We start from the raw sequence: 453,812 nt of genomic DNA, 5'->3' as shown, positions 1-453,812 counted from the left end.
TCACCCGGGACCACCACACGCCTTCCCCGCGCGTCAGCCCCGGCAGAGCGAGCTCGGCCTCACGGACCTTGCGGGCCGGAAGCGTGCCCGTGACCACCCAGGACGTGGTGCCGCCCGTCGTGTCACCGAACTCGGCCTCCGCGGCGGAGAGCCGGGCGGTCACAGCGGCGAGCGCGTCCAGCGGGATCTCCGCCTCGAACGCGTGCACCGGTTCGTGCACCGTCGTCCCCGCCCGCTCCAGAGCGCGCCGCAGGACGAGCCGCGTCAGCCCCCGGAAGTCCCCGGCGACACTGATCGGCGACCAGAACCCGGAGCGGACGAGCGTGACCCGGCAGTCCGTCATGGGCCACCCGCGCGGCCCCTCGCCGAGCGTCGCGTGCACCGTGTCCTCGACGGCCTGGTGGAACGCGCGGGGCAGCGCGCCCAGCTCCGTCTCGTACGCGAAGACCCGCCCGGATCCCCGTGGTCCCGGTTCCACGCGCAGTCCGACCGTCGCGCAGAATCCCGTCTCGCGATTGTTCGTGATGTCCTCGTACACCTCGACGGTGTCCGTGGGTCGTTCGACGCAGCGGATGCGGCTCGGCTCGAAGGCGGCCTCGATGCCGTAGTCCTGGACGAGGGTCGCGGCCAGGACCTCCTTCTGCACCTCGCCGTAGAGCAGCAGGGCCGTGCTTCCGTCGGGCGCGGCCTCCGCGTGGATGAGCGGATCCTGCCCCGCGATGTCGAGGAGCGCGCTCCGCAGAGCCGCCGAGCGGCCGGGGCGCACGGCGCGTACCAGGGTCTCCAGCGTGGGCGGTGCGAAACCCGGCGCCGGGCCGGGGCCGTCGCGCGGGCCGAGCCGGTCGCCGACCCGGACGTCCGGCACGCCCCGCAGCTCACCGATGTTCCCGGCCGTGAGGGTGCGGGTCGTTCGCCCCACCACGTCGAGTCCGGTGGCCCGTCCGGGGATCCGGGTGACAGAGCCGTCGGACGCGTCCCGCAGGAATGTCACCCGCTGACGTTCCGTCATCTCTCCCTCGTGCAGGCGGAGATAGGCCACTCGCTCGCCCGACGGGCCGCGTCGTACCGCGAAGACGATGCCGCGCGGTGCGGCTTCGGGGCTTGGTGCGACCGGCGGGAGCGGGATCAACCGGGGGATTTCCCGGACGAGTTGTGCGACCCCCTGGCCGCCGAGGGCCGAGCCGAACAGGACGGGGTGAACGGAGCCGTCCGCGGTGCGGGCCGCCAGGGCGCGGCGCAGATCGGCGGTGGTCGGTTCGGGGCCGTCGACGAGGCCTGCGAGCACCGAGTCGTCGACCTCGGCGAGCGCTTCCGCGACAGCGGTCCGTACGGCCGGGTCGGTGAGGCGTCGCGGTTCCGTCCGGGCGTGCTGGGTGCCCGCGTCGTGGACCTCCGTGAGCGGCACGACGTGCGGGGTCAGACGGCGGCGGACCTCGTCGAGCAGCGTCTCGTCCCGTGCGCCCGCCCGGTCGATCTTGTTGACGAAGACGAGCGTGGGCAGCCGCAACCGGCGCAGCGTCTTCAGGAGGACGCGCGTCTGGGCCTGGACGCCCTCCACGGCGGACAGCAGGAGCACGGCGCCGTCGAGGACTTCGAGGGCGCGCTCGACCTCGGCGATGAAGTCGGAGTGCCCCGGGGTGTCGATCAGGTTGATCTGGACGTCGCCGACGGTGAACGCGGCGACGGCCGAGCGGATCGTGATGCCGCGCTGCCGCTCGATCTCGCCCGTGTCGGTACGGGTGTCGCCCGCGTCGACGCTGCCGAGGCGGGTGATCGCGCCGGTGTCGAAGAGGAGGCGCTCGGTGAGGCTGGTCTTACCGGCGTCGACGTGGGCGAGAATGCCGATGTTCAGGGTGTGCCGCGGGGGCTGGGAAGGCATGGAAGGTCGAGTCCTCGAAAGAGTTCGTCCGGTCAGGGCGCTGAACTGCTTCGAAGGAATGACGCATTCCGTGCTCCAGGGCTGTCGGGGGCGTGGCCCGACCATGATGCGGGGCGACGGCCGGGCCGGCGCAACTCATTTTCCGCCGCCCGCCGCCCAGCACTGTCGGGTTCCGGCAAGTGGCGTCAACCCGAGAACTGCTGCACGTACCGCTTCTGCCAGGGCGTCTCCACCGCGTGCGCGTCGTAGTTCCCGCGCACGAACTCCACGGCGCGGTCGGCCGGTACGCCGTCCAGGACGGCCAGGCAGGCCAGCGCCGTCCCGGTCCGCCCGCGGCCCCCGCCGCACGCGAACTCGACCCGCTCCCCGGCGGCCCGCGCCCACGCATCCGTGAACACCTCCCGGGCCTCCGCACGGTTGCTCGGCAACCAGAAGTCGGGCCACCGCAGCCACCGCGACTCCCACGGGACTTCGGGCGGCCGCCGGCCGAGGAGGTGGACCGCGTACGAGGGTGAGGGGCCCGGCGGGAGCGGGCGGCGCAGGCCGCGCCCGCGAACCGTCCGTCCGGAGGGCAGAAGCAGCACGCCGGCGGAGCCCGCCTCCCAGCGACCCCCGGCGCCCGGTTCCCACGGCCCCCCGGCGCCGGTCCCGGACGCCGATCCGGAATCGAACTCGTTCATCCGCACTCCACCCCATCCGCGACCGCTCGGCCTCCGCCATGCCCAGGACGGGCCATCCTCTCCCGAAATCCAATGATCTTTCCGCGACTTGGCTGCCGACGGTGACAGACTCGACGGACGTGTGACGACGACTCAGGGGAAGCGAGAGCATGCGCGAGGGCGTGACCGAGAAGAGGCGTCTCCCGGCGGCTGGGCGCGCGCTCGTGCCGCTGCTCGCGACGGTACTCGTCGCACTGCTCGCCGGGACCTGGCTCATGTCCGGCGCACTCGTCGAGGCCGCCGGGCCCCTGACGGTCGCCACGGGGCGCACCGCAGTGTGCTGCGTCGTCCTCACCGCCTTCGCGACCGCCCGCTCCTCGGGCCGTGCGCAACTGCGTCAAGTGACCCGACGCCCCTGGCTGGTCTGCCTGTTGGCCCTGCTGGGCTTCGCCGGATACGCGGCGGGCACCCTCCTCGCCATCGGGCGGGTCGGCACCTCCCTCACGAACCTCGTCGTGGCCCTCATGCCGTGCGCGGGCGTGGCGATCGGCGCGCTCTGGTTCGGCGAGCGCGCGAGCGCACGCTCCGTGGTCGGCGCCCTCCTCGCCACGGCGGCGACCGGCGCCTACGCGGCACTCGGCGGCCAGGGCACCCTCGACGCCCCGGGCCTGCTCCTCGCGCTCGCCGGGATGCTCGGGTTCGCGGTGTACGGGTTCCTCTACCGGCGCACCCTCGCCGCACTGCCACCACTGGCCGTACTGCCTGTGCTGCTCGCCGCCGCCACCGTGATGCTGCTGCCCCTCGCCCTGCCGGGGCTCCTCACGCGTCCCCCGTCGCCGGCGCAGTGGGCGGGGATCGCGCTCCTCGGGGGCGCCGTGTACGCCCCCGCCTATCTGGTGCAGCACCGGCTGATCCTGCTCAAGGGGCCCGTGTTCACCGCCGCCGTCCAGCTCGCCGTGCCGTTCACGGTGCGGATCGGCGACTGGGCCCTGGGCGCGGCGGATGCTCCGGGAGCCGCCGAGGCCGCGCTGCTCGCCGCCGCGTGCGCGGGCATCGCCCTTGTCACGCTGGAACGGCGACGGCCCGGGAGCGGTGTGAGCGCTCCCGGGCCGTCAGTGACTCCCGATTCCGTTGGATCTGCCGACTCTTCTGGGGCGGCGTTGCCGACTACGTTGCCCGGTTGCCCTTCATCGACAGGCTCGCGCACAGGATCCCGAGCAGGACGATGAGACCACCGATGATCACGTTGTTGAGGATGACTCCCAGATCGGGGCCGGAGCCCACGACCCACGGCGCGATGATCATCCAGGCGCCCATGGCGCACATGGCCCAGCTGAGGCCGTACATACGGGTCGGGGTGACGGCGAACCCGACGGCCAGGACCCCGATCGCGATACCCATGATCAGGTTATGGGCCGCGAGCTGGGGCTGGTTGGCGCTGTAGTGGAGCACCAAGGGAGAGATGGCGCAGTAGAGACCGATCAGGAAGACCGGTGCGTCCATGAGCGCCACATCGCGGCCACCGAGTACGCGCGCGTACCGGTCCCGCATTTCCGAGACATCAGGGTGACTGGAGAGGTCAGGCCTGTGGTGAAGGTCGGCCATGAGAATCGACTCCTTAGGTTTCGAAGTCTGACCGCGTAGCGCGGCGGGCTGCCACGCACCTCTCATTCTGCGCTTATTCAATCCTTATGTGTACCTGTGGTGAGAATGAGGTGTCGATTGGGGCGAATCGCCCCCTCGGCAAGGTCTGGAATCTCCGCGACGGTCACGCCCGCGCCTTCCAGGACTCCGATGCCGTCGGCGCCCGCCACGAAGGTGTCGGGCTCCCGCCAGGCCGTCACCACGCGCCGCACCCCCGCGTCGAGGATGAGCCGGGCGCAGGGCTTGGGTCGAGACGCGCGGCGGGCGCACGGTTCGAGGCTGCTGTAGACGGTGGCGGTACGCAGCCGAGGGTCCGCCGGATCGATCTTGGCGAGTGCCGCCTCCTCGGCGTGCACGACCGGATCGCCGCCCTCCCGAGAGTGGCCCCGTGCCAGCTCGGTGCCGTCACTCGCGACGATCACCGCACCGACGCTGAACGCCGTTTCGGAGGGTGGGCAGTCCGCGGCGAGGGCGCAGGCGAGGGCGAGCCAGTGCCGGTCGGCCGCGGTGGGGGAGCCGTCGGCGCCGGGCGCGCAGGGCGCGTACCGCATCAGCACCACGTCGCCGACCGGGCGGGTCTCCAGGAGCCGCATCCGGTGCCGGCTGCCGCCGGGGTACGCGCCAGGGCCGAAGAGCCGGGGCGCGTCCGGTTCGCCCACGACGAGCGGCGCCAGTGCCAGCTGCACCTCGTCGGCCAGGCCGCGCTGGAGCAGTTGGGTGTGGATCCGGGCGCCCCCCTCCGCCATCAGGCGCCGCACGCCGTGCGCCGAGGCCAGGTCGTCGAGCATCCTCTCCCAGTCGACGGTGTCCCCGAGGGCGACCACCTCGGCGAGCGCGCCGAGCCGCTCCCGCGCGAGGGCCGCCCCGGCGTCGGTGGTGTACACGACCTTGTCGCCGCCCGTCGTCCAGAACGGGTCCCCCGCGTCCAGGTCGCCCGAAGCGGTCACCGCCACCTTCAGCGGATACGCGGGCAGCCCGGTGGCCACCCGGTCGGCGCGCCGCCGCGCCGACTTGACCAGGAGCCGCGGCCGGTCGGCCCGCAGAGTGCCCGCCCCCACGAGGATCGCGTCGCACGACGCACGCACCGCGTCGACCCGGTCGAAGTCCTCGGCGTTGGACAGGAGCAGGCGCTCGGGCCCCGCGTCGTCCAGGCAGCCGTCGAGGGAGACGGCGGCGGACAACAGGACGTACGGGCGGGACGGGCGGGAGGGCTGGGACATGGCGGCTCCGGGTCCGGGTGGCGAGAGCTGTGCTGCTTCAACCTTCGAACACTATCCGGGAGGTGCCGCAGTCGAGGGGGCCGTCGCCGCAGGTGTAGTGGGCGCCGGGCACTTACATGCCTTGACCAGCATATAACTGGTGAGGCATATTTTGGTCATGCCCGCACCCGCCGTCTGGACCGCACTCGCCGACCCGCACCGCCGCGCCATCGTCGCGCTGCTGCTCGAGCGTCCGCGGCCGGTCGGTGAGATCGTCGAGGCGTGCGGCCTGAGCCAGCCCAGCACCTCGAAGCACCTGCGGGTACTGCGCGAGGCGGGCCTGGTCGACGTCGAACAGGAGGCCCAGCGCCGCGTCTACCGGCTCGAACCCGGACCGGTCGCCGAGCTCGACGCCTGGCTCGAGCCCTATCGGCGCCTGTGGAACGACCGCCTCGACGCACTCGGGCGCCGCCTCGACGCCCACGCCCCCGAGGACGACGAACCAGCGAAGGACTGAAGGCCATGACCACTCCGCACCCCGGCCCCACCGGCAGCTACGCCCCGCTCGACGACGGCCGCCCCGCCGTCCGCTTCACCCGCACGTACGACCACGCGATCGAGCGGGTCTGGCGATACGTCACCGACCCCGCCGAACTCGCGCACTGGTTCCCCTCCCAGGTCGAGATCGAGTTGCGCGCGGGCGGTGTGATCCGTTTCCACGGCGACCCGAACATGCCGGAGTCGACCGGCCGAGTCCTCGCCGTGGAAGCGCCGCGCCACCTCTCCTTCAGCTGGGGCGGCGACGAACTCCGTTTCGACCTGGAGGTGCTCGATGAGGGGCACACCCGCTTCACCCTGACCAATGTCCTGGAGGCCGCCGACACCGCGGCCCGTAACGCCGCGGGGTGGGAGGTCTGCCTCGACGCCCTGGACGCGACCGACCGCGGCGAGAGCTTCGACGGCCCGCACGCGGGGACGCTCGCCCCGTGGAAGGTCCGATACGACGCCTACGTCGAGGCCGGATTACCTTCGGGCGCGCCCGTCCCGGGCATGGACGAGGCGTAACCGCGCCGTTGCTCAGAGCCTCAGTAGCTCTCAGCATTCCGGGTATTGCGGCCCGGAAGGTCCGTCTCATCACTAAAGCGTGGGTGCTTCGGCTTGAGTACGGTCTCTCGTTTCCGTCTGCTGTTGGTGCGGCAGGGTTGCGCCACCTGCCCGCCCGCCCGTGGCCTTGCGGCTGCGGGCGGTTGCGCGGGTCTTACGGTCGGCTCCACGAGGCTTCGACGCCGCCGGGGCGGTGTCCTGGTCTCCGGCCACTCCGGTACCAGTTACTGCGGCTGCCGCGAGGGCTGCGAGGTTGAGTGCGGCGTTTTCGTCCCGGTCGATGACCAGGCCGCAGGCGTCGCATTCGTAGGTCCGCAGGTGCAGCGGTAGCTTGACTTTCACTGCGCCGCACTCGGAACAGGTCTTCGAGGAGGGGTACCAGCGGTTGGCGACCACGAGGCGGGTGGCGTGGCGCTGGCGGGTCTTGTAGTCGAGCTGGTGGCGGATCTCGCCGAATCCGGCGTCGGCGATCCGGCGGGCCAGGCGCCGGTTGCGGAGCATCCCGGCGACGTTGAGGTCCTCGACCACGATGGTGCCGTACTCGGCCGCAATGCTCGTGGTGAGTTTGTGCAGGGCGTCTTCGCGGAGGTTCGCTACGCGGTGGTGGACCTTGTTCCGCTGGGCGTTGGCCTTCTCCCACCGCTTCGAGGGCCCCTGTCCGGTGCGTCGGTCGGGTCCCTGGCGTCGGCAGACGACGCGACAGGCGCGGCGCAGCTGCTTGCGTGCCCGGTCGTAGTGCCCAGGGTTGGCGAGACCGCGGATCTCGCCGGTGCTGTCGGCCATGACAGCGAGGGTCTTCACGCCGAGATCGATCCCGACCGCCGCCTCCGGCCGGGCGACCCGGGCGAGGTCCTGCTTCACCTCTACCTGGAAGGAGACGAACCAGCGCCCCCGCTCGTGCCGCACAGTCGCGGACAAAACCCGGGCCTTTCCTGTCTGGACGCGGGTGAGGAGTTTGACGGTGGGCTCACAGGTGCGGATCGTGCCCAGCCTCGGCAGCGTGACGTGCCGGCCGTCGGCATCGACGCGGATCGTGCCGGTGGTGAACCGGCAGGCGAGGCGCGCTTTGCGCTTCGACTTGAACCGCGGCGCACCCATCTTTTGGCCGTGGCGCTTGCCCTGCTTGGACTTGGAGTAGTTGTCGAACGCGGCCGACGCGTTGGCCAGCCCGGTGGAGTACGCCTCCTTGGAGTTCTCTGCCCACCAGTGCGCGAATCTGGGGTCGGTGTGCTTGGCGGCGTTGAATGCCTTGCGCAGCGACGGCAACGACCACGGCCGCCACTCGGTCAACTGCTCCTGCGGGATGCCGTAGGTGGATTCGGCCTTGCGCTGCCACCACGACGCCTCGATCCAGGCAACCGCCCAGTTGTACGCGGCCCGTGCCGCACCACAGTGCGAGTGCAGCGCCCGCTCCTGGGCAGCGTTCGGGTCCAGAGCGAACCGGTACGCCTTAACCACGAACCCGGGCTGCGGCCGGAACTTCTTCACTCGGCGGCCTCACCGGTCGCCACGGCCACCGCGCGGGCGGCACGCTTCTTCGCCCCCCGCCGCCCGTACAGGCGCGCACACATCGACGTCAGCACTTCGGTGACGTCGCGCACCAGGTCATCGGCGCTCTCAGCGGGGTCAAGGACAACCAGCCGCCGCCCAGACGCGGACAAGACCGCTTCGAGGTGCTCGACACCAAACCCGGACAGCCGGTCTCGATGCTCGACCACGATCACCACCGCCTGCGGGTCTGACAGAACCCGGTGCAGCTTGCGCCGACGACCGTTCAGTGACGAGCCGACCTCGGTCACGACCTCCGCAACCGGCAGGCCAAGACCAGTGGCCCCCTGAACCACACGCGCCACCTGCCGGTCAAGGTCCAACTCCTGGTCCGCCGACGACACTCGGCAGTACGCCACGACACGGCCAGACACCTCCGAAGCAGGCTCGTCGACCAGCCACGTCCCGGACGGCGTCTGACGCACCGGGACCGGCATACGGCCCTCTTTCGCCCACGACCACGCGGTCTGGTAATGCACACCATTGCGCGCCGCCCACTCAGAAAGCTTCACGCAAACAAGATAACACATGAGAAAAGCTGAGATTCACTGATGTCTCACGCAACAGTTGGTAGCCCCTCACGGAGAGCCGTCACCTGTCAGCCGCCCGGTGCCGTGGCGCGCGGCGGCCACACCCCGGGCGCCAGCACGCCCGACGCATAGGCGCGCGCGACCAGTTCCGTACGGTTCGTCGCACCCCACCGCCGGGACAGGCGCCGCAGGTGGTAGTTGACGCCGTCCGTGGTCAGGCCCGTATCGCGGGCCGCCTGAGCCGTGGTGGCACCGGCGGCGAGCAGCTCAAGGATCCGCGACTCGGCCGCCCCTGCCGTCGCCCTCGGCCGGGCGGGCGCGGGCGGGCGCGCGCCGACGACCCGCAGCATGACGAGCAGATCCGGCGTCCGGTCGACGGTGTCGCTGACCGGATCCACCGTCAGTTCGCCCTCCCGGAGTGCCCCGTCGGGCGTCTCCCAGGTGACCGAGACTTGATAGCGGGAGCGCCGCCGCAGACGCAGTGCCTCGGCGATCCGGTGGATCTGTGACGCGTCCCGCGGGCGGAACAGATGCAGGATGTCCCGGCCCTTCAGACGGCCGGGGGTGGTGTCGCACTCGGCGGCCATCGCCGCGTTCGCCAGCATGATCGTCCCGCGTGGTCCGCACACCGCGACGGGGATCGGGATCCGGTCGAAGAGCAGCATCGCGCGATTGCGCCACAGCACCCCGTCCATCGCGTACCCCTTTCGTATGTCACGTCCGGTCCCCTGCCGCGGCCGAACCTGCATCACGTCCGGACCCATGTCACGTCCGGCCGGTGAGCGCAAGCGCGGCGCGCTGCTGGGCACTACACAATCATGTAGTGCGGCGGCCCGGCCCGGCGGGGCCACGGGATCAAGCTGGACACGCACCGAACTCCGTACCGCGAAAGGCAGTTGCCGCCCCCATGCCCGACTCCGCGCTGCTCCCGCCGGCCCCCACCGACGGCCTTCCGCTCATCGACATCTCCGCCACGGGTCCCGGACCCGCGCCCCTCCAGCAGGCCATGGAGCTGTCCCGCCGCCACGGCCCCGCGCTCGTGCGCAGGCTGCACGGCCGCGACGCCCTCTTCGTCAGTGACCTCGACCTCGTCACCGAACTGGCCGACGAGACCCGCTTCGCCAAGCACGTGGGCCCCGCTCTGGAGAACGTCCGCGCCTTCACCGCCGACGGCCTCTTCACCGCTTACAACGACGAACCGAACTGGGCCCGCGCCCACGACATCCTCATGCCTGCCTTCGCCCTGGGCTCCATGCGGACCTACCATCCCGTCATGTACCAGGTGTCCCGCCGCCTCATCGAGTCCTGGGACCGCGCCGCGCACTCGGGCAGCCCCGTGGACGTGCCGGGCGACATGACGCGCATGACCCTCGACACCATCGGACTCGCGGGCTTCGGTTACGACTTCGGGTCCTTCGAGGGCTCCGAGCCGCACCCCTTCGTGGAGGCGATGGTCCGCTGCCTCGAATGGTCGATGAAGCGTCTCGCCCGCACGCCCGGCTCCGACCATTCGGCCGCCGACGCGGCGTTCAAGGCCGACGCGGACTATCTGGCGCAGGTGGTCGACGACGTCATCGCGGCGCGCGCCGACGCGCCCGAAGGCGACGACCTGCTCGGCCTGATGCTCACCGCCCGACACCCCGACGGCTCCGCGCTGGACGCGGCGAACATCCGCAACCAGGTCATCACCTTCCTGATCGCGGGTCACGAGACCACCTCGGGCGCGATGTCCTTCGCCCTGTACTACCTCGCCAAGCACTCGGCCGTGCTCGACCTCGTACGCCGTGAGGCCGACGCCCTGTTCGGGGACGCGGCAGATCCCGAGCCCACCTTCGACGAGGTCGGCCGGCTCACGTACACACGGCAGGTACTGAACGAGGCGCTCCGCCTGTGGCCGACCGCGGCCGCGTTCAGCCGCCACGCGCGCGAGGACACGCTCCTCGGCGGACGCATCCCGCTGCGCGCCGGGCAGCCGGTCACCGTCCTCGCGCCGATGCTGCACCGGCAGCCGGTGTGGGGCGACAACCCGGAGCTGTTCGACCCCTCCCGGTTCACGCCTGAGGCGGAGGCCGCGCGCTCACCGCACGCCTTCAAGCCGTTCGGCACCGGTGAACGCGCCTGCATCGGGCGGCAGTTCGCGCTCCACGAGGCGACGATGCTGCTCGCCCTCCTGGTGCACCGTTACCGGCTCGTCGACCACGCCGACTACGACCTCACGGTCAAGGAGACGCTGACGCTCAAGCCCGAGGGCTTCACTCTCACGCTCGTCCCGCGCACCTCCGCCGACCGCAAGCACCCGGCCCTGCCCGGCCACGCGCCCGTCGAGGAGCGGACGGCCGCACCGGACACGCTGCCCGCACGGGTGCGGCCCGGCACCGGGGTCCTGTTCCTGCACGGCAGCAACTACGGGACCTGCCGCGGCCTCGCCGAGCAGCTCGCCGACGACGTCGCCGCGCTGGGCTGCGACACGGCCGTCGCGCCCCTCGACACCCATGCGGGAGCGCTGCCCACCGACCGTCCCGTCGTCGTGGTCGCGGCCTCCTACAACGGCCGGCCCACCGACGACGCGGCCGGGTTCGCCACGTGGCTCGACGGTGCGCAGGACGGCGCCGCGAACGACGTCACCTACGCGGTCCTCGGCGTGGGCGACCGCAACTGGGCAGCCACCTACCAGCACGTCCCGACCCGCATCGACGAACGGCTCGACGCGCTCGGCGGCACCCGCCTGTGCGAGCGCGCCGCGGCCGACGCCTCCGGCGACCTCAACGCGACCGTCCGCACCTTCACGACGGGACTGCGCGCCGCGCTCCTCACGCAGTACGGGGACCCCGACGCCGCCCCGGCCGACAGCGCGGAGCCCGAGGACGCTTACGAGATCCGGGAGATCGGCGGTGGGCCGCTCGACGCCGCGGCCGCCCGGCACGGGCTCGTCCCGTTCACCGTCATCGAGGCGAGCTCCCTCACCGCGCCCGACCACCCGCGCACGAAGCGCTTCGTGCGTCTCGCGCTGCCGGAGGGTGTCACGTACCGCACGGGGGACCATCTCACCGTGCTGCCCGCGCAGGATCCCGCGCTCGTGGAACGGGCGGCCGCCGCTTTCGGAGTCGGCCTGGACACGGTCCTCGACATCAGGGCCCGCCGCCCGCGTCGCGACGGGCTCGCGCTCGACCGGCCGCTGACGGTCCGTGAACTCCTCACATACCACGTTGAGTTGGCGCAGGTCCCGACCCCGGCCCAGGTGGCGCTGCTCGCCGAGGCCAACCCCTGCCCTCCCGAGAGGGCAGCGCTGGGGGCCCTCGCCGACGACCCGCGCACGCTCGTCGAACTCGTGGAGGACCACCCCGCGCTGCGCGGCGCGCTGACCTGGCCGCATCTTCTCGACCTGCTGCCGCCGCTGAAGCCCCGGCACTACTCGATCTCGTCGAGCGCCGAGCGCAGCCCCGCACACGCCGATCTCATGGTGTCCGTCCTCGACGCCCCGGCCCGCTCGGGCCGCGGCCGCTTCCGCGGCACGGGATCGACGTACCTGGCCGGGCTCCGGCCCGGCGACACGGTGCTCGCCCGCGTCCAGCCGTGCCGCGAGGTCTTCCGCGTCCCGAACGATTCGGAGACCCCGGTCGTCATGATCGCCGCGGGGACGGGTCTCGCGCCGTTCCGAGGCGCCATTGCCGACCGCGGCGCTCTGCTCGCCGCCGGCACCCCGCTCGCACCCGCCCTGTGCTACTTCGGCTGCGACCACCCCCGCGGTGACTTCCTGCACGCCGACGAACTGCGCGCCGCCGAGGCCGCGGGCGCAGTCTCCCTGCGCCCCGTCTTCAGCGAGGCACCCGAGACGGGCCACGCCTTCGTCCAGCACCGGGTGGCCGCCGAGGCCGACGAACTGTGGGCGCTGCTCGGGTCCGGGGCGCGCGTCTACGTCTGCGGTGACGGTGCCCGGATGGCGCCCGGCGTCCGTGACGCGTTCCGCGCCCTGTTCCGCGACCGCACGCCGGGAGCCGGCGACGCCGAAGCCGAGCGCTGGCTGGCCGGTCTGATCGCGGACGGACTGTACGTGGAGGACGTCTACGCGGGCTGAGGACTCCGCGCACATGGATCCGCACCCGGCGGCGGCGTACGGCCGCCGCCGCACGCCGCCGCCGGGGCGGACCGGGCTCAGGAAAGGACCAGCTCCGGGCTGTACAGGTCGAGCCAGAGCGCGAGGTCCAGCGTGCGTTCGAGACCGCGCCGCGACGCCTGCGTGATCTGCGGCGCCTCACGGTGCGCGGCCCGCGACACCCGCTCCCGGTCGACCAGGTCGAACACCCGGTGCGAGGGCCGGGCGAGCAGATCCTTCGCGTGGTTCTGGAGCGCGACGGCGTACTTCGGGTCCTGTGTCGACGGATACGGGCTCTTCACCCGGTCGTACACCGACTTCGGCAGCACGTCCGCGGTCGCCTCGCGCAGCAGGCTCTTCTCCCGGCCGTCGAACGACTTCAGTGACCAGGGCGTGTTGTACACGTACTCGACGAGGCGGTGGTCGCAGAAGGGGACGCGCACCTCCAGGCCGACGGCCATGCTCGCGCGGTCCTTGCGGTCGAGCAGGACCCGCACGAACCGGGTCAGGTGCAGATGGCACATCTTGCGCATCCGGTACTCGAAGTCGCTCTCGCCGTCCAGGCGTTGGATGCCGCGCACGGCACCGGCGTAGCTGTGGCGGACGTATCCGTCCAGGTCGAGGGCGCCGGCCAGGTCGCCGCGCAGGACATCGGAGTCGTCGCCGAAGTGCTGGGACATGCGCACCAGCCACGGGAACGTGTCGGCACTGCGCGCCTCCTCGTCGAAGAACTGGAGGTAGCCGCCGAACACCTCGTCGGCGGACTCGCCCGACAGGGCGACCGTCGAGTGCTCCCTGATCGCCCGGAACAGCAGATAGAGCGACGCGTCCATGTCGCCGAAGCCCGCGGGGATGTCACGGGCCCGGATCACCCGGGCCCGGACCTCCGGGTCGGCCAGCTCGTTCGAGTCGAGGACGATGTCGCGGTGGTCGGTGCCGGCCGCCTTCGCCACGTCGTGCACGAACGGGGTGTCGGGCGTGCCGCGCATCTCGTCGGCGACGAAGTTCTCCGTCTGGCCGACGAAGTCCACGGCGAAGCTGCGTACCGTCTCGCCCTGTTCACCGAGCTGCCGCGCGGCGATCGCCGTCATGGCGGACGAGTCGAGGCCACCGGAGAGGAGCGTGCAGCGCGGCACGTCCGAGACGAGCTGGCGCCGCACGATGTCGTCGAGGAGCGAGCGCACGGTCGCGATCGACGTGTCGCGGTCGTCGGTGTGCGGACGGGTCTCCAGCGTCCAGTACGCCCGCTGCCGCAGTCCGCCGCGGTCGACGGTCACGACGGTGCCCGGCTCCACCTCGTGCATCCCGTCCCAGACGGCGTGACCCGGCGTCTTCACGATGGTGAAGAGCTCCCGCAGACCGTCGAGCGTCACCCGTGACTTCGCGAGCGGATTGGCGAGGATCGCCTTGGGCTCGGACCCGAACAGGACACCGTCAGGAGTCTCGTAGAAATAGAAGGGCTTGATGCCCATGCGGTCCCTGATCATCACGAGCTTGTTCTCGCGGCCGTCCCAGACGGCGAACGCGTACATGCCGTTCAGGCGCTCGGCCAGCGCCTCGCCCCACTCCAGGTAGCCGCGCAGCACGACCTCGGTGTCGGAGTCGGTGGTGAACCTGTGCCCACGTGCGGTCAGTTCGCTGCGGAGTTCCGTGTAGTTGTACGTCTCGCCGGAGTACACGAGCACGACGGTGCCGCGCGGCGTCTCGGCGGTCATCGGCTGACGCCCGCCCGGCAGGTCGATGATCGCGAGCCTGCGGTGGCCGAGCGCCGCGGGCCCGTCGATCCACGTGCCGCGGTCGTCCGGGCCTCGGCATTCCATCGTCTGCGTCATCGCATCCAATGTGTCGGCCGAAGCCCGCAGGTCGCGATCGAAGGAGACCCAGCCGGTGATGCCACACATACGTTCCTCCTGCATGCCGTTCCGGCGCCGAACCAGTTGTATCCAGCACCTATATGTCGAGCGTGTGACATGGCGCTGTGTACGGTCAACGCGCCGGTAACCCGGTGTATGCCGGTGACCCGACGGTTTCGGCCGCTCTTTGCTTGACAGGGTGGAACGGTCCCCATCGCAAATCGCGACGGCGCGCCGGTCATTGCCGGAATGCGGGCGGGCCGGACGGGCGGGATCCGGCCAAGGGCAAAAACTTGATCAACCCCGGGCCGGGCCCCACGGTCCTCAGGCCGTCACGGCCGTCCGGTTCCAGTGCGGCAGCATGACCACTCCCGCGAGTGCCGCGGCGGCGGCGAAGCCGTAGAAGAGCACGGTGGTCGAGAGGAAGCCCGGGAGCAGGCCGCCGAGGATCGCGCCGACGGAGCCGCAGCCGTTGACGAAACCGGTGGCGGTGCCCGCCCCGGCCTGGCCTCCCGAGTCGACGGCCGCGACGCCCGCGATCAGGGCGTCGGCGGCGTAGAGACCGAAGCCGATCACGGCCAGGACGCCGACCATCGTCCAGGTGCTGCCCGTCGCGGTGAGGGGCACGAACGCCGCGAGCGTCACCGTCAGCAGACCGAGCGAGAGGACGCACGGCGGGACGCGCCGGGAGGAGAACAGGCGGTCGGAGATCCAGCCGACCGTCATCGGCGCGAGCACGCCGGCCACGCCGAACGCCACCGGGATCAGCGTGGCCTCCAACTTGCCCACCTCGGGCAGCCGTTCACTGACGATCACCGGGCCCCACAGCAGGAGCGCGTACCGGGCGGGCTTGAGCAGGAAGTACGCGGCGCTGAGCGTCAGGACCATCCGGTCGCGCAGGATCTCGCGGTAGATCTCGCGCGAGGTGGGCGGCGCCTCGGCCGGCGCGGGCGCGGCGCCGGACTCGGCCGTCGTCTCCTGGGCGTCCGGCCGAGGGAGACCGACGTCCGCAGGCTCGTTGCGCTGGAAGACGACGAACAGCGCGAGTACGACGGCCAGCGTCGCCGACCCGGCCAGGAACGCCGCGTGCCAGCTGTCGAAGACCGAGTACGCCCACCAGCCGAGGAACGGCGGCGCCGCGAGGCCGCCGAACGCGTAGTTCGTGCACCACAGGCCGAGGATCCGGCCCCGCTCCTTCACCGGCACGAAACTGGTCACGTTCTTGCACAGCGGGGCCCAGCCCGTCGACTGCGCGAGCCCCTGCACGGCCATCGCGACGCCGAACACGACGAGTGAGGTGCTCAGGCCGATGACCGCCGACGCGACCACCGCGCCCGCCATCCCGCCGATCACGACGATCCGCGGCCCGAACCGGTCCGCCCACGAGCCCCACGCGAACTGCCCCACCGCGTAGGCCGCGAGATACACGGCGTCGATCAGTCCGAGCGTGTGGGACGTGAGGGTGTGATTGACCGCGGGGTCGTCCAGAATGCCGAGCTTGGCGACCGAGAACGCCTGCCGGACGAAGTAGAAGCCCGCGTACGCGATCCAGGTGACGGCGAAGATCTGCCAGCGCCAGCGCTGCGAGAGCCGGGCGGAAGCGGGGTCTGCCGCGGGGGACCGGAGCGGGTCGGGCGCGACCCCTGGCCGGGTGCCGTCGGGCATGGTGGTCTCCTTGTCCTCGGTGCCTGGTGAGCGATGGATGCGGGGGGTGACGTGCCGCAGTGCTACGCAGTGCCGGGCCCCGCGCCGCGAGACGTGTTCGCGGCGCGGGCTGCCCTCTGTGCCGGGGTGGAGTGGCGGTGGCCGGGACCTTGTCCGCGGCGGGCGGTCAGGCCGTCGCGGCCAGGGACTCGTCGAACGTGGCGGCGGCGAGACCGAACGAGAGCGTCATGCCGATCCCCGAGGTGACCGAGATGGCCCGCACGCCGGGTGCCATGTCCCGGACCAGGAGCGGGCCGCGGCAGCTGCTCGCGTAGACGCCCTGCCAGCGTTCCGTCACCCGCAGGTCACCGGTTCCGAGGACCTCGGCCGCCGAGTCGAGCAGCAGCCGCGCCGTCGGCTCGTCCTCGAACGGGGCCGTGGTCCGCCCGTAGGCGTGGGAGTCCCCGACCAGGACCGTGCCGTCGGGCAGGCGGGTGAACATGACGTTCGCGACGACGTCGAGCAGCTCGGGGCTGTGGCCGATGACCTCCTCGCGCAGCCTCGGCCCCGACGGCATGGCCGTGAAGGCGTCGTAGCGCAGCATGGAGGTCGCGGTCAGGATCGCCGCGTCCGTACGGAAGGCATCGGGCGCCGTGACCCGCGCCATGGTGAGCCGGCAGCGCTCGATGCCGTGCTCCTCCGCCGCCGTGGGGTACAGGCGGTCCAGGTCGTGGCCCACGCAGACGAGGATCCGGTCGCCGTGGACCGGGCCGCGGCCGGTGTGGACGGTGCCCTCCTCGACGCCGTTCACGTTCGTGCCCCACACCACGGTGACGTTGGGCTGTATCGACAGCCACGCGGCCAGGTCCGGGGCGGCCTCGCGGGGGTTGACGCGCAGGTCGTCAGGGAGGAAGGCACCGCCCACGATGTCACCGGCGTCGGCGCCCCGGCCGAGCTCGCCCGCGACCTCCTCGCGGGTCCGCAGCCGGACTGTGTCCGCGCCGCGCTCCTCGCGCAGCTCCTCCAGGACCGCGAGTTCCGCCTCCGACCTCGCCACCACGAGGGCGCCGGCCTCCTTGGCCCACAGGCCCGAGCTCTTCGCGGCCTCCAGCCACCCCGCCCGCGAGCGGTAGGCGAGTTCCAGCAGGTCGCCGCGCTGTGCCGTGATGCAGCAGTGTCCGAAGTTGCGTACCGAAGCGCCTACGGGCTGCCAGTCCCGCTCGACGACCGTGACGGTCAGTCCGCGCCGGGCGGCCTCGAAGGCGTGGGCGAGGCCGACGACCCCGGCACCGACGATGACCAGGTCGCTGCGGCCGTTGGGCAGGTCGGCGGCGGGCGAAGGGGCGGACGAGGGCGCTGTTGTGATGCTCATGAATGGCAGCGTGCGAGCCCTCGGGCGTATGGGGCAAGACTTGTGTGTACAAGTTTTCCGTCTGTTTACCTTCCGTGCCTCGAAGCGGGGGTGTGGGACCCCGAAACGTCATCGGGCGGCCCTGTACTGGTCACACACGGGCCTTGAGGGGAGGTGGGTCGAGCTGCGATAGTCATCTTGTGAAGACAAGTAAGGGTGTGCCGCTCCACGAGCAGCTCGGCGCCGAGTTCCTGCGGCGTATCGAGTCCGGTGAGTGGCCGGAGGGCGAGCCGGTGCCGAGCGAATCCCAGCTCTGCGAGGAGTTCGGGACCTCCCGCGGGCCGGTCAGGCAGGCCTTGTCGATACTGCGGTCGGACGGGCATCTCGTGGGCGGCCGGGGCAAGCCGCCCGTCGCCAGAAGGGCGGCCCCGTCGCAGCCCTTCGCGTCGCTCATGTCGTTCACCCAGTGGGCCAGATCCATCGGCCGCGAACCCGGTCAGCTGACCGTCGAGGTCGCCCGCCGCCGGGCCTCCCCGGAGGCCGCCGCACGGCTCGGCCTCGACGAGGGCGAACCCGTGGTCGACCTGGTCCGGCTGCGCCACCTGGACGGCGTGCCGGTCATGGTCGAGCGCTCCACGTTCGTCCTCCACGTCGGCCGGCACCTGTTCGACATCGACCCCGACGCGGGCTCGATCTACGAGGCCCTGTGCGGGCGTGATGTCGACCTGCACCACGCCCGCCACACCATCGACGCCATCGCCGCCGACACACAGGACGCGTCGCTCCTCGGCATCGAGCCCGGCGAACCCCTGCTGCGCGTCAGGCGGTTGGCCTTCTCGCGGGACGGCGTGCCCCTGGAGTACGCCGACGACCGCTATCTGCCCGCACTCGCCAACTTCACCATCGAGAACACCGCCGAGGGACGCACCGTCGTCGGCCGGTACCGAACTGACGAGGAGAACCCCAGTGATTGAACTCGCCGTCTTCGACATGGCAGGCACCACGATCGAGGAGCACGGCGCGGTGTACGAGGCGCTGCGCCACGCTGTCGAGTCGACCGGCGTGACGGTCGACGCGCAGGACCTTCAGACGTGGATGGGCACGGACAAGCGCGAGGCCATCGACGCGCTGGTCCGCCTCGGCGGCGGCACCCCTGACGCGGAGCTGGTCGAGCGGCAGTACGGCGTCTTCCGCGCGTTCCTGAAGGAGCGCTACGAAGAGGTCCCGCCGCAGCCCATAGCCCAGGCCGACAAGGCCCTCGCCGAACTGCGCGCCCGGGGCATCAAGGTCGCCCTGACCACCGGATTCAGCGCTGACGTCGCCCTGCCGCTGCTCGCGTCGCTCGGCTGGGCCACGGGTGATGGCGGCAACCTCGACGCGGTCGTCACCGCCGACGAGGTCGTCCGCGGCCGCCCCGCCCCGTACATGATCCACCGGGCGATGGAGAAGACCGGCGTCGTGGACGTCCGCAAGGTGCTCGTCGCGGGCGACACCGCGGTCGACCTCCAGGCGGGGCACCACGCGGGCGCGGGCGTCGTCGTCGGTGTCCTCACCGGCCAGCTCCCGCGCACGGAGCTCGAACTGCACTCGCACACCTACGTGCTGGACAGCGTCGCCGAGGTGCCGGGCCTCGCGGAGGCGACGGCCGCGGAGTAGTCGTGCACCGGAAGACGTGGGCGGCAGCGCTCGGGCGAGAGTCCCGCGCGCTGCCGCCCACGTCCGTCAGTCCTCCGCGAGCGCCGCGTCCACGATCGACTGCGCCTCCGTCTGCACCTGGGCCAGGTGGTCCGGGCCGCGGAACGACTCGGCGTAGATCTTGTACACGTCCTCCGTGCCGCTCGGCCGCGCGGCGAACCAGGCGTTCTCCGTGGTGACCTTCACGCCGCCGATCGCGGCGCCGTTGCCCGGCGCGTGGCTGAGCCGTCCCGTGATGGGCTCGCCCGCGAGGGTGTCGGCGGTGATCGCGTCGCCGCTGAGCTCGGCGAGGCGGGCCTTCTGCTGCTTGGTCGCTTTCGCGTCCACGCGCGCGTACGACGACGAGCCGTGCTCCGCGGCGAGTTCGGCGTAGTACTGGGACGGGGTCTTCCCGGTCACCGCGGTGATCTCGGCCGCGAGCAGCGCGAGCAGGATGCCGTCCTTGTCGGTCGTCCAGACTCCGCCGTCCTTGCGCACGAAGCTCGCGCCCGCGCTCTCCTCGCCGCCGAAGGCGACCGACCCGTCGACGAGTCCCGGCACGAACCACTTGAATCCGACCGGGACTTCGAGCAGTTCGCGGCCGAGGGACGCGACGATCCGGTCGATGACGGCGCTCGACACCAGCGTCTTGCCGATCGCGGCGTCGGACCCCCAGCCGGTGCGGTGCGTCGCCAGGTAGTGGATCGCGACGGCAAGGTAGTGGTTCGGGTTCATGAGCCCGGCGTCGGGCGTGACGATGCCGTGGCGGTCGGCGTCCGCGTCGTTCCCCGTCAGCAGGTCGTAGTCGTGCCGCTTCGCGAGGACGGACGCCATCGCGGGGGCCGACGAGGGATCCATCCGGATCTTGCCGTCCCAGTCGAGCGTCATGAACCGCCAGGTCGGGTCCACCTCGGGGTTGACCACCGTCAGGTCGAGTCCGTACATCTCGGCGATCCGCGCCCAGTAGTGCACGCTCGCCCCGCCGAGCGGGTCCGCGCCGATGCGCAGCCCCGACGCCCGGATGGCGTCGGTGTCGATGACGGTGCTCAGCTCCTCGACGTACCGCTCACGGAAGTCGTACGTCTCCGGAGCCACGTCCTTCGTGGTGCGCACATCCCGATTGCCGTCGGCGAGCAGCTCGTTGGCGCGGCGCGCGATCCAGGACGTGGCGGTGGAGTCGGCGGGGCCGCCGTGAGGCGGGTTGTACTTGAAGCCGCCGTCGCGCGGCGGGTTGTGACTCGGCGTGATGACGATGCCGTCCGCCTGACCGAGCTCGTCGGACGCGGTGCTGTTCCAGCGCAGGATGGCGTGGCTGAGCGCGGGGGTCGGCACGTAGCCGTCGTGGACATCGGCGAAGACGCGTACGCCGTTCGCCGCGAGGACGCCGAGTGCCGTGTCGAGCGCGGGGCGCGAGAGGGCGTGGGTGTCGGGCCCGATGAACAGCGGGCCCGTGATGCCCTCGGCCGTGCGGTACTCGACGATGGCCTGCGTGATCGCCGCGATGTGCCGTTCGTTGAACGCGCCGTCCAGGCTGGAGCCTCGGTGCCCGCTCGTGCCGAAGACGACGCGCTGCTCGGGGCGGTCCACGTCGGGGACCTTGGTGAAATACGCGTCGACGAGTTCATCGATGTCGACGAGGTCCTCCGGCCGGGCCTGGGTTCCTGCGCGCTCAGTCATGGGGGCATTCTCCCATCAGGACCGCGCGCGACGCAGGACGGCAAAGGTGTCCCGAAGCGCCGCGGGCACTCCGGGACACCCGATCGGCGGACGGCCCGTCAGGACTCCCGTTTCGCCCGCTCCTTGACGATCGCGGCCAGCATCTGCGCGATGTGAGCCTCCGACGCGGCCTTGTCGATACCCGACTCGGCGAGGGTGCCCGAGCCGTTCTCCTGTTCCAGAAGGGCCAGCAGGATGTGCTCCGTACCGATGTAGTTGTGGCCCAGGCGCAGCGCCTCGCGGAAGGTCAGCTCCAGGGCCTTCTTCGCGTTCGCGTCGAACTTGACGAGGCCGGGCACGTCGGAGACGGCCGGGGGCAGCGTGGCGGTCGCGTTCTGCCGGACGGTGTCGAGGAGCACGCCCTGCGCCCGGATGGCCTGCGCGGCGAGCCCCTCGGGCTCGGCGAGGAGGCCGAGGACGAGGTGTTCGGGCCGGATCTCGTCGTTGCCGGCGGCCTGGGCCTCGTTCTGCGCGGACATCACGACGTTGCGCGCCCGCGGGGTGTAGCGGCCGAAGCCCGAGCTGGGATCGAGATCGCCGACCTCGCCGGAGGCCTTGGGCACGAACCGCTTCTGGGCGGCCTGCCGGGTGACCCCCATGCTCCTGCCGATGTCGGTCCAGGAGGCCCCGGAGCGGCGCGCCTGGTCCACGAAGTGGCCGATCAGATGGTCCGCGACGTCGCCGAGGTGGTCGGCGGCGATCACGGCGTCGGAGAGCTGGTCGAGTGCGTCGGTGTGGACCTTCTTGATGGCGTCGATCAGGTCGTCGAGGCGTACAGGTGTGGTCATGCCTACTGGTTCCGCAGATTCCGTCATGTGACAACCTTAGGTTGACAGTAGAGAGGTGTCAACCTTCAGTTGACAGTCGTTGGGGGTGTCCATGCGCACGCCGTAGGCTGCGGAGTCCACGACGTACCAACCGATGAAAGAGGAGAGCCATGCCGTCGGGCCGAGTGTCACTTGCGGACGTGCTGCGCGCCGCGGACGAGTCCCGGACGGGCGCCCTGTGGAAGCTCGACGGCGCGGCACGGCAGCTCGACGCGAACCTCGTCCGGCTGCGGCCGGGCACCGTGGTCCCCGAGCATGTCGAGCCGGACCTCGACGTCCTGCTCGTCGTCGTCGAAGGTGACGGGTCGCTCCGGCATGCCGACACGGAGGAGCAACTCACGCCCGGCGCCCTGGTGTTCGTCGCGCGCGGCGAACGGCGCTCCGTGACGGCCGGCGCAGACGGTCTCGCCTATCTCACCGCCCACCGCAGACGCCCCGGCCTGTCCATCGCGAGCCCCCCGGCCCGTGAGGGCGGTGAACCGGCCTGCCTGCTCAGCCGGATCTGCCCCGCCTGCGGCCGGGTCTCCGAGGATGCCGCGGCGGCCTACTGCGCCCGCTGCGGCGGGCGCCTGCCCACTCCCTGACGCGACCGAGCGGGCGTTCATGCCCGCCCGACGGTCCGGCCTGCGCCGCCCCGCGTCCCCTCGCCCGTACGGTGCCGGGAACGAGCAGGACCGGACGACCGCAGCGAGGGAGAACCACCCGACATGGCCGACTACCGCATCGAGACCGTCCGCAACGGCTTCCGCGACTGGACCGCACGCAACGACCGTGGCGCCGAGGTCCGCATCGGCGCCGCCGAAGACCCCGACGTGCAGCCGTCGTTCACCCCGGTCGAGCTGCTCCTCGCCGCGCTCGGCGGCTGCGGTGGCCTCGTCACCGACCGCACGGCCCGCACCGTCGAACACGAGGGACTGCGCATCGTCGTGGAGTCCGTGTCACGCCCCGAGGACGACGGCCGCGTCGGCGCGATCCGTGTCAGCTACGAACTGGAGCTGCCCGAGGGCGACATGCGGGCGGACGACGCCTTCGCCCGCGGCGTGCGCCTGACCCACGAGAAGTACTGCACCGTCAGCCGGACCGTGGAACACGGCGCCCGGATCGAGGCACGGCTCCCGGACGGCACGCTCGTCTTCATGGCGGGCTGACTCACCTGCGGAGCGGGGTGTGGCGTCTTCGCGGCGGGGCGTCGCGTCTTCATGGCGGGGTGAAAGGCGCGGTGGCCGGATGTCGCCGCCACAGCCGAAGATCGCCGTAGTGCTCCTGGAACACGACTGCCTCGAGCCCGCGTGAGCGAGATCGGGACAGGAGGACGGTCTCGTGGACCGGCACGCGCTGGAGCACGCTCTGCGGCAGGCCGCCGTGCCCCCGACCCACTACTGGATCGAGGGCGTCCACGAACCGTCCCCCACCCCCACCGACTTCCTCTATGTGCGCGAGGAGCCCGGCGGGGGCTGGGAGACCGGGGCGTACGAGCGCGGTACCCACAAGACGATCGCTCGGCATCCCACGGAGGGCGCCGCCTGCGCCCATCTGTGGCAACTGCTGAACTGGGTGTCGCCGTAAAGGCCGCAGGGCTTACGGGAGTGAATGCACCTTGGGGCCAACGCTGTTCGACCAGGCGTTGCCCGCCGTCGCGTCCCAGTTCGTGGACCAGGTCATCGCGCCCCGCAGGCCCGGATAGGTCCTCGCGGGCTTGAAGGAGCCGCAGCCGGTGCCGCGCGTCAGGCAGTCGAGCGCGTTGTTGACGACCGACGGGTCCACGTAGCCACTGCCGGCTCCGCGCGTCGACGCCGGGACGCCGAGGCCGACCTGCGACGGGTCGAGACCGCCCTCCAGCTGGATGCAGGCCAGCGCGGTCAGGAAGTCGACCGATCCCTGGCTGTACACCTTGCCGTCGCAGCCCAGCATCGAACCGCTGTTGTAGTACTGCATGTTGACGACCGTGAGGATGTCCTTCACGTTCAGCGCCGTCTTGAAGTACTCACCTGATGTGGACTGCATGTCGATGGTCTGCGGCGCCATCGTGAGGACCAGCTTCGCGCCGGCCTTCGCGGAGAGCTGGTGCAGGGCCTTCGACATATAGGTGGAGTTGAGGCCGTTCTCCAGATCGATGTCGATGCCGTCGAACCCGTACTGCTGCATCAGGGAGTAGGCGCTGTCGGCGAACGCGGTGGCCGACGCGTCACTGTTGACGGACACGCTGCCCTTCTCGCCGCCGACCGAGAGGATCACGGACTTGCCCGCGGCCTGCTTCGCGGCGATGTCGGCCTTGAAGTCGGCGGCCGACGCGTATCCGACGGCGGGGTCGAGCGTGAAGGAGATCTGCCCCGGCGTGCTGGTCGCGTCGGCGAAGGACACCGCGATGATGTCGTACTGGGAGGGGACGTCCCGCAGCTTCTGCACGGTCGCGCCGTTGTTGAAGTTCTGCCAGTAGCCGGTCACCGCGTGCTTGGGCACGGTGCCGCCACCGCCTCCGGAAGCCGCGGTCCTGGCGGTGACGGCCGCCGACTTCGCGGACTCACCGGCCGAGTTGGTCGCGCTGACCTGGAAGCTGTACGAGGTGGCGGCGGCGAGTCCGGTGACGGTGGCGGACGCGCCGCTGACGGAGGCGACCTTCGAGCCGTCGCGGTACACGTTGTAGCCGGTGGCGCCGGAGACCGGGTTCCAGGAGAGGTCGACCGAGGAGGACGTTGCGGTGCCCGCCGCGAGTCCCGCGGGGACCGCCGGGATGACGACGGGATCGCCGCCGCCACCGCCGTCGGGACCGAGCACGCTCACGTCGTCGGCGTAGTACGCGCTCTGCCCGTACCAGCCGTGCGTGTAGACGGTCACGGACGTCGTGTTCGCGCCGGTCGTGAACGTGGTGCTCAACTGCTGCCAGCCGGAGGAGCCCGGTGTCCACGTCGACACGTCGGTGGTGCCGGTGCCGCTCGCGCCGAGGTACACGTAGCTGCCCTGGACCCAGGAACTCAGCGTGTACGTCGAGTTGGGCTTGACCGCCACGGCCTGGGAACACTGGGCGGTGTCCTGCGCGGTCGGTGTGCCCTTGAGGGCCTTGGCGCCGCCGTGCACGGGGGAGCCGACCACGGAACCGGTGCCGGCGGAGCACGTCCAGTTGCTCAGGTCCGATTCGAACCCGGCGTTCTTGGCGACGTTGATGTCGGCGGCCTGCGCCGTGGTCGCCAGAGCGGTGACGCCGAGCGCCGCGGCCGCGGTGACGGCCAGTGCGCCCTTGATCCATCTGCGTGCACGGTCCACTTACTGCCTCCGGTGGGGAGAGAAGGGGGCGGGAGTGAACGGTGGCCACCGCTGTAGGGCCCAAAGCTGGTCCAGACCAATCGAGTTGTCAAGACCTCAACCGTGCCGGGAAGGGCGGTCGGAGCGCTCCGGGTGCGATGAGTTCCGCGCGCCCGGAAGGTCTTCAGTGATGACGGAGGACCCCGAGGAGGCAGATATGAGCACGTCCGGCACCCTGAACGAGGAGTTCAGCGCCATCCTGGAGAAGAGTCCGAACGAAGGCGGCTGGACCTATGTCGTATGGCCCGAATCGGCCGCCTTTTTCGGGACGCGCGGTCTGGTCAAGGTAAGGGGCACGGTCGACGGCCATCCGTTCCGGAGCTCGTTCATGGCTCTGGGGGACGGGCGGCACAAGCTGCCCGTCAAGGCCGACGTGCGCAAGGCGATCGGCAAGGAGGCGGGGGACCGGGTCACGATCCGGCTCGAGGAGCGGCTCGGGAGCTGACGCCGGTGAGTGGGTGAACGGGGCCGCCGGCCTGGGCGTGGGTAGGGAGTGGCCGGCGGCCCCTCCGCGCAGGAGCCGTCAGTCCTGTGCGGGTTCCCCTCGTAGTGGACTGCGTCGTTCCGATGGCTGGAAGCGTGCGAACACAGTGACTGGGTGCGCCCGATTCACACGGGGCGCGCGCCGGGTCTCAGAGGCGCTCGAGAATCCCGCGCACATAGGCGGCCTGCCCCGAGTGCTGGAGATCGTCCGAGATGACGCTCACCAGCCGCACGCCCAGCGTGACCGGCGGCGACCAGGTGTCGTCGATCACCTGGTCCAGGTCCGCGTCGGTCAGTCCTGCCACGTGGGCGAGGGTGCGCTCGTGCACGGCGTCGAAGTAGCCGAGCAGCAGTTCGGCCGAGGGGACCTGCACCTTGGCCACTTGCTTGTCGCTGTGGCCGTATCCCGTGTCGGAGGGCGGCAGGGCGAGGTCGAAGCGGTCGGCCCAGCCTTCGGCGAGCCAGACCTGATCGGTGTGGAAGCCGTCGGAGATGTGATCGTCCTGCACGCGTGAGAGGTGCCAGATCAGCCACGCGATCGAGTTCGAGTCGTCATTGAGACGGGTGTTGAGTTCCTCGGCGGAAAGATCTTCCACCGCCGAGTGAACCGTTTCGTGGATCCGTCCGAATGCGTCGGTGAGAACGTCCTTGGAGTGCATGACGTGCTGCTTCCTCGACGCCGGGGATTTCACACCCGCGCACCCGTTCCATTCCGGCCATTCGGTGCTCTGAATATGCCAGGAGACTGGCCAGAAAGGCATGGTGACAGTGCGTCCGAAGTGTCGATACTCGTCTTCTGAGGAAGTTGAATGACGCCCGACCAATAGATCACTTTGCCGGTCGGGCCCGGCGCACCCACACGGATCACGCACATCGCACGGAATGAAAGTGAGGACCGCAGGCCGGCGAACGACGCGACGGGGGAGAACGTGCACGAGGAATTCCTGTGCCATGTCACCGCGTACGGAATCTGCGGCGGCCGGCGCGTCGGCGTACCGCTCGGAACGTATCGCGCGCCCACTCTGCCGCTCGCGATGTGGTGGCTGCGCGACCGCGCTTCCTGGATAGCCGAACGGCTCGATCCGCGCCCCGGCAATCCGCATTTCCCCGAACGCGCCATTGCCCCGGTCGCCGACACCGTCCCCGATGTGCCGGGCGCGCTGCGTGACTGGTGCGGCGATACCGAGCGGCAGGAACAAGTGGCCGAGGAACTCGCCGACGGGAAACTCGTCCGGTTGATCACTCGCGACGACACCACGGAATACGAGTTTCTCGCCGAGTCGGTCGACGCCCTGCGGATGCAGCGCACCCGCGGGTCCAGGGCCGCGCTCGTTCCCCACCCGTGATCGACACGGCGCCGATATGACAAGTAACCGGTACGGGTGGCGCCGCGCTTACCTGCACAAACGCCGGGGGATTGTGGCCATGCACAGAGCCGCCACCACACTTTCGGAGCCGCCCGAATGCACCGCAGCACCGCCTCGCTCACCACCCTCGGCGTCGCCGCCGCGCTGACCCTCGCCGCCCCGACCGCCGTCGCCACCGTCCCGACCGCCGTCGCCACCGCGCCGGCCGGTTCCGCGCGTGCCGCGGGCCCCGGACAGGTCTGCTTCTGGACCGAGGCGGGCCAGCACGGCCAGGCGTGGTGTTACGCGCCACCCGGCTACGCCGAGGCGGAGAACGGCACCCAGCGCCACGCGTACTCCTTCGACTCCCGCGTCGACGGCACCGTCTATGCGATCAGCTACGGGCCGGGAAACAGCTGCCTCTACCGCGAGATCCGCAAGGACGACTACGACGAGAACTGGGAGGCGTGGGCCACGAAGTTCGACGGCGTCAGCGACAACAAGATGGGATGCGAAGCGGGCTGATCCGTCGATGACCCACCGACCGCGCCCCTGGGCACGGCCGTTCCTGGCGCTCACCGTGCTCGGCCCGCTGTCCCTGGCCGGGCTGCTCGTCACCGGCTGCGCGGCCCGGGACCCCGGGCCCGCACTCTCCCCGGACGACACCGTCAAGGCCGCCACCCAGCTCCTGACCGACCGCTGCCTCACCGCGCGGGGACTCACGCCGCCGCGCCCCGGCAGACGGCCCGGCACGCAGGCCCAGGAGGAACACCTGGCCGACGCCCTCTTCGGCGCCGGACGCACGGAACTCTCCCTGAGGCTGCCGACCGGATACTCCGTGCGCGCCCACACCGACGGCTGCCTGGCCTCGGCGCAGCGCGCCCTCTACGGCGACCAGCGCCGCTGGTTCCAGGTCTCGACCGTGGTCAACAACCTGAAGCCCGAAGCGGCCTACCGCAAGACCAGCCTCGCCTCGGTACGGGCCGGGCACCGTACCGAAGTCGCGGACTGGCAGCGCCTTCGGGAGCACGCCCTGAACCGCGCGAGGGACCTCCTCACCCACCGGAAACAGCAGAAGCAGCAACAGCCGATTCAGCAGCAAGAGAAAGAGACGCAGTGATCATCAAGAACTCTGCCGCGCTCCTCGCGGCCGTCGCCCTCGCCTTCGGCGGCGCCGTCGCCACCTCGTCCTCCGCCTTCGGCGCCTCGTGCCCCAGCGGCCAGTTCTGTGCCTGGACGGACGCGAACTTCGGCGGTCAGCGCACCAACTGGTCGGGCGACGACCACGACTGGGAGGACCCCATCCAGGACCAGGATTCCTCCTGGGCGAACCATGGCATTTCGGGCCCCGGCATCAAGGACCACGTACAGGTCTACGAGAACCCGGGCCTCGTCGGTCTCGGCACTGTCTGCCTCGCCCCGGGCCAGGAGATCGCCTCCGACAGCTGGGGCAACGACAGCGGCGACTCCCATACGTGGAAAATGAGCTGCTGACCTCGCGCACCACGTGACCGGTCCGGAACGGGCGGTATGCTCTGCCGCCCGTTCCGGCCGGTTATGACTGCCGCACGCGCCACTGGGTATCAGGAGGTCTGCAGGGGAGTTACTGTGCCGATCGATTCCATTGAGAGAACCGCATGACCGAGTACCTGGACGGAGCCTTGATGCCGACCGGTGCTGCCGCCGAGCCGCTGCGCCGGGCGACGCAGTACACCGGAGAGCCGGGCTGCATCGCAGACGCGCGCGCCTTCGCCGAGGTGTTCCTCGAACAGCTGCGGTCCGAGTGGTGTGTCCTGATCGACGCCAGGTCCCGCGGTGATCTGCTGCTCCTGGTCAGCGAGCTCGTCACCAACGCGGACCGTCACAGCCACGGTCCGTACGTCCTCGATCTCGAGGGATCGAAGGACGAAGTAGCCGTCACCGTCTACGACAGCAGTGCCGCCGTACCCCGCCTCTTCGTCAAGGATCCCGCGCGCATCGGCGGGCACGGTCTCGAGATCGTCCACGCCCTCGCCACCGAGGTCATCGTGGAGCGGGTACCGGTCGGGAAGTGGATCAAGGCCGTCTTTAGACTGCGACCGTAATCGAACGGTTCTCGCGCGAGGAGACGACGACATCGACACGGCACCGGACCGCGAGCTCCTGAACGACCTGGCCAAGGCGCTGCCGGGCCTCACCCTGATCGAGGACGGCGACGTGCTGTCCGGGCTCAGCCACGACGAAGCGGAATGGGCGCCCGTGGGCCGGGCGCTCGCGGCGGTCCGGGTGACGGACGCCGGCGAAGTGCAGCAGGTGGTGCGCGCCTGTGCCGCGCTGTCCGTACCCGTCGTGACCCGCGGTGCCGGAACCGGGCTCTCGGGCGGCGCGAACGCCACCGACGGCTGCCTGATCCTCGACCTCTCGCGGATGAACCGCGTCCTGGAGATCGACACCGAGAACCTGCTCGCCGTCGTCCAGCCCGGCGTCATCAACAACGACCTGAAGGCGGCCGTCGCCGAGCACGGCCTCTGGTACCCGCCGGACCCGGCCAGCGCCCCCTGGTCGACCATCGGCGGCAACGTGTCGACGAACGCCGGCGGCCTGTGCTGCCTCAAGTACGGCGTCACCCGCGACTACGTGCTCGGCCTCGAAGCCGTGATGGGCGGGCCCGCGGGCGAGTACGGCAGCCGCGTCCGGTTCGGCCGGCGCACCACGAAGGGTGTCAGCGGCTACGACCTGACCGGCCTGTTCGTCGGCTCGGAAGGCACGTTCGGAGTGATCACCGAGATCACGCTGCGCCTTCGTCCCGCGCCCGCCGCCGAACCCCGCACCGTCGTCGGCGCCTTCGACGGCCTCGTCGCGGCGGGTGCCGCCGTCGCGCTGTGCACCCGGCGCGGCCTCCAGCCCGCCGCCCTGGAACTCCTCGACCGGCACTGCATGCAGGCCGTCGAGGACTGGAAGCATCTCGGGATCGAACCCGGCGCCGCGGCGCTGCTCCTGGCGCGGATCGACGCGCCGGGTGACGCCGGCGCGGCGGAGGCGGCGGCGGTCGCCGAGGCGTTCACGGACGCGGGAGCGCTCTGGGCCGAACAGTCCACCGACGCCGTCGAGGCCGAGGCCCTGTTCGACGTCCGCAGGCTCGCCTACCCGGCCCTCGAACGTCTGGGCCCTGTGCTGACCGAGGACATCTGCGTACCCCGCTCGGCCGTGCCCGCCATGCTTGCCACCGTCGAGGAGATCGGGCAGCGGCACGGGGTGCGGATCGCGACCATCGCGCACGCGGGGGACGGCAACCTCCACCCGCTCCTGATCACCCCGCCCGGCGACGCCGAGGCGCGCCGTGCGGCGCAGGCCGCGTTCGAGGAGCTGCTGGGCGCGGCGATCGCCGTGGGCGGCACGGTCACCGGGGAGCACGGAGTCGGTCTGCTCAAGCGGGGCGGCATGCGGCAGGAACTCGGCCCCGAGGTCTGCGCGGTGCAGCGCGCGGTCAAGAACACCCTTGACCCGCTTGACCTGTTCAACCCGGGGAAGGTCGTCGGCGCCCCCGACGCGAGCTGACCTGGCATAGGCACCCCTCCCGGCCTGCGGGCTCCGGCGCGGCAGGCGCATTGGGCAGCGCTTTGCCCGCCGCGCCGACCCAAATGCACCATTTGTGTGCTTATCTGACTTACGGTGCGTGTGTTGTCAGGGGGCTGCGCAACGCGTCCCCCGCGGACGCGGGTTGGGATGCCGATGAGTGAGATCACTCGCAGAGGAGCCGTGGGTCTGGGACTCGGGATCGGTCTGGGCGCCGCTGCAGCCGGCCTTGCCGGATGCGGAACGGGCAACGACGAGGCCCGCCCGCCCGCGGGCCCCGGCCGCAACCCCGACGGGGGCGCCCACTCGGGGAGAATGGCCGCGCCCCAGCTGATCGGTGACGGCTCGACGGCGTACACCGGCAGGCAGCCGAAGCAGCCCACGGCGCCCGTCCCCCTCGAACCCGGCCAGACGCCACCGCAGTTCGTGATCTTCTCCTGGGACGGCGCCGGCGAGGTCGGCAAAGGCCTCTTCCCGCGCTTCCTCGAACTGGCCGCGAACCACGGCGCCCACATGACGTTCTTCCTGTCGGGCCTCTATCTGCTGCCCGAGTCGAAGAAGCGTCTCTACGACCCGCCGAACAATCCCGTCGGCGCCTCCGACGTCGGGTACCTCACCGACGCGCACCTCAAGGAGACGCTGAAGTACACCCGGCAGGCCTGGCTCGACGGCCACGAGATCGGCACGCACTTCAACGGCCACTTCTGCGCCGGCTCGGGTTCCGTCGCCAACTGGACGCCCGCGCAGTGGCGCAGCGAGATCGAGCAGGCGCGCTCCTTCGTCAAGACCTGGCGTACGAACACGGGTTGGCACGAGGACGACCCCCTGCCGTTCGACTACGACAAGGAACTCATCGGCAGTCGCACACCCTGTCTGCTCGGCCAGGACAACCTGCTGCCCACAGCCCGCGAACTGGGCTGGCGCTACGACGCCTCGTCGCCCGGCGGTGTCCAGCGCTGGCCCGAGAAGCGACAGGGACTGTGGGACCTGCCGCTCCAGGGCATCCCGTTCCCCGGCCACAAATTCGAGGTCCTCTCGATGGACTACAACATCCTGGCCAATCAGTCGAAGAACTCCACGCGAGGGCCGTCCGACAACTACGCGGCCTGGCGCCAACAGGCCACCGAGTCCTACCTCGCAGGCTTCAACAGGACGTACGAGACGAACCGGGCGCCGTTCTTCATCGGCAACCACTTCGAGGACTGGAACGGCGGGATCTACATGGACGCCGTCGAGGCCGCGCTCAAGGAGATCGCCGGCAAGAAGGACGTACGTCTCGTCTCCTTCCGGCAGTTCGTCGACTGGCTGGACGCCCAGGACCCGAACGTGCTCGACCGGCTCCGCTCGCTGGAGGTCGGAGAGGCACCCAAGGGTGGCTGGTCGCAGTTCCTCGGCGACGTGGTCGGGGCACCCGCCGGCGCCACAGGCAGCACAGCCTGATCCGAACGAGAGGCCCAAGGGCGTTCTGGCGTGTTGTCCGCCTCGCTGACGCACACTGGTCGGGACCTGATCAGTGACGGAGAGGCAGGCGCATGGACCGCTGGATCACCGCGGGAGTGGACGGATCACCGGAGAGCTCGGCCGCCGCGGCGTGGGCGGCGCGGGAAGCGGTCCGCCGTGGGTACGGGCTGCGCCTGCTGCACGCCTGGTCCCCGCTGCCGGACGTGGCGGCGTTCGCGCCCGATGCCGCGGCGCAGGCCGATTGGGCCAGAAGTGTGGCCGACGAGGCCAGGCGCGCCGTGGCGAGCGCTCACCCCCGGCTGCCGGTGTCCGTCGAGTCCCCGTCCGACGCAGCCGTTCCCGCGCTCCTCGGCGCCGCCGCGGACGCGGAGTTCCTCGTCCTCGGCTCGCGGGGACACGGCGCGCTCGTCGGCTTCCTCGTCGGTTCGGTCGGGCAGCAGGTCATCGCCGCGTCGGCGCGGCCCGTCGTCCTGGTCAGGGCCGACGACCGCGCCGAACCGGAGGCGGCGGGCCGCGAGATCGTCGTCGGCCAGGAGGGCGTGCCCGAGGACAGCCGCGCGGTCCTCGAGTTCGCCTTCGCCACCGCGTCCGCACGCGGCGCGACCCTCAAGGTCGTCCGCGCGTGGACACTGCCGCCCCTGTACGCGTACAGCCCCGCCTCACTGACGCTGCTCGACGAGGCCGGCGGCATGGAGCCGTACGAGAGGAAGGCGCTCGGCGAGGCGCTCGCACCGCTGCGCGCGCGGTATCCCGACGTGCCGGTGGTGGAGCACGTCGAGATCGGCAGCGCCGGCCAGGTCCTTCTCGCGTCGGGTGCGGGGGCCCAGCTGGTGGTCGTGGGCCGCCGCGCCCGCCGCTCGGCCGTCGGCTCCCGCATCGGGTCCGTCGCGCACGCCGTGATGCACCACGCGCCCTGCCCGGTGGCCGTCGTACCGCCCGCCTGAGCAGGGGACCTCAGTCGTCGGCGACGGTGATGGCCCGCACGGGACAGGCGCGGGCCGCCTCCCGCGCCAGCGGGTCACCGGCGCCGTCTTCGCGGCCCTCCAGCACCTCGCTGAAGCCGTCGTCGTCCTGCGTGAACACGTTCGGCGCCGTCAGTGCGCACATGCCCGCACCCACACAGCTGTCCTTGTCGATCCGGATCCGCACGGTCTGCGCCTCTCTCACGGCTTGGGTTCGGTTGTCAGGGGTTGGTTCCCAGGGGTTGGTTGTCAACGCCCGGGTTCGGTTCTGGCGGCTCGGGCGGTCACCAGGTGACCGGGAGTTCGAGCATGCCCTGGATCGTGTCGCCCGGCTTGAACGGGATCTCCTCGGCGGGCGCCGCGAGGCGCAGTCCCGGCAGTCGCACGAACAGCGACCGCAGCGCGATCTCCATCTCGGCCCGTGCCAGGTTCTGCCCCAGGCACTGGTGGACTCCGTAGCCGAACGCGAGGTGGTGACGCGTGGGACGGTGCCAGTCGAGGGAGTCGGGGGCCGTGAAGCTGTCGGCGTCGCGGTTGATGAGTGAGGTGGAGAAGACGACCCCGTCGTCCGTGCGGATGGTCTCGCCCGCGACCTTGATGTCCTCGGTGGCGACGCGCAGGATGCCGTCCGCGATGGACAGGAAGCGCAGCAGTTCCTCGACCGCGGCGGGCAGCAGCGAGTCGGCGGAGCGCAGTTCCTCCAGCCGGTCCGGATGGCGGAGCAGGGTGAACGTACCGAGCGAGATCATGTTCGCCGTGGTCTCGTGCCCCGCGACCAGCAGGATCGTGGCGAGACTGATGAGCTCCTCGCGGTCGATCTCCTTCTCGTCCGGCCCGCGGTGGATGAGCTCGTCGAGCAGTCCGTCGCCCGGTTCACGCCGCTTGCGGTCGATCAACGTGCCCAGGTACTCGTCGAGCTGCTCGCGCGCGGCCTCCGTGTCCGTCACGTCCGGCCCGCGCAGCAGCCGCCGTGACTGCTCCTCGAAGAAGTCGTGATCGGCGTAGGGCACCCCGAGCAGTGAGCAGATCACCATCGACGGCACGGGCAGCGCGAACGCGCTCACCAGGTCGGCCGGCGGACCCTGCTCGACCATCGCGTCGAGGAGCCGGTCGACGGTCTCCTGGATACGGGGCCGCAGTGCCGTGATCCGCTTGAGGGTGAAGCTCGGGATCAGCATGCGGCGCTGGGCGTTGTGCTCGGGGTCGTCGACTCCGAGGAGGGCGACGCGCCGTTTGCGGGAGAGGGCGAAGCGCTCCGTGGGCATCGGGAAGGCGCGGTTCCCCCGGTCGGTGGACAGGCGCGGGTCGATGAGCAGGTCGCGCGCGAGCGACTGGCCGGTGACCACCCACACGGTCCGCCCGTCGAAGAGCGAGACATGGGAGAGGGGCCGCGCCGAGCGCAGCGGATCGTAGGAGGCCGGCGGGTGGTAGGGACACGTGCGGTCCTGGGGGAAGGCGACGGTGTCCGGCGTGGGGGGTGTCACGGTCATGGTGACCTCGCAGACGGTGAGTCTTCCTTGGTGATCTTCATTAGATGCCTCGGGCATCCAGTCGTCCACGCGAAGATCGGCCAGTCCGCCCATCAGGGACATCTGGCCGAACCCTGTTGTTCCGGTCCGGTCACGGGTGTGTTCTGTCTGGTCGGGGCGTGTGGTCGGACCGGGGAGGCGGACGGGGCATGTGCCATACGGCCGGAGCCGATGGGGCGTCCTCGGGCGTGGCGCGGCTTGTTCGCGCCCCGTCGACCGAACGGGTGGCGACTGCGGTTTCGGGGAAATGCGGATGCTTGTGCGAGCGACGCTGGGTATCGTCGCCGCACGTGGAACCACTGAACGAGAAACAGATCCGGGCGTCCTTCGTGAACTGCACGAAGGGTGAGGCCGTCCGGATGAAGCTGCCCCTCGACTTCGCCGAGCTCCCCTGGGAGGACCTGGACTTCCTCGGCTGGATCGACCCGGGAGCGCCCCTGCGGGCCCACCTCGTGCGCCCCGGCCCCGACGGACCCCTCGGCATCACCCTGCGGGTCCCCTCGGTGGGCCGGACCAGCGCCGTGAAGTCCAGCATCTGCCAGGTGTGCCTGACCGGGCACGCCTCCTCCGGTGTCGCCCTCCTCGCGGCGCCCCTGGCCGGAGCACGCGGACGGGAGGGCAACACCGTCGGCATCTACTTCTGCGCCGACCTCGCCTGCTCGCTCTATCTGCGGGGCAAGCGGCAGCCCAAGTTGAGGGCGGGCCGTTACGAGGAGTCACTCTCGCTCGACGAGCGGATCGCCCGTGCCATGAGCAACCTGGACGCCTTCACGGCGAGGGTCACCGAGGTCGCCTGACCGGTCTTCGGGCAAGGGCCTTGCCGTGACCGGGTTCGCGACAGGACGCGTTGTCGTGACCGGGTTCGCCAGGAGGCGTTGCCGTGACCGGGTTCGCGGCAGGACGCCTTGTCGTGGCGGGATTCGGTCAGGACGCCTTACATCGCTGCCGCGTCCAGGAGCGGGATGAGCTGCTCCTCCTCGTGGAGCAGGTGCCTCTCCAGTTCGTCCGTGAGCCGCTCCACCTCGGGGAGCACCAGGCCGGGGTCAGAGCCGTCGGTGGAGACCGCCTCCTGCAGTCGTGCGAGGAGTGCGGCGATCCGCTCGTGCTCCTCGCGCATCAGCTCCAGGACCGCGCCGAGCTCGGGGTGGCGCGAACCGATGAACGGGAACAGGGCGGCGTCCTCTCCGGCGTGATGGTTGTGCAGTCCCTTGCAGAGCGTGAGGCAGTTGATGCGGAGCTGGGCGCCGAGCCCGGGGCCCGACTCCGCGATCTCCTTGCGGATCAGGCCCAGTTCACGACGGATCCCGTCGTGAACGGCCTTGAGGCCGTCGCCCCAGGACGTCGCGCCCGTCACGTTCGGCGGCCCGCTCTCGATCGCACGCAGGGCGACCACGGGGATGACGCGGGACGTCTTCGCCTGGTACTCGGCCCAGCCCGGATCGCGCTCGACGGCCCGGGCGAACGCGGCGTCGCGCTCCGCGCCCGCCAGGACCTCGGCCTCCGCCGCGTAGGTGAACACACCGTCCTCGACGGTGACGCGGGGGGTGGCCAAGAGATTGTGGAACCAGTCCGGGTTGCTGGGCGCTCCGCCGGCCGAGGCGATCACCAGGACGCGCTCGCCGCCGTCGGGGAGGAAGCTGACGGGTGTGGTGTGTGCGGCGCCCGAGCGGGCTCCCGTGGTGGTGAGGAGGAGGATCCGGCCACCTTCGAAGGGGCCTGAGAGCCGGCCACGATCGGCTCGGAACTCGTCGATGACGTGCTGATTGAAATCGTTGGGCATTCTCTTCTTTCGTCTCCGGGAGATACGAGAAATCTGGATCGCGGAAGCAAAAGAAGATCGGCGGGCCTCGCGCCCGCCCCGGCCTCACTCGGAGGCCGGGTGCCCTACTCGTTGATGGCCCATGGCCGACCCGGCAGTCACGGGGCGTGACCCTAGTTCATGCGGACGGGGGGCGGCAATGCGTTTTCCGGTGCGGGCCCGGGGCGGTGGTTCTGCTGATGTACGTGCCGAGGTGCCGGCTCGGGGCGCTGCTCAGGTCTGATTTTGGGTGCGGGGTCGCGGGGGCATGTACGTGCTCGCTGTTCCATGGGTGCGCGCCGGCCGGTCAATTGCCTGTACGTGGTGCTGGTGGCTGCGCGCGCACATGCCCCCCATCCCCTTCCGTTTCGTACGCGGCCGATCGCCGGTGGGGCTTCTACTGGACCTTCGCCTGGATCGCCGAGATGCAGGAGGCGATGGCCTGCTGGAGGTCTTCGAGGCGCTTGAGCATGTCGTCCTCGTAGACGTCGTCCTCGGCGTCGTCGAGGGTGAGCTCCTCGAAGACCTTCGTCGCCTTCTGCAGGCTGTTGTAGAACTTCGCCCTGCGCTCCTTCACCCGGAGGTCGGGGTCGCTCTCGACGGTCTTGGTGACGAGCTCGCGGACGCTGTCGTACGCCTCACGCGCCCACTCGCCGGCCTCCTCGCCGTCGTCCAGCTCGTCGATCAGGGAGAGATGGCGCTCGGCCTCCTCGCGCAGTTCGCGCGGCGCTTCGATCTTCTGGCCGGCCGGTGTCTTGATCTGGCCGTTCTCCGCGATCTGACGCACGTACTCGACCCGGTCACCGGCCTTCGCCTCGGCGGCGACGGCCTTCTTCAGGTCGTCTGCCCGGACGATGTCCCTGACCAGCTCGGTGCGCAGGGCGGGGTCCTCCTCCAGGCGGTCCATCAGGGCCTTCCTGGCCGCCTCGGCGGTGCCGGGGTCGGCGAGGATCGCGGCGCGCAGCGCGGTCGGGTTCTCGGCGACCTCCAGGGCCTTGGTCGGGCGGATGCCCTCGGCCTCGGCGGCCGCCGAGATCGCGTGGCCGCGCGGTGACACGGCGATGGAGCGCGACGCGTAGTACGACAACCAGACGTCGGAGTCCGGGAGTTCGACGTCCTGGCCCGGGGTGAGCGCCTCGAAGTGCGGCACGAGTCCGTCGTCGGCGGCCTTGTCCCAGGCCTTGTAGTAGCGCATCACGCGCTCGGCCGAGCAGCCCGCCAGCTCGCTGAACCGGCGGGCCGAGATCTTGGGCGTCTCACCCACGGCCTGCCCGCCGGGACGGACACTGCGCGCCACCATGAGGGCGAACGCCCAGCCGCCGGTCCGGGCGTAGACGCCGAAGGCGCGCGCGTCCTCGGCGATCGGCTCGGAGACCTCCGACGTGTCCTCCGACGTGCCCTCCGGCGTCTCGTCCGTCATCTCGTCCGGGGTCCCGCCCGGCACCCAGATGTTCGCCTCGGCCTCGGCGGGCCCGGCCTGCGCCGGGACGGCCTCTTCGGGGGTGACGTCCGTTGCGGCGGATTCGGTCGCTTCGGTCGGGGCGATCGCTGAGGTCACGTAGGTTCTCCTGAGGCGTCTCGGGCGGACGAAGGTTGACGCGCTACTTTATCCCTCCTAATCGACCCTTTTGCGTGCGGGCTCTCAGGCGCGGTGCTCGATCTTGCCGGCCACGACGACGGTTTCGGCCACGGTGCCCGGTATGTCCTCGGGTGTGGCGCTCAGGATGTCGCGGGACAGGACCACGAAGTCCGCAGCCTTGCCCACGCTCAGTGAACCCCGCTCGTGCTCAAGGAAGTTGGCGTACGCGGAGCCCATCGTGTACCCGTACACCGCGGTCTCCACGTCCACGGTCTCGCCGGGCATCCAGGGCTCGCCGCCGGCCAGCGGGCGGCGCGTGACAGCCGTGTAGATGCCGACCATGGGGTCCATCTCGGCCACGTTCCAGTCGCTGGAGAAGGCGAGGACCGCGCCCGACTCGTGGAGGCTGCGCATGGGCCAGGCCTTGTGCCAGCGGTCGGTGCCGACGTTCTCGGCCCAGTCCTTGCCGGGGCCCGCGACCTCGGGGGCGCAGTGTCTCGGCTGCATACAGGCGATCACGCCGAGCGCGGCGAAGCGCGCGGTGTCGGCCGGGTCGAGGCATTCGACGTGGACGACCTGGTGGCGGGCGTCCCGCTCACCGTTGACCGTACGGGCGTGCTCGACGGCATCGAGGACCGTGCGGATGCCGCGGTCGCCGGTCGCGTGGACGAAGCACTGGAAGCCGCGCGCGTCGAGCTTGGCGAGGAGGTCCGCGAACTCCTCCGGCGGATAGAACGTCTCGCCGCGGTGGTGGCCGCACCCCGTGTACGGCTCCAGGAGCGCGGCGGTGCGCGGCTCGACGACGTCGTCGATGTAGAGCTTCAGCGGTCCGACGCGCAGCCGGTCGTCGGCGTGGCGGTCCGCGGCGGCGGCGAAGTCGTCGAGGTCGGCGTCGGTGGTGCCGCGCGGGTGGAAGAGCGCGGCGACGATCCGCGAGCGGAGCCGGCCCTCGGCGCGGGCGCGCTCGAACAGGGCGAGGTCGTCGATGGAGTTCTGCGGTTCGACGACGGTCGTGATGCCGAAGCGGATCGCGTCGTCGAGCGACTTGGCGAGGCGCCCGTACTGACGGTCGGCCGAGGCCCACGGCACGCCGAGCTGCTGGAGCGCGCGGTGCCCGTCGCGTGACAGGCCCTTGACGGCGAAGTCCTTGATGAATCCGGTGGGTTCACCGGTCTCGGGGTCGGTCGCGGCCTCGCCGAACGGCAGGCTCGTACGGTCCTTGTCGATGCCGAGGCGGCGCAGCGCGGCCGTGTTCAGCCACGCGGTGTGCACGTCGTAGCTGAGGACGAACGCGGGGGTGTCTCCGGTCACCGGGTCGAGGTCGTCGGCGGTGGGCATCCGGCCGCCGGGGATCGCCGAGTAGTCGAACGCCTCCGCCTCGATCCAGGCGGCCCCGGGGTGCGCCGCCCGCCACGCGCGGATCCGGTCGTGGATCTCGTCGAGCGTGTCCGCGCCGGACAGCTGGACGCAGGCGTCGTCGGACCCGAGCCGTACGTGGTTGTGCGCGTCGATGAATCCGGGCAGGACCAGCTTTCCGCCGGCGTCGACGACCTCGGTGCCGGGCCCCGTCCAGGCCTCGGCGTCCGTGTCGGCCCCGAGCCAGACGATCTTGCCGTCGCGCACGGCGAGCGCCTGCGCCTCGGGCAGCGCCGGGTCGACGGTGTGGACGCGCGCACCGCGCAGGACGAGGTCGGCGGGGGCGGGGGAGTGGGACATGAGGGGTAACTCCTCTGGGGATCCGGGTGTTCGGGAGAAGGTCTACGCGGCGGGGGCGACGGTCCGCCGGGCGAGCGCCCAGTACACGAGGGCGGAGACGACCGAGCCGAGCAGGGTCAGGTCGGCGCCGCCGAGTGGGGCGACCAGCGGGCCGGTCCAGAGCTCGGAGTCGCAGGTCAGCGAGGTGAAGACGATGCCGGAGAGCAGAGCGACGACACCGGCCGGGTGGTAGCCGCCCCGGTACCAGTACGCGCCGTCTCGGCCGGTGTGCAGGGAGGGAGCGTCGTACCGGCAGCGGCGCATCACCATGTCGGCGAGGAAGACGCCGCCCCACGGCGCGAACACGATGATCAGCAGGGACAGGAACGACAGCAGCGAGTCGGTGAAGTCCGTGAGGAACAGCGCGTAGAGCGAGCCGGCCACGGTGACGCCCGCGCTGATGAGGATCGCCTTGGAGCGGCTCCACGGGATGCCGAGGACCTGGAGGTTCAGGCTGGACGAGTACAGCGTGATGATCGAGTTCGTGACCGAGCCGCCGAGCACCAGGGCCAGGAAGAGCGGCTGGAACCAGCCCGGCAGCAGCCCCTCGGCGCCGGCCACCGCGTCCGACATGTCGGCCTGTGTGGCGGCGGCGACACCAGCGACACCGAGCGCGACCGAGGAGACTAGCCCGCCGAGCGCTCCGCTCCAGGTGATCGAGCGCAGCGAGGTGGTGCGTGGCAGGTAGCGGGTGTAGTCGGCGGGCATCGGGACGTACGAGAACGGGCCTGCCAGCATCACGACGAACGCGAGGCTCCAGCCCGAGGCGCCAGGGACGCCGCCGGTCGACGCGCCGGTGTCGGCGCCCGGGATCAGGAACACGAGGAGCGCGGCGAAGCCGACGGCGAGAATGTACGCCATCCAGCGCTCGGCGAACTGCACGGTGGCGTGGCCCCACAAGGCGACGGCGAAGGTGAGGACCATCGTGACGGCCAGGGCGAAGGCGCGGGCGGTGGAGCCGTGCCAGCCGAGGTCCGCGCAGAACGCTTCGAGGGCGAGAGCGCCGACCACCGTGTTGACGATCGTGTAGCCGATCGAGACGATCCAGTTGAGCAGGCCGGCGGGCCAGTTCCCTCGGACGCCGAAGGGCGCCCGGGAGATCACCAGGGTCGCGGTGCCGGTGCGGATCCCGCTCAGTCCGGCGGCGCTGATCGCGAAGAACGCCAGGCCACCGATGACGACGGCCGCGGTCGCCTGCCAGAACGAGAGCCCGAAGGACACGGCGAGCGCGCCGTTGATCACGTACGTGAAGGTGAGGTTCGAGCCGAACCAGAGCCAGAAGAGGTCCTTGGCGCCGCCGTGCCGCTCCGAGTCGGGGATGGGGTCGATGCCGTGGGTCTCGACCTGGAAGACCTCGTCACCGGTGGCGGCGACCGTCGGTCCGGCCTCCACGGGTCCGGGGTCCGCGGTGTGCTGCTGTGTCATCCCGCCGTCCTTGAATGTCGTTCTAACTTCTTGAACGGCATTCAAGATGCGCCTCCTCGTCGCATACGTCAAGACCCCCCTCGGAAATCGCCGGATAGGGTCAGGGCGTCGGGACCACGGATCAGGGAGGCGCGGCTGTGGCGGCTACGGCGCGACGGCGCGACGGGCAGGTCGCCCAGGAGCGGATGCTCGAAGAGGCGATGACGGCGATCGCCGAGGACGGCCTGGCATCGCTCACGATGTCGGCGCTCGGCAAGCGTCTGGGCACCAGCGGCGGCCACATCCTGTACTACTTCGGCAGCAAGGACCGCCTCCTCCTCGAAGCCCTGCGCTGGAGCGAGAGCGGCCTGGCCGAGCAGCGCAGGGCGCTCCTGTCCCGGCGCGTCACGGCCGAGCGCAAGCTCGACCAGTTCGTCGAGCTGTACCTGCCGCGCGGCCCGCGTGACCCGCGCTGGACGCTGTGGATCGAGCTGTGGGCCCGCACCTCCACCGACGAGGCGCTGCGCGAGGCCCAGGACGAGTTGGACCGGGGCTGGCAGGAGGACCTGGAGACCCTTCTGGACAGGGGGGTCAGACAAGGGCGGTTCGCACCCCTCGACACCGTCGAACGAGCCTCCCAACTCCTCGCCCTGCTCGACGGGTTGAGCACCCGCATCGTGATCGGCCAGCGCGGCGCGGAGCGGTCCGCGGTACTCGCCACCGCGCGCTCCGCGGCCGAACGGCTGGTGGAGCGGGCCTGACGGCCGGTGCGGTCCCGTCCGCGTACGTGTCGGGGGCGGGCGACGGGGTGTGGCGTTCGGCGCTCACCGGCACTGGCATGATCGGTGTCATGGCAGATCGCGTAATCGCCGCGTGTGACGGGGCGTCGAAAGGAAATCCAGGGCCCGCCGGCTGGGCCTGGGTCATCGCCGACGGCGGGGAGACCCCCGTCCGCTGGGAGGCGGGCGTGCTGGGCACGGCGACGAACAACGTCGCGGAGCTCACCGCCCTGGAGCGCCTCCTCGCCGCCACGGACCCGGGCGAGCGGCTCGAGGTCCGGATGGACTCCCAGTACGCGATGAAGGCGGTCACGACGTGGCTGCCCGGCTGGAAGCGCAACGGCTGGAAGACCTCGGCGGGCAAGCCGGTCGCCAACCAGGAACTCGTCACCCGCATCGACGCGCTGCTCGAAGGGCGCGCCGTCGAGTTCCGGTACGTCCCCGCGCACCAGGTCGACGGCGACCGGCTGAACGACTTCGCCGACCGGGCCGCGAGCCAGGCCGCCGTCGTCCAGGAACCGGCGGGCACCGACTACGGGTCCCCGGAACCCCCGGCGTCACCTGACACGGTCGCCGGCCCGTCGAAGAGGAAGCCCAAGTCGGCCTCGGCCCGATCGAAGACGGCCTCGACCCGCACGCTCAACGCCAAGTTCCCCGGCCGCTGTGTCTGTGGCCGGTCCTACGCGGCCGGCGACCCCATCGCCAAGAACCCGAAGGGCTGGGGCCACCCGGAATGCCGTACGGGTGCGGGCGCCGCGGAGTGACTCGGGCGGGCTGCCGGGGCCGGTGGGTGGCGTGACGACGGCGGGATCCGCGTGACCCCGGCACCGGACGTCGCGCCAGTGCCGGACCTCGGCCCCGATCCCGCGGCTCCGGCGACTCCGGGCCCCTGGGACGACCGCCCGTCACTGTGGCTGCTCGGGACCCCGGGGCGCGGAGAACCGCAGCCCCCACTGGACGACTCCGCTCTCGACGCGGACGAGCGGGCCCGGGCAGCCGCCTTCGTGCGGAGCTCGGACCGCCGCCTGTACCTGGCCGCACACATCTCCCTGCGTCGGCTCCTCGGCGCCTGCCTGGGGACCTGGCCGGAGAGTGTCCGGTTCACCCGCGAGCCGTGTCCGCGGTGCGGCGGCCCGCACGGACGCCCGGCCCTGCCCGGCCCCCACCCGCCGCTGCACTTCTCCCTCTCGCACTGCGAGGGGCTCGTCCTGATCGGCGTGGCGGGAAGCCCGGTGGGTGTGGACGCCGAGCGGGTGCCGGACCCCGGGGCCGTGGGTGACCTGGTGAAGGTGCTGCACCCGGCGGAACGCGCCGATCTCGCCGCGCTCCCGGCGGAGGCACACGCCACGGCCTTCTGCCGGGTGTGGTCCCGCAAGGAGGCCTACCTCAAGGGCGTCGGCGTCGGCCTGGGCCGCGCCCTGGACGCCGACTACGTGGGTGACCGTCCGCGCCACGACGCCGTCCACCCTTCCGGCTGGTCCCTGCGCTCCCTCGACCTCGGACCGCTGCGCGGCACACACGCCGCCGCGGTCGCCCTGCGGGACACCGCGCCACCGGTCCTGCGCATCCTGCCCGACGCGTACCCGCACACCCCTCAACAGGTGCGACGCGCATAACCGTTGCTGCCGGGAGTCGTCACGTCGTGGTCCCTGCGGACGATGTCCAATCGCCTTCCGAATGCGCGGCAGGCCTTGCGCAGGCCGGCGTCGGTGTACTCGATCACCACGACCCGGTCGTCGAAGGCCTTCGCGTACACACCGCACTCGTCGTAGGCGCCGCATTCCTCGGCGACGGCGAAGTCGGCTCCCAAGTGATGACTTTCGGGGGCCAGTTCGACGGTGTTCTTCTGGCCGACAGCGAGCCCGGCCCGGTGCCCGCGCTTCACCAGCAACGACATGAACGCCTTCGCGTCCCGCGTGCTCAGCAGGCCCTTCGAGCGCGTGTAGCTGTCGTAGTTGTCCGGCTCGACCGCGTCGAAGCCATGGTCGGCGCAGCCGTCGATCCAGGGCCCGACGCGGGCCGCCACCCGCTCGCGCTTCTTCGCCGTGCCGATGTCCAGCAGTGGCTCGTCCCAGTCCCGGTCGACGACGACCCGACCGTTCCGGTCGCGCAGCAGCAAGTCGTCGGGCCAGTCGTCCCGTTCGTCGGGCTGCGTCTGGAAGGCGTTGACATAGCAGATGTTGTAGAGGCCGGGGGCGGGCCGCGCCGCCCGGTCGCGGCTCACGACGCGGACGTCCTTCGCGGGCGGATAGGCGCCACCGATCTGGTAGTCGAAGCCCGCGTGCCGGGGTGGCGGACTCCAGTCGCCCGCGCCGCCTTCGCCCTTCCCGCCGCCGGACGAGCACCCGGCGACGAGTGAGGACAGCAGGGCGGTGATCAGGGCAGGGATGAGTATGTTCGTGTCGCGTGACGCCATGCCCTATTTGATCACCGGCCGAGGTCGTCGCGCGGCCACCTCGGGGAGCCATTAGTGTTTCCGGTACCGGATCTTTCAGGGGAGTTGCGTTGACCAGACTGCGCTGCGCCGTGCTCGACGACTACCAAGGCGTGGCCTTGTCCATGGCAGACTGGACCAGAGTCGGGACGGACGTCGAAGTCCGTTCCCTGCAACGCCACTTGCCGACCGAGGACGCGGTCGTCGCGGCGGCCGGCGACTGCGAGATCGTGGTCGCGATGAGGGAGCGCACCCCCTTCACGGACACCCTCTTCGCCCGCCTCCCGCAGTTGCGTCTCCTCATCACCTCGGGGATGCGCAACGCCTCCATCGACCTGGCCGCAGCGGCCCGGCACGGCGTCACGGTGTGCGGCACCGCCAGCAACTCCGAGCCGCCCGTGGAACTGACGTGGGCGATCATCCTCGGCCTGGCCCGGAACGTGGTGCGCGAGAGCAACGCCCTGCGCGACGCGGGCTCCTGGCAGAGCACCCTCGGCGCCGACCTGTACGGACGCCACCTCGGCCTCCTCGGGCTCGGGAAGATCGGCACCAAGGTCGCCCGCGTCGGGCAGGCCTTCGGCATGGACGTGGCCGCGTGGAGCGAGAACCTCACCGAAGCGCGCGCGGCGGCGGCCGGTGTCACCCTCGCGCCCTCCAAGGAGGAGCTCCTGGAGAGCAGCGACTTCGTCTCCGTCCACCTCGTACTCGGCGACCGGACCCGCGGCCTGATCGGCGCGGACGACATCAGGCGCATGCGCTCCACCGCCTACCTGGTCAACACCTCGCGTGCCGCGATCGTCGACCAGGACGCCCTGGTACGTGCCCTGCACGACGGCTGGATCGCGGGCGCGGGCGCCGACGTCTTCGAGACGGAACCGCTCCCGGCCGACCACCCGCTGCGCACCGCCCCGAACTTCCTTGGCCTGCCGCACCTCGGCTATGTCAGCCGCCGCAACTACGAGGGCTACTTCGAGGGAGCCGTCGAGGACATCGAGGCGTTCCTCGCGGGGAGCCCTGTGCGCACGCTGACGACCTGAGCCGGGAGAGGGGCAGCCCGGGCCGGGCGCGGGGTGAACGGCCGGGCCGGGTAGGGTCCGGCGGTACGTGTGAGGCCACGGGGCCGCACGGTTTTCGGTGGTGACGGGGGCGGGGACGATGCGGCGCTGGATCAAGGTGGCGGTGGCGGCCGCGGCCGTCCTCGGCCTGGGCGGATACATCGCCGAACCGTACGCGCAGGACTGGTGGCTCGTCGGACGCGCCTGCGACGGGGCCCTGCCCCGTGACTCCGTCGGACAACTCACGCCTGATGACGCGCAGTTCACGAAGGAGGAGACGCGCCGGGTTCCGGAACTCGGCTTCTACGGGTGCAGCCTGGCCTTCGACGGGGACCACACCGAGGGCGTGACGCTGGTCGCCATGTCGGCGTACACCGGCCGCGACGACCAGGACCGGGAGTTCAAGAGGGCCTTCAACGAGGGTGGCTTCGCGCAGCAGATCGTGCTCTCGGGCGGGCTGCCCGGGATCGTCGACGGCTTCGGAGGCATCCGGATCGTGACGCCGTGCCCTGCGCTGGGCAAGGACACCGAGGGCAGGCCGCGGAAGATGCTGGTCCGCGTCGGGGTGTCCAGGGACGAGGAGAAGAGTGCCTCCGGGGCCGTTTACCGGACGGCAGTTGCCCTCGCCAACTCGGCCTCGGAGAAGCTCGGTTGCGGCGCGCGTCCCCTCAAGGTGCCGCGCAAGTCGGCCGGGTTCGACACCGAAGAACGATGGCAGCGAGCCGTGTCCCCGGCGAAGGCGGAAGGCACCGGGTGCGACTGGGTGGCCCGAGCGGGTCTCGCGAAGGACGCGGGGTGGCGTCTCGTGGCGGAGACGAACGACACGGCTCCCACGGCCACCTGCGATCTGCGCACGGATGAGGGCGGCGACGCTTACCAGGCCGGCATGACGTTCGGCGCCTGGTACGGGGACTGGAGCAACCGCCTCACGGCATCGGACGACAACGGCGAACGCCGTCCCCTGACCGCCACGGCCCGCTGCGACGGCGAGGCGGCCAACTTCGCGCTCGACGCGACGAAGGACACCCCCGGCGTCGACAAGGCGGACCGGCGGCGCCTGCTCAAGGAGTTCGCCGAGGACCAGGTGAAGCGGCGCGGCTGCTCCGGACTGCGGTTCTTCTGAGCGAAGCGGCGCTGCCGGTCAGCGGCTGCGCTCCACGCTGACCATCCACAACGCCCGCACGTAATAGTCGTCCATCAACTGCCGCATGGCGGTTGCGCGTTCCAACGGGACGCCACGCTCCTTCGCCCACCTGTCGAGCACGGTGAACATCTGGCGCCGGCCGTCCATCACGTCGCCGCGCGGAGGTCCCGACGTGGGCCGGTCGGCGATGTCGCCCATCGGCGGTCGGGTCGTGAGTCGGCGCGACGCCGGCCGGAAGGTGCCGCGGCTGTGCTTGCGTACCACCGCGTCGAACGCCGCGACGTCCTGGATCGTGCCGTCCTTCGCGTAGCCGGACCGCAGGGCCATGAGGGTGCCGATGTGGTCGGCCAGGTCCTGGAGATCGTTGTCGGTCCAGGTCGTGGGGGTCGCGTACTTGTCGCCGGGGCGGTACGAGGGATCCCCGCCCTGACGGGTCAGCCGCTCCAGACAGTGCGCGAGCTGGGCGCGGTGAGCGTCGTAGAGGATGGCGAACGCCTGGGGGTTCTTGGCGAGTTCGGCGACCAGATCAGGGATGTCCGCGGTCACATCCGCGGACCGGTCCCCGTACTCGAAGGTGGCGTGCGCCTCGCCGGGGGAGAGGAAGCGGCCGAGCCAGACCCAGCCGTGGTCGTCGAGGGTGGCTTCGGCCGGCGGGACGGCGGGTCCCGTCACGTCGTCTCTGCCGAGTCCCCCGAAGTCGTCGTCGCGCAGGGCGTCCACCTCGTACTCGGCGAGCATCCGCGCCACCGAGGGTGCGAGGGCCGCCGGGATCTCGCGGTCGCTGAGGGCCGCGGCCACGGCGTAGGCGCTGCGGGCCTGCGCCATGGTGTGCGGCTTTCCGGGACCGGACGCGCGGGTGCCCGCGTCGATGACCCGGCCGAGGACGCGGGCACCGTCAGCGCAGAACCCGTCGTGCGCGAGAAGCTTCTTCGCACTGCCGATACGGTCCATGCGGTCACCGGGGTCCAGTGCCTTGGTGGCGGCGGCGGGATCGCCCGCGAGGGCACGCGTCGTGCCGGAGACCGGGGTGCACGGTTCGGCGTCGGCGCCCGATCCGGCGAGGACCAGCGGCACGGCGACCGCCGCGACGACGGCGACCGCCACCGCCGACGACAACAGTCGGTGAGCACGCAGCCGGCCGGTCAGGCGCCGCACCGCGCCGGCGCCGCTCGCCGGTGTCGCGTCGCCGCGCTCGTCATCGCTCTTGTCGCCGTTCTCGCTCACGGTGCTGCCGCCGCTTCCCCCATCGCGCATCCGGGCAAAGTAGCGGCCGGTGGGGCTGCGGGCGTGGGCGGGGGAGCGCGCCGAGGACACACGGACCGTACGCCTGGCGAAGAACCGACTGCCGTCGTGCCACTCGCCGATGAACTACCGTTGAGTACATAGCAGTTGCCACCAGGGGCTTGCGTCCCACCGATCGCAGCGACACCAGACAGCGAGGCCCCCCACCATGATCCTGGTCACCGCCGCCACCGGAAACATCGGCAAGTGGGCCGCGGAGCGTGCGGGCGCGTTCCGACGCTGAGGGACACGTGCGCTGCCCGGCGAAACCCGGAAATCCGACCGGGAAACCGCAGCTCAACGGTTTTCGCAGGTCACGATGGGTGGCGTAACTTCGGCGTAACGCGGCAGGTGTGTGCGGTGGGGTAACTTCGGGCCCTGAAAGCAGGTGACGAACCGTGGCGAACCACCCCATGCGTGACGGACAATCCCCGCCGCCGGGCCGGCCCCCGCACCCCGGCGGCACCACGCCCCGGGCCGAGCGGGCGCGGCGGGTCGCCGACACGCTTCGCCAGCAGATCACCTCCGGGGTCTACCCGCACGGGATGCTGCCCGACGAACGCGAGCTCGGCCATGCGCTCGGCGCCACCCGCAACGTCGTCAGGGAAGCCCTCGCGCTGCTGAGCGACGAAGGGCTGATCATCCGCAGGCGCGGCATCGGCACCCGGATCGTGACGGCGAAGTACGGGCACGGGCTCGAACGCCTCACCGGCCTCGCGGAGACGCTCGTCGACTACGGCACCGTGACCAACGAGGTGCGTGCGGCCCGGATCGCGCCGCACGCGCCGAAGGCGGTCACCGAACGGCTCCGGCTCCCCGACGGATCCGGGGCCGTGTACCTGGAGCGCCTGCGGAGCCTGGACGGCCGTCCCCTCTCCGTCGACTCGACCCGGCTCGCCCCCGACATCGGCCGGCCCCTGCTCGACCGCGATCTGGCCCACCGGGACGTCTTCGACCTCATCGAGGAGACGACGGGACACCGCCTCGGCAGCGCGGAGGTCACCGTGCACGCCGTCACCGCCGAGCCGGACACCGCGCGGCTCCTCGAAATTCCGGCGGGCGCGGCCCTGTTCGCGATCGACCGCCTTACGTGTCTTGCCGACGGCCGCCCCGTGGACGCGGAGTCCCTGCGGGTGCGCGCCGACCGGTTCGCCCTGCAGGCCCTGGTCCACCGGGGACCCATAGCGCCCCCCACCTGACCGACCTCCCGCACGCACCGCCCAATTCCGGAGACACCCCCATGCCCATGCACCTCGATGTCCTCACCCTGTCGCTCCTCGCCCTGTTCGGGCTCGCGGGAGGCATCGGGATCACCGCGGTGGGGCCCGGCGGTGTGCTGCCCACGATCGGGATGTTCCTGCTGACGGGGCTCCCCCCGGCCGGCGTCGCGGGCACCGCCATCGCCACCCATGTGGCGACCGGCGCGCTCGGCACGGCCGCGTACACCCGCTCGGGACAGCTGCGGGAGGCGGTCACGCGGCGCACCGCGACGATCCTCGCCGTGGCCGCACTCGTCGGCACACCTCTCGGTGTCCTGCTCAACACCCTCGTCTCGGGGCGGGGGTTCGGAATGCTGCTCGCGTGCGCCGTCACGGTGACGGGTGTCCTGGTGTGGGTGCGCGAGCGCCGTACGCCGGTCGCGGGGAGCGAGCCGGTGAGTGTGCCGCGCACCCTGATCGCCTTGGTGGGCTTCGGAGTTGCCGTCGCGGCCGGGCTCTTCGGACTCGGTGGTCCGATGCTGAGCGTGCCCCTCCTGGTCGTCTGCGGGCTCCCGGTGCTGTCCGCGCTGGCCGCGGCGCAGGCGCAGTCCGTGGTGATCGCTGCGATCGGCACGGTCGGGTACGTGCTGCACGGTTCCGTCGACTGGGGGCTCGCCGCGCTGGTCGGCGTCCCGGAACTGGTCGGCGTGATCGTGGGCTGGAGGATCGCCCACGCCGTGCCCGCACGCCGGCTCAAGTACGCCCTCGTGGGAACACTCCTGGCGCTGGCTCCGTACCTCGCCTTCCACTCCTGAGGTCCGGGCCCGCTCCTCCGGTGGCTGGAGGGCGGGCCCGGGACGAGGAGCTCAGCCGCGCTCGGGGCGCGGCTGGAACGTGCCGCCGTACATCGGCAGTCGGACGCCGGAGCCGTACCTCTCCAGCTGGGCCCAGGGCCGGTTGAGGCCCGAGGAGCCGAACTCGCGGACGCGGGTGACGGCGTCCAGGTCGAGGACGTCCGCCAGGAGTTCCTGGCCGGGGCCCGCCTGCTGGCGGACGGTGCCCTCGGGGTCGACGATGACGCTGGTGCCGACGGCGGCGGGGTCCGAAGCGTTGACGTTCACCACGTACACCTGGTTCGTCCAGGCGTTGGCGCGGGCGCAGACGATCTCCATCTCGCGGTCCCTGGTGGTGGTGAGGGTGGGCTGGACGATCACTTCGGCGCCCAGCCAGGCGAGTTGGCGCGCGGTCTCGGGGAATGAGCCGTCGTAACAGATCGCGAGGCCGATCCTGCCGATGCCGGGTATGTCGAAGACGACGAACTCGCCGCCGGGCGCCGTCGTTTCGTAGGGCTGCCAGGGGAAGACCTTGCGGTAGCGCGCGACGATCTCGCCCTGCGGGGAGACCGCGAGGGCGGTGTTGTAGACGGTGCCGTCGGCGGCGCGCTCGTAGACGCTGCCGGGTATGAGCCACAGGCCCGTCTCGCGGGCGAGGTCGCAGATCCGGTCGGTGAGCGGCCCGGGGACGGTGACGGCAGCCTTGTCCATCCAGTCCTCGCGGGCGTCGAACAATGGCGCCTCCGCGGACAGCATCAGCTCGGGAACCACGACGAGCTGGACGTGCGGAAGCATGGCGTGGGTCGCGCGGACCCGGTCTGCGAACAGCGCCCAGGTGGCCTCGGGATCGAAGGGGACGGGCGCGGTCTGTACGGCGGCGATGCTGAGCGTGCGCATGGATCAGTCCTCGGTGACAGTCAGTCGGGTGACGGCGGTGCGGCCGTCGCGGAAGAAGGGGCGGAAGCGGTGGCGCAGCGCCAGCATCACGACCAGGCCGAGCAGGACGGAGCCGATGCCCAGCAGGAGTACGCCGCCGACGCCGAACAGTGAGGTGGAGCCGTACGAGGGGTCGGTCATGTCGACCGCGCTGCGGACGAACGCGGCGAGCATCATCAGTCCGCCGGCGAGCGGCAGCACTCCCTTGAGGAACGCGTCGCGCCAGGACCGGCGCAGCTGCCCGCGGAACAGCCAGGCGCAGGCCAGGCCGGTGACGCCGTAGTAGAGCGCGATGAGCAGACCGATGGACAGGATCGCGTCGCCGAGGAAAGCGGGCGAGAGCCAGGTCAGGGCCGCGAGGAGAACCGCGGCCGCCGCGCCCATGAAGACGGTGCCGAATGACGGCGTGCGGTGGCGCGGGTGGATGCGGGCGAACGCCCGGGGCAGCGCGCCGTGGACGCTCATCGACAGGGTGGCCCTCGAACTGCCGACGACGCAGGTGAGCAGCGCGGAGATCGCGGACACGCACACGGCGAGCTGGACGCCCTTCGCGAGTGCCGTGCCGAGCACGGGCGGTCCGAGTGCGGACAGGACGTCGGCCGCGTTGCGGGCGTTGCCGAGCCCCAGGCCCGTGGTGCCCGTCCCCGCGAAGCTGATCGCGGCGACCGCCGTGAACAGATACGTGACCAGGAGGACGAGCGTCGAGATGAGCGCGGCCCTGCCGGGGGTGCGTTCGCTGTCGCGCGTCTCTTCGTTGACGGTGAGCAGCGCGTCCCAGCCCCAGTAGATGTAGAGGCAGAGCAGGACGGCCTTGGCGAACGCGCCGAAGCTGTCGAAGCCGAACGGGTCGAACCAGGCGAGCGAGGGCGTGAGCGCCCCGTGCCGGGCGAGCGCGGCGGCGCCGAAGCCGAAGAGGGCGACGAGTTGGAGAGCCAGCAGGACGTACTGGACGACCGCGGCGAGCTGGAGGCCGCGGTACGCGATGACGGTGATGGCCCCGATGAGCAGCGCCGCGGTGACGGCGACCGCGGTCTCGTCGGAGGCCAGGGAATCCAGGCCGAGGAGCCCGAGGAGGTATCCGGCGCCCACCTGGGAGAGCGCGGCCATGGCCGTGACCGTGGCGAACTGGGTGACCCAGCCGCCCAGGAGCCAGCCGGACGAGGGGCCGAAGGCGCGCGTCGTCCACACGAAGGTGGTCCCGCAGTCCGGCATGTCCTTGTTGAGCTCGCGGAAGGCGAACGCCGTCAGCAGGATCGGCACGAATCCGAGGAGCAGCGCGGCGGGCGCGAGGTGGCCGACGGCCATCGTCACGAAGCCGAGGGTCACGGCGATGCTGTAGGCGGGGGCGACCGAGGAGAGGCCGAGCGCCACGGAGGCGAGCAGTCCGACGGACCCGCTCCGCAGGCCCTTGGAGGGCGGCGGGGACGTGGTGGTGGGGGCGAGTGTCTGAGGAGGATCAGGGTTCACGGCGGCCTTCTGGTCAGCGGCGACGTTTCGTTAAACGCAGATTTAACGAATGTGCCATGAGGCCTGTCAAGGGCGGGTTCGGTATCTTTACCCCGGCATCAGTGAATCGGGTGGGACTCGGATCGGACGGAGGCGGTCGTGGGACGGCGCAAGGACCAGGAGGCGCGGCGCGCGCAACTGCACCAGGCCACGCTGCGCGCCCTGCACAGCCGGGGCCTCGAGGGCCTGCGGCTGCGCGATGTCGCCGAGGAGGCCGGGGTCACGTCGGCCGCGGTGCTCTACTACTACGACGACCTCGACGAGCTGATGTACGAGACGTTCCAGCGGGCGATCGAGCGCTTCAGCCGCGCGCGTGAGGAGAGCGCCGAGAAGTTCCCGGACGCCCGGGACCGGCTGCGGGCCTGTGTCGAGCACGGCGTCGCCGACGGACCGGACGACCTGCTGCCCCGGCTGCTCTTCGAGTACTGGCCGCGCAGCCTGCGTGATCCCCGGGCGGCGGCCCTCGATGCCACGCTGACCGAGCGTCAAATCGCCGTGTACTACGCCACGTTGATTCTCGGCGAGGCCCAGGGGCACTTCGTGCTCGCCGAGCCCGCGGGGCAGCTGGCCGCCGGGTTCCTGGCGATGGAGGACGGCTTCCAGATGGAGGTGCTCGCGGGGCGCCGTACACGCACCGAGGTGATCGCCATGCTGCACGCGTACGCCCGGATGGCTACGGGGTTCGACCCGTCGGCATGAGGTGGCGCGCCCGGGCGCGCGGGGTCATGCTCCTCCCAGTCCTGCCAGTCCTGCCAGTCCTGCCAGTCCTGCCAGTCCTCCCGGCCCTCGGGGTTCTCGCAGCCCTCTCAGCCTTCCCGGCCCTCGCAGTTCTCGCGGCCCTCAGAGTCCGAACCGGCGCGCCGAGTGCTCCTCCTGGGCGAGCCTGCGCAGCATGAGCAGGACCGGCTCGTACAGGACCGCCGCCGCGACCGCGGCCTCGACCTTCTCCACCTCCTCGGGGAAGGTGTCGAGCCGGTCGATGTCGTGCTCGGCGACGCGCTCCATGTGCCGTGCGTACGGGGTGAGTTCAGGTGTTCCGCAGGTGTAGCCGAGACGGTTGAGTGTGGCGACCGTCGTGACGAGGGTGCGGTACGAGGGCGAGAGGCTGCCGATCTCGCGCGCGGTGTCCCAGCCGAGCTCCACCAGGAGCCGGTCGACGGCCGAGGTCGCCTCGACCGTGGCCGGGTCGTCCTCGGCTGCCTCGGGTGGCTGCGGCAGCGCCCACAGTGCCGCCCCCATGCGGATCGTGCGGCCCAGCGAGTCGTCGTCCACTGCCGCGAGCACCTCGCGAGCGGTCGCCACCGGCACCCGGCCGACCTGGATCAGCGCCCGCACGAGACGCAGCCGGCGCAGGTGGGAGTCGTCGTACTCGGCCTGAGTAGCCGTCATGCGCCGTCCGGGGGGCAGGAGTTGCTCCCGCAGGTAGTACTTGATGGTGGGGATGGAGACCCCGCTCAGTTCGCTGAGTTCCGCGAGCCGCATCTCTTGCACCCCTCCTTGGACAGTGCCACTATCCAAGCATGGGTGCATGGGTAGCGGCACTCTCCAACTCTCTCCAATCGAGCCGAATCGGGGGCGACATGGGCGCGAAGACACATGCCGGACGGATGACCGCGGGCGCGCAGGGGGAAGTGGTGGTCTTCCTCATCGGCATGCGCATCAACCACTTCTGGGCGGTCCACCGGTGGCTGCCGGTGTTCGTCGCGATGCCCATGATGATCAGGGAGCTGAACCGCGACCGCTCCCTCGGCCTCCTGCATCACATCCTGCTCACGGGCTCGCCGCGCACCTACATGGTCGTCCAGTACTGGGAGTCGAAGGAGAAGCTGCTCGCCTACGCCGCGGCCCCGGACAAGCGTCATCACCCCTGGTGGGCGCGGATCAACCGGTACTCCCGTAAGAGCGCGCGGCACGTGGGGATCTGGCACGAGACGTACGTCGTACCCGAGGGCTCCTACGAGACGATCTACGGGGACATGCCGGCCCAAGGCCTCGGCAAGGCGTTCGGAGTCGCGGGCCTCGGGGACGGGGTGCAGGCGCGGGACCGGCTGCGGGTGTGAGCGGGAGCCCCCTGATCCCGGGCGCCGTCGTCGCCGCCGGTCGATTGTCAGTGCCACCAGGCACGATGGCAGCATGACAACGACTTCTGGTGAGTTCCTCCTGGCCGATGCCGCTGCCTACGCCCAGGCCGTCACGGACGCGTCCCTGGCGGCGGGCGCCTACTACACGGGCGGGACGTCCGCCCTCGACGACGACGCGTACGACCGGCTGGTCCGGGCCGTCGCCGCGTACGAGGCGGACCACCCCGACGAGGTGCTGCCGCACTCGCCGACCGGCAAGGTCGGGGGCGGCGCCGTCGAGGGGGACGTGCCGCACACGGTCCCGATGCTGAGCCTGGACAACGTCTTCGACGGTGAGCAGTTCACCACCTGGACCGCGTCGGTGGCCCGCCGGATCGGCCACGAGGTGACCCGGTGGAACGTCCAGCCCAAGCTGGACGGGCTTGCCATCGCCGCGCGCTACCACGAGGGGCGCCTCACGCAGCTGATCACCAGAGGTGACGGGACGGCCGGGGAGGACGTCTCGCACGCGATCGGCACCATCGAGGGCCTGCCCGACCGCCTCACCGAGCCGCACACGGTCGAGGTGCGGGGCGAAGTCCTGATGGCGATCGGCCAGTTCGAGCACGCAAACGAGGTGCGTACGGAGCACGGCGGCGCCCCCTTCGCCAACCCGAGGAACGCCGCTGCGGGCACACTCAGGGCCAAGGAGCGCGCCTACACGGTGCCGATGACCTTCTTCGCGTACGGCCTGCTGCCCCTGCCCGGCACGTCGGCCGAGGACGCCGAGGCGCTGCGCTCACTGGCCCACGGCGAACTGATGGACCGCGCGGCCACGCTCGGCGTCAACACACCGGCCACGACGGACGTTTCGGGACTCACCGTCGACACCGTCGAGGAGGTGCTCGCGCGGGTCGAGCACATCGCGGGCCTGCGCGCCGAGCTGCCGTTCGGCATCGACGGGATCGTCGTCAAGGCGGACCTCGCGACCGATCAGGAGGCCGCCGGATCGGGCACGCGCGCCCCGCGCTGGGCCATCGCCTTCAAGCTGCCGGCCGTCGAGAAGATCACCCGCCTCCTCGACGTCGAGTGGAACGTCGGCCGTACGGGCATCATCGCGCCGCGTGCCGTCCTCGAACCCGTCGACATCGACGGCAGCACGGTCACGTACGCCACGCTGCACAACCCGGCCGACATCACCCGCCGCGACCTGCGGCTCGGCGACCACGTGATGGTCTACAAGGCGGGCGACATCATCCCCCGCATCGAGGCGCCCGTCGCCCACCTGCGCACCGGCGACGAACAGCCGATCGCGTTCCCCGACATGTGCCCGCAGTGCGGTTCCGGCATCGACACGAGTGAGCAGCGCTGGCGCTGCGAACGCGGCCGGAACTGCCACCTGGTGGCCTCGCTCTCCTACGCGGCGGGCCGCGACCAGCTCGATATCGAGGGTCTCGGCGCCACCCGCGTCGTCCAACTCGTCGAGGCGGGCCTGGTCGCCGACCTCGCCGACCTGTTCGCCCTCACCCGTGACGGGCTCCTGGCGCTCGACCGCATGGGGGAGACCAGCACGGACAACCTCCTCGCCGCGATCGAGGCAGCCAAGGCCCAGCCGCTGTCCCGGGTCCTGTGCGCCCTCGGCGTGCGGGGCACCGGGCGGTCCATGTCCCGCCGTATCGCCCGCCACTTCGCCACGATGGACCACATCCGCGCCGCGGACGCCGAGGCGATGCAGCGGGTCGAGGGCATCGGCGCCGAGAAGGCCCCGGTGATCGTCTCCGAGCTGGCCGAACTCGCCCCGCTCATCGACAGGCTGGCCGCGGCGGGGGTGAACATGACGGAACCCGGCGCCACCCCGCCCGCCCCGGAGGCCGAGACGGACGGAGCGGGCGAACCGGCGGCCGCCGCGGGCCCGCTGGACGGCATGACCGTCGTCGTCACGGGAGCCATGACCGGCCCCTTGGAGAAGCTCAGCCGCAACCAGATGAACGAACTCATCGAGCGGGCCGGCGGCAAGTCCTCCTCCAGCGTCTCCAAGCGCACCTCGCTCGTCGTCGCCGGTGAGGGCGCGGGTTCCAAGCGGGCCAAGGCCGAGGACCTGGGCATCCGCCTCGCCACACCGGACGAGTTCGCCGAACTCGTCGCGGACCTCCTGGAGTGACGTGACGCCGTCCGTGGAGGGGCTGCGCAGATGACCGGCCTGGCCGAAAGGGCGCTCCAGACGGCTCGCCCACGTGCATCCGATGCTGGCCGGCGTGCTCACCGCCGTACTGGTCCGGGCGGTGGCGATCTTCAACCTGATCGCGGAGGGCACACCGGAAGGCCCGGTCGCGGCGCAACTCTGCTCCCTGCCGGGCGGCCCGCTGTCGGTCACAGCCGTCTCCCCGCGGGAGCTGCGGAGGATGCGAACCCGCCACGGAGTCGTCCTGCGTGGCTGATCTTGGCCGCATCGCCCTGGCCCGGCGGGGAGTTGACTCCGTGTGATCCAGACGCACGGACAGCAGATCCCCGCCGATCCCGCCGGCCCGGGCCCCGGTGAGCATCAGGCCGAGAGGGAGCGCCGGCCTCGGGCCTGGCGCGAGTACGGGACGCTGCTGATGGCGATCGTGGGGCTCACCCTGTCGCTCTCCACCTTCTTGGCGACCGCGCTGCGATGATCCCGGCGGCCGTGCGGCCCCTACGTCCGCGCCGACCCCCGAGCCGTGGCCCGCACGACTCCAGGAGCGCCGAAGGCGTCGGCGCTCCTGGAGTCTCCTGGCCCTGCGCACCCCGATCTGGATGCCACGAGGAGGCGCGCGGCGTGATCATCGTGGCGGGCCCGGGCGCGCACAGACGGCCGGATCACCGGGATGCAGAGAAAGCTCTCACCTTCTTCACAATTTGTTGCAACGTCCACACCTGGAGTGGCGGACGTGACAAGTCTCCGACAGTCGCCCGCCGGGGCGCCGTAGACTCGAGTCATGGATCACACGCGGCTCGCGCGGCTCGGCGCCGGAAAGTACCTGCTGGTCACCAGCTTCCGGAAGAACGGCAGCCCGGTGGCCACCCCCGTCTGGGTGGTCAGGGACGGGTCCGCGCTCGGTGCCTGGACAGTCGCCGACTCGTGGAAGGTGAAGCGGATCCGTAATCGCGCGGACGTCCTGGTGGGGCCGTGCGACGCCCGCGGAAACCCGACCGGCGATCAGTCGCCCGCCACGGCGGAGATCTGCTCCCCGGAGGTCACCGCCCGCTATCGCGACCTGATCCGGAGCAAGTACGGCCTGCTCGGCAGGATGACGCTGTTCGGCAGCCGTCTGCGCCGCGGCCTCGACGGCACGGTGGGCATTCGCATCACGCTCGGGGAGTGAGCGCGGCGGTCAGGCCGCCTCACGGTGCTCGGACCGCATGGCACCCCGAGTTGTCTCCGCACGGAACGCGACCACCATCTCCCGCGCGTGCCGCAGTCCGATCTGTGTGAAGTCGGCCTCTAGGACGCCGAGTTCGGCAAGGGTGGCGCGCCGGCCGCGGCCGAGCCGGAAGCGCGACTTGACCAGACCGAGCCGGCACAGCGCCACACCACGCGGCTCGTGCAGAGTGCGGAACTCCGCGAGCGTCGAGGCGTAGGTGTCCCGGGCCGCCTCGTAACGCCCCTCCCGGTAAAGGACGTTGGCGCGCATCTTGTGGTTGTACGCGAGCGCGCTCGCCAGATCCATCGCCCGGCAGATGCCCTCGGCCTCGGAGAGCAGGACCAGCGCCCGGTCGGGTTCGCCCCGCACGGACAGTACATCGGCCACGCCGCGCAGCGACCAGGCGCGGCCCCGCGCGTCGTCCGCCTCGGTGGCCACCCTGACCGACTCCTCGAAGAGTTCCAGGGCCTTGGCGAGGTCGCCGGTGTTGCGGTGCATCTGGGCGATGCCGGACATCGCCCAGACCATGTGCCGGGGTTCGCCGTGGGCCCGGCCCTGTTCGAGCAGCTCCTCGTGGAGGGCGGCGACCGCCGCGTAGTCGCCCTGGATGCGGCCCGTCTCAGCCAGGCCCGCGAGCGCGTAGCCGTGGGCGAGCCGGTCGTTGCTCTCGGCGGCCAGGGTGACGGCGTGCCCGAGGAGCCGCCGGGCCAGACGCAGCGAGCCGCACTGCCGGGCCAGCGTGCCGCCGCTCCACAGTGCCCAGGCCATCGCCCCCGTGTGTCCGGCGGTGCGCGCGCTGCGATAGCTGCCGCGCCACGCGTCGCCCGCCTCGCGGACGCGGCCGAGCCGTCGGTTCGCCTCGGCGAGCGCGAGGGCGGCGCGAGCCCGTTCCAGGGGGCCCGCCGCCGTTTCGAGGGACCGGTCCGCTGCCGCGCGCACGTCCTCGTAGGAGGAGTTCACCCCGAGGGCCGTGCGCAACTCGCCCTGATACTCCGGGGCGAATGCCTTGCCGTACATGTAGCCGTGTCCCTTCGCCGGTCCCGTCGTGCCGCTACGTTCCGATCAAGAACGTATGAGCGGCGAGGGTCCCGGCGGATCCGTCCACGTATGTGTTGTGCCGTACGACTTGAGTGCTACCTGGCGTCGGCCGGTCATCAAATGGACCTACAGGAAGGACGGAAGGCCGCCCGTCTCCGAGGGGGTGGGGAGTCGGGCGGCCTGGTTCGGATGTTCCTTGACGGTCCTACGCGTCGACGGCCCTACTCGTCGATGGCCGCGCCGAACAGCGCGTCCGCGTACGGTGCGCCGAGCGAGCCCGCGCCGTACGTCCACGAGCCGGAGGCGGTGACGCCGCCGGAGCCCGCCGACAACACCCAGACCACGCCGTCGTTCGTGTTCTCGCCCGGTGCCGCCGCGAGCAGGCCGAAGCGGCCGTCGCGGTTGGGGTCGGTGAGTTGGACCTGGCCGCCCCACTTGTCGCCCTTCTCGGGCACGCCCGGCACGTTCGCCGAGTTCTGGTCCCAGGACTGCGCTCCGGTCGCGGTAAGGCCCGAGGCCGCACCGCGCAGCACCCACACGGCGCCCGCGTCGGCGACCGTGCCGATGTCCTCGCCGGCCGCGCCGATCGCCACGTCGGCGTATCCGTCCCCGTTCGTGTCCGCGACGGACAGGTCCGTGCCCCAGCCGTCGCCGCGCTCGGCGGTGCCGGGCACACCCGGGGAGTCCTGCGTCCACCACTGCACGTCGGACGACGGCCCGTCGGGGCCACCGAGGCGCACGCCCACCAGGCCGCCGGTCATCGAAGCGCCGCCGTCGTCGGGGGAGTTGGGCTCGCCGGTCACGAGGTCGTCGTAGCCGTCGCGGTTGATGTCGCCCGACGCCGCCACGGGGCCGCCGCGCAGATCGCGCTCGTACTTGAGCCCGTCGGCGTGCCCGGACAGGTACGACGACCAGCCGTGTCCCGGCTCGGAGCCCGCCGTCACGCCCGAGACGACGAGGTCCGCGAAGCCGTTGTTGTCGTAGTCCCCCGTGGTCAGCGACATGGGCACGATGTCGCGCTCGTCGGCGAGCTTGGACAGGCGGCTCGTGGAGCGGCGCTCCAGCGGTGCCTTCGACGCGGGCTGCGGTGCGGAGTCGTAGGCGAAGAGCTCCAGGTCGTCCCGGTCGAGGACGGCGAGGACGTCGCCCGGCGTGTCGTTCGTGAAGTGCGCCGCTGTGACGCCCGTGCCGAACTTCTCGCCGGCGGTGGGGTCCTGTGTCTCCAGCCAGTCGCTGGCGGCGCCGGTGAGACCGGCCTTGGAGCCCCAGAGGATGGCCACGCCGCCCGCGTCCGTGGTCGTGCCGATGTCCTCACCGGGGATGCCGACGATCGCGTCGTCGTAGCCGTCCCCGTCCAGGTCGCCCGTGGCCACGGCCTTCCCGAACGCGTCGCCGGTCTCGGCGGCGCCGGCCACGCCGGAGGTGGACTGGCTGAAGCGGGCGGCATTGGTGGTCCCGATGCCTCTCGACGACCCGTACTGCACGGTGACGAGGCCGGCGCCCTTCTTCCCGCTGACGGTGGCGCCGGGCGCGCCGACCAGGACGTCCTCGTAACCGTCGCCGTTGAAATCGCTGTTGCGGTCGTCGGCGTGCGTGCCTCCGGGCGTTCCGGCGTAGGCGGAGGGGGCGGTCGCGATGGCCGCACCGGACAGAAGGAGGAATGACGCCGCGGCCAGGGCGGCGGAACGGTTCTTGCGCACGAGCGGCTCCTGATGAGAAGGACGACCGGGCAGCGCGGGGGATGTCCGGAAAGGGCCCGTTCCTTGTCCGGCGCCCTGTTTGACAGCGCATGAGGAGGAAGGGTTGTACGGGAATTCGCCCCGGGTTCACCGACGTCCCGGAGATCAACTGGTAAGCAGTCGGGGTGAATTGGTACACAAGGCGCTGAACTACCCCACCGGTTGATTGTTTGTGCAAGAAATCGCCAGACATCTTGCAGCAACGAGCTTCCCTCGGCACGGTATCCCCGTCGCGTCATCCCCGGCGCGCTCGTAGACGCTCGTAGACGGGAGATCCCTTGTCCGGGAGAGCTCACAGAGAGCACAGATCCGCACGGCGCCGCACCACCCCGCACCCCTCGCGTCATGGCCGGGCCCGCACCGTTCGCGCCCTGTCCGTGGCCGCCACCGCCGCGGCACTCGCGCTCGGTGGCCTCGCGGGACCGTCCGCCGCACCCGCCGCCGCGGCCACCACCCCGTACCCCAACCTCACGCCCACCCCGCCGATGGGCTGGAACAACTGGTCCTACTACGGCTGTGACATCAGCGAGGAAACCGTCCTCGCCAACGCCCGCGCACTCGTCTCCTCCGGCCTGGCCGCCAAGGGCTACGACACCGTCACCACCGACGACTGCTGGATGACGCACACCCGCGACGCCGACGGCAACCTCGTCCCCGACCCCACCCGCTTCCCGCACGGCATGGCCTACGTCGGCGAGCAACTGCACGCCATGGGCCTCAAGTTCGGCATCTACGAGGACGCCGGCACGGCCACGTGCGGCGGCTACCCCGGCTCGTACGGCCACATCAAGCAGGACGCCGACCTCTTCGCCAAGTGGAAGGTCGACTATCTGAAGCTGGACGGCTGCAACGTGCCCGTCCCCACGGGCCAGAGCGCGGACGACGTTTACCACAAGATCTACGGCGACATGAGCCAGGCGCTCCTCGACACCGGCCGGCCCATCGTCTACTCCGTCTCCGCGCCCGCCTACTTCGAGGGCGAGAAGGACTGGCACCACGTCATCTCCTGGTCCGCCGAGGTCGGCAACCTGTGGCGCGAGGGCGCCGACGTCGCCATGGAGTCGTCGTCCGCGCGCGGCAAGTGGGCCTCCATCAAGTACAACTACGGCTACAACGTGCCGCTCGCCGACCTGCAGAGCCCCGGCCGGTGGAACGACCCCGACTTCCTGCTCGCCGGGCAGTCCCGGCTCACCGGCGACGAGATCCGCAGCCAGATGTCGCTGTGGTCCGTGATGGCCGCCCCTCTCATCTCCAGCACCGACCTGACGAAGGCCTCGCCCGAGGCGCTCGACGTCCTCGGCAACAAGGACGTCATCGCCGTCGACCAGGACGCCAAGGGCCTCCAGGGACGCATCGTCCAGCAGGGCGACGGCTACGACGTCCTGTCCAAGCCCCTCGCGAACGGCGACCGGGCCGTGGCCCTGTTCAACTCGTCCGACGAGGCACAGACCATCACGACGACGGCCGCCAAGGCCGGGCTGCCCGCCGGATCCTCGTACCTCCTCAAGGACCTCTGGTCGAAGCGGACCACGCAGACCACGGGGACGATTGCCGCGAACGTGCCCGCCCACGCGACCGTGCTGTACCGCGTCCACGCCGGCACCGCCCACCGCGTGCAGCCCGCCACCGCGATCACCTGGACACGGACCGGCGGTGAAGGCGCGAGCTCCACCTGGAAGGTCGCGCTCGCGGACCACGGCCCGACCGGACTCACCGGCGCGCAACTGCGCATCAGCGCCCCCGAAGGGTGGCGCCTCAGCACGTCGAAGGTGTCCCTCGGCAAGGTCAGGCCCGGCGGCTCGGCCACCGCGACCATCACGGCGAAGGGCCCCGACGCCGAGCCCGGCACCACCGTCACGACCCTGACCGCGACCGCCCGCTACCGCGCCGGGGGCGCCGGTGACGGCTCCGTGTCGGGACGCGCCTCGATCGTCACCGAGGTGCCGTACCCGAGCCTCGACGCCGCCTTCAACAACGTCGGCGTGACCAACGAGGCGGCGCCGCCCGCCGAGGGCAACTACACGACCGGCAACTTCGACGGCGGCGGCGACAGCTACTCGGCCCAGGCCCTCGCCGCGGCCGGGGTCACCCCCGGGGCGAAGGTCAGCAAGGACGGCGTGACCTGGACGTTCCCGGCCGCCAAGCCGGGCACCCCGAACAACGTCGAACTCGCCGGTCAGTCGATCACCCTCACCGGCAGCGGCTCCAAGCTCTGGTTCCTCGGGGCGGAGGCCGGCTTCACCTCGGGCCAGGTCAAGGTCACGTACACCGACGGCACCACGAGCACGGGCAGCCTCGGCTTCCCCAACTGGTGCTGCACGGCGGGCACGGATTACGGCGCGACGACGGTCGCCACGTCCGACCACCGCAACACCCCGACCGGCCCCGCCAACTTCGGCGTCGGCTACAAGCTGTTCGGCAACTCCGTCCCGCTCACCGCGGGCAAGACGATCCGCACGGTCACCCTGCCTGACGCGGACGCGATCCACGTGTTCGCGATCACCGTTCAGTAGAGCCCGGGTGCGTCGGTGCGCCGGATGCCGTGGTCGCGGAGTCCGGCGCACCGCCGTGGACGTACGGTGACGCGATGGGCAGACTTCGCGAACCCCTGACCGCGACGGACATCGGGACCAAAAGGCTCGAAATCCTACCGCTCCAGGTGGAGTTCGCCGACGAGATGGCCGCGGTGCTCGGCGACCCGGCTCTGCATGCGTTCATCGGCGGCGCGCCGCTGTCGGCGCGGGAGCTGCGCGAACGCTACGGGCGACTGGTCGCGGGCTCCCCGGACCCGGCGGTCTCGTGGTGCAACTGGGTGCTGCGGATCAGCGGTGAGGAGTGTCTGGCCGGGACGGTCCAGGCCACGGTCGGCCCCGGCGACGACGGGCTCGAAGCCGAGATCGCGTGGGTCGTCGGAGTGCCGTGGCAGGGACGCGGCCTCGCCACGGAGGCGGCGCTCGCACTCGTCGACTGGCTCGGGCGGCAGCCCGTACGCACCGTCGTCGCGCACATCCACCCGGACCACGCCGCGTCGGCAGCCGTCGCCAAGGCGTGCGGACTGGCGCCCACGGACCGGATGCACGACGGCGAGGTCAGGTGGCAGCGCACTTTGAGATGACGCCTTGAACCGACGCACTTTGAGATGACGCACCCTGAGCCGACGCACCTCGAGGCGACGGCTCACCGGCTCCCGGGGCCGCCACCTCGCAGTGCGCGAGGACAATGGGGCGTCAGTGCTGCTGGACCTTCTGCGGGGTCGCCTCGCTCGGACGCACGACGACGTACCCCTCACCCTCCAGCTTCAGCTGGACGGCCTCGCCCGAACCGCCGCGGATCATCGACCCGATGGACTGCGACCGGTGCAACGAGGTGTTGAGATGGGCGGTCCAGCCCACGACCGCGTCCGTGTCCACGAACACCGACTGCTGCGGCGATACGGGGATGACCAGCGGGTTGCCCTCGCAGATGAGCCCCAGTCTGCCCTGACCGGTGAAGACGCTGTTGAACAGGCCTCCGCCGGATATTCCCGCGCCCTTCACGGTCTTGATCTCGTACGAGAGCGTGGAGTCGAAGCACAGGACGTTGCGCCCGTTGACCGTCAGGGCCTCGCCCGGTTCGACGTCGACGATGAAACAGTTCTGCGCCTCGTGCGCGAACCAGGCCTCGCCCTGCCCGCGCACCGTCATCAGCGGCAGGCCCTCGCCCGTGACCGCGCGCTTGAGCATGCCGCCCATGCCCTGACCCTTGCGCTCGAACTGCAGGTTCCCGCGGTAGGCGATCATCGCTCCCTGACGGGCCATCATGTCGCCGTTGACGGCGTAGCGGATCGACTTGGCGTTCTGTGCGGTCATTCCCGGCGCGGAGGCGGGCTGTACGACGTGCTCGCTGGAAAAGAGATCACCCTTCATGCGGGCATCCTGTCCCGGACGGGTCCGTTCCGCCAAGGTCGGGCAGCGTACCGGCCGGAATCCGACCAGTGGCGGGGCGGGCGTCGGGGCTCGACTCGCTTATCAGGCGCGGGTCTTCGCCAGGAGTTCGGTGATCTCCTCCGTCGTGCCGGTCTCGCCGAGGCGCGGGAAGATCCGCTCGACGCTGTTGCGGTGCGCCTCCACGTCCAGGTCCGTCATCGCGTCGGTGGCCAGGGTGACGTGGTAGCCGTGCTCGTGGGCGGCGCGGGCGCTGGACTCGACACCGATGCTGGTGGCGACGCCGGTCATCACGACCTGCGTGATGCCGCGGCGGCGGAGCTGGAGGTCCAGGTCCGTACCGTAGAAGGCGCCCCAGTTGCGCTTGGTGACCGTGATGTCCTCCGGGTGGCCGGACAGTTCGTCCACGATGACGTCCCAGCCCTCGGGCCGGGCGCCGGTGCGTCCCTGGGTCTCGTTGCGCCCCGGCACGGCGTCCGCCCCGTCGGCGGCGGCGCTGACGCGCACGAGGACGACCGGCAGGCCGTGCGAGCGGAAGGAGTCCGCCAACTCGACCGAGCGGGCGACGACTTCGGCGCCGGTGTACGGGGTGGTGGGTGCGCCGACAATGCCCTTCTGGAGGTCGATGACGACGAGGGCGGTGCGCGCGTCGAGGGTGGTGAGAGCCATGAGTGGGGCCTTTCGGGGTGGTTCGATTTCAGAGTGGGGCGGCCGGGGTCGACCGTGACGGGTGAGCGTTCCGGTCAGGCTTCCGTGAGCCGCTCCAGCAGGGTCAGCGCGGTGACGACGGTCCGGCGCTCCTCTTCTGAGTAGTTGTCCTGGAAGGCGCGGGCCAGCCATTCGCCGCGGGCCTGCCGGGTGCCCTCCGCGCTCTCGCGGCCGGCGTCGGTGAGGGTGACCAGCTGGCGGCGGCCGTCCTCGGGGTCGGGCCGGCGCTCGATCAGCCCGTGCTGGTCGAGCGCGGCGAGCGTGGCGGCCATCGACTGCGGCCGCACGCCCTCGGAGGCGGCGAGACCGCTGGCCGTGGCGGCCCCCGCCTTGCTGAGCCGGTTGAGCGCGGAGACCTGGGACGGGGTGAGGTCCTGACTGTCGGAGACCTCGCGCAGGCGGCGCCGGAGGCGGCTGAACATCACGCGCAGTTCGCGCGCGGCACGGTCCGCGGATTCCGAGATGCCCTCGGCGTGGTCGATGCCCTCGGCGTTGTTCATACGCCCACGCTAAAACCTTCAGCCCAGGCTGTCCAGTCTGGGCTGAAGATCTGGAGGGGGGAGGGTCTGCGCCAACGCGGTGTGCGACCAGGAGGGGGCACACCCGGTCTCCTGCCGATCACCAGGCCCCGCGCCCCCGCCGTGACGAACGCATGGAGCGCGCCGCCACCAGGGCGATCAGACTCCCGCCGATGACCAGCAGGCCCGGGCCGACGCTGCGGGTGTTCACGACCCTGGAGATCGCGGCGACCGGGCCGGTGTCGGCGCCGGTTCCCGTGCCGGAGGCGGTGCCGTTCCCGGTATCGGTGGCCCCGCCCATGTTCGTCCCCGTCCCCACTCCCGTACCCGTCCCGACTCCCGTCCCCGTCCCGCCCTCACCCGGAGCACCCGCCTCGGATCCTGCGGGCGGCGCGGACGGCGCCACGTCGCCGCCGGGCCGCGCCTGCCCGGAACCCGCCCCCGCCTCCGCATCGTCGTCCCCAGACGTGCCGGTCAGGCGTACGCCGAGGGCCGTCATCGCCGCTCCGACGGGCTGGAAGAACGTCGTGCCCCCGGCATCGCAGTTCCCGTTGCCGCCCGACGTCAGGCCCAGGGCGAGCCCGTCGGCGAACAGCGGGCCGCCGCTGTCGCCCGGTTCGGCGCACACCGTGGTCTGGACGAGGCCCGTGACCGTGCCCTCCGGGTAGTTCACCGTCGCGTTCAAGCCGGTCACCCGGCCGGAGTGCAGCCCTGTGGTGCTTCCGCTGCGGAAGACCCGCTGGCCCACCACGGGGTCGGCCGCCCCGGTGATGCGCACGCCACGGCCTCCGCCGATGGCGACGACGTCACTCTGGGCGCGCGGTGCCCCGTCGTCGTAACGCACGAGGGAGAAGTCGTTCCCGGGGAACGTGCCGCTCACCGTGGTGCCCAGTGCGGTGGCGTCGCCGGGCCGTGCGAACCACGTCGTGCCGACCGGGCCGCAATGCCCGGCCGTCAGCAGGAACGCGGCCTTGCCGTCGGTCACGTCGAAGCCCGCCGAGCAGCGCCCGCCGCTCGCGAAGATCGGCGAGGCGCCGTCGACGCGGGTGGTGAACGTGCCCCGGGTGCGCTCCATGCGGACGGACGCGCCGATGGTCCTGGCGACGCCGGCCAGCCGGGACCAGTCGCCTGCGGAGACGGTCGAATCGGCCCGCACCACGACCTCGTTCGAGCCGTAGTCCATCGACCACGCCGTACCCGACACCCGGGGAGCAGCTCGCAGCGTCGCGGCGGCCGAGCGAAGATCGCGCATGCTGTGGCGCACGACCTCGGCCCGCGCCCCGGCCCGCCGCACGTCCGCCGCCGCGCCCGCGTCGGTCACCGCGACCACCGTCCGCCCGTCCGCGCCGAGCCAGCTGCCTGCCGTGCGGGCGGCACCGAGCTGCGCCACCAGCCGTTCGCCCGCCGGAACGGGTGGACCGGAGGCGCCGGGTTCGTTCGCTATCGCGCGCGTGACCAACAGGCTTCCGCAGAGCAGGCCACCGACGGCGGCGAGGCGTGTGATCCGCCGGGCGGTGCGTCGTGCGTGCCTCATCCAGACTCCCCAACGTGCGGAACGGCGTACGGGCAAAAGGTCAACGACCTTGAGGGGAAAGGGCGTTGAGAATGCCGACCGGCCCGTCCCCTCGCCTCACGTACGTACGGACGGGGCGCCTCGTTCAGCGGGGCGCTGCCCGGTCGCCGCGCCGTCGCCGATCCGGGGGCGGGCCGATCGAGTGGACGCGCGACCCGTGCGACCTGCGAAAGCCCGGCCCGAGGAGCGCTCGGGCCATGGGGAGTGCAAGGATGTCGCCATGGCAATCAAGGCATATTTCGACATCACCATCGACGACAAGCCCGCCGGGCGCATCAGCTTCAACCTCTTCGACGACGTCGTCCCGAAGACGGTGGAGAACTTCCGTGCCCTGGCCACGGGCGAGAAGGGCTACGGCTACGCGGGGTCGTCGTTCCACCGCATCATCCCGCAGTTCATGCTCCAGGGCGGCGACTTCACCGCCGGCAACGGCACGGGCGGCAAGAGCATCTACGGCGAGAAGTTCGCCGACGAGAACTTCCAGCTCAAGCACACCAAGCCGGGCCTGCTCTCCATGGCCAACGCGGGCCCGAACACCAACGGCTCGCAGTTCTTCATCACCACGATCGTGACCGACTGGCTCGACGGCAAGCACGTCGTGTTCGGTGAGGTCGCCGACGAGTCCAGCATGGAGCTCGTCAAGAAGATCGAGGGCCTCGGCTCCCGCAGCGGTGCGCCCTCGGCGAAGGTCACCATCTCCGAGTCCGGCGTTCTCTAGCCTTCGGAACGACGCCTGACCGCCGGCCACTCGACGGCCGGGGGACGGACACAGTCGACGGGCCGGGGCAGCCGATCAGGCCGCCCCGGCCCGCTCCGTGCCCGACTTCTCACAAGGCCACAAGGCCACAAGGCCACAAGGCCACAAGGCCACAAGGCCACAAGGCCACAAGGCCACAAGGCCACAAGGCCACAAGGCCACAAGGCCACAAGGCCACAAGGCCACAGCGCTCAGCGCCGGCGCCCCGCGACCGGCACATCGAGCGGCCGGGCGAGACCCACGACCCCCTCGTCGAGTCGCTGGAGATGCCGCAGCACGCGGAAGGTGACCGTGCCCGAGCGCAGCGCCCCGGTTCCGTCCGCCTCCAGCATCGAGGCGATGCTCGCGCCCGACTGGACCTCTCCGCCGGTCTTCTCGTCCCGCACATGCGCGTCGATCACGCCGATGTTGTGGGCGATACGCACCCCGGCCCGCTCGAGCCGCGGATCCGCCGCGATGGTCTTGCTGTACGGCACCAGCTCGGCCGTCGCCGCGAGGGACCGGGCGTGATAGGCGCAGGTCTCCAGCAGTGCCACCAGATAGCGGGCCGTCTGCCGCCGCACGCGCAGCGGCGTGATCGGGTGGGTCAGCGGCTTCGTGGAGGCGCGCAGATCGTCCAGGGCCGTGTCCAGGTCCCGGGCCTTGTCGAGCAGGTCGACCGCGGGTCCGCCGCTGAGCTGCTCCACGGCGGCCGACACGACGTCCCCGAGCCTGACCAGGACCGTGCTGAGGAGTTCGTCGGTACGGCGGTCCGTGTGCACCGGCAGCACGAGCACCGCGGCGATGATGCCGCACGCGGCGCCGAGCGCCGTCTCCTCGATCCGCAGGACCAGCACGTCCAGGCTGTAGGTGTTCAGCAGCGTGTAGAGCAGGCCCAGCATCGCCGTGACGAAGAACGACATCAGGGCGTACGACAGCGGCGCGGTGAAGAACATCGCGAAGATGAAGACCAGGACGAGGGCGAACGCCGTCCAGGTGTGGTTGCCGACCACGCCCGCGAGCGCGACACCGGCGACCACGCCGAACACCGTTCCGAGGAGCCGGCGGTAGCCCTTGACCAGGATCTCGCCCGTGGACGCGGTGTTGAGGAAGACCACCCAGCACGTCAGGACCGCCCAGTACCAGCGCTGGCTGGACAGGAACTCGCCGCCGACGATGGCCAGGGACGAGCCCACAGCGACCTGGAACGCGGCCCGCGTCGTGGGCCGCTGGAGCCCGGTGCGGTCGTCCGCGTCGTCCTCGTCCTGCTCGGAGCCGGTGATCGCGAGGTCCTCGGCGTCGAGTTCCTCGCGGGAGCGCGTCGTCGCCGGGGTGTCGTCGGACTCGTCCTGCGGTCCGTCGAGGGCGACCCGCAGACCCATGACGGCGCGCGCCGCCTCACCGATCCCGCGGAAGACGTCCTGCACGGCGGCGGAGCCGCGCGGCAGATTGTCCTCGTCGCGGTAGGCGAGCAGCCGGTTGCGTACGTGCGCGAGCGCCGTCCCGCGGTCGCCGGACACGGGGCGGGCGACGAGCAGGTGCAGAGCGTTGAGGTCGCGGCGCAGGGTCGCGGTCGTGTCGCCGTCGGCGTACAGGCGCTTCGACGGCTCCGGAACGGGTGCGTGCGGCAGGTGCAGGGTGAGGGTGTCGGCACGTTCGGCGCTGCGGGCGTTGAGCAGCAGGACGCCGAGCCGTTCGGCCGCGATCTCGGCGTCGGCGACCCTGCGTTGCACGAGGGCGGCCGTGGCCGAGTCCCGGGTGCCTTCCTCCAGGCGGCCCTGGATCATCAGTGCCGTCTCGTGCAGGCGCGCGGTGCCCCGCCGCAGGTCGTCGAGGACCTTTTCCAGCTGGCCGGGTTCGGCGTCGAGCAGTTCGGCCTGCGTGTCCACGAGCTGCGCGAGCCGTGCCCTGAACGCGTCACGCAGTCGGCCGAGGACCTGCTCCGGTGTCTCGGGCACGACGGCGAAGCGCACGACCGCGCTGCACGCGAAGGCGATGGCCAGCGTCGCGTACAGCCGTGGCAGCGACGACACCGTCGCGCTCACGAACAGGGAGACGAAGTAGATCTGAAAGCCGATCAGACCCAGCGCGGTGCCGCGGTCACCGAACCTGCGGCTGTAGACGGCCCCGAAGATCAGGGCGATGAAGAAGAGGTCACCCGCGATGACCTTGTTGTGCAGCAGCGCGGCGAGCGACACCGCCGTGAGCGCCACGGGCAGGCCGAGGGCGAGGGTGACCGCCTGGCCGCGTACGTCCTTCTCCCTGATCGCGAAGGTGGCCACCATCGCGGCCATGGCGCCGGCGACCATGTGTGTCACATCGGTGTGGAGCGCCGCGAGGACGGCCAGGGTGAGCGCGATCGCGCCGACCGTCCGCAGTCCCGCCATCAGCCGCAGCAGCCCCGGATCGGACGCCACGAACCGGTCCCACGTGCCACCGATCCTCGTCAGCCGTGTCACTGCCCTCACTCTGCCGCACTCTCCTGATCCAGCCATGATCCGCGGACGCCTCAGCATCCCATGCGCGTCAACTGAGCTTTGAGGCCGGTCGTAGGAGGTGGGAGGCGGTACGGGACCGTCGGCGGCAACGGTGTCCAGGGCTGCCGGTTGTCTTCAGATGTCGGCAGTTGTCGCCATGTGTCGTCAGATCGGGAGTCCGATCAGGCCACGCCCGCTCCGGGACGCCTCGGTCACCACCTCGCCCCAGTCGCGGACCAGGATGGCGAACTCCTCGAAGTTCGCTGTCCAGCGCCCGGGTCTCTCCGCGTGCACCGCGTACGGCGCGCGGAGGTCTTCGAGAAGGGGCGCGGCAACGGCCCACGCGCGCGCCAGGTCCGGGACCTGCTCCGGCGTGCGGACGACGAGCAGTCGAGGGTGCCACGGGTCCCGTTCGGCGGGGAAGAGCCCGACAATCGGCTCATCCTCCGCGCCCGTGTCGGCGTCGTCGGGGCCCAGCCAGAACAGCCCTGCCAGGAACACGTCGAGCGCCGCCCGCAGGTCGGGTTCGGCGAAGTCGCGGACGTCCTCCCACGCCTGGCCGGCCCAGAAGTGCGGCTTGAACGAACCGAGAGTCCGGAAGAACTCGTACAGGGCGCACCACGGCGTATCGGGCCGCCGCACCCAGCCGTGCTCGACCCCGGCGTCCGCGCCACCGACACCGTCGTCGCAGTCGTCGTCCGGGCATGCGGCGTCCTCCAGCATGCCGAGGCGCTCCGCGGCAGGCGTCCGCCCGAGGTGGTCCCAGTCGACGACGAGAACGGTGATGTCCAGACCCATGGGGAGAGGTTATAGATCGTCCGTGGGGGAGCGGCCGGAGCTCACCTCACGGGCCTGCGCACCCATACCTGCCTCTCGCTCGCTCCGGGTGCGTCGCCGAGGCCCGATGTGCCGAGGTCCAGCCAGCCCCAGGAGCGCAGCAGCGCGGAGCCCGGCGCCTCGGGTACGGCGGGGTCGGACCGGGGCACCGCCGCGACGATCAGGTCGGTGTCGTGGCGCGCGAGGAGCCGTGTCTGCAGGTCCGTCGCGACGCCGTGGCGCCGATGCGCGGGCAGCACCATCAGCTCGGCGAGGACGAAGGCCCGGCCGGACGCGGTGAGTTCCTCGAACTCGGTCGGCAGGTCACCCCGGAAGCCCGCCCACCAGTCACCGGTGCGGTCGGCCCGGTACCCGTAGAGGCAGCCGACGAGCCCGCCCGAGTCGGCCACCACCATGTCGAAGTCGGGCCGCTGACCGTGTTTCTCGAACCGGGTCAGGAATCCCTGCCGGTCGCGGTACTCGGTGCCCGCGGCCCCGTGGTACGCCGAGACGTACACGTCAGCGACGGCTTCCCGCTGCTGTTCCGCCTGCCACCGCGACAGCCGCCGCAAGTACACCTGAGCCATACGAGCCTCCCGTCAGGCCGCGGGACATGCCCGGGCTCAGCATGGTGACACTCACGGGCGACGAGGGGAACGGGGCGTCACGCCCTGCCGCGCGAACTCCCGCTGACCTCAGGGTACTTGCGGAAAAGTGTGCTTGGAAGGTGCGGCCCCGCGTCGTCAGGAAAGGGACTGCACAGTCTGCCGCACCTGGGTCGCGACGGTGTCCGGCAGCGGTGCGTAGTGGATCCGGGTCAGTGCCTGCTGGCCCTCGTCGCTCGCGGTGTAGGTGAGGAAGGACTTGAGCGCCGGGAGTGTGGCGGCTCGGTTGCCCTTGTCGCACACGATCTCGTACGTGACCAGGACGATCGGGTACGCCCCCGCGGCCGAGTGGCCGTAGCGGAACTTCAGTGACATGTCCTTGCCCTGCCCGGTCACGCGGGCCGCGGCGATTCCCGCGGACGCGGACTGCGGCGACGCGGCGACGGGCTCCGCCGCGCCCGTGTCGATGCGGACGGTCGGTACGTGGCTGCTCGCCGCGAAGGACAGCTCGAAGTATCCGATCGACCCGTACGAGGAGTTGACCTCGGAGACGACTCCGCTGGAGCCGTTCGCCGAGCCGCCGCCCCTGGCCTGCCAGGACTTCTCCGCCGGGTAGGGCCAGGCGGCCGGGGCGGCGCCGGCGAGGTAGGCCTGAAGGTTCTGCGTCGTGCCCGAGTCGTCCGAGCGGTGCACCGGGCGGATGCGGGTCGAGGGGAGTTTCGCGTCGGGGTTGAGCGCGCGGATCTGCGGGGCGTCCCAGGTGGTGATCCGGGTGTCGAAGATCCCGGCGAGGGTCGGGGCGTCGAGGACCAGGTCGTCGACGCCGGGCAGGTTGTAGCCGACCGCGATGGGGCCGCCCGCCATGGGCAGGTTGATGGCCCGGCCGCCGGTGCACGTCTGCTTCGACAGCTCGACCTCTTCGGGCTTCAGCGCACTGTCCGAGCCGCCGAACGCGGTCGCGCCGCGCAGGAACTGGGCGGCGCCGGCACCCGATCCGAGCGGGTTGTAGGCGATCTGGACGCCGGGGCAGGCGCGTTGGTACTGGTCGATCCAGTACTTCATCACGTTCTGCTGGGCCGTCGAACCCGAGCCCGGCACCTGGCTCTTGCCCGCGCAGTCGATGTCGGCGACGGGGGAGGCGCCGGCCGAGGACGCGCGATGGTCGGCGGCACCTGGGCCACCCGTCCCGCACCCCGCGAGCAGGAGCGTGACCGCGACGGCAGCCGCACCGGCCGGAACGCTCTGCTTGATCACACGTCTGGCACGGGCGCTCTGCACTGTCGTTCCCCCTGGTGAAACCGCGATCGGAAGGACAAATGCTTACTGATCATGGCGGTCGTGGGGTGACGTGAGGGTGAACTCCAGGCGAAGCACCACCGTACGAAGGGCGAGCGGGGCCCGACAGGGGCCCCGCTGTCCACTTCCGCTGCCGTTCGGTTCAGCGTCTGGCTCCCGCTCAGTCCTTGTAGTCGGGCGCGATCCGGTCGAGGAGGCGCAGCATCGCCGCCCACGCCAGGTCGTACGCGTCCTCGTCCTGGAAGTCCGAGTCGGCCTCCGCCTCGCCCGCGAGCTGCCGGGCGGTGTACTCGCACACCTCCGGCGACGGAACAGTCAGAGGCACGCCGCCGGCCTGGGCGGTGACCTGGATCTCGCAGGCCTTCTCCAGGTAGTACATGCGCAGGAACGCCTGGGCCGCGCTCCCGCCGACGGTGAGCAGGCCGTGGTTGCGCAGGATCAGCGCGGGGTGGCCGCCGATGTCGTCGACCAGGCGCTTCTGCTCGTCCAGGTTGAGCGCCACACCTTCGTAGTCGTGGTAGCCGACCCGGTTGTGGAACTCCATCGACATCTGGTTCAGCGGCAGCAGCCCGCCCTGCTGCGCGGCGACGGCGCAGCCCGCCTTGGTGTGCGTGTGCAGGACGCAGTGGGCATCCTCGCGGGCGGCGTGGATCGCGCTGTGGATGACGAACCCGGCCGGGTTGACCGGGTGCGGGGTCGGCTCGACCGGGTTCCCGGACAGGTCGATCTTGACCAGGTTGGAGGCGGTGATCTCCTCGAACAGCAGCCCGTACGGGTTGATCAGGAAGTGGTGGTCCGGGCCCGGCAGGCGCAGCGAGATGTGCGTGAAGATCAGGTCGGTCATGCGGAAATGGGCCACGAGCCGGTAGACGGCGGCGAGTTCACGGCGCAGCCGCAGCTCCGTCTGCGCGGCGTCCTGATCGGCGGCGGGGGTGAGCAGGTCGGTCACGAGACGGCTCCTTCGAGAGTCGGGTCGACCACGGGGGTGAGCGGGCGGCCGGTGCGGTGCCAGGCGATGACGTTCTCGGCGGGCGCACACACGTATGCGCGCTGCGAGGCGTCGGACAGGAACGCGCTGTGCGGGGAGAGCTGGATGCGCGGGTGGGTGCGCAGCGGGTCGTCGGCGGGCGGGGGTTCGACCGGGAACACATCGAGTGCGGCCCCGGCGAGATGCCCGCTGTCCAGTGCCCGCAGGAGGGCGTCGGCGTCGACGAGTTCACCGCGCGAGACGTTCACGAGGAACGAGCCCGGCCGCATCCGGGCGAGCAGGGCCTCGTCCACGAGGCCGTGGGTCTGCGGGGTGAGCGGGGTGTGCAAGGACAGCACGTCGGCGCGGCCGACCAGCTCGTCGAGGCCGAGCCGGTCGACCTCGGGCGGCCAGCCGGCCGGGTCGGCGTGCGGGTCGAAGGCGGCCACGCGGCCGAAGACGGGCGCCGCCATCCGCGCCACGGCGCGCGCGATACGGCCGAACCCGACGAGGCCGAGCGTCAACTCGCTTGCCCGGCGCGGCAGTCCGCCGAACTCCGTGTTCCAGCCGCCGCCGCGCACCGTGGCGTCGGCGTGCGGCAGGTGGCGTACGAGGGAGAGGGTGGCGGCGAGCGCGTGCACGGCGACGTCCTCGGTGGCCGCGTGCGGCAGGTTGCTCACCCACAGGCCGCGCCGGCGGGCCTCGGCGGTGTCCACCATGTCGTAGCCTGCGGACATCGTGGCCAGCATGCGCACGGTGGGCAGCCGGTCCAGGAGGGCCGCGTCCACGGGGGCGTAGCCGACGATCAGCGCCTCGGCGTCGTGCGCCGCCGCTGCGATCCTGGCGGGGTCGCGGCTCCCGACGACGCGGACCTCGAAGCCCGCGTCGCGCAGCAGGCGCTCGCCCGGCTCGACATCCAGCTCCTCGGGGTCGGTGAAGACCACCACGGGCTGACCCATCTCAATTCTCCCCACGCCTGGAGCGACAAACTTAGGGCGACGAATGATTCGTCGGTCGCTTCGGTGTTGAAATTACGTTTCGTCTTCCATAATTGTCCAGTCCGCATGAGACGGGCGTCCGTGACGGATGTCACGGGTGTCCGGCGCCCATGTCGCCGTGGCAGACAATGGGCGCCGACCCCAGGTGCGGCCGTACCCGGGCAGCCGAGCTGAGGGGAAGCCCCGGTGGACCTGGACCACATCGACCTCGCCGTCGTCCGCGAGCTGCAGGCGGACGGCCGTCTGACGTACGAGACGCTGGCCCAGCGGGTCGGCCTCTCCCGGCCCGCCACCCGGGCCCGCGTCCAGCGGCTGCTCGAGGGCGGCGGTGTGCTCGTGGCGGCCGTCGTGCACCCCGCCGTCCGGGGCCTCACCGCGTCGGCGCATCTGTCGATCGGTGTCCGCGGTCCGGCCGGGCCCGTGGCGCGCGCCGTCGCCGCCATGCCCGAGGCGCCGTTCGTCACGCTGACCGCAGGCGGCTACGCGGTCATGGCCGAGCTGCGCACGAAGGGGATCGCCGATCTGGACCGGGCGATCGAACGCGTCCGCTGCCTGCCCGGCGTCGACGTCGTGGACCCGCTCATCTCCACCCGCCACCTCAAGGACCCGTATCTGCTCGCGGGGGAGCCGGCCGTCACGGAACTCGACGAGACCGACCAGCTCGTCCTGCGCGAGCTGGAGGCCGACGGCCGCCTCCCGTTCGCCGAGCTCGCCGAGCGGGTCGGCCTGTCGGCCGGCGCGGCTCGCGCGCGCACGCTGCGGCTCCTCGACGGCGGCGTCGCGAAGGTCCTCGCGCTGGTGCGCCCCGAACTCCTCGGCCTCGGCATCCTGTGCGGCTTCGCGGTGCGCGTCGAAGGGGAGCGGGACGAGGTCGCCGCGCGTCTCGCGGAGCGCGAACAGGTCTCCTTCCTGTCCTCCTGCATGGGGCGCGCGGACCTGGTCGGCACGATCACGGTGGAATCCCTCGCGGCGATCCGGACGGCCGTCGAGGACATGCGGGCCGTGAAGGGCGTGCGCGCGGTGGAGAGCTGGGTGCACCTGGAGCTCGTCAAGGAGCGCTACGAGGATCCGGCCGCCGAGTGAGGCACAGGTCGGATGATACGTAAGCGATGGCTCGCCTGAACTTACGAAAAGTTTCTCAGCGGTACATCTAGTCAATTCATCGTCGGCTGCTTATCGTCCATGCGAACGAATCAGTCGCCGCGCCTTGTCTGTGCGCGGCGGCCCTCATCGTCTTCCCACGGTCGAAAGCAGGCCCCTCATGCACCACCCCCTCGATGACGCCGACCGCACGCTCCTGGTGACCGGCGCGGCGGTGGCCGCCGCCGGAACCCCCGTACGCGCCGAGGCGCTCGCCGTCCGGGGCGGCCGCGTCGTCCACGTCGGCACCGCGGACTCGGCACGCGCCGCTCTCGGCGGCCGGATCGACGAGAACCTCGAACTCGACGGCGGCCTCGTCCACCCCGGCTTCGTCGACGCCCACTGCCACCCCGTGATGTACGGGCAGGCCCTGGCCTGGGTCGACTGCCGGCCCGAGCGCGTCCCCGACATCGAGACACTCGTCGCCGTCCTGGCCGTCGCCGCCCGCGAACTCCCCGCCGGAGTCCCCGTGCGCGGATTCGGCTACGAGCACCGCAGGCTCGCCGAGTGCCGCCACCCCACCTGCCACGACCTCGACCGCGTCGCCACCGACCGCGAGGTGTACGTCATGAACGCCTCCGGTCACGGCGGCGTCGTCAACTCCCACACCCTGCGCACCTGCGGCGTCACTGCGGGCACCCCCGACCCCGAGGGCGGCAGCATCGGCCGTCTGCCCTCCGGCGAGCCCGACGGACAGCTCTGGGACGCGGCCTGCGACCTGCTCACCGGGCCCGGCGGCGTGAAGATCGGCAACCACGGCCCGAACTTCCACCTCTCCGAACCCGACGCGATCATGGCCGACCACCTGCTGTGCGCCCAGGAGGTCTTCCTCGCCGCCGGTGTCACCACCGTCGGTGACGCGCAGGCATCCCGCCGCGAGATGGAGACCTATCTGAGGGCACGTCAGGACGGCTCGCTGCGCCTGCGCGTCTCCGCCTACCTCACCTCCGCGCTCCTCGACACCGCGCTCGACCTGGGAGTCGTGAACGGCTTCGGCGACGACCACTTCCGTGTCCAGGGCGTGAAGTTCTACGCCGACGGCACGCTCGGCGGCTGGACCGCGTACTTCCCCGACGGATACGCGGCGGACTGCTGCCACCACGGGCAGCTCTACCACTCGGCCGAGGAGTACGCCGAGCTCGTCGGCCGCGCCCACCGCGCCGGCCTGCAGACCGCCACCCACGCCCAGTCCCCGTACGCCATCGGCATGGTGCTCGACGCCGTCGAGAAGGCGCAGGCCGACCGCGAGCGCCCCGGCATGCGGCACCGCATCGAGCACTCCGGTCTGCCCACCGACGAACAGATCGTCCGCATGGGCGAGTTGGGCGTCGTACCCGTCATGCAGCCCCAGCACCACCTGCGGACCGGCGACGGCACACTCACCGCCGTCGGCGACCTCGGCCACCGCTACAACCCGGCGGGCGCCTGCCTCGCCGCGGGCGTGCCCGTCGTCTTCAGCTCCGACGCGCCCGTCGCGCCGCCGGCCCCGCTGGAGGCGATCTCCGCGGCGGCCACCCGGCGCACCGTGCTCGGCACCGTCCTCGGCGACGCCGCGCTGCGCATGCCCGTCGCGGACGGCCTGCACGCGCACACCGCGGCGGCGGCCAGTGCCCTGCACCGCGAACACGCGGTCGGCGCCCTGGCCCCCGGCATGCTCGCCGACTTCGTGGTCCTCGACAGCGACCCGCTCACCGCGGACCCGGCCGAACTCGCCTCCATCGGCGTACGCGAGACCTGGATCGGCGGCGCCCGCGCCTGGGCCGCCCCCGGCCGCTGACCGCTCCACCGCACAGCTCCCTACTGCAACAGCCCCCTCCCCTTCCCCGCCTCTCCTGTCCCCGGAGGCTTCATGCCGACACAGCCCGCCACCAGACAGAGCCCGTACAGAGCCGCCTTCGCGGCCCTCGCCGGCACCTCCATCGAGTGGTACGACTTCTACGCCTTCGCCACCGCGGCGGCGATCGTCTTCGACGACGTGTTCTTCCCGCCGGACATGTCGCCCTACCTCAAGACCCTCTCGGCGTTCGCGACCTTCGCCGTCGGCTTCCTACTGCGCCCGCTCGGCGGCATCGTCTTCGGTCACATAGGCGACCGCGTGGGCCGGAAGAAGACCCTCGTCATCACGCTCGTGATGATGGGCGTCGCGTCGTTCGCGATCGGCCTGCTCCCCACCTACTCCCAAGTCGGCGCGCTGGCCCCGGTCCTCCTCATCGCGCTGCGCCTCATCCAGGGCATAGCGATCGGCGGCGAGTGGGGAGGCGCCGTACTGATCGCCGTGGAGAACGCCCCGCCCGGCAAGGCCGCGTTCTTCGGTTCGTTCGCCCAACTCGGCTCATCCGTAGGCGCGTTGCTGTCGACCGGCGCCTTCAGCCTGATGAACCTGTTCGGCAACGACGCGTTCATGAGCTGGGGCTGGCGCGTGCCGTTCCTGGCGTCCTCGGTCCTTGTGATCGTCGGCCTCGTCGTACGGGTGAAGCTCGAGGAGTCGCCCGTCATGTCCGAGGTGCGCGACGAGCACGCCGCCGCCGAACAGAAGCTGCCCGTCGTGGAGGTCTTCCAGAAGGCGTGGCGCACGGTCCTCATCGGCGTCTTCGCCCTGGCCACCGCGACCGGCGGTTACTACGTGGTGACCAGTTTCCTGCTCTCGTACGGCACCGGTGACCTCCGTCTGTCCGAGTCCATGCTCCTCAACGGCCTCACCCTCGCGGCGTTCCTGGAACTCCTGGTCACGCCGTGGCTGTCCTGGCTGGCGGACCGGGTGGGCCCGCACAAGGTCGTCATCGCGGGCCTGGCCGGCGTCATCGTCCTGGCGATCCCGCAGTTCATGGTCCTCGGCACGGGCAGCGTCATCCTGATCTGGCTGATGATGCTGGCGATGCGCCTGGTGATGTCCGCGCTGTACGGGCCCATCGCCTCGATCCTCGCGGAGGGCTTCGCCCCGCACGTCCGCTACACCGGCATCTCGCTGTCCTACCAGATCTGCAACATGGTCTTCGGCGGCCTCGCGCCGCTCCTGGCGGTCTCCCTCGCCGCGGCCGCGGGCGGCCACTACTGGCCCACGGCGCTCATGCTCATGGCCATCTCGGCCGTCGGCATCTGGTGCACGGCCCGGCTCCGGCGCCTGCGGGTGCCGCAGCCGGGGGACGGCGCGGCCACGGTGACGGAACGGGAGGTGGCGAGCAGCGTCTGAGCATCGCCGACAGCTCACCGCGGCCGGGCCGGACCCGTGCACGCCGAGGCGCACCGCGCGCCGGGCGGCACGGACCCGGCCCGGCCGCGGTGCTGTCGTCACCCCGACGTCACCCCGCGCCCAGAGCCTGGCTCCTGCGCCGGTCGAGTTCCCCCTGTACCCGTGCCACATCCTGCGCGTAGGGGCGGTAGAGCAGGGTGAGGACCGCTCCGTTGACGAGCATCAGGATGACGAGGACCCACAGGAACACCGGCCGGAGCCCGACCACGTCGCCCAGGAAGCCCGCGCCGAGGCTGAACGCCGCCCAGGCGATCGCCTCGAAGACGGACACGTAGATCGCGAAGGCGGCGGCACGCTGCTCGGGTGGGGTGACCGCCATGACCATGGGCCGGTTGACCGGCGGGTTGATCCCCTGGGCCATGCCCATGAGGCCGAAGAAGACCGCGAAGAGGGCGATGCCGTCGTACTCGATCTGAGTGCCGAAGAAGGCCGTCACGGCGAAGGCGAACTGCGCGCCCTGCAACACCGCGACCAGCCCGTACCGGGGGCTGCGGCGCGCGGCCCAGTCGGCCGCGAAGCCTCCGAGGAGGGTGCCCAGGAAGTAGCCGATGCCCATCGGGAGCAGCACCACCGAGGCGACCTGGGTGCTGAAGCCGAACACGTCCACCAGATAGACCACACCGAACGTGGAGATCAGGAGGTGGCCTGACAACAGCCGGGACACCAGCAGGATGGACAGGCTGCGGACCCTGAACAGCGCCACCGCCTGCGACCAGGTGACCTTGGTGGCGTGTGCCGCGCGGGCCTCCTGGCCCAGGTCGGCGAGCTGCCGCTCCGCAGCGCCCCGGCCGGGGTCGCGGAACCACAGCCAGATTCCGCAGCCGAGCGCGATGTTGAACGCGCCGATCCCCCACAGACCCCATCGCCAGCCGTCGTCGACGCCGGCCAACTGCCCCTTGAGCGGTCCGATCACCGCACTGACCAGCGCCACGGCGCCGTACACGAGTCCGACCGCGCGGCCCCGTGACGAGCTGTCGAAGAGGTCGCCGATGATCTCGGTGATGACGGGGTGGGCGGCCGCGTAGCCCGCCGCGAGGATCGTGTAGAGCACGAGCAGCTGGGCGAAGTTCTGGGAGAAGCCCGCGGCCACACCCCAGACACCCCACAGGCCCGTCGCGAGGACGAGGACGCCCTTGCGGGACCAGCGCTGTGCGGCCCACACCCAGAACGGGCCCGTGAACACCCCCACGATCTTGCTCGCGGCGGTGAGGACACCGAGCGCCCCGAGCGAGATGCCGAGCGACTGCCGGATGAGCGGGAAGAGACCGCCGACGAGGCTCGCCTCGGTGCTGTCGACCAGCAGCGCACCGCCGAGCAGCGACAACTGGCGCCCGCGCCGGGGTACTCCGGGTGGTCCGATGTCCTTGGTCGTTGTCGCTGGCCCATCGATAAGCTCGGGCATGGCGCCACCCTTTCTTGGCATGGTTCTTCGCTGGAGCGGTGCGGGAGGGAGAGGTGCCTGCCGGTGACGGGGTGGCCGCCCCGTCACCGGCGTTCTTTCGGTGGTGCGGCGGCACGGACCTTCCGGCCCGGGCTGCGGTTCGGTCAGAGCTCGGCGAGTTCCTCGGCGACCATCCGCAGCCGCGGCGCCGGGAAGAGCCCGCCCGCCATGGCGGCGACGTCGATCAGGGGCGTCGGCCCCAGGATCTGCAGGAGTTCCGAGTCCACGACACCCGGCAGGTGGCGGCGCAGGACCTCCACCGCCACCGGGTCGGAGATCAGAGCCCGGATCGGTGTGCGCAGCGAGAAGCGGCCCTCCGGGTAGTCGTCGGCGCGCGGCAGGGGCTGCGCGGCGGCCTCGGCCTGTTCGCGCTGGGCGCGCACCAGCAGGTGCTTCTCGGTGACGGGCCCCACCGCGGGGAGCCCGAGCCGCTCGTACTGGCCGGGCGGCGCCTCGTTCGCCCGCATGAGGTCCACCATCAGACGCGCCATGCGCAGCTCCACCGCGTCGTCGGCGAGCGGAGTGCGCTGCTCGGGGTCGGACGCCAGGTCGTAGAGCAGCGTGCCGTGCTGGTACGGGTTGAAGAGCGTGCGCCCGGACATGCGCAGCGTGCGGACGCCCTTGGTGAAGTCGAAGGGTTCGGCCAGCTCCAGGTCCGCGAGCTCCTGCGGCGTGAAGCGGCCCCGCATGTGCGTCGGCATCAACGTGTGCTCGTGCAGTGGAGCGTTGTCGGGGGAGACGGGCGCCCTCATGTAGACGTGGCGGCCGTCGGTCACATTGACGTGTCCGCCGTGCATGCCGAACAGGCCCGCCTCGCGTACGGACGTGTCCGAGAGCGGCGCGCCCTGCATGTCGCCGGGCCGCGGGACGCCGAAGAACTCCAGGAGGGTGGGCGCCAGGTCGATGGTCTGCACGAGGTCCTGGCGCCGCTCGCCCGTCGCGCCGGTCCGGGGATCCCAGGCGAACAGGGGCAGATGGACGAGTTCGTTGTACCAGGGCTGCACGCTCTTGCCCCACCACCCCTTCTCGCCGAGCAGCAGACCGTGGTCCGTGCAGACCAGGAGCAACGTGTCCTCCCACAGGCCGAGTTCGTCCATCGTGTCGAGGACTCGCCCGAGGGAGTGGTCGCACATGGACAGCAGCGCCGCGTACTCGTACCGGGCGTGCCCGACCTGGTCGTCCGTCTCGACCACGCGCTTGTAGTCGGGCCAGTCGAAGTGCGGGCCGTCGTAGTCGTGCGGATAGAGGTCCTTGAAGCGCCGGTGGCTGAAGAACGGCTCGTGCGGGTCGAAGGTCTCTATCTGTACGAACCAGTTGTCCGCGTCGCGATTGGTGTGGACGAACTCCAGGCCGGCGTCGAACGTCAGCGTCTGCGGATGACGGTCCTCGGTCGCCATGTGCGGCCGGTTCACCCAGTCCTGCCGGTAGGCGGCCCCGAACCGGACCTTCTTGAGATCCTCGGGCATCTCGGGATCCGCGACCTGCCCCTTCCACGGGTCGCCCTCCTGCCCGCGGAAGAACTCCCAGGTGATGTACCGGCCGTGATAGGTCGCGCCGCCGTCCTCCCAGTAATGGGGGTGGTCGCTCACGAGGTGGGTGTAGACGCCGCTCTGCTTGAGCAGTTCGGGCATGGAGTCGTCGAACGGCTCCAGCGGACCCCAGCTGCGGTGCAGGAAGTTGTGCCGCCCCGTGTGGATCTCGCGGCGGGCCGGCATACAGGGCATCGAGCCCGCGTAGCAGTTGTCGTACGTGACGGACCGCTCGGCGAGCCGGGCGAAGTTCGGCGCGTGCGTCCAGTCGCCTCCGTACGGCGGCAGCATCCGCCGGTTGAGGCTGTCGAACATCACCATGATCGCCTTCATGCGGCGCCCCCTGTCTGCGTGGGTGTACTGCCATCGGACTCCGGCCGTCCGGTCTCCAGGCGCCGCAGCAGCCCTTCGAGCCAGGCCACCCAGCGGTCGACGGACGAGGCACCGTAGGCGTGCAGCTCGTCGCTGATCTCGCGCGCGAGGTCCTGGTCCAGCTCGGGCAGCGGGTTCTCGAATCCGATGCGCCTGTCGCGGTCGCGGTTGCCGGCGATCTGGGCGCGCCGATAAGTGAGTTCGGTCCTGATCAGCCGGATCGCCGCGTCCCTGTCGAGCGGGGCGGCGAAGCTGAACCTGGCCAGGAAGTCGGCGTCCTGGAAGCGGCTGGGCGGGTCGTACGGGGAGCGCACCCACTCCATCAGGACGTCGCGCCCCCGTGGCGTCAGCCGGTAGACCTTCGCGTCCGGCCGGCCCTCGCGTGGATCGACCTCGTACGCCACCCAACCGTCGTCGACCATGCGCCCGAGCAGCCGGTAGATCTGGCTGTGATGGGCGCGCGAACGGAGGAACTGTCCTTCTGTGTCCACCCACTTGCGCAGGTCGTACCCGCTGAACGGGCGGTACGACAGCAGCGCGAGCAGGACGTACTCGAACTTCACGACCCTCACCCCTATGTGCACAATCACCTATGTGCAGGGATTCATATCGCTGGGGGTGGGGGCAGTCAACAGATCCGACAGGCTCTTATCGAGGCGTTCACAGTCGGCCCGCGGTACGCATGGGCGCGGGGCGCCGTCAGATCGGCTGCGTCCGGTGGATGGAGTACTGCTCCATGAGCTTGGCGCGCGTCGCCCCGAGCCGGTAGGCGAGGATCTCGGCGACGGTGCGGATCAGGGACATGCCCAGCGCGGGATCGGCCTCGCAGAGACTGCGGACCGCCTGCGCGTCGAACTCGTAGGCGCGCACGGGGCTGAACGCCTCGGCCCCGAAGTCCCACTGATGCGGCGGGAACAGCCATGACCAGCCGAGCAGATCACCCGCGCCGAGCGAGGCGACGGTCACCCGCTTGTGCTCGGTGACCTGATGGTCCAGTGAGACAGCGCCTGAGCGCACGACCCAGAACCGGTCGGCGATGTGGCCCTCCTCGAAGATCCGCTCGTCCTCTTCGAACGTCACCTCCTGGGCGAGCGTCATCAGCCGCTCGCGGTGCTCGTGAGGAAGAGCGGGCAGCAGTCGCGTCGCGTTCGTCATGGACAGGCCTCCTCGCCGAGGTTCCCCACCTTCTATTGGAGCCGCCACGGGCCGATTGAGCACCCCGGGGGCGGCACCGAATTCCGGGAACTACGCAGAGTCACCCACCGGCTTCGCGGCGACAGCGGAAAGCCACTCGACGACGTCCGTGGCGTCCTGCTCGCGCGCGATGTCCACGGGCGTCCTGTCGCCGTATCCGATCCGGTCGGGATCCGCCCCCAGTCCGTACAGGTACTGGGCCGTGGCCAGGCGGCCGCCGTGGCAGGCGCACCAGAAAGCCCTGGACAGCTCCTCCGGCGTCGGCGGTTCCCCGGCCGTCGCGCAGGCCTCGACCTGGCCGAGCAGACCGAGCGACGCGGCCTCCTCAAAGGTGACGCGGGCGCCGTGCGCGACGAGCCGGAACGCCGCGCGCCACTGCCCGAAGGCGCAGGCGTCGGCGAGAGGAGTGCCGTCGCCGATCACCGCGCCCGGAGCCTCGATGTCCGCGCCTGCCGCGACAAGGGCGTCGACGGCGGCGACGTCGTCATTGCTCGCCGCCCAGTGCAGCGGCGTCTCGGTGTGCGCGCCGGAGAAACGCGCGTCGGGGTCGGCTCCTGCCTCCACCAGGGCGGCCAGAACCTGCGGACCGTTGGGGAAGTGGCCGGGCCAGTCGGTCGCGATGTGCAGCAGCGTGCGGATCCCGGAGCAGTCCGGGCGGGCGGTCTCCGCGATCCCGGCGGAGGCCAGCCATGGGTTCTCGGCCAGCAGGTGACGCAGGCCCGGTACGTCACCCTGGCGGATCGCCTGCGTGACCGCGACGGCGAGGGGGTCCTGCGAGTCGATGGTCGTCGTCATGGGGGTGCCTTCTGCCGGGACGGGATGGGGCAGGACGAGATCGGGCGGGGCACCGCCATTCTGGCAGTGCCCCGGTGGGCCGTCCCGTGGTCGGCGGGACGGCCCCACCCGCGTCAGCGAGGAGACGAATCGCGCGCCCGCAGCAGGTCGGCCATGAGCCTCGTCTCCGACCTCTGCGCGTCGACCATGCCCTGCGCGAGCCGCCGTTCCACCGGGACCTCGCACTGCTGGGCGCAGGCGCCCGCCATGTCGACGCCGCCCATGTGATGTGCCGTCATCAACTGGAGATACAGCATCTCGGCGTCCTTGCCCTTGGCCTTGTGCAGCCGGTCGAGCTCGGCGTCGGTGGCCATTCCCGGCATGAGCGCGCCGTTCTTCGCGGCGATTCCGTCGTCTCCGTGGTCATGCGCGTGACTGTCGCCCATCCACGCCATGTAACCGCCGTCCGGCGAGACCTTCGGCAGCCCCCACAGGTCGAGCAGGCCCAGCAGCATGCCGCGCTGGTTGGCCTGGGTGTTGGCGATGTCGTAGGCGAGCCGGCGCACCTCCTCGTCGTCCGTACGGTCGCGGACGACGAACGACATCTCCACCGCCTGCTGATGATGGACGGCCATGTCCCGGGCGAACCCGGCGTCCGCGGAGCCGACGGCCGGGGGCTCGGCCGGCGCCGGCTTCCCCGCGCCGCTGCCCGGGGTGGCCAGGACCAACAGGGCCAGGGCGAGGGCGACGAGGACGGTCGCGCCGGCGAAGAGCAGCCGAACGGGAGCGGGTCGCCCGGCCGTCTCGCCGGACCCGGCGCGGTCCGTCGACGCCGTCATCAGCTCCCCTCAAGACCGTTGGTGCAGGCGGCGCCGGGCTCGGGGGTCTGCACCCCCTGCACGTATTTGGTGAAGAACTGTCCGACCCGTGGGTCCGAGGCCTTGTCGACGGTGAGCTGGTGGCCCCACGCGGACAGCATGATCGGACCCGCCTGGTCGTCGACCGGACTCATCAGCGAGTAGGGGGTCTTGGCGACCTTCTCGCCGAGCCTCGCGACGTCGGCGTCACCGGCCTTGCCGTTGTATGTCACCCAGACCGCGCCGTGTTCGAGCGAGTGCACGGCGTTCTCGTTCGGTACTGCCTTGGTGTAGACGGTGCCGTCGCACGTCATCCAGGCCTGGTTGTGGTCCCCGCCGACGGGCGGGTTCATCTTGTAGGTGACGGCCTTGGTGACGTGGTTGCGGCCGAGCTTCTTCGCGTCCCAGCTCTTCTCGCCCCGGACGGGCTTCTTCGCCGCGGCTGTCTGCTGCTCGTCCTTGTCGTTCGCCCTGTCGATGGCGTACGCGCCGAAGCCGACGAGCCCGGCGACGATGACCGTGCCGAGCGTGACGGTGATGACGCGGTTGCGCCGGTCGCGGACCTGCTGGGCGCGGCGCATCTCGTCGATACGGGCCTTGCGTGCGGTGGCCGCTGCCTTCTTGCCGGTTCTGCTCATGGGGATGACTCCTCGCCGCCGCGCGGTGTCGTGGCGCGGCGGTTCTGCGGGACGGGTGATGTCGTGGAGTGCGCGAGCGCGCGTGCGGCACGGCAGGGCGATGAGCGCCCGCGCCGGCCCGACATCGGCCTAGGTTCGCTGAATCTGGAGGACGTGGAGATCAGGGGCGGTGCCGGAGGGCGGGAGGCCCGAGGGGCTCGGGGGCGGGGCGTCCGGCATCGTGGCGGCGGGCATCCGGGGCAGCACCGCCGGATGCGGCTGCGCGGGAGCGGAGAGCACGGCGCGTACGCCCCGGGAGGCCGGGTCGCAGCACCTGTCCCCGGCCGGGCAGTCGCCCCGGCGCGCGACGGTCTCCACCGCGGCTGGGTACGCGGATCGCGCATGATGCTGCGTCGCGCTGCCGGCCGCAACAGAGGTCACCGTGGGAAGGGATCCGTCCGCCGTGCCATCGGTGCCGTGGGCCGCGGGGCCCAGGCACATCACCAGCGCCGCGAGCAGCACGCTCAGGGCAGGGCAGAGCGCCGCGATCCGCGTGGCCCACCACGCTCCGCGCCCCGCACGCTGCGTCCTGCTTCCGGTCATCACCGGTGATGTTAAGCGGTGCCTGCGAGCGCGCTGTTGGGCAGGGGGCGAAGCTCCAGGGGTCTTTACGCGGAGTGGTGGGCGAGTACCGCGTGCGGGTCGGGTGCGCCGGGGTCGGGCGCAGGGTCGGCGTGCACGAGCGCGCCGGTGAGCTTGGGGACGGCGTGCAGCAGGGCGTGCTCCGCGGCGACCGCGACCTCGTGGGCGGCTCGCACGCTGAGCGCGCCGTCGACGACGATGGCGACCTCGGCGCGCAGCCGGTGCCCTATCCAGCGCATCCGCAGTTCGCCGACGGCCAGCACGCCGGGTACGTGTTTCAGGGCGTGCTCGGCGCTGTCGACGACGGCCGGGTCGACGGCGTCCATCACGCGCCGGAAGACCTCCCGGCAGGCGTCGCGCAGCACCAGAAGGATGGCGGCGGTGATGGTCAGTCCCACGAGCGGGTCGGCGAGCCGCCAGCCGACGGCGGCGCCGCCCGCCCCGATGAGAACGGCGAGCGAGGTGAATCCGTCCGTACGCGCGTGCAGTCCGTCGGCGACCAGCGCCGCGGAGCCGATGTCACGGCCGACGCGGATGCGGTAGCGGGCGACCCATTCGTTTCCGAGGAACCCGATCACGGCAGCCGCGGCCACGGCCGGCAGGTACGTGATGTCGCGCGGGTCGATGAGCCGGTCGACCGCCGTCCACGCGGCGAAGGCGGCGGAGGCGGCGATGGTCAGGACGATGACGAGCCCGGCGATGTCCTCGGCGCGTCCGTATCCGTAGGTGAAGCGGCGGTTGGCGGCCCGCCGGCCCAGGACGAAGGCGACGCCGAGCGGCAGCGCGGTGAGGGCGTCCGCCGCGTTGTGGACCGTGTCGCCGAGCAGCGCGACCGAGCCGGAGAGGACGACGACGACCGCCTGGGCCGCCGCGGTCACGCCCAGCACGGCCAGCGAGATCCACAGGGCACGCAGGCCCCGGGCTGAGGCTTCGAGCGCCCGGTCGGTCTTGTCGGCGGTCTCGTGGGAGTGCGGCGTGAGGACGTGCGTGAGCCGGTGCCGCCACCGGTCCGCCGCCGATGCCGGGCCGTGGCCGTGGTGGTGACCGTGGCCTTGGTGGTGGTGGTGGCCGCCGTGGTGATGCGGGCCGTCGTGCGGTGCGTGTCCGTGCTGAGGGCTCAAGAGTCGGGCCTTCCTGGACGGGGCGGAGTTCGGAGGTCGCAGGTGCGTGCTGGACACCGGAAGGCGTCCCGTCCATTATGTGCGTATGAGCGCACGCATGCACCTATCACCTGCGCACGGTGCGCACCCGCGAGATCCGAGCGACGAGCAGCTTGCCTACGCCGCCGACCTCCTCGGCCTCCTCGCCGACCGCACCCGTCTCGTGCTGCTCCACACGCTCGGCAGGGGCGAGGCGGATGTCACGACGCTCACCGAGACGTGCGGCGCGGCCCGCCCCGCCGTCAGTCAGCACCTGGCGAAACTCCGTCTGGCGGGCCTGGTGACCGCCCGCAAGGAGGGACGCCGCGTGGTCTACGCGCTGCCCGACGGGCATCTGCGACGCCTGGTGAGCGAGGCACTGAACCTCGCGGACCATCACCTCGGATCCCAGCCCGCGTCGCCCGGCGTCATCGCGCCCTAGGCGGGTGGGGGCGCCGTTCGGGATCCTAGGATCCCTGGCATGACGGATCCCGACTGCTACCCGTGCGGCAAGGAAGCGCAGTTCGCCGGCCTGCCGCCACGCGAGCGCATCGCCTTCGACGAGTGCTGGCGGGTGGTCCATGCCATCGGAACGGCGCTGCCCGGATGGCTGGTGCTGCTGCCGCGACGCCACGTGACGGCCGTCCATGACCTGACCGACGCGGAGGCCGGGACGCTGGGCGCCTGGCAGGTCAGGCTCTCCCGCGCACTGCGCAGTGTGATCGGCTGCGAGAAGACCTACGTGGCGCAGTTCGCGGAGGCAGAAGGCTTCTCGCACGTGCACTTTCACGTGGTGCCCCGGCTGCCCGACCTCCCGCCGGAGCGCCGCGGTCCGGGTGTCTTCGCAATGCTCGGCCGGCCGGACGAGGAGTGGGTGACGGACGGCGAGGCGGACCGCATGGCGCGTGCGCTACGGGTTCATCTCCGCCCCGATCCGCCCAGGTGACCGAGGTCGTGACGTGGTGTCAGTTCCCCGTCGGGGAATCCTGGTCGAGTACGTACAGCTCCGGCAGGTTGACGACGATCGCCTCCTGCGTGCTGCGCGCGATCACGACGACCGCCTCCTCGTCCGGGCTCGGGTTCTCCTCGCGGTGCGGGACGTAGGGCGGCACGAAGATGTAGTCGCCGGGTGCCGTGCGGAGCCGGACCTCTTCGGGTGTGCCGGTGGAGTCGTCCAGGAACACGAACTCCGGGTGGCCCTTCACGACATGGATCGCCGTCTCCGAAGCGCCGTGGTGGTGGTTGGAGGAGGCGGTGGCGGGGGCCACGTGTGTCTGGCCCATCCAGATGCGCTCGGAGCCGACCGTGCTGCCGCTGATCGCCGCGAACCGCCGCATGCCGCCGGTCTGCGCGGTGTCGCCGTCCAGTTCGCCCGCACGGATGTGGTGGAGCCGGGCGCGCAGTGGCAGCGGCGCGTCATGGTCCGGGAGGTCGGGGTGGAACGCGTCGCGCTCGGGGGAGTCACCGGCGTGTGAAGGTGTGGCCATGGCAGTCCTGCTCGTCGTGGGCGGGCCGTCGGCGGTGGCCCGGCGTGGAAAGCGGGGGTCGCGCGCCGGTGTTGGTGCCGATGACGACGGAGATCAAGGTGCTCGCGGCTCGCTCGGTGCCGTGCCGTGAACGCTCAAGATCTTCGGCCGACCGTAGAGAGCCGGTCGAATGGATGTCAAGATGTGTCCATTGTCGCCGCCCCGGGTTTCGCGCCCTTCGGCGCGGCCCTCGCGGGCCCGCCGGAACGGGGGTTCGGGCGGGCGGCGCGGCGCACGTGACGGAAGCTTCGGGAAGGCGGTGCACATGCAGATCTCGGCGAAGGCGGACTACGCGGTGCGGGCGCTCGTCGAACTCGCCGCGGACAGTGCGCGACCCCTCACCTGCGAGGGGATCGCCTCGGCGCAGGGGATCCCGTTCCGGTTCCTCAAGTCCGTGTTCCGTGACCTGCGTTCGGCCGGCCTCGTGCGCAGCCAGCGCGGCTGTGAGGGGGGCTACTGGCTCGGCCGTGACGCGGACGCGATATCGGTGGCGGAGGTGATGACCGCGGTGGACGGCGAGTTCTTCACCGTGCGCGGCGAACGCCCGGACCGCCTCGGCCGTTCGGGCACCGGCCGCAGCGTGAGCGATCTGTGGAGCGACGCCGAGTCGGCCGCGTACGCCCTCTTCGGGCGTACCACCGTCGGGGACCTGGCGCGGGGCGGCGCCGAGGCGCGGGGCGAGATCACCGCCGTGCCGGCGTGAACGGGCCGTCGCCGCGCACGCGGCCGGAGTCGAAGGCGTCCGGTGCGCCACCCGTCGTCACGGTCACCGAGTACACCGACCCCGCCTGCCCGTGGGCCTGGGTTTCGGAGCCCGTCTTCCGGCTGCTGCGCCAGGGTCTCGCACCCTGCCTGGAGCGGCGCCACGTCTACGGGATCCTGTTCGACGAGGACGACGACCCCGCACCTGACCCGGACGCCGAAGCCCGCTGGTACGAGGGGTTCGTCAAGGGCGTGGCAGCGCACACGCGGGCGCCGTACGCAGCCCGGCTGCACTGGCTGACGCGGACGAGCCGGCCGGCCTCGGTCGCGGCGAAGGCGGCGCGGGATCGGGCACGCGGAAGCGAGCGCACAGGGCGACACTCGTCGTCCTGCCAGGCCGGGGTGAACACGGCCCGGTATACGAGAGGTTCGGCCGGTGCATCGCCACCGACGGCTATGTGGTCCACGCCCTCGACACGGCCCCGTCCACATCCGCCGACGCTGTGCAGGCGTCGGTCGCGGCGGCACTCGGCCTCGACCCGGCGGCCCGGGTCGTCCTCGTCGGCAGCGACACGGGCGCCCTCCAGGCCCTGAACGCCGCGGCCGAAGCCGATCCGGCAGCTCCGCTCCAGGGCCTGATCGTCGCCGGCGTCGCGTCCACGGACGGCGCGTCCACGGCGGATCCGGGCGACTGGCAGGCGGAACTCGAAGCGCGTACGGCCTGCCCGACACACCGTCAGAAGCTCACGGACGACGCGGGGTTCTCGCGTGGCAGGCTCTCCGAACCCGTACTTGTGCGTGCCCAGGAAGTGGACGGCGAAGCGGTCCGCCTCGGCGGTGGACGCCGTGGACCCGAGGCGGGCGCCGCGTGCGCCTGTCCGAGCCGGACGGCTTCCGACAGTCGTCCGGCATCCGGGCGGCTTCGCTCGGTCACTGCACCCCGTGCGGCCGGAACTGGATGCTGATCCGGCCGCCCGCGGCCCGCGTCGTCTTCGGGATGGCGTGTTCCCACGTCCGCTGACAGGAGCCGCCCATCACGATCAGGTCGCCGTGGCCCAGCGGCCGGCGGACCACGACGCCGCCTTCGCGCGGGCGCAGCAGCAGGTCGCGCGGCGCGCCCACGGAGAGGATGGCGACCATGGTGTCCTCGCGGGCGCCGCGGCCGATGCGGTCGCCGTGCCAGGCGACGCTGTCGCGGCCGTCGCGGTAGTGGCACAGCCCGGCCGTCGTGAAGGGTTCCCCGAGCTCGGCCGCGTAGTGCGCCGACAGCGCCTGTCGGGCCTCGTCGAGGACGGGGTGCGGAAGTGGCTCGCCCGCACCGTAGAAGGCGAGCAGGCGCGGCACGTCCACGACCCGCTCGTACATCTGCCGCCGCTCGGCCTTCCACGGCACCTCCGTGGCCAGCTGTTCGAACAGGGCGTCGGCGCCGCTGAGCCAGCCCGGCAGCAGGTCGATCCAGGCGCCGTCGCCGAGCACGGTCCTGCTGACCCCGTCCAGCGGGCGCAGTCGCACGTCGTCGCTCTGGTCGAACAGGGACCCCTGGAGTTGGTGCGTTGCCATGAGGACAGCGTACTCCTAGATTCGAACATGTGAGCTAATTGGCTGGACGCGGACACCCCGTGCCCTGCGAAACTGGGCGTGTGGACGAGATGAGACGGTTCCGTCGGGCGGCCGGAGCGTGGGCGGCGCACGGAGGTGACGACGGGCCGGCCGCGGAGGCGGCCCGTGAGCTGGCCGTCACGGCCGGTGTGCGCAAGGTCGTCCTGGTCGAAGGGGAGAGCGACCTGGTCGCCGTCGAGGCGCTGGCCCGGCGGCGCGGGCGCAGCCTCGACGAGGAGGGCGTCGCGGTGCTGCCGCTCGGCGGCGCGATGAGCATCGGGCGATTCCTCGCCGTGTGCGGCCCGGACGGCCTCGACGTCACCGTCGCCGGGCTGTGCGACGCGGGGGAGGAGCACTACTTCCGCAGCGTTCTGGAGCGGACCGGCCCGCGCCCCCACCTCACCCACGCGGACATGGAACAGCTCGGCTTCTACGTGTGTGTCGCGGACCTGGAGGACGAACTGATCCGCGGCCTCGGCGCGGACACCGTGCAGGAAGTCCTGGACGTCGAGGGCGACTTGAGGTCCTTCCGCACCTTCCAGAAGCAGCCGGCGCAGCGGGAACGGGGCGTGGAGCGGCAGTTGCGCCGGTTCATGGGGACGCACAGCGGACGCAAGGCGCAGTACGCGCGCTCACTCGTGGAGCGGCTCGACCTCGACCAGGTGCCACGCCCTCTGGACCGGCTCCTCGCGCACGTCTGACTCCGGCACCCCCACATCCGGCTCCGGCGCGCCCCGCCTGCTCCGGCACGCATGTCAGGTCCCCGGCTCGCACAACTGACCCCGTCGCCGCGAAGGGGGATCAAACAGGCAGCAGCCGCGCGATCAGCGCACTCAGCTGCTGGGCGTTGCGGCACTCATGCATCTCGACGATCTCCGCGTACGTGTCGGCCGCCGAGTCGCCGGTGTCCCACAGCGAGCGCCGTTCGGGGTTGAGCCAGTACACCTTGCGGGCGCGCCCGGCGACGTCCCGCAGTGCCCCCGTGTTGGGGTCGCTCATGTTCGTACGGGCGTCGCCCAGGACGAACACGGTGCTGCGCGGGCCGACCGCGTCCGCGTACCGCTCGGCGAACTCGCCCAGCGACGTGCCGTAGTCGCTGCTTCCGTGCCAGCCCGTCACGGCCGCCGCCGAGAGGATGCGCGTGCTGAGTCCCTCGGGCTCGGCCGCGTCGCGGCCGATGAGGTCGGTCACCTCGTCGACTCGGTTGACGAAGGCGAACACCCGCACCTTGCTGAACTGGTCGTGCAGCGCCTGCACCAGCAGCATCGTGAAGTTGGCGAACCCCGCGACCGAGCCGGACACGTCGCACAGGAGGACGAGTTCGGGACGCGCGGGACGGCGGCGGCGCAGCACGGGCCGCATCGGGACGCCGCCCGTCGACAGGGACCCACGGAGCGTGCGGCGCAGGTCGATCCGCCCGCGCGCGGCCCGGCGCCGGCGGGCTGCGAGGCGGGTGGCCAGCTTGCGGGCCAGGGGCTGAACCGCCCGGCGCAGCTCGTCCAGCTGGGCGCGCCCCGCGATGAGGAAGTCGACACGGTCGGCGATGGGTGCGATGGCGCGGCGGGCGATCTCGTCGGTGCCGCGACGCTCGGCGACCCGGCGCCGCGCCTCGGTGCCCACACGCCCGCGGAACGCCTGGATGCGGCGGCGGATCTCGTCCGCCTGGAGCCGGTCGGTGAACTCGTCCTCGACGGCGGCCCCGGCCCGGATCCCGGCGAGGATCCGGGCGAGCAGAGTCTCCGGGCGCAGCCGGGCCAGCGTCTGGTGCGAGGACCAGCCGTCCGAGCGGCTGGACGGACCCGATCCTCCGGATCCGCCCGAGCCGCCCGCCCCGTTCGCCGTGCCGTAGCCGCCGAGGCCGTCCACCGCCTCGGCCGCCAACTGGTCCAGCAGCTCCTGGTCGTTGGCGGCGAGCGCGGCGGCGAGCCGCTCGCGCAGGTCGGCCGTGTCGGAGTCCCGCCACGCCCGCCCGGCGCTCGACTCGTGACGTGTGTCCTGCGGGGCGCCGACACTCCGGGGAAAGTACAGATCGAAGACGGGGTCGAAGACGGACCGCTGCCCCTCGCTGTGCAGCAGCGCCGCCGCCAGGCCCTCCCGCAGGCGCTCGCGGTCGGTCAGGCCGAGCGCCTCGACGGCGAGCCCGGCGTCGACGGTCTCGCCGGTGCCGATCCGGACGCCGTGCGAGCGCAGCGCCTGCACGAGAGCGGTGAGCCGCTCGGGGACGCCGGCCGCCGTCGCGCTCACACGGCGTCCAGGTCCAGCTTGGCCGCCGCCTTCAGCACGTCCTCCTGATGCTTGAGGACGACGCCGAGCGTGTCGCGCACGACCTCCTCGTCGAGGGTTCCGGCGCCGAGGGCGAGGAGCGTGCGGGCCCAGTCGATGGTCTCCGCGACCGACGGCACCTTCCGCAGGTCCATCGCGCGCAGCGCGCTGACCACCCGCACCACGGCCTGCGCCAGTGTTTCGTCGAGCCCCGGCACCTTGAGCCGTACGATCCGGCGCTCCAACTCCTCCTCGGGGAAGCCGATATGGAGGAACAGGCAGCGGCGGCGCAGCGCCTCGGACAGCTCGCGGCTCGCGTTGGAGGTGAGGACGGTGAACGGGCGGCGCGTCGCGGTGATCGTGCCGAGCTCGGGCACCGTCACCTGGAAGTCGCTGAGCACCTCCAGGAGCAGGCCCTCCACCTCGACGTCGGCCTTGTCGGTCTCGTCGATGAGCAGCACCTTCGGGTCGCTGCCGCGGATCGCCGTCAGCAGCGGGCGCGGCAGCAGGAACTCCTCGCTGAAGATGTCCGTACGGGTCTCGTCCCACGACTCGTCGCGGCCCGCCGTGATGCGCAGGAGCTGCTTGGCGTGGTTCCACTCGTACAGGGCGCGTGACTCGTCCACGCCCTCGTAGCACTGGAGCCGGACGAGGGTGGCGCCCGCGACCTCGGCGACCGCCTTGGCCAGTTCGGTCTTGCCGACACCCGCGGGGCCCTCGACGAGGAGCGGCTTGCCGAGGCGGTCGGCGAGGAAGACCGTGGTGGCCACCGCGGGGGACGCCAGGTAGCCCGTCGCGGCGAGCCGCGCGGACACATCGTCGACGGACGTGAAGTACCCGGACGTCATGCGTGAGCCCCCTCCTCGTGCGGCGCCGCGCGCCGACAGTCCCGGCCACTGGATCAGTTCCGTGACGGGCTCCACAACAGGGACGCGGAGTTTGCGTCGTAGGTCACGTGCCACAGCCGTACGGAACGCCCGAACCGGCCTCTGCTCGCGGGCCCGAACTGCTGGGTCTCAATCCGAGACCCTCGTATGCTGACGGCATGAGGCGGACCTCCTTTGCCAACTGGCCCTGCTCCATCGCCCGCACCATGGACCTGCTCGGCGACTGGTGGACGCCGCTCGTCCTGCGTGAGGCGTTCTACGGGATCAAGCGGTTCGACGTGTTCCAGGAGGAGCTCGGCATCGCGCGCAACACCCTGGCCGACCGGCTCCGGCGTCTCGTGGACGAGGGGCTCATGGAGAAACGGGCCTATCAGCAGGAGCCCGTCCGCTACGACTACGTGCTCACTGACATGGGACGCGATTTCTTCGGCGTGCTCGCCGCCATGAACAGGTGGGGCGACCGCTGGCTCGCGGAGGAGGCCGGACCGCCCGTCGTGTTCCACCACGACCGGTGCGGCCAGGAGAGCCATGCCGAGGTCGTGTGCAGCGCGTGCAAGGAGCCGATGACGGCCGAGAACACGCGGCCGCGTCTCGGCCCGGGCTATCCGGCCCGGCTGGCCGAACGCCCGGACATCAAGGCGCGTTTCTCCGACTGACTCCCCGTGGTCCCACCCCTGTCCCGCCCTCTTGACGAGTCAGTCTATCTACGCAACTCTCATGCTCAGGGCCGCTTTCCACGGACCCCGCACAGTGAACTTCCCGCAGACGGAGAGGCAACCGGCAATGGAGTGGACGGGCGCGCGCTACGCCGACAAACCGACGGTCGAGGTCCGCAGAAGGATCCTGGCGTCGCCGGAGCGGGTGTGGGAGTTCGTCTCCGACATCAGCCTGATGCCCACGCTCAGCGCCGAACTCCGTTCGGTCGCCTGGCTGGACGGGGCGGCGGGACCCACGCTCGGCGCGCGGTTCGCCGGACGCAGCAAGCACGAGTCGCTGGGGGAGTGGCAGACCACCTCGTACGTCGTCCGGTGCGAGGCGCCCCGCGTGTTCGCCTGGGCGGTCGAGGACCCCGAACAGCCCAGCGCCCTGTGGAAGTTCACTCTGACACCGCTCGACGACGGCGGCACCGAGCTGGCCCAGTGGATGCAGCTCGGACCCGGCCGGTCCGGGCTCTCCTACGCGATCGACCGGATGCCGGAGAAGGAGCAGAAGATCGTGTTCGTGCGGCTGCGGGAGTTCGAGCGGAACATCACCGCCACGCTCGACGCGATCAAGGACCTGGCCGAGGGCGGCCCGGCTCCGGAAGGGCGGGGCGAGTGATGCGTACGTCCACGACGATCGAGGCCTCGGGCGGCAGTTGGCGCGAGACGGTCGACTTCGTGACCGAGGCCGAACGGCTCGGGATGGACATCTGCTGGGTGGCCGAGGCGTGGGGCTCGGAGGCCCCCTCGCCGCTCGGCTACCTGGCGGCGCGCACGGAGAGGATGCTGCTCGGCTCCGGGATCATCCAGCTGGCCACCCGCACCCCGGCCGCGATCGCCCGCGCTGCGATCACCCTCTCCAACATCTCCGGAGGCCGCTTCCTGCTCGGACTCGGCCCGTCGGGACCGCAGGTGATCGAAGGGCTGCACGGGGTCCCCTTCGCGCGGCCCCTGACCCGTATGCGCGAGACCGTCGAGATCGTCCGGCAGGCGGTGGCGGGAGAGAAACTCGCTTACGAGGGACGGGAGTTCACCCTCCCGCTTCCCGGCGGCGAGGCGAAGCCGATGCGCCTGTCCATGCGGGCCGAGCACGACCTGCCCGTCTATCTGGCCACGCTCTCGCCCAGAATGCTGCGGCTGACCGGCGAGATCGCGGACGGCTGGCTCGGCACGAGTTTCGTGCCCGAGGGCGCGCAGGGGGCCTACTTCGACCATCTGGACGCCGGACTCGCGGCGGCCGGCCGTCAGCGGTCCGACCTGGACATCTGCCAGGGCGCCGAGGTGGCGTTCGCCGACGACGAGGACACGCTGCGCGCGATGGTCGCGGGCCGCAAGAAGGAACTGGCGTTCAGTCTGGGCGGCATGGGTTCCGCGACCACCAACTACTACAACAACGCCTACAGCAGGCAGGGCTGGGCCGACACGGCGGCCGAGGTCCGCGCACGCTGGCAGGCGGGCGACCGCGACGGCGCCGCGGAACTGGTCACCGACGACATGGTCCTGGCCACCACCCTCATCGGCACCGAGCCCATGGTCCGCGAACGCCTGCGGGTCTGGAGCGCCGCGGGCGTCGACACGGTCCGCCTCTACCCGGCCGGCGACACACTGGAGGAGCGCCTGACCACGCTGGGCAGGGCGCTGGATCTCGTACGGGATGTGGGGCGCGACGAGCGCTAGTCAGGCGGTGTGCGGGTCCGTCGTGGCCGCATAGTTGCTGAGCTCGGTTGTCGTCCGGGTCCCGCATGTACACGCTGCGGATGGGGCCGGTGGCGCCCGTGCGTTCCACCGGTCCTTCCTCCAACGGGACGCCGTGGTTTGCCCGTTCGGCGGCTTGTCGGCCATGGCGACACACACCGGTTTCGATCGGGGAGAGCGGAGAGCGGTCCCTCCCACGCTGAGCCCGAGGTCACGGCCCGGTCACCGGTGATGGCGGCCGGGCCGTGTCCTCGGGTCCCAGGGCCGGCCCAGGGGCCCATGGGCTAGCCCAGCACCCTCCCCAGCGCGGCGAGCGCCGACTCCAGCTCCTCGCGGGTGATGGTCAGGGGCGGCGCCAGACGGATCGTCGAGCCGTGGGTGTCCTTGACCAGGACGCCCTCGGCCAGGAGGAGTTCGCTGATCCGGCGCCCCGTTCCGATGGACGCGTCGATGTCGACGCCCGCCCACAGCCCGCGAGCCCGGAAGCCCGTCACGCCCTTGCCGGTCAGGGCCTCGAGCCCGGCGCGCAGCACCTCGCCCAGATCGGCTGCCCGGCGCTGGAACTCGCCCGTGGCGAGCAGGTCGACGACGGCGGAGCCGACCGCCGCGGACAGCGGGTTCCCGCCGAACGTGGAGCCGTGTTCGCCCGGCCGCAGCACCCCGAGGACGTCCCGGCCCGCGACGACCGCCGACACGGGCACGATGCCACCGCCGAGCGCCTTGCCGAGCAGCAGCATGTCGGGGCGTACGGCCTCGTGGTCGACGGCGAGCGTACGGCCCGTGCGACCCAGGCCCGACTGGATCTCGTCGGCGATGAACAGACAGCCGGCCCGCCGCGTCAGATCGCGTACCCCGGTGAGATAGCCGTCGTCCGGGATGATGACTCCGGCCTCGCCCTGGATGGGTTCGAGCAGGACGGCCGCCGTTGTCTCGTCGACCGCCTCTTCGAGCGCGGCCAGGTCGTTGTAGGGGACCACGCGGAAGCCCGGCGTGAACGGCCCGAACCCGGCGCGGGCCGACTCGTCGGTGGAGAAGCTGACGATCGTGGTCGTGCGGCCGTGGAAGTTGCCGTCGGCCACGACGATCGTCGCCCGGTCCGCGGGGACGCCCTTGACCTCGTACGCCCACTTGCGGGCGACCTTGACGGCGCTCTCCACGGCCTCGGCGCCCGTGTTCATCGGCAGGACCATGTCGAGGCCCGTCAGTTCCGCGAGGCCTTCGGCGAAGCCGGCCAGACGGTCGTTGTGGAAGGCACGCGACGTCAGTGTGAGCTGGTCGAGCTGGCGGTGGGCGGCCTCGATCAGGGCCGGGTGGCGGTGGCCGAAGTTGAGGGCCGAGTATCCGGCGAGGAGGTCGAGGTAGCGGCGGCCCTCGACGTCCTCGACCCAGGTGCCCTCGGCGCGGGCGACGACCACGGGCAGGGGGTGGTAGTTGTGCGCGAGCACCGGCGTCTCGGCGCTGATGAGCTCGGCCGAGGAACGCGGGGCCTTGACGGGGGCGACGGTCATGAACGGATCTCCTGGGTGCAGCACTTGATGCCTCCGCCGGCCTTGTGGAACTCGGAGAGGTCGACGGGGACAGGGACGTATCCGCGGTGGTCGAGCTGTGCGATGAGCCCGGTGGCCTGGGGGGCGACGAACACGTGCCGGCCGTCGGAGACGGAGTTGAGGCCGAAGGCCATCGCGTCGTCGCGGGTGGCGAGCACGGCACGCGGGAAGAGCCGCGCGAGCACCTCGCGGCTCCCGGCCGAGAACGCCTGCGGGTAGTACGCGATGGTGCCGCCGTCGGGATCGTCGGGGTCGTCGAGGGCGAACAGCGCGGTGTCCAGGTGGTAGAAGTACGGGTCGACCAGACGCAGTCCGATGACCGGTACGCCGAAGAACTCCTGCGCCTCGTCGTGCGCTGCGCGAGTCGTACGGAATCCGCTGCCCGCCAGTACGTAGCGGCCCGCCGGTACGAGATCGCCCTCGCCCTCGCAGACCGACGCCGGGTGGTGGACGTCGTAGCCCGCCGCCTTGAACCATGTCTCGTACTCCGCCGACTCCGGTCGGCGTTGCTCGGCGTGGAAGTTCGAGCCGAGGACGCGGCCGGCCACGACGAGCGCCGAGTTCGCGGCGAAGACCATGTCGGGCAGGCCCGGGACCGGCGGCACGGTCTCGACCGTGTGCCCGTGCGCGCGGTAGGTGTCGATCAGGTTCTGCCACTGCGCGAGGGCGAGGGCGGTGTCGACCCGCACGTCGTCGCGCATCCACGGGTTGATGGCGTAGTGAACGTCGAAGTATCTGGGCTCACACACCAGATAGCGCCTGGGCACAGACGGGTACCTCCGCTTCCTGCGGGACGACGATCAGAGGGTGTCTCCACGGTAGGAAGCGGCGGTCACGCTCGACAAGACCAGTTGAATGCGTAGGCCCGCAGGAATGCTGCGCAAAATGGGAGGTCAGCGTTGGATTGCTGCGTCGTCGGGGGCGGGCTCGCGGGCGCCGGCCTCGGCACTGTCCGGCAGCAGGTGGGAAAGCACCATGTAACTGATCGTCTTGCGGATGAACGGCTCGGCCCTGATGCGTTCGAGCACCTCTTCGAAGTGGCCGACGTCCGTGGCCCTGACGTGCAGCAACGCGTCGGCGCCGCCCGTCACGGTCATCGCGGAGGTGATCTCCGGATGGTTGCGCACGACTTCGGCGAGCCGACGGGGCGGCGCCGCGCCGTCGCAGTACACCTCGACGAACGCCTCGGTGCTCCAGCCGAGCGCGGCCGGCCGGACCGTGGCGGTGTATCCGGTGATGACGTCGTTCTCGCGCAGCCGGTCGGCGCGCCGCTTGACGGCGGTGGCGGAGAGGCCGATGGCCGCGCCGATCTCCGCGAAACTCGTCCTGGCGTTGGCGATCAGGGCCGCGACGATCTTGCGGTCGAGGTCGTCGAACGCCACATGCTTGCTGTTCATGGCCGGTGGTCCTTCTCGTGCTGGTCACGGGCGCGCAGGGCGAGGGCCACCAGAGCGGCGTCCTCGGGGCGCCGCACATCGCGGCCGGTCAGCTCGGCGAACCGGTTGATCCGCTGCTGGATCGTGTTGCGATGGCAGTACAGGGCGGCCGCGGTGTCCGCGACGGACCCGGTCCCGGCCAGATGCGACCGTACGGTATCGAGGAGGCGCCTCGTCTCTCCGGCGGGCACGGTTTCCGCGTCGAGTCCGCTGAGGACGTCGTCGGCGAGATCCCGCCCGAAGCCCTCGGCTCGCTGTACCAGGACATCGAGCCAGCTGTCCTCAAGCCGACGGGGGCCCACGGCGTGCGACGGCAGCACGCGCGCCGTGGCCGTCGCGAGCACCACCGCACGAGGCACCGAGGCAAGGCCCGCCGCGGCGGAAGCGACCCCGCACGGCGTCTCCTGGAGCAGCGCGAGCACGGAGTCCGCCGTGGTGCGCCGGCCCAGCTGCACGGCGAGCACCAGATCCGAGGCGACCTCCTGCAACTGGACAGGAGTCTCCGCGGTGCGCAGCGCCGTGGCGGTCCTGCGCAGGCCCGCCCCGTACTGCGGCGGCGCCACCGCGCACAGGAACCGGTCGTCGGCCTGGAAGCCGAGGGCGAGTGCCGCGTCCCGCACCACCGTCGGATTGCGGCCCTCGCTGTCCAGGAGCCGGGCGAACCACATGCGCCGCTCGTCCGCCGCGCGGCGCCCCATGTCCAGGATGGTGCGCTGATACGCCGTCATGATGCCGGTGACGTGCTTCTCCACGGCCTCCCACACGTGGTACGCCGACGTCACCAGCTCGGCCTTGTCCTTCTCGTCCGCCTTTTCGACCAGAGCCGCCCAGACGACGCGGAAGTCGAGGCGCGCCGCCTCGAGGAGGGAGTCCAGCGGGACACCCTCACGGGCACGTCGCTCCCCGACCCGTTCGGAGACGGTGGCGATGCGCTCGGACAGGGGCAGCCGGGCGACCGTGCGCAGCAGGAACTCGAACGCCTCCCACGCCGTGGCGCGGAATTCCTCCTCCGAGACACGGTCCGCATAGGAGGCACGGACCGGCCGCACGCACTCCACCCAGAGGCCGACAAGGCTGTCGATGTCCTCCAGGCAGCGCCGGGCCAGCTCGGTGACCCGGGGATCCGGGGGCGGGAAGAGGATCGACTCACTGTTCATGTGCACAATCCTGGCCGCCCCATCGGCGCCAAATCAACGTTGGCTTCGCGCCACACCCCGTGAATTCTTGGAGTGTCCGGCAGGCCGTGGCCGGAATTTCACCGTATGGAGGGCCGGGAAACTGTGCATTTGACCCCTCGCGAGCTGGAGCGGATCCAGCTGTTCACCGTCGCGGAACTCGCGCGCCGCCGCAGGGCGCGCGGGCGGAAGCTGAACGCCCCGGAGGCGATCGCCCTGATCTGCGACGAGGTTCTCGAAGCCGCCTGGGACGGCCTGACCCTCGACGAAGTGATCGCGGCGGGCCGCAAGGTCCTCACCGAGGACGACGTCATGGACGGGGTGCCGCAGATGGTCACCACGATCCAGGTCGAGGCGCTGTTCCCGAGCGGTACGTCGTTGGTGGCGATCGACCACCCGATCCCCACCGTGGCCGGGAGCGGGGAGCCGGGGCCGGGCGCCGTCCGCACCGCACCCGACCCGGTCCTGATCAACACGGGCAGGCTCCGCTCAAGGCTGACCGTCCGCAACAACGGAGACCGCACCGTCTACCTGTCCTCGCACTACCCGCTCGCCGAGGCGAACGCGGCCCTGGAGCTCGACCGCGAGGCCGCCGCGGGAATGCGGCTCGACATCCCGGCGGGCACCGCACTGTCCTTCGAACCAGGCGCCGTACGCGAAGTCGACGTGGTGACGGCACGCCATGAGGAGGCGTCATGACACAGGTCGACCGCCGCACGTACAACGCCCTCTACGGGCCCACGACCGGCGACCGGATCCGGCTCGGCGACACCTGTCTGTGGGTCGAGGTGGAGCAGGACGACGGCACGCCGGGCGACGAACTGCTCGGCGGCTGCGGCAAGACGGTCCGCGACGGACTGCTGGCGTCGCCGCGCTTCGAGCGGGACTCCGCGCTCGACATGGTGGTCGCCGGAGTGGTCCTGATGGACCCGGTGCTCGGCGTCCGCAAGACAGACATCGGCATCAAGGACGGCCGGATCGTCGCCGTCGGCGGAGTCGGCAACCCGGACGTCATGGACGTCGAGTTCGCCATCGACTCGCACACCTCCGTCATCCCGGGCGAGGGCCTGATCGCCACCCCCGGCATGGTGGACAGCCACGTCCACCTCTCCTCGCCCGAGGTGGCGCCCGCCGCGCTGTCCGCCGGAGTCACCACGCTCGTCGGCATGGGCCTCGGCGGAGTGTGGGAGATCGGCTGCAACCCGGCGCACAACCTCCACACCCTGATGGCGTCCTGGCGCGGCACCCCGCTCAACATCGCCTTCCTCGCCCGGGGTTCCTCCACCTCGCGCGCCCTGCTGGACGAGTCCGTACTCGCGGGCGCCGGCGGCTTCAAGATCCACGAGGACTTCGGGGCCACCCCGCGCATCATCGAAACGTGCCTGGGCGCCGCGGAACAGGCGGACCTGCCCGTCGCCATGCACACCGACTCGATGAACGAGTCCGGCTATCTGCGCGACACCATCGGCGCCACCCGCGGCCGCACCGTGCACGCCTACCACGTGGAGGGCGGCGGCGGTCACCCCGACCTCCTGGAGATCCTCTCCGAGCCCAACGTGCTTCCCTCGTCGACCACCCCGACGGTTCCGTACACCGCCAACACCGTCGGCGAGCTGTTCCCGATGACGATGACGGTCCACCGGCAGAACCACCACTCGCCCAGCGACGTCGAGATCTCCAAGGGCCGCATCCGAGGCCACGCCATCGCCGCCGAGAACGCCCTGCACGACCTGGGCGCGATCAGCATCGTCAACTCCGACTCCATGGGCATGGGCCGGATGGCCGAGACCGTGCGCAGGACCTGGCAGCTCGCCCATGTGCAGGCCCTCGCGAGCGGCGCCGCGGGAGTGGAACACGCCGCCAACGCACGGGCGTTGCGCTACCTGGCGAAGATCACCCTGAACCCGGCGATCGCGCACGGCCTGGCCCACGAGGTGGGCTCCCTCCAGCCCGGCCGCATGGCCGACCTCGTGCTGTGGCACCCAGCGTGGTTCGGCACCAAGCCCGAACTCGTCGTCAAGGGCGGCTTCGTGGCCTGGGGCAACACCGGATCGGGCTCCGGCTCCACCCGCCTGACCCAGCCCCGCACCTACCGCCCGTACTTCGGAGCGCTCGGCGACGCCCCCGCACGTCTCTCGCGGATCTTCGTCGCGCAGGCCGCCCTGGAGGACCGGGCCGCCCGCGCCGCACTCCCGCAAGGTCTGCAGTACGCGCCGATCGCCGGCGCACGCGGCCTGACCCGGGCCGACATGCTGCACAACACCGCCACGCCTCGCGTCCACGTGCCGCGCGAGCCCGCGCCGGTCCTGGTCGACGACGTCCCCACCGGAACCGACGCCGTCACCGAACTGCCCCTCGCTCAACTGCACCACTTCGCCTGAGGGACGGACCCACCCCATGCTCCTCGATCTGCTGGTGCGCAACGCGCGCATCCTCACCCTCGACGACGACCGGCCCACCGCCCGCACCCTGGGAGTCCTGCACGGCAGGATCGCGGGACTCGACGACGACGTCGAAGACCTGCCCGCGCGCCGCGTCCTGGACGCGGGTGGCGCCACTCTCGTCCCCGGCTTCAACGACGCCCACTGCCACACCGCGTGGTTCGGCCTCACCCTCGCCCAGCTCGATCTGTCCAAGGCCCGGTCGGTGGACGAGGTGTACGCCGCCGTCGCCGACCACGCGGAGGGAATGCCGCCGGACGCGTGGGTGATCGGCGCCGGACTCGACCACCACAAACTCGGTGGCGTCCAGCCGCACCGCGACGCCCTCGACCGCGCGGCGGGCGGCCGCCTCGTGTGGCTCAAGCACACCTCCGGGCACGCCTGCGTCGTCAACTCACCCGTTCTGGAGAAGGCCGGCGCGCTCGCCGACGGGTTCGCCGACCCCACCGGCGGTGTCGTCGCCCGGGACGCGGACGGGCGGCCCAACGGACTCCTCGAGGAGACCGCGCAGCAGCTCGTGCAACGCCAGGTGCTGCCCTACCGCGTGGCCACCCTCGCCGACGCCATCGGCGCCGCCACCCGGCACTACCTCGCCGAGGGCATCACCAGCTTCACCGAGGCCGGCATCGGCGGCGGCTGGATCGGGCACAGCCCGGTGGAGCTGGCCGCCTACCAACTCGCCCGCGACAGCGGCGCGTTGCACACCCGGGCGCAGGTGATGGCCGCATCCGACGTGCTGCACCCGCTCACCGCTCACGCCGACGACGCCATCACCCTCGGCCTCGACCTCGGCATGCGCACCGGCTTCGGCGACGACCGGCTCTCGCTGGGCCCCGTCAAGATCTTCCTCGACGGCTCGCTGCTCGGCCGCACCGCCGCCGTCACCGAACCGTTCTGCGGCTGCCCCCACGACACCTCCGCCACCGGGTACTTCCAGGGCGATCCCGAGGCCATGGCCGACACCGTGGTGGCCGCCCACCGGGCCGGCTGGACCGTCGCGGCCCACGCCATCGGAGACCGGGCCGTCGACCTCGCACTCGACACCTTCGCCCGCGCCCAACGCGCCCACTCACGCCCCGACGTCCGGCACCGGATCGAACACGCCGGCGTCGTACGCCCCGATCAGCTGGCCCGCTTCGCCGAGCTGCGTGCCGTACCCGTGCCGCAGCACAACTTCCTGTACGCCTTCGGAGACGCCATGGCGGCGGCGCTCGGGCCGGAGCGCACCCCATGGTCGTACCGCCTGCGTTCCCTGCTCGACCTGGGCATTGTCGTGCCCGGCAGCTCCGACCGGCCGGTCGCTCCCGGCGCCCCGCTGCCCGCGATGCAGTCCATGGTGGAACGCCTCACCGAGACCGGCGCCGCCTATGGCGCGGACGAGAGCGTCACGGCACTCGCCGCCCTGCGTGCCTGGACCGTCGGCTCCGCGCACGCCACCGGCTACGGCGACCGCAAGGGCGTCCTCCGCCCCGGGCACCTGGCCGACTTCACCGTTCTGGACGCCGACCCCACCCGCGTCTCGCCGGACCGCATCGGTGCGATCCGGATCCTGGCCACCTCCGTCGGCGGCACCGTCGCCCACGACCCGCTCGGCCTGACCGCCTCCTCCTGAGGCACCCTCCCCGCTCCACCGTCCCCCGACCGCCCAGCGGTCACCGTCCCCCGGGAGATTCCGTGAGCTCCAACAGCACGACGCCGCCGACAGGCCGCACCGTCGCCGGCGCCGCCGACATCAAGCGCCTCCTGTCCGCCGCGTTCATCGGCACCGCCCTGGAGTGGTACGACTACTTCCTCTACGGCACCGCGGCCGCGCTCGTCTTCAACAAGCTGTTCTTCCCCTCGCTCGACGCCACGACGGCGACCATCGCCTCCTTCGTGACCTTCGCCGTCGGCTTCGCGGCCCGGCCCATCGGCGCCGCGATCTTCGGCCACATCGGCGACCGCTACGGACGCAAGGCCGCGCTGATCATCACGGTCGTCATGATGGGCGTCGCCACCGGCTGCATCGGCCTCCTCCCGTCGTACGACACCATCGGCATCTGGGCCCCCGTCCTGCTCGCCGTACTCCGCTTCGTGCAGGGCATCTCGGTCGGAGGGGAGTGGAGCGGCGCGATGCTCCTGACCCTGGAACACACGCCGAAGGAGAAGCACGGAACCTATTCCGCGGTGCCCCAACTCGGCTCGCCCGTCGGCACGTTGCTCTCCAGTGGCGCCTTCGCCCTCGTCGGCCTGCTGCCCGACGACGCCTTCTACGCGTGGGGCTGGCGCATCCCGTTCCTCGCCGCCTTCGGCCTGCTCGTCTTCGCGCTCTACCTGCGCCTGCGCATCGAGGAGTCCCCGGTCTTCCGCGCCATGATCGAGGACGCGGAGAAGAACGGCCCCGCGCCCGCACCCCTCGTGGAGGCCTTCCGCAAGACCTGGGGCCGCATGATCATCAGTGTGCTCGCGGCCTTCCTCGGCATCGGCGGCTTCTTCCTGCTGACCACCTTCATGATCTCGTACGGCACCGAACAGCTCGGCATCGCCAAGTCCGTGATGCTCAACGCCACACTCCTCGCCGCCGTGGCCGAGATGGTCGTGATCTACATCGGCGGCCGGATCGCCGACCGCGTCGGCCCCTGGAAGGTGTGTGCCGTCGGCGGTGTGCTGTCCGTCCTGGTCGCCTTCCCCGTCTTCTGGCTCGTCGACACCGGCCAGACCGCCCTCGTCATCCTCGGCGTGACGCTCGGCGTCGCCGTCATCTCCATCCCGTACGCCACCATCGGCGCCGTCGTCACGGACCTGTTCCCGGAGACCTTCCGCTACAGCGCCGTCGCCATGTCGTACAACCTCTCCGGTGTCCTCGGCGGCTTCGTCCCGCTGCTCGCCGCCTGGCTGACCGGCGTCACCGACGGCGCGTCCTGGGGCGTCGCCCTCCTCCTCGTCCTCATCGCCGCCTGCACCGCGGCCGGCTCCTTCCTGGCCGGCCCGCTGCTCGGCAGCCGGTCCGCCACCCCGTCCGAGAACACCTCCGCACCTCAGAAGGCCACCGCATGACCCAGCACCACCCCGCCCGTCCCGGCGGCCAGGTCCTCATCGACCAGCTGTCCGCACACGGCGTCGAGACCGTCTACGGCGTGCCCGGCGAGAGCTACCTCGCCGCGCTCGACGCCCTGCACGACGCCCCCGTCCACATGGTGGTCTGCCGCCACGAAGGCGGCGCCGCCTACATGGCGGAGGCCCATGGAAAGCTCACCGGGCGCCCCGGAGTCTGCTTCACGACCCGGGGCCCGGGGGCCACCAACGCGCTGGTCGCCCTGCACACCGCGTACCAGGACGCCACGCCGATGGTCCTCTTCATCGGGCTGGTGCCGCGCGGCCACACCGACCGCGCCTCCTTCCAGGAGCTCGATCTGCGCGGCACGTTCGGCGCGAGCGCCAAGCTCGTCGAGACCATCGACGACGCCGCACGCATCCCCGAGTACGTCGCCCGCGCCTTCGCCGTCGCGACCAGTGGCCGGCCGGGACCCGTGGTCCTGGGCCTGCCGGAGGACATGCTCACGGACGTCGTCCGCGTCGCCGACGCCACCCCGCTGCCCGTCCCCGGCGGCGGCGTGACCCCGGCCGAACTCGCTCATATGGAACGGCTGTTGACGACGGCCGAACGCCCGATCCTCTTCCTCGGCGGCGGCCGCTGGACCCCGGACGCCCGCACCGCTGTACGGGACTGGGCCGAGGCGTGGTCCCTTCCCGTGGCCGTGGACTTCCGCTGCCAGGACCTCATCGACAACGAGTCCGATGTGTACGTCGGTCCGCTCGGCTACGGACGCGACGACGCGCTCGCCCGGCGGGTGCGCGAGGCCGACCTGCTGCTGGCCGTCGGGACCGCACCGGGTGACGTCGCGACCGACGGATTCACGCTGCTCCCCACCGACGGCACGGGACCGCGGCTCGTCCAGGTGCTGCCCGAACCACAGCCGCCGGGCGCCCTGTACCCCGCCGAACTCACCCTGCTCGCCGCCCCTGAGGCCTTCGCCGACGCGGTGCGCACCCTGCGCCCTGGCACCCCCCTGCCGTGGGCCGTGCGGACCAAGCAGGACAGGGCCGCCCATCTGGCGTTCCGCACCCCGGCCCCGGAGGGCGATCCGCTCGACCTGGCCACCGTCTTCGCCACGCTCGACGACCGGCTCCCCGCGGACGCCGTCGTCACCTTCGGCGCCGGCAACCACGCCATCTGGGCGCAGCGCTTCCTCACCTACCACGACGGCACACGCCAACTCGCCCCGCGCAACGGGTCCATGGGATACGGCATACCCGCCGCCGTGGCCGCCGCGATCCACGATCCGGACCGCCGGGTCGTCTCCGTCGCGGGTGACGGCTGCTTCCTGATGAACGGTCAGGAGCTCGCCACCGCCGTGGCCGAGAACGCCAAGCCGCTGATCATCGTGTTGAACAACGCCAAGTACGGCACCATCCGCCAGCACCAGGAGCAGGCCTACCCGGGACGGGTCAGCGGCACCGGCCTCGGCAACCCCGACTTCGCCGCGTACGCCCGTGCCTTCGGCGCCCACGGCGAAACCGTCACCGTCACGGACGAGTTCGGGCCCGCGCTCCAGCGGTCCCTCGACAGCGGCAAGGCCGCCCTCATCGAGCTGAAGGTGACCGACGGGCGTCTCGCCCCCGGCGTCACCGTCGACTCCCTGCGCAAGGAGAGCTGCCATGTCTGACCTGACCCTGCACAACATCGTCGACGGCCGCAGCGCCGAGGTCGCCGACCGCATGGAGCTGACGAACCCCGCCACCGGAGAGGTCTACGGCACCGCGCCCCGCTCGTCCGCCACGCACGTGGACGCGGCCGTGGCCGCCGCACGGCGCGCCCTGCCCGCCTGGCGCCGGAGCACCCCGGCCCAGAGGCAGGAGGCACTCCTGCGCCTGGCCGACCTCGTCACCGAGCACGCGGACCGGCTGGTCGACGTGGAGGTGCGCAGCACCGGCAAGCCGCGCGAGACGACCCGGACCCTCGAAGTCGGCCGTGGCGCCGACCAGTTGCGCTTCTTCGCGGGCGCCGCCCGGGTCCTGGAGGGCGTCGCCGCCGGCGAGTACGCGGAGGGCCACACCTCGTACGTCCGCCGCGAGGCCGTGGGCGTCGTCGCCCAGGTCACGCCCTGGAACTATCCGCTGATGATGGCCGTGTGGAAGCTCGGCCCCGCGCTCGCCGCGGGCAACACGGTGGTCCTCAAGCCGTCCGACACCACCCCCTGGTCGACCGTCCTGCTCGGCGAACTCGCCGCGCGCGTCCTCCCGCCGGGCGTCGTCAACATCGTGTGCGGTGACCGGGACACCGGACGCGCGCTCGTCGCCCACCCGGACGTCGACATGGTGGCCATCACCGGCAGCACCCGGGCCGGCTCCGAGGTCATGGCCGAGGCCTCCCGCGAGGTCAAGAACGTCCACCTGGAGCTGGGCGGCAAGGCCCCGGCCGTCGTCTTCGCCGACGTCGACCCCGTTCGCACGGCCCGTGCCCTCGCCGACGCGGCCTTCTTCAACGGCGGCCAGGACTGCACCGCCGTCACCCGGATCCTGGTCCAACGCGAGGCCCACGACGCCCTGTTGACGGCTCTCGTCGATGCCGCACGTGACACGACGACCGGTGCGCCGGACGAGGACGCCTTCTACGGCCCTCTCAACAGCGTCGCCCACGCAGTACGCGTCGAGTCCGTCATCGCCACGCTCCCCGAGCACGCGCACGTCGAGACAGGGGGTACGCGCCTCGACCGTCCCGGGTACTTCTTCCCGCCCACCGTCATCTCCGGCGTCCGGCAGGACGACGACGTGGTGCAGGGTGAGGTCTTCGGCCCCGTCGTCACCGTCCAGCCCTTCGACACCGAGGAAGAGGCGATCGCTCTGGCCAACGGCGTCGACTTCGGCCTGGCGTCCAGCGTCTGGACCGCCGATCTGGGGCGCGCCATGCGACTGAGCGCCGAGCTGGACTTCGGCTGCGTCTGGCTCAACTGCCACCAGGTGGTCCTGGCCGAGATGCCCCACGGCGGATACAAGCAGTCAGGCATCGGCCGCGACCTGAGCCGCTACGGCTTCGACGACTACACGCGGATCAAGCACGTCATGGCCGCGCACGCCGCGCCCTGACGCGCACCGCCGTTGCCGTGCTCGGCCTGTTACTTGATCAGTGCGTTCGCCACGACGACGATCAGGCCGAGCAGCGCGTCGCCCAGGCCGAGGAACAGCGACCGGGCCCACGTCAGGCCGCTGACGCGCGCCGCCGTCAGACCCCAGCCGAAGAGCAGGGCGACGTTGAAGCCGAGGGCGACGTACTCGATCCCCGAGTAGTTCCACCAGCCGAGCCCCGCCCCGAAGAGCATCACGAGCGTCGGCAGGGTGGCGAGGAGCAGCGGCCACTCCTCGGCGAGCGCCCGCACCGCGGCGAGCGCCCCGTGGTGGGTCTCGTCCCCGCGCCGGGCGATGAGGTGCGCGTACCCGTGCGCCAGGGCCGAGGCGAACGCGGTGATCAGGAGCCACTTGGCGTCGTACAGGCGGTCCGCGCGTGACGAGCGCCCGTACTGGGTGAGCGCGGCGACCATGGAACTGGCGAGGACGGCTCCGTAGACGCCGCCGAACAGCACGTTGGGCCGGGCGGCGCCACGGCTCAGGGTGCGGCTGCAGCGACGGAGGGTCTGGCGGGTGTTCATGACGGGATCCTCGGGGGCGTCCGTGGGGCGCTGTGCCTGGGCGATGGGGCGGGCGGAGGGGACCGGCAGCCAGGGGTGAGTGGTCGGCTGTCCGGCCACTCTCGCCCGGGGCCGGTGGGGGCGGCCCGGAGCGACACGCGTGGAATAGGCCGGTTTCTCCCGAGTTCCGAGATGGCCGGGTGGGGGTGCGCGTCATTGAAGTTGAGTCCGGGTTCAGGTACGTTGCGCATGCCTGCCGAATCCGCGACCAGGAGGCTGTCTCTTGAGTACCCGAATCAGTGCCGTCCTCTTCGACTTCGGGGGAGTGCTGACCACCAGCCTGATCGAGGCATTCGAGGACTTCGGCGCCACGCTCGGCGTGGATCCACGGCTCCCGCTCCGGCTGCTCGCGAAGGACGAGCGCTCCAGCGCCCTCCTCGTCGAGCACGAAGAAGGCCGGCTCGGCCAGCGTGAGTTCGAGGACGGCTTCGCCGAGCGGCTGCGCGCGCACGGTGCAGACATCCAGGGGCCCGGCCTCCTGTCCCTGATGCAGACCGGACTGCGCCCCGACCGGGCGATGCTTGACCTCGTCGCCGAAGTGCGGAACGCGGGACACCGCGTCGGTCTGCTCTCCAACTCCCTGGGCGACGACTGCTACGCGGGCTTCGACCTGGAATCCATGTTCGACGCCGTGGTCATCTCCGGCGAGATCGGCGTACGCAAACCGTCCCGGCGCGCGTACGCCATCGCATGCGAGCGCCTGGGCACCGAGCCCGCCGAGACCGTCATGGTCGACGACCTCGAACACAACATCGTCGCGGCACGACGCGCCGGCCTCGCAGGCATCCTCCACCGCGAAGCGGCCACGACCGCCGCGGAGTTGAGGGCCTTGCTGCACCAGGACGTGACGACAGTGGAAACGCAGCCGGCGCAGGCAGCACAGACAGACGCGTAGCACGGCCCCCGATCCCGAAGGCCGGCCGCGCCGCGCTGCCGCGCCGGTCCCTGAAATCCATCCCCGTGAGGAGAACCACGTGTTCGAGCTGACCGACAGGGCCAAGGAGTACCAGGAGAAACTGCTCGCCTTCATGGACGAGCGGATCTACCCGGCGGAGACCGTCTACGAGGCGCAGATGGCGGAGTCGGGCGACCCCCACTTCCACCCGCCCATCCTCGAAGACCTCAAGGCGGACGCGAAGAAGCGCGGACTGTGGAACCTCTTCCACCCCCACCCCGAGTGGGGCCCCGGACTCACCAACCTCGAGTACGCCCCGCTCGCCGAAATCATGGGCCGCAGCGCGCACCTGGCCCCCGAGGCGACCAACTGCAACGCGCCGGACACCGGCAACATGGAAGTGCTGACGCTCTTCGGCACCGACGAGCACAAGGAGAAGTGGCTCAAGCCGCTCCTCGACGGAGAGATAGCCTCCGCCTTCGCGATGACCGAACCCGCCGTGGCGAGCTCCGACGCCACCAACATCCAGCTCCGGATGGAGCGGGACGGCGACGACTACGTCCTCAACGGACGCAAGTGGTGGACCTCCAACGCCCTGCACAAGAACTGCAAGGTGCTCATCGTGATGGGCAAGACGGAGCCGGAAGCCGCGACGCACCGTCAGCAGAGCATGATGGTCGTGCCCATCGACACCCCCGGCGTCACCGTCCTGCGCAACCTCCCCGTCTTCGGCTACAAGGACCGCGAGGGGCACGCCGAGGTCGTCTTCGAGAACGTCCGCGTCCCGGTCACCGCGCTGCTCGCCGGAGAGGGCGACGGCTTCATGATCAGCCAGGCCCGGCTCGGCCCCGGCCGCATCCACCACTGCATGCGCGCCGTCGGCATGGCCGAGCGCGCCCTCGACCTGATGATCGACCGCGCCCAGGCGCGTACGACCTTCGGCGAGCCCGTCGCGAACCGCGCCAACGTGCAGGACTGGATCGCCGAGGCCCGCATCGAGATCGACATGGTCCGGCTGCTCACCCTCAAGGCCGCGTACCTGATGGACACCGTGGGGAACCGGCACGCGCGCACCGAGATCGCCGCGATCAAGGTGGCCGCACCGGAGGTCGCGCTCAAGGTCGTCGACCGGGCCATCCAGGTGCACGGTGGGGGCGGCGTCTCCGACGACTTCCCGCTCGCCAGCATGTACGCGCATCTGCGTACCCTGCGCCTCGCCGACGGCCCCGACGAGGTCCACAAGCGCACCATCGCCATGCGGGAACTGCGCCGCCGGGAGCCGCAGTGGGGCCGCACCCGCTGACCGCCGGGCCCCCGGTACGGGGCCCTGCCGGGCCGAGGGAGGACGGAGGCGATCGGCGCACACGCGTGTGCGAAGATCGCCTCGCTCCCGTACGGCCGGTCACCGGCGTGCGCACTGCCCGGCGGGCAGAACCGGCGAGCAGCAGCAGAAGCCAGTAGAGGAAGGCCCCACGACATGATCACCCGTGGCCACGCACCCGACGGGGAGGGCATCCCCTCGCTCGCGGACACCTCCGCCCTGCGTGAACCGCCCGCCACCGCGCGCGGCGCCCGGACCCGCGCCGCGCTCGTGGCCGCGGCCCGCATCGTGTTCGAACGGGACGGCTATCTGGACTCGCGCCTCACCGACATCACCGCCGAGGCGGCCTGCTCGACCGGCACCTTCTACACGTACTTCGCCGGCAAGGAGGAGATCTTCCAGGCCGTGCTCGAAGTCGCGCAGGACGACATGCTGCACCCCGGCATGCCGCGCCTCGACCCCGAGGACAGCTCGCCCGTCGGCGTGATCGAAGCCAGCAACCGGGCCTACTTCGAGGCGTACAGACGCAACGCGAAGCTGATGCTGATCCTCGACCAGGTCGCGGCCGGCGACTCCGGGTTCCGGGAGGTGCGGCGGCGCCGGAGCCGTGCGTTCGCCGACCGCAACGCCCGCGCCATCAAGGACCTCCAGGACCGCGGGCTCGCGGACCGCGACCTCGACCCCCTCATGGCGGCGCGGGCGCTGTCGGGCATGGTGAGCCGCATGGCCTACTACGCGTACGGGCTCGGTGAGGACCACACGCTCGACGAGCTGGTCGAGACGTCCACCGCGCTCTGGGCCAATGCCCTCAAGCTCGACAGGAACGCCGGGTAGCGCGACAGGAACGCCAGGCAGAGGGAGCTGCGGCGGCCCAAGTGGCAATCGCCGCACGCCCCTTGACCGAACGGCACCCGCTCCCGGAGTGTGTGGTGGCTGAGCCGCCCATATTCCACGGAGGCATGTGTGACTGGTCCGAGAAGTCGTAGAACCCGCAGTGCGGCGGCTGCCGCACTGGCTGCCGGGTTGTTGATGGGGGCGTCGGCGGTGGCCTCCGCCGATTCGACAACGTTGTCAGAAGCTAGGACAACGTTGTCTACCTCATCCAACTCACCCGCCACCGCCGCGAAGCCGTCACTGGTGGACGACCCCGCCGCCTACGTGGACCCGCTCATCGGCACGGGCCGGGGCGGCGCGAGCGTCGGCGAGATCAACAACTTCCCGGGCCCCGCAGCCCCGTTCGGCATGATGCAGTTCTCGCCGGACACGGCAGGCTCGTACGCCGGGTACCAGTACCACAGCGACAAGATCCGCGGCTTCAGCCTCGACCACGCCTCGGTCGGCTGCACGGCCTTCGGCGACGTGCCGATCCTGCCTGTGACCGGAGACATCGGCCCGGCACCGTGGGACCGCACCGAGTCCTTCTCGCACGACGACGAGAAGGCCGAACCCGGTTACTACGCGGTGACCCTGGGGGACTCGAAGGTGCGGGCCGAACTGGCCGCGACCACGCGTACGGGGCTGGCGCAGTTCACGTTCCCCGAAGGGGCGGACGCGGCCCAGGTGCTGGTGAAGGGCGGCGCCAGTCTTTCCGGCAACAAGCGCGCCGACCTGCGCGTCGTCGGCGACCGGCAGGTCACCGGGTCCGCGACGACCGGCAACTTCTGCGGCAAGGGCAATGAGTACACGGTCCACTACGCGATCACTTTCGACCGCCCGTTCGCCGCGCACGGCACCTGGGACGGCAAGACCGTCTCCAAGGACAGCGACACCGTGGACGCCCCCAAGGCGGGCGCCTACCTCACCTTCGGGACGGCCGACTCGCGCACGGTGCGGGCCAAGGTCTCCATGTCGTACGTCTCCGTGGACGGCGCCGAGGCCAACATGGCGGCCGAGGTGCCCGGCTGGAGCCTGGACGCCCTGCGCCGGCAGACCCGCGACCAGTGGGCCGCCACGCTGGGCAGGATCCGCGTCGCCGGGCGCGACACCGGTGAGCTGAAGACGTTCTACACCGCGCTGTACCACTCGCTGATGCACCCGAACACCTTCAACGACGCCGACGGACGCTACATCGGCTTCGACGACAAGGTGCGCACGCTGCCCTCGGGCCACAACCAGTACGCCAACTTCTCCGACTGGGACACCTACCGCTCGCTGGCGCCGCTCCAGGCGATGCTGTGGCCGAAGCAGGCCAGTGACATGGCGCAGTCGCTCGTCAACGACGCCGAACAGGGCGGCTGGTGGCCGCGCTGGCCCCTGGCCAACGACTACACCGGGCAGATGACGGGCGACAACTCCGTCCCTCTCATCGCGAACCTCTATGCCTTCGGCGCCCGCGACTTCGACCTCAAGAAGGCGCTGAAGTACCTGGTCAAGGGCGCCACCTCGGTGGACGACACCCCGGGTGCGTACAAGGAGCGCCCAGGGATCGGCGAGTATGTCGAGCGCGGCTACATGCCCAACAACGACGCCTCGCGCGGCGACCACCAGCGCGTGGGCGGATCCGTCACGCTGGAGTGGGCGATCGACGACTTCGCCATCGCGCAGCTCGCGAAGGCCGCGGGCGACAAGGACACCGCCGCGACGTTCACCCGCCGGGGCCAGAACTGGCAGAACATCCTCAATCCGGCCACCGGCTACCTCCAGCCGCGCGGCGAGGACGGCCGCTTCCCGGACGGCCCGGCCTACCAGCCGCCGCCCCCGGGCAAGTTCGGCCAGGACGGCTTCGACGAGGGCAACGCGGCGCAGTACAACTGGCTCGTCCCCCAGGACACCGAGGGTCTGATCGCGGCCATGGGCGGGCGCGACGCGGCCGCCGACCGCCTCGACACCTTCTTCACGAAGCTGAACGCGGGTCCGAACGAGCCCTACATGTGGGCGGGGAACGAGGTCGACTTCGGTGTGCCGTGGGTGTACAACCACCTGGGCATGCCGTGGAAGACGCAGAAGGCCGTGCGCGACGTGGCCACCACCCTGTTCAGCCCCACGCCCGACGGGGAGCCCGGCAACGACGACCTCGGAGCCCAGTCCTCCTGGTACGTGTGGGCCGCGCTCGGCCTGTACCCGTCGACACCCGGCACACCGGATCTCGCCGTGCACAGCCCGCTCTTCGAGCGCGCGGTCCTCGATCTGCCTGGCAAGGGGCGGGAGTTGGACATCCGCGCCCCGCAGGCGTCGGCCGACGCGCCGTACGTCCACGGGCTCGCGCTCGACGGCCGCACCTGGGAGCGCACCTACCTCCCGCAGTCCGCGGTGAAGGACGGGGCGCGCCTCGACTTCACGCTGTCCGGCACGCCGGACAGGACCTGGGCGACGTCCGCGAAGGCCGCGCCGCCCTCGTACCGCTCGGGTGAACGTTCCTTCCTCGCGAGCGCGACGCCCAACGCGGCGTCGGCCGTTCCCGGCGGCGACGCGGCGAAGGTCACCGTCCACGGTCAGCGGCTGGCCGGCCACGACAAGACGCTGACCGTCACCACGAAGGCTCCCGAAGGGCTGACCGTCTCGCCTGCGGGCGGGCCGCTCGGCCTCGACGCGAAGACCGGCTCGGGCGAACTCACCCTGTCCGTGAAGGCCGCGGTCGGCACGTCCGAGGGCTACTACGAGATCCCGGTGACCGTCCGCGGGAAGGGGGCAGCGGACAAGCCCGTTCAGCTCTCCGTGTTCGTGCTCGTCGCCCCTGAAGGCGGTCTCGCGGCCGCGTACGGCAACACCGGTTCCTCCGACGACGCCGACCGCGGCCAGGGTGACTACGACGGCGACGGCAACACCTACTCCCGGCAGGGGCTCGAAGCCGCCGGTCTCAAGGGCGGCACGCGCGTCGAGGTGGCGGGCACGTCCTTCGTGTGGCCCGCCGCGCCCCAGGGGCGGCCCGACAACGTCGCCGCCGCGGGTCAGCGCATCGACCTGGCGGACCGGGCGAAGGACGCAGGGAAGCTGCTGTTCGTGGGCTCGGCGACGCACAGCGACCAGCGCGGCAGCGCCACCGTGACGTTCACCGACGGCTCCACCGCCACCGCGGATCTGTCGTTCGGCGACTGGACGCTGCCGGGCGGCGGGACGGACCCCGTCCTCGGCAACACCACCGTGGCCCGCACCGACCACCGCAACCAGTCCGGGGGCGCCGGGCCCGCCGCGTACGTCTTCGCCACCAAGCCCTACGACGTGCCGGAAGGGAAGCACATCAAGAGCGTGACGCTGCCGGACAACGGCAACCTGCACGTCTTCGCGGTCGGCCTCGGCTGAGGTCACCCGGTCTGATCGAGTGCCCGTCTCACGGGGCGGGCACTCGAACGCGGACGCCGTGTCGATTCGTCCGTGCCGCCGTGCGTCAACTACCGTCTCACCGCGCTCGGGCGCTCGCCCGAGCAGCCGCCGGCCTGGTCCGCGCGGGCTGTCGAGAGACGGGAATGCCGCCGATGAGCTCGGGGTTCGACGGGCAGACAACGAGCGGCGAGGAGCTGCGCACACCGCTGCGCGACTTCCTGCGCACCGAGACCGGCAGCGCCTCCGTGCTGCTCGTCGCCGCTCTCGCGGCACTGGCCTGGGTGAACATCGGACCCGGCACGTACGAGGAATTCTGGGGGACGCGCTTCTCCGTCCGTATCGGGTCCGCCGGGGTGTCGCTGGACCTGCGGGAGTGGGTCAACAGCGGCCTGATGGCGTTCTTCTTCTTCGTCGTCGGCCTGGAGGCGCGGCGCGAGTTCGACATGGGGGAGCTCCGCGAACGCCGGCGCGTCACGCTGCCCCTCGTCGCGGGACTCAGCGGCATGGTCGTCCCCGTCGCCGTCTACCTGGCCATCAACGCCGGGCACAGCACGGCCCATGGCTGGGGCGCCGCGATGTCGACCGACACGGCCTTCGCCCTCGGCATGCTGGCGCTGCTCGGCAACCGGCTGCCCGGCGGGCTGCGCATCTTCATCCTGACCGTGGCCGTCGTCGACGACTTCGTGGCGCTGATCATCATCGCTGTCGCCTACAGCGGAGACATCGACGTTCCCGCCCTGCTGGTGGCACTCGGCCTGTTCGGCTTGATCCTGCTGGTACGGGCCACCGGCACCCGGCGCGGCTGGGTGTATGTGCTCCTGGCCGGCGCGGTCTGGGTGGCGCTGCTGGAGTCGGGGGTCGACCCCGTCGTGATCGGCCTGGCCATGGGGCTGCTGACCTTTGCGTACCCGGCGAGCCGTACCGCGCTGGAGCGGGCGAGCGGCCTGTTCCGGCTCTTCCGCGAGCAGCCGACCCCCGAACTGGAGCGGTCGGTCCGCCGGGGCCTCGCGTCGGCCCTGTCCCCCAACGAGCGGCTGCAGCGCCTCTACCACCCGTGGACCAGCTATGTGATTGTGCCGCTGTTCGCCCTCGCCAACGCCGGCATCGAGCTCAGCGGCGGCGAACTGGCCCGCGCGTTCGCCTCGCCGATCACCCTCGGCATCCTCTTCGGTTACGTCCTGGGCAAGCCGCTCGGCATCGTCGGCGCGGCCTGGCTGACGACCCGGCTCAGCCGCGGCCGGCTGCGCCCGTCCGTCGGCTGGGGCGCCACTACGGCCGGGGGAACCATCGCAGGCGTCGGATTCACGGTGGCCCTGCTCATCGCCACCCTCGCGTTCGACGGCGGCCAACTGGCCGAGGCGAAGATCGGCATCCTCAGCGCGGTCGTCGGCGCGTTCCTGATGACCTGGCTGGTCTCCTGGGTCATCGGAATCCTGCCCCGCCCCACCCGGATGCGGGCCCTCCTCGGAACGGCCGAAGGCATCGTCGACCTGGCCGTGCCGGTCGACCCGGACCGCGACCACGTGCGCGGACCACGGCACGCGCCCGTGACGGTCGTCGAGTACGGCGACTTCGAGTGCCCCTACTGCGGACAGGCCGAACCCGTCGTGCGGGAGCTGCTCGCCGGCTTCGGCGACATCCGCTACGTGTGGCGGCATCTGCCCCTGAACGACGTGCACCCGCACGCCCAGCTCGCCGCGGAGGCGGCCGAAGCGGCGGGGGAGCAGGGTGCGTACTGGGAGATGCACGACCTGCTGTTCACCCACCAGGACGCCCTGCGGGCCACCGACCTCCTGAGGTACGCGGGTGAACTCGGCCTGGACACCGACCGGTTCCACAAGCACCTGCGGGCCCACAGCGGCGGGGGACGGGTCGCGGAGGACCTCGAGTCGGCCGACCTCAGCAGCGTCTCGGGCACACCCACGTTCTTCGTCAACGGACGGCGCCACCACGGGGCGTACGACATCGAAGGGCTGTCGGCGTCGGTGCGGGCGGCCAAGGAGCGGGCCGTGCTCGCCGGCAGGCGCGGGCTCCGGCGTCAGTAGTTCCAGGGACGCTTCTCGCCGGGCCGGATCTCGGCCGCGATGTCGTCGCCGAGCCGGGCGACGGCGGTCCGTCCCTCGATCCCGGTCAGCCACTGGTACGGCAGGTGTACGTCGCCGTGCAGCGCGCCGAGGATGTTGCCGCACACGGAGCCCGTGGAGTCGCTGTCGCCCGAGTGGTTGACCGAGAGCAGGAACGCGGCCTCGATCGGCGTGCGCGGCGGCTTCGGGTCGCACACCGTGCCCTGCTTGCCGACGTAGAAGGTCTGCGGCCGGGTACGGGCGAGCGCCGCGTACACGCCGATGGCGAGGGCCTCCTCCGCGACCCAGCCGGCGCCGAGCGTCTCCACCTTCTCGGGGGACGCCTCGCCCTCTTCCTCGGCGAGCGCGACGGCCCGGCTCAGCGCGGCCGTGGTCTCCTCGTGGCCCCGGTAACCGGAGAGCAGACGCAAGGTCCGCAGCACCGCGCCCTCCAGGGACTCGCCGTCGACGAGGTGGCTGATGAGGGCGGCGAACGCACCGGAGGCGAGATAGCCGGTGGGGTGTCCGTGCGTGATCTGGGCGCACTGGGCGGCGAGTTCGAACGACCGGCGGGCGCCCAGGTCCGTCAGACCGAAGGGCGCGGAGCGCATCACGGCGCCGCAGCCCTTGGAGTCCGGGTTCACCGGCCCCGGCTCACCGGTGGGCTTCCCGTACGGGTCGGGGGTGATTCCCGCTTCGACGCCGCTCAGGCAGGCGTTGCCGGGCGCGCGGCGCGCGTACAGCCAGGGCTCGTGCCGCAGCCACCCGATGCGGTGGCGCAGGTCCTCCTCGGGCAGCGGCCCGGGGTGGTTCTGCGTCTCCAGCCACCTCAGGTACGCGTCGTGCACGATGGCCGCCTCGGCGCCGCCGATGCCCCGGTCCCGGGTGCGGCAGTACCCCCGCAGATGCCCCTCGGCGGTGAACAGGGTCATCTGGGTGTCGTCGCTGACCCGGCCCGTCACACCGTCCGCGTCGGCCACCAGGCCGGTGACCCCGGCCGCGCCGTGCGTGGCGCGGATGGCGTCGAGGGAGAGGAACTCGACGGGGTACCCGAGCGCGTCACCGATCGCGCCGCCGAGGAGACAACCGCGTACGCGGCTGCGGTGGACGGCGAGATCGGCCCAGGAACGGGTGTGCACGGTGAGCTCCATGGTGGTCGGTCGAAGGCGTAGCACCCATCATCGCCGCAGCGTGTTCCGCCGGGACGGGCGCCCCGTCAGTGCGCGGACGCGGAGGGCGAAGGTGCGCCTGTCGGTGCGTTCGCGGCACTGTCGTCGGGGGCGAACCACGCCATGCCGATCAGGAGGGACGCGACGAACAGAGCGGCCGCGGCGACGGCCCCGATGATTCTCGGTCTGCGTCTCGCCGCCTCCAGGACGCCGCCGCGCCGGGCCGCCCCGCGGCGCGCCGCCCGGCCGGACGACGGCAGCTGGTAGGTCGTGGACGTGGTCCGGATCTCCGGGGAGGTCTGGAAGTGGGGGGCTGGTGTCGGCGCAGGGGCCGCCGGCACAGGCTCAGGGAGGGGTTCGGGGCGGCCCTGCCAGGAACCCGCACGGAACCAGTCCGTGACCTCCTGGGCCGTCGGCCGGTCCTCCGGCCGCTTGGCCAGCAGGCCGAGCAGATAGTTCTCGAACGACGGAGGCAGCTGGACGCCGAGCCGGCCCGGGGCCACGGGTGCGGCGTCCACGTGCTGGTAGAGGAGGCCGGTCGCGGTGTCGGCCCGGAACGGCGGGTTTCCGGTCAGGAGTTGATACAGCACGCAGCCCAGCGAGTACACGTCGGACGCCGGGCCGGCGTTCTTGCCGAGCGCGCGCTCGGGCGCCAGGTACAGGCCGGTGCCGACGATCTGCCCGGTGGTGGTGAGCCCGGCGGCGGGATCGTCGAGGAAGCGGGCGATGCCGAAGTCGCCCAGCTTGACCGTGCCGTCGGGGGTGAGCAGCAGATTGCCCGGCTTGATGTCCCGGTGCACCACGCCCTGGCGGTGGGCGGCAGCGAGCCCGGCGGCCGCGCCGGCCGCGATGTCCGCCACCCGTTGCGGTGTCAGCCGCGCGCCGCCGGCGGTCTCGTGGGCCAGGCTGCCGCCCTCGACGAGTTCCATGACGAGGTAGAAACGGTGCTCCCAGGAGCCGAAGTCGTAGACACCCACCACGTGCGGATGGCTGAGCGACGCCGAAGTCTGCGCCTCCATGCGGAACCTGGCCGCCGCCGAAGGGTCCGCGTCCTGGGCGATGAGCAGCTTCACGGCCACGGGCCGGCCGAGCATCTCGTCGGTCGCCTGCCACACCTCACCCATACCGCCGCGGCCTATGGCCTTGTGCAACCGGTACCGATCCGCCAGCAACAACCTGCGCACCACCCTTGAAAGACAGCCCCGTCAAATTGGTTGCCACGGAACGAAGTTCGCCCCGCGCGAGCGCGAGGACGAGCGGGAGGGGTGTGGCGGGATCAAGGATAAGGCGCGCGGAGAGCCGATGATCACACTTGGGCGGGTGGCTGGTACGGAAGGCAAGAGGTGGTGATCACACCGCTCGCGGGGCCTCCTAGGAGTCGCCTGCGCGGGTACGGGCCAGGGGCCCGTGCCGCAGGAGCTCCGCCAGGCCCTGGCGCGTGGCGGCCAGCACCACGCGGTCCTCCGGACGCAGCACGTACCCGGGGTGAAGGTCCCACACGAGGCCGGTCGGGCGGTCGGGGTCGTCGTCGGCAGGGGACGCGGCCAGGTCGCGGCGGCGCTCGCTCGGCGCCGTGGCGTCGAGCGCGATCACACGCCGGGAACCGGCCCGGAACGAGTCGGCGACGGTCCGGCCGTCGAGCAGCGGATGTCCCGCCACATCGAGGGCGGCGAAGAGCAGGACGCTGCGCTCGACGGGGATGGCGCCGAGGATCTGGCGGCCCATCATGGCGCCGGCGAACGCGGGCGCGGCCAGGGTGGAGACACTCCGGCTGCGGGTCAGGGCGCGGGGATGCGCGGAACGGAGCGTGCGGTAGACGGCGGTCGCGAAACCGTCGTCGAACAGGCGCAGCGCCACCCGCAGGTCGGGCTTGACCGATCGCGCGTGCAGCGCGGCCTCGAGATTGGTGATGTCGCTGCTGGTGAGGGCGAGCAGGGCGTGGGCGCGGTGCACCTTGGCGGCTTCCAGGACGCCTTCCTGCGTGACGTCACCGATGACGGTCGGTACGCGCAGGCGGCGGGCGAGGGCGACGCCGCGTGCCTCGGGATCCTCCTCCACGCACACGACGGGGATGCCGAGTTCACGCAGGCGGGCAAGGACGCGGGTACCGATCTTGCCGAGGCCGAGCAGCACGACGTGGCCGGACAGACCGCGCGGCGGGCGGCGCAGGGCCGACGCCGTGCGGAAGGTGCCGAGGGCTTCGAGCACGGCCGCGAGAAGTACGGGCAGGAGGAGCAGTCCGGCGAGCCCCGTGAGGAGTTGGAGGAGCTGGCGGGCGAGCGGCTCCCCGATCGCCGGGTCGTCGATGGCGAACAGGTCGAGGAGCGTGAGGTATCCGGCGTGCAGCGGGTGGTCGCCGGTGGTGGCCCAGGACGCCACGGCCAGGCCGAGGACGCTCGTGACGAGTCCGGCGAGGGACCAGCGGAGCCGGCGCGAGAACAGCGAGCTGAGGGGCATACGTCGGCTGGTCGTGCGGCCGTTGGGTGCGGCGACCGTGGGGGAGACGGCTTCCAGGACCACCGTGCCGCGCCCGGTGGCCGCGGCGACCGTGCGTTCGTCGGGCAGCAGCAGAGGACCCTCAGCGCCGCCCACGTCCGAACCCTCGGCGCCCGCCGGGTCGTTGGCGGTCGCGGACAGCAGGGCGAGGGTGCACAGGCCGGGGTCGGCCACCTCGCCCCGGCCCGGCGGGGTGCGCTCCACGGCGCGCAGAAGGAGCCCGTCGGCCTGGACGACCTTGCTGGTACCGGCGACGGCGGTGGCCGCGAGCGCCGGTGCCGCGGTGTCGGCGTCGGACAGGACGGTCGTCGTGGTGTCCAGTGCCTCGGGGTCGACGCCGGGGGCGGAGAGCGCGGCTGCCTGATCGAGGAGGTGTTCCAGGTGCTGGCCGAGCTTGCGGTTGTAGAGCCGGATGACCAGGCGCAGCTGGGGGTTGAGACGGCGGGCGGCCAGGGCGGCCCGGATGTTGGTCTCGTCGTCGCCGTGGACGAGGGCCAGCGCGGCTGCGTCGGCCACGCCCGCCTCGGCCAGCGCCTCCTCATCGAGTTCCGGTGCCTCCAAGACACGTGGCGGCGGAACGCTGTCGTCGGCCGCGGCGGACACCGTACGGTTGACGACCGCCTGCATCCGCGAGAGCAGGGTGGCCGCCCGCGCCCGTCCGGCGGGACCGGCGCCCGGTCTGGCGACACGCACGGAGGGCACGACGACCGTGACCCGCTCGCCGTAGACGGCGCGCAGTTCGGCGGCGAGCCGCTCGGCGAGTGCGTCACCACCGCACACGATCATGTGGCCGGTCGGCGGGGCCTGTTGAGGCTGGCGGGGCAGGGTGGTCATGGCAACAGTCAAGTGGACGGGAGCGCCGGAACGCACATCGGGCCCTGATTGTGTGCAGGTGGGCGTGTTGCGCGTGCCTCAGGTGGCCCCGGCGGCTCTCAGTCCGTGCGCCCCGCGGCCTTGGACCGATCACCCGGCAGGCGCCACCCGTGGTCGACCGGGCCGATGCCCGACCCCAGCGCGAACCCGGCGGCGATCGCCCCCGTGACGTACTCCTTCGCCAGACGGACGGACTCCGGCACGGGCAGGCCGTGGGCGAGACCCACGGCGACGGCCGACGCCAGGGTGCATCCGGTGCCGTGCGTGTGCCGGTTGTCGTGGCGGGGAGCGCGCAGCCAGTGCTCCTCAGTGCCGTCGGTGAGCAGGTCCACGGCCGCCCCGGGCAGATGACCGCCCTTGACGACCACCCAGCGCGGCCCGAACGACAGGAGCCGCGCCGCGGCCCGGCGCATGCCGTCGTCGTCCGTGACGGCGAGGCCGGTCAGCTGTGCCACCTCGTCCAGGTTCGGCGTGGCCACCGTCGCGACCGGCAGCAGCTTGGTGCGCACCGCGTCCAGCGCGTCCTCGGCGAGCAGCGGATCGCCGTGCTTGGAGACGCTCACCGGGTCCACGACCACGGGGGCGTCCGTACCGGCGAGCAGTTCGGCCACCGCCTCGACGAGCACCGGCGACGAGAGCATCCCGGTCTTGACCGCCTGGACGCCGATGTCGTCCACGACGCTGCGGTACTGCGTGCGCACCGCGTCGACGGGGAGTTCCCACGCTCCCTGGACCCCCAGGGAGTTCTGCGCGGTGACGGCCGTCAGGACGCTCATGCCGTGGGCACCGAGCGCCAGCATCGTCTTGAGGTCGGCCTGGATCCCGGCGCCGCCGCCCGAGTCCGAACCGGCGACGGTCAGGACGCGGGGCGGCGCGACGCGTCCGGTGCTCGCGGGCACGGTCATGTGCGGGCCTCCTGGTGCGGTGCGGTCTGCGGGGCGGCGGTCGGGCGGCGCAGCCTGAGGGGCGCGTACACGACGAGTGCGGCGACGAAGGCCACGTAGTACGCGAGGTCGGCGCCGTGCAGGGCCTCTGCGACCGGGCCCACGTACAGGCCGCTGTCCATGAACGGGACCGCGGCGGCGAAGGCGGCGACGAAGGCGAGGAGCCCGGGCCACCAGGGCTGCGGCCGGGCGCTCTCGGCGGTCAGGTCGACCGGCGCGCCGCCCCGGGCCCTGGCGCGCGCGAACCAGTCGACGGCCACGACCGCGACGAAGCCGGGGATCCAGTAGCCGACGAAGAGCAGCACGTTCTGGAAGCGGGCCGCGGTGTCGGCGGCGTGCATCCACAGCACCAGCGGGAAGCCGAGCACCGCGGCGAGTGCCGCCGCGAGCGGCCGCGGGACCCGGACGCCGATCGTCTGCAGGGCCAGCGAGCCGCTGTAGTCGTTCATGGCGTTGCTGCACAGGGCCGCGAGCGCCACGGCGAGCAGCCCGAAGGAGCCGAGAACGCCCCCGCCGAGCAGCTCGTCGACCCCGCGCGCGGTCTGGTCGGTGAACACGGATGCGCCCCACAGCCCGAGCGCCTGGACGGCGACGAAGGAGACGGTGACGCCGAGGAGCGTGAACCAGAACATGCGCTTACGGGATGTGGCGGCCGGAAGATAACGGCTGAAGTCGCTGGCGTAAGGGGCCCAGGACAGGGACAGGCTGAGCGCGATCGTGCTGGTGAGGACGAACGCGCCGGCCTGGTCGGCCCCGTGCGCGGCCCCGGTGGTGACCGGATGGACACCGTCGAGGAGCTTGACGGCCAGGACCACGAACGCGGCGGCCAGTACGAAGGTCATCAGCCTCTGGAGCCGGTGGACGGCCTCGTAGCCGAGCACGCCGAGCGCGCCCTGCGCCAGCATCATCACGAGCACGCCGACCCAGAAGGGCCAGCCGCACAGCCGGGCGAGCGCGTCACCGCCGAACAGGCCGATCAGCGCGTCCCAGGCGACCGACGACAACCACTGCAGGACGCCGGGCACCGCGACGGCCCGGCCGAACGCGAGCCGCGCCAGCGGAAGCTGTCCCGCGCCGGTCGCGCTGCCCCACGTACCGAGATACGCGGTGGGCACGGCGCCGACGAGGGTGCCGATGACGACGGCGGCCAGCGCGGTGGCGAAGTCCAGGCCGAGTGCGATGCCGACGGTGCCGGTGAAGACACCGGTCATGGTCAGGTTCGGGGCGAACCACACGGTGAACAGGCGCCCGGCGCCGCCGTAGCGGTGGCTCTCGGGGACCGGCGCGATCCCGCGCGCCTCGACCCGCAGGTCACCCGGCGCGGCCGGCATCCGCCCGTCGAAGACGGAGCGCGGTCCGGTGGTCCCGGTGCTGCTCGGGGCATGGGGCAACGACATTGGCTGACATCCCTCCGCCAGTGCTAACTGGTTCAGGTTCGACGGGTGTGATCTCAGCCCTCGGCGGGGCACCCCGTGTCCGGTACGTCGGCAAGGGTAGCTTCCCCGTCCCGGGAGGCACACCAGGGGGCGGTCTGCCGGCCACGAATCTATGCGGGCGGGTTCTCGCTCAGGAGCAGTGCCGTGCCGAGTTCGGCGAGGCGGTCGGCGAGATCCGTGCGGTCGCCCGTGGAGCCCGTACGGGCCGCGTTGTCGATGACCGTCAGCACCGCGGTGACGACGATCCGGGCCTCGGCGGTGTCGAGTCCGGGGCGCACCTCGTCGAGCAGGCGCACCCACAGCGCCAGGTACTCCCGCTGATTTTGCCGGGCCGCCTTGCGCTCCTTCTCGGGAAGCTGGTCCAGTTCACCGATCAGCAGGCCGATCAAGTGGCTTTGACTCAGGGTGAATTCGATGTACGAGCGCAGTAGCCGGTCGAGGGTCTGACGCGGGGTGCCGGGCTTGGCGAGCGCCTGTGCCGTTCCCGCGCGGCGCTGTTCACCGCCGCGCATCACGGCGGCCACGAGCAGGTCTGTCTTGGTGGGGAAGTGCTTGTAGATGCTGGGGCCCGTCGCTCCGGCGGCCTCGCCGATGTCGTCGGTGCTCACGGACTGGAAGCCCCGCTCGTCGAAGAGGCGGATCGCCTCGACGAGGATCTCCTCGCGGCGGGAGACCGCGAGGCCCGCGTATCCACCCGGCGCAGTTCCCGCCTCGGCGCCGGTACTCGCCCCGAGCGGGCAGTGCGCGGCGGCGTGTGCGAGCCGGTAGAGGAGTTCTTCGAAACGGCGGCGGGGCAGCGACGTGCGGTGCCAGGAGATGGAGCCGAACACTGACAGGACGGACCACGCGAGGAGATGGCGGTCAGGCTCGTCGAGGTCCGGGCGTTCGTCCCCGATCAGGGCGGCGATCCGGTCGGCGACGTCGTTGAGAGCGCGGCGCTGTTCCTGGCGGCGGTCCTCCGGCAGGTGCCTGGCCTCGCGCTGCCACAGGACGGCCGAGCCGCGACGCTCCATGGTCTCGTTGGCCGTCGTGCGGAGGTAGGAATCCAGGTCCGGAGCCGCCATGAGGGACTCCAGGATCGTGTTGACCGTGGTGTCCACGACGTGGAGCAGCAGATCGGGCTTGCCTCGGAAGTGTCGGTAGAGGGCGGGTGCGGTGATGCCGACCTCGGCCGCCACGTCGGCCACCGACACGTTGTGGTAGCCGCGCTCGCGGAACAGCCGGGCTGCTGCGGCGACGATCCGCGCCTTGCGGTCCGGGGGTCTGCGCGCGGTCGTCCGACCCGACGCTTCCGTCTGCATCCCAGTTCGCCCCTCGCCGTCCGGCCATCTTCGGCAAAGGTACAACATCCGAGCACCACCGTGATCAACAAGTAAGCCGCATGGTGTGGCGTTAGACAGAAATCACTCAGCTGCTGCGTGACCGCCCTGTGCTCGGTAATCTGCGTCTGATCCATTGTGCACCTTGGTTAGAGGTGTTTCACTTCCTGCTCACATCAGCCCCTTTGATCAGGGAGGGCCGCCATGGCCGTCGATCGACAAGAAGTGCCCGGCTTGCCGTCTGCGACCGCCTCTGGGGCCCGTGTGTCCGCCGTGCGGCGCCGGGCGTGGTTCGTCCTCGCGCTGCTGGTCTGTCTGATGCTCGTCAACTTCGCCGACAAGGTCGTCGTGGGCCTGTCCGGCGTAGGCATGAAGAAGGAACTGGGCCTGGACAGCTCCCAGTTCGGTGTCATCCAGAGCAGCTTCTTCTGGCTCTTCGCCGTCGGTTCCGTGCTCGGTGGCTGGCTCGGAGGCAAGGTGCGGGCGCGCTGGCTGCTGGCCGGGATCGCCGCGCTGTGGGTGCTCAGCCTCGTGCCCATGGCCGCCCAGGTCGGCTTCACCACCATCGTCGCCTGCCGGGTGCTGCTCGGCTTCGCGGAGGGGCCGACCGTCGCGCTGGCCATGCAGGTGGCGCACTCGTGGTTCCCCGCGCACCGGCGGAGCGTGCCCAGCTCGATCGTCATCGCCGGCGCCGGGGCCGGCCCGCTGATCGCGGCCCCTGTGCTGACCTGGGTCATCGAGACGTACTCCTGGCACGCGGCCTTCGGTGTCCTCGCGGCGTTCGGTGCGGTCTTCGCCGTGCTCTGGCTGCTCGGCGGCGACTCCGGGCCCGAGGGCGCGCGGGCCGGCGATCACCACATAGCGGCGACGGCGCTGCCCGAGCATGTGCCGCTGCGGCGCCTGTTCTCCACGGGAACACTGATCGGTATGGCGCTCCTGTTCTTCGTCGCGTACGCCAACACCTCCGTCGGCGTGAGCTGGCTGCCGCTCTACCTGCGCGACGGTCTGGGCTACGACGCCACCGCCGCGGGCAAGCTCGTCGTCCTCCCCTTCCTCGGTGCCGCCGTCGCCGTCATCCTCGTCGGGGTCCTCTCCAGCGCCCTGACCAGGAGAGGGGTCGGAAACCGCGTCACCCGCGGGATTCTGCCTGCCGCCATGGTGCTCGCCTCCGGGGTATGTACGGTGGCCTTCTCCTCGCTGGACCGCGGCGTTCCGCAGATGACGCTGCTCGTCATCGGCGCCTGTCTGAACTCCGCGGGATACGGCGTCGCCTTCGCCGGGCTCGCTGATGTCGCGCCGACCGGTCAGCGCAGCACCGTGTTCGGGATCGTCACCGGCATCTACAGCCTCGGTGGGGTCGTGGCCCCGCTGGTGATCGGCAGGCTGGTCGACGCCGGCACGTCCGCCGTGGCCGGTTACGGGGACGGCTTCCTGGTCCTCGGCATCACGATGATCATCGGGGCCGTTGCCGCGCTCCTCCTCGTCGACCCCGACCGCGACGCGGCGCGCCTGGCGGCGGCGTCCTGACCGCCGACCGCACACCGTGCTATGCATTGAAAACTATCACTCTCAACAAACGATGGCTTGACACCTGGCCAAACGAGCAAGAAAGTGAATCTGTAATAACTTGCTGGCCGGGCAACGAGAGTCACCGTCGGCGACGAGGTGTTCGTCCAACCGCATCGGCACCCAGGTCCTGACCGCCGACGGCGGATACCGCTGAATCCCAGGAGTGACGAGATATGAAGCGCACTGTCTACAACGAGGACCACGAGGCGTTCCGGTCCGTCGTCCGGGACTTCATCGCCAAGGAGGTGTCCCCGCGCTACGAGGAGTGGGAGAGGGACAACCGCGTCCCGCGTGAACTCTTCCACCAGCTCGGCGAGTTGGGCGTCATGGGCTTCGGCATCCCCGAGGAGTACGGCGGCCCGGGCGAGACCAGCTACAAGTACCAGACGGTGATCACCGAGGAGTGTGCGCGAGCCGCGGTCTCCTTCGGGCACTACACCGTCACCACCGGCATCGTCCTGCCGTACCTGCTCAACATCGCCGACGAGGAGCAGAAGAAGCGCTGGCTGCCGGGCATCGCCAGTGGCGCGATCACCCTGTGCATCGCGATGACCGAGCCCGGCACCGGCTCCGACCTCGCGGGCATCCGGACGCGGGCCGAGCTGTCCGACGACGGCACCCACTACGTCCTCAACGGCGCGAAGACCTTCATCACCGGTGCCCTCAACTCCGAGTTGTGCGTCGTCGTGGCCCGCACCTCCCCGCCCACGGCCGAGGACCGCCGCTTCGGCCTGACACTGCTCGTCGTCCCGACGGACAGCGAGGGCTTCGCGTACGGCCGCAAGCTGGACAAGATCGGCCTGCGTGCCTCCGACACCTCCGAACTGTCCTTCACGGACGTCAAGGTGCCGGTGGAGAACGTCCTCGGCGAGGTCGGCAAGGGCTTCTCCTACCTGGGCAACAACCTCGCTCGCGAGCGCCTCTCCATCGGCGTCGGCGGTGTCGCCACCGCGAGCGCCGCGATTCAGTTCGCCAAGGCGTACGTCCAGGAGCGCCAGGTGTTCGGCAAGCCGGTCGCCGCGTTCCAGAACACCAAGTTCGTGCTCGCCGAGTGCGCCGCCGAGGTTGAGGCCGCCCAGGCCATGGTCGACAAGGGCATCGAACTCGACGACCGGCACGAGCTGTCGCCCGCCGACGCCGCCAAGATCAAGCTGTTCTGCACCGAGGTCGCCGCGCGTGTCATCGACAAGTGCCTGCAGCTGCACGGCGGTTACGGCTACATGCTCGAATACCCCATCGCCCGGCTGTACGCCGACATCCGTGTCTCCCGCATCTACGGCGGCACCAGCGAGGTCATGAAGACGATCATCGCGAAGGACCTGGGTCTGTAGGTCCGCCCCGACGTGCCCGGGCCGCCCGGTCGCCCCCGGCGGGCCGGCCCCGGCGCACTCCGGCCGCCCTGCCCCACCCACGGCAGGGCGGCCGTTCCCCATTCCCGCCATTCCCGATGCCCTCCGCCCGCGTTCCCTTTCCCGCCGCCCGAGAGAGCCGCCTTTCCGTGAGCACTGCACCCACCGCCGCCACTTCCACCCCCTCCACCTCACCCTCTGCAGGACCGCTGGCCGGCATCCGTGTCGTCGAGCTCGGCGGCATCGGCCCGGGGCCCTTCGCCGGCATGCTCCTCGCCGACCAGGGCGCCGAAGTCATCCGCGTCGACCGCCCCGCCGAGGCCGGAACCGCCTCCAAGCACCCGATCCTGCACCGGGGCCGCCGCTCGGTCGCCCTCGACCTCAAGGACCCAGCGGGCGTCGAGGCCGTCCTCGCCGTCGTCGACAGCGCCGACGCGCTCATCGAGGGCTTCCGCCCCGGTGTCGCCGAGCGCCTGGGCCTCGGCCCGGAGGCGTGCCTGGCCCGTAATCCCCAACTGGTCTACGGCCGGATGACCGGCTGGGGTCAGGACGGGCCGCTGGCCCAGGCTCCCGGTCACGACATCAACTACATCGCCGTGGCAGGTGCGTTGGGCGCGCTCGGCGCCGCCGACGAGAACCCGCCCGTCCCGTTGAATCTCTTCGGCGACATGGGTGGCGGCGGAATGCTGCTTGCCCTGGGCATCACCACCGCCCTGGTCAGCGCGGCCCGCACCGGCAAGGGCCAGGTCGTCGACGCCGCCATGACCGACGGCACCGCCGTACAACTCTCCCTCATCCACGGTCTGTTGGCAGTCGACCGGTGGGAGGACGCGCGTGGCGTCAACCTCTTCGACGGGGGCGCCCCCTTCTACCGCACCTACCGCACCTCCGACGGCGGGTTCATGGCCGTCGGCAGCGTCGAGCCGCAGTTCTACGCTGTGCTCCGGGAGGTCCTGGGCCTCGGCGACGACCCGCTGTTCGCCCAGCAGCACGACCGGGAGGCCTGGCCTGCGATGGGGGAGCGGCTCGCCGAGATCTTCGCAGGGCGCACCCGCGAGGAGTGGACCAAGGTCTTCGATGGCACACAGTCCTGCGTCACGCCGGTGTACGGGCTGACCGAGGCCGCCACACATCCGCACAACGTGGCCCGCGGTACGTACTACACCGACAACGGTCTGCTCCAGCCGGCGCCCGCCCCTCGTTTTCAAGGGACTCCGGCCGCGACCCCCAGCCCCGCGCCGGTGGTCGGCGCGCACACCCGCGAGGTCCTGGAAGAGGTCGGCCTGGACGTGTCCGCGATCGACGCTCTCGCTCCGAAGGGCTGACGCAGCAGAAAGGGGGAGGGCCGCCGGCCGGCGGCCCTCCCCCTTTCTGCTTTGGTGTGAACTTCCGGATGTCTCAGAGCAGTTCGAGAATCGTCGCGTTGGCCATGCCGCCCGCCTCGCACATCGCCTGGAGGCCGTAGCGGATGTTGTTGTCACGCATGTGGTGGACCAGCGTCGTCATCAGACGGGCACCGGAGCCGCCGAGCGGGTGGCCGATGGCCATGGCACCGCCGAGCGGGTTCATCAGCGAGTAGTCGGCGCCGGTCTCCTTGAGCCAGGCCAGGGTGACCGGGGCGAACGCCTCGTTGATCTCGAACGCGCCGATGTCGCCGATGGAGAGGCCGGAGCGCTTGAGAGCCTTGGCTGTGGCAGGTGCGGGGCCGAGGGCCATGGTGACAGGGTCGGCGCCGGCGAGCACCGCGGTGTGCACGCGGGCGATCGGGGTCCAGCCGTTCTGCCGCGCGATCTCGCTCGTCGTGATGAGCAGCGCGGCGGCGCCGTCCGAGATCTGGGACGAGTTGCCCGCGCTGACCACACCGTCCGCCTTGAACGGCGTCTTGAGGCTCGCGAGCTTCTCCAGGGTCGAGCCGCGCCGGACGCCCTCGTCGGTGTCGAATACGCGCGTGGTGCCGTCTTCGGCGGTGACTGTGACGGGCGTGATCTGTCCGGTGAAGCGGCCCTCGTCGATGGCGCGGGCGGCGCGCTCGTGCGAGTCCAGGGCGTGCTGGTCGAGCTGGGCGCGGCTGAAGCCGTACTGCTCGGCGATCAGTTCGGCGCCGACGCCCTGGTCGAACTCGCCGTCGCCGTCCGGGAAGTAGCGGTTGAGGACCAGCGGGCCGTACGCCTTGCCGGCCTCCGGGACGCTGCGGGCCGAGCCCATCGGCACCCGGCTCATCGACTCGACGCCACCGGCGACGGCGATGTCGTACTGACCGGCGGTGACCAGGCCCGCGGCGAAGTGCACGGACTGCTGGGAGGAGCCGCAGGCGCGGGAGACGGAGACACCGGGCACGGACTCGGGCCAGCCCGCGGCGAGTGCTGCGAACCTGCCGACGACGCCGGCCTGCTCGCCGACCTGGGAGACGGTGCCCCACACGACGTCGTCGACGGTGGCGGGGTCGAGGCCGGTGCGCTCGGCCAGGGCCGTCAGGGTGTGGGCGGACAGATCGACGGCGTGGATGCCGGCGAGGGAACCGCCGCGCTTGCCGACCGGGGTCCGCACGGCATCGACGATCACTGCGTCACGCATGGGCTGCTCCTGGAAGAGGGGGAAGTGCGCGGTCGCGGACGGGCGCGACTAGCCAATAAGTTATTCCAAGCTAACCTCCATGTCCAGGATGCTTTTCGCGTTCTGAACGCCTTGACAGCTGCGGAAACGAGCGTGAAAGTGAAAAACGGCTAACCCACGTTCAAGAGAGAGGCCGTCATGCCGCGCACGGTTTTCAACGAGGAGCACGAGGCGTTCCGGCAGGTGGTCCGGGACTTCCTCGCCAAGGAAGCGGTTCCGCACCTGCAGGACTGGGTGGCCGCGAAGGCCGTGTCGCGCGACTTCTATCGCAAGCTCGGGGAGCTGGGCATCCTCGGCATCGAGGTGCCGGAGGAGTACGGCGGCGGCGCCGAGACCGGTCACCACTTCGGTGCCGTGTTCGCGGAGGAGGTCGCCCGAGCCGGGGCCACCGTGGGCACCGCCATGACGCACGCCAACATCATCCTGCCGTACCTCCTGCACTTCGGGACCGAAGAGCAGAAGCGGCGCTGGGTCCCCGGCTGTGTCTCCGGCGACATCATGCTGTCCATCGCGATGACCGAGCCCGGCACCGGCTCGGACCTGGCCGGCATCCAGACGAAGGCGGTCCTTTCCGAGGGCGGCACGCACTACGTCCTCAACGGCGCCAAGACCTTCATCACCGGCGGCACCCAGTGCGACCTGGTCCTCGTGGTCTGCCGCACCTCGCCCGCCCCCGCCGACAACCGCCGCAAGGGCCTGTCCGTCCTCGTCGTGGACACCACGAGCGAGGGCTACGCGGTCGGGCGCAGCCTCGACAAGATCGGCCTGCACGCCTCCGACACCGCCGAATTGTCCTTCACCGACGTCAAGGTCCCTGTCGTGAACCTCCTCGGCGAGGAGGGTGAGGGCTTCTTCTACCTGGGCCGCAACCTGGCCCGAGAGCGCCTCGTCATCGCCGTCCAGGCGGCCGCCGCGGCCGAGGCCGCCGTGCGGTTCGCCAAGGAGTACACCCAGGACCGCACGGTCTTCGGCAAGTCCGTCGCGTCCTTCCAGAACACCAAGTTCGTTCTCGCCGAGTGCGCCACCGAGGTCGAGGCCGCCCGGCTCATGGCGTACGAGGCCCTGGAGCGCGACGCGCGAGGCGAGCTGTCCGCGGACTACGCCGCCATGGCCAAGCTCCTGTGCACCGAGACCGCCGGCCGCGTCATCGACAAGTGCCTTCAGTTGCACGGCGGTTACGGCTACATGCTCGAGTACCCGATCGCCCGCCTGTACGCCGACACCCGCGTCATGCGCATCTACGGCGGCACCAGCGAAGTCATGAAGACCATCATCGCCAAATCCATCGGCCTCTGACCCGCCGGTCCGTCGGCCTCTGACCCGCCGAGCACCTCGGCACCCCATCCAGGAACGGAACCCACACCATGCAGATCAACGGAGTCTCCGCCGTCATCACCGGTGGCGCGTCGGGCCTCGGCCTCGCCACCGCCAAGCGCCTGGTCGGCCAGGGCGCCCACGTCGTCCTGCTCGACCTGCCCACCTCCAACGGCGAACACGTCGCGAAGGAGCTCGGCGAACGCGCGCACTTCGTCGCCGGTGACGTCCGCAGCGCCGACGACGCCGCCCGCGCCGTGGCCACCGCGGCGGCGCAGGCCCCGCTGCGCATCACGGTCAACTGCGCCGGCCTCGGCAAGGGCGGACGCACCGTCAAGCGCGACGGAACGCCGTACGCCCTCGAGGACTTCGAGTTCGTCGTCGGCGTCAACCTCATCGGCACCTTCAACGTGCTGCGCCTCGCCGCCGCCGAGATGGCCAGGACCGAGGAGGTCGACGGGGAGCGTGGTGTCATCATCAACACCGCGTCCGCCGCTGCCTTCGAGGGCCAGATCGGGCAGTGCGCCTACTCCGCGTCCAAGGGCGGCATCGTCGGCATGACCCTGCCGATCGCCCGCGACCTGGCCGCCGCCAAGATCCGCGTGATGACGATCGCCCCCGGCCTCTTCTCCACCCCGCTCCTGAACAAGAAGCCGCAGGAGTTCCTCGACGCCCTCGGCGCCCAGGTGCCGCACCCCTCGCGCCTCGGAAACCCGGACGAGTACGCGCATCTGGCCACGTCCATCATCGAGAACCCCATGCTCAACGGCGAGACGATCCGGCTCGACGGCGCCATCCGCATGGCTCCGAAGTAGACCGTCCCCACCCGCTCTTGACCAGGGAGTTTCCCGTGTCCGTAAACAGCTCCGCCCAGAGGGTGGCCGTCGTCACCGGCGCCGCCCGGGGCATCGGTGCGTCGACCGCCGCACGACTGGCGCGCGACGGTTTCGCCGTCGCCGTGTTCGACCTGGACGAGGCCGCCTGCGCCCGTACCGTCGAAGAAATCGAGAAGGAGGGCGGACGCGCCCTGGCCGTCGGCTGCGACGTCTCGGACCCCGAGCAGGTCGAGGCCGGTGTCGCCAGGGTCGCCGCCGAACTCGGCGCCCCCGCCGTGCTGGTGAACAACGCCGGCATCATCCGCGACAACCTCATCTTCAGGATGACCCCGCAGGACTTCGACTCCGTCATCGGCGTCCACCTGCGCGGCGCGTTCCTGATGGCGAAGGCCTGCCAGGCGCACATGGTCGACGCGAAGTGGGGGCGGATCGTCAACATGTCCTCCGCAGCCGCGCTCGGCAACCGCGGCCAGTCCAACTACTCCTCGGCCAAGGCCGGCCTGCAGGCGTTGACCAAAACGCTGGCGATCGAGCTCGGCCCGTTCGGCGTCACGGCCAACTGCGTGGCCCCGGGCTTCATCGCCACCGAGATGACCGAGGCGACCGCGGAGCGCATGGGCATCACCTTCGAGGAGTTCACCGAGCGGTATGCCAAGACCATTCCGGTCCGCAGGGGCGGACGCCCCGAGGACATCGCCCAGGCGGTCTCCTTCTTCGTACGCGAGGAGGCGGGCTTCGTCTCCGGCCAGATCCTGTACGTCGCCGGCGGCCCCAAGGGCTGACGCACCACCCCAAGATGATCGAGGGACTCCTTCATGGGCCTGCATCTGCCCGACGCCATCCGCCTGCACGCACGTGAGCGCGGCACCTCCGCCGCGCTCACGTGCGCGGGCAGCACCGTCTCCTACGCCGAACTGGACACCCGCAGCAACCGGATCGCGAGGGCCCTCCTCGCCGACGCCGACGCCGACGCCGACGCCGGGTCCCGGATCGGCTTCCTTGCCCGCACCCGCAATGAAGCGGGCGAGATCCTGGTCGGTGCCGCCAAGGCCGGACTGGTCAACGTGCCGCTCAACTGGCGCCTCGCCACAGCCGAGTTGACCGACGTCGCCCGCGACGCCGAGCTGCGCGTCCTGCTCGTCGAGCCAGAGTTCCGGGCCGCGGCCGATGCCGTCCGCGCGGCTCTCCCCGGCCTGCGGCTCGTCGTCATCGGACCGTCGGACGACTCGGAGGTACCCGCCTACGAGACCTGGCTCGCCGCCCACCCTGACGACGACCCGGGTCGCGGCACCGCCGCCGAGGCGGACGAGGTGTTCCTGCAGATCTACACCTCCGGCACCACCGGCCTGCCCAAGGGCGTCCTGCTCACCCACGGCAACTTCTACGCCGACGCGACCGAGCTGGAGGAGTACCTCTGGGAGGCCGGGTCGGTGGCGCTCAACGCCCTGCCGATGTTCCACATCGGCGGCCTCGGCTGGCTGCGTGTGGCCCTCACCGCCGGCGCCAACAGCCTGATGCTCCCCGAATTCACGCCGGACGCGGCGGCCGAGAGCATCGAGAGTGAGGGCGTCACCCACGCCTTCCTCGTTCCCTCGGTGCTCCACATGCTCACCGAGCTCCCCGGGATCGAGCGGCGCGACTTCTCCCGCCTCACCCTCATCACCTACGGCTCCGCCCCCATCACGCCCGCGCTCCTGCGCCGCTCGATGACTCTCTTCGCCTGCCACTTCATGGGCAAGTACGGGCTGACCGAGGGCGGCGGCACGGTGACCCAGTTGCCGCCCGAGGACCACGAAGCCGACGGGCCGAAGCGGCACCTGCTCAAGTCGGTGGGGAGGCCGCGGCGCGGTGTCGGCGTCGTCATCGCCGACACCGCGACCGGGAAGCCCGTCCCGGCAGGCACCGCCGGCGAGATCCGCATCCGCTCCCGCCACAACACCCCCGGGTACTGGAAACGCCCCGAGGAGACAGAGGCGCTGTACGACGCCGACGGCCTGCTGTGCACCGGCGACGGCGGCTACCTCGACGACGACGGTTACCTGTTCCTCACCGACCGGATCAAGGACATGATCGTCAGCGGCGGCGAGAACGTGTACCCGGCCGAGGTCGAGTCCGTCCTCGCGGAACATCCCGCCGTCTCCGAGGTCGCGGTCGTCGGTGTCCCGCACGAGAGGTGGGGCGAGGCCGTCACCGCCGTCGTCGTCCTGCGCCGCGGCACCGACGCTCCCGGCGAGCAGGAACTCATCGACTTCACGCGGAAGCGGATCGCCTCGTACAAGAAGCCCCACCGCGTGCACTTCGTCGAGGTGCTGCCCCGCAACCCCAACGGCAAGGTCCTCAAGCGTGAGCTGCGGGCTGGCCTCAAGTAGGGAACATCCACTGAAGAAAGGGACGGCGATGGCCGATCTCGTGTACACGGTCCGCGACGGGATCGCGACCATCCTACTCAACCGCCCCGAGCGCAAGAACGCCTTCACCATCGACATGGTGCACGCCTGGGCCGACGCCCTGACCGAGGCCCAGCGTGACCCCGAGGTGCGCGTCATCGTCCTCACCGGCGCCGGTGGCTCCTTCTGCTCCGGCGTCGACCTCTCGGCTTTCAAGGGCGAGGAGCGGCCGCCGCTGGGGGAGAAGGAACTGCTCACCCAGAACGTGCATCGCGTCGCCCTCGCCCTGGAGGACGTCGACAAGCCCGTGATCGCCGCCGTCGCAGGGCCTGCCGTGGGCGCCGGAATGGACATGGCGCTCCTGTGCGACCTGCGCTTCGCGGGGCGCGGCGCGCGCTTCTCCGAGGGTTACATCAAGGTCGGTCTTGTCCCTGGCGACGGCGGCTGCTGGCTGCTGCCCCGCGCCGTCGGCACCTCCACCGCACTACGGATGCTGTGGACCGGCGACTTCGTCGGCGCCGACGAGGCGCTGCGCATCGGGCTGGTCGACGAGGTGCACGAGGACGAGGACCTGATGGACGCGGTGTACGCGTACGCAGCCAGGCTCGCCGAGCGTCCGCCGGTCGCGATCCGCACCATCAAGCGCGCCGTCCGCCAGGGCGCCAGGCACGACCTGCGCACCGCGCTCGACCTGATCTCGTCGCACATGGCCGTGATCACCTCGACCGAGGACTCGGCGGAGGCGTTCGCCGCCTTCCAGGAGAAGCGCCCCGGCGTCTTCAACGGCCGCTGACCTCCACACCGTTACGCCCGAAAGGCCACCATGGACCACTCCCCAGGAACGGACCCCTGCGCCGAACTACGCGCACAGGTACGCGAGTTGACCGCCGAGTGGCGGGACGCGGGACGCTACGTCCCACGCAGCGACTCCTGGCTGCGCTCCTTCGACCTGGAGTTCAGCAAGGAACTCGCCGCCCGCGGGCTTGTCGCGATGACATACCCCAAGGAGTTCGGCGGCGCCGAGCGCACCAACGTCGAGCGGCTCGCCGTCACCGAGGAGCTGCTGCGCGCGGGCGCTCCCGTCGCCGCGCACTGGATCGGTGACCGACAGATCGGCCCCGCGGTCCTGCGGCACGGAACGCGCGATCTCCGGGAGGAGATCGTGCCGCGGATCGCCTCGGGCGAGGCGGTCTTCTGCCTCGGCATGAGCGAGCCCGAGGCCGGTTCCGACCTCGCCTCGGTGCGCACGAAGGCCGAGCGGGTCGAGGGCGGCTGGCTGGTCAACGGTCACAAGATCTGGACCACCCAGGCCCACCACGCCACCCACGCCTACCTCCTCGCCCGCACCTCGCGCGAGGAGCGCAAACACGATGGACTCAGCGAGTTCATCCTCGACATGGACGCCGAGGGCGTGCAGGTCACCCCGATCGTCGACCTCGCGGGCGAACACCACTTCAACGAGGTGCGCTTCGAGAACGTCTTCGTGCCTGCCCACCGCGTCATCGGCGAGGTCGGCAAGGGCTGGAAGCAGGTCGTCGAGCAGCTCTCCTTCGAGCGCGGCGGCGCCGAGCGCTCCCTGTCCAGCTATCCCGTCTTCGTGGAGCTGATCGCCGAGGCCGCGCGGCAGCGGGACGACCGCGAACTGCACGCACTGCTCGGGTCGTTGGTCGCCCGTCTCGCAGTCCTGCGCCGCCTCTGCTTGGAGGTCGCGAGTGCCATGGACGCAGGCCGGGCCCCCGTCCAGCAGGCCGCCGCCCTCAAATACCTGGGCAACGCCTTCGAGCACGACGTCATAGAGGCGCTGCGCCGCACCGGCCTGTGCCAGGACCCCGCCTTCGACTCCACCTTCGGCCAGGCGCTGCTCGCCTCGCCGGCCTTCAGCCTGCGCGGCGGCGCGGCCGAGGTGCTGCTCTCCCTCATCGCCCGACAGGAGGCCCGTTCATGAGCAGGTTCGCGGACGAACTGCGAAGCCTGGTCGACGACCTGGCCGCGTCCGGCAGGCCCGATCTGTGGGGCAGCCTCTGCGACCTCGGCCTGCCCAGGGTGGGCATCGAGGAGGAGAGGGGCGGCTCGGGCGGCTCCCTCGACGACCTGCTCGTGGTCGTCGAATCCCTCGCGGGACACGGCATCGGCGTACCCGTCGTCGAGGCGTCCACCGCCGACTGGGTGCTCAGCCACGCGAGGGAACTCGACGGGGAGCTGACCACCGTCCTGCTGCTCGACGGGGCGCCCTGGACGGTCTCCGGTGTCATCACCGCCGAACTGACCGCCGTGCCGTGGGCGCGCGACGCGGCCCGTCTCGTGCTGTGCGCGCCGGGCGCCGCGCCGCTCCTGGTGGACCTGCGGCACCCCTCGGTGACCGTGCGGGATGTCGACAACATCGCCGGGGAGCCCCGTGACACCGTGACGCTCGCGGACACCCCGGTCATCGTCCTCGACGGCGCCCCCTCACACGAGGTCGTACGCGAGCGGCTGGCGCTTGTGTGGTCCGCGGCCGTACTGGGCGCAGCCCGGGGCGCGTACCGCCTCACCAAGACGTATGTCTCAGAGCGGGAGCAGTTCGGCGCACCGCTGCTCAAGATTCCGGCCGTCTCCGGCAACCTCGCCCGCATGCGGGTCCAACTCGTGCAGGCCGACGCCGCGTTGGCCCTGGCGAGCGAGGCGGCAACGCTGAGCGGTGCCGTCGAGATCGCACGGATCACCACGGCGGCCGCCGCGACCGAGATCGCCCAGATCGCCCACCAGCTGCACGGAGCCATGGGCATCACCGACGAGTACCCGCTGCACCGCCTGACCCGCCGCCTGTGGTCCTGGCGCGACGCCGTCGCCTCCGAGCGCCGCTGGGCCGAGAGTCTCGGGCGCCGCGCGGCCGAGGCGGGCGAGAGCGGCGTGTGGACCCGCATCACGGCCACCGGCCGATAGAGAGCGCACCCCGCCAACCGTCAGCAACGAGGAGAGCGATGCCATCCACACCCGAACTGGACTGGGAAGACACCACCGACCAGGTCAACGCCACCCGCGGCCTCGTCGACAAGCTGGAGCCCTGCGTCGTACGCAACGAAGCGGGCCGGGTCGTGTGGGACAACGACCGCTGGGACTTCCTGAACAAGGACGACTGCCCCGACACCGTGCACCCGAGCCTGTGGCGGCAGAGCCGGATCAACACGGCCCAGGGCCTCTTCGAGGTCGTGCCGGGCGTGTTCCAGGTCCGCGGCCTCGACGCGTCCAACATGACGATCATCGAGGGCGACACCGGCGTGGTCGTCGTCGACCCGTTGACGTCGAAGGAGGTCGCCGCCGAGGCCCTCGGGCTGTACGCACGCAACCGCGGTGAGCGGCCGGTCAAGGCCGTGATCTACACGCACAGCCACGGCGACCACTTCGGCGGCGTCCTCGGCGTCACCACCAAGCAGGCGGTAGCGGCGGGCGACTGCGCGGTCGTCGCCCCCGACGCGTTCATGCACCATGCCGTCAGCGAGAACGTCTTCGCGGGACCGGCGATGCTGCGGCGCGCCGTCTACATGTACGGCCGCTCGCTGCCGGTCGGCGCCGACGGCTCGGTCGGCTTCGGCCTGGGGCAGGCCCTGTCCACCGGCACCGTGGGACTCATCCCGCCGACGGAGTCGATCACAGGAACCGGCCAGGAACTCGTCCTGGACGGTGTGCGGCTCATCTTCCAGCTGACGCCGGACACCGAGGCACCCTCGGAGATGAACTTCTATCTGCCGGACCACCGTGTCCTGCTCATCGCCGAGAACGTCAACCACTCCCTGCACAACGTCCTCACCCTGCGCGGCGCCCAGGTCCGTGACGCGCACGCCTGGGCGTCCTACATCACCGAGTCGATCCAGCTGTTCGACGAGGCCGAGGTCCTCATCGGCTCCCACAACTGGCCGACGTGGGGCGAGGACGAGGTGATCAGTGTGCTCACCGAGCAGCGCGACGCCTACGCCTATCTCCACGACCAGACGGTCCGGCTGATGAACCAGGGCCTCACGGGGCCCGAGATCGCCGAGGAGATCCAGTCGTTCCCGGGCGAGCTGGGCAAGGCCTGGAGCGTACGCGGCTATTACGGCTCCATCAGCCACAACGTGAAGGCCGTGTACCAGCGTTACATGGGCTGGTACGACGGCAACCCGGCGCACCTGTGGCAGCACCCGCCGGTCGAGCAGGCCAAGCGGTACGTCGCCGCGATCGGCGGCGCGGACGCGACCGTCGCCTCGGCCCGCGAGGCCGTCGCGAGCGGAGACCTGCGCTGGGCCGCCGAACTGCTCAACCACGTGCTGTTCGCCGAGCCGGAGCACACCGCCGCCCGTGAGCTGCAGATCGCCACCTACGAGCGGCTGGGCTTCGCCCAGGAGAACGGCACCTGGCGCAACATCTACCTGACCGGCGCCAAGGAGCTGCGGGGGGCCGGCCAGGAGAGGCGCGGGACCGGCGCGCCGGGCAAGGAGAGCGCCGAGATGCTCGCCGCTCTCACCACCGCCCAGATCTTCGACTCGATGGCGGTCCGCCTCGACGGCCCACGCGCGGCGGCCCACCGACTGCTGCTGCGCTGGGAGTTCACCGACACCGACGAGGTGTGGACGCTTCTGGTCGGCAACGGCGTGCTCACCCCGATGCGGGGCGACGCGCCCGGAGCGGAGAGCCCGCAGCTGACGCTACGTCTGGAACGAGCCACGCTCAATCAGGTACTGGCCCAGCGCACCTCCTTCCCGGAGGCGATCGGGTCCGGCGCCGTGACCGTGGCGGGCGATGTCACCGTGCTCTCCACCTTCTACGGCCTCCTGGAGAAGCCCCGGCGGAACTTCCCGATCGTGCTTCCGTAACGCCTGCTCACAGCACCGGGGCCCGCGCACGCGAGCCCCGGTCTTCTGTGTCTCTGCACGACGTTTCTGTCACGACGGCGGGGCCGGGCGGAGTGTCCACTCCGCCCGGCCCCGCCGCGCTGTACCGACCCGCGTCAGGAACCCGCCGCCCGCCTGCGCAGCTCCGTCTTGAGGATCTTGCCCGTAGCCGAGAGCGGCAGCTCGTCCACGATCACCACGTCCCGGATCCGCTGGTACGGCGCGACGCGCTCGGCCACGTACGCCATCAGCTCCTCGGCAGTGGCTGCCGAATCCACGCCTCCCGCTTCGGACTTGAGGGAGACGAACGCGAGCGGGATCTCGCCGTGCTCCGGGTGCGGCCGCCCCACGACCGACGCCTGGGCCACCGCAGGGTGCTCACGCAGGATGTTCTCCAGCGGGCCGGGATACACGTTGTAGCCCTTGTAGATCAGCATGTCCTTGGCCCGGCCCACCAGCGAGAGCCAGCCCTGCTCGTCGTACGTGCCGAGGTCACCGGTGCGCAGCCAGCCGTCGACGTACTGGCCCGCAGTGAGTTCCGGGTGGCCGAGGTAGCCGGCCGTGATCTGCGGACCCCGGACCCAGACCTCGCCCTTCTCACCCCTGGCCATGGGGGTGACGCCGTCCATGTCGCGGATCTCGATCTCGGTGTCGAACAGGGCGAGGCCGGTGCTGCCCGTGGGACGGGGCATTGCACTGTCCAGCGGGCTGATGGAGACGCCCATGGTGGCCTCCGTCAGCCCGTACCCGTCACTGACGATGGCGCGCGGGAAGACGTTGGCGAGCTCCGCGGTCGCGGCTGGGTTGATGGGGGCCGAGCCGCTGCTGACGAGGCGCACGCACGACAGGTCACGCTCGCGCACACCGGGCACCGCGAGAAGGGCGTGACACAGGGCCGGGGAGCCGGTGATGGCGTGCACGCAGAGGTGCTCGACGGTGTCCAGGTAGCGGACCGGATCGAAGCGGCCGAAGACCACCATGGTCAGTCCGGCGGCGGCGAACACGCTCTGGCTGACCATGCCCATCCCGTGGAAGAGAGGGGCGATGGAGATGCCGGTGGCGGAGCCGATGGGGATGTGGTGCTCGGTCCTCGCCTCCCCCACGTGGCTCAGGGTGATGCGGCCCTCCTCGTCGGCGGCCGGGACGGCGGCGCTGCGCCAGCACGCCACCTGGAGCACGTTCTTGACGAGGTTGCGGTGCAGGACCATGACGGCCTTCGGCACGCCCGTGGTGCCGCCGGTGAAGGCGAGGTGCGCGATCGCGTCCCCCTCCACCGCGGTCGGGGGCGCCGCCTCGGCCTTCATGAGGTCGTCGAACGCGACCGTGGGGACCGGGAAAGTGACGGGAGCCCGGTCTCCGCCCGGCGCCGGCGCGGCGGCTGTCGGCGGGGCGACGGACACGAGCCGGACCGTCTCCGAGCCGGCGATCCCCTCGGCCAGCTGAGCGGCGACGGACGGGTGGGTGAGGACGGCGACCGTGCCCGAGTCGTCGAGCTGACGGCGCAGCGCGATGGGGGGCTGGGCGGGGTTGACCGGCACCACGGACGCCCCGGCGAACAGGATGCCGTAGTAGCCGACCGTGAACCAGATCGAGTTGGGCATGTGGACGGCCACCGCGTCACCCGGCGCGATGCCCTGGTCGCGCAGCCCCTGGGCGACGCGCAGGGCGCGCTCGTACAGTTCGGCGTAGGTGAGGCGTTCGTCGCCGTCGATGAGCGCGGCGCGGTCGGGGTAGGCGTGGGCCGACCCGGCGAGCAGGTCCGCGATCGTGCCGTCGGGGTAGTCGAGGGTGCGGGGCATCCCCGTGGGCCAGGTGGTGGTCATGGCGGAACTCCTTCGTCCAGTCATGCCCGAGCGCGTTGCCTCGGGACTGTAGCTGTGGATCACCCCGGTGCCGTGGAGCTCGACGATGCGTCGCACCGGGCGTGCGGCGGCGGGGAGGCCGTCAGCGGCTGCCCCAGACGGGGGCCCGCTTCTCGGCGAAGGCCCGCGCACCCTCCTTGGCGTCCGCCGACGCGAAGACCGGGGCGCAGGCGGCGGTGTTGCGCTCCCACGCCTCGTCGGCTGTCCAGTCGGCCGACTCGACGACGATCTGCTTGCTGGCCCGCACGGCGAGGGGGCCGTTCGCGGCGATCTCCTGCGCGAGCGCGAGAGCACCGGTCAACGCCTCGCCCTGCGCGGTCAGTTCGTTGACCAGGCCGAGCCGGTGGGCGCGCTCGGCGCCGAGGAACGCGCCGGTGAGCGCGTACTGCATCGCGATGTTGTACGGGATCTTGCGGGGCAGGCGCACCAGGCCGCCGCCGGCCGCGATGAGGCCGCGCTTGGTCTCCGGGAGGCCGAACTTCGCGGTGTGGGCGGCGACGACCATGTCGCAGGCGAGGGCGAGTTCCGTGCCGCCGCCGAGCGCGTAGCCCTCGACGGCGGCGATCAGGGGCTTGGCGGGCGGGGTCTCGGTGACGCCGCAGAAGCCGCGGCCCGGGATGCCGGAGCGCTCCCCGGCGGCGAGAGCCTTGAGGTCGGCGCCGGCGCAGAAGGTACCACCGGCACCCGTGATGACGCCGACAACGAGGTCGTCGCGGGCGTCGAGCTCGTCGATCGCCTCGGCGACGGCGTCCGCGACCGCCCGGTTGACGGCGTTGCGGGCCTCGGGGCGGTTGATCGTCACGACGGCGATTCCGTCCGCGAACGAGGTGAGAACCAGGTCGGACATGAGGGTTCCTTAGCTGGGGTTTCGAGGGGCAGTGGCAGAGGGTTTCAGCGGTGGGACGTGCGGGCGGGGCGCACCACGGTTTCCTGCACCACGTGGGCGATGAGCTCGCCGTCAAGGCTCCACACGTCCGCGAAGGCGAGGCCGCGGCCGTCACCCGCGGTGGGGCTGCGCTGGGCGAACAGCATCCACGCGTCGGCGCGGAACGGCCGGTGGAACCAGACGGCGTGGTCGAGGGAGGTGAGGAACATCGACGGCGGCTCGTCGCGCAGCATCCGGGGCAGTTCGGTCGACAGGACGGTCGCCGGGGCCAGGAACAGGTCGGAGGCGTACGCGAGCGCGCAGGCGTGCAACATCGGGTCGTCGGGCAGGGGTTCGACCGAGCGCATCCAGAGCTTCTGCTCCGTGAGGCCGGGCGTCGCCACGTCGGGCCCGGGGACGTAGCGCATCTCGAGAACGCGGCGGAACTCGGCCTGCGCGTAGTCCTCAGGGTTGTTCCGCGACCAGATCTCGTACAGGTCGGGCAGCGACCCGGGGTCAGGGGTGTCCGGCATGGTGGTCTGGCGGTCCTCGGCCGGCTCCCGCTTCTTGAAGGAGGCGGAGAGGGTGAAGACGATCTCGCCGCCCTGGACGGCGGTGACCCGGCGCGACAGATAGGACGACCCGTCCCGGACCCGCTCCACCGTGTAGACGAGGGGGCGTCCGGTGTCTCCCGCGCGCAGGAAGTACCCGTGCAGCGAGTGCACGGCCCGGTCGTCGGGCACGGTCCGGCCCGCGGCCGTGAGCGCCTGGGCCGCGACCTGTCCGCCGAAGGCGCGCAGCGGGATGCCGGCGTGGCACCAGCCGCGGAACAGGTCGCGGTCCAGCTGCTCCAGGTTCAGGAAGCCACCGAAGTCGCCGGCCGGGCCCCGTCCCGTCGCGTTGCCCGGCGCTGCGGGTGTTGCGGGCATGGCGGGCATGGCGGGCATCGCGGGCCGCCCTCAGAGGAGTTCGAGGATGGTGGCGTTGGCCATGCCGCCCCCCTCGCACATGGACTGGAGTCCGTAGCGGATGCCGTTGTCGCGCATGTGGTGGACGAGGGTGGTCATGATGCGGGCGCCGGAGCCGCCGATGGGGTGGCCGATGGCCATGGCGCCGCCGAGCGGATTCATGCGCTCGTAGTCGGCGCCGGTCTCGCGCAGCCAGGCGAGCGAGACGGAGGCGAACGCCTCGTTGATCTCGAAGGCGCCGATGTCGTCCATCGACAGGCCGGCCTTCTTGAGGGCCTTGGCCGTGGCGGGGATCGGGCCCTTGAGCATGGTGACCGGGTCGGTGCCCGCGACGACGGCGGTGTGGATACGCGCCATGGGTGTCCAGCCCTGCGCCTTCGCGAACTCGCCGGTCGTCACGAGCAGCGCGCCGGTGCCGTCGGAGACCTGCGAGGCGTTGCCCGCGGTGATGGTGCCGTCCTCCTTGAAGGCGGGCTTGAGGCCGGCGAGCTTGTCGAGGGTGGAGCCGCGGCGGATGCCCTCGTCGGTGTCGAAGACGCGGGTGGTGCCGTCCTCGTCGGTGACCGTGATCGGGGCGATCTGGTCCTTGAAGCGGCCCGCGTCGACGGCCTGGGCGGCGCGCGCGTGGGAGTCGAGGCCGTGCTGGTCCATCTCGGTGCGGGTGATGCCGTACTCGTCGGCGATCATCTGGGCGCCCATGCCCTGGTTGAAGCGGATGCCGTCATAGCGGTCGAAGACGTCGGGGCCGAAGGGCTCGCCGAACGAGCCGTCGCCGCGCGTGGTGCCGAGCGGCAGGCGGCTCATGATCTCGACGCCGCCTGCCACAGCCACGTCGTACTGGCCGGAGATCACCCCGGCCGCGGCCTGGTGCACGGCCTGCTGCGAGGAGCCGCACTGCCGGTCGACGGTGACGGCGGGGACGGACTCGGGCCAGCCCGCGGCCAGTACGGCGGCGCGGCCGACACAGCCGGCCTGCATGCCGACCGCGGAGGCGCAGCCCCAGATCACGTCATCGACGAGGGCCGGGTCGAAACCGACGCGCTCGACAAGGGCGTTGAGCACATGGGCGGAGAGTGAGGCGGAGTGCAGCTGTGAGAGCGAGCCGCCGCGCCTGCCGACGGGGGTGCGTACCGCGTCGACGATCACTGCGTCGCGCATGGAGTCCTCCTGAGGGGCCTTGAGGGATGAGGGTGGGGGAGCGGGGCTCAGAGCCCGAGGTCCTTGGCGATGATCGTCTTCATGACCTCGCTGGTCCCGGCGTAGATCCGGTTGACGCGGGTGTCCGCGTACAGGCGGGCGATCGGGTACTCGAGCATGTAGCCGTATCCGCCGTGCAGTTGGAGGCACTTGTCGATGACGCGTCCCGCGACCTCGGTGCAGAAGAGCTTGGCCCTGGCCGCGTCGGCCGGCGTCAGCTCACCCGCTGCGTGCTCCTCCAGGGCGCGGTCCACGAGGGCCTGGGCGGCGGCGACCTCGGTGGCGCACTCGGCGAGGACGAACTTGGTGTTCTGGAAGGCGGCAACCGGCTTCCCGAAGACCTGGCGCCCGCTCACGTATTCCTGGGCGAGGCCGATCGCGCCGGCGGCGTTGGCGTAGGCACCGATGGCGGCGCCGAGGCGCTCCACCGCGAGGTTGTGGGTGAGGTAGGTGAAGGCCGCGCCCTCCTGGCCGAGGAGGTCGCGCACCGGCACCTTGACGTCGGTGAAGGACAGTTCGGCGGTGTCCTGCGCGCGCAGACCGACCTTGTCGAGCTTGCGGCCGACGGCGAATCCCTCGGACGTGGTGTCCACGCACAGGATCGAGAGCCCCCCGCGGCGGTCGGCGGGATTGTAGGGGGAGGTCCGGCAGACGACCAGGATCAGGTCGGCCTGCGCGCCGCCGGTGATGAACGTCTTGGCTCCGTTGAGGACGTAGTGCGTCCCGTCGTCGGAGAGCCGGGCGCGCGTGGCGATGCCGGCGAGGTCGGAGCCCGTGCCGGGCTCCGTCATGGCGATCGCGGTCATGGTCTCGCCGGACAGGAAGCCGGGGAGCCAGCGCTTCTTCTGCTCCTCGCTGCCGAACTCGAGCAGGTACGGCAGGACGAGGCAGGTGTGCACGGACTCCGCGCCGAACCCGACTCCCGCGCGCCCGCACTCCTCGCGGATCACGGTCTGGTAGGTGAAGTCGGTGACGCCCGCGCCGCCGTACTCCTCGGGCACGTTGATGCCGAAGACGCCGAGGTCGCCGAGCTTGCGGTACAGCTCGCGGGGGACATGGCCCTGCCGCTCCCAGTCAGCGTAGTGGGGGGCGACCTGCTCGGCGATGAAGTCGCGGACGGTCGTCCGGAATGCCTCGTGGTCCTTGGTGAACACCCTGCGACGCACGGTCACGGTTCCTTCCTCGCATGCCCGGCACGCTCGCCGAACCGTGCCTAAGTTAATCCGCGATAACCGGCCTGTCCAGGGTTTCGGGGTGTGTGCAACCCCTGGACCAAAGAGTTAGTGTGAATTAACTTGATGGGTGTGTGGCTGGGCATTCATGCCCATCCCGTGCGTCTCTGAATGAGAAGCCGTTCACTTCAGGCCGGTGGTGGGGACGGTTAACGATCCAATCTGGTAACCCCGGCATGCGCAACGAAGCGAGGACCAAGCACATGACCGACAGCCATACCGTCGTGGAACACCGCACGCTCTTCATCGGCGGCCGCTGGGCCGAGCCGGCCGGCCGCGACACCATCGAGGTGATCTCGCCCGTGACCGAGCGCGTGGTCGGCCGCGTGCCCCACGCGACGCCCGAGGACGTGGACCTCGCGGTCGCCGCGGCACGTGAGGCGTTCGACCACGGCCCGTGGCCGCGGCTGCCGCTCAAGGAGCGCATCGAGGTCGTCACCCGCATCAAGGACGCCCTCGCCGCCCGCCACCAGGAGCTCGCCGAGCTGATCACCCTGCAGAACGGCTCGCCCATGCTGTTCTCGGTGCGAGGCCAGGCCCTGTCCGCCGTCGGTACCTTCGGTGTCGCCATCGCTGCCGCCGGCCGGATCCAGGAGGAGGAAGAGCGCGAGGGCACCGGCGGCCCGGTCCTCGTACGCCGCGAACCGGTCGGTGTGGTCGCCGCGATCACCCCGTGGAACGTGCCGCAACTGACCATCGCGGGCAAGCTGGCCCCGGCGCTGCTCGCGGGTTGCGCCGTCGTCCTGAAGCCGTCGCCGGAGACACCGCTCGACGCCCTGTGGCTGGCGCAGGTGTGCGCCGACGCGGGTCTGCCCGAGGGAGTCCTCAGCGTGCTGCCCGCCGACCGTGAGACCAGCTCCTACCTGGTGGCCCACTCGGGCATCGACAAGGTCGCGTTCACCGGCTCGGTCGGCGCCGGCAAAGCGATCGCAGCCGCCGCCGCGCGGAACCTCACCCGGGTCTCCCTCGAACTGGGCGGCAAGTCCGCCGCGATCCTGCTCGACGACGCCGACCTCGCCGTCGCCGTGCCCGCGATCGTGGGCGGCACCTGCGCCGCGAACAGCGGCCAGGCGTGCGTCGCCCTCACCCGCATTCTCGTGCCCGCCGCCCGCTACGACGAAGTGGCCGCCGTCCTCACCGGCGCCTTCGCCGGGCTCAAGGTCGGCGACCCGTCCGACCCCGGCACCGTGGTCGGCCCGATGGTGACGAGGAAGCAGCAGGAGCGCAACCTCGACTACATCCGCATCGGCCAGGAGGAGGGCGCCAAGGTCCTCACCGGCGGTGGCGTCCCCTCGGGCCTGACCACCGGCTGGTACGTCGAGCCGACCCTGTTCGGCGACGTCACCAACGAGATGCGGATCGCCCGCGAGGAGATCTTCGGCCCGGTCGTCTGCCTCATCCGCTACGAGACCGAGGACGAGGCGGTCGCCCTCGCCAACGACTCCGAATTCGGCCTGTCCGGCGCCGTGTTCGGCGCCGACGAGGAGCGGGCCACCGAGGTCGCCCGCAAGGTGCGCACCGGCACCATCACCGTCAACGGCTTCCGCCTCGACCTGGCCGCCCCCTTCGGCGGCTACAAGAACTCCGGCATCGGCCGCGAGTTCGGCCCCGAGGGCCTCGCGGCCTACTTCGAGTACAAGACCGTCAACCTGCCGGCTCCGGCCAACGCCTGACCGACCCCACGACCACCGAGGAGAAGAACACCGTGCACGCAGCAATCCTGCACAACACCGGAGACGGCAGCCTGGACGTGAGGGACGTCGAGACCGTGTCCTTCGGTCCCGGCCGCGTCCGCGTGAAGATGCACAAGGCAGGCCTGTGCCACTCCGACCTGTCGGCCATGAGCGGTGTGCTCCAGCACCCCGCGCCCTTCATTCCCGGCCACGAGGGCGCGGGCGAGGTGGTCGAGGTCGGCGAGGGTGTCACGCACGTCAAGCCCGGCGACCGCGTCATCGTCTGCTGGATGCCCCCGTGCGACAAGTGCCCCTCCTGCAAGGCGGGCGAGGGCCACATGTGCCGCAGCGGCTACCGCAACCTCGGCAACCCCAACTTCAAGGACGGCGAGACGATCGTCCCCGGCATGCTCGGTGCCGGCACGTTCGCCGAGGAGACGGTCATCGCAGAGTACGCGGCGATCCCGATCCCCGACGACGTGCCCTACGAGATAGCCGCCCTGATCGGCTGCGGCGTCACCACCGGCATCGGCGCCGCCCTCAACACGGCCAAGGTGAAGCCGGGTTCGTCGGTCGTCGTGATCGGCCTCGGCGGCGTCGGCATCAGCATCCTCCAGGGCGCCAAGGTGGCCGGTGCCGCGCGGATCATCGCCGTCGACCCGACCGCCGGCCGCCGTGAGATGGCCCTGAAGTTCGGCGCCACCGACGCCGTCGCCCCCGAGGACCTGGCAGAGACCGTCAAGGACCTCACCGGCGGATTCGGCGTCGACTACGCCTTCGAGGCCGTGGGCAAGGCCGCCACGCTGCGCGCCGCGTACGACGTGACCCGCCTCGGCGGCACGGTCTGTCTGGTCGGAGCCGGCTCCCGTACGGAGATCACCGACATCAGCATGGGCGAACTGGTCATGAACGAGAAGGCGATCCTGCCTTCGTTCTACGGAGGCGACGATGTTCGCCGCACCTACGCCACGATCATCGACCTGTGGCGCGCGGGCCGGATCGACCTCGACTCGATGATCACGCACCACGTCCCTCTGACGGACATCAACGAGGCGATCCGTCAGATGCACACGGGTGAGGCGCTGCGCACGATCATCGACATCGCGTAACGCACCACGAGGTGCCGGGGCGCCCAGCGGCCGCGGCCCCCCGGCACTTTGCCGCGCCCTGCGCCGCGCGCGCACGCCCGAAAATCGTTCGAGCCCTGTGGCGCACCCCCCGTAGGGTGATCGTTTCGACGACCGCGGGGTGTGCGGGCCGCTTCTTCCGGATGCCCCGCGTCACGATCACGCGGAGGACGGACACGATGGAGCAGTACCACGGTGGGGCCGACGAACGGTTCGGGGCCGTCGCCGACGTGTTCGCGCGGAACTTCACGGAGTTCCCCGAACTCGGCGCCGCCGTCACGGTGTTCGCCGAGGGACGCAAGGTCGTCGACCTGTGGGGCGGTGTCGCGGACGAGCGGACCGGGCGTGCCTGGGAACAGGACACCACCGTCCCCGTCTTCTCCGTGGCCAAGGGCCTGGTGAGCGTCAGCGCGCATCTCCTCGCCCAGGAGGGGCGGCTCGACCTCGACGCGCCGGTCAGCCGGTACTGGCCCGAGTTCGCACAGCACGGCAAGGAGACCATCACCACGCGCATGGTGCTCGGGCACCGGGCGGGAGTCCCCGCCCTCGACGCGGTGCTGTCCTTCGGGGAGATCGCCGGATGGACGCCGGTGATCCGCGCGATCGAGGAGCAGAAGCCGCTGTGGGAGCCCGGCACCGCGTACGAGTACCACGGCCATGTCCTCGGCTTCCTTGTCGGCGAGGTGATCCGGCGGATCACGGGCCTCACCCCGGGCGCGTACTTCCGCCGTGCGATCGGTGACCCGCTCGGGCTGCGGGCCTGGATCGGCCTGCCCGCCGACGAGTCGGAACGCGTGGCCCGGCTCGCCGAGGCCGAGGGGCGCCCCGGTATGCCCGGGCCCGAGCATCTGCTCACGCGCATCGTGACGATGAACGGCGCGCTGGCCTTCCCGGGCCTCGACGAGCCACACGGCTGGAACGACCCCGAGCTGCACGCCATGGAACTCCCCGGGGCCGGAGCCGTCGCCTCCGCGAGCGGTCTCGCCGGGCTCTACGCGGCGGCCGTCAGCGGGATCGGGGGCCGCGAACGGCCGCTCACGGCGGACACGGTGACCGACGCGCTGCGCGAGCTGTCCTCCGGCGAGGGCTGGCTCGGCTTCGACGCCGGAGCGCGCTGGGGCTCGGGCTTCCTGCTCGACTCGCCTTCCTTCCGCCCGATGCTCGGCGCACGCAGCTTCGGGAACGACGGCGCCGGGGGCCAATTCGCCTTCGGCGACGACGAGTTCGGGATCGGCTTCGCCTATGTGGCCAACCGCATGATCGGCCACGGCGACGCCCGCGCCAACCGCCTGATCGCGGCGGTACGAGAGTGCCTCGGCGCGTGACGCCGTCGCGGTGGGGGGCGTCCCGTCGTCCCCACCGTGTCCCGTCGCCCTCACCGCGTTCAGCGTGCTCTTGCGAGGAACCCCGGGGGTTTTCACCCCCGGGAGGAATCGCATCCGATGACGGCGATGCGGAGCATCGCCGAGGCAACGGGCGCGGAGCGCACGCAAGAAACGGGCCGGAGTGCCCGGTGAGGAATGTGCGCTGTTCGAATGCCGGTACGTCAGGCGGCAGGTAGCGTCACGGTCGTGAAGTTGACCGTGCAGGTGAAACTGCTGCCGACGCCCGTGCAGGCGGCGGCACTTGAGGAAACCCTGCGCGCCTGCAACGAAGCGGCCACTTGGGTCTCCCAGGTGGCGTTCGAGAAGGACATCAAGCGCAACTTCGCCCTGCGTGAGCACACCTATACGGCGGTCAAGGGCCGGTGGGGGCTCGGCGCGCAGGCGGCCCAGCACGTCATCAAGAAGACCTGCGATGCCTACCGCACGTTGAGGGCGAACCTGAAGGCGGGGAACCTTGGCAAGCCCTCCTCCAAGCGCTACAGGCGGGCGGTCGAGAAGCCGATCGCCTTCCGCCCGGAGGGCGCCCAGCCGTATGACGACCGGATGCTGTCCTGGCAGTACACGGAGCGCACGGTGTCGATCTGGACCCTGTCGGGCCGGATGAAGCAAGTGGCGTTCACCGCCGCCCCCGAACACTTGGCCCGCTTGGCCCTGTATCGCAAGGGCGAGTCCGATCTGCTGTTCCGCGACGGCATGTGGTTCCTGATCGCCACCTGCGAGGTTCCCGAGGCCGAACTCAACACCACTGTTACCCAGTTCCTCGGGATCGATCTGGGGATCGTGAACATCGCGACCACCTCGGACGGTCAGATCATGGCCGGACGCCGGCTCAACCGCGGACGCCTGCGCGAGCGCACCCTGCGGCAGAAACTCCAGCGTAAGAACACCCCGTCCGCCAAAGGCCGGTTGAAGAAGCGGCGTCGTAAGGAGGCGCGGCGGGCGCGGGACATCAACCACAAGATCGCGAAACATGTGGTGGCCGAGGCAGAACGCACCGGTCGCGGAATCGCCCTGGAAGACCTCACGGGCATCCGCGCACGGGTACGGCTTCGCAAGCCCCAACGGGCCACCCACTCCTCCTGGGCCTTTGCCCAGCTCGGAGATTTCATCGCGTACAAGGCCCGCAAGGCAGGGGTACCGGTGGTGCACGTCGATCCGGCGTACACCTCCCGCACCTGCGCCGAATGCGGGCACATGGGCGTTTCCCCTTGAGCGTGGACACCCTGATCATTGGATCGTGATGATCCATAGGACAGGAGTTCCCGTTGGGGACGTCGAAGTACTCGCCTGAGTTCCGGGCCGATGCCGTCGCGCTGTACCACTCGAGCCCGGGTGGGACATACGCGTCGGTGGCCAAGGACCTGGGCGTTAACCACGAGACGCTGCGCACGTGGGTGCGGGATGCCGGGCAGGCCGCCCGGCCCGGGGCGGTGGAGGCCACCGCGATGGAGAAGGAGAACCGGCAGCTGCGGGCGCGGGTGAAGGAACTCGAGCTCGAGCGGGAGATCCTGCGGAGGGCCGCGAAGTATTTTGCGGCCGAGACCAGCTGGTGAGCAGCCGCTTCCAGTTCGTCGAGGATCACCGTGGCGCCTTCGGCGTCAAGCGGCTGTGCCGGATACTCGCGGTCTCGCGGTCCGGCTTCTACCGGTGGCTGGCTGGCGCATCGGCGCGGGCCGGCCGGGCGAGGGCGGATGCCGAGCTCGCCGAGCACATCAACCGGATCCATCAGGAATCGGACGGCACCTATGGGGTTCCGCGCGTCACCGCCGAGCTGAAGGATGCCGGGAGGCCGGTCAATCACAAGCGGGTCGAGCGCGTCATGCGCAAGTTCCACATCGTCGGGCTGCACCTGCGCAAGAAGGTCCGCACCACCATTCCCGAGCCGTCGGCGACACCGGTGCCGGACCTGCTCCAGCGGGACTTTGCTGCCCAGGTGCCGAACACCAAGTACGTGGGCGACATAACCTATCTCCCGATCGGCAACGGCCAATTTCTTTATCTGGCAACGGTGTTGGACCTGTGCTCGAAACGCCTGGCGGGCTGGTCGATCGCCGACCACATGCGGACCTCGCTGGTCACCGACGCGCTCAGGGCCGCAGCGAGGGCCCGCGGCGGGGACGGTCTGCGCGGGGCGATATTTCACAGCGACAACGGGGCGCAATATGTGTCGAAGGAGTTCGCCCAGGTCTGCTCGGAGCTGGGCGTGACCAGATCGCGCGGCGCGGTCGGCACGAGTGCGGACAACGCCGCCGCGGAGAGTCTGAACGCGACCATGAAGCGCGAGACGCTGCAGGGGCGGAAGCGGTGGAACGGGGCGCGTGAGGCCCGCCTCGCGGTCTTCCGCTGGGCGACCCGCTACAACACCCGCCGACGGCACTCCCGCCTCGGCCAGATCAGCCCGATCACCTACGAGCAGCGATCAACTACGCTGGCCACCGCCGCATGACAACCGGTGTCCACGATCACGGGGAAGGCCCCCATCGACAAGGCGAACCGGGCCAGTCAGGCCCGTTTCGTATGCCGGTCCTGCGGTGTCGTTGCACACGCGGACTGGAACGGCTCCCGCAACATCCGTCACCGTGCGGAAGAGTTGTGGCGACGCGGGGCGCAGTCAACCGCCCCAGACCCACCCCCGAACAACACCGGGCGTGGGACAGGACGCAAACCCAGCACCACAGCCAGTGGCGCCCGTTGCGCAAGCCCGAGACTTTCAGTCCCGGGTGGTTGACACCTTCGTACGCCCGGTGGCCGTGGCCGACGTGTCGGGCGCGTGGGCGACCACGGGCCCGCCCTCGACGAGCCGCCGGACCCCCGGAGTGGCGACGGCCGCGATGACCATGGCGGCGACCAGGAACCACAGGCCGCCCACGGCCGACCCCGTGCGGTCGACGACCACGCCGATTCCCATCGGTCCGAAGCCGCCGCCCAGATTGCCCACGGCGTTGATCACCGCGATGCCGGAGGCCGCCTGAATTCCCGTCAGGAAGCGTGAGGGGAGCGACCACAGCACCGGCTGCCCCGCGAAGATGCACATCGCGGCCACGCTGATGAAGGCCATCTGCAGCACGTGGTTGCCGGTCAGGGCGCTGGCCGCGAGGCCGAGGGCGGCGGTGCCCGCGATCCACGGGTAGCGCGTACCGCTGCGGTCCGCGAGTTTCGGCACGACGTACAGGCCGATGGCCACGAAGACGTACGGGATGGCGGTGATGAAGCCGGTGGCCGTCGTGGAGAGGCCGCCGAAGCCGTCGACGATCGTCGGCAGCCAGAAGCTCAGCCCGTAGGCGCCGAGCGGGAAGCACAGGTAGAAGAGCGACAGCAGGACCACGCGCTTGTCGCGCAGCGCGCGCAGCGGACTGCCGTGTCCGCGCTCGCCCAACGCATTGGCCTCGGCGTTGAGTTCACCGGCGATCCAGGCCTGCTCCTCGGCCGCAAGCCAGCGCACACCTTCCGGGCCGTCGGGCAGGAGCCGCAGGGTGACGAAGCCGAGCACGATCGCCGGTACGCCCGTCGCGATGAAGATCCACTGCCAGCCCTGGAGTCCGAACGTGCCGTCGAGGTCGTCGAGCGCGCCCATCACGGGGTTGCCGATGATGAAGGCGAGCGGCGCGGACATCATGAACCAGCCGGTCATGCGCGCCCGGTAGCGGTACGGGTAGCACTTGGTGAGGTAGTAGAGGACTCCCGGGTAGAAGCCGGCCTCGGCGACGCCGAGCAGGAAGCGCGCGGCGTAGAACTGCCAGTCGTTGCTGACCAGCGACGTCAGTACGGTCACCACGCCCCAGCTGAGCATGATGCGGGTGAACCAGCGGCGTGCGCCGAATCGGTCGAGGTAGACGTTGCTGGGCACCTCGAAGATCGCGTACGCGATGAAGAACGCCACCTGGCCGAAGGTGAACGCGGCGTTCGACAGGCCGAGTTGGTCCTGGAGGGTCAGCTTGGCGAAGCCGACGTTCGACCGGTCTATGTACGCCACCAGATACAGCAGGACCAGGAACGGCATCAGCCGCCGGGTCACCGCCTTCATGACTGTCGATTCCACGGCTCTCCCACGTCGTTCGTGCCGGATCCGCGTCGATCCTCTGGACACACCGGGACCGTATCGTGATTTGATAGCACCATTAAAGGGCTGCGTCAGACACGGCTTGATCACGGCCGCGGTGACGGCGCCGGCATCACACCGGAAGGACCACACATGGCCGCGCTCGAACCCACGCCCGCCGACAGCGAGGCGCCGCTGCGCTCCCGCGCCTGGTTCGGCGACGGCGGCAAGAACGGCTTCATCTCCCGGCACCATCTGCGCGCGATGGGCCGCGGCGGTCACAACTTCGACGGCCGCCCGGTCATCGGCATCTGCAACACGTTCTCCGAACTGACGCCCTGCAACGGCCACCTCCAGCTCATCGCTGACGCCGTGAAGCGCGGCGTCCTCCAGGCCGGCGGCTTCCCCCTCGAATTCCCCGCCATGTCCCTGGGCGAGCCGTTCCTGCGCCCCACCTCGATGCTCTACCGCAACCTCGCCGCGATGGAGATCGAGGAACAGATACGCGCCAACCCCCTGGATGCCGTCGTCCTGCTCACCGGCTGCGACAAGACCACCCCCGCCGCCCTCATGGGCGCCGCGAGCGCGGGCGTCCCCGCGATCGTCTTCACCGGCGGTCCGATGCTCAACGGGCGTTTCCGGGGCCGCAACGTCGGCTCGGGTACGGACATCTGGCGCATGACCGAGGAACTGCGGGCCGGGACCATCACCCAGGAGGAGTTCACCGAGTTCGAGAGCTCCCTCAACCGCAGTGCCGGTCACTGCATGACGATGGGCACCGCCTCCACCATGGCGTGCCTGACCGAGGCTCTCGGCATGATGCTCCCCGGCGGCTCGGGCCTGCCCGCGGTCGACGCACGCCGCGGCACCCTCGCCGAGGAGACCGGCGCCCGCGCCGTCGCACTCGCCGGCGGCGACCTCACCCCGGGGCGCATCATGACGCGCGCCGCCTTCGAGAACGCCATCCGGATCAACGCGGCCATCGGCGGCTCCACCAACGCCGTCGTCCACCTCCTCGCCATCGCGGGCCGCCTCGGTGTGCCGCTCGCCCTCGACGACTTCGACCGTCTCGGCGCCGAACTCCCGCTGCTCATCGACCTGATGCCGTCGGGGCGCTTTCTCATGGAGGAGTTCGCGTACGCCGGCGGACTGCCCGCGCTCGTCAACGACCTGCGCGACCGGCTCCACCGCGACACGGTCACCGTCACCGGACGCGGCCTCGTCGACAACTGCGAGGGCGCGCAGGTCCACGACCGCGAGGTGATCCGGCCCATGGACCGTCCGGTGCAGCCCGCCGGCACCGGCACCGCCGTCCTGCGCGGCAACCTCGCGCCGAACGGCGCCGTCATCAAGCAGTCGGCCGCCGACCCGAAGCTGCTCAGCCACACCGGGCCCGCGCTCGTCTTCGACTCGCTGGAGGACTACCTCGCCGTCGCCGAGGACCCCGACCTGGACGTCACGGCCGACACCGTCCTCATCGTCCGCAACACCGGCCCCAAGGGCTACCCCGGTATGCCCGAGGTCGGCAACCTCCAGCTCCCGAAGAAGCTCCTGGACGCCGGGGTGCGCGACATGGTCCGCATCTCCGACGCCCGCATGTCCGGCACCGCCTTCGGCACCTGCGTCCTGCACGTCGCGCCCGAGGCCGCGGTCGGCGGCCCGCTCGCCCTCGTACGCACGGGGGACGACGTACGCCTCGACGTGCCCGCGCGACGCCTCGACGTACTGGTCGAGGACGCCGAACTGGAGCGGCGCCGCAGCGAGTGGCAGCCGCCGGCGCCGCCCGCCGACCGTGGCTGGACCTACCTCTACACCCAGCACGTCACCCAGGCCGACACCGGCGTGGACCTCGACTTCCTGGTCGGCGCCAGCGACTCCGCCCCGCCCCGCCAAGCGTTCTGAGGGCCTGTCATGAGTACTGAAGAATCAGAGAAGTTGACGAAAGAATCAGAGAAGTTGACCAAGGACGTCGACTCCCTCGTCCGCGGTGTCTCACCCGTACTCGAAGTCCCCTTCCACGACGACGGCGCCCTCGACCCCGACGGTTTCGTCACGGTCGTCGACCGTGTCCTCGCCACCGGCGTCGGCTCCGTGATGTTCCCGGGCTTCGCGAGCGAGTTCCACAAGCTCACGGCGGGCGAGCGGGACCTGCTCACCGGTCTTCTCCTGGAGCGCACGCGCGGCCGGACGGACGCCGCCGCGATCGTGTCCGTCCCCGACCACGCCACCCGGCACGCCGTCGCCCAGGCCGTCAGCGCCGCCGAGCGCGGGGCCGACGCGGTCAACGTCCTGCCGCCGCACTTCCTCGGCCCCTCACGGGACGCCGTGCTCACCCACGTACGGTCGGTGCTCGCCGCCGTGGACCCGCTGCCCGTCGTCGTCCAGTACGCCCCCGCCCAGACAGGCACCGCCCTGGACGCACCCACCCTGCACACCCTCGCCGCGGAACACCCCAATCTCCGCTGGGTGAAGGTCGAGTCGGCCCCGCCCGGACGCCTCATCGCGGCGCTGGCCCAGGGAGAGCGCCCGCTGCCCGCCCTGGTCGGATACGCCGGACTCCAGCTCCCCGACGCCCTGCGCCGCGGCGCGATCGGCGTCCAACCGGGCTGCTCCTTCACGGAGTTGTACGTGGAACTGTGGCGCCGCTGGGAGCGCGGCGACGAGACCGGCGCCGTCGCCCTGCACACCCGTATGACGCCGTACCTCTCCTACTGGATGCAGGGCGTCGAGCTGATCGTCGCGGCGGAGAAGGAGATATCCGTGCGCCGCGGCTGGTTCGGCTCCCCGCACTGCCGGGCACCCGGGCACACCCTGGACAGCGAGGAGATCGCCACGATCGACCGGTTCTGCGCCGAGTTCGCCGAAATGGTGCCTGAGCTGCTGCGATGATGCCGCGGGCACGTCGCACCCGGTGCTCCGATTCCCGCCGGAGGTGTGACAATCGACAACGCACCGGACGGGATCACCGGCACCCGATGCACACGACGACACAGGGAGTGGCGTGGAACTTCAGGGCCTGCACGGGCAGGTGGTCGACCGGATCGGCCTGTCCCTCGCGGCGGACGAGATCCGCGCCGGGGAGGTCCTGCGCCTGGAGGACGTCCAGGAGCGGTACGGCGTCTCGCGCACGGTCGCGCGCGAGGCCGTGCGAGTGCTCGAGTCCAAGCGGGCGGTGACCAGCCGCCCGCGCATCGGCATCACGGTTCGCCCGATGCCCGAGTGGAACCTCTACGACCCCCAGGTCATCCGCTGGCGCCTCGCCTCGCCCCGTCGCGACGTCCAGCTGCGCGAACTGGCCGAGCTGCGCGCCGCGGTGGAGCCCTCCGCGGCGGCCCTCGCCGCGGCGAGCGGTGACGCGGAGGCCCGGCAGGCGCTGTCGGAGCACGCCCGCGCCATGGCGAACGCGGCCCGGGCCGGCGACAGCGCAGGCTTCGTCGAGGCGGACGCGGCCTTCCACCGAGCGCTGCTCGGCGCATCGGGCAACGGCATGTTCGCGCAGCTCGCGGAGGTGACGGAGGAACTCCTCGTGGCCCGCCGCGAGCTGTCCCTGATGCCGCACGACATCGACATGGCGGCGGTGCACCGCCACCAGGAGGTGGCCGAAGCGGTAGCCGCGGGCCGCTCGGCCGAAGCGGCGCAAGCAGTGACGGCCATCGTCAACGCCGCCCACAGCGAGGTCGAAGACCTCCTGGCGGGCGGATCCTGCGGGTACGGGGTCTGAGGGGAGGCGCAACAGAGGCGCAACCAGTCCCCTTGATCGCTTACTGGGCGGCGCCTAGGCTCTGATGCCCATGGGGACGGGGGAACAGGGCAACGGGCGGCAGGCGTGGCGCGACCGGTTGACCAGGCGTCGTGGAGCCGCAGCGCTACTGGCCGGGGCGGCGGGGCTGGTCGTTCTGGGCGCGGTGTTCGTCGTGCTGCCGGGGCTGGTGGTCGACCACGATCTCGCCGGGGCGAGCGTCTCCGCGCAAGACCGCCTGAAGGCGGTGAACGATGTCCGTACGGCGCTTCTGCAGGCGGTCGGCGGTCTCGTCGTACTCTTCGGCGCCTACGCGACGTGGCGGCAACTGCGGGTGAGCCAGGACGGTTTGCGTGCCACCCAGGAGGGCTACGTGACCGACCGGTTCAGCCGGGCGGTCGACCAGCTCGGCAGCGACAAGCTGGACGTGCGCATCGGCGGGCTGCACGCGCTGTGGCGGATCGCGGAGCAGTCGGCTCGCGATCGCGAGGCCATCATCTCCATCCTGGCCGCATATCTGCGTACGCACCTGCCCTGGCCGCTCACCGGGCCGGAATCGCCGGCGGCGGACGTACCCATCAACGACATCGTCCCCCTGGAGACCCGCGCAGCCGACACTCAGGTGGCGCTGACCGCGCTCGGCGTCCTGTGTCAGCACCGGGAGCAGTCCTGGGTCAATCTCAGCAGCACCGACTTGCGACGGGCCGACTGCGACGGCCTGTGGTTCCCCGAGGTCAACCTGGACCGCGCCTGCCTGGAGGCGGCGGGCCTGTACCGCGCCAATCTGACCCAGGCGTCGCTGGTCTCGGTCAACCTGCGCCACACCGACCTCTCGACTGCGGTTCTCCGCCGGGCTCGCTGCGCCCTGGCCGACCTGCGGGGCGCGAAGCTGGTCGAAACCGACCTGCGTGACACCGACTTCACCGAGACCGACCTGCGTGAGGCGAACCTGCGCAAGGCCGATGCCCGCGGCGCGGTGTTCCGCCACGCAGACCTGCGCATGGCCGACCTGCGCGGCACCGACCTGACGACCGCCGACCTCGCCGAAGCACGCCTGACCGGCGCCGTGGCCAGCGAGCAGACGCGCTGGCCCGCCGGCTTCGACCACTCGGCCGCCGGCGTCGTCGACACCGATGACCCCGGCCCCGAGCCCTCGCCCCTGCTCCAGCCACCAGCGATGACGTGGCAGGCACCGCCGCTGCGGTCCACTCCGTGACTCCACGGGGCCGCGTCGGGGATCGCACCCCACACTGCCACGGCGCGCCCTACGAAGACTCCGAGTGGGCCCTCTACGACATCCGCGCCGCTCCCATCGAGATCCACGACCTCGCCCCCGGCACCCCGAACTGGTGAAGGCCGTGGGGCCGCCGCCCTGCGTGAGACGGCGGCCTTCGAGTGACGTCTCGACGGTCCTCAGGCAGGACGCAGCCACACCGTCGCCAGAGGCGGCACTGTCAGACGGAGTGAGACGGGCCGGCCGTGGCTCGGTTCCGGGTTCGGCTTGAGGACACCGGAGTTGACGATGTCGCTGCCGCCGTACCGCGCCGCGTCCGTGTTGAGGACCTCGGACCAGCCGGGCACCGAGTCGGGCACGCCGAGCTGGTAGTCCTCGCGTACCGCCGGGGAGAAGTTGCACACGGCCAGCAGGGGAGTGCCGTCCGCCGCGAACCGCAGGAACGCGAGGACGTTGTCGTCGGCCGCGTCCGCCGTGATCCACGAGAACCCGGCGGGCGTGGTGTCCCGTTCCCAGAGGGCAGGAGCGGCCGCGTACTCGTGGTTGAGGTCACGCACCAGGTCGAGGACTCCACGGTGGTCCGCCTCGGCGACGTAGGCCGGGTCGAGGAGCCACCATTCCGGGCCGTGCGCCTCCGACCACTCGGCTCCCTGAGCGAACTCCTGTCCCATGAACAGGAGTTGCTTGCCGGGGTGGGCCCACATGAAGCCCAGGTACGCGCGGTGGTCGGCGCGCCGCTGCCACCAGTCGCCGGGCATCTTCGACACGAGGGCGCGCTTGCCGTGCACCACTTCGTCGTGCGAGAGGGGAAGGAGGTAGTTCTCGCTGTAGGCGTACACCATCGAGAACGTCAGCTCGTTGTGGTGGTACTTGCGGTGCACGGGCTCGTGCACGATGTACGCCAGCGAGTCATGGCTCCACCCCATGTTCCACTTCAGGCCGAAGCCGAGGCCTCCGAAACCGCCGGGGCCGGTGTGGTGGGTCTGCCGCGTGACGCCGTCCCAGGCGGTCGACTCCTCGGCGATGGTGACGACACCCGGGCAGCGCCGGTACACCGTCGCGTTCATCTCCTGGAGGAAGGCCACGGCGTCGAGGTTCTCGCGGCCGCCGTGCTCGTTCGGCGACCACTGGCCTTCCTCGCGGGAGTAGTCGAGGTAGAGCATGGAGGCCACGGCGTCGACCCGCAGGCCGTCGATGTGGAACTCCTCGCACCAGTACACGGCGTTGGCCACCAGGAAGTTTCGGACCTCCTTGCGGCCGTAGTCGAACTCGAGGGTGCCCCAGTCGGGGTGCTCGGCGCGGCGCGGGTCCTGCGGCTCGTACAGGGCGGTGCCGTCGAAGCCCGCCAGCGCCCAGTCGTCCTTCGGGAAGTGGGCCGGCACCCAGTCCACGATCACGCCGATCCCCGCCTGGTGCAGGGTGTCGACGAGGTGGCGGAAGTCGTCGGGGGAGCCCATGCGGGACGTCGGGGCGTAGAAGCCGGTGACCTGGTAGCCCCACGACCCGCCGAAGGGATGCTCCGCCACCGGCATGAACTCGACGTGGGTGAAGCCCAGATCGCTCACGTAGGAGGCGAGCTGGTCGGCGAGCTGGCGATAGTTCAGTCCCGGGCGCCACGACGGCAGATGCACCTCGTACACCGAGAAGGGCGCCTCGTGCACCGGACGCTGCCCGCGCCGCTCCATCCACGCAGCGTCCCCCCACGTGTGGGACGACTCCGTCACGACGGACGCGGTCGCGGGCGGCACCTCCGTACGCCGGGCCAGGGGGTCCGCGCGCACGGTGTGCGAACCGTCGGGGCGGGTGATGTCGAACTTGTACAGCGTGCCCTCGCCGATGCCCGGCAGGAACAGCTCCCACACGCCCGACGAACCGAGCGACCGCATCGGGAACGCGGTGCCGTCCCAGGCGCAGAAGTCACCGCAGACGCGCACGCCCCGGGCGTTCGGCGCCCACACCGTGAACCGGGTGCCCGCGACCCCTTCGTGCGTCATCGGCTGGGCACCGAGAGCGGTCCACAGCTCCTCGTGCCGCCCCTCGCCGATCAGATGCAGGTCGAAATCCCCGAGCGAGGGCAGGAAGCGATAGGGATCCTCGACCTCTCTCTCGTCCCCGTCGTACGTCACGAGCAGCGTGTACGCGGGAATCGCGTCGAGCGGCAGCACCGCGGTGAACAGACCGTCACCCTCGTCGCGCAACTCCACGCGCCGGCCCTCGAACGACACGGCGACGGCCTGGGCGTACGGCCGCAGCACCCGGAACGCGACACCGCCGTCCACCGGGTGCGCGCCCAGCACGGAGTGCGGGTCGTGATGCTCACCCCACAGGAGACGTCCGTGGTCCGACCCGTCCAGCGCGGGGGCGGGCGGGACGGTGAGGCGACCGGGGCCGAGCTTGCCGGGCTTGGCAGTCTTGGGGGCGGAGGTCTTGCGAGCTGCCACGGTTTTGTCTCCTCGGGCGGGATGGGTTTCGGCAGGCGGACGGCGGGGTTGCCGCCGCCTGGTTCAACGGGGTTCGGCGAGGCGGCTGATCGCCGCCATCGGCACGGGCAGCCAGTCGGGCCGGTGCCGCGCCTCGTACAGGACTTCGTAAAGGGCCCGGTCCGTCTCGTAGGCGCGGAGCAGGTCGGGTTCCTCGCGCGGGTCCGACTTCGACTCGGCCGCGTAGCCGGCGCAGTACGCGTCCCGGCAGCGCAGCGACCACTCCGGCCGCCAGGGCAAGCGGGTGCGGGCCGCGTAGTCGAAGGAGCGGAGCATGCCCGCGACATCGCGGACGGGGGACTGCGCGTGGCGGCGTTCGGCGAGCGGGCGGGCCGGCTCGCCCTCGAAGTCGATGACGAACCACTGCTGCCCCGACCACAGCACCTGCCCCAGATGGAGGTCCCCGTGGATGCGCTGCGCGGGCCGCGCCGAGTCGACGAGCGCGAACGCGTCGAACGCGGCCCGCAGCCCCGGCGCGTGCGGGAGCAGCGCGGGCACGGAGCGGGCCGTGGAGTCGAGGCGCTCGGTCATCGCGGCGGCTAGGCGCCGGTTGCGGTGGGGCTCAGGTGCGTCGACGGGGAAGGCCGCGGTCAGCGCGAGATGGACCTCGGCGGTCGCCCGCCCCAGTTCGTACGCCTCCTCGGTGAAGTCCCTGCCGGAGGAGAGCGACCGGAGCGCGAGGGTCCAGCCGTCGTCCGCGTCGGGCAGGAACGGCTGGAGGACGCCGAGTGTCGCCTGCTGGGGCTGCGATGTACGGAACCAGGCCACGGGTCCCGGCACGCAGGTGCAGCCCTGCCGGGCGAGCGCCTGCGGCACCTCCAGATCCGGGTTGACGCCGGCCTGGACGCGCCGGAAGACCTTCAGGATGTACGAATCCCCGTACACCAGCGATGTGTTGGACTGCTCGGCGTCGAGGACGCGCGGTGTGAGCCCCGCGGGCACGGTGACCTGCGGGTCGCGTTCGAAGCGCAGAGGGCCCGCCGCGCCCGGGTGGCGCAGCCGCTCGAGGAGCAGCCCGGCCGAGCGGGGCTCCTGGAGGGCGTCGTACACCATGAGGCCGGTCAGCGGGCCCTCGGTCGCGCGGCCGATGAAGGCGGGCGCGAGAGAGGGTGGCAGCATCTCCCGTACACCGAGCAGGAGTTGGTAGAGATTGTCGGCCGGGGGCGTGCCCGAACCGGAGCGGGTCACCTGCTCGGCGTGTTCGGCGCGCACCAGCAGGTGCAGGCAGCCCGGGTGCAGCTCGGTCATCGAGGCCAGGGTCAGCCCGGTGACGGGCCGGCCCTTTCCCGCGAACCAGCGCTGCCGGGGCAGCCATTCGTGGAGCAGACCGGCGAGTGAGTTCAGCAGCAGAGAGGGGCTGACGCCGGTCGGACTCTGCAGTGCGGCCTTGGGCATGGCGACGACTCCTTTCGAGGGCGGACAGACGGTCCCAGGGGTGTGGGGCCGCCGGTCACCACGCGGTGCTGACGGCTTCCTTGCGGAGCCGGAACCAGTAGAAGCCGTGGCCGGCGAGGGTCAGCAGGTACGGGAGCCGGCCGATGGCGGGGAAGCGGACGCCACCGATGAGCTCGACCGGATGGCGGCCGTCGAAAGCCTGGAGGTCGAGTTCGGTGGGCTGGGCGAAGCGCGAGAAGTTGTGCACGCACAGCACGAGGTCGTCCTTGTACTCGCGCAGGAACGCGATCACCGCCGGGTTGGACGAGGGGAGTTCGGTGTACGAGCCGAGGCCGAATGCTTCGTTCTGCTTGCGGATCTCGATCATGCGCCGGGTCCAGTGCAGGAGCGAGGACGGGGACGACATGGACGCCTCGACGTTCGTGACCTGGTAGCCGTAGACCGGGTCCATGATCGTGGGCAGGGAGAGGCGGCCCGGGTCGCAGGACGAGAAGCCCGCGTTGCGGTCCGGGGTCCACTGCATCGGTGTACGGACGGCGTCGCGGTCGCCGAGCCAGATGTTGTCGCCCATGCCGATCTCGTCGCCGTAGTAGAGGATCGGCGAGCCCGGCAGGGAGAGCAGGAGTGCGGTGAAGAGCTCGATCTGGTTGCGGTCGTTGTCGAGGAGGGGCGCGAGGCGGCGGCGGATGCCGATGTTGGCGCGCATCCGCGGGTCCTTGGCGTACTCCGCGTACATGTAGTCGCGCTCTTCGTCGGTGACCATTTCGAGCGTGAGTTCGTCGTGGTTGCGCAGGAAGATGCCCCACTGGCAACTCGACGGAATGGCGGGGGTCTTGGCCAGGATTTCCGAGACCGGGTAGCGCGACTCCCTGCGCACGGCCATGAAGATGCGCGGCATGACCGGGAAGTGGAACGCCATGTGGCATTCGTCGCCGCCGGAGGTGTAGTCGCCGAAGTAGTCGACCACGTCCTCGGGCCACTGGTTGGCCTCGGCGAGCAGCACCGTGTCCGGGTAGTGCGCGTCCACCTCGGCACGTACGCGCTTGAGGAAGGCGTGGGAAGCGGGGAGGTTCTCGCAGTTGGTGCCTTCCTCGGCGTAGAGGTAGGGCACCGCGTCGAGCCGGAAGCCGTCGATGCCCAGGTCCAGCCAGAAGCGCAGCGCGGCGAGGATCTCCTCCTGGACGCGCGGGTTCTCGTAGTTGAGATCCGGCTGGTGGGAGAAGAAGCGGTGCCAGTAGTACTGCTGGCGCACCGGATCGAACGTCCAGTTGGAGGACTCTGTGTCGACGAAGATGATGCGCGCGTCCTCGTACTGCTTGTCGTCGTCGGCCCAGACGTAGTAGTCGCCGTACGGCCCGTCGGGGTCCTTTCGGGACTCCTGGAACCACGGGTGCTGGTCGCTGGTGTGGTTCATGACGAAGTCGATGATCAAGCGCATCCCGCGCTGGTGCGCGGCGTCGACGAACTCCACGAAGTCCGCGAGATTTCCGAACTCGGGCAGGACCGCCGTGTAGTCGGAGACGTCGTAACCGCCGTCCCTTAGCGGGGACTTGAAGAACGGTGGCAGCCAGAGGCAGTCGACGCCCAGCCACTGGAGATAGTCCAGCCTGGACGTGATGCCCTTGAGGTCGCCGACCCCGTCGCCGTTGCTGTCCTGGAAGGAGCGGACGAGGACTTCGTAGAAGACGGCGCGCTTGAACCAGTCGGGGTCCCTGTCCTTGGTGGGGGTGTCCTCGAAGGTGTCCGGGACGGGCTTGTTGACGATCATGTGGTGGGTGACCCTCCGGTGGGCGGTGAGGACGGTCGCAGGACGGTGAGGATGTGCGCGGGCGCGCGGCCCGGTTCCAGGCGCACATAGTTCGTCCTGCCCCATTGGTATGTCTCGCCGGTCAGCTCGTCGCGGACCGGCACGCTCGCGTGCGCGTCGAGTCCGAGCTGAGGCAGGTCCAGAGAAACCGTCGCCTCCTGGGTGTGGTGGGGGTCGAGGTTGACGACCACCACGACCGTGTCGGGGCCCGAGCGCTTGCTGTACGCGATCAGCGCGTCGTTGTCGGTGATGTGGAAGTGGAGGTTCCTGAGGAGGCGCAGGGCGCCGTGGTTCCGCCTGACGCGGTTCAGGGTGGTGATGAGCGGGGCGATGGAACGCCCCGACCGCTCGGCCGACTCCCAGTCACGCGGCCGCAGTTCGTACTTCTCCGAGTGCAGATACTCCTCGCTGCCCTCGCGGACCGGCGTGTTCTCGCACAGCTCGTACCCGGCGTACACCCCCCAGGTCGGGGAGAGCGTGGCCGCGAGCACGGCACGCACCTCGAAGGCGCGGCGGCCGCCCTTCTGGAGGTAGCCGGGCAGGATGTCGGGCGTGTTCACGAACAGGTTCGGACGCATGTAGGCGGCCGTGTCCCGGGAGAGCTCCGTGAGGTACTCGGTGAGCTCCTGCTTCGTGTCGCGCCACGTGAAGTACGTGTACGACTGCTGGAAACCGGCCTTGGCGAGCGCCCGCATGATGGGGGGCCGGGTGAAGGCCTCGGCGAGGAACACCACGTCCGGGTCGCTGCGGTTGATGTCGGAGATCACCCGCTCCCAGAACACGACGGGCTTGGTGTGCGGGTTGTCGACGCGGAAGACGCGGACCCCGTGACGCATCCAGAAACGCAGGATCCGGGTCGTCTCCTCGATCAGCCCCAGCATGTCCTGGTCGAAGGCGATCGGGTAGATGTCCTGGTACTTCTTCGGCGGGTTCTCCGCGTACGCGATCGTGCCGTCCGGCCGGTGATGGAACCACTCCGGATGCTTCTCCACCCACGGGTGGTCCGGCGAGCACTGGAGGGCGAAGTCCAGCGCGATCTCCAGATCGAGTTCCGCGGCCCGGCGCACGAAGGCGTCGAAGTCGTCGAGGGTGCCGAGGTCGGGGTGGATCGCGTCGTGACCGCCCTCGGGTGAGCCGACCGCCCACGGCACTCCGACATCCCACCGGTCGGCCGACAGACTGTTGTTCGGCCCCTTGCGGAAGGTGGTGCCGATGGGGTGGATCGGCGGCAGGTAGACCACGTCGAAGCCCATGGCGGCGACGGCGGGCAGGCGCTCGGCCGCCGTGCGGAAGGTGCCGCTCACCGGCCGCTCCCCGTCGCGGACCACGGCGCCCTCGGAGCGCGGGAACATCTCGTACCAGGCTCCGTACAGCGCCCGTTCGCGCTCCACGAGCAGGGACATGGGCGCCGAGCGCGAGACGTGTTCGCGCAGCGGGTGCTCCGCCAGTGCGGCGGTCACGTCCGGCGCGAGGGCCGCGGCGTGCCGGGCGGCGGGCGGCCTGCTCTCGTCGCGCAGCGCGTCCACGGCCGCGAGCACCGCGTCCCGTCCAGCCCGTTCCGGGACGCCGGCGGCGGCCCGCTCGTGCAGCGCGGCGCCCTCCTCCAGGATCAGCTCCGTGTCGATCCCGGCCGGGACCTTGATGCCGGCGGACCGGCGCCACGAGGACACGGGATCGCCCCACGCCTCCACCGTGTACGTCCAGTTGCCCACGCCCGTCGGGGTGACGTCGGCGCCCCAGCGGTCGCTGCCCGGGGACAGCTCGCGCATCGGGGTCCACGGGCCCGGCCGGTCGTCGGGGCCGCGCAGCACGACATTGGCGGCGACCGCGGCATGGCCCTCGCCGAAGAGCGTGGCGGAGACCTCGAACGTCTCGCCCGGGACCGCCTTCGCCGGACGCCTGCCGCAGTCGACGGCCGGGAGTACGTCCACGATCGGGACGCGGCCCGTCACCGTGCCTGGGTTCATCGGTTGCACCTCCGCCGCGCTCGAGGCAGGCCCGCTCTCGGTCGGGGGCCCACCGGGTTCACATGCGCCACGGGACGCGCCGTCACTCGCGCACCAGTTGGCCCGGCGCGCGGCCGGGCACAGCAGGCTGTCATCGACGGGCTGCGTCCCTCCGGCGACACGCTACGGGAGCCGACCGGGCTCGGCCTGTCAGGAAATGTCCTGGTTCAGGCGTGTCGGCCGGCGTCCCGCTCCTGCCGGACGGTCCGGCCTCACCGCCCGCTGAGGGCGGCGACCGCGACCGCGGGTGCCGCGAGCGGCGGTGCGGCCATCGGTGGATGCTCCACGCCGGGGCGGAGATAGCGTTCGGCCGCGTCGGCGGCCTCCCGCCCGCAGCGTTTCCCCATCAGCACGCACAGCGTGTAGGCCGTGTCCTCGAAGTGGGCCCGCACTTGGCGGTCGGCGGGTGCCGCGAGCCGCAGGCGTTCCCATGCGCGGTACTGCGCCAGACGACTGGCGACTTCGGTTTTGGTAGGCAGCAACATGTCGCTGTTCACTTCCCACTCTTGGAGCGCACGGTGCACCGGGTCGGTGCGCGGGGGCCGTGCACGGAGAGGTACCGAACCGTTACTCCGATCGGTACTCCGTCCCATGGTGCATTTGGCGGCACTTCCCGTCCTGTTGGAGCTTCGATGACGCCGGAAGCGGCTCCTCGTGTTGCACGAATGGAGTAGCGCTCTCATGCTGGGGCTGACTCAGGAGCGATCAGTGCTCACGCTACGTGTTCGGGGTACGGCCCGTAGGGGGCGAACGTCGGGCGGGAGCTTCGCCGGTGAGGAGCCGAAGACGATGAATACCGCAGTGCCCTGCTACTACCACCTCGACGTCGAGGTCAGCTCGGAGCGTGTCTCGCAGGTCAGGCGCATTCTGGCCGCCCACCTGCGGTACTGGAAGCTGGACATTCTCGTCGAGCCCGTCTGCCGCGGCGTCGAGGTGCTGCTTCACACGATCGACGAGCACGCCACGGACAAGAACACCACCGTCGAGATGTGGTGGAACGGCCAGCACCTGATCACCGCGGTGTCCGACCACGAGCGTGACCTGCCGGGCCCGCACTACGCCCCCCAGGGATGCCTCGCGGAGATCGCCGCGCTGAGCGACGGCTGGGGCGGCTGCGCCACGGCCACGGGAAAGATCATCTGGTTCTCCCGCCGTGCCCGTCTCGGCGAGCGCTCCCCGCTGGTCCCCGTCGGCCCCGCGCCGCGCATCGGCGAGGCGCTCGAGATGCCGCGCGAGGTGCCGGTCCCGGCGTTCGCGGGCTCAGCGGTCACGGACCCGCTCGTGGCCGCCGCCCCGGCGGCCCGCGCACGCGGGCCCGAACTGTCCGTCCCACGCAGGGTGGTACGCCCGACGCCGGCGATGTGACATCAGCACCGCGCCCCGTCCGGAGCGCCTCGCACCGGGCCACGGTCTGCTCCGGCAGCCGCGGCCCGGCGGCATGTCAGGACGGCGGCACACGAGGGCCGGGCGCGCGGCAGTCGGGGTGCGGGCGGCGCGGTGACGACACCGACTCCAAGATCATCCGTACGGTGGCCGGATGCTCACCTGGACCGGACGCCCCTATCCCCTCGGCGCGGCATTCGACGGCGACGGAACGAACTTCGCCCTGTTCACGGAGGTCGCCGAGCGCGTCGACCTCGTCCTCCTCCACGACGACGGCACCCACGACACGGTCACCATGACCGAGGTCGACGGCTTCGTATGGCACTGCTATCTGCCCGCCGTCGGCCCCGGCCAACGCTACGGCTACCGGGTGCACGGCCCGTGGGACCCGGCGGCGGGCCACCGCTGCAACCCCGCGAAGCTGCTCCTCGACCCGTACGCCACCGCCGTCGACGGGCAGATGGACAACGACCCCTCACTCTTCGAGCGGACGGCCGGCGGACCGTCCCCGGCCGACAGCGCGCCGCACACCCTCGTCGCCGTGGTGACCGACAGCGCCTTCGACTGGGGCAACGACCGCCCGCCCCTGCGCCCGTACGCCGACACCGTCATCTACGAGGCCCACGTACGCGGCCTGACCCGCACCCATCCCAAGGTCCCCGCGAAACTGCGCGGTACCTACGCGGGCCTCGCGCACCCGGCGGTCATCGAGCACCTGACCTCGCTGGGCGTGACCGCGGTCGAGCTGATGCCGGTGCACCAGTTCGCGCAGGACGGATTCCTGCGCGACCAGGGTCTGTCGAACTACTGGGGCTACAGCACGATCGGCTTCTTCGCCCCGCACAACGCGTACGCCGCCCAGGGCAGCCGCGGCGGGCAGGTCACCGAGTTCAAGTCGATGGTGAAGGCGCTGCACACGGCCGGCCTCGAAGTGATCCTCGACGTCGTCTACAACCACACGGCGGAAGGCAACGAGAACGGCCCGACGCTCTCCTTCCGCGGCATCGACAACGCGTCCTACTACCGGCTCGTCGACGGCGACCCGGCGCACTACTACGACACCACCGGCACCGGGAACAGCCTGCTGATGCGGCACCCCAGCGTGCTCCAGCTCATCATGGACTCACTGCGGTACTGGGTCACCGAGATGCACGTCGACGGCTTCCGGTTCGACCTCGCGGCCACCCTTGCCCGGCAGTTCCACGAGGTGGACCGGCTCTCCGCCTTCTTCGACCTCATCCAGCAGGACCCGGTGATCGGCCGCGTCAAGCTCATCGCAGAGCCATGGGACGTCGGCGAGGGCGGCTACCAGGTCGGCAAGTTCCCGCCCCAGTGGTCGGAGTGGAACGGCAAGTACCGCGACTCCGTACGGGACTTCTGGCGCTCCGGCGAGAACACCCTCGCCGAGTTCGCCTCCCGGCTCACCGGCTCCTCCGACCTCTACCAGCACGACAGCCGCCGCCCGCGCGCCAGCGTCAACTTCGTCACCGCCCACGACGGATTCACCCTGCGCGACCTGGTCTCGTACGACGACAAGCGCAACGAGGCCAACGGCGAGAACAACCGGGACGGCGAGAGCGCCAACCGGTCCTGGAACTGCGGCGCCGAAGGCCCCACCGACGACGAAGGCGTGCTCGAACTGCGCGGCCGGCAGCAGCGCAACCTCCTCGCCACGCTGTTGCTCTCCCAGGGCATCCCCATGCTCGCCCACGGCGACGAACTGGGCCGCACCCAGCAGGGGAACAACAACGCCTACTGCCAGGACAACGAGATCTCCTGGACCGACTGGCGCATGAACGAGGACCAGCGCGAGCTGATGGAGTTCACCCGGCGCACCATCGCCCTGCGAGCCGCCCACCCGGTGCTGCGCCGCCGCCGCTTCTTCCGCGGTGACACGCACACCCACGAGGGCCAGCCCCTGCCCGACCTCGTGTGGCTGCGCCCGGACGCGCGCGAGATGACGGACGACGACTGGCAGCGCGGTGACGCCCACTCGGTGGCCGTGTTCCTCAACGGAGACGCCATCGCCGAGCCCGATCCGTACGGGCGGCCGGTGGTCGACGACTCGTTCCTGCTGCTTCTCAACAGCTACTGGAAGCCGGTCCGCTTCCACCTCCCTGAGGCCACCTACGGCGAGCGGTGGACGACCCGGATCGACACCGCCGATCCGCAGGGCGTCGCGGACGAGACGGAACACAAGCCGGGCACCGACCTACTGGTCGAGGCGCGCAGCCTGGTCCTGCTGTCCCGGGAGGCCAGGACGGCACGCGGCGCGGCGGGCTGAACGCGCCGTCCGGTGGGCCGGTTCCGTGACCGGCCCACCGGACGACACCTGCTCAGGCCCGCTTCAGACGCAGCGTCACCAGCTCGAAGGGGCGCAGCGTCAGCGTGATCCGGTCGCCGTCACGTTCCGGGTCCGCCGCGTCGGCGAGCGGCCGCTCAAGGAGGTCCGTCGCCGCCGCGGCGGCGATCTCGAAGCCCGCCGTGAGCGTGGCGCGCACCCGTCCGCCGCGGGACTCGTGGAAGCGGACCACCACGTCGCCGCTGCCGTCGTCGGCCAGCTTGACCGCCGTCACCACCACCGCGTCATGGTCGACGCCCACCAGCGGAGCGACCTCGCCGGAGCCGGTCACCTGCCGCTCCGGCAGGTTGATCCGGTAGCCCTCACGGACCGCGTCGCCGATGGCCGCGCCCGGCACCAGCGCGTGCCGGAAACGGTGCACGCCCTGGTCGGTCTCGGGGTCGGGGAAGCGCGGCGCGCGCAGCAGCGAGACGCGGACGGTGGTCGTCGTGCCCGAGTCGCTGTCCCGCACGGTACGCGTCACGTCGTGGCCGTACGTCGAGTCGTTCACGAGCGAGACGCCCCAGCCGGGCTCCTCGATGTGCACGAACCGGTGGTTGCACGCCTCGAACTTGGCGGCCTCCCAGCTGGTGTTGGTGTGCGTGGGCCGGTAGAAGTGCCCGAACTGCGTCTCGGACGCGTACCGCTCGGCGTGGATGTCCAGCGGGAACGCCAGCTTCAGGAACTTCTCCGTCTCATGCCAGTCGACCTCCGTGTCGATCCCGAGCCGCCGCTCACCGGCTGCCAGCGAGAGGACCTGGGTGACGCGCGAGTCGCCGAAGGTGCGCACGATCCGCACCGAGGTGCCGTCTCCCGGAGCCACCTCGTCGGCGTCCACCAGATCCGTGACCGTGTTGCGGTAGAACTCGTCGACGTCCCACGCGTCCCACATGTTCGGGAAGTCCGGGTGGATCTGCAGCAGGTTCGCGGCCCGGCCCGGCGCCACGGTCTCGCGGCCCGCGACGAGGTCGTACGCGGACACGACCAGACCCCGGGCATCGACCTCGACCCTCAACAGCCCGTTCTCCAGGATGAATCCGCCCGCCGCGCGCGAAGCGATCGCGACCTCGCCCTCGACGACCGGGGTGCGGGCGCCGCCCGCGGGCACGCCGTCGTGGGTGTGCGGCGCGGAGTTGAAGACGAGCGTCCCCGAGCCCTCACCGGCCAGCGCGCGCTGGGCCGCGCCGATGATGCCGTTCAGCTCCTCCGCGACCCGCTCGTACGTCCTGCGCGCCTCGCGGTGCACCCAGGCGATCGACGAGCCGGGCAGGATGTCGTGGAACTGGTGCAGCAGCACCGTCTTCCAGATCCGGTCCAACTCCTCGTAGGGGTAGGGGAATCCCGCCCGCACCGCAGCGGTCGCCGCCCACAGCTCGGCCTCGCGCAGGAGGTGCTCGCTGCGCCGGTTGCCCTGCTTCGTCCTGGCCTGGCTGGTGAGTGTGGCGCGATGGAGTTCGAGGTAGAGCTCGCCGACCCAGACCGGCGGGTCCGGGTACTCCGCCTCCGCCTTCTTGAAGAACTCCTCCGGCGTCTCCCACACCACCTGCGCGGACCCTTCCAGGTCGCGAAGGCGGGCCGCCTTCGCGACCATCTCGCGGGTCGTGCCGCCGCCCCCGTCACCCCAGCCGGTCGGCGCGAGTGAGTGCCGGGCGACCCCCTTGTCCTTGAAGTTCTTCGCCGCGTGGGCGATCTCGCTGCCCTTCATGGAGCAGTTGTACGTGTCCACAGGCGGGAAGTGCGTGAAGATCCGGGTGCCGTCGATGCCCTCCCACTGGAACGTGTGGTGGGGGAACTTGTTGGTCTGCGACCACGAAATCTTCTGCGTGAGCAGCCACTTGGAGCCCGCGGCCTTGATGATCTGCGGCAGCCCCGCGGCGAACCCGAAGGTGTCGGGCAGCCACGCCTCGTCGTTCTCGATGCCGAACTCGTCGAGGAAGAACCTCTTGCCGTGCACGAACTGACGGGCCATCGCCTCCGAGCCCGGCATGTTGGTGTCCGACTCCACCCACATGCCGCCCGCCGGCACGAACCGGCCGTCGGCGACCGCCTTCTTCACCCGCGCCCACACCTCGGGCCGGTGCTCCTTGACCCAGGCCCACTGCTGGGCCTGCGACATCGCGAAGACGAAGTCGGGCTCGTCCTCGAGGAGCGCCGTCATGTTGGACGTGGTCCGCGCCACCTTGCGTACCGTCTCGCGCAGCGGCCACAGCCACGCCGAGTCGATGTGCGCGTGGCCGACGGCGCTGATGCGGTGCGCCGACGGGACGGCGGGAGCGGACAGGACGTCCGTCAGCCGTTCGCGGGCGGCGGCCGCCGTGCCGTTCACGTCCTGGAGGTCGACCGCGTCGAGGGCGCGCTCGACGGCGCGCAGGATGTCGTAGCGCCGCGCGGACTCCACCGGCAGCTCGGCCATCAGCTCACCGAGCACTTCGAGATCCATGACGAGCTGCCACACGGTCTCGTCCAGGACCGCGAGATCCATCCGCGCCAACGTGTACTGCGGCTCGCTGCCCGCGGTCTCCTTGTCGCCCAACTGCGTGGGCTGGAAGGGGTGGTAGTCGAGAATGACCGGGTTGGACGCGGCCTCGATGTGCAGGCGGACCTCCTCGCCGCCCTCCACCGGGGCGCCGATGCGCACCCACTGGTTGCGCGGGTTGAGCCCCTTCACCGGGGTGCCGTCCGGGCGGTAGACCAGGCCCTCGCACTGGAAGCCGGGCATGTTCTCGTCGAAGCCGAGGTCGAGGATCGCCTCGACGGTCCGGCCCGCCCAGGCATCCGGCACGGTGCCCGTCACGCGGAACCAGCAGGTGGCCCACGGAGCGCCCCAGCGCGCGCCCACCGCGATCGGCTCGGGCGTCGCCGCGAGCCCTTCGGCGACCGGCACCGGCTCACCCGGCGCGTTCCACACCGCGACCTCCAGCGGCACGGACTCGGGATACACGGCGGGTCGGATGCGCTCGTCGAGGACGCGCTTGAGACGGGCTTCGACCAGCGTGCGGTCGTCATGCATGAGGGGTACTCCGTAAGGTCCGAGGTGCGGGTGGTTACCAGGCGGGGGGGCGGACGGGACGCTGTACAACTCCCCGACGCGGCGCACCTCGAATCGTGCGGTCCGCATCGGGGACGATCCATTACGGCGCCGTGTCGACGGTCCGCGTGACATGGTCCGGTGTGACCACTTCGGTGATGCCGCGCGAGGCCAGATGTTCCTTGTCGTCGGCGCGGCTCGCGAGGACCGTGGTGGGCCTGACCCCGTCGGCAGTGAGCCGGGCGAAGGCCTCGAAGACGGCGCCACCGGGGGCACATACCGAGCGGCGCGGGGCGGACTCGTCGTCACCGGCGTCGACGACGAGCGCGGTGGTGCGGGGCGCGGGCGTACGGGGATGGGCGCGCCGGTCCGAGACGATGCGGGCGAGCGCCTTCGCGGCGGGCTTGGGCTGCCGATCGCTCGTCAACAGGCCGAGGCTGTACTCGAGTTCGGGGAAGTCGGCGAGGTCACGGCTGACGTCGTGCGAGCACCACCAGGTCACGCCCCACAGGTCCGGGCAGTCGAGAGCGTTCTCGACGGTCGCCTCGGTGAAGTGCGCCGCGTGCTCGGCCGGGACGAGAGGCGCGGGCGCGCCGACCTCCTGGAGCCAGACGGGCCGGTGCGGATCGCCGGCCCAGGCCTTGGACAGCTCGACGAGGTATGCGGCATGGTGCTCGGTCGCCGTCCCGGTGCGGCCGTGACGCTGCGCCGTACCGTTGAACACCCACGAATGCACCGCGGTGAGAGCGCCGAGCCGTGCCGAGTGCGTGGGCGTGAACGGCTGGTCGTCCTGGTACCAGGCGGCGTCGTACGAGGCGTGCAGATGGGTCCTCCCCGGCGCTCCCTCCTCGCACGCGGCGAGCACCCGACGCAGCCAACTCCCTGCCTGTTCCTGCGTGATGCGGTCCGGGTCGGGGTGCGGGCCCGCCGCGAACTGGTTGACCTCGTTGCCGATCGTCATGCCGATGAAGTTGGGCCGGTCGGCGAGCGCCCCCGCGAGGGTGCGCAGATACGCCTCCTGGCCCTTGACCACATCAGGGTCGGTGAAGAGGTTCCGCCTGTGCCACGTCTGTGTCCATGCGGGCAGGAAGTCGAAGCTCGACAGGTGGCCCTGCAGACCGTCCACGTTCACGTCGAGCCCGCGTTCGGCCGCCGCGTCGGCGAGCTGGACGAGCTGCTCGACGGCGCGCGGGCGGATCAGGGTGCGGTTGGGCTGGAAGTAGGGCCACAGCGGGAACACCCGGATGTGGTCGAGGCCCAGTGCGGCGATCGAGTCGAGATCGGCGCGCACGGCGTCGAGGTCGAAGTCGAGCCAGTGGTGGAACCACCCCTGGCTGGGGGTGTAGTTGACGCCGAAGCGCACGGCAGAAGTCATGCGGAGTCCTGGTTCTGTGGTACGTGGGGGCCTCGGTGACGAGATGTCCGCGGGACGGGCGTCAGCCCTTGACGGCTCCCTCGCCGACCCCGCGGAAGAAGTACCGCTGGAGACAGGCGAAGAGGATGATCAGCGGAGCGACGGCGATGATCGTGCCGGCCGCGACGATCCGCTCGTCGTTGGCGAAGGTGCCGTGCAGGTAGTTCAGGCCGATGGTCAGGGTGAACTTCGCCGGGTCGCTGAGCACGATGAGCGGCCACAGGAAGTCGTCCCAGGCGCCCATGAACGCGAAGATCGCGACGACCGCGAGGGTGCCCTTCACGGACGGCAGCGCGATCCGCAGGAACCGCTGCCAGGCGTTCGCCCCGTCGACGTAGGCCGCCTCCTCGATCTCGTAGGGCAGGTTGAGGAACGCGTTGCGCATCAGCAGGACGTTCATGGCGGCGATGCAGCCCGGCAGGACCACGCCGACGAGCGTGTTGTTGAGGCCGAGTTCGCGCATCGTCGTGAACTGCGCGATGACGATGCTCTCGACGGGCACCAGCATCGCGAGGATGAACACGAGGGTGGCGATCTTGCGGCCGCGGTAGCGCAGCCGGGCGAGCGCGTAGCCCGCGAGCGCGGAGCCGACGCAGTTGGTGACCACGTTGGCGGCGGCGACCTTCAGGGAGTTGAACGCATAGTCCCAGACAGGGATGGTGTCGGCGACGCGTTCGTAGTTGTGGAGCGTGGGGTCGGCCGGCAGGAACGTGGGCGGGGAGCTGAAGATGTCCTCGTGCGTCCCTTTGAGCGAGGTGGACAGCTGCCAGAGGAAGGGCCCGACGGTGATCGCGAGCACGGCGAGCAGCAGCGCGTAGCGCAGCACGAGCTCCCAGACACGGATGCGCCGGCCGTTCTCGTCGGTGATGCGCGGCGCACGGCGCCGCCGAACGGGCTCGCGTGGCGGGTCTGTTGTGGCGCGGACGTCCTCGGTGACGCTCACGCGTCCTCCTTCCGGTCGGCGCGCAGCACGAGCAGCATCAGCGCGACGGTGACGACGAAGACGACGACGGAGATCGCCGAGGCGTAGCCGACACGGCCGGTCAGGCCCGTGCCGGTGCGCTGCACGAGCATCACGAGCGTGGTGTCCTCGCCCGCGGGGCCACCGTTCGGCCCCGCCATCAGATAGACCTCGGAGAACACCTTGAAGGCGGCCACCGAGGAGAGCGCGGCGACCAGGACCATGGTGGAGCGCACGGCGGGCACGGTGACGGTGAAGAAGCGGCGCACCGCGCCCGCACCGTCCACCGAGGCGGCCTCGTGCAGCTCGCGCGGCACGTTGGCCAGCGCCGCCAGGTAGATGATCATGTAGTAGCCGAGGCCCTTCCAGACCGTGACGGCCATGGCGCTCAACAGGAGCAGCCACTGGTCGCTGAGGAAGCCGACCCTGCCGATGCCCACGGCTTCGAGCAGTGAGTTCACCAGCCCGCGCTCGTCCAGCATCCACACCCAGATGAGGCCGACCACGACGATGGACGCGACCACCGGCGTGTAGAAGGCCGACCGGAAGAAGGTGATGCCCGGGATGTTCTTCTGGACGAGGAGGGCGAGCAGCAGCGGGAGGAGTACGAGGGCGGGGACGACCCCGACCATGTACAGGACGCTGTTGCGCAGCCCCGTCCAGAACATGTCGTCGTGCAGCAGCTCCCGGAAGTTGGCCAGGCCCACGAACTCGCCGGGGATCAGGGTCCGCCGGTCGGTGAAGGAGTTGACCACGGTGGAGACGAACGGATACAGGATGAAGACGGCGACGACCAGCAGCCCGGGGGCGGCGAACAGCCATGGGCTGGTGGGCAGATGGCGCCTTACGCGGGAGGCCGGCCGCTCGCCCGAGGTCTTCGAGGGTCGCGTCACCTCGGTGTTCGCCGAGGTCTCGGCGGCGGTCTTCACGGTCGGAAGGGGACTCGTCATGATGTACGGCTCCGGGGCTCAGCCCTGCTGCTGGAGCAGCCGGTCGCAGGCCTTGACAGCGTTGTCAAGAGCGGTCTTGGGACTCTCCTTGCCCTGCAGGGCCTTGGCGACGGAGTTCCGCAGCTCGGTCTTCATCTGCTCGCTGAACAGGACCGGCGTGTAGTTGACCGCGGACTTCAGGGAGTCGGCCGCGGCGATCCGCACCCGTGTCTCGTCCGAGCCGTCCTGCTTCGTGAAGTACGGGTCGTCCAGGGAGCCGGCGGTGCTCGGGAAGATGGCGACCTTCTTGGCGAACTCCATCTGGTGCTGTGCGTCGGTGACGTAGTGCGCGAAGGCCACGGCCGCGGGCTTCTGCTTGGAGCGCGAGTTCACCATCACGCCCATCACGTACATGTTCACCTTGCCGGTGCTGGTGATCTGGTCCGTGATCCCGATGTTCTTGTAGAGGCTCGGGGCCTCCTTCTTGAACTTCGACAGGTCGAGCGCGCTGCCCGGGTTCATCGCCACGGCCCCGGTCAGGAACTTCTTGCCGGTCGACTCGGGCGTCGCGGTCAGGGCCTGCGGGTCGAGCGCCTTCGCGTCGTACAACTCCTTGTACTTCGTCAGGAGTTCGACACCCTTGGCGTCGTTGAACGCGAAGCCGTTGCCCTCCTTGTTCATGAGCGGGGCGCCGTAGCGGCCGAAGTCCTCGATGGTGGGGACGTTGGCGAGCGTGGCCACCTTGCCCTTGCTCTTCCTCGCGAGCTGGAGCGCGTCGTCGAACAGCGCGTCGTACGTCTTCGGGGGCTTGGACGCGTCGAGTCCGGCCTTCTTGAACAGGCCCTTGTTGTAGAACAGCGGTCCGGTGTTGAGGTACCAGGGGAAGGCGTACGTGCCGTCCATGCCCGGTATCTGGTGGCTCGCCCAGGCGCCCGGCAGGTACTCCTTCTTGTACTTTGGCGCCGCCTTGTCGAGATCGAGCGCGAGGTCGGCCTTGGCGAGCGGGGCCACGAGGTCGGGGGAGACGTTGACGACGTCGGGCAGCGTGCCGCCGGCGGCGTCCGCGCTGATCTTGTCGGCGTAGCCCTCGCCGGGCTGGTCGATCCACTTCACATGGGTGCCGGGGTACTTCTTCTCGAAGTCCTTGACCAGGCCGTCGAAGTACGGCTTGAAGTTGGCCCTGAGATTCCACGTCTGGAACGTGATGCTGCCTTGGATCTTGCCCGAGGCGTCCGTCGAGCCGCTGTCGTCACCCCCGGAGCCGCACGCGCTCAGCGGCAGGACGACAGCGATGGCGGCGGCAGCGGCTAGTGCTCTGCGAGAGATGGGCACGGTGACACGGCTCCTTTGCGGCGGCATCGAATGTTGCCGTGCAGACCCTGCATTGTGATCACGGAAAAAGTCAATGCATTCTCGGAAACTGCTGCGAGTCGCCTCGAATAATGCCAGGTCAGAGCGGTGGAGTAGACCTTTTACGGTCCGAGACTAATGCGCTTTAGGGTCTTGAACTCAAGCGCATTAGTGCACGGGTCGCATGCGCTACGCTGGTCGTGGAACCCATCGGGGTTCCACGGGGAAAGGGGCAGCTGTGCCAGCCAAGCGGTCTCCCGCGCGCCGACCGACCATGAAGGACATCGCGCTCAGGGCGGGTGTCTCGGAGAGCGCCGTGTCGTTCGCGCTCAACGACCGGCCAGGGGTCTCCGAGGTCACCCGCGACCGGGTGCGGCGGGTCGCCGAACAGCTCGGCTGGCGGCCCAGTACGGCGGCCCGCGCCCTGTCCGGCGAAGGCGCGGCCACGGTCGGTCTGGTCGTGGCCCGCCCCGCGGACACACTGGGCGTGGACTCGTTCTTCCTCCAGCTCATCTCGGGCATCCAGGAGGTCCTGGCGGAGCGTCACCTCGGCCTGCTGTTCCAGGTGGTGGAGGACGTCGAGGCGGAGTGTGCCGTCTACCGGCGCTGGTGGGCCGAACACCGGGTGGACGGCGTGCTCGTCGTCGACCCCCGTACCGCCGACCCGCGCCCCGCCCTCCTCGACGAACTCGGACTGCCCGCCGTGGTGATCGGCGGAGTGCCCGACGCGGAGTACCCCGGCATGTCGACGGTGTGGGCGGACGACGCCGGCGCGATGGCGTCGGTCGTCGACGAGCTGTACGCGCTCGGGCACCGTCGCATCGTCCACATCGCCGGCCTGCCGGGCCTCGCGCACACCGAGCGGCGCATCCGCACCCTGCGCGCCGAGGCCGAGCGGCGCGGACTGACCGAGGTGCGCTCCGTGACCACGGACTACTCGGACGCCGAGGGCGCCGCGGTCACCCGCCGCGTCATGGAGGGCGACACGCCCCCGACCGCGCTGGTCTACGACAACGACGTGATGGCCGTCGCCGGAGTCGCCGCCGCCGGTGAGCTGGGCTTCTCGGTTCCCGGCGACGTCTCGGTGGTGGCCTGGGAGGACTCCCCGCTGTGCCGCATGGTCAAGCCCTGGCTGTCGGCACTCTCCCGCGACACGGTCCAGTTCGGCCGGGCCGCGGCCCAGGAACTGACGGCACTCCTGGACGGCGGCCCCTCGCGGACGGTGCAGGTGCCGCTGCCGCGCCTGATCGAGCGCGACAGCACGGGGGTGGCGCGGGGCGCCGAGGTGGGGGCGAGCGGGGGCAACTGACGTGCGGCCGACGTCAGTTGCTGAATCCCCGTAACGGACTTCCGCTCACGCACCCCGGCACTCCCATCAGTGGCCGTGCGGCAGCATCCGGCCGACGGCCTTCCACGCGTCGTGGACGCGGCCGTGGTGAGCGCCGCCGGACGCCGCCACCGGGCCGGCCGCGCGCGGCGAAGGGATCGCCTGCGGCTCCCAGTCGCAGGGCGGAGCCGTACGGGCGGTGCGCGGTCCGCCGCACTCCTCCTCGGGCCCCCTGACCGCGTCGTGCTCCTTGAGGGCCACGCTGATGAGCGTCAGCAGCAGTGCCACGTCGTCGTCGCAGTCGAGCAGCACGGTGATCCACGAGGCACCGGGGCGCACCCGGATCGCGGTGCTGTCGCGCAGCTGAGGAAGGAGGCGTTCGACCGCCGTCCGGGTGAGGTACAGATCTGCCGCATCGTTGGCATGGAAATGCACGATGTCGCACCCCGCTGTCCCGAACGAGCGCCCTACGGCGCACCGGGGAGAGCCACTTACCAGGTTCGGCCACGACTCCAGCTGGGTCATGGCGCGATGGGCCGCGGTCATGTGGACATGGTTGCGCACACTTCACCCCGTCAACCAGCCCTATTCACTGCCTGCTTGATTAATCGGCGGTTTCGACAACCTCACAAGGGGTGGAAGGGGACGGCGTGACCCGGCGTCAGGTCACGCGAGCAGGGCCGTCGCGAACGCCTCGCGCCCCGGCGCCATGTCACGACCGGATCCGGTCCCAGCGCTCCCGGCCGCCGTGGTCGCGCCGAGCCTGCGCACGGACGGGGTCCCCGTCGGCCACGCGTCGGGCGACGAACGCCCGGCACACGTCGGACGGCCGCGCGCGCGTTCGCCATGCCCCCGCCGGTTCGTGTCCGGCCGCGGCCCCCGTGTCTCCCCCCGTCATGCCCGTGACGTCGGCGGCGCGGACGGGGGCCTGGTCCTCGAGTCGCTATTGTGCCGAAGTGACCGGATCCGTGCACCTTCCGCTGCTCTTCCTCGACGTCGACGGGCCGCTGATTCCGTTCGGTGGCCCGCCTGACCGCTACCCGACGTATCCTCTGCGCCGGCCGGGATGCCTCGACCCGCTGGGCGCGGACCTGAACCCCCTGCTGGCCAGGATCAACCCCGAGTACGGGCCCCGGCTCGCGGCGCTCCCGTGCGAGCTCGTCTGGGCGACGACCTGGATGGACGACGCCAACGCCTGCGTCGCCCCGTTGCTCGGACTGCCGCCGTTGCCGGTCGTGGACTGGCCGGATCCGACGTTGTGGGACGTGCGCGAGGAGTGGCACGGCGCCTGCGGACTCCACTGGAAGACCCGCGCCCTGGTCGGCCAGGCGAAAGGCCGTCCCTTCGCATGGGTCGACGACGAGATCACCGACTTCGACCGCGCCTGGGTCCTCGCGCATCACGCGGAACGTGCCCTGCTGTATCGCGTAGACCCTCGACAGGGCCTCACCGAAGCGGACTTCGCCGTCCTGGACGAGTGGTTGCGCGCGGCTGCGTGCTGACCCGGGGCGGTGCCGGCAGGACGGATCGTCAGACCGCCGCCGACGCCGTGCCGTCGGTGAGGAGTTCCGCGATCACATGGCGGGCGATGGAGGCCATCACCGGGTTGCTCTCCCGGTAGTACTGGAGCTCCAGGAGTGCGACCGACAGGGCCCAGCCGCGGCCCCGCGCCCAGGCGTCGTCGTCCGCGCCCGAGCCGGTCCGGAAGACCTCGCGCGCACCGGCGGGCAGCAGGTACCAGGCCGCGATGAGGTCGACCGCCGGGTCGCCCAGGCCGAGGCACCCGAAGTCGATGACGGCGCTGAGCCGTCCGTCCGCGACGAGCACGTTCCCGGGCTGCAGATCCGCGTGGATCCACACGGCGGGCCCGGCCCACCCCTGCGCCCGCAGGGCCGACTCCCAGACGGCGGTCGCCGCGTCCCCGTCCAGCTCCGCCCGCAGCTCATGGATCGCCGAACGCGTCACCTCGTCCCGCTCCGCCAGCGGCTCGCTGCGGTAGGAAGCGGGCCCGCCGGCGGCGTCGACCCGCCGGAGTACGGTGACGAACTCCGCCAAGTCCATTGCCAGCAGGGCCGGTTCGGAGATGGGGCCCGGGGCGGGGTTGGCGCCGTCGAGCCAGCGGTAGACGGACCACGGCCATGGGTAGCCCTCGCCGGGAGTGCCCTTGCCCAGCGGCGTGGGGATGGCCACGGGGAGCGCACCGGCGAGCAGGGGCAGCCAGCGGTGCTCCTTCTCCACGTCCTGCGCGGAACCGGCAAGCCGGGGGAGCCGTACCGCCATGTCCTCGCCGAGGCGGTACATGGCGTTGGACGTACCCGCCGAGACGACCTCGGTGAGCGGCAGCCCGGCCCACTCAGGGAACTGCGCGTCGACGAGCCGACGCACCAACGAGGCGTCGATGTCCGCCTCTTCGGGCCGCAACTTACGAGCACACATGGAAGCCTTTCGCTTAGAGCCGCACAGCGCGTCTGCCGTTGCGCCAAGATACGGACACCGAGGCCGCCGGCCCAGCGATTAACCGGCGGTGGCCGCCCGTCGGCCTCACGCGGCCCGACGCCCGACCTGGGCGTCGAGCGCGGCGCAGAGCCAGTCGTGGGCGGCCCCCGGCGTCGGCCGCGAAGGACCGGTCAGCTCGGCGACGAGCTGCCAGTAGTGGTCGATCCGCGGATCCGCGGCCAGCACCCCGCTGAGCGCACGGCGGAACGCGGGGGTGTCCCGTACGCCCCGTGAGGCGGCGTAGGCGGAGACGAAGCAGTCCAGCGCCTCTCCCTCCCGGGGTGACCGCTGGGCGCACAGGTGCGGCGACGCCAGTGCGTAGGCCTCGCTGAGACCCTCGTAGAGCATCCCGGGGCGGAAGCCGTCTTCCGTACGATGTGCCGCCGGCTGGCCGCGGTCGCCGCCCTCGCAGGAGCGCGAGGTGAAGGCGTGCAGCCGGGCGAAGGTCAGGACGTGGGCCGGAGTCGGGTCCGCCGGAGGCTGCGGGACGGCCTGGTCGAGGACGGCGGAGACGACCCGCGCGGGCATGCGGGGCGGCAGCCACCGGCGCCAGAAGCGGGCCGGTGCGGCCGTGCTGGGCGGGGCGGACATCGCGCCGACGAGCAGCAGCCGCTCGGCGCGCTCGGCAGGCGCGCAGTCCTGGAGCAGCTGAAGCGCGGCCTCCCGCCAGCGCAGCGCCGCCAGTTGAGAGCCGATGTCCCGCAACTGCCCCGCGACGACGTCCTCAAGAGCACCGTCCGGCCCGTCCTCCCCGCCCAGGACCCGACGCACGTCCGGCACCGGCAGGCCGAGGGCGCGCAGGGAGCGGATGACATGGAGCCGGTCGAGCGCCTCGGGCCCGTACCGGCGATGGCCGCCCGTACTGCGGGGGCCTTCGGGCAGCAGACCGCGGTCCGAGTAGAAGCGGACCGTCTTGACGGTGACGCCCGCGCGCTCGGCGAGCTCCCCGATGGACCACATGCTGTCGGCGGGCACGGCTTGAACCTCCCTCAGGGGGAGTTCCTACGGTACCGGCGAGCGCGGACGGCCGGTGCGGCCGGTCCGCGGACCACGGCGTGGGAGGAGACGGACATGACGGCATTCATTCTGGTGGCGGGGGCCCACACCGGCGGCTGGGTATGGCGGCAAGTGGCCGCCGGGCTGCGGGACTCGGGGGCGCGGGCGTACGAAGTGACGCTCACCGGCATGGACGGCGGCGGTGCGGCGGGGCCGGGCGTGGACCTGGAGACGCACATCGAGGAGCTGGTCCGGCTGATCGACCGGGTCGAGGGGCAGGTGGTGCTCGTCGGTCACTGCTACGGCATCCACCCTGTGCGCGGTGCCGCGGACCGGCGCCCCGAGCGGATCTCCAGGATCGTCAACGTAGATGTCGGCATCCCGGAGGACGGCGATCCGGCCCTCGAGCTGCTGCCCGCCCAGACGGACCGCGAGCGCGTGCTGAGCCTGGCCCAGGAGCACAGCGCCGGCATGCTGCCCGCGCCGGCGGTGGAGGAGTGGCAGCGCTGGGGCAGCGTCGCCGGCCTCCCGGGCGAGGCGCTGGCACGGCTGACCGAACAGGCCGTTCCTCAGCCCCTGCCCACGCTCACCCAGCCGCTGCGGCTGTCAGGCGCGGTCGCCGAACTGCCGACGACCGGCATCCTGTGCACGGCCAACGGGTCGAGCATCGCCGTGATCGAGACCATGGTGGGCTTGGGTGATCCCGCGTTCCAGGCGCTCGCCGACCCGGGTGTCACCTTCCTCGAACTCGACACCGGGCACTGGCCGATGCTCTCCGCTCCGCGTGAGCTCGTGGACGTCCTGCTCCGGGCCGCGGCGGGGAAGGGGCACCGGGTGGCCGCCGTGCGTGAGCAGCCCACGCATCTCCGCCCGTTCCTCATGGACGTCAAGGAGCGGCCCCGGGAGCGGACCGGTCGCGTCGACCTGCATCTGCCCGACGCCGACGGTCCCCGGCCGGCAGTGGTGTTCGTCCACGGCGGACCGGTGCCGGCCGGTGCCTGTCCGACACCGCGCGACTGGCCCGCCTTCGCGGGCTATGCGCAGTACGTGGCGAACCTGGGAGCCGTCGGCGTGACCGTGGACCACCGGCTCCACGAGCTGACCGCGTACGGGCGGGCCGCCGACGACATCGCCGAGGCGATCGGGGTCGTACGGGCCGATCCACGCGTGGACGGCGACCGCGTCGCGCTGTGGTTCCTCTCCGCAGGCGGGCTCCTTGCGGCCGACTGGCTCGCGGCGCCGCCGTCCTGGCTGCGGTGCGTGGCGGCCTCGTACCCGATTCTCGCGCCGCTGCCGGGCTGGGGGCTCGCCGACAGCCGGTTCCGTCCGACGGCGGCCGTTCGAGGTGCGGGGCGGCTGCCGATCGTGCTGACGCGGGTGGGTCTCGAACGGCCTGAAATCGCGGTGACGGTGGAGGAGTTCGTGTCCGCGGCCGCGGACTGCGGCGCCGCCCTGGAGGTGATCGACCTGCCGCTCGGCCACCACGGCTTCGAGACGACCGACCCCACCGACGCGTCACGCGACGCGGTGCGACGGGCGGTGCGCTCGGTGCTCGGACACCTGGGAGCAGGGACCGACTAGGGCGTGTCCGCATCCGGGGTGAGGGTGTGCACCGCGTCGAGGAAGACCCGGCGGTCGGCCGCGGGGAGCCGGGCCAGGACGCGGTCCTCATGCGCGTGGATGTCGGCCTGTGCGGACCTGCGCACGCGTCGCCCGTCGTCGGTGATGGAGAGGAGCCGGACCCGGCGGTCGTGCGGGTCCGGTGCGCGGGAGATCAGACCGGACTCCTGCAGCGTGTCCAGCGTGGAGATGATCCGGGTCTTGTCGGCGCCGATCGCCGTCGCGAGCGCGGCCTGGGTGCGGACGGGGCCGTCGTCCAAGGCGCTGAGGACGACGTATTCCCACATCGAGATCCCGTGCGACGCGAGCACCGGCAGCTCGGCGGCGATGAGGGAGCGCACCAGGGGTTGCAGCATCGCGGCGAGGTCGCGGCGTCCGCCGTTCTTGGCCATCACGCGCCGATGATAGACGTTGACATGTGATAGGCGTGGGCAGATTATAAGCGCATGCCTACGAATAAGGATCTGGTCGCGCTCGACGCGGAGGCGGTGCGTGCGAGCGTCGACGTGGTGGCGCGGGCGACCGCCGGGGACCTGGCCAGGCCGACACCGTGCGCCGGGTGGACGCTGCGTGAGCTGCTCGGACACATGACCGCGCAGCACCATGGATTCGCCGCGGCCTCGCGCGGAGAGAAGGACATCGCCCTGTGGCGGCCGCGTCCCCTCGGCGACGATCCCGTCAGGACGTACGGCGAGGCCGCCCAGCACGTCCTGGAGGCCTTCGCCGTGGACGGGGTGACGGAGCGGGCGTTCCCCCTCCCGGAGATCCGCGACGGCGGCCCCTTCCCGGGAGCACAGGCCGTCAGCTTCCACTTCATCGACTACGTCGTGCACTCCTGGGACGTGGCGCGGACGCTGGGGCACACAGTGACGTTCGACCCCGAACTCCTCGATGTGGCACTCGCCGTGGCGCGGGCGGTGCCCGGAGGGGAGGCGCGCCGCGGCCCCCGTGCGGCCTTCGCGCCGGCGGTCACGGCCGACGGCGGGTCCCGGCTGGACGAGATCGTCGCGATCCTGGGCCGCTCACCGGCATGGCGGCCGGCCCCTGTCTAGGGTCTTTCGTGCGGAGTACTCGGCCCGACAGAGGTGGGCCGGTCACCCACTCCGTCCCGCGAGGACCCCGCGCGGGGTGAGCCGCTTGCGGAGCGCTCCGAACAGGGCGTCCGCGGCCAGCGCCAGGGCCGCCACCCACAGAGCGGCGGCGATCACTCCCGACAGGCCGTACGACACCTGGTTCAGGATGATGTCGCCGAGTCCGCCGCCGCCGGCGACCGCGGCCAGGGTCGCGCTGGAGATGACGTACACCGCCGCGATCCTGATGCCCGTGAAGAGCACCGGCAGGGCCAGGGGCAGTTCGATGCGGGTGAGGATCTGCCACTCCGTCAGGCCCATGCCGCGTCCGGCGCGCACCAGATCCGGGTCCACCTGCTCCACCGAGAGGTACGCGTGGGTGAGCACCGGTGGGACCGCCATCACCACCAGTGCCGTCAGTACATTGACGAATCCGATGCCGAGCAGCCCGAGGAAGATCGCGATGAGCGCCAGCGACGGCAGCGCACGACCGATGTTGGAGATGCTGACGGTGAGGAAGGAACCCTTGCCGCGGTGGCCGAGCCACACGCCGAGCGGGAGGGCGAGGACGAGGGACACCGCGACGGCGGCGGCCGACAGCTTCAGATGGTCCACCGTGCGGTCGGCCAGGAGCCCGAAATGGTCGGTCATGAACGAGAAACTGGCGAAGAAGGTGTGCATCAGACGGTCCTCCGCGTCCGGGCCCACGGCGTGAGCAGCCGTCCCACCAGCACGATCAGTCCGTCCGCCGCCAGCGCGAGCGCGACGGCCAGCAGCCCGGCCCCGATGAACTGGGTGTTGAACGGCGACTGAAGGCCCTGGATGATCGGCGAGCCGAGCCCTTGGTCGATGATGAACGCGGCGACCTCCACCACGCTGATGGTGGTCACCGTCGCCACGCGCAGCCCGCTGATCACCGCGGGCAGAGCCAGCGGGAGTTCGATGCGCCAGAGGATCTCGCGCCGCGTGAGCCCCATGCCCTCGCCCGCCCGGCGCACCTCCTCCGGCACCTCACCCAGGCCCGTCAGCGACGACTTGAACAGCACCATCAGCGTGTACGACACCAGCGCGATCTCCGCGGTGAGCACGGAGAGGCCGAACACCGGGACGAGCAGCGTGAACAGGGCCATCGGCGGGATCGTGTAGAGGAACGAGGTCAGACCGCCGAGCGGCTTCACCAGACGGCGCCGGAAGTGCGCGAGCAGCGCCAGCGGAAACGCGATGAGGAAGCCGACACCGACAGCGATCACCGTGAGCCGCACGTGCTGGACGAGCGCGGGCCCGAACATGCTGGAGAAGTTGGCGGTGAACCAGTCGACGCAGAACAGGCCGTTGTCGCGCACGCAGGAACTGACCGTTCCGAAGTCGGGGATCACCGGCTGCGGGCCGGTCGCCGCGAGCAGGACGGAACTCACGCCGCCTCCCTGATGAGGTCCACGGTCACGCTGCCGACGGTCCTCCCCGACTCGTCCGCGACCGGCAGCCGCTCGGCGCCTCCCGCGAGCAGCGCCGACAGCGCGGTCCGCAGGGTGTCGCCGGTGCGGAGCGACGCCTCGTCGTCGCCGGTCGCCGGGTCGAGCCTCAGCTCGCCGAGGCTGCGCAACGTCAGCGCCTTGAGACCGCGGTCCGTGCCGACGAAACGCGCCACGTAGTCGTCGGCGGGCTCACGCAGGATGCGTTCGGGGGAGTCGTACTGGAGGAGCCTTCCGCCCTTGGCGAGGATCGCGACGCGGTCCCCCATGCGGACGGCCTCGTCGATGTCGTGACTCACGAACAGGGTGGTCTTGCGGACCTGTTCGTGCAGCCGCAGGAACTCGTCCTGCATGTGCTCACGCGTCACCGGGTCCAGCGCGCCGAACGGCTCGTCCATCAGCATGATCGGCGGGTCTGCGGCCAACGCCCGTGCGATGCCGACGCGCTGGCGCTGCCCGCCGGACAGCTGGGCGGGATAGCGGTCCGCGTACTCCTTGTGGGGAAGGCCGACCAGTTCGAGCAGTTCGCGGACGCGGTCGGCTGTCCGTGACCGCTTCCAGCCGAGGACCTGCGGGACCGTCGCGATGTTCTCCTCGATCGTCATGTGCGGGAAGAGCCCCGCCTGCTGGATGACGTAGCCGATGGAGCGGCGCAGTTCGATGACGTCCTGCTCGCGGATGCTGCGCCCGTCGATGCGGATGTCGCCGGACGTCAGCTCGGTGAGCCGGTTGACGAGGGTGAGCGCGGTCGTCTTGCCGCAGCCGGACGCCCCGAGCAGGACGCAGATCTCCCCGGCCGGGACGGTCAGGGACAGTGCGTCCACGGCGGGTTCGGCGGAGCCCGCGTAGGTCTTGGTGGCCGCGTCGAAGACGATGTCGGCAGCGCTCTGCATGATCGTGGGCTCCTCGGTCATTTCAGGTCGTTCGCGCGCAGGAATCGGTCGGCGACCTTCGCCGGGCTCAGCCGCATCATGGCGGCGGCCTCGTTCAGCGCCTGCATGGCCTTCTCGGTGAGCAGCGCGTTCACCGCGTCGAGCGGCTCGGTGAGCCGGCTGCCGTACCGCTCGACGAGCGAGCGCCGCACCACCGGTGACACGTTCTGGAAGCCGAAGATCGCCTGGTCGTCCTCCAGGACGGTGAAGTCGTAGCGCCGCAGCTGGGGGTCGGTGGTGAAGACGTCGGCGGCGTCCACGTCACCGTTCTTGAGCGCCGGGTACTGCAGGCCGATGTTGAGCGGCCTGACCTTCATGGCGGAGAGCCGGTAGGCCTTGACGATGGCGTCGTAGCCGAGCGGTCCCGTGATGTTGTCGGGGTACTCGGCATACGAGATCCGCCCCATCCGGCGCAGATCGCCGACGGTGCGCAGCCCGTAATTGCGGGCGTCGGAGGTGCGCACGGCGACGGCGTTGCGGTTCTGGAACGGGGTGGGTCTCAGCAGGGTGAGACCGCGCCCCTCCTCGAACCTCTTCGCCGCCACATACGTTCCGTGCGCCGTTACCGGCATCCTCTTCGGCATCGCGAACGTCTGGAGGATGACGCCCGTGTACTCGGGATAGAGGTCGATCTGGTGGCTGCGCAGCGCTCGGTCGATGATGTCGGCGCTGCCGATGTTCGACTTGAGGACGACCTGGAAGCCACGGGCCGTGAGGACCTGCGCGTACAGCTCGCCCATCACCCACGACTCGGTGAACTGCTTCGAGCCGACGGTGATCACGGGGCCGGTGCCCGCGACGGAGCCGGCCGCCGTGCTCACCCCGGCGGCGGCCGCGACGGCGAGGGAGCCGGTGAGCAGGGTGCGGCGGCGCATGCTCACACTCCCCGGCGAGGTATCACGGCATCGGTGGTGCGGTGGTACACGCGGTCGTCCCCCTCGTGGGCGGTGATGGTGTTGGTGACAGTGAACGCCTCGGCGTCGGCACTCATGTGACTGACCGTCACGACCTTCCAGCGCCAGTCGCCGCGCCCGCCCTCCTCGGTGCGTTCGCACTGGACGAGCGCGGAGTGCGGATCGCCTTCGGTGAGCGTGAAGCGGTCGACGCTGTCGGTGCGCCGCCAGGCCCCGTCCGCGAGGTCGGTGAACTCGCCGTCGTCGACGCGGAGGGTGACGGCGGTCGTGCCGCTCACCGGATCGTGCTCGACGCGGCGCCCGGTGCCCCCGGGGGACTGGCGCAGCGGCGCGGGCAGATCCGGCAGGGGCGCGCCGTACGGGCGCAGCTTCGCGTCGTCGGCGCTCGCCGGGCGTACGGGCAGGTGCAGCGCGGCGTACGGCGCCGGGTGGAGGGTGACCGTGACGGGCCGCGGCGAGGGCCAGGCCAGGGGCCAGTACGAGGCCGAGACCGCGACGCGGATGCGGTGACCGGGCGCGAAGGAGTGCGCGGTCGCCACCAGTGGCACGGTCACGTCGTAGGCGCGCCCCGGCTCAAGAGCCTGCGGCTCCTCGTGGCCGTCGCGATGGGTGAGGTTGAGCAGGCCGCGCGTGACGAGACGCGAACTGCCGTCGGGCGCGACGTCGTTGAGGCGTACGGCGAGCTGCGCGTCCGGGCCGTCGGCGCTGACCCGAAGGGTCACGGTCGGCACGCCGAGGATCTCGGCGCTCTCGTCGAGGGGCACGGTCGTGAAGGTGTGCGAGAGACCGTCGTCACCGCCCTGTGGCCCGAACTGGCCTGCTGCGTCACCGAATTGGAGCCAGCTGCCACCCGCGGTGCCGATCATCCGAGTGCTGTCGAGGTGCGCGGCACGCTCGCGCAGCGGATCGCTCCCGGCGGCCGTCCCCGCCGACTCGCCGCCCAGGGCGTACGCGCGCCGCTCGATCCGGGGCGACGGCCAGCTCTCCTCGGCGACCCAGCGCCCCGGCCGCACATCGCGGTCGCTGCCGGGCACCGCCCACTCCGGCATCCACACCCGCAGCGCCGGATCGTCCAGGGCGCCGCTGTCCCGCCCGCGCAAGAACTGGTCGAACCAGCGCACGACCTCGGCGTGGAAGTCGATGGCGGGACCGGGCTCGGCCTGGTGCGGATAGGTGTGGGCCCATGGCCCCACCAGCCCCCGCACCGGCACGTCGAGCCCTTCGAGCAGACGCAGTACGGCCCCGCAGTACGGGTCGTACCAGCCGCCGACGGCAAGCACCGGAGCCTGGATCGCGCCGAAGTCCTCGCACACGGACCCGTGCTTCCAGTACGCGTCGCGCGCCTGGTGCCGCAGCCACTCCTCCACGTACACCGGGGTGTCCGCCATCCGCCGCAGCCACTGCTCGCGCCAGCCGTCGCCGACGACGGCCGGATCGGCGGGGCGGGCGTTGTAGGCCAGCATGGTCGACGCCCACGGCAGCATCTCGGAGGCGATCAGCGAGCCGCCGGTGTAGTGGACGTCGTCCGCATACCGGTCGTCCGTCGAGCAGACCGTGACGACCGCCTTGAGCGCGGCCGGGCGCAGCGCGGCGATCTGGAGGCCGTTGAATCCGCCCCAGGATTTGCCGATCATGCCGACGTTCCCGTCGCACCACGGCTGCCGCGCCAGCCAGCCGATCACCTCGACGCCGTCGGCCAGTTCCTGCTGCGCGTACTCGTCGAGCATCAGCCCGTCCGAATCGCCGCTGCCGCGCAGGTCGACGCGGACGGCGGCGTAGCCGGCCTCGGCGAATCGGGCGTGGAGGCTGTTGTCGCGCGCCGCGGTCGCGTCGTTCTTGCGGTACGGGATGTACTCGAGGACCGCGGGGGCGGGGCGGCTCCCGGCGGCGGGCAGCCACACGCGGGCGGCGAGCCGTGTGCCGTCCGCCAGGGGGATCCAGAGGTGGCGCAGCAGATTCGACGGTGCGTCGGGCAAGGTGAAGAACTCCTCGCGAACGAAGGTCACATGCGTAGGTCCGGGCGGGACGGCAGGGCACCGCCCACCACTACTCAACGGCCGTTCAGTAGTGGATGACTGGGCACCCTACCCGTGGCGCCCGGGCGCCGTAACCCCGTGTTTCACCAGTTGGGATCGGGCGGGGGAGAGTGGGGGCATGGACACCACGGACAGTTCCGTACAGGACACCCGGCCGTCGTACAGGCTGATTCCGGGGAGCGCGGCATCGCCCGTCCTCCTCCATGTGCCGCACGGTTCGCGTGCCGTGCCGCCGCACGTGCGGAAGGGCATCGTTCTCGACGACGCCTCCCTGGAGCGGGAGTTGGACCTGATCACGGACGCTCGCACACAGGACATCGCCGAACTCGCCGCACACGAAGCGGCGGTGACGCCCTGGCGATTCGTCAACGACCTGTCCCGCCTCGTCGTGGACCCCGAACGCTTTCCCGACGAACGAGAGGAAATGAGCGCAGTCGGCATGGGCGCGGTGTACACCCGCACCACACACCGCCGACTCCTCAGGCCCGAACCTCCCACCGACGGGACCGAACTCCTCGACACCTACTTCCACCCCTACGCCGCGGCGATGACGGACGCCGTCGACGACCGGCTCGCCGCCGCCGGGCGCGCGGTGATCGTCGATGTGCACTCGTACCCCAGCCGGGCCCTGCCCTACGAGCTCCACGGCGCGGGTCCGCGCCCGCCCGTGTGCCTGGGCACCGACCCTTTCCACACGCCCGACGCGTTGCTGGCGCAGGCGCGCGCGGCCTTCGAGGGGCTCGGGGACATCGAACTCGACACACCGTTCGCCGGGACGTACGTGCCGTTGCGGCACTACGGCAAGGACCCGCGGGTCAGCGCACTCATGATCGAACTCCGGCGGGACGTCTACCTGGACGAACCGGTGACGCCCGCGCCGGGCCTGTCGAAGGCGGCCGCCGCGCTGGCGGAACTGGTGGACATGATCGGCGGCGCGGGTGACTGAGCCGAACGCGCCCGGACGGACCGCCCCGGCAGAGCGGATTCTTTGCCGAAGCGGCAAGAAGGCTCGGTGCCGCGCGGCGGCCCGTTGCATGATCGGCGTCAGGGCCGCCACCGCCGTTGCACCCGGTGGGGCCGCACGGTGTCCACAGGAGGTCGCATGTCGCAGCACGCCGCGGAACCCGCACACCGACTCGTCGACGGGCCCGCGGGGCGGATCCACCTCGTGGAGCAGGGCACCGGGCCGCTGGTCCTGCTCGTGCACGGGTTCCCCGAGACCTCGTACTCGTGGCGCCGCCAGCTGCCGGCGCTCGCGGCGGCCGGATACAGGGCCGTCGCCCTGGACGTCCGCGGCTACGGCCGCTCCTCGAAGCCCGCGGACCCGGCCGCGTACGGAATGCTCGACCTGGTCGACGACAACGTCGCCCTCGTGCACGCCCTGGGCGAGCGGTCCGCGGTGCTCGTCGGGCACGACTGGGGCGCGACCATCGCCGCCGACTCGGCGCTGCTCAGGCCGGATGTCTTCCGCGCGGTCGCGCTGCTGAGCGTCCCCTACACCCCGCCCGGCGGACCGCGGCCCAGCGACGTCCTCGCGGGCATGGGAGGGGACGAGGAGCTCTACGTCTCGTACTTCCAGGAGCCCGGCAGGGCGGAGGCGGAGATCGAGCCGGACGTGCGCGGCTGGCTCGCGGGCATCTTCGCCGCGCTGTCGGCCGACACGATGCCCGCGCCCGGCGCACCGGACCCGCACTTCGTCCCCCGGGGCGGAAGGATGCGCGACCGCTTCCCCACCGGCCGGCTCCCCGCCTGGCTCGACGAGGCCGAACTCGACGTGTACGCCGGGGAGTTCGAACGTACGGGGCTGACCGGAGCACTCAACCGCTACCGGAACATGGACCGGGACTGGCAGGACCTCGCGGCCCATGGAGGCGCCCCCGTCACCCAGCCGTCCCTGTTCATCGGCGGCGCCCTGGACGCTTCCACCACTTGGTTGTCCGACGCCATTGCCGCCTACCCGACCACTCTGCCGGGCCTGCGCTCGTCGCACCTCCTCGACGGCTGCGGCCACTGGATCCAGCAGGAGCGCGGCGAAGACGTCAACCGCATCCTCATCGAGTGGCTGGCCGGGCTCCCCGACGCCTGAGGGGGCCCGTGCCAGGTGCGCGCTGCGGTGACGGGATTCCTGCAAGAAGATCGGGAGGGGCTGTCGATCCGCCCCCGCTCCGTTCGACGCAAGGGTGAGAGCGGGAACGGCCCCGCTACCGTCACCACGAAGGAGACGTCATGCCGAAGCTCCGCGTACACAACGTCACTGTCTCGCTCGACGGGTTCGCCGCCGGTACCGACCAGCGCATGGACGCGCCCTTCGGTGACGGGATCGACGACAGCCTGCACGACTGGATGTTCGCCGCGATGAAGGACCACGCCGACGGCAAGCAGGGCACCGACGTCGACTTCGTCGCGCGCAGCGAGGACAACATCGGCGCCACGATCATGGGCCGCAACATGTTCGGCCCCTGTCGCGGACCGTGGGAGAACGAGGCGTGGACCGGCTGGTGGGGCGACAACCCGCCGTTCCACCACCCCGTGTTCGTGCACACGCACCACACGCGTCCCTCGGTGTCGCTGAAGGGCGGAACGGACTTCCACTTCACCGACGAGCCCGTCGAGACGGTCCTCGCCAGGGCCTACGAGGCGGCGGACGGCAAGGACGTGCGCATCGGCGGGGGCCCGGCCACGATCCAGCAGTACCTGCGCGCCGGCCTCGTCGACGAACTGCATCTGGCCATCGTGCCGCTCCTCGTCGGCAAGGGCGAGCGCCTGCTCGACAACCTCGGAGCAGGCGTCGACGGCTACGAGGTCGTGGAACTCGTCAGCTCCCCGGCGGTCACGCACGCACGTCTCGTCCGTCGCTCCCCGGCCGGCGAATGACCCGGCAACCGGTGGCGGTCACTTACGGGCCACGTAGTACACGTTGAGGATGTCGCCCTCGACCTGCTCCACGTCGATGTCACCGAACCCGGCGTCGGCGAGCATCTGCAGCGCCCGCTGCCGCCCCCACACCGTGCCGAGCCCCGCGCCGCCCTCGCCCAGCGACACGGTCATGCAGTAGAAGACCGAGAAGGTGTACAGGGTGGGGCCGAGGGGATGGTCGATGTTCTCCTCCAGATTGCTGGAGGCGGAGATGTCGCCCATGAGGAACACGCCGTCGTCGCGCAGCGCGGCGGCCACCGCGTCCAGGGTGCGCGCCGGGCGGGCCAGGTCGTGGATCACGTCGAACGCCGTGATGAGGTCGTACGTACCGCTCAGATCGGCGGTGTCGACCACGTCGAACCGCACGTTGTCGAGGCCGAGCCGCTCCGCCTCGGCGCGTGCGGCCGCGATGCCTGTCGGGGAGATGTCGATGCCGTGGAACCGGCTGCCGGGGAACGCCTGGGCCAGCAGATTCACCGCATGGCCCTGCCCGGTCCCGATGTCCAGCGCGTCGATCCCGGCGCGCAGCCGCTCCGGCAGGCCCGGCGCCAGCGGAACGATCGCGTCGACCAGGGCCACGTCGTAGACGCGCCCCGTCTCCTCGGCCTGGAGCTCCTGGAACCGCGGATACGAGGAGTAGGGGACGCCGCCGCCGTTGCGGAACGCTTCGAGGACCTCGTCCTCGACAATGCCGAGGAGCGCGAGGTCCTGAAGCAGCGAGGCCATGTTCTCCGGCCCCGCTGCCCGGGTGAGAGAGGCGGCGTGCTCGGGCGGCAGCCAGTACGTGCCGTCGGCCGGCCGGTATTCGACGACACCGGCGACGGTCAGGCCGCCGAGCCACTCCCGTACGTACCGCTCGTCGAGATCCGCGGCCTTGGCGATCTGGACGCTGGTCGACGGCGGAAGAGGTGCCATCGCGTCGAAGAGCCCCGTCCGATGGCCGAGGCTGCACAGATAGCCCAGACACGCGTCATTGACCACCCGGACCATGCGCCCGGCGAACTCTTCTTTCCGCTCGGAATCGACTGCCTGCCCGGTCGTCATCGTGGACTCCTTCCGGCGGTACCGCGGGCACCACCCTCCCCGAGACCACCACGCCGACGCGGCACCACCCACAGCGTGCCCGTTCGGCACCTTTTATCCTGATTCTACGCTGGGCGTTCCGAGGCGCCCCCGGCTTCACGGCCTCTCGCCCAGCGGCTTCCGGCCAGGTGTGTGTCGCCCCACTGGGTGATGGCCGCACGAGGCCGTTCGCGCTGCAATGGGCGCAGGCCGTGATTCAGGGATGGTGCACGATGACCGACAGACTGGCCACCGAGGCCGGTGACGAGGACGGCCCGCCGAGCGGCGCCGTGCTCGGGGCCCCTTGCTGGGTGAGCCTCGCGGCGCACGACCTGGCCGCCACCAGAGCGTTCTACGAGGCGGTACTCGGCTGGGAATTCCGCCCGGGCGGCCTCGGCGACGGGTTCGCCGTCGCGATGTCGGACGGCAGACCGGTGGCGGGCATCGGCGCCATGGCGCCCACCCTCGGAGTGGCCACGGCCTGGCTGCCGTACTTCGGCGTCGCCGACCCGGACGACACCGCGAGCCGGGTGCGCGAACGCGGCGGCACCGTCGGCGTGGGCCCGATCCCCTTCCCCCTGGGCCGCGCCGCACTGCTCGCCGACAGCAGTGGCGCCGCCTTCGGCATCTGGTCCGGTGACCTCGTACGGGACTGGAGCGGATGGCACCCGGAGGCGAAGGTCGGGCTCCGGCTCGTGACCAGGAACGCCTTCGACGCCGCCATCTTCTACGGCGAGGTCCTGGGCTGGACCCGGCCCGGTGGCTGTGACGTCCGCTACGAGAACGAGGAGGTCATCCTGGTCTGCGGCGGCCTGGCCATGGCCCGGATCACCTCCGGCGCCGTAGAGGCGGCCCCCGATCCCGACGTCCGGCCGCACTGGCAGGTCCAGTTCACCGTGGACGACGTCGCCGAGTGCACCCGCGCGGCGCTCAAGCGCGACGGCACCGTGACGGGCGAGTGGGAGGACGAGGCCGGACGCTGGGCCACCGTGCGGGACGCCCAGGGCTCGCAGTTCACGGTGTTCGAACCCGGTGGGGGCGCCTTGGCGGGGTGAGCGACCCGGTCACCGGAGCAGCAGCTGGGCGACGGCGAATGTCCCCACCGTCACGACGAGGGCGCGCAGGACGCCAGGGCTGAGGCGCCGGCCTGCCTTCGCGCCGAGCTGACCTCCGACTGCGGAACCGGCCGCGATGAGCAGTACGGCCGTCCAGTCGAAGTCGGCGACGAAGAGGAAGAAGAGGGCGGCGACGGCGTTGACGAGGGCGACCAGGACGTTCTTGACAGCGTTCAGGCGTTGTAGCGGCTCGTCCAGAAGCATGCCCATCAGCGCCACGTAGAGGATTCCCTGCGCGGCGGAGAAGTAGCCGCCGTAGACGCTGGCGAGCGTGAGAGAGGTGAACAGGAGCGGTCCCACGTCGCCGCGCGGGCGGGCGCCGGACCGCTCGCGCCGTCGCCGTACTCGGCCGCTGATCAGCGGCCGGAACGCGACCAGGACGACGGCGAGGCCGACGAGGACCGGCACGATCGTCTCGAACGCCGCCGCCGGAAGGGTGAGCAGAAGGGTGGCGCCCGCGAACCCGCCGAGTACGGCACCGGTCCCCAGCTTCAGGATGCGCCGCCGCTGCCCCCCCGAGTTCGGCGCGGTAGCCGACGGCGCCGCTGATGGATCCCGGGATCAGACCGAGCGCGTTCGACACCGTGGCCGTGACGGGCGGCAGGCCGGTGGCGAGCAGAACGGGGAACGTGATCAGCGTCCCTGAGCCCACGGCGGTGTTGATGGCCCCGGCGCCCACCCCGGCGGCACAGACGGCGACCATCTCCCACACCGTCACCGCGCCTCGCCCCTCACCGTCACCGCGCCTCGCCCCTCACCGATTCGTCTCGCATGCCGCACACGCTAGGCCGCGGACAGTTCGGCGCGTGTCGAAGTGTGCGCGGCGGCCGAAGCCGGGGGCGCCGAACCCTCCCCATGGGCCTTGCGTAACTAGGATCGCCGGACAGGGAAGGGGAGCCGGATGGACCGGAACATACGCAGTGTCGACGACGTACTCGCGCTCCTGGACGGGCTGTTCGCACCGGAGGCCGACCGCTGGACCGGCGGCGCGGCCACTTGGTGGGACGGCTTCTACGCGGATCGCACCAGGCCCGTGCCGTTCTTCGCGGACAAGCCCGACGAGAACCTCGTGTCCTACCTCCGGCGCGGGCTCGTCACCCCGGGCCGCGCACTCGACCTCGGCTGCGGCCCCGGGCGCAACGCGATCCACCTCGCGTCGCAGGGTTTCGAGGTGGACGCGGTCGACCTGTCACCGGAGGCCATCGCCTGGGCCGGGGAACGGGCGGCGGAAGCGGGCGCCGCCGTCACCTTCCACTGCGGCGACGCCTTCGCCCTGGCCGACGCCGAACTGCGCGGCCCGTACGACCTGATCTACGACTCCGGCTGCTTCCATCATCTGCCGCCGCACCGCCGGATCAGCTATCTCGACCTCCTCGACCGCACCCTCGCTCCCGGTGGCCAACTCGCCCTCACCTGCTTCGCGTCCGGCGCGATGGGCTCGGAGGTGGCCGACGCCGACCTCTACCGCGGGTCCGGCCTGCACGGCGGACTCGCGTACACGCCGGAGTCCCTGCGCTGGATCTTCTCCGGACTGACCGAGGTCGAACAGCGCCGCATGCGCGACGAGGCGCCGGAATCGCCGAACTTCGGCGAACCCTTCCTCTGGACGGCCCTCTTCCGTCAAGGCCCCTGATCCGCCAGGGGGTCAAAGAGCCAGGGAGTTCAGGAAGCGGACCAGTGCGGTGTTGAAGGCCTCGGGCTGTTCCATGTTCGGCAGGTGTCCCGCGTGGTCGACGACGGTGAGGGTCGCGTGCGGGACCAGCCGCTGGATGCCCTGGGCTTCCTCGGGCGGGGTGTACACGTCGTCCGCGCCCACCACGACGAGGGTGGGAGCGGTCGTGGCCGCCAACGTCGCGCGGTAGTCGGCGCGTTCGGCACGCCCGCGCAGTGCCGCCGCGGCGCCCGCCGGGTCGGTGGTCCGCATCATCTCCGTGACGTGCGCGGCGACTTGGGGCATGGCGGTGACGTTGTAGGCGGCCAGCATCTTGTCGATGACCTCACCCGCGTAACCGTTCATGCCCTCCGCGAGGAGCCGGTCGGCGAGACGGTTGCGGAAGGTCTTGCCCTCGTCGGTCTCGGCCACCGGTGAGGTGTCGGCGAGCACCAGGGCGCGCACGCGCCGCGGGTGGCTGCGCTGGAACTCCATGGTGATCTGGCCGCCCATGGACACACCGCCGACAACCGCGCGGTCGAGCTCCAGGTGGTCGAGGAGGACGGCGATGTCGTCCGCGAAGGCGGGGAACGGGGTGGTACCCGCGACCGTGTCACTGTGTCCGTAACCGCGCAGGTCAGGGGCGATGAGACGGTATCCGGCGGCGCTGAGCGCGGCGGTCTGGGGGCGCCACATGCTGCGGTTGAAGGGGTGGCCGTGGATCAGGACGACGGGCATGCCGTCCGCCGGGCCCAGGTCGTCGAAGTGGATCGTGGCACCGTTCGAAATGATGCGGCTCATGCGCGCACTCTAGGGGCGCGATCATGACCGGCCGCCGGCGGGCGGGGCATCACTAACAGACGCGGGGCCGTGACCCCGCGTCGCAGCGTGTGACGGTGTGGTCAGCCGGCCCGCGCGTCAGTTGTGGCCGAACTTCCGCGGCTGCTTGTGCGAGTGGTGTTCCGAGATCCGGCGTGCGGGCTCTTCGGACGGGTCGGTCGCCTTCGTCGTCGGCTCCGGCGTCGCCCGCTTCTCGGCGGTGGAGCTGTGGTCATGGCCGTGGCCGCCCGATCGGGCGCCGCGGTTCTGGCGGCTCTGTTTCTTGCTCATGATCGTTCCTCCTGGCCGGAATGCGCCGGAGTGCCCGACGACAGGCCGGCCACTCCCAGACTTGCACGCTGCCGCAGACGGTGCATGTCGGGCGGGATCGGGCTCGTGACCTGGGACTCTTGCCTTCCGATCACTCGGTCGTTAAGGTTTTTGGCGTCTCTGTTGTCTCCGATCGAGGTGGACGTTGCGCATCTGAGGATCGCGATCACCGCGCCGTACGGCCTTCGCCGCCGTACGCCCGTCACGCCGTAGCGGCCGTTCCGTGCTGCCCGTGACCCCGCGTGGATGCGACCTCGGTGCATGAGCCGTCCCCGATGACCTCTCGGACAGCCGCACCCTCCTTTCCGGGTTCTCGGATTTCCGCCTTCCCGGTTCGGTCGTCGCGTGGTGCTCGCATACGTAGCCCTTTCCCACCGCGCCTGCGAATGCGAGATACACCATGGCGACACCCACCGCGCCCAGCGCCTCCCTGACCTGCTCCGCCCTGTCCTTCCAGTGGCAGGACGGCACCCCCGTCCTCGACGGGCTCTCCCTCGCCATCGGCCGGGGCCGCACCGGACTCGTCGGCACGAACGGCACCGGCAAGTCCACCCTGCTGCGCCTGCTCGCCGGTCGACTCGCCCCCTCCCAGGGGTCGGTGACCGTCGGCGGCAGCCTCGCCTACCTTCCGCAGAACATCACCCTCGACACCGCGCTGCGCGTCGACCAGGCCCTCGGTATCGCCGAGCGGCGCGCCGCGCTGCGCGCCATCGAGAACGGCGACGTGAGCGAGGAGCACTTCGACGCGGTCGGCGACGACTGGGACGTCGAGGAGCGGGCCCTCGCGACACTCGGCTCACTGGGCCTCGCGGATGTCGAACTCGACCGCACCGTAGGTCAGTTGTCCGGTGGAGAGACCACTCTCCTGCGTCTGGCCGCCCTGCTCCTGGAGCGCCCCGACGTCCTCCTGCTGGACGAGCCGACCAACAACCTGGACGTCTTCGCGCGCCGCAGGCTGTACGAGGCCGTCGACTCCTGGCGCTCCGGCGTCCTCCTCGTGGTCAGCCACGACCGCGAACTCCTCGAACGGGTCGACCGCATCGCCGAACTGCGCTCCGGCTCCGTGAACTGGTACGGCGGCGGCTGGTCCGCTTACGAGGAGGCGCTCGCCACTCAGCAGGAGGCGGCCGGGCGCATGCTGCGGGCCGCCGAGGCCGACGTGCGCCGGCAGAAACGCGAACTGGAGGAGACCCAGATCAAGGTGGCCCGCCGCGCCCGGCACAGCAAGAAGATGGACGCCCAGCGCAAGGCCCCGAGAATCGTCGCGGGGGAGAAGAAGAGGTCCGCGCAGGAGTCCGGCGACAAACTGCGCGGGCTGCACGAGGACCGGCTCAGCGACGCGCACGATCGGCGCGAGGAGGCCGCGGAGGCCATCCGCAACGACGCCGAGATCCGCGTGAGTCTGCCCCACACCGCCGTACCCACGGGCCGAACCGTCCTCAGCATCGACGAACTGAGCCTCCCGCACGGCAAGCTGCGCGACGGCAGCCTCCACATCCACGGCCCCGAACGCATCGCGCTGGTGGGCCGTAACGAAGCCGGAAAGACCACGCTCCTGCGCACCCTCACCGGTGAGCTCGAACCGGTCTCCGGCCAGGCGAAGACGTTCGTACCGCTACGGTTTCTGCCGCAGCGCCTCGATGTACTGGACGAGGACCTGAGCGTCGCGGCGAACGTGGCCCGCATGGCCCCGGGCGTCACCGACAACCACATCCGCTCCCAGCTCGCGCGGTTCCTGTTCAAGGGCGCCCGCGCGGAGCAGCCGGCCGGCACTCTCTCCGGCGGCGAACGCTTCCGCGCGGCACTCGCGGCGACGATGCTCGCCGCACCGGCCCCGCAGCTCCTGATGCTCGACGAGCCGACCAACAGCCTGGACATGGCCAGCGTGCGGCAGTTGACGAGCGCACTGGAGTCGTACGAGGGCGCCCTCCTGATCGCCAGCCACGACCTGCCCTTCCTCGAGTCGATCGGCATCACCCGCTGGCTGCTGCTCGGCGAGGACCTTCAGGAGACGACCGCGGAGGAGGTGCGCGACCTGCTGGAAGCGCCCGAGGCGGGGTGAAATGAGGAGCGTGGCCGGGGCGGTCCCGGGATCGTTGATCGATTGGCGGGGCCGCACGGCCAGGCTTAACGGCTCCCGGAACTTGTTCCGCGTGGTCATGGACGTCACGAAGCCGTCGTAGCCGTCCCGGTCGAAGTCCCCGAGTCCGCGCTCGCCCGCACCCCGGCCCGTGGGCACCCGCGGAGCGGGGTCGGCGGTGCGGGGTCGGCGGTGCGGTCCTCGCGGGCGTCGCCCTCGGAACAGCCTGCGAGCAGCGTCACCGCGCATCCGCAGGCGATCAGCGCCTGAGACAGCCGACGGCTTTTGCGGGGCGCATGGGACAAGGCGTTCCTCCTGGGTCTCCTGTTGAGCTACGGATAGGACCGCCCGGGAACAGCCATGGTTGCGGTCCGGAAGACCGCGGTTCCGCAACGTCGCACGGGGGCCACCGCGGTGCCATGCTGGAAGCGAGACTTGGAGGACCGCCATGGGGTTCTATGCCGGGCAGGTGCTGCCCCGGATCATCGATGTCGCCTGTGGCGTGAAGATGGCAGCACCGCTGCGGCGGCGGGTCTGCGAAGGGCTGCGGGGCCAGGTCGTGGAGATCGGGTTCGGCACGGGTCACAACGTCCCCTACTACCCGTCGACCGTCGAGGGCGTCGTCGCGATCGAACCCTCCGACGTCGGATGGCGACTCGCCGCCGAGCGGGTCGGCGCGGCGTCCGTCCCGGTGCGCCGCGCGGGCCCGGACGGCCAGTCGCTGCCCTTCGAGGACGGCAGCTTCGACACCGCACTGTCGACGTGGACGCTGTGCACCATCCCCGACGCCGGGGCCGCGCTGCGCGAAGTGCGCCGTGTGCTGCGGCCCGGAGGGACACTGCACTTCCTGGAGCACGGGCTCGCACCGAAAGAGGACGAGAACGTACGCCGCTGGCAGCGACGCATGGAACCGGTGAACAAGCGGCTCTTCGGCGGCTGTCACCTCACGCGCCCGATCACCGACCTGCTGACGGAGGCCGGATTCACGATCACGGCACTCGACGTCTTCTACGAGAAGGGCGCACCGAAGCCCATCGGCGCCAACTCCCTGGGCGTCGCGCTTGCGCCGTAGGCAGGCGAACGTCCCTAGTCGGCACGGCCCGTCGCCGCGACCGTCACACCCAGGCCGATCATCGTGAGCCCACCGACACCGCCGACCATGCCGAGCCGCCGCGGCGAGCGGGCGAACCAGCTCCGCGTCGTCGCCGCGACCAGGCCCCACACGCTGTCGGACACCACCGCGATGACGTTGAAGACCAGGCCGAGAAGCAGCATCTGAAGGGTGACGTGCCCCTGGCCGCGGTCCACGAACTGCGGCAGCACGGCGGCGAAGAATACGATCGTCTTCGGGTTGGCCACACCGACGGCGAACCCCTCCCACAACGTGCGCAGACTGCCGTGCGCGACCCCGTCACCGGTGAACGCGGCGTGCAGCGACCGCCGTTGACGCACCGCCTTGACGCCGAGGTACACCAGATACGCGGCGCCCACGAGCTTCAGCGTGGTGAAGACGAGGACCGAGCGCTCCACGACCGCACCGACACCGAGCGCCACGGCCACGACGAGCACGTAGGCGCCGAGCGTGTTGCCCACGACCGTGGTCAGCGCGGCACGCCGCCCCTGCGACAGCGCCCGCCCGATCACGAACAGCACGCTGGGGCCCGGAATCACGATCAGCAGGAACGACATGGCCGCGAAGGCCAGCAGTCGGTCGGAAGACACCATGGGACTCATACAACACCTCAGCGCGTCCTGCCCGCTCGGGATTTTTCGCACATCAGCCAGGGACTTCCGTTTTGTTTTCGGGGACTACTTTCGGGGGAGAGCCGCCCCCGTTCGGAGATCCATTCACGCCCTCGGCCACTACACTCGGCGAATGGCGAAGTACTTCGACGTACACCCCGAGAACCCCCAGCGGCGCACGATCAGCGGTGTGGCCGACAGCATCCGCGCCGACGAACTCGTCGCGTATCCGACCGACTCCTGCTACGCGCTCGGGTGCCGGCTCGGCAGCCGGGACGGCATCAGCCGGATCCGGGCGATCCGCCACCTCGACGACCGTCACCACTTCACGCTCATGTGCCAGAACTTCGCCCAGCTCGGGCAGTTCGTGCAGATCGACAACGACGTGTTCCGCGCGATCAAGGCGGCGACGCCCGGCAGCTACACCTTCATCCTGCCCGCCACGAAGGAGGTGCCGCGCCAGCTGCTGCACCCGAAGAAGAAGACGGTCGGCGTCCGGATCCCCGACCACGCCGTCGTGCAGGCCCTGCTGGCCGAGCTGGGCGAGCCGATCCTGTCCAGCACGCTGCTCCTGCCCGACGAGGAAGAGCCGCTGACGCAGGGCTGGGAGATCAAGGAGCGGCTCGACCACGAGGTGGACGTCGTGGTCGACTCCGGTGACTGCGGCACCGAGCCGACCACGGTCATCGACTTCTCCGGCGGCGGGACGGAGATCGTACGGCGCGGGGCGGGCGACCCTTCGCGGTTCGAGTAGCGGTCGGAGCCGTCGCTCAGCGCCGTCGTTCAGCGCCGCCCGCGGAACGTGCGGCGCAGGTCCTCGACCCAGGCGTCGGGGACCTCCCACGGGATGAAGTGCCCGCCTTCGTCATGGGCGTTGACGTTGACATGGTGGTACCAGTGGGCACGGTCGCTCGCGAGCCAGTTGTCGACGCGCTGCCGCGCCGTCGTGACGCCGGGCGGGTTCTCGTATCCGACGAAGGTCAGCCCGGTGGGGGCCTCGACCACGGGCGTACGGGTGTGGGCCGGCGTCCACGGGTAGCGGTTGGCGTTCGCGTAGTACCGCGTCGACGTGCCGATCGTGTTGGCGGCCCAGAAGATCGTGGCGTGGGTGAGGAGTTCGTCCTTCGTGAAGACGGTCTCGATGTCGCCGTGGTGGTCGCTCCAGTTGACCCAGCGCTCCAGGATCCAGGCGAGCAGACCCACGGGGGAGTCGCTCAGGCCGTAGGCGAGCGTGCTGGAGTCGAGGACGTGGACGGCGAGGTGGGAGGCGAAGCGGCGGTCGAGGGCCAGGATCCGGGCACGGATGTCGTCCGGCAGTCCGTCGGGGACGGGCCGGCCGCCACTGAAGTCCCAAGCGCGGTCGCCGGTGAAGAAGTCGAGTTTCAGGCCCGATCCGATGTGGATGCCCAGGAGTTCGTCCGCGTACTTGTGGCCCAGTTGACCGGTGACCAGGGCGCCGATGTCGCAGCCTCCGGCGGCGTACCGGGTGTGGCCGAGGGTGTCGGTCATGAGGGTGTGCCAGAGGTCGGCGACCTTCCAGAAGTTCATGTCGGGGTGGTCGCGCAGCGGCGCCGAGAAGCCGAACCCGGGCAGGGACGGGACGATGACGTCGAATGCGTCGGCCGGGTCCCCGCCGAAGGCCGCGGGGTCGGCGAGCGGGTCGACGACCTTGGACCAGTGCCAGAACGTCCAGGGCCAGCCGTGGGTGAGGATCAGCGGGGTGGGGTCCGGGCCGGCCCCGGGCCTGCGCATGAAGTGCACCGGGACACCGTCCACGCGCACCTGGTAGTGCTCGTAGGCGTTGATCGCGGCTTCGGCCTTGCGCCAGTCATAGCTGTGGAGCCAGTACTCGGCCAGCTCCTGGAGGTAGCCGCGGTCTACTCCGTAGAACCAGTCGCCGTTCCCGACGTCGTCGGGCCAGCGCGTCATGTCGAGGCGCCGGCGCAGGTCCTCCAGGACGGCGTCGGGCACGTGGACGGGCGTGGGATCCAGGGGGAAGCGCGGTGCTCCGTCAGCCACGGGAGAATCCTTACCTGTAGGGGACGAGGGGTGCCGGGAGCGGCGGAAGCGGCCTGCGGCGCAGCCACGCCGTCATGAGGTCGCCGAGCGGCGCCGCCGCGTAGCGGGCGACGTGCGCCGTGAACGCCTCGGTGGTCACCACGCCGTGCCGGTGCGTCGAGACCCAGTCGCGCACCATGCGGAAGAACGGCTCGTCGCCCAGCGCGCAGCGGATCGCGTGCACGGTGAGCCCGCCGCGCTCGTAGACCTGGTCGTCGAACAGCGACTTGCGGCCCGGATCGGCAAGGAGCAGGCCCTGCGGCAGCGCGGACAGCTCCCGGTGCGCCGCGGCGGCCAGTTCCTGCGTGGTGCGGCCGCCCGAGCGCTCCGACCACAGCCACTCCGCGTACTTGGCGAAGCCCTCGTTCAGCCAGATGTCCCGCCAGTCGGCGATGGTGAGGCTGTTGCCGAACCACTGGTGGGCGAGCTCGTGCGCGACGAGCCGCTCCCAGCCCCGCGCGCCGTCCACGTGGTTCGCGCCGAACAGGGAGAGCCCCTGCGCCTCGACCGGGACGTCGAAGTCCTCGTCGGCCACCACGACGGCGTACTCACCGAAGGGATAGGGGCCGAAGAGCTCCTCGAAGAGCCGCATCATCTCGGGCTGCCGGGCGAAGTCCCGCGAGAACTCCGGCAGCAGACGCACGGGGACGTACGCGCTCTGCGGCACACCGCCGAGCCCCGGCTCGCCCAGCAGGACCGTCTGGTACATGCCGATCGAGAGGCCCACGAGATAGCTCGGCGTCGGTGCCTGCTGCTCGTACACCCAGGTCGTCGTCGACGACTTCGTCGTACGCGTGAGCAGGCGCCCGCCGACGACCACCGTGTACGGCGAGGGGACCGTGAGGGAGATCTGGTAGGCAGCCTTGTCGTCGGGCCGGTCGTTGCACGGGAACCAGGACGGTGCTCCGACGGGCTGGCTCGCGACGAGCGCGCCGTCGGTCAGTTCCTCCCAGCCGAGCCCGCCCCAGGGGCTGTTGACCGGCTTCGGATTGCCCGACCAGTGCACCTCCACGGTGAACGCGGCGCCGGCCCGCAGCGGTTTCGAGGGCCGGATCCGCAGCTTGCCGCCCCGGTGCGTGTAGCGGGGCTGCCGGCCGTCGACGAGCACCTTGCCGAGCCGGAAGGCCTCGAGGTTGAGCTGGAACTCGGTCAGCGGGGCCCGGCCCGCTATGGCGCTGATACGGGCGTTCCCCGCGAGGCGGTTGGGGCCGGGGCGATAGTCGAGGGACAGCTCGTAGCGGTGCACCCGGTAGCGGGGGTCGCCGTGGCCGGGGAAGTACGGCTCCGAAGCCGCTGTCTGGCCGCTCACTGAAGTGTCCACTCCCTGCGCCGTACCCAACGTGTCTGTGTCGTGCCCCCCACCCCGTGCCGTACGCATCGAAGCCCTGACTGACCTTAAGGTGTGTCCGCCCTTCTAGGGCGTGTTTCAGATGTGCTGGTCACAGCCACTCGTTGATGGCCGCGATGGTCAGGGTCGCTTCGTAGCGAACGGCGAGTTTGTCGTATCTCGTCGCGACCGCGCGGTGGCGTTTCAACCGACCGATCCCGCACTCGACCGCGTGCCGCTCGCGGTAGTCGGCCTTGTCAAACTTCGGCGGCCGACCGCCGTGGATCCCGCGTTTGAGGCGGTTGGCGATCTGGTCACGTTTCTCCGGGATCGTGCAGCCGATCCCGCGTCGTCGCAGGTAGGCCCGGTTCGCCCGCGAGCCATACGCCTTATCGGCGCGGACCTTGTCCGGGCGGTTACGAGGCCGCCCGGGCCCGAGCCGGGGGACCCGGATCTGCTTCAACACCGCCTGGAACTGCGGGGAATCGCCCCGCTGCCCGGCCGTGATGATCAGCGACAGAGGTTTCTGCCCCTGCTCGACTGCGAGGTGGACCTTGGTGGTCAGGCCGCCGCGCGACCGGCCGAGCCCGTGGTCTTCGGGCTCGATTCCGACGCCGCCCGGGGGCTCCTTTTGCAGACCCCCTTTTTCCGCGCGCCCGCAGCGTGCTGGTGGGCACGGGCGATCGTGGAGTCGACCGACACATCCCAGGCGATCAGCCCGTCGGCGTCCGCCCGGGCCTGGAGCTGCTCCAGGATGTGCTTCCAGGTTCCGTCGCGCTGCCAGCGCCGGAACAGCCCGTATACGGTCTGCCAAGACCCGTACCGTTCCGGAACATCGCGCCACGGCGTACCGGCCCGGGTCCGCCACCGTATGCCGTCGATCAACTGCCGTTTGGGATGCACCGGCGGCCGCCCCGGCTTCACGCCCACCGGCAACAACGGCTCCAGCCGAGCCCACTGTGCATCCGTCATGTCTCCACGTGCCACAGAACAAGATCATCTCACCTCAAGATCCACATCTGAAACACGCCCTAGGACCGCCAGGCCTCGATCGGATTGCCCAGCCAGCGTGTGTCGTCGGGTACGGACTCCGCGGCCATGACCAGGGACGCGGGGCCCAGAGTGGCGCGAGCGCCGACCGTACTGCCCGGCAGGACGATTCCGCCAGGGCCCACCGTCGAACCCCCGCCGAGCGTCACCTTGTCCATCCGCAGGATCCGGTCGTGGAAGAGGTGCGTCTGCAGTACGCAGCCACGGTTCACGCTGACCGCGCTGCCGAGGGTCACCAGGTCCGTCTCCGGCAGCCAGTAACTCTCGCACCACACGCCCCGGCCGACGTGCGCGCCCAGGCCGCGCAGCCACAGCGTCAGGAGCGGGGTGCCCGGCACCGCGCCGATCAGCCACGGCACGGCGACCACCTCGACGAACGTGTCGGCGAGCTCGTCGCGCCAGACGAAGCCGCTCCACAGCGGGTGCTCACCGGCCCTGTGCCGGCCCACGAGAAGCCACTTCGCGGCGATCGCGGACAACGCGCCCACGACGCCCGCACCGAGGAGCACCGCCCCGGACAGCGCGGCGGCACCCCACCAGCCCACGCCCGCCGGCCCGGCGAGCGCACACAGCGCCCCGCCCGTCAGCACGGCGAGCGCCGCCGAGCAGAAGACGGGCACGAGCCGGAACAGTTCCACCGCGCCGCGCGCCCACAGCAGCCGCGCCGGCGGGTCGTACGTACGCGAGTGGTCGCCGCCCTCGGGAGCGCGCGGCAGCTTCATCGGCGGCAGCCCCAGATACGAGGTGCCCTTCTTGGCCTTCTTCGGGGTGGCCGACAGGACACCGACCAGACCTCCGTCGGGGACGCTCCGTCCCGGCCCGGTCATACCGGAGTTGCCGAGGAACGCCCGCCGGCCGATCGCCGCCCGCCCGATCCGGACCCAGCCGCCGCCGAGTTCGTACGGAGCCGTCAGGGTGTCGTCGGCGAGGAACGCCCCGTCGCCGACCGTGGTGAGGCTCGGCAGGGCGAGGACCGTGGAGACCTCCGCGCGACGGCCGATCTTCATGCCGAGCAGCCGTAGCCACAGCGGCGTGACGAGCCCCGCGTACAACGGGAACAGCGTCTGCCGGGCCGCGTCCATCAGCTGCGTGATAGTCCAGGACTGCCAGCCGGTGCGGCTGTGCGTCGGATGCAGGCCCGGCCGCAGCCCGAGGCTCAGCAGCCGCACGGCGCCCACCAGCAGCAGCGCGTACGCGCCTCCGAAGGCCAGCGCGGCGGGCACCACGGCGACCAGGCCGCCGCGCAGAGCCTCGCCGAGACCCGCGTCCGCGGGTACGAAACGGAGCGCCACCGCGAGTGCGGGCACGGCCGCGAGAGCCGGCAGCGCGGAGAGGGCGAGGCCCGACGCCCCGTACATCAGCCGCCACCCGTACGAGCGCTTCGGCCGCTGCTTCGGCCAGTCCCGCTTGGCCTTGCCCAGCTTCACGGCGGGGGAGCCGGCCCAGCGCTGACCGGTCGGGATCTGGCCGGTCACCGCGGATCCGGGGGCCACCTCGGCCTTCTTGCCGACGCGCGCACCGGGGAACAGCAGGCTGCGGGTGCCGACGACCGCTCCGCCGCCGACTTTCACGGCACCGATCACCAGGCGGTCGCCGTCGAGCCAGTGTCCGGAGAGGTCCACGTCGGCCTCGACGGCGCAGCCACGGCCCAGCTTGAGCATGCCGGTCACCGGCGGCAGCGAGTGCAGGTCCACGTCGGCGCCGATCCGGGCGCCCAGGGCGCGCGCGTACCGCAGCAGCCACGAGCCGGTCAGCGAGGTCGCGCCGCTGTACTCGGCGAGCCGCTCGGCAGTCCACAGCCGCAGATGGACATGGCCGCCGCGCGGATACGTGCCGGGCCCGACGCCCCGCAGCAGCAGCCGCGCGCCTCCCGCGGCGAGCGCGAGCCGCCCCGCGGGGCTGAGCAGCACAGCCGCCCCCGCGGCCACCCACCACCAGGACACGGCCGGAGCCCAGGCATAGGACCCGTACCAGTGCAGGACGTTGCCGAGCGCGGCCAGAGCCACGCACCAGCGCAGCCCGACGAGCGTGAACAGCGGAAGCAGAAGGAGGAGTTGAAGGACCTGGGCGCGTACCGGAACCGGCCCGACGTCCCGGTGAGCCTCCGTGCCCTGCGCGGACTCCTCCAGATGGCGGGCGAGCTTGCGCAGCGTCGGGTGCTGGTAGATGTCGAGGACGGCGGCGCTGGGGTAGCGGGTGCGCAGCCGGGTGGTCAGCTGGGCGGCGGCCAGGCTGGAGCCGCCGATCGCGAAGAAGTCGTCCTTGGCGCCGGTCACGGACACCCCGAGCGTGTGCGCCCACTGTTCGGCGAGCCACGCCTCCGTGCCGTACAGCTGCTCGGTGGGTTCGGTGGACGTCTCCAGGTCGGGCAGCGGCCAGGGCAGGGCGGCGCGGTCGACCTTGCCGGACGTGCGGGTGGGCAGGCTCTCGACGGGGGCGAGGAGCGGCACCAGGGCGGCGGGCAGCGCGGCCCGCAGGCGCTCGACGGCTTCGGCGCGGTCCCAGCCGTCCTGCGTGACGACGTAGCCGACGAGCAGTTGGTTGCCGCTGCGCGCCGTGCGCACGGCGGCGGCCGCCCCGGCGACGCCGGGCAGTGCCTGCAGAGCCGCATCGACCTCGCCGAGTTCGATGCGGCGCCCGCCGAGCTTGATCTGCTCGTCCCCGCGCCCCAGGAACACGAGGCCTTCCGGGTCCGCCTTGACGAGGTCGCCGCTGCGGTAGGCGCGCTCCCAGCCGAGGGAGGGCAGCGGCGCGTACTTCTCGGCGTCCTTGGCGGGGTCGAGATAGCGGGCCAGGCCGACGCCGCCGATGACGAGCTCGCCGGTGGCGCCGAGCGGGACGGGGTCGCCGGCCTCGTCGACGACGGCCAACTCCCAGCCGTCCAGCGGCAGTCCGATCCTGACGGGCTCCTCGCCGGTCAGGAGGCACGCGCAGGCGACGACCGTGGCCTCCGTGGGGCCGTACGTGTTCCACACCTCGCGTCCCTCGGTGACCAGTCGCTGCGCCAGCTCGGGCGGGCACGCCTCACCGCCGAAGATCAGCAGGCGTACGTCGTCGAGGACTTGGGGTTCCCACAGTGCGGCGAGCGTGGGCACCGTGGACACGACGCTGATGTCCTGCTCGACGAGCCAGGGCCCGAGGTCGGCGCCGCTGCGGACGCGGGAGCGCGGCACCGGCACCAGGCAGGCGCCGTTGCGCCAGGCCAGCCACATCTCCTCGCACGACGCGTCGAAGGCGACGGACAGGCCGGCCATCACGCGGTCGCCGGGGCCGATCGGCTCGTCGGCGAGGAACAGCGCGGCCTCGGCGTCGACGAAGGCGGCGGCGCTGCGGTGCGAGACCGCGACGCCCTTGGGCTTCCCGGTGGAGCCGGAGGTGAAGATGATCCAGGCGTCGTCGTCGGTGCCGGGCAGGCAGTCGGCGGATCCCCGGGGAGTCCTGGCGCCGCCTTCCTCCTTTCCGTCGGGTCCCCACGCGGTCAGGTCGTGGCCGGCGCCGATGACGGCGCGGACCCCGGCTTCGCCGAACACCAACTCGGCCCGCTCGTCCGGGTCTTCGGCGTCCACGGGGACGTAGGCCGCACCGACGGCGAGCACCGACAGGATCGCGATGTAGAGATCATTGGTCCCGGACGGCACGCGGACCCCGACCCGGTCGCCCCTGCGGACCCCGGCCAGCGCGAGCCGCACCCGCAGGTTCTCCACCTCGTCGGCGAGCGCGCGGTACGTGAGCTGCTTCGCCCCGTCATCCAGGGCCACCTCGTCGCGGTGGTCGCGCACGGACGCGCCGAAGATGTTCATGAGGGTACGGGGAGAGGCGGCCGGCCCCGCGGTGAACAGGGCCGTGCCGCCGCGTGCGGCGACGGCGCTGTCCTCGAAGGACTCCGCGTCGGGGGTGGTGGCGGTCAGGTCCGGCGGTTCGATCAGGTCCAGGGGTTCGACCGGCGGCGTCTCACGCTCCACGGCGACGCCCGCCGCGTCGTCGAGTGCCACCGTGCCGGGCAGCGGTCCGTCCGGCGGGGGGACGTCGCTGCCGTTGTCTGAGGTCGTCATGGGTTCCTTGCGTGTCGCCGCCGGAGCTGGATCAACGGTGATCCCGCATGAAAGCCGTGCTGCCGGTCCGGCCGGGCGCCGAACAACCTGACGAAGTGTAGTAACCCGCTCGATTGTTTACATGGAGGGACTTGCCTGGATCTGTGTGACAGTGCTAACTCCTCCGCGGCTGCCGACAGCCGCCCCGGGGCCGTCGGTGCATCCGGGGACGAGTGGACGCGAGTTACCTATTCGGCGCACGTGAATTACCTGTTCGTGTGTAGTGACTTGATACGCGAACGGCAGTAGAACTCGTTTCGATTCCATCGAAAGTGAGGAACGTGCCATGAGTGGTTCCACCACGCGTGCAATCGGTTCCAGGAACGTCTCGCGACGCGCTTTTATCGCTGGAACCGGTTCTATTCTCAGCGCCGCGGCGCTGTCGGCCCACGCCCCCGCGGCCCATGCGGCCACCGCCCCCGTCGCCGCTCCGATCGACTCCGGCGCGCACGTCCCCGCCCTCGTCGTCGGCACGGGATACGGCGGCTCCGTGGCCGCGCTGAGACTCGCCCGGGCGGGTGTCGACGTCCACATGATCGAAATGGGGATGGCCTGGGACACCCCTGGACCGGACGGCAAGATATTCGCCAACACGACCAGTCCGGACGCCCGTTCCTACTGGCTCCGGACCAAGACCAAACAGCCCCTCAGCAACTTCCTCGGCTTCCCGCTCGACAAAGACGTCCCCCGGTACACCGGAATTCTGGACGCCGAGGAAATGGGCGGGATCGTCGTCTACCAGGGCCGCGGCGTCGGCGGCGGTTCCCTGGTCAACGGCGGCATGGCGGTCACGCCCAAGCGCGAGAACTTCGGCGCCATCCTCCCGTCGGTCGACGCCGCCGAGATGTACGCGACGTACTACCCGCGCGCCAATGCCGGGCTCGGCGTCGGCACCGTCGACCCGGCCTGGTTCGAGAGCGCCGAGTGCTACCAGTTCGCGCGCGTCGGACGAAAGCACGCCCAGCGCTCCGGCTTCCCGTTCGTCTTCGTGCCCGACGTGTACGACTGGGACTACATGAAGCAGGAAGCGGCCGGCACCGTCCCCAAGTCGGCGCTCGCCGGCGAGATCCTCTACGGCAACAACTACGGCAAGAAGTCACTCCAGAAGACCTACCTGGCCCAGGCCGCGGCCACCGGCAAGGTCTCCATCTCGCCGCTGCACAAGGTGACTTCGGTCGCGCCCGCACCCGGCGGCGGGTACACGGTCGTCATCGAGCAGATCGACACCACCGGCACGACCACGGCCACCAAGACCGTCACCGCGGACAAGGTGTTCTTCGCGGCCGGCAGCGTCGGCACCAGCAAGCTCCTGGTCAAGCTCAAGGCCACCGGCGCCCTGCCCGCACTGAACGGCGAGGTGGGCAAGGGCTGGGGCGACAACGGCAATGTCATGTGCGGCCGCGCCAACCACCTGTGGGACCCGACCGGCAAGGTCCAGGCGTCGATCCCCTGCGGCGGCATCGACAACTGGGCCGCCGGAGGAGCGTTCGCCGAGGTCGCGCCGCTGCCGACCGGGATCGAGACCTACGCCTCGTTCTATCTGTCGATCACGAACACCCCGCACCGTGCCGAGTTCTCGTGGAACGCCCAGGCGGGCAGGGCCGATCTGAACTGGCAGACGGCCTGGAAGCAGACCTCCATCGACATGGCCAAGACGATCTTCGACAAGATCAACGCGAAGGAGGGCACGATCTACCGCACCGATCTCTTCGGCACGTACAAGATCTGGGGCGACCACCTCACGTACCACCCGCTCGGTGGCGCGGTCCTGGACAAGGCCACCGACAACTACGGCCGCCTGCACGGCTATTCGGGCCTCTACGTCATCGACGGCTCACTGATCCCCGGCAACACGAGCGTCAATCCGTTCGTCACGATCACGGCGCTCGCCGAGCGGAACATCGAGAAGATCATCGCCACTGATCTGTAGCGGATGCACAGCGCGGGGGCCGGTCGCGGCCCCCGCGTCTCAGGCCGTGGGCAGGACGCACGCGGTGTCGAGACCCAGCACGTGGTTGAGCCGGCCGAACGCCAGCCAGGAACCGATGCTCATGCTCAGCTCCACGATCTCGACCTGGCTGTACAGCGAGGTCATCCGGGACCAGAACTCCTCGTCCAGACCGTGGTGATCGAGCGCGTACCGCTCGGCGTACTCGGCCGCGAGCCGGGTCCGGTCGTCGAAGGCGCCGCTGGTGCGCCACTCGGTCACCGAGTCCGCGAAGGACTCCTCGACCTTCTCCCCGTCCCGGTCGGTACGCCAGTCCAGGCAGAACTGACACCCGTTGATCTGCGCGATGCGCAGCCGTGCCGCCTCGAACTCCCGCAGGCCCAGCGTCGTATGGGCGTACACGGACAGTGAGAAGTTGGCGGCCGCCATGCCGATACCGGGGACCATGTCCCCCCAGACGTAGCCGATCGGTTCCTGTCCCTCGGGGATGTCGATGATCATCATTGCTTCCTTCCGCGATGGCCGAGCTTTCCGACTGCGGGGCGCAGCGGGACGTCGAGCGCGTCGTAGAGGCCCGGGGCCTGGTCCACGAGCCAGTCGATGGCGTTCACCAGCCGGCCGACCGCGGTGGCGTTGCCGCCGGCCGACCGGTTCTCGCCCTCGTCCGCGGCCTCGACGGTGACCTCGATGCGCGGACGGCCCTCGATGATCACCCGGTGTGCCCCGGTGCCGTCGGGGGGCGTCGGCCAGTCCGGCGCGCAGGACGGGTGGATGCGGGTGACGTGCTCGATGACGATGAGGGGTTCGCCCCCGACGATGCCCTGCACCTCGAACCGTACGGCGCCCTGCGTGCCCGCCTCGAAGTCGCCCATCGTGCGCGTACTCACCGTGGTGTCGAGCGGGCGGCGGTCCAACGTCTCGCGGATCTCGTCGAGTTCGACCCCGAGCGCCCGCGCCATCAGACATATCTGTCCGCCCCACACCATCGTCGGGACGGTGTCCCACAGCATGGGCGGGTCGTAGTCCATCGGCTGGCCCATGCCGACCAGGAGCCGTACCGAGTCGGGCTGGTCGTACGTCGAGTAGTCGAAGATCTCCTGGCAGCGGATCGCGTCGACGGTGCTGCCGAGCCCGCTGACGAGGAGCGGCAGGACGTCGTTGCCCCAGCCCGGGTCGACGCCGGAGGCGAACAGGGAGCCGCCGCCTTCCGCGATCGCGGCCACCACCGGATCCCGGAACTCCGGCGGCGCGCCGCGGTGGTCGTAGAGCGGATAGAGGGCGGGGGAGACGACGACGGCGCCGGACCGCAGGGCCCGGGCGATGTCGGCGAGGGCGTCGTCGGGGCGGATGTCGCCGGAGGCCGCGTAGACGACGGCCCGGGGCCGGGCGGCCAGCACGGCCTCGATGTCGTCGCTCGCCCTGACCTCCAACTCGTGTTCGAGGCCCGCGAGTTCACCCGCGTCGCGGCCGACCTTGGCGGGGTCGTGGACCAGTACGGCGACGAGCTCCAGTGCCGGGTGGGCCTCGACGGCACGGATGGCCGCGCGCCCGACATTTCCGGTACCCCAGACAACGGTCGAAATCATGCGCGGAGGGTAGCGCCGGGACCCGAACCTTCCTAGACACATGACGAGTCCAGGAGATGCGGACCGACGGCCTACGCACCGAGTGGCCGTCCCGGGCGCCCCACTATGCTCAGCAGTTCGGCCCGGGCGAGGTGAGCCCGGGCCGACATGCTGAGTTGTACGGGGATCACGGAGGAAACGTGCGCAGGACGGTAACCGGTATTGCTCTGGTCGCGGCGACAGCCGCTCTGCTGGCCGGGTGCGGCAGCGGCGGGGGAGACGGCAAGGAGGCCGGGGCGAAGCAGGACACGTCTCAGGCGCCCTCGCCCGCCGCCTCGAAGCCGGCCGGGGGTAAGGAGGCGACCCGCGAAGTGACCTTCGAAGTGCGGGGCCAGGGCAGCACGCAGGTCTTGTGGACGGCCGGGGAAAGCAAGACGGAGCAGGTGAACCTGCCCTGGACGAAGACGACCCAACTGACCGTCAAGGGCGCCGAACTGAAGGTCGGCAGCCTGGTGTCGGTCGTCCCCGGCTCGGTGACCGGCTCGGACGGACAGCTCGAGCCGGCCTCCTGCGTCATCAAGGTCGACGGCAAGCAGGTCGCGGACAACAAGGACGGCAAGTCGATCGCGGGCTGCAAGTACCTCGTCAAGTGACCGCCGGCAGGTGACCGACGGAGGACTACGCCACGGCCTTCGACGTCGCCTTGAGCTCGATCTCGACGAACGCCAGCCACGTGCCGCCCGTGTTGACGACGTCGTGCTCGCCGCCCGCCGGGCGCGCGTAGGACTCGCCGGCGCGAAGCTGTGACTCGGTCACCGTGCCGTCGGGGGCGAACGCGCTGATCCGGCCGTCCACCACGGGCACGACCACGTAGTCGTGCTCGTGGACGTGACGGCCGGTACGCGTGTCGGGCTCGAAGTCCCAGCGGGTCACCCGTACCTGCTCGTCCTCGTGCTGCACGCTCGGCTTCGCGGTCGTCGTCATCGGAACTCTCCCTGCTGTCGATCATGGGGCGTCGGCTCCAACGCCCACGTCAGAGGCCTGATCGGCATCCGACGTCAGTGGAACACAGGACCCGGAGGCGTACGAAACCGTGTGGAGGCGCGCGGCTCCGACGGTCATGATGACCGCATGATCAATCGCGTAGAGGCCCTGATCGTGGTGGACGTCCAGTCGGCTTTCGTCTCCGGCGAGGGGGCCGTTCCCGATGCGGTACGTCTCGTGGAGCGGACGACGGACCTGATCGCACGGGCCCGCAGCGGCGGGGCCCTCGTCGTGCACCTCCAGAACGACGGTCCGCCCGGGGCGGAGGACGAGCCGCACACGCCGGGCTGGGAACTCCACCATCACGTCGAGCAGGGACCGACGGAGGTCGTGATCCGCAAGCCCAAGGACGACGGCTTCGACGGGACCGGGCTGGGCGGCCTGCTCGCCGGCGCGGGGGTCGAGAGGCTCGCCGTCTGCGGCGTGATGTCCGAGATGTGCGTTCAGGCGACGGCGCGCACCGCTCTCGCGCGGGGCTATCGGGTGGTCCTGCCGTACGACGCCCACGCGACCCAGAACGTCCCGGCGGCCCCCGGCATCAGCGAGGAGATCCCGGCCGCCACCGTCTCCAGGGTCGCGGCCTGGGCGCTCGGCAGCGACGCGGACACGACCGCGCACTCGGCGGACGTGTCGTTCACGGCCCCGGAGCCGGCCTGATCCGGCGCCCTTCCGTCCAGGGAACCCGTCAGCCCAGCAACTCGGACCAGTTCGAGGGGACTCGGCCCGCCGGGCCGGGGGTCGACTGTGTCTCGGGATGGCTGCCGGGGGGAGCGAGGTCCGGGCCCGTCTCGATGAGCGAGGACGTGTTGTAGTCCCAGAACCAGCTCTCGCCCGGCTCGAAGCTCTGGATCACCGGGTGACCGCTGGTCCTGGCGTGATCCGTCGCGTGCTTGCCCAGCGAGTCGTCGCAGCAGCCGATGTGGCCGCACTGCGCGCAGCGCCGCAGATGGAACCACCAGCCGTCGGCCGCGTCGCACTCGGCGCATCCGGTGCCGCTCGGCGGGACCGAGGGGTCGATTCCGTTCAGGGTGCTCATGACGGCTCCTGTGAGGGGTCGGGTTCGGAGTCGGGGTTCGTTGACGTGAGGGGGAGAAGCACCTGGAAGCGGGTGTCTCCGGGCTCGGAGTGCACTTCGAGCTGGCCGTGGTGCTTGTTGACGACGATGCGCCAGGAGATGTCCAGGCCGAGCCCGGTTCCCTCGCCCACCGGTTTGGTGGTGAAGAAGGGGTCGAAGATGCGGCCACGGATGTCTGCGGGGATCCCCGGTCCCGTGTCGCGGAACTCCACGAGCAGATGGTCCCGGTCGAGCGCGGTGCGCACCGTCAACGTGCCCACGCCGCCTGTGCTGTTCATCGCCGCGACCGCGTTGTCGACGAGGTTCGTCCACACCTGGTTGAGCTCGCCGGGGTAGGCGGGGACCTCGGGCAGTGTGCGGTCGTAGTCCTTGACGACCTTGATCCCGTTCCCGAACTTGCCGGAGAGCATCATCAGCGTGCTGTCGAGCAGTTCGTGCACGTCGGCGAACCGGGAAGGGGCCCGGTCGATCTGGGAGTACTGCTTGGCCGCGTCGACGAGGTGGGAGATCCGGGCGGTGGAGTCCTCGATCTCGTTCATGAGGAGTTCGGTCTCGACCGTGTAGTTCAGCCACCGCATGGCGCCTTCGAGGGTTTCCTCGCCGACGGCCGAGGCGACCTGGTCGAGCCAGTCGACATCGAGGCCGGCCTGGACGAAGTTCGGCGCCAGCTGCCAGCCGGCGGTGATCCCGTGGTCGTCCAGCCAGTCCGTGAGAACGTCCTCGCGGTCGGAGGTCTCCAGGGGTGTCAGGACAGGAGCCTTGGACACCTGCTCGGCCGTCCGCTCCTGGATCTCGACGAGTGTCTCCAGCGTGGCCCGCCGGTAGGGGCCCGAGGCGATCGCACCCAGCTTGTGCCGCATGCCCGCGACCCGCTCGCGCAGCGAGGACGTGGCCCGCGCCGCCGCTGCGGCCGGGTTGTTGAGCTCGTGGGTGAGCCCGGCGGACAGCGAGCCGAGCGCAAGGAGCCGCTCCCGCTGGCCGATCGTCTGCTGGACGTTCCGCGTACCGAAGAACAGCCCTTCGAGCAGGTGGACGGCCATGGGGAACCATTCCCGCACGACGGCCGCGAAGGTGTCGGCCGGCAGGACGAAGAACCGCGAGGGTTCCGTGACCCGCATCGAGCTGTTGTACGTCTGCGGGGCGCGATCGCCGAGATAGGACTGGAAGGCGCCCGAGTACACGCCGCGACTGGAACTCCGGTTCACCTCCACGTCGTCGGCGCCGACGCGGCGCGACAGGACGAGCTCGCCCTCAAGGAGTACGTAGAAGCAGGTCGACGGATCGCCTTCCGCGTACACGGGCCCGGGATCGAAGGCCTCCACGCGGCCCTCGCGGCACAGCCGGTCGAGCTGGTCCGGGTCGAGCTTCTCGAACAGGAACAGTGAGCCCAGTTCCTCGCGCTTGCACGGAACCGGCCGCCCGTTCACGACTGCTCCAGATACCGGTGTACGAGCATGACGGCCATGGCTCCCTCTCCGACGGCGGACGCGACGCGTTTGGCGGACTCGGAGCGCGCGTCCCCGGCCACGAACACACCGGGCACATTGGTCTCCAGGTGGTACGGCGGCCGGTCGAGATCCCAGTCCGCGGGCGGCCGTCCGTCCGGTGTGAGGTCGGGACCGGCCATGATGAACCCCCGCCCGTCCCGCAGCACCGTCCCCTCCAGCCAGCTGGTCAGCGGCGCGGCCCCGATGAACACGAACAGCCACTGAGCATCCACGAGTTCGGTGTGCCCGCTCGCCACGTCGCGCAGGGTCAGCTGTTCCAGATGCTCGGATCCGTGCGCGGATTCGAGGACGGTGCCGGTGCGTACGGAGACGTTGGGCGCGTCCTCGATCTGCTGGACCAGATAGTGCGACATCGAGGCGGACAGGGACGGGCCCCGTACGAGGAGGGTGACGGACTTGGCACCCCTGGCCAGGTACATGGCGGCCTGACCCGCCGAGTTCGCGCCGCCGACGATGTACACGTCGTGCCCCTGGCAGGCGGTCGCCTCAGTCAGCGCGGAACCGTAGAAGACCCCGCACCCCGTGAGTCCCGCGAGGCCGGGGGCGTCGAGCTGCCGGTACGACACTCCGGTCGCGAGGATCACGCTGTGCGCGGAGACGGCGGAGCCGTCGGAGAACAGCACGGTGCGCGCGGGCCCGTTCACCTCCAGGCCCGTCACCTCACGTGCGGTGAGGATCTCGGCGCCGAACCGCGCGGCCTGGCGCCGGGCGCGCTCGGTGAGCTGGGACCCGGACACGCCGTCCGGGAAGCCGAGGTAGTTCTCGATCCGTGAGCTCTGGCCCGCCTGCCCGCCGGTCGCCGAGCGTTCCACGAGCACGGTCCGCAGGCCCTCGGACGCCCCGTAGACGGCGGCGCCGAGCCCCGCGGGGCCGCCGCCGACGACGACCAGGTCGTAGAAGTCGGCCGTCGGCGTCGTCGCCAGGCCGACCCGCGCGGCCAGCTCGGCGTCCTCGGGTTCGACGAGCGCGGTGCCGTCCGGGGTGATCACGAGCGGGAGCCGCGAGCCGTCCTGCCCGGCGGCGGCGAGCAGACAGCGGGCTTCCGGATCCTCGGACGAGTACCACCGGTACGGCACCTGGTTGCGGGCGAGGAACTCCCGTACGTCCGACGACCGCGCCGACCACCGGTGCCCGACGACCTTCGTGGTCGCCACGGGCTTGCGGTCGGTGGCCCGCCACGTCTCCAGCAGGTCCTCCACGACGGGATAGAGCTTCTCCTCCGGCGGGTCCCACGGCTTGAGGAGGTAGTGGTCGAGGTCGACGACGTTGATCGCGTCGATGGCGGCGCTCGTGTCGGCGTACGCGGTCAGCAGGACCCGCCGCGCGCCCGGATAGATGTCGATGGCCTGCTCGAGGAACTCGATGCCGTTCATCTCGGGCATCCGGTAGTCGGCCAGGATCACCGCCACCAGGTCGCCGCGCAGCTTGAGCTCGCGCAGCGCGTCCAGGGCGGACGCCCCGGACTCCGCGCGGACGATGCGGTACGACTCGCCGAAGTGTCGCCGCAGGTCACGGGCGACGGCGCGGGAGACCCCCGGGTCGTCGTCCACGGTCAGGATGACGGTGCGCGCTGGGCCTGCGGCCTGTGCCATTGCGTCTTCCACCCCGAACTCATCGGCGTCTCGCCCCGGCGCCGGTTCCCGCGGACGTGCGCGCGGGAGCGGCCGGAGAACCCCATCGTAAGTTCGATCGCCCGGGTTCGCGCTGGAACGCCCGCGGGGTGCGTGACCGCGGGGATGTGTCAGCCCGGGAGGCGTGTGCCCCGCGTGAGGTCGCCGGGGTCCGTGTTCGCGCCGCACAGGATCACGGCGACCCGCTCGCCGGGTGCGGGCGTGTAGACGCCTGAGGTCACCGCCGCGAGCGCCGTGGCCGCCGCGTGCTCGACTGCGAGCCGTCGGTCGTCCCACAGGGCCTGACGTGCGGACACGATCGCCTCGTCGGTCACGAGAACGGACCGTACATGGTCCTTGCCCGCCCATTCGAGCGCCATCTCGGAGGTGCGGCGTGCGCCGAGGGAGTCCGCGGCGACGGAGTCGACCGGGACGTCGACCACCGCGCCCGCCTGCAGCGCGGAGTGCAGGGCGCAGCAGTGCTCCGGCTCCACGGCCACGACCCGCACGCCGTGCTCACGCGCCGACGCGGCGATGCCCGTGAACAGTCCGCCGCCGCCCACCGCGACGAGGACGGTGTCGACGCCGGGCAGCGCCTGAACGAGCTCCTCCATGACCGTGCCGGCACCGGCCGCGATCAACGGGTGGTCGTACGCGTGGGACTCCAGGGCGCCGCTCTCGGCCGCGTACTTCTGCGAGGCCGCCAGCGCCTCCGCGTACTCCGAGCCGACCTGCCGGACCGTGGCTCCCAGCCGCCGGAGCCTGTCGACCTTCACCGCGGGCGCCGCCTCGGGGACGAAGACGGTGGCCTGGACCGAGTGCCGGGCCGCGGCCCAGGCGCAGGCGAGCCCGGCGTTGCCCCCGGAAGCGATGACGACGCCCGCGTCCGGCATCAGGCCCGCCTCGATGTGGCTGCGCACGAAGTTGTAGGCGCCACGCGCCTTGAACGAGCCGGTGTGCTGCATGAACTCCAGCGCAAGCCACCCTTCGGCCTCGCCGAACGCACCGTCGAACGCCCGGTCGCCCAAGGGGGCCACCACGAGCGGGCGGGTGTGCCCCGCGATGCGGTCCGCCGCGGCCCGTACGTCGTTGAAGGCAATGGTCACGAGCTTCTCCTCGGATGAGCGGGTGGTGACGACCCTACGAGAAGGGGTCGGCGCCCCGGCCGTCACCCGTTCCCTCGCACCGGCGTGCCCCGGCACGTCCACGAACTGGACCTCTCCGCGTTTGAGTGCCGTGTGCAGCTAACCTGTGCCGGTCCATTCGACAGGAGGCGTCAGTGAGCAACGGACGGATCGTCGCCGCCCTCGACGGGGCCTGCGTGCGCAGGTTCACGACGGGCCAGGCCATCCTCGACGACATCGACTGGACGGTGCGCTCCGGCGAACACTGGGCCCTGCTCGGCGCCAACGGCGCCGGCAAGACCAGCGTGCTCCGCCTCATCGGCGCCCTGATGCACCCCACCACCGGCACCGTCGAGGTCCTCGGCCACCGCCTCGGCACGGTCGACGTACGCGAACTGCGCGCGCACATCGGCCTGGTGTCGAGCGCGCAGCGCGTGCCGCAGGACCTCACCGGGCACACCGTCGTCCTGACCGGGCACACCGGCACCGTGCAGCCGCTGTGGCGCAAGTACGACGCCGACGTGCGCGAGCGCGCGCACAGGCTCCTGGCCGAACTCGACATCAAGGAGCTCGCCGACCGGCCGTACGGCGTCTGCTCAGGCGGCCAGCGGGCGCGCATCCTCATCGCCCGCGCGCTGATGGCGGACCCGTCCCTGCTCCTGCTCGACGAGCCCTTCAACGCGCTCGACCTGCCCTCGCGCGAGGACCTCATCGACACGATGCGTCAACTCGCCGAGGGGCGAAGGGGGTTGGCGACCATTACCGTCACCCACCACCTGGAAGAGCTGTCACCGGCGATCGGCCACGCGCTGCTCCTGCGCGACGGCCGAGTTCTGGCGGGAGGCCGGGCCGACGAGGTGCTCACGTCCGCCCGGATGACGGCCTGCTTCGGCCGCCCCATCGAGGTGTCACGCCACGGGGGCCGCTGGCTGGCCAGCTCGGGCACCGCGAGCCGGATCCCCCCGGTCGCGGGAGGCTGAAGCCAGGGCCATTTCGTCTGGATCAGGGGCTCGCGGGGTCTGGTGCGCACATCTGAGGCGTTTTCGTCCGTTGTCGTCTCGATACGAACGAAAGACCTTAGGTCCACCCGGTGACAGGCGGCCGCTCGGTCCAGCCGGTCGCGGCCACCACCTGGCGGGCGATGTCGCCGACCGTCCGCCCGTCGGTCGCCACTCGCACGGTGTCCGCGGGGGCCCGCTCGTCCAGGAGGCGTGCCTTGCGGGCGCTGCCCCGCAGCTCCGTCTCCAGCTCCGAGCCGAGCTCCCGGGCGGTCAGCCGCTCGCCGGCGGTGGCGTCGGACGCGGTGAGCAGGACCCGTACGATCCGGACGCCCGATCCCATCGCGCGCTCGAACATGCCCGCCGCCTCGGGCAGCACGCTCACTGTGTTCGTGTAGATGAGGCGGCGGTAGCCGCGCCTGGCGAAGTTTCCCCACACGGCCGTCAGATTGTCCTCGGTGACCCCGGCCCGGTGCGGGTCGCCCTCCGGCGCCGGATGCACCTGCCCCATGAAGTCACCCTCGATCACGGCGTGCGACACCTCCACGGCACGTAGGAGGGCCGACACCTCCCAGCCCACGGTCGTCTTGCCGACACCGGCCCGTCCGCCGAGGAGCAGCACTTCGGCATCACTCATGACAGCAGGGTGACAGGGCACACCCGCCATGCGCGATCCGAAATCGGCCGCGATCTTTTCCGCCGCGAGCCCTGGACCTCAAGTGCGGTTGAGTTTCTAGGCTCGGATGCACCGAAGAATCGTGCGCACCGGACGGAGCGAACCAGCCATGGAGTACTCGCACAGCGACGCAGAACTGATCGAGCAGCCCATCGGCTACTGGGCCTGGGCCGCCTACAAGGCCGTCGTCACCCGCATCCGGGGCGCCCTCGCGGAGAAGGGCACCACCCAGCCGCAGTGGTGGGTCCTCGCGCAGGTCGCACGGGCCGACCGCATCAAGACCCGGGCGGAGGTGTCCGAAACCCTCAGCGGCTACCTCGACGCGGGTGAGGCCGTCCTGGCGGAGGAGATCGACGCGACGATCGCCCACGGCTGGATCACCGAGGACGCCGAGGGGCGGCTCTCGCTCACGCCGGCGGGCAAGGACTTCTTCGACGAAGTCGCTTTGCTCCAGCGGGAGTTGTGGGCCGAGCGGCACGCGGGAGTCTCGGACGAGGAGTATCTGACCACCCTCAAGGTGCTTCAGCGCTTCATCCACAACACGGGCGGCCACGCCTGGCACCACTGACGGCGGCCGGGCGGTCCGGCCACAGGACACGCCGCCGATGACGTAATCGGAGCTCCGGCCCCTGGGACTGGGACACCCTGTGGTCGTCCGACCGCGGGGTGTCCGGTCACCCGTCGCCGCACATGCGGCACACGCAAGGAGGCGGGACGCGTCGTGAGGAATTCCGGAATCGACTACGAGCAGGTGTTCCAGGCGCTGCCCGGATCGGTCGCACTGCTCAGACCCGACCTTGTGTACGCGGACGCCAACGAGGCGTTCTGCCAGATGTCGGGGCGCGCCCGTGAACAGCTCGTCGGCCGGTATCTGTTCGACGTCTTCCCGGACAACCCAAACGACGACGGCGCGACCGGCATGCGTGACCTGGAGCTGTCGCTGCGGAGGGTGGTGGCCACCGGGGAACGCGACGCCATGGCGCTCCAGCGGTACGACGTCGAGTACCCCGACCGGCCCGGCCAGTGGCACGAGCGCTACTGGAGCCCGGTCAACGCCCCTGTCTTCGGCCCCGACGGCAGCGTCGTACTGCTGCTGCACCGGGTGGAGGAGGTCACCGAGCTGATCCGCGCCAAGGGCGACCGCGACGGTGACCGGGCCCAGGTGCTGGAGGCGGAGCTGTACACCCGCGCCAGGGAACTTCAGGAGGTCAACGAGCGGCTGCGCCGGGCCCACGCCCGTGAGCGCGAGGTCGCCCTGACCCTCCAGGCCGCGATGTTGCCGGTGCCGGAACGCGTCGGCGGTGGCAGGGCGGCCGTGCGCTACCGGCCGGCCGTGGGCGCCCTGAACGTCTGTGGAGACTGGTACGACCTGGCCGAGCTGCCCGGCAACCGGCTCGCGGTGGCGGTGGGTGACGTGGTCGGCCACGGCCTGCACGCGGCCGGCGTCATGGGTCAACTCCGCAGCGCTCTGAGTGCCGCCGTGCTCGTGGCCGACGGCCCCGCGGCCGCGCTCGACGCACTCGGCCTCTACGCCCGCTCGGTCGAGGGCGCCGAGTCCACCACCGTCGCACTGGCGGTCGTCGACTGCGACCGCCACACCCTCGCCTACAGCAGCGCGGGCCACCTTCCGCCCGCGCTGCTGCACCCCGACGGCACTGTGGAGTTCCTGGACCGGGCGACGGACCCGCCGCTCGGCGCCCGCCCCGAACACGTCGCCAGACCCGAGGGCGAGACCGCCTTCGAGGACGGGGCCACGCTCGTCCTCTACACCGACGGCCTGGTCGAGCGGCGCCGCGAGGACATCGACGTGGGCCTGGGCCGCCTCGCGGACTGCCTGACCCGCCACGTGTCGGCGGACGCGGAACGCCTCGCCGACACCGTGCTCGCCGAACTGATCCCGCGCGGCGGCAACTCCGACGACACGGCAGTCGTGATCATCCGCCTCTGAGCCTCTGAGCCTCTGAGCCTCTGAGCCTCTGAGCCGAAGTGCCTTACCCGCGCGCGGAGTTGCGGTGCTGGAGGGTGCGGGCGAGGCGCGGTCCCAGCCACTGCTTGAGTCTGCGCAGTGACTGCAACTGGTCGGCGGCCTGGTCGATCCGGTAGTAGAGCTGGGGCGGGATGTGGGGGAGCAGCGGGGAGTGCCGCTGGCCGAGCAGGGCGAACATGTGGGCCGGTGGGAGCTGGATGTAGCGGGGGAGGTTCTCGTACCACTGGGCGCTGTGCCGGGCCGCGCTCTGGACGGAAAGCAGCTCGCTCTTGCGGGTGCGCTCGTAGTGGCTGAGCGCCGGCTGGATCGTCTTCGCCTCGGCGAGGGAGTTCGCCAGGACCATCGCGTCCTGCATCGCGAGCGTCGTGCCCGCGCCGATGGAGTAGTGCGTGGTGTGCGCGGCGTCGCCGAGCAGCACCAGGTTGCCGTGCGACCAGGTCCGGTTGGTGAGGGTGCGGAAGGTCTGCCAGGGGGCCGGGCCGCCGAGGTCGCTGCGGCCGATGAGCGAGTGGCCGTCGAGGAGCGACGCGAAGATTCCCTCCAGGCGGCGCAGGGCGTCCGGCTGGGGCAGGCGGTCGAGTTCGAGGCCCTGCCAGGTCGCCTTGGAGCACTCGACGACGCAGGTGCTGTGCTCGCCGCTGTACCCGTACGCGTAACACCAGATCCAGCCGTGCGCGGTCTGTGCGAAGGCGAACGTGAAGGAGCGGAACACCTTGGTCGTGCCGAGCCAGAGGTAGGGGTTGCGGCCCAGGGTGGTGTGCGTGCCGAAGTGGCCGGCATGGCGGTCGCGCAGCGTGCTGTTGGCGCCGTCGCCGGCCACGATCAGGTCGGCCTCGGGCAGCTGCTCGCGGTCGGGGACCTCGCGGCCGTACTCGATGTCGACGCCGAGGGCCTCCGCGCGGCGGGCGAGGATGTCGAGGAGCTTGTGCCGGCCGATGGCGAAGCCCTCGTCGCCCGCGTGGGTCGTGGTGCGCTCCCCGACGTGGGCGACCCCGTCACGCCAGCGCAGCGACTCCTCGCTGATGGCGGACGCGGAGTGCGGGTCGTGGCGCCTGAGCCGCTCCAGCATGTCCGGCCAGTAGGTGACGCCCCAGCCGTAGGTGGAGCCGGCCGGGTTCCGCTCGAAGACGGTGATGTCGTGCGAAGGGGACTGGAGCTTCAACAGGATCGAGAAGTACAGGGTGGCGGGACCTCCACCGACACAGACAACCTTCACACACACTCCCTGGGTCTTGTCGCGGCCCGGCCTCGGCGTCCGGCGGCATCCGTGCAACGACGGTAGGGGGAAGTGGTTCCGCGAACGTGTACAACACCCGCTAAAAGCACCTGAAGTGCTCAGGGAGCGGTGCGGGCGTAGCGGCCCGGGGTGGTGCCGAGGACCCGCTTGAAGTGCCGGGTGAGGTGCGACTGGTCGTAGAACCCGGCGGCGGTCGCCACCTCGCCCGGCGGCTGCCCGCCGAGGAGAAGACGGCGCGCCAGATCGACACGGCGGGACATCACGTACTGGTGCGGCGGAATGCCGAAGGCCCTGCTGAAGGCGCGTACGAGATGGGTCGGGTGGGCGTGGACGAGACGCGCCGCCTCGTCCAGGGCGATGCCGTCCAGGAGTCGTGCGTCCAGGAGGTCCCGCAGGTCGTGGGCGACGCCCCGGCCGGGCGGCTCGGTGTCGGGGACCCCGGGGCGCAGGTGGGTGCGCAGGCGTTCGCCGATCAGGGCGAGGCGGCTCTGCGCCTCGAACTCGTCGCCGGGGTGCGCGAGGGCGCTGTGGAGCCGGTCGACGCGGGTGCGCAGGACGGGGTCGGTGAGGTCGGGTCCGTCCACCGCCGCTCCGATGAAGGTCTCGTCGAGCTGCGTCATGTCGAGGTAGAGGACGCGCTTGCGGAAGCCGTGTGCGGTGGCGGGCGACCCGTTGTGCGGCACGCGCGGCGGAAGCAGGCTGACGGTGTCGTTCGGTGTGCCGCGCTCGTGGCGGTCCAGGTGGTAGCGGACCGCGCCGTCGTCGACGATCAGCAGCGTCCACGCGTCGTGGACGTGCATGGGGTACGCGTGCTCGGTGAAGTGGGCGTGGAACACCTCCACGACGCCCGCGACCCGCGGGCGCCACGCGGAGATCTCCGGCCGGGGCACCATGCAAGGAACGTACAAGACCGGACCGGCCTGGACAGCGCAGTCTCGAAGCATGAGAACGATGGACGAGATCCCCACCGACGTTGCGAGCCCGGCGCCGGCCGCGGCGGATGATCATTCCGGCCCCGCGCCGGTCCGTTTCGACACCAAGATCGCCGTCCTGCTGCGCGACGACCTGGAGCCCTGGCAGCGGCTCAACGTGACCGCGTTCCTGGTCAGCGGGCTCGGTACGGTGGCCCCCGAGGTGGTCGGAGCCCCGTACGAGGACGCCGACGCCACCGCGTACCTGCCCATGTTCCGCCAGCCGGTGCTTGTCTTCGAGGGGCCGAAGCAGACTCTGGCCACGGCGCACGGACGTGCCCTGTCGCGCTCGCTGCCGACGGCCGTGTTCACGGCGGAGCTGTTCGGCACGGGCAACGACCGGGACAACCGCGCGGCGGTCCGGGCCGTGCCCGCCGACCGACTGGACCTGGTGGGCATGGCCGTGTACGGCCCGCGCAACGCCGTCGACAAGGTCCTCAAGGGGGCGCGGATGCATCCCTGAGCGACGAGCCTGCGGGCCGCTTCCGAGACGAGCCCGGGGCCGCATTTAATCGGGTGCCCGGCTCGGGTCCGGTTCCCTACACTCGCCACGTATTCACGCCGCGGCCCTTCGTCGCAGCGCGCGCCGTGACAAGAGAGGGGAGCCGGGCCGTGCGTCACCGCACCGCTGTCGTCGTTCCCCGGTCACGGTTCGAGGTGATCCTGGTGTCTCGGTGCGCCCGGCACCGGCTGCGCGGCCGGTACCGGACCCCCGCGACGAACATCTGACACCTCACGTGTCCGCACGCCCTCGAACCGCCCCTTCGGCGGGGCCCGTTGCGCTGTCCGTCCGGTAATCGCGCTGCCTCTGTGCGGAACCACCTGAAAGGCCACAGGCGTGCGTACCGACCTGCACCGTCATGACACCGACCCCCTGACCGCCGTCCGCAACGTGGGCATCCTCGCCCACGTCGACGCCGGCAAGACCACCGTCACCGAACGGATCCTCTACACCACCGGCGCCACCTACAAACGCGGCGAGGTCCACGACGGCACCACCGTCACCGACTTCGACGTCCAGGAACGCGAACGGGGCATCACCATCTCCGCCGCGGCCGTCAGCTGCGCCTGGGACGGGCACCGGATCAACCTGATCGACACCCCGGGCCATGTCGACTTCGCCGACGAGGTCGAGCGCTCCCTGCGCGTGCTGGACGGCGCCATCGCGGTGTTCGACGCCGTCGCGGGCGTCGAGCCGCAGAGCGAATCGGTCTGGCGGCAGGCCGACCGCCACGGCGTGCCGCGCATCGCCTTCGTGAACAAGCTCGACCGTGCCGGTGCCGACCTCGACACGGCGGTCGAGTCGATGCGCCGACGCCTCGACACGGTCCCGATGGTGGTTCAGTTGCCGGTCGGCCGCGAGGACGCGTTCACCGGTGTCGTCGACCTGATCCGCATGCGCCTTCTCACCTGGCGCGAGGGCGGCGACACCTACGAGGAGGGGTCCGTGCCGGAAGAGCTGCGCGAGGAGGCGCGGCGGCGCAGGCGGCTCCTCGAGGAGACGGTGGCGCAGCTGCATCCCGGCGCCCTGGAGGAGTTCTGCGACGGATCGGCGCTGTCCGCCGGGACGTTGGCAGGAGCGCTGCGGGATCTGACGCGCAGCGGTGAGGGTGTCGTCGTGCTGTGCGGATCGGCGTACCGCAACCGCGGTGTCGAGCCGCTCCTGGACGCGGTCGTCGCCTACCTGCCGTCACCGCTCGACGTGCCCGCGGTCCGCGGGGCCGTCGGCGACGACGAACAGGAGCGGGCCTGCGATCCGGCGGCACCGCTGGCCGCGCTGGTGTTCAAGGTGCAGGCGACCCCTCGCGGGCGTCTGACCTATCTGCGGGTGTACTCGGGAACGGTTCACAGGGGAGAGGCGGTGTGGGATGCGGGCGCACGGCGTACGGAGCGGATCGGCCGGATCCTGCGCGTCCAGGCCGACCGGCACACCGAGGTGGAGCGCGCGGTGGCCGGGGACATCGTCGCGGTGGCCGGAGTGAAGGCCGTCCGCAGCGGCGCGACCCTGTGCGCACCCGACGCGCCTGTCGTCCTCGAACCGCCCACGGTGGCCGAACCGGTCGTCTCCGTGGCGGTCGAGGCACGCAGGAACGCCGACAGTGCCCGGCTGGTGTCCGCGCTGGCACGGCTCGTCGAGGAGGACCCCTCGCTCATCGTCAGAACGGACCGCGAGAGCGGCCAGACGGTGCTCTCGGGCATGGGCGAACTGCATCTGGAGGTGGCGGTGGAGAAGATCCGCCGGGCCCACGGTCTGGAGGTCGGCGTCGGCAGGCCCCAGGTGGCCTACCGGGAGACGGTCTCGCGCGGGGTGTCCGGTCTGGTGTACCGGCATGTCAAACAGGAGGGAGGAGCGGGCCAGTTCGCGCACGTCGTCATCGACGTACGGCCGCTGCCGGCGGCGCAGGACGGCACGGGCGACGGCGCGGCGGACTTCGTGTTCCGGTCGGTCGTCACCGGCGGACGGCTGCCGCGGGACTACGTCCAGGCCGTGGAGGCCGGGTGCAGGGACGCCCTGAGCGAGGGCCCCCTCGGCGGCCATCGGGTCACCGGGGTGCAGGTCACGCTCACCGACGGGGCCACGCACCCCAAGGACTCCTCGCCGATGGCGTTCCGTACGGCGGGCCGTTTCGCGCTCAGGGCGGCCTTCCGGGCGAGCGTCATGGCGCTCCTCGAACCGGTCGTCGAGGTCACGGCCACCGTGCCCGAGGACGCCGTGGGCGGGGTGCTCGGGGACCTGGCGGCGCGACGCGGACAGATCTCCGCCTCCGCGATGCGCGCGGGCACCGCGGTCGTCACGGCGACGGTGCCGCTGGCCGAACTCTTCGGCTACGCGTCCCAGTTGCGTGGCCGGACCCAGGGCCGGGGCACGTTCACCAGCCGGGCGACCGGCTACGCACCGGTGCCGGGTGCGGTGTCCGATCAGGTGGTTTCGCGGTAGCCGCGACAGCGATGGCCCCGTCCGTCCGAGGGCGGGCGGGGTCGTCCGGCCGTGGTGCGGGCAAGAGTTCAATCGGCCACGGACAGCACCGTCTTCGCCGGGGCCGTCCGGCTCTCCAGGGCCTCGTGCACCTTGCCGGCGTTCTCCAGCGGCTCGACCGCGGGCAGTGGCTCGTCCAGGATGCCGCGGGCCACCAGGGAGATGACGGCGGTGAGTGCCTCGGTGCAGGTCGCCGGGCGCAGATGGGCGACGCCGCCGATGCTCAGGCCGGACACCGTGCGCGTCGCCAGCCAGGTCTCGTCACCGGAGAAGAGCCGATCGTCGCGGCTGGCGTTGCCGAGGACGACCTGGCGTCCGAAGGGGGCGAGGCGCTGGAACGCGGCGGCGCGCAGCGGGCCGCCCACCGGGTCGATGACGACGTCCACCGATCCGTCCGGCGTGAGCCGGTCGAGACCCTCGGCCAGCGCGTCCGCGACCACCACGTCCGTGCACTCGGCCGGCGCCCGGTCCGGGTCGCGGCCGACGACCCCGATCACCTGCCGGGCCAGGAAGAGCGCCGCCATCCGCGCCGTGGTGGCGCCCAGGCCGCCGGTCACCCCGAGGACGAGGACCCGGTCCCGGGCGTCGAGCCGGGCGACATCGTGCAGGGCCACCCACGCGGTGACGCCGTTGACGAGGGCGGCGGCCCAACGGCGGTACCACACGCGCGAAGCACGACACCACGCCGCCAGAACCGCCTCCCGGTTCCCGCCTCCCGGGGCGCGGCGCCGACGTCCTCCCCAGCCGCGTACCTTCTCCCTGTGCAGCTCATCGAGATATCCGATCTGGTCGTGGACCACGACCCCGGCACGCGCGAACGCCTGCCGGTGCGGGGCGCCGACGTCGTCGCGCGGCTCGTCGCCGCGGGTGACCGCAGTGGCGCCCGTATCGCCGCCGGGCTCGCGTGCGACGACGACGGGAACCTCGATCCGCTCGCCGTGGACCGCCGGCTCGTCGCCGTCCACACCGAGCTCCAGCGGCTCAGCGAGGAACTGCGCCTCGGCGACCGCATCGCCGAACTCCTGCGTCCGCTGCTCGCCGTGATCCGCGCCGCCGGGCGGACCGACGGCCCGCTGCGGGTGGTCGACGTCGGCTGCGGCCTCGGCTACCTCGTGCGGTGGCTGGCCTCGTCGGGTGCCCTCGGCCCCGATGTCGACCTGGTCGGCGTGGACTTCAACGCGGCCCTGGTCAACGAGGCCGGGCGGCTCGCCCGCGAGGAGGGACTGCCCTGCCGTTTCGTACGGGGTGACGCGTTCGCCCTCGACGAGCCCGCCACCGTGTACGTGTCGACGGGCGTCCTGCACCATTTCCGCGGCGATGACCTCGACGCCTTCTTCGCCGCCCAGGCCACGCCGGGCACCGCCGCGTTCTGCCACTTCGACATCGCCGCCACCGGTCTCGCCCCGATCGGCGCGTGGGTCTTCCACCGGGCACGGATGCGCGATCCACTGGGCCGCCACGACGGCGTGATGTCGGCCCGCCGCGCCCACGACGACGAGACACTCCTGGCGGCCGCCGCCCACGCCGACGGGCTGACCCCGCTCGTGTACGAACCGCGGGGCCGCAGCAACCCGTTCTGCACCACGCTGCGCCCCGTCATCGGCGTACGCCCGGACCTGCTGCCGCCGCTGCGGGCCGAGCTGGGACCCGGACCGTCGGGCCGCCTGGTCGGGCGTGCGGACACCGTGGGCGGGACGCGCCAGGGAGCTTCGGCGGGGGAGGGCGCAGGGTGAGCGCCTTCCTGCTCGCCGCTCTGGCGCTCGTCGACGCGGCGTTCGCCGGGTTCCGTGCCTACACCGGGCGGGACGGCCGCATCCGCAAGTCGAAAAGGGCGCTGCTCGCGGCCCGCCGCGGTCTCGCGGTCGGCGCCCCGGCGCTGCTGCTGAGCGCGGCCCTCGCCGTGACGCTGCTCGTCGCCGCGGCGGACCGGGGCGCGCGCTACGCCGAACTCGACGCCGCCGCCCACCGGATGCTCCTGTGCTACGCGCCGTACGCGGTGATCGTCGCACTGAGCCTGGCCTGCTACCTGTGGGGCCCGTTCCGGGCCGGCACTCTCGCCGTGGTCGTCGGCCTGGGGCCGTTGACCCTGGTGCGCCCGCTGGTGGTGCTCGCCGGGGCGGTCGCGGCCGCGTGGGGTTCGCTTCCGGCGGCCTCGGTGGCGGCGGTCGCGGCGGTGGGGGTGCTCCTGGTGGAGCCGTTCGTCCACCGCCGCTGGTACGCGGAGCCGGTGTGAGCGGCGCCGCGTACCCGCGGACAACTACAGACTCGCGTCGCGGTGCGTGGGGCGGCCGTCGAGGACGGTGAGCAGCACCGGCAGGTCCGGCAGCGCGGTGTCGGCGGTGGTGAGCGGGTTGTCGGCGAGAACGGTGAGGTCGGCGCGACGGCCGACGGCGATCCGCCCGGCCTCGTGCTCCTCGCCCGCCGCGTAGGCCGCGTTGACCGTCAGACCCTGGAGCGCCTCCAGCGGCGTGAGCGCCTGCTCGGGTCCGTGCGGGTCCTGGGTGAGGTCGCGGCTCGGGCGGCGGTGGCGCGCGCCGGCCATGACCCCGAGCGGCGGATACGGGGCGATCGGCCAGTCGGAGCCGAGGACCACGGTGGCGCCCGAGTCCTGCAGATCGCGGCAGCGCCAGGCGCGCGACGCGCGCTCCTCACCGAGGCGGCGCGACCAGTTGTCGGTGTGGTCGGCCCGGGTGAAGTCGCAGCAGTGGGTGGGCTGCATGGACGCGATGACGCCGAGCGCGGCGAACCGGCCCAGGGTGTCGTCGGGCACGGTCTCGATGTGCTCGACGCGGTGGCGCGCCCCGATCCCGCTAGCGGCCTGCGCCTTCTCGACGGCGTCGAGGACATGGCGTACGGCGGCGTCGCCGATCGCATGGGTGGAGGTGGGCACTCCGGCGCGGTGCAGCTCGCCGATGATCCGTGTGTAGACCTCGGGGTCCGGCCAGAAGGCGTGGGTGGACTCGCCGTGGCAGTCCGGGCGTTCCAGCCAGGCCGTGCCGTTGTCGATGGTGCCGTCCATGAAGATCTTGACGCCGTCCGTGCGCCACAGCGTGCCGCCGGCGCCCTGCTGCTCGATGAGCGCCCGTACTCCTTCGGCGTCGGTGCCGGGCTGGCACCACGGCGCCACTCGCAGGCGGAGGGCGAGCTCACCGGCGGCGTCGAGCTCGGAGAACAGGGCGAGGCTATCGCCGTTCGCGTCCATGACGTGACCGCCTGTGAGCCCCGAGGCGGCCATGGCGCGCAGCGTGGTGGCGAGCCGGTCGCGGCGCTCCTCCCGCGTGGGTTGCGGGGCGACCCGTTCCACCAGTTCGCAGGCGGCGTCCTCCTGGAGGAGACCGGTGGGGCGGCCCCGCTCGTCGCAGACCACCTCGGCGGAGGCCTGGTCGAAGGTGCGCGGGCCGTCCACACCGGCCAGTTCCAGCGCGCGCCGGCTGGCCAGCATGGAGTGGGCGTCGAACAGCAGCAGAAGGGCCGGTACGCCGTCGAGGACGGAGTCGAAGGGGGTGATCCCGACGGGCCGGTCGCCGAAGACGTTCGGGTCGAGCCCCCAGCCGTGCAGCCACGCCCCCGGCGCCAGCGTCCGCACCTCGGCGGCGAGCGCCGCGCGCACGTCCTCCACGTCGGTGCAGCCCGACAGGTCGAGCCCGCCCGTCAGCTCGGCGCCCGAGACGGGGTGGAGATGCCCGTCGACCAGGCCCGGGGTCACCACGGCGCCCTTGAGGTCGATCACCGTGGTCGAGGCGTCCACGCGCTCACGTATGCCGTGGTCGTCGCCCAGGGCGGAGATCCGGCCACCGGACACGGCGAGGGCCGTCTGCGGCAGGAACGCGCCGGTGACCGGATCGAGCAGGCGGGCGGAGAGCAGGACGAGAGGGGTGGGCACAGCGGCTCCTTGGAGGGCGGGTGGGGTGGCCGGGACGCGGGACCCTAGCCGGTGAGCGACGCCGTGAGCGGCGCGTCGGATCGGGTGAGGGTCCCGTGCGGGAGGCCGAGTTCGCGTTCCGCTGTAGTCGCGGCCATGCGCGACACCTCGGCGGGACGGTTGCTGGTGTCGGTGTTCGCGTGCGCTCCGAGGCCGTCGAGCACGACCAGGATCTGAATAGTCGTCACATACGGGTCGTCCGTACGGAATTCGTTCCGGTCGACGCCCTGCCGGATCAGGTCGGTGAGCCGCTCGCGCCAGGCCGCCTCCTGCTCGGCGACCCGGTCGCGCAGGACGGACCGGTAGCGGCTGAGGTGGCGCGCGTTGATCCAGAGGCGGCTGATGTTGTCGTAGGACGCGCCCGTCGCGCGTGCGAAGAACCATCCCAGGTGCAGCGTGGGAGTCCCCTGGGCCCGCTCGGCGGGCAGGAGGCTGTCGAGCTCGGCGCTGGAGGCGCTGCCGAAGGCCTCCGCCACGAGGTCGTCCGCCGAGGGGAAGTAGTGGCTGATCAGTCCGGGGCGGACGCCGAGCTCGTCGCCGATCCGCCGCAGTGTGACGCACTCGAGTCCCTCGGCGAGAGCGACCGAGGCCGCCGCGTCGACGATCTCCGCACGTCGGGCGGCCGGCGTCTTCCGAATTCGCTTGTGCTGGACGCTTGACGGCATACCCGGAATGCTATTGAGTGCGCGACCAATAAGCAAGCGCAGGGCTGGCCAGGGGTCACTGGCTCACCGCCGGCGCGGCGGCCGCCGCGCTCTGCGTCAACGCCGCGGGACACGTCGGCCCCCGTCGGCACCGACCGCGCCCGCCCGTCTACGGCACGTCGTACCGCTTGAGCGCGCGGGCGACGGGCTCATCGGACCGCTCGGCATACGCAAGGCGCTCGTGCCGAGGCCATCGTCACCGTCGGCACGAACAGCGCCGCGGAGAAGCCCGCGTTCATCGCGGAGGCGGGCGAACTGCTGACCAAGACCCTTGGCCCGCCGCTCGCCCGTTGCGGAGTGGCGCTGCACGAGCTGCACCCCGAGAGCTACGGCTACGACGGCGTGACGCAGTTCGACTTCTACCGCCGCGAGGCCGCCCGGCGGTGGCCGCCCCCGGAGCCCGCTCTCACGTGTCGAACTCGCCGTACCAGGCCCGGTCGAGGAGGCAGGTGGGCAGATACGGCGACTTGCTGTCGACCGGGAACTCCGAGTCGAAGGCGAGGCACGCCAGCGCGAGCGGGCCGAGGGCCACCCGGCTGTGCGGCCCCGTCGAGTCGCTCCAGTAGCGCTCGTGATGGTCCAGCGCCTCCGCGAGTGCCAGCGCGAAAGCCTCGCGGTCGCCGGTGACCAGACGGTGGAAGAGCGCGACGGGCTGGTAGTCGACCAGGTTCAGGAAGTCCGCAGGCGTACGGGTCGCCACATCGGGGTGGGACGTGTTCATCGTGGCGAGCAGCTTCTGGACCACATCGTCCATGGGGTGCTGCAACCAGTACGTCTGGAGCGTGTCGATCCAGTGGAAGACGTACTCGTCCATGGGTGCGGCCCGACGCAGGTCGTCCAGCGGCACGTGGCACAACTGCGTCATGCGGTCCCGCTCACGGCAGACGACGGCGAGATAGAAGGCGTTGAGCCAGGCACGGCCGTCCGCGTGCGGGGCGGGGCCGGTGACCGGAAGCGTCACGACGTCGTGCCCGATCCGGCAGGCGACGCTGCTCTCCCGGGAGGTCGTGCTGGCGAACAGCGCCGAGCCGACCTGCATGGCACCGACCCACGCCTCCCAGGTCTCCAACGCGCCCGCGTCGGGGTCGGACGCGCACCGCACGTGGCTCAGGGCGAGCGAGGCCGCGAACACGTCACCGAAAACCGCAGGGGACTGAGGCAGTTGCGCTGTCAACTTGGCTGTTGTCACGGCGAGTTCATCGGCGGTCTGCGCGCGAGGGGCCGTATCCGGCGTGTCATCGGCGGATTCCTGGCCGCGCAGGGACCTCATCAGGTCCATCAACTCCTGCGGCGGCACCACGGAGAACGAACGGTTCTCGTGGTCGAAGACCGTGAGCGAGACAAGCCGCCCCTGGCGCCACCAGTAGAGCCGCGGCGAGAGCGCGCCCGGCCCGTCCTCGTAGGCACCGAGAGCATAGGAGCCCAGGTCGTTGACGGCGTCCACCACGCTGCCGTCCACGATCGGGTGGAACGCCAGCAGATGCCTGGTCGGCATCACGACGAGCGCCCCGGCCTCCGGCAGCTCCCGGCCGGTCAACTCCCGCACCAGATCGGGGAGTACGAGCGCCTTGCTGGAGACGAAGAACGAGTCGCCGTACACGGAGTGCATCAACGCGCCCTGCGGGCCGCGGAACTCGTCGTGCTCGACCGGCTCACGGATCAGGTTCGCGCGGCCCGCGGCCCACAGCTGCTCGGCGCCGGCACGCGCCACGTCCCGGTCGTCGAGGATCCGTACGGAAGTGGGTGCGTCCAGCGCGAGGGCCGCGAGCAGCCCCTCGGCCACCGGTCGCGCATAGCGGAAGGCGTCGGCGGTCTCGCCCGGGAAGGCGTCGTCGGGCAGCAGCCGCCAGCACGTCCGCTCCAGGAGCTCCGTGGCGCTCTCGCCTCCCTGGGACGAGTTCTCCAGACCGGTGAAGTGCTGCTCCACGATCCGCGGCCAGTCGTCCTCGGCGGACTGGCGACACCGCTGCGCGAGGTTCGACAGCGGGCTGAGCCTGCCCTCCAGGCGCACCGCGTCCCCCGTCACGGTCATGTGCGTGCCGTGACGGGCGAGGAAGTAAGCGGCCGTCAGGCTCCGCAGGCGCTCGGCCTGAGGGACGTTCAGCATCGGCAGGTGTGGATCGGGTGCGTGGTGAAGGTTCACCGCACAGACTCTACGAAGAGGGGCGGGAGCCGGTGACACGCGGTCTCGTGTAGGCGAACCGGGGCAGGAAGAACTGCGTGACAGGCCCGACAGCAAGGGCGTACAGCACGGTGCCGAGCCCCACGCCGCCGCCGAGCAGCCATCCGATGACGAGCACGGAGACCTCGATGAACGTACGGACGAGGCGGATGGAACGTCCCGTCAGAGCGGACGCACCGGTCATCAGCCCGTCCCGGGGCCCCGGCCCGAACCGTGCGCCTACATAGACGGCGACGGACAGCGCATTGGCGAATATCCCGGCGAGGAGGAGCCCGACGCGCTCGGGAAGTGCCAGGCCCTCGGGGACGAGCGTGAGCCCGAGGTCGGACGAGAAGGCGATGACGACGATGTTCGCGGCGGTCCCGAACGTCGGCCGCTGCCGCAGAGGGATCCACAGCAGCAGCACGGACACACCCACGACCGCGGTGAGTGTGCCGAAGCTCAGCGAAGTGTGCTTCTCCAGACCCTCGTTGAGAACGCTCCAGGGGCTCAGGCCCAGCGCGGCGCGGACCATGACGGCCATGCTGAATCCGTACAGGGCGAGGCCGATGAACAGCTGGGGCATGCGGCGGAGCGGGCGTTCGCCGAAGCGTACGTAGGTGAGTGGGGGAGCGGGGCGGTTGCGGCCGATCCCTTCGTCGCCCGGCGCCGCCTGTCCGGAGCGGGCCGTCGTGTCCGTGTCCTGCCGCATATGTGCCTGCCTCCACCGTGCTTGTCGTGGGCCTTCAAGGCCATTGCGGCAACTCTGTAGAGTGATTGGCCCGGATGACATGGCCAATCTCGGGAGAATGGTTTGACTGACGTGAACGCCTTCCTGCCGGTGGACAGGGTGGGCCGCGCGGACCGGACCCTGGGGAGCCGTCAGCTCGCCGCGATGCTGCCCGACGCCGCCGGCACGAGACCCGCCTACCGCCACCTCGCGCAGGCGATCAGCACGCTCATCCTGGACGGACGCATCGCCCTGCACGTCAGACTCCCCGCCGAGCGCGAACTGGCCGCCGCCCTCGACACCAGCAGAACCACCGTCACCGCCGTGTACGACCTGCTGCGCGAGAGCGGATACGCACACAGCCGCCAGGGATCGGGCACGTGGACCGCCCTGCCCGAAGGCCGCACCCTCAGTGGCATCACCCGCCTCCTCGGCCCCCAGGACACCGCGATCGACCTTGCCAGAGCGTCCCCCGGGCTCCCACAACAGGCACTCGTCGACGCCCTCGTACACATCACCCCGCAACTCGCCGAGCAGGCACACACCCCCGGCTACCACCCCTACGGCCTGCCCGACCTGCGCGCCGCCATCGCCGAGCGCTACACCCGACGGGGCCTCGCCACCCTGCCGGAACAGATCCTGGTGACATCCGGCGCACAGCACGCGCTGACCCTCGTCCTGGGACTGCTGAGCAGCCCCGGCGACCGGGTCATGGTCGAGAACCCGTCCTACCCGAACGCCCTTGAGGCACTGCGTCGAGCCCGGCTGCGTACCGTGTCCGTCCCCGTGACCGACACCGGCTGGGACATCGAGATCACCGAATCGACTCTCCGCCAGGTCGTGCCCCAACTTGTCTACCTGATACCCGACTTCCACAACCCGACCGGCTGCCTCATGCCCGAACACGAGCGGGTACGCGTCCTGCGTGCGGCGGAGCGGTCCGGTACCTGGCTGGTCATCGACGAGACGCTGGCCGACCTCGCGCTCGACGTCCCCCCGCCGCCTCCCTTCGCCTCCCACGCCGCGAAGGGTGGCACCGGCCGGGTCATCAGCATCGGCTCGATGAGCAAGACCCACTGGGGCGGCCTGCGCATCGGCTGGCTGCGCGCGCCCGCACGGCTAGTCACCGAACTCGCGGGCCAGCGCGTGGCCACCGACATGGGCGGATCGGTCGTCGACCAACTCCTGGCACTCGCCCTCCTGGACCGAGCCGACGGGATTCTGCTGCCCCGACTCGAGCAACTACGGTTGCAGCGCGCCGCGTTGGTCGCCGCACTGACGGAACACATGCCGCAATGGTCCTGGCAACTGCCGCCCGGTGGCTTGTCGTTGTGGGTCGACCTGGGTGAACCGGTGGCCTCCGCGCTGTCCGAACGAGCCCTCGACAACGGCGTCCGGATCGAGAGCGGCGCCTGCTTCGCCACCGACCCCGGCATCTTCGAGCAGCGGATGCGCATCCCGTACACGACCCCGGCGGACACCCTGCGCGAAGCCGTCCACCGCATGGCGACCGCGCTCGCCGCCGGCCTTCCTGCGGCGTGCGCCGCGCGACGGCCGCACTGGGTCGCCTGAGCATCGGAGGGCGAGGGAGATCGCGTGATGGTGTACGGAGGCGAGCGTCCTGGGACCGGTCCGCTCTTTCGCCTCGCAGGGCGTGGGTCCCACTACCCGGGCCGCCCCGTCGAGGATCTGTGGATCGCCCTCGACAGAGATGCGGGCGGCGGCTGGTGGTTCGACGGGTACTTCTTCGGGCGCCTGCCACTGGGTCAAGGCGCGCCGCGGGCCGCCGAGTTCGCCCGGTGGCTCCTCGCGGCGCCGCCTACGGGCCCGTACGAGTGGGAGTTCACGCTGATCGACCGTGAACCGCAGGCCGGATCCCCGTGGATCGCCGCCGGCACGCTGCTGACCGTCGAGTTCCTCCTGGGGCGCGAGGAAGCCGACGGTCCCGAGTATCTCCAGATGCTGCCGTCGGGGGAGACGGCCGTGCGGCACCTCGGCTTCGAGGTGTGCGCACCGCTGGAGTGCGAGCCGCTGCCGCGCACCGCCCTCGAGGTGGCGGCCGCCGGACTCCTCGACGCCGCCACCGACCAGGGATCCCGGATGCTCGATCGGCGCGGTCCTGTCAGACGAGTGCGCGATCTAGGTCCGCGCCGAGCTGGTGGTACGCCGCGGTGACGGTCTGGGCCAGGAGGACGGCGATGGTCATGGGGCCCACCCCGCCGGGGACGGGAGTGATCAGGCGGGCCCGCTCGGCCGCGGTGTCGAAGTCGACGTCGCCGACGTTGCCCGCGTTGTAGCCCGCGTCGATGACGACCGCGCCGGGCTTGATGTCCTCGCCGCGGATGAGCCGGGGCCGTCCCACGGCCGCCACCACGATGTCCGCCTCCCTCACGTACGCGCTCAGGTCGGCCGTGCGGGAGTGGCAGTACGTCACCGTGGCGTCCCGGGCGAGCAGAAGCATCCCGGCCGGCTTGCCGAGGATCGCGCTCCGGCCCACGACGACGGCATGCCGCCCCGCGACATCGACGTCGTACTCGTCGAGGAGCCGCATGATTCCGCCCGGTGTGCAGGAGACGAATCCGGGCAGCCCGAAGGCCATCGCGCCGAACGAGGTCATGGTGACGCCGTCGACGTCCTTCTCCGGTGCGATGGCCTCGAACGCCGCGCGTTCGTCGATGTGCGGGCCCACGGGGTGCTGGAGCAGGATGCCGTGCACCGACGCGTCCTGCGACAGCTCGCGGAGGGCGGCGACCAGCTCCGCGGTCGTCGTTCCGGCGGGGAGCTGGACGCGCCGCGACTCGATGCCGGCCTTGGCGCAGCGGGCCTGCTTCATACGGACGTAGGTGACGGAGGCGGGATCCTCGCCCACCAGTACGGTCGCGAGGCAGGGCGCCGAGCCCGTACGCCTCACCAGCTCCGCCGCTCTGCCCGCGGACTCCTCGACGAGGCGCCGGGCCGTACCGGTGCCGTCCATGAGGTGGGCTGTCTGTGTCGGGGACATGGTCGCCTCCCAGGCGTCATTGACCATTCGCCCAGGCGCACGGCATACGTCGACCCTTTGGTCAGGCCGCTCCCCGGTGGTTCTCCACCTCAGCGCCAGTCACGGCCTGTCCGCCACTGTAACGGTTTCGGTCAGCCATGTGAGAGCCGTGGCCTCCGCGCTACCCTCCTCGGTGCTGAAGACGTGCACGACCGGGCCCGTCTCGCCGGGCGCGGCCGGTACGTGCAGTGTCTCGAAGTCCAGGGTGAGCAGCCCGGCCACCGGGCGCCTCAGGCGCGTGCGCCCCGCCGCGCGCATCACGACCTCGCCGCTGTCCCGGATACGCCTGAACTCCGCACTGTGAGCGGTGTCAAGGGATGGATCGACCGGGTCTTCACGAGCGGCTTCGCGTACGGCACCGCGGTCCCGCCGCCGTACGGCGAAAGCTCCCTGACGGGCAGGCTGGCGCTCGTGTCGGTGACCGTCGGCGCGCGCGAGTCGGCGATCTCCGATCGAGGCATCCACGGAAGTCTCGAGGACGTCCTGCACCCCATGCGGCACGGCCTGTTCTGGTTCACGGGCATGAACCCGCTGGAGCCGTTCGCGGTGTACAGCTCGAACGAGCTCCCAGACGACCGCTTCGTCAGGGCGCGGACGGAGTTCGCCCGACGGCTCGGCACTCTTCACGGCCACGCCGGTCCCCTTCCGGTCGCTCGCGGGCGGGGGCTACGACCACGACATGCGGCTCCTGCCTGGGGTGGAGACGCCGGGCACGAGGGGACTCGACTCGACCTGCACGTCAGCGACCGGGTCTGAGGGCCATCTTGCCCAGCTACCCCTCTCCCTATTTGAACGCGTTCAAATATCTGCGGTAAGGTGGTGCCGACACGATGAGGGGGCTCCATGAAGATCGTGACACCCGGCGGCACCGGACAGGTAGGGACGATCCTGAAGCGTGAACTGGCCGAAGCGGGACACGAAGTAGTGGTCCTCACGCGGCGGCCGGTGCGCGACGGGGAGACGCGCTGGGACGGCGAGACCCTGGGCCCTTGGGCCGACGTCGTCGACGGCAGCGACGTCGTGATCAACCTCGCCGGACGCGGCGTCAGTTGCCGTTACACCCCCGCCAACCTCCGGGCCATGATGGACTCGCGCGTGCGGTCCGCCGAGATCGTCGGCGAGGCCATCGCCGCCGCCGCGCGACCTCCGAGGGTATGGCTGCAGATGAGTACGGCGACCATCTACGCCCACGGCTTCGCCGCGCCGAACGACGAGGCGACCGGCCTGCTCGGCGGCTACGAGGCCGGCGTCCCGGGCTACTGGGGCTACAGCGTCGAGATCGCCAAGGCGTGGGAGCGGGCGCAGGAGCAGGCGGACACCCCGCACACCCGCAAGGTCGCCCTGCGCTCCGCGATGGTGATGAGCCCCGATCGCGGCGGCGTCTTCGACATCCTCCTTCGTCTGGCCAGGCTCGGCCTCGGCGGTCCGGTCGCGGGCGGCGGCCAGTACGTGTCCTGGATCTACGACCGTGACTTCGCCCGAGCGGTCCGGTTCCTGATCGAACGCGACGACCTGGACGGGCCCGTGAACCTCGCCGCCCCAGAGCCACTGCCGCAGCGTGACTTCATGCGTGCGCTTCGTACGGCATGGGGCGTTCCGGTGGGCCTGCCCGCGACGAAGTGGATGGCCGAACTCGGCGCGTTCGCACTCCGCTCGGACACCGAACTCCTTCTGAAGAGCCGCCGCGTAGTCCCGGGCCGGCTGCTCGACGCGGGCTTCTCCTTCGACCACGCCGCCTGGCCCGATGCCGCCGCCAACCTCGCGCGACGTGTACGCGGGGGACGTGACGTCACGCGGGACATGGCGGACGGGCTGGTGTGAGGCGGGGGCGCCTCCGTCGGGCGGCCTGCGTCGTCACCAGGGGAGCGGCCCCTCCGCGGCGACGTACGCGCCGGTCGGGCCGTCGGGTCCCAGCTGAGCCATGCGCACGATGATCTCGGCGCCCTCCTCGACGGTCTGGATGCCGGTGTGGGCGTTCAGGTCCGTCGCGGTGTAACCGGGCTCGACCGCGTTGATCCGCATGCCGGGGAACGCCTTCGCGTACTGCACGGTGATCATGTTCACCGCCGTCTTCGACGCCGGGTAGGCGACTCCGGGGTACGCGTGGGTCGGCGTACCCGCGTCGGTGACCCGGGCCAGCGAGGCCAGGCCGCTGCTCAGGTTGACCACGACCGGTGCGTCGGACTTCTGCAGCAGGGGCAGGAACGCGTGGGTGACACGTACGACGCCGAAGACGTTCGTCTCGAAGGTCGACCGCATCTCGTCGGCGGTCACGTCCGCGGCGCCGATCACGCCGCCGTCGGGGGTCCGGCCCTCGATGCCGGCGTTGTTGATCAGCACGTCAAGGCCGCCGTCGGCCTCGATCGCCTTGGCGGCGGCTGCGACGGACGCGTCGTCCGTGACGTCGAGCTGGACCCAGAGTGAGCCGAGCTGCTCGGCGGCGCGGCGACCGCGCTCGGGGTCGCGGCTGCCCACGTAGACGGTGTGGCCTGCGGCGACGAGCCGACGGGCGGTCTCGAATCCGAGACCCTTGTTCGCTCCGGTGATGAGTGTTTTCGTCATGACACCAGCGTGCGGCGGAGCGGCGCGGTCAGCCAGGCGTCCCGTCTTCCTGGGACCGGCAGTACCAGGCAGGTGGCGGGCGCGGCCCCAGGTGTGCTTCCAAGCGTCGTCCCGAGACTCGTCCCGTCGAGTGTCACCTCGACCTCAGCTTTAGGGTGAGGGTTCGGTGATCTTGTGAGGTACGCGGCGTGCGGGGAGCGGCGCGTGTCACCGGCCGCCGAACGTCCTGCGGTAGGCCTCGGGCGGCAGGCCGGTGACGCGGGTGAAGTGTCGCCGTAGCGTGGCGGAGGTCCCCATGCCGGTCCGTGCCGCGATCCGCTCGACGGTGTCGTCGCCCGACTCCAGCAGCTCCTGCGCCTCCCGCACGCGCTGGCTCAGCAGCCATCTCAAGGGTGCCGTCCCGGTGACGGCATGGAAGTGCCGCACCAGGTTGCGGCTGCTCATGCCCGCCTGCCGGGCCATGTCCTCGACGGTGAGCGGCTGGTCGATCCGCGCCAGCACCCAGGGGAGCAGATCGGCGAGCGGATGGTCGCGCCCGTGCGTCACCGGCGCCGGGATGAACTGCGCCTGGCCGCCGTCCCGATGGGGCGGGGTCACGAGGTGTCGCGCGAGGGCGTTGGCCACCGTCGCCCCGTGGTCCGTGCGGACGATGTGCAGGCACAGGTCCATCCCGGCGGCCTTCCCCGCGGACGTGAGGACGCTGCCCTCGTCGGTGAACAGCACCTCGGCGTCGACCCTGACGCGCGGGTACCGTTCCGCGAGCCTCGCCGTGTGCGCCCAGTGAGTGGTGGCGCGGCGTCCGTCGAGGAGTCCCGCCGCGGCCAGGACGAAGGCGCCGGTGCACAGCGAGGCGATCCGGGCGCCGGCGGCGTGGGCGGTGCGGAGGGCGTCGCGCAGCTCCTGCGGAGGCTCCTGCTCGACGTCGCGCCACGCCGGGACGATCACCGTCCGCGCATCGGCGACGGCCTCGAGTCCGTGGGTGGTGTCCGCCCGCAGCCAGTCGCCGACGCGGGACCCGGCGGGTCCGCATGTGGTGAACGAGTACCAGGGCGCGGCCAGGTCGGAGTGGTCGGAGCCGAAGACTTCGAACGCCCCCGCGGCCTCGAAGAGCATCGTGCCCTCGGGGAGTGCCATCGCCACGGAATGCGCAGCGGAATGTGCAACGGGATGCATGTCTGAAACTGTACGCCCCCTGTCATTCCTGCCACTGGCTGGGCGGGCTCGGTGCCGGGATCATTGCAGCCGAACCGCACGCCACCGCCCCTCGGACACTGGAGTCAACGATGAGCAACACCCTCTCGGGACCCACCGCGTACACCACGGCCGGGTCGCTCGCCGGCCGGCCGGTCGTCGTCTTCGGCGCCTACGGACACACCGGCCGCTTCGTCGTGGCGGAGCTCCTGAGACGGGGCGCCACTCCGGTGCTCGTCGGGCGGGACGCGGGCAAACTCGACGCGGTGCGCGATCTCGCTCCCGGCGCGCCCGTCCGTCAGGCGTTCCCCGACGACGCGGCCTCCCTCGACCGGGCCCTCGAAGGCGCGGCGGCGGTCATCAACTGCGCCGGACCGTTCCTCGACACGGCCCGCCCCGTCGTGGACGCGGCGCTCCGCGCGGGCATTGCCTACCTGGACGTCGGTGCCGAACAGGCCGTCACCGCCGCCTTGTTCGAGACGTACGGCGAACGCGCCAAGGAGGCGGGCATCGCCGTCGTTCCGTCCCTGGCGTTCTACGGCGGGCTGGGTGACCTCCTCGCCACCGTGGCCCTCGGCGACTGGCCGGACGCGGACGAGATCACCCTCGCGTACGGCCTCGACAGCTGGCACCCGACGCAGGGCACCCGCCGGACCGGAGAGAGCAACGCCGGACGCCATCTCACCTACACCGCAGGCAAGTTGAGCCCCTTCTCCTATGCGCAGGAAGTCTCCCCGTGGAACTTCCCGGAGCCGCTCGGCAAGCAGGACACGGTCGTGTTCGCGACGGCCGACCAGGTCACGCTCCCGCGCCACGTACGCACCCCCGAGGTGCGCGCGGTGATGAACCTCGCGCCGCTGCGCGACATCCGCGCGGAGGACACCCCCGGACCCGTACCCGCCGACGCCGAAGGCCGTTCCGCGCAGTCCTTCCTCGTGGAGGCTGTTGTGACCCGCGGCCACGAGACGCGCCGCGCGGTGGCGGGAGGCCGTGACATCTACGCCGTCACGGCGCCGCTCGTCGTGGAGGCCCTCGCGCGCCTTCTTCGAGGTGACCGGCCGGTGACGGGCGTGGTGGCGGTCGGAGAGGCGTTCGACGCCGAGAGCTTCCTGCGCGCACTCACCCCCGACCACCTGACGCGTCTCGAGCTGCCTGCCGGGGCGAGCTGAGCATGGTGTCTCGCACGGAGCGGTGGATGGGGAGGGGGAGTGGCGTGAGTCGCCTGCGGGCAGTGGATCCGGTCTGCCGTACGCGCCAACTCGGCTGCATGCAGGCCGCTGCTGACGGGCCGTCGAGCGGTTGACTTTCGGCCAGTGTGCTTGTCGCCGCCCGGGACGAGGAAGGCCATCGGATGACCGAACAGGAGCTGATAGACACGCTCCTGCTCGTCCTCGTCGCGGGCCACGAGACCACGGTCAACCTCATCGGCAACGCCGTTCACGCCCTGCTCACGCACCCGGAGCAGCTCGAACTGGTCCGTGCGGGCGAGCTCTCCTGGAACGACGTGATCGAGGAGACCCTCCGCTGGGCCCCCGGCGTCGCCAACCTTCCGCTCCGCTTCGCCGTTGAAGACATCGAGATCCCGGGCGGCCCCACCATCCGCAAGGGCGAGGCGATCCTGCCGTCGTTCGCGGCCACCGGGCGCGATCCGCAGCAACACGGGGACACCGCCGAGCAGTATGAAGCACGACGCCCGAGCGCCGAACACCTCAGCTTCGGGCACGGAGTCCACCGCTGCCTGGGCGCACCCCTGGCCCGTATGGAAGCCGCGGTCGCCCTCCCGGCGCTCTTCGACCGCTTCCCCGACATGGAACTCGCCCTGCTCGCAGCGTCGTTGGCACCGGCAGGCGGCTTCATCGTCGGAGGCCTGAAGGCGATTCCCATGAGGCTGACGAAGGGCTGACCCAGGATCGGGGCACGCGCGGCGGCCGGAGCTCCACAGGCTCAGCCGGCCACCGCGCGCACCGGGACCGAAGACCAGCCGCGCAGCGTGTTGTGCACGAACGGGGTCTGCGGACCGGCGGGTTCCAGGTGTTCGACGCGGCGGACCAGTGCGGTGAGGAGGACCTCCGTCTCCAGCCGCGAGATCGGCTGGCCCACGCATTGGTGGATCCCCATTCCGAAAGCCAGATGACCACTTGCCGCCCGCGTGACCCGGAACGCGTCGGCATCAGGCCCCCATTGCCGCGGGTCGCGGTTGGCCGCGCCGACGAACAGCAGGACCTTCTCCCCGGCCCGTACCGGGACCCCGCCCGGCCGGGTGTCGCGCGCGGCCGTCCGGTAGAAGGACTGGAAGGGCGATTCGTGGCGGAACGACTCGTCCACGGCGAACCGGATGTTCCCCGGATCTTCGCGCAGCAGGGCCCACTGCCCGGGGTCGTGGGCCAGGGCGCGCAGCAGGTTGCCGATGGCGATCACCGTGGTGTCCAGACCGGCCGACAGCATCGCCCGCACCAGGAGCGTCGCCTGCTCGTCGCTCAGGCGGCCCGTCTCGGCATGCTCCCAGATACGCGCGCCGAGTCCGTCGTCGGACAGGGACTCGCGGGCACAGTTGCGCATCACCCACGCGTGGGTCCCCTCACCGGCGGCGAAGTAGCCGCGGTGGAGTTCGTTGTCCGGGCCGAACGCGCTGAAGTTCATCGCGCCGTGCGCCAGGAGGTTCTCGCTGCGACCGGCCCGGGGGATGCCGACGGCGTCACCGAAGACCCGTAGCGGGAAGACCTCGGCGACGTCGGTGACAGCGTCGAAGCGGCCGCGGGCGACGACCGCGTCGGCCAACTCCTCCGCGAACGCCTCGAATCCGGGACGCAGGGCCCGTACCGAGCGGGGCGAGACGACGTCCGCCATCGCGTCGCGCATCACGGTGTGGTCCGGAGGGTCGGTCTCCAGGATGCCGGGGGTACGCCAGGCCTTCTCGCGCCGCAGGTCGCGGGGGCCGACGCCGGCACCGGACAGGAACAGCGCGTGGTCGGCCAGGATCTCCCGGCAGACCTCGTAGCGCGTGAAGGCGTGGACCCCGTGGCGAGCGAGCCACACCGCGGGACCGGCCTCCCGCATCCGCGCGAACAGGGGATGCGGGTCGACCAAGTGCTCGCGGGCGTAAGGGTCTTCGTCGAAGACGGGGATCTGCGGGGCCTGAGCGTGCGTCGTCATCTCTTGTCCTCTCACTGAGCTGGGCTGGGCTGATCCGGGTCGGGTCGGGTCGGGCAGAGCTGAGCCTGGCCAGGCCGGGTCGTGTCGCCCATCCGGGCCGTGCGTCGGAATCCGCACGGTAGAGACGGCGCCACGCCGCGTGATACCGCTGTTCTCACTCAGTGAGAACAGCGCTGGCCGGGCGGGGTGGCACGGACCGAAGCTCTGCACAGGGGCAGGTCGGCCCGCGGGTCCCGGTGGTCGGCGCGGACAGGAGGAAGCCATGGGGGAGACCTCGTCGTTCGAGCGCGGGCTCGCCGTGCTCCGCGACCTCGCGGTCACCGGCGAGACCACCGTCGCCGCGACCGCGGCACGCGTCGGCCTTCCGGTGAGCACCACCTACCGCTACTTCCGGGTCCTGCGGGAGCAGGGTTACACCGAGGAGGACGACGGCGTGTACCGGGCGGGCCCCGCCCTGGCCGGGCTGTGGGGCGCCAGCTCCGTGCAGGCCCACCTCATCGAGACCGGTACCGCCGTCCTGCGCCGGATCGTCGAGCGCGTGGGGGAGACCGCCGTACTGATCATCCGGGTCGGCACCCAGGCGCTGTGCCTGCGGCGGGTGGAGCCGGACAAAGCCCTCAAGTACACATTCGGCATCAACGAGTTGCTGCCGCTGTACGCCGGTGCCGGGCAGCGCGTGCTGTTGGCCTCGGCGCCCTCGGCCGTCGTGCGCCAGGTGCTCGGCGGCCCCCTCGCCCGGTACACCGACGCGACGCCGGCCCGCGAGCAGCTCGACGCCGTACTGCCGGCCGTGCGCCGCAACGGCTGGGCCGTCTCCCGCGGAGAACTCCATCCCGGCTCGCTCTCCGTGGCCGTGCCGGTCTTCCACCACGGCGAGGCTGTCTGCTCGCTCGACGTGGCGGGTCCGGCCGCGCGCTGCGACACCCGGGAGTGGATCACCTCCGCCCACGAGACGCTGCTGACCTCGGCCGCCGAACTCGGCGACTCCCTGCACACATGGGCACCCAAGGCCCCGACCGCACCAGCACCCCATCCCGACTCACCCGACCGACGACGACCGGACGAGGTAACCACCCATGACAGCTGAACTGCCGCTCCCCGAACCGCTCGTACGCGGGGACGCTCCCGCCGTTGCCGCAGCAGACCCCTTCGTGCTCGACGGCAGCCGCGTCACCCTGAGCGACCTGGTCGACGTGGCCCGGCACGGCCGCCCGGTCCGCGTCACCGCCGAAGCTCTGAAGCACACCCGGCCGTCCGCCGAATGGCTCGGCGGCGTGCTCGACGCGATGGAGCGCGGCGAGCCGGTCGAGCCCGTCTACAGCGTCAACACCGGCTTCGGATCCCTCGCGGGGCGCGAGGCGTTCACCGACCCGCGCGATGCCGCCGAACTGTCACGCCGCCTGGTGATCTCGAACGCCTCCGGAGTCGGCACGACCGTGGACGCCGAAGTCGTCCGGGCCACCATGCTGATCCGGATGGTCAGCCTCCTCCAGGGGCACTCCGCCGTCGGCGCGGCCGTCATCGAGACGCTCGTCGACATGCTCAACCGCGGTGTCCTGCCCGCCGTCCCGGAATACGGCTCGCTGGGCGCGTCCGGCGACCTGATCCCGCTGGCCCACATCGCCCTGGTGCTGTGCCGCCCGTCCGACGCGGAGGACGACGAGCGTGACTCAGGCGAGGCCGTACTCGACGGGCGCGTGGTCAGCGGCAAGGAGGCGATGGCCGCCGCGGGCGTCCCGCGCATCCCGCTCGGGGCCAAGGACGGTCTCGCCCTGCTGAACGGCACCTCGTTCTCCTGCGCCCAGACCGCGCTCGCCGTGCACGACGCCGCCAATCTGCTGGAACACGCGCACATCACCGCCGCCATGTCGACCGAGGCGCTCAACGGGTTCGGGGACGCCTTCATCGCCGACCTCCATCAGGCGCGCGGCCAGGCCGGCCAGATCGCCGTCGCCGCCCGCATGCGTGAGCTGCTCGCGGGCAGTGCCTTCGTGGACGGCGACCGGGACCGCGACCCCGGTCGCCAGCCTCCGCAGGACGCGTACTCGCTGCGCTGCGTGCCCCAGGTCCACGGCGCCGTCCTCGACACCCTCGGCTTCGTCACCGGCATCATCGAGAACGAGATCAACGCCGCCACCGACAACCCGTTGATCTTCCCGGGACTCCCGGCGACGCGCCGCCTCAAGGCGGTCTCCGGCGGCAACTTCCATGCCGAATACGTCGCCTTCGCCGCCGACTTCGTGTCGATCGTGGTGACCGAGGTCGGCAGCATCGCCGAACGCCGCCTCTTCCGCCTCGACGACGGCACCCTCAACCGTGGGCTGCCCGACATGCTCGTACCCAGCCGGACCATCGGCCTGGACTGCGGATACATGCTCCCGCAGTACCTCGCCGCCGCCCTCGTCTCCGACTGCAAGACCCTCGCGCACCCCGACAGCGTGGACTCCATCCCGACCAGCGCGAACCAGGAGGACCACGTGAGCATGGCCAACAACGCGGGACGCCATGCCCGCACCGTCGTGCGCAACATCGAGAACGTCATCGGGATCGAACTGCTCATGGCCGCCCAGGCGCTCGACCTTCGGCTCGAAGCGGCCGGCGCGGAACCCTCCGCCCTCGGCCCCGCCACCCGGACCGCCTGGGAGACCGTACGCGCGGCCAGGTCCGGCGACGGTCGGCCTGTGGACCGCACCGAGCGTGACGTCGTGCTGTACCCGCGGGTGCGCCGGGCCGTCGAGCTGGTCCACGACGGCGACGTGCTCACGGCGGTCAACGCCCGTCTGGCACAGAAGGGTCCGGCGCAGGAAGGTCCGGCACAGAAGGATCCGGCACCGGAGGGAACGGCATGACGCGGGACTTCTTCGACGTACGCGTCACCGATGTCCGCCCTGTGGCCGAGCGGGTCATCTCCGTGCGCCTGGCGCGCGACGACCGGGGAGACCTGCCTGCCTGGGAACCCGGCGCACACATAGAAGTGGCCACGGACGACGGAACGGTCCGGCACTACTCGCTCTGCTCCGACCCCGCCGACACCAGGTCGTGGCGGATCGCCGTCCTGCGCGAGAAGAACGGAAGGGGCGGCTCCGAGCGTCTGCACACCATCGCCCGCCCCGGGCTGCGTCTGGCGGTCCGCGGCCCGCACCACACCTTCCCCTACGGGCCGAGCCGACGGCGGACCCTCTTCGTGGCGGGCGGCATCGGCATCACACCCGTCCTGCCGATGCTGGCCACCGCCGAACGCGCGGGCGCCGACTGGCGGCTCGCCTACCTCGGAGCCGCCGATTCGTCGATGGCGTTCCTGCCCGAACTCCTCCCCTACGGGGACCGGGTGGAGGCCCTGCCCTCCGCCCGCACGGGACCTGTCGACCTCGACGCACTCGTCACCCGGCTCACCGAAGGCGGGCCCGCGGACCTGATCGCCTGCGGCCCACCGCGCCTCCTCGACGCCCTGGAGCGCCTCACCACCGAGCGGCCGAACCTGACACTGACGAGTGAACGCTTCAGCCCGCGGGCGCCGGCCGCGGCCTCAACCTCCTTGGAGGGAGCGGCATTCGAGGTCGAGACACGCGACGGGCGCCTCGTCACGGTCGCTGCGGACGAGTCCATCCTCGACGCCCTCGACCGCGCAGGCGTACGCACCTTGAGCAGCTGCCGCCAGGGAACCTGCGGCACCTGCGAGACACCGGTCCTGGCCGGTACGCCCGAACACCGCGACGACCTGCTCACCGACCAGGAACACGCCGAGAACCGGACGATGCTGCTGTGCGTGTCGCGGAGCTTCGGGCCGAGGCTCACGCTCGACGTGTGACGGAGCCGCTTCACGCTCGACGGCGGCCTACAGGAAGCTGCGTCGGGCGGGCTGTCGCCGCTCGGATGTGTGTCCTGGGAAAGATCCTCCGCCAATGGCGTGGCCAGGAGCGGACGCGGTCGTTGGGCAGCGTATGAACGACCCGCGCAAAAGCGTTCCTGCGCCCCGACCACGTCACGCTGCCCCGTTCGGCACGGGCGGGGCCGCCTCGCCGACGCCCATCTACGACGCGCTCGTGCACCAATGGCGCGCCCTGCAGCGGGAGGTCCCGCGGCCGCCCACCACACGGCAGGGCTGGGTGCGCGTCGACCCGCAGGACCTGTTCCACCGTGGTTGAGCCAGTCCTACACGAACCATTGCGAACTCCTACAAGAACCATTGCACAAGAGCTCTTGTGTAAGTAGCCTCGTCCCTATGGCCCCTCCGATCACTGATTCCCGGGTGCTGGCCGCCATGGCCCATCCGGTGCGCCGCCGCCTGCTCGACCTGCTGAAACTCGACGGCCCTTCCACCGCCAGCGCGCTGTCGCAGGCGACGGGCGAAGCCGTCGGCAATGTGAGTCACCACCTGAAGGCGCTGGCCGCCGCGGGGCTGATCGAGGAGGCCCCCGAACTCGCCCGCGACCGTCGCGAACGGTGGTGGCGGAGGACCACGCCGAAACTCCTGTGGTCCTCCGTCGACTTCGCCGACGACGCGGCGGGGGAGGCCGTCGCCAACGCCGCCGAGTCCCTCAACCTCGAACGGCAGATCGACCAGGTTCGCCGCTGGGCCGATCAGCCCCAGTCCGAACAGCAGCGCTGGCCGCTCGGCCCCTTCGTTGCCGAGGTGTGGCTGCGCATGACCGATGCCGAACTCGCCCAGTTCAAGGACGAGATCGTGGAAGTCATGGACAGATGGGCCGATCGGGAACTCCCCGACGACGGTCAGGAGCGGGAAACCGTCTTCACCTTCGCCCGTGGAGTGCCGGGTCGCCCGTAATCCGTATCCGTCCGTATCCGCACCCGCGAACAGAGCACATGGCACGTACGACCCCTGCGGCACACGCAGTCAGTCAAGCTCACGAAAGCAGGAGACATGTCTGTTTGGTTCATCACCGGCGCCTCGCGCGGTCTGGGCGCGGAGATCGTGCGGGAGGCGCTGGCGCGAGGGCACGAGGTCGTCGCCACCGCACGCGACGCCGAAGCCGTACTCCGCGCGTTCCCGGACGCGTCCGACGCCCTGCTGGCCGTCGACCTGGACGTAACCGTGGAGGCGACGATACGGGGCGCGGTCGATGCCGCACTCGCGCGCTTCGGACGCATCGACGTCCTGGTCAACAACGCGGGGCGCGGCCTCCTCGGGGCGGTGGAAGAGGTTTCGGACGAGGCCGTACGTGCCGCGTTCGACATCAATGTCTTCGGGGTGCTCAGCACGCTGCGGGCCGTACTGCCCACGCTCCGGGCCCAGCGGTCGGGCCACGTGATCAACATCGGCTCGGTCGGTGGTTTCGCCACTGCCCCCGGCGTCGGCCTGTACGGCGCGGCGAAGTTCGCCGTCGAAGGCATCACCGAGGCGCTGCACGGCGAACTCGCCCCGCTGGGCGTCCACGTCACGGTCGTCGAACCCGGCGGCTTCCGCACCGACTTCCTCGACGCGTCGAGCCTCTACACCGAGCTCCACATGATCGACGACTACGCCCCCACGGCGGGCGCCACCCGCAAGGCCCTCGCGGACGCCAACCACCGTCAATCCGGAGACCCCGCCAAGGCGGCGGCCGCCGTCGTCGGCCTCGCCGAGACGCCAGAACCCCCGCTCCGCCTCGTGCTCGGCCCGGACGCCGTGGCCCGGGTCGAGGCCAAACTCGACCTCGTCGCCCGTGAACTCGACCGGCATCGCGCCCTGGCCATGTCCACGGATCTGGCGCCGTCGGACCACCCGGCATGACGTAGGGGCGGACCCGCCGACCACCGGACCGCGAACTCACGGACGCCGATTTCTCCGAACTCCACGGTTTCCGAACTCCGCACGCTATCTGCTTGAAGCTGCTCGAAAGTTCCATTGACCGAGCAATTTCAAGCAGATAGCTTTCCTTCGTCCTCAGATCGTCAGTTCGTCGCGTCAGCTCCCCTCGTCACGTCCCGGAGCTGCGCGGGCGGACAGGGCGGTGGGCCGGCGGAACCACCGGCCGCGCCCGCCCTCGTACAAGGAGAGTCCCGTTGCCGGCGCGCTACCACCTGCGATTCCAGCTTCCTCCCCGCAAGGACCCGGCCGAGGCGGTCGAGCACGCCACCGCCCTGGCCCGGTCCTGCCAGGAGGCCGGGGTCGACGAAGTCGTTCTCCTGCTCGCCGCCGAGGAGGTGTTCGACGGCTATCTCGCAGGTGAGGCCGAAGACCGCTGGTACGAGACCACGGCCACCGTCAGCGACATCCTGCGCGACGCCGGACTCGACGTCAGCCTCAACCCCTGGGTGACGACCGGCCACGCGGACCGCGGCCGCAAGGACGCCCACGGCTTCCTGCCGATGGTCTCGCCCACCGGCAGGACCGCTTCCGCACAGGCCTCGTTCACCTGCCCCGGCTGGCGCGAATGGCTGTACGCCCATTACGGACGCTTCGCCGGACTCGGCTTCCGCGTGCTGTGGCTGGAGGACGACTTCCGTTTCCACAACCACGCCCCGCTGGACTGGGGCGGCGGTTTCGAGACCCCGGTCCTGGACCGGCTGGCCGATCTCGTCGGCCGTCCCGTGACCCGCGACGAGGTCGTGCGGGCGATCACCGAACCCGGCCCGCCGCATCCGTGGCGCGCCCTCCTCCAGCAGGTCTGGCGCACCGTCCAGACGGAGATCGCCGAGCGGCTGAGCGAGGTCGTCGAGGAGCGTTCGTCGGGCCGGTCCCGGCTCGGGCTGATGAGCTCGCTGCCCGACGTCCACTCCGTCGAGGGCCGCGACTGGCCGTCGCTGTTCCAGGCCCTGGCCGTACAGGGCCGGGCCACGCACCGCCCGCACTTCGCCCCGTACAGCGACAGCGCCCCGCGCTCCCTCAGCGGCCAGATGTGGCTTCTGGAGTCCCAGCGCTCACTGCGGCCCGCCTGGGTCGAGTCCGAGCCGGAGATCGAGAACTGGCCGCACACCACCTGGTCGAAATCGGACGTGCAGACCTGGTCCGAGATGACCACGGCCCAACTGTCCGGCGCGGACGCGCTGTTCCTCAACGTGCACCCCATGCAGGCCGGCCGCCCCGACCGCTTCCCCGGCACCGCTCGGCTGCTGCGCCGCTCACGCCCGGCCCTCGACTGGATCGCGGGACGCCACACGAAGGAGGCCCGGACACTCGGGGTCGGGCTGCCGTACCGGCAGGACGCCGCGGCCCACGTCCGCACCCGGACCGGCACTCTGGACGAGCTGCGCACCGGCCCGCGCGGGGCAGCCGACTTCCTGCTGCGCTACGGCGTCCCGGTGACCGCATCAAAGGCTCCGGTGCAGGCTGTCTTCGGCGCGCTGGCCTGGGCGTTCGACGACGACGAGATCCGGGAGATGCTGACGGGCGGACTGCTGCTCGACGGAGTCGCGGCCGATGTGCTGACCCGGCGCGGATTCGGTGATCTGCTCGGTGTCCAGGTCGCCGAGGTCGTCGACCGCGAGGACACGCAGGCGGCGGACCCCTTCAGCTTCGAACAGATCACCCACCACCCGGACCCCGACCTCGTCGGCACCCTGCTGAGCGTCAACACGCAGTCGGCGCTGGCCCGCCTGCGCCCGTACCCGGAAGCCGTCGTGTGGACGCACATCCTCACACCGGGGGAGGACGCGTGGGGCGCCGGAAGCTGCGGATACGTCAATGAACTCGGCGGGCGCGTCGCCGTACTCGCCGCCACCGACCCCGCCGACCTGCCCCGCGACGACTTCGGGCAGCGCGTCGTCCACGCCGTCATCCGGTTCCTGGAGGGACCGACCCCGACACTGCCGCTGGTCAGCGGCGGACCGCACCTGATCCCGCACCTCTCGCAACAGGACGGGGTGACACGACTCGCCATGGCCAACGGCAGCTTCGACCCCGCCCTGCCCCACGTGGACGTCCCCACACCGCCCGACGCGGTGTCGTCGATCCGCCTCGACCCGCTGAAAACCCCGGAACCGGCGAGCGTGCTCCACGGAGAGAACGGGATCACGGCCGAGACGGAACTGCCGCACCGCGCTTGGCTGATGCTGGCCTGGTGAGCCGCCGGGCTGGACGTCGCGTGGCTGGGGGCCGCGTGACGGGGGGCCACGCGGCCCACGGCGCCGAAATTCACTTGATTCGCCCTCCCGAGGCGCAGAGGGTGCAGGCATGACGACGGAGCTTCGCCTGGAGGCGATCACCCCGGCCAACTTCGAGACCGCGACAGCCCTCGAGGTCCGGCCGGACCAGCGACACTTGGTCGCCCCCGTGGTGAAGTCCCTCGCCGAGGCCTACGTGCATCCCGGAGTGGCCTGGCCCCGGCTGATCGTGGACGGCGGCCGGGCCGTCGGCTTCCTCATGGCCTTCTTCGACATCGACTTCGCCGGGGACGGTACCGGCAACGACATGCGTTCCGGACTCTGGCGCCTGAACATCGCTGCTCATGAACAGGGGCGGGGATACGGCCGCTTCGCGGTCGAGTCCGTCGCGGACGAGATCCGGCGCCGCGGCGGAACCCGTCTCACGGTCACGTGGCACCCCGGTGCGCGTGGCCCGGAAGGGTTCTACCTAGGGCTCGGGTTCCGGCCGACCGGCGAGACGAGCGGGGATCAGACGGTCGGGGAGCTGGACCTGGCTCAGCGGCCCGGGGCCGGACGGTCCCGGACGGCGTAACTCAGGGCGCCGGGCGGGTGTCCTGTGCGTACGGTCGGCAATGGGCGCCCTGACCGGACGGCGCACCCGGGCGGCCTCGCGGGCCACTTCGCACGTACCGCGAGGCCGCCCATCACCCCATCGGGCAGGGGAGGGGCACTTGTCAGCAGACCCCGGGCAGCAGGAACTTGGGCGATCCCGGCAGGGCTCGTACGCGCTCCGGCCGGAGGCCGTCCACGGAGGGTCAGGCGCGGTCCAGGAAGTCTGCGATCAGGGGGGCGATCTGCGGCAGGTGGTCCTCCAGGGCGAAGTGGCCCGTCTCGAAGAGGTGCAGCTCCGCGTCCGGGACGTCGCGGAGATAGGCGCGGGCCCCCGGCTCGGGGAAGAAGGGGTCGTTGACGCCCCAGGTGATCAGCGTCGGCGGCCGGTGCTCGCGCAGCCACTCCTGCCAGGCCGGATAGGCGGCGACGTTGCTCTTGTAGTCGTAGGCCAAAGCGAGTTGGGCCTGCTTGCGCCCGGGCAGGTCCAGGAAGTGCTGGTCAAGCAGCCAGCCCTCGGGGGCGACCAGCGAGGGATCTGAGGTGCCGCCCTCGTACTGGGAGCGGGTGGCCTCTTCGGTGAACAGGCCCATGATGCTCTGCTCGGCCCCGGGAGTGGCCGGGGTGAGCGCGGTGAAGTCACGCGCCGCGTCCGACAGGCCTTCGGCGTAGGCGTTGCCGTTCTGCACGATCAGACCGGTGATCCGCTCCGGGTGACGTAGTGCGAGACGGAAGCCGACGGGCGCGCCGAAGTCGAAGAGGTACAGGGTGAACCGGGTCAGGCCCAGGCGTTCGACGAAGCCTTCGGTGACGGCAGCGAGCCGGTCGAAGCTGTACTCGAACCCATCGGGCGTCGACGTGTGACCGAAGCCGGGGTAGTCGGGCGCGATGAGGCGGTAGTGCGCGCACAGGGCGTCGAACAGGCGCCGGAACTGGTGTGAGGCGGACGGAAAGCCGTGCAGCAGGAGCAGCACGGGGGCGTCGGCGCGCTCCGGGAGGGATTCCCGGTAGAAGACCTCGACGCCGTCAACGTCGATGCGCTGGTGGGTAGTTCGGGCGGGAAGGGCGACGCGGGCTGCGGTCCGGGACTCCATGCCACATGCCTCCGAGGCGAGAAGATGCATTAGATGAATGAGTTATAGCGACATCTCTTCTAATGCGTCAATGGCGGGATGTAGCATTAGGTGCATGAGTGACGGTGAACCGCTGACCGGCGAACCCCTGCCCCTGGACCTCGTCAACACCCGATCCGCGGGGCCTGACGGCCGCACCGCCGACCTGATCGACACGCCACGGCGGCTGGTCGCCTGGCTGGACCTCGAAGCGGACCGACTCCCCGGGGACTTCAGCCGTACCGCACCGAGCCCGGAGGACCTCGCCGCCGTCCACGCCGTCCGCGCCCACATCGAGGCCACCCTCCGCGCGGTGACCGAAGGAAAGGCACCGCCCCCCTCGGCCTTGCGTGCGCTGACCGAGGCGCAGCGCCTCGCGCCTGTCGTCCGCGAACTGGCCTGGGACGGCGCTGCCGTGACGGCTGCCCCCCGCCGGACCGGACCGCTGGGTGTCCGCCTCGCCGCCCACCTGGCGGAATCCGCCGCCGACCTCCTCACCGGCCCCGGGATCGGCAAGGTCAGGCAGTGCGAGGCCGAGGACTGTGTGCTGCTGTTCCTGCCGGCGCACCCCCGCCGCCGCTGGTGCTCGGCAGCCCGCTGCGGCAACCGCGCCCGCGTGGCCCGCTACTACCAGCGCCACAAGTCGAGCACCGCGAACAGCTAGGCAGGAGTGGGGAGTTGAGCGCCGTCCCTTCGTAGCCGCACGTGTCCGTCCGTTCGCGAGGCGTGCTTCCGATCAAGTCCGGAGTCTGTGAAACTTGAACAGTCACGCTCGTCGTGGCAGCCCCCGCCGTCCCATCCCCGTGACGGCGGGGTGCTACGCCGTCACGTCGCGGGGAGCGAGTTCAAAGACCGAGATCGGTGAGGCCCGGGTGGTCGTCGGGGCGGCGGCCGAGCGGCCAGCGATACTTGCGCTCGGACTCCGCGATCGGCAGGTTGTTGATGCTCGCGTGGCGCGTGCGCATCAGGCCGTCGTCGTCGAACTCCCAGTTCTCGTTGCCGTACGAACGGAACCAGTGGCCGGAGTCGTCATGCCATTCGTACGCGAAGCGGACCGCGATGCGGTGGCCGTCGTAGGCCCACAGTTCCTTGACGAGGCGGTAGTCCAGCTCCCGGTTCCACTTGCGCGACAGGAACTCCACGATCGCTTCCCGGCCGGTGATGAACTCGGCGCGATTGCGCCAGCGTGAGTCCTCGCTGTAGGCCAGGGCGACCTTCTGCGGGGAGCGGCTGTTCCAGCCGTCCTCGGCGAGGCGCACCTTCTCGATCGCGGTCTCGCGGTTGAAGGGCGGGAGGGGTGGGCGTGTGGACATGACTGCCTGCCTTCGAATGGTCAACTGGGGCCGTTCTACAGGAGAACGTAGGCTTCCGGCGCGCGCGCCACCAGCACAAGGTCGCGTAGGACATGTTCGGGCAGGACAAGATCGAGCAAGGCACGTCGGAAGAAGAGGAGGGGCGCATGGCGAAGTCGTACCGTGTCGGACCCGGGACGCGCGCGGTCAACCGGGTGTTCCTGACCATGACCCGGCTGGGGCTGGGCAAGGGCTACCGCTACATCCTGACCGTGAACGGCAGGAAGTCGGGCCGCCCGTACTCCACCCCGGTCGACGTGATGTCGGCGGGCGGCGATCGCTGGCTCGTCGCCGCGTACGGGGTGAGCAACTGGGTGCGCAACGCACGCGTCGCCGACGAGGTCGGCCTGAGCCGCGGCGGCCGCTCCCGGAAATTGCGCGTGGTCGAACTCGGCCCCGAGGAGAGCGTCCCGGTGCTGCGGCAGTACCTGAGGGAAGTGCCGGTCACGCGGGCCTACTTCGACGTGACGCTCGATTCGACCGACGAGGAGTTCGCCGCCGAGGCGGCACGGCACCCGGTATTCCGTCTGGTGCCGGTTGCCTGAATTCGCGTACGACCGTCCCTCCCCGATCGGAGTGTTACCGGGAGCGGCGTGCGTGACGCGGCAGACGGTGAAAGTACGATCGCCCAATGTCTGATACGACCGAGACCACGCCCGGCTGGCTCACCTCCGACGATCTTGAGCTGGCGCGCGCACGCATGCCGATCCTGTACGTCGAAGCCGTACCGGTGCGAGTCGACAACAATGGTGAAGTCACCCACATCGGACTGCTGTTGCGCATCGGGCGGGACGGGACGGTCAGCCGCTCCTTCGTCTCCGGCCGGGTGCTGCACCACGAACGCGTCCGCGACGCGCTGCTGCGTCATCTGGAGAAGGACCTCGGCCCGGTCGCCCTGCCCCGCGTACCGGCGTCCCTGCAGCCTTTCACTGTCGCCGAGTACTTCCCGACGCTCGGCGTCACGCCGTTCCACGACCCGCGCCAGCATGCCGTGTCCCTCGCGTACATCGTCCCCGTCACCGGTGACTGCCGGCCCCGGCAGGACGCGCTCGACCTGGTCTGGTTCACCCCGGAGGAGGCCTCGTCACAGGTGGTCCAGAACGAGATGCCGGGCGGGCACGGCGTCCTCCTGAAGCAGGCCCTCGCGTACGTGGGGGCCCTTTCCTGAGCATGGAACGGCTGGGTGGCAGGCGAACGCGGTGACGCCCCGCCGGCAACTACCTCAGAGGTAATCGACCCCTCGAATGCCCGCGGGCTACGTTCAGGTCCTCGTCCCCGCACCGCGAGGACCTGAACGAGGGAGCCCGACCGTGCCCGCCTATGGCTTCGCGCACCTTCGCAGCCGCCGGCATCACGCCGACATCATCGAGTACCTGGAGCGCATCCAGGCCACGCTCGACCCCTTCGCGGGCCGCTTCGTCATCCACGGCCCGCCCGCCGAAGTGGTCGAAGGGAGCTGGCCCGGCAGCATGGTGCTGATCGAGTTTCCCGGCCTCGCCGAGGCGCGTGCCTGGTACAACTCGCCCGCGTACCAGGACATTCTGCGGCTGCGGACCGACCACATCGAGGGGGATCTGCTGCTGATCGAGGGCGTCGGACCGGACTACGACCCGAGCGAGCGGGCCGCGAAACTGCGTGCGGAGGCGGGGCGGTCGGGCGATTAGCCGAGGCCGGAACGCGCCCGATTTTTAGGACGCCGGCGAGGTCGGAGAGGCGTCTGCCCGGGACTTCGAGCGCGCGCCGTCGCACACGAGGTTGACGGCGATCGTGACCGGAGTCGTGGGGGACACCGCGGTGGGCGGGAGGGTGGCTGCCGCCGTCCAGTTGCCCTTGCGCAGAGTGAGGGACGCGCTGCCCATGTCCCGGCCGTTCTTCCAGCCGTGGTCGGAACGGGCGCGGGCGAAGCCGGCTTTCAGGGCCGCGCCAGCCTTCGCCGACTCACCCCGGCCCGTCAGCCGCTCGGTGCACTCGATCACGATCTGATCCTGCGGCGCCCGATCGAGCGTGACGCCCTCCGCCGCCAGCGCTGACGTCAGCTCGCGCACCGCGGTGTCCGCCGACAGCCGCGGTTCCGCGGATCGTGAGGGAAGCGGGCCCTTGTCGTCGATGAGGCGGGTACAGCCCGTGGCGGCCGCTGTCGCGGTCACCGCCATGGCCAGTGCCACGATGTGCGTCGTCACCTGACGGCGTCGCATGATCTCGTCCATCCCCTCGAAGCCACCAACGGCAGACCAGTCTCCCATCCGTGCGCTGCAGGCTGCGGGGGCCGGTCCTGCGATGAGGTGAGCGTGTGGCCAAGGGGAATAGAGGCATCGGATCGGGACTTGGTTCTGTATATGACCGACACTTCGTTCAACCCGCGCACGCTCCTCGCCCAGAGCCGACTCGGTGTTCTTGCCACGATCAAGTCGGACGGCCTGCCTCAGCTTTCCCCTGTCATGCCCTTCTACGACGAGGAGGCCGGTCTCCTTCACGTCTCGATGACCGAGGGGCGGGCCAAGACAGCGAATCTGCGCCGCGACCCGCGCGCCGCACTGGAGGTCACCAGCGCCGACGGCTGGTCGTGGGCCACGGCCGAGGGCCCGGTGACGCTCGTCGGGCCGGGAACCGACCCGAACGGCCCAGAGGTCGAGGCCCTCGTCAACTACTACCGTGCCGCGTCCGGCGAACATCCCGACTGGGACGAGTACCGGTCGGTGATGGTGACGGACCGCAGGGTACTCATGACGATGTCAGTCACGCGCGTGTACGGGTCCCAGGCCGGCTGACGCGGTTGCCGGGTCACGCCTCGTGAGCGAACTCGTCACTGTCGCTGCCCTCTGTGAGTCCCCGGTCGGCGCTTCGCCCCTGATTACGCACAGTGCTACAAAGGGGATATGACGCAGTCCCTCGGGCGGCCTGCCGCCCGACAGGAGGGTGCAGTTTCCGGGGAGCCACGGCCCTCCTGGGGACAGAGCCTCCGCTCCCTCGTCAGCGTGCACAGCGTCGCAGGCCAGGTGTTTCTGCTGCAGCTGACACTGACCGTGCTGCTCGTCGTCGCGGCCGGCACGGCACTCGTGCTCCAGGCCAGGGACTCCGCCATGAAGGAGGCCGGTCAGCGCTCGGTCGCGACCGCCGAGGCGTTCGCCCACTCCCCGGGGACGCTGGCCGCCATGAAGTCCGCCGACCCCGGCGCGGTGCTCCAGCCCAGCTCGGAGGCGACCCGCAAGGCAACCGGTGTCGACTACGTCGTGACGTTCAGCCCGAAGGGCATCCGCTGGTCCCACCCCGACCCGCATCTGATCGGCAAGCACGTGATCGGCTCGTTCGCTCCCGCGCTCGCCGGCCGTACGGTGACCAGCACCTTCAACACATCCGTCGGCCCCGCCGTGAACACGACCGTCCCGGTCATCGACACCGACGGCTCCGTCGTCGGCCTCGTGGGCGTCGGGATCACCGTGGAGAACGTGAACGCCGGGGTGTCGGACAGACTTCCCCTGCTCGTGGGGTCCGCCGTGGGCGCGCTACTCGTCGTGACGGCCGGTTCGGTCCTCGTGAGCAAGAGGGTGCGGCGTCAGACCCACGGCCTGGACCCCGCGGAGCTCTCGCGCATGTACGAGCACCATGATGCGGTCCTGCACGCCGTGAGGGAAGGCGTGCTCATCACCAGCGGGGACGGCCGCCTGCTGCTCGCCAACGACGAGGCGAAACGACTCCTCGGACTGCCCCCGGGCGCGGAAGGGCAAGCCGTCGCGGAGCTCGGTCTCCCCCCGCACATGGCCGAACTCCTCGTCACCGAGCGTGTCGTGACCGACGAGGTGCACCGCGCGGGCGACCGCCTGCTCGCGGTGAACGTGCGGTCGACCGCCCTGTACGGCGGGCCCGCCGGCAACGCGGTGACACTGCGGGACTCCACCGAGCTGCGGGCCCTCGCGGGCAAGGCGCAGGCGGCCAGGGAACGCCTGCAACTCCTGTACGACGCGGGCGTGCGCATCGGCACGACCCTGGACGTCGTACGCACCGCGGAGGAACTGGCCCAGGTCGCCGTCCCCCGCTTCGCCGACGTCGCCACCGTCGAACTCCTGGACGGCGTCACGGGGGGCGGCGAGCCCAGCGAAGACACCGCCGAAATGCGCCGCACTGCGGTCACGGGCATCGCGCGCGAGGACGTGTTCTACCCGGTGGGCGAACTGATCCGGTTCGCCCCCTCGACACTGATGGCGAGGTCCATGAGCACCGGCCACGCGGTACTCGCAAACGATCTGGGCGCGGCAGGCGACTGGCGCATGCAGCACCCCGAGCGGGCCCGGCGGATTCTGGAATACGGCATCCGTTCACAGATCAGCGTGCCCCTGAGCGCACGCGGCGTCGTGCTCGGCCTCGCCAACTTCTGGCGCATGGAGAGCACCGCGTCCTTCGAGTCGGAGGACCTGTCGACCGCCGAGGAACTGGCGGCCCGCGCCGCCGTGGCGATCGACAACGCCCGCCGCTTCACCCGCGAACACGCCATGGCCGTCACCCTGCAGCGCAGCCTGCTGCCCGGCGCGCTCCCCGAGCAGTCCGCGCTAGAGGTGGCGCACCAGTACCTGCCCGCCGAGGCGGGGGTCGGTGGTGACTGGTTCGACCTCATCCCGTTGCCCGGCGCCCGCGTCGCCCTCGTCGTCGGCGACGTCGTCGGGCACGGCGTACGCGCGGCGGCCACGATGGGGCAGCTGCGCACCGCCGTCCACAACTTCTCGTCCCTCGACCTGACCCCCGACGAACTCCTGAGCCACCTCGACGATCAGGTCACCCGCATCGGCGCCGACGTGGCACGCGAGGGCGACGGCGACGGCGCGGGCATCGTCGGGGCGACCTGCCTGTACGCGATCTACGACGCGGTCACCGGACACGTGACGATGGCCTCGTCCGGCCACCCGGGGCCGGCCGTGGTCCTCCCCGACGGCACCGTCACCCTCCTCGACGTCCCCGTGTCCCCGCCGCTCGGGCTCGGCGAGAGCATGCCGATGGAGACCCTCGAACTGCTCCTGCCCGAAGGGTCCCAACTCGTGCTCTACACGGACGGTTTGATAGAGGACCGCCACCGCGACTTCGACACGGGCATCGAGATGCTGCGCGCCGCCCTCTCCCACGGCGCGGACCGCACACCGCAGGAGACCTGCGCGGAGGTCCTCGGCGCAGTGATGCCGGAACGGCCCGACGACGACGTCGCCCTGATCGTGGCGCGCACCCGGCTCCTCGACCCCGGCCGAGTCGCCGAATGGGATGTGCCCTGCGACCCGGCGGCCGTCGCGCCCGTACGCTCCGCGTGCCTGCGCCAGCTCGAAACGTGGGGCCTGGACGGGATCGCGTTCACCACCGAGCTCGTCCTCAGCGAGCTCATCACCAACGCCATCCGCTACGGCACCCAGCCCGTCAAGGTCCGCCTGCTGTACGACCGCAACCTCATCTGCGAGATCTCCGACGGCAGCAGCACCGCACCCCATCTGCGCCGGGCCGCCACCACCGACGAGGGCGGACGAGGACTGTTCCTCGTCGCCCACTACGCCGAACGCTGGGGAACGCGCTATTCGCCGCGCGGCAAGGTGATCTGGGCCGAGCTGTCCCCGCACGCCGGAGAGCCGGAACCCGCACCGGACCTCGGTGACGACTTCTTGGATCAGTGGGTCGAACCGGAGATCTGACGGGGCGCCGCGACCGGCGTCATGCCCTGGTGCCCGATCAGTCGGTGTCCGTGGCGGCGAGGACGGCGAGCCGGCGACGGTCGGGCGAGAGCGCGGCGATGCCGTAGTCGGTGCAGGCGTCGTTGTGGAACCACTCCGCGTCGGCCTCGAAGTGGAACCACGTGCTCTGGCTCGCGTGGCGCTCGACGTCCTCGGCGCTCGCGCCCTCGGCGGTCCCGCTGAGGCCCGCCAGCGAACGCCAGGCCCAGAGTCGTCCGTAGGCACCGTGTACGCCCTGGCTGTACATGCCGCCCATCGACGCCGTGGCGAAGAGCAACCGCCAGATCTCGTCCACCGGGCGGGCCGCGATCTCGAAGCGGGCCGTGGGGCCGAGCCCGTCGACGCAGGGCATGGGAAGGGTCGGGAGAAGAGCCGGCACCTGCTCCGGTGCGATGGCCTCGTCGAGGCGGAAGACCCACGCCCCGTGGTTACCCCAGTCTCCGGCCTCCGGGGCGGCGACGATGCTCGTGTGCACGGCCGTGGTGGCGACGTCCTGAAGGGTGGAACGGCTGGACGAGCGTGGGGTGGGCGGATCCATCCGGCCCTCGGCGGGCAGGCTCGACCCGCCACCTCTGGCGGAGCCGCGCAGTGAGCGGCTGGGGAAGTCGACGGCGGTCTCCATGTCGCGGAGCTGATTTGGCAGCCACGCGAGGGCGGACCAGCCCGGCCGGACGATCGTCCAGGTGCGCAGCGGTCGGAAGTCGTCGACGTCCACGCCGCGAAGGATCAACTCGTGGAAGAGACAGCCCCGCAGCTCGTCGAGGCGGTCCGTGTGGGAACGGTCGAACACGGTGGCCGCCAGTTCGGCGGGCTCCTGGTGCTCGGCGAGGAGCGATGCGACGAAGCGCGGGTGGAGGCCGGTCGACGCCTGCTCGTCGAGGAGCCGGAGCAATTGCGTGAGGCTGTCACGTCCGCGGGTGAGAGCAAGTACGCGTACGACATGGGTCAGGTGGCGTCCGTACTCCCGCGCCTGCTCGGCGGCGGCCTCGCGCCGGCCGGCGAGCCGCGCCCCCAACTCCCGCAGATACGAAGTGTCACCGCGCGCCGCGCGCGCCTCGACCTGGTCCCAGTCGAGCGGGAGGCGGTCATCCATTGCGTTTTCCACGGTCGGTCACCCTACGGGGCGGGGTTCGCGTCGGGTCACGACGACCTGGACGTCGTCCTCGTAGATGACGTGGCCCGGGTCTGTGGACCGGACCATGCGGCATGCGACTCCGTGTGAGGCGAGGATTTCCAGGTAGCCGTCGACGCGCTCCATGAGGTGCGTTGCCGTCGGCTTGAACCAGGCGGTGGCGGTGGGGTTGACCGCCGGGTCGTAGACCGTCGGGTCCACGCTCGAGGGGTTCGGGTACGCGAGGTCGTACCAGGCGTTGTTCTCGCGCCGGAAGAGTTCCTGCTCCTCGCTGAGCCTGCCCGCGCGGCCGAGCCGGTTGACCAGACCGAACACGCCCGTGAAGTGTCCCCGCTCGTTCGGTGTGACCGCCTGGAAGCGTACGTACTCGGTGGGGCCGCCGCTGCCTTGAGTCGTCATCGGGCGATCTTCGCATGCCTGAGCCGGCGGCTTCCGTGCGGTGTTCCCGCAGGAGTCGGAAGGCCGCGGGCGGCGCCTGACGGACCGTCCACCGGCTGTGTCGGCCCGGCGGACAGGAACACGGGGGTCACGGACGCGGGGAAGCGGACCAGCGACCCGTCACGCTCCACCGGCACGGCGACCCCGAACGCGTCCACGGCGTGCGCCTCCGCATGTGGCCAGGGACGTTCGATCCGCGTGGGCGGCTCGTCCTCGCCGGTGAACACGTCCCCTGCCGTCCACACGACCTCCAGGGGGCCGCGCCCGGGCCGCGACACCTCGAAGACGTACAGGTCCGGACGTTCCCCGGCCGCGAGGCGGCGCACGCCGTCGGCGCTGTCCAGATGTCCGGCCAGGCGGGCGAACGCGTCGGCCGAAGGGTGGCGTACGGCCAGCTCCGTTCCGTCGTAGTCGAGCAGGGCGAGCTTGCCGAACAGGAATCCCATCATGTTCAGCCGGTCGCGGTAGCCGGGGATCTCGGGCGCGAGGTTCCAGCACACGGTGCGGGTCAGGCCGGCGGCCAGGGCGAGAACGTTGCGGGTCACGACCTGGCGGCAGTTGATCCGGTCCCTGCGCGCGGCGAGTTCCGGCGGGCAGTCCTCGAGGAACATCCGCAGCGAGTCGGGGAGTTCGGCCTCCCGGGCGTACAGCGCCCGCATGGTGCTGCGGTCCGGCGGCTCCGCCTGCGCACCGGTGGCGGGGGCCATGAACGCGGCCATCATCTCCTGCTGGAAGACGGCCTGGGCCTCGGGGAACTCGAACAAGGTCGGCCCGTTGTACTCGCCGGCCACCACAGGCCGTTCGTAGCCGTGCCGGCGCATCATCGCGCGCACGGACTCCACGTGTTCGGGGATGTCGTGCGGGTCGCCGTACAGGTGCACGGAGAAGAGGTCGAACGCGTCGCGGCCGTGCTCCACCACGTGGTCGAAGAAGGCGCGCTCCTCGCTTCCGGGCGGGCTCGACAGCACGTCGTGACCGCAGCCGCCGAGGACGATCCGCGCGCCCGGGTCGGCGTCACGCACCGCGCGCGTGAAGGCCGCCAGCTGCTCGACGTACTCGGGCGCGGTGCCGTCCCAGAGGAGGCCCGTATTGCTCGGCTCGTTGTTGCACTGCCAGTAGTCGATACGGCCCCTGCAGCGGGTCACCAGGTGGCTCACGAAGCGCGCGTACTGCGCGGTGTCACGTGCCGGGGACGACGGCAGGAACGCCGAAGGGTTCCGCGTGGCCCAGGGCGAGCTCGAACAGACCGTGACCCACGCCTCGTCGGCCGGGTCCAACTGGTCGAGGACCGCGTCCACCACGGTCCAGTCGTAGCGACCGGGTTCCGGCTCGACCTGCCCCCAGTAGACGTATACACGCACCAGCGAACCGCCTAGTGCCCGGATCTGCGGGACGAAGGGATCCGGCTTGCCGAACATGCCGTAGCTGATCCCCCGGACGATGCCGAGCCGGATCCCGGCGGGTGCGGTGGTTGGGTCCATGACGCTCTCCTCATGCTTACGTTTATGTCATAAACTCTAGCTGATGGCATAAACTACAGCCATGAAGGACGAGCGGACAGCGGCCGGAGGCTTCGGTACGCCCTTGATCTGGACCCGTGCGGAGCCGCCGAAGCGCCGACAGAGCCCGCTGGAGCGGGACGACATCGTGCGGGCCGCGACGGCCGTCGCCGACGAGGGCGGAGCGGAGGCCCTGACGATGGCCGCGGTCGCCCGACGCCTCGGGCCGTACACGCCGATGGCGCTGTACCGCCATGTGATGAGCAAGGACGGACTCGTCGACCTGATGCTCGACGCCGCCACCGCGGAGGTTCCCGTGCCCGCGGAGCCGGGCCCCGACTGGCGCGCCGACCTGCGGGGGATCGCCACGGAGAGCTGGGCCATGGCGAAGAGACACCTGTGGTTCGCACAGCTCGTCCCGACCCGCCCCCCACTGGGTCCCCATATGCTGCGCCGCACCGAGTTCCAGCTGCGGGTGCTCGTCGGGCGCGGCGCCGCACTGGGCGAGGCCGTCGCGGACGCCGCCCTGCTCGACCGCCATGTCTTCGGCGGCGCACAGCAGGAGGCCGAGGAGCACGCCATGCGTCGCCGGCTGGGAATCGACACCCCGGAGCGGCTGGCCGCGGCGGTCAACGCGGTCAGGGGAGTGGCGGAACAGGGCGGGCACGAACTGCTGGCGCGATGGATGGAGGAACCGTCCGGGCCCGATATGGACGAACAGTTCACCCTCAGCCTGACGTTCCTGCTCGACGGCATCGAGGCGCGTCTGCCGAACCGGGAAGGGCGTTAGGGATCTGGCGCGGGCCCTCCACCGCCACCGCGCGCTGCGGCAAGCTGCGGATGCGGAGTACGAGAGGGAGACGGGCCGGCCCGCGCAGCGGACGTAACCCTCGGACCCCCTGGTCCAACACCACCGGAGCTGCGCTAAAAAGGCGACAACGACTCATCAAGATTCCGGGGGCGAACGTGGCGGACCAGGGCATACCCGACGCATCTCTCGACGGTTACGTCCGCATCCTCGCCGCGGCCGCCGCCACCGGACGGCGTCCGACGCGCGACGAACTCGATTCCCGCCGCGCCGTCGGCGAGCGCGCCGCCGAGACGGGCCACGGTCTGCGCGCCCTGGTCGGCGCACACCTGGACGCGACGCGCTCGCACTGGCCGGCCACTGCGGTGTCGCCCGACAGCGTGCTCGCCGCCGTCGCGCAGGCCGTCGACGCCTTCGCCGAGGGGTACGAAAGGGCGCAGCGCCTCGCCGTACGCCAGGAGGAGGCCGCACGCCGGGAATTCATCGACGACCTGCTGTACGGGCGCAGTGACCTCGGCCTGCTCGCCCAGCGCGCCGAACACTTCGGGTTGCGCCTGTCGTTCGAGCACGCGGTGGCCGTCGCGCAGGGAACCGTCGCGTACGACGAAGGAGACGCGGTTATCCGAGAGGTGGAGCGCGCGCTCATCGGCCGCTTCGGAGACCGCAGTATTCTGCTGACCACCAAGGACGGCCGTCTCGTCTGTGTCGCCCCGGGCGACCAGGACGAGGTCCTCGCGTTCTTCGCCAAGCAGGCCTTCGCCGCCACCGACGGGTGCCAGGTGGCGATCGGGCGTCCGCAGCCGGGCGCCGGTGGCGTCGTCCAGTCGTACGAGGAGGCGCTCAACGCCCTGAACCTCGCCGAACGGCTGGACCTCGACGCGCCCGTCCTGCGCTCCGCCGACCTCCTCGTCTACCCGGTCCTCACCCGCGACCGCCAGGCGATGGCCGATCTCGTGCGCAGCGTGCTGGGCCCGATGCGCGACGCCCGCGGGGGAGCGCAGCCCCTCCTCGACACACTCACCGCCTACTTCGACGCGGGCTGCGTCGGCGCCGAGGCGGCGCGCCGGCTGTCGCTGAGCGTGCGCGCCCTCACGTACCGGCTGGAACGTATCCACCACCTGACCGGCGCCGACCCGTCCGACCCGGTCCACCGCTACACGCTGCAGACCGCGGTGATCGGAGCGCGCCTCCTCGACTGGCCCTCCGTCGCCCTCTGAACCGCCCTTCGCGGGCTACGCGTCGACGGACGCCCGCAGCCGCGCCCTCGCCCGCGACAGGCGTGAGCGGACCGTGCCCGGTGCCACGCCCAGAATCTCTGCGGCGGCCTCGGAGTTGAGCTCCGACCAGCCGCACAGCAGGACGACATCGCGTTCGGCACGGTTCAGCCCGCCCAGCGCCGTGCGGGCGGCGGCGACCTGCTCGGCGTCCGCGATGCGGTCGACCACCTCGTCCGCGAAGTCCGGCTGGTTCTCGCGGGCGGGCAGCCTGGCCAGGGCCGCACGGTGACGGCGGGCCGAGCGGGACTGGTTGCGCAGGACGTTCAGGCCGACACCCAGGACGAAGGGCCGCAGCGGGGCGTCCTCGTGGCGCACCGTCTGCCGGAGCCGCCATATCTCCAGGAAGGTGAGCGAGACGACGTCCTCGGCCTGCGCCCAGTCGCCCGTCGCCCGCAGGGCCATGCGGTGCACCTCGGAAGAGGTGTCGTCGAAGAGCTCCGCGAAGGCGTCGGCGTCGCCCGCCCTGATCCGGGCGCGCAGTGAGTCCTCCATGACCGCATGTCTCCGTTTCGCGGCAGCTGTTGCGTGAGCCAGGCCATGGTGCCGGGCACCGGCGCAACACCGAACCACGCGGAGACGCCCTGATCGTGAACACCTGGTTGAGCGCTCAAAAACGCTCGAAAAGAAGGGTGGGTGGCCGCAACACGAGGGGCCGACCGGACAGTCCCAGACGTGACCAGGACTCCATACGCCGGAAATCGCGCAAGAACGTACACCGCACACACCACAACCGATCCCGCCGCGCAGTCGACGGGGACGGTGGAACAGAAGCCCGCGCCCGGCTCCGGGCGCACCTCGCCCCCGCCCGGCGCGACACACTCCGGCCCTGCGCAGCGCCCGGACATCCAGGGGCTGCGGGCCCTCGCCGTCACGCTGGTCGTCCTGGGCCACGCCGGGGTCACCCGGTTCAGCGGCGGCTACGTCGGGGTCGACGTCTTCTTCGTGATCTCGGGCTTCCTCATCACGTCCTCGCTCCTGCGCGAACTGTCCGCCACGGACCGCATATCGATCCGTGCGTTCTACGCCCGCAGGGCGCTGCGCCTGCTCCCCGCCTCGGCCCTCGTCGTCCTGGTGACCCTCGCCGGATCGTGGCTGTTCCTGTCGAAGGTCCGCTTCGCCGAGTACATGAGCGACGCGTTCGCCAGCGCCGTGTACGCCGTCAACTTCCGCCTCGCGGCCACAGGCACCGACTACCTCGCGGAAGGCAGCCCTCCGTCCCCGTTCCAGCACTTCTGGTCACTGGCCGTCGAGGAGCAGTTCTACCTGCTGTGGCCGCTGCTCCTGCTCCTGGGTTGGCGGCTGTCCCGGCGGCGCCGCGCGCTCCTGGCGGTACCTCTGGTGGCGCTGTGGGTGGTGTCGTTCGGGCTGAGCGTCTATGTGACCGGGCGGTCCGCGCCCTGGGCCTACTTCGGGTCGCACACCCGCGCCTGGGAGCTGGGCGCCGGAGCTCTGGTCGCGCTCGCCCTGCTCCGGCCTCCGCGACTGCCGGCCGGCGTGGCCGTGGCGATGACGTGGGCCGGTCTCGCCTGCGTGATCGCCGCGGCGCTGCGTTTCGACGCCGACACGCCCTTCCCGGGAGCGGCCGCGGCGGTACCGGTCATCGGCGCCGCCCTCGTCATCGTCGGCGGCACCTCGCCCGCGTGGCCGGGAGCGCGCCGGATGCTCACCGCACGGCCGGTGACCTGGCTCGGCGGTGTGTCGTACAGCTGGTACCTGTGGCACTGGCCGTTCCTGGTCATCGGGCCGAAGGCGCTGGACCGGCCCGCCGGCACACACCTGGAGCTCGCCCTCGGTGTGGCCGCGCTGCTCCCGGCCTGGCTGACCCTGCGCCTGGTGGAGAACCCGGTGCGCTTCCACCGGGCCCTGCGCGGCCGCCCAGGCCGAGGGCTGCGGCTCGGCCTCGCCCTGAGCGCCGTCACCGCCTCCACCGCGCTGGTCGCGGCCGCCTTCCCGCCGTCGATCAGTTCCGGCGAGCCCGCCCCCGTACTCAAGGACGCCCTCGCCTCCGCCCCCGACCCGGGCGCGCGCCTCACACAGGCCCTCGGCACGACCGGTGTCCGCCTGCCGGACAACCTCACGCCGCCGCTGACGCGGATCACGGACGTACGGTCGGCCGTGTACCGGGACGGGTGCCACCAGAACTACGCCGGCACGAGCACGCCCATGTGCGTGTACGGAGACCGGTCCTCGAAGCACGTCGCCGTCCTCTTCGGCGACTCCCACGCGGCCCAGTGGTTCCCCGCGCTCAACGTCCTTGCCGTACAGCACCATTGGAAGCTGATATCGATGACCAAGGCCTCCTGCAAGGCGGCGACGGTCACCACGCTCAACGCCCACCGCCCCTACACGACATGTGACCGCTGGCGCGCCGACGCGCTCGCGCGGATCGAGAAGCTCCGTCCCTCCCTCGTGCTCGTGTCCTCCTCCGACGCGGGCACCCCGGCGACGACGATGCGCGACCCGCTCGCGGGATGGACCGACGGCTATGTCCGGACGTTCCGCCGGCTCGCGCCGTCCGGCGCCCGGGTCGTCGCGCTCCTCGACACACCCTGGCCCCGCGAGGACGTGCTCGACTGCGCGGCCATCCACCCACTGCACCTGCGGGACTGCTCGGTCCGCGTGCCCGAGGCGCTGCACGACGTGACCCGCAGGAACGCCACGAAGGCAGCGGCACGTTCGACCGGCGTCGCCGTGATCGACCCGCAGCCCTGGCTGTGCACCGCGCACGGCGACTGTCCCGTCGCGGTGTACGACACCTTCGTCTACCGGGACGAAAGCCATATGGCCGAGGGCTACGCCGAAGCCCTGGCGCCGGTCCTGGGGCGGGCGTTGGGGGTCAGGAGCGGCAACTGAGCACCTGTCCGCCCAGGACCGTGACGTCGAGACGGGCCAGGACCGCCATGTCGGTGAACGGGTCGCCGTCGACGACGACGAGGTCGGCGTCGTAGCCGGTCCGGACGCGCCCTTTGCGGTCACCCAGACCGCAGGCCCTCGCCGCCACCGACGTCGCGGTGGCGAGGGCGTCGGCCGCGGCCATGCCGCCCGACACCAGGTCCATGACGGCCCGGGGCAGGCTGCCGTGCGGTGTGCCCGGGCTGATGCCTCCGTCCGTCCCGGAGACGATCGTGACGCCCGCCAGATGCGCGCGGACGATCCGCCGGCGCAACGCGTCATAGCCCGGGCCCGCTTTGCGCATGCGCTCCATGAGGTGCGGCGGAGGCACGGCACCCGGCCCACGGCCGAGCGTCGGGCAGACCACGATGCCCTGGGCGGCCAGTGCCGCGATGGCCTCCTCGGGCACGTGCACGCTGTCGGCGGTGAGGAACGTGCAGTGCTCGATGCCGTCGACGCCGGCCGCGATCGCGTCCCGGATCGACACCAGGGCGTGCGCGTGAGCGGTGACGGGAAGTCCCGCGGCGTGTGCCTGCCGGACGACGAGCGCGAGTTCCTCGGCCGTGAACGGGCCCTGGTCGACGGAGGATCCAGGGGTAGGCATGCCGCCCCCGGCCATGATCTTCACGACGTCGGCGCCGCGCTCGGCCCGCTCCTGGACGGCGGCGCGCAGTTCGTCCCTCCCGGACGCCTCACCGCCCATGTGCCGGCAGGGACCGCCCCGGCTCGTCACGGGCGGCCCCGACGCCACCACGGTGGGCAGGCCGGTACGGGGACGACGCGCGCGCCAGTCCAGGACCGACCACGCCACGTCCCCGAGATCGCGCACCGTAGTGACACCGGCGGCCAGCTGGGTCCGCAGGGACCGCTCGATCGTGCCGAACAGGTCGTCCTGGGACAGCTCGCCGAGCCGCTCCAACGCGCCCGGTTCGCCGTCGCCGACGAGATGGACGTGCGCGTCGACGAGGCCTGGAAGGAGCGTGCCCGACGGCCGGTCGAGGACCTCGACGTCCGTCGGGATCCCGAACCCGGCCGCCTCGACCCCGGCGATCCGCCCACCGTCCACGAAGACGACCCCGGCGCCCTCGACGACAGCGCGGCCGTCGAAGACCCGTGCGATGCGAAGAGCCAGCATGGCGGTCCTCCGTCGCGGGCGTGTGAGCGGCGCATCGGGAACGCCTGCGCGCCGGCCAATGGGCCAGGACCCCCGCCGCCCTGTCGGCGGCCTGTCCCGGGGCCAGCTCACCACGCCCGACCTCCGGCGGCACGCCGCCCGATGCCATACGAGGCATGCCCCGTCGCCCGTGAGGTGAGCTGACCGGGGACCTAGTGCGGCGACGAGACCGGGAACTCCGTACCGCAGGGGCCGCCCCCCTCCGCCTCGGCCAGGAAGACCTCCTGGCCCTCCAGCGTGAACGTGCGGTAGTGGCGGGCGATGCGGCGGGCCGAACGCGGGGCGTAGTGGCACACGAAGCTGCGGCGGAACCGGTCCGTGGTCGTGTTCGGCTCGGAGCCGTGGACCAGGCTGCCGTTGAAGAAGAGGACATCGCCCGGCTCCATGTCGACGGGCACGCGGGCGAGGCCGGCCGGCGGCGGCACGTACTCCCTCGTGAAATACGTGTCCGGGTCGGCCTCCTCGGGACAGAAGAGGTCCATGAGATGGGTGCCCGGGACGACTTCGAGCCCCCCGTTGTCGCGGTCCACGTTGTCGAGCGCCACCCAGGCCGCGACACAGGTGCCCGGCTCGACCCGCAGATAGAAGTTGTCCTGGTGCAGCGCCTGCCCGCGCGCGCCGGGCGGCTTGAAGTACAACATGCTCTGCGCTGCTATCGGCTCCTCGCCGATCAGCTCGGCCACGGTCGCGGTGATCCTCGGGTCGAGCAGGTACCGCATGGCGGTGTCGTCGATCAGATGCGGGTGCATGATGCGCGGGTACTCGCGCAGCGGATCGTGCGGGCCGTCGGGATCCTGCGCCGACGGCTGGAAGTGCCCTGGTACTGCGCCCCGTTGGGGGTACTCCATGAAACCGGCACTGAGCGCGGCCACCTCTTCGCGTGACAGGAGCCGGCGGGCGATCGCGTAGCCCGAGGCCCGGAAGGCCGAGATGTCGACTGTGTTCATGCGACGACCGTAGAACCGTCCTGGTGTGCCACGCTATGCGCGTGTCCGCCACAGACCTTCGTGAAACTGCTGCGCCGCCGCCGGGCGTCCTGATCGTCGGCCGCCACGACGGGCAGCCCGACTACGCGGTCCGCAGGACGGCCGGCGCCCCGAGCTGGCTCCTGCTGTGGACGGAGTCCGGCGCCGGTCACGTCCGCCAGGGCGGCGCCGAAACGACCGCCGGCCCCGGGAGCCTGGTGCTGCTCGCGCCGGGCGTACATCACACGTACCGGACAGCGCCGGACGCCGAGCACTGGGGGCTGTGGTGGGCCCACTTCCTGCTGCGCCCCGGCTGGGAGCAGCGCCTGCGCCCGTACGACCTCGGCAGCGGCTGCCATGTGATGCCCGACCTCCACCCCGGAGCGCGTACCGGCGTCTCCGCGGCACTGCGGCAGGCACACGCCGACAGCCGCTGGACGGGCACAGGCGCTCCGCCCCGCCCGGTGAGCGCCACCCGGCGCACCGCCCCGGCCTCGGTGGCGACGGGACCGGACGCCGCCGCGCTGGCCCTGGGATCCGTCGAACGCGCCCTGCTGCTCGCCACCTCCCCGTCCGGCGCCACCGGCCCCGGCGACGCGCGCGTGCGCCGCGCCCAGGCCCTGATCGACGCGGACCCGGCAGCCGCGCACACCGTCGACTCCCTCGCCGCGGCGGTGGCCCTTTCACCCTCGCGGTTCGCCCACCTCTTCGCGGAGGAGACCGGCTCCACGCCGATGCGGGCCCTGCGGGAGGCGCGGCTGCGCCATGCGGCGTGCCTGCTGACGAGTACCGAACTCACCGTGGCCCAGGTGGCCGCGGCCTCGGGTTTCGCGGGGCCCTTCCACTTCAGCCATGCCTTTCGCGGCAGGTACGGAACCCCGCCGAAGGCATACCGGTCCGCCGCCGGGTGAGGGCAGGCCCACGGCGGCACGGACTCGGTGTCACGCTCAGGCGGACAACACGACTCGGCGGGCCACACTGCCTGCCCGGCGATGGCAGAGTTTGACCATGCTGACCCTGACGACGCCGCGGCGCGGACGCTGCGCCGCACTGGTACTCCTGCTGAGCGCTGCTGTGGCGCTGACCGGCTGCGGCGAGGAGCGCGCCACGGACCCGGCGGCCGGACTACCGACCTCACTCGCACGTTCGAGCCCGCCTCCCTCGCCTTCTCCCACCATGACGTCTCCCCCCGCTTCCCCTTACGTGGAGCCCGGAGTCGTCGACGGTGCTCCGCACATCGGCGACAACAACGCCTATCGCCGCACGGGCGGCATGTCGCCCGCCGGTGAGAAGGCCGCGCGGCGGGAAGCCGCCCGCATCGAGCCCGTACTCAAGCGGCTCTGGGGACAGAAGGAGTGGGACCCCGAGAGCGTCCGCGCGGCGCTCCTCAAGCTCGGGTACGCGGAGGAGGGCAACGGTGACGAGGGCGAGCGGGCCGGCGGCGGGACGCTCGGCGTGCGGGGCATGGACGCGCGCTACGAGACCGACCACTACGTCACTCCCGAGGGCGCACAGGTCGGCCTTCGCGTCCGTGCCGACGCGTGCGTCACGGCGTTCGTGCAGGAGACGAACTACGGGGTCAAGGTCAATGGCCCGTACATGGAGACCGGCTGCTTCGAGCCGCCCTACGGCCACTGAGCGTGGGACTGCTGTCCGGCGAGTGCCTGGGTGCCGATGACGCCGAGGAGCGCGAGGCGCTCGGCGTCCTGGGTGCCGGGCTCGGCCGTGTAGATGATGATGCGCAGGCCCGTGCCCGCGACGTCGAGGATGTCGCAGTCCAGCGTCAGGGCGCCCACCTCGGGATGATCGATGGTCTTGCGCGACGCCTCCGCCTGTCCCACGGCTCCGGAATCCCACAGCTCGGCGAAGCGGACACTGTTCGCACGCAGCTCCGCGATCAGCCGCCGCAGCCGCTGGTCCTGCGGATAGCGGCTCGCCGCCGCACGCAAGTCCGAGACCTGCGCGGTCTCGAGCGCGCGCAGGGATTCCGGCGAGTGACGCACGCGGCCGGCCGGGCCGAGGAAGTTGCGCCACACCGCGTTGCGCTCGTCGCCGTGCCGCTCACCCATCAACGCCGTGTACAGGGGATTGGCCAGCAGCAGCGTCCAGGCGGCGTCGGAGACCGCGACGGGCGTCCCGGTCAGCCGGTCCAGCATCCGCTGGACGCTCGGCGTGATGAAGGCGGGCACCGTGCCCCGCCCCGGAGGTACGAGCCCGGCCAGATGGAACAGGTGCTCGCGCTCGCTCGCGGACACGCGCAGCGCCCGGCCCAGCGCCTCCACGACCTGCTCCGAGGGGTTGGTCGCGCGGCCCTGTTCGAGGCGGGTGACGTAGTCGACGGAGATCCCGGCCAGCATGGCGAGCTCCTCGCGGCGCAGCCCGGGCGCGCGCCGGCCACCGCCGACGGGCAGCCCGGCCGCCTCCGGCGAGACCCGGTCGCGCCAGCGCCGCACCGTGTGCCCGAACTCCGTGGTCGCCATGACTCCACTGTGCACCGCCCGGCGCTGATCTACCTGGTACTGGGAGTCCCACCCGGTGAGCGCGAACCCGTGTAGATCAGGCGACGACCACAACCTGTTGAGGCCTTCGAAGGTCTACTCCCGTCAAGGCGGCCGAGCCGCGCTCCATGAACTCGCCCGCGCCGAACGCCTGTGAAGGGTGCCTGGATCGTGTTCGTCTTTCTGGCACTGCCCGCTCTGCTCGCGATCCCCGTCTGGGTCGTCGCGGTGGTCGTCAAGTTCATCTCCGTCGCCCTTCCCGGCCGCCGGGCGGACTGGTCACGCGATCTGCTGCGGTGGTGTGCTGCGATGGCTGCGGCAGCGGCAGCCGGCCTGTACGTGCTCGGGCTCGGCGCGGTGCAGCTGTCCGCGCACGAGTCGGAGAGCGGCGCCTCCTCGTCTCCGGCGCCCTCGTGCCGCGACGCCGACGTCGACGACAGCACCCTCCAGCACCTGATCGGGCACCGGACCTCCTACGTGCCGCTGCGCTTCGACTGCGTGCTGGACGACGGAACCACGTACCCCAGCAGCAGCGGCTACGCGTGGCTGAACGGCCTCACCGCCGCGTTCGGTGCAACCGCCGGCGTGCTGGTCGTGACGGTCGGAACGTCTTTTGTGACGCGGCGTGTTGCTCTGCGGGCAGCAGCGCCAGTGGCTCCCCCTACGGCAGAAAGCGGCCTCCATGGCGACTTGGATCAAATCTGCCACCGGCCACCACCCTAGTGTGAACTCCGCTTCTTTCGGCGTGAGTTGCTACGTTCCGTACGCGATGGTCGTGGCCTCGAGGAAGCGGCACGTTCATTCTCGTCGGGTGTCACGTCCGAGTTGCCGGGACGGCACGGGAAATGACTGGCGGCCCCCGACACGTGTCGGGGGCCCCTGTCGTCTGCGCGCGATCTACCAGAGGATTGGCAGGCGCTCGGGGATGCGCTTCATGAAGCCGGTGCGCCACACGAGTTGCTCGATCGGGACAGCGAGATCGAGGTTCGGCATCCGGTCGAGGAGGGTCTCGATCGCGATCTGTGCGTGTCGCTTCCCGAGGGCGGTAGCGGGGCAGTAGTGGCCGCCGCCACCGAAGCTCAGGTGTGCGTTGGGGTTCGGCCGGTCCAGGCGCACGGTGTGGGGGTCGTCGAACTCGGCGGGGTCGTGGTTGGCGGCCTCGACGAGCACCAGGACGAGTTCGCCCTTCTGCACGGTGACGTCTCCGAGCTGCATCGTCTCCGTGGTGATGCGCGGGAGGCCATCGGCAATGGACAGGTTGATGCGCAGCAGCTCATCCACGGCGGCCGGGATCAGCTCGGGCCCGGCGACGAGCCGGGCCTTGAGGCCGGGGTTCTGGATCAGGGAGACGATCGCCATGGTGAGGAAGCCCATGACGCTGATTACGCCGGCGCCGAACATGGTGACGCCGACGGTGGCGAGCATCTCGTCTGTGAGGTGGTCATACGCGGGATCCTCGCGCAGGGCGGCGAGTTCGCCCATGAGGCCGCCGGTGTCGGGGTCGTTGAGGCGCATCACCATGTGGGCCATGTCGCGGTCCCAGTTCATGGCCGCCGCGGGGATCTCGCGGGGACTGTTCATGAACGCGACGTCGAGGGAGCCGTACAGCGCCGCGGAGTCGGCCTGTGGGATACCGAGGATGTAGCAGTGCAGGCCGGTCGAGTACGGGATGGTGAAGTCGTACCGCAGATCGGACGGTGCCCCGGCGGACACGAGCCGGTCGACGAGGTGCGCGGCGTGCTCGCGAAGCCAGTCCTCCAACCCCGGGGCTTTGGGGTTGAGGGCCTTCAACACTGCTTTGCGCAGTCCCGCGCCGGTGATGTTGCCCATGTTGTTGACGACCTCCGGGGGGATCGTCAGCGCGTACTGACGTGGCATCCCGGGCGCGGACGTGTCCTTGAGCGAATACCGGGCGTCGTCGAGGACTTGTCTGCACAGCGGATAGGAGGAGACGAGCCATGCTTCTGCGCCGGCGATTGTGCGGACTCTCTTGACCGGCTCACTGGTGATCAGGTGTGGGATCTCGTTGGGGAGCCGTGTGCCGTTGGCGTCGAACGGGAACCGGGGCAGCGGATCGGCGTCGTGGTTGACGGGGCAGCCGCGACCCATCAACCGATCGGTGGTTGGACACAGGGGCCGGACCGAGAACGAACTCCATGGAGTCCCGCCGCGCGCGACGCGCTGCGCCACTGCTGCGTGAGCACGCTGAATCCGTCGCCCGGTTCCGCCGGCCCCGCACACCAACCTTTCGCCGCCGGCGCGATCTCGCGCGATTCGGGCGCCTGGTTCTCGACGACGGGTGGCGCGAGGGCACACGGTGATCGTGGCGGTGGTCATGCGGCGTGCTCCTGGTCGTCAGCGGTGGCGGGGGTGATCACGGCGTGTCCCTGGTTGCGGGAGGCGCGCAGGCCGGATCCGCGGGCGTACAGCAGGTCCGCCAGCGGGAGGGCCTGGTGGTAGAGGTTCAGGCTGGAGGGGACGCCCAGGATGGCCGGGGTGTCGAGGAAGAGAGGTACTTCGGCGCACACGTAGCGGATGCATGCCTGGCGTTGTTGCTGGGTGGCGCCGAGGCCGCCGACCTTCGTTTCGAGGAACCGGGTGGCGAGTTGGTCACACACGTCGCGGAATTCTTTGTCGTCCTTGAGCATGACGTCCAGCTCATCGCGGATCTTGCGGTAGGCGGGGATCTGTACGAGGCCCGACATGGGGCGTCCGCGCAGTCGCTGCCCCGATGGGTCCAGTGATCCGACGGCGGCTGTCACCTTGGCGCGTACGCCGCGCAGGTTCTTGACGGTCTTGCGCTGCGCTTCGACGGAGCCGTAGCCGAGGGCTTCGAACTGTTCGGCGACGTGCATGTCGGTCCAGATCAGATCGACTTGACGGAAGTTGTCCAGGCCCCATGCGGCCAGATCGAGGACCCTTTGATGGGAGAAGTATCCGTTGCCCGAGGAGATGCCGATGACGGCGTGTTCGCCTTCGTCGTGGATGACGCGGCAGTGGGGTGTGTAGGGCTGTACGGCGAAGGTTTCGGTGCGAAGTGCAGTCGTCAACGTCTTTGACGTCCCTCGGAGTTGCTAGTCGCGCAGGGCCTCGTGCCCCGGGTGTGGCAACTCGATCGCGACGCTAGCCGAGGGATGTGCTGGTTATCCAGGGTTACCGGCCAGTCACAGGATGAACAGAAGGTTTCGGCATCTTCCGTGCGAGTGCACCAACTAGCCGACCAACACAGGGAGTTCATGGGTTGGCGGTTCGCTCTTGTGTTCTACTTCCGTGGCGCGACATAACCAACCGTCCAGTCCTGCCCCGGGGGTACACGTGGGCAGGGCCAGAAGGGGCATGTTTTGTCTGGTACATCCAGAAGAAGACGCTTAGTTTCACGCATAGCCGTCGGCGTGGCCATGCTGATGCTCGCAAGCACCGGCGCCGCAGCAAGCGCCGCCGACACAGCGGGTGCCGGGCAGCCGGACCCGAACGCCGCACCGTCCACCCGTCCGGCCGCCGGTCCCGAAGTGCGGTCGATCGCCGCGGCCGGTTCCCGCCCGGCATCCGGAAAGAACCCCGTCGCTGCGCCGTCAACGAAGAAGGACGCGGCCGGATTTCAGCGGGTCGTCTCACAGAAGAAGGTCCAGCTCAAGAACACCGTCACCGACGCCGACGGCGACAAGTCGACGCTGACGTTCGAGGTGTGGACGGCGGACGCGGCCGGTAAACCGGTCACGAAGGTCAAGCTGAACGACACCACGTACGGCGTCATCGTCTCCCCCTACGTCGCCTCCGGGTCGCTCGTCACGGTGGACGTTCCCCCGGGGAAGCTGTCCCTGCACCAGAACTACGTGTTCCACACCTCGGCGTTCGACGGCTCCCTGTACGAGACGTCGTGGTCACCGTGGGCGCCGTTCCGGGTAGAGCCCCCGGTCGATCTCACGCTCCCCGCGCCCGACTACACGGCACCGGACCCCTCGGCACTCGACAACCCGCCGTCCGGACTCCAGACGAAGCCGCTCGGCGCCGGCGCAACGCTGGCCGCGAAGACGAAACCCGCTGCCGAGCAGTGCAGCGCGAAGGACGACGACGGCCGTCAGGTGTGCTTCGGCAAGCAGCTCACGAAGGACGAGGCGCCCAAGAAGGTCGCCGCGAAGATGGCAGCCGCATCCGACGAGATCGCCGGAATCCCGTGGTGCAACACGGACTTCCCATCCATCCTGTCCACCCGGCAGGCGCAGTGTGACGTGCGATCGGTGCCGGTCGTCATCCGCACCGACGGTGTCCCTGACGCCATCGCGTACTTCATGTTCGTGCGGACCCTGCAACTCGACGGGGCGAACAGTTTCACCGAGAACCTCCTGATCGAGCCCGCGCAGCAGATCCCGCTGGACTTCGCCGAGATCGACCTGAACCTCGGGAAGCACTTCTGTCAGGGGTCGTGCAAGCCGATCCAGCCGGACGCCTCGGCGTGGAAGGGCAAGAACTGGTGGGTTCCCGGAGAGATGCACTCGGCGGAGATCACCACGCCGTACACCTGGGACGCCTCGGGCGTGAACACGCAGGAGCTGTTCAAGCCGGACGTGCAGATCGACGGTGCGATCCTGCCCTCGGACGGGAAGATCCGCCCGTTCATGACCGGCTACCAGTGGTCATTGGACTACCGCGGAGACACGTCCGAGCTGGACCAGATCCGCTGTGACACCAAGGACGTCGACAAGGACGTCACCCCGGGCTGCGTGTTCGTCAACTCCGCACCCACGTACGAGTTCAACGCGAAGAAGTTCCCGCAGGCGGCGGCGCACGGCTGGCTGATCCAGACATACAACCCGACACACCCCGGCTCCGAGGCTGAGCGCAAGCCGCTGTACTACATGGGCAACAACGACCAGAACAATCGCAGCCGTGGCCGCATCTGCCCGACCGGGTGGGCCGCGGAGAACGGTGACGCTTCCGCCCTCACCGATGTCGCGGACGAACTGAACTGCGACGAGTTCGCGTTCGCCTCGTCGTACAACAGCGGCGGCATGTCGTCGACGGAAGGCGGCCTGAACCCCGCGCTGGTGCCGGGCAAGACCACGCCGACCGGTGACGCATGCCTGGGCACCTTCGCCAAGAAGGCCGGCACGACGATGCACCTGTTCAGCCTGGACGGTACGGATCCCACGTTCAAGGAGGTGTGTGGCCGGTCCGCGATCTCCGGCAAGGAGAACCAGGAGTCCATGGGCGGCCACTTCTCCGCCTTCATGAAGGACATGCGACTTCGCGACAAGGATGCCTATTGGCTGGATACCCGGATGACGCCCGGGATCACCTGCCACAACGGCGGCGGCACGCCGGTCATCTGCAAGCTGACCGCGCAGTAACCGCGTAGAGCAAAGGACCGGCCCCACCCCCGCTGGCCCGGGGGTGGGGCCGATCTCGTTGTGCCGGAGATCAGACGGCGGGCAGCGCCACGTAGGGCAGAGTGCCGGTGGTGACGGCGGCCTGGTCGATGAGCACTCCGGTATAGGCGCCGACCGCGGCAAACACGGGGCCCGCGATGTTCACCAACCGGTCTTCGTACGCGGGGATGTCTGCGTCGTCCTCGGGCCGTGGCCCCAGGACAGCCCCAGCCGCCTGGAGCGCGGCGTCGAGGGCGGATCCCTGTCCGGTGTCGGTGGTGAACTCGGCCCGGTAGGCGTTCCCGTCGCCGGGCGCGTGCACGATCATCTGCGGGGGGCTGAATTCGTTGAGGGTGATGCAGATGATTTCCTCGTCCGGGTACGGGCGCATCGACTTCACCCCGCCCGTGTAGCCCGTGTACCAGGTCGCCCGGCCCCAGTTCTCAAGGACATACAGCCAGTCGCCGTGTGTCCCGTACATCGCCGGGTGATGGTCGGCGGGCAGCGGTCCCCGGTCCTGGTAGGGGGTGCGGGCGGCCAGCTCGTCGAGATCCGCACCGAGGCTGATGAGGAACTCGTCGTCGCTGTCGAAACCGCGGGCCAGGGTCAGGGAGATCCCGCTCAGCATCCCCCTGCCCGGCACCGCCTGATCGCTGTTGGTGTGCTGTCCTATCCAGCCAATCGTGTCGGTCATGCACTGCACGCTACTCGAAAGGACCGACATCACCGGCGAGAAAGGCCTACGTCTGGTGCGCAGCACGGTTCATCGGGCACCGGCAGCTCAGACAGCCCTGGAAGCCGTTCAGCGTCCCTGTGCGCGGTCAGGAGCGGTGCGCTTCCCACTGTCGCGCAGCTGTCAGCATGTCCACCATCCACGGCACCGTCTCGCCTTCGGTGATCTGTTCCCACACCTTGACGGCGTGGCAGGCGCAAGGGGCCGTGTTCGACATCGTGTCCCTCGACGTCACCGCCGGTGACGATGTCGCCCACGCCCACGCCCTGCTGCACTGCGGAACCCCGGACGACCTGGCCGGGCAACCGGAGAACCGCCTGCGCCTGACGCTCGGGCTGCGCAAGGACGAGGGACGCCGGACCGTGGCGCACGAGCACCACTCGTTCCCGGACGCCTCGGCCGGCGACGGGTAGGTCATGAGCCGTGGAGCGGGGGTTGGTTCACGCGGACTCCTGCCCCCTGATCAAGGCGGCGGGGAGTTTCCCGTGCAGCACCAGTTCCTTGGGGAGGGTGAGTTGGAACTGCTCCTCGACGACGGCGAGGGACTTGGCGTGCGCCACGTCCTGGCGGTCCTCGTCCGGGACGCCCCCGGCCTGGAGGGCGGCGCTCACCAGATCGGGACGTGAACCCGTGATCTCATGCGACCACATGTGCATATGCATGTCGAAGCCGCACATGTAGTCCCCGTCGTGGAAGTACGTGAACTCGGGCGGCGGCAGCTTCGGGTTCTGGCTCTCGTGGTACAGCCGGAAGACGTGAGCACCACCCTTGGACCGTTGCTCAGAGCCTCAGTAGCTCTCAGCATTCCGGGCATTGCGGCCCGAAAGGTCCGTCTCATCACCAAAGCGTGGGTGCTTCGGCTTGAGTACGGTCTCTCGTTTCCGTCTGCCGCTGGTGCGGCAGGGTTGCGCCACCTGCCCGCCCGCCCGTGGCCTTGCGGCTGCGGGCGGTTGCGCGGGTCTTACGGTCGGCTACACGAGGCTTCGACGCCGCCGGGGCGGTGTCCTGGTCTCCGGCCACTCCGGTACCAGTTACTGCGGCTGCCGCGAGGGCTGCGAGGTTGAGTGCGGCGTTCTCGTCCCGGTCGATGACCAGGCCGCAGGCGTCGCAGTGGTAGGTCCGCAGGTGCAGCGGCAGCTTGACTTTCACTGCGCCGCACCCGGAACAGGTCTTCGAGGAGGGGTACCAGCGGTCGGCGACCACGAGGTGAGTGGCGTGGCGCTGGCGGGTCTTGTACTCGAGCTGGCGGCGGATCTCGCCGAACCCGGCGTCGGCGATCCGGCGGGCCAGGCGCCGGTTGCGGAGCATGCCAGCGACGTTGAGGTCTTCGACGACGACGGTGCCGTACTCGGCCGCAATGCTCGTGGTGAGATTGTGCAGGGCGTCGGCGCGGAGGTTCGCCACCCGGTGGTGGACCTTGTTCCGCTGGGCGTTGGCTTTCTCCCACCGCTTCGAGGGCTTATGCCCGATACGCCGGTCGGGTCCCTGGCGTCGGGAGACGACGCGGGAGGCGTGGCGCAACTGCTTCAGCGCAGTGTCCAGGTGCCTCGGATTGGCTACTTCGCGGATCGCTCCGGCGCTGTCGGCCATCACCGCGAGGGTCTTCACGCCGAGATCGATCCCGACCGCCGCCTCCGGCCGGGTGACCCGGGCGAGGTCCTGCTTCACCTCTACCTGGAAGGAGACGAACCAGCGCCCGCGCTCGTGCCGGACGGTCGCCGACAGGATCCGGGCCGTCCCGGCCTGAACGCGCGCGAGGAGTTTCACCGTGGGCTCGTGGGTGCGCAGTGTGCCGAGCCGGGGCAGCGTGACGTGCCGGCCGTCGGCGTCGACACGGATGGTGCCGGTGGTGAACCGGCAGGACAGGCGCGCCTTCCGCTTCGACTTGAAACGCGGGAGTCCCATCGCGCGGCCACGGCGTTGGCCCTGCCTGGACCTGGCGTAGTTGTCGAACGCAGCGGCGGCGTTGGCCAGGCCGGTGTTGTACGCCTCCTTGGAGTTCTCTGCCCACCAGTGCGCGAATCTGGGGTCGGTGTGCTTGACCGCGTTGAACGCCTTGCGCAGCGCGGGCAGCGACCACGGCCGCCACTGGGTCAACTGCTCCTGCGGGATGCCGTAGGTGGACTCGGCCTTGCGCTGCCACCACGACGCCTCGATCCAGGCAACCGCCCAGTTGTACGCGGCCCGTGCCGCACCACAGTGCGAGTGCAGTGCCCGCTCCTGGGCAGCGTTCGGGTCCAGAGCGAACCGGTACGCCTTAACCACGAACCCGGACTGCGGCCGGAACTTCTTCACCCGGCAGCCTCACCGGTCGCCACGACCACCGCGCGGGCGGCACGCTTCTTCGCCCCCCGCCGCCCGTACAGGCGGGCGCACATCAACGTCAGCACTTCGCTGATGTCCCGCACCAGGTCATCAGCCGTCTCGGTGGGGTCGAGGACAACCAGGCGACGCCCGGACGCGGACAAGACGGCTTCGAGGTGCTCGACGCCAAACCGGGCCAGCCGGTCGCGGTGCTCGACCACGATCACCACCGCCTGCGGGTCTGACAGAACCCGGTGCAGCTTGCGCCGACGACCGTTCAGTCCCGAGCCGACCTCGGTCACGACCTCCGCAACCGGCAGGCCAAGACCAGTGGCCCCCTGGACCACACGGGCCACCTGCCGGTCAAGGTCCAACTTCTGGTCCGCCGACGACACTCGGCAGTACGCCACGACGCGGCCAGACACCTCCGAAGCGGGCTCGTCGACCAGCCACGTGCCGGACGGTGTCTGGCGCACCGGGACCGGCATACGGCCCTCTTTCGCCCACGTCCACGCGGTCTGGTAGTGCACGCCATTGCGCGCCGCCCACTCGGAAAGCTTCACACAATCAAGATAACACATGAGAAAAGCTGAGATTCACTGATAAATAACGCAACAGTTCGTAGCCCCGCGAGGAGGGGACTGGTGTTCAACTCGCCGGGCCAGTAGCCGACAGCCACGGCGAAGGCGAGGTCCCAGACGGCGCCGTATCGCACCGCGATGGAGTCGCTGCGGTGCAACGCCCTCTCACGGTCGACCAGTTGGGTGTTCAGGTCGTAGCCGGTGCATTCGCCCAGAGGGGCAGGGGCCGTGTCCCTCGCGAGACGCTGGACCAGTTCCCCGGGCTCCAGGCCGCGTGCCAGCGTGATGCAGTAGCCGGCCCAGGCGATCTTTTCGCGGGCGATCCAGCCGATTCCGTCGCTCATGTCTCTCCTCCTGTGCAGGTCGCCGGGGGGACAGCCCATGGAGGCCTTCCCTCGCGCCGCCCCGCCACTCGATCGACGGGGCGGGCCTTACCGAGGTGCTGCTGCTACCTGATGTCGCACTTCACGGTCGCCGCGCTCGCGTCCGCGCCCACGCGCTCAACTGGCAGCAGAGCCAAACCACTTGGACATGTGGCCGAGCAGATCCTGCTGATCCTCACCGACCCAGGCGACGTGGCCGTCCGGCCGCAGCAGCACCGCGGGAACGTCCAGTTCCTCGCTGACGTCGACGACGTGGTCGACGCGGTCCGCCCAGCCCTTCACCGAGAGGCTGCCCGTCGGGTCGAGGAGCAGCCCGCGTCCGTCGTGCATCAGCTCGTAGAGGCGCCCCTGCTTCAGCTCGACGTCCCGCATCCGACGGCCGAGCAGCTCGTGGCCCTCGCCGAAGTCGTAGCTGACCCCGACCGCGGTGATGATCCCGGTCATGTACCGGTTCACCTCCTCGAAGTCCATCAGCTTCGAGAACAGCTCCCGGAGCGCCTTTGCGCCTGGAGCGGTCCCCAACAGGGTGATCTGCGCACGGGTGTTGTCCAGCACGCGGGCACCCACCGGGTGCCGTTCGGTGTGGTAGCTGTCCAACAGCCCTTCCGGCGCCCAGCCGTTGACCGCGGCCGCCAGCTTCCAGCCGAGGTTGAAGGCGTCCTGGACGCCGAGGTTGAGCCCCTGCCCACCGGTCGGCGGGTGGATGTGCGCCGCGTCGCCGGCCAGGAACACCCGTCCGACCCGGTAGCGCTCGGCCTGCCGGGTGGCGTCACCGAACCGGGACAGCCAGCGCGGCGAGTGCACGCCGAAGTCGGTGCCGGCCGTCGCGAGCAGCTGCTGCTTGAAATCGTCGACGGTCGGCGGGGTCGCCCGGTCTTCGGACACGTCCGCGGCGGGCACGACGATGCGGTACATCCCGTCCCCCTGCGGGATGACGCCGAACCGCAGGTGGGTCTTGCGGGTCTCCTCGACGACGGTGGCGATCGTCGCCGGATCCTCGGTCGCCCCCATTTCGCCCAACAGCGTCTCGATCGTGGCGGGTTCACCGGGGAAGTCGACGCCGAGCTGTTTGCGCACCACGCTGCGGCCGCCGTCGCACCCCACGAGGTAGCGCGAGCGCAGCTGTGTGCCGTCCGCCAATTCGACGGTCACCCCGTCCGCGTCCTGGCTCACCTTGGTCACCTCGCACCCGCGCCGGATCTCGGTCCCGAGTTCGAGCGCACGCTCGTTGAGCAGCCGCTCGGTGACCGGCTGCGAGGCGGCGACACCGAACGGGTGAGCGGTGTCCAACCGGTCCGGCCACGGCTTCATGATCCCACCGAAGAGACCACCGGCGCTGAACTTCTCGCTCACCGCGAGGAACCGTTCCAACAGGCCGCGCTGGGCCATCATCTCCACGCTGCGCGCGTGCAGGCCCTGTCCGCGGGACTCCTTGGTCGGCTCGGGCAGCTTCTCCAGAACGACCACGTTCACGTCGTGCAGCCGCAGCTCGCCGGCCAGCATCAAGCCGGTCGGTCCGCTGCCGACAACGATGACGTCGATCATGAAATCCCCTACGTGACGAGTTGAATGACGGCCGGCCGCGCCGCGAAGTCCGACGACGCGCACACGATCACGCATGACCGTGCGTCGACAGAGGTGTGAGCACTTCGCGAATCCCCGATTTCCGCAGGTCCTGGCCTAGGCCGGCCATTCTGCGCCAGGACCGGGGCCTTGCCGCAAGGCCCCCTGTGCGCTATATGTTGAAGAGGGCAAGGGAGTGGACACTCTCCTTGCCCTTTGTCGTCTGCTGGGGAGTCGAGGCCGGTCAGCCTCTACGGCGACCATGCCGGCAGTCCTCGCATCCGCAAGGTCATCACAACGCAAGCCGGTTGACTTGGTCGGAGCGCCCCGGGCCGCCCGCGCGTAGCCGAGCAGTACTGAATTGCTTGCATCTGCTGAGGCCCTCAGGGCGTGCTGAATTTCTAGGACACGAATACTGTCGAAGCCGAAGAGTGAAGCGCGGTCCGTGAGATTGCGATCGGCAGCAGTGCTATTGAATTCCCCTGTGAAAGGGAGATGCGCGTGGCCCGTACCGGACGTCTCCGGTACGGGCCATCGCCGGGCGGTGCAGGCTAGTTGACGGCCGCCAGGTCGGTGATCTTGCGGGTCTGGAGGTCCGACTGGACCTTGATCTTGGTGACCTCGGGGTTGGCGCCGTCGCTCCAGGTGAGCGTGACGAGCGAGGTCGCGTGGCCCGCGCCGGAGCCCGTGTAGTCGACCTTCCACTTCACGGGCACGTTTTGCGCGAACAGGATCCCGTCGGCGTGCTCCTTCGCCTCGAACGCGGAGACCTTCTTCTGTGCCGCCGCCGACAGGTAGAAGGAGCGCAGCGCCTTGGCGTTGGCGCCGGCGGCCGGGTCCTCGTTGTCCCAGATCGAGTCGATGTACGCGCCGTAGAAATCGGCGACGCGGTTGGTGGTGCTGCGCGGGTCGCCCTGGGACGGTGCCGGGGCGGCGGCGACGGCCGTGGTGTGGGCGGAGGTGCCGGCCAGGGCCGGGGTGATCGCGGTGAGCGAGAGCGTGGCCGCGACGGCGGCGGAGGCGAAGAGAGCGGTGCGGGTGCGAGCGTGCATGGTCGGTGGAACCTTCCCCGTCATTCGGTGCCGCAGTGAATCCTGCGGGCTTCTGGTCACGGGATAAGACTGCACTCGCGGTCCGCCAGTTCCACCATTCTTCGCATTCTTTTGTGCGTGGTCGCGTAAATGGCATTCATGAAATGGTTGTGCGGTCGGATGCAAAAATGACGGCAAAATCGCGCCGCGTGCAGGGGCTCTGAGTATCCGTACTCAGGCTGGGATCCGGTCGGCGCGGAAGCATGGGGACGTGTCGGGTTGGGTGGTCGATCTTGTCCTCGCGGTGGTGGTCACCGGTCTCGAAGCGGTGGCTCTGGCGTTGTTCTGGTTCCGGGAGAGCGTGAAGGCCTGGGCGGCGCAGGGGCGTTCCGTGCCTTGCTGGACACGTCGGGTCGTCGTGGTGCTGGGTGTCGGCTCGACGCTGCCCGGCCTGGCCGTCGCCGGCTTCTTCGAGGCTTGCCTGGAGGCGGCAGCCGTGTCGCAGGCTTTGGTGGCGTCGGTGCTGGGCTCGCTACTCGCGCTGGGCCTCGCGACGGAGGCTCGCCGGTGGTTCTCCCGGGGCCGGCGGAAACGAGGCACGCAACGATAGTTGGTCCGCGCGAGGGGCATGGCGCAGGCCGGCGGCGAGGTTGTCCGTCCGATGTCTCCGTAGGTTGACCCGATGGGTCTCTTCGGCAAACTGACCGGCACCAGGCGTCCCGACGCCGGTGTCATACCGCTCCCGGCCGGAGAAGTCCGCGCCGCGCTGTTCGCCATCAAGCGGCCCGACGTGCGGTACGTCGTACGCAACGGCACCCCTGCCGAGCGTGCCGACCTCGTCGCCGAGTGGCGGGTCCTGGAGCCGGCCTGGCGCACCTTCTTCTCCCGGAGTCGGCCGAGCCGGACACTGAAGACGAGGATACGCCTGGACGCCGAGAGCCACGAGGTGCGCGCACTCGACTGGACCATCAGGTCGTGTGCGTGGAAAGGCCGTTGATCAGCGCGGCGAGCTCGGCCAGTTCGTCCTGCGTCAGGTCGGTCAGGGGCGGGCGCACCGGCCCCGCGCCGTGGCCGACCGCCGTCATCCCCGCCTTCACGATGCTCACCGCGTAGCCGGGCCGCCGGTTACGGATCTCGGTGTACGGCAGGACGAAGTCGTCGAGGAGCTTGATGACGCTGTCGTGCCTGCGCTCGCGGACGGCGGCGTAGAACTCGAGGGCGAACTCGGGCAGGAAGTTGAAGATGGCCGACGAGTAGGTGGTGACGCCGAGTTCGAGGTAAGGGAGGGCGAACATCTCCGCGGTGGGCAGGCCCCCGATGTAGGTGAGGCGCTCGCCGAGGCGGGTGTAGATCCGCGTCATGGTGTCGATGTCTCCGACGCCGTCCTTGTAGCCGATGAGATTGGGGCAGCGGTCGGCGATCCGGGCGAGCGTGGGCGCGGTGTAGACGGCGTTGGCGCGGCTGTAGACGATGACGCCGAGCGACGTGGCGCGGCACACGGCCTCCACGTGGTCGGCCAGGCCCTCCTGTCCGGCCTCGGTGAGGTACGGCGGGAAGAGCAGGATGCCGTCGGCGCCCGCGCGTTCCGCGGCCTGGGCGTACTCGACGGCCGTGCGTGTGCCGTAACCGGCCGGGGCCAGGACGGGCGTTCCCTCGGGGGCGCTCTGTACGGCGGCGGTGACGACGCGCTCGACCTCGGCGCCGGTCAGGGAGAAGAATTCGCCGGTTCCGCCCGCGACGAACAGGCCGCCCACCTCGTACTCGGCCAGGCGCGTGATGCTGTCGCGGTAGGCGCTCTCGTCGAAGGAGAGTTCGTCGGCCGTGAAGTGGGTGACGGGGAAGGACAGGAGGCCGGATCCGATGCGCCGGCCGAGTTCTGACGGGGTGTAGGACGACGTCATCTGCGTTCTGCTCCTGGAGTCGGGGTGAGGCGTGAGGTGTGCCCCTGGTGACGACGCTACGAGCAATGACTCATGCCGGTCCAACACTGATTTCGCATCCGGTGATACCGGGTCGGTATGACGCGTGGAAGGTGCGGGCATGGCTCGTCCGCGCCACCATGAAGGAGGCGCGGACGGGAGAAGGTGTTGCGTGATGTGGCGTCAGTGGCGCTTGCCGGCCTCGTGGGTCGCCTGGGTCCAGGCGCGGGCCTGGTCGGTGAGGGTGATGCCGAGGCCGGGGCGGGACGGGACGTGCATGCGGCCGTCGCTGATGGTGAGGCGCTCGTTGAACAGCGGCTCCAGCCAGTCGAAGTGCTCCACCCACGGCTCGATCGGGTAGGCGGCCGCGAGGTGGAGGTGGATCTCCATCGCGAAGTGCGGTGCGAGCTGGAGGTTGTGGTGCTCGGCCAGCGCGGCGAGCTTGAGGAACTGCGTGATGCCGCCGATGCGGGGCGCGTCGGGCTGGATGATGTCCGCCGCGTTGTGGCGGATCAGCTCGTAGTGCTCGGCGACGCTGGCGAGCATCTCACCGGTGGCGATGGGGGTGTCGAGCGACGAGGCGAGCGTGGCGTGCCCCTGGGCGTCGTAGGCGTCGAGCGGCTCCTCGATCCAGACGAGGTCGAACTCCTCCATGGCCCGGCCCATCCGCTGGGCGGTCGGCCGGTCCCACTGCTGGTTCGCGTCGACCATCAGCGGGGCGCCGTCGCCGATGTGCTCGCGGACGGCGGTCAGGCGGCGCAGGTCCTGCTTGCGGTCGGGGTTGCCCACCTTGATCTTGATGCCGCCGATACCGCTCGCCAGGGAGGCGGAGGCGTTGTCGAGCACCTGCTCGGTCGGGGTGTGCAGGAAGCCACCGGAGGTGTTGTAGCAGCGTACGGAGTCGCGGTGGGCGCCCAGGAGTTTGGCCAGGGGCAGGCCCGCGCGCCTGGCCTTGAGGTCCCAAAGGGCCACGTCGTACGCGGCGATGGCCTGCGTGGCCAGACCGCTGCGGCCCACCGAGGCGCCGGACCACGCCAGCTTCGTCCAGATCTTGCCGATGTCGCTGGGGTCCTCGCCGAGCAGGTTGTCGGCGATCTCCCTGGCGTGGGCGAACTGGCCGGGGCCGCCGGCCCGCTTGGAGTAGCTGAAGCCGATGCCCTCGTGCCCCTGCTCGGTCTCCAGTTCCACGAAGAGGAATGCCACTTCGGTCATGGGCTTCTGGCGCCCGGTGAGGACCTTGGCGTCGCTGATCGGCGTGGCCAGTGGCAGGGTGACCGAGGAGAGTTTGATCCAGGAGATCCTGTCGAGCGTCGCCTCGCCTGCGACGTGCGCTGCGTTGGTGGTCGTGTGGGTCTTCGTCACCACTTCGTGTCCCTGGGGTGTGAGGCGGATGCGACCGGCCGGCATGCTGCGCGCGCCCGGCCGAGTCGGCGGGTGGGGGCGGCTGCTGTCGGCGCGGGCTGCTGTCGGCCGTGCGGCCGACGGAGGCGTTGACTCCCCTTGAAGCTAGAGTCGGCGATTGATCCACGTCCAAGACCAATTTTGCATGCGCTGATACCCGGAGAGAATCATTGTTCACGCTGGCACAGCTCGTGAGCTTCGTGGCGGTGGCCGAGGAACTGCACTTCACCCGCGCCGCGGAGCGCCTCCGGATGACTCAGCCCCCGCTGAGCCGGCAGATCCAGCTCCTCGAACACGACCTTGGCGTACAGCTCCTCGACCGCACCAACCGCTCCGTGCGGCTCACCCCGGCGGGCCGCACGTTCCTCAACGAGGCGCGCCACATCCTGCGTCAGTCCGAGCACGCGGCCCTCGCCGTACGGCAGGTGTCGGCCGGTGAGGCCGGAGCCATCGCCATCGGGTTCACGGCGGCCAGTGCGAACTCGGCCCTCGGCACGCTGCTCGAAGTGGCCCGCTCGGCCATGCCCCGCGTGGAGGTGGTGCTGCGTGAACTGGTCACCCGCGACCAGCTGGAGGCCATCACCGAAGGCTCCCTCGACCTGGGCATGATCCGCCCCGCGAACACCGGGCCCGACCTGGAGACCCGGCCCGCGGTCAGGGAGGGTCTGCTCGCCGCCCTGCCCACGGGCCATCCGCTCGCCGCGCGCGAGGGCGACCTGCGCGTGGAGGACTTCGACGGGGAGGAGGTCCTGATGTACTCGCCGGTCGAGGCCCGCTACTTCCATGAGTTGCTCGTCAGCATCTTCCGCGCCGCCCAGGTCACACCCGTCTTCACCCAGTACCTCAGCCAGGTGCACAGCATTCTGGCGATGGTGAACGCGGGCTGGGGCATCGCCCTGGTCCCGGAGGCCGCGGCGCAGATGAGGTTCGGCGGGATCACCTACAAGCCGCTGTCCCTGAGGGAACCCAAGCCGGTCGAGCTGAATCTGGTGTGGCGCAGGAACAACGACAATCCGGCGTTGGAGGCCCTGCTCCGCCACCTGTGACGGAAGCCGGGAGCCAACCAATCGAGTACGGCCCCTGCTCGCACTCACCGCCAGTCAGGCGCCCCCGAGCGGGGTGACAGCAGCGCCTCGATCCTCGTCCGTACGTCCCGCATGACGGCGACGACACGTTCCTCGCGCTCCCCGGTGAGGCGGGCGACCGGAACCGAGCAGCTGATGGCGTCGACCGCCGGAGCGTCGTACCGCAGGGCGAAGCCGAAGCCCGCGATGCCGGTCACCGTCTCCTCGCGGTCGATGGAGTAGCCCCTTTCGCGGACGCCCGCCAGGTCGGTGAGCAACGCGTCGCGGTCGGTGAGGGTGTTCTCCGTCAGGGCGGCCAACGGGCCTTCGGCGAGCGGTAGTTCGCTGTCCGAACGCTCGGCGAGCAACGCTTTTCCGAGGGCGCCGGCGTGTGCGGGGACCCGGCGGCCGACGCGGCTGATGGTGCGCAGGTACTCGTGGGACTCGCGGGTCGCGAGATAGACGACGTGCGGACCGTCGAGCCGCGCCAGGTGGATCGTCTCGCCGAGCGCGTCCGACGCCACGTCGAGATACGGGCGCACGGAACGCACACGTGGGTCGCTGTCGAGGTAGCTCGTGCCCGTGAGGAGGGTGCGGATCCCGATTCCGTACAGCGAACCGGTGGTGTCCGTACGCACCCAGCCGCAGTCGACGAGGGTCCGCAGCAGTTGGTACATGCTGCTGCGCGGCACGTCCAGCTCCTCGGCGAGTTCGTCCAGGCGTGCGGGCCGGTCGCCCCTCGCCGCGAGAAGTTCCAGCAGCGCGACCGTGCGCAACGCCGACTTCACCCCACGGACCCCTGATGTCACGCGCGTTCCCCCTGCTTCCCGGTGCCGGTCATCGTAAATCGGCAGGGCCTCACCCATTGACCCGACCAGTTCACCGACTTAGCCTCCATTCTCATACATGGACGCCATCTGCATATGGGGATCAGATCTATGAACGAGGTCGGCATGCAATCCGAGGATGTCGCGCAGAAGCTGCGTGACGGGATGGCGAAGGGGGTGCTGTCCTTCCCGCTCACGAGCCTTCGGGACGACGGCAGCCTCGACCTGGACGGCTACCGGACCTATCTGACCGCCCAGTTGGTCAACGCGCCGGGCATGGTCTTCCCCGCCTGCGGAACGGGGGAGTTCTTCTCGCTGGACGAGGAGGAGTACCGGGCGGTCGTCAGGGTCACGGTCGAGGTCGCCGACGGGCGGCTCCCGGTGGTCGCCGGCATCGGCTACGGCTGGTCGCAGGCGCTGCGGTTCGCCCGGATCGCGCAGGAGGAAGGCGCGGACGCGCTGCTCGTGCTGCCGCACTACCTGGTCGGTGCTCCGCAGGACGGACTGGTGGAACAGCTGCGGCGGATCGCCGCGGGCACCCGGTTGCCGCTGATCGCGTACCAGCGCGACCAGGTCACTTTCAGTGCGGACGCCCTGCGCCGGATCGCCGGGATCCCCACCGTCGTCGGCCTGAAGGACGGGCACTCCGACCTGGACCGGCTCCAGCGCCTGACACTCGCCGCACCCGACGGCTTCCTCTTCTTCAACGGCGCCGCCACCGCCGAGATGCAGGCCCGCGCCTACGCCACCGTCGGTGTGCCCGCCTACTCCTCCGCCGTTCACGCGTTCGCGCCCGAAATCGCGAAGGCCTTCTTCACCGCGCTGCGGGCGGGCGACGACGAGGCGATGAACAAGCTCCTGCGCGACTTCTACGTTCCCTTGGTGGAACTGCGCGACCGCGTGCCGGGCTACGCCGTCTCCCTCGTCAAGGCCGCGGCCCGGCTGCGCGGCCTCCCGGTCGGCCCTGTTCGCGCCCCGCTCACCGACCCGTCGCCCGCCGACCTCGCGGATCTCGAGAAGGTGCTGGACGCCGGGCTGAACCTGGTCGGAGCAGTGCGGCGCGTCAACTGACCGCAGGACACGCGTAGTCGAAGCCCCACAGCTTCGCCGCGCCCAGCTTCATACCCGCCCGACCCGCGATCCGAAGTTCGATCCACAGTTCAAAGGGGAACTGCCTTGCCTCTCGTCGTAGTGGGAATCAGCGTTCTGATTCTGCTCTTCCTCATGACCAGGCTGAGAATGAACGGCTTCGCCGCCCTCCTCCTCGTGGCGATCGGCGTCGCCCTGGTGCAGGGGATTCCGGCGGCGACGATCCCGGACGTCCTCTCGGAGGGCATCGGCGGCCAGATCGGCGACACGATGCTGACCATCGGCCTCGGCGCCATGGTCGGCCGCGTCATGGGTGACTCCGGAGCCGCGCAACGAATAGCCAACCGGCTCCTCGACGCCTTCGGGCCGCGCTGGGTGCAGGTGGCCATGGTGGTCACGTCCATGCTCATCGGCGTCACCATGTTCTACGAGGTCGCCTTCATCATCATCGTGCCCATCGCGTTCACCCTCGTACGGGTCACCGGCGCGAAGCTGCTGTGGGTCGGGCTGCCGATGTCGATCGCCCTGTCCACCATGCACAGCTTCCTCCCGCCGCACCCCGGCCCCACCGCCGTCGCCGCGACCTTCCACGCCTCCGTCGGACACACCCTGTTCTACGGCCTCTTCATCGCCGTACCGGCCGGAGCGCTCATCGCCCTCGCGTGGCCGCGCCTGCCTTTCGTGAAGGCGATGAACCCGTCCATCCCCAAGGGCCTGGTCAGCGACCGCGAGTTCACCGACGAAGAGATGCCCGGCATGGGCTGGTCACTGCTCGTGGCCCTCTTCCCGGTGGTCCTGATCGCGGGCGCCGCGGTGATCGACATGGTCACGTCCGGCGACAGTCCGTTCCTGCACGCGGTCGCCTTCATCGGCTCGGCCCCGATCGCGCTCATGCTGACGCTGCTCCTGGCGATCTGGGCGTTCGGGCCGCGCATCGGCCGCAGCCTTACGGAGGTCAGCGCCTCCTGCGCCTCGGCGGCCCAGGCGATGGCGATGATCCTCCTGGTCATCGGCGCCGGCGGCGCCTTCAAGAACGTCCTCGTCGAAGGCGGGATCTCCGACTACATCAAGGACGTCACGGACAGCTGGGCCATCTCGCCCCTCATCCTGGCCTGGCTCATCGCGGTCATCCTGCGCGTGGCCCTCGGCTCGGCGACGGTCGCCGTCGTCACGGCGTCCGGCGTCGTGCTTCCGCTGCTGGCGGGCAGCGGCATCCACCCCGAGATCATGGTTCTCGCCGTCTCCTGCGGCTCGATCGCGTTCTCCCATGTGAACGACCCCGGATTCTGGCTCTTCAAGGAGTACTTCAACCTCTCGGTCATCGACGCGATCAAGGTCAGGACCACGTACACGACCGTGCTCGCGGTGCTGGGCCTGGGCGGCGTACTTGCCATGGAATGGGCGTTGGACTTCCTGAGCCTGTGACACACACCAACCCGCACACCTTCCGACCCCAGGAACCGCAATGACCTTGAGCAAGCAGCCGACCGTCACCGCGTTCGCCGTCTATCCGGTCGCCGGCCGGGACTGCATGGAACTGAATCTCTCCGGCGCGCACGGCCCCTACTTCACCCGCAATATCGTCGTCCTGCAGGACTCGGAAGGCCGCACCGGCCTGGGCGAGGTGCCGGGCGGCGAGAAGATCACCCAGACCCTGCGCGACGCCGAGTCCCTCGTGGTCGGCGCGAAGGTGGGCGACTACAAGCGCGTCCTGCGCGAGATCGGAGCCAGGTTCGCCGACCGCGACGCGGGCGGCCGAGGCGCCCAGACCTTCGACCTGCGCACCACTGTCCACGCAGTCACCGCAGTCGAGTCGGCGATGCTCGACCTCCTGGGCCAGCACCTCGACGTCCCCGTCGCGGCACTCCTCGGCGACGGCCAACAGCGTGACTCGGTAAGGGTGTTGGGCTACCTCTTCTATGTCGGTGACCCCGACCGCACCGACCTGGAATACGTCCGCGAACCCGACTCGGCCGTCGACTGGCACCGCGTCCGGCACGAAGAGGCCCTGACGCCCGACGCCATCGTCCGCCAGGCCGAGGCCGCGTACGACCGGTACGGATTCCGCGACTTCAAGCTCAAGGGCGGAGTCCTGGAAGGCGCCGAGGAGGTCAGGGCCGTCCAGGCGCTGAAGGACCGCTTTCCCGAGGCAAGGATCACACTCGACCCCAACGGCGCGTGGTCGCTGCGCGAGGCGATCGAGCTGTGCACGCCCCTGTCCGGCACCCTCGCCTACGCCGAGGACCCCTGCGGTGCCGAAGGCGGCTACTCCGGCCGGGAGATCCTCGCCGAGTTCCGCCGCGCCACGGGCCTGCCCACCGCGACCAACATGATCGCCACGGACTGGCGCCAGCTCACCCACGCCCTGGCGCTCCAGTCGGTCTCCATCCCCCTGGCCGACCCGCACTTCTGGACCATGCAGGGCTCGGTCCGCGTGGCCCAGCTCTGCAACGCGATGGGGCTGACATGGGGCTGCCACTCCAACAACCACTTCGACATCTCCCTCGCCATGGTGGCCCACTGCGGAGCCGCCGCCCCCGGCGAGTACAACGCCCTGGACACGCACTGGATCTGGCAGGAAGGCCTGGAGCGCCTCACCACCGCCCCGCCCCGGATCGTCGACGGTGAGATCGCCGTGCCCGACGCCCCGGGCCTGGGCGTCCAGCTCGACATGGACCGGCTCCTCGCAGCCCACGACCTCTACAGGACGAAGGCCCTGGGGGCGCGTGACGACGCCCTTGGGATGCGGTATCTGGTCCCGGACTGGCAGTTCGACAGCAAGCGCCCGTGCCTCGTCCGCTAGCGATCCGCGGGCACGTGGTCATGGGGACCGGCTGCGATGGCGTACGGTGGTGTCTACCGACGCGGGGTGGAGCAGCTCGGTAGCTCGCTGGGCTCATAACCCAGAGGTCGCAGGTTCAAATCCTGTCCCCGCTACTGATGGACAAGGCCCGGATCCTTCTGGATCCGGGCCTTGCTGTGTCTGCAGGGTGCGCCGCTCGGCCGGGCCGGTGCGGGAGCCTGGAACAACGCCTGGCCGTAGTCGTCGGCCGTGTTGGTGGTCGCGGACGGCCGTCGCGGCAGAGAAGGTGACAACTGCACCTCGATCGGGTCTTTCCGGCCAGTGATCTCGGTGCGATCACCCGGCCCGGCGCCGTGAACCAAGGAGCATCATGGACGACGACAGTGCACCACGCCACCCCACAGCCAAGGCGCGCGCCTCCGCGCTCGTGCGTCGCCCGAAGCTGTGGCTGGTGCCCACCATCCTGACCGGGATGCTCGCACTGCTGCTGTCCCTGCTCTACATGGGCGGCATCGTGAACCCGAACCGCGACTTGCGGAACCTTCCCATCGCGCTCGTCAACTCGGACCGCGGCAAACCCCTGCCGGGGCAGAACCAGAACCTGGGGACACAGGTCGCACAGGCAGCCCTCGCCGACACCTCCGGCGGCAAGGTCGACTGGCATCCGCTCACCCGCGGTCAGGCCCAGGACGCGCTGGAATCGGGCAAGGTCTACGGCGCCCTCGCCGTCCCCCCGGACTTCACCGACACCATTGCCGCGCTCACCACCAGCAAGGCCACGCAACGACCGACGCTGACCGTACTGACCAACCCCGGCATGGGCAGCCTCGGCTCCTCCCTGGCGGCCAGGATCAGCACGACGGCGGCCGAACAGACCTCCCAGACCATCGGCAAGAAGTTGACGGCAGCCAACGCCGACCGGCAAGTAACCCCCACCGCAAGGCTGTTGCTCGCCGACCCGATCGCCGTCACCACGCAGGTGGGGCACCCCATCGGAGACCACAGCGGCCTGGGCCTGAGCGCCTTCTACTACACCCTGCTGCTCGTCCTGACCGGGTTCCTGGGCGCCAACCTCACCAGCATGGGCGTCGACACCGCTCTCGGCTACGCAGACAGTGAGATCGGCCCCTGGCACGCCCGCCGCCCCACCGTGCCGATCAGCCGCACCCAGACGCTGCTCCTGAAGATGGCGATGACCGTCGGCATCACACTGCTCACCACCACATTGATCATGCTGGCCACCGTCGGGATCCTCGGCATGGACGCCTCCCACCTGCCGCTGCTGTGGGTCTTCTCCTACTGCGCCACGCTGGCGGTCGGCATGGGCGTCCAGGCCATCAACGCGGCCTTCGGCGGGATCGGGCAGCTCGTGTCCATGTTCGTGTTCATCGTCCTCGGCCTGCCGTCGTCCGGAGCGACCATTCCGCTGGAGGCGGTCCCCGGCTTCTACCGCTTCCTCGGCATTTTCGAACCGATGAGGCAGCTCAGCGGCGGCGTCCGCTCGATCCTGTTCTTCGACGCACGGGCCGACGCCGGTCTGCTGCGCGCCTGGATCATGATCGCGATCGGCGCCGCCCTCTCCCTGGCCTTCGGGTTCGCGATGACCCGGTACTACGACCGGAAGGGGCTGCACCGTATGACTCCGCAGCCGTCCGAGTGACGCCACGGGTGCGCGACCGGCAGGGGGAGGCCCGGGGCTTACGCGGCCTTCACAACCTCGCCACGTATCGCCGCGGACCACTCGATGACGAGAACTTCGTACTCCCGGCGCTGCTCCGCGCTCAACCGGCCACCGCTGCACAGCATCAGGCAGCGAATCTCTTCGTTCAGATCGTCGGCGGACCGCGCGGAACCAGGGATCGGAGTGGTGGACATGTGAAGAAGCCTAGAGGGTCGGTGTGACAATCGGCGTCCCCACGCCACGCGGCGGAGGTGGGGAGTTGTCCTGCGGGCGGCTCTGACCTGGGAATTTGGGCCCGGATGTGTCTACTGTGCGCGAAACTGTGACCTTGGCCTCACGTAGTGTCGCGGCGCTCCGGACCGCTCAGGAGGGCGAGTTGCTGTCCGCTTCTGTGTCGTCATTGCCGGGTTCGGGGCCGGTCGCCGGAGTTGTCCGGCGGGCGAGCAGGACGGCCAGGGTGATGATGGCGGTCAAGGACACGGCGAGGCCGCCCAGGCTTGTGATCGCGTCTGAAAGCCACCGCCACGCCTGTTCGGCCCGACCGAAGCTGTCGCCGGGCGGGGCTGCCACCTGTACGTGGGTGGTGGCGGGAGGTTGCTCAAGAAGCACGGTGTCACCGTCCCGGTAATAGGCGGTCACCGTCACGGACAGGGTGACCGTCCCCGCCTTCTCGGCGCTCACATCCCACAGCCATGTCGCCGCGTCCTTCTTGGAGATGACGTTCTGACGCTCCGACGACAGCGGCGTGCACCGCACTTGGGCACCCGAGCAGTGCAGCTTCACGCCGATCTGAGCGCCCGCACTGGTCCTGGAGTGTGTCTCCCCGGACCCGTCCGAGCGCCAACTACCCAGGATCTGGGCCCGGAAAGGGATCGGATCGCCGCCGGCCACGAGATGCATCGACTCCGTGCTGGTGCGGACGAGTTCGCCTTTGAAGAGCTGCTGTCGTGCCTCGTCGATCTCGTCGACGTAGGCCTGCTGCCTACTGCCTCCGGGTCGGCCGCTCCCGGGTTCGTCGCTGCTGCCGAGGAACAGGAACAGCCCGGACACCAGGGCGATCAGAACCGCGAGCGCCGTCCACGGGAAGCATCCGGAGCCAAGGCTGCGGGATGCGGCTGATCCCGGCGAGTACGGCGGTTCGGGCCCCTCGCGTCCTGCCATGGATTCCCCGCCCCCGTACGTCGATCGCCGCCGAGCCCGCCTCCGCAGACGCCTCCATGGTCACTCAACTCCCATGTCCGACGCTCGCGTTCGGTCAGATCCTTGGTCGTGTCGTCATGGTCGGCCGACATCGCCGAAGACGTGGACCTGGGGCGCGAAGGCCCGCACGGCCCGTTCGAGGCGTCCGGGGTCCACCTTGCACAGCGCCATGGAACGGGTGGACCCCTTGGTGCCTCTGAACGACTCGACGAAGGCCGGATCCACGTGTGTCGACAGATACGCGTCCAACTCGCGCAGTGCGGGGGACGTGGCCGGTTGCGGTGGCGGGACAGGCCCCCTGCGGTGACGCACTTCGAGTTCGGAGTGCCGAAACCGTCCCGGCCCCCGCATGCCGTCCCAGAACGTGACGGACACGATCTCCGGCCAGGGAAGGAACTCCGGCCTGCGGAAGATCAGCAGGCCGCCCAGAGTGATGCCTCGGGGGCCGATGTGTACAGCGGTCCGCCGGAGGGCGGGGGCCGGCAGGACCAGGACCACGTAGGGCGTGAAGATCAGCTCGATGTGGTCGTTCCCCGGAGGTTCGGCGCCGGGGACGAACCCCACACCGATGAGCACGGCGAGCGCCAGAGCCAGCCAGGCCGGGGCGGTCCACGTGTAGCGGATCTCGTAGCGGGCGCCGGGTTCGTCCATGGGTCGAATGCTCCCGCGCGCCCCGAGACCGTTCAACAAGCTTTCGGTCAGGGTCTGTTCAGGATGAGGCAGAGCTGCCGAGGCTCCGAGGCGGTGTGCTGTGCGCGGGGTGACGCCCGGCGCCCGGGTAGACCTGCCAGGTGATCGGCCGCCCCCGCGCCCGCCGCCTCCGGCTCGGCAGGTATAATCGCCCCTGGACTGCGCCCGCCCCACCGGGACAGGCGCAAGGTCAGAACCACTGTTGATCACAGAGGTGTGCTCCGCGCAGCTACGACCGTTCCTTCTTCCGTCGTCCTGCCGGCCGCGAGCCGCCTGCCCCAGAAATCGTCACCGTGAGCACTGATTCCCTGCTGCGCCCGCAGCCGCAGCCCACTCCTGCCCCTGATTCGCCCCGCCCGCGGCGCCGGGCCGGCCGGGCACCGGCCCGTCCCACCGCGGCGGCGGCCTTCCACAGCATCAGCGCGGTCACCGCGGTCCTGCTCGGCCTCGTGGCGATAGGCGCGATGATCCATGAGCCGGTCCTGATACCGCCTCTGGCCGCGAGCGCAGCCCTCGTGCACAGCGCGCCCACCCTGCCCCTGGCCCAGCCCCGGAGCCTCGTCATCGGCCACCTGCTCGGTGCCGGGTCCGGTTACGCGGTCCTCGCGCTGACGCACAGCAGCCCGTGGACGGCGGCACTGGCGGGAGGCATCACCCTCGCCGCGACGATGCTCGCCCGTACCCCGCACTCGGCGGCCTGCGCCACCGCGGTGATCGTCGTGCTCCAGACGCCGGCGCCCGGCCGCTTCGTGCCCCTGCTGTTCGGCTCCACCGTGCTGCTCGCCCTGACCGGCTTCGCCGCTTCTCGCGTACGGCGCGGGGCACCGAAGTACCCGGCGTACTGGTGGTGACCTCCGGGACGGCGTGTCCGGCGCAGGACCAGCCGGGGAATTGATGCGGAAACACGGAAGTCCAGGCCGGCCCGGTGCGGGCCGACCTGGACTTCGTGATCATGCGTGATCAGGAGAGGTCGAACCGGTCCAGGTTCATGACCTTGTCCCACGCGGAGACGAAGTCCTTCACGAACTTCTCCTTCGCGTCATCGCTCGCGTAGACCTCCGCGACCGCGCGCAGCTCGGAGTTCGAGCCGAAGACGAGGTCGGCACGGGTGCCGGTCCAGATCACCTTGCCCGAGGCGTCGCGGCCCTCGAAGGTGCTCGCGTCGCCGGCCGTCGCGCTCCACGTCGTGTCCAGGTCCAGCAGGTTCACGAAGAAGTCGTTGGTCAGCGACCCGGGGGTCGTGGTGAGGACGCCGTGCGTCGACTGCCCGTAGTTCGCGCCCAGGACGCGCAGGCCGCCGACGAGGACCGTCAGCTCGGGCGCGCTCAGGTCGAGCAGGTTCGCCTTGTCGACGAGCAGGTACTCGGCCGGAAGGCGGTTGCCCTTGCCGAGGTAGTTGCGGAACCCGTCGGCGGACGGCTCGAGCGCGGAGAACGACTCCACGTCCGTCTGCTCCTGCGTGGCGTCCGCACGCCCCGGAGTGAAGGGCACCTGGATGTCGAAGCCCGCGTCCTTCGCGGCCTTCTCGACGCCGGCGACACCGGCGAGCACGATCACGTCGGCGAGCGAGATCTGCTTGCCGCCGGACTGGGCGCTGTTGAAGGTCTGCTGCACCCCCTCCAGCTTGCGCAGCACGGCCGCCAGCTCGTCGGGCTGGTTGACCTCCCAGCCGGCCTGCGGCTGGAGGCGGATGCGCGCACCGTTCGCGCCGCCGCGCTTGTCGCTGGCGCGGAAGGACGAGGCCGACGCCCATGCCGTGGACACGAGCTGAGACACCGTCAGGCCCGAGGCCAGGATCTGGTCCTTGAGGGCGGAGACGTCAGCGGCGTCGACGAGCGGGTGCGTCACCGCGGGCAGTGGGTCCTGCCACAGCAGCTCCTCGCTCGGGACCTCCGGGCCGAGGTAGCGCACGATCGGGCCCATGTCGCGGTGGGTCAGCTTGAACCACGCGCGGGCGAAGGCGTCCGCGAACTCGGCCGGGTTCTCGTGGAACCGGCGCGAGATCGGCTCGTAGGTCGGGTCGAACCGGAGCGAGAGGTCGGTCGTGAGCATCGTGGGGGCGTGGCTCTTCGACGCGTCGTGGGCGTCGGGTACGGACCCCGCGCCCGCGCCCTCCTTCGGCCGCCACTGGTTCGCGCCTGCGGGGCTCTGGTAGAGCTCCCACTCGTAGCCGAAGAGGATGTCGAAGAAGGTGTTGTCCCAGGCCGTCGGGGTGTTCGTCCAGATCCCCTCGAGGCCACTGGTGATCGCGTCGCCACCCTTGCCGGTACCGAACGCGTTCTTCCAGCCGAGGCCCATCTCCTCGATCGGGGCAGCCTCGGGGGCCTCGCTGACGTCCTCCGCGGGGCCCGCGCCATGGGTCTTGCCGAAGGTGTGGCCGCCGGCGATCAGGGCGACCGTCTCCTCGTCGTTCATCGCCATCCGGCGGAACGTCTCACGGATGTCGCGGGCCGCGGCGAGCGGGTCCGGGTTGCCGTTGGGGCCCTCCGGGTTGACGTAGATGAGGCCCATCTGGACCGCGGCGAGCGGGTTCTCCAGCTCACGGTCACCCGTGTAGCGCTCGTCGCCGAGCCAGGTCTTCTCGGGACCCCAGTAGACGTCGTCGTCGGGCTCCCAGGCGTCGACACGTCCGCCGCCGAACCCGAAGGTGTCGAAGCCCATCGTCTCCAGGGCGACGTTGCCCGTGAGGATCATGAGGTCGGCCCACGACAGGTTCTTGCCGTACTTCTTCTTGACGGGCCACAGCAGACGGCGTGCCTTGTCGAGGTTCCCGTTGTCCGGCCAGCTGTTGAGCGGGGCGAAGCGCTGCTGCCCGGTGTCGGCGCCACCGCGGCCGTCGCTGATCCGGTAGGTACCGGCGCTGTGCCACGCCATGCGGATCATGAACGGCCCGTAGTGGCCGAAGTCGGCGGGCCACCAGTCCTTCGAGGTGGTCAGCACCTCCGCGATGTCCTCCTTGACCTCGGCGAGATCGAGGGTCTTGAAAGCCGCGGCGTAGTCGAACTGCTCGCCGAGCGGGTTGGCCACGGCGGGGTTCTTGGCAAGGATCTTCAGGTTGAGCCGCTGCGGCCACCACTGGCTGTTCGCGCCGTTGCCCTGCGTCGGGTGCGGGGCGCTGCCGTGCACGACCGGGCAGCCTCCTCCGTCCTGTGTTTTCGCGTCTGTGACGATCGCATCTTGGTTCTCAGACATTGGGAATCCTTCCGGACGGGGCGGATCACACTGCTCAGGAACTACGGCGGTGGAACGGGTGGGGCGCGGGCCCCGTGGACGGCCTCAGCCTCGTCGATCCGGAGGATCGCGGGGGTCTGGGTGATCGGGGTGATCGTCTCGATCGGGTGGACCGTGTCGATCGCGAGGCCGTGGTCTTCCGGGACGGGTCGACACTACGGCTCAGAGTGAGGCGAAGCGGCACGAATCCGGCCGCGTCGGGCGCGGTGAGGGCCTCAGGCGGCATGAGGAGAGCAACGACCGACGCACGATCGCGCGCCCCTCGGAGGTGATCAACTTCTGTCTCCTGCCGCACTGGAGTCTTCCTGTCCCTTGGCTATCGCCATAACCGATCCTACGATGGACAGAATCCAAGTCAAGAAGTGCACCAATCGCATTTCCGATGGGACCGGGAGTGCGCCGGTCAACCTCGGGTATCCCACCGAACCTGAAAAGGTGAACCGATATGAGTGGCCTGCTTGAGCGACTGCGGGGGCGTGGCTGGCGGATGACCTCTCAGCGGCGCGTCGTGGCGGAGGTTCTCGACGGTGATCACGTGCATCTCACGGCCGACGAGGTGCACGCCCGCGCGGTGCAGCGGCTGCCCGAGATCTCCAGAGCGACCGTGTACAACGCGCTGGGCGAGCTGGTCGCGCTGGGAGAGGTCATGGAGGTCTCCACGGACGGCCGTGCGAAGCGCTACGACCCGAACGCGCACCGGCCGCACCAGCACTTGGTGTGCTCTGGCTGCGGAATCATCCGCGACGTCCACCCGACCGGCGACCCGCTCTCGGGCCTCCCGGCGCAGGAGCGGTTCGGCTTCGAGGTGTCCAAGGTCGAGGTGACCTATCGAGGGCTGTGCCCGTCTTGCGCCTGAACCCAGCTGGGTGACGTCCCGGGCGCCCCTCCGGAGCCGGTGCCGGTGCCGACGACCGGGCCGGCGGCTGGAACAGGGCCCACCGCGAAGGGGGCGCTGTAGCCGCGTACACCCGTGTCCCGGGTCGTGACCTCGACGGTGTAGTCGGTGCCGTCCGGCACCGCGGGCACCGCCGTGACCAGCTCACTCGTCGGCTTGCTGCTCGCCTTCGAGGCCAGTTTGAACAGGCGGTGCGACCCGCCCGCACCGTCGTCCTGCGCCAGCCAGACGTCGACCTCCTGCCCGGTGTCGTTGCGCCAGCCGACGAAGAGACTGCTGTCCACGGGATGCACGGAGTCGGCGGCCGGAGACGTGACGGTGACCGTGGCGGCGGGCGGTTCGGAGACCGCTGGGGCCGCCGAACCGAGCCAGACGAGCAAGGACGCGGCGGTGACGGACAGAAACCTGGTGCGGAGCATGTGACGACCTCGTTCCGGTGGCGGGAGGTACGGCCATACCCCTCCCACGTGTCCTCGGCGGCGAACGGGCGGGCCCGCAAGCTTCACCCCATGGAGTGCGGCACCGATACACAATCTGCCGGTGCGCCGATGAGTTTCGGCGGACGATGAGTCCTATGAAGCAGCGGACGCACGCGGCGTCCGGCCGAGGAGAGGACGACGCCCCATGCTCACGCCCACGGACGTGCTGAAGGACAAGGTCGCGGTCATCTACGGCGGAGCCGGCTCCCTGGGAGCGGGCGTGGCCCGGGCGTACACGGACGCGGGTGCGCGGGTCTTCCTGGCGGGGCGCACGGAGGACACCCTGCGGAAGGCCTCGGCCGAGGTGGGCGCGGAGTACGACGTCGTCGACGCCCTGGACGAAGCGGCTGTGGAGGCGCACGCGGGCGCGGTGGTCGAGCGGGCCGGCCGGATCGACATCTCCTTCAACCTCGTGCCGCGAGGCGATCTGCAGGGCATCCCGCTCACGGAGATGTCCGTCGACGACTACACGCGGCCCGTCGTACAGGGCCTCTCCTGCCAGTTCATCACCGCGCGAGCAGCCGCCCGGCGCATGGTCGCCCAGGGCGGGGGAGTGATCCTCTCCCTAGACAGCGGCTCCCGGCACGGCACCCCGATGCTGGGCGGCACCGGCGCCGCAGACGGCGCGATGGACGCGCTGATCCGCCAGCTCGCGCAGGAGCTGGGCCCGTCCGGGGTGCGCGCCCTGGGCATCTGGACCGCCGGCGTCGCGGACACGCTGACGCCGGAGAAGCTGGCCAGGGCCGGGGCACCGGCCATGGACGAGGCGGCGTTGCAGGGGGTACTCGCGCACCTCGACAGCCTGCGCATGACGAAGCGTTCGCCGCGCATCGCGGACATCGCCGCGCTCGCGACGTTCCTCGCGTCCGACGCCGCCTCCTCGATCACGGGTACGTGGATCAACGCGACGGCGGGGATGTTCCCGAGCTGACGGTCTGTCCCTGCCGGTGCGAGGGCGTCGTCGTGTCACGGCCCGGGCAGGCGGGGCCCCGCGACGAGGGCGTGCCGGCGGCCACCACCACGTTCGGGAACGGTCGGTCGACGTCGCCCGCCGCGCTCACCGGCGGCTCCGACTACACGAGTTGGGCCGGTCCCGGCACCGGGGTCACCTGCCCGGGCACCATCACCCTGACCTTCCCGAGCCGTCGTGCGGTCTCCGAGGTCGTCCTGGCCACCCACTTCGGCCAGGGTCAGGGCCAGGGCATCACGAAGGCGGACGTCCAGACCTGGGGCGGCTCGACGTGGGGGACCCGGGCCGCCGACGCGCAGATCACGTGGACGGGCAACACGGCAACCGTCGAGCGTGAGTCGCTATGCCTCCCGAGCGCCGTTGCCACCACAGGCGTCCGCCTCGTGGTGGAGGCCGCCAACCGCACCTGGGGCAACCTCTCCGTCAACGAGATCACCACGCGCTGACGGCATCCCCGGGGTCCGACGCCACGCCCCCGATGGGTGCAATGAATCGCGCGCGGCAGGTGACAGGGGTGTTATTGGTCCGGAAGTACCGTCATCTCACTTGAGGAGAAGAATGCGTATCCGGACCCTTATCGTCACTGCCGCCCTGGGCGCCGCCACCGTCCTCGCGGGCGCCGGCGTGGCCAGCGCCGACAACGAGGCGGACGGCGTCGCCTCCAACTCGCCCGGTGTCATCTCCGGCAACGTCATCCAGCTACCGATCGGCATCCCGATCAACGCCTGCGGCGACTCCGTCAGTGTCATCGGTCTGCTGAACCCCGCTCAAGGCAGCGGCTGCGCCAGCGGCTGATCCGGCGCCGGAGCATCACGGCTGGGCCCGCCCGGGAGACTCTGGGCGGGCCCGGTCCAGTACCAGGCCGTCCGCAGCGCGGTGACCTGGCCGCTGACGCGTAAAATGGACCAGCAGGTCCACAGTGGCGGCGAGGGAATCCATGATCACCAGCGGGACGACGACGGTGCGCCTGACCGCGAAAGGCGCCGCGACCCGGCTGCGCATCGTCGAGGGCGCGGCCGCCGAGATCAGGGAGCGGGGCGCCGCCACGACCACGCTCGACGACATCCGCGCCCGCACCGCGACCAGCAAGAGCCAGATCTTCCACTACTTCCCCGGCGGCAAGGACGAACTGCTCCTCGCCGTCGCCGCCCTGGAGGCGGAACGGATCCTGGAGGACCAGCAGCCCCACCTGGACGACCTCGGCCGCCTCGACACCTGGCAGGCGTGGCGCGACTGGCGCGACGCTGTCGTCCGACGCTACGAACGGCAGGGCGTCAACTGCCCCTTGGGCGTGCTCATGACCGAACTCGGCCGCAGAACGCCCGCCTCGCAGCAACTGACCGGGCAACTGCTCGCCCAGTGGCAGTCCGCGCTGAGGGACGGCGTGCGGTGCATGCAGGGCAGCGGGCGCATGGACCCCGCGCTGGACGCCGACCGTACGGCGGCGGCCCTGATCGCCGCGGTGCAGGGCGGGGTGACCGTCCTCATGGCCACCGGCAGCATCACCCATCTGGAGGCGGCGTTGGACACGACGTTGGAGCTGCTGGGCCGGTTCGACGCGGAGTGACTCACCGGCCCCGTCGCCCCTATGAGTGCGACTTCGGGCGCACGGCGTCGACGACGAGATCGAGCAGCCGACCGGTCTGCTCCGGCGTGTTGCTGTTGGCGGCTGTCGACAGGAACGCACCGAAGACGATCGCGGTGACGTCGTCCGGGTCGACGTCCCCGCGGAGCGAACCCGCTTCGGCTCCCGCCGTCAGGATCGTCCCGATGGCCGCCGTGATGCGTTCACGCGTGGTCGGGGTCGTGATCCGTCCCGAGGCCCAGCCGGCGCGCAGCGTGTCGATCATCCCGCGCTTCGTCGCCGTGAACTTCGCGTAGTTGTCCAGCCATGCGCGGAGCGCGACATCGGGCGGGAACTCCTCGAGCAGCGTGGGGACGCTCGTGGTGACGGCGTCGAGCTCGGCGGCGTAGACGGCTTCGACGAGCGCCTCGCGGGTGGGGAAGTGGCGGTAGAGCGTGCCGATCCCGACGCCTGCCTCGCGGGCGATGCCCTCCAGTGCGACGGTGTCGTCCGCGGCGGCGAAGGCGGCCCGCGCGACAGCGACGAGGTTCTCGCGGTTGCGCTGCGCATCCGCGCGCAGGGGGCGCTCGGCGCGCCCGGCCCTGCCGCCGGGTGCGGGCGTGCCGGCGGGTGTGCCGGTGGGCTTCGGTTCCGACGGAGTCAAAGCGGAGGTCCCTCCGGTAATGGTACGGTCGATAGAGCGGAGGTTCCTCCGCTTACGCCAATCGTCCCACAGGAGCGACTTCCTATGACGACCACCGGCACATCCTCTTCCGACACCACGGCCACGGGCGCGGCACGCCCCGGAGGACCCGGACAGCTCGCGGGCCGCACGGTCTCGCGCGTCGGCTTCGGTGCGATGCAGCTCGAGCGCCTGCGCGAGGACCGCCGCGGAGCTCTTGCTCTCCTGCGCACCGCGGTCGAGCTCGGTGTCGACCACGTCGACACCGCCCATTTCTACGGCAACAGCTTCGTCAACGGGCTTCTGCGCGAGGCGCTCCGCCCCGAGGACGGCGTACTCGTCGTGAGCAAGGTCGGCGCCGACCCCGATCCGGGCGGTCGCATCCCCCTGCGTCCCGCGCAGCGGCCCGAGGAGCTCCGGGCGAGCGTCGAGGACAACCTCAAATCCCTGGGTGTCGACCAGGTCCCCGTGGTGAACCTGCGGCGGCTCGACTCCGGACCCGGGCTGCGGGCCGAGGGCGACCAGGCGGTCGACATCGACGACCAGCTCGCGGCCATGACCGCGATGCGCGACGAGGGCATGATCGGCGCGATCGGCCTGAGCAGCGTGACGGCCGAAGGCCTGCGCCGGGCGATCCCGGCGGGCATCGTGTGCGTGCAGAACGCGTACAGCCTCGTGGCGCGCGACGACGAGACCATGGTGGAGATGTGCGCCGCCGAGGGAATCGCCTGGGTGCCGTACTTCCCGCTCGGCGGCGCGTTCCCCGGCATTCCGAAGGTGACCGAGGAGCCCGCGGTCCTGGCTGCGGCGAAGTCCCTCGGCAGTACGCCGTCACAGGTCGGCCTTGCCTGGCTGCTCCAGCACTCCCCGAACACGCTGCTCATCCCCGGGACCGCAGACCCAGGCCATCTCGAGGCCAACATCGCCGCGGGCGCGATCACGCTCGACGAGGCGACGGTCGCCTCGCTCGACGCCGTTCCGTCGCGCTCGGCGGACGTACGAATCGGCTGATCGCCCGCGCCAGGGCCTGCGTTGTCAGACCCCTCTGCCATGGTGTTCGTACGGGGGCGGTGCGACGAACTGCTCGTGCAGGCACTGAAGGGGCGGAAGATGGCACAGGTCAACAACGGCTGGTCGGATGTGAGGTGGGAGCACTGGCAGGACGCCGACAACATCCGGCGGCGTCTCGATCAGGGGGCTGATCCCGAAGTGTGGGGCGGGGGGCGGCCGTTGCACCGGGCGGCGGCCTTCGGCTCACCGGAGGTCGTGGCGGAACTGGCGCGACGTGTACGGGATGTGGACGCGCTCGACGACGGGACGACCGCGCTGTGGGAGGCGGTCATGGAGAACCGGCCGGACAACGCACGGGCGTTGGCCGCCGCCGGGGCCGACCCCTGGCGACCCCAGTTCGGCGGTTGGTCGCCCGGCCGGCTGAGCCTGGCCGGACCGGCACGGGACCTCTTCTCGGTGCCCGAGGGTGAACGCGGGCTGACCGAGGCGGAGGACGCTGTGGCCCGGGAGGGCAGACGCCTCGTCGCGGCGCTGGGCACCCTCCACGACGACGGCACGGGCCTCGCCTGCGTGGCCGGGATCGACGCCCAGGAGGCGATCCGCCGCCTGGAGGCGAAGCCCGCGGACGGCGAGGACCTGGAAGAACTCCTGGACGACCCCTACGCGTACGACATGGACGAGAGCCTCCAGATCATCGGAGTGACGACCGTGCCCGGCGGGTGCGTCGTCACCCAGCCCTGGGGCTATGCGCCGCAGATGCCAGGTGTGATGACCATGCTGTCCGCCGGCACTTACTGCTACGGCCTGTACGCCAACCCCAAGAGCGGCAACCAGGGCAGCATCGCCCGGGACGGGGTCATCAAAGGCTCTGACCTCCACCCGGGCGGTGGACCGGACCACGGCGACACGTCGGAGGAGGTTCTGTTCTCCTACCTCTTCCAGCACAACGCGGTGGCCTACTCCTGTGCCTATGCAGGCCTGCGCCTGACCGACGCGCGTGCCGTCATCGGGCCACCGGACGGGTGGGTCGAACTGCCTCGGCGTGACTACTGGAAGTACGCGTGACCACGAAGGTGTCCGTCACGCGTCACCGCGAGCAGGCACGGCTCGATGCGCGGCGACGGCCGCGTACCGGCCAGTGCCGAACCGCCGGTGGGCCCAGGGCCGGAGCCGTCAGTCGAAGAGGTCCGGCTGCTCCTCGATGATCTGGTCCCACAGCGGCCGGAGCTGGAACCAGCCCGACAGCGGGCTGCCGATCTGCTCCCGTACCTGGAGCGCCGTGTCCCGGTCGATGAGGTACGGCGTGCCGGCCGCCATGGCCAGGAGCTGCGCCTGGCAGGAGCGCTCCATCGTGATGAACCACCAGGCGGCCTCGGCCACACTCTGACCGACCGTCAGCAAGCCGTGGTTGGCGAGAATGACGGCCTTGTGCGGGCCGAGCGCCTCACCGATCCGTCGGCCCTCCTCGGTGTCGTTGACGACTCCGCGGAAGTCCTCGTAGAGCCCGTGGCCCTCGAAGAAGGCGCAGGCGTCCTGGGTGAGCGGGTCGAGCCGCCGGCGGAGCGTGGAGAACGCCTTGCCGTGCACAGAGTGGGCGTGGGCCGCGGCGACGGCGTCCTCGCGGGCCTTGTGCACTTCGGAGTGGATGCAGAAGGCGGCCCGGTTGACGGGGTGGCTGCCCTCGACGACGTTTCCGTCGTGATCGACGAGGACGAGGTCGGAGACCTTGATCTGGGTGAAACTCATGCCGAAGGGGTTGACCCAGAACCACCGCGGGTTCTCCGGATCCCGCGCCGTGATGTGTCCCGCCACGCCCTCCGAGAACCCGAACTTGCCGAACAGCCGGAAGGCCGCGGCCAGTTCCTGCTTGCGGTGCAGCCTCTCCTGCTCCACCGAATCGAAGGTGGGCGGGAGCATCGCCTTGAACCCCGGCGGTACCGGTCCGATGCCGGTCTGGGGCGGTGTTGTCGCAGTGAACGTGTCCATCGATTGCCTCCTCGTGAGCGCCGAACGGCACAGGCGCGCCGGCAGCGCTATACCGGACAAGGGGTGGGGGCACCCGTATGTGATACAGCACCGTATGGGATGCAGACTTGTATCCGATACCGTGCTGTATCGTGTTGCGGGTCACATCGGGGTGTCAACGGCCAGGGAGGGACGCGTTGCCGAAGGGGCCCACCAAGCGTCGCCCGCAGACGACTGCGCGGCTGCTGGAAGCGGCGCAGGAGGCGTTCGCCGAGCGCGGCTTCTACGGAACCTCGATCGAGATGATCAGCGAGCGGGCCGGGCTCACGCGCGGGGCGTTCTACTCCAACTTCCGCAACAAGGAAGAGCTTTTCTTCGCCCTGTTCGACCTGCACGCCCAGAGCGTCGTGGACCGTCTGACGCAGGCCGTCGCGGAACTCGAGGAATCGGACGACCCGGTGCGGGCGGTACTCGCGAGAACGGGCACCGTCGACGCGGCCGAGCGCCGCTGGTACCTGCTGTCCACCGAGTTCACCCTGCACGCGATCAGGCATCCCGAGACGGCACGCCTCCTCGCGGAGCGGGACCGCGGGCTGCGCGAGGAGATCGCCGGCATACTCGCCCGCCTCTTCACCAGCATCGGCCGCAGCCCCACGGTCGACCTGGACTCCCTGGCCCGCCTCACGACGGCCGTCCACGAAGGCTCCCTGGCCCAAAGCCTCGTGGAACCCGACCGGTTGGCACCCGAGGAACTGGCCGTCACGTTTCTGCCACTGCTGATCGACGCGGTCTCGGAGCCTGCGTCGCCGGGGGCAGGCGCACCACACAAATAGCCGCGCACGAAATAGCCGCGCACGAAAGAGCCGCGCACGAAATAGCCGCGCACGAAAGAGCCGCGCACGAAAGAGCCGCGCACGAAAGAGCCGCGCACGAAAGAGCCGCGCACGAAACAGTCAGGTCGAGGCGGCCAGGACCGAAATGGCCGCATTCCTCACGGAACGCGGCTACGCGGAACTCGCCGGCGTCAGCGGATCTGTTCCGGCGTCACGGTCAGCCACTTCTTGTCCGCAGTCACCTTCTGGCCCAGCTCCTTCTGGCGTTTCGCGCCCGCGGCCTTCATGTCGTCGATCTCCTTCATATAGCTGTCCTTGCGGTTGACCCAGACGCGCACGCCGCCGTGCTCCACGTCCGTCGACCGCAGCAGCATCGGACCATCGCTCTTCGGGGTGTCGCCCGCGGCCAGGATGGGCTTCCGCCAGGCGTCGATGTACGTGCTGATCGCAGCGGGCTTGCCCTCGTACCAGGTGGCCGGTGCCCAGAGAGTGGGCGTCAGTTCGCGGTCGGCGAGCTTCGCCTGATCGTAGTGGCCGGCGGCGATCTCCTTGCGGGAGCTGGTCACTTCACCCGTCTTGCGGTCCTTGAGGAGGGCGGAGACTCCGAGTACGTTCTCGGGCCGGACGCCGTAGCCGTACTTGGGGTCGGCGAGCACCATCCGTACGAGGTCCTCGCTCGCCGCGCTCACCACGTACACCTTGATGCCGTGGGTGCTCAGCGTGCGGTAGAGCTCCTGCATGCCCGTCGAGAATTGCGGCGGCTTCACCCCGCCGGGCAGCGGCTTGTCGTAGGCGAGCAACTCGTCTATGTAGCACTTGAGTTGCTTCAGCGTGAATCCGGAGAAGATCTGCGCGGCCCACGGGTACGAGACCTGGTCGTCGATGTCGCACAGGCGGGCGTAGTACTCGGTCAGCGTCTCCTTGTGCGTGGCCGTGTCCTTGAATGGAATGATCTTCAAGGACGGGTCCATGGTGTCGCGCGTCAGGACGCCCTTCATCTCCAGGAAGGGGAGCAGGGACTCTTCCAGGTCGTTGCGGTACGTGGTGTTGTCCGCGTCGAAGACCGCGTACGCGCCCTGGTGGTCATGCGCGGCGATGACCTTCGCCAGCTTTTTCGCCACGGGCGCCGGCCAGTGTGTGAGCTCCGCCGCCACGGCACGCTGCTGTGCGCCGTCCGCCGCCGCCGTGGCCTCGGTGTCCGGCCAAAGAGCGCCCGCGGCGACCACTGCGCCGGTGAGGGCGCCCGCCACGCCGAGGAGGACGAGCTTCTTGCGCATCGGGTGTCTGTTCACGGCGCGCAATGCTAGGGCGAAGCGCACGGATTACCCATGATCGAAATCATGGAGTGGGCACGCGGGGTGCGGGTAGGCGCGATGTCGGCGTCTGCGACCGGGAGTTGGCGCAACAGCCGCCACCCTTGGTCACGCGGAAGCCGGTGGGGTCCGGGGCGTGACGGTCCAGGCGGTCTGTGCCGCCCACCGCTCGGCCGCAGCCGTCAGGATTTCGGTGGCGGGTGCCTTGATCTGGTCGTAGTCGAACAGTTCGGACATGCTCGCCGCCAGCCTCCGCTTGAACGCTCCCCACGCCCGCCGGGCCGGCTCGTCGGCGCGCAGGTAGTCGCGGAACAGGAGCGTGTAGCGGGCGTTGGGGCCTCCGCCCTCCTGGAGATGGACGTTGCAGGGCCGGGCGCCGACCGGAGGCGCGAAGACGAGCTTGCGGCACGGGATCCCGCCGGAGACTTCTGTACGGTTCCACGGATCGGGCCGGCGCCGGAAGCCGATCGCCGAGAGCGGGGCGTTGTGCCGCGCCTCGTCGATCGACCGCACCCGGACCTGCACGTCGATGCAGTCCTTGGCCGCCAGGCCGGGCACCGAAGTCCGTTGTATCCGGTGACCGACGCGAATCGGCTCAGTCGTCGAATGACGTCCGCGGAGGGTTCGAAGGCTGTGGCGGGATGCCATCAGGGTCTGTCGGGCTCGTCCTGCTGTTCCGGTACTCCTCCCATCGGTGGAGCCAGTTCCATGCTCTTCCTCACCTCCGGATATCGCTGAGGGGGGTGAGGGCCGCTCTCCGTTGATGAAACGCCGCATTCAGGCGGTGGCCAGACCCCGCTTGACCTGCCGTGTGACGTCGTCGGCGAGGATTTCCGGGAGGCCGTCCGCCACGGCGTTGAGGGCCTGGGCCGCCACATCCGCGGGGTCGACCTTCTGATCGGCGGGGACGAGGGCGGCCATGTCGGTGTCCATGTAGGCCACGTGCAGGGCAGTGACCGTGATGCCGCGGGGTGCCAGCTCCTCGCGCACGGCGTTCGTCTGCGCCCACGTGGCGGCCTTCGTCGCCGCGTAGGACCCGAGACCGGCCGGGTGCAGCCAGGACAGCGCGGAGAGCACGTTCAGCACCACGCCTCCGCCGTTGCCCTCGATGACCGGGGCGAACGCCCGCGTAAGGGCGAGCGGCCCGAAGAAGTTCGTCTCCAACTCGCGGCGTACCGCTTCCAGTTCTCCGGTGATGAGAGTCGTGCCGGTGGAGATTCCGGCGTTGTTCACGAGCAGTGTCGCGTCGGATGCGACGCGGGCCGCGGCCCGGACCGACTCTTCGTCGGTCACATCCAGGCGGAGCGGGGTGACGCCCGCCAGGTCCACGGTCTCGGGGCGCCGCGCCGCCGCGTACACCTTCGCTCCGCGCTGTACGAGCTGGTCGGCCAGGTGGCGGCCCAGCCCTCGGTTGGCCCCGGTGACGACTGCGACCGCGCCCTTGAGTTCCATGTCCGCTCCCAATGGTTCGGGGGCCCGGTGATCGGGTCCGCCAAGTAGATTACGTATGTAATCTAAACCGGGTCTAGGATAGATTGCAACCGACATCCAATGAGGGGAACGGGGAGGTGGCCGATGGGCCGCGTATCGCAGGCGCAAGCGCTGGAGAACCGCAGGCGCGTGGTGGAGAACGCCTCCCGGCTGTTCCGGGAGCAGGGAACGCATGTCAGCGTCGCCGAGCTCATGAAGGCGTCCGGCCTGACCCATGGCGGTTTCTACAAGCAGTTCGCCTCGAAGGAGGCGCTCGTCGACGAAGCCACCGCCCACGCGTTCGACGAGCTCACCCGGCGTCGCGCGGCCGGCCTCGAGCAGAGCGACGGGCAGCGCGATGCCGCGCAGCAGGCGCTGATCGACGTCTATCTCTCCGTCGCGCATCGCGACAACTCGGCGGACGGCTGTCCCGCCGCCGCTCTCGCCTCCGACATGGCCCGCGGGTCGGGCGACCGTGAGGCCCGCCGCGTGTACAGCGAGGGGGTCGGTGACTTCGCCGACTGGCTCGCCACCGGCGATCAGGACGGCATGGCCCGGCTGTGCACGATGGTCGGCGCGCTCGTCCTGGCCCGCGCCACCAGGGAATTCCCGCTCTCCGAGGAGATCCTGGCCGCCGCGCGAGAAGCTCTGACGTCAGCCGAGTGATGGCACTGCCGGGGCATCGCGCGGTTACTGTTTCGCTGCCTCGACGGCGCGCCGCATGAGGCTGAGGAACTGGTCCCGCTCGACGGGGTTGAAGTGGGCCAGCATCTCTTCGCTGATGCCGACGACGGAGGGGGCCAGAGTCGTGGCCAGCTCGCGGCCCGCGTCGGTGATGGTGACGAGCTTGCGCCGCCGGTCCTTGTCGTCCTTCGTGATCGCCACCAGGCCTCGGTGCCTGAGGCGTTCCAGCATCGGCGCCGCGGTCGACTTGTCGAGGCTGGCGAGGGTGCCGAGCGTGCCCTGATCCATGGGTCCGTGGGTCCGGAGCAGGCCCAGGACGGTGAACTGGGGGCCGGTCAGGTCCTGGTGGACCTGCTCGTGCCACAGACGGGTGTGGATCTGGCCGAGCTGGCGCGCCAGGGGGCCGAGTCCGTCGAGCGCGGCGTGGATGGTGCCGGAGGTGCCGTCGCCCGGTGTGTCGGTTCCGTTCATCGCTCTGCGCTGTCCTTTCGGAATTGATCAGGACGTACACGTACTACACCGTCGCAGAAGTAGGACGTATACGTCCTTGTTTGTTGTGAGGGCATTGACGTGAGACGGAGGTGGCGACGTGAGGCTTGTCGTCGCGATGACAGGAGCGACCGGCGCGCCCTTCGGTGTACGGCTTCTGGAGGTGCTGGGTGAACTGGGCGTGGAGACACACCTGGTCGTGAGTCGATGGGCCCGGGCGACCCTCACCGAGGAGACCGGGCTCAGCGTGCGAGGTTCAGGCGATGGCATCGGTGTGCCACAGCCTCGACGACCAGGCCGGGTATCCCGATGGTCCCGTACCTCACCGAGGAAGAGGTGCGCACGGGCAGGGGCAGCAAGTCCGTCATGAGCTGTCTGCTGCCCGGGCAGTTCGAGGGCCGGGCCGCCTGCGTCACCGCCTCGTTCGCGAACTCGTTCCCGGATGACGTACGGCAGCGGGTGATCGAGAACCGGGCCGACCACGGCTTCCCGGAGGCGAGTTGAGTGAAGACGGGCCCGACGCCCTCGGGGGCGTTCAGCCCACGTGGACGTGGGGGCGGCGGGCCGGGTCGGGTTCGGCCTCCCGCAGGACCTCGCGGGTGACGGGTGCCACCTCGCCCTGGCCGAAGAGGAAGAAGCGCAGGAAGTTGGCGAGGGGATTGCCCTCCGTCCACTCGAAGTAGATGTGGGGAACCCGGCCGGTGGTGTCACGGATGTGCAGGAGCAGGGCGGCCAGGGCGTTGGGGATGGAGGAGCCGTCCAGGGCCAGGACCCGGTAGCGGCTGTGCAGCACCTCGCCGCGCACGTTCAGGTCCCCTTCGAACTCCGACGGGTCGAGCACCGTGACCTCGACGAAGACGAAGTCCTCCTGGGCCGGGATGTCGTTGTCGTGGCGGATCTGGTCGATTTTCGCGCGGTACTCGCTGACGTCGCGGTTGTCGGGCTCGTTCGCGATGAACCTGACCTTGCGGCTGGCGATGTCGCGTACGAAGCGCTCGGCCATGGCGTCGAACGTGACGTGGGTGACGCGCAGTTCGAAGGCGCGGGCCAGCCGGGAGAGGAACGAGACGAGCATGATGCCGGCGATGAAGCAGGCACCGATTTTCACGCCGTCCGGGCGCTCGATGACGTTGACGACCGTCGTGTAGAGGAACACCGCCGAGATGATGGCGAAGCCGATGGTCCAGTTGCGCTGCCGGGCCTTGCGCGCGGCGATGGTGACGGCGATCGCGGCGGAGCAGATCAGGACGAGGACACCGGTCGCATAGGCACCGCCCTGCGCGTCGACGTCGGCGTCGAAGATCCAGGTCACCAGGAACGCGATCAGGGTGAAGACGATCACCATCGGACGTACGGCGCGGGCCCAGTGCGGCGCCATGCCGTACCGCGGCAGGTAGCGGGGCATCAGGTTGAGGAGCCCGGCCATCGCGGAGGCGCCCGCGAACCACAGGATCGCGATGGTGGAGATGTCGTAGACCGTGCCGAAGGCGCTGCCCAGGTACTCGTGCGCCAGGTACGCGAGCGCCCGGCCGTTGGCCTGGCCGCCGGACTTGAACTCCTTCTCCGGGATGAGCAGTGTGGTGATGAAGCTGGTGCAGACGAGGAACACGCTCATGATCGCGGCGGCCGTGGTCAGCAGTTTCTTGGCGCCCCGGATGCGGCCCGTCGGCCGCTCCTCGGTGTCGGTGGGGTCGCCCTTCACATGGGGCATGACCGCCACGCCGGTCTCGAACCCGGAGAGGCCGAGCGCGAGCTTGGGGAAGACCAGCAGGGCGACCCCGATCATGGCGAACGCGTTGCCGTGTTCGGCGGTGAGCGCCGTGGACCAGTCGGTGACCACATGCTCCTTAGTGATCACGTGCCAGAGGCCGGTCACCACCACCACGACGTTGAGCGAGAGATAGATGCCGACGAGGACGACGGCGACGCCGATCGCCTCCAGGAACCCCTTGAGGAACACCGCGCCGAGCAGGGCCACCAGGACGAGGGTGATGACCATCTGTTTGTTGTGCAGGGTGTCCGTCAGATGGGGGTTCTCCACGAGGTGGGTGGAGGCGTCCGCCGCCGACAGGGTGATGGTGATGAGAAAGTCGGTCGCGGCGAAGCCGAGCAGGGTGAGGACGAACAGCTTGCCCTTCCAGAAGGACAGCAACCGCTCCAGCATCGCGATCGAGCCCTCGCCGTGCGGGCTCTCCTCGGCGACCCGGCGGTACACCGGCAGCGCACCCATGAGAGTGACGATCACCAGCACGATGGTGGCCACCGGCGACAGCAGACCGGCCGCGAGAGCCGCGATGCCGGGCTGGTAGCCGAGGGTGGAGAAGTAGTCGACGCCGGTCAGACACATCACCCGCCACCAGGGCTGCCCCTTGTGGGACGGCTCCGGCTCGGCGGCCGCCCCCTGCTGCGGGGTCTTGGCCATGTCGGAGAGACCCTCGAGCATCCACGCGCGCAGGCGACTCGTACGGGCCCCTTGCGTGGTGGCCATCGGTGTACTCCTGACGTGCTGCCCAGCCCGGGGTCCCGGCCATCACACGGACACCCGGGCCGACGTCCACAGCTCGCGAGACCCAGGCCCATGCCCGGCTCCGCGCTGAGAGGAACGGCGCCGTTCGTCCGTGCCGCCCATTGTCACCACCGGCCGGAGGATCGGCACGGCGACGGAGCGCAACCGGCGGGTGTCCCGACCGGGCGATGGACGGTGTTCACGCCACGCAGCACACTTGAAAGGGAGGCAGGTCACGCGGCTGGCCCCGCGCTTCGCGGGGCGGGCGGAGCACCCCCGTGATACCTAGATCTGGGGGCGGTGCCCGAGAGCTGGAGGCGACGCGTATGACCGGCAATCCGCTGACCGGCTACCCCGTGCGGGACCGGATCGCACTGGCCGCGGGCCTCGTCGGCCCCTTCCTCGTCGCGCTCGTGCTGGTGCCCTTCCGCACGGACCTCACGGCCACCAACGCCGCCCTGATCCTGGTCGTGGTGGTCGTCGCCGTGGCGGCCGTCGGCAGTCGTGTGGCGGGCGCTGTCGCGGCGCTGTCGGCGGCGGCCTGGTTCGACTTCTTCCTCACCCGCCCGTACCAGCGGTTCAGCATCACCAACTCCGATGACGTCGAGACGGCGGTGCTGCTCCTGGTCGTCGGGTTGATCGTGTCGCAGCTCGCGGCCCGCGCGCGCCGGCTGAAGGTGGTCACGGTGACGGACGCGGAGTACCTCGCGCGCATCCACGGGACCGCCGACCTCGCCCAGTCCACCACCTCCGCGGACGCGGTCGTCGGCCATGTGCGCGAGCAGCTGACCGAACTGCTCGGACTGCGCGGCTGCCGATTCGAGTACGGCACCCTCCTGGGACGGCCGCCGCGACTGGAGCAGGACGGGACCGTGGTGGCCGGCCGCAGGCGCTGGGACGTCGACAGCGGGGGCTGGCCCGACGGCGAGATCGAACTGCGCGCGTACGGCAACGGCCAGTACCTCGGCCGTTACATGCTCACCCCCGGACCGGGCCCCGTCCCGTCACTCCAGGCCCGCCTCGTCGCCGTGACGCTCGCCGATCAGACGGGTGCTGCGCTGGACATCACCCGCCCGGCGAAGGGCGCCTGAGGGTCGGTCCAGACGCTCGCCCGGTGCCGTGGAGCCGGCGGCGGCCAGTGCGTCGTGACCGTCGTAGCGGCGCCGGTGAGCATGGCCTCCTGCCGAGACGTATGCAGCGCGTGAAGAGTGCTCCGGCACGCGTATGGATCACGGCAAGAAGGCTGGGCCCCTTGCCGCACGGCATTCACGCTGGTCCTCGAACTGCTCCATCGGAGGACCGGGAACATGGCCATACACACAGGCAGTGCGAACACGGCGGAAGACGGCGACGGAGTTCAGGAGCCGCCTGATACCGGGAACGCCGGAGCCATCCGGGCCGGTGACCGGCACAAGCTCACCGCGCTCCAGGGGGTCGCCGCGCTGTCGCTGGACGCGATGGCCTCGGTGGCGTACGGACCGGAGTCGATCGTTCTGGTGTTGGCCGTGGCCGGTGCCCACGGGATGGGGTTCACGCTTCCCGTCACGCTTGCGATCGCCGGACTGCTCGCGGTGCTGGTGGCCTCGTACCGTCAGGTCATCGCCGCCTTCCCGGACGGCGGCGGCTCGTACGCCGTGGCCAAGCGGCACCTGGGGCGTCGCACCAGCCTGGTCGCTGCCGGCTCTCTGATCCTCGACTACGTGCTGAACGTCGCGGTCTCCGTCACCGCCGGTGTCGCGGCGCTCACCTCGGCCTTCCCGCAGCTCTACGGCGAACGGACCTGGATCTGCCTCGGCGTCCTCGTCCTGGTCACGGCCATCAACCTGCGGGGCGTGGTCGACTCGGCGAAGGCGTTCCTGCTGCCGACCGCCCTGTTCGTCGGCTCGATCCTCGCGATGATCGTGGTCGGGCTCTTCCGTGACGGCCCGGTCAGCACCGCTTCGGCCGACGGCCACACCTCCGCTCTCGGCAACGGCGCCACCACCGTAGGGGCCTTGCTCCTGCTCAGGGCGTTCGCGGCCGGCTGCTCCGCCCTCACCGGCGTGGAGGCCGTGGCCAACGCGGTACCGTCCTTCCGCGCCCCGGCCGCCCGCCGCGCCCAGCGCACCGAGGTGGCGCTCGGCGCTCTCCTCGGTGTGATGCTGATCGGCCTGTCCATCCTCATCGGCCGCTTCCATCTCCAGCCGGTCGAAGGCGTGACGGTCCTCGCACAGCTCGCGGACGCCTCGTTCGGACACAACGTGGCTTTCTACGTGGTGCAGTTCGCGACGATGGTGCTCCTCGCGCTCGCCGCCAACACGTCCTTCGGTGGACTGCCCGTACTGATGAGCCTGCTGGCCCGGGGCAACCACCTCCCCCATGTGTTCGCCCTCAAGGCCGACCGGCAGGTGCACCGGCACGGGGTGCTCGCGCTGGCCCTGGTCTCCGCGCTGCTGCTGATCTTCTCCGGCGGCGACACGAACACCCTCGTACCGCTCTTCGCGATCGGCGTGTTCATCGGCTTCACCATCTGCCAGGTCGGCATGGTCCGGCACTGGTACGGCGAACGGGTCAAGGGCTGGCGGGCGAAGGCCGTACTGAACGGCTTCGGCGCCCTGCTGACCGGCGTCGCGGGAGTGGTCGTCACCGCCACCAAGTTCACCGAGGGCGCCTGGCTCGTCGTCCTCGCCCTGCCGCTGCTGGTCCTCGGCTTCGAGCGGGTGCGTCGCGCGTACAGCCGTATCGGCGAGCGCCTCGAACTCGGCCGCATCCCCGAACCGCCCGAACGCGCCCACTCGCTGGTCGTCGTACCCGTCTCGGGTCTGTCCAAGCTGACGTGCAAGGCGCTCACAGCGGCCCGTTCACTGGGCGACGAAGTGCTGGCGATCACCGTCACGCACCCCGCCCCGGAGGACCGTCGCGAAGCCGAAGCCCTGTATCGCGACTGGGAGTTGTGGAACCCGGGTGTCGATCTCGTCGAGCTCAGCTCCCCCACGCGCGCCCTCGGCCGGCCCGTCTCGGCCTACGTACGCCAGCTGTCCGCCACCCGCCCGGACTCCCAGATCACCGTACTGATCCCCGAAACCGAGTCCGCGCGCCTCTGGCAGCGCCTCCTGCAGAACCAGCGCGGCTCCGTCGTCGCACACGCGGTACGGCGCGACACGGACGCGGTGATCTGCCGACTCCGCTTCCGCGTCGACGCCGACGGGCGCTGAACGGCCCCCTCTGTCTCGTCTCCGTGCCCGTTGTCTTACTGTCGTAGGACATTCAGTCTTGACGCCTGGATCCAGGGTCGGCAAGCTGTCTTACTGTCGTAAGACAATGGGAGAAGCAGTGATCGAGTTCGTACTTGACGGCCGTTCACGGGTGGCCACCTACATGCAACTTGTGCTCCAGGTGCGCCAGGCTCTGCGGGTCGGTCTCGCCGAGCCGGGGGATCAGTTGCCCAAGGTGCGACAGGTGGCTCAGTCGCTGGCGATCAATCCGAACACGGTGCTGAAGGCGTACCGCGAGCTCGAACTCGAAGGACTGGCGGAGGGACGCCCAGGCGTGGGCACCTTCCTCGTCGGCACCCTCGCCGGCCCGGCCCTGGCCCACCAGGCCGGGCTGCGCGAAGACCTGGTCGTCTGGCTGCACAAGGCCCGGGCCGCGGGTCTGGGCCGCGAGGACATCACCGCGCTGATCGACACCACTCTGCGCACCACGCTCGACGCACCGCCGGCCGAGGACGTCTCGTGACCAGTTGGGGGACCAGACATGCGTGACCAGTTGGGGGATCGGACATGACGAACATGGCGTTGGAGACCGACGCGCTCGGAAAGCGGTACGGGCGCACATGGGCACTCCAGGAGTGCTCGCTGCACCTGCCCGCCGGCCGGATCGCCGGGCTCGCCGGACCCAACGGAGCGGGCAAGTCCACCCTCCTGCACCTCGCCGTCGGACTGCTGCGGTCCGACGCCGGACAGGTGCGCGTCTTCGGCCAGGATCCGCGTAACAACACCGCTGTCCTGCGGGAGGTCGGATTCGTGGCCCAGGACACGCCGCTCTACCGCGACTTCACCGCCGCAGACCTCATCACCCTGGGCGGCAAGCTCAACAGCCGCTGGGACGCCGCCTTCGCCCGTGAGCGGATCGGCCAACTCGACATTCCGCTCAAGAAGCCGGTCGGGAAACTCTCCGGCGGGCAGCGCGCCCAGGTGGCTCTGGCGCTGGCCATGGCCAAGCGGCCCCGTCTGCTGCTGCTCGACGAGCCGGTCGCGGCGCTCGACCCGCTGGCGCGAAGGGAGTTCATGCAGGCACTGATGGGCGTGGTCGCCGAGAGCGGCACGACGGTGCTGCTGTCCTCGCACCTGGTGGCGGACCTGGAACGGGTCTGCGACTACCTGATCGTGTTGCAGAAGGCACACGTCCGGCTGGTCGGATCGATCGACGAACTGCTCGACGAGCACCGGACGTTGGTCGGTCCGCGCACCGAGCCGGACGCCGTCCCGATGGAGGGCCCGGCACAGGTCATCAACGCCAGCCACACCGATCGCCAGTCCACGCTGCTCGTCCGCACGAAGGGACGCCCCGTCGACGACCCGGCCTGGACCCGGCACGAGGTGACTCTGGAAGACCTCGTCCTCGCCTACCTCCACACGGGCGACACCCGTGCGGCGCGCACCGTTTCGGAGGTGACCGCATGATCTGGCTGACGTGGAAACAGCATCGCAAGCAAGCGCTCTTCGCCGGGATCGGGCTGGCCGCACTCGCCGCGATCATGATTCCCACCGGTCTGCGGATGCACGATGCCTTCGACAACTCCGGCCTGGGCGCGTGCCTTTCGAAGCTGGGCACGGACGTGCTGGCCGCGAACAAGGCCGTGGACAGCTGTAACGCCCTCAGTACGCAGTTCCAGAACGAGTTCAAGGATCTGTCGTTCGTCGGCATCCTCTTCGTGATCCTGCCGCTGCTGATGGGGTTGTTCCTCGGCGCACCGCTGATCTCCCGCGAGGTCGAACACGGCACGCACCGGTTCGTGTGGACGCAGGGCGTCAGCCGCCTTCGGTGGGCGCTCGTCAAGTTCGGCCTGGTGGGCGCCGTCACGGTCCTCCTCGCCGTGGTGTACGCCCTGGGGGTGTCCTGGTGGTACGAGCCTCTGGCCGCCAACGGCAACGGGCGATTCGGCTACCTCTGGTTCGACGTGCAGGGCATCGCGCCGATCGGCTACACCCTCTTCGCCGTGTCGCTGGGCATCTTCGCCGGCACCTTCGCGCGCCGGGTCCTGCCGGCGATGGCGGTCACCCTCGCCGGATTCGCCGTCGTGCGCATCGCCGTCGAAACCCTCGGCCGGTCCCACTACATGCCCGCCAAAACCCTGAACTACGGCCTGGCGAGTTCTCAGGGACCGAACCCCGCATCGAGCGACTGGATTCTCAGCCAGGGATTGCGCGACGGCGCCGGGAAGCTCGTGAGGGAGAACGCCCAGGTGGGGTGCCCGTCCTCCAACGAGGGTAAGAGCGGCGCGAGTTCGTGCCTGGAGCAGATGGCACATCAGGGCCTGGGGCCCGGCTCCCACAACTGGCAGCTCTACCAGCCCGGCGACAGGTTCTGGGCCTTCCAGAGCATCGAGACGGGCATCTTCCTCGCTCTGGCGGCGCTCCTGGTCTTCCTCGCCGTGCGCCGGATCCGTCACATCGCCTGACGGGGGAGTGGGCGGTTCTTCAGGCGGGAGGGCTCCGGGCCGATGGGCCCGGGGCCCTCCCGCCGACGTCGTCAGGCCAGTGTCTGCGTGAGTTCGCTTCGGGTCGACGTGTGAACGATGCGGCCGAGCGCACCGTTGACGATGGGCATGTAGGGCGGGAGGTGACCGCATTCCAGATCGGCGATGATCGGCACGTTCAGGGAGCCGAGTGCGTCGAGCGCGGCTTCGTGCTGGGTGAGGGTGCGGCGGTCCGGTGCGTTGGTCCGGCCGACGAGGATCGCGTTCGCGTGGTCGAAGAAACCGGCGAGCCTTATGCCGTGCAGGTTCCGGCAGATCGTGAAGGCATTGTCCTCGGCCGCCTCGACATAGATGAGGAGTCCGTCGGGAGCCTGGTCACGGGCGAAGGCCGAGGCGTCGAGGTAGGGGGTTCCCGCGAGATCGCACATCGTCTCGATGCAGCCCCCGATCAACCGCCCCTCGGCCTCCACGTCACCGCTGCCGTCGAGCCGGGTCCAGGTGCCCTGGGCGTTCAGCGTGTACTCGCGGACGTCCGGGAAGACGGCGTAGTCGTCGAAGCCACTGGAACGGTGGCGGCCGGCCGGAGTCTGCGTGAAGCGGTGGCCCGGGGGAGCGGCCACGATGTCGAGCCACGTCAGCAGTCCCTCGGGTACGCGATAGGGCGTGTCCATCAGGTTGTTGCCGTGGACGGTCGCGGTGCCGGTGAGCAGCGTCAGCGGCGCGATGAGGGTCGAGATGTCGGAGAACCCGACGAACCAGGTGGGCTCGGCGTCGCGCAGCCGGTCCCAGTCGAGCAGCGGGATCAGATCGATCGCCGTCTCCCCGCCCCACGGCGGGACGACCGCCCTGATGGTGGGATCGGTCAGCATCGACATCAACTCGCCCGCGCGATCGGCGGCCGAGGCACTGACGTGCCGGGACCCGTCCATGCACCGCCCGACCACCACCTCGTACCCACGGTCCTTCACCTCACGGACAGCTACCTGGAGGCGCGCGCTCATCTCCTTCGAGACACCACTCGACGGAGAGGTGACACCGATACGGTCACCGGGACGCAGGGAGCGCGGGTATCGAACCGACATGCGTGGATTCTGGCACGAAGCGCTGCGCGTCCGACAGGGGTTTGTGAGGGGGCGGGAGTTGCGGCTGCGCGAGCCGATCGATCTCGCGCAGCGTCTCTGCGGCGCCTGACAGTCAGGGAGGACGTGTCAGGCGAGCGTGACCTCCACGGGGAGTTTCTTGATTCCGTTGACGAAGTTGGAGCGGACGCGTGGGACCTCGCCCGTGAGGCGGATGCCGGCCAGGCGCGGGATCAGCTCCTCGAACATGATGCGGATCTCGGTGCGGGCAAGGAGGTTGCCCAGGCACAGATGCGGGCTTCCCTTGCCGAAGGTGACGTGGTCGTTGTCCGCGCGGGCGACGTCGAAGTCGTACGGGTTGCCGAAGACCTTCTCGTCACGGTTGCCGGAGGCGTACCACATGACGACCTTGTCGCCCTCCTTGACCTGCTTTCCGCCGAGTTCGACGTCGCGGGTCGCGGTGCGGCGGAAGTGGTAGACGGGGGACGCCCAGCGCAGGAACTCCTCGACCGCCGTAGGGATCAGGGAGGGGTCCTCCTGGAGGCGGGCCAGCTGCTCGGGGTGCTGGAGCAGTGCCAGCATGGAGTGCGTGATGGTGTGGCGTGTGGTCTCGTTGCCGGCGACCACGAGGAGCAGGAAGTAGTTGTCGAAGTCCTGTCCGGACAGCGGGATTCCGTCGCGGGGGGTCTCGTTGACGAGCTTGGAGACCAGGTCGGTGCCGTCTCCGCCGCGTCGCTGACGGGCCAACTCGCGTCCGTACTCGAAGACTTCGAGGGAGGCGGGGGAGCGGAACGGCAGGTCTCGGTACTTCTCGCTCTCCTCGCTGCCGAGGAGCACGTCCGCGTAGTCGGGGTCGGTGTTGCCGATGATCCGGTTGCCCCAGTCGATGAGCTGCTGGTTGTCCTCCGGCGGCACGTCCAGGAGGCGGGCCAGTACGTTGATGGGGAAGTCGGCGGAGACCTCCTTGACGAAGTCGAAGCTGCCCTTGGCGAGCGCCGTGTCCAAGGTCTTGGCGGTCAGCCCGCGCAGGAAGTCGGTGTAGCTGTTGATGACGCTCGCGCCGAACTGGCGCTGGAGCAGGCTGCGCATCGCGCGGTGACGCACGCCGTCGAGTTCCAGGATCGAGGCGCGCTTCTTGATCTGGTCGTCGTCGACCTCTTCGAGGTTGACGAATTTGGTGGAGGTGAACGTCTCGGCGTCGCGGTCGACGCGTGCGATGTCCTCGTGCCGGGTGACGGCCCAGAAGCCCGAGTTGGGTGCCTCTTCCGGCTGCCAGTGGACCGGGTCCTCGTGGCGCAGGGTGTGGAACATGCGCCAGGGGGTGACGCCGTCGGTGAAGTTGTCGAGGTCGGCGAGGTCGACGTCGGCGAGCGGCATGGGTGCGGTCGGGTCGATGGCGTCGGTCGGGTTCGTCATGAGGGTGCTCCTGAAGGTGGTGCGGCCGGTCAGAGGTGGTAGGAGTACTCGGTGAACTCCCAGTCCGTGACGTGGTGGTTGAAGCGGTCGACCTCGTCGCGCTTGTAGGTGAGGAAGGACTCGGTGAAGTCCTTGCCGAGGACTTCGGTCAGCGCGTCGTCCGCTTCGAGGGCGTCGAGTGCGGCGGGCAGGGTCGTCGGCAGCATCTGGGACTTCTCGGGGTCGTAGCCGTAGCCCTGCAGGGGCGCCGGCGGCTCCTTGCCGTCCTGGATGCCGAGGAGCGCGGCGGCGCACAGCGCGGCGGTCGCGAGATAGGGGTTGGCGCTGGCGTCGCCGAGCCGGAGCTCCAGGCGGGCGCCGGAGCCGCGCTCGGGCGGGATGCGGACCATGGCGCTGCGGTTGTCGAGGCCCCAGTCGATCAGCCACGGCGCGAGGGTGTCGGGTCCGAAGCGCTTGTACGAGTTCACGGTCGGGTTGAGCAGGGCCGCGAGTGCGGGTGCGTGGGCGAGGATGCCGGCGATGGCGTGGCGGGCGGTGTCCGACAGACCGTAGGCGCCCGAGGGGTCGTCGAAGACGTTGCGGCCGTCCTCGGCGACGGAGTCATCGGCGGCTTCGCCGGAGAAGTGGAGGTGGAAGCCGGAGCCTCCCGCGTCGTTGAAGGGCTTGGCCATGAAGGTGGCCAACTTCCCTTCCTTGCGGGCGAGTTCCTTGACGGCCGACTTGAAGAGGAAGGCGCGGTCTGCGGCGTCCATCGCTTCTGAGTGGGTCAGGTTGATCTCGAACTGGCCCGCGTCGAACTCGTGGTTCGCGCTGATGACGCCGATGTCGAGATCGCGCAGTTTGCGCAGGGTGGGCAGCAGGTGGTTGTCGGCGTCGGCGCGCAGTCCGGCCGTATAGACGACTCCGGCGACGCCCTGTCCGTAGCGGCGCCAGCCGGTCGGCGCTGCCGTGTCCTCTTCGAGCAGGAAGTACTCGAGCTCGGGGCCGAGGACAGGTCGCAGCCCCGCTTGTTCGCAGCGGGCGAGCACCGAGCGCAGCAGGTCGCGCGGGGACTCCGGGCTGGGGGAGCCGGTGGCCGGGTCGGTCGTCTCGCCCAGGCACCAGGCGACGCCCGGCTCCCAGGGCAGGCCGCGGGCGGTGGAGAGGTCGGGTCGTACGGTCACGTCGGGCAGGCCCGCGTCGAGGCCGCCCCGGACCGGGACGACGTCGCCCTGCGGGGTGGTGTGGTAGACCGCGCGGCAGAAGGCGAGGCCGTGGTCGCAGGCCGAGGGCAGGTGGTCGAGCAGGACGTCACGGGCGCGGTCGGTGCCGATCAGGTCGGGATACGTCACCCGGACCACGTCGATGCCGTCGGCGGCGAGCCGGTCCATGGCGGTGCGGACTGCTGGGGTCTCTTGAGCGCTCACCGATGTCTCCTCGGCGGATGTGAACGGGGGCGTGGTGGCCGGCAGCCCGGCGGGGTGGCCCGCCTGGCAAGGGTCCGGCGTCGGGGTGCGGACGCCAGACCGGCGTGCACCCGTTGTTTGGTGCCAAACGGTATGGACGGCCGCCCCTCTCCGCAAGGGGTGCAGGGAAAGAATTTATCCATCTGGATAGCTCTTGACCAGGGTCCGTTCGCTTCCTATGTTGTTTGAAGCCAAACGAGTTAGGGAGTGCGGCCATCCGTACCCCTTTGGCAGGGGCCCGGCCACGGAGCCGGGCCCCACTTCCCTCAGTGCGCCCCGACGCCCTCACCTCCAGGAGGACCGGCCATGAAGGTCGTCGTCGACATGAACAAGTGCCAGGACCACGGACAGTGCGTCTTCTCGGCTCCCGACGTCTTCCAGCTCGACGACACCGGGCGCCTCGCCTACGTCAGCGACCCCGACGACGCGCTGCGCGACGAGGTCGAGGAAGCCGCCGACGTCTGTCCGCTGCAGGCCATCCGGATCGAGGCCTGAGATGGCAGAGACGGCTCACGTCCCCCGGAGTCCGGGGCGCGTCGTCGTGGCCGGTGCCTCGATGGGCGGCCTGCGCGCCGCCGAACAGCTGCGCGCAGCCGGCTGGACCGGCGCGATCACGGTCATCGGCGATGAGCCCCACATGCCGTACAACCGACCACCGTTGAGCAAGGACGTGCTCGCCGGAAAGGTGCCGTTCGAGTCCCTCGCGTTCACGCCCCGAGCGAGCGCGGCGGACGTCGAGTGGCGGCTGGGCACGACCGCTGCCTCCGCCCGCCTCGACGAGCGCCTTGTCGGACTCGACGACGGTACGGAACTCGCCTTCGACGGCCTGGTCGTCGCCACCGGCATGCGGCCGCGCAGGCTGTGCTGCGACGGTCCCTCGGGTCCCGTCAGCGGCCGGCACACCGTGCGCACCCTCGCCGACGCCCGGGGCCTGCGTGACGAACTGATCCGGCCGGGCGTTCGCGTCGTCGTCATCGGCGCGGGCTTCATCGGCTGCGAGGTCGCCGCCACAGCCAAAGGCCTCGGTGTCGCCGAGGTGACGGTGGTCGACCCCGAGCCGTTGCCGATGCTCCGCCCGCTCGGCGAACTCCTGGCCCGCGCGCTGCACCGGCGCCACCAGGAACGCGGCGTGCGCTTCGCCCTCGGCGCGGGGGTCGCGGGCTTCGAGGGCGAGGACCGGGTGACCGGTGTCGTCCTGACCGACGGGACGGTGCTTCCGGCCGATGTGGTCGTGGAGTCCGTCGGCTCGGTCGCCAACACCGAATGGCTGGACGGCAACGGCCTGGATCTGTCCGACGGGGTCCTGACCGACGAGCGGCTGTGCGTCGGCGGCCACCCGAACGTCGTCGCCGTCGGCGACGTCGCCCGCTTCCCCAACGCCCGCTACGACGGCGTACCCCGCCGCGTCGAGCACTGGTCGATCCCCACCGACACCGCCAAGCATGCCGCGAAGAGCCTCGTGGCCCACCTCGTCGGCAGCGCGGCGCAACCCGAGCCGTTCGCCCCGTTGCCCACCTTCTGGAGCGACCAGCACGAGTTCCGGCTGCAGTCCTTCGGCGCACCCGCCCTCGGCCTCGCCGACGTGCGCGTCCTGGACGGCGACCCGGAAGGTGACGTCCTCGTCGGCTACCACCGCGACGACCGGCTCGTCGGGGTGGTCGCGCTCGGCGGCCCCGCCACCACCACGGGCGCCGCCCGCTACCGTGCCCAGCTCCTCGCGCAGCCCGCCCTCATCTCGTAAGGAACCCCCAGTCATGGCCAGCGTCCGTGGATACTTCCACCCCAAGACGGCGACCGGCGACGCCTCGCTGATCCCCTCCCCTCCGTGGCACTACTCCGGCGACCTGCTCACCGTCGAGTACCGCACCGACCCCGCCCGGGTACGTGAACTCCTCCCTGAAACACTGGAGTTGGCTGAGGAGGACCCCGGCGCCGTCGCGCTGATCTGGGCCGACTGGCAGTCCTGTGCCGCGGACGGGAGCCAGCTGCTCGATCCCGTGCTGGCCCAGTACAAGGAGGCCTTCGCGGTCGTGCGCTGCCGGTACAAGGGGCGCACCTACTCGCGCTGCGTGTACATCTGGGTCGACAAGGACTTCGCCGTCGCGCGCGGCCTGCACCAGGGGTACCCGAAGAAGCTCGGCTCCATCCACCAGACCCGCCCGCACCCCTACGGTCCCGCCCCGCGGATCGAAGCCGGCGCGCGCTTCGGCGCGACCCTCGCCGCGGCCGACCGCCGCCTGGCGCAGGCCGTGGTCACCCTGCGCGAACCGTCCGAGTCCAACGGCTTCGTCAACAGCCACCCGATGGCCCATCACCGCTGGCTGCCCTCCGTCGAAAAGGGCAAGGGACTGGCTCTCGACGAGCTGATCGAGACCGGTGCCGCGTCCTTCGAGGCCGGTCAGGCGTGGGTCGGTGACGCGGACTTGGAGCTGTTCGAAGCGCCCACCGAGGAGCTGGCCCGACTGGAGATCAGGGAGCCGATCGCGGCCTACTACCGGCAGGTCGGCGTCGTGTGGGACGGCGGCACGCTGCTCGAGTCCGGAACCTCCGGAGCTGAGTAACTCCAGCCCACTACATGTCACTTGGAGACTGGACATGAGCGAACACACCCTCACCGTGGCCGGTGTCGCCGTCGACACCCGGCACTGGATCGGCGGCGAACGCGTCGCCTCCGCCGGCACCTTCGTGGATGTCTCACCGATCGACGGGAGCGTCCTCGGCGAGATCGCCCGCGGTACGGCGGCAGAAGCGTCGGCCGCCGTCGCCGCGGCCCGCGCGGCCTTCCCCGGCTGGGCGGCCACTCCGCGCGCCGAACGAGCCCGGATCCTGCACGCCGTCGCCGACGCCGTCGAGAAGCGCATCGAGGACCTCTCGATCGTCGAGACCCACGACAACGGCGCGCTGCTGCGCTCGCACCGGCGCGGAGTGATGCCACGCGTGGCACACAACTTCCGCTTCTTCGCCGACCGGCTCGTGGGCCTCGGCCACGACGACTTCGACACCCGCGGCCACACCAACCATGTCAGCTGGGACCCGGCGGGCCCCTGCGTGCTGATCACCCCGTGGAACGCACCGCTGATGCTCGCCACCTGGAAGCTCGCCCCGGCGCTCGCCGCGGGCAACACCGTGATCCTCAAGCCCGCCGAGTGGTCGCCCCTCACCGCCTCCCTGTTCGCCGACATCGCCGCCGAGGCCGGACTTCCCGCCGGGGTCCTTAACGTCGTGCAGGGCTACGGCGCCGAGGCCGGCAACGCCCTCGTCTCCCACCCCGACGTGCGCCGCATCAGCTTCACGGGATCGGTGCCCACCGCGAAGACCATCGCCGCCGCGGCAGCCGCCAACCTGGTGCCCGCCAGCTTCGAACTCGGCGGGAAGTCACCGCTGTTGGTCTTCGCGGACGCCGACCTCGACCTCGCCGTCGACCTGGCCGTGGAGCAGTACGACAACGCCGGACAGGTGTGCCTGGCCGCGACCCGCATCCTCGTCGAGGAGACGATCGCGCAGGAGTTCACCCGACGCTTCACCGAGAAGGCCTCGGCCCTGCGGCAGGGGGACCCGCGCGACGAGACCACCGACATCGGCCCAAACATCCACACCCGCCAGCTGGAGAAGATCGACGGCTTCGTGCAGCGTGCCCTCGCCGCGGGGGCCCGCGCCGTCATCGGCGGCCGGCGGGGCGAAGGCCAGTACTACGCGCCGACCCTGCTCACCGATGTCGCCCAGGACTCCGAGATCGTGCAGGAGGAGGTCTTCGGCCCCGTCCTGACCCTGCAGACGTTCACCGACGAGGACGAGGCGGTCCGCCTGGCCAACGACACCCGATTCGGGCTCGCCGCCACCGTCGCCACCGGCGACCGCGGGCGCGCCGCGCGCGTCACCGACCGGCTCGTCGCCGGCACGGTCTGGGTCAACTGCTTCTTCGTACGTGACCTCCAGGCACCCTTCGGCGGCTCCCGGCACTCCGGAGTGGGCCGCGAGGGAGGCACCTGGAGCTTCGACTTCTACTGCGACCTCAAGAACACCGTGACGGCGCCGAAGGGCTGGCGGGACCATGGGTGAGATCGTCGGGGCGGGGCTGCTCGCCCACGTGCCCACCGTCGTGCTCCCTCAGGAGACGCGCCTGGAACTGAACGAGGGCAAGGAGATCACCCTCGTCACCGGCCTGAACGAACTGCGCCGCGAGGTCTTCGAGCGGGATGCCTCCCAGGAGTACGACACCGTCGTCGTCCTGGACTCGCACTGGGCCACCACCGTCGAATTCGTCGTCACCGCCCAGCAGCGCCGAGCCGGTCTCTTCACCTCCGAAGAACTGCCGCGCGGCATGTGCCGGATGCCCTACGACCTCCCGGGCGACCCCGAACTCGCCGAGAACATAGCCGGGTTCGCGGACAAGCACGGCACCTGGATCACCGCGATCGACGACCCGTACCTGCCGATCTACTACGCCACGACCAACCTGTGGAAGTTCCTCGGCGAGGGCCTGCCCGACAAGAAGTGGGTCACCATCGGCGTCTGCCAGACCGGTGACATGGAGGACCACCTGCGCCTCGGACGAGCGCTCGCCGACGGTATCGCCGCCACCCCGGGCCGCCGCGTCCTGCTCATCGCCTCGGGCGCCCTGTCGCACACCTTCTGGCCGCTGCGGCAACTGCGCGACCACGAATCGAGCGACCCCGCGCACATCTTCACCGCCGAGGCGCGCGCGGCCGATCAAGAACGCATCGCCTGGTTCAAGGAAGGCCGCCACGACAAGGTCATCGACACGATGGACGAGTTCTGGAAGTTCAAGCCCGAGGCCAAGTTCTTCCACTACCTGATGATGGCGGGTGCCCTCGGCGAGCGCGACTGCGTCGCCAGGGCGCGCCAGTACGGCGAGTACGAGAACTCGATCGGCACCGGCCAGGTCCATCTGTGGTTCGACCGCCCCGCCGGCGGCTGGACCGGCAGCGGCCTGCCCGCACACCCCGCCCCGCACAACCCCCACAGCCGCGCCTAGGAGCCCCCTCATGCCCGAGTACCGCCGCATCCTCCTGGACGGCGCGGCCGTCCAGGTCCTCCGCGAGGACGACGAACTGGTCGCCGGCGACGGCCGCCGCGTCAAGGTGGAGGACGCCCAGCACCTGCCCCCGGTCGTCCCCTCGAAGGTCGTCGCCGTCCATCTCAACCACCGCAGCCGCGTCGACGAGTTCCGGATCGAGCTCACGCCCACCCCGACGTACTTCCACAAGCCCACCTCGGCCCTCAACTCCCACAAGGGCGCCATCGTGCGCCCCGAGGGCTGCAAGTGGCTCAACTACGAGGGCGAGGTCGCCATCGTGATCGGCAGGACGGCGCGCAACATCTCGCCGGCCGACGCGGGGGAGTACATCGCGGGCTACACGGTCGCCAACGACTACGGCCTGCACGACTTCCGCGACACCGACGCCGGCTCCATGCTGCGGGTGAAGGGCTCCGACACCCTGTGCCCGCTCGGCCCCGGCCTGGTCACCGACTGGGACTTCCACGACAAGTACCTGCGCACCTACGTCAACGGAGAGGTGGTGCAGGACGGCTCGACCGCGGAGATGGAGTGGGACATGCACTACCTCGTGGCCGACATCGCCCGCACCATCACGCTGTACCCCGGCGATGTGCTCCTGTCCGGCACACCGGCCAACTCCCGCCCCGTACAGCCCGGTGACGTCGTCGAGGTGGAGGTGGAGGGTCTGGGACGGCTGACCAACCACATCGTCACCGGCCCCACCGCGATCCGCTCCGACGTGGGTGCCCAGCCCACCGAGTCCGAGGAAGTCCTGTCCACGGCGCTGGGCGGCGACTGGGAGTTCCGCGGCATCCGCCCGCCCCGCCGGGGCTGACGGCTCACGAACCGCGCCGTGCCGGGCCGGCCTCCGAAGCCGCCCGGCGCGGCGCCCCGAGCGCGGTGCTGCGCATTCGACCGGCGGCCACCGCGGGCTAGGTAGGGTCCCTGACGTGACCGAATCCGCCGAAGCGCCAGACGACAAGAAGAGCCGAAGCCCTCGTGGCGGGGCGCGCAAACGACTGGACTACGGAGCGGGCCGTGACGCGCTCCTGAGCGCGGCCGTGCGGGTGGTGGCCCGCGGTGGCCTGCGCAAACTGACCTACCGCGCCGTCGCGGAGGAGGCCGGCGTCACCCACGGTCTGGTCGTGCACCACTTCGGTTCCCGCGACGCCCTCATCGAAGCGGCGCTGGCCCACACGGTGCACACCAGCCTGCACACCAGCGCCATGGAGTCCGGCACCGGCAGGACCGCGGACTTCTCGGCGGGGCTGTCGGAGATGGTCGCCGCCAACCCGGACCTGCAGGCGTTCCAGTACGAGCTGATGCTGGAGTCCCGGCGCAGGCCGGAGCTGCTGCCGCCGCTGCGCACCCTGTACGACGAGTACTTCGACGCGGCCCAGCGTGAGTTGAACCGCATGCTTCCGAAGGATGCGAGCCCAGCGCTCATGCGGCTCGTCTTCGCCGCGCTGGACGGCCTCGTCCTGCACCAACTGGTGCTGGGCGAACCGGAGATGACGGAGGCCGCTCTGGAGGAGCTGAGGTCTCTGCTGCGCGGGCTCGGCGCCGACTCCGAAGAACACGCCTGACCCTTCGCCACCCACGGCTTCGAGGGACAGGCGGAGCCCAACCGGAACCATCCCGCAGGGCCTTGCCAAACGCCGGGTCCCATCCGACTATGGGGCAACTCGTTTGGCCTGAAACGAATCGCCCCTCCCTCATCCCCGGCAGGTGATCCGCGTGGACAGTCAGACGGTCACAAGGCAACAGACCGTGCAGGACCCGCCCACAGCAGGCAAGCTCAAGTCCAACGCCCTCGGCGTCGTGGGCATCCTCTTCTTCGTCCTCTCCGCGCAGGCGCCGCTGACCGGCATCGCAGGCGCCCTCCCCATCTCCGTCGGCCTCGGCAACGGCGCGGGCGCCCCGGCCGGATATGCCGTCGCCGGGGCGGTGATCTTCCTCTTCTCGGTCGGCTTCGTCGCCATGGGCCGCCACGTCGTGGACGCGGGCGCCTTCTATACGTACATAGGCAGGGGCCTGGGCCGGACCACGGGCACCGGCAGCGCCGGTGTCGCACTCTTCGCCTACTGCACGATCCAGGCCGCCATGTACGGGCTCTACGGGTCCATCGTGAGCGGGCTGGTGGCTCGGTACACGGGCCTCGACGCGCCCTGGTGGGTCTGGGCCGTGGGCACGATGGTGATCGTCCAGGTGCTCGGCGCCGCGGGCATCGAAATGGGCGCCAAGGTGCTCGCGGTCTTCGTCCTCGCCGAGTTCAGCATCCTGCTCGTCTTCGCGCTGGTCACCCTGGTCAAGGGCGGCGGCCCGGAAGGACTCGGCTTCGCCGAGAGCTTCTCACCGAAGGCCGCGCTGCAAGGGGCACCCGGGGTGGCGCTGATGTTCGCGGTGGCGTCGATGTTCGGCTTCGAGGCCACCGCGATCTACGGAGAGGAGGCACGTGAGCCCAAGAAGACCGTTCCGCGTGCCACTTACCTGTCCGTCGCCGTCGTCACCGGGTTCTTCGCCTTCACCTCCTGGATGCTCGTCTCCGCCTACGGGGCCTCGCACGCCACCGCGGCCGCGGGCAAGGCGCTGGCGGGCGGCGACGGTGTGGTGTTCGTCCTCTCGCCCGTCGCGGACCTGTTCGGCGGCTGGGCGGGCGACGTCCTGCCGGTCCTGCTCGCCACCTCGCTCTTCGCCGGCATCCTCGCCTTCCACAACTCCGCCAACCGCTATCTGTTCTCGCTCGGCCGCGAAGGCGTGCTCCCGCGCAGGCTCTGTACGCTCAACCGGCGCCACTCGCCCTCGGCAGCCGGCACCGTGCAGACCGCGCTCGCGCTGCTGCTCGTCGTGCCGTTCGCGCTGCTCGGCAAGGACCCCGTGCTGAGCCTCTTCTCCTGGTTCAGCGGCGTGGCCGTCCTCGCGATGATGCTGCTGTACTTCCTGACGTCGGTCTCCGTGATCGTCTTCTTCCGCCGCGAACGCCTCGACACCCGCCCCTGGAACACGCTGATCGCCCCGGCCCTGGGCGCGCTAGGAATCGGGGGCGCGATCTGGGTGATCCTGGCCAACTTCACGACGCTCATCGGCGGTTCGGCCGAGACGGCGATCTGGCTCGTGCTGAGCGTCCCGGCCGTCCTCGTGCTGAGCGCCGTCGCGGCCCGGGCGGTTCGTGCGCGGCCGGGCGCGACGGCCTGACTCCGTCTGTTCCCTCTCGGGGTGCGCCCGGCGCACATGCCGCCCGGCGCACCCCGGCACGCGGACCCGATTTCATCTGACCTCAAACACCTTCAGTGAGCCGGAGGCCACACCATGCTGGAACTCACCCACGACGAGTGGCTGAGCCGCGCCAAGGAACTGGACCTGTCCGGCTTCCACCACATCGACGGCGCCGACGAACCGGGCGGCGGCGCAACCTACGCGGCCGTGTCACCCCGTGACGGACAGGTCCTCGCACAGGTCGCGGACGGTGGCGCGGCCGAGGTCGACGCCGCGGTGGCCGCCGCGCGCCGCGCCTTCGACGCCGGCCCGTGGCCCCGCCTCGCCCCCGCCGACCGCGGCCGCGCACTGCTCCGCCTGGCCGACCTGCTGGAGGAACGGCGCGACCGCATCGCTCTCACCGTGAGCCTGGAGATGGGCAAACCCATCACGGACGCGTACGACATCGAGCTGCGCGCCGCCGTGAACACCTTCCGCTTTTACGGGCAGTTGGCCGACAAGCTCACCGACGAGTCTCCGCACACCGCGCCCGACGCACTCGCCCTCGTCACCCGCGAGCCGACCGGAGTCGTCGGCGCGGTCGTCCCGTGGAATTTCCCCCTGACCATCGCCTCCTGGAAGGTCGCCCCGGCGCTCGCGGCCGGCTGCACCGTCGTCCTCAAACCCTCCGAGAACTCGCCCCTGTCGGCGCTGCAACTGGGTCGGCTGGCCACCGAGGCGGGCCTGCCCCCCGGCGTCCTGAACGTCGTCACCGGCGACGGCCCCACGGCCGGGCGCGCCATCGGACTGCACCCGGACGTCGACGTCCTCGCCTTCACGGGGTCGACGGCTGTCGGACGGCATTTCCTGCGCTACGCCGCGGACTCCAACCTCAAGCGCGTCTGGCTCGAACTGGGCGGCAAGTCACCCAACATCATCCTGCCCGACGCCCCCGACCTGGAGAAGGCGGCCGCGACCGCCGCCTGGGGCATCTTCTTCAACCAGGGCGAGATGTGCACCGCCCCCTCCCGTCTCCTCGTCCACACCTCCGTCGCCGAACGTGTCACCGAGGCGATCGTGCGGCGGGCCGGCGAACTGCGTGTCGGCGACCCCCTCGACCCCGCCACCGAGATGGGCGCCCTGGTCGGCGAGGCCCACCTCGGCCGCGTGCTCGATCACATCGACACGGGTACGAGCGAGGGTGCGCGACTGCGCACCGGCGGCACCCGCACCCTGACCGGCACCGGCGGCAGCTTCCTGCGGCCGACCGTCTTCGACGAGGTGAACCCAGGGATGCGGCTCGCCCGCGAAGAGATCTTCGGCCCCGTCCTGTCGGTCCTCACCTTCGACGACCTCGACGAGGCCGTCGCGCTGGCCAACGCCACCGAGTACGGACTCGCCGCCGGACTGTGGACCTCCGACCTGTCCACCGCTCACCAGGTCTCCCGCGCCCTCAAGGCCGGAACGGTGTGGGTCAACTGCTACGAGGAGGGCGACCTCACCGTGCCCTTCGGCGGCATGAAGCAGTCCGGCAACGGCCGGGACAAGTCCGCCCACGCAATCGGGAAGTACACCGAACTCAAGACCACCTGGATCCAGCTGTGACGACCCGGCCCCTCATCGCCGTACCGGCCCGCTTCGCCGCCTCCACCTCGGCACTTCGATACGCCGCAGAGGTCAACGCACGCGCCCTGATCGAGGCGGTCTGGAACGCCGGCGGGGAACCGGCCACGCTCCACCCGCACGCCCCCGGCGGCACCACCTGCCCCCTCGAGGTGGCCGCCCGGCTGGCCCGCTTCGACGGCCTGCTGCTGCCCGGCGGCGGCGACATCGCACCGTACCGCTACGGCGCGACCGCGGCACACGCCACCGTCTACGACGTCGACGACACCCAGGACGCCTTCGACCTCGAACTCGCCCGCCAGGCCCTGGACGCCGCGATACCGCTACTGGCGATCTGCCGGGGACTCCAGGTGGTCAACACCGCGCTCGGCGGCACGCTGCACCAGGACATGGGCGGCCCCGAACGCGAGCACCGGCACATCGTGCACCCGGTGGCGATCGAACGCCTCTCGCTTCTCGAGCAGGCCACCGGGACCGAGAAAGTGGACGCGTCCTGCTACCACCACCAGCGGGTGGACCGGCTCGGCTCCGGACTACGGGTCACCGCCCGCGCCGCCGACGGGACGGTGGAAGCGCTCGAACTCCCGGAAGCGCGCGGCTGGTTCACCGCCGTGCAGTGGCATCCGGAGGACACGGCACACGAGGACGGCGCACAGCAAGGCATCTTCGACGCCCTGGTCCGGGCGGCGCGCGCTCACGGCTGACACTTCCCGTGGTGCCGGTCAGGCTTTGGGGCGGCGCCCGCTGCGGCGGGGGGCGGGCTCGGCGCCGTCCAGCAGGGCGAGCCGGCGCTCCTCGCCGTGCTCCTCGACCTGGAGCACCACCCTGCGCAGCCCGTCCGCGACGCTGCGGCACTCCTCGTCGCTGAGCTGCCCGGCGACGAAGGCCTCTTCCTCGTTGAACTTCGGGAACACCCGCCGCATCAGCTCCTCGCCCTCGTCCGTGAGGCTGAGCAGCACGAGCCTGCCGTCGCTCGGGTGCCCGGCACGCCGGACCAGGTGTCGCGCCTCCAGCGTGCGGGAGACCCCGGTGAGCGTGCCCTTGGAGATTCCGGCCTCCTCGGCCACATGACGGGTCTCGGACTCACCCCAGACCCAGATCACCCAGAGCACGACGAACGCGGTCCAGGTGAGGTCGGCCTCGCGCAGGACCGAGTTCTCCAGGTGCTGACGGACGGCCGAGGCGGCCCGGTAGATGTTGGCCACCACCGCCATCTGTTCATGGCGGACCGGCATTCCACCGAGCTTCGCCTCTGCCAGCTTCTCGGCTTCGGTGATGGATCGTTGGCCTGGCACGAGCACACTCCTTCGGCGCCACCGCGGCGCGTTCCGGGCAGGGTATCGTTCGGGGCCAAATTGTACGGAGTGATGAGGTTTCCGTCTCGCGGAGAGGTGCTGTCGGTGCGGTCATGAGGTCGAGTCGGCGGCGTCGTACGTGGTCACCCAGCCGCGGTGTACCTCCCATGTGCCGCCGTCGGCAGTGGCTCCGCGCAGGCCGTGCAAGGTGTCCGGGCCGGTGAGTGCCGGGAGGCGTGAGTCGTTGAGGGAGGCGAACGCGTAGGTGCGGGACGGGTCCCAGTCGGTGGAGTGGCTCAGGCGGCGGGCCAGTTGGGCGAAGCCGAGCGGGGCCGCGGCCACCACCCACGCGTCGGGGAGTCCGGCCGTGAGCCGGGTGGCCGGTCGCAGCCAGGAGGCCGCGCTCTCGGGCCAGTTGACGATCGTGAGCACTTTGCCGCCCCGCGCTGTCCACGCGGTGGCGAACGCGTCGGCGGCCGCACGGGACGCCGCGTCACGGCTGTGTCCCACGGCGACGGTCTCGATCCGCGACTTCGGGGGCGTCAACAGACGTATGAGTGCGGCGAGTTCACCATCGGTGTGCGGACAGGGCCGGGGCAGGTCGCCGTGCGCGGCCAGATCCGCGGGACTGATCAGGGGTGAGCGGGACGATTCCCGGTCGGAGAGGTTGTTCATGGCTGGTGGGTGCTCCCTCGGTCGGCTCTCCAGCAGGCGTACTCCTCGGGCAGGCAGACCGCACACGGCCGGAATCCGGCCGCGACGGCGGTGGCCTCGTCCGGGAAGAACACCCGGTGCTTCACGTAGTGGCCCCGGGAGATGGCGCGCAACGCGGACGGGCAGTCCAGACGTCCGTAGAGGCGCCCGCGGCGGTGCCCTCCGAGCGTTCCCGGGGTTGCGCTCAGACAGGGCGTTCCGCTCCGGCCGAGCAGTGCGTATGTGCGTCCAGGCTCAAACGGGGCAGGTGGGCCGCCGGGGTTCATGCCGCGTCGTGGAAGACGAGCCCGAGGGTGTGCCGCTGCCCGGTGCGCACGGTACTCACGCCGTGCCGCATGGGGGCGTTGGACCAGCCGCGCTTCGAGGCGACGGGCCGGTCGCGGGTGGTGAAGACCAGCCCGTGGCCCTGGAGCAGGGTGGTGGACGATCCCCTCGACTGTGCGCGGGCGCGCTGCTCGGTCATCAGGAACTCGCCACCGGTGAAGTCGGTTCCCGGTGCGTCGAGGCCGATGACGACCTGGAGCGGGAAGAGCATGTCGCCGAACACGTCGCGGTGCAGCGCGTTCCAGTCGCCGGGCCCGTACCGCAGCAGAATCTGGGCCGAGCGGTCCTGCCCGGCCGCGTGGCACATCCCGATCCACTCGTCGAGCGAGTCGGGCCAGGGCGCGGGCTTGCCGAGTTTGTCGGCCCAGTCGCGGGCGATGGGGAGGAGCCTCGGGTAGAACACCTCCCGCAACTCGCTTACGAGGTAGGGCAGTTCATGCGTGAAGTAGCGGTACTGTCCGGAGCCGAAGCGGTGGCGGGCCATGTCTACGGTGGTGCGGAAGCGCTCGGTGTCGTCGTAGAGGTCCGCGATCCGTCGGCACTCCTCGGGCGTGAGGAGACGGCCGGTAGCGGCGTTTCCGTGGGTGTTGAGCTCGTCGGCCAGGGCGCCCCACTCCTCGTGGGCGACCCGGTCCGTGACCGGGCCCGTCAGGCGCGTGGTGTCCGGCATGGTGAGGATCCTTGGGTCGATGGTGGTGTCACCCTGGCTCGGACGGTGCGGGTGCCCATCGGAGCCGGGGGAGTCGAGGTGGTCCGCGCGTTCGGGAGGTCTTACGTTCAGGCGGTCCGGCGATGGCTCTCCAGGTCCAGGAGCTGCCGCTTGCGCTCAAGGCCACCCGCGTAACCGGTGAGGGCCCCGTTGGCGCCGATCACGCGGTGGCAGGGGCGTACGACGAGCAGCGGGTTCGCGCCGATCGCCGTACCCACGGCGCGGACGGCGGCCTTCGGGGCGCCGATGTGCGCGGCGATGTCGCCGTAGGTCAGGGTGCTGCCGTAGGGGATGGCTTCCAGCGCCTTCCACACCCGCTGCTGGAACTCCGAGCCGCTGCCGGTGTACTCGATGTCGAAGTGCGTGAGCCTGCCGTCGAAGTACGAGCGCAGTTGGACGGTGATCTCGGCGAACGCGTCCGCGTCCTCGGCCCAGTCGTCCTGGACGACGGCGCCGCTCTTCCGGCCCGGTACGGTCAGCGCGGCAAGTGCGGTGCCGCCCTTCGCGGTGGCCGACTCCTCGCCCACGAGCAGCAGTTCACCCAGCGGGCTGTCGAGCGTCGTGTAGACGGTCATGGCTCTGTTCCTTCCGGTTCTCCTCGTACGGTGGTGTCCTGATGCCAACTCTGCGCCTTATGCGCCGCTATGTCTGGCGGGATTCGGACATCACGCTGACGGAGGTCGCTGCCTTGTTGTCAGAGGTGGCGGCGGGCCGGTCGCGGACGGTCAGCGGGCGTTGTGGAAGATGAGACCGAGGGTGTTGCGGTGTCCGGACTCGACGGCGTTCGTGCCGTGCCGCATGGGGTGACGGCGGAACCCGTTCTTGCCGCGGACCGGACGGTGACGGACCGGGAAGATCATTCCCTGGCCGAGCCGCGGCTTGACCACCATGGCGCGGGACTGGAAGCGGGGGCGCTGCTCGACGAACACGTTCTCGCCGCCCGTGAAGTCCTCGCCGGGCTGGTTGAGCATGACGGCGATCTGCAGCGGGAAGACGATGTCGCCGTAGATGTCCTGGTGAAGGCAGGCGTAGTCGCCCTCGCCGTACTGCAGGATCAGCGGAGTGGGGCGCTTCTGACCGTTGTCCGCGCACTCGTCGATCAGCTCGTCCAGCGTGCCGGGGAAGGTGCGTTCGCCGAGTTGAGGCGCCCACTGGTTGGCCATCCACGCCATCGGCGGGTAGAGCCGCTCGCGAAGGGTCTGGACGAGCGGTACGGCGGCGGGATCGGCGTAGTACTTGTACGTGCCGCGGCCGAACTGGTGGCGCTGCATGACCACGGTGGACCGGAACAGCCCGGGTTCCCCGAACGTGTCGATGATCTCCTGGCACTGTTCGCGGGCGAGCAGTGGCGGGGTGACGGCGACGCCCTCGTCGTTCAACTGCCCGTACAGATCGGCCCAGTTGAGTTCGCCGAGTGCCGGGATTGTTCGGCTGTGCGGAATGCGGGGCGGTGCGCCGGCCGGCGCGTGGTCGCTGAAGAGAGTGTCCGGGGCGGGGGTGTGCTGGTTCGGCTGGGTCAAGGCAGGGGTCTCTCGCGCGGCGGTACGGGACGGGCCCGAGGTGCTGGCCCGCCGGGTGCGGGCGAGGCGTCACAGTGCGACGTGTGACCGCAGGCGGGCACCTTCGGCGTGACCGATACTCGCTGCCGGTGCGAGCGAACGCTGGCGGCATTCGGACGTCGCGTTGGCGCGAGGCCATGTCTGCCTGGAGTGGTGCGTGCTACCGAACCGGTCGTGTCTGCCGCGCAACCTCTCACTCAGCCGATGACGAGCGGGAGCCTCGCGGCGAATTCGCCCAGTGCGGCCTTCTCCGCGTCGGTCGGCGAGCGGCGGCCGGTGCTGATCAGCAGCGCGTCCGTGTCGGAGAACGAGGTGGGGAACGGAGTCCCGGCGATCTTCTCCAGCGTCGAGCGAACCGACGCGAGGGTCTCGGCGGGCGGCTCGGCGGCGGACGGCAGGTGCGCGATCAGGTCGAGGTGGTGCATGGTCCATTCGAGGACGTACGCGGACAGGAAGTCGCCGACGGTCAGGACCTCGTCGCGTGTGCTGACGCGGGCGGCGGGATCGGCGAGCTGAGCGGCGCGGCCCGCCGCGGAACCGACGTCGTCGAAGTGGAACTTGAGCAATCGAGGCTCGCCGTAGGCGGCGGCCAGCCGGGGGATCAGCGCGTCGAGCGGGTCCTCGCCGGTCGGGGGTTCGACGATGCCCCAGTACGTGACCGCGTCCACGGTCGGTTCGGAGTCCGCCGGCGTGACCAGGGTGATCAGGACGTCCTGCGCGCCGATGACCAGGTGGCACACGAGATCCCGCACGAGCCAGCCCGTACAGCCGGAGAGCCGCTCGAAGTCCTCGTCCGGGACGTCGGCGACGGCGGTGCGCAATGCCGTCCAGGAGCGTGAGAAGAGATCCACCGCTGCACCGTAATGCGGGCGCGGAAGGGCGGACAAGCGTATGCGGGGTGGTGCGTGGAGGCCCGGCATCCACGCCGACCGCTGGCCATATGACCCTTCCCCGCACTCCCCGTCCGCCGAGCCGATCGCCGCTTTGGTGACAAATCCGGCAATGAACAACATCACACGCCGCCAAAACGCCCATAGCTGACATATCGGCTCACGCTTCGCTCGGCCGACTGCTTCATCCCTGTAGCGTCGCCGTCATTCGGGATCCGGGTCGCTCATCCGACGGCCGACCACCCGGTGCGCGCGAGGAAGCGCCGCACACCGAGTGCAACGGACGGATCTCCCCACCGACGGGCGCGAAGCCCCGGTGCGGGGCATCGACCGAAGCTCCGACCGTGTCGCAGGACGTCGGCCTCGCCGCCGACGGCGAGCACCACCTGCCGATGCGACCGCAGACACAGAGCAGGACGGAACCTCCATGCCGGGAACGCACATGCCGCTGACGCGACGCGCGAAGCAGGGACTGGCCGCGGCCCTCGCCGCCGGCTCGGCGCTCACCGCCCTCGCGGCCGCCGCCCCTGTCCAGGCGGGCGCGGCGGCTGGTACGAGCAGTGCCGGTACGAGTGTCGAAGGCTCCCCGGTGACGTGCACCTCGGACCAGCCCGGACTGGCGGACCGCCTGGAGCGCGACATAGCCACCGCGCTCCACGGGCACGGCAAGGCCTCGGCGCTCGCGCTCTACGACCGGACCACGGCCACCTCGTGCACGTTCCGGGCGAGCACCGCCTTCGACTCGGCGAGCGTGGTCAAGGTCACGATCCTCGGCGCGCTGCTGCGCCAGGCCGCGGAGGAGCACCGTCTCCTGACCTCGCGCGAGGTCGACCTGACCACAGCCATGATCACCAAGTCGGACAACGCCGCTACGAACGCCCTCTGGCACCAGCTCGGCCACGCCGGCATCCAGCACTTCCTCGACCTGGCCGGGATGCGGGACACGGTGCCCGGCCCGCAGGCCACGTGGGGCCGCACCCAGATCACGGCCGGCGACCAGGTGAAGCTCCTCCGCCTGCTGACCTCGGACAACCACGTGCTCGGCGAGCGCGCCCGGGCCTATGCCCTGCGGCTGATGAACCGTGTCGTCCCGGATCAGCGCTGGGGAACGCCGGCCGGTGCGCCGGGCACGGCGACCGTTCACGTCAAGAACGGCTGGCTGCCGCTGTCGACCAACGGCTGGCGTGTGCACAGTGTCGGCGTGTTCACCGGCGGCGGCCACGACTACGGAATGGCCGTGCTCTCCCACGGCAACCGCACGATGGAGAACGGCGTCACGACCGTCGAGCGCGCGGCTCGCGTCATCAACCGTGACCTGAACCTGGAGAAGGCTTCCTAGCGGCCTCCCGCTCCGCCCCGCCCCGCCTACTACGTCCGCGCCGGCCGGACTCACATCCGGCGCAGTGCCGCCTCGACGCTGTCGCCGCCGTTCGTGTTGAACGCGATCGCGGCCTGGGGCGCATGGAGGCGGATCAGGTTCATGATCTCTTCAAGGAGCGGCAACAACTGCTCCGCCTTGCGGATCCCACCGCCTACGACCACCACGTCCCACGGGCGCTCCGTCAGCGCCGCGACGAGGACGGACTCGGCGGAATCGTCGAACACGACCAGCGCCATGGCCGCATCGATGCCGTGTTCGCCGAACCGGTCCAACTCCTCGTCAAGACCCTTGCGAAGGGCTCCCGCATCGAGGCCGGGAATCGCCTCCGGGTCGTAACCGACAACAAGTGCAGAGGGCATGGGGCCAAGCTACCGGGATCCGGCGGAGTGCGGTCTGCCGGACGGCACTCGGTATCCGCTGACGAACGGCGGCGCCCGGCATCGCTCTCTCTTCCCCTCCCTCCCCGTGATCCGCGCTCCCGTCATGCGATACCCGGGCCGGACGTGCAGACTGCCTAACGGGACGCCGAGGGCGGCGCTCTCACCACCGGCGCCCGGGCCTGGAAGGCCTGTGTGGCGCGCGTCACATCTGGACTCGTCACATCGTGCCGAGGCGCTCCGTCAGAGGGATGAAACCACCGGCACGAACTAGGAGCTCGCCATGGAAGAAGCCCGCCTGAACCTCTTCGCCAACCAGGTCGGGGCCAAGGTCCTGAAGCACATCAACTCGGGCGGCAAGGTGGTGACGGACTCGACGCTTCCTGCTGCCACACAGGAGCTGGTGAAGATCCGTGCCAGCCAGATCAACGGCTGCAGTTTCTGCACCGACATGCACACCAAGGACGCCACGGCGGCCGGGGAGGACCAGACGCGCCTCAACATGGTCGCGGCGTGGCGTGAGGCGAAGGTGTTCAACGATGCCGAGCGCGCCGCCCTGGAGCTGACCGAGCAGGGCACCCGTATCGCCGACGCGAGTGGCGGTGTCTCGGACGAGGCCTGGGCGAACGCGGCCAAGTACTACGACGAGGACCAGCTCACCGCGCTGGTGTCCCTCATCGCCCTGATCAACGCCTACAACCGCGTGAACGTCCTCGTCCAGCAGCCCGCCGGCGACTACCAGCCCGGCCAGTTCGGGTAACCGGCACCTCCGCAGGTCGCAGGCACCGCCTGCGATCTGCGGAGGCCGTGTGTCGAGCGGCGATTGTCAGTGAGGGCTGCCAGGCTGGCCTGCATCGGGATTCGTCAGTACACGAAAGGCGTGATCATGCTTTCGACGACGTACGTACCGGGCGCGCCGAACTGGCTCGACCTCGGTGTGCCGGATGCGGACGAGGCCGCCTCGTTCTACGGCGGTGTCTTCGGCTGGACGTTCCAGTCCGCCGGGCCGGAAGGCGGCGGCTACGGCTTCTTCCAGCTCGACGGCAAGAGCGTGGCCGCAGCCGGTCCACTGACCGAGGAGGGCGCTTCCCCTTCTTGGACGGTCTACTTCAGCACCCCTGACGCCGACGGTGTCGCCAAGGCGGTCGATGCGGCCGGAGGCACGGTCCGCGTTCCGCCCGGTGATGTCTTCACGGCGGGACGAATGGCCGCGTTCACGGATCCGGCCGGTGCGCGGTTCGCGGTCTGGCAGCCCGGTGACGTCCAGGGTCTCGAAACGGTCATGCAGCCCAACGCCCTGTGCTGGACCGAGCTCTACGCGACCGACGCCGGCGCGGCCAAGGATTTCTACCGCCAGGTGTTCTCCTGGCAGTACCAGGACATGCCGACGGGCGACGGCGGCCCCCCGTACACCGTCGTCGCCCCCGCGGGCTCCGCGGACGTGGGTGAGGCGGGCCACGGCGGCATCATGCAGCTCCGGCAGGAGAACCTCGACGCCGGGTCCGGCGCCGAGTGGCACCCGTACTTCGGCGTCGAGGACTGCGACGCGACCTACGCGGCCGCCACCGAGCGCGGTGCCACGACGCTCTTCCCGCCCATGGACGTGCCCGGTGTCGGCCGCATGGCCATGGTCAAGGACCCGTTCGGCGCCACCTTCGCCCTCATCAAGGGCGACCCGACCATGGGCTGACGGACGAGCGGACGTGATCAGCGCACGACGAGGACCAGCTTGCCGGTCGTGCGGCCCGTCTCGCCCAGCTCGTGTGCCTCGGCGGCCTCGGCGAGCGGGAAGGTGCCGGCGATCGTCGCGCGGAGCGTGCCCTTGGCGATGAGGTCGGCGATCGCGTTCATTCCGGCGTGGTCGGCCTCCACGACCATCTCCACGCCCCGCACGCCGAGCCGCTCGGCCTGCTCGGCCAGCTCCGTGGTGCCGGTCGGCAGGATGGAGACCAGCAGACCGCCCGGGCGCAGCGTGGGCAGGGACCGGGTGCGGTAGTCGCCGCCGATGGTGTCCAGGACGACGTCCACGTCGCGGACCGCCTCGGTGAAGTCGGTCGTCCGGTAGTCGATCAGTTCGTCGGCGCCCAGGCCGCGCACGAAGTCGTGCTTGGCCGCGCTGGCCGTGCCGATCACGTACGCCCCGCGCGCCTTGGCGATCTGCACGGCGAGATGGCCGACGCCGCCGGCCGCGGCGTGGATCAGGACGCGCTGCCCCGGCTGCACCTGCGCCGTGTCGACCAGGGCCTGCCAGGCGGTCAGAGCGGCGAGCGGAACGGCGCCCGCCTGCACGTGGTCGACCTCGGACGGCTTGTGCGCGAAGGCGCGGGCGGGCGCGGTGACGTACTCGGCGTGCGCGCCCACACCGTGCGGGTAGGGCAGCATGCCGAATACCTCGTCGCCCGGCTTGAACAGGCTCACACCGAGACCCGTCTCCTCGACGACGCCGGACACGTCCCAGCCCAGGACGAACGGCGGTTCGCCGAGGAAGATGCCGTGCGCCCGGTGCTTCCAGTCGGTCGGGTTGACGCCTGCGGCATGGACCCTGACAAGGATCTCGCTCAGTCCCGGTGCCGGGCGTTCGCGCTCGACCTCCTTCAGTACCTCGGGGCCGCCGAGGGTGTCCTGGCTGATGGCCCGCATGGTGGGTACGGCGGGCGTGACGGGGGTGGTGGGTGCGGTGGTCTCTGAAGTGCTCACGGCTCCAGCGTGCCGTGGCCGATCGCCCGGGAAAATGGCATGACTGCCACCCTTCGATAGAATCGTGCCATGAGTGGTGGCAGGGATGGCAGCGACGTTGCTGGAGTCGGCGGTCTTGGCGGTGTGCACAGGGTCGTGGTGCTCGCGCTCGACGGGGTGCACCCGTTCGAGCTGGGCATTCCGCGGCGGATCTTCGGTGCCGCGGACGGCAGGTACGAGATCCGCACCTGCAGTGTCGACGGGGGCCCGGTGCGCACGGACGCCGATTTCCTCATCACCGTCGAGCACGGCCCCGAAGCGCTGGCCGAGGCCGACACCGTGGTGATCCCGCCGGTCGACGAGTACCCGCCCAACGAGGCCGTGCTGCCGGGCCCGGTGGCCGCCGCGCTCGCGCACATCCCGCCCGGCACTCGCATCATGTCCATCTGCACCGGCGCCTTCGTCCTCGCGGCGGCCGGTCTGCTCGACGGCCGTCGGGCCACCACGCACTGGCTCCTGGCCGACCGGTTCCGGCGTCTTTTCCCGCAGGTGAAGCTCGACCCCGATGTGCTCTTCGTCGAGGACGGTGACATCCTCACCTCGGCCGGCGCGGGCGCCGGCGTGGACGTCTGCCTCCACGTCGTACGACAGGACTTCGGCGCCGAGGTGGCCAACCAGGTGGCGCGGAGATGTGTGGTGCCGCCCTGGCGCGAAGGGGGGCAGGCGCAGTACATCGAGCAGCCCGTTCCCGAGGCGTCCGTCGCCGGTACGGCAGCCACCAGGGAGTGGGCACTCGACCACCTCGACCTGCCGCTGACGCTGGCCGAGCTCGCGGACCATGCGCAGATGAGTCTGCGGACGTTCGCCCGCCGGTTCCGTGACGAGGCCGGGATGAGCCCCGGCCGGTGGCTCACCCAGCAGCGGGTGGCGAGGGCGCGTCATCTGCTGGAGTCCAGCGATCTGCCGGTGGACCGGATCGCCGGTGAAGTGGGCTTCGCCACGGCCGCGTCACTGCGACAGCATCTGCACGCCGCGATCGGCGTCTCGCCACTTGCGTACCGGCGCACGTTCCAGGCAGCGCGTTAGGTGTAGTGCCCCGGTGCGTTGATCTGGCGGCCGGGTGAGGTCTCGCATGGTCATGGTCTTGGAAGACGACCCGGCAGGTGTGCCCGGTGCCGGTGCGTCAGGCGTGGCAGGCGTGTTGGGCAGCGGCGCGTCAGGGTCGGGGGTGCGCAGCCAGGAGGAGGTGAGGACACCGGCCGCGGTCACGGGAACAGCCGTTCCTGTTCGTCACGCACTCCGCCTAGGAGACCGTCCTGTTCGGCTCCCGCGTCCTCATCATGCGGAGGCCCCGGGCCGTGTGATCGACGAGGTGACGGTCCGTTCTCCCGCGAGACGACCAGGGACGTGGCCGCACTGCGCGGAGACCCCCGCTTCCCGGCGCTGCGCGCCGAATTCGCCGAGGTTACGCGCAGGACGGTCGCGGCCTGAAGGTCCCAGTCGCTCGACGCGGAATCAGAGGCTGCGGTCCAACAGGTCGAGCAGCGCGCTCCAGTGCCGTTCCGCGGCCTCGGCGTCGAAGCGGTTGGTGTCCGCCATGGTGAAGCCGTGGTGGGCGCCCGTGTAGACCTCGGAATGGTGACGGACGCCCGCCGCGGTGAGCGCCTTGTCGAGGCGTTCGATCTGCTCGGGCGGCATGGCCGGGTCCTCGTCGGCGTGACCGAAGCAGAGCTCCGCGGTGATCCGGCCGGCGAGGAGGTGGGGGCTCGTGGGGTCGTCGGTGGCCAGGCCCGCGCCGTGGAAGCCGGCCGCCGCCGCGACCCTCTCGGGATGGCTGCCCGCGGTGAGCAGGGCCAGGCGGGCGCCCAGGCAGTAACCGGTGACGCCGACGGGGCCGGCGGCGGCCGCGGGGGAGTCGGCCAGCCAGGACAGGTAGGCGGCGGAGTCGCGTGCCACCGCGTCCGCGGTCAGGTCGCCCATGAGGGGGACGATCTGCTCGAACAGCGCCGGCCGCTCGGCGTCGGTGATGAAGTCGGGCAGCGCCACGACCGGCGCCCGGCCGTGACGGTAGAACACGTTGGGGACGAGCACGGTGTAGCCGGCCGCCGCGAGACGGTCGGCCATCGCCCTGAGCTGGGGGCGCAGCCCGAAGGCATCCATGTAGAGCAGGACGGCCGGGTGGGCGGCATCGTCGTCGGGGTGGGCGAGATAGGCGTCGGCGGTGCCGTCCCCGGTGGGGATCTCGACAGTGGTGCTGCGTGTGGCGGTCATGACGTGCAGTCTCTCAGGGAGTCGCCTGGGGGATGTCCTCCAGGCCGAGTCGGTACCAGTCGTTGCCCGACAGGACGTGCAAGTCCGGGCCGCTGCCGATCACTCCACCAGGGGGTGGCGTGCCGCGCCGGCGATTATCGACGAGGGAGGGGCCAAGTCCCTACCCCCGCGGAAACACCGGAGGGAAGAGTTCGTCCACCGGGCGACGGCGGTGGTCCCGCTCCGGATACGCCGCGCGCATCACGTCGAACAGCTCCTGCCCGGCGCGCCTCAGGGCGGGGAGGTCGACGCCGGGGATCGAGCCGTCGCGCATGACGACCTTGCCCGCGACCATCGTCAGGACCGCGTCGCGCGCGGTGCCGTTGAGCACGAGGGTGCGCAGCGGATCCTCGGTGACGCCCATGCGGAAGTCGTCGAGGGCGAACGCCGCGAGGTCGGCGGTGGCCCCCGCGGCCAGGCGGCCCAGGTCCGGCCGGTGCAGTGCGCTCGCGCCACCGGTCCAGAGCGCTTCGAAGTAGCCGGCGAGGTGGCCCTGGCCCAGGTCGCCGGCCTGGATCTTGGCGACCTGGGTGCCCACGTCGATTCCCCGGATCAGGTCCGGCGGGAAGGAGTCCGTGCCGAGACACAGGTTCACTCCCCGCGCCCGGTAGGCGCCGAACGTGTGCAGGTTGTGGGCGTACCGGGCGTTGGTCAGCGGGCAGTGCACGATCGACACACCTGCGTCGGCGAGCACCGCGACATCTCCGGTGTCGGCTCCGAGCACTTCCGGGTGTACGTCCAGCACCACTCCGTGCGGAACGATCAGCCGGTCCGACAACAGCCCTGATTCGGCGATGAGTTGAAGCGGCGTACGCCCGTAGGTGTGCTGGATGAAGTCGCGCTCGGACATGCCCTGCAGGGCGTGCAGGCGTACCAGCGCGCCGCGTTCGTGTGCGGCCCGGGCGAGGTCGCGCAGGAGGTCCGGGGTGAGTGTCTCGATCCGGCAGGGGAGCAGGACTCCGGTCACCAGCGGATCGGCGAGTTGTGAGGTGTGGTCCAGGAAGCGCAGCGCGTCGGCGAGGCCGCGCCGGCCCGCCTTCTCGTCGAACTGCACCGTGCGCTTGCCGTCCGCGCCGATCACGTTGACGCCGGACCGGAACGACGGCCCGAGGAAGGCGCGCAGACCCAGCTTCGTGGACACCTCGGCCATGGCCACGAAGTCCTCGAACGTCTCGGCCCAGTCGCTGTGCACCTCGGAGGCGATCGGCATGTAGCTGGTGACGCCGTGCAGGACGAGCTGGGCCAGCGCGTACTCGCGCACCGTGCGCCGTTGCGCTGCGTCGAACACGGCCCGGGGCGCGGTGAAGTAGTCCGTCGACCAGGTGAACCCCGAGGACAGGTCCGGGGACGCCCAGGAGTCCAGGATCAGGTGGTCGATGTCGGTGAGTGCGTCGAGGTCGATGAGGCCGGGAGTGATCACCGCGTCACCGAGGTCGATGTGTTCGTCGGCCTGGTGGCGGGCGAGTTCGGTGCGCGCACCCACGTCGACGATCGTGTCGCCGTCGATCAGCACGGCTCCGTCGGCGATCTCCACGTGCGAGCTTCCGTCGTGGGCGATCACCCAGGAAGCGGTCACCAAGGTTCTCATCGACATCCCTCTCAGATTTGGTACACCAAGTAGGCGAATCAGCCACCGAAGTCCCGGGGTGCGGGTGGCTGCGCCGCACCGTCGCACGGGTTGCCGGCGCCGTGCTCGCGCCGTGCTCCGCATGACCATAACCCGGCGATGACAAGGGAAGTAAGACTGATTTGTGGTCTGAGCAACGGTGCTGCACCGGATGTCACATCACCCTGGTGGAAACCGTGATTCTTGGTATACCGTTCCGGCCACCCACACCCCCGAGCACCGAAGGATCGACGTGCCGGATCCGCATGAGTCGACGAGTCGGACGCGCCGCGCCAGCGCGCCGGAGCCCTCCGAAGGGCAGGTGGCCACCCTGCCTTCACCGGAGTCCGAGGCCGCACCAAGCGAGCGCGAGCCGACCGCCGAGATCGCCACCGCGCGATCGCTGCTCGGCACGGCATGGCTTCGCATTCGGCGCAGCCGGATCGCCGTCGCCGCGCTGATCGTCGTGGCCTTGATGGTGCTGTTCGCCGTCCTGGCCCCGGTGTTGGTGGCCATCGAGGGCTCCGACCCGTTCACCTCCCGGACCGGGCCCGAATTCCTCGACAACTTCGACACACCGGGCCTGCCGCTGTCGTACTACCGCTTCCCGGCCGGCGAGCACTGGCTCGGTCTCGAACCAGGGCTCGGGCGCGACATCTTCGCCCGCATGGCATACGGCGCGAGGATCTCCCTCACCATCGCGCTGCTGTCGACGGTGGTGTCGGTGGTCCTCGGCACCGTGCTCGGCGCGGCCGCCGGATACTTCGGCGGCAAGGTCGACATGGTGATCAGCCGCGTGATGGACCTGTTCCTGGCCTTCCCGCACCTGCTGCTCGTCCTGTCGCTGACCCCGATCCTCCAGTCCCGGCTGCGGGGCACCTCCCTCGACTCGGGCAGCCTGGTGCCGATCGCCTCACTGGTGATCATCCTCGGCTTCTTCGGCTGGGCGTACCTGGCGAGAGTCGTGCGTGGCCAGGTGCTCTCGATCCGGCAGCAGGAGTTCGTCGAGGCCGCGCAGGCCTACGGTGCCTCCCACCGGAGCATCACCTTCCGGCAGATCATCCCGAACGTCATGGGGGTCGTGCTGGTCTACGCGACCATGATGATCCCCACCAACATCACCGCGGAGGCGGCCCTCTCGTTCCTCGGCGTCGGGGTCAAGGACCCCACGCCCTCCTGGGGCCAGATGCTCAACGCGGCCCAGTCGGGGAACTGGTACCTCTCCGATCCGTGGTTCCTGGCCGTCCCGGCCGGCGCACTGGTGATCACCGTGCTCGCCTTCAACCTGCTCGGCGACGCGGTCCGGGACGCCCTCGACCCGAAGTCCTCCCGAAGCTGATCCGCCCACCTCTGAGCCTTTGCCCCACCTCTCATCCTTTGCTCCACCTCGGATCGGCCCATGCGTGCGCCATCCCTTTCCCGTCCGCAAGGAGACGCAGTGAACAGAAGCACCAAGACGGCGCTCGCCCTGACGGTGAGTGCCGGGCTGGCCCTCACCGCCTGCGGCGGCCCCAAGCCCACACCCGGTGACAGAGCCGGAGCCAAGGCGGACGCCTACGCGCCGGTGACCGTCGGGAAGGGCTACGCCACCAAGGGCGGGAACATCAACGTCCTGATGTCCTCGGACTTCCAGACCCTGGACCCCGGCAACAGCAACTACGTCCAGACCGCCAACGTCGGGCAGCTGTACTACCGCACCCTGACCATGGCCAAGGAGACCGCCGGCCGGCCCCCGACCATCGTGCCGGATCTGGCCACCGACCTGGGCAGGGCCTCCGCCGACGGCCTCACCTGGACCTACACCCTCAAGAAGGGTCTGAAGTTCGAGGACGGCACACCGATCACCAGCAAGACCATCAAGTACGGCGTCGAGCGCACCTACGCCCGCGACGTCTACACCCAGGCACCGCAGGAGCTGAACTCGGCCCTGGCCGACGACGGCTACAAGGGCCCGTACTCCGGCGGCGACTTCAAGGCGATCGACACCCCGGACGACCACACCGTCGTCTTCCACCTCAAGCAGCCGTTCGCCGAGTTCCCCGCGCTGGTGTCGCGGTCGAACACGGCGCCGGTGCCGAAGGACAAGGACACCAAGCTCGACTACACCAACCATCCGGTCTCCTCGGGCCCGTACAAGATCAAGTCGTACGACCGCGGACGCTCGATGAAACTGGTGCGCAACGACCGGTGGGACCCGGCCACCGACCCCAACAGGCCTGCCCTGCCCGACACGTTCACCTTCACGCTGTCCACCGCCCAGGCCACCATCAGCCAGCAGCTGCTCGCCGACTCGGACCCGACGGCGATCACGCTGGACAGCAACGGCGGACTGCAGGCGTCCGACGCGGCCAAGCTCAACGACCCCAAGGTCAAGAAGCGCACCGCGGCCGGTCTGCTGGGCTGCACGGACGTGCTCAACTTCAACACCGAGACCATCAAGGACCCCGACGTCCGCAAGGCGATGGCGCTCTCCATCGACCGCGGCTCCATCCAGGTCCAGTACGGCGGCGCACGCTTCGGCAAGGTGGCCCAGTCGTACATCAACCCCGCCCAGCGCGGTTACGTCGCACAGCACACCGACCTGGACCCCGCGGGCAAGCCGAAGCTGGACGAGGCCAAGAAGCTCCTGAAGGGCAAGAAGGTCCCGAAGAAGCTGGTCTACGGCTACGCGGACACCAACGCCCGCTACAAGAACGTCGGCACCGTGCTCCAGCAGAACTTCAAGAAGCTCGGCATCGACCTGCAACTGCGCCCGATCCCGGCCGCCAACTACTACACCGTGCTGGCCGGTGACCAGATGCCGGACATCGCCCGCAGCGGCTGGTGCGGCGGCGCGGACAGCGGTTCGGTGCGCACCACCGTCGACCCCAACGTGGGGCCGAGCCTGGACGGCAAGACCTACGGCTTCTCCAACATCCCGCGCTTCCACGACCCGAAGATCGCCCGCGCCATGTACAAGCTCCGCGGCACCAACGGGACCAGTGAGGAGCTGGGCAAGAAGTGGGCCACCCTCTTCGACCGGACCATGCAGGACTACCCGCTCGTCCCGCTGGTGCGCAGCTACACCAGCAGCGTGGTCGGCTCCAAGGTCCGAGGCGCCCAGATGGGTTACTTCTTCGGCGCCATAGACCTGTCGATCGTCGGCGCCGAGCACTGACGCACGCTGCACAAGAGAGGTAATCGAACGGTGAGTTCATCCCGAGCCGGCAGGTCGCACCCATGACCGGTTTCCTGATGCGGCGCTTCGTCGCGATGATCGTGCTCTTGTTTGTCATCAGCTTCGTGACGTTCAGCCTGTTCCAGCTCGGCCCGGCGGACCCGGCCGCGGCGGCCTGCGGTCAGGAGTGCACACCGCAGCGCATCGCCGAGGCCCGGATCGCGCTCGGGATGGACAAGCCGTTCCTCACCCAGTACTTCACGTACATGTCGGGGCTGGTGAGCAGCCACACCGTCGGCGCGCCCGGCGCCGAGACCCTGTGCAACTGGCCGTGCCTGGGCAAGTCGTTCCAGACCAACGAGGACGTCACCACGATCATCGGCCGGGCCCTGCCGTACACACTGTCGGTGGCCAGCGGTGCGATCGTGCTGTGGACCATCGCCGGTGTCGGCCTCGGCCTGCTCGCGGCGCTCCGCAAGGGCCGGTTCGCCGACAAGCTGATCGTCGGCGGCGCCTCGGTCGGCGTATCGCTGCCCATTCCGGTGACGGGCCTGTTGCTGCTGCTCCTGTTCGTCAGCACGCTGCACCTGCTGCCGTTCACCACCAACGAGATAGCGACGCCGTTCGACGCGGCGGGTCCCGGCGGCTGGCTCCTGAACTACCTGCTGCCCTGGGTGGCGCTGGCCGTGCTGTTCAGCGCGCAGTACATCCGGGTCACCCGCAGCAACATGCTGGAGACCTTCGGCGAGGACTTCATGCGCACCGCCCGCGCGAAGGGACTGTCCCGGCGGAACATCGTGTTCAAGCACGGCGCGCGGGCCGGCATCACTCCGGTCGTCACCATGCTCGGCCTCGACATCGGCGGCCTGCTGGGCGGAGCCGTACTCACCGAGCAGATCTTCTCGGTGCCGGGTGTCGGATTCACCGCGGTGCACGCCGCGCAGTCCGGTGACCTGCCGGTCACCATGGCCATCACCATGATGGCCGCGTTCTTCATCATTGTCGCCAACGTCCTGGTCGACATCGCCTACGCGGTGATCGACCCGCGAGTGAGGGTCGCCTGATGACCACGCCCGAAGCCGCGCCCATGCTGGCCATCCGCGATCTACGGGTGAGCTTCCCGACCGACGACGGCGTGGTGCACGCCGTCAACGGGATGGACCTGACCCTGGCGCGCGGGGAGACCGTCGGAATCGTCGGCGAATCCGGCTCCGGCAAGACCGTCACGAGCCAGGCGCTGATGGGCCTGCTCAAGGACACCACAGCCGAGGTCACCGGACAGATCCTCCTCGACGGACAGGATCTCAACACGCTCACCGAGACGCAGATGCGCGCCTACCGCGGCAAGAAGATCGCGATGATCTTCCAGGACCCGCTGTCGGCCATGCACCCCTTCTACCCCGTCGGCGCTCAGATCGCCGAGGCCTACCGGGTGCACAACGACATCTCCAAGAAGGCCGCGGCGCAGGTCGCCGTCGACATGCTCGGCCGTGTCGGCATCCCCGACCCCAAGCGCCGCTACGCCGCCTACCCGCACGAGTTCTCCGGCGGCATGCGCCAGCGCGCGATGATCGCCATGGCACTCGTCTGCGAACCCGAGCTGCTGATCGCCGACGAACCCACCACCGCCCTCGACGTCACCGTGCAGGCCCAGATCCTCGACCTGCTCAACGAGCTGCAGGACGAGACCGGGACCTCCGTGATCCTGGTGACCCACGACCTCGGCGTGGTCGCCGAGGTGTGTCACCAGGTCGTGGTGATGTACGGCGGGGAGTGCGTGGAGCAGGCGACCGTCGCGAACCTCTTCAAGGACCCGCGACACCCCTACACCCAGGGGCTGCTGGCCTCGATGCCGTCACTGGCGCAGCGGTCCGGACGGCTCAACCCCATCCCGGGCTTCCCGCCGTCGCTGCTGGCGCTGCCCGACGGCTGCCTCTTCGCCGACCGCTGTCCGAAGACACACCTGGTGCCCGACGACGCCTGCGGTACGCGCCGCCCGACACTGACCGGCCTCGACGGGCACCCGTCGCGGTGCCACCTCGAGACGCTGCAACCGACCGGAGAGGTGGCCCGATGACGCCGCTGCTGGAGGTCACCGACCTGACCAAACACTTCCCGATCCGCTCCCGTGGCTTCAGGCCCGGCGGCGGTGCGATCAAGGCCGTGGACGGCGTCAGCTTCTCCGTCGACGCCGGACAGACCCTCGGCCTGGTGGGGGAGTCCGGCTGTGGCAAGTCGACCACCGGCCGTCTGCTCATGCGCCTCCTGGAGCCGACTTCGGGGAGCGTCCGGCTCGACGGCCGGGAGATCGCCGAGCTGCGTTCGTCGGAACTGCAGGAGTACCGGCGCCGGGTGCAGATGGTGTTCCAGAACCCGTCGTCGTCGCTGAACCCCCGCCAGTCCGTGGGCAGCGCGATCGCCGCACCGCTCCTGGCCCAGCGGATCACACCGGCCGGCGGCGTCAAGGCCAAGGTGCGGGACCTGATGGACCGGGTGGGGCTGCGCCCCGACCACTACAACCGCTTCCCGCACGAGTTCTCCGGCGGCCAGAAACAGCGCGTGGGCATCGCCCGGGCGCTCGCCCTGGACCCGCAACTCATCATCTGCGACGAACCGGTGTCCGCGCTGGACGTGTCGGTCCAGGCGCAGGTCATCAACCTCCTCGAGGACATCCAGCGGGACACCGGGGTGGCCTACCTCTTCATCGCCCACGACCTGTCCGTTGTCCAGCACTTCGCCGACCGCATCGCGGTGATGTACCTCGGAAAGATCATGGAATACGGCGACACCCCCCGGGTCTTCGGCGCTCCGGAACATCCCTACACGCGGGCGCTCCTGTCCGCCGTACCGCAGCCCGACCCGGCGGCGGACCGTAGCGGGCGGATCAGGCTGAAGGGCGATCTGCCCAGCCCGGCCGACCCGCCGCGCGGCTGCGTGTTCCGGTCCCGGTGCCCCGTGCATGCGCAACTGGACCCGCAGCGGCGTCAGTTGTGCACGGAGAGCGTGCCGAGCGGCGACATCGCCTGCCACCACGCCGACGTCGCGGCCGAGATGCTGGCGACGACGACATCCCGGTAACCCGGTCCCCTGTCCACAGGAACAGCAGTACCGCGCAACAGAGCACCACAACGCACAGCAGAAAGGTGACAGCAGTGTTGATCCGTGACGTCCGTCCGTGGGGTGGCGAGCGCAGCGACGTCGTCCTGTCCGGCGACCGCATCGCGGCGATCCGCCCGCACGACCCGGCCGCGCAGCCGTCCGGCGAAGTGGTGGAGGGCCGAGGCCGGCTGCTGCTGCCGTCGTTCAGCGACGTGCACGTGCACCTGGACTCGACCCGGATCGGCCTGCCGTTCCGGCCGCACACCGGCGGGCCGGGAGTGTGGACGATGACGATGAACGACCGGGAGAACTGGCGCTCCGCGGAGGTGCCCCTCGTGGAGCGGGTGGCCGGCACCCTGGAGCGGATGATCGCGCGCGGCACCACCCGCGTGCGGTCGTACGCCCAGGTCGACGTGGACTGCAAGCTCGAGAAGTTCGAGGCAGTGGTGGCCGCGAAGGAGAAGTTCGCCGGTCAGGCCGAGGTCCAGATCATGACGTTCCCGCAGGCGGGCATCCTCCGCGAGAAGGGCACCGCCGAATACCTGGAGGCCTCGCTGAAGGCGGGCGCCGACGTGATGGGCGGCATCGATCCCTGCACCCTGGACCGGGATCCCAAGGGGCACCTGGACGTCGTGTTCGGGCTCGCCGACAAGTACCAGGTCGAGGTGGACATCCACCTGCACGAGCCCGGCGAGCTGGGCGTGTTCTCCACCGATCTGATTCTTGAGCGCACGCGGGCACTGGGCATGCAGGGCAAGGTCACGATGTCCCACGCCTATGAACTGGGCTCGGTCTCCGAGTCGGTGAGCCGCCGCATCATCGACGAATTCGCCGAGCTCGACATCGCGATGGCCACCGTGGCGCCGTCGGCCCGCGGGCAGCTGTCGCTGGTGGACCTGACGGAGGCGGGCGTCCGCGTGGGCCTGGGCGAGGACGGCCAGCGCGACTACTGGAGCCCGTACGGCAACTGCGACATGCTCGACCGCACCTGGCAGCTGGCCTTCACCAACAACTTCCGCCGTGACGAGCTGATCGAGATGTCCCTGGCGGTCGCCACGATGGGCGGGGCGTCGATCATGAGCCACGACGTCGCCCGCCTTGCCGGGGTCGGCGACCGGCCCGGCCTTGCGGTCGGTGACCGTGCCGACCTGCTCCTTGTCGACGGCGAGACACCGTCGAGCGCTGTGATGGACCGCGGCACGGATCGCACTGTCCTGCACGACGGAGTGGTCGTCGCCGACCAACTGGCGCTGGTACGTAGCTGATCCGAGCCCTGGGCGGGCCTGCGGTCGAACCCGGTGCATCAGCCCTCCCCATGTCCTGACGTCGATCGGGGTCGCCCGGGGAGGGCTGACGCACGTCTCGCGCCTGCTTGATCACCGACGTTGCGGGACTCCGTGATCGTCGACCGGAATGCGGGCATGACGGGTGAACTCAGGCCGGGAGGTGACTTCTCCGGGCACGGCACAAGGCCCGAGCTGCGGTCAGCGGCGCTTGTCGGCGATGGCGCGGCGGCTGTTCTCCAGGTGCTCGACGACGAGTTCCTCGACGAGTGCCACGTCGCGGTCCGCGACAGCGGCGTAGAGGGCCTCGTGCTCCAGCGCCATCGCGAGGAGGTCGTCGTGCCTGCCCAGCAGCCACCGCATCCGGCTGCGCAACGTACCCTCGAGTTCGCTCAGCAACTCGTTGGCCGCCATCGACGTCACCGTCTCGTGGAAGTCGGCTGCCGCGCGCCGGGCGCGAACCGCGTCGCCCGACCCGGCGGCCGCGAGTTCCTCGTCGAGGTTCGAGCGGAGCCGCCCGAGGCCGGCGCGGTCACCCCGCTGAGCGGCGAGACGGAAGGTCATCACCTCAAGGGCCTCGCGGACCTCGTTCAGATCGGCGATGTCCGTAGGTGTGAACTCCCTTACGACCGCCCACGTCCGCGGTCGCGGAGTGACGAGGCCCTCGGCGACGAGCACGCGCAGGGCATCGCGAACGGGTACGCGGCTCACCCCTATCTGTGCCGCCAGCTCGCGCTCGACGAGTTTGCTGCCGGGTTTGCGCACACCATCGAGAATGTCGTCCCGGAGCTGCCGCGTAACGCGCTCCGACTCCGGCTCGAACTCCTCTGAACCTGCCATACCCCCGAGTCTCGCACGTGAACGGAACCGTTCGGTGTGCGGTCGGGGTGGGGCGGCCGGCGCATCAAGGTGTGCGGGCGAGCTCGATGAGGTGCTGTGCCGTGGCTTCGGGGTCGATGATCTGGTGGAGGTGTTCGCCCGGCAGGTGTGCCACGCGCAGGCCGCGCTCGCGCGCTTCGGCGGCGACATCCTCGTACTGCGAGGCGAAGAGCAGGTAGGAACACGGGTGGTCGTCCCACCCGTCCGGGACCGGGATGTGCTGCTCGTAGTAGGACAGCGGCAGAGTGGGCTGTTCCTCGACGACGGTCCGACGCACCCCCGGATCGGAGAACATGGGTGCCACGTCGGCCTCGTCCCACCAGTCCGTCCAGCGCGGCAGTCTGCCGTTCACGGCCATCGGGGTGAGGAACTCCAGCAACTCCGGTGGTGCGACAGGAGTTGGTCCGATCCGGGCCGGCAGCGCGGCATCGACGAAGATCGAGCCGGCCACCGGATGGTCGAGCGCCGCGCGGATCACGGGGAGGAACAAGCCGGCGTTGCTGTGTGCCACCAACGTGACGGGGCTGCCGTCCGGAACGTGCCGGAGGTCGTCACGGACGGCGCTGACGACGCGGGGCCAGAAGGGCGGGACACCGACGCCGACGTGCAGGAGGGACGGCACCCGCACCTGGTGACCCCTCGCCTTGAGGTGGTCGGCCACAGGGTGCCAGGTCGAGGGACCCACGGAGGGACTGTGTACGAGAACGAAGACCGGCTGCTGCATGCGACGATTCTGCCGCCCATGCCACGCGGACGCGAGGTCTTGGCTGAGAGCGGAAGACCTTGCCAGTGGCAGGCCAACGCGGGCGAACGCGGTACGGGTCCGCCTGAGAGTCAAGTGATGTGCCGTCAGGCGTACGTCCAGCGCCAGGCGTTGGAGCTGTACACGCACTTGATACGTGTGCCGCCCTCGTTGGTGGTGACGGCGCCGTGATCGCTGTTGCGGCAGAACTGGCCGGCCGAGTAGCAGTTGCCCGCGTTGGAGACGATCGAGCAGGTGCCGGCGGTGTCCTGGCTGCCGCTTCCGTTGGCTGTGTCGCTGCCTGAGTTGCTGCCCGTATCGCTTCCGGTGTCGGCGGCAGGACGGGCGGTCTTGGTGACGGTGACCGCGGGGCGCGGCTTCGCCTTGGCCTTGATGGTCTCCGTGACGGTCGGCGCGGGCTCCGGCGCGGCGGTCACGGTGGCGGTGACGGTCGGCGCGGGCTTGGCCTCGGCGGCGACGGGCTGCTGATCGCCGTTCCCGGCGCCCACTATGAGCGCACCGGTGAGAAGCAGGCCTGATCCGCCCAGCCACACCCGCTTGCGCTTACGCAGAGGTCTGGTGTCAACCGGGCGCGGCGCGGGCGGCGTTGTGTAAGCGTTTGTCATATTGTCCCCCCGAGGTGTTACAGGTGGGGTGAGGCTATTACGACGGCGGGGTATGTGAAGGAAATATGAACAACTGGTGATTGATTCGTGACTTCGTGGTTGTGTGGCCCCGCGAAGTCCTACTCCCTTACGCGTGATGGTGACCTGCCCGAGCAGCTCGTGGCAGGCGCCGCCCGGCTCACTGCCACCGACGCGCGTGGGCGGCGATGGCGCCCAGCACCTCCGGCATGTCCTGTTCCGGTGCGCCTATGAGTACTTCTGAGCCGCGGCCCGGACCGTCGAGGACCTCGCAGACCGCGACGAGGGGGTGGGTCGGCTCGGTCTGCTGCGCGCGGGGTGTGTACCAGCGCTGCTGCGCTGCTCTATGCGCGCGTGCCTCTTCGTCTTGGTAGGGGTGGATCGAGTACCGGCGTACTGCGCGCGGGTCGCTGCGGTACGGCGGACGTACGGTGATCACCCGCAGCGGGCCCGGCAGCGGCTTCAGCGCCACCCTCGCGGCCGGGTCGGGGGTCGTGCCGATGACGTCCGGTCCTACGTACAGCGGGCCCTTGATGCCGAGTTTCCATGGGCCGGTGCCGGAGACACCGCCGTCCACCGGGTGCACTTCGACCGGCTGAACCGGCTCCACGTCGCACTTGCGCGGCAGCCGGGTCCGCGTCCACCAGCGCAGCCAGAGCAGAGCGGGTCCCAGGAGGGCCACGGCCGTCACCGAGAAGCTCAGCACCACCGCTCGGGGCCGGGGTTCGATCAATGCCGTCAGTGCGCCGACGCCGCCCGCGGTGGCCAGGGCGAGTACGGGTGCCAGCCATTGCCACGCCATCGTCAGCGGGTTGCGCCGACCGCGCAGCAGCAGCCACGTCGCCGCCCACAGCGGCCCGAGTCCGAGCCCCCACAGGACGGAGGTCAGAGCCGCGGGCGCGGTGAAGAGCCGTCCGGGGTAGTGGCTGGTGTTTACGACGGACCTGTGGTCGCCGCTGTCCTTCCCGGCCTGGATCATGCGTACCGAGCCGCGCCACCAGAACAGCGTCACCGGCTCACCGGCCTGCGCCCGCCCGTACACCGAGTCCCGCTCGTCATGGGAACGGGTGTCGCTGTAGGCGAGTTCCATCGTGCGGCGATGGTCGGCCCGCGTCAGCTCCAGCCTGTATTTGGTGCTGGAGCGCTTGATCGTGTAGGTCGAGTCCCGCACGGTGACGCGTTCGCGCTGCATGCAGTACGGCTTGCGGTAGCGGTCTCCGCACACCTTCAGCCGGCCGGTTCGGTGACCGTTCTCGACGATGGCCACCTTCGAGAAGTCGACGTCGTCCTGACGTGCCTGTTGCGCGGTCTGCCACAGCGGCCAGGCCGCCCCGAGAAACATGAGGGAAAGAAGCAAACACACCCCCGCGCGGACGAAGTCCCCGATCCCGGTTCTCATGTGCCCCTCGCTGCCCGAAGCCCTGCCCTGTGCCTCACCCTCCCGGGTGGGGTGCGGGGCATCCTACTCAGCGGGATCGCGGGGCCGGCAGGTGAGTGAGGCCGTAGTGCCCGGGCCCATGCCGACTCCCAGCCAAGGCATCCCCCGGCTGGGGCGAGGGAGTCGGGCAGAAGGGCTTCGGCGAGCCGGCTCCCGCCGTACAGGAGGGCCACTGCCGCGAGTGCGGCCGGACGGCGGTGCCACACGCCCGTGACGATGTCGTCGATGACGTTCAGATCGCGCCCGATACCTTCGGGCGCATGGCAGATGAGGAATTTGAGCATCCACGGCTCGCTGCGGCGTACGACGCGCTCGATCCTGACCGCAGCGATCTCGACGCGTACGTGGGGATGGCGGAGGAGTTCGGAGCGCGTCGGGTGCTGGACATCGGCTGCGGGACGGGAGTGTTCGCGCTGCTCCTGGCCGATCGGGGGATCGAGGTCGTGGGGGTCGACCCCGCGCGGGCCTCCGTCGATGTGGCCCGGGGCAAGCCCGGTAGCGAGCGGGTGCGCTGGATCTGCGGCGACGCGACAGCGCTCCCGCCCCTGCGGACGGATCTGGCGACCATGACGGCGAACGTCGCGCAGGCCGTCGTCGACCCGGCGGTCTGGCGACGGACGCTGCAAGGGGCGTACGAGGCACTGCGGCCCGGCGGGCGCCTGGTGTTCGAGACGCGGAACCCGGCCGGACGTGCCTGGGAGGAGTGGAACCGCGAGGAGTCGTACTCGAAGACGCGGATCCCGGGAGCCGGCGTGGTCGAGAGCTGGGTCGAGGTGACCGACGTGAGTGGGCCGTTGGTGACGTTTCGGTGGACGTACGTATTCGCCGAGGACGGTGAGGTGCTGACCTCCGATTCGACCTTGCGGTTCCGTGAACGGCCTGAGATCGAGGCGCAGTTGGTCTCGCGAGGCTTCGTGGTCGACGAGGTTCGTGACGCGGCTGACCGTCCCGGCCGGGAGTTCGTCTTTGTGGCGCGGCGCCCGCAGGGCCGGGGCGGAGTTCAGCGCCGTACGACCCCACGGTTCGCGCGCGCAGCCCCGGCGCCAGGTTCACACCGAGTCGAGCCACTCCGCGGCGGCGTCGAGCAGATGCGTGACCCCGTTACGCAGCGCCGGATCCGCCACCGGGGCGAAGAACGGGGAGTGGTTGCCGTGCACGGTGGACGGCTGCTCACCCGCCGGATCGGCGCCCTCCCAGCTGCTGGGCTCCGTACCGCCGAAGAACCAGAAGACGGACGGGCACTCGGCCGCGGTGGCGAGCAGGCCGAAGTCCTCGCTGCCCGACAGCGGGGAGCGCATGGTGTGCACCTGGGCGCCGCCCGCTGCGATCGCCCGGACGGTGCGTTCCGTCGCCCCTTCCGAATTGACCGTCAACGGAAAGGAGTTGAGCTCGCTGAACTCCGGAGGGCGAGGCGCGCCGGAGGTCGCCGCCTCCCCTTCGACCGTACGGCGCACCGCAGCGAGCACACGCTCCCGCACGGCGGGGTCGAACGTCCTGATGTTGATCTTGAGTTCGGCCTCTTCGGGGATGATGTTCTCCTTGGTGCCGGCCCGCAGCGAGCCCACCGTGACGACCGCCGACTCCGTCGGCGAGACCTCGCGGGCCACGATCCCCTGCAAGCGCATGACGGTCGCCGCCGCCATGACCACCGGGTCGACCGTGGTGTGCGGAGCCGAACCGTGCCCGCCCCGCCCGAGCAGACGTGCCCTGAGGCTGTCCGCGGCGGCCATCAGCACACCGGCGCGCGTGGCCACCGAACCCAGGGGGAGCGGCCCCACATGCTGGCCGAGCACCACGTCGGGCCGTGGGAACCGCTCCAGCAGACCGTCGGCCAGCATTGCTCTGGCACCGGCGGCTGTTTCCTCCCCGGGCTGGAAGATGGCCAGCAGGGTGCCGCGCCAGAGTTCCTGACGTGCCGCGAGCTGGGCGGTGGCACCGAGCAGAGCCGCCGTGTGCAGGTCATGGCCGCAGGCGTGCATGAGCGGAACCGGCTCGCCGTCCGGCGACAGCGCGGTATCCGTGGACGCGTAGTCGAGACCCGTCGCCTCGCGCACGGGAAGCCCGTCCATGTCGGCGCGCAGCGCCACCACCGGTCCCTCGCCGTTGCGCAGAAGCCCGACCACTCCCGTGCCGCCTACGCCCTCGGTGACGTCCCAGCCCTGCCCGCGCAACTCCGCGGCGACGATCCCGGCCGTGCGGTGCTCCTGCATGGACAGCTCGGGATGGGAGTGCAGATCGCGGTAGAGCAGGCCGAGGCCGGACAGCCGGGCGTCGAGGCCGTCGCGCAGGGCGACACCCTCACGCGGCGCGGCGGCGGTCAGGGATCCGTCGGTCTCCATGTCAGTCCTCCCAGGTCTCCGGCGGGGTCGGGGGTCGACACCGGGGCCGAAGTGAGTCCAGGATGGGGATCGTTGATCACTTGCCCGTGATAACGCAGGAATTCGACGGAGATCCATGAGCCATGCCCGATAGCAGCCCAGAAGCTTCGCCCGGGCACCGGGATGCGGCGGCCGGTTCGCTTCAGGAGTCGGACCTGGCGTTGATCGAGGCTCTTCAGCACAGCCCGCGAGCGCCCTGGTCACAGATCGGGCCCGCGCTCGGCGTGGACGCCACCTCCGTGGCCCGGCGCTGGCACCGACTGGTCGGCCAGGGGCTCGCCTGGCTGACGGCCTACCCGTCCGCGAGTACGACGAGCTTCGCGTACGTCGACGTCCGCTGCCGGCCGAACACCGTCGACGAAGTGACGCGCCACCTGTGTGCGCTGCCCCAAGTCCTCAGCGTCGAGGAGGTCACGGGTGACTTCGATCTGCTCCTGACCGTCGCGGCCCCGACACCGGCCGCCCTCGCCGCGCTCGTCCGCCGGGACCTGCCCACCGCGCCCGGCGTGGAGGCGACGGCCATCCACCTCGGCCTGCGCCTCTACCAAGAGGGGAGCGGCTGGCGCATGCGCGCCCTGGACCGGCAGCAACGCTCACTCCTGGTGCCCCCACAGCGACCTACGCGCCGCTCCCTGACCGGGGCCACCGCCGACGCGGCACTCATCGCCGCGCTCGGCCGGGACGGGCGGCGAAGCCATCAGGAACTGGCCCGGGACCTGGGCGTCAGCGAGGCGACGGTGCGCCGCAGACTCCAGCGGCTGATGGAGACGCGGTCGGTCCACTTCCGCTGCGACTTCGCCCAGGGCGCCGCCGGCTGGCCGCTCACCGCCACCTACCGCATCGACCTCCCTGCCGACCGACTGACCGCGGCAGCGCGCGCGCTCGGCCTCATGCCCGAGGTCCGGCTGTGCAGTGCCGTGAGCGGGACAGCCGGCTTCCTGGTCATCGCCTGGCTGCGCACGACGGAGGACGTCACGGGTTTCGAGGCCCACATGCGTGAGCAGCTACCGGATCTGCGCGTGCTCGACCGCACGGTCACGCTCATCACTGCCAAGCGCATGGGCCGACTCCTCGACCCTCACGGCCGTGCGGTCGGCCACGTCCCCTGGGACGACCTGTCCACCACTCTTTGAGGGAAGGCGGTGCTGTGTTTCCTGCATCAGGTTGTACGGATCGAGGAGGGGCGGCGGTGAGCGCTGCGCGGGTGCTCGTCGTCGAGCACGAGGACGGTACGGGTCCGGCCCAGGTCGGTGAACGCATAGCCGGGCAAGGGCTGTTGACGGACATGTGCCGCCCCTGGGCGGGAGACGTACTGCCGCGAAATCTGGACGACCATGACGCGCTGCTCGTCCTCGGCGGTTCGATGGGCCCGCACGACGATGAACGCGCGCCCTGGCTGCCTGCCGTACGTGAACTGCTGCGCCAGGCCGTGGCTCGCGACCTGCCCACGCTGGCGATCTGCCTGGGCATGGAACTGCTGACTGTGGCGTGCGGCGGCGAAGTCCGGCGCGCCGCGCTCCCCGAGGTCGGCCTCTGCGAACTGACGCCACTTCAGGAGAGCACAGAGGACCTGCTGTTCGGGCCCCTCATGCATAGGGGTGGACGGTTGCGCGCGGTGCAATGGCACTGGGAGGAAACCGGCACTCTCCCCGACGGAGCAGTTCCCCTTGTCACCAGCGAACGCTGCGCCCACCAGTCCTACCGGATCGGCACATCGGTCTGGGGAGTGCAGTTCCACCCCGAGGTCCTGGCGGACGACATCCGCACCTGGGGGACCTCGGACGTCGGCCCACTGCGCGCCCTCGGGCTCGAACCCGCCGGTGTCGTGGCCGAGGTGGCTCGGGCGGAGGCAGAGTTGCGCGCGCTGTGGGGTGCGTTCGCCGAGCAGTGGGCCGCGATCGTGACCGATCCTGCTACGGCCGTGCCGGTCGGTCCGACGCCTGGGCGGCGATGAGGTTCCGCCGTTGACGGTGACGGTGACGGTGATGGTGAGGCCACCATGGCCCCCATTCGGCGCCACATGGCGTTGCCGCGCGTCGCGCCGCGTGCGCCGCCGGAATCCGTATGGTGGAAGGACGTCCCGTTCGTGCGGTGGTCGGTCGCCGCTCGGCGCAGAAAGGCGTCTCATGGAACTGAAGCTCCAGGGCAGAACCGCGGTGGTGACCGGTGCGAGCAAGGGCATCGGCCTGGCCATCACCAAGGCCCTCGTGGGGGAAGGGGTCCGCGTGACGGCCGGGGCGCGCCACACGGGCGGTGAACTGGCCGACCTCGCCCGGACAGGTTCCGTACAGGCCGTCGAGGTGGATCTGGGGACTCCGGAAGGGCCCGCCGCGCTCGTCGAGGCGGCGGCATCCGCCTTCGGGCCGCCCGACATCCTCGTCAACAACGTCGGTGCCGTCCGGCCACGCACCGACGGCTTCTCGTCCGTCACCGACCAGGACTGGACGACCACCCTGGACATCAATTTCCTCGCCTCCGTCCGCGCCACCCGCGAGGTCCTGCCGCTGATGCTCCAGCACGCCGCCGGGTCGATCATCACGGTGGCGTCCGTCAACGCGCGCCTGCCCGACCCGCTCGTGATCGACTACTCCGCGGCGAAGGCGGCCCTGCTGAGCTTCAGCAAGTCGCTGTCCAAGGAGCTGGGACCGCGCGGCATCCGCGTCAACACGGTCAGTCCGGGTCCGGTCGCCACGGATCTGTGGCTGGGGAAGGACGGTGTGGCAGCAACTGTCGGTCAGGCCGGGGGACTTGCGGCGGACGCGGTCACCGAACGCGTAGCGCGGGGCGCCGTGACCGGCCGCTTCACCCGCCCCCAGGAGGTCGCCGACCTCGTACTGCTCCTGGCCTCCGACCGAACCGCCAATGTGACCGGCTCCGATTTCGTGATCGACGGAGGCCTGATCACCACAGTGTGATGCAAACCGTGCATCGGACTTCGGTTCGCCAAGACCGACGCCGCCGGTCTCAGGGGGCGATTCCCACGCCGTCGATCCGGCTCCAGGACTTCTCCTGGGTGGCAGTCATGGCCGGCCAACGCAGGCCACCTGAACGGGCGTTGACCCGCGACGCGTAGGAATCGGGGGAGAAACCCGGGTCGTAGAAGCAGCCTGTGCCGTACCTGTGGTCGAACGTGGAGCACGAGGCCGCGATCGCCCGCGGAGTCGGCTTCTTCCCGATCCGCACCCAGGCGTCCAGCGCGGAGACGGAGTTGGCGTACTCGGAGTTGCTCAGCTCGCTGTGTTCGCTCTCCCGAGTGAACGTTTGCACCAAGTTCCGCTCCCTGTGGGCGCCTTGGAGGCTGGCCCGGTAGGCGACCTCGTGCTCGACGAACGCGGTCGGGTCGTCGATCGCGTGCATGGTGAGAACGGGGACGGTCACCTTGCCGGTGAGGTCGCTGTCGTAGGAGAGGTCGCGTACGGCGCTCGGGTCGGCCGAGAACCGCTCGACGCCGGCGTTGAGCGCCCGGTCGTCGTGGGAACCGGAATACCGTACGCCCTGATTGCTGAACGGATTGCGGCCGCCGAGCCGGCTGTGCACGATGTCGCGGAACGTGAACGTCGCGAACCGCAGGTGTGACTCGAGAGTGCGCTCGGGGATCTTCGTGACCGCGAGGATGTCGTCGAGGTTGCGCTGCTGCGCCGCGGTCCGCTCCTTGGGCTCGGAGGTATACCCGGTGCATTCCTGAAGGCGCGCCCGCAACCCCGCGGCTGTCATGGTCGAGTCGGCGCGCAGCCCTTCCCACAGCGGGTACTGAGGCTCGCCGGGCCGGGGATGATTGCGGCAGTAGTACTGATAGACCACGCGCAGGTCGACCCGGTAGTCGTATCCGCGTGAACCACCGCCGAGAACGCCACTGGTGAGCAGGGCTCCGTCGTACGGGCCGTGCTTCGCCGCACCGTACGTCTCGACGACCTTGGCGGCGACATTGCCGCCCCAGGACTGGCCGTGCACATAGGTCCGCCTCGGCTCGCCGAACTCGGTCACGAACAGGCGACGCAGATTCTCGGTGTCGGCGGCGGCCATCCGCGTCCCGTATCCACCACGCCGATACGACGAACCGGCCCAGGCGTAACCTTCGTCCACCATCACAGCCCAGCGGTTCAGGTCGTCGACGCTGCGGTCGGGGTCGGAGCCCGTGCCGAGGTCGGGGCCGCCGTGGGCGTGCACCACGAGCGAGCCGTTCCACGTCTTCGGGACGGCGATCGCGTAGTAGGCGCCGTGCGAGTCCTGGCCGGCGTAACAGGTGGCCTTCCCGGTCAGATTCGTGGGACAGGCGGTGGACGCCGGCCCACTCCCGGCCGCGGCTGATGAAGCGGAAGCCGTCGAACCTGAAGCCGGTACGGGGAGCGCGCAGGCGACGAGACCCGCGATACCGGCAATCATCGCGGCGCGTCGGTGATGCCGACGGGCCCCGGACCTCCTGCGGAAACCCGATGCGATGCGTCTGGTCGTACCCATGGGCCTGCTCCTCGTCCTCCGGCGCGCACCGTTGCGCGGCGGGGGAGATGCTAGGTACGGAGGAGCCGAAATCCCATGACGTGATCAGTAGCGTTCATATTGGTCGCCGGCGGAGGCTGAACGCCGCAACAACGCTCGTGCGGGCGGCAGACTGGCCCCATGACCGCTTCGGATCCGAAAACCGACCTTCACTTCTATCTGCAGTCCGCCCGCGACGCTCTGTTGTGGAAGCTCGACGGGCTCTCCGAGTACGACGTCCGGCGCCCGTTGACGCCGACCGGAACGAACCTGCTCGGACTGGTGAAGCATGTGGCCAGTGTGGAGTTGGGATATCTCGGCGACACCTTCGGGCGGCCGTCCGGTGAGCCGCTGCCCTGGGTCGAGGAGGGCGCCGAGCCCAACGCGGACATGTGGGTCACCGTCGACGAGTCGCGTGAGTTCATCGTGGAGCTGTACCGGCGGGCGTGGGCGCATGCCGACGCGACGATCGACGCGCTGCCACTGGACACCGTCGGCAAGGTGCCGTGGTGGCCCAGTGGCAGGGACGAGGTGACGTTGCATCATGCCGTCGTACGCGTCATCGCCGATACGCACCGTCACGCCGGGCACGCCGACATCGTCCGCGAACTCGTCGACGGCTCCGTGGGGATGAACAAGGACAACGACAGCATGCCGTCCGACGACCCGGCGTGGTGGGAGGACCATCGCGGCCGACTGGAACGTGCGGCGCGGGAAGCCGACCGTGATGCGTAGCCGCGACCGGCTTGTTCCGTACGGCAATTGAGCCCGCGTGGCGCCTCTAGTGAACCGAGAATCCGCCGTCGACGAAGATTGCCTGACCGGTGACGTAGGCGGACGCGCGGCCGGCCAGGAACACCGCCGCTCCGGCGAAGTCCTCGGCCAGGCCGTTGCGCCCCACCATCGTGCGGGCGGCCAGCGCGGCCACCTTGTCCGGGTCGGACGACAGACGCGCGTTGAGCGGCGTCATGACGAAGCCCGGCACGAGTGTGTTGCAGGTGACGCCGTGGGGCGACCACGCCTCGGCCTGCGAGCGGGCCAGCGCCTCCAGGGCGCCCTTGGAGACCCCGTACGCGCCGCTCTGGACGAACGCCCGGTGCGCCTGCTGGGAGGTGATGTGGATGATCCGTCCGAAGCCCCGCTCGGCCATGCCGGGTCCGAACCGCTGGCCCAGGAGGTGGGGCGCCTCCAGGTTCACCGCCATGGTGGTGTCCCACACCTCGTCGCCGAGCTCGCTCATCGGCGGCCGCAGGTTGATGCCGGCGCTGTTGACCAGGATGTCGGGCTCGCCGAACACCCCGGCCGCCTGCTCCGCCGCCGCGCGCACCCCGCCGCGGGTGCTCAGGTCCGCGCTCACCCACGCTGCCCGGCAGCCGTCCGCCGTCAACTCGTCCACAGTGGCGGCGAGTTCCGCCTCCTTGCGTGCCACGATCACCACGCTCGCCCCCGCGCGGGCGAGGGCTCCGGCGATGGCCTTGCCGATACCGGAGCTGCCGCCGGTCACCACGGCGGTCCGGTCGTCGAGTGAGAACAGTTCGGAGAGGTAGGTCTGCGAGGTCATGATCGCACCCTAGACGGCGCCTTCATGGGGACCGCGCTCAGGCCGTCCCACAGAAGATGACGTGACCTGGGCGGCGATTGTCCGCGCGCACTGCAGGGACTCCGTGTGGGTGGTGTCCACCTCCAGGTCATAGACAACGCCCCGGTGGACCGCCTCCGCCTGCGATGCGGCCATTCCCTGGGCTCGGTCCCCGCGAAGGATCTCGCGGCCTGCGGCGACCTCGCTGTCGCACCTGACCCCCACCCACAGCACGTCCAGCCCGCCCAGAGCCTTCTGCCACCGCTGTTGGGACTCGGCTCCGCCGAGGAAGACGTCATCGACGATGATCCGGGCGCCCGCACCGGCCGTCGCGGCGACCCCCTGCATCCATGCCGCTTCCAGCTCCCGGAAGACCGGTCCGACGCCGACTCCGCCGTCTTCGGCGATGTCGAGTCCGTCGCCCGATTCCCGCATGGACGCGGGCATCGCCTCGATCAGCGAGTCGATCCCGATGGCGAGCCACGGATCCGGCAGCACCGCCTGCAGACACCGGGCGATCCCGGACTTGCCCGAACTGGACCCACCGTTCAACACGATCACCTGAGTCGTCACCGGGTCAGGGTAGGTGCACCCATCACGGCGCCCGAAACGAATTTCGGCAAGCCCCTTACCGAGCAGCATCCTCAAGGCCTGATCGCAGGCTCACACGTAGTCATGGGTGAAAGGCTGTCGCCCAGGTGATGGGTCGTCCCTGCCGACTGAGCGCGCGCGACAGTTGACCTTCACCTTGGGGGAAGCCACAGCATCGGTGGGGCCGGGCGACGTGCTCGGCATGAGGAGGAGAGCGAGCATGGGGCTGCTGACCATCGGCGCGTTCGCGAAGGCGTCCCGGCTGTCGCCGAAGGCGCTTCGTCTGTACGACGAGCTCGGCCTGCTGAACCCCGCTCGTGTCGACCCGGTGACCGGCTACCGCCTCTACGCACCGGACCAGCTCGACCAGGCTCGACTCGTCGCCTGGCTCCGGCGTCTGGGAATGCCCCTGGCCCGCATCCAGCACGTCCGCACGCTGGATGCGGCCGGGGCGGCGCAGGAGATCCGCGCGTTCTGGGCCCAGGTCGAAGCCGACACCGCCGCACGGCGGGACCTGGCCACCTTCCTCATCGACCATCTGTCCTGGAAGGACCCCACCATGCCCACGACCGCCAAGCCCCTGGGAATCCGTTACGCGGCCCTGTCCGACACGGGCCTCGTCCGTGAGAGGAACCAGGACACCGCGTACGCCGGGCCCCGCGTGCTCGCCGTCGCCGATGGCTACGGCAGCGGTGGAGCCACCGCAAGCGCCGCGGCTGTCGACGTACTCAAGCGCCTCGAAACCGACAGCGTCCCCGCAGGCGATCTCCTCAACGTCCTGGAAGACGCCGTCGAAGAAGCCAAGCGGGCCGTGCACGGCCTTCCGTCGAGCGGATCCTCGTCCGACGAGGCCTCACGGGCAGAGGCCGGGACGACACTGACCGCGATGCTCTGGACCGGAGCACAGCTGGCCCTCGTGCACATCGGTGACTCCCGCGTCTATCTCCTGCGCGCCGGAGAGCTGTTCCAGATCACGCACGATCACACGCTCGTCCAGTCGATGGTCGACGAAGGGCGCATCAGCCCTGAAGAGGCTCTCTCCCACCCCCAGCGGTCGCTGCTGACGCGGGCCCTTGGGCAAGGAGCCGACGAGACCCCGGAGATGCGCCTGCACGATGCGCAGCACGGAGACCGGTATCTGCTCTGCTCCGACGGACTGTCGACCGTCGTGCCGGGCGACGACATCCTGCGCGTGCTCACCGAGACCAGGGAGCCCGACGAGGCGGTCCGCGCCCTGGTGGCCCTGGCCAACGGCATCGGAGGTCCCGACAACGTCGGCTGCGTGGTCGCGGATGTCGCGGAGCTCCAGCAGTGAGTCGAACCGACATCAGGGAGGAGCTTCCGCGGTAGAGCGCAGCTGACGCCACGAAGCCTTCGGAGTGTCCCGAGCAGGGCCGCGAGTGCGTGGTGGACCAGGTCGCGAGGCCGGTCGTCCGCGCCGCGGGCCTGCTCGGCCCCTCCGGCCGCATCTCGGTCGTCACGAAGCGGCTGGTCGGATACGACGAAGAGTTGCTCGCCAGGATCGCGTCCTGGTCCTCGGGGTCGTCTCTGCCGGTCATATCCTCACCGGCCTGACGCTCGCGCCGATGGCCCCGTACGCGACCTGTTCACGGACCCGGGCGGGCTGGGTGAGGCCGCTCAGGAGGAGGCCGAGCCCACGGTCCGCCCGCATGCGTCTGTAACAGGCATGTATTAGGGGGTGGTTGAACGGAACGGTTCCCGCGCCGCCAGGGTCTCAATGATCAGCAAGTGATCAACTGGCGATCGGCAACCGATCTTCAACCGATCAGCCAGTGATCAGTACGGCTCGCTCAAGACGAGTGAGCGGACACACCCTGAAAGGGATCCCCCCATGCGCGTCCAGAAGTTCTCCCTCCTCGCCGTCGCCGTCGCCGCGGGCCTCTCGCTCACGGCCTGCCAGAGCGGCGGCGACTCCTCGGCCGGGTCGGACGACTCCTCCTCTTCCGCCCAGAGCTCGGGTTCGCAGAGCTCCGGTTCCCAGGACTCCGGCGGCAGCACCGCATCCACCGGCAAGGGCACCGGCACGGCGGGATCCGACGCGAGCACCGGGGGCTCCTCCGGCGCGGCTTCGGGAACGGGTACGGGTACCTGCCAGACCTCCCAGCTCGCCTTCAGCAGCTCCGGCGGGATGGCCGAGGGCACGCTCATCGTGAACCTCAAGAACACCGGTTCCGCCACCTGCACCCTCAAGGGATTCCCCGGAGCCGACCTCAAGGGCAAGGACGGCACCGTCAGCGCCGAGCGCAGCAAGCTCGCCCCGCCGAGCGTCAGCGTCACGGCGGGCGAGGAGACCCGCTTCACGCTGCACTACCCGTCGAACGACTCTGGCGGCTCCGGCGTCACCTTCACCAGCCTCGTCGTCACCCCGCCCAACGAGACGCACTCCCACACCCTGCCCGTGAGCATCAACGTTCCCGTCTCCGACGGCTCCGGCACTGCCATCACGGTCGACCCCGTCGGCACCGGCAAGTGAGCGGCCGGCGCGAGGGATCCGTCACGTAAGCACCACGCCGCCCGGCCTGCGCAGGCTCACCCGGCGTCGCCGCCACGAAGTCGCGTACGGCCGGGAGGTCTCCGGCCGTCGGGCGGCAGGCCGTCCCATCCACCGGCAGACTCAGACCTATGAGGTCCACGACGCCGCCCTCGGCCTGCTGGAACGCGGTCACGTCAAGGTGCACGACATGGTGACCCGGGAGCCCTGGCCCACCGACGGCCCGGACTGCCCGGTCTACGAGGTGCAGTCCCCGCACCCGCTGCGGCCGGTGCCCGACGCGGACGGCTCCGTCGAGGGTCTGTCCCTCACGGACACGGCGTCATGACGTCCGCCGTCATCGTCGGCGGCGGGCCCAACGGGCTCGCCGCCGCGGCCCTGCTCGCGAGGACGGGCGTCGAGGTCACACTCCTCGAAGCCGCGGACGAGGTCGGCGGCGGCACCCGCAGCCACGAGGCCATCCTGCCCGGCCTCCTGCACGACCACTGCTCGGCCATCCACCCCATGGCCGTCACCTCGCCGGCGCTTCGCTCCCTCGACCTCGAACGGCACGGCCTGCGCTGGAAGTCGGCGGACATCGACTGCGTACACCCGCTGGACGACGGCAGCGCCGGGGTGCTGATGCGGTCCGTCGCGGACACCGCCCGCATGCTCGGCGCCGACGCCGGACGGTACCGGGCACTCTTCGAAACGCCGGCGCGCCACTGGGACGCGCTCGCCCAGGACGTCATGCGCCCGCTGCTGCGGATCCCGACGCACCCGCTGCTGCTCGCCCGCTTCGGCCTGCCGACCCCCCTGCCCGCCACCGCCCTCGCACGGCTCTTCAGAACCCCCCAGGCGCAAGCCCTGTGGGCCGGTGTCGCGGCGCACGCGTTCCGCCCGCTGACCCACCCGTTCACCTCGGCGATCGGCCTGGGCATCCTCACAGCCGGGCACACCGCCGGATGGGCCGTCGCCGAGGGCGGGTCACAGTCCATCGCCCGCAGCCTCGAGAACGTACTGTGCGAGCACGGCGGCACGATCCACACCGGCGTGAGCATCACCCGCTCCTCGCAGATCCCGCCGGCCGATGTGACCCTCCTCGACCTCGACCCCGGTCAGATCGCCCGCATCTACGGCGACCGGCTTCCCGCCCGCGTGCGATCCGCCTACCGGCACTTCCGCCGTGGCCCCGGCGCCTTCAAGGTCGACCTGGCCGTCGAAGGCGGCGTGCCTTGGACGAACGCGGACGCACGACGCTCCGGCACCGTCCACCTCGGGGGGCCGCTCGCCGACGTGGCACGTGGGGAGCGGGACGTCGCGGCCGGACGGATGCCCGAGCGCCCCTTCGTCCTGGTCGGCCAGCAGTACCTGGCCGACCCCTCCCGCTCGGTCGGCGACGTACACCCTGTCTGGGCCTACGCCCACGTCCCGTACGGCTACGACGGGGACGCCACCGAGGCGATCCTCCGCCAGTTCGAGCGCTTCGCCCCAGGCGTACGTGAACGCATCGTGGGCCGGCACGTCACCCGGCCCGCCGACTTCGCCGCGGCCAACCCCAACTTCGTCGGGGGCGACATCATGACGGGAGCGCAGACGGTCCCGCACCTCCTCCTCGGCCCGCGCCCCGCTCTCGACCCCTACGGCACCGGCCTGCCCGGCGTGTTCATCTGCTCCGCCGCCACCCCGCCCGGCCCCGGCGCACACGGCATGTGCGGCGCCGGCGCGGCGAGGTCCGCGCTGCGGCACCTCGGAATCCGACAAGCCGTCTGACACAGCGCCACGAGGTGAGGGCCGACGGACCTGCTCCCGCCGGTCCCTTCCGCTGCTGCCGAACGCGGCGGAGCCCCGGCCGGTCGTCAGCCCGGCCGAGGCCCCGCCCACGTGCGTCCTCCCGCTCAGGCGGCCGCTTCGATGGTCACCTTGACGTGCTTCATGATCGGCTGGTCGCTCTGCGTGCTGTAGTCGACGAGCGCGCACAGCACGTTCATCTCGGGCATGTACCCGGCCGCGCAGCCGCGCGGGATGTCGTACGGAATGGCGAGATAGCCGTTGAGGTAGCGGTGGCTGCCGTCCCTGGCGGTGCTGGTGATGTCGACGGGGTCGAACTCGGAGATGCCGCGCTCGCGCATGTCGTCCTTATTCATGAAGACGAGCTCACGCAGGTTCTTGACGCCGCGGTAGCGGTCGTTGTCCGAGTAGATGGTGGTGTTCCACTGGTCGTGGGAGCGCATGGTGCCCAGTGCCAGGGTGCCGGGCGCCGGTACGACGTCGGGGAGGGCGGCGTCGGAGAACTCCGCGCCACCGGACGGGGTGAGGAAGACCAGTTCGCGGGCGGGCTGCTTGAGGCGGAAGCCCAGGGGCAGGCGCACGCGGCGGTTGAAGTCCTCGAACCCGTCGAGGGCCTGGGACATGGTGTCGCGGATCCGGTCGTAGTCCTCGATGTACCACTCCCACGGCGTGGGGCTGGCGGGCAGGGCCGCGCGGGCCATGCCGGCGACGATCGCGGGCTCGGACAGCAGGTGCGGCGACGCGGGGCGCTTCATGCCGACGGACATGTGCACCATGCTCATCGAGTCCTCGACGGACGTGCTCTGGAGGCCCTTGCGCTGGTGGTCCTTCTCGGTGCGGCCGAGGCAGGGCAGGATCAGCGCCTGGCGGCCGTGCACGAGGTGGCTGCGGTTGAGCTTGGTACTCACCTGGACCGTGAGGTCGCAGTTGCGCAGGGCCTCGTACGTGATCGGCGAATCCGGCGCGGCGAGCGCGAAGTTGCCGCCCATGCCGACGAACACCTTCACATCACCCCGGCGCATGGCCTGGATGGTGCCGATGGTGTCCAGGCCGTGCTCACGCGGCGGGTCGATCTTGCAGTACTCGGCGAGGCGGTCGAGGAACGCGTCGTCGGGTCGGTGATCGATGCCGCAGGTGCGGTTCCCCTGGACGTTGCTGTGACCGCGTACGGGGGAGGGGCCGGCCCCTTCACGTCCCAGATTACCGCGCAGCAGAAGGAGGTTGATGATCTCGCGAACGGTGTCGACGCCGTGCTCGTGCTGGGTCACGCCCAGGCACCAGCTGACGATGCTGCGGTCGGCCTCGCAGTACACGCGCGCCGCTTTGAGGATGTCGTCGCGGCTGACCCCGGACTGCCTCTCCAGCTCCTCCCAGGACGTGTTCTCGCACAGCTCCCGGTAGGCGGCGAAGCCGGTGGTGTGGCGGTCGATGAACTCCTGGTCCAGGGCCTTGGGGTCCAGCTTGGACTCTTCCAGCACAGCCTTGGCCATGCCGCGCAGGAGCGCCAGGTCGCCGCCGATACGCACTTGGAGGTTCAGGGTGCTGGTCTTCGTCGTCTTGAACAGCGCCATGTCCATGAAGTCGTGCGGGACGATGGTGCGTGTGGCGGCCGCTTCGACGAGCGGGTTGATGTGCACGATCTGCGCGCCGCGGTGGTACGCCTCGGCGAGCGCGGTGAGCATCCTGGGCGCGTTGGACGCGGCGTTGACGCCCATGATGAACAGCGCGTCGGCGCTCTCCCAGTCCTTGAGGTCGACGGTTCCCTTGCCGGTTCCCAGCGACGCCTCCATGGCGCGGCCGCTGGCCTCGTGGCACATGTTCGAGCAGTCGGGCAGGTTGTTCGTGCCCAGCTCACGGGCCATCAACTGGTAGAGGAACGTGGCCTCGTTGCCGAGCCTGCCGGACGTGTAGAAGGAGGCCTGGTTCGGGTTCTCGAGGCCACGCAGTGTGCTGCCGACGAGCTCGAACGCGTCCTTCCAGCTGATCGGGACGTAGCGGTCCGCGTCGGGGTCGTAGACCATCGGCTCGGTCAGCCGGCCCTGGTCCTCCAACTGGAAGTCGCTCCACTCGAACAGCTCCGTGACCGTGTGGGCCGCGAAGAACTCGGGCTCGACGCGCTTGCGCGTCATCTCCCACGTGACGTGCTTGATGCCGTTCTCGCAGATGTCGAGCTTCAGGCCCTTGGTGTCGTCCGGCCACGCGCAACCGGGACAGTCGAAGCCCGTGTTCTCGTGGTTCATCTTCATGATCGCGCGTGGGCCGTCCACCAGCTCGCGCTCGCGCACGAGGAACTGGGTCACGCTCTTCGCGGCACCCCAGCCGGCGGCCGGGTGGTGGTAAGGGTGATACTCCGGATCCTCCTTGGCGATCGGTCCCACCCTGGGTTCCAGCTCTTCCGGCGCCTCGCTGTCGATACTCAAGACACTCAACCCTTCGACCATGCGATTACGGGCTTAAGGCCGACAAAATGGTACTTTCAGCCAGGCTATGCCGGTTGATCAATGGGCGCTACCCGCCCGGAGCACCGTCGCCCGCGGCAACCAGGGCGTGCGCCTGCCGCCCACGCGGCCACAAGTCGCGGAGCCGTCCGCCCTGCCGGTCGACCAGCTCGGCCCAGCTGCCGCGCTCGGCGATCCGGCCGTGGTCGAGGACCAGGATCTCGTCGACGGCGGCGCCCTGGAGGGGGCGTGGTGTTCGGCGGGCTCGTCCATGATCAGGACGGGGAAGACAGCGAGCAGCGCGCACGCCGGCGGCTGCCGCTGCCGCTGTCCTCCGGAGAGGCGGGCGGTGGTGCTCGCCCACCATCGTGTCGAGCCCGGCGGGCAGGCTGTCGACCCGGTCCAGGAGACGAGCCCTGTCGAGTGCGCCCCGCAGGTCGCACTCCTCGGCGTCGGGGCGGGCGAGACGCAGGTTCTCCCGCAGTGAACTGCCGAAGACATGGGCGTCCTGCCCGCACAGCCCGATCACCCTGCGGACGTCGTCCGAAGCGAGCGCCCGCGTGTCGACGGCCCGGGGACACCGGGCCACCGACCGATGGGCTGGCAGCTCGGTCGGCCAGGCCACGAGCGCTCACCCGAGGGCGACGGTCACAGACCGAGCAGCGACCCGGTCAGGTCGTACGTGTGCTCCTTGAGCGCCCGCACCACGATGTCGGCGATGAGGCCTGCCGGGCCACGAGGAGGGCCGCGCCCACCCCGCCGACGATCACGGATCCGGCGAGGAAGGCTCGGGTGGTGCGGGCGTACGCCGGCAGCCGGGGTCGGCAGGTCGCACGGTCAGTGGCCCGCCGGAATGTGCTGGACGCCGATCCGCCGGCGGAAGACCCAGTACGTCCAGCTCTGGTAGATCAGCACGATCGGCGTGAACACCGCCGCGACGATCGTCATCACCTTCAGCGTGTACGACGACGAAGCGGCGTTGGAGACGGTCAGCGACCGGTCGGGGTCGAGCGTCGACGGCATGACGTCCGGATACAGGGCAAGGAACAGGGTCGCGAACGTCGCCACGACGGTCAGCCCCGACAGTGTGAACGCCCAGCCGTCACGGCCGAGCCGGGTCATGACGAGCGCCCCGACCAGGGCCACGAACGCCACGATCATCACGCCCAGGCTCCGGCCGTTGCCCGAGCCCGCCTGTGTCCAGATCAGGAAGGCGATCAGCAACAGGCCCGCCACGACGCCCAGTTGGATCGCCTGGGCCCTGGCCCGGTCACGGATCTCACCGAGCGTCTTCAGCGCCGCGAACACCGCGCCGTGGCAGACGAAGAGCACCAGCGTCATGAAGCCGCCGAGGATCGCGTAACCGTTGAACAGATCCCCCAGGCCGCCCACGTACGACTTGTCCGCGTCGATCGCGAGGCCGCGGACCATGTTCGCGAAGATCACGCCCCAGAGGAAGGGCGGCAGCAAGGAGGTCCAGAACGTGGCCTCCTCCCAGTTGCGCTGCCAGCGCGCACCGGACTGCTTGGCGCGGTACTCGAAGGCCACGCCCCGGACGATCAGGCAGAACAGGGTGATCAGCAGCGGAATGTAGAAGCCGCTGAACATCGTGGCGTACCAGTCCGGGAAGGCCGCGAAGGTGGCACCGGCGGCCGTGATCAGCCAGACCTCGTTGCCGTCCCACACCGGGCCGATGGTGTTGATCAGGACCCGGCGCTCGGTGCTGTCGCGGGCCAGCAGCTTGGTGAGGACACCGACGCCGAAGTCGAAGCCCTCGAGGAAGAAGTAGCCGATCCACAGGACGGCGATCAGGATGAACCAGAGATCGTGGAGGTGCATGACGATCCGTCCTCAGTACGCGTGGGCAAGGGGCTGGTCGGCGTCCCCTGCGGAGGGCCCGCGCAAGGTCGGGTCCTGGGTCGGCGGCTGCTCGCCGGAGTCCGGGCCGGCCATGGCGTACTTGGCCATGAGTTTCAGCCAGATCACCGCGAGAACCGCGTAGAGCGCGGTGAACGCGGTCATCGACCCGATCACCGTGCCGGTGGTCACGTTGGGGGAGTCGGCTTCGGAGGTGCGCATCAGTTGGTAGACCACCCAGGGCTGGCGGCCCATCTCGGTGAAGATCCAGCCGAAGCTGTTCGCCACCAGCGGGAACGCCATGGTGAGGATGCCGACCCGCCAGCTCCACTTGGTGAAGAAGGCGTTCATCTCGACCTTGTTCGTGAGCATCAGCATCGGTGGCTCGTCGTCGTCGGTCTTGCGCGAACGGGTGAGCCAGAACTTGCGCCGGGTGGTCCACAGCCCGATCAGGCCGACCACGAAGCTGGTCATCCCGAAGAAGATCATGAGGCGGAAGCCCCAGTACGTGATGAAGATGTTCGGGATGTAGTCCCCCGGTTCACCGCCGAATTCGGCCGCCTCCTGACGGGCCCTGTCGTTGATGCCGGGGACGGGGGAGTGGAAGTTGTCCTTGGCGAGGAAGGACAGCAGGCCCGGGATCTCCAGCGCGACCTTGTTGTGGCCCTCGGAGACGTCGCCGATCGCGAAGATCGAGAAGGGGGCGGGAGCCTGCGTGTCCCAGAGCGCCTCAGCGGCGGCCATCTTCATCGGTTGCTGATCGAACATGACCTTGGCCAGCCGGTCACCGCTGATTGCGGTGCCGAGGCCCGCGACGACCGCGATCATCAGGCCGACCCGCAGTGAGGTACGCATCGGCGCGATGTTCCGGCGGTTGGTCTCCCTGCCACGCTTGGCGCGCAGCAGGTGGTACGAGGAGATGCCGATCACCAGAGCGGAGCCGGTGAGGAACGCCGCGGTAACGGTGTGGAACATCTGTGCCTGCGTGGTGTTCTGGAACAACACCCGGCCGATGTCGGTGAGTTGGGCCCGTCCGGACTCCTTGTCGATCCGGTAGCCGACGGGATGCTGCATAAAGGAGTTGGCCGCCAGAATGAAGTACGCGGAGAGCAAGGTGCCGATGGCGACCAGCCAGATGCACGCGCAGTGCAGCTTCCTGGGAAGTCTGTCCCAGCCGAAGATCCACAGGCCGATGAACGTGGACTCGAAGAAGAAGGCGATCAGCGCCTCCATCGCCAGAGGTGCGCCGAAAACGTCACCGACGAAGCGCGAGTAGTCGGACCAGTTCATGCCGAACTGGAACTCCTGGACGATGCCGGTGACGACGCCCATCGCGATGTTGATGAGAAAGAGCCTGCCCCAGAACTTCGTGGCGTGGAAATACTTCGCCTTGCCCGTGCGCACCCAGGCCGTCTCGAGGCCCGCCACGATGGAGGCCAGACTGATCGTCAGCGGGACGAAGAGGAAGTGGTAGACGATGGTGATGCCGAACTGCCATCGCGCCATGGTCTCTTGAGCGACTGCTAGTACCACTGCACCTTCTCTCGACCGGATCTCCCCGCATTCGGGCAAAAGCTATCTTTAGCACAAAGCGGCATGGAGCCCGGTGGAACTGGAGCCAGGTGAAGGTGAGCATTTTCCGCTCCGCTTGCGGATCGGAAGCCGCCGGGATTGAGTGGAATGGATGCCCCACCTCGGAGGCGTCGGAAGCTGTCAGCATTAGAGGCTGGTCACATGAAAGCCAAGAAGGGCGATTATCTGACCCTGCACAGCGTCAAGGGTGACCGGACCGTGAGGGTCGAGGAGATCATCTCCGGTACGGATCGGGATCTCTACCAAGTGACCTTCGCGGACGGCCGTACCGCTGTCGTCGCGCCGGGTCCGAGGGTGGAAATGACACGCGGCGAGCGCCATACACACGTGATTGATGTTTCCGGTTCCCCGTATCTCTAGATTGCGCGAAGACAGACACGCGATTCGGGAGCCCTCCTGAGGGCTCCCGAATCGCGCGCTTTTGCCGGTGGGAATCAGTACCGCAGAAGCGCCGCCACGCCGCCGGCCTCCTGGAGCGTCCCGTCGGGCACGAACAGAACCCGGGCGTCGGCCGCGATCGCGTTGTCCACGAGTCGCTCGACGATGTCGGTGGCCACACCAAGTGCGTGCGGCGACGGTTCCATGTCCTTCTTCGGGTCCGGCAGCGTCACCGGCTTCGGTACGTCTACGAGCTCCAGTGCGCGGTCGGCCTCGGTGATGCGGCCCGCCAGCGCCAGCCCCTCTTCCATCACCAGGCGGCGCACGCGCTTGTCGGCGACCGAGGTCCACACCTCCGGCGCGCCGCCGACGTACTTGCCCTGTCCACGCGCTTCGCTCAGCTCGGAGACGGCTTCGGCGACCTGCTTCGCGTAGAAGTCGGCGAGGACCGGCTGAAGCCGCTTCTCCAGATCCTGGGCCGATTCCTTGTCCATGCCCGCGAGCGGCAATGTCCCGGCGATCAGATTCCCGTATCGGGTGATGCTCTTGAACGTCGCGAGGATCTTGTCGCCGCCGATGACGAACAGCGGCAGTCCGTCGTGCTCCTCGAAGGACTGCCCCAGCCGTTTGTCCACGGTCCGCAGGTACTGTTCGACCCGCTCCTCATGCCCCTCGTACGGCGTGGCGTGGGGGATGGACCCAGGAATCGCATCCTCGGGCGACGGGATCTGCGGCTTGTCCGGCCACCCGTTCTTCTCCACTTCCTGCAGCCTTCGTACAGACCCGTGATACAGACGACACAGCTCCTGGTCGAGGACAAGAACCAGGTACGGGCGGGAACGCTGCTCGGCGGCCACCAGGTACCGCGTCAGGAACGCGGTACCGAATTCCACGCGGGGTTCCACCGGCGCGAGCGATGTCATCCGCCATACCTGAACCGGCTCGTTCACGGCCACATAAACGACCATGGCGTCGTCCGGGTGGAAAGGATCGGTCGCGCGCTCGATCTCAGCGGGATCCAGCAGTTGATCCCGCAGCTCCAACCTTGTCTCCCGCTCCACGTCCGGGTCGTCCACCAGCCGCCGCTTGGCCTCGGTGACCAGGTCGCGGATGAGGATTCGGTCCTTGTCGCTGAAGGGGAAATCCGGATCGGTGGGCGTGACCAACGTGATCGCGGGATACGGCCGCTCCTTGCTCAGGGCGGCGCGGATTTCGGGAGTCAGATCGGAGGTATGCACGATTTCAGCGTCGCATTGATCACCGGGACACGCAGGGCGGATACGGCCGACCGACGGGTAACGCGTCCCGAGCCCCGCGGGGTGGGTTCGGCTCGACCCGCCGTCATCGTCAGGAGCGGCGTACCGTGAAATCTACGGAATGCGCGACCGGGGACATCCGGGCCCGCGAAGCCGACGTGAGATGGCGAGGTGCCGAGTCATGAGCAAGAACTCACCGGCGAAAGGGCACCACGGCATAGGCGCCCGAGGGCAGGGAAAGCTGCTGTACTTCCACTCGCAGATCCCACAGGCAGCCGTCAAGCAGGCGAAGGAACAGCTGCCCGGTAAGTCGCAGCAGCCCCACGACCACCGCAAGGCCAACGGCCGCTGGGCCGCCCCGTGACGAGGTCGGCCGATACGCCTGGAGGGCTCACACGGGCGTGTGGCCCTCCAAGTAGTTGCGGACGACTCCGCGCGGTGTGATGTCGACCGCCTCCGCGACCGGAACCCAGTGGATCTGCTCCGGCGCGAGCCGCGCTCCGTCCGAGGGGTCATCGGTCAGCAGCCGGCACAGAACAACCGACCCCGAATCTGCTGGAGCCGCCTCCGGTTCGAGCGTCGATGAACCGTCGACGAGGTAGCCGGTGAGCTCGTACACGAGTCGTGCGGCGGTGGCCTCCGCCGACTCGGCGGGCTCGGGAACGCCGGACGGCAGGGCACTGCCGTCCGGCTGTTCCACCAGGAGCAGGCGTCCGTTGTGGATGACGACCGCCTGAACCATTCCCTGGGCCGCCTGCTCCAGCGCCATGATCCGACCGCCCTTTCCCTGTTCCGCGTGATCCGTGCGCCCGGTGTCCGGGCCTTGCCTTCCTACCCCGCGAAGGTCAGTTCACGCTGACGGCACCGGATCAGGGCTCAGGGCGGGGCCGGATTCAGCGGGCTCTTGCGAGGAACCCCAGGGCTTCGGCCCTGGGGGGAATCGCATCCTGTGGTGGCGGTGCGCAGCATCGCAGTATCTGTGGTTTCGGCCGTGGGCTGCCTGGCGGAGCCGGCCGGAGGCCGGCTAGTCAGGGCGTTTGTGCTGCTCGATGTACTGCTTGATGGGGGCGAGCGGCGTGCCGCTCGCGGAGGCGGTGAGGTAGAAGGGGTGCCAGGAGGAATGTGCGCTGTTCGAATGCCGGTGCGTCGGGTGGCGGGTAGCGTCACGGTCGTGAAGTTGAGTGTGCAGGTGAAGCTCCTGCCGACGCCCGTGCAGGCGGCGGCACTTGAGGAAACCCTGCATGCCTGCAACGAGGCCGCGACCTGGGTGTCGTCCGTGGCGTTCGAGAAGGACATCAAGCGCAACTTCGCCCTGCGTGAGCACTCCTACGGCCAGGTCAAGGACCGGTGGGGGCTCGGAGCTCAGGCGGCCCAGCACGTCATCAAGAAGACCTGCGACGCGTACACCACCCTCAAGGCGAACCTGAAGGCGGGGAACCTCGGCAAGCCCTCCTCCAAGCGCTACCGGCGTGCCATCGAGAAACCGATCGCCTTCCGCCCGGTGGGCGCGCAGCCGTATGACGACCGGATGCTGTCCTGGCAGCACGCGGAGCGTACGGTGTCGATCTGGACCCTGTCGGGCCGGATGAAGGGCGTGGCGTTCACCGCCTCGCGCGAGCATTTGGCCCGCCTGGCCCTGTATCGCAGGGGCGAGTCCGACCTGCTGTACCGGGACGGCATGTGGTTCCTGATCGCCACCTGCGAGGTCCCCGAGGCCGAACTCAACACCAACGTGGTGGAGTTCCTGGGGATCGATCTGGGGATCGTGAACATCGCGACCACCTCGGACGGTCAGATCATGGCCGGGCGCCGCCTGAACCGCGGACGCCTGCGCGAACGCAACCTGCGTCAGAAACTCCAGCGTAAGAACACCCCGTCCGCCAAACGGCGCCTGAAGAGGCGGCGTCGTAAGGAGGCGCGGCGGGGGCGGGACATCAACCACAAGATCGCGAAGCATGTGGTGGCCGAGGCAGAACGCACCGGTCGCGGAATCGCCCTGGAAGACCTCACGGGCATCCGCGCACGGGTACGGCTTCGCAAGCCCCAACGGGCCACCCTCCACTCCTGGGCTTTCGCCCAGCTCGGCCAGTTCATCGCGTACAAGGCCCGCAAGGCAGGGGTACCGGTGGTGCACGTCGATCCGGCGTACACCTCCCGCACCTGCGCCGAATGCGGGCACATTGACAAAGCGAACCGGGTCTCCCAGGCCCGTTTCGTATGCCGGTCCTGCGGTGTCGTTGCACATGCGGACTGGAACGGCTCCCGCAACATCCGTCACCGTGCGGAAGAGTTGTGGCGACGCGGGGTGCAGTCAACTGCCCCAGACCCGCCCCCGGACACCGGGCGTGGGACAGGACGCAAACGCAGCGCCACAGCCAGTGGCGCCCGTTGTGCAAGCCCGGAACTTTGAGTCCCGGGTCGTTGACACGCGGTCGGCAGCGGTCATCAGGTACTGGAAACTGCCGTTCCTGTACGCCGGAGGGACCTGTCCTCGATGCCGGTGACGAGATGGTCGGCCTGCTTGCGCAGTTCCCAGTTGGGCAGCGCGGCCTCGGTGAGGTTCTCGACGTGCACGGGGACCAGGCGGTTGCGGGCCATGGCGCGGAAGTACTCCGACCGTGGGTGGATGTCGCAGATGTAGTGGGCGTTGATCAGGGACACCTGGCGCGAGGCTTGGCCGTAACTGTCGTTGCAGCAGCCGGTGATGACCACGTAGCGGCCGCCGCGACGCAGCGGCCGGGCGTGTTCGACGAAGAGCAGCTCCAGCTCGACGTACATCGTCGACTCGTTGTTCCACGACGCGGCGAAGGCGCCGGTCGGCAGGCCGGTGCCGAGCATGTTGCGCTGGTGGTGGCGGACCTGGCATCGGGACGCCGCGCCAGGCGGGTACCTCGTGCCCGTCGACGTTCGCGGTGCCGGGCACCGGGCCGCGCCGGTTGCACTGCCGGAAGAACGCGGCGATCGCCTTGGGACGGGCGAGGAAGAGCCGTGCCTTACGGCGCATGGAGAGCAGTTCGTCGAGATCGTCGGGGGTGGGCGGGCCGGAGAAGGTGCTGATGCGCTGGCCGTGGTCGACGTTGTGCAGCAGCCCGAACTCGCGGTCGGTGAGGAGTTCCCACTCCCGGCGCTCGCGGACCTCCTCGATGGTGAGGCGGAGTTGCTCCTCGGCCTGGTCCAGCGGGTCGTTGTAGAGGGCGCGCAGTGTGGTGGCTACAGGGTCAGCTGTTTTGGGGCGCGCGGTGTCGTGGTTACTGACTTCGGCTCGTCAGGGTGATCTTTCGCGAAGTCCCTGCTGGGGATGGTGTGTTGGTTATTCCGTGGTGTGTGAGGTATGCGGATGGGGGCGGGCTGACCGCGATGGGGCGTCAGCGCCGGGAGTCGGTGCGGTTGCAGGCGGCCGAGTTGTTCGAGCAGGACATCAAGCCGCCGGAGGTCGCGCGGCGGCTGCGGGTGAGCCGGAAGTCGGCCTACCAGTGGCATGAGGTGTGGCGCGAGGGCGGGACGGCGGCCCTGGCCTCACGTGGTGCGGGCGGGAGTCGTTGTCGCCTGTCGCCGCGCTGCCTGGAGAAACTGGCCGCTTATCTGGAGCAGGGGCCGGCTGCGCATGGCTGGGTGGAGGACCAGGTGTGGACCGCGGCCCGGGTGGCCACGCTGATCGGGAGGAAGTTCCACGTCTCCTACAGCGTCTGGGGTGCCACGCGGTTGATGCACCGGCTCGGGTTCTCCCCGCAGGTGCCCGCCAGGCGGGTGGCCGAGCGCGACGAGCGGGCGGTCGACGTCTGGAAGGAGGCGACCTGGGCGGAGGTAAAAGAGCCCGGGCGGCCTGCGGGGGTTACATCTGCTTCGAGGACGAGGCCAGGTTCACCCGCAGGCCGCCCAAAGGACGCACCTGGGGCCGGCGTGGGATCACCCCGGTCGTGACGGTCAGCGGACGCCGCTCGGGACGGCTGTCGGTGGCCGGGCTGATCGCGATGCGGCCCGGTTCGCGCACCCGGCTGTGTCATCGCCTGCGCACCCATCCCGCGTGCAAGGGCGAGCGCCGCAGCCTGGGCGAGCGGGACTTCATCGCGCTGATCGACGGCGCCCACCAGCTCGTACGGGCGCCGATCATGCTGGTATGGGACCGGCTGAACACCCATGTCTCCCGCAGAATGCGGGAGTTGATCGACCAGCGGGAGTGGCTGACCGTGTTCCTGCTGCCCGCCTACTCGCCCGACCTCAACCCGGTGGAGTGGGTGTGGGCACACGTCAAACGCAGTCTGGCCAACCTCGCCGTCGTCGCCCTGGACCGCCTGTAGACGCTCGTGCGTAACCGGCTCAAACGTCTCCAGTACCGGCCCGAGACCCTCGACGGCTTCATCGCTGGAACCGGACTCACCCTCGACGAACCGGCATCACCCTGATCAGCCGAAGTCAGTACTGGGCGCGCCACTCCGGAGCGAGGATCGCCCAGAGCTGCGTGCCGTGACGGGTGCCGTCGTACGGCCAGGACTCGCGCTGAACGCCTTCGAGCGTCATGCCGAGCCGTTTGGCCACCGCGGCGCTGCGTTCGTTGTCGGCCCGGCAGTGCCACTCGGCGCGGTGCAGGCTCCGTGTGGTGAACGCCCAGTCCAGCAAGGTGCCGCACGCCGGTGTGATCAGGCCGTGGCCCTCGGCGTCCGGCTCCAGCCAGCAGCCGATCTCGCAGGAACCGGAGGCGGCGTCGAAGTCCACGAACATCACGCCGCCGACGAGCGTGCCGTCGAGCCAGATGCCGTAGAGGCGGCCGCCGTCCGCGGCCTGGCGCTCGGCGTACCGGCGCAGTGTGGCCCGCGCCCCGTCGACGTCGACGGTGATGAACCCCGCCCCGACCCACGGCCGGATGTGCTCGCGAGCCCGGTCCAGGTGGGCGGCGAACTCCTCGGCGTGCCATATCTCGAGCGGGGCGAGACGGGCGTCGTCCCGCAGGGGGAGAGAGAACATGAGGGACCTCATTCACACAACAAGCGTTTTGACTATGTACCGTAGCAGCATGCCACGTACCAAGGGGGACCATGAGGCCCGTCGCCGCGACGTCTCCGAGGCGGTCTGGCGGGTGCTGGTCGCGCACGGATTCGGCGGCCTGACCATGCGCGCCGTCGCCGCCGAACTCGACGCGTCCACCGGCCTGCTCACCCACTACTTCCCGGCCAAGCGCGACCTGGTCGCGTACGCCCTCGACCTGCTCGAGCAGCGGACCGTCTCGCGCCCCCGGCCGGCCGCGGGGGAGGGCCTGGCCGCGCTGAAGACCGCCCTGATGGGCATCCTGCCGCTGACGGGCGAGGCCACTGACAGCAACCGGATCTGGGTGTCCTCCTGGGACACTGCGCTCGCGGACCCCGGGCTGAGCGACGACTACGCCGGCAAGTACGCGCGAAGCCGCGACAAGCTGCGCGACAAAGTCGAGGCCGCTCAGGAGGCGGGCGAACTGCCCGACGGGGACCCGGCGCGCATCGCGGCCGGCGCCCAGGCGTTCGTGCTCGGCCTGGTGGTGCAGGCCCTGTTCGACCCCGAGGCGTTCCCGCCCTGCCGCCAGGCCGAGCTTCTGGACGACTACCTGGACGCACTGACCGGCACCGGGTGAAGGCGCGCTGGCGCTCTACCTGTGCGCGGACGCCGCGGGCGGAGCCGTCGACGCGCGCAGGACCGGCCGGGACGGCAGGCGGGAGGTGACCGTGACGTGGCGGCCCGCGAGCAGGTCGATGAGGCGCGTGACGGCGAGTGCGCCCACCTCCTCCACCGGGACGTCGAGCGCGGTCACGGGAGGTGTCGTGGACTTGAGGCTGCTCAGGTCGTCGGCCGCGGCCAGACTGACGTCCTCGGGCACCCGGCGATTCGCCGCCGCGAGTCCGTGCAGCAGCCCGAGCGTCAGATAGCTGTTGTAGGCGAGCACGGCCGTGGCGTCGCGGGGGAGGGCGCGGGCGGCCTCTATCCCCGCGTCGAACGAGGGCGGCAGGGGGCCCAGGACACGCAGCCGGGCCTTCGCCTGCTCCGCGCGCTCCGTCAGGATCGCGGACCGCTGCCCGTCGGCCCAGGAACCGGCGGGGCCCGAGACGTAGGCGATGTCCCGGTGTCCCTGGTCGAGGAGGTGGTCCATGAGCTGGGCCAGACCCGTCGCCGTGTCGGCCACGACTGCGGGCAGCCGGCCCACCTGGCGGTCGACCAGTACCAGGGGGAAGCGTCGCGCGCGTTCCCGCAGCGCGGCGTCGGTGCCCACCGGCGTGACCATGATCAGCCCGTCGGCCTGCTCGGCGAGCCGGTCGGCGAGCTCCGCCTCACGGGTGGGGTCGTACTCCGAGACGGCGATCAGGAGGTGATGGTCGGTCTTCTCGGCGGTCTGCTGGGCGCCCGTCACGAGCGGCGCGAAGAACGGGTTGGAGAGCGTCGGCACGACCAGGCCGACCAGCCCCGTCCGCCCGGTGGTGAGCGCGCGGGCGGCGGCGTTGGGGTGGAAGCCCAGGCGCTGCGCGGCGTCCAGCACGCGCAGACGGGTGGCTTCCGCGACCAGCTCGGGGCGCTGCAGGGCCCTTGAGGCCGTTGCCTTCGACACCCCTGCCGCGCGCGCCACATCCATCAGCGTCGCCATCGCCGCCCCCTGCCTGACGTGCCCGCCGAGCGTGCGCGGGCCCCTGTGTTCACATTCGCTTTACGGCGTGTCATCATACCTGCAACCGGTCTCTGCAACCGGTTACAGAACCCGGTTGCAGAGACCTGGCCCAAGCCGGGTGCCCCCACCTCCCGCGAGTCCTCCCCGCGCCGACGCCGCCGCAGGCCGTCCTGCCCGACCCTCATCCCCGCCGAGGTTTCGTATGCCACCCACCGCTCCGACCACCGGCGAGCAGACCGCCGTCACGACCGAGCCACCCGCCTCGCGCGTCGAACGGCTCTTCAGCGTCCGCGGCCGCGGCAGCACCCACCGCACCGAACTCGTGGCGGGCGCCTCGATGTTCATGGCCGCCGCCTACGCCGTGGTCGTCGTGCCCGGTCAGCTGGCCGGCGCCGGCGTGCCGCACGGCGCCGCCACCACCGCCGTCATCATCGCGATAGCCCTGGCCACCCTGGCGATGGGCCTGATAGCCAACCTGCCCTTCGTCGTCGCCCCGGGCCTCGGCGGAGTGGCGCTCGTCGCCTTCACCATCGTCGGCCAGGACCACGTCCCCTGGGACACGGCGCTCGGCATGGTGTTCTGGTCCGGCGTGGCCTTCCTGGTGCTCACCCTCCTCGGCATCCGCGACCTCGTCACGCGCCTGATGCCGATGCACCTCAAGTACGCCATCAGCGGCGGCCTCGGCCTCTACATCGCCCTCATCGGATTCCGGGACGCGGACCTCGTCGTCGGCAACGCCGACAAGGCGGCCCTGGCCGTCGGTGACCTGTCCAAGCCCGCCGGTCTGCTGGCCCTGGCCGGCCTGCTGCTGCTCACCGCGCTCGCGTCGCGCAAGGTGCCCGGCGCGTTCCTCATCACCATCGCGGCGGTGACGGTCGCCGGCATCCCGCTGGGCGTGACCGAGGTCCCCGACAGCCTCTTCTCGGCGCCGGACTCGCCCGGCCCGCTGCTCTTCCACATCGACATCCTCGGCGCCCTCAAGCCCGAGTACTTCCCGTACATCTTCGCCTTCTTCGTCTCGGAGTTCTTCTCCATGACCGGGACGCTGCTGGCCGTGGCCGGGCGGGCCGGGCTACTCGACAAGGACGGCAACATCCCCGGCTCCCGCCGCCCGTTCCTCGTCGACTCCGTCTCCGTGATGGGCGGGGCCGCCGTCGGCGCGCCCTCGATGACGGCCTACCTGGAGTCGTCGGCCGGCGCCGACTCGGGAGGCAGGACCGGCCTCGCGTCGGTGTGGGCGGCCTGCGGCTTCGGTCTCCTGCTCCTGGTCACTCCGTTCGCGACACTGATCCCGTCCGCGGCCACGGCGCCCGTCCTCATGTACATCGGGCTGAACATGCTCGGCGCCCTCAAGAACGTCGACTTCAAGGACCCGACGCACGCCGTCCCCGCGGCGCTGACCGTCGCGACCACCTTGTTCTTCGGCAACTTCGGCACCGGCATCGCGACGGGCCTGGCCGCGCACGTCCTGGTCAAGACCGTCAGCGGACGGATCCGCGAGGTGGCCTGGCCGCTGTGGATCGTGATGATCCCGCTCGGCTACTACTTCTACACCCTCGTCCCGTGACGACACCGTCCACGAAGGAGCACGACGACATGAGTGATCCGCACGACCTCCGGATCTTCGGCGGGAGCGTGGTGTCCACCTTCACCGGCGAGGAGTTCCCCGCGGACGTACTGGTCCGGGGGAACGAGATCAGCGCCGTACTCCCGCCGGGCACGCCCGCAGAGGCGCGCGAGGAGATCGACGCCACCGGCATGCGGATCGTCCCCGGTTTCGTGGACGCCCACATGCACATCGAGAGTGCCTTCCTCACCCCGCAGCAGTTCGCCGCCGTGACGCTGGCCCGCGGCACCACCACCGTCCTCGCCGATCCGCACGAGATCGTCAACGTCGCGGGCCGGGACGCCATGCGGTGGATGATCGACGCCGGTGACCGGACGCCGCAGACCCAGCTGTGGGGCGTGCCCTCCTGCGTGCCCGCGCTGGAAGGTCTTGAGCACGCCGGTGCGGCGCTGTCCGCCGACGACATCGCGGAGATGCTGCGCTGGCCGGGCGTGGTGGCGCTGGGCGAGGTCATGGACTACCGGGCGGTCGTGGCCGGCGACCCCCGGATGGCCGCGGTCACCGCCGCCGCCCGGGCCCAGGGGACGATCATGGACGGCCACTGCCCCAACCTCGGCGGCGCCGAACTCAGCGCCTACCTGGCCACGGGCGTGGACTCCGACCACACCAAGAACCGCACCGAAGTGGTCCTGGAGAAGGCCCGCCTCGGCATGACGATGATGCTCCAGGAGAAGTGCCTCGACGAGGACGTCGCGAAGGCACTCCTCTCGCTGCCCCAGCTGCCGCCGCTGTGTCTCGTGACAGACGACCTGGCGGCCGACCACATCGTCACCAAGGGACACCTGGACCACATCGCCCGCGTGGCGGTGGCGGCGGGCTTCCCGCCGCATGTCGTGCTGCGCGCGCTGACCTGGACCCCGGCGCAGCGGCTGCGGCTGTACGACCGGGGCGTCGTCTCGCCGGGCAAGCGCGCCGACCTGGTCCTCCTGCGCGGCGAACTCGCCGCGTTCGACCCGGCCGTCGTGCTGGCCGGCGGCCAGGTCGTGGGCAGGGACGGAGCCGCGGTCTACGAGGCACGGTCCGGGGAGGCCGGCGCCCTGGAGAGCCGTGTCGACGTGGAGGCGCAGGACGAGGACGGTTTCCGCTGGCGCGTGGACCTGCCCGACGGGACGCACCGGTTCCGGGCCATGCGCGTGAACCCGCGGGACACCTACACCGAGGCAGCGGAGATCGAACTCCCCGTGTCCGACGGCGAAGTGGCGTGGGAGGGCAGAGCCGTACTGGTCCGCGTCCGCAATCGCCACGGCCGTGACGGACTCGTCTTCGCGCCGCTGCTCGGCCGGGACCTGGCCGAGGGCGCCGTGGCCACCACGTACGCCCACGACAGCCACAACCTGGTGACGATCGGTACGTCCCGTGCGGCGATGGCCGCAGCGTCGGCGACCGTCGTGGCCGACGGAGGCGGCGTGGCCGTCGTCCGAGGTGCCGCCGGCGAGAGCGTGGCGGCGCGGATGCCGCTGCCGGTGGGCGGCGTGCTGTCGGCCCGGCCCGCCGCGCGGGTCGCCGAGGAGGCGGGCGCCGTGCGGGCCGCCCTGGAGGCGTGGGGTTGGGAACACCTCAACCCGTTCATGAGCGTGTCCACCCTTACGCTCGCCGTGTCCCCTGCGCTGAAGATCACTGACCGTTCGCTGGTGGACGTCGAGCGGCGGGCGCCGGTGGGGGCGACGGTCGCTTCCTGAACGGGACCGGGGGAGTGGCGGACGCCTCCTTCGAGGTCTGGCCGCCACCCCCTGACGACGCTCAGGCCGGTTGCCTCCGAGTCGGCTTCCAGCCCGGCCGCGGGACCGCCGCGCGCAATGCCTGGGTGTACTCCTCCTGGGGGTCGCGCAGCAGGTCGCGGGTGTCTCCGCGCTCGACGATCCGACCGCCGGACATCACGACGGCGAAGTCGCTGATCTGGTGGACCACGGCGAGGTCGTGCGAGATGAACACGTAACTGATGCCACTGCGTTCGCGGATGTCGGCGAGCAGATTGAGGATCTGCGCCTGGATGGACACGTCGAGCGCCGCCACCGCCTCGTCCAGTACGAGCACCTCCGGCTCGACGGCGATGGCGCGGGCGATGGCGACGCGCTGCCGCTGCCCGCCGGAGAGCTGGCGGGGGAGCATGGCCGCATGCCGCTCGGCCAGTCCGACCGCTTCGAGCAACTCCAGGGCCCGCCTGCGCCGTTCGGCGGGAGTCAGCGGGAAATGAAGGGCGAGGCTGGTCTCCACGACGTCGCCGATCCGCTGGAGCTTGTCGAGCGACGAGTAGGGGTCCTGGAACACGATCTGGATCTCCCGGGCGCGCCTGCGGCGTTCGGCCGATGACACCCGCCCGCCGCGACGCGGCCGGCCGCACACGCTGATCGATCCGCCGGAGGGGGTCTCCAGCCCGACCAGCATCCGCGCGACCGTCGTCTTGCCGGAGCCGGACTCGCCGACCACTGCCAGCGACTGGCCGCGCGAGAGCGTGAAGGAGACGTCGTCGACGGCGACCGCCTGCCCGAACTCCTTGCGCAGACCAGCCGCCTCGATCACGAAGTCGCTCATGACTCTCCCTGCAAGGTGAGTTCGCCGGCCCGCGTGCACGCCACGCGCGCCCCCTCCAGTTCCACCACGGCCGGGTGCCCGTCCGCGCAGTACGGCCGCGCATGCGCACAGCGCGGGGCGAACGCGCAGCCGTCCTCCGCCTCGAAGGCGGCAAGCGGCCTGCCGGGGATGACCGGCAGCCGGTGGACGACCTGATCGATGCTCGGCCGCGAGAGCATCAGCCCGGAGGTGTACGGGTGCCGGGGCGTGGCCGTCAGCGCGCCGGCGGCCTGGGTCTCCACGATCCGGCCCGCGTACATGACGGCGAGCCGGTCGCAGGTGGCCGCCGCCAGCTCCAGGTCATGGGTGATCAGCAGCATGGCCATGCCGCGCTCCCGCCGCAGCTCGTCGAGGATGGCCATGACCTCGGACTGCGTGGTGACGTCCAGGGCCGTGGTCGGCTCGTCCGCCAGCACCAGATCGGGCTCGACGGCAAGGACCGACGCGATCATGACGCGTTGCAGAAGCCCGCCGGACAGCTCGTGCGGGTACTGGCGCATCCGGCGCTCGCCGTCTGCGATGCCGACGTCCGACAGGAGCCGCACCGCCCGCGCCTTCGCCTCCGGGGCGGGCACGCCCAGGTTGGCGATCATGGCTTCCGTGAGGAAGTCGCCGATGCTGCGTACCGGATTGATGTGGGCACGCGGATCCTGGAAGACCATCGCGATGCGTCGGGCCCGCAGACCGCGCAGCGCCCGCCGCTCCATGCCGGTCACCCGGATCCCGTCGAAGACGATGTCACCGGTGACGCGCGCTCCCGGCGGTGTCAGCCCGAGGATCGTCCGCGCCGTCATGGACTTGCCCGAGCCGGACTCGCCGACCAGGCCCACGGCTTCGCCCCGGCCGATCGACAGGTCGACCTCCTCGACGAGGGGACGCCAGTCCCGGCCGGCCGGGACGGCGAGTCCAAGCCCTCGCAGATCGAGCAGATTGCCCCCGGACAGGCCCTTCTCCGCCCGACTCTCCTCCGGCTGATCCCTCTCGCGCTTCAGGAGATTCACCGCTGGTCACCTTCCTTGCCGAGGCGGTCGCCGAGCACGATCACCGCGGCGACCACCAGCACGATCAACAGGCCCGCACCCAGCGCCTCCAGCGGCTGTCCGCGCGTCGCGCTGTCCAGTCCGCTCTTGACCATGAGCCCCCAGTCGGCGGTCGGCGGCTGCACGCCGAGCCCCAGGAAGGAGATCGCCGCGAGGTCGATGACCGCGAAGCCCAGGGCGGACACCGACTGGGCGACGATGATCGGCCGCAGATTGGGCAGCAGGTGGCGTATGCAGATGGCGAACGCGGACCGGCCCTGGACCCAGGCCGCCGCCACATAGGGCATGTTGCGCTCCCGCAGCGCCGCACCGCGCACCACCCGCGCCACGTACGGGGTGTAGGCGACGGCGAGGCCGAGGACGACGCCGGTGACGCCGGGGCCGAGTACGGCCACGGTGATCAGGGCGAAAACGATGCCCGGGACCGCGAACAGCACGTCCAGCAGGCGCGAGACGACCGCGTCCACCTTGCCGCCCGCCCACGCCGCGGTGACCGCCAGCGCGGTGCCGACGACGGTCGACAGGCAGATGATGAGGACCGGCCCGCTCAACGTCGTACGGGCGCCCCACATCAGCCGTGAGAGCACGTCCCGGCCGAGGGCGTCACCGCCCAGGGGGTGCGCGGCCGATGAACCGGCCAGCGAGTTGAACAGGTCCGGCTGGTCGGGGTCATAGGGAGCAAGGACCGGAGCCAGCAGCGTGACCGTCAGCACCACGGCGATCAGTGCCGCCGCGGCGACGCCGGGCACGCCGAGCGCACGCACCGCACGGGACGGGCTGAACCTGCCGAGTGTCCCGCGCACGCGGGTGGCCACGGCGGTCATCGGGACATCCGCGGGTCGAGGGCTTTGTAGCACAGGTCCACCACGAGGTTGATGAGGACGAAGGCGGCGACGAGAACGAGGACGACGGCCTGAACGACCGCGAAGTCTCGTTGCAGGATCGCCCGTACGAACAGGGAGCCGAGGCCGTCGAGGGCGAACACGTTCTCCACGACGACCGAGCCGGCGATGAGACCGGCCACGGTCAGACCGGTGACGGTGATCACCGGGATCGACGCATTGCGCAGCACGTGCCGGCGGATGACGAGTGCTTCGGCGATGCCACGGCTGCGGGCGGTCTCCACATGCTCGCGCCCCAGTTCCTCGCGGACCGAGGCGCGGGTGATGCGGGCGAGGAAGGCGGCGCTGCCGAGGCTGAGGGTGATCGCCGGCAGCGTCAGGTGATACAGCCGGCCGAACAGGCCTTCCCCCGGCCCGAACACCGGGAACCAGCCCAGGCCCAGAGCGAACACGATCACGAGGAGCACACCGATCACGAACGTCGGAGTGGCGAGGAACGCCGAGCAGACCGCGCTGATGACGGCGTCCACCCGGCCCCGACGCAGCCCGGCCAGCACACCGCCCGCCACACCGACCACGACGATCAGGACGGTGGAGTAGCCGACCAGGAACGCGGTGGTCGCCGCGCGGGCGGCCATCAGACCCGAGACGTGCTGCCGGTACACCAGGGAGCTGCCGAAGTCGCCGCGCACGGCGTCACCGAGCCACGCCGCGTAGCGGACCAGGAAGGGGTCGTCGAGCCGGTACTGGGCCCGGATGGCGGCGATCTGCTCGGGCGTGCCGCTGCGGTTGCCGAGCAGGAACGCCATCGGTCCGCCGGGTACGAGGTAGAGCAGTCCGTAGACGAGGAACGAGGCGACGACCAGGACCACGGCCAGCGCGATCGACTTCCGTAGCAGGTAGGTGGTCATCTGGCCCCCAGCCCTGCGGCCCACGGGTAGTACAGGTAGGGGAAGGACGGCACGGCGCCGGTGACCCGCTTGTTCATGTAGAGGATCACGGGCAGGTTGTTGAGCGGCATCCACACGACGTCGCGGGTCACCTTCTCCTGGATCCCGGTGACGAGCGAGGCCCGTGCTGCCGGATCGCCCTCGGCCCGCGCCTTGGCGATGGCGCCGTCAACTGCCTTGTAGTCGCTGAAGTTCGTCCGCCCGCCGTTGCGGAACACGGTGTAGATGTCCAGCGGGTCGGGCACGTTGCCGTACCAGGTGCTGAGGAAGGCGTCGATGCCCTTGCGTGCCTTGGGGTCGCTGTAGAGGTTGCCGTACTGCTCGACCGGGACGACCCTGATCTCGATGTCGAGGCCGAGCGCTTCGCCGGTGGCCTTCAGTAGGTTGGCGGTCTGCTCGTGCACGGCCGAACTGCCCTGGACTCCGATCACTATGGGCTTCGTGGGTGAGCCCGCCTGGACGAGCAGCTCCTTGGCCTTCGCGAGATCGGTGGTCTCGGGCGGCAGCGCCTCGTAGGCCTTCTGGTACGTCTTGCGCTCGTAGCCCCAGTAGTCGCTGCCCGTCAGCGCTCGCTGGGGGGAGGCCGTGCCCTGGAAGACGACCTTGGAGATCGCCGCGCGGTCCAGCGCGAGCGACAGGGCCTGGCGCACCCTCGGGTCGGCGTAGGGGCCGGACTTCGCCGAGCCGAGCAGCGCCCAGAAGGTGAGGGAACGGCCCAGGGTCACCGATCCGGTGGTGGATTTCTGGAGCTGACCGAGACCCGCGGGCGGCAGATAGAAGTACTGCCCGTCGACCTCGCCGGAGCGCAGGGCGTTGACGGCGGTCGTCTCGTCGGCGATGAACCGCAGGACCAGGGACTCGGACTTGGCCTTGAGCGCCTTGTCCCAGTAGTGGTCGTAGCGGGTGAGCGTCATCGAGTCGCCCGACTTCCAGCCATGGAACTTGAACGGCCCGGTGCACATCACGCCGCTGGACGGCGAGCCGAGCGCCTTACCGGCCTTGTCGAGGAACTTCTTCTGCACGACGGCGCCTGCGCCGGTGGCCATCGCCTGGTTGAACAGGGCGTCGGGCTGCTTGAGTGTGACCGTGACCTGCATGGATCCGGTGGCGCGGACCGACTTGACGGTGTTGAAGTAGTCGCCCCACCAGGTGCCGAGCTTCGGGTCGAGGTGCCGGCGCAGGCTCGCCGCGACGTCGTCGGCGGTCAGCGGATCGCCGTTCCAGAACGTCACGCCCTTGCGGATCGTGTACACCCAGGTGGTGGGGGTCGGGTTGGCGGCCTTGACGGCCAGGCCCGGCTTGATCTTGAAGTCCGGGGTCAGCCGCAGGAGGCTCTCGCACATGTTGGCGAGGGCGGTGTTCTCCGCGTAGTTGAACGAGCGGATCGGGTCCAGGGTCTGCGGCTCGTAGGGGAGGTTCCACGTCACCTTGCCGAGCCCCTTGGCGGCGGCGGGGGTGGTGGTCTTGAGGTCGAGCTTCGCCGGGGCGGCGCCCTGCTGCGGTTGTCGAGCCCCGGAGGTGCAGGCGGCGAGCGTCAGGACGAGCCCGATCACGGGGAGAGCGCGGCGCATCATCGGGAGGCCCTCTCGACGAGTCGGTCGCCCGCGGCGCGCAGGTGCCCGCTCTCGACCAGTTGTCCGTCGCGGGCGATCACACGGCCCGCGCGGACGACGAGGGACGGGACGGGCCGGTCCACGACGACCTGCGCCACCGAGTCGCCGGGAAGCAGGACGAAGTCGGCTGGGTCACCGACGCGCAGCTCCGTGCGCTCCAGGCCCAGGAGCGCGGCGCCCCCGTGGGCCACGACGGCATAGCACGCGGCGAGTTCGGCGTCCGTGCGGGCGTCGGTGCGGTACGCGAGGAGATGGGCCCGCGTGATCATGTCGCCGTCGCCGAACGGGGTCCACGGGTCGCGTACGCCGTCGGAGCCCGCCGCGACCAGCACTCCGAGCTCGCCCAGCGGACCGAAGGGGACGACGGGGTCGGCTCCCAGGGCGCAGGTCGTCAGGGACACGCCCGCCTCGGCGAGGATCTCGCCGACCCGCGTCAGCTCGTCGCCGCCGAGGCCGGCGACGCAGAAGGCGTGGCTGACCGTGACGCGTCCCTGCATGCCGAGCGTCACCGTACGGCGGGCGATCTCGGTGACCTGTTCGATACCGGACGGACCGCCGTCGTGCAGGTGGATGTCCAGCGGGACGGCCACCCTCTCGGCCAGGCCGAACAGGACGTCCAACTGCCCGTGCATGTCCCCGTCCACGCCCACCGGATCCAGTCCGCCGAGCACGTCGGCGCCCTCGGACAGGGCCTTCTCGAGAAGCTCGGCCGTTCCCGGCTCGGTGAGCAGGCCGAGCTGGGGGAAGGCCACCACCTGCACATCGAGCAGATCGGCGCGCGAGGCCGCGGCGGCACGGACGCCGTGCACATTGGACAGGCCGTGGACGGGCGCGACGTCGACATGCGCACGCATCGCGCGGGTGCCACGGGTGATGGCACGGTCCATGAGCGCACCGGCGCGGTGCTCGACCGGCGCCGGCATGTCGGCTCGCGCGGCCACATCGCCGTCGATCAGGTCCCGCAGGCTCGACGCGGGGGTACGGCTGAGCCAGGTCTGGCCCCAGGTGGTCTTGTCGGGATGGATATGCGCGTCGACCGGCGAGGGTAGGGCCAAGGCGCCGCCGCCGTCGACGACTTCGTACTCTTCAGGCAGCGCGGGAGGGGTGATGGCGGCGATACGCCCGTCGGCGACCAGAACGTCGCGGGGCTGCCCGCCGTCCAGACGTATTGCTGTGAACAAGATGTGCGTCATGACGGCATTACTCCTTCGTTGGAGACGAACCGACCGATAGAGTTATCAGGTCATCAGATGACTAGAGAAGGGGTTGGGATGAAAAACGTGGAACGGGCTCCGTCGCTCGTCGACACCGTGATCGCCGCGCTGCGACAGGAGATCGCGACGGGCACCTGGCAGCTCGGCGACAAGATCCCGTCCGAGAGCCGGCTCGCCGAGACGCTGGGCGTCAGCCGCCTGTCAGTGCGTGAGGCCGTGCGCGTCCTGGTGCACTCGGGCCTGCTGATGACCCGTCAGGGCAACGGGACCTTCGTGACGGCCACCGACGAGGCCGAGGTCGCGCTGCGCCGCCAGCTCGACCGCGCCGCCGCCCAGGACATCATCGACGTACGCCGCGGCCTGGACATCGTCGCCGCCCGGCTCGCCGCGACGAGGCGTACGGCGGACGATCTCCAGCAGATGCAGAAGGCCCTGGACAACCGGGCCGACGCGAGCCGGAACGCCGACGTGGACGCCTTCGCGGATGCCGACGTCGACTTCCACCTGCGCATCGCCGAGGCCTCCCACAACCCCGTGCTGCAGAACCTCTACCGGGGCATGAGCGACGCCCTGCGCGACAGCGTCAAGGCCGACCAGTGCATGAAGCACACCCTCAGCGGCAACGACACGTCGCACGAGGACCTGCACCGGGCCGTCGAGGACGGGGACGCAGGCGCCGCGGCGGCCATCGCGGTCGCCATCCTCGACCAGCAGGAGACCGGCTCCGATGCCCCGGCCGGCTGACCGTCGCCCGGACTCCCGTCCTCTGCCTTCCGCCGAGGGTGGGGTACGGCCCAATGACCTGCGACGCGGTGCGAGAATAGTGGTCATGGCAGGGGATGACACTTTTGAACCCGAGTCGGAGCGGGTCACGCGCACGCTGCGCGATCAGATTCTCGACGGTGTGCGGGCGCCGGGAAGCAAGCTCGTGGAGCGGGAACTGGCGGCCGAGCTGGGGGTGAGCCGCCTGCCCGTCCGTGACGCCCTCAAGGACCTGGTGAACGAGGGTCTTGTCACCCCGCGCCCGCGGAGCTGGGCGGTGGTCCGTGAGTTCACCGCCTCCGACGTCGAGGACCTCGACGAGGTCAAGGCCGCCCTGGAGATGCTGGCGTTCCGTCTCGCCGCCCAGCGGCGCACCCGCGCGGGACTCGCGCGGCTGCGGGCGGACCTGGACGCCGAGCTGAGGGCGGCGGCCAAGGGCGATGCCGTACCCGCGCGCCGGGCCGCCGCCGACTTCCACGAGACGGTGACAGCGCTCGCCGACAACGAGCTCCTGAACGAGCTCGGCCGCACCCTGAGCAGCCGCATGCGCTGGCTGCTCGGCCAGCACGACGACATCTCCGGCGTGGCCAAGGAGCACGAGGAGCTGTACGAGGCGATCGAGGCCCGGGACGTGCCGCGCGTCGAGGAGCTGGCTCTCAAGCACCTGGCGACCGGCCGCAGCGAGGCCGCCGCGCACCGCAGGCGCACCCCGGAGCAGTAGCCGCACACCCGCGTCCGCCATCACTCGCCCCGGCTTCGTGCGGGCATCCCCTCCAGTACGGCGTAGGCGACCAGGGCGACGAGCAGGCCGGTGACGGCGTCGGAGAACTGCGGCGCGTACCAGTGCACGAGCCCCCCGGCGGCCGCTCCGGCCGCCCACGCGGCGAACGCCGTGGGACGCACCGCCGCCTCGGCCCGCCCGTCGAGCCGGCGGCGCAGCAGCACCTGGTCGGCGATCAGTACGCCGCCGAGCGGTGGGACGAACACGCTGAGGACGACCAGCCAGTCGAGGAAGTGGTCCCACACACCGGCGAGGGCGGCGACCGTGCCGACGGCCCCCAGGACGATCGTCATCACGCGCATCCTCGTACGGGTCAGATGCGACCAGCTGAGCGCGCCGTTGTAGAGGCAGTGGCTGCAGACGGAGCCGAGGTTGACGAAGACGAACACCGCGGCCAGTACGTCGAGGGCGACGCCGTGACCGCCGGTGAGGATCGGGAGGAAGTTGCCGCCGACCGTGCCCGCCGAGGCCACGGCGCCGGCCGCGACGACGATGCCTCCGGTGATCTGGGCGACGAGACTCGCCACGGGGAAGGCGGTGGCCGTCGCGATCACGGCCTGCCTGCCGTTCTTGGACCAGCGGGTGAAGTCGGCCGTCATCGTTCCGGAGTCCGCGAACGTCGCCATGATGAGGGAGACGGCGGCGCCGAAGGTGAGGGCGCTGTTCCCGCCGACGCCCTTGTAGTCGAGGACGGTCGCGAGGTCGTGGTACCTGGAGACGATCACCAGGGCTATCAGGCCGACGAGGATGAACAGCGGGGCGGCGACCGCGCCCAGCCAGGACAGGGCGCGGATGCCGAGGAACGTGATCGCGACGAAGGCCACCCCTGCGACGGCGGCGACGAGTTGTTCGTGCCAGCCGAACGCCTGGTGCAGGGTGGCCCCCGTCGCGCCGGTGTTGAAGGCGAACCACCCGACGACGACGGTCGCGAGGAAACCGGACGCGACGACGTAGCCGACCCTCCCGAACGTCTTGGTCGCCTGGAGCGAGAAGCTCTCGCCCGTGCTGCCCGCCCGGTGACTGAGCAGACCGACGTAGACCAGCATCACGAGGTTCGCGGCGACGATCGCGGCCAGACCGCGCCAGAAGCCCATGAGCGCGACGACGATGCCGCCGGGCACGGCGTTGGTCAGGATCATCGGGAACCCGAACCACACGGCCGACACGGTGAGAAGGGACTTGCGGCTCTCCGTCGGAACGGGCGTGTGCTCGTACTCCGGGTCCAGCTCGAGGCCCGCGTGGGCCGTTTCCGCCAGGGCGGGATCGCGTCTGTTCATGGTGGGTCTCCGTGGATTGGCCGGCACGCCGTCAGGCGACCGTGCGGGCGAGAGCTCTGGCGGCCTGCTCGAAGACTGCGGCGGGCGGGTACGTGATGCCGGCGCCGATCATCCCGATGCCCGCTTCCTTGTGGGCGATCGCGGTGTTGATGACCGGCAGGATCCCGGTGGCCAGGACCTTGCGGACGTCGATACCGGTGGGGACGCCCTCGAAACCCAGGGCGGGGATGGTGACGTTCGGGTTCTGGGTCGTCGTGATCTCGCCCATGTCCCGGGTGAAGGCGACGGCCTCCTGCACGGTTCCGCCGACGAGCGCGACGATGGCGGGTGCGGTCGCCATGGCGAACCCGCCGAAGCCGTACGTCTCACTGATCGCGCTGTCACCGATGTCCAGACCGGCGTCCTCGGGCTTGAACCCGGCGAACATCGGCCCGATGACCGGCTGGGCCGGGCCCGTGAGCCACCGGTTGCCGGGCAGGCCGCTGACGCGGAGGCCGAACTCGACGCCGTTACGGGCCATCGTCGTCACGATCGTCGAACCCTCGATGCCATGAGCGGCGTCCATGGCGGCCTTGGCCATGGCGAGCCACGTGGGTCCGGAGAAGTAGTCCGAGCTTGCGATGAAGTCGAAGACCTCCTTCTTCTGCTCGGTGGTGAAGCTCGTCTGCAGCAGGGCGGGAGTGAGTGCCTGAGTGAGGAGCAGGGTGCCCGCGATGTTGCGGTTGTGGCACTCGTCGCCCATGTGCAGCGCCTGGGACAGCAGGAGTCGCAGGTCGACGGGGCCGCCGATCTCCATGGCCTCCTTGAGCATGGGGCCGAGGACGTCCCGCATCCAGACGAGGCGCTCGATGACGCTCTCGTCGTTCGCCCCCATGCGAAGGATCTTCGCCATCTGCTCGGAGAGGTTGGTGAAGGCGGTGTTGCCATGGGTCTCGTTGCGGACGATGTGCATGTACATCGACGCGGACGTGACACCGGCCATCGAACCGACGCAGTCGTGTTCGTGGCAGGGAGAGAAGGTGATCTCGCCGGATGCCGCGAGCCGTTCGGCGTCGTCGAGGTCACGCGCCAGGCCCTCGAACACGAGGGCGCCGGTGACGGCCCCCTTCATGGCTCCCGCCATGCGGTCCCAGGTGATCGGCGGTCCGGCGTGCAGGATCGTCGTCGGGGTCATCCCGGGCACCACGTCGATGGCCCTGCCGAAGCCGACCAGCATCGGCCGTGCGCCGACGATGCGGTCGACGGCTTCGGCATTGGCCGCATCGGTCCGCGCGGCGACGCGCGGGTCCTCCAGCGCGTCGAGAGCCGCGAGAACCTCGGGGCTGCCGCCGCCGGGCGGAGTCCAGTCGAGGGTCGTGACCCGCGCTCCCTGGGCGGTGAGGTCCCGGTCGAACATGGCCAGTCCGACGTTGACGACGCTGAGGTCGCTGGTGAAGAGGCTGGTGGCCTGAGTGCTCATGCGCGGTGTGCCTTCCGGGCGGTCTCACGGGCGAAGTGGCCCGTCTCGGTGCTGCTGCGGGTGACGGTGACTCCGGCGGCCTCCAGGGCCGCGACCTGCTCGGCGAGGGCCGGGGTGTCGAGGTCGGTGCCCAGGACGTAGCCCACGATCTCCAGGTGCCGGCCCGCGTCGGACGCGATCTTCCTGGCCTGCGCGATGGCGGGGAGCGTGACCCCCACCGGGTCCTCGTGGGCGCCGAACCCGAGGACGAAGTCCATGAGGATCACGGCTACTTGGGGGTCCTCGGCCTCCTGGACGAGGCGCGCCAGGCGCAGCGACGGGTCGATCATCGGGTGCGGGCGGCCGTTGGTGAAGTCGTCGTCGCCGAAGTCGAGGAAGGTGTGCCCGACGCTGGGGCTGCCGGCCGTCAGACGCCGCCCGGGGTCCTTCTGGATGTTGCTCCACACGTTGTCGCTGACTTCGAGCAGCGCGTACATCGACTCGTCGCACAGGGTTCCGCCGCAGAACAGGCCGCGCACGTACCGCTGTTCAGGTGCGAGCCGGGCGCAGACCTCGTCCACCTGCTTGGCGGCCAGTTCGTCGACGGCCGCGTGGGCGTCGACCCCCAGGCGCACGGCCTGGAGCGCCGCGTCCTGGGTGCTCGCGGCGAAGTGTCCGCCGGCCGCGGTCACGGCCTCCTCGGATCCGCCGACGAAGTAGACGACCACGGGCTTGCCCGCGCCCGCGATCTCGGCCAGCACCTTGTCCTGCACCGCGGGAGCGGGCGGCTTGGACACGAGGACGATCACACTGGTCCCGGGATCGTCGGCCAGCGCCCGGATCCCGTCGGTCATCATGATGCCGCCGACCTGCTCACTGAGATCGCGGCCGCCCGTGCCGATGAGCTGCGAGATGCCCGCACCCAGTGCGTGGATCCGGACACTGACCTCCTGCGCGCCGGTGCCGGACGCCGCGACGACACCGACGGTGCCGGGCCGCACGGCGTTGCCGAAGCACAGCGCGACATTGTTGATGATCGCGGTGCCGCAGTCGGGCCCCATCATGAACAGGCCCTTGCTGTGAGCCAGTTGCTTGAGGCGGACCTCCTCCTCGATGGGGACATTGTCACTGAAGACCATCACGTGCAGGCCGTTCTCCAGCGCCTTGCGGGCCTCCCGGCCCGCGTACGCGCCGTTGACCGCGACGATCGCGAGGTTCGCCTCCGGGATGGCGCGCGCGGCGCCGTCGACCGTCCGGTACGTGACGGTGTCCGCACCACCGCTCCCGCTGGGCGCCTTCTGTACGAGGAGCTCCTCGACCTCCGCCAGGAGCGCTGCCTGGTCGGCTTCCTCGCCGGCCTCCACGACGATCATGAGATCCCCGGTGCCCGCGGCGTCGAGATCCGCCGTGAGGAGGCCGAGGTTGCTCAGCACGCCCTTGTTCATCTCGGTGCCCATGGCGACGAACGCCTGCTCCACGCCGGGCAGTTGGTTCGCCCGGGTCGAGATGGACATCAGGGACACCGAGTCGAAGTAGGTGTTCTTCTTGACGACTGCTGTGATGCTCACAGCGAACCTCGCAGTTCTTTCTCCAGGCGAAGCCCGGTCACGAGACCGGACAAGATGTCGGTGCCGGACGTATGGCCGATGGCCAGCACGTGCCGGGCCGGGGTGCGGATGGATTCGGCTGCCCGCGCCTCGCTCCACCCGGAGGGGTGGGCCAGAGCGTGCAGGACGTCGAGCAGTGAGGCGCGGGCTCGTCCCGCCAGGGCCTCGTCGAGCGTGGTGACGCTCAACCGCGTGGTGCGGCCGGGGTGTTCGAGCAGGACGTCCTGAAGCGCCCGTCCGAACGCGCCGAGCCCGCTGCCGTGGAGCGAGGACAGCAGGGCCAGGGCGGTCAGGAAGTCGTCGCCCGCGGGCGTCAGTCCCGGGCCGAGTCCGAGAAGTGACAGGACGCCGCGGCGCATGCCCGCGTCGTTCGCGGACTTGACCGCGTCTACGAGGGCGTCGCGCCCGTCTGCGAGTGCCCGGGTGACGGCTGCCTCCATCGACGATGCGGTGGGAGTCGGGCCGAGCATGCCGCCGCGCGAGCCGTGCGCCTGTATGAGCCGGTCGAGCGCCGTGGCGGCGGCCGCGAGGTCGCCCGGGCCGACCGCCGCGAGCGACGGCAGGATGGGATGCCATTCATCTGCGCCCTCCGTATGCACCCGCAGGTGTGCGTCCGCCGTGCGGATGGTGATGACACCCGGCGCGAACTCCACGGCCCGACCCGCCGAGATGCCCCTCTCCGACCAGCTGTGCGCATCGGTGACCAAGGTCCGGGGAGCGTCACCCCCGCCGCGGGCGGAGAGGGCGATGAGCCTCTCATCAGGCATGAATACGTTGACAGTCCGCGGGAAGACGCTTTCGACGATGCCGTGCCCGCGGAGCGCGCGCAGGTACGCGATCAGTGCGGCGTCGCCGGATGTGGCACGCAGCCCGGTGGCTGTACACAGAGAAGTCACTGCACCCTCCTCGCCCTCACCGTGCCCGTCGGGCGTGATGGGTTCCCTTCAACATTCGCTCACTGGTATACCATTTGACAATGGGGAAGCGAACAAGTCTGTGGAGGGAATCCATGCGCATCGTCGTGGCTCTCGGAGGCAACGCGCTGGCCCGTCGGGGGGAGCCGATGACGGCCGACCATCTGCGGGCGAACGTGAGGTCCACCTGCGAGGCGCTCGCCGGCCTCGCCCGTCAGCACGAGCTCGTGATCACTCACGGGAACGGACCCCAGGTGGGTCTTCTGGCTCTGCAGAACCTCGCCTACCAGGATGTGGCGGCGTACCCGCTGGACATCCTCGGCGCGGAGACGCAGGGCATGATCGGTTACGTCATCCAGCAGGAGCTCTCCAACGCTCTTGCCGGAGAGCGCGAGGTCGCGGCGATCGTCACGACCACCGAGGTCGACGAGGCGGACCCGGCCTTCGAGCGCCCGACGAAGCTGATCGGTCCCCAGTACTCCGCGCAGGACGCCGCTGAGGCGGCGGCCGAGTACCGGTGGACGATCGCGCGCGACGGTGCGGCGTTCCGGCGCGTGGTGCCGTCCCCCGCCCCGCGGCGCATCGTCCAGGCACCGCTCGTGCGCATGCTCCTGGAGTACGGCCGGCTCGTCGTGTGCGTCGGCGGCGGAGGCGTACCCGTGAAGATCGATGGCAAGGGTCGCCAGACCGGCATGCAGGCCGTGGTGGACAAGGACCTCGCCAGCGCGGCACTCGCGGCCGAGCTCAAGGCGGACATGCTGGTCATGCTCACGGACGGCGACTACGTCAGTGAGAACTGGGGGACTCCCGAGCAGCGGGACATCCTGACGGCATCCCCGGAGGCCATCGCCGAACTGTCCTTCGCCGAAGGGTCCATGAAGCCGAAGGTCGATGCCGCGGTGCGGGTCGCGAAGGCCGGCGGACGCGCACTCATCGGGCCGCTCGAACGGATCGACGACCTGCTGGAACGCCGGGTGGGCACGGAGATCCGGGCCGACGTGCCGGAGGGGATCGTCTTCGCCTGAGTCGGTCGAGGTCGAGGTCGAGGGCGAGCGCGAGGGCGAGGTCGAGGGCGAGGTCGAGGGCGAGGGCGAGGGCGAGGGCGAGGGCGAGGTCAAGTTGAGGTCGAGGTCGAGCAAGCCTCTTCAGGAAGGATCCTCCCGCCGCGGGAAGGCTCCATGAGCCCCGCGGCAGGAATGCATTCCGTTTACGGACGGTGTGGTCCGGCTACCCGCTGGGGGAGTCGGACCACACCCTCCGCATTTCCTCGATCTCGCCTCGTCAAGCGCCGCGACTTCCGCTTCCCTGCCCATTTTTTACTTCACTCGGATTACGAGGAGAAGTATTTGCGCACGCATATACGCGGGTAGATTGGTGGCCGGCCAGCGTGGCCGTCGCGACCGCTGCCAGCAGGAGCAGGGCGAGGGGGATCCAGATGGCCGAGGTGAAGCCGTGCAGGGTGGCGGCCCGCGGGCTCCCGTGGAAGGCCGCTGCCGCGCTCGCGGCCACCGTGTTGAACACGGCCGATCCGATGGAGCCGCCCATCTGCTGCGCGGAGTTGACTGTCGCCGATGCGATGCCCGAGTCCTGTGCGGGTACGTCCGAGGTGGCGCCGGTCATGATGGCCAGGAAGCTGCCGCCCATACCGACGCTGAAGGTGATCAGCGCGGGCAGGACGTTCGCGGCGTAGGTGGAATCCGGGTCCAGCAGCGTGAGCTGGAACAGTCCGCACGCGGAGACGCACAGACCGGCCGTCATCATCACGCGCGGGCCGAACCTGGGCAGGAGGCGTGTGCCGAGCTGGGTGGCGGTCGCGGTGGTGACGAGGCTGATGGGCAGGAAGCCCAGGCCGCTGGCCAACGCGGACCAGTCCAGCACGGTCTGCAGGTAGTACGTGAGATACAGCGAGACGGACAGCTGGCCCGCCATCAGTGCGCCACCGGCCAGCAGCGCGGCGACGCGGCGGCGGTCGCGCATCAGCCGCGGCGGCAGGAGCGGGGCGGCGGTCCGGGTCTGCCACCAGGCGAACGCCGTCAGCAGGGCGGCCCCGGCCAGCAGCACGCCGAGCACGCCGGGGGATGTCCACCCCTGAGCCTCCGCCTGGCTGCACGCGTACACCAGCGCGGTCAGGCCGCCGCACCCGAGCACCGCACCTGCGATGTCGATACGGCCGGTGAGGCGCTGGGCGCGATCGCGCGGAGTCCACAGCGTGCCGAGCAGTGCGAGGAGGGCGATGGGCACGTTGACCAGCAGGCACCAGCGCCAGCCGAACCACTGTGTGAGCAGCCCGCCGAGGACGACTCCGAGGGAGGCTCCGGCGCCGCCGAGAGCACCGAAGACGGCGATGGCCTTCCGGCGCTCGCGCAGGTCGGTGAAGGTCGTGGCCACCAGGGCGAGGGCCGAGGCCGCCAGCAGGGCGGCGAAGGCGCCCTGCACGGCGCGGGCGGCGAACAGTGCCTGCGTCGTGGGAGCCGCCCCGGCCGCCGCGGAGGCGACCGCGAAACCGAGCAGACCCGAGGCGAAGACGCGCTTGCGCCCCGCGTGGTCGGCGATGCGGCCGGCGAGCAGGAGCAGCCCGCCGAACGCGACCGTGTAAGAGGTGACGACCCACGGGCGGTCACCGTCCGCCATGCCCAACTCCGTCTGCATGGACGGCAGGGCCACGTTCACGATGGTGCTGTCGAGCAGGATCATCAGCTGGGCCAGACCGAGGACGCACAGGGCCCACCAGCGGCGGGGATCCGGGAGCTGCTCCTGAGGGGTGCTGGGTGACGGTGGAGGGGCTTGCATGCAGATTTTGTATACCAAAACACGGGTGAACGTAAAGGTCACGCCCGCTGAGTGGGTCTGACCACTTCGTTGGTATGCAAAACCGCTGCTCGCAGGCGTGTGTAGTGGTGGTGGGCGGGTTCAGAGGTCTGCGCCGCGCGAAAACAATTTGCTCACGCAATCTTCACCGCGTGAGAGTCGTCACGGCGGGATGTTGTGCGGTGTCTCATAAATTCTGGGCAGCGACCTATTGACCGCCCCTGGCGCCCCCCGTAATCTCCCGTTCCGAAACAAGGAAAAGTTATTCCGCAATACGGAAACGCCGGGAGTGTGTCATGGCCGCCGTGCACGAGAAGCCACCCACCGCTGCGGTCGACGGGGAACGCCGGACGAGCCCCGGGCTGTACAGCCCCGACCTCGCCCCCACGAAGAAGGAAGGGCGCCGCTGGGGCGCCTACAGCGTCTTCACCCTCTGGGGCAACGACGTGCACAGCCTCGGCAACTACGCTTTCGCGATAGGCCTGTTCGCCCTGGGGATGAGCGTCTGGAACATCCTGGTCGCCTTCGCTGTCGCGTCGGCGCTGCTCTTCCTGCTCCTGACCCTCTCGGGATACATGGGCAACAAGACGGGTGTCCCGTTCCCCGTCATGAGCCGCATCGCCTTCGGCGTCAAGGGAGCGCAGATCCCGGCCATCGTCCGTGGTGTCGTGGCCATCGCGTGGTTCGGCATCCAGACGTACCTGGCGGCGTCCGTGCTGGGCGCTCTCGTCAAGGTGCTCTTCCCCGGGCTGCGCTCCCTCGACGAGAACTCGATCCTCGGACTCTCCACCCTGGGCTGGGCGACGTTCCTGACCCTGTGGGTCATTCAAGTCGTCATCGTCAGCTACGGCATGGAACTCATCCGCAAGTACATGGCGTTCGCGGCACCGACGATCCTCATCACGATGTCCGCCCTGGCGATCTGGATGTTCATCCGCGCCGACGGATCCATCTCCATGTCGACCGGGCACGCGCCGCACGGCCTCGACATGTGGCGTCAGATCTTCGAGAGCGCAGCCCTCTGGGTCGTCATCTACGGCACCTTCGTGCTCAACTTCTGCGACTTCACACGCTCCGCCAAGAGCCGCCGGGCGATCGTGCGCGGCAACCTCGTCGGCATCCCGGTCAACATGCTGTTCTTCGCCGTCATCGTCGTCGTGCTCAGCGGGGCCCAGTTCAAGCTGAACGGCGAGGTCATCACCGGGCCCGAGGACATCGTGCGCTCGATCCCCAACACGTTCCTGATGGCGGCGGCGTCACTCGCGTTCATCACGCTGACGATCGCGGTGAACCTCATGGCGAACTTCGTGGCGCCGATCTACGCCCTCGTCAACCTGTTCCCGCGCACGCTCAACTTCCGCCGCAGCGGCGTGGTGAGCGCCGTCATCGGCCTGGTCATCCTGCCGTGGAACCTCTACGACAACCCGACCGTGGTGAACTACTTCCTCGGCGGCCTCGGAGCACTGCTCGGCCCCATCTTCGGTGTCGTCATGGCGGACTACTGGCTGGTCCGCAAAACCCGCGTGAACGTCCCCGACCTCTACACCGACGACCAGCAGGGCGACTACTTCTACCAGCGCGGGTTCCACATGAAGGCCATCGCCGCCTTCGCGCCCGCCGCGGCCGTCGCCGTCGTCATCGCGCTGGTACCCGCCTTCAAGTCCGTCTCCGGGTTCTCCTGGTTCATCGGCGCGATCCTCTCCGCCGTCGTCTACCTGGCCCTCGCCGACCGCAAGAAGGCGACCCGGGATGTCGACGGTGAGGCCATCGCGGTCGACGCCGCCTGAATGCTCCGCACCACCCTCGTACCACCTTCGGCCCAGGCCGGACCCGGCAAAGAAAGCCCAGAAATGCGCATCCTCGTCGTCAACGTCAACACCACCGCCTCGATGACCGAGAGCATCGGCGCCCAGGCCGCCGCCGTCGCCTCACCGGGGACGGAGATAGTGCCCCTCACCCCGCCGTTCGGCGCGGAGTCGGTGGAGGGCAACTACGAGAGCTACCTCGCGGCCGTCGCCGTGATGGAGGCGGTCCGCTCCTACCCGCACCCCTTCGACGCCGTCATCCAGGCCGGCTACGGCGAGCACGGACGGGAGGGGCTCCAGGAACTCCTCGACGTCCCGGTCGTCGACATCACGGAAGCCGCCGCGAGCACCGCGCAGTTCCTCGGCCACCGCTACTCCGTCGTCACCACGCTCGACCGGACCGTGCCGCTCATCGAGGACCGGCTCAAGCTCGCCGGTCTCTCGGACCGCTGCGCGTCGGTGCGGGCCAGCGGAATGGCCGTACTGGACCTGGAGAGCGACGCGGAAGCCGCCGTCGAGGCCATCGTGGAACAGGCGGCCCAGGCCGTCGAACGCGACAAGGCCGAGGTGATCTGCCTCGGTTGCGGCGGCATGGCCGGCCTCACGGAGCGAGTCGTCAAGCGCACCGGTGTCCCCGTCGTGGACGGCGTCGCGGCGGCCGTCACCATCGCCGAGTCCCTCGTCCGCCTAGGCCTCTCCACCTCGAAGGTACGCACGTACGCGGCGCCCCGCCCCAAGACCATCAAGAACTGGCCGCCACGGGCTGCGTGAACAAGAGGCGAGGGCCGCTTGACGCCGGAGTTTTGACGGGGGCGCCGTCGATCACCTTCATGCGGACCACGCCAGAGCCCTCAAGCGCGCCTGAGTCAAGGGCCCTGACGGGAAGCCTCAGTTGCAGGCCTTGATTGGAGGCCCTTCCCGAACGACCGCACCGAGTACGTCGTCCCGGTGGCCCCGGTCACCGCGCGCCATGTCGCCCTGCGGGCGCTGAGCGAGAACGGCGACCAGAACCGGTTCGCGGCGGTGGCGGAACTGGATGTGGTGCGGGCGCGTTGAGAGCCGGGGATCTTCCAACCCCTAGTCATCTGCCGCCGGTTGCGGCAGCAGGGCCAGGAGTTGCCGGGTGTGGCCTGGCAGTTCCACGTCCGCCAGGCCTGTGATGAGGTCTCTGAGCGGGAGAGGCTGATTGACCAGGACCTTGTCGTGGGACAGCAGCAAGGCCGGCACCGGTGTGTCGAGTTCGGTCTCGCTCAGCATCGGGCCGCCGAGGGCGCAGAGGGCGTCTGCCTGGAGGCGGATGCGCTCGCGGAGCCCCGCGTTGCCGCCGGCGAGCGCGATGACGTGCTCGATGGTCCAGATGTCGTGCGCCGTGCGGGTGTCGTACGTCGTGGGTGCTCCCGCGGACGCGGCGGAGACGGTCGCGATGGTGGCGGCGTTGACGATGGCGACGTGGGCCAGGATCTGGTCGGCGTTCCACTCGCCTGTGGGCGGGACGGGGCTCGTGTCCCCGGAGCCGGCCACCGTGGAGGCGGCGTCCAGCAGTGTGCGGTAGGCGTCCCGAAGGGAAATGGTGTCCACCATGGCTTCTTCCTTGAGTCCTGCGCGGAGTGACTGCGGGGGAAGGGGCTGTCGTTCCTGCCGCTTCAGGCGTGCGAGCTCGACATGCTCCACGGCGCCTGCGGGAGCACCTCGCCGGTCTCGAGCAGCGACTTGAGGTTCGCGAGGACGGCCGGCCATCCCTGTGAAATGCCGTTCAGCATCTCCGAGTTGGGAAGGTTCTCGTGGGTCACGGTGAGCCGGACGATGTCTTCGTGCGGCTCGACGAGGAAGGTGACGACGGACGGGTCGCGCGGCGGCTGGGCGTCCGGGGTGTCCTCGAACGTGATGACCAGACGCGTCGGCGGCTCGGCCTTGAGGACCTGACCGACTACGTCGACGGCCCCCGATCCGTCGACGCGTCGGTGTTCCCAGGCCGAGCCCGGCTGCCAGTCGGAGACGTTGGCGTGTCCCCAGTAGCGCGCCGTCAGGTCTGCGTCCGTCAGGGCCTGCCACACCTGCTCCGCGCCGGCCCGGATGTAGGTGACGTAGACGTAGGACGGTACGGATGCTGATCCGCTGGTCATGGCGTACTCCTCTGCCTGGTTCTTGATGGCGCTGATCGCTTGCAGACGGGGCTTGTCGAACTCGGAGATCCAGCGTTCCTCGATCTCGTGGATCGGTGCCGGATTGAGGTAGTGAAGCCGTTCGCGTCCGCGTCGGACGACGGTCACGAGGCCGGCCCGCTCCAGGATGTCGAGATGCTGGGTGGCTGACTGGCGCGCCATGTCCAGGCGGTCGCACAGCTCGCGCAACGTCTGGCCGTTGTGCTCGCGCAGACGGTCGAGCAGCCGACGCCGGGTGGGATCGGCCAGCGCTTTGAAGACCTGGTCCATCGCTGTCGCTTCGTGGCTCACACTCCGATTATGCAGGTATTCACCTGCATAATGCCAGCGGTCGTGAGGAGCGGGTTCAAGCACGCCCGGTATGCCCTGGTCGTCGCCCGTGTCAGAGGTCGGCGGGGTACGGCGCTTCCGCCGGTGCGGAGGTGGTCTCCGGGGTGATGTCCTGACGTGCCGGAACCCCGCGTCGCCCGGCCAGTCGGCACCCGAGGCAGTCCGTGTGCCCGTTGCGTGCGGCGTGGTCCCTGCCCCTGAGGTTCGAAGGGCGTGGGCCGGGCGGCTTGCCCCAGCCCGCGAGGTGCAGGCCCCATGTGACCAGCGTCGCCGAGGCCAGGACGCAGATCCCCAGCCAGATCCCCGGGCGCCAGCCGCAGATGCCGAGGCCGGTGATGATCGCCCCACCGGTGGCAACAGTGAAGCCGGCCCACCCGGCGACAGTGTGCCCTTCGTCGTGCCGGTGCGCGTTGAGCCGTCCGCCCGCATGCCTCTCCGCCTGTTCGCCCGGAAGTCTCTTCACCTGTCCGACCGGTCGCGTGTTCAGATGTCCGTTCATGGGGTGAGGGCCTCCTTGGTTCGGCTATTTGTTGAGTGATTGCTCAAGAAAGGACCGTAGCATGAGTTTTTGAGCGAGCGCTCTAGAATGGCGGGCATGAGCAAGGCACGAGGGCGTCCGCGCACGTTCGACCGGGACGCGGCGCTGGAGGCGGCCATCCGGCTGTTCTGGGAGCGCGGATTCGAGGCGACCTCGCTGGGCGAGCTGACGGAGGCGATGGGCATCCGCCCGGGCAGTCTCTATGCGGCGTTCGGCGACAAGAAGGCGCTCTTCAGGGAGGCTGTCGAGGTGTACGGGCGGTCGCCGGTGGGGTCCTTCCCGGCGCGTGCGCTGGCCGAGGAGCCGACGGCTCGCGGCGCCGTGTCCCGGATCCTGCGTGAGGCGGCGGCGGTCTACGCGGATCCGTCGCACCCGGCGGGCTGCCTGGCCATCAGCGCGGCCACCAACGTCACCGTGCAGGACGAGGAGATCGCCACGTTCCTGCGCGACGTGCGTAACGCGGGTCTGGCCGCCATCGAGGAGCGCCTGCGCCAGGCCCTTGAAGAAGGGGAGCTGCCGGCCGGGGCCGATGCGTCCGCCCTGGCCTCCTACTTCGCCACGGTTGTGCAGGGCCTCTCACAGCGCGCACGGGACGGTGCCCACGTGGCCGAGCTTTCCCAGGTGGCCGAGCTGGCGCTGGCAGCGTGGCCTGGTGGCGACTGACGGCTGCATCTGGGCCCTTCCGTCGTCGGCGAAGCAGCCCGCGAGCGCGCCGGAGGCGGCGTCGGCGACACACTGGGCACCACTCCTGAACGGGGGCGCCGACCACTCCCGGTCCTCGCCTCCACACCTACGTCCGCCACCGTTTGGCCCACCCGCACGGTTGAACCTGACTCCGCATGCCGGACGCTCAAGCCCGCCACGGACGTGTGGCTCAGTTGCCGCCCAGCCTCCCCCGGGCTGTACACGCTGATGGACAGGGAACCCACGATCACCTCGTCGGCCGCCGTCGCAGACTGGTCCGAACGAAGGCCCTAGCCCGCCGGTGGCAATGTGCCGCGCGCCCGCTCGCGCCTGCCGTCACTTCAGCCGTACCTGGCAGCACAATCGCCCCTGTCAGGACGCATGGGCGTGTGTGAGTGGCACGCGGCACCGAGGGGAACGACCGATGGACACAGCAGAGTCTCCGAATCGCAGAGTTCTGCTCGCCGGCGCACTTGCGAGTGCCACGGTCGCGCTCGCGGGGTGCACACCGACGACCAGCGCCCTCACCGCACCGTCCAGCACAGCACCGTCCAGCACTGCGTCGGCCAGCACTTCGCCGATGCCGCCGCCGACCACGCCCGCGGCGGCATTCGCGAGACTGATGGAGGGCAACAAGCGCTGGGTGAGCGGGGACCTTCAGCACCCCGACCGGGATCCGGACCGTCGTGAGCTGGTGGCTCAGCAGCAGGAGCCGTACGGGTCGGTCCTTTCGTGCATCGACTCCCGCGTACCGCCTGAACTCCTCTTCGACACCGGGCTCGGCGACCTCTACGTGATGCGCACGGGCGGGGAGGCGATCGGGCCGGTCGTCACCGGTTCTGTCGAATACGGGCCCATGACGAGCGGCACCCCGCTCATCGTGGTCCTCGGCCATCAGCGGTGCGGCGCGGTCAAGGCGGCGTACGGGTCCCTGCGCGACGGCAAACCGCTGCCGGGCAACTTGCAGGCGATCGTCAAGGCTCTGGAACCGGCATATCGGCAGGCGGTCCGCGAGGGAGGCGGCGACCCCGTCGAGACCATGGCCCGCGCGCAGGTCACCTTGACCGCGACCGATCTGCGCACCAATAACGACCTTTCCCCGCTCGTGAAAAAGGGCGAGCTCGCCGTGGTCGGCGCCTATTACTCACTCGACACCGGCAAGGTGGAAGTCCTGAGCGGCGCCCCGTCCTGAACCGGCCCGCGCCGCGGATCATCTCAGCCGGTGAGGAAGTCGATGAGGCTGTGCGGTGCCCGGTCGTCGAGGCAGAGCGCCATGAGCTGGTGCGCATCCGCGGCTTCCGACTCGCTGCGCGGGAACATCGCCCCTTCGTAGGCGGTGAGCGCCGCTTCGAGGTCGTCGGGGTACGCGGCGACAGCCTGCCCGAGCTCGGCGCCGTCGAGCATCGCCAGGTTCGCGCCCTCGCCGGACGGCGGCATGAGGTGCGCGGCGTCACCGAGGAGCGTCACGCCGGGCAGGCGGTCCCACCGGTGCCGGTTCGGGAGCGTGTGGATGGGGCGCGGTACCGGTGCGGTTTCGCCGTCGGTGATCAGCGCGGTGAGTTCCGGCGCCCACCCGTCGAACTCGGCCGCGACCCGAGCGGTCGCCGCGGCGGCGTCGGTGAAGTCGATGCCGGCGATCCACTCGGCGGGGCAGTTCAGTTGTACGTACGTGTGCAGGATGTTTCCTGCCTCGCGGTGCGCGGAGATCCCCTTCCCCGGGGCGAGCGCGAACATCGCACCGTCGCCGACCGCCTCGGCCGCCGCGGAGTGCCGCTCGTCGGCGTCGTGCAGGTAGGTCTCGACGAACGTCGTGCCGACGTACTCGGGCTTGGCGTCGGAGAGCAGCGGCCTGACCTTTGACCACGCGCCGTCCGCGCCGACGAGGAGTTCGGTGCTCACGGTGGATCCGTCCATGAACGTCAGTTCGTGCCACCCGTCGCCGATCGCCGCGACGCCGGTGAGCTTCTTCCCCCACTGGACCGTCCCCGCGGGCAGGGAGTCGACGAGGATGCGCCGAAGGTCTCCGCGGAGCACCTCGGGCCGCCCGCCGTTGCCGTCGTCGGGTTCGTCGAGGAGCACCTTTCCGTGCTGGTCGAGCGCGCGCGTGGCCTCGCCGCCCTCGTGGATGATCGCGCGGAATTCGGCGGTGAGGCCGGCCGCTTCCAGCGCGAGCTGCCCGTTGTGGTCGTGGATGTCGAGCCGGCCGCCCTGCGTGCGGGCCTCGGCCGAGGGCTCGGCCTCGTAGACCGTCGCGGGGATGCCGTGGATGTGGAGGACGCGGGCGAGGGTCAGCCCTCCGAGGCCTGCACCGATGATCGTCACGGGTGTCGTCATGGTGGTTCCTTGCCTGTGCATGCTTGCCGGGCGGGAATCCGGCAGGTCGTCTCATCTCTGGAATGTTGTTCCAGAGTCAGACTGGAACTCTGTTCCAGAGATGTCAAGCTGGAACGGGGTTCCAGTCGTATGCCAGGATGAGTGCATGGCAACCAGGACGCGCCGTCCGGAGCGACGGGGGAAACCGCTCTCTCGTGAGCGCATCGTCGAGGCCGCGATCGAGCTTCTCGACACGGCGGGCGAGAGCGGACTCACGTTCCGCGCGCTGGCCGAGCGCCTCGCCACCGGGCCGGGCGCGATCTACTGGCATGTCGCGGGCAAGGACGAACTCCTCGGCGCTGCCACCGCCGCCGTCGTCGCCGGCGCCATGACCGCCGACACCGCCGACACCGCCGACACCACGCCGCAGGACGCGATCCGCGCCCTGGCGCTCGGGGCGTTCGACGCGATCGACGATCACCCGTGGATCGGCGCCCAACTCACCCGCGCCCCGGGGCAGTCGCCGATGATGCGGGTCTTCGAACACATCGGGCGCCAGGTGCAAGCGCTCGGAGTACCCGCCGCCGATCAGTTCACCGTCGCGTCCGCGCTGTGGAGCTACATCCTCGGAGTGGCCGGACAGAACGCTGCCAACGCCCGGTCGGCCCCGCCGGACACGGACCGGGCCGAATTCCTGGGCGCCGTCTCGGCGGTGTGGGCAAACCTCGATCCCGACGAGTACGCGTTCACCCGCAGCGTCGCGGGCCAACTGCGCGAGCACGACGACCGGGAAGAGTTCCTCGCCGGCATCGACCTCATCCTCACCGGAATCACCGCCGGTCGATAGCCGACCGACCGGCCGATGGCAGCCATCGGCAACCTGCCCCACGCGTCTGATCTTGTCGGGGTCGAGGATCGCGTAGATGCCGTCGAGGTGTCTGTCCCGCACGGAGATGGCGACGACCCGACTGTTACTCCCTGGCGTCGAGGTCGGTCGCCACGAGCGCGGCCAGTTCGTCTATGGCGGCGTCCGCGCCGTCGCCCTCGGCTGCGAGCACCACGGAATCACCGTGCTTCACCGCGAGCGCGAGCACGGACAGCAGGCTCCGTGCGTCGACCGGACTCTGCCCCTCACGGGCCACCGTCACCTTGACCGGCTGCTTCGAGGCGGCCTGGACGAAGACGGAAGCCGGGCGGGCGTGCAGCCCGGTGCGCGAACCGATGACGACAGTGCGCTGCGGCATGAGTTGACCCTCTTTCTGGAGACGAAGGATGAGAGGCTCTCCATGGATGTGGATTTACATCTGTTTGATGTCCGAACCTCTGTGTTTTCGAGATGCTACGGGGATGGTGCGGCGAAGTAAACAGATATGGGCATGAAGCGCGAGCGCCGAGCGCCCTCGATCTCGTCCGGCATGACCCGGGCGGTCTACGCGGCCGGGAGGTGCCGCAGCGATCGGGGAAGGGTCTGAGGATGCGTCTGGTACCCGAGCGGCTGGTGAAGCTGCTGAGCCGTGTCCCCCGTGGCAGTCGGCTCGTGAAACGGCTGAGGCACCCGGAAGCCGTGCAGACGCTACGGGCCACCGCCGCCGCGACGATCGCCTACGTCATCGCCCTGCACCTCAGCCGCGAGCCCGTCCCGCTGACCGCGCCCCTGACCGCTCTCCTCGTCGTGCAGGTGACCCTGTACGCGACCGTGAAGATGAGCCTGAGCCGCATCAACTCCGTGGTCGTCGGAGTGTTCATCGCCATCGGGTTCAGCGCCTTGGTGGGGCTGAGCTGGTGGAGCCTGGGGCTGATCATCCTCGTGTCCCTCACCATTGGGCCCCTCGTCCGCGCGAACGAGTTCGTGCCCGAGGTGGCGATCAGCGCCATGCTCGTACTCGGCGTCACCCAAGTGGCATCGAGCGCATGGGACCGCGTACTGGAGACCCTGATCGGAGCCCTGACCGGGCTCGCCTTCAACCTGTTCTTCGCCCCGCCCCTCTGGGTGGACACGGCGGGCGACGCCCTGGAGGACCTCGCCCGCCGCATGCGCCGCCTGCTCCTCGAACTCAGCGACCAGCTCGACGCCGAGACCCCCTGGCCGCTCGCTGCGGAACGACTCCACGAGGCGCGCCGCCTCGATCAGGACATCGCCGACGTGGACGCCTCCCTGCGGCAGGCCGAGGACAGTCTCCGGCTCAATCCGCGTGTGCGGGAGGGGCGGCTGCACCGCGTGGTCCTGCGGACCGGCCTCGACACACTCGAAATCTGCACCGTCGTGCTGCGCGTCATCGCCCGGACCCTGACGGACCTGGCCAAACAGCGTGAAGAGGAGTGGCTGCTCGACCCCGAGGCGTCGATGGCGATGCGTGATCTGCTCGGGCACGTCGCGGACGCGATCGTCAGCTTCGCCGTACTCGTCTCCACCGGAACCAGTTCGGAATCGGAGACGGCCGAGGACCGTCTGGTCAGCCATCTGGCCGCCGCCAACGCCCAGCGCGAACACGTCGCGCGACTGCTTCTGGACACCGTCCAGGAGGACCCGCGCCAGTGGCAACTGCAAGGGGCCCTGCTCACCGAGATCGACCGCATCCTCGCCGAACTCGACGCGGAGCATCGCACACAGCGCCTCATGGAGGAACTCGACCGCAACGCCCAGCAACTGCACGAACGCTTCCCGGTGCTCGCCGACGTACTGAGATGGGCACGCAAGCACAATCTGCGTGTACGCCGGAAAGGCGCGTGACGGAGAAAAGAGGCGGGCTAGTTGCCCGTCAGTGCCGTCCTGAGCTCGTCCAGCGATTCCCGCATGAACCGCGACATCTCACGTTCCTTTGGCGCGCCGATCCAGCGCTCGAAGCCCACCTTGAAGATGGCGACCCCCGCCTCGGCGGTCAGGCTCGCGGCCGGCTCCGCCACGCCCCGTCGGCGCAGGGTGTCGGCGAGCGCGGCTGACATCGAGGCGAGCTTGATGAGCTCGCGCTCCTGGAGTTCCGCGGTCGCCATGATCACGGCCTGCCGCCGCCGCGCGAAGTCGCGGCGGTCGACGAAGAACTCGGCGATCGCGTCAAGACCCACGGCCACCGCGTCGATCGGCGCCGCGGACTTCGGCACGTCGGCGACCGCTTTCACGAACGCCTCCTCCAACTGGCTGGAGCCGGCGAAAAGGACCTCGCGCTTGTCCGCGTAGTGCCGGAAGAAGGTGCGCTCCGTGAGTCCGGCCCGTTTGGCAATCTCCGCCACGGTCGTCTGCTCGAACCCGCGCTCGCTGTAGAGCTCCAACGCCGCGTTCGCCAGACGCCCACGCGCGTTCGGCTCCCATCTACCCATGCGCAGATCTTACGTGATGACAGTGAATGACATCAGGTGTAGCGTTGATGACAGGCACTGACATCACCATGGCAGCACCTGCCATCAACTCCTTGGGGTCTCTCATGCGCATCTTCGTGACCGGCGCTTCCGGCTGGATCGGCTCCGCCGTCGTTCCCGAACTCATCGACGCGGGACACGAGGTCGTCGGGCTGGCCCGCTCCGACGCCTCCGCGGCCGCGCTCACCGCCGCGGGGGCGGAGGTCGTCCACGGCACCGTCGACGACCTCGACGTACTGCGTGCCGCGGCCGCCGCGTCGGACGGGGTGATCCACCTCGCCTTCAAGCACGACATCGCCTTCTCCGGCGACTTCCAGGGGGCGGCGGAGGCGGATCGCCGCGCCGTCGACACCATCGGCGCCGCGCTCACCGGCACCGACCGGCCCTTCGTCATCGCCTCCGGCGTGGCCGGCCTCGCGCCCGGGCGCGTGTCGACCGAGCAGGACATGGCCACCAACGACGGCTCGCCGATCTCCATCCGCGTGGCCACCGCCAAGGCGGTGCTCGACCTCGCCTCGCACGGCGTGCGCTCGTCCGTGGTGCGGCTCGCTCCCACCTGCCACGGTGACGGGGACAACGGTTTCATGGCGACGCTGGTCGCGACCGCCCGCGCCAAGGGTGTCTCCGGCTACCCCGGCGACGGCGCCAACCGCTGGCCCGCCGTCCACCGCCTCGACGCCGCCCACCTGTTCCGCCTCGCGGTCGAGAAGGCCCCCGCAGGATCGGTGCTGCACGGCGTCGCGGAGGAGGGGGTCGCGCTCCGCGACGTCGCCGAAGTGATCGGCCGTCACCTCGACGTGCCGGTGACCTCCGTGGCTCCCGAGAACGCCGCCGAGCACTTCGCCTGGCTGGCCGCCTTCATCGGCGTCGACGCCCCGGCGTCCAACACGCTGACCCGCGAACTGCTCGCCTGGGAACCGGCCCACCCCGGCCTCCTCGAAGACCTCGACAAGGGGCACTACTTCCAGGCGTCGACGACCACTGCCTGACACGAGCCGCGGAGTCGGCACCGGCGCGGGGCACGTACACGTGGACTACGGCACAGCGACTTCACGCAAACCGGCTGACCGCCGCCTTCCTTGAGTCGTTCAGCCGGCCAGGATGCGGATCTCGTCATGGATTCGTTCGGCGAGTGGTTGCGCCAGGTCCCGATGGCTGTGGTCGGTGACGGCGGTGACGACGGAGGTGCTGCCGTGATGGATGGCGGTGACTGCGAGGGGGTGGCCCGGGCCGAGTGGGGGGATGGCTGCCATCGCGGTGAGTCGCGCTGATCCGATGGTCAGTTCGCCTGCGTGTGTGGACACGCTGCTGCAGAGGAGGGAGAAGTAGCGAGGCGAATCGACGTAACGGCCCGCTGCGTTGCTCAGCGGGGTGACCTTGCGCGGTCGTGAGGAGACCACGGCGGCCTGGGCACGGGCCCTGGCCCCGATCGCGGCGCGCCGGATGAAGGAGTCGACGGCAGCGAGTCTCTCCCGCGCGTCCCCCAGCTGGGGGAGCGGTACCCGGACCGTGGCGTAGTGGTTGCCAAGGAGTTGTGATTCCTCGCTGGTGCGTACGTCGACGGGGACCAGGGCGCAGATGCCGGGCAAGGCCGGTAGGGGGCGGCCGGCGACGCCCAGGGTTCGCAGCGCTCCGGCGGTGGCAGCGAGGAAGACCGCGTTGGTGGAGGCGCGTTCGGCTGACGCAGCGGAGCGCAAAGAGGCACGGGCGGCGTCGAGTTCCTCGCGCGGCACCTGGCGGAAGGACAGGACACGGTAAGGGTCCACGGGACCGTGAAAGGGCAGCGGGCGGCCCTTGGGGAGCAAGTCGCCCAAAATCCAGGAGAGTTGACGGGCCCGGGAGGGCGTTTCCGCTGTCGCGGGGCCGCCGGCTCGCGGAGGGCGTAGGCCGGCGGTCTCGTCGAACAGGGCACGGAGCAACGTGGCGATCGACCTGCCGTCGAGCAGTGCGTGGTGGGCGCGGAACAGGAGAACGAAGCCGCCCGTGGTGGGGATGAGGTGCAACTGCCAGGGTGGGCGGCGGGGGTCGAGTGGCGCGGAGAAGAGGGCTGCGATGTCCTCTTCGAGTTCCGTCGTGGCGGCGCCGGGGCTTTCGACGATGTGGTGCGCGGCCTCGAAGTGCGGGCCGGTCGACCACAGCGGCCAGCTGTCCTCGACGGGTTCGGCTGCGCTTGGCATCTGTCGTAGCCGCTCGTAGGGTGCCAGGCGGTACTGGGCCATGGAGCGCAGGGCTGAGAGCGCGGGCGGGGGCCCCTCGAACCAGGCGAGCAGTGCGGCCGTCATGTTGGAGCCGCCGCTGCTCTGCTGGCGGTGCATCCAGGCGTCCAGCGGTGGCATGGCGGTGCTGGGGCGTGAGGTGGTGTGTTCCGGTGCGGTCGACGAGGTGGCGAGGTGTGATGGCGGGGCCGGTCGGGTCATAGGGGGTCCTCAAGCCAGAGATGGTGGGTGCCCTGCTCCGTTCGGTGTGCCCGGGCGAGCGCTGGGCCGGCGCACGCGCGGGGTGACGCGGATCAGCCGAGCGCGGCGACCGCGCGGGCTACGGCTCCCGCTCCGTCCTCCTGCGCAAGGCGTACGGCCGCAGCCGCGGCATTCCGCGACAGCGCACGGTTCTGGGTCGTCCGGGTGAGCGCGTCGGCCAATCGTGCGGCGGTCAGTTCGGTGCAGGGCAGTGCTTCCGCGCTCACTCCGAGTTGCATAAGGCGGGCGGCCCACCAGGGCTGATCGGTCATGACGGGCACCGGTACCGCAGGAACCCCCGCCCGAAGACCGGCCGCCGTGGTGCCGGCGCCCGCGTGGTGGACCACTGCCGCAGTCAGCGGCATCAACCAGCTGTGCGGGATCTCGCCGACGGTGATGACGTCGTCGTCGACCACGGAGAGGCCGGCCCAGCCTGACTGAACGACCCCCCGCAGTCCCGCGCGGCGCAACGCCTGCGCTGCGATCTGACCGAGCTCCTCGGGGTTGCCGGGCATCATGCTTCCGAAACCGATGAGTACCGGTGGTGGTCCGGCGGCCAGGAAGTCCCTTACCAAGGTGGGTGGTTGCCAGTTCGGGCACTCGTGCGGCCACCAGTACCCGGCCACATGCAGTCCGGGCCGCCAGTCCGCCGGACGTGGAACGACCCAAGGGCTGTAGCCGTGCCAGATCGGCCACTGGCTGCGTTCGCGGACGCTGCGCAGGCGATGGGCGCTGCGGTGGTCGACACCCAGGCGGGCGTGGACGGCGCGATTGGCCGTGCGGTACAGGGTGTCGAAGAGGGCGTTGGCGGCGTGGCCCCGCAGGAGGTTGGTGCGGCCTGGGCTCTGCCAGGCCATCGTGCACGGGGCGAACTCCGTTGTGGGCACGTCGGGTTGGAGATAGACACCCATGGTGGGAATGCGGTGGTAGCGCGCGATGGCCGCGCCGATCGGGGCCGCCATGGTGGACAGCAGGATGAGGTCGGCCTTCGGATCCACGACGGCGTGGATGGCGTCCACCAACGAGAGCATGGCCTGTTCGGTCGTGCGGACGAGTGACCGTAGCGACTTGAGCGACCTGAGTGCTTCGCGCCGGGGTGAACGAAGGGCGTTTGATGGATGCCCTGCACTGCTGAGGCTGCTGTGGGCGCCGATCAGCGACTCAAAGGGATCGGCTTCGAGCGGCTCCATGCGAAGTCCGCAGCAGGCGACCATCGGCGCGAACTTGGCGTGGGTGACGATCTCGACGGTGTGCCCCTCGGCCAACAGCCGGTGTGCGAGGCCCGTGTAGGGGGCGACCGAGCCGGTCGACCCCACCGTGATGACTTGGATGCGCATCGAGTGCGGGTCCCCTTCCAGCCGGAGTCGTGCAACCCGGAGTTCCTGCCGAGCCGTTGGGCTGCCGCGACTCACGCTTTTCCATACGCCACCAACGAGCACGCGGACCGAGAGTCACATGATCACGTACTGCCGGGGACGCCGTCGGGCGTACTCACCGTGCTGGGCAGGGCTGGGAAGTCCGCTCCACCCCGCGGCAGTACGTGAGCTGTTCCAACGGCTCGTCCGCCAGGAAGTGTGTGATCAGGTCGGCGAGTTCGACAGGCCGCTCCAGCGGAAGCATGTGGTCGGCGTCGGCCACCTGTGTGAACCAGCTGTCGGAGCAGGTGGCGGCGAGGTCCCGGCACAGGTCCGGAGTGGTGAACGTGTCGTGCTCCCCGGTGGCGACCAGTACCGGCATGGCCGGCGGCCGGCTCGTGTCGAGCATCTCGTGCCTGAGCAGACGCATCGTGTTGGCGAGGTGTTTCGCGACGTCCTCCTCGCTCAGGTTGAGCATCCGGCGCATCAGGAAGCGGCGCACCCGGGAGCCTGCGGTGACGGAGTCGATCCGGTCGGCGTTGACCATGAACGCGACGGTCTCCTCGGCGAACTCCTCCATACGCCGGTCCACAAGCAGGTCAAGAGTCCGGCGCATGGCGACCCGGGCGTGCCCGGGAATGGACGTCATCGTCCCTACCAGCACCATTCTCTCGACCAGTTCGGGCCGCCGCTGCGCGAGGCGGTACACGATCGCTGTGCCGTACGAACCGCCCACGAGATTGACGGAGGTCAGACCCGACTCGTCGAGCATGTGACCCAGAGCGTCCGCGAGGAAGTCCGCGCCATGGCGGTCGGGGAGGACGTTCCCGGCACCCCAGCCCGGCAGGTCAACAGTGAACACGTCGACGTGCGCGAGCAGTTCACGTTCCAGACGGCCCCAACTCTCCTTGGTCTGGAACGCACCGCCGACCAGCACCAAGGGCGCGATACACGGCGCGGCCGCACGCACCAGCCGCGACTCGCAGCGGTAGCCCTGCCAGTCGTGGCGGGATACGAGAGGGGATCGGGTGCGGGTGTTCGGGACGGTGAGCGCCGGGCGCATCAGTGACACGGGGTCTCAACCCCCGTTCCGTGCATCAGGTCCAGCGGTGGGCCGCCGCGGCAGTCTCGCCGCGTGGTCGATCCAGTCGAGGTCCTGACAAAACCGTACATTGACATGCCGTCAAGATATCGGTCCGAACGGAACATTCTGTTCCATTCGCTGGATAGTGGTCGAGCCGTGGCATACCAACTCTCCAAGCTCGCTGACTTGTTCCCCCGAGCCGGTGCCGTGCGCGAGCGCTGGGGCAATGGGGCTCAGGTACGGCGGTCGGCGAGCAGGCGTTGGAGCCAGCGGGTGCGGGCGTTGCGCGCGTCCTGGCTCAAGGCCGCCTTTGGCGCCACGCTGTCGAAGCCGTGGTAGGCGCCCGGCCATACGTGCAGTTCAGCCTGGCCGCCCGCCTGCCAGATGGCGCCCGCGTAGGCGACACCCTCGTCCCGGAACATCTCTGCCGACCCGACGTCGATATACGCCGCGGGGAGCTGTGAGAGGTCCACGGCGCGGGACGGGGCCGCGTACGGGGGCAGATCCTCGGCACCGTAGCGGTCGCCCAGCAGGGCCTGCCACGCGGTGGCGTTCGAGGTGAGGTCCCAGAGCCCGAGGCCCGACATCTGTCGACCGGAGAAGGTGCCGCCGCGGTCGTCGAGCATGGGGCACAGCAGCAGTTGCCCCAGCGGCTCGGGACCGCCGCGGTCGCGCGCCAGCAGGGCGAGGGCCGCGGAGAGCCCGCCGCCGGCGCTCTTCCCACCGATGATGATGAGGTCCGGGTCGATGTCCAGTTCGGCCGCGTGCGCGGCAGCCCAGACGAGCCCCGCGTAGCAGTCCTCCAGCGGCTCCGGGTACTGCGCCCCCGGCGCCAGCCGGTACTCGACCGAGATCACGGCCATGTCCAGCGGCTGAGCCCACTCGCGGAGAATCCGCGGAAGCACGGACCACGCGTTGCCCATGACCATCGCACCGCCGTGCATGTAGTACAGCAGCGGCAGCGGTCCGACGAGCCCGGACGGCCGGGCGCTCACGAGCGTGACCTCCGGCCCGTCGGGCGGTCCCGGTACGCGCAACTCCGTCACGTCGAAACGGCCGTCCGCGCGCAGGTCCTCGGCGGTCGGCCTGGGCCGGGCCGCGGCATCCTGCTGCTGCCGGGCCGCAAGATTGTCCGGGGTGAGCGGATCCCGCGACTCCTTGCCCAAGTCCGCCAGTACGACGCTCAGTTCGGGGTCGAACGGGGGCGCTGCCTTCGGTGCCGGGACACCGTCCCCGGTCGGGCTGCGGAACGATCGTCTGAGACCCATACACCGCAGCCAACCACAGTCAACTTGACCCGGCCCTAAGGACCGGGCTTGGAGGTAGTTCCCAACTGGCTGCTGGGTTGGCTCCTCCGTCCAGACACCCGCTATGGGGTGGCAGGGACGCGTGACTCACGCCCCGCAGTCCACACAGCAGCGCCACGTGCGGCGATGTTGTGGGAAGCATTCCGGTCGGCGTGGGCAACGACCCCGCACCCCCGGCAGATGAAAAGCCCCTGGTCGACACGGTTGCGCTTGTCGATGTGCCGGCACTGCGAGCACATCTGCGACGTGTACGCGGGATCGACGAAGACCAGGGGCACGCCTGCCCGCTTGGCCTTGTAGACGATGAAGTCTCCGAGCTGGGCGAAAGCCCAGGAGTGGAATGTGACCCGTTGGGGCTTGCGAAGCCGTACCCGAGTGCGGATGCCCTTGAGTTCTTCGAGGGACAAGCCGCGCCCGGTGCGTTCAGCCTCGGTCACGATCGTCTTCGCGATGATGTGGTTGGTGTTCTTGACGTGCCGCTGTTCTCTGCGAGAACGCGCCTTGAGCCGCCGCTTGGCAGACTTGGTGCGCTTCTTCTGCAACTTCCGCCGCAGGTCAAGCTGGCGCTTGCGGTACCGGTTCAGGCCGCGCCCTGCGGCCATTTAGCCGGTGGAAGCCGTGGCGATGTTGACGATGCCGAGGTCCACGCCGATGAAGCCGTCCGGCTCGTACGCCTCGGCCTCGGGCACATCACAGGTGGCGATCAGGTAGAACACGCCGTCGCGCTCGATCAGGTCGGACTCGCCCTTGCGGTACTGCTGGAGCACCTTGAGCGCGTCGACGGAGCACACGAACGAGACGTTCTTGATGCGCCCGGCCATCGTCCAGATGGACACGGTCTGCTGGTCGTACTGCCAGCTCAGACACCGGTCGTCATACGGCTGCGCGGCCTCGGGGCGGAACGCGATCGGCTTGGACTCCGCCTTGACCCGGCGCCTCGACTTCGGCTTGCCGAGATTTCCGGCGCGCAGGTTGGCGTGCAGCGTGGTGTACGCGTCACGCACCTTCTTGATCACATGCTGCGCGGCCTGCGCCCCGAGCCCTTGCGCCTTGAGGTGCGGATACGTGTGCTTACGCAGCTCATACTCACGTGGCACGCCGCGAGCGAACGCCACCTGGGACACCCAGCACGCCAGATCGTTGACCGTGCGCAGCGTGGAGCGCAGCGCGGCGGCCTGTTCGGCCTCCGGCATCAGCTTCACCTGCACCACGATCTTCATACCGGAACCCTATGCGGGGGCACTGACAACAATGCAGACCCGTGCGTACGCGCAGGTCACCCCTATTTTGAGAAGTGATCCCTCCCGGGCCTGAAGGCCCAGGGATCCTCACTAGTGCTGCCCCGCGCAAGTTCGTGGAGGGGTGTTGGGCCTGATCAGGCGGTCTTGAGTGGGCTGCCGTCATAGGTCCACCTGAACGGCTTCGCGGTCTCGTTGCGGCCGATGACGTAACTCTCCAGCTTGTCGATGAGGTCATCGCGGCTGGAGAAGTCACCGTGTCGCAGCACGCGGCGGGTCAGGACGGAGAAGAACAGCTCGATCTGGTTGAGCCAGGAGGCGTGCGGCGGGGTCCAGTGCACGTGCCAGCGCGGGTGGTCGGCGAGCCACGCCTTGGTGTGTTTGGCGGTGTGGGAGGAGCCGTTGTCCAGCACGACATGGATGTCCTGGTCTGGGGCGATGACCGTGTCGAGCTGGTCGAGGAAGGCGGTGAACGTCGCTGCGTCGTTGCGGGCGATGATCTCGGTGAGGACCTCGCCGGTGCGCACGTCCAGGGCGGCGACCAGCGAGGCGGTGCCGTGGCGGCGGTACTCGAACTCCTCGCGAGCGGGCTCGCCTGGCCTGACGGGACGACCGGGGTGGCGCCTGGCGCGGGCGGCGATCGCGGTCTTCTCGTCGATGGACAGCACCACCGCCCCTTCAGGTGGGTCGCGGTACAGGTCGCACACGTCCGCGACACGGTCCCAGAAGTCAGGGGTGTCTCGGCGGGTGAGCCAGCCGCGGACCCGGTGCGGCTTGAGGTCCAAGTCGGCCAAGATCCGGCCGACTTGGGAGGCAGAAATGGTGGCGAAGACAGTGCCGGCGACCTGGGCGGCGATCGTGCGGTGCGACCAGGTCGCTTCCGGGTGCGGGGGCACACTGGTGGCGGCGGCCACGATCGCCACCGTCACCTGGGGCCCGTATGCCTTGGGCCGGCCCGAGCGGGCGGCGTCCTTCAGCCCGTCCCGGCCCAGAGCGGCGAACCGTCCGCGCCACTTACGGACCGTGTTCACGCTGACCGCCAGGTCCCGCGCGATAGCCCCATTGCTCAGGCCCTCACCCGCCGCCAGCACAATCCGCGCCCGGAGCACCGCCCGCACCTGCGCTTTCAGGGAGACCGCTGTACGGATCAGACACTCGCGCACCCTCTCGTCCAACTCCACCACGACCGCCTCGACCATCCCGGCCACACCCTCGCCCACCCCGACCAAAGTGATGATCATGGCGTATGCGGGGGTAACCCAGCAGGATGGACCCGTGCCGAAGAATCCGCCCGAGTCCATGCAGGATCACCTGCGCCACCGTCTGAACGTCCGCGCCAAGGAACGCTGGCCCCAGCTCGCCCGCGTCCAGGTGCGCTTCCGCTCCGGATTCGCCTACGTGGCAGGGGAACTGCCGGGCGAGGAGGAACCGCTGCCGCTGTGCCGCCTGCGCTTCACCGGCGTCCTGCACACCTGGGGCTTCGCCCTCTACCTCGCCAGCCGAGGCAAGTACGAGGACAACTTCCTGCCCACCGGACTGCCCTTCGGCTCACCCGAAGACGCCCTGGACTGCGCCTGCGGCTTTTACCTCGGCGACCCGACACCCTGATCAACACCCCTCCACGAACTTGCGCGGGGCAGCACTAGATCCCGCTGAACGACTGCGCCGACGCCGATGCCTGATGCCTGACGCCGTAATGGGTCGGCCCGGTGAGTTCGGGGGAGTTGCCGCCTCTATTCATCCCTACGAGTGAATTGATGAATGGACGTCTGAACGGTCGCCCCCGCGGTGCGCTGTGCTGGGTCGAAGGGCAACGGATGCCGAGGGGGAGCGTATGCGTGTCGCCGTGCTGTGTGTCTGGCTGGTCACCGCGAGCCTGGGCGGATATCTGGCCACGGTGTGGATCCGCCACGGCGGGCTGCAACAGCGCACGCCGGGCGTGACGCGGCTGCCGCTGTGGCTCGTCCTCGGCCACATCACGCTCGCCGTCGCCGGGCTTGCCTCCTGGACGGCGTATCTCGTCGGAAACGCGCGCGGCTCCGCCTGGGCCGCTTGCGCTGTCGTCCTGATCGTGGCCGCCTTCGGCTTCATGATGCTTTTCCGCTGGTTGCCCAGCCGGGGGAGACATTCGCAGGGGCACGCCACCGCCGAACGGAACTTCCCGCTCACCGCGGTCGTCGCCCACGGAATGAGCGCCGCCGTCACGGTGCTGTTGGTCGCGCTCGTCGTCCTGGGGCGCGCGTGACACGACGAGTGACGGCGGCGCCCTGCTCTCTCAGGCGCGATCCCGTACCGCGTCGAGGCGGTCACGCACCCAGGCGTCCACATCGTTGACGTGCCGGTTGGCCGCCGTGAAGGCGGCCAGGCTGTCGTGGGCGTGCAGGGCGCGGTAGATGTCCATGTGCTGCTCGTGGGTCCAGGCGAGCACGTCGGACTTGATCAGCGCTCGCCAGATGCGAGCTCTGGCCGTCTGCTGGGTGACGGAGGAGAGCAGCGACTCAAGGGTGCGGTTGCCCGTCGCGGCGACGATGTCGGCGTGGAACGCGAGGTCCTCGCGGACCAGCTCCTCCGGGTCGTGCATTGTTCGCATGCGCTCGATGCGCTGGTGGAGGGCGTCGAGGGTGGCCGCGTCGATCCGGGTCGCCGCGAGCGCGGTGGCGCCCGGCTCGATGACCTTTCGGCACTCCAGCATCTCGTCGAGACCGGTGTCGTTGGCGAGGTCGAGGAAGCTGCCGATGGCGCGCACCAGCCGGTCCGGCCGCAGATCCGTGACGAACGTGCCGTCACCCCGGCGCACGTCGAGAACCCCGGCCATGGCGAGGGCGCGTACGGCCTCGCGGAGAGAGGGGCGGGACAGCTCCAGCTCGTTCGCGAGCGCGGTTTCCGGGGGAAGCCGCTGACCCGGCGTGAACTCGCCCGATTCGATGCGTTTCTTGAGGCGGTTGATCGCCACGTCGACGACGCTGAGTCCGATCTCGCCGGAGCCGTCCGCATCTCTCTTGGTTGACATGCGGTCAGGATCCCATCCGCTCGGACCCGTCCCAGACCGGGCCGGTGGGGTAGCGGTAGGTCTCCAGGGTCTCGCGGCGGATCTGCGCGCTGTAGCCCGGAGCCTCGGGCACCAGGTAGCGCGAGCCGCGGATGCGGACCGGGTCGTGGAAGTGCTCGTGGAGGTGATCCACGTACTCCACCACGCGGTCTTCCATCGAGCCGCTGACGGCCACGTAGTCGAAGATCGACAGGTGCTGCACCAGTTCGCACAGGCCGACTCCGCCCGCGTGCGGGCAGACGGGCACGTCGTGCGCGGCGGCGAGCAGCAGGGCGGCGACCGTCTCGTTCACGCCGCCGAGCCGGCAGGCGTCGATCTGGCAGATGCCGATCGCCTTGCTCTGCAGGAACTGCTTGAACATCACGGCGTTGTGGGCGTGTTCACCGGTGGCCACGTGGATCGGCGCGATGCGCCGCGCGATGGCTGCGTGACCCAGGATGTCGTCCGGGCTGGTCGGCTCCTCGAACCACCAGATGTCGAACTCCGCGAGCGCGTCCGCCCAGGCGATCGCTTCCTCGACGCCGAGCGTCTGGTTGGCGTCGATCATCAGCCTGCGGTCGGGGCCGATGATCTCGCGGGCGATGCGGCAGCGGCGTATGTCGTCCTTGAGGTCGGCGCCGACCTTGAGCTTGACCGCGTCCCAGCCCTGCGCGACGGCCTCCTTGCACAGCCGGGCCAGCTTGGCGTCGTCGTAGCCGAGCCAGCCCGCGCTGGTCGTGTAGGCGGGGTAGCCGTGCCTGCGCACGTACGCCTCCCGTTCGGCGCGGCCCGGCACCCGGGACTCGAGCATTTCGAGCGCGGCCTGCGGGGTCAGCGCGTCCTTGAGGTAGCGCCAGTCCACCAGGTCCACCAACTGCTGTGGTGAGAAGTCGGCGAGCAGCTTCCACACCGGCTTGCCCGCCAGCTTGGCGGCCAGATCCCAGGCGGCGTTGACGACCGCGGCCGTGCCGAGATGGATCGCTCCCTTGTCGGGGCCCAGCCACCTCAGCTGACTGTCGCCGAGCAGATGGCGGGAGAAGCCGCCCAGGTCGCCGACGATTTCGGCGACGGAGAGGCCCACGGCTCGCTCACCGATTGCCCGCGCCGCCTGGACCGCGAGGTCGTTGCCGCGGCCGATGGTGAAGGTGAAGCCGTGCCCTTCTGACACGGCCGTGAGCTTGTCGCCGCCGCCGACGCGCAGCACCACGTACGCCGCCGAGTAGTCCGGCGAGTCGTTCATCGCGTCGGAGCCGTCGAGGTCCTTGGAGGTGGGGAAGCGGACGTCGATCGTTTCCACATCGACGATACGAGCAGTCATCGGCGGTCACTCCTGTGTGCGACGGGTTGACGAGTAGACGAGACACGGTGGACCCGTGTTCCGGGCTTCCGGCGGATTGATGGCCAAGATGTCAGATGTCTGCCGTGCTTGCCAGATGTTTCGCTCAGATCATCTGGTTGCTTCCCAGGTATTGCCCGTCAGTTGGGCCATGACTACGGTCCAGTGGTCAGATGTCTACGGGGTCCCCAAGTCAGACATCTGACAGACAGCCGCAGCCCTCTCCGCGAATCAGCGTGGACCGCAGGAGGTCCGATGAACACGGTGCCCACCCTGGAGAGCGTGCGCCGGAAGGTGTCCCGGCGCTTGCTCCCCCCACTCTTCTTGATGTTCGTACTGAGCTTTCTGGACCGCACGAACGTCGCGCTGGTGAAACCCCACCTCGCGGCGGACGTGGGAATCGACGCCGCCGCCTACGGCCTCGGCGCCGGCGTCTTCTTCGTCGGCTACGCCGTGCTGGGCGTCCCGTCCAACCTCGCCCTGCACCGGGTAGGCGCCCGCCGCTGGCTGGCCGGCCTCATGTTCGTGTGGGGTCTGCTGTCCTGCGCGATGGCACTCGTCAACAGCCCCACCAGCTTCTACACGCTGCGCTTCCTGCTCGGCGCCGCCGAAGCAGGCTTCTTCCCCGGCGTGATCCTCTACATCACGTACTGGTTCCCGGCCGCCGACCGCGGCAAGGCGACCGGCATGTTCCAGTCGGCTGTCGCCATCTCCAGCATCATCGGCAACCCCCTCGGCGGCTATCTCATCGGGCTCCACGGGCTGGCCGGACTCGACGGCTGGAAGTGGATGTTCCTCCTGGAGGGAGCACCCACCGTCCTGCTGGCGATCGCCGTCCCCTGGCTCCTCACCGACCGCCCGGAGCAGGCGAGTTGGCTGACGGGCGAGGAGAAGACGCTCCTCACCGACCGCATCGCCGTGGACCGCCCGGACCCGAGCTTGCGCTCACCCCGGCGCGCCCGCGCTGTCATCGGCGACAGCCGGGTGCTCCGCCTGATGTTCGTCTACTTCGCGATCCAGATCAGCGTGTACGGGGTCACGTTCTGGCTGCCCGCGCTGGTCGGGCGCATCGACGGTCTCGGCGACGTCGGCATCGGCTTCGTCTCCGCGCTGCCCTGGGTGTTCGCCCTGCTCGGCGTGGTGATCCTGCCCTGGTACTCGGACCGCACCGGCGACCGGCGCGGGCCGCTGCGGATCGCCCTCGTACTGACCGTCGTCGGACTGCTCGGCGGCGTGCTCCTGCCGCCGGTACCCGCGGTCGCCGCCCTGTGTGTCGCCGCTTTCGGCTTCCTGGGCGCGCAGCCGGTGTTCTGGACGGTTCCGCCGACGATCCTCGCCGGCATCCAGATCGCCGCCACCATCCCGCTGATCTCAGGGTTCGGGAACCTCGGCGGTTTCGTCGGCCCGTATGTGATGGGAGCCGTCGAGTCGGGTACCGGTTCGGGGGCCGGCGGCCTCTATGTCATCGCGGCGATCGCCGCCGCCGGGGCCGTCGTGGTCACCGGCTTCCACTGGGTGGGTCAGACCACCCGAACTCCCGCAGAAAGGACCGAAGATGACGCGCATCGTGCGCTTCGCTGACGACACCGGGGCCGTATACACCGCAGTCGCCGACGAGACCGGAACCATTCGCACCTTCGAAGGCGCACCGCGCATCGCCGACCTGCTGCGACTGTCGGCAGCCGACCTGCGCGCGCTGGTGGAGGCCACCGCGGCCTCCACCGACCCCGGCCTTCCTGTATGCGACGTGCTGCTGCTCCCGCCGCTCGACGGCCTGATGGAACTGTGGGCCGCCGGTGTCACGTACGAGCGCTCCCGGGACGCCCGGGTCGCGGAGAGCACCGAGCAGTCGGTGTACGAGCGGATCTACGACGCCGCGCGCCCTGAGCTGTTCTTCAAGTCCCAGCCCTGGCGGGTCGTGACCGACGACGAGCCGATCGCCGTACGGGACGACTCGGACCTCGACGTCCCCGAGCCCGAACTCGGCCTGGTGCTCAACCGGCACGGCGAGACCGTCGGTTACGTGATCGTGGACGACGTCAGCTCCCGATCGATCGAGGGCGAGAATCCCCTCTATCTGCCCCAGGCCAAGATCTATGCCGGAAGCGCCGCGGTGTCCTCGGGCATAGCGCCCTTCTGGGAGATCGAGGACGCGACCGCGCTGAAGATCGCCCTCGAGGTGCGGCGCGACGGTGCCGTCGCCTATGAGGCGACGACCACCACGGCCTCCTTCCACCGTCCTCCGCAAGGACTGGTGGACCATCTCTGGCACTCCCAGCCGTTCCCCGACGGCGCGGTGCTGTCCACCGGCACCGGCATCGTGCCGGGACTGGACTTCACCCTGCGGGGCGGGGACGTCGTCGAGATCACCATCGACGGCGTCGGGAAGCTCTCGAACCCCGTACGCGGAGACCAGGCGGAGCTGGACTGGCTGGTCGAAGCGATCGACCACCCACTGGCGCGGCGTGCGCACCGAACAGCCGCGCGTGGGCGCCGGTGACCGATGTGTGTGCGGCGGCCGCCTCACGCGCCGGCCGTCGCCAAACCGCCTGCAGGGCAAGGCGGTTGAGCCACGCAGGGGCTGACCGGGGGAGGAGGGCCGTGCGACGGGGCACTTGTCGGCGAGACAAGGCAAGGCTCTAGTCTCGTCGCTTGTGACTGAAACTCCCTCACACCGCAAGGCGACAGCGGACGCCTACGACGCCGTGTCCGTCCTCTACGCCGAGGTCACCCGCGATGCGCTGGACGCACAGCCGCTGGACCGCGCGGTGCTCGCCGCGTTCGCCGAACTCGCGCGGACGAACGAGGGCGGGCCCGTGGCGGAGCTGGGCTGCGGCCCGGGACGTGTGACCGCGCATCTGCGGGACCTCGGCCTCGATGTCTTCGGCGTCGACCTGTCGCCGGTGATGGTCGACCTGGCCCGCGAGACCTACCCGGACCTGCGGTTCGAGGTGGGGTCCATGGACGCGCTGAGCCTGGCCGACGGCTCGCTGAACGGCATCGTGTCCTGGTACTCGGTCATCCACACCCCACCGCAGGACGTGCCCTCGTACTTCGACGAGTTCTGCCGTGTACTCACGCCTGGCGGCCACCTCTTGCTCGGCTTCTTCGAGTCCGGGGACGATCCGGTCACGGAGTTCGACCACAAGGTGGTGACGGCGTACCGGTGGCCGATCGACGACCTGGCGAAGATGGCCGCCGAGGCCGGGTTCGCCGAGGTGGGCCGGATGCTGCGCGAGCCGCGGGAGGGCGAACGGTTCCGCCAGGGGCGTCTGCTGATGCGCAGAGGCAGCTGACGCGACACCGCGGTCCCGCGCCCTGGAGGAGGGCGGGTACCCCCGCCGGGACATCAACCGCACGCCGCGTGACCGGGTCTGGGCGGGGATCTCCGAGAAGGCCTTCCACGCGGCGTGCGGCTCCGGCAACCTCACCGAGGCACTCGCGCGGTTCCGCTCCTGTGCGATGCGGGTCAGGCGCCGGCCTCGCTGATGTTGACCATCCAGGTGACGCCGAACTTGTCGGTGCACATACCGAACACGTCACCCCACATCTGCTTCCCCAGCGGGACCGCCACGGTGCCGCCGGCGGACAGCTTCTCCCAGTAGCCGCGCAGCTCGTCGGCGTCGTCGCCGCTCAGGCTCACCGAGAAGTTGTTGCCCTGCTTGAGCTCCATGCCCGGCGGGTTGTCGGCGCCCATGAGCATGAAGCCGTTCGGGGCCTCCAGCAAGCCGTGCATGACCTTGTCGGCGTATCCGGGGGGCGTCTCGGAACCGAACGCTCCATACGTGTTCACCGACAGCTCGCCGCCGAAAACGCTCTTGTAGAACTCCATGGCTTGCTTGGCGTCACCGGCGAAGCTGATGTACGGATTGAGTCGAGAGACCATGAGTGATTCCTTTCGTGACGTTTTGTCAGGGGTGCACACTAGTCGCGTTCCGCCTGCTCAGTGGGGATAGGCGCAGGCCGATTTCCCGGGGTTGGGCCTGGCCGCGTGGATTCCTCGGCGGCAGCGGAATTCCCGACACTAGAGTGAAACGGTGACTCTCCCGCAGGAAAATTCGGCACGCCCGATCAGCGAAGACGACCGCGACTCAGCCGTGCAACGTGTGCAGGAGGCGTACGCCGAGGGGCACATCTCGCATGAGGACATGGACGGCCGTCTCCAGCAGGTCCTCAGCGCCAGGACGCACCGCGAGCTCGCGCCGGCTCTCGCCTCGCTCCCGGAGGAGGACGCGGGCACCTCGTCCACGATCGGCGCCCTCGGCGGACGGATCAAGCGGAGCGGCGCCTGGAAGGTCCCTCGGACCCTCAAGGTCGAGTCCGCCTTCGGAAGTGTGCGCCTGGACCTGTCCCGGGCAGTCTTCGAGCACTCGACAGTCGACATCGAGCTCCAGGTCGGCACCGGCAGGGCCAAGATCACGGTGCCTCGCGACGCGATCGTCGACGTAGAGGGTCTGCACACAGGGTGGAAGGACCTGCGCTACAAGACCCCGCGGCACTCCGGCACGGGCGGGCAGAGGATCCGGATCTCCGGGACCGTGGGGTTCGGCCGATTGAAGATCCGCCACGCGCGGCGTTGAGGGATCGGCGCTCACTGTCGCCAGTGGTGCCCTGGGAGCGGGTCCCGCCCGCACGACCGATGAGTTCCGCCTCGCCGGCTCGTCTGCATATGGGGAACCCCCACTTCCGTGTCTGCGGGAGGCCCGGGATGAGCTGACAAGGAGCGCGCACACCATGGCCGAGGACAATGTGAGCGCCACCCTGACCGTGGCCGCGCCCGCTGAGAGGGTGTTCGCCGTGCTGGCGGACCCGACGGCCCATGCTGCGATCGACGGCACCGGCTGGGTTCAGCAATCCGTCGACCGAGCGCCGCTGACCGAGGTGGGGCAGATCTTCCGGATGGACATGTACCACCCCAACCATCCCAACGGTGACTACCAGACGGTCAACAAGGTCCAGGTGCTCGGCCCGCCGCGCACCATCGGCTGGCTGACGGGGTACCGCAAGGACGACGGAGAACTGGACTTCGGCGGCTGGATCTGGCGTTACGACCTTGCGCCGCTCGGTCCGTCCGAGACCGAGGTCACGCTCACCTACGACTGGTCGGGGGTGCCGCAGCACATCCGGGAGTACATCCGGTTCCCGCCGTTCGGCCCGGAGCATCTCACCGACTCGCTGCACCACTTGGCCGGGCTCGTCTACGGTAGGTGATGTCTCCACCAGGAATGAAGACGCGGGCCGGCGCCGTCCGACGACCGTTGGTTCATTGATCCCGGCCCCGGACCGCCGCCGGTGGTGTCGTGCTCATGCGCCAGCCGTCGCAGCGGGATCCGATCACGTCGGCCGGCCAGCCCGCTGTTTCCACGGCCGCCTCGTAGACGGCGTCGCCGAACGCCACGACGGCCTGGCGAGGGTCGGCCGTCTTCCTGAGCGTGGACCACGGGAGCAGGACCAGCCCCGCACCTGGATTCCAGGCCGCGCCGTCGACACCCCAGGTGCGGCCTTCGAGGCCGTCCGGCTGGGGCCAGATGTAGGCGTACATACTTGCGTTCGGCGACTTGGCGTCGCCGAAGGTGAACCCGACCGATACGTACTCATCGCGCGCGGCGTTCTGCATGAACGCCGGACGGTCGGCCTCGGGGGTGGCTGGATGCGCCCGGTAACGGGTGGCGGACAGATCGAAACCGCCCCACATCACACCGACCCGGGGGCGATGGCCCTGGAAGGGCGCCTGCCACGTTTCGAGTCCGCCGGCCGCGAGATCGAACGCCGTCCACATCAGCCGAGCCGCGTCGCCGTCCCAGGTGCGTTCGACCTGATCGTCCTCGAACTTCCGTGGGGCACCCGGGATCTCGCAGATCAGCGAGGTGCGTGGTGGGCGCACACCGAGCTCGGCCGCCGCGTCGCAGAACGACGCGTAGAAGGCGGCGAGGGATCCGTCGGACACGGGTACCGTCACCGAGCCCCGATCGGACTCGACGACCACGTCACTGTCGAGCAGTCGGTAGTGCACCTCGAAGGTGACTCCCTGGCGCCGAAAGGTCGGCGTCCGGAGTCCGCGGGGGGTGACATCGAGAACGATGTTTCCCCAGCCGGCCTCGAAGGGCTCGTCCAGGGTGTACTTGCCTCCGACCTGCACCAGCCGGTTCACGTAGTCGACCATGGGCGCCAGATCCTCGTAGACCAGCGCCGGCCATGCGTTGAGTCGTTCACTCATGGAGAGCCTCCCGGCCATTTTCGCACGCAGGTCAGAGCGCTGCCTGCTCGGCGGCGAGGGCTGCCCATCCGGCCAAACCGGCCGCGGTGGGAACGACGCCTTCCGCGATCCGGCGTGTTGCACCACTCCCTTTCCCGGTCTCACCCGCAGCGCCGCGACCAGTGCATGAGGCGAACCCGGCGACCCTTCGAGGCCGCACACGGTCACGGAGAGCACTGCGTGCGCAGGGAAACGCAGAGTCTGAAAGTGGATAGGCGAAACGCTCTTCGGTGAATTGATGGATTGGCCGTTGATCACGGCAGGGAAGGTTCACCGCGCCACCGGCATGCGATCTTCACCGGCTCACCCCGGCACCCGTCGCGCTTCCGTCCGCCCTGAGAGGGGGTGCAGTGATGAAGCTTCTCTTCGCTATCCGCAACAAGGCCGCGGCCCGAAAGTCCCTGAAGGCGAACGCCTGGTACCTCTGGTACTGACCCGGCATGCCTCCACCCGCCCCCGCTGTGCGGTGGCAGCGAGCACTGCGCCCGACGCCGACTGCCGTACAGCGGGGGTTCCGCCCCCACCGCCACCGGAGAACCCGTGTCGCTCACCTCCGCGCCGCGCACGCGCCGTACCGTGTTCGCCCCGCGACTGACAGCCCTCCTCGACGACCACCTGGGCCAGGACGTCTTCAGGCTCGAGAGCGACACCGTCGGAGTGGCCGGATACGACGTCGCCGACCGGATCCTCGCCGCGCGCCGGGCGACGGAGACCGAGCGGCCGACGTTCAAGCCGCTGCACGGCCGCTCGATCTCGCGCAACGAAGCCTCCTCGGTCATCCGGACGGTAGGCAACGACGTCCGCGAGGCACTGAAGCGCCCCTTGCCGTCGGACGTCGACCTGTCGGGTCCTTGGCCTCTCACCGGACACCTCTTCCTGAGGGACCTCATCCTCGGCCAAGACCCCCTCCGTCTGCGGATATTGATGAGCCGTAACCTCGAACTGACGCCCAAGCTGACCTGGTCCGTGATCGCCGCAGGCGCCGCGCTGCCCGGCTGGCCGCGCCCCGGCGCCCACCTCACCGGTCTTGCGGGGCGGGCAGCCGAGGCCGTCGGCTACCAGGACCGCAGGTACGCGATGGGTGTCTACCGGCGAGCGGCCGCCCCGGTGTGTTTCACGGTCTCGACACTCGTCGCGAACGCGCTGTGGCTCGGCTCCCCCTTCGACGACAGCACGTCGAACCGCAACATCATCTACGAGGCTCTGCGACTGCTGCCGCCCTCGTGGAACATCCTCCGCAACGCCTCCCCGGAGTACCCCGCGATCGACAGCCGGATCCGGGATGACGACGACGTCCTGCTGCTTCCCCTGCTCTCGCACCGCGACCCGGCCCGGTGGGAGGACGCGGCCGCGTTCCGGCCCGAGCCCTGGGACGAACTCGACCCCGACGCCACGCCGGGCTATCTGCCCTTCGGGCATGCCTCTGAGCGCTGCTGGGGACGGCACATGGTAATGCCGCTCGCCGAACTGCTGCTGGATCGGATCCGCAGCTCAGGGCTCGTCGTCGATCCCGAGCAGCGCACCGGCAGGGTTCCGCTGCTCGGCCTGCTGGGGGTCGAGGAAGTACGCCTGACGAAGGCCGGAACAGCCTGACGAACGGCGGGAGTTGCCATGGCCTCGTCGAACTTCCTTCGGGCGACGGCTGTTTGGTGGCGCTGCGCAGAGACAACGCAGGAGTCTTCCGGCCCGACGCACACGATCGTGGGGCGCGCGCCGCCCTACGGAAGGATGGCGTCGATGTATCCGCCGTCGGCCCGCAGCGCGCCGCCCGTGGTCGCGGACGCCAGGTCGGAGCTCAGGTACACCACCATGTTGGCGATCTCCTCGGGTTCGATCAGGCGCTGCAACAGGGACTGGGGGCGGTACTCGCGCATGAAGACGCGCTGCGCCTCGTCCCACGGCAGGTCGCGGTCGACGAGTTGGTACACGAAGTCTTCGACGCCGCCGGTGTGAGTAGGGCCCGCGATGACGCAGTTCACGGTGACGCCGGTTCCCGCGGCGTGCTTGGCGAAGCCGCGGCTGACCGCGAGCAGAGCGGTCTTCGACATGCCGTAGTGGATCATCTCGGCGGGGATCACCACCGCGGAGTCGCTCGCGATGTACTGGACGCGCCCCCGGCCGCGTTCGGTCATCCGCGGCAGGTACAGCCGCGTGAGCCGGACGGCGGCCAGCACGTTCACCTCGAAGTAGCGGCGCCATTCGTCGTCCGTGATGTCCAAAGGGTTCTTCGCGTCGAAGATACCGAGATTGTTGATGAGGATGTCCACGTCAGGCAGCGTTTCCCAGGCGCGTTGAGCGCCCTCCTCGGAACCGACGTCGGCGGCGACCGGAACGAATTCGCCGTCCGGCACGCCGACTTTGAGCTGCTCGACGGCCGCCTCCACCCTGCCCTGGTCGCGTCCGTTGACTCCGACCCGCGCGCCGGCGCGGGCGAGTCCGGTCGCGATCGCGGCTCCGATGCCTTGCGTGGAGCCCGTCACCAGAGCGGTCCGGCCCGAAAGGTCCAGGTGCACGTCTTGTTCCCTTACTGGAATGAGTCGGTGATCGGCGGGTCGTCACGAGACTCTTCCCGCTAGCAGACCCCCGGTGATGTCCGGGCACCCGGAATTGGGGCCGAACGGGTGGGGAGCGGTACGGCTGTTACGCGCTTTTGGGTGACGTGATGTCGCGAGACGCGGCAGAAAGCCGGGCCGGAGTCGTGCGGGGTAACGGCCGAGGCGTCAACTTGGTGCCTTCAGTGCATAAATGGACGATACATGTGAGAGCAACAGAAATATGGACGACGTGTAACCACCTTCACGCCGTGCACACATTCAGGACGATCTGTTGGCAAGTTGTGCGTTCTCGGCCACCGGGCCGGGACCCGCACATCGCAGACCTGCGGCGCACTACGCCGGTACACGGGTCTGCAGTACAAAGTGAAGGGGCATTCATGTCCGCTTTCATGTCAGTCACTGCCCGCCGTGCGGCTGCCGCCGCCCTCGCGGCCGGCGCGCTGGTCGGCACGTTCGCCGCGTCGGCATCGGCCGACGCCGATGGCCGCCCGCACCGCGACCGCGTCGAGATCTCCGGCGCGCAGTACGACTCCCCGGGCTGGGACAACGGCACCAACCGCTCCCTCAACAAGGAGTGGGTCGATGTCACCAACACGTCCCGCCACGCGGTGAACCTCGACGGGTGGACGCTGTCGGCCAGAGACGGTCGCACCTACACCTTCCATCACTACCGCCTGGCGGGCCGCGCGACGGTCCGCGTCCACACCGGTGTCGGGCGCGACAGCGGCCGTGACGTGTACCAGGACCGTCGCAGGTACGCGTGGGACAACCGCTCCGACACCGCCACCCTGCGCGATGACCGCAACCGGAGGGTCGACACCCTTTCCTGGGGCGGCCACCGCGACGACCGCGACGACCGCGGGCACCACGGCGACGACCGCGGCCACCGAGGCGGCCACCGCTGACCTGACCTGAACCTGCCCGCGGGACTCCCAGCCCGCGGGCAGCGATGACCCGCCTCGGAGGGGGCGTTCCGCAGCACTATCTGCGGGACGCCCCCTCTTGGCTGCCGACGACGCCACGGCTACCGCTGCGACGTCACCCGTGCCAGTCGTAGCGGCGCTCCGGTCGGCCGGCGACGCCGTAGCGCAGTGACACGCCGGCGCTGCCGGTGCCGTGGAAGTACTCGAGGTAACGGCGGGCGCTCACACGGGAGATGCCGGTCAGGGCGGCGCATTCCGTGGCGGACAGAGTGCCGTCAGCCTCGCGCAGGGTGCGTTCGACCATCGCGGCGGTCTCGACGCTCATACCCTTGGGCAGGCCACCGCCCGGAGCGCTCAGGGCTGTTCCGCCCAGCACGCGGTCCACGTCGGCCTGGCCCCGTACGACCGCGGAGAGCAGCCGGCGGCGTCGGGCGGCGTACCGCTCGAGCCGGGGGAGCAGGTCCTCGAAGTCGAAGGGCTTGAGCAGGTAGTCGACCACGCCGCGGCGGACCGCACGGCGCACCGTCTCCGCTTCCTGGGCGGCGCTGATGACCATGATGTCGCAGTCGTGGCCTGCGGAGCGCAGCCGCGGTATGAGATCGAGACCGAAGACGTCCGGCAGGTACAGGTCGAGCAGGATGAGGTCGGGGCGCAGTTCCTCGACGGCGTCGATCGCCTGTTGCCCTGTGTGCGCGGTGCCGATGACGCGGAACGGCACGACGCGCTCGACGAAGGTGCGGTGCACCCGGGCCACCATGAAGTCGTCGTCCACGACGAGCACGTCGATCCAGTCGTCTCCGGCGGCCGTGTCGTGCGGGGCGGTCATCGGATACCTCCGTGGATACTCCGCCCTTCGGGGCGGTAAGGAATCGGACTCCTGCGGGGCAGGGCAGCGGGCTGGGATGCGCTGCCAGGGCGGAGCGCAGTGTTCTGACCCGCGGGTTTGAACGTCTCGTGTGGCGACGGTAGTTTGCGAGTGTGACCACGAGCCATGTGAAGCGGGCGTTCAAGTACCGCTTTTATCCGACGGATGCGCAGGCAGCGGAGCTGTCGCGCACGTTCGGATGTGTGCGGAAGGTCTACAACTTGGCGCTTGCCGCTCGGACCGAGGCGTGGGCGCGGCAGGAGCGGGTCAACTACAACCAGAGTTCCGCGATGTTGACGGCGTGGAAGAAGACCGAGGAACTGGCGTATCTGAACGAGGTGTCGTCGGTTCCGCTCCAGCAGGCCTTGCGGCACCTGCAGGTGGCGTTCACGAACTTCTTCGGCAAGCGGGCCAGATACCCGCGCTTCAAGAGCCGGAAGAAGTCGCGGAAGTCCGCCGAGTACACCGCCTCGGCGTTCCGTTTCAGGGACGGTGAGCTGAGTCTCGCGAAGATGAGCGAGTCTCTGCGCATCGTGTGGTCGAGACCGCTGCCGGACGGCGTGAGTCCTTCCACGGTGACCGTGTCGCAGGACGCGGCCGGACGCTGGTTTGTCTCCCTGTTGTGCGACGACCCCGGCATCAAGCACCTGCCGACCACTGATGCCGCCATCGGCATCGATGCCGGTCTCGACCACCTCCTGACCTTCTCGACGGGCGAGAAGATCGCCAACCCCAGGCACGAGCGCCGCGACCGGGTCGCACTTGCGAAAGCTCAGCGCAGGCTGGCGAAGAAGGCCAAAGACTCGGTGAACCGGGCCAAGGCCCGGCGCAAAGTGGCCAAGATCCATGCCCGGATCGCAGACCGCCGACGCGATGCCCTGCACAAGATCACCACTCGGCTCGTGCGTGACAACCAAACGCTCGTGATCGAGGACCTGACCGTGCGCAACATGGTCAAGAACCGGAAACTGGCCCGCGCCATCAGCGATGCCGCGTGGTCTCAGTTCCGGAGCATGCTGGAGTACAAAGCCGCCTGGTACGGGCGTGAGGTGATCGCCATCGACCGGTGGTTCCCCTCCTCGAAACTGTGCTCCTCCTGCGGCGCCTTGGCTGACGAGATGCCACTCAACGTCCGCACGTGGACGTGTGACTGCGGCACAACCCACGACCGGGACGTGAACGCAGCGAAGAACCTTCTGGCCGCCGGGCAGGCGGTTACAGCCTGCGGAGCTGGTGTAAGACCTCAACGGAGTTCTCCGGGCGGGCAGTCGGCGATGAAACAGGAAACCTCACGGCGCGAGCCGTAAGGAGCCCCTCCCTTCAGGCGCATTCCCACCGTCGTAGCAACACCACAGGTAGATAGGTGTGTTGCATGTTCGAGTACCACCGTGGCAGCAAGCCAGGGGGGACAGCCCGTGTACAAGCGCGACGAAAGTTCGTCGAGCTCGTTCGAGAGGGCATGGGAATCAAAGAAGCTAGTCACACTGTCGGGGTCAGCTACAGAACGGGGAAGGTCTGGGTCAATGGCAGGGCAGCCAGCAGCAGTAATGGGGCCCGGCTCCCGCTGCCCGAGTTCAGGGAACCCGTCACATGTGACCTTGCGTCCGGGAATTCTCGCTATCTGAACGAGGAGGAACGTGGCCACATCAGTGATTTGCTGCGAGAGGGCCGTTCCGTCCGTGCCATCGCTGCTGCGCTCGGTCGGAGCCCATCGACCGTCAGCCGGGAGATCCGACGTAACAGGAATGCGAATGGCACCTACCGGCCCCACTCGGCACAAAGGCGTGCGGCTGCGCGTCGACCACGCCCCAAAGCTCGGAAGATTGAGAGCTATGGGGAACTGAGGACTGTCATCCAGTCCCTCCTGGACAAGAAGTGGAGCCCTCGACAGATCGTGCAGTGGCTGCGCCTCAAGTATCCAGACAGAGAAGATATGTGCATCGGCGTGGAGACCATCTATCGGTCCCTCTATGCCCGCGGGAACCTGCTCGAGCGCGAAGCGAAGAGGGTGCTGCGGACGCGTCGACACCGCCGCCGGCCTCGCTCGATGGCACGCCACCATCGGGCCTCCGTCTCCATCACCGGGATGGTCATGATCAAGCAGCGTCCGACGGAAGCTGATGACCGCCTTGTTGCGGGACATTGGGAAGGCGACCTGATCACCGGGCCGAACCTTGGGGGCTCTGCCATCGGCACGCTGGTGGAACGAACGACTCGCTACACAAAACTCCTGCATCTGCCCGGCAAGGGTGCGGTCGCCGTGAGGGAGGCTCTGACGTCCGCCATGATGGAATTTCCCGCGCAATTGCGGCGATCGGTCACATGGGACCAAGGTGGGGAGATGGCGCATCATCAGCAGTTCACCAAGGCCACTGGAGTTCCGGTCTTCTTCTGCGACCCTGCCAGCCCTTGGCAGCGAGGCACCAATGAGAACACCAACGGCCTTCTGAGGCAGTACTTTCCGAAGAGCACCGACCTATCCGTCTTCACTCGCATCGACCTCGATTCCGTTTCTGCTGAACTCAACGAACGACCCCGCGAAGTGCTGGATTGGGCGACGCCGGCTGACCGGATGGCCGCTCTTCTAGCCGCGAGCTGACACGCGGTGGCGCGGTAGCATGCTCCACCGTCATGTCTCGATGAGAAGCCAAGACTGAACGTCTAAGTCCACCGCCGTTCGAATAGAAGAGCGGCACGGAAAGCATCACGTGTTGCAACGATCTATGGAATGCGCCTCAGGGAGGGGAGCGTCAACCGGGGACTCCTTCGGGCGCCGGCGCCATATCGGCGGGGTGACCGAGGGGCATGTGGGCGGTGAACATGGCGCCGTCGGCGGTGTTGGCCACCGATATCTCGCCGCTGTGGCGCTCGCAGACGAGCTTGGTGAGGGCGAGGCCGATCCCGCGCTCGCCCTCCTGGGCGGCCTTGGTGGTGAATCCGTGCGCGAAGACCTCCCGAGCCACTTCGGGCGGGAGGCCGGGGCCGGAGTCCCGGACCACGACCTGCACGCTGGAGGCGTCCTGCCGCAGCTCCACCTCGACCCACGCGTCGCCGGTGTCGTCATCGGAAGCGGCGGCGTCCACCGCGTTGTCGACGAGGTTGCCGATCACGGTGGCCAGATCGGCCGCGTCCTCCGGTGCCAGCCGGCCGAGTGCGGTCCCGGCGGAGATCCGCAGGCTGACCTTGCGTTCGGCAGCGAGGGAGGACTTCGCCATCAGCAACGCGGCGATCGCGGTGTCGCGCACGCGCCGGGCGAGTGTCACATCGAGCGATTGGCGGCGCTGGTTGAGGGCGCGGATGTAGCGGACCACTTCGTCCTGCTCCCCGATCTGGATCAGACCGGAGATGGTGTGGAGCTGGTTCGCGAACTCGTGGGCCTGCGCGCGCAGCAGCTCGGAGGAGCTGCGGAAGGAGCCGATCTCCCGTTCCAGTTCGGCCAGTTCGGTGCGATCGCGCAGGGTCGTCACCGAGCCGAGCAGCCGGCCGTCCTTCATGACGGTCATCCGGTTCATCACCAGCAGACGCCCACGGCGGATCACCACTTGGTCGTGGCGGTCGGCCTCGCCGTGCCGGGCCCCTACGAGTACGTCCCGCAGCCGCCCCTCGAAACCCAGGTCGTCAACGCTCTGCCCCACGCAGTCCTCGGGCAGGTCGAGGAGGCGTCGGCCCACGTCGTTGACCAGCGTGAGACGGAGCTGCGGGTCCAAGGCGACGACGCCCTCCGCGATCCCGTACAGCATCGCCTCGCGGTGCTCGGCGAGGCCGGCGATCTCGCGCGGCTCCAGGCCGTACGTCTGGCGTTTGACCCGTCGGGCGAGGAGCCAGGAACCCATCACACCGAGCCCGCTCGCGATGCCCAGGTAGGCGAGCAGGTACGACGAGGCGCCGCTGAGCCGCTGCCACACGGTGGGAGAGGCCTCTCCGATCATGACGGTGCCGAGCTGCCGCCCGAGCGTCTGCCTCGCAGCGCTCAGAACCGGCACCTGGGCCACCAGCTCGCGGCTTCCGTCCAGCGTCAGATCGCCGGACCAGCTGCGGCCCCGGGCAACCCCCGCTCCCAGGTTCAGCCGGTCACCCACCACCGTGGGGTTGGTGGACGAGACGATGCGGCCCTGTGCGTCGGCCACGGTCACTGATGTGACGCCGGACTGCGCCAGCGTGGAGTGCACCAGCGGGGCCAGTGCCTCCTCGGGAGCAGGCCTCACGAGCTGGCTGCGGACCAGGGGGTTGGCGCCCAGTTGCTCGGCCAGCGCGTCGACCTTGCGGCCTTCGACCCGTTGGAAGGTGGCCTCGGACTGGGCGAGCGAGAAACCCGCGACCGCCAGCAGCACCACCACGACGATGGCGAGCTGGAGCACCAGCATCTGGCCCGCGAGGGTATGGCGGCGGAACGTCGTGACCACAATTAACTCAATCTTTGCTACGGACACAACGTGGGCGGCTCGCGTGCCATGTCGGACAATCATGACGCCCGGCAGTTGAAATCGAAAGCGAGGTGCCATGAGAGGTCCCGCACGTGCCCTTCTCGGCACCGTCGCCGTACTGACAGTCCTCACCGTCAGCGCATGCGGGGTGATTCCGAGCGGGCAGGCGCAGTCGGACCGCGATCTGCGGATCATGGTGCCCAACACACCCGGTGGTGGCTACGACACCACGGCCCGGACCGCGGCCCGGGTCATGGACGAGACGCACATCGCGCCGGACGTGCAGGTGTTCAACCTTCCCGGCGCGGGCGGCACGGTCGGCCTGCAGCGCCTCGTCGACGAACGAGGCAATGGAGACCTGGCGCTCCAGATGGGCCTCGGCGTCGTGGGAGCGTCGCACGAGGCGAAGGCGGATGTGACGGTCGCCCGGACCACACCGATCGCCCGTCTCATCGAGGAGGCAGGTGCGGTCGTCGTCCGCAAGGACTCGCCGTACAGAACGGTCGGCGACCTCATCACCGCGTGGCGAAGGGCCCCCGAACGCCTCGCTGTCGGTGGCGGATCATCCCCCGGCGGACCGGATTACCTGCTGCCCATGGAGCTGGCGAAGGCAGTCGGCATCGACCCCAAGAAGGTCGACTACGTCGGCTACGGCGGCGGTGGCGGCGACTTGCTGCCGGCGCTGCTCGACGGCGAGGTCGACTTCGCCACCAGCGGTCTGGGCGAGTTCCTCGACCAGGTCGACAGCGGCCAGCTGCGGGTCCTCGCCGTCACCGGTGAGCATCCGGTCGAGCCTCTGGCCGGGGTCCCGACGCTCAAGTCGTCGGGCATCGACCTGGTCTTCAGCAACTGGCGGGGCATCGTCGCCCCGCCCGGCATCAGCGACGCCGACAGACAGCGCTGGGTCGATGCGTTGACCGAGTTGCACCGGTCCAGGCGGTGGCAGGCCGAGCTCGTCCGGCACGGCTGGACCGACGCGTTCGCCACCGGCGACACGTTCGCGGCCTACCTCACCCAGCAGGACAAGCTCGTCGCCGATCTCGCCGCCTCCCTCGGACGGGAGTGACCGGGCGGTCGTCCACCGACGGCTCGCTTCGATACCGAAGACCTTCACCACGGGCAGCTGCCCGACGTGATCCCACCCACCCATGACCGGGACGGTCCGGCCCCCGTGCGCGCGGGCTCGCCGAGCCATGCCCGTATTCCCCAGGCCGGACCGCGGCCAGTTCCCGAAAGGCACCCCTCCCGTATGACCTCGCACACCTGGTACCTGTTGCTCGTCCTCACGGTGGCGATCGGGCTGCTGATCTACTTGATCAACTCCCGGCTCCGCATCCACCCGTTCATCGCCCTCATCGTGGTGACCATCGGCACCGGGCTCGCCGCCGGTGAACCCGTGGCGAAACTGACCGCGTCCATCGAGGAGGGAGCGGGCGGCACGCTCGGTGACATCGGCCTCACACTCGCCCTCGGAGCCATGCTCGGCCGCCTGCTGTCCGATTCCGGCGCCACCGACGCCATCGCCCACGCCATCGTCGACCGCTCCAGCAACCGCAGGCTCCCCTGGCTCGTCGCGGCCGCGGCATTCGTCATCGGCATCCCGATGTTCTTCGAGGTCGGGCTCATCGTGCTGCTGCCGCTGATCTTCAGCGTCGCGCGCCGCCTGGAGGACGACGGCGCAACGAAGGGTTCTCCGTACGTGCTGCTCGGCGTGCCCGCCATCGCCGCGCTGTCCACCCTGCACGGCATGGTGCCGCCCCACCCCGGACCGCTGACCGCCATGACGGGCCTTCACGCCGACCTCGGCCTGACGCTCGGCGTCGGCATCATCTGCTCGATCCCGACCGTCATCCTGGCCGGACCTGTGTACGCCCGCTGGATTGCGCCCCGCCTGGCCGACGTACGGCCCGACCCCGTGCTCGTGGCCCAGTTCACCGGTGCCGACCGGAGCACCGCAGCCGGCACCACCACGGACACTTCTTCCACCGGTCCGGCCGAGGGGACGCACACCGACACTCTGCGGCGCGCCGGTGTGTCCACGGGACTGGCCGTCATCTCGGTTCTCATACCCGTCGCCCTGATGCTGCTGCGCACCCTGGCCGAAACCGTGCTCGACGAGTCCAGCACCTTGCGTGCGGCGCTCACGTTCGTCGGTGAACCGCTGGTGGCGATGCTCGCCGGTTTCCTGTTCGCGCTCGGTGTGACC

At 70.4% G+C, this 453,812-nt stretch carries 416 protein-coding genes, 1 tRNA gene, 11 pseudogenes and 2 riboswitches (2 of these 430 cut by a window edge); of the genes and pseudogenes, 216 read left to right on the top strand and 212 right to left on the bottom strand.

All coding sequences use genetic code 11. The features are described 5' to 3' along the window. Positions 1 to 1,879, bottom strand: the 5' portion of a protein-coding gene (gene otr(A), locus OG758_RS06035; protein ID WP_326708990.1) for a tetracycline resistance ribosomal protection protein Otr(A). The gene continues 41 nt to the left of window position 1, outside the view; the window shows 1,879 of its 1,920 coding nt (coding positions 1–1,879); the start codon lies at positions 1,877 to 1,879; its stop codon lies beyond the left edge, outside the window. 185 nt (positions 1,880 to 2,064) lie between these two features. Beyond that, positions 2,065 to 2,559 (bottom strand): protein phosphatase, encoded by a 495-nt coding sequence (locus OG758_RS06030; protein ID WP_326708989.1) that lies wholly within the window; start codon positions 2,557 to 2,559, stop codon positions 2,065 to 2,067. 149 nt (positions 2,560 to 2,708) lie between these two features. Here OG758_RS06030 and OG758_RS06025 point away from each other — a divergent pair, with 149 nt between their 5' ends. Further along, positions 2,709 to 3,767 (top strand): DMT family transporter, encoded by a 1,059-nt coding sequence (locus OG758_RS06025; protein ID WP_326708988.1) that lies wholly within the window; start codon positions 2,709 to 2,711, stop codon positions 3,765 to 3,767. On the opposite strand, the gene OG758_RS06020 is transcribed toward OG758_RS06025, so the two are convergent. Both OG758_RS06020 and OG758_RS06015 read right to left on the bottom strand, forming a co-directional pair. Then, positions 3,706 to 4,143, bottom strand: a complete 438-nt coding sequence (locus OG758_RS06020; protein WP_326708987.1) for an SPW repeat protein — start codon at positions 4,141 to 4,143, stop codon at positions 3,706 to 3,708. The two genes, OG758_RS06025 and OG758_RS06020, sit on opposite strands and share 62 nt — an antisense overlap. A 77-nt stretch (positions 4,144 to 4,220) precedes the next feature. Further along, on the bottom strand, positions 4,221 to 5,402 hold the full coding sequence (locus tag OG758_RS06015; RefSeq protein ID WP_326708986.1) for a dihydrofolate reductase family protein: 1,182 nt from the start codon (positions 5,400 to 5,402) through the stop codon (positions 4,221 to 4,223). A 157-nt stretch (positions 5,403 to 5,559) separates the two neighbouring features. Between OG758_RS06015 and OG758_RS06010 the strand changes: the two genes are divergently transcribed. Both OG758_RS06010 and OG758_RS06005 read left to right on the top strand, forming a co-directional pair. Beyond that, positions 5,560 to 5,898, top strand: coding sequence for an ArsR/SmtB family transcription factor (locus OG758_RS06010; protein ID WP_266570623.1), 339 nt, complete (start codon positions 5,560 to 5,562; stop codon positions 5,896 to 5,898). A 5-nt stretch (positions 5,899 to 5,903) separates the two neighbouring features. Next, positions 5,904 to 6,446 carry an SRPBCC family protein gene (locus OG758_RS06005; protein WP_326708985.1) on the top strand — a complete coding sequence of 181 codons (543 nt, stop codon included), beginning with the start codon at positions 5,904 to 5,906 and terminating at the stop codon, positions 6,444 to 6,446. A gap of 72 nt (positions 6,447 to 6,518) precedes the next feature. Here the strand turns inward: OG758_RS06005 and tnpB (OG758_RS06000) are convergent, their stop codons facing one another. The 3 genes from tnpB (OG758_RS06000) to OG758_RS05990 form a co-directional block, all read right to left on the bottom strand. Then, positions 6,519 to 7,973 carry an IS607 family element RNA-guided endonuclease TnpB gene (gene tnpB, locus OG758_RS06000; RefSeq protein ID WP_326708984.1) on the bottom strand — a complete coding sequence of 485 codons (1,455 nt, stop codon included), beginning with the start codon at positions 7,971 to 7,973 and terminating at the stop codon, positions 6,519 to 6,521. Beyond that, positions 7,970 to 8,545: an IS607 family transposase gene (locus OG758_RS05995; protein ID WP_326708983.1), complete on the bottom strand. Its 576-nt coding sequence runs from the start codon at positions 8,543 to 8,545 to the stop codon at positions 7,970 to 7,972. The genes tnpB (OG758_RS06000) and OG758_RS05995 overlap by 4 nt, the downstream gene beginning before the upstream one ends. 86 nt (positions 8,546 to 8,631) lie before the next feature. Then, positions 8,632 to 9,258 carry a LuxR C-terminal-related transcriptional regulator gene (locus OG758_RS05990; RefSeq protein WP_326708982.1) on the bottom strand — a complete coding sequence of 209 codons (627 nt, stop codon included), beginning with the start codon at positions 9,256 to 9,258 and terminating at the stop codon, positions 8,632 to 8,634. Positions 9,259 to 9,470: 212 nt separating this feature from the next. Between OG758_RS05990 and OG758_RS05985 the strand changes: the two genes are divergently transcribed. Then, on the top strand, positions 9,471 to 12,638 hold the full coding sequence (locus OG758_RS05985) for a cytochrome P450 (protein ID WP_326708981.1): 3,168 nt from the start codon (positions 9,471 to 9,473) through the stop codon (positions 12,636 to 12,638). 77 nt (positions 12,639 to 12,715) lie between these two features. Here the strand turns inward: OG758_RS05985 and asnB are convergent, their stop codons facing one another. The 3 genes from asnB to OG758_RS05970 all read right to left on the bottom strand — a co-directional run bounded on the left by asnB (position 12,716) and on the right by OG758_RS05970 (position 17,525). After that, positions 12,716 to 14,557, bottom strand: a complete 1,842-nt coding sequence (asnB, locus tag OG758_RS05980) for an asparagine synthase (glutamine-hydrolyzing) (RefSeq protein WP_326708980.1) — start codon at positions 14,555 to 14,557, stop codon at positions 12,716 to 12,718. A gap of 276 nt (positions 14,558 to 14,833) precedes the next feature. Continuing rightward, a complete protein-coding gene (locus tag OG758_RS05975) occupies positions 14,834 to 16,174 on the bottom strand; it encodes an MFS transporter (RefSeq protein WP_326708979.1) in 1,341 nt (446 codons plus the stop codon). A 166-nt stretch (positions 16,175 to 16,340) separates the two neighbouring features. Continuing rightward, positions 16,341 to 17,525 carry a TIGR03364 family FAD-dependent oxidoreductase gene (locus OG758_RS05970; RefSeq protein WP_326708978.1) on the bottom strand — a complete coding sequence of 395 codons (1,185 nt, stop codon included), beginning with the start codon at positions 17,523 to 17,525 and terminating at the stop codon, positions 16,341 to 16,343. 179 nt (positions 17,526 to 17,704) lie between these two features. Here OG758_RS05970 and OG758_RS05965 point away from each other — a divergent pair, with 179 nt between their 5' ends. Then, positions 17,705 to 18,478, top strand: a complete 774-nt coding sequence (locus OG758_RS05965; protein ID WP_326708977.1) for a GntR family transcriptional regulator — start codon at positions 17,705 to 17,707, stop codon at positions 18,476 to 18,478. After that, positions 18,471 to 19,160, top strand: coding sequence for a phosphonatase-like hydrolase (locus OG758_RS05960; protein ID WP_326708976.1), 690 nt, complete (start codon positions 18,471 to 18,473; stop codon positions 19,158 to 19,160). Before OG758_RS05965 ends, OG758_RS05960 begins: the two co-directional genes overlap by 8 nt. 66 nt (positions 19,161 to 19,226) lie before the next feature. On the opposite strand, the gene pgm is transcribed toward OG758_RS05960, so the two are convergent. Together pgm and OG758_RS05950 are read right to left on the bottom strand one after the other, a co-directional pair. Continuing rightward, the gene (gene pgm, locus OG758_RS05955) at positions 19,227 to 20,855 is read right to left on the bottom strand and encodes a phosphoglucomutase (alpha-D-glucose-1,6-bisphosphate-dependent) (protein WP_326708975.1); all 1,629 of its coding nucleotides are present in this window, start codon (positions 20,853 to 20,855) and stop codon (positions 19,227 to 19,229) included. Between the two features lie 98 nt (positions 20,856 to 20,953). Next, positions 20,954 to 21,682, bottom strand: a complete 729-nt coding sequence (locus OG758_RS05950; protein WP_326708974.1) for a Clp protease N-terminal domain-containing protein — start codon at positions 21,680 to 21,682, stop codon at positions 20,954 to 20,956. 149 nt (positions 21,683 to 21,831) lie between these two features. Between OG758_RS05950 and OG758_RS05945 the strand changes: the two genes are divergently transcribed. The 3 genes from OG758_RS05945 (at position 21,832) to OG758_RS05935 (ending at position 23,287) form a co-directional block, all read left to right on the top strand. Continuing rightward, positions 21,832 to 22,305, top strand: a complete 474-nt coding sequence (locus OG758_RS05945) for a cupin domain-containing protein (protein WP_326708973.1) — start codon at positions 21,832 to 21,834, stop codon at positions 22,303 to 22,305. Between the two features lie 123 nt (positions 22,306 to 22,428). Continuing rightward, on the top strand, positions 22,429 to 22,869 hold the full coding sequence (locus OG758_RS05940; RefSeq protein ID WP_326708972.1) for an OsmC family protein: 441 nt from the start codon (positions 22,429 to 22,431) through the stop codon (positions 22,867 to 22,869). 172 nt (positions 22,870 to 23,041) lie between these two features. Then, a complete protein-coding gene (locus OG758_RS05935; protein ID WP_326708971.1) occupies positions 23,042 to 23,287 on the top strand; it encodes a hypothetical protein in 246 nt (81 codons plus the stop codon). Positions 23,288 to 23,299: 12 nt separating this feature from the next. Here the strand turns inward: OG758_RS05935 and OG758_RS05930 are convergent, their stop codons facing one another. Further along, positions 23,300 to 24,982 carry a chitinase gene (locus OG758_RS05930; RefSeq protein WP_326708970.1) on the bottom strand — a complete coding sequence of 561 codons (1,683 nt, stop codon included), beginning with the start codon at positions 24,980 to 24,982 and terminating at the stop codon, positions 23,300 to 23,302. Positions 24,983 to 25,178: 196 nt separating this feature from the next. Here OG758_RS05930 and OG758_RS05925 point away from each other — a divergent pair, with 196 nt between their 5' ends. Further along, positions 25,179 to 25,466, top strand: coding sequence for a DUF1905 domain-containing protein (locus OG758_RS05925; protein ID WP_326708969.1), 288 nt, complete (start codon positions 25,179 to 25,181; stop codon positions 25,464 to 25,466). A gap of 187 nt (positions 25,467 to 25,653) precedes the next feature. Here OG758_RS05925 and OG758_RS05920 read toward each other — a convergent pair whose 3' ends face one another. Further along, complete coding sequence (locus OG758_RS05920) at positions 25,654 to 26,163, bottom strand: mycothiol transferase (RefSeq protein ID WP_326708968.1); 510 nt, start codon at positions 26,161 to 26,163, stop codon at positions 25,654 to 25,656. Between the two features lie 270 nt (positions 26,164 to 26,433). Between OG758_RS05920 and OG758_RS05915 the strand changes: the two genes are divergently transcribed. The 8 genes from OG758_RS05915 to OG758_RS05880 all read left to right on the top strand — a co-directional run bounded on the left by OG758_RS05915 (position 26,434) and on the right by OG758_RS05880 (position 32,810). Next, complete coding sequence (locus tag OG758_RS05915; RefSeq protein WP_326708967.1) at positions 26,434 to 26,850, top strand: hypothetical protein; 417 nt, start codon at positions 26,434 to 26,436, stop codon at positions 26,848 to 26,850. A gap of 117 nt (positions 26,851 to 26,967) precedes the next feature. Then, positions 26,968 to 27,375 carry a hypothetical protein gene (locus OG758_RS05910; RefSeq protein WP_326708966.1) on the top strand — a complete coding sequence of 136 codons (408 nt, stop codon included), beginning with the start codon at positions 26,968 to 26,970 and terminating at the stop codon, positions 27,373 to 27,375. A gap of 7 nt (positions 27,376 to 27,382) precedes the next feature. After that, complete coding sequence (locus tag OG758_RS05905) at positions 27,383 to 27,970, top strand: hypothetical protein (RefSeq protein WP_326708965.1); 588 nt, start codon at positions 27,383 to 27,385, stop codon at positions 27,968 to 27,970. A 2-nt stretch (positions 27,971 to 27,972) separates the two neighbouring features. Continuing rightward, a complete protein-coding gene (locus OG758_RS05900; RefSeq protein WP_266570792.1) occupies positions 27,973 to 28,344 on the top strand; it encodes a peptidase inhibitor family I36 protein in 372 nt (123 codons plus the stop codon). A 143-nt stretch (positions 28,345 to 28,487) separates the two neighbouring features. Next, positions 28,488 to 28,934: an ATP-binding protein gene (locus tag OG758_RS05895; protein WP_326708964.1), complete on the top strand. Its 447-nt coding sequence runs from the start codon at positions 28,488 to 28,490 to the stop codon at positions 28,932 to 28,934. A gap of 112 nt (positions 28,935 to 29,046) precedes the next feature. Further along, positions 29,047 to 30,387 carry an FAD-binding oxidoreductase gene (locus OG758_RS05890; RefSeq protein WP_326708963.1) on the top strand — a complete coding sequence of 447 codons (1,341 nt, stop codon included), beginning with the start codon at positions 29,047 to 29,049 and terminating at the stop codon, positions 30,385 to 30,387. A 174-nt stretch (positions 30,388 to 30,561) separates the two neighbouring features. Then, a complete protein-coding gene (locus OG758_RS05885; protein ID WP_326708962.1) occupies positions 30,562 to 31,845 on the top strand; it encodes a hypothetical protein in 1,284 nt (427 codons plus the stop codon). Between the two features lie 92 nt (positions 31,846 to 31,937). Then, positions 31,938 to 32,810, top strand: coding sequence for a universal stress protein (locus OG758_RS05880; protein ID WP_326708961.1), 873 nt, complete (start codon positions 31,938 to 31,940; stop codon positions 32,808 to 32,810). 10 nt (positions 32,811 to 32,820) lie between these two features. Here the strand turns inward: OG758_RS05880 and OG758_RS05875 are convergent, their stop codons facing one another. Beyond that, positions 32,821 to 33,015 (bottom strand): ferredoxin, encoded by a 195-nt coding sequence (locus OG758_RS05875; RefSeq protein ID WP_326715821.1) that lies wholly within the window; start codon positions 33,013 to 33,015, stop codon positions 32,821 to 32,823. 97 nt (positions 33,016 to 33,112) lie between these two features. Continuing rightward, on the bottom strand, positions 33,113 to 34,318 hold the full coding sequence (locus tag OG758_RS05870; protein WP_326708960.1) for a cytochrome P450: 1,206 nt from the start codon (positions 34,316 to 34,318) through the stop codon (positions 33,113 to 33,115). 329 nt (positions 34,319 to 34,647) lie between these two features. Between OG758_RS05870 and OG758_RS05865 the strand changes: the two genes are divergently transcribed. Next, positions 34,648 to 35,154, top strand: a complete 507-nt coding sequence (locus OG758_RS05865; RefSeq protein WP_326708959.1) for an FBP domain-containing protein — start codon at positions 34,648 to 34,650, stop codon at positions 35,152 to 35,154. A gap of 137 nt (positions 35,155 to 35,291) precedes the next feature. Here the strand turns inward: OG758_RS05865 and OG758_RS05860 are convergent, their stop codons facing one another. The 4 genes from OG758_RS05860 to OG758_RS05845 form a co-directional block, all read right to left on the bottom strand. Then, positions 35,292 to 36,137 carry a nitroreductase/quinone reductase family protein gene (locus tag OG758_RS05860; RefSeq protein WP_326708958.1) on the bottom strand — a complete coding sequence of 282 codons (846 nt, stop codon included), beginning with the start codon at positions 36,135 to 36,137 and terminating at the stop codon, positions 35,292 to 35,294. 415 nt (positions 36,138 to 36,552) lie between these two features. After that, positions 36,553 to 37,575 carry a hypothetical protein gene (locus tag OG758_RS05855; protein ID WP_326715820.1) on the bottom strand — a complete coding sequence of 341 codons (1,023 nt, stop codon included), beginning with the start codon at positions 37,573 to 37,575 and terminating at the stop codon, positions 36,553 to 36,555. 222 nt (positions 37,576 to 37,797) lie between these two features. Continuing rightward, positions 37,798 to 39,450, bottom strand: coding sequence for an amidohydrolase (locus OG758_RS05850; protein ID WP_326708957.1), 1,653 nt, complete (start codon positions 39,448 to 39,450; stop codon positions 37,798 to 37,800). 42 nt (positions 39,451 to 39,492) lie between these two features. After that, on the bottom strand, positions 39,493 to 40,914 hold the full coding sequence (locus tag OG758_RS05845; protein ID WP_326708956.1) for a purine-cytosine permease family protein: 1,422 nt from the start codon (positions 40,912 to 40,914) through the stop codon (positions 39,493 to 39,495). 137 nt (positions 40,915 to 41,051) lie between these two features. Between OG758_RS05845 and OG758_RS05840 the strand changes: the two genes are divergently transcribed. From OG758_RS05840 to OG758_RS05830, 3 genes are all read left to right on the top strand, one after another. Beyond that, positions 41,052 to 41,654, top strand: coding sequence for a TetR/AcrR family transcriptional regulator (locus OG758_RS05840; protein WP_326708955.1), 603 nt, complete (start codon positions 41,052 to 41,054; stop codon positions 41,652 to 41,654). Between the two features lie 77 nt (positions 41,655 to 41,731). Then, the gene (locus tag OG758_RS05835) at positions 41,732 to 42,436 is read left to right on the top strand and encodes a ribonuclease H family protein (protein WP_326708954.1); all 705 of its coding nucleotides are present in this window, start codon (positions 41,732 to 41,734) and stop codon (positions 42,434 to 42,436) included. 51 nt (positions 42,437 to 42,487) lie between these two features. After that, positions 42,488 to 43,288 carry a 4'-phosphopantetheinyl transferase family protein gene (locus OG758_RS05830; protein ID WP_326708953.1) on the top strand — a complete coding sequence of 267 codons (801 nt, stop codon included), beginning with the start codon at positions 42,488 to 42,490 and terminating at the stop codon, positions 43,286 to 43,288. Here OG758_RS05830 and OG758_RS05825 read toward each other — a convergent pair. After that, the gene (locus OG758_RS05825; protein WP_326708952.1) at positions 43,267 to 44,088 is read right to left on the bottom strand and encodes an endo alpha-1,4 polygalactosaminidase; all 822 of its coding nucleotides are present in this window, start codon (positions 44,086 to 44,088) and stop codon (positions 43,267 to 43,269) included. The genes OG758_RS05830 and OG758_RS05825 overlap by 22 nt on opposite strands. Positions 44,089 to 44,231: 143 nt before the next feature. Here OG758_RS05825 and OG758_RS05820 point away from each other — a divergent pair, with 143 nt between their 5' ends. Then, entirely contained in the window at positions 44,232 to 45,143 is a 912-nt protein-coding gene (locus OG758_RS05820; RefSeq protein ID WP_326715819.1) for a D-2-hydroxyacid dehydrogenase family protein, read from the top strand. A gap of 100 nt (positions 45,144 to 45,243) precedes the next feature. After that, positions 45,244 to 46,284, top strand: a complete 1,041-nt coding sequence (locus OG758_RS05815; protein WP_326708951.1) for a hypothetical protein — start codon at positions 45,244 to 45,246, stop codon at positions 46,282 to 46,284. An 18-nt stretch (positions 46,285 to 46,302) separates the two neighbouring features. Here OG758_RS05815 and OG758_RS05810 read toward each other — a convergent pair whose 3' ends face one another. Next, positions 46,303 to 47,559, bottom strand: a complete 1,257-nt coding sequence (locus OG758_RS05810) for a hypothetical protein (RefSeq protein ID WP_326708950.1) — start codon at positions 47,557 to 47,559, stop codon at positions 46,303 to 46,305. 425 nt (positions 47,560 to 47,984) lie between these two features. Between OG758_RS05810 and OG758_RS05805 the strand changes: the two genes are divergently transcribed. Together OG758_RS05805 and OG758_RS05800 are read left to right on the top strand one after the other, a co-directional pair. Then, positions 47,985 to 48,785 (top strand): GntR family transcriptional regulator, encoded by an 801-nt coding sequence (locus tag OG758_RS05805; RefSeq protein ID WP_326708949.1) that lies wholly within the window; start codon positions 47,985 to 47,987, stop codon positions 48,783 to 48,785. 41 nt (positions 48,786 to 48,826) lie between these two features. Beyond that, the gene (locus OG758_RS05800) at positions 48,827 to 49,600 is read left to right on the top strand and encodes a sulfite exporter TauE/SafE family protein (protein ID WP_326708948.1); all 774 of its coding nucleotides are present in this window, start codon (positions 48,827 to 48,829) and stop codon (positions 49,598 to 49,600) included. 51 nt (positions 49,601 to 49,651) lie between these two features. Here the strand turns inward: OG758_RS05800 and OG758_RS05795 are convergent, their stop codons facing one another. Further along, positions 49,652 to 50,515: a carbon-nitrogen hydrolase family protein gene (locus OG758_RS05795; protein ID WP_326708947.1), complete on the bottom strand. Its 864-nt coding sequence runs from the start codon at positions 50,513 to 50,515 to the stop codon at positions 49,652 to 49,654. 3 nt (positions 50,516 to 50,518) lie between these two features. Beyond that, on the bottom strand, positions 50,519 to 52,021 hold the full coding sequence (locus tag OG758_RS05790; protein WP_326708946.1) for an APC family permease: 1,503 nt from the start codon (positions 52,019 to 52,021) through the stop codon (positions 50,519 to 50,521). A gap of 138 nt (positions 52,022 to 52,159) precedes the next feature. On the opposite strand from OG758_RS05790, the gene OG758_RS05785 reads away from it, so the two are divergent. Further along, complete coding sequence (locus OG758_RS05785; RefSeq protein ID WP_326708945.1) at positions 52,160 to 52,759, top strand: TetR/AcrR family transcriptional regulator; 600 nt, start codon at positions 52,160 to 52,162, stop codon at positions 52,757 to 52,759. A gap of 141 nt (positions 52,760 to 52,900) precedes the next feature. Here the strand turns inward: OG758_RS05785 and OG758_RS05780 are convergent, their stop codons facing one another. Then, positions 52,901 to 53,542, bottom strand: a complete 642-nt coding sequence (locus OG758_RS05780) for a MerR family transcriptional regulator (RefSeq protein WP_326708944.1) — start codon at positions 53,540 to 53,542, stop codon at positions 52,901 to 52,903. 98 nt (positions 53,543 to 53,640) lie between these two features. Here OG758_RS05780 and OG758_RS05775 point away from each other — a divergent pair, with 98 nt between their 5' ends. The 5 genes from OG758_RS05775 to OG758_RS05755 all read left to right on the top strand — a co-directional run bounded on the left by OG758_RS05775 (position 53,641) and on the right by OG758_RS05755 (position 57,467). Next, positions 53,641 to 54,120 (top strand): DUF4188 domain-containing protein, encoded by a 480-nt coding sequence (locus tag OG758_RS05775; RefSeq protein ID WP_326715818.1) that lies wholly within the window; start codon positions 53,641 to 53,643, stop codon positions 54,118 to 54,120. 73 nt (positions 54,121 to 54,193) lie between these two features. Continuing rightward, a complete protein-coding gene (gene ligA / locus OG758_RS05770) occupies positions 54,194 to 56,281 on the top strand; it encodes an NAD-dependent DNA ligase LigA (protein ID WP_326708943.1) in 2,088 nt (695 codons plus the stop codon). A 94-nt stretch (positions 56,282 to 56,375) separates the two neighbouring features. Next, positions 56,376 to 56,558 carry a hypothetical protein gene (locus OG758_RS05765; RefSeq protein WP_326708942.1) on the top strand — a complete coding sequence of 61 codons (183 nt, stop codon included), beginning with the start codon at positions 56,376 to 56,378 and terminating at the stop codon, positions 56,556 to 56,558. A gap of 42 nt (positions 56,559 to 56,600) precedes the next feature. Next, positions 56,601 to 56,777 (top strand): hypothetical protein, encoded by a 177-nt coding sequence (locus tag OG758_RS05760; protein WP_326708941.1) that lies wholly within the window; start codon positions 56,601 to 56,603, stop codon positions 56,775 to 56,777. Positions 56,778 to 57,080: 303 nt separating this feature from the next. Next, positions 57,081 to 57,467, top strand: coding sequence for a PPOX class F420-dependent oxidoreductase (locus OG758_RS05755; protein WP_326708940.1), 387 nt, complete (start codon positions 57,081 to 57,083; stop codon positions 57,465 to 57,467). A gap of 9 nt (positions 57,468 to 57,476) precedes the next feature. On the opposite strand, the gene OG758_RS05750 is transcribed toward OG758_RS05755, so the two are convergent. Together OG758_RS05750 and OG758_RS05745 are read right to left on the bottom strand one after the other, a co-directional pair. Beyond that, complete coding sequence (locus tag OG758_RS05750) at positions 57,477 to 58,523, bottom strand: tetratricopeptide repeat protein (RefSeq protein ID WP_326708939.1); 1,047 nt, start codon at positions 58,521 to 58,523, stop codon at positions 57,477 to 57,479. A gap of 242 nt (positions 58,524 to 58,765) precedes the next feature. After that, positions 58,766 to 60,244 (bottom strand): esterase, encoded by a 1,479-nt coding sequence (locus OG758_RS05745; RefSeq protein WP_326708938.1) that lies wholly within the window; start codon positions 60,242 to 60,244, stop codon positions 58,766 to 58,768. A 416-nt stretch (positions 60,245 to 60,660) separates the two neighbouring features. On the opposite strand from OG758_RS05745, the gene OG758_RS05740 reads away from it, so the two are divergent. Both OG758_RS05740 and OG758_RS05735 read left to right on the top strand, forming a co-directional pair. Beyond that, a complete protein-coding gene (locus OG758_RS05740; protein ID WP_326708937.1) occupies positions 60,661 to 62,796 on the top strand; it encodes an NEW3 domain-containing protein in 2,136 nt (711 codons plus the stop codon). A 74-nt stretch (positions 62,797 to 62,870) separates the two neighbouring features. After that, positions 62,871 to 63,398 (top strand): GNAT family N-acetyltransferase, encoded by a 528-nt coding sequence (locus OG758_RS05735; protein ID WP_326708936.1) that lies wholly within the window; start codon positions 62,871 to 62,873, stop codon positions 63,396 to 63,398. Positions 63,399 to 63,510: 112 nt separating this feature from the next. On the opposite strand, the gene OG758_RS05730 is transcribed toward OG758_RS05735, so the two are convergent. The 4 genes from OG758_RS05730 to OG758_RS05715 all read right to left on the bottom strand — a co-directional run bounded on the left by OG758_RS05730 (position 63,511) and on the right by OG758_RS05715 (position 66,966). Beyond that, positions 63,511 to 64,188, bottom strand: coding sequence for an AIM24 family protein (locus OG758_RS05730; protein ID WP_326708935.1), 678 nt, complete (start codon positions 64,186 to 64,188; stop codon positions 63,511 to 63,513). Between the two features lie 102 nt (positions 64,189 to 64,290). After that, entirely contained in the window at positions 64,291 to 64,875 is a 585-nt protein-coding gene (locus tag OG758_RS05725) for a hydrolase (protein WP_326708934.1), read from the bottom strand. A 74-nt stretch (positions 64,876 to 64,949) separates the two neighbouring features. Continuing rightward, complete coding sequence (locus OG758_RS05720; RefSeq protein WP_326708933.1) at positions 64,950 to 65,414, bottom strand: MarR family winged helix-turn-helix transcriptional regulator; 465 nt, start codon at positions 65,412 to 65,414, stop codon at positions 64,950 to 64,952. A gap of 118 nt (positions 65,415 to 65,532) precedes the next feature. Continuing rightward, positions 65,533 to 66,966, bottom strand: a complete 1,434-nt coding sequence (locus OG758_RS05715; RefSeq protein WP_326708932.1) for a S1 family peptidase — start codon at positions 66,964 to 66,966, stop codon at positions 65,533 to 65,535. A gap of 259 nt (positions 66,967 to 67,225) precedes the next feature. On the opposite strand from OG758_RS05715, the gene OG758_RS05710 reads away from it, so the two are divergent. Further along, positions 67,226 to 67,723, top strand: a complete 498-nt coding sequence (locus OG758_RS05710; RefSeq protein WP_100593257.1) for a peptidylprolyl isomerase — start codon at positions 67,226 to 67,228, stop codon at positions 67,721 to 67,723. A 230-nt stretch (positions 67,724 to 67,953) separates the two neighbouring features. Here OG758_RS05710 and OG758_RS05705 read toward each other — a convergent pair whose 3' ends face one another. From OG758_RS05705 to OG758_RS05680, 6 genes are all read right to left on the bottom strand, one after another. Then, positions 67,954 to 70,128, bottom strand: coding sequence for an FUSC family protein (locus OG758_RS05705; protein ID WP_326715817.1), 2,175 nt, complete (start codon positions 70,126 to 70,128; stop codon positions 67,954 to 67,956). 255 nt (positions 70,129 to 70,383) lie between these two features. Beyond that, positions 70,384 to 71,016, bottom strand: coding sequence for a hypothetical protein (locus tag OG758_RS05700; protein WP_326708931.1), 633 nt, complete (start codon positions 71,014 to 71,016; stop codon positions 70,384 to 70,386). A gap of 41 nt (positions 71,017 to 71,057) precedes the next feature. Further along, entirely contained in the window at positions 71,058 to 71,621 is a 564-nt protein-coding gene (locus OG758_RS05695) for a hypothetical protein (protein WP_326708930.1), read from the bottom strand. 156 nt (positions 71,622 to 71,777) lie between these two features. Further along, the gene (pstS, locus tag OG758_RS05690) at positions 71,778 to 72,893 is read right to left on the bottom strand and encodes a phosphate ABC transporter substrate-binding protein PstS (RefSeq protein WP_326708929.1); all 1,116 of its coding nucleotides are present in this window, start codon (positions 72,891 to 72,893) and stop codon (positions 71,778 to 71,780) included. Positions 72,894 to 73,095: 202 nt separating this feature from the next. Beyond that, positions 73,096 to 73,884, bottom strand: coding sequence for a class II aldolase/adducin family protein (locus OG758_RS05685; RefSeq protein WP_326708928.1), 789 nt, complete (start codon positions 73,882 to 73,884; stop codon positions 73,096 to 73,098). Beyond that, positions 73,881 to 74,861, bottom strand: coding sequence for a C-terminal binding protein (locus OG758_RS05680; protein ID WP_326708927.1), 981 nt, complete (start codon positions 74,859 to 74,861; stop codon positions 73,881 to 73,883). Before OG758_RS05680 ends, OG758_RS05685 begins: the two co-directional genes overlap by 4 nt. Before the next feature lie 225 nt (positions 74,862 to 75,086). Here OG758_RS05680 and OG758_RS05675 point away from each other — a divergent pair, with 225 nt between their 5' ends. From OG758_RS05675 to OG758_RS05665, 3 genes are all read left to right on the top strand, one after another. Beyond that, positions 75,087 to 75,983 carry an Lrp/AsnC family transcriptional regulator gene (locus tag OG758_RS05675; RefSeq protein WP_326708926.1) on the top strand — a complete coding sequence of 299 codons (897 nt, stop codon included), beginning with the start codon at positions 75,087 to 75,089 and terminating at the stop codon, positions 75,981 to 75,983. 178 nt (positions 75,984 to 76,161) lie between these two features. Next, entirely contained in the window at positions 76,162 to 77,817 is a 1,656-nt protein-coding gene (locus OG758_RS05670) for an amidohydrolase (RefSeq protein WP_326708925.1), read from the top strand. A gap of 72 nt (positions 77,818 to 77,889) precedes the next feature. Then, positions 77,890 to 79,230, top strand: coding sequence for an MFS transporter (locus OG758_RS05665; protein WP_326708924.1), 1,341 nt, complete (start codon positions 77,890 to 77,892; stop codon positions 79,228 to 79,230). Positions 79,231 to 79,339: 109 nt separating this feature from the next. On the opposite strand, the gene OG758_RS05660 is transcribed toward OG758_RS05665, so the two are convergent. The 9 genes from OG758_RS05660 to OG758_RS05620 all read right to left on the bottom strand — a co-directional run bounded on the left by OG758_RS05660 (position 79,340) and on the right by OG758_RS05620 (position 87,837). Continuing rightward, positions 79,340 to 80,692: an MFS transporter gene (locus OG758_RS05660; RefSeq protein WP_326708923.1), complete on the bottom strand. Its 1,353-nt coding sequence runs from the start codon at positions 80,690 to 80,692 to the stop codon at positions 79,340 to 79,342. A gap of 143 nt (positions 80,693 to 80,835) precedes the next feature. After that, entirely contained in the window at positions 80,836 to 82,593 is a 1,758-nt protein-coding gene (locus OG758_RS05655; RefSeq protein WP_326708922.1) for a sulfatase, read from the bottom strand. After that, positions 82,590 to 83,195, bottom strand: a complete 606-nt coding sequence (locus OG758_RS05650; protein WP_326708921.1) for a PadR family transcriptional regulator — start codon at positions 83,193 to 83,195, stop codon at positions 82,590 to 82,592. Before OG758_RS05650 ends, OG758_RS05655 begins: the two co-directional genes overlap by 4 nt. 136 nt (positions 83,196 to 83,331) lie before the next feature. Further along, positions 83,332 to 83,787 carry a Crp/Fnr family transcriptional regulator gene (locus OG758_RS05645; RefSeq protein WP_326708920.1) on the bottom strand — a complete coding sequence of 152 codons (456 nt, stop codon included), beginning with the start codon at positions 83,785 to 83,787 and terminating at the stop codon, positions 83,332 to 83,334. A 90-nt stretch (positions 83,788 to 83,877) separates the two neighbouring features. Continuing rightward, positions 83,878 to 84,621 carry an ankyrin repeat domain-containing protein gene (locus tag OG758_RS05640; RefSeq protein ID WP_326708919.1) on the bottom strand — a complete coding sequence of 248 codons (744 nt, stop codon included), beginning with the start codon at positions 84,619 to 84,621 and terminating at the stop codon, positions 83,878 to 83,880. A gap of 113 nt (positions 84,622 to 84,734) precedes the next feature. Beyond that, entirely contained in the window at positions 84,735 to 85,439 is a 705-nt protein-coding gene (locus OG758_RS05635; RefSeq protein ID WP_326708918.1) for a DUF305 domain-containing protein, read from the bottom strand. Further along, positions 85,439 to 86,095, bottom strand: coding sequence for a DUF3105 domain-containing protein (locus OG758_RS05630; RefSeq protein ID WP_326708917.1), 657 nt, complete (start codon positions 86,093 to 86,095; stop codon positions 85,439 to 85,441). Before OG758_RS05630 ends, OG758_RS05635 begins: the two co-directional genes overlap by 1 nt. A gap of 129 nt (positions 86,096 to 86,224) precedes the next feature. Beyond that, entirely contained in the window at positions 86,225 to 86,677 is a 453-nt protein-coding gene (locus tag OG758_RS05625) for a hypothetical protein (RefSeq protein WP_326708916.1), read from the bottom strand. A gap of 65 nt (positions 86,678 to 86,742) precedes the next feature. After that, a complete protein-coding gene (locus OG758_RS05620) occupies positions 86,743 to 87,837 on the bottom strand; it encodes a cation diffusion facilitator family transporter (RefSeq protein WP_326708915.1) in 1,095 nt (364 codons plus the stop codon). A 97-nt stretch (positions 87,838 to 87,934) separates the two neighbouring features. On the opposite strand from OG758_RS05620, the gene OG758_RS05615 reads away from it, so the two are divergent. Further along, positions 87,935 to 88,297, top strand: coding sequence for an ArsR/SmtB family transcription factor (locus tag OG758_RS05615; RefSeq protein ID WP_326708914.1), 363 nt, complete (start codon positions 87,935 to 87,937; stop codon positions 88,295 to 88,297). 39 nt (positions 88,298 to 88,336) lie between these two features. After that, positions 88,337 to 88,801 carry an HIT family protein gene (locus OG758_RS05610; protein WP_326708913.1) on the top strand — a complete coding sequence of 155 codons (465 nt, stop codon included), beginning with the start codon at positions 88,337 to 88,339 and terminating at the stop codon, positions 88,799 to 88,801. A gap of 19 nt (positions 88,802 to 88,820) precedes the next feature. Here OG758_RS05610 and OG758_RS05605 read toward each other — a convergent pair whose 3' ends face one another. After that, entirely contained in the window at positions 88,821 to 89,342 is a 522-nt protein-coding gene (locus tag OG758_RS05605) for a cupin domain-containing protein (RefSeq protein ID WP_326708912.1), read from the bottom strand. A gap of 304 nt (positions 89,343 to 89,646) precedes the next feature. Here OG758_RS05605 and OG758_RS05600 point away from each other — a divergent pair, with 304 nt between their 5' ends. Beyond that, positions 89,647 to 90,084, top strand: a complete 438-nt coding sequence (locus OG758_RS05600) for an RrF2 family transcriptional regulator (protein ID WP_326708911.1) — start codon at positions 89,647 to 89,649, stop codon at positions 90,082 to 90,084. A 457-nt stretch (positions 90,085 to 90,541) separates the two neighbouring features. Next, the gene (locus tag OG758_RS05595) at positions 90,542 to 91,048 is read left to right on the top strand and encodes a hypothetical protein (RefSeq protein ID WP_326708910.1); all 507 of its coding nucleotides are present in this window, start codon (positions 90,542 to 90,544) and stop codon (positions 91,046 to 91,048) included. Here the strand turns inward: OG758_RS05595 and OG758_RS05590 are convergent. Beyond that, complete coding sequence (locus OG758_RS05590; RefSeq protein ID WP_326708909.1) at positions 91,014 to 91,643, bottom strand: alpha-ketoglutarate-dependent dioxygenase AlkB; 630 nt, start codon at positions 91,641 to 91,643, stop codon at positions 91,014 to 91,016. The genes OG758_RS05595 and OG758_RS05590 overlap by 35 nt on opposite strands. Before the next feature lie 80 nt (positions 91,644 to 91,723). On the opposite strand from OG758_RS05590, the gene OG758_RS05585 reads away from it, so the two are divergent. Continuing rightward, positions 91,724 to 92,383 carry a TOPRIM nucleotidyl transferase/hydrolase domain-containing protein gene (locus tag OG758_RS05585; protein ID WP_372560955.1) on the top strand — a complete coding sequence of 220 codons (660 nt, stop codon included), beginning with the start codon at positions 91,724 to 91,726 and terminating at the stop codon, positions 92,381 to 92,383. A gap of 100 nt (positions 92,384 to 92,483) precedes the next feature. Here the strand turns inward: OG758_RS05585 and OG758_RS05580 are convergent, their stop codons facing one another. Then, positions 92,484 to 93,926 (bottom strand): VWA domain-containing protein, encoded by a 1,443-nt coding sequence (locus OG758_RS05580; RefSeq protein WP_326708908.1) that lies wholly within the window; start codon positions 93,924 to 93,926, stop codon positions 92,484 to 92,486. Further along, positions 93,923 to 94,792, bottom strand: coding sequence for an AAA family ATPase (locus OG758_RS05575; RefSeq protein WP_326708907.1), 870 nt, complete (start codon positions 94,790 to 94,792; stop codon positions 93,923 to 93,925). Before OG758_RS05575 ends, OG758_RS05580 begins: the two co-directional genes overlap by 4 nt. Positions 94,793 to 94,989: 197 nt before the next feature. On the opposite strand from OG758_RS05575, the gene OG758_RS05570 reads away from it, so the two are divergent. The 3 genes from OG758_RS05570 (at position 94,990) to OG758_RS05560 (ending at position 97,209) form a co-directional block, all read left to right on the top strand. Continuing rightward, on the top strand, positions 94,990 to 95,487 hold the full coding sequence (locus tag OG758_RS05570; RefSeq protein ID WP_326708906.1) for a winged helix-turn-helix transcriptional regulator: 498 nt from the start codon (positions 94,990 to 94,992) through the stop codon (positions 95,485 to 95,487). A 127-nt stretch (positions 95,488 to 95,614) separates the two neighbouring features. After that, complete coding sequence (locus tag OG758_RS05565) at positions 95,615 to 96,151, top strand: SRPBCC family protein (protein WP_326708905.1); 537 nt, start codon at positions 95,615 to 95,617, stop codon at positions 96,149 to 96,151. Beyond that, entirely contained in the window at positions 96,151 to 97,209 is a 1,059-nt protein-coding gene (locus OG758_RS05560) for an LLM class flavin-dependent oxidoreductase (protein ID WP_326708904.1), read from the top strand. Before OG758_RS05565 ends, OG758_RS05560 begins: the two co-directional genes overlap by 1 nt. A gap of 302 nt (positions 97,210 to 97,511) precedes the next feature. On the opposite strand, the gene rocD is transcribed toward OG758_RS05560, so the two are convergent. From rocD to OG758_RS05540, 4 genes are all read right to left on the bottom strand, one after another. Then, a complete protein-coding gene (rocD, locus tag OG758_RS05555; protein ID WP_326708903.1) occupies positions 97,512 to 98,735 on the bottom strand; it encodes an ornithine--oxo-acid transaminase in 1,224 nt (407 codons plus the stop codon). Beyond that, positions 98,732 to 99,523: a dimethylargininase gene (ddaH, locus tag OG758_RS05550; protein WP_382061591.1), complete on the bottom strand. Its 792-nt coding sequence runs from the start codon at positions 99,521 to 99,523 to the stop codon at positions 98,732 to 98,734. Before ddaH ends, rocD begins: the two co-directional genes overlap by 4 nt. A gap of 144 nt (positions 99,524 to 99,667) precedes the next feature. Further along, positions 99,668 to 100,171 (bottom strand): Lrp/AsnC family transcriptional regulator, encoded by a 504-nt coding sequence (locus OG758_RS05545; RefSeq protein WP_266570529.1) that lies wholly within the window; start codon positions 100,169 to 100,171, stop codon positions 99,668 to 99,670. After that, positions 100,168 to 101,367, bottom strand: coding sequence for a PucR family transcriptional regulator (locus tag OG758_RS05540; protein WP_326708901.1), 1,200 nt, complete (start codon positions 101,365 to 101,367; stop codon positions 100,168 to 100,170). The genes OG758_RS05545 and OG758_RS05540 overlap by 4 nt, the downstream gene beginning before the upstream one ends. Before the next feature lie 123 nt (positions 101,368 to 101,490). On the opposite strand from OG758_RS05540, the gene OG758_RS05535 reads away from it, so the two are divergent. The 6 genes from OG758_RS05535 to OG758_RS05510 all read left to right on the top strand — a co-directional run bounded on the left by OG758_RS05535 (position 101,491) and on the right by OG758_RS05510 (position 109,952). Further along, a complete protein-coding gene (locus OG758_RS05535) occupies positions 101,491 to 102,084 on the top strand; it encodes an urease subunit gamma (protein ID WP_326708900.1) in 594 nt (197 codons plus the stop codon). Next, a complete protein-coding gene (locus OG758_RS05530; RefSeq protein ID WP_326708899.1) occupies positions 102,081 to 103,766 on the top strand; it encodes an urease subunit alpha in 1,686 nt (561 codons plus the stop codon). Before OG758_RS05535 ends, OG758_RS05530 begins: the two co-directional genes overlap by 4 nt. A gap of 16 nt (positions 103,767 to 103,782) precedes the next feature. Next, positions 103,783 to 105,438, top strand: coding sequence for an amidohydrolase (locus tag OG758_RS05525; protein WP_326708898.1), 1,656 nt, complete (start codon positions 103,783 to 103,785; stop codon positions 105,436 to 105,438). A 62-nt stretch (positions 105,439 to 105,500) separates the two neighbouring features. Beyond that, entirely contained in the window at positions 105,501 to 106,862 is a 1,362-nt protein-coding gene (locus OG758_RS05520; protein WP_326708897.1) for an MFS transporter, read from the top strand. After that, positions 106,859 to 108,532 carry a thiamine pyrophosphate-dependent enzyme gene (locus OG758_RS05515; protein WP_326708896.1) on the top strand — a complete coding sequence of 558 codons (1,674 nt, stop codon included), beginning with the start codon at positions 106,859 to 106,861 and terminating at the stop codon, positions 108,530 to 108,532. The genes OG758_RS05520 and OG758_RS05515 overlap by 4 nt, the downstream gene beginning before the upstream one ends. Next, entirely contained in the window at positions 108,525 to 109,952 is a 1,428-nt protein-coding gene (locus OG758_RS05510; RefSeq protein ID WP_326708895.1) for an aminobutyraldehyde dehydrogenase, read from the top strand. The genes OG758_RS05515 and OG758_RS05510 overlap by 8 nt, the downstream gene beginning before the upstream one ends. Before the next feature lie 29 nt (positions 109,953 to 109,981). On the opposite strand, the gene OG758_RS05505 is transcribed toward OG758_RS05510, so the two are convergent. Further along, positions 109,982 to 110,512 (bottom strand): hypothetical protein, encoded by a 531-nt coding sequence (locus OG758_RS05505; RefSeq protein ID WP_326708894.1) that lies wholly within the window; start codon positions 110,510 to 110,512, stop codon positions 109,982 to 109,984. Between the two features lie 262 nt (positions 110,513 to 110,774). Here OG758_RS05505 and OG758_RS05500 point away from each other — a divergent pair, with 262 nt between their 5' ends. The 5 genes from OG758_RS05500 to nhaA all read left to right on the top strand — a co-directional run bounded on the left by OG758_RS05500 (position 110,775) and on the right by nhaA (position 119,072). Then, the gene (locus OG758_RS05500) at positions 110,775 to 111,446 is read left to right on the top strand and encodes an HAD family hydrolase (RefSeq protein ID WP_326708893.1); all 672 of its coding nucleotides are present in this window, start codon (positions 110,775 to 110,777) and stop codon (positions 111,444 to 111,446) included. Positions 111,447 to 111,525: 79 nt separating this feature from the next. Next, positions 111,526 to 112,749 carry an acyl-CoA dehydrogenase family protein gene (locus OG758_RS05495; protein ID WP_326708892.1) on the top strand — a complete coding sequence of 408 codons (1,224 nt, stop codon included), beginning with the start codon at positions 111,526 to 111,528 and terminating at the stop codon, positions 112,747 to 112,749. 174 nt (positions 112,750 to 112,923) lie between these two features. After that, entirely contained in the window at positions 112,924 to 113,601 is a 678-nt protein-coding gene (locus OG758_RS05490) for a TetR/AcrR family transcriptional regulator (protein WP_326708891.1), read from the top strand. 255 nt (positions 113,602 to 113,856) lie between these two features. Then, complete coding sequence (locus OG758_RS05485; RefSeq protein WP_326708890.1) at positions 113,857 to 117,006, top strand: GH92 family glycosyl hydrolase; 3,150 nt, start codon at positions 113,857 to 113,859, stop codon at positions 117,004 to 117,006. Between the two features lie 164 nt (positions 117,007 to 117,170). Continuing rightward, a complete protein-coding gene (gene nhaA / locus OG758_RS05480; protein WP_326708889.1) occupies positions 117,171 to 119,072 on the top strand; it encodes a Na+/H+ antiporter NhaA in 1,902 nt (633 codons plus the stop codon). On the opposite strand, the gene OG758_RS05475 is transcribed toward nhaA, so the two are convergent. The 6 genes from OG758_RS05475 to OG758_RS05450 form a co-directional block, all read right to left on the bottom strand. Next, the gene (locus OG758_RS05475) at positions 119,066 to 120,229 is read right to left on the bottom strand and encodes an ADP-ribosylglycohydrolase family protein (protein ID WP_326708888.1); all 1,164 of its coding nucleotides are present in this window, start codon (positions 120,227 to 120,229) and stop codon (positions 119,066 to 119,068) included. The two genes, nhaA and OG758_RS05475, sit on opposite strands and share 7 nt — an antisense overlap. Before the next feature lie 77 nt (positions 120,230 to 120,306). Beyond that, a complete protein-coding gene (locus OG758_RS05470) occupies positions 120,307 to 121,383 on the bottom strand; it encodes a serine/threonine-protein kinase (RefSeq protein ID WP_326708887.1) in 1,077 nt (358 codons plus the stop codon). A 247-nt stretch (positions 121,384 to 121,630) separates the two neighbouring features. Continuing rightward, on the bottom strand, positions 121,631 to 123,589 hold the full coding sequence (locus OG758_RS05465; RefSeq protein ID WP_326708886.1) for a potassium channel family protein: 1,959 nt from the start codon (positions 123,587 to 123,589) through the stop codon (positions 121,631 to 121,633). A gap of 98 nt (positions 123,590 to 123,687) precedes the next feature. Continuing rightward, positions 123,688 to 124,533, bottom strand: a complete 846-nt coding sequence (thiD, locus tag OG758_RS05460) for a bifunctional hydroxymethylpyrimidine kinase/phosphomethylpyrimidine kinase (protein ID WP_326708885.1) — start codon at positions 124,531 to 124,533, stop codon at positions 123,688 to 123,690. Then, positions 124,530 to 125,969 (bottom strand): purine-cytosine permease family protein, encoded by a 1,440-nt coding sequence (locus OG758_RS05455; protein ID WP_326708884.1) that lies wholly within the window; start codon positions 125,967 to 125,969, stop codon positions 124,530 to 124,532. The genes thiD and OG758_RS05455 overlap by 4 nt, the downstream gene beginning before the upstream one ends. Then, positions 125,962 to 126,055, bottom strand: a riboswitch (TPP riboswitch). Its footprint overlaps the gene before it by 8 nt. Before the next feature lie 63 nt (positions 126,056 to 126,118). Next, complete coding sequence (locus OG758_RS05450) at positions 126,119 to 127,309, bottom strand: TetR/AcrR family transcriptional regulator (RefSeq protein ID WP_326708883.1); 1,191 nt, start codon at positions 127,307 to 127,309, stop codon at positions 126,119 to 126,121. 252 nt (positions 127,310 to 127,561) lie between these two features. Here OG758_RS05450 and OG758_RS05445 point away from each other — a divergent pair, with 252 nt between their 5' ends. From OG758_RS05445 to OG758_RS05435, 3 genes are all read left to right on the top strand, one after another. Further along, positions 127,562 to 128,854, top strand: a complete 1,293-nt coding sequence (locus OG758_RS05445) for an MFS transporter (protein ID WP_326708882.1) — start codon at positions 127,562 to 127,564, stop codon at positions 128,852 to 128,854. A 215-nt stretch (positions 128,855 to 129,069) separates the two neighbouring features. After that, entirely contained in the window at positions 129,070 to 130,227 is a 1,158-nt protein-coding gene (locus OG758_RS05440) for an acyl-CoA dehydrogenase family protein (RefSeq protein WP_326708881.1), read from the top strand. 167 nt (positions 130,228 to 130,394) lie between these two features. Beyond that, entirely contained in the window at positions 130,395 to 131,570 is a 1,176-nt protein-coding gene (locus tag OG758_RS05435) for a CaiB/BaiF CoA transferase family protein (RefSeq protein WP_326708880.1), read from the top strand. A 73-nt stretch (positions 131,571 to 131,643) separates the two neighbouring features. Here the strand turns inward: OG758_RS05435 and OG758_RS05430 are convergent, their stop codons facing one another. After that, a complete protein-coding gene (locus OG758_RS05430) occupies positions 131,644 to 132,819 on the bottom strand; it encodes a thiolase family protein (protein WP_326708879.1) in 1,176 nt (391 codons plus the stop codon). Between the two features lie 177 nt (positions 132,820 to 132,996). Here OG758_RS05430 and OG758_RS05425 point away from each other — a divergent pair, with 177 nt between their 5' ends. The 8 genes from OG758_RS05425 to OG758_RS05390 all read left to right on the top strand — a co-directional run bounded on the left by OG758_RS05425 (position 132,997) and on the right by OG758_RS05390 (position 142,224). After that, positions 132,997 to 134,154 carry an acyl-CoA dehydrogenase family protein gene (locus OG758_RS05425; RefSeq protein WP_326708878.1) on the top strand — a complete coding sequence of 386 codons (1,158 nt, stop codon included), beginning with the start codon at positions 132,997 to 132,999 and terminating at the stop codon, positions 134,152 to 134,154. A gap of 68 nt (positions 134,155 to 134,222) precedes the next feature. After that, positions 134,223 to 134,987, top strand: coding sequence for an SDR family NAD(P)-dependent oxidoreductase (locus OG758_RS05420; RefSeq protein WP_326708877.1), 765 nt, complete (start codon positions 134,223 to 134,225; stop codon positions 134,985 to 134,987). Positions 134,988 to 135,022: 35 nt separating this feature from the next. After that, positions 135,023 to 135,790, top strand: a complete 768-nt coding sequence (gene fabG, locus OG758_RS05415; protein WP_326708876.1) for a 3-oxoacyl-ACP reductase FabG — start codon at positions 135,023 to 135,025, stop codon at positions 135,788 to 135,790. A gap of 33 nt (positions 135,791 to 135,823) precedes the next feature. After that, positions 135,824 to 137,377 carry an AMP-binding protein gene (locus tag OG758_RS05410; protein ID WP_326708875.1) on the top strand — a complete coding sequence of 518 codons (1,554 nt, stop codon included), beginning with the start codon at positions 135,824 to 135,826 and terminating at the stop codon, positions 137,375 to 137,377. 28 nt (positions 137,378 to 137,405) lie between these two features. Then, positions 137,406 to 138,188 (top strand): enoyl-CoA hydratase/isomerase family protein, encoded by a 783-nt coding sequence (locus OG758_RS05405; RefSeq protein WP_326708874.1) that lies wholly within the window; start codon positions 137,406 to 137,408, stop codon positions 138,186 to 138,188. 30 nt (positions 138,189 to 138,218) lie between these two features. Beyond that, positions 138,219 to 139,340, top strand: a complete 1,122-nt coding sequence (locus OG758_RS05400) for an acyl-CoA dehydrogenase family protein (protein WP_326708873.1) — start codon at positions 138,219 to 138,221, stop codon at positions 139,338 to 139,340. Further along, entirely contained in the window at positions 139,337 to 140,317 is a 981-nt protein-coding gene (locus tag OG758_RS05395) for an acyl-CoA dehydrogenase family protein (RefSeq protein ID WP_326708872.1), read from the top strand. The genes OG758_RS05400 and OG758_RS05395 overlap by 4 nt, the downstream gene beginning before the upstream one ends. A gap of 38 nt (positions 140,318 to 140,355) precedes the next feature. Continuing rightward, positions 140,356 to 142,224, top strand: a complete 1,869-nt coding sequence (locus tag OG758_RS05390) for an alkyl/aryl-sulfatase (protein ID WP_326708871.1) — start codon at positions 140,356 to 140,358, stop codon at positions 142,222 to 142,224. A 134-nt stretch (positions 142,225 to 142,358) separates the two neighbouring features. Here OG758_RS05390 and OG758_RS05385 read toward each other — a convergent pair whose 3' ends face one another. From OG758_RS05385 to OG758_RS05365, 5 genes are all read right to left on the bottom strand, one after another. Then, positions 142,359 to 144,065, bottom strand: a complete 1,707-nt coding sequence (locus tag OG758_RS05385) for a class I adenylate-forming enzyme family protein (RefSeq protein ID WP_326708870.1) — start codon at positions 144,063 to 144,065, stop codon at positions 142,359 to 142,361. Positions 144,066 to 144,186: 121 nt separating this feature from the next. After that, positions 144,187 to 144,951 carry a crotonase/enoyl-CoA hydratase family protein gene (locus OG758_RS05380; RefSeq protein ID WP_326708869.1) on the bottom strand — a complete coding sequence of 255 codons (765 nt, stop codon included), beginning with the start codon at positions 144,949 to 144,951 and terminating at the stop codon, positions 144,187 to 144,189. Positions 144,952 to 144,995: 44 nt separating this feature from the next. Further along, a complete protein-coding gene (locus OG758_RS05375) occupies positions 144,996 to 145,898 on the bottom strand; it encodes an acyl-CoA thioesterase (protein WP_326708868.1) in 903 nt (300 codons plus the stop codon). A gap of 30 nt (positions 145,899 to 145,928) precedes the next feature. Beyond that, positions 145,929 to 147,095: a thiolase family protein gene (locus OG758_RS05370; RefSeq protein ID WP_326708867.1), complete on the bottom strand. Its 1,167-nt coding sequence runs from the start codon at positions 147,093 to 147,095 to the stop codon at positions 145,929 to 145,931. A 47-nt stretch (positions 147,096 to 147,142) separates the two neighbouring features. Beyond that, entirely contained in the window at positions 147,143 to 148,300 is a 1,158-nt protein-coding gene (locus tag OG758_RS05365) for an acyl-CoA dehydrogenase family protein (RefSeq protein ID WP_326715815.1), read from the bottom strand. A 269-nt stretch (positions 148,301 to 148,569) separates the two neighbouring features. Here OG758_RS05365 and OG758_RS05360 point away from each other — a divergent pair, with 269 nt between their 5' ends. The 6 genes and pseudogenes from OG758_RS05360 to OG758_RS05335 all read left to right on the top strand — a co-directional run bounded on the left by OG758_RS05360 (position 148,570) and on the right by OG758_RS05335 (position 155,279). Then, positions 148,570 to 150,039, top strand: coding sequence for an aldehyde dehydrogenase (locus OG758_RS05360; RefSeq protein ID WP_326708866.1), 1,470 nt, complete (start codon positions 148,570 to 148,572; stop codon positions 150,037 to 150,039). A gap of 32 nt (positions 150,040 to 150,071) precedes the next feature. Further along, entirely contained in the window at positions 150,072 to 151,148 is a 1,077-nt protein-coding gene (locus OG758_RS05355; protein WP_326708865.1) for a zinc-binding dehydrogenase, read from the top strand. A gap of 197 nt (positions 151,149 to 151,345) precedes the next feature. After that, positions 151,346 to 152,491 (top strand): serine hydrolase domain-containing protein, encoded by a 1,146-nt coding sequence (locus OG758_RS05350; RefSeq protein WP_326708864.1) that lies wholly within the window; start codon positions 151,346 to 151,348, stop codon positions 152,489 to 152,491. 246 nt (positions 152,492 to 152,737) lie between these two features. Further along, a pseudogene (locus OG758_RS05345) lies at positions 152,738 to 153,748 on the top strand (RNA-guided endonuclease InsQ/TnpB family protein); the annotation flags it as partial. A gap of 68 nt (positions 153,749 to 153,816) precedes the next feature. Next, positions 153,817 to 154,997, top strand: a protein-coding gene (locus OG758_RS05340; protein ID WP_326708863.1) for an IS3 family transposase whose coding sequence is annotated in 2 segments (ribosomal slippage) — positions 153,817 to 154,084 and positions 154,084 to 154,997 — 1,182 coding nt in all. Because the reading frame shifts where the segments join, the coding sequence is not laid out codon by codon here. A 6-nt stretch (positions 154,998 to 155,003) separates the two neighbouring features. Then, positions 155,004 to 155,279 (top strand): zinc ribbon domain-containing protein, encoded by a 276-nt coding sequence (locus tag OG758_RS05335; RefSeq protein ID WP_326708862.1) that lies wholly within the window; start codon positions 155,004 to 155,006, stop codon positions 155,277 to 155,279. Here OG758_RS05335 and OG758_RS05330 read toward each other — a convergent pair. Beyond that, positions 155,262 to 156,590, bottom strand: coding sequence for an MFS transporter (locus tag OG758_RS05330; RefSeq protein WP_326708861.1), 1,329 nt, complete (start codon positions 156,588 to 156,590; stop codon positions 155,262 to 155,264). The two genes, OG758_RS05335 and OG758_RS05330, sit on opposite strands and share 18 nt — an antisense overlap. Before the next feature lie 153 nt (positions 156,591 to 156,743). Between OG758_RS05330 and OG758_RS05325 the strand changes: the two genes are divergently transcribed. The 5 genes from OG758_RS05325 to OG758_RS05305 all read left to right on the top strand — a co-directional run bounded on the left by OG758_RS05325 (position 156,744) and on the right by OG758_RS05305 (position 161,682). After that, the gene (locus OG758_RS05325) at positions 156,744 to 158,492 is read left to right on the top strand and encodes an IlvD/Edd family dehydratase (RefSeq protein ID WP_326708860.1); all 1,749 of its coding nucleotides are present in this window, start codon (positions 156,744 to 156,746) and stop codon (positions 158,490 to 158,492) included. A 33-nt stretch (positions 158,493 to 158,525) separates the two neighbouring features. Next, positions 158,526 to 159,479: a dihydrodipicolinate synthase family protein gene (locus OG758_RS05320; protein WP_326708859.1), complete on the top strand. Its 954-nt coding sequence runs from the start codon at positions 158,526 to 158,528 to the stop codon at positions 159,477 to 159,479. A 112-nt stretch (positions 159,480 to 159,591) separates the two neighbouring features. After that, positions 159,592 to 160,311 (top strand): FadR/GntR family transcriptional regulator, encoded by a 720-nt coding sequence (locus tag OG758_RS05315; RefSeq protein ID WP_326708858.1) that lies wholly within the window; start codon positions 159,592 to 159,594, stop codon positions 160,309 to 160,311. Positions 160,312 to 160,381: 70 nt separating this feature from the next. Next, on the top strand, positions 160,382 to 161,545 hold the full coding sequence (locus tag OG758_RS05310) for a pentapeptide repeat-containing protein (protein ID WP_326708857.1): 1,164 nt from the start codon (positions 160,382 to 160,384) through the stop codon (positions 161,543 to 161,545). Then, complete coding sequence (locus tag OG758_RS05305) at positions 161,542 to 161,682, top strand: hypothetical protein (protein ID WP_326708856.1); 141 nt, start codon at positions 161,542 to 161,544, stop codon at positions 161,680 to 161,682. The genes OG758_RS05310 and OG758_RS05305 overlap by 4 nt, the downstream gene beginning before the upstream one ends. A 60-nt stretch (positions 161,683 to 161,742) precedes the next feature. Here the strand turns inward: OG758_RS05305 and glgB are convergent, their stop codons facing one another. The 5 genes from glgB to OG758_RS05280 all read right to left on the bottom strand — a co-directional run bounded on the left by glgB (position 161,743) and on the right by OG758_RS05280 (position 169,736). Beyond that, positions 161,743 to 164,004: a 1,4-alpha-glucan branching enzyme gene (gene glgB / locus OG758_RS05300; RefSeq protein WP_326708855.1), complete on the bottom strand. Its 2,262-nt coding sequence runs from the start codon at positions 164,002 to 164,004 to the stop codon at positions 161,743 to 161,745. 63 nt (positions 164,005 to 164,067) lie between these two features. Then, positions 164,068 to 165,438 carry a maltokinase N-terminal cap-like domain-containing protein gene (locus OG758_RS05295; RefSeq protein ID WP_326708854.1) on the bottom strand — a complete coding sequence of 457 codons (1,371 nt, stop codon included), beginning with the start codon at positions 165,436 to 165,438 and terminating at the stop codon, positions 164,068 to 164,070. A 55-nt stretch (positions 165,439 to 165,493) separates the two neighbouring features. Further along, on the bottom strand, positions 165,494 to 167,206 hold the full coding sequence (treS, locus tag OG758_RS05290) for a maltose alpha-D-glucosyltransferase (RefSeq protein ID WP_326708853.1): 1,713 nt from the start codon (positions 167,204 to 167,206) through the stop codon (positions 165,494 to 165,496). After that, positions 167,203 to 169,212 carry an alpha-1,4-glucan--maltose-1-phosphate maltosyltransferase gene (locus tag OG758_RS05285; RefSeq protein WP_326708852.1) on the bottom strand — a complete coding sequence of 670 codons (2,010 nt, stop codon included), beginning with the start codon at positions 169,210 to 169,212 and terminating at the stop codon, positions 167,203 to 167,205. Before OG758_RS05285 ends, treS begins: the two co-directional genes overlap by 4 nt. A 251-nt stretch (positions 169,213 to 169,463) precedes the next feature. Then, positions 169,464 to 169,736 (bottom strand): DUF5133 domain-containing protein, encoded by a 273-nt coding sequence (locus OG758_RS05280; protein WP_326715814.1) that lies wholly within the window; start codon positions 169,734 to 169,736, stop codon positions 169,464 to 169,466. Positions 169,737 to 170,040: 304 nt separating this feature from the next. On the opposite strand from OG758_RS05280, the gene OG758_RS05275 reads away from it, so the two are divergent. Then, entirely contained in the window at positions 170,041 to 170,616 is a 576-nt protein-coding gene (locus OG758_RS05275; RefSeq protein ID WP_326708851.1) for a pep a2, read from the top strand. Between the two features lie 172 nt (positions 170,617 to 170,788). Further along, positions 170,789 to 172,918, top strand: a complete 2,130-nt coding sequence (gene glgX, locus OG758_RS05270) for a glycogen debranching protein GlgX (protein ID WP_326708850.1) — start codon at positions 170,789 to 170,791, stop codon at positions 172,916 to 172,918. Between the two features lie 52 nt (positions 172,919 to 172,970). On the opposite strand, the gene OG758_RS05265 is transcribed toward glgX, so the two are convergent. From OG758_RS05265 to OG758_RS05245, 5 genes are all read right to left on the bottom strand, one after another. Then, a complete protein-coding gene (locus OG758_RS05265; RefSeq protein ID WP_326708849.1) occupies positions 172,971 to 175,985 on the bottom strand; it encodes an alpha-mannosidase in 3,015 nt (1,004 codons plus the stop codon). Between the two features lie 121 nt (positions 175,986 to 176,106). Continuing rightward, positions 176,107 to 177,378: a glycoside hydrolase 5 family protein gene (locus tag OG758_RS05260; RefSeq protein WP_326708848.1), complete on the bottom strand. Its 1,272-nt coding sequence runs from the start codon at positions 177,376 to 177,378 to the stop codon at positions 176,107 to 176,109. Between the two features lie 61 nt (positions 177,379 to 177,439). Then, positions 177,440 to 178,360: a carbohydrate ABC transporter permease gene (locus tag OG758_RS05255; protein ID WP_382060051.1), complete on the bottom strand. Its 921-nt coding sequence runs from the start codon at positions 178,358 to 178,360 to the stop codon at positions 177,440 to 177,442. Then, complete coding sequence (locus OG758_RS05250) at positions 178,357 to 179,271, bottom strand: carbohydrate ABC transporter permease (RefSeq protein WP_326715812.1); 915 nt, start codon at positions 179,269 to 179,271, stop codon at positions 178,357 to 178,359. Before OG758_RS05250 ends, OG758_RS05255 begins: the two co-directional genes overlap by 4 nt. A gap of 75 nt (positions 179,272 to 179,346) precedes the next feature. After that, positions 179,347 to 180,639, bottom strand: a complete 1,293-nt coding sequence (locus tag OG758_RS05245) for an ABC transporter substrate-binding protein (protein ID WP_326708847.1) — start codon at positions 180,637 to 180,639, stop codon at positions 179,347 to 179,349. Positions 180,640 to 180,895: 256 nt separating this feature from the next. Here OG758_RS05245 and OG758_RS05240 point away from each other — a divergent pair, with 256 nt between their 5' ends. Continuing rightward, the gene (locus tag OG758_RS05240; protein WP_326708846.1) at positions 180,896 to 181,966 is read left to right on the top strand and encodes a LacI family DNA-binding transcriptional regulator; all 1,071 of its coding nucleotides are present in this window, start codon (positions 180,896 to 180,898) and stop codon (positions 181,964 to 181,966) included. Positions 181,967 to 182,032: 66 nt separating this feature from the next. Here the strand turns inward: OG758_RS05240 and OG758_RS05235 are convergent, their stop codons facing one another. Then, positions 182,033 to 182,419, bottom strand: coding sequence for a luciferase domain-containing protein (locus OG758_RS05235; RefSeq protein ID WP_442810259.1), 387 nt, complete (start codon positions 182,417 to 182,419; stop codon positions 182,033 to 182,035). A gap of 521 nt (positions 182,420 to 182,940) precedes the next feature. Between OG758_RS05235 and OG758_RS05230 the strand changes: the two genes are divergently transcribed. Next, complete coding sequence (locus OG758_RS05230) at positions 182,941 to 183,486, top strand: HAD domain-containing protein (RefSeq protein WP_326708845.1); 546 nt, start codon at positions 182,941 to 182,943, stop codon at positions 183,484 to 183,486. 28 nt (positions 183,487 to 183,514) lie between these two features. On the opposite strand, the gene OG758_RS05225 is transcribed toward OG758_RS05230, so the two are convergent. Both OG758_RS05225 and OG758_RS05220 read right to left on the bottom strand, forming a co-directional pair. Continuing rightward, the gene (locus tag OG758_RS05225) at positions 183,515 to 184,420 is read right to left on the bottom strand and encodes an aminoglycoside phosphotransferase family protein (protein ID WP_326708844.1); all 906 of its coding nucleotides are present in this window, start codon (positions 184,418 to 184,420) and stop codon (positions 183,515 to 183,517) included. Positions 184,421 to 184,525: 105 nt separating this feature from the next. Next, on the bottom strand, positions 184,526 to 185,455 hold the full coding sequence (locus OG758_RS05220; protein ID WP_382060049.1) for a helix-turn-helix domain-containing protein: 930 nt from the start codon (positions 185,453 to 185,455) through the stop codon (positions 184,526 to 184,528). A 96-nt stretch (positions 185,456 to 185,551) separates the two neighbouring features. On the opposite strand from OG758_RS05220, the gene OG758_RS05215 reads away from it, so the two are divergent. Then, entirely contained in the window at positions 185,552 to 187,057 is a 1,506-nt protein-coding gene (locus tag OG758_RS05215; RefSeq protein ID WP_326708843.1) for an alpha/beta hydrolase, read from the top strand. Here the strand turns inward: OG758_RS05215 and OG758_RS05210 are convergent. Further along, complete coding sequence (locus OG758_RS05210; protein WP_326715809.1) at positions 187,054 to 187,488, bottom strand: MarR family winged helix-turn-helix transcriptional regulator; 435 nt, start codon at positions 187,486 to 187,488, stop codon at positions 187,054 to 187,056. The two genes, OG758_RS05215 and OG758_RS05210, sit on opposite strands and share 4 nt — an antisense overlap. Positions 187,489 to 187,542: 54 nt before the next feature. On the opposite strand from OG758_RS05210, the gene OG758_RS05205 reads away from it, so the two are divergent. Then, on the top strand, positions 187,543 to 188,148 hold the full coding sequence (locus OG758_RS05205) for a TIGR03086 family metal-binding protein (protein WP_326708842.1): 606 nt from the start codon (positions 187,543 to 187,545) through the stop codon (positions 188,146 to 188,148). A gap of 42 nt (positions 188,149 to 188,190) precedes the next feature. Here OG758_RS05205 and OG758_RS05200 read toward each other — a convergent pair whose 3' ends face one another. From OG758_RS05200 to OG758_RS05180, 5 genes are read right to left on the bottom strand one after another with little or no spacing between them, the layout of a single operon-like run. After that, a complete protein-coding gene (locus OG758_RS05200; protein WP_326708841.1) occupies positions 188,191 to 188,817 on the bottom strand; it encodes an ABC transporter permease in 627 nt (208 codons plus the stop codon). 29 nt (positions 188,818 to 188,846) lie between these two features. Next, a complete protein-coding gene (locus OG758_RS05195; protein WP_326708840.1) occupies positions 188,847 to 189,581 on the bottom strand; it encodes an ABC transporter permease in 735 nt (244 codons plus the stop codon). Then, complete coding sequence (locus OG758_RS05190; protein ID WP_326708839.1) at positions 189,578 to 190,531, bottom strand: ABC transporter ATP-binding protein; 954 nt, start codon at positions 190,529 to 190,531, stop codon at positions 189,578 to 189,580. The genes OG758_RS05195 and OG758_RS05190 overlap by 4 nt, the downstream gene beginning before the upstream one ends. Positions 190,532 to 190,548: 17 nt before the next feature. After that, the gene (locus OG758_RS05185) at positions 190,549 to 191,445 is read right to left on the bottom strand and encodes an ABC transporter substrate-binding protein (RefSeq protein WP_326708838.1); all 897 of its coding nucleotides are present in this window, start codon (positions 191,443 to 191,445) and stop codon (positions 190,549 to 190,551) included. A gap of 2 nt (positions 191,446 to 191,447) precedes the next feature. After that, on the bottom strand, positions 191,448 to 193,460 hold the full coding sequence (locus OG758_RS05180; RefSeq protein WP_326708837.1) for a CocE/NonD family hydrolase: 2,013 nt from the start codon (positions 193,458 to 193,460) through the stop codon (positions 191,448 to 191,450). Positions 193,461 to 193,638: 178 nt separating this feature from the next. Between OG758_RS05180 and OG758_RS05175 the strand changes: the two genes are divergently transcribed. The 3 genes from OG758_RS05175 to OG758_RS05165 all read left to right on the top strand — a co-directional run bounded on the left by OG758_RS05175 (position 193,639) and on the right by OG758_RS05165 (position 196,394). Next, positions 193,639 to 194,466, top strand: a complete 828-nt coding sequence (locus OG758_RS05175; RefSeq protein WP_326708836.1) for an N-formylglutamate amidohydrolase — start codon at positions 193,639 to 193,641, stop codon at positions 194,464 to 194,466. A gap of 156 nt (positions 194,467 to 194,622) precedes the next feature. After that, on the top strand, positions 194,623 to 195,606 hold the full coding sequence (locus OG758_RS05170) for an alpha/beta fold hydrolase (protein WP_326708835.1): 984 nt from the start codon (positions 194,623 to 194,625) through the stop codon (positions 195,604 to 195,606). A gap of 140 nt (positions 195,607 to 195,746) precedes the next feature. Beyond that, on the top strand, positions 195,747 to 196,394 hold the full coding sequence (locus OG758_RS05165) for a dihydrofolate reductase family protein (RefSeq protein WP_326708834.1): 648 nt from the start codon (positions 195,747 to 195,749) through the stop codon (positions 196,392 to 196,394). An 18-nt stretch (positions 196,395 to 196,412) separates the two neighbouring features. Here OG758_RS05165 and OG758_RS05160 read toward each other — a convergent pair whose 3' ends face one another. Further along, positions 196,413 to 197,480, bottom strand: coding sequence for a class I SAM-dependent methyltransferase (locus OG758_RS05160; protein ID WP_326708833.1), 1,068 nt, complete (start codon positions 197,478 to 197,480; stop codon positions 196,413 to 196,415). Positions 197,481 to 197,731: 251 nt separating this feature from the next. Here OG758_RS05160 and OG758_RS05155 point away from each other — a divergent pair, with 251 nt between their 5' ends. Then, complete coding sequence (locus OG758_RS05155; RefSeq protein WP_326708832.1) at positions 197,732 to 198,553, top strand: VOC family protein; 822 nt, start codon at positions 197,732 to 197,734, stop codon at positions 198,551 to 198,553. Between the two features lie 9 nt (positions 198,554 to 198,562). Here OG758_RS05155 and OG758_RS05150 read toward each other — a convergent pair. Further along, positions 198,563 to 199,331 (bottom strand): annotated as a pseudogene (locus OG758_RS05150) (sulfite exporter TauE/SafE family protein). Between the two features lie 183 nt (positions 199,332 to 199,514). On the opposite strand from OG758_RS05150, the gene OG758_RS05145 reads away from it, so the two are divergent. Next, a complete protein-coding gene (locus OG758_RS05145) occupies positions 199,515 to 200,246 on the top strand; it encodes a class I SAM-dependent methyltransferase (RefSeq protein WP_326708831.1) in 732 nt (243 codons plus the stop codon). 12 nt (positions 200,247 to 200,258) lie between these two features. Here the strand turns inward: OG758_RS05145 and OG758_RS05140 are convergent, their stop codons facing one another. Both OG758_RS05140 and OG758_RS05135 read right to left on the bottom strand, forming a co-directional pair. Continuing rightward, on the bottom strand, positions 200,259 to 201,065 hold the full coding sequence (locus tag OG758_RS05140) for an alpha/beta fold hydrolase (protein WP_326708830.1): 807 nt from the start codon (positions 201,063 to 201,065) through the stop codon (positions 200,259 to 200,261). A 117-nt stretch (positions 201,066 to 201,182) separates the two neighbouring features. Then, entirely contained in the window at positions 201,183 to 201,374 is a 192-nt protein-coding gene (locus OG758_RS05135; protein WP_266570478.1) for a hypothetical protein, read from the bottom strand. Positions 201,375 to 201,813: 439 nt separating this feature from the next. Between OG758_RS05135 and OG758_RS05130 the strand changes: the two genes are divergently transcribed. Both OG758_RS05130 and OG758_RS05125 read left to right on the top strand, forming a co-directional pair. After that, complete coding sequence (locus OG758_RS05130) at positions 201,814 to 203,475, top strand: ABC-F family ATP-binding cassette domain-containing protein (protein ID WP_326708829.1); 1,662 nt, start codon at positions 201,814 to 201,816, stop codon at positions 203,473 to 203,475. A 466-nt stretch (positions 203,476 to 203,941) separates the two neighbouring features. Next, positions 203,942 to 204,565, top strand: coding sequence for a class I SAM-dependent methyltransferase (locus OG758_RS05125; RefSeq protein ID WP_326708828.1), 624 nt, complete (start codon positions 203,942 to 203,944; stop codon positions 204,563 to 204,565). A 14-nt stretch (positions 204,566 to 204,579) separates the two neighbouring features. On the opposite strand, the gene OG758_RS05120 is transcribed toward OG758_RS05125, so the two are convergent. After that, positions 204,580 to 205,218 (bottom strand): LysE family translocator, encoded by a 639-nt coding sequence (locus OG758_RS05120; RefSeq protein ID WP_266570473.1) that lies wholly within the window; start codon positions 205,216 to 205,218, stop codon positions 204,580 to 204,582. Positions 205,219 to 205,369: 151 nt separating this feature from the next. Between OG758_RS05120 and OG758_RS05115 the strand changes: the two genes are divergently transcribed. Further along, complete coding sequence (locus OG758_RS05115; protein ID WP_266678744.1) at positions 205,370 to 205,990, top strand: L-threonylcarbamoyladenylate synthase; 621 nt, start codon at positions 205,370 to 205,372, stop codon at positions 205,988 to 205,990. Between the two features lie 29 nt (positions 205,991 to 206,019). Here OG758_RS05115 and OG758_RS05110 read toward each other — a convergent pair whose 3' ends face one another. The 4 genes from OG758_RS05110 to OG758_RS05095 form a co-directional block, all read right to left on the bottom strand. Continuing rightward, positions 206,020 to 207,255, bottom strand: coding sequence for an epoxide hydrolase family protein (locus tag OG758_RS05110; protein ID WP_326708827.1), 1,236 nt, complete (start codon positions 207,253 to 207,255; stop codon positions 206,020 to 206,022). A 10-nt stretch (positions 207,256 to 207,265) separates the two neighbouring features. Beyond that, positions 207,266 to 208,672 carry a M1 family metallopeptidase gene (locus tag OG758_RS05105; RefSeq protein WP_406384387.1) on the bottom strand — a complete coding sequence of 469 codons (1,407 nt, stop codon included), beginning with the start codon at positions 208,670 to 208,672 and terminating at the stop codon, positions 207,266 to 207,268. Positions 208,673 to 208,733: 61 nt separating this feature from the next. Beyond that, positions 208,734 to 209,608 (bottom strand): IS5 family transposase gene (locus OG758_RS05100; RefSeq protein WP_405650236.1). Its coding sequence is split into 2 segments (ribosomal slippage): positions 208,734 to 209,227 and positions 209,227 to 209,608, totalling 876 coding nucleotides; the frame shifts between segments, so codons are not numbered across the junction. Between the two features lie 44 nt (positions 209,609 to 209,652). Further along, entirely contained in the window at positions 209,653 to 213,723 is a 4,071-nt protein-coding gene (locus OG758_RS05095) for a Pls/PosA family non-ribosomal peptide synthetase (RefSeq protein WP_326708825.1), read from the bottom strand. A 325-nt stretch (positions 213,724 to 214,048) separates the two neighbouring features. On the opposite strand from OG758_RS05095, the gene OG758_RS05090 reads away from it, so the two are divergent. Then, positions 214,049 to 215,692: a GMC oxidoreductase gene (locus OG758_RS05090; protein ID WP_326708824.1), complete on the top strand. Its 1,644-nt coding sequence runs from the start codon at positions 214,049 to 214,051 to the stop codon at positions 215,690 to 215,692. 39 nt (positions 215,693 to 215,731) lie between these two features. On the opposite strand, the gene OG758_RS05085 is transcribed toward OG758_RS05090, so the two are convergent. Both OG758_RS05085 and OG758_RS05080 read right to left on the bottom strand, forming a co-directional pair. Then, positions 215,732 to 216,211 carry a carboxymuconolactone decarboxylase family protein gene (locus OG758_RS05085; RefSeq protein WP_326715808.1) on the bottom strand — a complete coding sequence of 160 codons (480 nt, stop codon included), beginning with the start codon at positions 216,209 to 216,211 and terminating at the stop codon, positions 215,732 to 215,734. Continuing rightward, positions 216,211 to 217,296 (bottom strand): NAD(P)H-dependent amine dehydrogenase family protein, encoded by a 1,086-nt coding sequence (locus OG758_RS05080; protein ID WP_326708823.1) that lies wholly within the window; start codon positions 217,294 to 217,296, stop codon positions 216,211 to 216,213. Before OG758_RS05080 ends, OG758_RS05085 begins: the two co-directional genes overlap by 1 nt. 179 nt (positions 217,297 to 217,475) lie before the next feature. On the opposite strand from OG758_RS05080, the gene OG758_RS05075 reads away from it, so the two are divergent. Further along, a complete protein-coding gene (locus tag OG758_RS05075; protein WP_326708822.1) occupies positions 217,476 to 217,928 on the top strand; it encodes a hypothetical protein in 453 nt (150 codons plus the stop codon). A 25-nt stretch (positions 217,929 to 217,953) separates the two neighbouring features. Here the strand turns inward: OG758_RS05075 and OG758_RS05070 are convergent, their stop codons facing one another. Continuing rightward, on the bottom strand, positions 217,954 to 218,259 hold the full coding sequence (locus OG758_RS05070) for a cupin domain-containing protein (protein WP_326708821.1): 306 nt from the start codon (positions 218,257 to 218,259) through the stop codon (positions 217,954 to 217,956). A 147-nt stretch (positions 218,260 to 218,406) separates the two neighbouring features. Between OG758_RS05070 and OG758_RS05065 the strand changes: the two genes are divergently transcribed. Then, entirely contained in the window at positions 218,407 to 218,976 is a 570-nt protein-coding gene (locus OG758_RS05065; protein ID WP_326708820.1) for an isochorismatase family protein, read from the top strand. Between the two features lie 28 nt (positions 218,977 to 219,004). On the opposite strand, the gene OG758_RS05060 is transcribed toward OG758_RS05065, so the two are convergent. From OG758_RS05060 to OG758_RS05045, 4 genes are all read right to left on the bottom strand, one after another. After that, complete coding sequence (locus OG758_RS05060) at positions 219,005 to 219,355, bottom strand: UBP-type zinc finger domain-containing protein (protein WP_326708819.1); 351 nt, start codon at positions 219,353 to 219,355, stop codon at positions 219,005 to 219,007. After that, on the bottom strand, positions 219,352 to 220,821 hold the full coding sequence (locus tag OG758_RS05055) for an ATP-binding protein (protein ID WP_326708818.1): 1,470 nt from the start codon (positions 220,819 to 220,821) through the stop codon (positions 219,352 to 219,354). Before OG758_RS05055 ends, OG758_RS05060 begins: the two co-directional genes overlap by 4 nt. After that, entirely contained in the window at positions 220,818 to 222,494 is a 1,677-nt protein-coding gene (locus tag OG758_RS05050) for an FAD-dependent oxidoreductase (RefSeq protein WP_326708817.1), read from the bottom strand. Before OG758_RS05050 ends, OG758_RS05055 begins: the two co-directional genes overlap by 4 nt. 149 nt (positions 222,495 to 222,643) lie before the next feature. Then, positions 222,644 to 223,618, bottom strand: a complete 975-nt coding sequence (locus tag OG758_RS05045; RefSeq protein WP_326708816.1) for a threonine/serine dehydratase — start codon at positions 223,616 to 223,618, stop codon at positions 222,644 to 222,646. Positions 223,619 to 223,791: 173 nt separating this feature from the next. Here OG758_RS05045 and OG758_RS05040 point away from each other — a divergent pair, with 173 nt between their 5' ends. Continuing rightward, complete coding sequence (locus OG758_RS05040) at positions 223,792 to 224,616, top strand: ABC transporter ATP-binding protein (protein WP_326708815.1); 825 nt, start codon at positions 223,792 to 223,794, stop codon at positions 224,614 to 224,616. A 97-nt stretch (positions 224,617 to 224,713) separates the two neighbouring features. Here OG758_RS05040 and OG758_RS05035 read toward each other — a convergent pair whose 3' ends face one another. Further along, complete coding sequence (locus tag OG758_RS05035; RefSeq protein WP_326708814.1) at positions 224,714 to 225,271, bottom strand: AAA family ATPase; 558 nt, start codon at positions 225,269 to 225,271, stop codon at positions 224,714 to 224,716. A 148-nt stretch (positions 225,272 to 225,419) separates the two neighbouring features. Between OG758_RS05035 and OG758_RS05030 the strand changes: the two genes are divergently transcribed. Then, complete coding sequence (locus OG758_RS05030) at positions 225,420 to 225,878, top strand: MarR family winged helix-turn-helix transcriptional regulator (protein ID WP_326708813.1); 459 nt, start codon at positions 225,420 to 225,422, stop codon at positions 225,876 to 225,878. Positions 225,879 to 226,031: 153 nt separating this feature from the next. Further along, entirely contained in the window at positions 226,032 to 227,258 is a 1,227-nt protein-coding gene (locus OG758_RS05025) for a SpoIIE family protein phosphatase (RefSeq protein ID WP_326708812.1), read from the top strand. Positions 227,259 to 227,301: 43 nt separating this feature from the next. Here the strand turns inward: OG758_RS05025 and OG758_RS05020 are convergent, their stop codons facing one another. Beyond that, on the bottom strand, positions 227,302 to 228,513 hold the full coding sequence (locus OG758_RS05020; protein ID WP_326708811.1) for an FAD-dependent monooxygenase: 1,212 nt from the start codon (positions 228,511 to 228,513) through the stop codon (positions 227,302 to 227,304). 119 nt (positions 228,514 to 228,632) lie between these two features. Then, positions 228,633 to 229,427: a helix-turn-helix transcriptional regulator gene (locus tag OG758_RS05015; RefSeq protein WP_326708810.1), complete on the bottom strand. Its 795-nt coding sequence runs from the start codon at positions 229,425 to 229,427 to the stop codon at positions 228,633 to 228,635. A 58-nt stretch (positions 229,428 to 229,485) separates the two neighbouring features. Between OG758_RS05015 and OG758_RS05010 the strand changes: the two genes are divergently transcribed. Next, positions 229,486 to 229,968 (top strand): DUF2000 domain-containing protein, encoded by a 483-nt coding sequence (locus OG758_RS05010; protein ID WP_326715807.1) that lies wholly within the window; start codon positions 229,486 to 229,488, stop codon positions 229,966 to 229,968. Positions 229,969 to 230,343: 375 nt separating this feature from the next. Beyond that, a complete protein-coding gene (gene fusA / locus OG758_RS05005; RefSeq protein WP_326708809.1) occupies positions 230,344 to 232,443 on the top strand; it encodes an elongation factor G in 2,100 nt (699 codons plus the stop codon). Positions 232,444 to 232,511: 68 nt separating this feature from the next. On the opposite strand, the gene OG758_RS05000 is transcribed toward fusA, so the two are convergent. Next, positions 232,512 to 233,147 carry a zinc-binding dehydrogenase gene (locus OG758_RS05000; RefSeq protein ID WP_326708808.1) on the bottom strand — a complete coding sequence of 212 codons (636 nt, stop codon included), beginning with the start codon at positions 233,145 to 233,147 and terminating at the stop codon, positions 232,512 to 232,514. A 96-nt stretch (positions 233,148 to 233,243) separates the two neighbouring features. Here OG758_RS05000 and OG758_RS04995 point away from each other — a divergent pair, with 96 nt between their 5' ends. Together OG758_RS04995 and OG758_RS04990 are read left to right on the top strand one after the other, a co-directional pair. Continuing rightward, the gene (locus OG758_RS04995; RefSeq protein ID WP_326708807.1) at positions 233,244 to 234,215 is read left to right on the top strand and encodes a class I SAM-dependent methyltransferase; all 972 of its coding nucleotides are present in this window, start codon (positions 233,244 to 233,246) and stop codon (positions 234,213 to 234,215) included. Next, a complete protein-coding gene (locus tag OG758_RS04990) occupies positions 234,212 to 234,715 on the top strand; it encodes a hypothetical protein (RefSeq protein WP_326708806.1) in 504 nt (167 codons plus the stop codon). Before OG758_RS04995 ends, OG758_RS04990 begins: the two co-directional genes overlap by 4 nt. Before the next feature lie 24 nt (positions 234,716 to 234,739). Here OG758_RS04990 and OG758_RS04985 read toward each other — a convergent pair whose 3' ends face one another. From OG758_RS04985 to yczE, 4 genes are all read right to left on the bottom strand, one after another. After that, on the bottom strand, positions 234,740 to 236,365 hold the full coding sequence (locus OG758_RS04985) for an amidohydrolase (protein WP_326708805.1): 1,626 nt from the start codon (positions 236,363 to 236,365) through the stop codon (positions 234,740 to 234,742). A 44-nt stretch (positions 236,366 to 236,409) separates the two neighbouring features. After that, entirely contained in the window at positions 236,410 to 237,069 is a 660-nt protein-coding gene (locus OG758_RS04980; protein ID WP_326708804.1) for a TetR/AcrR family transcriptional regulator, read from the bottom strand. A gap of 445 nt (positions 237,070 to 237,514) precedes the next feature. Then, on the bottom strand, positions 237,515 to 239,251 hold the full coding sequence (locus tag OG758_RS04975) for an immunity 49 family protein (protein WP_326708803.1): 1,737 nt from the start codon (positions 239,249 to 239,251) through the stop codon (positions 237,515 to 237,517). 10 nt (positions 239,252 to 239,261) lie between these two features. Continuing rightward, the gene (gene yczE / locus OG758_RS04970) at positions 239,262 to 239,855 is read right to left on the bottom strand and encodes a membrane protein YczE (protein WP_326715806.1); all 594 of its coding nucleotides are present in this window, start codon (positions 239,853 to 239,855) and stop codon (positions 239,262 to 239,264) included. Between the two features lie 237 nt (positions 239,856 to 240,092). Between yczE and yczR the strand changes: the two genes are divergently transcribed. Continuing rightward, positions 240,093 to 241,571: a MocR-like transcription factor YczR gene (gene yczR, locus OG758_RS04965; protein WP_326715805.1), complete on the top strand. Its 1,479-nt coding sequence runs from the start codon at positions 240,093 to 240,095 to the stop codon at positions 241,569 to 241,571. Positions 241,572 to 241,595: 24 nt separating this feature from the next. Then, complete coding sequence (locus tag OG758_RS04960) at positions 241,596 to 242,174, top strand: hypothetical protein (RefSeq protein ID WP_326708802.1); 579 nt, start codon at positions 241,596 to 241,598, stop codon at positions 242,172 to 242,174. On the opposite strand, the gene OG758_RS04955 is transcribed toward OG758_RS04960, so the two are convergent. Further along, entirely contained in the window at positions 242,122 to 243,000 is an 879-nt protein-coding gene (locus OG758_RS04955) for a bifunctional 5,10-methylenetetrahydrofolate dehydrogenase/5,10-methenyltetrahydrofolate cyclohydrolase (protein WP_326708801.1), read from the bottom strand. The genes OG758_RS04960 and OG758_RS04955 overlap by 53 nt on opposite strands. Before the next feature lie 22 nt (positions 243,001 to 243,022). Beyond that, positions 243,023 to 243,113: riboswitch (ZMP/ZTP riboswitch) on the bottom strand. Continuing rightward, positions 243,100 to 243,330, bottom strand: a pseudogene (locus OG758_RS04950) (MmyB family transcriptional regulator); the annotation flags it as partial. (Overlaps the previous riboswitch by 14 nt.) Before the next feature lie 9 nt (positions 243,331 to 243,339). On the opposite strand from OG758_RS04950, the gene OG758_RS04945 reads away from it, so the two are divergent. Together OG758_RS04945 and OG758_RS04940 are read left to right on the top strand one after the other, a co-directional pair. Then, complete coding sequence (locus tag OG758_RS04945) at positions 243,340 to 243,795, top strand: NAD(P)H-dependent oxidoreductase (RefSeq protein WP_326708800.1); 456 nt, start codon at positions 243,340 to 243,342, stop codon at positions 243,793 to 243,795. 87 nt (positions 243,796 to 243,882) lie between these two features. After that, complete coding sequence (locus OG758_RS04940; RefSeq protein WP_326708799.1) at positions 243,883 to 244,860, top strand: DUF1731 domain-containing protein; 978 nt, start codon at positions 243,883 to 243,885, stop codon at positions 244,858 to 244,860. 33 nt (positions 244,861 to 244,893) lie between these two features. Here OG758_RS04940 and OG758_RS04935 read toward each other — a convergent pair whose 3' ends face one another. Beyond that, the gene (locus OG758_RS04935; protein ID WP_326708798.1) at positions 244,894 to 245,601 is read right to left on the bottom strand and encodes an SDR family NAD(P)-dependent oxidoreductase; all 708 of its coding nucleotides are present in this window, start codon (positions 245,599 to 245,601) and stop codon (positions 244,894 to 244,896) included. Between the two features lie 207 nt (positions 245,602 to 245,808). Continuing rightward, positions 245,809 to 246,774: a GlxA family transcriptional regulator gene (locus OG758_RS04930; protein WP_326708797.1), complete on the bottom strand. Its 966-nt coding sequence runs from the start codon at positions 246,772 to 246,774 to the stop codon at positions 245,809 to 245,811. A 110-nt stretch (positions 246,775 to 246,884) separates the two neighbouring features. Between OG758_RS04930 and OG758_RS04925 the strand changes: the two genes are divergently transcribed. Beyond that, positions 246,885 to 247,961 (top strand): saccharopine dehydrogenase family protein, encoded by a 1,077-nt coding sequence (locus OG758_RS04925; RefSeq protein WP_326708796.1) that lies wholly within the window; start codon positions 246,885 to 246,887, stop codon positions 247,959 to 247,961. Positions 247,962 to 248,143: 182 nt separating this feature from the next. Continuing rightward, positions 248,144 to 248,695 carry a cytochrome P450 gene (locus tag OG758_RS04920; RefSeq protein ID WP_326708795.1) on the top strand — a complete coding sequence of 184 codons (552 nt, stop codon included), beginning with the start codon at positions 248,144 to 248,146 and terminating at the stop codon, positions 248,693 to 248,695. A 41-nt stretch (positions 248,696 to 248,736) separates the two neighbouring features. Here OG758_RS04920 and OG758_RS04915 read toward each other — a convergent pair whose 3' ends face one another. Next, a complete protein-coding gene (locus OG758_RS04915) occupies positions 248,737 to 249,945 on the bottom strand; it encodes a cytochrome P450 (protein ID WP_326708794.1) in 1,209 nt (402 codons plus the stop codon). Positions 249,946 to 250,207: 262 nt separating this feature from the next. Between OG758_RS04915 and OG758_RS04910 the strand changes: the two genes are divergently transcribed. From OG758_RS04910 to OG758_RS04880, 7 genes are all read left to right on the top strand, one after another. Continuing rightward, on the top strand, positions 250,208 to 251,032 hold the full coding sequence (locus tag OG758_RS04910) for an IclR family transcriptional regulator (protein WP_326708793.1): 825 nt from the start codon (positions 250,208 to 250,210) through the stop codon (positions 251,030 to 251,032). Next, positions 251,022 to 252,794, top strand: coding sequence for an HAL/PAL/TAL family ammonia-lyase (locus OG758_RS04905; protein ID WP_326708792.1), 1,773 nt, complete (start codon positions 251,022 to 251,024; stop codon positions 252,792 to 252,794). Before OG758_RS04910 ends, OG758_RS04905 begins: the two co-directional genes overlap by 11 nt. Continuing rightward, the gene (locus OG758_RS04900) at positions 252,791 to 253,753 is read left to right on the top strand and encodes a PDR/VanB family oxidoreductase (RefSeq protein WP_326708791.1); all 963 of its coding nucleotides are present in this window, start codon (positions 252,791 to 252,793) and stop codon (positions 253,751 to 253,753) included. The genes OG758_RS04905 and OG758_RS04900 overlap by 4 nt, the downstream gene beginning before the upstream one ends. 414 nt (positions 253,754 to 254,167) lie before the next feature. Next, entirely contained in the window at positions 254,168 to 254,731 is a 564-nt protein-coding gene (locus tag OG758_RS04895) for a winged helix-turn-helix domain-containing protein (protein WP_326708790.1), read from the top strand. Between the two features lie 96 nt (positions 254,732 to 254,827). Then, positions 254,828 to 255,676 (top strand): oxidoreductase, encoded by an 849-nt coding sequence (locus OG758_RS04890; protein WP_326708789.1) that lies wholly within the window; start codon positions 254,828 to 254,830, stop codon positions 255,674 to 255,676. 272 nt (positions 255,677 to 255,948) lie between these two features. Further along, positions 255,949 to 257,949 carry a hypothetical protein gene (locus OG758_RS04885; protein ID WP_326708788.1) on the top strand — a complete coding sequence of 667 codons (2,001 nt, stop codon included), beginning with the start codon at positions 255,949 to 255,951 and terminating at the stop codon, positions 257,947 to 257,949. A 109-nt stretch (positions 257,950 to 258,058) separates the two neighbouring features. Then, complete coding sequence (locus OG758_RS04880) at positions 258,059 to 258,562, top strand: GNAT family N-acetyltransferase (RefSeq protein ID WP_326708787.1); 504 nt, start codon at positions 258,059 to 258,061, stop codon at positions 258,560 to 258,562. Between the two features lie 223 nt (positions 258,563 to 258,785). Here the strand turns inward: OG758_RS04880 and OG758_RS04875 are convergent, their stop codons facing one another. Further along, complete coding sequence (locus OG758_RS04875; protein ID WP_326708786.1) at positions 258,786 to 259,673, bottom strand: alpha/beta fold hydrolase; 888 nt, start codon at positions 259,671 to 259,673, stop codon at positions 258,786 to 258,788. A 94-nt stretch (positions 259,674 to 259,767) separates the two neighbouring features. Between OG758_RS04875 and OG758_RS04870 the strand changes: the two genes are divergently transcribed. Further along, entirely contained in the window at positions 259,768 to 260,355 is a 588-nt protein-coding gene (locus OG758_RS04870) for a CGNR zinc finger domain-containing protein (RefSeq protein WP_326708785.1), read from the top strand. Between the two features lie 181 nt (positions 260,356 to 260,536). On the opposite strand, the gene OG758_RS04865 is transcribed toward OG758_RS04870, so the two are convergent. Next, positions 260,537 to 261,004, bottom strand: a complete 468-nt coding sequence (locus OG758_RS04865; RefSeq protein ID WP_326708784.1) for a nuclear transport factor 2 family protein — start codon at positions 261,002 to 261,004, stop codon at positions 260,537 to 260,539. Between the two features lie 146 nt (positions 261,005 to 261,150). On the opposite strand from OG758_RS04865, the gene OG758_RS04860 reads away from it, so the two are divergent. The 3 genes from OG758_RS04860 (at position 261,151) to OG758_RS04850 (ending at position 262,707) form a co-directional block, all read left to right on the top strand. Continuing rightward, the gene (locus OG758_RS04860; protein ID WP_326708783.1) at positions 261,151 to 261,588 is read left to right on the top strand and encodes a nitroreductase family deazaflavin-dependent oxidoreductase; all 438 of its coding nucleotides are present in this window, start codon (positions 261,151 to 261,153) and stop codon (positions 261,586 to 261,588) included. Positions 261,589 to 261,674: 86 nt separating this feature from the next. After that, complete coding sequence (locus OG758_RS04855) at positions 261,675 to 262,211, top strand: NUDIX hydrolase family protein (protein ID WP_116505047.1); 537 nt, start codon at positions 261,675 to 261,677, stop codon at positions 262,209 to 262,211. 142 nt (positions 262,212 to 262,353) lie between these two features. Then, entirely contained in the window at positions 262,354 to 262,707 is a 354-nt protein-coding gene (locus OG758_RS04850; protein ID WP_326708782.1) for a DUF1330 domain-containing protein, read from the top strand. Positions 262,708 to 262,731: 24 nt separating this feature from the next. On the opposite strand, the gene OG758_RS04845 is transcribed toward OG758_RS04850, so the two are convergent. Further along, positions 262,732 to 263,238 (bottom strand): hypothetical protein, encoded by a 507-nt coding sequence (locus OG758_RS04845; RefSeq protein WP_326708781.1) that lies wholly within the window; start codon positions 263,236 to 263,238, stop codon positions 262,732 to 262,734. Positions 263,239 to 263,379: 141 nt separating this feature from the next. Between OG758_RS04845 and OG758_RS04840 the strand changes: the two genes are divergently transcribed. Together OG758_RS04840 and OG758_RS04835 are read left to right on the top strand one after the other, a co-directional pair. Next, positions 263,380 to 263,811 (top strand): PPOX class F420-dependent oxidoreductase, encoded by a 432-nt coding sequence (locus OG758_RS04840; RefSeq protein WP_326708780.1) that lies wholly within the window; start codon positions 263,380 to 263,382, stop codon positions 263,809 to 263,811. Positions 263,812 to 263,919: 108 nt separating this feature from the next. Beyond that, positions 263,920 to 266,706: a SpoIIE family protein phosphatase gene (locus tag OG758_RS04835; protein ID WP_382060021.1), complete on the top strand. Its 2,787-nt coding sequence runs from the start codon at positions 263,920 to 263,922 to the stop codon at positions 266,704 to 266,706. 37 nt (positions 266,707 to 266,743) lie between these two features. Here the strand turns inward: OG758_RS04835 and OG758_RS04830 are convergent, their stop codons facing one another. Genes OG758_RS04830 through OG758_RS04820 form a run of 3 tightly spaced genes read right to left on the bottom strand, consistent with a single transcriptional unit; the run spans position 266,744 to position 269,796 of the window. Continuing rightward, positions 266,744 to 267,838: a DUF6183 family protein gene (locus tag OG758_RS04830; RefSeq protein ID WP_326708778.1), complete on the bottom strand. Its 1,095-nt coding sequence runs from the start codon at positions 267,836 to 267,838 to the stop codon at positions 266,744 to 266,746. An 18-nt stretch (positions 267,839 to 267,856) separates the two neighbouring features. Beyond that, positions 267,857 to 268,276 (bottom strand): hypothetical protein, encoded by a 420-nt coding sequence (locus OG758_RS04825; protein WP_326708777.1) that lies wholly within the window; start codon positions 268,274 to 268,276, stop codon positions 267,857 to 267,859. Then, the gene (locus OG758_RS04820) at positions 268,273 to 269,796 is read right to left on the bottom strand and encodes a hypothetical protein (RefSeq protein ID WP_326708776.1); all 1,524 of its coding nucleotides are present in this window, start codon (positions 269,794 to 269,796) and stop codon (positions 268,273 to 268,275) included. Before OG758_RS04820 ends, OG758_RS04825 begins: the two co-directional genes overlap by 4 nt. A 61-nt stretch (positions 269,797 to 269,857) precedes the next feature. Between OG758_RS04820 and OG758_RS04815 the strand changes: the two genes are divergently transcribed. Together OG758_RS04815 and OG758_RS04810 are read left to right on the top strand one after the other, a co-directional pair. Next, positions 269,858 to 270,604 (top strand): TetR/AcrR family transcriptional regulator, encoded by a 747-nt coding sequence (locus OG758_RS04815; RefSeq protein ID WP_326708775.1) that lies wholly within the window; start codon positions 269,858 to 269,860, stop codon positions 270,602 to 270,604. Positions 270,605 to 270,780: 176 nt separating this feature from the next. Continuing rightward, the gene (locus OG758_RS04810) at positions 270,781 to 271,839 is read left to right on the top strand and encodes a PucR family transcriptional regulator (RefSeq protein ID WP_326708774.1); all 1,059 of its coding nucleotides are present in this window, start codon (positions 270,781 to 270,783) and stop codon (positions 271,837 to 271,839) included. Between the two features lie 15 nt (positions 271,840 to 271,854). Here the strand turns inward: OG758_RS04810 and OG758_RS04805 are convergent, their stop codons facing one another. Beyond that, a complete protein-coding gene (locus tag OG758_RS04805) occupies positions 271,855 to 272,391 on the bottom strand; it encodes an RNA polymerase sigma factor (RefSeq protein WP_326708773.1) in 537 nt (178 codons plus the stop codon). Between the two features lie 180 nt (positions 272,392 to 272,571). On the opposite strand from OG758_RS04805, the gene OG758_RS04800 reads away from it, so the two are divergent. Next, the gene (locus OG758_RS04800) at positions 272,572 to 274,752 is read left to right on the top strand and encodes an acyltransferase family protein (protein WP_326708772.1); all 2,181 of its coding nucleotides are present in this window, start codon (positions 272,572 to 272,574) and stop codon (positions 274,750 to 274,752) included. Here OG758_RS04800 and OG758_RS04795 read toward each other — a convergent pair. After that, positions 274,736 to 275,926, bottom strand: coding sequence for a metal-dependent hydrolase family protein (locus OG758_RS04795; protein ID WP_326708771.1), 1,191 nt, complete (start codon positions 275,924 to 275,926; stop codon positions 274,736 to 274,738). The genes OG758_RS04800 and OG758_RS04795 overlap by 17 nt on opposite strands. A 191-nt stretch (positions 275,927 to 276,117) precedes the next feature. Next, positions 276,118 to 276,912, bottom strand: a complete 795-nt coding sequence (locus tag OG758_RS04790) for a phytanoyl-CoA dioxygenase family protein (protein WP_326708770.1) — start codon at positions 276,910 to 276,912, stop codon at positions 276,118 to 276,120. Between the two features lie 35 nt (positions 276,913 to 276,947). Between OG758_RS04790 and OG758_RS04785 the strand changes: the two genes are divergently transcribed. Both OG758_RS04785 and OG758_RS04780 read left to right on the top strand, forming a co-directional pair. Beyond that, positions 276,948 to 277,841 (top strand): helix-turn-helix domain-containing protein, encoded by an 894-nt coding sequence (locus OG758_RS04785; protein ID WP_326708769.1) that lies wholly within the window; start codon positions 276,948 to 276,950, stop codon positions 277,839 to 277,841. Between the two features lie 97 nt (positions 277,842 to 277,938). Next, complete coding sequence (locus OG758_RS04780; protein ID WP_326708768.1) at positions 277,939 to 278,568, top strand: hypothetical protein; 630 nt, start codon at positions 277,939 to 277,941, stop codon at positions 278,566 to 278,568. Here the strand turns inward: OG758_RS04780 and OG758_RS04775 are convergent. Then, positions 278,556 to 279,410, bottom strand: a complete 855-nt coding sequence (locus tag OG758_RS04775) for a helix-turn-helix transcriptional regulator (RefSeq protein ID WP_326708767.1) — start codon at positions 279,408 to 279,410, stop codon at positions 278,556 to 278,558. The genes OG758_RS04780 and OG758_RS04775 overlap by 13 nt on opposite strands. A gap of 189 nt (positions 279,411 to 279,599) precedes the next feature. Here OG758_RS04775 and OG758_RS04770 point away from each other — a divergent pair, with 189 nt between their 5' ends. Next, positions 279,600 to 280,151, top strand: a complete 552-nt coding sequence (locus OG758_RS04770; RefSeq protein ID WP_326708766.1) for a hypothetical protein — start codon at positions 279,600 to 279,602, stop codon at positions 280,149 to 280,151. Between the two features lie 174 nt (positions 280,152 to 280,325). On the opposite strand, the gene OG758_RS04765 is transcribed toward OG758_RS04770, so the two are convergent. After that, entirely contained in the window at positions 280,326 to 281,537 is a 1,212-nt protein-coding gene (locus tag OG758_RS04765) for a cytochrome P450 (RefSeq protein ID WP_326708765.1), read from the bottom strand. A 224-nt stretch (positions 281,538 to 281,761) separates the two neighbouring features. Further along, positions 281,762 to 282,478: a tRNA-dependent cyclodipeptide synthase gene (locus OG758_RS04760; RefSeq protein WP_326708764.1), complete on the bottom strand. Its 717-nt coding sequence runs from the start codon at positions 282,476 to 282,478 to the stop codon at positions 281,762 to 281,764. Between the two features lie 342 nt (positions 282,479 to 282,820). Here OG758_RS04760 and OG758_RS04755 point away from each other — a divergent pair, with 342 nt between their 5' ends. Next, positions 282,821 to 284,776, top strand: coding sequence for a hypothetical protein (locus OG758_RS04755; RefSeq protein WP_326708763.1), 1,956 nt, complete (start codon positions 282,821 to 282,823; stop codon positions 284,774 to 284,776). Positions 284,777 to 284,846: 70 nt separating this feature from the next. Here the strand turns inward: OG758_RS04755 and OG758_RS04750 are convergent, their stop codons facing one another. Further along, entirely contained in the window at positions 284,847 to 285,488 is a 642-nt protein-coding gene (locus tag OG758_RS04750; RefSeq protein WP_326708762.1) for a hypothetical protein, read from the bottom strand. Positions 285,489 to 285,712: 224 nt separating this feature from the next. Here OG758_RS04750 and OG758_RS04745 point away from each other — a divergent pair. Further along, positions 285,713 to 285,940 (top strand): annotated as a pseudogene (locus OG758_RS04745) (nuclear transport factor 2 family protein); the annotation flags it as partial. Positions 285,941 to 285,967: 27 nt separating this feature from the next. Here the strand turns inward: OG758_RS04745 and OG758_RS04740 are convergent. The 6 genes from OG758_RS04740 to OG758_RS04715 all read right to left on the bottom strand — a co-directional run bounded on the left by OG758_RS04740 (position 285,968) and on the right by OG758_RS04715 (position 291,410). Then, positions 285,968 to 286,177: a hypothetical protein gene (locus OG758_RS04740; protein WP_326708761.1), complete on the bottom strand. Its 210-nt coding sequence runs from the start codon at positions 286,175 to 286,177 to the stop codon at positions 285,968 to 285,970. A 187-nt stretch (positions 286,178 to 286,364) separates the two neighbouring features. Next, a complete protein-coding gene (gene tnpB, locus OG758_RS04735; RefSeq protein ID WP_326708760.1) occupies positions 286,365 to 287,822 on the bottom strand; it encodes an IS607 family element RNA-guided endonuclease TnpB in 1,458 nt (485 codons plus the stop codon). Further along, a complete protein-coding gene (locus OG758_RS04730; RefSeq protein WP_326708759.1) occupies positions 287,819 to 288,394 on the bottom strand; it encodes an IS607 family transposase in 576 nt (191 codons plus the stop codon). Before OG758_RS04730 ends, tnpB (OG758_RS04735) begins: the two co-directional genes overlap by 4 nt. Continuing rightward, entirely contained in the window at positions 288,391 to 288,756 is a 366-nt protein-coding gene (locus tag OG758_RS04725; RefSeq protein WP_326708758.1) for a hypothetical protein, read from the bottom strand. Before OG758_RS04725 ends, OG758_RS04730 begins: the two co-directional genes overlap by 4 nt. A 156-nt stretch (positions 288,757 to 288,912) precedes the next feature. Beyond that, positions 288,913 to 290,340: a rifampin monooxygenase gene (gene rox / locus OG758_RS04720; protein ID WP_326708757.1), complete on the bottom strand. Its 1,428-nt coding sequence runs from the start codon at positions 290,338 to 290,340 to the stop codon at positions 288,913 to 288,915. 569 nt (positions 290,341 to 290,909) lie between these two features. Next, positions 290,910 to 291,410 carry a hypothetical protein gene (locus OG758_RS04715; RefSeq protein WP_326708756.1) on the bottom strand — a complete coding sequence of 167 codons (501 nt, stop codon included), beginning with the start codon at positions 291,408 to 291,410 and terminating at the stop codon, positions 290,910 to 290,912. Positions 291,411 to 291,660: 250 nt separating this feature from the next. Between OG758_RS04715 and OG758_RS04710 the strand changes: the two genes are divergently transcribed. Further along, complete coding sequence (locus OG758_RS04710; protein WP_326708755.1) at positions 291,661 to 291,999, top strand: hypothetical protein; 339 nt, start codon at positions 291,661 to 291,663, stop codon at positions 291,997 to 291,999. 72 nt (positions 292,000 to 292,071) lie between these two features. Beyond that, positions 292,072 to 292,386, top strand: coding sequence for a hypothetical protein (locus tag OG758_RS04705; RefSeq protein WP_326708754.1), 315 nt, complete (start codon positions 292,072 to 292,074; stop codon positions 292,384 to 292,386). On the opposite strand, the gene kdgD is transcribed toward OG758_RS04705, so the two are convergent. Continuing rightward, positions 292,358 to 293,290, bottom strand: coding sequence for a 5-dehydro-4-deoxyglucarate dehydratase (gene kdgD / locus OG758_RS04700; RefSeq protein WP_326708753.1), 933 nt, complete (start codon positions 293,288 to 293,290; stop codon positions 292,358 to 292,360). The two genes, OG758_RS04705 and kdgD, sit on opposite strands and share 29 nt — an antisense overlap. Before the next feature lie 201 nt (positions 293,291 to 293,491). Beyond that, the gene (locus OG758_RS04695) at positions 293,492 to 294,673 is read right to left on the bottom strand and encodes an L-talarate/galactarate dehydratase (protein WP_326708752.1); all 1,182 of its coding nucleotides are present in this window, start codon (positions 294,671 to 294,673) and stop codon (positions 293,492 to 293,494) included. 206 nt (positions 294,674 to 294,879) lie between these two features. On the opposite strand from OG758_RS04695, the gene OG758_RS04690 reads away from it, so the two are divergent. Further along, positions 294,880 to 295,755 (top strand): LysR substrate-binding domain-containing protein, encoded by an 876-nt coding sequence (locus OG758_RS04690; RefSeq protein WP_326708751.1) that lies wholly within the window; start codon positions 294,880 to 294,882, stop codon positions 295,753 to 295,755. 44 nt (positions 295,756 to 295,799) lie between these two features. On the opposite strand, the gene OG758_RS04685 is transcribed toward OG758_RS04690, so the two are convergent. After that, positions 295,800 to 296,561, bottom strand: coding sequence for an IclR family transcriptional regulator (locus OG758_RS04685; protein ID WP_405656803.1), 762 nt, complete (start codon positions 296,559 to 296,561; stop codon positions 295,800 to 295,802). 165 nt (positions 296,562 to 296,726) lie between these two features. On the opposite strand from OG758_RS04685, the gene OG758_RS04680 reads away from it, so the two are divergent. From OG758_RS04680 to OG758_RS04660, 5 genes are all read left to right on the top strand, one after another. Then, positions 296,727 to 297,671 (top strand): 5-dehydro-4-deoxyglucarate dehydratase, encoded by a 945-nt coding sequence (locus tag OG758_RS04680; RefSeq protein WP_326708749.1) that lies wholly within the window; start codon positions 296,727 to 296,729, stop codon positions 297,669 to 297,671. A gap of 105 nt (positions 297,672 to 297,776) precedes the next feature. Further along, on the top strand, positions 297,777 to 299,114 hold the full coding sequence (locus OG758_RS04675; protein ID WP_266570401.1) for a gluconate:H+ symporter: 1,338 nt from the start codon (positions 297,777 to 297,779) through the stop codon (positions 299,112 to 299,114). 40 nt (positions 299,115 to 299,154) lie between these two features. Beyond that, the gene (locus tag OG758_RS04670; protein WP_326708748.1) at positions 299,155 to 300,492 is read left to right on the top strand and encodes an enolase C-terminal domain-like protein; all 1,338 of its coding nucleotides are present in this window, start codon (positions 299,155 to 299,157) and stop codon (positions 300,490 to 300,492) included. 60 nt (positions 300,493 to 300,552) lie between these two features. Next, positions 300,553 to 300,626 (top strand) — tRNA-Met (locus OG758_RS04665). A 236-nt stretch (positions 300,627 to 300,862) separates the two neighbouring features. After that, positions 300,863 to 302,152: a YhgE/Pip domain-containing protein gene (locus OG758_RS04660; protein WP_326708747.1), complete on the top strand. Its 1,290-nt coding sequence runs from the start codon at positions 300,863 to 300,865 to the stop codon at positions 302,150 to 302,152. A 38-nt stretch (positions 302,153 to 302,190) separates the two neighbouring features. Here the strand turns inward: OG758_RS04660 and OG758_RS04655 are convergent, their stop codons facing one another. The 3 genes from OG758_RS04655 to OG758_RS04645 form a co-directional block, all read right to left on the bottom strand. Further along, complete coding sequence (locus tag OG758_RS04655) at positions 302,191 to 302,367, bottom strand: hypothetical protein (protein WP_326708746.1); 177 nt, start codon at positions 302,365 to 302,367, stop codon at positions 302,191 to 302,193. Positions 302,368 to 302,536: 169 nt separating this feature from the next. After that, complete coding sequence (locus OG758_RS04650; protein WP_326708745.1) at positions 302,537 to 303,334, bottom strand: hypothetical protein; 798 nt, start codon at positions 303,332 to 303,334, stop codon at positions 302,537 to 302,539. Positions 303,335 to 303,448: 114 nt separating this feature from the next. Then, positions 303,449 to 304,024, bottom strand: a complete 576-nt coding sequence (locus tag OG758_RS04645) for a hypothetical protein (protein WP_326708744.1) — start codon at positions 304,022 to 304,024, stop codon at positions 303,449 to 303,451. A gap of 332 nt (positions 304,025 to 304,356) precedes the next feature. On the opposite strand from OG758_RS04645, the gene OG758_RS04640 reads away from it, so the two are divergent. Beyond that, entirely contained in the window at positions 304,357 to 304,914 is a 558-nt protein-coding gene (locus OG758_RS04640) for an HPP family protein (RefSeq protein WP_326708743.1), read from the top strand. A gap of 109 nt (positions 304,915 to 305,023) precedes the next feature. On the opposite strand, the gene katG is transcribed toward OG758_RS04640, so the two are convergent. Then, entirely contained in the window at positions 305,024 to 307,255 is a 2,232-nt protein-coding gene (katG, locus tag OG758_RS04635; protein ID WP_326708742.1) for a catalase/peroxidase HPI, read from the bottom strand. Between the two features lie 484 nt (positions 307,256 to 307,739). Here katG and OG758_RS04630 point away from each other — a divergent pair, with 484 nt between their 5' ends. Then, the gene (locus OG758_RS04630; protein ID WP_326708741.1) at positions 307,740 to 308,150 is read left to right on the top strand and encodes a Fur family transcriptional regulator; all 411 of its coding nucleotides are present in this window, start codon (positions 307,740 to 307,742) and stop codon (positions 308,148 to 308,150) included. Here the strand turns inward: OG758_RS04630 and OG758_RS04625 are convergent. Then, the gene (locus OG758_RS04625; protein WP_326708740.1) at positions 308,120 to 308,608 is read right to left on the bottom strand and encodes a hypothetical protein; all 489 of its coding nucleotides are present in this window, start codon (positions 308,606 to 308,608) and stop codon (positions 308,120 to 308,122) included. The genes OG758_RS04630 and OG758_RS04625 overlap by 31 nt on opposite strands. A gap of 205 nt (positions 308,609 to 308,813) precedes the next feature. Between OG758_RS04625 and OG758_RS04620 the strand changes: the two genes are divergently transcribed. The 4 genes from OG758_RS04620 to OG758_RS04605 all read left to right on the top strand — a co-directional run bounded on the left by OG758_RS04620 (position 308,814) and on the right by OG758_RS04605 (position 311,205). Next, a complete protein-coding gene (locus OG758_RS04620; protein ID WP_326708739.1) occupies positions 308,814 to 309,599 on the top strand; it encodes an SDR family NAD(P)-dependent oxidoreductase in 786 nt (261 codons plus the stop codon). Beyond that, entirely contained in the window at positions 309,563 to 310,084 is a 522-nt protein-coding gene (locus OG758_RS04615) for a hypothetical protein (RefSeq protein ID WP_326708738.1), read from the top strand. The genes OG758_RS04620 and OG758_RS04615 overlap by 37 nt, the downstream gene beginning before the upstream one ends. A 112-nt stretch (positions 310,085 to 310,196) precedes the next feature. Then, positions 310,197 to 310,433, top strand: a complete 237-nt coding sequence (locus tag OG758_RS04610) for a chaplin (RefSeq protein WP_326708737.1) — start codon at positions 310,197 to 310,199, stop codon at positions 310,431 to 310,433. A 142-nt stretch (positions 310,434 to 310,575) separates the two neighbouring features. After that, positions 310,576 to 311,205 (top strand): TetR/AcrR family transcriptional regulator, encoded by a 630-nt coding sequence (locus OG758_RS04605; RefSeq protein ID WP_326708736.1) that lies wholly within the window; start codon positions 310,576 to 310,578, stop codon positions 311,203 to 311,205. Positions 311,206 to 311,224: 19 nt separating this feature from the next. On the opposite strand, the gene OG758_RS04600 is transcribed toward OG758_RS04605, so the two are convergent. Next, positions 311,225 to 311,866 (bottom strand): TetR/AcrR family transcriptional regulator, encoded by a 642-nt coding sequence (locus tag OG758_RS04600; protein ID WP_382060008.1) that lies wholly within the window; start codon positions 311,864 to 311,866, stop codon positions 311,225 to 311,227. Positions 311,867 to 311,950: 84 nt separating this feature from the next. Here OG758_RS04600 and OG758_RS04595 point away from each other — a divergent pair, with 84 nt between their 5' ends. Beyond that, positions 311,951 to 312,895, top strand: coding sequence for an aldo/keto reductase (locus tag OG758_RS04595; protein ID WP_326708735.1), 945 nt, complete (start codon positions 311,951 to 311,953; stop codon positions 312,893 to 312,895). A gap of 99 nt (positions 312,896 to 312,994) precedes the next feature. Beyond that, positions 312,995 to 313,960 (top strand): ankyrin repeat domain-containing protein, encoded by a 966-nt coding sequence (locus OG758_RS04590; RefSeq protein ID WP_326715803.1) that lies wholly within the window; start codon positions 312,995 to 312,997, stop codon positions 313,958 to 313,960. Positions 313,961 to 314,068: 108 nt separating this feature from the next. Here the strand turns inward: OG758_RS04590 and OG758_RS04585 are convergent, their stop codons facing one another. Next, a complete protein-coding gene (locus OG758_RS04585; protein WP_382060005.1) occupies positions 314,069 to 314,881 on the bottom strand; it encodes a class II aldolase/adducin family protein in 813 nt (270 codons plus the stop codon). Positions 314,882 to 315,057: 176 nt separating this feature from the next. Between OG758_RS04585 and OG758_RS04580 the strand changes: the two genes are divergently transcribed. Continuing rightward, positions 315,058 to 315,693 carry a TetR/AcrR family transcriptional regulator gene (locus tag OG758_RS04580; protein ID WP_326708734.1) on the top strand — a complete coding sequence of 212 codons (636 nt, stop codon included), beginning with the start codon at positions 315,058 to 315,060 and terminating at the stop codon, positions 315,691 to 315,693. 191 nt (positions 315,694 to 315,884) lie between these two features. Here the strand turns inward: OG758_RS04580 and OG758_RS04575 are convergent, their stop codons facing one another. From OG758_RS04575 to OG758_RS04565, 3 genes are all read right to left on the bottom strand, one after another. Then, positions 315,885 to 316,985: a haloacid dehalogenase-like hydrolase gene (locus tag OG758_RS04575; protein ID WP_326708733.1), complete on the bottom strand. Its 1,101-nt coding sequence runs from the start codon at positions 316,983 to 316,985 to the stop codon at positions 315,885 to 315,887. Between the two features lie 129 nt (positions 316,986 to 317,114). Next, positions 317,115 to 317,564, bottom strand: a complete 450-nt coding sequence (locus tag OG758_RS04570; RefSeq protein ID WP_326708732.1) for a GrpB family protein — start codon at positions 317,562 to 317,564, stop codon at positions 317,115 to 317,117. A 219-nt stretch (positions 317,565 to 317,783) separates the two neighbouring features. Next, a complete protein-coding gene (locus OG758_RS04565) occupies positions 317,784 to 318,458 on the bottom strand; it encodes an SDR family oxidoreductase (protein ID WP_326708731.1) in 675 nt (224 codons plus the stop codon). Positions 318,459 to 318,581: 123 nt separating this feature from the next. Between OG758_RS04565 and OG758_RS04560 the strand changes: the two genes are divergently transcribed. Further along, complete coding sequence (locus OG758_RS04560) at positions 318,582 to 319,142, top strand: TetR/AcrR family transcriptional regulator (RefSeq protein ID WP_326708730.1); 561 nt, start codon at positions 318,582 to 318,584, stop codon at positions 319,140 to 319,142. Positions 319,143 to 319,166: 24 nt separating this feature from the next. On the opposite strand, the gene OG758_RS04555 is transcribed toward OG758_RS04560, so the two are convergent. Next, a complete protein-coding gene (locus tag OG758_RS04555; protein ID WP_326708729.1) occupies positions 319,167 to 319,631 on the bottom strand; it encodes a MarR family winged helix-turn-helix transcriptional regulator in 465 nt (154 codons plus the stop codon). Positions 319,632 to 319,749: 118 nt separating this feature from the next. On the opposite strand from OG758_RS04555, the pseudogene OG758_RS04550 reads away from it, so the two are divergent. Together OG758_RS04550 and OG758_RS04545 are read left to right on the top strand one after the other, a co-directional pair. Then, positions 319,750 to 319,945, top strand: a pseudogene (locus tag OG758_RS04550) (flavoprotein); the annotation flags it as partial. 13 nt (positions 319,946 to 319,958) lie between these two features. After that, positions 319,959 to 320,153 carry a hypothetical protein gene (locus OG758_RS04545; protein WP_326716290.1) on the top strand — a complete coding sequence of 65 codons (195 nt, stop codon included), beginning with the start codon at positions 319,959 to 319,961 and terminating at the stop codon, positions 320,151 to 320,153. Between the two features lie 31 nt (positions 320,154 to 320,184). Here OG758_RS04545 and OG758_RS04540 read toward each other — a convergent pair whose 3' ends face one another. Further along, on the bottom strand, positions 320,185 to 322,137 hold the full coding sequence (locus OG758_RS04540) for an amino acid transporter (protein ID WP_326708728.1): 1,953 nt from the start codon (positions 322,135 to 322,137) through the stop codon (positions 320,185 to 320,187). Between the two features lie 344 nt (positions 322,138 to 322,481). On the opposite strand from OG758_RS04540, the gene OG758_RS04535 reads away from it, so the two are divergent. The 5 genes from OG758_RS04535 (at position 322,482) to OG758_RS04515 (ending at position 327,817) form a co-directional block, all read left to right on the top strand. Beyond that, the gene (locus OG758_RS04535; RefSeq protein WP_326708727.1) at positions 322,482 to 323,246 is read left to right on the top strand and encodes a DUF4118 domain-containing protein; all 765 of its coding nucleotides are present in this window, start codon (positions 322,482 to 322,484) and stop codon (positions 323,244 to 323,246) included. Between the two features lie 216 nt (positions 323,247 to 323,462). Then, on the top strand, positions 323,463 to 325,349 hold the full coding sequence (locus OG758_RS04530; RefSeq protein ID WP_326708726.1) for an APC family permease: 1,887 nt from the start codon (positions 323,463 to 323,465) through the stop codon (positions 325,347 to 325,349). Positions 325,350 to 325,455: 106 nt separating this feature from the next. Then, positions 325,456 to 325,872, top strand: coding sequence for a GntR family transcriptional regulator (locus OG758_RS04525; RefSeq protein WP_326708725.1), 417 nt, complete (start codon positions 325,456 to 325,458; stop codon positions 325,870 to 325,872). A 44-nt stretch (positions 325,873 to 325,916) separates the two neighbouring features. Next, on the top strand, positions 325,917 to 326,819 hold the full coding sequence (locus tag OG758_RS04520) for an ABC transporter ATP-binding protein (RefSeq protein WP_326708724.1): 903 nt from the start codon (positions 325,917 to 325,919) through the stop codon (positions 326,817 to 326,819). Further along, on the top strand, positions 326,816 to 327,817 hold the full coding sequence (locus OG758_RS04515; protein WP_326708723.1) for an ABC transporter permease: 1,002 nt from the start codon (positions 326,816 to 326,818) through the stop codon (positions 327,815 to 327,817). The genes OG758_RS04520 and OG758_RS04515 overlap by 4 nt, the downstream gene beginning before the upstream one ends. Before the next feature lie 71 nt (positions 327,818 to 327,888). Here the strand turns inward: OG758_RS04515 and OG758_RS04510 are convergent, their stop codons facing one another. The 3 genes from OG758_RS04510 to OG758_RS04500 form a co-directional block, all read right to left on the bottom strand. Beyond that, positions 327,889 to 328,917, bottom strand: a complete 1,029-nt coding sequence (locus tag OG758_RS04510; RefSeq protein ID WP_326708722.1) for a S66 family peptidase — start codon at positions 328,915 to 328,917, stop codon at positions 327,889 to 327,891. Positions 328,918 to 329,043: 126 nt separating this feature from the next. After that, positions 329,044 to 330,330: a cytochrome P450 gene (locus OG758_RS04505; RefSeq protein WP_326708721.1), complete on the bottom strand. Its 1,287-nt coding sequence runs from the start codon at positions 330,328 to 330,330 to the stop codon at positions 329,044 to 329,046. A gap of 29 nt (positions 330,331 to 330,359) precedes the next feature. Continuing rightward, on the bottom strand, positions 330,360 to 331,736 hold the full coding sequence (locus OG758_RS04500) for a glutamine synthetase family protein (RefSeq protein ID WP_326708720.1): 1,377 nt from the start codon (positions 331,734 to 331,736) through the stop codon (positions 330,360 to 330,362). Positions 331,737 to 332,081: 345 nt separating this feature from the next. Between OG758_RS04500 and OG758_RS04495 the strand changes: the two genes are divergently transcribed. From OG758_RS04495 to OG758_RS04450, 10 genes are all read left to right on the top strand, one after another. Further along, positions 332,082 to 332,270, top strand: a complete 189-nt coding sequence (locus OG758_RS04495; RefSeq protein ID WP_100593447.1) for a ferredoxin — start codon at positions 332,082 to 332,084, stop codon at positions 332,268 to 332,270. A gap of 1 nt (position 332,271) precedes the next feature. After that, a complete protein-coding gene (locus OG758_RS04490) occupies positions 332,272 to 333,516 on the top strand; it encodes an NAD(P)/FAD-dependent oxidoreductase (protein WP_326708719.1) in 1,245 nt (414 codons plus the stop codon). 13 nt (positions 333,517 to 333,529) lie between these two features. Beyond that, a complete protein-coding gene (locus OG758_RS04485) occupies positions 333,530 to 334,336 on the top strand; it encodes an acetoacetate decarboxylase family protein (protein ID WP_326708718.1) in 807 nt (268 codons plus the stop codon). 34 nt (positions 334,337 to 334,370) lie between these two features. Continuing rightward, complete coding sequence (locus OG758_RS04480) at positions 334,371 to 335,834, top strand: aldehyde dehydrogenase (protein WP_326708717.1); 1,464 nt, start codon at positions 334,371 to 334,373, stop codon at positions 335,832 to 335,834. Further along, entirely contained in the window at positions 335,827 to 336,771 is a 945-nt protein-coding gene (locus tag OG758_RS04475; protein WP_326708716.1) for a 3,4-dihydroxyphenylacetate 2,3-dioxygenase, read from the top strand. Before OG758_RS04480 ends, OG758_RS04475 begins: the two co-directional genes overlap by 8 nt. 10 nt (positions 336,772 to 336,781) lie before the next feature. Then, positions 336,782 to 337,630: a fumarylacetoacetate hydrolase family protein gene (locus OG758_RS04470; RefSeq protein ID WP_326708715.1), complete on the top strand. Its 849-nt coding sequence runs from the start codon at positions 336,782 to 336,784 to the stop codon at positions 337,628 to 337,630. 115 nt (positions 337,631 to 337,745) lie between these two features. Further along, positions 337,746 to 338,381 (top strand): TetR/AcrR family transcriptional regulator, encoded by a 636-nt coding sequence (locus tag OG758_RS04465; RefSeq protein WP_326708714.1) that lies wholly within the window; start codon positions 337,746 to 337,748, stop codon positions 338,379 to 338,381. Positions 338,382 to 338,532: 151 nt separating this feature from the next. After that, on the top strand, positions 338,533 to 339,990 hold the full coding sequence (locus OG758_RS04460) for an APC family permease (RefSeq protein WP_326708713.1): 1,458 nt from the start codon (positions 338,533 to 338,535) through the stop codon (positions 339,988 to 339,990). 114 nt (positions 339,991 to 340,104) lie between these two features. Next, positions 340,105 to 341,595, top strand: coding sequence for an aldehyde dehydrogenase (locus OG758_RS04455; protein ID WP_326708712.1), 1,491 nt, complete (start codon positions 340,105 to 340,107; stop codon positions 341,593 to 341,595). Continuing rightward, the gene (locus tag OG758_RS04450; RefSeq protein WP_326708711.1) at positions 341,592 to 342,317 is read left to right on the top strand and encodes a gamma-glutamyl-gamma-aminobutyrate hydrolase family protein; all 726 of its coding nucleotides are present in this window, start codon (positions 341,592 to 341,594) and stop codon (positions 342,315 to 342,317) included. Before OG758_RS04455 ends, OG758_RS04450 begins: the two co-directional genes overlap by 4 nt. 18 nt (positions 342,318 to 342,335) lie before the next feature. Here the strand turns inward: OG758_RS04450 and OG758_RS04445 are convergent, their stop codons facing one another. The 7 genes from OG758_RS04445 to OG758_RS04415 all read right to left on the bottom strand — a co-directional run bounded on the left by OG758_RS04445 (position 342,336) and on the right by OG758_RS04415 (position 347,065). Further along, positions 342,336 to 342,908 carry a MarR family winged helix-turn-helix transcriptional regulator gene (locus OG758_RS04445; RefSeq protein ID WP_266570364.1) on the bottom strand — a complete coding sequence of 191 codons (573 nt, stop codon included), beginning with the start codon at positions 342,906 to 342,908 and terminating at the stop codon, positions 342,336 to 342,338. A gap of 111 nt (positions 342,909 to 343,019) precedes the next feature. Further along, positions 343,020 to 343,583, bottom strand: a complete 564-nt coding sequence (locus OG758_RS04440) for a hypothetical protein (RefSeq protein ID WP_326708710.1) — start codon at positions 343,581 to 343,583, stop codon at positions 343,020 to 343,022. Beyond that, a complete protein-coding gene (locus OG758_RS04435) occupies positions 343,580 to 343,888 on the bottom strand; it encodes an Ada metal-binding domain-containing protein (protein WP_326708709.1) in 309 nt (102 codons plus the stop codon). The genes OG758_RS04440 and OG758_RS04435 overlap by 4 nt, the downstream gene beginning before the upstream one ends. Beyond that, the gene (locus tag OG758_RS04430) at positions 343,885 to 344,616 is read right to left on the bottom strand and encodes a 2OG-Fe(II) oxygenase (protein WP_326708708.1); all 732 of its coding nucleotides are present in this window, start codon (positions 344,614 to 344,616) and stop codon (positions 343,885 to 343,887) included. Before OG758_RS04430 ends, OG758_RS04435 begins: the two co-directional genes overlap by 4 nt. Positions 344,617 to 344,723: 107 nt before the next feature. Next, positions 344,724 to 345,230: a methylated-DNA--[protein]-cysteine S-methyltransferase gene (locus tag OG758_RS04425; protein ID WP_326708707.1), complete on the bottom strand. Its 507-nt coding sequence runs from the start codon at positions 345,228 to 345,230 to the stop codon at positions 344,724 to 344,726. 150 nt (positions 345,231 to 345,380) lie between these two features. Then, positions 345,381 to 346,175, bottom strand: a complete 795-nt coding sequence (locus OG758_RS04420) for a 2OG-Fe(II) oxygenase (RefSeq protein ID WP_326708706.1) — start codon at positions 346,173 to 346,175, stop codon at positions 345,381 to 345,383. 236 nt (positions 346,176 to 346,411) lie between these two features. Then, positions 346,412 to 347,065, bottom strand: coding sequence for a maleylpyruvate isomerase N-terminal domain-containing protein (locus OG758_RS04415; RefSeq protein ID WP_326708705.1), 654 nt, complete (start codon positions 347,063 to 347,065; stop codon positions 346,412 to 346,414). 466 nt (positions 347,066 to 347,531) lie between these two features. On the opposite strand from OG758_RS04415, the gene OG758_RS04410 reads away from it, so the two are divergent. After that, positions 347,532 to 348,443: a serine hydrolase gene (locus OG758_RS04410; RefSeq protein ID WP_326708704.1), complete on the top strand. Its 912-nt coding sequence runs from the start codon at positions 347,532 to 347,534 to the stop codon at positions 348,441 to 348,443. Between the two features lie 50 nt (positions 348,444 to 348,493). Here OG758_RS04410 and OG758_RS04405 read toward each other — a convergent pair whose 3' ends face one another. Next, positions 348,494 to 348,844 (bottom strand): hypothetical protein, encoded by a 351-nt coding sequence (locus OG758_RS04405; protein ID WP_326708703.1) that lies wholly within the window; start codon positions 348,842 to 348,844, stop codon positions 348,494 to 348,496. Positions 348,845 to 349,145: 301 nt separating this feature from the next. Between OG758_RS04405 and OG758_RS04400 the strand changes: the two genes are divergently transcribed. Beyond that, a complete protein-coding gene (locus OG758_RS04400; RefSeq protein WP_326708702.1) occupies positions 349,146 to 349,622 on the top strand; it encodes a carboxymuconolactone decarboxylase family protein in 477 nt (158 codons plus the stop codon). A 126-nt stretch (positions 349,623 to 349,748) separates the two neighbouring features. Continuing rightward, positions 349,749 to 350,552 carry a VOC family protein gene (locus tag OG758_RS04395; RefSeq protein ID WP_326708701.1) on the top strand — a complete coding sequence of 268 codons (804 nt, stop codon included), beginning with the start codon at positions 349,749 to 349,751 and terminating at the stop codon, positions 350,550 to 350,552. 17 nt (positions 350,553 to 350,569) lie between these two features. Here the strand turns inward: OG758_RS04395 and OG758_RS04390 are convergent, their stop codons facing one another. Further along, positions 350,570 to 351,502 carry an NADP-dependent oxidoreductase gene (locus OG758_RS04390; RefSeq protein WP_326715801.1) on the bottom strand — a complete coding sequence of 311 codons (933 nt, stop codon included), beginning with the start codon at positions 351,500 to 351,502 and terminating at the stop codon, positions 350,570 to 350,572. Positions 351,503 to 351,628: 126 nt separating this feature from the next. On the opposite strand from OG758_RS04390, the gene OG758_RS04385 reads away from it, so the two are divergent. Next, the gene (locus OG758_RS04385) at positions 351,629 to 352,624 is read left to right on the top strand and encodes a GlxA family transcriptional regulator (protein WP_326708700.1); all 996 of its coding nucleotides are present in this window, start codon (positions 351,629 to 351,631) and stop codon (positions 352,622 to 352,624) included. Between the two features lie 429 nt (positions 352,625 to 353,053). Here the strand turns inward: OG758_RS04385 and OG758_RS04380 are convergent, their stop codons facing one another. Both OG758_RS04380 and OG758_RS04375 read right to left on the bottom strand, forming a co-directional pair. Then, complete coding sequence (locus OG758_RS04380; RefSeq protein WP_326708699.1) at positions 353,054 to 353,809, bottom strand: dienelactone hydrolase family protein; 756 nt, start codon at positions 353,807 to 353,809, stop codon at positions 353,054 to 353,056. 160 nt (positions 353,810 to 353,969) lie between these two features. Next, entirely contained in the window at positions 353,970 to 355,436 is a 1,467-nt protein-coding gene (locus OG758_RS04375) for a chlorohydrolase family protein (protein WP_326708698.1), read from the bottom strand. 349 nt (positions 355,437 to 355,785) lie between these two features. On the opposite strand from OG758_RS04375, the gene OG758_RS04370 reads away from it, so the two are divergent. The 6 genes from OG758_RS04370 to OG758_RS04345 all read left to right on the top strand — a co-directional run bounded on the left by OG758_RS04370 (position 355,786) and on the right by OG758_RS04345 (position 362,975). Further along, positions 355,786 to 356,793 (top strand): ABC transporter permease, encoded by a 1,008-nt coding sequence (locus OG758_RS04370; RefSeq protein WP_442810412.1) that lies wholly within the window; start codon positions 355,786 to 355,788, stop codon positions 356,791 to 356,793. 99 nt (positions 356,794 to 356,892) lie between these two features. Next, positions 356,893 to 358,611, top strand: coding sequence for an ABC transporter substrate-binding protein (locus OG758_RS04365; protein WP_326708696.1), 1,719 nt, complete (start codon positions 356,893 to 356,895; stop codon positions 358,609 to 358,611). Positions 358,612 to 358,673: 62 nt separating this feature from the next. After that, on the top strand, positions 358,674 to 359,675 hold the full coding sequence (locus tag OG758_RS04360; protein ID WP_326708695.1) for an ABC transporter permease: 1,002 nt from the start codon (positions 358,674 to 358,676) through the stop codon (positions 359,673 to 359,675). After that, positions 359,675 to 360,688 (top strand): ABC transporter ATP-binding protein, encoded by a 1,014-nt coding sequence (locus tag OG758_RS04355; protein WP_326708694.1) that lies wholly within the window; start codon positions 359,675 to 359,677, stop codon positions 360,686 to 360,688. Before OG758_RS04360 ends, OG758_RS04355 begins: the two co-directional genes overlap by 1 nt. Then, positions 360,685 to 361,689, top strand: coding sequence for an ABC transporter ATP-binding protein (locus OG758_RS04350; protein ID WP_326708693.1), 1,005 nt, complete (start codon positions 360,685 to 360,687; stop codon positions 361,687 to 361,689). The genes OG758_RS04355 and OG758_RS04350 overlap by 4 nt, the downstream gene beginning before the upstream one ends. A gap of 74 nt (positions 361,690 to 361,763) precedes the next feature. Beyond that, the gene (locus tag OG758_RS04345) at positions 361,764 to 362,975 is read left to right on the top strand and encodes an amidohydrolase (RefSeq protein ID WP_326715800.1); all 1,212 of its coding nucleotides are present in this window, start codon (positions 361,764 to 361,766) and stop codon (positions 362,973 to 362,975) included. A 219-nt stretch (positions 362,976 to 363,194) separates the two neighbouring features. On the opposite strand, the gene OG758_RS04340 is transcribed toward OG758_RS04345, so the two are convergent. The 4 genes from OG758_RS04340 to OG758_RS04325 form a co-directional block, all read right to left on the bottom strand. Further along, positions 363,195 to 363,833 (bottom strand): GntR family transcriptional regulator, encoded by a 639-nt coding sequence (locus OG758_RS04340; RefSeq protein ID WP_326708692.1) that lies wholly within the window; start codon positions 363,831 to 363,833, stop codon positions 363,195 to 363,197. A gap of 64 nt (positions 363,834 to 363,897) precedes the next feature. Further along, positions 363,898 to 364,596 (bottom strand): alpha/beta hydrolase, encoded by a 699-nt coding sequence (locus tag OG758_RS04335; RefSeq protein ID WP_326708691.1) that lies wholly within the window; start codon positions 364,594 to 364,596, stop codon positions 363,898 to 363,900. Between the two features lie 125 nt (positions 364,597 to 364,721). Beyond that, the gene (locus OG758_RS04330; protein WP_326708690.1) at positions 364,722 to 365,240 is read right to left on the bottom strand and encodes a hypothetical protein; all 519 of its coding nucleotides are present in this window, start codon (positions 365,238 to 365,240) and stop codon (positions 364,722 to 364,724) included. A gap of 178 nt (positions 365,241 to 365,418) precedes the next feature. After that, a complete protein-coding gene (locus OG758_RS04325) occupies positions 365,419 to 366,600 on the bottom strand; it encodes a hypothetical protein (RefSeq protein WP_326708689.1) in 1,182 nt (393 codons plus the stop codon). Positions 366,601 to 366,956: 356 nt separating this feature from the next. Between OG758_RS04325 and OG758_RS04320 the strand changes: the two are divergent. Continuing rightward, positions 366,957 to 367,679 (top strand): annotated as a pseudogene (locus OG758_RS04320) (class I SAM-dependent methyltransferase); the annotation flags it as partial. A gap of 66 nt (positions 367,680 to 367,745) precedes the next feature. On the opposite strand, the gene OG758_RS04315 reads toward OG758_RS04320, so the two are convergent. After that, positions 367,746 to 369,035 (bottom strand): amidohydrolase, encoded by a 1,290-nt coding sequence (locus OG758_RS04315; protein WP_326708688.1) that lies wholly within the window; start codon positions 369,033 to 369,035, stop codon positions 367,746 to 367,748. A 122-nt stretch (positions 369,036 to 369,157) separates the two neighbouring features. Here OG758_RS04315 and OG758_RS04310 point away from each other — a divergent pair, with 122 nt between their 5' ends. The 3 genes from OG758_RS04310 (at position 369,158) to OG758_RS04300 (ending at position 371,989) form a co-directional block, all read left to right on the top strand. Next, positions 369,158 to 370,207: an Lrp/AsnC family transcriptional regulator gene (locus tag OG758_RS04310; protein ID WP_326708687.1), complete on the top strand. Its 1,050-nt coding sequence runs from the start codon at positions 369,158 to 369,160 to the stop codon at positions 370,205 to 370,207. A gap of 56 nt (positions 370,208 to 370,263) precedes the next feature. Continuing rightward, positions 370,264 to 371,028 carry a type 1 glutamine amidotransferase gene (locus tag OG758_RS04305; protein ID WP_326708686.1) on the top strand — a complete coding sequence of 255 codons (765 nt, stop codon included), beginning with the start codon at positions 370,264 to 370,266 and terminating at the stop codon, positions 371,026 to 371,028. 172 nt (positions 371,029 to 371,200) lie between these two features. Next, entirely contained in the window at positions 371,201 to 371,989 is a 789-nt protein-coding gene (locus tag OG758_RS04300) for an oxidoreductase (RefSeq protein ID WP_326708685.1), read from the top strand. A 49-nt stretch (positions 371,990 to 372,038) separates the two neighbouring features. On the opposite strand, the gene OG758_RS04295 is transcribed toward OG758_RS04300, so the two are convergent. Then, complete coding sequence (locus OG758_RS04295) at positions 372,039 to 373,457, bottom strand: hypothetical protein (RefSeq protein WP_326715799.1); 1,419 nt, start codon at positions 373,455 to 373,457, stop codon at positions 372,039 to 372,041. Between the two features lie 234 nt (positions 373,458 to 373,691). Here OG758_RS04295 and OG758_RS04290 point away from each other — a divergent pair, with 234 nt between their 5' ends. Beyond that, positions 373,692 to 374,285, top strand: a complete 594-nt coding sequence (locus OG758_RS04290) for a DinB family protein (RefSeq protein WP_326708684.1) — start codon at positions 373,692 to 373,694, stop codon at positions 374,283 to 374,285. 46 nt (positions 374,286 to 374,331) lie between these two features. Here OG758_RS04290 and OG758_RS04285 read toward each other — a convergent pair whose 3' ends face one another. Both OG758_RS04285 and cpt read right to left on the bottom strand, forming a co-directional pair. After that, positions 374,332 to 375,111 (bottom strand): SDR family NAD(P)-dependent oxidoreductase, encoded by a 780-nt coding sequence (locus OG758_RS04285; RefSeq protein WP_326708683.1) that lies wholly within the window; start codon positions 375,109 to 375,111, stop codon positions 374,332 to 374,334. A gap of 9 nt (positions 375,112 to 375,120) precedes the next feature. Further along, positions 375,121 to 375,702 (bottom strand): chloramphenicol phosphotransferase CPT, encoded by a 582-nt coding sequence (gene cpt, locus OG758_RS04280; protein ID WP_326708682.1) that lies wholly within the window; start codon positions 375,700 to 375,702, stop codon positions 375,121 to 375,123. Between the two features lie 238 nt (positions 375,703 to 375,940). On the opposite strand from cpt, the gene OG758_RS04275 reads away from it, so the two are divergent. The 5 genes from OG758_RS04275 to OG758_RS04255 all read left to right on the top strand — a co-directional run bounded on the left by OG758_RS04275 (position 375,941) and on the right by OG758_RS04255 (position 379,984). Next, positions 375,941 to 377,035: a protein phosphatase 2C domain-containing protein gene (locus tag OG758_RS04275; RefSeq protein ID WP_326708681.1), complete on the top strand. Its 1,095-nt coding sequence runs from the start codon at positions 375,941 to 375,943 to the stop codon at positions 377,033 to 377,035. 89 nt (positions 377,036 to 377,124) lie between these two features. Beyond that, positions 377,125 to 377,295: a hypothetical protein gene (locus OG758_RS04270; protein WP_326708680.1), complete on the top strand. Its 171-nt coding sequence runs from the start codon at positions 377,125 to 377,127 to the stop codon at positions 377,293 to 377,295. 277 nt (positions 377,296 to 377,572) lie between these two features. Then, positions 377,573 to 378,214 carry a DUF4232 domain-containing protein gene (locus OG758_RS04265; protein ID WP_326708679.1) on the top strand — a complete coding sequence of 214 codons (642 nt, stop codon included), beginning with the start codon at positions 377,573 to 377,575 and terminating at the stop codon, positions 378,212 to 378,214. Beyond that, a complete protein-coding gene (locus OG758_RS04260; RefSeq protein ID WP_326715798.1) occupies positions 378,177 to 378,560 on the top strand; it encodes a DUF3556 domain-containing protein in 384 nt (127 codons plus the stop codon). The genes OG758_RS04265 and OG758_RS04260 overlap by 38 nt, the downstream gene beginning before the upstream one ends. Next, positions 378,461 to 379,984: a phytoene desaturase family protein gene (locus OG758_RS04255; RefSeq protein WP_326715797.1), complete on the top strand. Its 1,524-nt coding sequence runs from the start codon at positions 378,461 to 378,463 to the stop codon at positions 379,982 to 379,984. The genes OG758_RS04260 and OG758_RS04255 overlap by 100 nt, the downstream gene beginning before the upstream one ends. Before the next feature lie 125 nt (positions 379,985 to 380,109). Here the strand turns inward: OG758_RS04255 and OG758_RS04250 are convergent, their stop codons facing one another. From OG758_RS04250 to OG758_RS04235, 4 genes and pseudogenes are all read right to left on the bottom strand, one after another. After that, positions 380,110 to 382,443: an FdhF/YdeP family oxidoreductase gene (locus tag OG758_RS04250; protein WP_405656073.1), complete on the bottom strand. Its 2,334-nt coding sequence runs from the start codon at positions 382,441 to 382,443 to the stop codon at positions 380,110 to 380,112. Positions 382,444 to 382,510: 67 nt separating this feature from the next. Further along, positions 382,511 to 383,008, bottom strand: a pseudogene (locus OG758_RS04245) (ATP-binding cassette domain-containing protein); the annotation flags it as partial. Positions 383,009 to 383,277: 269 nt separating this feature from the next. Further along, the gene (gene cydB / locus OG758_RS04240) at positions 383,278 to 384,279 is read right to left on the bottom strand and encodes a cytochrome d ubiquinol oxidase subunit II (protein WP_326708678.1); all 1,002 of its coding nucleotides are present in this window, start codon (positions 384,277 to 384,279) and stop codon (positions 383,278 to 383,280) included. Between the two features lie 12 nt (positions 384,280 to 384,291). Further along, entirely contained in the window at positions 384,292 to 385,830 is a 1,539-nt protein-coding gene (locus tag OG758_RS04235) for a cytochrome ubiquinol oxidase subunit I (RefSeq protein ID WP_326708677.1), read from the bottom strand. A 201-nt stretch (positions 385,831 to 386,031) separates the two neighbouring features. On the opposite strand from OG758_RS04235, the gene OG758_RS04230 reads away from it, so the two are divergent. Next, positions 386,032 to 386,250, top strand: coding sequence for a DUF1918 domain-containing protein (locus OG758_RS04230; protein ID WP_326708676.1), 219 nt, complete (start codon positions 386,032 to 386,034; stop codon positions 386,248 to 386,250). A gap of 74 nt (positions 386,251 to 386,324) precedes the next feature. Here OG758_RS04230 and OG758_RS04225 read toward each other — a convergent pair whose 3' ends face one another. Further along, positions 386,325 to 387,506: a baeRF3 domain-containing protein gene (locus OG758_RS04225; RefSeq protein WP_326708675.1), complete on the bottom strand. Its 1,182-nt coding sequence runs from the start codon at positions 387,504 to 387,506 to the stop codon at positions 386,325 to 386,327. A 199-nt stretch (positions 387,507 to 387,705) separates the two neighbouring features. On the opposite strand from OG758_RS04225, the gene OG758_RS04220 reads away from it, so the two are divergent. Further along, a complete protein-coding gene (locus OG758_RS04220; RefSeq protein ID WP_326708674.1) occupies positions 387,706 to 387,888 on the top strand; it encodes a hypothetical protein in 183 nt (60 codons plus the stop codon). A gap of 27 nt (positions 387,889 to 387,915) precedes the next feature. Here OG758_RS04220 and OG758_RS04215 read toward each other — a convergent pair whose 3' ends face one another. Next, a complete protein-coding gene (locus tag OG758_RS04215) occupies positions 387,916 to 388,293 on the bottom strand; it encodes an NUDIX hydrolase (protein WP_326708673.1) in 378 nt (125 codons plus the stop codon). 402 nt (positions 388,294 to 388,695) lie between these two features. Between OG758_RS04215 and OG758_RS04210 the strand changes: the two genes are divergently transcribed. Next, positions 388,696 to 389,934, top strand: coding sequence for an RNA-guided endonuclease InsQ/TnpB family protein (locus tag OG758_RS04210; protein ID WP_326708672.1), 1,239 nt, complete (start codon positions 388,696 to 388,698; stop codon positions 389,932 to 389,934). A gap of 15 nt (positions 389,935 to 389,949) precedes the next feature. On the opposite strand, the pseudogene OG758_RS04205 reads toward OG758_RS04210, so the two are convergent. Both OG758_RS04205 and OG758_RS04200 read right to left on the bottom strand, forming a co-directional pair. Then, positions 389,950 to 390,386: pseudogene (locus OG758_RS04205) on the bottom strand (SAM-dependent methyltransferase); the annotation flags it as partial. Between the two features lies 1 nt (position 390,387). Further along, positions 390,388 to 390,723, bottom strand: a pseudogene (locus tag OG758_RS04200) (Crp/Fnr family transcriptional regulator); the annotation flags it as partial. Positions 390,724 to 390,848: 125 nt separating this feature from the next. On the opposite strand from OG758_RS04200, the pseudogene OG758_RS48830 reads away from it, so the two are divergent. Then, positions 390,849 to 391,927, top strand: a pseudogene (locus OG758_RS48830) (IS630 family transposase). A 10-nt stretch (positions 391,928 to 391,937) separates the two neighbouring features. On the opposite strand, the gene OG758_RS04185 reads toward OG758_RS48830, so the two are convergent. Next, entirely contained in the window at positions 391,938 to 392,486 is a 549-nt protein-coding gene (locus OG758_RS04185; RefSeq protein ID WP_326708671.1) for a GNAT family N-acetyltransferase, read from the bottom strand. Between the two features lie 49 nt (positions 392,487 to 392,535). Here OG758_RS04185 and OG758_RS04180 point away from each other — a divergent pair, with 49 nt between their 5' ends. Next, positions 392,536 to 393,126, top strand: coding sequence for a TetR/AcrR family transcriptional regulator (locus OG758_RS04180; protein WP_326708670.1), 591 nt, complete (start codon positions 392,536 to 392,538; stop codon positions 393,124 to 393,126). A gap of 15 nt (positions 393,127 to 393,141) precedes the next feature. Here OG758_RS04180 and OG758_RS04175 read toward each other — a convergent pair whose 3' ends face one another. Further along, positions 393,142 to 394,128, bottom strand: a complete 987-nt coding sequence (locus tag OG758_RS04175) for a LacI family DNA-binding transcriptional regulator (RefSeq protein WP_326708669.1) — start codon at positions 394,126 to 394,128, stop codon at positions 393,142 to 393,144. Positions 394,129 to 394,351: 223 nt separating this feature from the next. Between OG758_RS04175 and OG758_RS04170 the strand changes: the two genes are divergently transcribed. Next, positions 394,352 to 395,716: an NCS2 family permease gene (locus OG758_RS04170; protein ID WP_326708668.1), complete on the top strand. Its 1,365-nt coding sequence runs from the start codon at positions 394,352 to 394,354 to the stop codon at positions 395,714 to 395,716. Further along, entirely contained in the window at positions 395,713 to 397,455 is a 1,743-nt protein-coding gene (locus OG758_RS04165) for an adenine deaminase C-terminal domain-containing protein (protein WP_326708667.1), read from the top strand. The genes OG758_RS04170 and OG758_RS04165 overlap by 4 nt, the downstream gene beginning before the upstream one ends. A gap of 61 nt (positions 397,456 to 397,516) precedes the next feature. Here OG758_RS04165 and OG758_RS04160 read toward each other — a convergent pair whose 3' ends face one another. The 6 genes from OG758_RS04160 to OG758_RS04135 are packed head-to-tail and all read right to left on the bottom strand — an operon-like array spanning position 397,517 to position 403,985. Next, a complete protein-coding gene (locus OG758_RS04160) occupies positions 397,517 to 398,308 on the bottom strand; it encodes an ABC transporter ATP-binding protein (RefSeq protein ID WP_326708666.1) in 792 nt (263 codons plus the stop codon). Then, positions 398,305 to 399,348: an ABC transporter ATP-binding protein gene (locus OG758_RS04155; protein ID WP_326708665.1), complete on the bottom strand. Its 1,044-nt coding sequence runs from the start codon at positions 399,346 to 399,348 to the stop codon at positions 398,305 to 398,307. The genes OG758_RS04160 and OG758_RS04155 overlap by 4 nt, the downstream gene beginning before the upstream one ends. Beyond that, positions 399,345 to 400,211 (bottom strand): ABC transporter permease, encoded by an 867-nt coding sequence (locus tag OG758_RS04150; RefSeq protein ID WP_326708664.1) that lies wholly within the window; start codon positions 400,209 to 400,211, stop codon positions 399,345 to 399,347. Before OG758_RS04150 ends, OG758_RS04155 begins: the two co-directional genes overlap by 4 nt. Then, the gene (locus tag OG758_RS04145; protein WP_326708663.1) at positions 400,208 to 401,140 is read right to left on the bottom strand and encodes an ABC transporter permease; all 933 of its coding nucleotides are present in this window, start codon (positions 401,138 to 401,140) and stop codon (positions 400,208 to 400,210) included. Before OG758_RS04145 ends, OG758_RS04150 begins: the two co-directional genes overlap by 4 nt. After that, positions 401,137 to 402,753: an ABC transporter substrate-binding protein gene (locus OG758_RS04140; RefSeq protein ID WP_326708662.1), complete on the bottom strand. Its 1,617-nt coding sequence runs from the start codon at positions 402,751 to 402,753 to the stop codon at positions 401,137 to 401,139. The genes OG758_RS04145 and OG758_RS04140 overlap by 4 nt, the downstream gene beginning before the upstream one ends. Next, positions 402,750 to 403,985, bottom strand: coding sequence for an amidohydrolase family protein (locus tag OG758_RS04135; protein WP_326708661.1), 1,236 nt, complete (start codon positions 403,983 to 403,985; stop codon positions 402,750 to 402,752). Before OG758_RS04135 ends, OG758_RS04140 begins: the two co-directional genes overlap by 4 nt. A 78-nt stretch (positions 403,986 to 404,063) precedes the next feature. On the opposite strand from OG758_RS04135, the gene OG758_RS04130 reads away from it, so the two are divergent. Then, positions 404,064 to 404,750: a FadR/GntR family transcriptional regulator gene (locus tag OG758_RS04130; RefSeq protein WP_326708660.1), complete on the top strand. Its 687-nt coding sequence runs from the start codon at positions 404,064 to 404,066 to the stop codon at positions 404,748 to 404,750. A gap of 85 nt (positions 404,751 to 404,835) precedes the next feature. After that, positions 404,836 to 405,489 carry a GntR family transcriptional regulator gene (locus tag OG758_RS04125; RefSeq protein ID WP_116504812.1) on the top strand — a complete coding sequence of 218 codons (654 nt, stop codon included), beginning with the start codon at positions 404,836 to 404,838 and terminating at the stop codon, positions 405,487 to 405,489. 20 nt (positions 405,490 to 405,509) lie between these two features. Here the strand turns inward: OG758_RS04125 and OG758_RS04120 are convergent, their stop codons facing one another. The 4 genes from OG758_RS04120 to OG758_RS04105 are packed head-to-tail and all read right to left on the bottom strand — an operon-like array spanning position 405,510 to position 410,767. Next, entirely contained in the window at positions 405,510 to 406,826 is a 1,317-nt protein-coding gene (locus tag OG758_RS04120; RefSeq protein ID WP_326708659.1) for a cytosine permease, read from the bottom strand. Between the two features lie 31 nt (positions 406,827 to 406,857). After that, the gene (locus OG758_RS04115) at positions 406,858 to 408,285 is read right to left on the bottom strand and encodes a DUF1116 domain-containing protein (RefSeq protein WP_326708658.1); all 1,428 of its coding nucleotides are present in this window, start codon (positions 408,283 to 408,285) and stop codon (positions 406,858 to 406,860) included. After that, entirely contained in the window at positions 408,282 to 409,832 is a 1,551-nt protein-coding gene (gene fdrA / locus OG758_RS04110) for an acyl-CoA synthetase FdrA (RefSeq protein WP_326708657.1), read from the bottom strand. Before fdrA ends, OG758_RS04115 begins: the two co-directional genes overlap by 4 nt. After that, positions 409,829 to 410,767 carry an oxamate carbamoyltransferase subunit AllH family protein gene (locus tag OG758_RS04105; protein WP_326708656.1) on the bottom strand — a complete coding sequence of 313 codons (939 nt, stop codon included), beginning with the start codon at positions 410,765 to 410,767 and terminating at the stop codon, positions 409,829 to 409,831. The genes fdrA and OG758_RS04105 overlap by 4 nt, the downstream gene beginning before the upstream one ends. Positions 410,768 to 410,880: 113 nt before the next feature. Between OG758_RS04105 and OG758_RS04100 the strand changes: the two genes are divergently transcribed. Continuing rightward, entirely contained in the window at positions 410,881 to 411,810 is a 930-nt protein-coding gene (locus OG758_RS04100; protein ID WP_326708655.1) for a carbamate kinase, read from the top strand. A gap of 256 nt (positions 411,811 to 412,066) precedes the next feature. Here the strand turns inward: OG758_RS04100 and OG758_RS04095 are convergent, their stop codons facing one another. Beyond that, positions 412,067 to 413,575: an MFS transporter gene (locus OG758_RS04095; protein WP_326708654.1), complete on the bottom strand. Its 1,509-nt coding sequence runs from the start codon at positions 413,573 to 413,575 to the stop codon at positions 412,067 to 412,069. A gap of 314 nt (positions 413,576 to 413,889) precedes the next feature. Here OG758_RS04095 and OG758_RS04090 point away from each other — a divergent pair, with 314 nt between their 5' ends. Further along, positions 413,890 to 415,380, top strand: coding sequence for an NCS1 family nucleobase:cation symporter-1 (locus OG758_RS04090; protein ID WP_326708653.1), 1,491 nt, complete (start codon positions 413,890 to 413,892; stop codon positions 415,378 to 415,380). Positions 415,381 to 415,443: 63 nt separating this feature from the next. Further along, positions 415,444 to 416,169, top strand: a complete 726-nt coding sequence (locus OG758_RS04085; protein ID WP_326708652.1) for an aspartate/glutamate racemase family protein — start codon at positions 415,444 to 415,446, stop codon at positions 416,167 to 416,169. 306 nt (positions 416,170 to 416,475) lie between these two features. Here OG758_RS04085 and OG758_RS04080 read toward each other — a convergent pair whose 3' ends face one another. The 3 genes from OG758_RS04080 to OG758_RS04070 form a co-directional block, all read right to left on the bottom strand. Then, a complete protein-coding gene (locus OG758_RS04080; protein ID WP_326708651.1) occupies positions 416,476 to 416,979 on the bottom strand; it encodes a hypothetical protein in 504 nt (167 codons plus the stop codon). 62 nt (positions 416,980 to 417,041) lie between these two features. Next, positions 417,042 to 417,830 carry an ArsR/SmtB family transcription factor gene (locus OG758_RS04075; RefSeq protein ID WP_326715794.1) on the bottom strand — a complete coding sequence of 263 codons (789 nt, stop codon included), beginning with the start codon at positions 417,828 to 417,830 and terminating at the stop codon, positions 417,042 to 417,044. Positions 417,831 to 417,942: 112 nt separating this feature from the next. Continuing rightward, positions 417,943 to 418,389 (bottom strand): HGxxPAAW family protein, encoded by a 447-nt coding sequence (locus OG758_RS04070; protein WP_326708650.1) that lies wholly within the window; start codon positions 418,387 to 418,389, stop codon positions 417,943 to 417,945. An 87-nt stretch (positions 418,390 to 418,476) separates the two neighbouring features. Between OG758_RS04070 and OG758_RS04065 the strand changes: the two genes are divergently transcribed. After that, entirely contained in the window at positions 418,477 to 419,091 is a 615-nt protein-coding gene (locus OG758_RS04065) for a TetR/AcrR family transcriptional regulator (protein WP_326715793.1), read from the top strand. Between the two features lie 601 nt (positions 419,092 to 419,692). Continuing rightward, a complete protein-coding gene (locus OG758_RS04060) occupies positions 419,693 to 420,304 on the top strand; it encodes a carbonic anhydrase (protein ID WP_326708649.1) in 612 nt (203 codons plus the stop codon). Positions 420,305 to 420,327: 23 nt separating this feature from the next. Here the strand turns inward: OG758_RS04060 and OG758_RS04055 are convergent, their stop codons facing one another. Beyond that, a complete protein-coding gene (locus OG758_RS04055; RefSeq protein WP_326708648.1) occupies positions 420,328 to 421,446 on the bottom strand; it encodes an FAD-dependent oxidoreductase in 1,119 nt (372 codons plus the stop codon). Between the two features lie 145 nt (positions 421,447 to 421,591). Between OG758_RS04055 and OG758_RS04050 the strand changes: the two genes are divergently transcribed. Next, positions 421,592 to 422,272, top strand: a complete 681-nt coding sequence (locus OG758_RS04050) for a TetR/AcrR family transcriptional regulator (RefSeq protein ID WP_326708647.1) — start codon at positions 421,592 to 421,594, stop codon at positions 422,270 to 422,272. A 124-nt stretch (positions 422,273 to 422,396) separates the two neighbouring features. On the opposite strand, the gene OG758_RS04045 is transcribed toward OG758_RS04050, so the two are convergent. Next, positions 422,397 to 422,669: an HPr family phosphocarrier protein gene (locus OG758_RS04045; RefSeq protein WP_326708646.1), complete on the bottom strand. Its 273-nt coding sequence runs from the start codon at positions 422,667 to 422,669 to the stop codon at positions 422,397 to 422,399. A gap of 230 nt (positions 422,670 to 422,899) precedes the next feature. Between OG758_RS04045 and OG758_RS04040 the strand changes: the two genes are divergently transcribed. Beyond that, positions 422,900 to 424,156: an FUSC family protein gene (locus tag OG758_RS04040; protein WP_326708645.1), complete on the top strand. Its 1,257-nt coding sequence runs from the start codon at positions 422,900 to 422,902 to the stop codon at positions 424,154 to 424,156. Between the two features lie 17 nt (positions 424,157 to 424,173). Here the strand turns inward: OG758_RS04040 and OG758_RS04035 are convergent, their stop codons facing one another. After that, positions 424,174 to 424,740 carry a TetR family transcriptional regulator gene (locus tag OG758_RS04035; protein WP_326708644.1) on the bottom strand — a complete coding sequence of 189 codons (567 nt, stop codon included), beginning with the start codon at positions 424,738 to 424,740 and terminating at the stop codon, positions 424,174 to 424,176. Between the two features lie 104 nt (positions 424,741 to 424,844). On the opposite strand from OG758_RS04035, the gene OG758_RS04030 reads away from it, so the two are divergent. Beyond that, entirely contained in the window at positions 424,845 to 425,768 is a 924-nt protein-coding gene (locus OG758_RS04030) for an SDR family oxidoreductase (RefSeq protein WP_326715792.1), read from the top strand. Between the two features lie 99 nt (positions 425,769 to 425,867). On the opposite strand, the gene OG758_RS04025 is transcribed toward OG758_RS04030, so the two are convergent. From OG758_RS04025 to OG758_RS04000, 6 genes and pseudogenes are all read right to left on the bottom strand, one after another. Next, complete coding sequence (locus OG758_RS04025) at positions 425,868 to 427,196, bottom strand: wax ester/triacylglycerol synthase domain-containing protein (RefSeq protein WP_326708643.1); 1,329 nt, start codon at positions 427,194 to 427,196, stop codon at positions 425,868 to 425,870. Between the two features lie 92 nt (positions 427,197 to 427,288). Beyond that, positions 427,289 to 428,572 (bottom strand): glycosyltransferase, encoded by a 1,284-nt coding sequence (locus tag OG758_RS04020; protein ID WP_326708642.1) that lies wholly within the window; start codon positions 428,570 to 428,572, stop codon positions 427,289 to 427,291. 154 nt (positions 428,573 to 428,726) lie between these two features. Further along, complete coding sequence (locus OG758_RS04015; RefSeq protein WP_326715791.1) at positions 428,727 to 429,653, bottom strand: alpha/beta fold hydrolase; 927 nt, start codon at positions 429,651 to 429,653, stop codon at positions 428,727 to 428,729. Positions 429,654 to 429,907: 254 nt separating this feature from the next. Next, on the bottom strand, positions 429,908 to 430,942 hold the full coding sequence (locus OG758_RS04010) for an alpha/beta hydrolase (protein WP_326708641.1): 1,035 nt from the start codon (positions 430,940 to 430,942) through the stop codon (positions 429,908 to 429,910). 101 nt (positions 430,943 to 431,043) lie between these two features. Next, positions 431,044 to 432,201, bottom strand: a pseudogene (locus OG758_RS04005) (RNA-guided endonuclease InsQ/TnpB family protein). Positions 432,202 to 432,356: 155 nt separating this feature from the next. Next, positions 432,357 to 433,460, bottom strand: a complete 1,104-nt coding sequence (locus tag OG758_RS04000) for an IS630 family transposase (RefSeq protein WP_266569624.1) — start codon at positions 433,458 to 433,460, stop codon at positions 432,357 to 432,359. A gap of 34 nt (positions 433,461 to 433,494) precedes the next feature. Here OG758_RS04000 and OG758_RS03995 point away from each other — a divergent pair, with 34 nt between their 5' ends. After that, positions 433,495 to 433,827 carry a hypothetical protein gene (locus OG758_RS03995; protein WP_266569625.1) on the top strand — a complete coding sequence of 111 codons (333 nt, stop codon included), beginning with the start codon at positions 433,495 to 433,497 and terminating at the stop codon, positions 433,825 to 433,827. Positions 433,828 to 434,053: 226 nt separating this feature from the next. Beyond that, positions 434,054 to 434,464 (top strand): hypothetical protein, encoded by a 411-nt coding sequence (locus tag OG758_RS03990; RefSeq protein WP_326708640.1) that lies wholly within the window; start codon positions 434,054 to 434,056, stop codon positions 434,462 to 434,464. A 30-nt stretch (positions 434,465 to 434,494) separates the two neighbouring features. Here OG758_RS03990 and OG758_RS03985 read toward each other — a convergent pair whose 3' ends face one another. Continuing rightward, positions 434,495 to 435,229 (bottom strand): FadR/GntR family transcriptional regulator, encoded by a 735-nt coding sequence (locus tag OG758_RS03985; RefSeq protein WP_326708639.1) that lies wholly within the window; start codon positions 435,227 to 435,229, stop codon positions 434,495 to 434,497. 4 nt (positions 435,230 to 435,233) lie between these two features. Continuing rightward, on the bottom strand, positions 435,234 to 436,565 hold the full coding sequence (locus OG758_RS03980; protein WP_326708638.1) for an enolase C-terminal domain-like protein: 1,332 nt from the start codon (positions 436,563 to 436,565) through the stop codon (positions 435,234 to 435,236). 273 nt (positions 436,566 to 436,838) lie between these two features. Here OG758_RS03980 and OG758_RS03975 point away from each other — a divergent pair, with 273 nt between their 5' ends. The 3 genes from OG758_RS03975 to OG758_RS03965 all read left to right on the top strand — a co-directional run bounded on the left by OG758_RS03975 (position 436,839) and on the right by OG758_RS03965 (position 439,879). Further along, the gene (locus OG758_RS03975) at positions 436,839 to 438,164 is read left to right on the top strand and encodes an MFS transporter (protein WP_326708637.1); all 1,326 of its coding nucleotides are present in this window, start codon (positions 436,839 to 436,841) and stop codon (positions 438,162 to 438,164) included. Beyond that, positions 438,139 to 439,083 carry a fumarylacetoacetate hydrolase family protein gene (locus OG758_RS03970; RefSeq protein ID WP_326708636.1) on the top strand — a complete coding sequence of 315 codons (945 nt, stop codon included), beginning with the start codon at positions 438,139 to 438,141 and terminating at the stop codon, positions 439,081 to 439,083. Before OG758_RS03975 ends, OG758_RS03970 begins: the two co-directional genes overlap by 26 nt. 154 nt (positions 439,084 to 439,237) lie before the next feature. Next, positions 439,238 to 439,879, top strand: a complete 642-nt coding sequence (locus OG758_RS03965) for a class I SAM-dependent methyltransferase (protein WP_326708635.1) — start codon at positions 439,238 to 439,240, stop codon at positions 439,877 to 439,879. Positions 439,880 to 440,052: 173 nt separating this feature from the next. Here the strand turns inward: OG758_RS03965 and OG758_RS03960 are convergent, their stop codons facing one another. Next, complete coding sequence (locus tag OG758_RS03960; protein WP_326708634.1) at positions 440,053 to 440,469, bottom strand: VOC family protein; 417 nt, start codon at positions 440,467 to 440,469, stop codon at positions 440,053 to 440,055. Between the two features lie 151 nt (positions 440,470 to 440,620). Here OG758_RS03960 and OG758_RS03955 point away from each other — a divergent pair, with 151 nt between their 5' ends. Together OG758_RS03955 and OG758_RS03950 are read left to right on the top strand one after the other, a co-directional pair. Next, a complete protein-coding gene (locus OG758_RS03955) occupies positions 440,621 to 441,163 on the top strand; it encodes a DUF1707 SHOCT-like domain-containing protein (RefSeq protein ID WP_326708633.1) in 543 nt (180 codons plus the stop codon). A gap of 154 nt (positions 441,164 to 441,317) precedes the next feature. Continuing rightward, entirely contained in the window at positions 441,318 to 441,794 is a 477-nt protein-coding gene (locus tag OG758_RS03950; protein ID WP_326708632.1) for an SRPBCC domain-containing protein, read from the top strand. 52 nt (positions 441,795 to 441,846) lie between these two features. Here the strand turns inward: OG758_RS03950 and OG758_RS03945 are convergent, their stop codons facing one another. Next, the gene (locus OG758_RS03945; protein ID WP_326708631.1) at positions 441,847 to 442,800 is read right to left on the bottom strand and encodes a DUF5996 family protein; all 954 of its coding nucleotides are present in this window, start codon (positions 442,798 to 442,800) and stop codon (positions 441,847 to 441,849) included. A 392-nt stretch (positions 442,801 to 443,192) separates the two neighbouring features. On the opposite strand from OG758_RS03945, the gene OG758_RS48825 reads away from it, so the two are divergent. Next, on the top strand, positions 443,193 to 443,273 hold the full coding sequence (locus tag OG758_RS48825; RefSeq protein ID WP_353963518.1) for a tryptorubin family RiPP precursor: 81 nt from the start codon (positions 443,193 to 443,195) through the stop codon (positions 443,271 to 443,273). Between the two features lie 106 nt (positions 443,274 to 443,379). Continuing rightward, positions 443,380 to 444,432, top strand: coding sequence for a cytochrome P450 (locus OG758_RS03940; protein WP_326708630.1), 1,053 nt, complete (start codon positions 443,380 to 443,382; stop codon positions 444,430 to 444,432). A 125-nt stretch (positions 444,433 to 444,557) separates the two neighbouring features. Here the strand turns inward: OG758_RS03940 and OG758_RS03935 are convergent, their stop codons facing one another. Further along, entirely contained in the window at positions 444,558 to 445,352 is a 795-nt protein-coding gene (locus OG758_RS03935; protein ID WP_326708629.1) for an SDR family NAD(P)-dependent oxidoreductase, read from the bottom strand. A 419-nt stretch (positions 445,353 to 445,771) separates the two neighbouring features. On the opposite strand from OG758_RS03935, the gene OG758_RS03930 reads away from it, so the two are divergent. Further along, complete coding sequence (locus tag OG758_RS03930) at positions 445,772 to 446,299, top strand: lamin tail domain-containing protein (protein ID WP_326708628.1); 528 nt, start codon at positions 445,772 to 445,774, stop codon at positions 446,297 to 446,299. 133 nt (positions 446,300 to 446,432) lie between these two features. Here OG758_RS03930 and OG758_RS03925 read toward each other — a convergent pair whose 3' ends face one another. Next, complete coding sequence (locus tag OG758_RS03925; RefSeq protein WP_326708627.1) at positions 446,433 to 447,143, bottom strand: response regulator; 711 nt, start codon at positions 447,141 to 447,143, stop codon at positions 446,433 to 446,435. 152 nt (positions 447,144 to 447,295) lie between these two features. On the opposite strand from OG758_RS03925, the gene OG758_RS03920 reads away from it, so the two are divergent. After that, entirely contained in the window at positions 447,296 to 448,489 is a 1,194-nt protein-coding gene (locus OG758_RS03920) for an RNA-guided endonuclease InsQ/TnpB family protein (protein ID WP_326708626.1), read from the top strand. A gap of 65 nt (positions 448,490 to 448,554) precedes the next feature. Beyond that, positions 448,555 to 449,781, top strand: coding sequence for an IS30 family transposase (locus OG758_RS03915; protein WP_326708625.1), 1,227 nt, complete (start codon positions 448,555 to 448,557; stop codon positions 449,779 to 449,781). A 151-nt stretch (positions 449,782 to 449,932) separates the two neighbouring features. Here OG758_RS03915 and OG758_RS03910 read toward each other — a convergent pair whose 3' ends face one another. Beyond that, entirely contained in the window at positions 449,933 to 451,585 is a 1,653-nt protein-coding gene (locus OG758_RS03910; protein ID WP_326708624.1) for a sensor histidine kinase, read from the bottom strand. Between the two features lie 97 nt (positions 451,586 to 451,682). Here OG758_RS03910 and OG758_RS03905 point away from each other — a divergent pair, with 97 nt between their 5' ends. Both OG758_RS03905 and OG758_RS03900 read left to right on the top strand, forming a co-directional pair. Next, positions 451,683 to 452,672, top strand: coding sequence for a Bug family tripartite tricarboxylate transporter substrate binding protein (locus tag OG758_RS03905; protein WP_326708623.1), 990 nt, complete (start codon positions 451,683 to 451,685; stop codon positions 452,670 to 452,672). Between the two features lie 183 nt (positions 452,673 to 452,855). Further along, positions 452,856 to 453,812, top strand: the 5' portion of a protein-coding gene (locus OG758_RS03900; protein ID WP_326708622.1) for a GntP family permease. Its footprint extends 489 nt past the window's final position; the window shows 957 of its 1,446 coding nt (coding positions 1–957); the start codon lies at positions 452,856 to 452,858; the stop codon falls past the right edge of the window.

It is taken from the genome of Streptomyces sp. NBC_01474, from assembly GCF_035918215.1.
Classification (GTDB): Bacteria; Actinomycetota; Actinomycetes; order Streptomycetales; family Streptomycetaceae; genus Streptomyces; species Streptomyces aureus.
This window is presented reverse-complemented; position numbering and strand designations above follow the sequence as displayed.

Bases quoted from the DNA above. Each gene is read 5' to 3' on its own strand.
- OG758_RS06030 (WP_326708989.1), bottom strand. From the start codon at position 2,559: ATGAACGAGTTCGATTCCGGATCGGCGTCCGGGACCGGCGCCGGGGGG.
- OG758_RS06025 (WP_326708988.1), top strand. From the start codon at position 2,709: ATGCGCGAGGGCGTGACCGAGAAGAGGCGTCTCCCGGCGGCTGGGCGC.
- OG758_RS06020 (WP_326708987.1), bottom strand. From the start codon at position 4,143: ATGGCCGACCTTCACCACAGGCCTGACCTCTCCAGTCACCCTGATGTC.
- OG758_RS06015 (WP_326708986.1), bottom strand. From the start codon at position 5,402: ATGTCCCAGCCCTCCCGCCCGTCCCGCCCGTACGTCCTGTTGTCCGCC.
- OG758_RS06010 (WP_266570623.1), top strand. From the start codon at position 5,560: ATGCCCGCACCCGCCGTCTGGACCGCACTCGCCGACCCGCACCGCCGC.
- OG758_RS06005 (WP_326708985.1), top strand. From the start codon at position 5,904: ATGACCACTCCGCACCCCGGCCCCACCGGCAGCTACGCCCCGCTCGAC.
- OG758_RS05990 (WP_326708982.1), bottom strand. From the start codon at position 9,258: ATGGACGGGGTGCTGTGGCGCAATCGCGCGATGCTGCTCTTCGACCGG.
- OG758_RS05985 (WP_326708981.1), top strand. From the start codon at position 9,471: ATGCCCGACTCCGCGCTGCTCCCGCCGGCCCCCACCGACGGCCTTCCG.
- asnB (WP_326708980.1), bottom strand. From the start codon at position 14,557: ATGTGTGGCATCACCGGCTGGGTCTCCTTCGATCGCGACCTGCGGGCT.
- OG758_RS05975 (WP_326708979.1), bottom strand. From the start codon at position 16,174: ATGCCCGACGGCACCCGGCCAGGGGTCGCGCCCGACCCGCTCCGGTCC.
- OG758_RS05970 (WP_326708978.1), bottom strand. From the start codon at position 17,525: ATGAGCATCACAACAGCGCCCTCGTCCGCCCCTTCGCCCGCCGCCGAC.
- pgm (WP_326708975.1), bottom strand. From the start codon at position 20,855: ATGACTGAGCGCGCAGGAACCCAGGCCCGGCCGGAGGACCTCGTCGAC.
- OG758_RS05950 (WP_326708974.1), bottom strand. From the start codon at position 21,682: ATGACCACACCTGTACGCCTCGACGACCTGATCGACGCCATCAAGAAG.
- OG758_RS05945 (WP_326708973.1), top strand. From the start codon at position 21,832: ATGCCGTCGGGCCGAGTGTCACTTGCGGACGTGCTGCGCGCCGCGGAC.
- OG758_RS05940 (WP_326708972.1), top strand. From the start codon at position 22,429: ATGGCCGACTACCGCATCGAGACCGTCCGCAACGGCTTCCGCGACTGG.
- OG758_RS05925 (WP_326708969.1), top strand. From the start codon at position 25,179: ATGAGCACGTCCGGCACCCTGAACGAGGAGTTCAGCGCCATCCTGGAG.
- OG758_RS05920 (WP_326708968.1), bottom strand. From the start codon at position 26,163: ATGCACTCCAAGGACGTTCTCACCGACGCATTCGGACGGATCCACGAA.
- OG758_RS05910 (WP_326708966.1), top strand. From the start codon at position 26,968: ATGCACCGCAGCACCGCCTCGCTCACCACCCTCGGCGTCGCCGCCGCG.
- OG758_RS05905 (WP_326708965.1), top strand. From the start codon at position 27,383: ATGACCCACCGACCGCGCCCCTGGGCACGGCCGTTCCTGGCGCTCACC.
- OG758_RS05895 (WP_326708964.1), top strand. From the start codon at position 28,488: ATGACCGAGTACCTGGACGGAGCCTTGATGCCGACCGGTGCTGCCGCC.
- OG758_RS05885 (WP_326708962.1), top strand. From the start codon at position 30,562: ATGAGTGAGATCACTCGCAGAGGAGCCGTGGGTCTGGGACTCGGGATC.
- OG758_RS05880 (WP_326708961.1), top strand. From the start codon at position 31,938: ATGGACCGCTGGATCACCGCGGGAGTGGACGGATCACCGGAGAGCTCG.
- OG758_RS05870 (WP_326708960.1), bottom strand. From the start codon at position 34,318: ATGACCGTGACACCCCCCACGCCGGACACCGTCGCCTTCCCCCAGGAC.
- OG758_RS05860 (WP_326708958.1), bottom strand. From the start codon at position 36,137: ATGCCCAACGATTTCAATCAGCACGTCATCGACGAGTTCCGAGCCGAT.
- OG758_RS05855 (WP_326715820.1), bottom strand. From the start codon at position 37,575: ATGACGGACGAGACGCCGGAGGGCACGTCGGAGGACACGTCGGAGGTC.
- OG758_RS05850 (WP_326708957.1), bottom strand. From the start codon at position 39,450: ATGTCCCACTCCCCCGCCCCCGCCGACCTCGTCCTGCGCGGTGCGCGC.
- OG758_RS05845 (WP_326708956.1), bottom strand. From the start codon at position 40,914: ATGACACAGCAGCACACCGCGGACCCCGGACCCGTGGAGGCCGGACCG.
- OG758_RS05835 (WP_326708954.1), top strand. From the start codon at position 41,732: ATGATCGGTGTCATGGCAGATCGCGTAATCGCCGCGTGTGACGGGGCG.
- OG758_RS05825 (WP_326708952.1), bottom strand. From the start codon at position 44,088: ATGGCGTCACGCGACACGAACATACTCATCCCTGCCCTGATCACCGCC.
- OG758_RS05820 (WP_326715819.1), top strand. From the start codon at position 44,232: ATGGCAGACTGGACCAGAGTCGGGACGGACGTCGAAGTCCGTTCCCTG.
- OG758_RS05810 (WP_326708950.1), bottom strand. From the start codon at position 47,559: ATGCGCGATGGGGGAAGCGGCGGCAGCACCGTGAGCGAGAACGGCGAC.
- OG758_RS05800 (WP_326708948.1), top strand. From the start codon at position 48,827: ATGCCCATGCACCTCGATGTCCTCACCCTGTCGCTCCTCGCCCTGTTC.
- OG758_RS05795 (WP_326708947.1), bottom strand. From the start codon at position 50,515: ATGCGCACGCTCAGCATCGCCGCCGTACAGACCGCGCCCGTCCCCTTC.
- OG758_RS05780 (WP_326708944.1), bottom strand. From the start codon at position 53,542: ATGCGGCTCGCGGAACTCAGCGAACTGAGCGGGGTCTCCATCCCCACC.
- OG758_RS05775 (WP_326715818.1), top strand. From the start codon at position 53,641: ATGGGCGCGAAGACACATGCCGGACGGATGACCGCGGGCGCGCAGGGG.
- ligA (WP_326708943.1), top strand. From the start codon at position 54,194: ATGACAACGACTTCTGGTGAGTTCCTCCTGGCCGATGCCGCTGCCTAC.
- OG758_RS05755 (WP_326708940.1), top strand. From the start codon at position 57,081: ATGGATCACACGCGGCTCGCGCGGCTCGGCGCCGGAAAGTACCTGCTG.
- OG758_RS05750 (WP_326708939.1), bottom strand. From the start codon at position 58,523: ATGTACGGCAAGGCATTCGCCCCGGAGTATCAGGGCGAGTTGCGCACG.
- OG758_RS05735 (WP_326708936.1), top strand. From the start codon at position 62,871: ATGGGCAGACTTCGCGAACCCCTGACCGCGACGGACATCGGGACCAAA.
- OG758_RS05730 (WP_326708935.1), bottom strand. From the start codon at position 64,188: ATGAAGGGTGATCTCTTTTCCAGCGAGCACGTCGTACAGCCCGCCTCC.
- OG758_RS05725 (WP_326708934.1), bottom strand. From the start codon at position 64,875: ATGGCTCTCACCACCCTCGACGCGCGCACCGCCCTCGTCGTCATCGAC.
- OG758_RS05720 (WP_326708933.1), bottom strand. From the start codon at position 65,414: ATGAACAACGCCGAGGGCATCGACCACGCCGAGGGCATCTCGGAATCC.
- OG758_RS05715 (WP_326708932.1), bottom strand. From the start codon at position 66,966: ATGAGGCACGCACGACGCACCGCCCGGCGGATCACACGCCTCGCCGCC.
- OG758_RS05710 (WP_100593257.1), top strand. From the start codon at position 67,226: ATGGCAATCAAGGCATATTTCGACATCACCATCGACGACAAGCCCGCC.
- OG758_RS05705 (WP_326715817.1), bottom strand. From the start codon at position 70,128: ATGGCGGGACTGCGGACGGTCGGCGCGATCGCGCTCACCCTGGCCGTC.
- OG758_RS05700 (WP_326708931.1), bottom strand. From the start codon at position 71,016: ATGGGTCTGGACATCACCGTTCTCGTCGTCGACTGGGACCACCTCGGG.
- OG758_RS05695 (WP_326708930.1), bottom strand. From the start codon at position 71,621: ATGGCTCAGGTGTACTTGCGGCGGCTGTCGCGGTGGCAGGCGGAACAG.
- OG758_RS05680 (WP_326708927.1), bottom strand. From the start codon at position 74,861: ATGGGTCAGCCCGTGGTGGTCTTCACCGACCCCGAGGAGCTGGATGTC.
- OG758_RS05670 (WP_326708925.1), top strand. From the start codon at position 76,162: ATGCACCACCCCCTCGATGACGCCGACCGCACGCTCCTGGTGACCGGC.
- OG758_RS05665 (WP_326708924.1), top strand. From the start codon at position 77,890: ATGCCGACACAGCCCGCCACCAGACAGAGCCCGTACAGAGCCGCCTTC.
- OG758_RS05660 (WP_326708923.1), bottom strand. From the start codon at position 80,692: ATGCCCGAGCTTATCGATGGGCCAGCGACAACGACCAAGGACATCGGA.
- OG758_RS05655 (WP_326708922.1), bottom strand. From the start codon at position 82,593: ATGAAGGCGATCATGGTGATGTTCGACAGCCTCAACCGGCGGATGCTG.
- OG758_RS05645 (WP_326708920.1), bottom strand. From the start codon at position 83,787: ATGACGAACGCGACGCGACTGCTGCCCGCTCTTCCTCACGAGCACCGC.
- OG758_RS05640 (WP_326708919.1), bottom strand. From the start codon at position 84,621: ATGACGACGACCATCGACTCGCAGGACCCCCTCGCCGTCGCGGTCACG.
- OG758_RS05635 (WP_326708918.1), bottom strand. From the start codon at position 85,439: ATGACGGCGTCGACGGACCGCGCCGGGTCCGGCGAGACGGCCGGGCGA.
- OG758_RS05630 (WP_326708917.1), bottom strand. From the start codon at position 86,095: ATGAGCAGAACCGGCAAGAAGGCAGCGGCCACCGCACGCAAGGCCCGT.
- OG758_RS05625 (WP_326708916.1), bottom strand. From the start codon at position 86,677: ATGACCGGAAGCAGGACGCAGCGTGCGGGGCGCGGAGCGTGGTGGGCC.
- OG758_RS05615 (WP_326708914.1), top strand. From the start codon at position 87,935: ATGCACCTATCACCTGCGCACGGTGCGCACCCGCGAGATCCGAGCGAC.
- OG758_RS05610 (WP_326708913.1), top strand. From the start codon at position 88,337: ATGACGGATCCCGACTGCTACCCGTGCGGCAAGGAAGCGCAGTTCGCC.
- OG758_RS05605 (WP_326708912.1), bottom strand. From the start codon at position 89,342: ATGGCCACACCTTCACACGCCGGTGACTCCCCCGAGCGCGACGCGTTC.
- OG758_RS05600 (WP_326708911.1), top strand. From the start codon at position 89,647: ATGCAGATCTCGGCGAAGGCGGACTACGCGGTGCGGGCGCTCGTCGAA.
- OG758_RS05590 (WP_326708909.1), bottom strand. From the start codon at position 91,643: ATGGCAACGCACCAACTCCAGGGGTCCCTGTTCGACCAGAGCGACGAC.
- OG758_RS05575 (WP_326708907.1), bottom strand. From the start codon at position 94,792: ATGACGTCCGGGTACTTCACGTCCGTCGACGATGTGTCCGCGCGGCTC.
- OG758_RS05570 (WP_326708906.1), top strand. From the start codon at position 94,990: ATGAGGCGGACCTCCTTTGCCAACTGGCCCTGCTCCATCGCCCGCACC.
- OG758_RS05565 (WP_326708905.1), top strand. From the start codon at position 95,615: ATGGAGTGGACGGGCGCGCGCTACGCCGACAAACCGACGGTCGAGGTC.
- OG758_RS05560 (WP_326708904.1), top strand. From the start codon at position 96,151: ATGCGTACGTCCACGACGATCGAGGCCTCGGGCGGCAGTTGGCGCGAG.
- rocD (WP_326708903.1), bottom strand. From the start codon at position 98,735: ATGACCGTCGCCCCCGTCAAGGCCCCGCGTTCCTCGGCCGAGCTCATC.
- OG758_RS05545 (WP_266570529.1), bottom strand. From the start codon at position 100,171: ATGAACAGCAAGCATGTGGCGTTCGACGACCTCGACCGCAAGATCGTC.
- OG758_RS05540 (WP_326708901.1), bottom strand. From the start codon at position 101,367: ATGAACAGTGAGTCGATCCTCTTCCCGCCCCCGGATCCCCGGGTCACC.
- OG758_RS05530 (WP_326708899.1), top strand. From the start codon at position 102,081: ATGACACAGGTCGACCGCCGCACGTACAACGCCCTCTACGGGCCCACG.
- OG758_RS05525 (WP_326708898.1), top strand. From the start codon at position 103,783: ATGCTCCTCGATCTGCTGGTGCGCAACGCGCGCATCCTCACCCTCGAC.
- OG758_RS05515 (WP_326708896.1), top strand. From the start codon at position 106,859: ATGACCCAGCACCACCCCGCCCGTCCCGGCGGCCAGGTCCTCATCGAC.
- OG758_RS05510 (WP_326708895.1), top strand. From the start codon at position 108,525: ATGTCTGACCTGACCCTGCACAACATCGTCGACGGCCGCAGCGCCGAG.
- OG758_RS05505 (WP_326708894.1), bottom strand. From the start codon at position 110,512: ATGAACACCCGCCAGACCCTCCGTCGCTGCAGCCGCACCCTGAGCCGT.
- OG758_RS05490 (WP_326708891.1), top strand. From the start codon at position 112,924: ATGATCACCCGTGGCCACGCACCCGACGGGGAGGGCATCCCCTCGCTC.
- nhaA (WP_326708889.1), top strand. From the start codon at position 117,171: ATGCCGCCGATGAGCTCGGGGTTCGACGGGCAGACAACGAGCGGCGAG.
- OG758_RS05470 (WP_326708887.1), bottom strand. From the start codon at position 121,383: ATGGGTGAGGTGTGGCAGGCGACCGACGAGATGCTCGGCCGGCCCGTG.
- OG758_RS05465 (WP_326708886.1), bottom strand. From the start codon at position 123,589: ATGACCACCCTGCCCCGCCAGCCTCAACAGGCCCCGCCGACCGGCCAC.
- thiD (WP_326708885.1), bottom strand. From the start codon at position 124,533: ATGACCGTGCCCGCGAGCACCGGACGCGTCGCGCCGCCCCGCGTCCTG.
- OG758_RS05455 (WP_326708884.1), bottom strand. From the start codon at position 125,969: ATGTCGTTGCCCCATGCCCCGAGCAGCACCGGGACCACCGGACCGCGC.
- OG758_RS05450 (WP_326708883.1), bottom strand. From the start codon at position 127,309: ATGCAGACGGAAGCGTCGGGTCGGACGACCGCGCGCAGACCCCCGGAC.
- OG758_RS05440 (WP_326708881.1), top strand. From the start codon at position 129,070: ATGAAGCGCACTGTCTACAACGAGGACCACGAGGCGTTCCGGTCCGTC.
- OG758_RS05430 (WP_326708879.1), bottom strand. From the start codon at position 132,819: ATGCGTGACGCAGTGATCGTCGATGCCGTGCGGACCCCGGTCGGCAAG.
- OG758_RS05425 (WP_326708878.1), top strand. From the start codon at position 132,997: ATGCCGCGCACGGTTTTCAACGAGGAGCACGAGGCGTTCCGGCAGGTG.
- OG758_RS05420 (WP_326708877.1), top strand. From the start codon at position 134,223: ATGCAGATCAACGGAGTCTCCGCCGTCATCACCGGTGGCGCGTCGGGC.
- OG758_RS05410 (WP_326708875.1), top strand. From the start codon at position 135,824: ATGGGCCTGCATCTGCCCGACGCCATCCGCCTGCACGCACGTGAGCGC.
- OG758_RS05405 (WP_326708874.1), top strand. From the start codon at position 137,406: ATGGCCGATCTCGTGTACACGGTCCGCGACGGGATCGCGACCATCCTA.
- OG758_RS05400 (WP_326708873.1), top strand. From the start codon at position 138,219: ATGGACCACTCCCCAGGAACGGACCCCTGCGCCGAACTACGCGCACAG.
- OG758_RS05395 (WP_326708872.1), top strand. From the start codon at position 139,337: ATGAGCAGGTTCGCGGACGAACTGCGAAGCCTGGTCGACGACCTGGCC.
- OG758_RS05390 (WP_326708871.1), top strand. From the start codon at position 140,356: ATGCCATCCACACCCGAACTGGACTGGGAAGACACCACCGACCAGGTC.
- OG758_RS05385 (WP_326708870.1), bottom strand. From the start codon at position 144,065: ATGACCACCACCTGGCCCACGGGGATGCCCCGCACCCTCGACTACCCC.
- OG758_RS05380 (WP_326708869.1), bottom strand. From the start codon at position 144,951: ATGTCCGACCTGGTTCTCACCTCGTTCGCGGACGGAATCGCCGTCGTG.
- OG758_RS05375 (WP_326708868.1), bottom strand. From the start codon at position 145,898: ATGCCCGCAACACCCGCAGCGCCGGGCAACGCGACGGGACGGGGCCCG.
- OG758_RS05370 (WP_326708867.1), bottom strand. From the start codon at position 147,095: ATGCGCGACGCAGTGATCGTCGACGCGGTACGCACCCCCGTCGGCAGG.
- OG758_RS05360 (WP_326708866.1), top strand. From the start codon at position 148,570: ATGACCGACAGCCATACCGTCGTGGAACACCGCACGCTCTTCATCGGC.
- OG758_RS05350 (WP_326708864.1), top strand. From the start codon at position 151,346: ATGGAGCAGTACCACGGTGGGGCCGACGAACGGTTCGGGGCCGTCGCC.
- OG758_RS05325 (WP_326708860.1), top strand. From the start codon at position 156,744: ATGGCCGCGCTCGAACCCACGCCCGCCGACAGCGAGGCGCCGCTGCGC.
- OG758_RS05310 (WP_326708857.1), top strand. From the start codon at position 160,382: ATGGGGACGGGGGAACAGGGCAACGGGCGGCAGGCGTGGCGCGACCGG.
- OG758_RS05295 (WP_326708854.1), bottom strand. From the start codon at position 165,438: ATGCCCAAGGCCGCACTGCAGAGTCCGACCGGCGTCAGCCCCTCTCTG.
- treS (WP_326708853.1), bottom strand. From the start codon at position 167,206: ATGATCGTCAACAAGCCCGTCCCGGACACCTTCGAGGACACCCCCACC.
- OG758_RS05285 (WP_326708852.1), bottom strand. From the start codon at position 169,212: ATGAACCCAGGCACGGTGACGGGCCGCGTCCCGATCGTGGACGTACTC.
- OG758_RS05280 (WP_326715814.1), bottom strand. From the start codon at position 169,736: ATGTTGCTGCCTACCAAAACCGAAGTCGCCAGTCGTCTGGCGCAGTAC.
- OG758_RS05275 (WP_326708851.1), top strand. From the start codon at position 170,041: ATGAATACCGCAGTGCCCTGCTACTACCACCTCGACGTCGAGGTCAGC.
- glgX (WP_326708850.1), top strand. From the start codon at position 170,789: ATGCTCACCTGGACCGGACGCCCCTATCCCCTCGGCGCGGCATTCGAC.
- OG758_RS05265 (WP_326708849.1), bottom strand. From the start codon at position 175,985: ATGCATGACGACCGCACGCTGGTCGAAGCCCGTCTCAAGCGCGTCCTC.
- OG758_RS05260 (WP_326708848.1), bottom strand. From the start codon at position 177,378: ATGACTTCTGCCGTGCGCTTCGGCGTCAACTACACCCCCAGCCAGGGG.
- OG758_RS05225 (WP_326708844.1), bottom strand. From the start codon at position 184,420: ATGTGTGCTCGTAAGTTGCGGCCCGAAGAGGCGGACATCGACGCCTCG.
- OG758_RS05215 (WP_326708843.1), top strand. From the start codon at position 185,552: ATGACGGCATTCATTCTGGTGGCGGGGGCCCACACCGGCGGCTGGGTA.
- OG758_RS05210 (WP_326715809.1), bottom strand. From the start codon at position 187,488: ATGGCCAAGAACGGCGGACGCCGCGACCTCGCCGCGATGCTGCAACCC.
- OG758_RS05205 (WP_326708842.1), top strand. From the start codon at position 187,543: ATGCCTACGAATAAGGATCTGGTCGCGCTCGACGCGGAGGCGGTGCGT.
- OG758_RS05200 (WP_326708841.1), bottom strand. From the start codon at position 188,817: ATGACCGACCATTTCGGGCTCCTGGCCGACCGCACGGTGGACCATCTG.
- OG758_RS05190 (WP_326708839.1), bottom strand. From the start codon at position 190,531: ATGCAGAGCGCTGCCGACATCGTCTTCGACGCGGCCACCAAGACCTAC.
- OG758_RS05185 (WP_326708838.1), bottom strand. From the start codon at position 191,445: ATGCGCCGCCGCACCCTGCTCACCGGCTCCCTCGCCGTCGCGGCCGCC.
- OG758_RS05175 (WP_326708836.1), top strand. From the start codon at position 193,639: ATGGACACCACGGACAGTTCCGTACAGGACACCCGGCCGTCGTACAGG.
- OG758_RS05170 (WP_326708835.1), top strand. From the start codon at position 194,623: ATGTCGCAGCACGCCGCGGAACCCGCACACCGACTCGTCGACGGGCCC.
- OG758_RS05165 (WP_326708834.1), top strand. From the start codon at position 195,747: ATGCCGAAGCTCCGCGTACACAACGTCACTGTCTCGCTCGACGGGTTC.
- OG758_RS05160 (WP_326708833.1), bottom strand. From the start codon at position 197,480: ATGACGACCGGGCAGGCAGTCGATTCCGAGCGGAAAGAAGAGTTCGCC.
- OG758_RS05155 (WP_326708832.1), top strand. From the start codon at position 197,732: ATGACCGACAGACTGGCCACCGAGGCCGGTGACGAGGACGGCCCGCCG.
- OG758_RS05145 (WP_326708831.1), top strand. From the start codon at position 199,515: ATGGACCGGAACATACGCAGTGTCGACGACGTACTCGCGCTCCTGGAC.
- OG758_RS05140 (WP_326708830.1), bottom strand. From the start codon at position 201,065: ATGAGCCGCATCATTTCGAACGGTGCCACGATCCACTTCGACGACCTG.
- OG758_RS05135 (WP_266570478.1), bottom strand. From the start codon at position 201,374: ATGAGCAAGAAACAGAGCCGCCAGAACCGCGGCGCCCGATCGGGCGGC.
- OG758_RS05130 (WP_326708829.1), top strand. From the start codon at position 201,814: ATGGCGACACCCACCGCGCCCAGCGCCTCCCTGACCTGCTCCGCCCTG.
- OG758_RS05125 (WP_326708828.1), top strand. From the start codon at position 203,942: ATGGGGTTCTATGCCGGGCAGGTGCTGCCCCGGATCATCGATGTCGCC.
- OG758_RS05120 (WP_266570473.1), bottom strand. From the start codon at position 205,218: ATGGTGTCTTCCGACCGACTGCTGGCCTTCGCGGCCATGTCGTTCCTG.
- OG758_RS05115 (WP_266678744.1), top strand. From the start codon at position 205,370: ATGGCGAAGTACTTCGACGTACACCCCGAGAACCCCCAGCGGCGCACG.
- OG758_RS05105 (WP_406384387.1), bottom strand. From the start codon at position 208,672: ATGCGTACGGCACGGGGTGGGGGGCACGACACAGACACGTTGGGTACG.
- OG758_RS05095 (WP_326708825.1), bottom strand. From the start codon at position 213,723: ATGACGACCTCAGACAACGGCAGCGACGTCCCCCCGCCGGACGGACCG.
- OG758_RS05090 (WP_326708824.1), top strand. From the start codon at position 214,049: ATGAGTGGTTCCACCACGCGTGCAATCGGTTCCAGGAACGTCTCGCGA.
- OG758_RS05085 (WP_326715808.1), bottom strand. From the start codon at position 216,211: ATGATCATCGACATCCCCGAGGGACAGGAACCGATCGGCTACGTCTGG.
- OG758_RS05080 (WP_326708823.1), bottom strand. From the start codon at position 217,296: ATGATTTCGACCGTTGTCTGGGGTACCGGAAATGTCGGGCGCGCGGCC.
- OG758_RS05070 (WP_326708821.1), bottom strand. From the start codon at position 218,259: ATGACGACGACCGCGAAGCCGAGCGTGCAGCACGAGGACGAGCAGGTA.
- OG758_RS05065 (WP_326708820.1), top strand. From the start codon at position 218,407: ATGATCAATCGCGTAGAGGCCCTGATCGTGGTGGACGTCCAGTCGGCT.
- OG758_RS05060 (WP_326708819.1), bottom strand. From the start codon at position 219,355: ATGAGCACCCTGAACGGAATCGACCCCTCGGTCCCGCCGAGCGGCACC.
- OG758_RS05050 (WP_326708817.1), bottom strand. From the start codon at position 222,494: ATGGCACAGGCCGCAGGCCCAGCGCGCACCGTCATCCTGACCGTGGAC.
- OG758_RS05035 (WP_326708814.1), bottom strand. From the start codon at position 225,271: ATGAGTGATGCCGAAGTGCTGCTCCTCGGCGGACGGGCCGGTGTCGGC.
- OG758_RS05030 (WP_326708813.1), top strand. From the start codon at position 225,420: ATGGAGTACTCGCACAGCGACGCAGAACTGATCGAGCAGCCCATCGGC.
- OG758_RS05015 (WP_326708810.1), bottom strand. From the start codon at position 229,427: ATGGTGCCCCGGCCGGAGATCTCCGCGTGGCGCCCGCGGGTCGCGGGC.
- OG758_RS05010 (WP_326715807.1), top strand. From the start codon at position 229,486: ATGGACGAGATCCCCACCGACGTTGCGAGCCCGGCGCCGGCCGCGGCG.
- OG758_RS04980 (WP_326708804.1), bottom strand. From the start codon at position 237,069: ATGCCGTCAAGCGTCCAGCACAAGCGAATTCGGAAGACGCCGGCCGCC.
- yczE (WP_326715806.1), bottom strand. From the start codon at position 239,855: ATGCCCCAGCTGTTCATCGGCCTCGCCCTGTACGGATTCAGCATGGCC.
- OG758_RS04955 (WP_326708801.1), bottom strand. From the start codon at position 243,000: ATGTCCCCGACACAGACAGCCCACCTCATGGACGGCACCGGTACGGCC.
- OG758_RS04940 (WP_326708799.1), top strand. From the start codon at position 243,883: ATGAAGATCGTGACACCCGGCGGCACCGGACAGGTAGGGACGATCCTG.
- OG758_RS04935 (WP_326708798.1), bottom strand. From the start codon at position 245,601: ATGACGAAAACACTCATCACCGGAGCGAACAAGGGTCTCGGATTCGAG.
- OG758_RS04930 (WP_326708797.1), bottom strand. From the start codon at position 246,774: ATGCATCCCGTTGCACATTCCGCTGCGCATTCCGTGGCGATGGCACTC.
- OG758_RS04925 (WP_326708796.1), top strand. From the start codon at position 246,885: ATGAGCAACACCCTCTCGGGACCCACCGCGTACACCACGGCCGGGTCG.
- OG758_RS04920 (WP_326708795.1), top strand. From the start codon at position 248,144: ATGACCGAACAGGAGCTGATAGACACGCTCCTGCTCGTCCTCGTCGCG.
- OG758_RS04915 (WP_326708794.1), bottom strand. From the start codon at position 249,945: ATGACGACGCACGCTCAGGCCCCGCAGATCCCCGTCTTCGACGAAGAC.
- OG758_RS04910 (WP_326708793.1), top strand. From the start codon at position 250,208: ATGGGGGAGACCTCGTCGTTCGAGCGCGGGCTCGCCGTGCTCCGCGAC.
- OG758_RS04905 (WP_326708792.1), top strand. From the start codon at position 251,022: ATGACAGCTGAACTGCCGCTCCCCGAACCGCTCGTACGCGGGGACGCT.
- OG758_RS04900 (WP_326708791.1), top strand. From the start codon at position 252,791: ATGACGCGGGACTTCTTCGACGTACGCGTCACCGATGTCCGCCCTGTG.
- OG758_RS04895 (WP_326708790.1), top strand. From the start codon at position 254,168: ATGGCCCCTCCGATCACTGATTCCCGGGTGCTGGCCGCCATGGCCCAT.
- OG758_RS04890 (WP_326708789.1), top strand. From the start codon at position 254,828: ATGTCTGTTTGGTTCATCACCGGCGCCTCGCGCGGTCTGGGCGCGGAG.
- OG758_RS04880 (WP_326708787.1), top strand. From the start codon at position 258,059: ATGACGACGGAGCTTCGCCTGGAGGCGATCACCCCGGCCAACTTCGAG.
- OG758_RS04875 (WP_326708786.1), bottom strand. From the start codon at position 259,673: ATGGAGTCCCGGACCGCAGCCCGCGTCGCCCTTCCCGCCCGAACTACC.
- OG758_RS04870 (WP_326708785.1), top strand. From the start codon at position 259,768: ATGAGTGACGGTGAACCGCTGACCGGCGAACCCCTGCCCCTGGACCTC.
- OG758_RS04865 (WP_326708784.1), bottom strand. From the start codon at position 261,004: ATGTCCACACGCCCACCCCTCCCGCCCTTCAACCGCGAGACCGCGATC.
- OG758_RS04860 (WP_326708783.1), top strand. From the start codon at position 261,151: ATGGCGAAGTCGTACCGTGTCGGACCCGGGACGCGCGCGGTCAACCGG.
- OG758_RS04855 (WP_116505047.1), top strand. From the start codon at position 261,675: ATGTCTGATACGACCGAGACCACGCCCGGCTGGCTCACCTCCGACGAT.
- OG758_RS04845 (WP_326708781.1), bottom strand. From the start codon at position 263,238: ATGCGACGCCGTCAGGTGACGACGCACATCGTGGCACTGGCCATGGCG.
- OG758_RS04840 (WP_326708780.1), top strand. From the start codon at position 263,380: ATGACCGACACTTCGTTCAACCCGCGCACGCTCCTCGCCCAGAGCCGA.
- OG758_RS04835 (WP_382060021.1), top strand. From the start codon at position 263,920: ATGACGCAGTCCCTCGGGCGGCCTGCCGCCCGACAGGAGGGTGCAGTT.
- OG758_RS04830 (WP_326708778.1), bottom strand. From the start codon at position 267,838: ATGGATGACCGCCTCCCGCTCGACTGGGACCAGGTCGAGGCGCGCGCG.
- OG758_RS04825 (WP_326708777.1), bottom strand. From the start codon at position 268,276: ATGACGACTCAAGGCAGCGGCGGCCCCACCGAGTACGTACGCTTCCAG.
- OG758_RS04820 (WP_326708776.1), bottom strand. From the start codon at position 269,796: ATGGACCCAACCACCGCACCCGCCGGGATCCGGCTCGGCATCGTCCGG.
- OG758_RS04815 (WP_326708775.1), top strand. From the start codon at position 269,858: ATGAAGGACGAGCGGACAGCGGCCGGAGGCTTCGGTACGCCCTTGATC.
- OG758_RS04805 (WP_326708773.1), bottom strand. From the start codon at position 272,391: ATGGAGGACTCACTGCGCGCCCGGATCAGGGCGGGCGACGCCGACGCC.
- OG758_RS04795 (WP_326708771.1), bottom strand. From the start codon at position 275,926: ATGCTGGCTCTTCGCATCGCACGGGTCTTCGACGGCCGCGCTGTCGTC.
- OG758_RS04790 (WP_326708770.1), bottom strand. From the start codon at position 276,912: ATGAACACAGTCGACATCTCGGCCTTCCGGGCCTCGGGCTACGCGATC.
- OG758_RS04785 (WP_326708769.1), top strand. From the start codon at position 276,948: ATGCGCGTGTCCGCCACAGACCTTCGTGAAACTGCTGCGCCGCCGCCG.
- OG758_RS04780 (WP_326708768.1), top strand. From the start codon at position 277,939: ATGCTGACCCTGACGACGCCGCGGCGCGGACGCTGCGCCGCACTGGTA.
- OG758_RS04775 (WP_326708767.1), bottom strand. From the start codon at position 279,410: ATGGCGACCACGGAGTTCGGGCACACGGTGCGGCGCTGGCGCGACCGG.
- OG758_RS04765 (WP_326708765.1), bottom strand. From the start codon at position 281,537: ATGGGTCGCGGCTGCCCCGTCAACCACGACGCCGATCCGCTGCCCCGG.
- OG758_RS04750 (WP_326708762.1), bottom strand. From the start codon at position 285,488: ATGACCGACACGATTGGCTGGATAGGACAGCACACCAACAGCGATCAG.
- OG758_RS04740 (WP_326708761.1), bottom strand. From the start codon at position 286,177: ATGTGGTCGCATGAGATCACGGGTTCACGTCCCGATCTGGTGAGCGCC.
- OG758_RS04725 (WP_326708758.1), bottom strand. From the start codon at position 288,756: ATGAGCGACGGAATCGGCTGGATCGCCCGCGAAAAGATCGCCTGGGCC.
- rox (WP_326708757.1), bottom strand. From the start codon at position 290,340: ATGATCGACGTCATCGTTGTCGGCAGCGGACCGACCGGCTTGATGCTG.
- OG758_RS04715 (WP_326708756.1), bottom strand. From the start codon at position 291,410: ATGCACGCTCGCACCCGCACCGCTCTCTTCGCCTCCGCCGCCGTCGCG.
- OG758_RS04705 (WP_326708754.1), top strand. From the start codon at position 292,072: ATGGGTCTCTTCGGCAAACTGACCGGCACCAGGCGTCCCGACGCCGGT.
- kdgD (WP_326708753.1), bottom strand. From the start codon at position 293,290: ATGACGTCGTCCTACACCCCGTCAGAACTCGGCCGGCGCATCGGATCC.
- OG758_RS04680 (WP_326708749.1), top strand. From the start codon at position 296,727: ATGCAATCCGAGGATGTCGCGCAGAAGCTGCGTGACGGGATGGCGAAG.
- OG758_RS04670 (WP_326708748.1), top strand. From the start codon at position 299,155: ATGACCTTGAGCAAGCAGCCGACCGTCACCGCGTTCGCCGTCTATCCG.
- OG758_RS04660 (WP_326708747.1), top strand. From the start codon at position 300,863: ATGGACGACGACAGTGCACCACGCCACCCCACAGCCAAGGCGCGCGCC.
- OG758_RS04655 (WP_326708746.1), bottom strand. From the start codon at position 302,367: ATGTCCACCACTCCGATCCCTGGTTCCGCGCGGTCCGCCGACGATCTG.
- OG758_RS04650 (WP_326708745.1), bottom strand. From the start codon at position 303,334: ATGGCAGGACGCGAGGGGCCCGAACCGCCGTACTCGCCGGGATCAGCC.
- OG758_RS04645 (WP_326708744.1), bottom strand. From the start codon at position 304,024: ATGGACGAACCCGGCGCCCGCTACGAGATCCGCTACACGTGGACCGCC.
- katG (WP_326708742.1), bottom strand. From the start codon at position 307,255: ATGTCTGAGAACCAAGATGCGATCGTCACAGACGCGAAAACACAGGAC.
- OG758_RS04630 (WP_326708741.1), top strand. From the start codon at position 307,740: ATGAGTGGCCTGCTTGAGCGACTGCGGGGGCGTGGCTGGCGGATGACC.
- OG758_RS04625 (WP_326708740.1), bottom strand. From the start codon at position 308,608: ATGCTCCGCACCAGGTTTCTGTCCGTCACCGCCGCGTCCTTGCTCGTC.
- OG758_RS04620 (WP_326708739.1), top strand. From the start codon at position 308,814: ATGCTCACGCCCACGGACGTGCTGAAGGACAAGGTCGCGGTCATCTAC.
- OG758_RS04610 (WP_326708737.1), top strand. From the start codon at position 310,197: ATGCGTATCCGGACCCTTATCGTCACTGCCGCCCTGGGCGCCGCCACC.
- OG758_RS04605 (WP_326708736.1), top strand. From the start codon at position 310,576: ATGATCACCAGCGGGACGACGACGGTGCGCCTGACCGCGAAAGGCGCC.
- OG758_RS04595 (WP_326708735.1), top strand. From the start codon at position 311,951: ATGACGACCACCGGCACATCCTCTTCCGACACCACGGCCACGGGCGCG.
- OG758_RS04590 (WP_326715803.1), top strand. From the start codon at position 312,995: ATGGCACAGGTCAACAACGGCTGGTCGGATGTGAGGTGGGAGCACTGG.
- OG758_RS04585 (WP_382060005.1), bottom strand. From the start codon at position 314,881: ATGGACACGTTCACTGCGACAACACCGCCCCAGACCGGCATCGGACCG.
- OG758_RS04565 (WP_326708731.1), bottom strand. From the start codon at position 318,458: ATGGAACTCAAGGGCGCGGTCGCAGTCGTCACCGGGGCCAACCGAGGG.
- OG758_RS04560 (WP_326708730.1), top strand. From the start codon at position 318,582: ATGGGCCGCGTATCGCAGGCGCAAGCGCTGGAGAACCGCAGGCGCGTG.
- OG758_RS04555 (WP_326708729.1), bottom strand. From the start codon at position 319,631: ATGAACGGAACCGACACACCGGGCGACGGCACCTCCGGCACCATCCAC.
- OG758_RS04545 (WP_326716290.1), top strand. From the start codon at position 319,959: ATGGTCCCGTACCTCACCGAGGAAGAGGTGCGCACGGGCAGGGGCAGC.
- OG758_RS04540 (WP_326708728.1), bottom strand. From the start codon at position 322,137: ATGGCCACCACGCAAGGGGCCCGTACGAGTCGCCTGCGCGCGTGGATG.
- OG758_RS04535 (WP_326708727.1), top strand. From the start codon at position 322,482: ATGACCGGCAATCCGCTGACCGGCTACCCCGTGCGGGACCGGATCGCA.
- OG758_RS04530 (WP_326708726.1), top strand. From the start codon at position 323,463: ATGGCCATACACACAGGCAGTGCGAACACGGCGGAAGACGGCGACGGA.
- OG758_RS04525 (WP_326708725.1), top strand. From the start codon at position 325,456: ATGGGAGAAGCAGTGATCGAGTTCGTACTTGACGGCCGTTCACGGGTG.
- OG758_RS04520 (WP_326708724.1), top strand. From the start codon at position 325,917: ATGACGAACATGGCGTTGGAGACCGACGCGCTCGGAAAGCGGTACGGG.
- OG758_RS04515 (WP_326708723.1), top strand. From the start codon at position 326,816: ATGATCTGGCTGACGTGGAAACAGCATCGCAAGCAAGCGCTCTTCGCC.
- OG758_RS04510 (WP_326708722.1), bottom strand. From the start codon at position 328,917: ATGTCGGTTCGATACCCGCGCTCCCTGCGTCCCGGTGACCGTATCGGT.
- OG758_RS04505 (WP_326708721.1), bottom strand. From the start codon at position 330,330: ATGACGAACCCGACCGACGCCATCGACCCGACCGCACCCATGCCGCTC.
- OG758_RS04495 (WP_100593447.1), top strand. From the start codon at position 332,082: ATGAAGGTCGTCGTCGACATGAACAAGTGCCAGGACCACGGACAGTGC.
- OG758_RS04490 (WP_326708719.1), top strand. From the start codon at position 332,272: ATGGCAGAGACGGCTCACGTCCCCCGGAGTCCGGGGCGCGTCGTCGTG.
- OG758_RS04485 (WP_326708718.1), top strand. From the start codon at position 333,530: ATGGCCAGCGTCCGTGGATACTTCCACCCCAAGACGGCGACCGGCGAC.
- OG758_RS04480 (WP_326708717.1), top strand. From the start codon at position 334,371: ATGAGCGAACACACCCTCACCGTGGCCGGTGTCGCCGTCGACACCCGG.
- OG758_RS04475 (WP_326708716.1), top strand. From the start codon at position 335,827: ATGGGTGAGATCGTCGGGGCGGGGCTGCTCGCCCACGTGCCCACCGTC.
- OG758_RS04470 (WP_326708715.1), top strand. From the start codon at position 336,782: ATGCCCGAGTACCGCCGCATCCTCCTGGACGGCGCGGCCGTCCAGGTC.
- OG758_RS04455 (WP_326708712.1), top strand. From the start codon at position 340,105: ATGCTGGAACTCACCCACGACGAGTGGCTGAGCCGCGCCAAGGAACTG.
- OG758_RS04440 (WP_326708710.1), bottom strand. From the start codon at position 343,583: ATGAACAACCTCTCCGACCGGGAATCGTCCCGCTCACCCCTGATCAGT.
- OG758_RS04435 (WP_326708709.1), bottom strand. From the start codon at position 343,888: ATGAACCCCGGCGGCCCACCTGCCCCGTTTGAGCCTGGACGCACATAC.
- OG758_RS04430 (WP_326708708.1), bottom strand. From the start codon at position 344,616: ATGCCGGACACCACGCGCCTGACGGGCCCGGTCACGGACCGGGTCGCC.
- OG758_RS04425 (WP_326708707.1), bottom strand. From the start codon at position 345,230: ATGACCGTCTACACGACGCTCGACAGCCCGCTGGGTGAACTGCTGCTC.
- OG758_RS04410 (WP_326708704.1), top strand. From the start codon at position 347,532: ATGCCGGGAACGCACATGCCGCTGACGCGACGCGCGAAGCAGGGACTG.
- OG758_RS04405 (WP_326708703.1), bottom strand. From the start codon at position 348,844: ATGCCCTCTGCACTTGTTGTCGGTTACGACCCGGAGGCGATTCCCGGC.
- OG758_RS04400 (WP_326708702.1), top strand. From the start codon at position 349,146: ATGGAAGAAGCCCGCCTGAACCTCTTCGCCAACCAGGTCGGGGCCAAG.
- OG758_RS04395 (WP_326708701.1), top strand. From the start codon at position 349,749: ATGCTTTCGACGACGTACGTACCGGGCGCGCCGAACTGGCTCGACCTC.
- OG758_RS04390 (WP_326715801.1), bottom strand. From the start codon at position 351,502: ATGCGGGCCATCAGCCAGGACACCCTCGGCGGCCCCGAGGTACTGAAG.
- OG758_RS04385 (WP_326708700.1), top strand. From the start codon at position 351,629: ATGAGTGGTGGCAGGGATGGCAGCGACGTTGCTGGAGTCGGCGGTCTT.
- OG758_RS04380 (WP_326708699.1), bottom strand. From the start codon at position 353,809: ATGACCGCCACACGCAGCACCACTGTCGAGATCCCCACCGGGGACGGC.
- OG758_RS04375 (WP_326708698.1), bottom strand. From the start codon at position 355,436: ATGAGAACCTTGGTGACCGCTTCCTGGGTGATCGCCCACGACGGAAGC.
- OG758_RS04360 (WP_326708695.1), top strand. From the start codon at position 358,674: ATGACCGGTTTCCTGATGCGGCGCTTCGTCGCGATGATCGTGCTCTTG.
- OG758_RS04355 (WP_326708694.1), top strand. From the start codon at position 359,675: ATGACCACGCCCGAAGCCGCGCCCATGCTGGCCATCCGCGATCTACGG.
- OG758_RS04350 (WP_326708693.1), top strand. From the start codon at position 360,685: ATGACGCCGCTGCTGGAGGTCACCGACCTGACCAAACACTTCCCGATC.
- OG758_RS04340 (WP_326708692.1), bottom strand. From the start codon at position 363,833: ATGGCAGGTTCAGAGGAGTTCGAGCCGGAGTCGGAGCGCGTTACGCGG.
- OG758_RS04335 (WP_326708691.1), bottom strand. From the start codon at position 364,596: ATGCAGCAGCCGGTCTTCGTTCTCGTACACAGTCCCTCCGTGGGTCCC.
- OG758_RS04330 (WP_326708690.1), bottom strand. From the start codon at position 365,240: ATGACAAACGCTTACACAACGCCGCCCGCGCCGCGCCCGGTTGACACC.
- OG758_RS04325 (WP_326708689.1), bottom strand. From the start codon at position 366,600: ATGTTTCTCGGGGCGGCCTGGCCGCTGTGGCAGACCGCGCAACAGGCA.
- OG758_RS04315 (WP_326708688.1), bottom strand. From the start codon at position 369,035: ATGGAGACCGACGGATCCCTGACCGCCGCCGCGCCGCGTGAGGGTGTC.
- OG758_RS04310 (WP_326708687.1), top strand. From the start codon at position 369,158: ATGCCCGATAGCAGCCCAGAAGCTTCGCCCGGGCACCGGGATGCGGCG.
- OG758_RS04300 (WP_326708685.1), top strand. From the start codon at position 371,201: ATGGAACTGAAGCTCCAGGGCAGAACCGCGGTGGTGACCGGTGCGAGC.
- OG758_RS04295 (WP_326715799.1), bottom strand. From the start codon at position 373,457: ATGATTGCCGGTATCGCGGGTCTCGTCGCCTGCGCGCTCCCCGTACCG.
- OG758_RS04290 (WP_326708684.1), top strand. From the start codon at position 373,692: ATGACCGCTTCGGATCCGAAAACCGACCTTCACTTCTATCTGCAGTCC.
- OG758_RS04285 (WP_326708683.1), bottom strand. From the start codon at position 375,111: ATGACCTCGCAGACCTACCTCTCCGAACTGTTCTCACTCGACGACCGG.
- OG758_RS04275 (WP_326708681.1), top strand. From the start codon at position 375,941: ATGGGGCTGCTGACCATCGGCGCGTTCGCGAAGGCGTCCCGGCTGTCG.
- OG758_RS04265 (WP_326708679.1), top strand. From the start codon at position 377,573: ATGCGCGTCCAGAAGTTCTCCCTCCTCGCCGTCGCCGTCGCCGCGGGC.
- OG758_RS04250 (WP_405656073.1), bottom strand. From the start codon at position 382,443: ATGGTCGAAGGGTTGAGTGTCTTGAGTATCGACAGCGAGGCGCCGGAA.
- cydB (WP_326708678.1), bottom strand. From the start codon at position 384,279: ATGCACCTCCACGATCTCTGGTTCATCCTGATCGCCGTCCTGTGGATC.
- OG758_RS04230 (WP_326708676.1), top strand. From the start codon at position 386,032: ATGAAAGCCAAGAAGGGCGATTATCTGACCCTGCACAGCGTCAAGGGT.
- OG758_RS04220 (WP_326708674.1), top strand. From the start codon at position 387,706: ATGAGCAAGAACTCACCGGCGAAAGGGCACCACGGCATAGGCGCCCGA.
- OG758_RS04215 (WP_326708673.1), bottom strand. From the start codon at position 388,293: ATGGCGCTGGAGCAGGCGGCCCAGGGAATGGTTCAGGCGGTCGTCATC.
- OG758_RS04185 (WP_326708671.1), bottom strand. From the start codon at position 392,486: ATGTTCTCTCTCCCCCTGCGGGACGACGCCCGTCTCGCCCCGCTCGAG.
- OG758_RS04180 (WP_326708670.1), top strand. From the start codon at position 392,536: ATGCCACGTACCAAGGGGGACCATGAGGCCCGTCGCCGCGACGTCTCC.
- OG758_RS04175 (WP_326708669.1), bottom strand. From the start codon at position 394,128: ATGGCGACGCTGATGGATGTGGCGCGCGCGGCAGGGGTGTCGAAGGCA.
- OG758_RS04170 (WP_326708668.1), top strand. From the start codon at position 394,352: ATGCCACCCACCGCTCCGACCACCGGCGAGCAGACCGCCGTCACGACC.
- OG758_RS04160 (WP_326708666.1), bottom strand. From the start codon at position 398,308: ATGAGCGACTTCGTGATCGAGGCGGCTGGTCTGCGCAAGGAGTTCGGG.
- OG758_RS04150 (WP_326708664.1), bottom strand. From the start codon at position 400,211: ATGACCGCCGTGGCCACCCGCGTGCGCGGGACACTCGGCAGGTTCAGC.
- OG758_RS04145 (WP_326708663.1), bottom strand. From the start codon at position 401,140: ATGACCACCTACCTGCTACGGAAGTCGATCGCGCTGGCCGTGGTCCTG.
- OG758_RS04140 (WP_326708662.1), bottom strand. From the start codon at position 402,753: ATGATGCGCCGCGCTCTCCCCGTGATCGGGCTCGTCCTGACGCTCGCC.
- OG758_RS04135 (WP_326708661.1), bottom strand. From the start codon at position 403,985: ATGACGCACATCTTGTTCACAGCAATACGTCTGGACGGCGGGCAGCCC.
- OG758_RS04130 (WP_326708660.1), top strand. From the start codon at position 404,064: ATGAAAAACGTGGAACGGGCTCCGTCGCTCGTCGACACCGTGATCGCC.
- OG758_RS04125 (WP_116504812.1), top strand. From the start codon at position 404,836: ATGGCAGGGGATGACACTTTTGAACCCGAGTCGGAGCGGGTCACGCGC.
- OG758_RS04120 (WP_326708659.1), bottom strand. From the start codon at position 406,826: ATGAACAGACGCGATCCCGCCCTGGCGGAAACGGCCCACGCGGGCCTC.
- OG758_RS04115 (WP_326708658.1), bottom strand. From the start codon at position 408,285: ATGAGCACTCAGGCCACCAGCCTCTTCACCAGCGACCTCAGCGTCGTC.
- OG758_RS04100 (WP_326708655.1), top strand. From the start codon at position 410,881: ATGCGCATCGTCGTGGCTCTCGGAGGCAACGCGCTGGCCCGTCGGGGG.
- OG758_RS04095 (WP_326708654.1), bottom strand. From the start codon at position 413,575: ATGCAAGCCCCTCCACCGTCACCCAGCACCCCTCAGGAGCAGCTCCCG.
- OG758_RS04090 (WP_326708653.1), top strand. From the start codon at position 413,890: ATGGCCGCCGTGCACGAGAAGCCACCCACCGCTGCGGTCGACGGGGAA.
- OG758_RS04085 (WP_326708652.1), top strand. From the start codon at position 415,444: ATGCGCATCCTCGTCGTCAACGTCAACACCACCGCCTCGATGACCGAG.
- OG758_RS04080 (WP_326708651.1), bottom strand. From the start codon at position 416,979: ATGGTGGACACCATTTCCCTTCGGGACGCCTACCGCACACTGCTGGAC.
- OG758_RS04075 (WP_326715794.1), bottom strand. From the start codon at position 417,830: ATGGACCAGGTCTTCAAAGCGCTGGCCGATCCCACCCGGCGTCGGCTG.
- OG758_RS04070 (WP_326708650.1), bottom strand. From the start codon at position 418,389: ATGAACGGACATCTGAACACGCGACCGGTCGGACAGGTGAAGAGACTT.
- OG758_RS04065 (WP_326715793.1), top strand. From the start codon at position 418,477: ATGGCGGGCATGAGCAAGGCACGAGGGCGTCCGCGCACGTTCGACCGG.
- OG758_RS04060 (WP_326708649.1), top strand. From the start codon at position 419,693: ATGCCGCCGCCGACCACGCCCGCGGCGGCATTCGCGAGACTGATGGAG.
- OG758_RS04055 (WP_326708648.1), bottom strand. From the start codon at position 421,446: ATGACGACACCCGTGACGATCATCGGTGCAGGCCTCGGAGGGCTGACC.
- OG758_RS04050 (WP_326708647.1), top strand. From the start codon at position 421,592: ATGGCAACCAGGACGCGCCGTCCGGAGCGACGGGGGAAACCGCTCTCT.
- OG758_RS04045 (WP_326708646.1), bottom strand. From the start codon at position 422,669: ATGCCGCAGCGCACTGTCGTCATCGGTTCGCGCACCGGGCTGCACGCC.
- OG758_RS04040 (WP_326708645.1), top strand. From the start codon at position 422,900: ATGCGTCTGGTACCCGAGCGGCTGGTGAAGCTGCTGAGCCGTGTCCCC.
- OG758_RS04035 (WP_326708644.1), bottom strand. From the start codon at position 424,740: ATGGGTAGATGGGAGCCGAACGCGCGTGGGCGTCTGGCGAACGCGGCG.
- OG758_RS04030 (WP_326715792.1), top strand. From the start codon at position 424,845: ATGCGCATCTTCGTGACCGGCGCTTCCGGCTGGATCGGCTCCGCCGTC.
- OG758_RS04025 (WP_326708643.1), bottom strand. From the start codon at position 427,196: ATGACCCGACCGGCCCCGCCATCACACCTCGCCACCTCGTCGACCGCA.
- OG758_RS04020 (WP_326708642.1), bottom strand. From the start codon at position 428,572: ATGCGCATCCAAGTCATCACGGTGGGGTCGACCGGCTCGGTCGCCCCC.
- OG758_RS04015 (WP_326715791.1), bottom strand. From the start codon at position 429,653: ATGCGCCCGGCGCTCACCGTCCCGAACACCCGCACCCGATCCCCTCTC.
- OG758_RS04010 (WP_326708641.1), bottom strand. From the start codon at position 430,942: ATGGGTCTCAGACGATCGTTCCGCAGCCCGACCGGGGACGGTGTCCCG.
- OG758_RS04000 (WP_266569624.1), bottom strand. From the start codon at position 433,460: ATGATCATCACTTTGGTCGGGGTGGGCGAGGGTGTGGCCGGGATGGTC.
- OG758_RS03990 (WP_326708640.1), top strand. From the start codon at position 434,054: ATGCGTGTCGCCGTGCTGTGTGTCTGGCTGGTCACCGCGAGCCTGGGC.
- OG758_RS03985 (WP_326708639.1), bottom strand. From the start codon at position 435,229: ATGTCAACCAAGAGAGATGCGGACGGCTCCGGCGAGATCGGACTCAGC.
- OG758_RS03980 (WP_326708638.1), bottom strand. From the start codon at position 436,565: ATGACTGCTCGTATCGTCGATGTGGAAACGATCGACGTCCGCTTCCCC.
- OG758_RS03975 (WP_326708637.1), top strand. From the start codon at position 436,839: ATGAACACGGTGCCCACCCTGGAGAGCGTGCGCCGGAAGGTGTCCCGG.
- OG758_RS03970 (WP_326708636.1), top strand. From the start codon at position 438,139: ATGACGCGCATCGTGCGCTTCGCTGACGACACCGGGGCCGTATACACC.
- OG758_RS03960 (WP_326708634.1), bottom strand. From the start codon at position 440,469: ATGGTCTCTCGACTCAATCCGTACATCAGCTTCGCCGGTGACGCCAAG.
- OG758_RS03950 (WP_326708632.1), top strand. From the start codon at position 441,318: ATGGCCGAGGACAATGTGAGCGCCACCCTGACCGTGGCCGCGCCCGCT.
- OG758_RS03945 (WP_326708631.1), bottom strand. From the start codon at position 442,800: ATGAGTGAACGACTCAACGCATGGCCGGCGCTGGTCTACGAGGATCTG.
- OG758_RS48825 (WP_353963518.1), top strand. From the start codon at position 443,193: ATGAAGCTTCTCTTCGCTATCCGCAACAAGGCCGCGGCCCGAAAGTCC.
- OG758_RS03930 (WP_326708628.1), top strand. From the start codon at position 445,772: ATGTCCGCTTTCATGTCAGTCACTGCCCGCCGTGCGGCTGCCGCCGCC.
- OG758_RS03925 (WP_326708627.1), bottom strand. From the start codon at position 447,143: ATGACCGCCCCGCACGACACGGCCGCCGGAGACGACTGGATCGACGTG.
- OG758_RS03915 (WP_326708625.1), top strand. From the start codon at position 448,555: ATGTTCGAGTACCACCGTGGCAGCAAGCCAGGGGGGACAGCCCGTGTA.
- OG758_RS03905 (WP_326708623.1), top strand. From the start codon at position 451,683: ATGAGAGGTCCCGCACGTGCCCTTCTCGGCACCGTCGCCGTACTGACA.